General features: G+C 72.4%; 377 protein-coding genes, 2 pseudogenes and 2 riboswitches (1 of these 381 running past the window's edge). Of the genes and pseudogenes, 198 read left to right on the top strand and 181 right to left on the bottom strand.

Going from position 1 to position 461,373, the window contains the following annotated elements; translation table 11 throughout:
* From JO379_RS30145 to JO379_RS30125, 5 genes are all read left to right on the top strand, one after another.
* Positions 1-678, top strand: the 3' portion of a protein-coding gene (locus tag JO379_RS30145; protein WP_207304027.1) for a serine/threonine protein kinase. 129 nt of this gene lie to the left of the window's left edge; 678 of the gene's 807 nt are visible here — the last part of the coding sequence; the start codon falls outside the window, past its left edge; the stop codon is at positions 676-678.
* Positions 679-762: 84 nt separating this feature from the next.
* On the top strand, positions 763-2,268 hold the full coding sequence (locus tag JO379_RS30140; protein ID WP_242626377.1) for a serine/threonine-protein kinase: 1,506 nt from the start codon (positions 763-765) through the stop codon (positions 2,266-2,268).
* 229 nt (positions 2,269-2,497) lie between these two features.
* On the top strand, positions 2,498-2,977 hold the full coding sequence (locus JO379_RS30135) for an RICIN domain-containing protein (protein WP_209517899.1): 480 nt from the start codon (positions 2,498-2,500) through the stop codon (positions 2,975-2,977).
* A gap of 23 nt (positions 2,978-3,000) precedes the next feature.
* A complete protein-coding gene (locus tag JO379_RS30130) occupies positions 3,001-4,008 on the top strand; it encodes a hypothetical protein (RefSeq protein WP_209517897.1) in 1,008 nt (335 codons plus the stop codon).
* 43 nt (positions 4,009-4,051) lie between these two features.
* Entirely contained in the window at positions 4,052-5,032 is a 981-nt protein-coding gene (locus JO379_RS30125) for an alpha/beta hydrolase-fold protein (protein ID WP_207304028.1), read from the top strand.
* Positions 5,033-5,217: 185 nt separating this feature from the next.
* Here the strand turns inward: JO379_RS30125 and JO379_RS30120 are convergent, their stop codons facing one another.
* Genes JO379_RS30120 through JO379_RS30105 form a run of 4 tightly spaced genes read right to left on the bottom strand, consistent with a single transcriptional unit; the run spans position 5,218 to position 9,029 of the window.
* Positions 5,218-6,453: a beta-ketoacyl-[acyl-carrier-protein] synthase family protein gene (locus JO379_RS30120; RefSeq protein WP_130881030.1), complete on the bottom strand. Its 1,236-nt coding sequence runs from the start codon at positions 6,451-6,453 to the stop codon at positions 5,218-5,220.
* A 51-nt stretch (positions 6,454-6,504) separates the two neighbouring features.
* A complete protein-coding gene (locus tag JO379_RS30115) occupies positions 6,505-7,728 on the bottom strand; it encodes a beta-ketoacyl-[acyl-carrier-protein] synthase family protein (protein WP_209517895.1) in 1,224 nt (407 codons plus the stop codon).
* Positions 7,725-7,991, bottom strand: coding sequence for an acyl carrier protein (locus JO379_RS30110; RefSeq protein WP_209517893.1), 267 nt, complete (start codon positions 7,989-7,991; stop codon positions 7,725-7,727). The genes JO379_RS30115 and JO379_RS30110 overlap by 4 nt, the downstream gene beginning before the upstream one ends.
* A gap of 30 nt (positions 7,992-8,021) precedes the next feature.
* Positions 8,022-9,029, bottom strand: a complete 1,008-nt coding sequence (locus JO379_RS30105) for a 3-oxoacyl-ACP synthase III family protein (protein ID WP_130881033.1) — start codon at positions 9,027-9,029, stop codon at positions 8,022-8,024.
* Between the two features lie 252 nt (positions 9,030-9,281).
* Here JO379_RS30105 and JO379_RS30100 point away from each other — a divergent pair, with 252 nt between their 5' ends.
* From JO379_RS30100 to JO379_RS30090, 3 genes are all read left to right on the top strand, one after another.
* On the top strand, positions 9,282-10,148 hold the full coding sequence (locus JO379_RS30100; RefSeq protein ID WP_209517891.1) for an SDR family oxidoreductase: 867 nt from the start codon (positions 9,282-9,284) through the stop codon (positions 10,146-10,148).
* Between the two features lie 62 nt (positions 10,149-10,210).
* The gene (locus JO379_RS30095; RefSeq protein ID WP_209517889.1) at positions 10,211-10,477 is read left to right on the top strand and encodes a phosphopantetheine-binding protein; all 267 of its coding nucleotides are present in this window, start codon (positions 10,211-10,213) and stop codon (positions 10,475-10,477) included.
* Positions 10,474-11,697 carry a beta-ketoacyl-[acyl-carrier-protein] synthase family protein gene (locus tag JO379_RS30090; protein WP_209517887.1) on the top strand — a complete coding sequence of 408 codons (1,224 nt, stop codon included), beginning with the start codon at positions 10,474-10,476 and terminating at the stop codon, positions 11,695-11,697. The genes JO379_RS30095 and JO379_RS30090 overlap by 4 nt, the downstream gene beginning before the upstream one ends.
* Before the next feature lie 32 nt (positions 11,698-11,729).
* On the opposite strand, the gene JO379_RS30085 is transcribed toward JO379_RS30090, so the two are convergent.
* Together JO379_RS30085 and JO379_RS30080 are read right to left on the bottom strand one after the other, a co-directional pair.
* Complete coding sequence (locus JO379_RS30085) at positions 11,730-12,743, bottom strand: ketoacyl-ACP synthase III family protein (RefSeq protein WP_209517885.1); 1,014 nt, start codon at positions 12,741-12,743, stop codon at positions 11,730-11,732.
* The gene (locus JO379_RS30080; RefSeq protein ID WP_209517882.1) at positions 12,733-14,931 is read right to left on the bottom strand and encodes an MMPL family transporter; all 2,199 of its coding nucleotides are present in this window, start codon (positions 14,929-14,931) and stop codon (positions 12,733-12,735) included. The genes JO379_RS30085 and JO379_RS30080 overlap by 11 nt, the downstream gene beginning before the upstream one ends.
* Positions 14,932-15,077: 146 nt before the next feature.
* Between JO379_RS30080 and JO379_RS33785 the strand changes: the two genes are divergently transcribed.
* Positions 15,078-16,580: an FAD/NAD(P)-binding protein gene (locus JO379_RS33785; RefSeq protein WP_209517880.1), complete on the top strand. Its 1,503-nt coding sequence runs from the start codon at positions 15,078-15,080 to the stop codon at positions 16,578-16,580.
* Here the strand turns inward: JO379_RS33785 and JO379_RS30070 are convergent.
* From JO379_RS30070 to JO379_RS30060, 3 genes are all read right to left on the bottom strand, one after another.
* A complete protein-coding gene (locus tag JO379_RS30070; RefSeq protein ID WP_209517878.1) occupies positions 16,548-18,182 on the bottom strand; it encodes a CocE/NonD family hydrolase in 1,635 nt (544 codons plus the stop codon). The genes JO379_RS33785 and JO379_RS30070 overlap by 33 nt on opposite strands.
* A 40-nt stretch (positions 18,183-18,222) precedes the next feature.
* Positions 18,223-25,701 (bottom strand): SDR family NAD(P)-dependent oxidoreductase, encoded by a 7,479-nt coding sequence (locus JO379_RS30065; RefSeq protein ID WP_307842185.1) that lies wholly within the window; start codon positions 25,699-25,701, stop codon positions 18,223-18,225.
* 143 nt (positions 25,702-25,844) lie between these two features.
* Positions 25,845-26,912 carry an LLM class flavin-dependent oxidoreductase gene (locus JO379_RS30060; protein WP_130881042.1) on the bottom strand — a complete coding sequence of 356 codons (1,068 nt, stop codon included), beginning with the start codon at positions 26,910-26,912 and terminating at the stop codon, positions 25,845-25,847.
* A gap of 261 nt (positions 26,913-27,173) precedes the next feature.
* On the opposite strand from JO379_RS30060, the gene JO379_RS30055 reads away from it, so the two are divergent.
* Entirely contained in the window at positions 27,174-28,793 is a 1,620-nt protein-coding gene (locus tag JO379_RS30055) for an alkaline phosphatase D family protein (protein WP_209517874.1), read from the top strand.
* A gap of 141 nt (positions 28,794-28,934) precedes the next feature.
* Positions 28,935-29,927, top strand: a complete 993-nt coding sequence (gene dhaK, locus JO379_RS30050; protein WP_130881044.1) for a dihydroxyacetone kinase subunit DhaK — start codon at positions 28,935-28,937, stop codon at positions 29,925-29,927.
* Positions 29,928-30,001: 74 nt separating this feature from the next.
* Here dhaK and JO379_RS30045 read toward each other — a convergent pair whose 3' ends face one another.
* Together JO379_RS30045 and JO379_RS30040 are read right to left on the bottom strand one after the other, a co-directional pair.
* Positions 30,002-31,735: an ABC-ATPase domain-containing protein gene (locus JO379_RS30045; protein WP_242626379.1), complete on the bottom strand. Its 1,734-nt coding sequence runs from the start codon at positions 31,733-31,735 to the stop codon at positions 30,002-30,004.
* A gap of 91 nt (positions 31,736-31,826) precedes the next feature.
* Positions 31,827-33,242, bottom strand: a complete 1,416-nt coding sequence (locus JO379_RS30040) for an NADP-dependent succinic semialdehyde dehydrogenase (RefSeq protein WP_130881046.1) — start codon at positions 33,240-33,242, stop codon at positions 31,827-31,829.
* A gap of 392 nt (positions 33,243-33,634) precedes the next feature.
* Here JO379_RS30040 and JO379_RS30035 point away from each other — a divergent pair, with 392 nt between their 5' ends.
* The 4 genes from JO379_RS30035 (at position 33,635) to thpD (ending at position 37,328) form a co-directional block, all read left to right on the top strand.
* On the top strand, positions 33,635-34,576 hold the full coding sequence (locus JO379_RS30035) for a glutamate ABC transporter substrate-binding protein (protein WP_242626380.1): 942 nt from the start codon (positions 33,635-33,637) through the stop codon (positions 34,574-34,576).
* Between the two features lie 51 nt (positions 34,577-34,627).
* Entirely contained in the window at positions 34,628-35,275 is a 648-nt protein-coding gene (locus JO379_RS30030; RefSeq protein ID WP_130881047.1) for an amino acid ABC transporter permease, read from the top strand.
* Positions 35,272-36,216 (top strand): amino acid ABC transporter permease, encoded by a 945-nt coding sequence (locus tag JO379_RS30025; protein WP_209517871.1) that lies wholly within the window; start codon positions 35,272-35,274, stop codon positions 36,214-36,216. The genes JO379_RS30030 and JO379_RS30025 overlap by 4 nt, the downstream gene beginning before the upstream one ends.
* 224 nt (positions 36,217-36,440) lie before the next feature.
* On the top strand, positions 36,441-37,328 hold the full coding sequence (gene thpD / locus JO379_RS30020; protein WP_307842184.1) for an ectoine hydroxylase: 888 nt from the start codon (positions 36,441-36,443) through the stop codon (positions 37,326-37,328).
* Here thpD and JO379_RS30015 read toward each other — a convergent pair.
* The 8 genes from JO379_RS30015 to JO379_RS29980 all read right to left on the bottom strand — a co-directional run bounded on the left by JO379_RS30015 (position 37,288) and on the right by JO379_RS29980 (position 46,759).
* Positions 37,288-38,400 carry a hypothetical protein gene (locus JO379_RS30015; protein WP_209517867.1) on the bottom strand — a complete coding sequence of 371 codons (1,113 nt, stop codon included), beginning with the start codon at positions 38,398-38,400 and terminating at the stop codon, positions 37,288-37,290. The genes thpD and JO379_RS30015 overlap by 41 nt on opposite strands.
* A gap of 94 nt (positions 38,401-38,494) precedes the next feature.
* Entirely contained in the window at positions 38,495-39,415 is a 921-nt protein-coding gene (locus JO379_RS30010; protein ID WP_130881051.1) for a methyltransferase domain-containing protein, read from the bottom strand.
* A 53-nt stretch (positions 39,416-39,468) separates the two neighbouring features.
* Entirely contained in the window at positions 39,469-40,428 is a 960-nt protein-coding gene (locus JO379_RS30005; protein WP_130881052.1) for an ornithine carbamoyltransferase, read from the bottom strand.
* Positions 40,429-40,520: 92 nt separating this feature from the next.
* A complete protein-coding gene (locus JO379_RS30000) occupies positions 40,521-41,558 on the bottom strand; it encodes an ornithine cyclodeaminase (protein ID WP_130881053.1) in 1,038 nt (345 codons plus the stop codon).
* 139 nt (positions 41,559-41,697) lie between these two features.
* Complete coding sequence (locus JO379_RS29995) at positions 41,698-42,627, bottom strand: diiron oxygenase (protein WP_165451661.1); 930 nt, start codon at positions 42,625-42,627, stop codon at positions 41,698-41,700.
* Positions 42,624-43,682 (bottom strand): pyridoxal-phosphate dependent enzyme, encoded by a 1,059-nt coding sequence (locus tag JO379_RS29990; protein ID WP_281066624.1) that lies wholly within the window; start codon positions 43,680-43,682, stop codon positions 42,624-42,626. Before JO379_RS29990 ends, JO379_RS29995 begins: the two co-directional genes overlap by 4 nt.
* Positions 43,683-44,017: 335 nt before the next feature.
* Positions 44,018-45,400: an MFS transporter gene (locus tag JO379_RS29985; protein WP_130881056.1), complete on the bottom strand. Its 1,383-nt coding sequence runs from the start codon at positions 45,398-45,400 to the stop codon at positions 44,018-44,020.
* 414 nt (positions 45,401-45,814) lie between these two features.
* The gene (locus JO379_RS29980; protein ID WP_209518965.1) at positions 45,815-46,759 is read right to left on the bottom strand and encodes a polysaccharide deacetylase family protein; all 945 of its coding nucleotides are present in this window, start codon (positions 46,757-46,759) and stop codon (positions 45,815-45,817) included.
* 714 nt (positions 46,760-47,473) lie between these two features.
* On the opposite strand from JO379_RS29980, the gene JO379_RS29975 reads away from it, so the two are divergent.
* The 4 genes from JO379_RS29975 (at position 47,474) to JO379_RS29960 (ending at position 53,087) form a co-directional block, all read left to right on the top strand.
* Entirely contained in the window at positions 47,474-49,384 is a 1,911-nt protein-coding gene (locus JO379_RS29975) for an NHL repeat-containing protein (protein ID WP_209517862.1), read from the top strand.
* A 226-nt stretch (positions 49,385-49,610) separates the two neighbouring features.
* Entirely contained in the window at positions 49,611-49,838 is a 228-nt protein-coding gene (locus JO379_RS29970) for a hypothetical protein (RefSeq protein ID WP_130881058.1), read from the top strand.
* Positions 49,839-49,986: 148 nt separating this feature from the next.
* A complete protein-coding gene (locus JO379_RS29965; RefSeq protein ID WP_207304063.1) occupies positions 49,987-52,419 on the top strand; it encodes a SpoIIE family protein phosphatase in 2,433 nt (810 codons plus the stop codon).
* Between the two features lie 278 nt (positions 52,420-52,697).
* A complete protein-coding gene (locus JO379_RS29960; protein WP_130881060.1) occupies positions 52,698-53,087 on the top strand; it encodes an SH3 domain-containing protein in 390 nt (129 codons plus the stop codon).
* A gap of 84 nt (positions 53,088-53,171) precedes the next feature.
* Here the strand turns inward: JO379_RS29960 and JO379_RS29955 are convergent, their stop codons facing one another.
* From JO379_RS29955 to JO379_RS29945, 3 genes are all read right to left on the bottom strand, one after another.
* On the bottom strand, positions 53,172-53,651 hold the full coding sequence (locus JO379_RS29955; RefSeq protein ID WP_130881061.1) for an NUDIX hydrolase: 480 nt from the start codon (positions 53,649-53,651) through the stop codon (positions 53,172-53,174).
* 56 nt (positions 53,652-53,707) lie between these two features.
* Complete coding sequence (locus JO379_RS29950; RefSeq protein WP_245381588.1) at positions 53,708-54,334, bottom strand: hypothetical protein; 627 nt, start codon at positions 54,332-54,334, stop codon at positions 53,708-53,710.
* 68 nt (positions 54,335-54,402) lie between these two features.
* A complete protein-coding gene (locus tag JO379_RS29945; RefSeq protein WP_130881062.1) occupies positions 54,403-55,212 on the bottom strand; it encodes a glutamate racemase in 810 nt (269 codons plus the stop codon).
* Between the two features lie 149 nt (positions 55,213-55,361).
* On the opposite strand from JO379_RS29945, the gene JO379_RS29940 reads away from it, so the two are divergent.
* Positions 55,362-56,531 carry a glycosyltransferase gene (locus tag JO379_RS29940; RefSeq protein ID WP_209517860.1) on the top strand — a complete coding sequence of 390 codons (1,170 nt, stop codon included), beginning with the start codon at positions 55,362-55,364 and terminating at the stop codon, positions 56,529-56,531.
* Between the two features lie 12 nt (positions 56,532-56,543).
* Here JO379_RS29940 and JO379_RS29935 read toward each other — a convergent pair whose 3' ends face one another.
* Positions 56,544-57,821, bottom strand: a complete 1,278-nt coding sequence (locus JO379_RS29935; RefSeq protein WP_130881064.1) for a TerD family protein — start codon at positions 57,819-57,821, stop codon at positions 56,544-56,546.
* A gap of 264 nt (positions 57,822-58,085) precedes the next feature.
* On the opposite strand from JO379_RS29935, the gene JO379_RS29930 reads away from it, so the two are divergent.
* The 4 genes from JO379_RS29930 to JO379_RS29915 all read left to right on the top strand — a co-directional run bounded on the left by JO379_RS29930 (position 58,086) and on the right by JO379_RS29915 (position 62,888).
* On the top strand, positions 58,086-58,574 hold the full coding sequence (locus JO379_RS29930; RefSeq protein ID WP_209517858.1) for a DUF6643 family protein: 489 nt from the start codon (positions 58,086-58,088) through the stop codon (positions 58,572-58,574).
* 73 nt (positions 58,575-58,647) lie between these two features.
* Positions 58,648-59,481: an MOSC domain-containing protein gene (locus JO379_RS29925; protein WP_209517857.1), complete on the top strand. Its 834-nt coding sequence runs from the start codon at positions 58,648-58,650 to the stop codon at positions 59,479-59,481.
* Between the two features lie 201 nt (positions 59,482-59,682).
* The gene (locus tag JO379_RS29920; protein ID WP_207304029.1) at positions 59,683-60,291 is read left to right on the top strand and encodes an Rv1733c family protein; all 609 of its coding nucleotides are present in this window, start codon (positions 59,683-59,685) and stop codon (positions 60,289-60,291) included.
* Between the two features lie 161 nt (positions 60,292-60,452).
* Entirely contained in the window at positions 60,453-62,888 is a 2,436-nt protein-coding gene (locus JO379_RS29915; RefSeq protein ID WP_209517855.1) for a right-handed parallel beta-helix repeat-containing protein, read from the top strand.
* Here the strand turns inward: JO379_RS29915 and JO379_RS29910 are convergent.
* Positions 62,858-65,203 (bottom strand): hypothetical protein, encoded by a 2,346-nt coding sequence (locus JO379_RS29910; RefSeq protein WP_130881069.1) that lies wholly within the window; start codon positions 65,201-65,203, stop codon positions 62,858-62,860. The two genes, JO379_RS29915 and JO379_RS29910, sit on opposite strands and share 31 nt — an antisense overlap.
* A 299-nt stretch (positions 65,204-65,502) precedes the next feature.
* Here JO379_RS29910 and JO379_RS29905 point away from each other — a divergent pair, with 299 nt between their 5' ends.
* Both JO379_RS29905 and JO379_RS29900 read left to right on the top strand, forming a co-directional pair.
* Positions 65,503-66,348: a DeoR/GlpR family DNA-binding transcription regulator gene (locus JO379_RS29905; RefSeq protein WP_130881070.1), complete on the top strand. Its 846-nt coding sequence runs from the start codon at positions 65,503-65,505 to the stop codon at positions 66,346-66,348.
* Between the two features lie 184 nt (positions 66,349-66,532).
* Positions 66,533-67,027: an SRPBCC family protein gene (locus JO379_RS29900; protein WP_209517853.1), complete on the top strand. Its 495-nt coding sequence runs from the start codon at positions 66,533-66,535 to the stop codon at positions 67,025-67,027.
* A 7-nt stretch (positions 67,028-67,034) separates the two neighbouring features.
* On the opposite strand, the gene cds1 is transcribed toward JO379_RS29900, so the two are convergent.
* Positions 67,035-68,117, bottom strand: a complete 1,083-nt coding sequence (gene cds1, locus JO379_RS29895; RefSeq protein WP_242626452.1) for an L-cysteine desulfhydrase Cds1 — start codon at positions 68,115-68,117, stop codon at positions 67,035-67,037.
* 226 nt (positions 68,118-68,343) lie between these two features.
* Between cds1 and JO379_RS29890 the strand changes: the two genes are divergently transcribed.
* Entirely contained in the window at positions 68,344-68,673 is a 330-nt protein-coding gene (locus tag JO379_RS29890; protein ID WP_209517851.1) for a hypothetical protein, read from the top strand.
* A gap of 198 nt (positions 68,674-68,871) precedes the next feature.
* Entirely contained in the window at positions 68,872-69,447 is a 576-nt protein-coding gene (locus JO379_RS29885) for an ATP-binding protein (protein WP_130881074.1), read from the top strand.
* 224 nt (positions 69,448-69,671) lie between these two features.
* Here the strand turns inward: JO379_RS29885 and JO379_RS29880 are convergent, their stop codons facing one another.
* The gene (locus JO379_RS29880; protein WP_130881075.1) at positions 69,672-70,895 is read right to left on the bottom strand and encodes an ROK family protein; all 1,224 of its coding nucleotides are present in this window, start codon (positions 70,893-70,895) and stop codon (positions 69,672-69,674) included.
* Between the two features lie 220 nt (positions 70,896-71,115).
* Here JO379_RS29880 and JO379_RS29875 point away from each other — a divergent pair, with 220 nt between their 5' ends.
* Positions 71,116-71,883, top strand: coding sequence for a maleylpyruvate isomerase family mycothiol-dependent enzyme (locus JO379_RS29875; protein ID WP_209517849.1), 768 nt, complete (start codon positions 71,116-71,118; stop codon positions 71,881-71,883).
* A 91-nt stretch (positions 71,884-71,974) separates the two neighbouring features.
* Complete coding sequence (locus JO379_RS29870; protein WP_209517847.1) at positions 71,975-72,868, top strand: DUF2797 domain-containing protein; 894 nt, start codon at positions 71,975-71,977, stop codon at positions 72,866-72,868.
* A 424-nt stretch (positions 72,869-73,292) separates the two neighbouring features.
* Here the strand turns inward: JO379_RS29870 and JO379_RS29865 are convergent, their stop codons facing one another.
* Positions 73,293-74,522, bottom strand: a complete 1,230-nt coding sequence (locus tag JO379_RS29865) for a geranylgeranyl reductase family protein (RefSeq protein ID WP_130881078.1) — start codon at positions 74,520-74,522, stop codon at positions 73,293-73,295.
* A gap of 177 nt (positions 74,523-74,699) precedes the next feature.
* On the opposite strand from JO379_RS29865, the gene JO379_RS29860 reads away from it, so the two are divergent.
* Positions 74,700-76,091, top strand: a complete 1,392-nt coding sequence (locus JO379_RS29860) for a dipeptidase (protein ID WP_209517844.1) — start codon at positions 74,700-74,702, stop codon at positions 76,089-76,091.
* Positions 76,092-76,375: 284 nt separating this feature from the next.
* Here JO379_RS29860 and JO379_RS29855 read toward each other — a convergent pair whose 3' ends face one another.
* Entirely contained in the window at positions 76,376-77,413 is a 1,038-nt protein-coding gene (locus JO379_RS29855) for an NUDIX hydrolase (protein WP_130881080.1), read from the bottom strand.
* A 131-nt stretch (positions 77,414-77,544) separates the two neighbouring features.
* Positions 77,545-78,537 (bottom strand): ROK family protein, encoded by a 993-nt coding sequence (locus tag JO379_RS29850; RefSeq protein WP_130881081.1) that lies wholly within the window; start codon positions 78,535-78,537, stop codon positions 77,545-77,547.
* 187 nt (positions 78,538-78,724) lie between these two features.
* Between JO379_RS29850 and JO379_RS29845 the strand changes: the two genes are divergently transcribed.
* Positions 78,725-79,714, top strand: coding sequence for a LacI family DNA-binding transcriptional regulator (locus tag JO379_RS29845; RefSeq protein WP_242626453.1), 990 nt, complete (start codon positions 78,725-78,727; stop codon positions 79,712-79,714).
* A gap of 31 nt (positions 79,715-79,745) precedes the next feature.
* Here JO379_RS29845 and JO379_RS29840 read toward each other — a convergent pair whose 3' ends face one another.
* The 5 genes from JO379_RS29840 to JO379_RS29820 form a co-directional block, all read right to left on the bottom strand.
* Complete coding sequence (locus JO379_RS29840; RefSeq protein ID WP_209517842.1) at positions 79,746-81,023, bottom strand: DUF6986 family protein; 1,278 nt, start codon at positions 81,021-81,023, stop codon at positions 79,746-79,748.
* A 191-nt stretch (positions 81,024-81,214) separates the two neighbouring features.
* A complete protein-coding gene (locus tag JO379_RS29835) occupies positions 81,215-82,177 on the bottom strand; it encodes an electron transfer flavoprotein subunit alpha/FixB family protein (RefSeq protein ID WP_130881084.1) in 963 nt (320 codons plus the stop codon).
* A 130-nt stretch (positions 82,178-82,307) separates the two neighbouring features.
* Complete coding sequence (locus JO379_RS29830) at positions 82,308-83,093, bottom strand: electron transfer flavoprotein subunit beta/FixA family protein (protein ID WP_130881085.1); 786 nt, start codon at positions 83,091-83,093, stop codon at positions 82,308-82,310.
* 189 nt (positions 83,094-83,282) lie between these two features.
* A complete protein-coding gene (locus JO379_RS29825; RefSeq protein ID WP_209517840.1) occupies positions 83,283-83,789 on the bottom strand; it encodes a flavin reductase family protein in 507 nt (168 codons plus the stop codon).
* Positions 83,790-83,991: 202 nt separating this feature from the next.
* Positions 83,992-84,327 (bottom strand): TlpA family protein disulfide reductase, encoded by a 336-nt coding sequence (locus tag JO379_RS29820; protein WP_130881087.1) that lies wholly within the window; start codon positions 84,325-84,327, stop codon positions 83,992-83,994.
* Positions 84,328-84,676: 349 nt separating this feature from the next.
* Between JO379_RS29820 and JO379_RS29815 the strand changes: the two genes are divergently transcribed.
* A complete protein-coding gene (locus JO379_RS29815; protein ID WP_130881088.1) occupies positions 84,677-85,408 on the top strand; it encodes a lysophospholipid acyltransferase family protein in 732 nt (243 codons plus the stop codon).
* A gap of 169 nt (positions 85,409-85,577) precedes the next feature.
* Here the strand turns inward: JO379_RS29815 and JO379_RS29810 are convergent, their stop codons facing one another.
* Genes JO379_RS29810 through JO379_RS29800 form a run of 3 tightly spaced genes read right to left on the bottom strand, consistent with a single transcriptional unit; the run spans position 85,578 to position 88,824 of the window.
* Complete coding sequence (locus JO379_RS29810) at positions 85,578-86,663, bottom strand: threonine aldolase family protein (RefSeq protein ID WP_209517838.1); 1,086 nt, start codon at positions 86,661-86,663, stop codon at positions 85,578-85,580.
* Positions 86,642-87,403, bottom strand: a complete 762-nt coding sequence (locus JO379_RS29805) for an SDR family NAD(P)-dependent oxidoreductase (protein WP_130881888.1) — start codon at positions 87,401-87,403, stop codon at positions 86,642-86,644. The genes JO379_RS29810 and JO379_RS29805 overlap by 22 nt, the downstream gene beginning before the upstream one ends.
* 26 nt (positions 87,404-87,429) lie before the next feature.
* Positions 87,430-88,824: a DUF6421 family protein gene (locus JO379_RS29800; protein ID WP_130881090.1), complete on the bottom strand. Its 1,395-nt coding sequence runs from the start codon at positions 88,822-88,824 to the stop codon at positions 87,430-87,432.
* Positions 88,825-89,185: 361 nt separating this feature from the next.
* On the opposite strand from JO379_RS29800, the gene JO379_RS29795 reads away from it, so the two are divergent.
* From JO379_RS29795 to JO379_RS29785, 3 genes are read left to right on the top strand one after another with little or no spacing between them, the layout of a single operon-like run.
* A complete protein-coding gene (locus JO379_RS29795; protein ID WP_130881890.1) occupies positions 89,186-90,097 on the top strand; it encodes an ABC transporter substrate-binding protein in 912 nt (303 codons plus the stop codon).
* Positions 90,094-91,002, top strand: coding sequence for an amino acid ABC transporter permease (locus tag JO379_RS29790; RefSeq protein ID WP_372449119.1), 909 nt, complete (start codon positions 90,094-90,096; stop codon positions 91,000-91,002). Before JO379_RS29795 ends, JO379_RS29790 begins: the two co-directional genes overlap by 4 nt.
* Entirely contained in the window at positions 90,999-91,775 is a 777-nt protein-coding gene (locus JO379_RS29785) for an amino acid ABC transporter ATP-binding protein (protein ID WP_130881091.1), read from the top strand. Before JO379_RS29790 ends, JO379_RS29785 begins: the two co-directional genes overlap by 4 nt.
* Before the next feature lie 19 nt (positions 91,776-91,794).
* Here JO379_RS29785 and JO379_RS29780 read toward each other — a convergent pair whose 3' ends face one another.
* The gene (locus JO379_RS29780; protein ID WP_130881891.1) at positions 91,795-92,352 is read right to left on the bottom strand and encodes a GNAT family N-acetyltransferase; all 558 of its coding nucleotides are present in this window, start codon (positions 92,350-92,352) and stop codon (positions 91,795-91,797) included.
* 77 nt (positions 92,353-92,429) lie between these two features.
* On the opposite strand from JO379_RS29780, the gene JO379_RS29775 reads away from it, so the two are divergent.
* The 4 genes from JO379_RS29775 (at position 92,430) to JO379_RS29760 (ending at position 95,553) form a co-directional block, all read left to right on the top strand.
* Positions 92,430-92,822 (top strand): VOC family protein, encoded by a 393-nt coding sequence (locus JO379_RS29775; RefSeq protein ID WP_130881092.1) that lies wholly within the window; start codon positions 92,430-92,432, stop codon positions 92,820-92,822.
* A 198-nt stretch (positions 92,823-93,020) separates the two neighbouring features.
* Positions 93,021-93,605 (top strand): DUF5134 domain-containing protein, encoded by a 585-nt coding sequence (locus JO379_RS29770; protein ID WP_130881093.1) that lies wholly within the window; start codon positions 93,021-93,023, stop codon positions 93,603-93,605.
* A 153-nt stretch (positions 93,606-93,758) separates the two neighbouring features.
* Entirely contained in the window at positions 93,759-94,712 is a 954-nt protein-coding gene (locus JO379_RS29765) for a M56 family metallopeptidase (protein ID WP_209517836.1), read from the top strand.
* A gap of 100 nt (positions 94,713-94,812) precedes the next feature.
* On the top strand, positions 94,813-95,553 hold the full coding sequence (locus JO379_RS29760) for a phosphatase PAP2 family protein (protein WP_209517834.1): 741 nt from the start codon (positions 94,813-94,815) through the stop codon (positions 95,551-95,553).
* 1 nt (position 95,554) lies between these two features.
* Here the strand turns inward: JO379_RS29760 and eno are convergent, their stop codons facing one another.
* Positions 95,555-96,871, bottom strand: coding sequence for a phosphopyruvate hydratase (eno, locus tag JO379_RS29755; protein ID WP_209517832.1), 1,317 nt, complete (start codon positions 96,869-96,871; stop codon positions 95,555-95,557).
* Between the two features lie 176 nt (positions 96,872-97,047).
* On the opposite strand from eno, the gene JO379_RS29750 reads away from it, so the two are divergent.
* Positions 97,048-97,470, top strand: a complete 423-nt coding sequence (locus tag JO379_RS29750) for a MarR family winged helix-turn-helix transcriptional regulator (protein WP_130881097.1) — start codon at positions 97,048-97,050, stop codon at positions 97,468-97,470.
* A 19-nt stretch (positions 97,471-97,489) separates the two neighbouring features.
* Here the strand turns inward: JO379_RS29750 and JO379_RS29745 are convergent, their stop codons facing one another.
* The 11 genes from JO379_RS29745 to JO379_RS29695 form a co-directional block, all read right to left on the bottom strand.
* Positions 97,490-98,020: a flavin reductase family protein gene (locus tag JO379_RS29745; RefSeq protein WP_130881098.1), complete on the bottom strand. Its 531-nt coding sequence runs from the start codon at positions 98,018-98,020 to the stop codon at positions 97,490-97,492.
* Complete coding sequence (locus tag JO379_RS29740; RefSeq protein WP_130881099.1) at positions 98,017-99,300, bottom strand: ATP-grasp domain-containing protein; 1,284 nt, start codon at positions 99,298-99,300, stop codon at positions 98,017-98,019. Before JO379_RS29740 ends, JO379_RS29745 begins: the two co-directional genes overlap by 4 nt.
* Positions 99,297-100,169, bottom strand: a complete 873-nt coding sequence (locus tag JO379_RS29735) for an NAD(P)-dependent oxidoreductase (protein WP_130881100.1) — start codon at positions 100,167-100,169, stop codon at positions 99,297-99,299. The genes JO379_RS29740 and JO379_RS29735 overlap by 4 nt, the downstream gene beginning before the upstream one ends.
* A gap of 101 nt (positions 100,170-100,270) precedes the next feature.
* Entirely contained in the window at positions 100,271-101,002 is a 732-nt protein-coding gene (locus JO379_RS29730) for a TSUP family transporter (RefSeq protein ID WP_130881101.1), read from the bottom strand.
* Positions 100,995-102,227 carry an MFS transporter gene (locus JO379_RS29725; RefSeq protein ID WP_130881102.1) on the bottom strand — a complete coding sequence of 411 codons (1,233 nt, stop codon included), beginning with the start codon at positions 102,225-102,227 and terminating at the stop codon, positions 100,995-100,997. The genes JO379_RS29730 and JO379_RS29725 overlap by 8 nt, the downstream gene beginning before the upstream one ends.
* Position 102,228: 1 nt before the next feature.
* Positions 102,229-103,197, bottom strand: a complete 969-nt coding sequence (locus JO379_RS29720; protein WP_242626383.1) for a diiron oxygenase — start codon at positions 103,195-103,197, stop codon at positions 102,229-102,231.
* Positions 103,194-104,519, bottom strand: a complete 1,326-nt coding sequence (gene ectB / locus JO379_RS29715) for a diaminobutyrate--2-oxoglutarate transaminase (RefSeq protein WP_130881103.1) — start codon at positions 104,517-104,519, stop codon at positions 103,194-103,196. The genes JO379_RS29720 and ectB overlap by 4 nt, the downstream gene beginning before the upstream one ends.
* Positions 104,516-105,490, bottom strand: a complete 975-nt coding sequence (locus tag JO379_RS29710; RefSeq protein ID WP_130881104.1) for a 3-methyl-2-oxobutanoate hydroxymethyltransferase — start codon at positions 105,488-105,490, stop codon at positions 104,516-104,518. The genes ectB and JO379_RS29710 overlap by 4 nt, the downstream gene beginning before the upstream one ends.
* Positions 105,480-106,649: a pyridoxal phosphate-dependent aminotransferase gene (locus tag JO379_RS29705; protein ID WP_209517830.1), complete on the bottom strand. Its 1,170-nt coding sequence runs from the start codon at positions 106,647-106,649 to the stop codon at positions 105,480-105,482. Before JO379_RS29705 ends, JO379_RS29710 begins: the two co-directional genes overlap by 11 nt.
* A gap of 21 nt (positions 106,650-106,670) precedes the next feature.
* A complete protein-coding gene (locus JO379_RS29700) occupies positions 106,671-108,041 on the bottom strand; it encodes an LLM class flavin-dependent oxidoreductase (protein WP_130881106.1) in 1,371 nt (456 codons plus the stop codon).
* Positions 108,042-108,276: 235 nt separating this feature from the next.
* Positions 108,277-108,975 carry a response regulator gene (locus JO379_RS29695; RefSeq protein WP_209517828.1) on the bottom strand — a complete coding sequence of 233 codons (699 nt, stop codon included), beginning with the start codon at positions 108,973-108,975 and terminating at the stop codon, positions 108,277-108,279.
* Positions 108,976-109,318: 343 nt separating this feature from the next.
* On the opposite strand from JO379_RS29695, the gene JO379_RS29690 reads away from it, so the two are divergent.
* The 4 genes from JO379_RS29690 to JO379_RS29675 all read left to right on the top strand — a co-directional run bounded on the left by JO379_RS29690 (position 109,319) and on the right by JO379_RS29675 (position 113,948).
* A complete protein-coding gene (locus tag JO379_RS29690) occupies positions 109,319-110,533 on the top strand; it encodes an ATP-grasp domain-containing protein (RefSeq protein WP_209517826.1) in 1,215 nt (404 codons plus the stop codon).
* A gap of 188 nt (positions 110,534-110,721) precedes the next feature.
* Positions 110,722-111,516, top strand: coding sequence for a hypothetical protein (locus JO379_RS29685; RefSeq protein ID WP_209517824.1), 795 nt, complete (start codon positions 110,722-110,724; stop codon positions 111,514-111,516).
* A 76-nt stretch (positions 111,517-111,592) separates the two neighbouring features.
* Positions 111,593-112,288 carry an HAD family hydrolase gene (locus tag JO379_RS29680; RefSeq protein ID WP_209517822.1) on the top strand — a complete coding sequence of 232 codons (696 nt, stop codon included), beginning with the start codon at positions 111,593-111,595 and terminating at the stop codon, positions 112,286-112,288.
* 310 nt (positions 112,289-112,598) lie between these two features.
* Positions 112,599-113,948 (top strand): FAD-dependent oxidoreductase, encoded by a 1,350-nt coding sequence (locus tag JO379_RS29675; RefSeq protein ID WP_130881111.1) that lies wholly within the window; start codon positions 112,599-112,601, stop codon positions 113,946-113,948.
* 46 nt (positions 113,949-113,994) lie between these two features.
* On the opposite strand, the gene JO379_RS29670 is transcribed toward JO379_RS29675, so the two are convergent.
* Entirely contained in the window at positions 113,995-114,360 is a 366-nt protein-coding gene (locus JO379_RS29670) for an ArsR/SmtB family transcription factor (protein ID WP_242626384.1), read from the bottom strand.
* Positions 114,361-114,494: 134 nt separating this feature from the next.
* On the opposite strand from JO379_RS29670, the gene JO379_RS29665 reads away from it, so the two are divergent.
* The 5 genes from JO379_RS29665 to JO379_RS29650 all read left to right on the top strand — a co-directional run bounded on the left by JO379_RS29665 (position 114,495) and on the right by JO379_RS29650 (position 118,733).
* Positions 114,495-115,589 carry an NADH:flavin oxidoreductase/NADH oxidase gene (locus JO379_RS29665; protein WP_130881112.1) on the top strand — a complete coding sequence of 365 codons (1,095 nt, stop codon included), beginning with the start codon at positions 114,495-114,497 and terminating at the stop codon, positions 115,587-115,589.
* Between the two features lie 149 nt (positions 115,590-115,738).
* Positions 115,739-116,416 carry a uracil-DNA glycosylase gene (locus JO379_RS29660; RefSeq protein ID WP_130881113.1) on the top strand — a complete coding sequence of 226 codons (678 nt, stop codon included), beginning with the start codon at positions 115,739-115,741 and terminating at the stop codon, positions 116,414-116,416.
* Positions 116,417-116,439: 23 nt separating this feature from the next.
* Complete coding sequence (locus tag JO379_RS33505) at positions 116,440-116,622, top strand: hypothetical protein (protein ID WP_245381585.1); 183 nt, start codon at positions 116,440-116,442, stop codon at positions 116,620-116,622.
* 25 nt (positions 116,623-116,647) lie between these two features.
* Positions 116,648-117,682 (top strand): N-acetylglucosamine kinase, encoded by a 1,035-nt coding sequence (locus JO379_RS29655; protein WP_245382647.1) that lies wholly within the window; start codon positions 116,648-116,650, stop codon positions 117,680-117,682.
* A 106-nt stretch (positions 117,683-117,788) separates the two neighbouring features.
* Positions 117,789-118,733, top strand: coding sequence for a sirohydrochlorin chelatase family protein (locus tag JO379_RS29650; RefSeq protein WP_130881115.1), 945 nt, complete (start codon positions 117,789-117,791; stop codon positions 118,731-118,733).
* A gap of 164 nt (positions 118,734-118,897) precedes the next feature.
* Here JO379_RS29650 and JO379_RS29645 read toward each other — a convergent pair whose 3' ends face one another.
* Entirely contained in the window at positions 118,898-119,977 is a 1,080-nt protein-coding gene (locus JO379_RS29645) for a lactonase family protein (protein WP_209517819.1), read from the bottom strand.
* Positions 119,978-120,070: 93 nt separating this feature from the next.
* Complete coding sequence (locus tag JO379_RS29640) at positions 120,071-121,576, bottom strand: FUSC family protein (protein WP_209517817.1); 1,506 nt, start codon at positions 121,574-121,576, stop codon at positions 120,071-120,073.
* Between the two features lie 283 nt (positions 121,577-121,859).
* Here JO379_RS29640 and JO379_RS29635 point away from each other — a divergent pair, with 283 nt between their 5' ends.
* Together JO379_RS29635 and JO379_RS29630 are read left to right on the top strand one after the other, a co-directional pair.
* The gene (locus JO379_RS29635) at positions 121,860-122,342 is read left to right on the top strand and encodes an Lrp/AsnC family transcriptional regulator (RefSeq protein ID WP_130881118.1); all 483 of its coding nucleotides are present in this window, start codon (positions 121,860-121,862) and stop codon (positions 122,340-122,342) included.
* 222 nt (positions 122,343-122,564) lie between these two features.
* Complete coding sequence (locus JO379_RS29630; protein WP_209517815.1) at positions 122,565-123,491, top strand: D-alanyl-D-alanine carboxypeptidase family protein; 927 nt, start codon at positions 122,565-122,567, stop codon at positions 123,489-123,491.
* A gap of 39 nt (positions 123,492-123,530) precedes the next feature.
* Here the strand turns inward: JO379_RS29630 and JO379_RS29625 are convergent, their stop codons facing one another.
* Positions 123,531-123,953: a YjbQ family protein gene (locus tag JO379_RS29625; RefSeq protein WP_130881120.1), complete on the bottom strand. Its 423-nt coding sequence runs from the start codon at positions 123,951-123,953 to the stop codon at positions 123,531-123,533.
* 94 nt (positions 123,954-124,047) lie between these two features.
* Between JO379_RS29625 and JO379_RS29620 the strand changes: the two genes are divergently transcribed.
* The 7 genes from JO379_RS29620 to JO379_RS29590 all read left to right on the top strand — a co-directional run bounded on the left by JO379_RS29620 (position 124,048) and on the right by JO379_RS29590 (position 134,151).
* The gene (locus JO379_RS29620) at positions 124,048-125,193 is read left to right on the top strand and encodes an NAD(P)-binding domain-containing protein (RefSeq protein WP_209517813.1); all 1,146 of its coding nucleotides are present in this window, start codon (positions 124,048-124,050) and stop codon (positions 125,191-125,193) included.
* 18 nt (positions 125,194-125,211) lie between these two features.
* Positions 125,212-125,964, top strand: coding sequence for a (Fe-S)-binding protein (locus JO379_RS29615; RefSeq protein ID WP_130881122.1), 753 nt, complete (start codon positions 125,212-125,214; stop codon positions 125,962-125,964).
* A gap of 50 nt (positions 125,965-126,014) precedes the next feature.
* Positions 126,015-127,490: a lactate utilization protein B gene (locus JO379_RS29610; RefSeq protein WP_209517811.1), complete on the top strand. Its 1,476-nt coding sequence runs from the start codon at positions 126,015-126,017 to the stop codon at positions 127,488-127,490.
* A complete protein-coding gene (locus JO379_RS29605; protein WP_209517809.1) occupies positions 127,487-128,176 on the top strand; it encodes a LutC/YkgG family protein in 690 nt (229 codons plus the stop codon). The genes JO379_RS29610 and JO379_RS29605 overlap by 4 nt, the downstream gene beginning before the upstream one ends.
* Before the next feature lie 145 nt (positions 128,177-128,321).
* The gene (lacZ, locus tag JO379_RS29600; RefSeq protein WP_209517807.1) at positions 128,322-131,432 is read left to right on the top strand and encodes a beta-galactosidase, LacZ type; all 3,111 of its coding nucleotides are present in this window, start codon (positions 128,322-128,324) and stop codon (positions 131,430-131,432) included.
* Positions 131,433-131,571: 139 nt separating this feature from the next.
* Positions 131,572-132,735 (top strand): CaiB/BaiF CoA transferase family protein, encoded by a 1,164-nt coding sequence (locus tag JO379_RS29595; protein WP_209517804.1) that lies wholly within the window; start codon positions 131,572-131,574, stop codon positions 132,733-132,735.
* A 138-nt stretch (positions 132,736-132,873) separates the two neighbouring features.
* Complete coding sequence (locus JO379_RS29590) at positions 132,874-134,151, top strand: SGNH/GDSL hydrolase family protein (protein ID WP_209517802.1); 1,278 nt, start codon at positions 132,874-132,876, stop codon at positions 134,149-134,151.
* A gap of 7 nt (positions 134,152-134,158) precedes the next feature.
* Here the strand turns inward: JO379_RS29590 and JO379_RS29585 are convergent, their stop codons facing one another.
* Positions 134,159-135,955 (bottom strand): ABC transporter ATP-binding protein, encoded by a 1,797-nt coding sequence (locus JO379_RS29585; protein WP_209517800.1) that lies wholly within the window; start codon positions 135,953-135,955, stop codon positions 134,159-134,161.
* Between the two features lie 110 nt (positions 135,956-136,065).
* Between JO379_RS29585 and JO379_RS29580 the strand changes: the two genes are divergently transcribed.
* A complete protein-coding gene (locus tag JO379_RS29580) occupies positions 136,066-136,506 on the top strand; it encodes a MarR family winged helix-turn-helix transcriptional regulator (RefSeq protein ID WP_130881129.1) in 441 nt (146 codons plus the stop codon).
* A 95-nt stretch (positions 136,507-136,601) separates the two neighbouring features.
* On the opposite strand, the gene JO379_RS29575 is transcribed toward JO379_RS29580, so the two are convergent.
* Entirely contained in the window at positions 136,602-138,224 is a 1,623-nt protein-coding gene (locus tag JO379_RS29575) for a peptide-N4-asparagine amidase (RefSeq protein WP_130881130.1), read from the bottom strand.
* A 146-nt stretch (positions 138,225-138,370) separates the two neighbouring features.
* On the opposite strand from JO379_RS29575, the gene JO379_RS29570 reads away from it, so the two are divergent.
* Together JO379_RS29570 and JO379_RS29565 are read left to right on the top strand one after the other, a co-directional pair.
* The gene (locus JO379_RS29570; protein WP_209517798.1) at positions 138,371-140,176 is read left to right on the top strand and encodes an ABC transporter transmembrane domain-containing protein; all 1,806 of its coding nucleotides are present in this window, start codon (positions 138,371-138,373) and stop codon (positions 140,174-140,176) included.
* The gene (locus tag JO379_RS29565; RefSeq protein WP_130881132.1) at positions 140,173-141,954 is read left to right on the top strand and encodes an ABC transporter ATP-binding protein; all 1,782 of its coding nucleotides are present in this window, start codon (positions 140,173-140,175) and stop codon (positions 141,952-141,954) included. Before JO379_RS29570 ends, JO379_RS29565 begins: the two co-directional genes overlap by 4 nt.
* Before the next feature lie 71 nt (positions 141,955-142,025).
* On the opposite strand, the gene JO379_RS29560 is transcribed toward JO379_RS29565, so the two are convergent.
* Positions 142,026-142,817, bottom strand: coding sequence for a metal-dependent hydrolase (locus tag JO379_RS29560; RefSeq protein ID WP_130881133.1), 792 nt, complete (start codon positions 142,815-142,817; stop codon positions 142,026-142,028).
* A 142-nt stretch (positions 142,818-142,959) separates the two neighbouring features.
* Here JO379_RS29560 and JO379_RS29555 point away from each other — a divergent pair, with 142 nt between their 5' ends.
* Both JO379_RS29555 and JO379_RS29550 read left to right on the top strand, forming a co-directional pair.
* Positions 142,960-145,473, top strand: a complete 2,514-nt coding sequence (locus tag JO379_RS29555; RefSeq protein ID WP_209517796.1) for a DEAD/DEAH box helicase — start codon at positions 142,960-142,962, stop codon at positions 145,471-145,473.
* 49 nt (positions 145,474-145,522) lie between these two features.
* Positions 145,523-146,386, top strand: coding sequence for an acyl-CoA thioesterase (locus JO379_RS29550; protein ID WP_209517794.1), 864 nt, complete (start codon positions 145,523-145,525; stop codon positions 146,384-146,386).
* A gap of 35 nt (positions 146,387-146,421) precedes the next feature.
* Here JO379_RS29550 and JO379_RS29545 read toward each other — a convergent pair whose 3' ends face one another.
* A complete protein-coding gene (locus tag JO379_RS29545; RefSeq protein WP_209517792.1) occupies positions 146,422-147,315 on the bottom strand; it encodes a DUF6397 family protein in 894 nt (297 codons plus the stop codon).
* Positions 147,316-147,434: 119 nt separating this feature from the next.
* On the bottom strand, positions 147,435-147,857 hold the full coding sequence (locus tag JO379_RS29540; RefSeq protein WP_130881137.1) for a roadblock/LC7 domain-containing protein: 423 nt from the start codon (positions 147,855-147,857) through the stop codon (positions 147,435-147,437).
* Between the two features lie 128 nt (positions 147,858-147,985).
* Here JO379_RS29540 and JO379_RS29535 point away from each other — a divergent pair, with 128 nt between their 5' ends.
* The 3 genes from JO379_RS29535 (at position 147,986) to JO379_RS29525 (ending at position 149,371) form a co-directional block, all read left to right on the top strand.
* Complete coding sequence (locus JO379_RS29535) at positions 147,986-148,255, top strand: pyridoxamine 5'-phosphate oxidase family protein (RefSeq protein ID WP_209517790.1); 270 nt, start codon at positions 147,986-147,988, stop codon at positions 148,253-148,255.
* A 66-nt stretch (positions 148,256-148,321) separates the two neighbouring features.
* Positions 148,322-148,942, top strand: coding sequence for a class I SAM-dependent methyltransferase (locus tag JO379_RS29530; protein ID WP_130881139.1), 621 nt, complete (start codon positions 148,322-148,324; stop codon positions 148,940-148,942).
* A 192-nt stretch (positions 148,943-149,134) separates the two neighbouring features.
* On the top strand, positions 149,135-149,371 hold the full coding sequence (locus JO379_RS29525; protein WP_242626455.1) for a hypothetical protein: 237 nt from the start codon (positions 149,135-149,137) through the stop codon (positions 149,369-149,371).
* A 45-nt stretch (positions 149,372-149,416) separates the two neighbouring features.
* On the opposite strand, the gene JO379_RS29520 is transcribed toward JO379_RS29525, so the two are convergent.
* Entirely contained in the window at positions 149,417-150,448 is a 1,032-nt protein-coding gene (locus JO379_RS29520; protein ID WP_130881141.1) for a fatty acid desaturase family protein, read from the bottom strand.
* Between the two features lie 284 nt (positions 150,449-150,732).
* Between JO379_RS29520 and JO379_RS29515 the strand changes: the two genes are divergently transcribed.
* The 3 genes from JO379_RS29515 to JO379_RS29505 all read left to right on the top strand — a co-directional run bounded on the left by JO379_RS29515 (position 150,733) and on the right by JO379_RS29505 (position 155,996).
* Positions 150,733-153,666 (top strand): SCO1167/SCO6262 family helicase, encoded by a 2,934-nt coding sequence (locus JO379_RS29515; RefSeq protein ID WP_245381583.1) that lies wholly within the window; start codon positions 150,733-150,735, stop codon positions 153,664-153,666.
* 53 nt (positions 153,667-153,719) lie between these two features.
* On the top strand, positions 153,720-154,943 hold the full coding sequence (locus tag JO379_RS29510; protein ID WP_372449118.1) for an SWIM zinc finger family protein: 1,224 nt from the start codon (positions 153,720-153,722) through the stop codon (positions 154,941-154,943).
* Positions 154,944-155,126: 183 nt separating this feature from the next.
* Positions 155,127-155,996 (top strand): YceI family protein, encoded by an 870-nt coding sequence (locus JO379_RS29505; protein WP_130881895.1) that lies wholly within the window; start codon positions 155,127-155,129, stop codon positions 155,994-155,996.
* Positions 155,997-156,054: 58 nt separating this feature from the next.
* On the opposite strand, the gene JO379_RS29500 is transcribed toward JO379_RS29505, so the two are convergent.
* Positions 156,055-156,882: a hypothetical protein gene (locus JO379_RS29500; protein WP_207304032.1), complete on the bottom strand. Its 828-nt coding sequence runs from the start codon at positions 156,880-156,882 to the stop codon at positions 156,055-156,057.
* 133 nt (positions 156,883-157,015) lie between these two features.
* Between JO379_RS29500 and JO379_RS29495 the strand changes: the two genes are divergently transcribed.
* Positions 157,016-157,513, top strand: coding sequence for a hypothetical protein (locus JO379_RS29495; RefSeq protein ID WP_130881143.1), 498 nt, complete (start codon positions 157,016-157,018; stop codon positions 157,511-157,513).
* Here JO379_RS29495 and JO379_RS29490 read toward each other — a convergent pair.
* On the bottom strand, positions 157,461-158,333 hold the full coding sequence (locus JO379_RS29490; RefSeq protein ID WP_130881144.1) for a phosphatidylinositol-specific phospholipase C/glycerophosphodiester phosphodiesterase family protein: 873 nt from the start codon (positions 158,331-158,333) through the stop codon (positions 157,461-157,463). The genes JO379_RS29495 and JO379_RS29490 overlap by 53 nt on opposite strands.
* A 218-nt stretch (positions 158,334-158,551) precedes the next feature.
* Here JO379_RS29490 and JO379_RS29485 point away from each other — a divergent pair, with 218 nt between their 5' ends.
* From JO379_RS29485 to JO379_RS29475, 3 genes are all read left to right on the top strand, one after another.
* Positions 158,552-159,772, top strand: coding sequence for a phosphodiester glycosidase family protein (locus tag JO379_RS29485; RefSeq protein ID WP_209517786.1), 1,221 nt, complete (start codon positions 158,552-158,554; stop codon positions 159,770-159,772).
* 136 nt (positions 159,773-159,908) lie between these two features.
* Positions 159,909-161,321 carry a family 2B encapsulin nanocompartment shell protein gene (locus JO379_RS29480; RefSeq protein WP_130881146.1) on the top strand — a complete coding sequence of 471 codons (1,413 nt, stop codon included), beginning with the start codon at positions 159,909-159,911 and terminating at the stop codon, positions 161,319-161,321.
* Positions 161,322-161,433: 112 nt separating this feature from the next.
* Positions 161,434-162,843, top strand: coding sequence for a family 2B encapsulin nanocompartment shell protein (locus JO379_RS29475; protein ID WP_209517784.1), 1,410 nt, complete (start codon positions 161,434-161,436; stop codon positions 162,841-162,843).
* Positions 162,844-162,909: 66 nt separating this feature from the next.
* Here JO379_RS29475 and JO379_RS29470 read toward each other — a convergent pair whose 3' ends face one another.
* Positions 162,910-163,380 (bottom strand): hypothetical protein, encoded by a 471-nt coding sequence (locus tag JO379_RS29470; RefSeq protein WP_130881148.1) that lies wholly within the window; start codon positions 163,378-163,380, stop codon positions 162,910-162,912.
* A gap of 266 nt (positions 163,381-163,646) precedes the next feature.
* Here JO379_RS29470 and JO379_RS29465 point away from each other — a divergent pair, with 266 nt between their 5' ends.
* Positions 163,647-164,687: a GlxA family transcriptional regulator gene (locus JO379_RS29465; RefSeq protein ID WP_209517782.1), complete on the top strand. Its 1,041-nt coding sequence runs from the start codon at positions 163,647-163,649 to the stop codon at positions 164,685-164,687.
* Here JO379_RS29465 and JO379_RS29460 read toward each other — a convergent pair.
* Positions 164,660-164,854: a hypothetical protein gene (locus tag JO379_RS29460; protein ID WP_130881150.1), complete on the bottom strand. Its 195-nt coding sequence runs from the start codon at positions 164,852-164,854 to the stop codon at positions 164,660-164,662. The two genes, JO379_RS29465 and JO379_RS29460, sit on opposite strands and share 28 nt — an antisense overlap.
* Before the next feature lie 226 nt (positions 164,855-165,080).
* Between JO379_RS29460 and lysX the strand changes: the two genes are divergently transcribed.
* Positions 165,081-168,440, top strand: a complete 3,360-nt coding sequence (lysX, locus tag JO379_RS29455) for a bifunctional lysylphosphatidylglycerol synthetase/lysine--tRNA ligase LysX (RefSeq protein WP_130881151.1) — start codon at positions 165,081-165,083, stop codon at positions 168,438-168,440.
* A gap of 93 nt (positions 168,441-168,533) precedes the next feature.
* Here lysX and JO379_RS29450 read toward each other — a convergent pair whose 3' ends face one another.
* From JO379_RS29450 to JO379_RS29410, 9 genes are all read right to left on the bottom strand, one after another.
* Entirely contained in the window at positions 168,534-169,208 is a 675-nt protein-coding gene (locus JO379_RS29450; RefSeq protein WP_209517780.1) for an ABC transporter ATP-binding protein, read from the bottom strand.
* Entirely contained in the window at positions 169,201-170,100 is a 900-nt protein-coding gene (locus tag JO379_RS29445; RefSeq protein WP_130881896.1) for an ABC transporter ATP-binding protein, read from the bottom strand. The genes JO379_RS29450 and JO379_RS29445 overlap by 8 nt, the downstream gene beginning before the upstream one ends.
* 92 nt (positions 170,101-170,192) lie before the next feature.
* Positions 170,193-171,104: an ABC transporter permease gene (locus JO379_RS29440; protein WP_130881153.1), complete on the bottom strand. Its 912-nt coding sequence runs from the start codon at positions 171,102-171,104 to the stop codon at positions 170,193-170,195.
* Positions 171,097-172,062, bottom strand: a complete 966-nt coding sequence (locus JO379_RS29435) for an ABC transporter permease (protein WP_207304033.1) — start codon at positions 172,060-172,062, stop codon at positions 171,097-171,099. The genes JO379_RS29440 and JO379_RS29435 overlap by 8 nt, the downstream gene beginning before the upstream one ends.
* Positions 172,063-172,085: 23 nt before the next feature.
* On the bottom strand, positions 172,086-173,696 hold the full coding sequence (locus tag JO379_RS29430) for an ABC transporter substrate-binding protein (protein WP_209517778.1): 1,611 nt from the start codon (positions 173,694-173,696) through the stop codon (positions 172,086-172,088).
* A gap of 139 nt (positions 173,697-173,835) precedes the next feature.
* Positions 173,836-174,960: an acyl-CoA dehydrogenase family protein gene (locus JO379_RS29425; protein ID WP_130881155.1), complete on the bottom strand. Its 1,125-nt coding sequence runs from the start codon at positions 174,958-174,960 to the stop codon at positions 173,836-173,838.
* A complete protein-coding gene (locus JO379_RS29420; protein WP_307842226.1) occupies positions 174,957-176,153 on the bottom strand; it encodes an acyl-CoA dehydrogenase family protein in 1,197 nt (398 codons plus the stop codon). The genes JO379_RS29425 and JO379_RS29420 overlap by 4 nt, the downstream gene beginning before the upstream one ends.
* 68 nt (positions 176,154-176,221) lie before the next feature.
* The gene (locus JO379_RS29415) at positions 176,222-177,214 is read right to left on the bottom strand and encodes an NADPH:quinone oxidoreductase family protein (RefSeq protein WP_209517774.1); all 993 of its coding nucleotides are present in this window, start codon (positions 177,212-177,214) and stop codon (positions 176,222-176,224) included.
* Positions 177,215-177,294: 80 nt separating this feature from the next.
* A complete protein-coding gene (locus JO379_RS29410; RefSeq protein WP_209517772.1) occupies positions 177,295-178,395 on the bottom strand; it encodes a LacI family DNA-binding transcriptional regulator in 1,101 nt (366 codons plus the stop codon).
* 186 nt (positions 178,396-178,581) lie between these two features.
* On the opposite strand from JO379_RS29410, the gene JO379_RS29405 reads away from it, so the two are divergent.
* From JO379_RS29405 to JO379_RS29380, 6 genes are all read left to right on the top strand, one after another.
* Positions 178,582-179,880: an ABC transporter substrate-binding protein gene (locus tag JO379_RS29405; protein WP_209517769.1), complete on the top strand. Its 1,299-nt coding sequence runs from the start codon at positions 178,582-178,584 to the stop codon at positions 179,878-179,880.
* A gap of 7 nt (positions 179,881-179,887) precedes the next feature.
* Complete coding sequence (locus tag JO379_RS29400; RefSeq protein ID WP_209517766.1) at positions 179,888-180,790, top strand: carbohydrate ABC transporter permease; 903 nt, start codon at positions 179,888-179,890, stop codon at positions 180,788-180,790.
* Entirely contained in the window at positions 180,787-181,620 is an 834-nt protein-coding gene (locus JO379_RS29395; protein WP_209517764.1) for a carbohydrate ABC transporter permease, read from the top strand. The genes JO379_RS29400 and JO379_RS29395 overlap by 4 nt, the downstream gene beginning before the upstream one ends.
* A 30-nt stretch (positions 181,621-181,650) precedes the next feature.
* Positions 181,651-182,889, top strand: coding sequence for a glycoside hydrolase 5 family protein (locus tag JO379_RS29390; RefSeq protein ID WP_130881162.1), 1,239 nt, complete (start codon positions 181,651-181,653; stop codon positions 182,887-182,889).
* A gap of 112 nt (positions 182,890-183,001) precedes the next feature.
* A complete protein-coding gene (locus JO379_RS29385; RefSeq protein ID WP_209517763.1) occupies positions 183,002-185,086 on the top strand; it encodes an endo-beta-N-acetylglucosaminidase in 2,085 nt (694 codons plus the stop codon).
* A gap of 14 nt (positions 185,087-185,100) precedes the next feature.
* Positions 185,101-188,160 (top strand): alpha-mannosidase, encoded by a 3,060-nt coding sequence (locus JO379_RS29380; RefSeq protein WP_209517761.1) that lies wholly within the window; start codon positions 185,101-185,103, stop codon positions 188,158-188,160.
* A gap of 80 nt (positions 188,161-188,240) precedes the next feature.
* On the opposite strand, the gene JO379_RS29375 is transcribed toward JO379_RS29380, so the two are convergent.
* Complete coding sequence (locus JO379_RS29375) at positions 188,241-189,341, bottom strand: alpha/beta hydrolase (protein WP_209517759.1); 1,101 nt, start codon at positions 189,339-189,341, stop codon at positions 188,241-188,243.
* A gap of 59 nt (positions 189,342-189,400) precedes the next feature.
* Between JO379_RS29375 and JO379_RS29370 the strand changes: the two genes are divergently transcribed.
* From JO379_RS29370 to JO379_RS29360, 3 genes are all read left to right on the top strand, one after another.
* A complete protein-coding gene (locus JO379_RS29370; RefSeq protein WP_209517757.1) occupies positions 189,401-189,949 on the top strand; it encodes a DUF1697 domain-containing protein in 549 nt (182 codons plus the stop codon).
* Between the two features lie 138 nt (positions 189,950-190,087).
* The gene (locus JO379_RS29365) at positions 190,088-192,838 is read left to right on the top strand and encodes an alpha/beta fold hydrolase (RefSeq protein WP_209517756.1); all 2,751 of its coding nucleotides are present in this window, start codon (positions 190,088-190,090) and stop codon (positions 192,836-192,838) included.
* Positions 192,835-193,701 (top strand): ABC transporter permease, encoded by an 867-nt coding sequence (locus tag JO379_RS29360; protein ID WP_209517754.1) that lies wholly within the window; start codon positions 192,835-192,837, stop codon positions 193,699-193,701. Before JO379_RS29365 ends, JO379_RS29360 begins: the two co-directional genes overlap by 4 nt.
* Before the next feature lie 36 nt (positions 193,702-193,737).
* Here the strand turns inward: JO379_RS29360 and JO379_RS29355 are convergent, their stop codons facing one another.
* Together JO379_RS29355 and JO379_RS29350 are read right to left on the bottom strand one after the other, a co-directional pair.
* Positions 193,738-194,664: an SDR family oxidoreductase gene (locus tag JO379_RS29355; protein ID WP_209517752.1), complete on the bottom strand. Its 927-nt coding sequence runs from the start codon at positions 194,662-194,664 to the stop codon at positions 193,738-193,740.
* 1 nt (position 194,665) lies between these two features.
* A complete protein-coding gene (locus tag JO379_RS29350; RefSeq protein ID WP_209517750.1) occupies positions 194,666-195,484 on the bottom strand; it encodes an SDR family oxidoreductase in 819 nt (272 codons plus the stop codon).
* 82 nt (positions 195,485-195,566) lie between these two features.
* On the opposite strand from JO379_RS29350, the gene JO379_RS29345 reads away from it, so the two are divergent.
* The 4 genes from JO379_RS29345 to JO379_RS29330 are packed head-to-tail and all read left to right on the top strand — an operon-like array spanning position 195,567 to position 199,049.
* Positions 195,567-196,364, top strand: a complete 798-nt coding sequence (locus JO379_RS29345) for an enoyl-CoA hydratase family protein (RefSeq protein ID WP_209517748.1) — start codon at positions 195,567-195,569, stop codon at positions 196,362-196,364.
* 14 nt (positions 196,365-196,378) lie between these two features.
* Positions 196,379-197,227 (top strand): CoA transferase subunit A, encoded by an 849-nt coding sequence (locus tag JO379_RS29340; RefSeq protein WP_209518959.1) that lies wholly within the window; start codon positions 196,379-196,381, stop codon positions 197,225-197,227.
* Positions 197,224-197,994, top strand: a complete 771-nt coding sequence (locus tag JO379_RS29335; RefSeq protein WP_207304034.1) for a CoA-transferase subunit beta — start codon at positions 197,224-197,226, stop codon at positions 197,992-197,994. Before JO379_RS29340 ends, JO379_RS29335 begins: the two co-directional genes overlap by 4 nt.
* Positions 197,991-199,049, top strand: a complete 1,059-nt coding sequence (locus JO379_RS29330; protein ID WP_130881172.1) for an NAD(P)H-dependent flavin oxidoreductase — start codon at positions 197,991-197,993, stop codon at positions 199,047-199,049. Before JO379_RS29335 ends, JO379_RS29330 begins: the two co-directional genes overlap by 4 nt.
* Here the strand turns inward: JO379_RS29330 and JO379_RS29325 are convergent.
* From JO379_RS29325 to JO379_RS29315, 3 genes are read right to left on the bottom strand one after another with little or no spacing between them, the layout of a single operon-like run.
* Positions 199,033-200,190: an acetyl-CoA C-acetyltransferase gene (locus tag JO379_RS29325; protein WP_130881173.1), complete on the bottom strand. Its 1,158-nt coding sequence runs from the start codon at positions 200,188-200,190 to the stop codon at positions 199,033-199,035. The genes JO379_RS29330 and JO379_RS29325 overlap by 17 nt on opposite strands.
* A 35-nt stretch (positions 200,191-200,225) precedes the next feature.
* Entirely contained in the window at positions 200,226-200,849 is a 624-nt protein-coding gene (locus tag JO379_RS29320) for a TetR/AcrR family transcriptional regulator (RefSeq protein ID WP_130881174.1), read from the bottom strand.
* Positions 200,850-200,863: 14 nt separating this feature from the next.
* On the bottom strand, positions 200,864-201,688 hold the full coding sequence (locus JO379_RS29315) for an SDR family oxidoreductase (protein ID WP_130881175.1): 825 nt from the start codon (positions 201,686-201,688) through the stop codon (positions 200,864-200,866).
* A 46-nt stretch (positions 201,689-201,734) separates the two neighbouring features.
* On the opposite strand from JO379_RS29315, the gene JO379_RS29310 reads away from it, so the two are divergent.
* From JO379_RS29310 to JO379_RS29295, 4 genes are all read left to right on the top strand, one after another.
* Positions 201,735-202,709 (top strand): enoyl-CoA hydratase, encoded by a 975-nt coding sequence (locus JO379_RS29310; protein ID WP_130881176.1) that lies wholly within the window; start codon positions 201,735-201,737, stop codon positions 202,707-202,709.
* Entirely contained in the window at positions 202,709-203,884 is a 1,176-nt protein-coding gene (locus JO379_RS29305) for an acyl-CoA dehydrogenase family protein (RefSeq protein ID WP_130881177.1), read from the top strand. The genes JO379_RS29310 and JO379_RS29305 overlap by 1 nt, the downstream gene beginning before the upstream one ends.
* Positions 203,881-204,894, top strand: coding sequence for an acyl-CoA dehydrogenase family protein (locus JO379_RS29300; RefSeq protein WP_209517745.1), 1,014 nt, complete (start codon positions 203,881-203,883; stop codon positions 204,892-204,894). The genes JO379_RS29305 and JO379_RS29300 overlap by 4 nt, the downstream gene beginning before the upstream one ends.
* Positions 204,895-205,167: 273 nt before the next feature.
* Positions 205,168-205,662: a MarR family winged helix-turn-helix transcriptional regulator gene (locus JO379_RS29295; protein WP_307842225.1), complete on the top strand. Its 495-nt coding sequence runs from the start codon at positions 205,168-205,170 to the stop codon at positions 205,660-205,662.
* 25 nt (positions 205,663-205,687) lie between these two features.
* On the opposite strand, the gene JO379_RS29290 is transcribed toward JO379_RS29295, so the two are convergent.
* Complete coding sequence (locus JO379_RS29290) at positions 205,688-206,104, bottom strand: GNAT family N-acetyltransferase (RefSeq protein WP_245381582.1); 417 nt, start codon at positions 206,102-206,104, stop codon at positions 205,688-205,690.
* 426 nt (positions 206,105-206,530) lie between these two features.
* Between JO379_RS29290 and JO379_RS29285 the strand changes: the two genes are divergently transcribed.
* The 13 genes from JO379_RS29285 to JO379_RS29225 all read left to right on the top strand — a co-directional run bounded on the left by JO379_RS29285 (position 206,531) and on the right by JO379_RS29225 (position 222,208).
* Positions 206,531-207,292 (top strand): SCO2525 family SAM-dependent methyltransferase, encoded by a 762-nt coding sequence (locus tag JO379_RS29285; RefSeq protein WP_130881181.1) that lies wholly within the window; start codon positions 206,531-206,533, stop codon positions 207,290-207,292.
* A gap of 67 nt (positions 207,293-207,359) precedes the next feature.
* Positions 207,360-209,216 carry an SCO2524 family protein gene (locus JO379_RS29280; protein ID WP_209517739.1) on the top strand — a complete coding sequence of 619 codons (1,857 nt, stop codon included), beginning with the start codon at positions 207,360-207,362 and terminating at the stop codon, positions 209,214-209,216.
* 4 nt (positions 209,217-209,220) lie between these two features.
* On the top strand, positions 209,221-210,138 hold the full coding sequence (locus tag JO379_RS29275) for an SCO2523 family variant P-loop protein (RefSeq protein ID WP_209517738.1): 918 nt from the start codon (positions 209,221-209,223) through the stop codon (positions 210,136-210,138).
* Positions 210,135-211,100 carry an SCO2522 family protein gene (locus JO379_RS29270; RefSeq protein ID WP_209517735.1) on the top strand — a complete coding sequence of 322 codons (966 nt, stop codon included), beginning with the start codon at positions 210,135-210,137 and terminating at the stop codon, positions 211,098-211,100. The genes JO379_RS29275 and JO379_RS29270 overlap by 4 nt, the downstream gene beginning before the upstream one ends.
* Positions 211,097-212,074, top strand: a complete 978-nt coding sequence (locus JO379_RS29265) for an SCO2521 family protein (protein WP_209517733.1) — start codon at positions 211,097-211,099, stop codon at positions 212,072-212,074. The genes JO379_RS29270 and JO379_RS29265 overlap by 4 nt, the downstream gene beginning before the upstream one ends.
* A 50-nt stretch (positions 212,075-212,124) precedes the next feature.
* Positions 212,125-213,045, top strand: coding sequence for a PDDEXK family nuclease (locus tag JO379_RS29260; RefSeq protein ID WP_130881186.1), 921 nt, complete (start codon positions 212,125-212,127; stop codon positions 213,043-213,045).
* 195 nt (positions 213,046-213,240) lie between these two features.
* Positions 213,241-213,957: an ATP-binding protein gene (locus tag JO379_RS29255; RefSeq protein ID WP_242626387.1), complete on the top strand. Its 717-nt coding sequence runs from the start codon at positions 213,241-213,243 to the stop codon at positions 213,955-213,957.
* A complete protein-coding gene (locus tag JO379_RS29250) occupies positions 213,944-215,641 on the top strand; it encodes a GH3 auxin-responsive promoter family protein (RefSeq protein WP_130881187.1) in 1,698 nt (565 codons plus the stop codon). The genes JO379_RS29255 and JO379_RS29250 overlap by 14 nt, the downstream gene beginning before the upstream one ends.
* Positions 215,638-216,495, top strand: a complete 858-nt coding sequence (locus JO379_RS29245; RefSeq protein ID WP_209517731.1) for a class I SAM-dependent methyltransferase — start codon at positions 215,638-215,640, stop codon at positions 216,493-216,495. Before JO379_RS29250 ends, JO379_RS29245 begins: the two co-directional genes overlap by 4 nt.
* A gap of 1 nt (position 216,496) precedes the next feature.
* Positions 216,497-217,648: a hypothetical protein gene (locus tag JO379_RS29240; RefSeq protein ID WP_209517729.1), complete on the top strand. Its 1,152-nt coding sequence runs from the start codon at positions 216,497-216,499 to the stop codon at positions 217,646-217,648.
* The gene (locus tag JO379_RS29235) at positions 217,645-218,391 is read left to right on the top strand and encodes a DUF6182 family protein (RefSeq protein WP_130881190.1); all 747 of its coding nucleotides are present in this window, start codon (positions 217,645-217,647) and stop codon (positions 218,389-218,391) included. Before JO379_RS29240 ends, JO379_RS29235 begins: the two co-directional genes overlap by 4 nt.
* 265 nt (positions 218,392-218,656) lie before the next feature.
* Positions 218,657-219,547 (top strand): MerR family transcriptional regulator, encoded by an 891-nt coding sequence (locus JO379_RS29230; protein WP_209517727.1) that lies wholly within the window; start codon positions 218,657-218,659, stop codon positions 219,545-219,547.
* 384 nt (positions 219,548-219,931) lie between these two features.
* The gene (locus JO379_RS29225) at positions 219,932-222,208 is read left to right on the top strand and encodes a heavy metal translocating P-type ATPase (RefSeq protein ID WP_130881193.1); all 2,277 of its coding nucleotides are present in this window, start codon (positions 219,932-219,934) and stop codon (positions 222,206-222,208) included.
* Positions 222,209-222,235: 27 nt separating this feature from the next.
* On the opposite strand, the gene JO379_RS29220 is transcribed toward JO379_RS29225, so the two are convergent.
* The 4 genes from JO379_RS29220 to JO379_RS29205 all read right to left on the bottom strand — a co-directional run bounded on the left by JO379_RS29220 (position 222,236) and on the right by JO379_RS29205 (position 225,930).
* On the bottom strand, positions 222,236-222,790 hold the full coding sequence (locus tag JO379_RS29220) for a hypothetical protein (protein ID WP_130881194.1): 555 nt from the start codon (positions 222,788-222,790) through the stop codon (positions 222,236-222,238).
* Positions 222,787-224,280 (bottom strand): ATP-binding protein, encoded by a 1,494-nt coding sequence (locus JO379_RS29215; protein ID WP_207304064.1) that lies wholly within the window; start codon positions 224,278-224,280, stop codon positions 222,787-222,789. Before JO379_RS29215 ends, JO379_RS29220 begins: the two co-directional genes overlap by 4 nt.
* A 68-nt stretch (positions 224,281-224,348) precedes the next feature.
* Complete coding sequence (locus JO379_RS29210) at positions 224,349-225,047, bottom strand: response regulator (RefSeq protein WP_130881195.1); 699 nt, start codon at positions 225,045-225,047, stop codon at positions 224,349-224,351.
* Positions 225,048-225,183: 136 nt separating this feature from the next.
* Positions 225,184-225,930 carry a PaaX family transcriptional regulator C-terminal domain-containing protein gene (locus tag JO379_RS29205; protein ID WP_242626388.1) on the bottom strand — a complete coding sequence of 249 codons (747 nt, stop codon included), beginning with the start codon at positions 225,928-225,930 and terminating at the stop codon, positions 225,184-225,186.
* 85 nt (positions 225,931-226,015) lie between these two features.
* Between JO379_RS29205 and JO379_RS29200 the strand changes: the two genes are divergently transcribed.
* The 4 genes from JO379_RS29200 to JO379_RS29185 all read left to right on the top strand — a co-directional run bounded on the left by JO379_RS29200 (position 226,016) and on the right by JO379_RS29185 (position 230,284).
* Positions 226,016-227,662, top strand: coding sequence for an acyl-CoA dehydrogenase family protein (locus tag JO379_RS29200; RefSeq protein ID WP_130881197.1), 1,647 nt, complete (start codon positions 226,016-226,018; stop codon positions 227,660-227,662).
* Positions 227,659-228,453, top strand: coding sequence for a crotonase/enoyl-CoA hydratase family protein (locus JO379_RS29195; RefSeq protein WP_130881198.1), 795 nt, complete (start codon positions 227,659-227,661; stop codon positions 228,451-228,453). Before JO379_RS29200 ends, JO379_RS29195 begins: the two co-directional genes overlap by 4 nt.
* A gap of 224 nt (positions 228,454-228,677) precedes the next feature.
* Entirely contained in the window at positions 228,678-229,457 is a 780-nt protein-coding gene (locus JO379_RS29190; RefSeq protein WP_209517725.1) for a hypothetical protein, read from the top strand.
* A 71-nt stretch (positions 229,458-229,528) separates the two neighbouring features.
* Positions 229,529-230,284 (top strand): bestrophin-like domain, encoded by a 756-nt coding sequence (locus tag JO379_RS29185; RefSeq protein WP_130881200.1) that lies wholly within the window; start codon positions 229,529-229,531, stop codon positions 230,282-230,284.
* Here JO379_RS29185 and JO379_RS29180 read toward each other — a convergent pair.
* Positions 230,262-231,563 (bottom strand): cytochrome P450, encoded by a 1,302-nt coding sequence (locus tag JO379_RS29180; protein WP_307842180.1) that lies wholly within the window; start codon positions 231,561-231,563, stop codon positions 230,262-230,264. The two genes, JO379_RS29185 and JO379_RS29180, sit on opposite strands and share 23 nt — an antisense overlap.
* Before the next feature lie 183 nt (positions 231,564-231,746).
* On the opposite strand from JO379_RS29180, the gene egtA reads away from it, so the two are divergent.
* From egtA to JO379_RS29155, 5 genes are all read left to right on the top strand, one after another.
* Positions 231,747-233,027, top strand: coding sequence for an ergothioneine biosynthesis glutamate--cysteine ligase EgtA (gene egtA, locus JO379_RS29175; RefSeq protein ID WP_242626390.1), 1,281 nt, complete (start codon positions 231,747-231,749; stop codon positions 233,025-233,027).
* On the top strand, positions 233,024-234,349 hold the full coding sequence (gene egtB / locus JO379_RS29170; RefSeq protein ID WP_209517723.1) for an ergothioneine biosynthesis protein EgtB: 1,326 nt from the start codon (positions 233,024-233,026) through the stop codon (positions 234,347-234,349). Before egtA ends, egtB begins: the two co-directional genes overlap by 4 nt.
* Entirely contained in the window at positions 234,349-235,104 is a 756-nt protein-coding gene (egtC, locus tag JO379_RS29165) for an ergothioneine biosynthesis protein EgtC (RefSeq protein ID WP_130881203.1), read from the top strand. The genes egtB and egtC overlap by 1 nt, the downstream gene beginning before the upstream one ends.
* Positions 235,101-236,084 carry an L-histidine N(alpha)-methyltransferase gene (gene egtD, locus JO379_RS29160; protein ID WP_209517721.1) on the top strand — a complete coding sequence of 328 codons (984 nt, stop codon included), beginning with the start codon at positions 235,101-235,103 and terminating at the stop codon, positions 236,082-236,084. Before egtC ends, egtD begins: the two co-directional genes overlap by 4 nt.
* A 211-nt stretch (positions 236,085-236,295) precedes the next feature.
* The gene (locus JO379_RS29155) at positions 236,296-236,517 is read left to right on the top strand and encodes a dodecin (RefSeq protein WP_130881205.1); all 222 of its coding nucleotides are present in this window, start codon (positions 236,296-236,298) and stop codon (positions 236,515-236,517) included.
* A gap of 18 nt (positions 236,518-236,535) precedes the next feature.
* On the opposite strand, the gene JO379_RS29150 is transcribed toward JO379_RS29155, so the two are convergent.
* Together JO379_RS29150 and JO379_RS29145 are read right to left on the bottom strand one after the other, a co-directional pair.
* A complete protein-coding gene (locus JO379_RS29150) occupies positions 236,536-237,594 on the bottom strand; it encodes a phosphatidylinositol-specific phospholipase C domain-containing protein (protein ID WP_209517719.1) in 1,059 nt (352 codons plus the stop codon).
* 114 nt (positions 237,595-237,708) lie between these two features.
* A complete protein-coding gene (locus JO379_RS29145; protein ID WP_209517717.1) occupies positions 237,709-241,002 on the bottom strand; it encodes a bifunctional cytochrome P450/NADPH--P450 reductase in 3,294 nt (1,097 codons plus the stop codon).
* Between the two features lie 140 nt (positions 241,003-241,142).
* Here JO379_RS29145 and JO379_RS29140 point away from each other — a divergent pair, with 140 nt between their 5' ends.
* A complete protein-coding gene (locus JO379_RS29140) occupies positions 241,143-241,829 on the top strand; it encodes a PAS domain-containing protein (RefSeq protein ID WP_130881208.1) in 687 nt (228 codons plus the stop codon).
* On the opposite strand, the gene JO379_RS29135 is transcribed toward JO379_RS29140, so the two are convergent.
* The gene (locus JO379_RS29135) at positions 241,775-242,467 is read right to left on the bottom strand and encodes a (2Fe-2S)-binding protein (RefSeq protein ID WP_209517714.1); all 693 of its coding nucleotides are present in this window, start codon (positions 242,465-242,467) and stop codon (positions 241,775-241,777) included. The genes JO379_RS29140 and JO379_RS29135 overlap by 55 nt on opposite strands.
* A 232-nt stretch (positions 242,468-242,699) precedes the next feature.
* On the opposite strand from JO379_RS29135, the gene JO379_RS29130 reads away from it, so the two are divergent.
* The gene (locus tag JO379_RS29130; RefSeq protein WP_209517712.1) at positions 242,700-245,036 is read left to right on the top strand and encodes a GH92 family glycosyl hydrolase; all 2,337 of its coding nucleotides are present in this window, start codon (positions 242,700-242,702) and stop codon (positions 245,034-245,036) included.
* An 89-nt stretch (positions 245,037-245,125) separates the two neighbouring features.
* A complete protein-coding gene (locus JO379_RS29125) occupies positions 245,126-246,568 on the top strand; it encodes an amino acid permease (RefSeq protein ID WP_130881211.1) in 1,443 nt (480 codons plus the stop codon).
* 22 nt (positions 246,569-246,590) lie between these two features.
* Here JO379_RS29125 and JO379_RS29120 read toward each other — a convergent pair whose 3' ends face one another.
* The 13 genes from JO379_RS29120 to JO379_RS29060 all read right to left on the bottom strand — a co-directional run bounded on the left by JO379_RS29120 (position 246,591) and on the right by JO379_RS29060 (position 262,746).
* Positions 246,591-247,457, bottom strand: coding sequence for an Fpg/Nei family DNA glycosylase (locus JO379_RS29120; RefSeq protein WP_130881212.1), 867 nt, complete (start codon positions 247,455-247,457; stop codon positions 246,591-246,593).
* Between the two features lie 35 nt (positions 247,458-247,492).
* Entirely contained in the window at positions 247,493-248,677 is a 1,185-nt protein-coding gene (locus JO379_RS29115; protein ID WP_130881213.1) for an FAD-dependent monooxygenase, read from the bottom strand.
* 103 nt (positions 248,678-248,780) lie between these two features.
* Positions 248,781-251,252 (bottom strand): excinuclease ABC subunit UvrA, encoded by a 2,472-nt coding sequence (locus JO379_RS29110; protein ID WP_209517710.1) that lies wholly within the window; start codon positions 251,250-251,252, stop codon positions 248,781-248,783.
* 177 nt (positions 251,253-251,429) lie between these two features.
* A complete protein-coding gene (locus JO379_RS29105; protein WP_209517708.1) occupies positions 251,430-252,995 on the bottom strand; it encodes an ABC transporter ATP-binding protein in 1,566 nt (521 codons plus the stop codon).
* Positions 252,992-253,783: an ABC transporter permease gene (locus JO379_RS29100; RefSeq protein ID WP_209517706.1), complete on the bottom strand. Its 792-nt coding sequence runs from the start codon at positions 253,781-253,783 to the stop codon at positions 252,992-252,994. The genes JO379_RS29105 and JO379_RS29100 overlap by 4 nt, the downstream gene beginning before the upstream one ends.
* Entirely contained in the window at positions 253,780-254,763 is a 984-nt protein-coding gene (locus JO379_RS29095; RefSeq protein ID WP_209517703.1) for an ABC transporter permease, read from the bottom strand. The genes JO379_RS29100 and JO379_RS29095 overlap by 4 nt, the downstream gene beginning before the upstream one ends.
* Complete coding sequence (locus JO379_RS29090; RefSeq protein ID WP_130881218.1) at positions 254,760-256,334, bottom strand: ABC transporter substrate-binding protein; 1,575 nt, start codon at positions 256,332-256,334, stop codon at positions 254,760-254,762. Before JO379_RS29090 ends, JO379_RS29095 begins: the two co-directional genes overlap by 4 nt.
* 79 nt (positions 256,335-256,413) lie before the next feature.
* Entirely contained in the window at positions 256,414-257,199 is a 786-nt protein-coding gene (locus JO379_RS29085) for a class I SAM-dependent methyltransferase (RefSeq protein WP_130881219.1), read from the bottom strand.
* The gene (locus tag JO379_RS29080) at positions 257,196-258,449 is read right to left on the bottom strand and encodes an MFS transporter (RefSeq protein ID WP_209517701.1); all 1,254 of its coding nucleotides are present in this window, start codon (positions 258,447-258,449) and stop codon (positions 257,196-257,198) included. Before JO379_RS29080 ends, JO379_RS29085 begins: the two co-directional genes overlap by 4 nt.
* Positions 258,433-259,590 (bottom strand): dipeptide epimerase, encoded by a 1,158-nt coding sequence (locus JO379_RS29075; RefSeq protein WP_209517699.1) that lies wholly within the window; start codon positions 259,588-259,590, stop codon positions 258,433-258,435. The genes JO379_RS29080 and JO379_RS29075 overlap by 17 nt, the downstream gene beginning before the upstream one ends.
* Positions 259,587-260,672 (bottom strand): PLP-dependent cysteine synthase family protein, encoded by a 1,086-nt coding sequence (locus JO379_RS29070; protein WP_209517697.1) that lies wholly within the window; start codon positions 260,670-260,672, stop codon positions 259,587-259,589. The genes JO379_RS29075 and JO379_RS29070 overlap by 4 nt, the downstream gene beginning before the upstream one ends.
* The gene (locus JO379_RS29065) at positions 260,669-261,493 is read right to left on the bottom strand and encodes a Rossmann-like domain-containing protein (protein WP_307842178.1); all 825 of its coding nucleotides are present in this window, start codon (positions 261,491-261,493) and stop codon (positions 260,669-260,671) included. The genes JO379_RS29070 and JO379_RS29065 overlap by 4 nt, the downstream gene beginning before the upstream one ends.
* The gene (locus JO379_RS29060; RefSeq protein ID WP_209517695.1) at positions 261,490-262,746 is read right to left on the bottom strand and encodes an ATP-grasp domain-containing protein; all 1,257 of its coding nucleotides are present in this window, start codon (positions 262,744-262,746) and stop codon (positions 261,490-261,492) included. The genes JO379_RS29065 and JO379_RS29060 overlap by 4 nt, the downstream gene beginning before the upstream one ends.
* Positions 262,747-262,911: 165 nt before the next feature.
* Between JO379_RS29060 and JO379_RS29055 the strand changes: the two genes are divergently transcribed.
* The 3 genes from JO379_RS29055 (at position 262,912) to JO379_RS29045 (ending at position 266,379) form a co-directional block, all read left to right on the top strand.
* Positions 262,912-264,426, top strand: a complete 1,515-nt coding sequence (locus tag JO379_RS29055; RefSeq protein WP_209517692.1) for an alpha/beta hydrolase — start codon at positions 262,912-262,914, stop codon at positions 264,424-264,426.
* Between the two features lie 107 nt (positions 264,427-264,533).
* Positions 264,534-265,265: a response regulator transcription factor gene (locus tag JO379_RS29050; protein ID WP_209517691.1), complete on the top strand. Its 732-nt coding sequence runs from the start codon at positions 264,534-264,536 to the stop codon at positions 265,263-265,265.
* On the top strand, positions 265,258-266,379 hold the full coding sequence (locus tag JO379_RS29045; protein ID WP_209517689.1) for a sensor histidine kinase: 1,122 nt from the start codon (positions 265,258-265,260) through the stop codon (positions 266,377-266,379). The genes JO379_RS29050 and JO379_RS29045 overlap by 8 nt, the downstream gene beginning before the upstream one ends.
* A 351-nt stretch (positions 266,380-266,730) precedes the next feature.
* Here the strand turns inward: JO379_RS29045 and JO379_RS29040 are convergent, their stop codons facing one another.
* Positions 266,731-267,942: an FAD-dependent monooxygenase gene (locus JO379_RS29040; protein ID WP_130881226.1), complete on the bottom strand. Its 1,212-nt coding sequence runs from the start codon at positions 267,940-267,942 to the stop codon at positions 266,731-266,733.
* Between the two features lie 317 nt (positions 267,943-268,259).
* Between JO379_RS29040 and JO379_RS29035 the strand changes: the two genes are divergently transcribed.
* Positions 268,260-269,750 carry an APC family permease gene (locus tag JO379_RS29035; RefSeq protein WP_209517687.1) on the top strand — a complete coding sequence of 497 codons (1,491 nt, stop codon included), beginning with the start codon at positions 268,260-268,262 and terminating at the stop codon, positions 269,748-269,750.
* A gap of 93 nt (positions 269,751-269,843) precedes the next feature.
* The gene (locus JO379_RS29030) at positions 269,844-270,434 is read left to right on the top strand and encodes a YIP1 family protein (protein WP_130881228.1); all 591 of its coding nucleotides are present in this window, start codon (positions 269,844-269,846) and stop codon (positions 270,432-270,434) included.
* Between the two features lie 183 nt (positions 270,435-270,617).
* Here the strand turns inward: JO379_RS29030 and JO379_RS29025 are convergent, their stop codons facing one another.
* The 5 genes from JO379_RS29025 to JO379_RS29005 form a co-directional block, all read right to left on the bottom strand.
* On the bottom strand, positions 270,618-271,841 hold the full coding sequence (locus JO379_RS29025) for a cytochrome P450 family protein (protein WP_209517686.1): 1,224 nt from the start codon (positions 271,839-271,841) through the stop codon (positions 270,618-270,620).
* Between the two features lie 152 nt (positions 271,842-271,993).
* Complete coding sequence (locus tag JO379_RS29020) at positions 271,994-273,205, bottom strand: MAB_1171c family putative transporter (RefSeq protein ID WP_165451664.1); 1,212 nt, start codon at positions 273,203-273,205, stop codon at positions 271,994-271,996.
* Entirely contained in the window at positions 273,198-273,932 is a 735-nt protein-coding gene (locus JO379_RS29015) for a hypothetical protein (RefSeq protein WP_242626458.1), read from the bottom strand. The genes JO379_RS29020 and JO379_RS29015 overlap by 8 nt, the downstream gene beginning before the upstream one ends.
* A 5-nt stretch (positions 273,933-273,937) precedes the next feature.
* Entirely contained in the window at positions 273,938-274,423 is a 486-nt protein-coding gene (locus JO379_RS29010) for a helix-turn-helix domain-containing protein (protein WP_130881230.1), read from the bottom strand.
* A gap of 389 nt (positions 274,424-274,812) precedes the next feature.
* Entirely contained in the window at positions 274,813-275,196 is a 384-nt protein-coding gene (locus JO379_RS29005; protein WP_130881231.1) for a hypothetical protein, read from the bottom strand.
* Positions 275,197-275,426: 230 nt separating this feature from the next.
* Here JO379_RS29005 and JO379_RS29000 point away from each other — a divergent pair, with 230 nt between their 5' ends.
* Entirely contained in the window at positions 275,427-276,365 is a 939-nt protein-coding gene (locus tag JO379_RS29000; protein ID WP_130881232.1) for a trypsin-like serine peptidase, read from the top strand.
* Between the two features lie 57 nt (positions 276,366-276,422).
* Here the strand turns inward: JO379_RS29000 and JO379_RS28995 are convergent, their stop codons facing one another.
* The 3 genes from JO379_RS28995 to cobN all read right to left on the bottom strand — a co-directional run bounded on the left by JO379_RS28995 (position 276,423) and on the right by cobN (position 282,377).
* On the bottom strand, positions 276,423-277,187 hold the full coding sequence (locus JO379_RS28995; protein ID WP_130881233.1) for a hypothetical protein: 765 nt from the start codon (positions 277,185-277,187) through the stop codon (positions 276,423-276,425).
* Positions 277,187-278,446 carry a VWA domain-containing protein gene (locus JO379_RS28990; protein ID WP_209517684.1) on the bottom strand — a complete coding sequence of 420 codons (1,260 nt, stop codon included), beginning with the start codon at positions 278,444-278,446 and terminating at the stop codon, positions 277,187-277,189. Before JO379_RS28990 ends, JO379_RS28995 begins: the two co-directional genes overlap by 1 nt.
* Before the next feature lie 322 nt (positions 278,447-278,768).
* Positions 278,769-282,377: a cobaltochelatase subunit CobN gene (cobN, locus tag JO379_RS28985; protein WP_130881235.1), complete on the bottom strand. Its 3,609-nt coding sequence runs from the start codon at positions 282,375-282,377 to the stop codon at positions 278,769-278,771.
* 90 nt (positions 282,378-282,467) lie between these two features.
* Positions 282,468-282,612, bottom strand: a riboswitch (cobalamin riboswitch).
* A 72-nt stretch (positions 282,613-282,684) separates the two neighbouring features.
* Here cobN and JO379_RS28980 point away from each other — a divergent pair.
* From JO379_RS28980 to JO379_RS28970, 3 genes are read left to right on the top strand one after another with little or no spacing between them, the layout of a single operon-like run.
* Positions 282,685-284,070 (top strand): ferredoxin-like domain-containing protein, encoded by a 1,386-nt coding sequence (locus JO379_RS28980; protein ID WP_209518952.1) that lies wholly within the window; start codon positions 282,685-282,687, stop codon positions 284,068-284,070.
* 43 nt (positions 284,071-284,113) lie between these two features.
* Entirely contained in the window at positions 284,114-284,758 is a 645-nt protein-coding gene (locus JO379_RS28975) for a precorrin-8X methylmutase (protein ID WP_130881236.1), read from the top strand.
* Positions 284,755-286,266, top strand: a complete 1,512-nt coding sequence (locus JO379_RS28970) for a precorrin-2 C(20)-methyltransferase (RefSeq protein ID WP_209517682.1) — start codon at positions 284,755-284,757, stop codon at positions 286,264-286,266. Before JO379_RS28975 ends, JO379_RS28970 begins: the two co-directional genes overlap by 4 nt.
* Before the next feature lie 160 nt (positions 286,267-286,426).
* Here JO379_RS28970 and JO379_RS28965 read toward each other — a convergent pair whose 3' ends face one another.
* Entirely contained in the window at positions 286,427-287,191 is a 765-nt protein-coding gene (locus JO379_RS28965; protein WP_209517680.1) for a cobalt-precorrin-6A reductase, read from the bottom strand.
* Between the two features lie 113 nt (positions 287,192-287,304).
* On the opposite strand from JO379_RS28965, the gene JO379_RS28960 reads away from it, so the two are divergent.
* Together JO379_RS28960 and JO379_RS28955 are read left to right on the top strand one after the other, a co-directional pair.
* Positions 287,305-288,456, top strand: coding sequence for a cobalt-precorrin-5B (C(1))-methyltransferase (locus JO379_RS28960; protein WP_307842177.1), 1,152 nt, complete (start codon positions 287,305-287,307; stop codon positions 288,454-288,456).
* A 54-nt stretch (positions 288,457-288,510) separates the two neighbouring features.
* Positions 288,511-289,215, top strand: a complete 705-nt coding sequence (locus tag JO379_RS28955; RefSeq protein WP_209517676.1) for a hypothetical protein — start codon at positions 288,511-288,513, stop codon at positions 289,213-289,215.
* Between the two features lie 59 nt (positions 289,216-289,274).
* On the opposite strand, the gene JO379_RS28950 is transcribed toward JO379_RS28955, so the two are convergent.
* Positions 289,275-290,024: an SOS response-associated peptidase gene (locus tag JO379_RS28950; protein WP_130881241.1), complete on the bottom strand. Its 750-nt coding sequence runs from the start codon at positions 290,022-290,024 to the stop codon at positions 289,275-289,277.
* Between the two features lie 393 nt (positions 290,025-290,417).
* Between JO379_RS28950 and JO379_RS28945 the strand changes: the two genes are divergently transcribed.
* Positions 290,418-291,224: an SCO4651 family lipoprotein gene (locus tag JO379_RS28945; protein ID WP_505016576.1), complete on the top strand. Its 807-nt coding sequence runs from the start codon at positions 290,418-290,420 to the stop codon at positions 291,222-291,224.
* A 166-nt stretch (positions 291,225-291,390) separates the two neighbouring features.
* On the opposite strand, the gene JO379_RS28940 is transcribed toward JO379_RS28945, so the two are convergent.
* Positions 291,391-292,059 (bottom strand): response regulator, encoded by a 669-nt coding sequence (locus tag JO379_RS28940; RefSeq protein WP_209517672.1) that lies wholly within the window; start codon positions 292,057-292,059, stop codon positions 291,391-291,393.
* Positions 292,060-292,239: 180 nt separating this feature from the next.
* On the opposite strand from JO379_RS28940, the gene JO379_RS28935 reads away from it, so the two are divergent.
* The 3 genes from JO379_RS28935 to JO379_RS28925 all read left to right on the top strand — a co-directional run bounded on the left by JO379_RS28935 (position 292,240) and on the right by JO379_RS28925 (position 295,751).
* Entirely contained in the window at positions 292,240-293,178 is a 939-nt protein-coding gene (locus JO379_RS28935) for an ATP-binding cassette domain-containing protein (RefSeq protein WP_209517670.1), read from the top strand.
* 44 nt (positions 293,179-293,222) lie between these two features.
* On the top strand, positions 293,223-293,993 hold the full coding sequence (locus JO379_RS28930) for an ABC transporter permease (RefSeq protein ID WP_130881245.1): 771 nt from the start codon (positions 293,223-293,225) through the stop codon (positions 293,991-293,993).
* A 108-nt stretch (positions 293,994-294,101) separates the two neighbouring features.
* Complete coding sequence (locus JO379_RS28925) at positions 294,102-295,751, top strand: sensor histidine kinase (protein ID WP_209517667.1); 1,650 nt, start codon at positions 294,102-294,104, stop codon at positions 295,749-295,751.
* Between the two features lie 79 nt (positions 295,752-295,830).
* Here JO379_RS28925 and JO379_RS28920 read toward each other — a convergent pair whose 3' ends face one another.
* Positions 295,831-296,328 (bottom strand): cupin domain-containing protein, encoded by a 498-nt coding sequence (locus tag JO379_RS28920; protein ID WP_209517664.1) that lies wholly within the window; start codon positions 296,326-296,328, stop codon positions 295,831-295,833.
* 113 nt (positions 296,329-296,441) lie between these two features.
* Positions 296,442-297,173 (bottom strand): SDR family oxidoreductase, encoded by a 732-nt coding sequence (locus JO379_RS28915; RefSeq protein WP_209517662.1) that lies wholly within the window; start codon positions 297,171-297,173, stop codon positions 296,442-296,444.
* Positions 297,174-297,440: 267 nt separating this feature from the next.
* On the opposite strand from JO379_RS28915, the gene JO379_RS28910 reads away from it, so the two are divergent.
* Both JO379_RS28910 and JO379_RS28905 read left to right on the top strand, forming a co-directional pair.
* Positions 297,441-298,166, top strand: a complete 726-nt coding sequence (locus JO379_RS28910; RefSeq protein ID WP_209517660.1) for a dienelactone hydrolase family protein — start codon at positions 297,441-297,443, stop codon at positions 298,164-298,166.
* A 97-nt stretch (positions 298,167-298,263) separates the two neighbouring features.
* A complete protein-coding gene (locus tag JO379_RS28905; RefSeq protein WP_130881250.1) occupies positions 298,264-298,800 on the top strand; it encodes a GNAT family N-acetyltransferase in 537 nt (178 codons plus the stop codon).
* 71 nt (positions 298,801-298,871) lie between these two features.
* On the opposite strand, the gene JO379_RS28900 is transcribed toward JO379_RS28905, so the two are convergent.
* The 3 genes from JO379_RS28900 to cbiE all read right to left on the bottom strand — a co-directional run bounded on the left by JO379_RS28900 (position 298,872) and on the right by cbiE (position 301,409).
* Positions 298,872-299,267, bottom strand: coding sequence for a rodlin (locus JO379_RS28900; protein WP_130881251.1), 396 nt, complete (start codon positions 299,265-299,267; stop codon positions 298,872-298,874).
* A gap of 118 nt (positions 299,268-299,385) precedes the next feature.
* On the bottom strand, positions 299,386-300,135 hold the full coding sequence (gene cobM / locus JO379_RS28895; RefSeq protein WP_209517658.1) for a precorrin-4 C(11)-methyltransferase: 750 nt from the start codon (positions 300,133-300,135) through the stop codon (positions 299,386-299,388).
* The gene (gene cbiE, locus JO379_RS28890; protein ID WP_307842174.1) at positions 300,132-301,409 is read right to left on the bottom strand and encodes a precorrin-6y C5,15-methyltransferase (decarboxylating) subunit CbiE; all 1,278 of its coding nucleotides are present in this window, start codon (positions 301,407-301,409) and stop codon (positions 300,132-300,134) included. Before cbiE ends, cobM begins: the two co-directional genes overlap by 4 nt.
* Positions 301,410-301,563: 154 nt before the next feature.
* Here cbiE and tsaD point away from each other — a divergent pair, with 154 nt between their 5' ends.
* Positions 301,564-302,622 carry a tRNA (adenosine(37)-N6)-threonylcarbamoyltransferase complex transferase subunit TsaD gene (gene tsaD / locus JO379_RS28885; RefSeq protein WP_130881907.1) on the top strand — a complete coding sequence of 353 codons (1,059 nt, stop codon included), beginning with the start codon at positions 301,564-301,566 and terminating at the stop codon, positions 302,620-302,622.
* An 11-nt stretch (positions 302,623-302,633) separates the two neighbouring features.
* Here the strand turns inward: tsaD and JO379_RS28880 are convergent, their stop codons facing one another.
* Together JO379_RS28880 and JO379_RS28875 are read right to left on the bottom strand one after the other, a co-directional pair.
* Positions 302,634-304,175, bottom strand: coding sequence for an SDR family oxidoreductase (locus tag JO379_RS28880; protein WP_209517656.1), 1,542 nt, complete (start codon positions 304,173-304,175; stop codon positions 302,634-302,636).
* A 97-nt stretch (positions 304,176-304,272) separates the two neighbouring features.
* A complete protein-coding gene (locus JO379_RS28875; protein ID WP_130881254.1) occupies positions 304,273-305,754 on the bottom strand; it encodes an SDR family NAD(P)-dependent oxidoreductase in 1,482 nt (493 codons plus the stop codon).
* Between the two features lie 444 nt (positions 305,755-306,198).
* Between JO379_RS28875 and JO379_RS28870 the strand changes: the two genes are divergently transcribed.
* Positions 306,199-306,513 (top strand): chaplin, encoded by a 315-nt coding sequence (locus tag JO379_RS28870; RefSeq protein ID WP_130881255.1) that lies wholly within the window; start codon positions 306,199-306,201, stop codon positions 306,511-306,513.
* A 203-nt stretch (positions 306,514-306,716) separates the two neighbouring features.
* Here the strand turns inward: JO379_RS28870 and JO379_RS28865 are convergent, their stop codons facing one another.
* The 3 genes from JO379_RS28865 to JO379_RS28855 all read right to left on the bottom strand — a co-directional run bounded on the left by JO379_RS28865 (position 306,717) and on the right by JO379_RS28855 (position 308,010).
* Positions 306,717-306,887 (bottom strand): hypothetical protein, encoded by a 171-nt coding sequence (locus JO379_RS28865; protein WP_165451665.1) that lies wholly within the window; start codon positions 306,885-306,887, stop codon positions 306,717-306,719.
* Between the two features lie 39 nt (positions 306,888-306,926).
* Complete coding sequence (locus tag JO379_RS28860; protein ID WP_130881256.1) at positions 306,927-307,151, bottom strand: DUF5133 domain-containing protein; 225 nt, start codon at positions 307,149-307,151, stop codon at positions 306,927-306,929.
* 76 nt (positions 307,152-307,227) lie between these two features.
* Complete coding sequence (locus JO379_RS28855) at positions 307,228-308,010, bottom strand: sigma-70 family RNA polymerase sigma factor (RefSeq protein WP_130881257.1); 783 nt, start codon at positions 308,008-308,010, stop codon at positions 307,228-307,230.
* A gap of 311 nt (positions 308,011-308,321) precedes the next feature.
* On the opposite strand from JO379_RS28855, the gene JO379_RS28850 reads away from it, so the two are divergent.
* Complete coding sequence (locus JO379_RS28850; protein WP_209517654.1) at positions 308,322-310,727, top strand: phosphoketolase family protein; 2,406 nt, start codon at positions 308,322-308,324, stop codon at positions 310,725-310,727.
* Between the two features lie 24 nt (positions 310,728-310,751).
* On the opposite strand, the gene JO379_RS28845 is transcribed toward JO379_RS28850, so the two are convergent.
* A complete protein-coding gene (locus JO379_RS28845; protein WP_209517652.1) occupies positions 310,752-311,288 on the bottom strand; it encodes a hypothetical protein in 537 nt (178 codons plus the stop codon).
* A gap of 149 nt (positions 311,289-311,437) precedes the next feature.
* Complete coding sequence (locus JO379_RS28840; protein WP_130881260.1) at positions 311,438-312,670, bottom strand: amidohydrolase; 1,233 nt, start codon at positions 312,668-312,670, stop codon at positions 311,438-311,440.
* A 233-nt stretch (positions 312,671-312,903) separates the two neighbouring features.
* Here JO379_RS28840 and JO379_RS28835 point away from each other — a divergent pair, with 233 nt between their 5' ends.
* Positions 312,904-313,854: a ribokinase gene (locus JO379_RS28835; RefSeq protein WP_307842173.1), complete on the top strand. Its 951-nt coding sequence runs from the start codon at positions 312,904-312,906 to the stop codon at positions 313,852-313,854.
* Positions 313,855-314,027: 173 nt separating this feature from the next.
* Positions 314,028-314,537, top strand: coding sequence for a hypothetical protein (locus JO379_RS28830; protein WP_209517648.1), 510 nt, complete (start codon positions 314,028-314,030; stop codon positions 314,535-314,537).
* A 46-nt stretch (positions 314,538-314,583) separates the two neighbouring features.
* Here JO379_RS28830 and JO379_RS28825 read toward each other — a convergent pair whose 3' ends face one another.
* Positions 314,584-315,588 carry a ParB/RepB/Spo0J family partition protein gene (locus JO379_RS28825; RefSeq protein ID WP_209517646.1) on the bottom strand — a complete coding sequence of 335 codons (1,005 nt, stop codon included), beginning with the start codon at positions 315,586-315,588 and terminating at the stop codon, positions 314,584-314,586.
* 290 nt (positions 315,589-315,878) lie between these two features.
* Between JO379_RS28825 and JO379_RS28820 the strand changes: the two genes are divergently transcribed.
* Genes JO379_RS28820 through JO379_RS28805 form a run of 4 tightly spaced genes read left to right on the top strand, consistent with a single transcriptional unit; the run spans position 315,879 to position 318,931 of the window.
* Positions 315,879-316,322: a helix-turn-helix domain-containing protein gene (locus tag JO379_RS28820; RefSeq protein ID WP_130881263.1), complete on the top strand. Its 444-nt coding sequence runs from the start codon at positions 315,879-315,881 to the stop codon at positions 316,320-316,322.
* Positions 316,323-316,368: 46 nt separating this feature from the next.
* On the top strand, positions 316,369-316,899 hold the full coding sequence (locus JO379_RS28815) for an ImmA/IrrE family metallo-endopeptidase (RefSeq protein ID WP_130881264.1): 531 nt from the start codon (positions 316,369-316,371) through the stop codon (positions 316,897-316,899).
* On the top strand, positions 316,896-318,146 hold the full coding sequence (locus tag JO379_RS28810; RefSeq protein ID WP_130881265.1) for an MAB_1171c family putative transporter: 1,251 nt from the start codon (positions 316,896-316,898) through the stop codon (positions 318,144-318,146). Before JO379_RS28815 ends, JO379_RS28810 begins: the two co-directional genes overlap by 4 nt.
* A 47-nt stretch (positions 318,147-318,193) precedes the next feature.
* Positions 318,194-318,931, top strand: a complete 738-nt coding sequence (locus JO379_RS28805) for an alpha/beta hydrolase (RefSeq protein WP_130881266.1) — start codon at positions 318,194-318,196, stop codon at positions 318,929-318,931.
* A 112-nt stretch (positions 318,932-319,043) separates the two neighbouring features.
* On the opposite strand, the gene panD is transcribed toward JO379_RS28805, so the two are convergent.
* A complete protein-coding gene (panD, locus tag JO379_RS28800) occupies positions 319,044-319,460 on the bottom strand; it encodes an aspartate 1-decarboxylase (protein ID WP_130881267.1) in 417 nt (138 codons plus the stop codon).
* A 396-nt stretch (positions 319,461-319,856) separates the two neighbouring features.
* Between panD and JO379_RS28795 the strand changes: the two genes are divergently transcribed.
* From JO379_RS28795 to JO379_RS28780, 4 genes are all read left to right on the top strand, one after another.
* The gene (locus JO379_RS28795) at positions 319,857-320,378 is read left to right on the top strand and encodes a helix-turn-helix domain-containing protein (protein WP_130881268.1); all 522 of its coding nucleotides are present in this window, start codon (positions 319,857-319,859) and stop codon (positions 320,376-320,378) included.
* Positions 320,379-320,449: 71 nt separating this feature from the next.
* Positions 320,450-320,953 (top strand): ImmA/IrrE family metallo-endopeptidase, encoded by a 504-nt coding sequence (locus JO379_RS28790; protein ID WP_165451666.1) that lies wholly within the window; start codon positions 320,450-320,452, stop codon positions 320,951-320,953.
* Positions 320,950-322,155, top strand: a complete 1,206-nt coding sequence (locus tag JO379_RS28785; RefSeq protein ID WP_242626395.1) for an MAB_1171c family putative transporter — start codon at positions 320,950-320,952, stop codon at positions 322,153-322,155. The genes JO379_RS28790 and JO379_RS28785 overlap by 4 nt, the downstream gene beginning before the upstream one ends.
* A complete protein-coding gene (locus JO379_RS28780) occupies positions 322,152-323,423 on the top strand; it encodes a cytochrome P450 family protein (protein WP_209517645.1) in 1,272 nt (423 codons plus the stop codon). The genes JO379_RS28785 and JO379_RS28780 overlap by 4 nt, the downstream gene beginning before the upstream one ends.
* On the opposite strand, the gene JO379_RS28775 is transcribed toward JO379_RS28780, so the two are convergent.
* The 4 genes from JO379_RS28775 to ddaH form a co-directional block, all read right to left on the bottom strand.
* Positions 323,353-325,518 carry a SpoIIE family protein phosphatase gene (locus JO379_RS28775; RefSeq protein WP_209517643.1) on the bottom strand — a complete coding sequence of 722 codons (2,166 nt, stop codon included), beginning with the start codon at positions 325,516-325,518 and terminating at the stop codon, positions 323,353-323,355. The two genes, JO379_RS28780 and JO379_RS28775, sit on opposite strands and share 71 nt — an antisense overlap.
* A gap of 164 nt (positions 325,519-325,682) precedes the next feature.
* Positions 325,683-326,129, bottom strand: a complete 447-nt coding sequence (locus tag JO379_RS28770) for an ATP-binding protein (RefSeq protein ID WP_165451667.1) — start codon at positions 326,127-326,129, stop codon at positions 325,683-325,685.
* Between the two features lie 484 nt (positions 326,130-326,613).
* Positions 326,614-327,267 (bottom strand): DUF4360 domain-containing protein, encoded by a 654-nt coding sequence (locus JO379_RS28765; RefSeq protein WP_130881273.1) that lies wholly within the window; start codon positions 327,265-327,267, stop codon positions 326,614-326,616.
* Between the two features lie 453 nt (positions 327,268-327,720).
* Positions 327,721-328,497, bottom strand: coding sequence for a dimethylargininase (gene ddaH / locus JO379_RS28760; protein WP_130881274.1), 777 nt, complete (start codon positions 328,495-328,497; stop codon positions 327,721-327,723).
* A 58-nt stretch (positions 328,498-328,555) separates the two neighbouring features.
* Here ddaH and JO379_RS28755 point away from each other — a divergent pair, with 58 nt between their 5' ends.
* The gene (locus tag JO379_RS28755) at positions 328,556-328,966 is read left to right on the top strand and encodes a (2Fe-2S) ferredoxin domain-containing protein (RefSeq protein ID WP_372449152.1); all 411 of its coding nucleotides are present in this window, start codon (positions 328,556-328,558) and stop codon (positions 328,964-328,966) included.
* 197 nt (positions 328,967-329,163) lie between these two features.
* On the opposite strand, the gene JO379_RS28750 is transcribed toward JO379_RS28755, so the two are convergent.
* Positions 329,164-330,702, bottom strand: a complete 1,539-nt coding sequence (locus JO379_RS28750) for an APC family permease (RefSeq protein WP_130881275.1) — start codon at positions 330,700-330,702, stop codon at positions 329,164-329,166.
* A gap of 71 nt (positions 330,703-330,773) precedes the next feature.
* Entirely contained in the window at positions 330,774-331,739 is a 966-nt protein-coding gene (locus JO379_RS28745; protein WP_130881276.1) for a hypothetical protein, read from the bottom strand.
* 345 nt (positions 331,740-332,084) lie between these two features.
* On the opposite strand from JO379_RS28745, the gene JO379_RS28740 reads away from it, so the two are divergent.
* The gene (locus tag JO379_RS28740; RefSeq protein ID WP_130881277.1) at positions 332,085-332,972 is read left to right on the top strand and encodes a DMT family transporter; all 888 of its coding nucleotides are present in this window, start codon (positions 332,085-332,087) and stop codon (positions 332,970-332,972) included.
* 35 nt (positions 332,973-333,007) lie between these two features.
* Complete coding sequence (locus JO379_RS28735; RefSeq protein WP_209517639.1) at positions 333,008-333,547, top strand: NUDIX hydrolase; 540 nt, start codon at positions 333,008-333,010, stop codon at positions 333,545-333,547.
* Between the two features lie 385 nt (positions 333,548-333,932).
* Here JO379_RS28735 and JO379_RS28730 read toward each other — a convergent pair whose 3' ends face one another.
* On the bottom strand, positions 333,933-334,853 hold the full coding sequence (locus JO379_RS28730; protein WP_130881279.1) for an NADP-dependent oxidoreductase: 921 nt from the start codon (positions 334,851-334,853) through the stop codon (positions 333,933-333,935).
* 55 nt (positions 334,854-334,908) lie between these two features.
* The gene (locus JO379_RS28725) at positions 334,909-336,420 is read right to left on the bottom strand and encodes an MFS transporter (protein WP_130881280.1); all 1,512 of its coding nucleotides are present in this window, start codon (positions 336,418-336,420) and stop codon (positions 334,909-334,911) included.
* A gap of 139 nt (positions 336,421-336,559) precedes the next feature.
* Between JO379_RS28725 and JO379_RS28720 the strand changes: the two genes are divergently transcribed.
* The 4 genes from JO379_RS28720 to JO379_RS28705 all read left to right on the top strand — a co-directional run bounded on the left by JO379_RS28720 (position 336,560) and on the right by JO379_RS28705 (position 340,449).
* Positions 336,560-336,997: a MarR family winged helix-turn-helix transcriptional regulator gene (locus tag JO379_RS28720; RefSeq protein ID WP_130881281.1), complete on the top strand. Its 438-nt coding sequence runs from the start codon at positions 336,560-336,562 to the stop codon at positions 336,995-336,997.
* Between the two features lie 85 nt (positions 336,998-337,082).
* The gene (locus JO379_RS28715; protein ID WP_130881282.1) at positions 337,083-338,024 is read left to right on the top strand and encodes an MBL fold metallo-hydrolase; all 942 of its coding nucleotides are present in this window, start codon (positions 337,083-337,085) and stop codon (positions 338,022-338,024) included.
* 166 nt (positions 338,025-338,190) lie between these two features.
* On the top strand, positions 338,191-339,213 hold the full coding sequence (locus tag JO379_RS28710; RefSeq protein WP_209517637.1) for a phosphotransferase family protein: 1,023 nt from the start codon (positions 338,191-338,193) through the stop codon (positions 339,211-339,213).
* Positions 339,214-339,216: 3 nt separating this feature from the next.
* Positions 339,217-340,449, top strand: a complete 1,233-nt coding sequence (locus tag JO379_RS28705) for an acyl-CoA dehydrogenase family protein (protein ID WP_130881284.1) — start codon at positions 339,217-339,219, stop codon at positions 340,447-340,449.
* A gap of 92 nt (positions 340,450-340,541) precedes the next feature.
* Here JO379_RS28705 and JO379_RS28700 read toward each other — a convergent pair whose 3' ends face one another.
* Genes JO379_RS28700 through JO379_RS28690 form a run of 3 tightly spaced genes read right to left on the bottom strand, consistent with a single transcriptional unit; the run spans position 340,542 to position 343,714 of the window.
* Positions 340,542-341,150, bottom strand: a complete 609-nt coding sequence (locus JO379_RS28700) for a TetR/AcrR family transcriptional regulator (protein WP_130881285.1) — start codon at positions 341,148-341,150, stop codon at positions 340,542-340,544.
* Positions 341,151-341,182: 32 nt separating this feature from the next.
* Positions 341,183-342,892 (bottom strand): AMP-binding protein, encoded by a 1,710-nt coding sequence (locus tag JO379_RS28695; RefSeq protein WP_209517635.1) that lies wholly within the window; start codon positions 342,890-342,892, stop codon positions 341,183-341,185.
* 45 nt (positions 342,893-342,937) lie between these two features.
* Positions 342,938-343,714, bottom strand: a complete 777-nt coding sequence (locus JO379_RS28690; RefSeq protein WP_209517633.1) for an SDR family oxidoreductase — start codon at positions 343,712-343,714, stop codon at positions 342,938-342,940.
* Between the two features lie 318 nt (positions 343,715-344,032).
* Between JO379_RS28690 and JO379_RS28685 the strand changes: the two genes are divergently transcribed.
* Together JO379_RS28685 and JO379_RS28680 are read left to right on the top strand one after the other, a co-directional pair.
* Positions 344,033-345,346 (top strand): alpha/beta fold hydrolase, encoded by a 1,314-nt coding sequence (locus JO379_RS28685; RefSeq protein ID WP_209517631.1) that lies wholly within the window; start codon positions 344,033-344,035, stop codon positions 345,344-345,346.
* 201 nt (positions 345,347-345,547) lie between these two features.
* Complete coding sequence (locus JO379_RS28680; RefSeq protein ID WP_130881289.1) at positions 345,548-346,159, top strand: hypothetical protein; 612 nt, start codon at positions 345,548-345,550, stop codon at positions 346,157-346,159.
* 93 nt (positions 346,160-346,252) lie between these two features.
* Here JO379_RS28680 and soxR read toward each other — a convergent pair whose 3' ends face one another.
* Complete coding sequence (soxR, locus tag JO379_RS28675) at positions 346,253-346,840, bottom strand: redox-sensitive transcriptional activator SoxR (RefSeq protein WP_130881290.1); 588 nt, start codon at positions 346,838-346,840, stop codon at positions 346,253-346,255.
* 96 nt (positions 346,841-346,936) lie between these two features.
* On the opposite strand from soxR, the gene JO379_RS28670 reads away from it, so the two are divergent.
* On the top strand, positions 346,937-347,398 hold the full coding sequence (locus JO379_RS28670) for a MaoC family dehydratase (RefSeq protein ID WP_130881291.1): 462 nt from the start codon (positions 346,937-346,939) through the stop codon (positions 347,396-347,398).
* Positions 347,399-347,441: 43 nt separating this feature from the next.
* Here JO379_RS28670 and JO379_RS28665 read toward each other — a convergent pair whose 3' ends face one another.
* From JO379_RS28665 to JO379_RS28645, 5 genes are all read right to left on the bottom strand, one after another.
* On the bottom strand, positions 347,442-348,062 hold the full coding sequence (locus tag JO379_RS28665) for a TetR/AcrR family transcriptional regulator (protein WP_130881292.1): 621 nt from the start codon (positions 348,060-348,062) through the stop codon (positions 347,442-347,444).
* A 128-nt stretch (positions 348,063-348,190) separates the two neighbouring features.
* On the bottom strand, positions 348,191-349,285 hold the full coding sequence (locus JO379_RS28660; protein ID WP_209517629.1) for a Zn-dependent alcohol dehydrogenase: 1,095 nt from the start codon (positions 349,283-349,285) through the stop codon (positions 348,191-348,193).
* Positions 349,286-349,343: 58 nt separating this feature from the next.
* Positions 349,344-350,762 (bottom strand): aldehyde dehydrogenase family protein, encoded by a 1,419-nt coding sequence (locus JO379_RS28655; protein WP_130881294.1) that lies wholly within the window; start codon positions 350,760-350,762, stop codon positions 349,344-349,346.
* A gap of 286 nt (positions 350,763-351,048) precedes the next feature.
* Entirely contained in the window at positions 351,049-352,509 is a 1,461-nt protein-coding gene (locus JO379_RS28650; RefSeq protein ID WP_209517627.1) for a CitMHS family transporter, read from the bottom strand.
* A 119-nt stretch (positions 352,510-352,628) separates the two neighbouring features.
* Positions 352,629-354,917 carry a molybdopterin oxidoreductase family protein gene (locus tag JO379_RS28645; RefSeq protein WP_209517625.1) on the bottom strand — a complete coding sequence of 763 codons (2,289 nt, stop codon included), beginning with the start codon at positions 354,915-354,917 and terminating at the stop codon, positions 352,629-352,631.
* Between the two features lie 336 nt (positions 354,918-355,253).
* Between JO379_RS28645 and hmgA the strand changes: the two genes are divergently transcribed.
* A complete protein-coding gene (hmgA, locus tag JO379_RS28640) occupies positions 355,254-356,594 on the top strand; it encodes a homogentisate 1,2-dioxygenase (protein WP_209517623.1) in 1,341 nt (446 codons plus the stop codon).
* A gap of 48 nt (positions 356,595-356,642) precedes the next feature.
* The gene (locus tag JO379_RS28635; RefSeq protein WP_209517621.1) at positions 356,643-357,458 is read left to right on the top strand and encodes a GntR family transcriptional regulator; all 816 of its coding nucleotides are present in this window, start codon (positions 356,643-356,645) and stop codon (positions 357,456-357,458) included.
* A 167-nt stretch (positions 357,459-357,625) separates the two neighbouring features.
* On the opposite strand, the gene JO379_RS28630 is transcribed toward JO379_RS28635, so the two are convergent.
* Entirely contained in the window at positions 357,626-357,889 is a 264-nt protein-coding gene (locus JO379_RS28630) for a hypothetical protein (protein ID WP_130881299.1), read from the bottom strand.
* Between the two features lie 374 nt (positions 357,890-358,263).
* Positions 358,264-359,070 carry an SGNH/GDSL hydrolase family protein gene (locus JO379_RS28625; protein ID WP_209517618.1) on the bottom strand — a complete coding sequence of 269 codons (807 nt, stop codon included), beginning with the start codon at positions 359,068-359,070 and terminating at the stop codon, positions 358,264-358,266.
* A gap of 420 nt (positions 359,071-359,490) precedes the next feature.
* Here JO379_RS28625 and JO379_RS28620 point away from each other — a divergent pair, with 420 nt between their 5' ends.
* From JO379_RS28620 to JO379_RS28595, 6 genes are all read left to right on the top strand, one after another.
* Positions 359,491-359,928 carry a hypothetical protein gene (locus JO379_RS28620; RefSeq protein WP_242626396.1) on the top strand — a complete coding sequence of 146 codons (438 nt, stop codon included), beginning with the start codon at positions 359,491-359,493 and terminating at the stop codon, positions 359,926-359,928.
* Between the two features lies 1 nt (position 359,929).
* The gene (locus tag JO379_RS28615; RefSeq protein ID WP_130881301.1) at positions 359,930-361,024 is read left to right on the top strand and encodes a GNAT family N-acetyltransferase; all 1,095 of its coding nucleotides are present in this window, start codon (positions 359,930-359,932) and stop codon (positions 361,022-361,024) included.
* A gap of 406 nt (positions 361,025-361,430) precedes the next feature.
* A complete protein-coding gene (locus JO379_RS28610) occupies positions 361,431-362,249 on the top strand; it encodes a glycosyltransferase family 2 protein (protein ID WP_130881302.1) in 819 nt (272 codons plus the stop codon).
* Positions 362,246-363,343 carry a glycosyltransferase family 2 protein gene (locus tag JO379_RS28605; RefSeq protein ID WP_209517617.1) on the top strand — a complete coding sequence of 366 codons (1,098 nt, stop codon included), beginning with the start codon at positions 362,246-362,248 and terminating at the stop codon, positions 363,341-363,343. Before JO379_RS28610 ends, JO379_RS28605 begins: the two co-directional genes overlap by 4 nt.
* Positions 363,340-364,140 (top strand): polysaccharide deacetylase family protein, encoded by an 801-nt coding sequence (locus tag JO379_RS28600; RefSeq protein WP_130881304.1) that lies wholly within the window; start codon positions 363,340-363,342, stop codon positions 364,138-364,140. The genes JO379_RS28605 and JO379_RS28600 overlap by 4 nt, the downstream gene beginning before the upstream one ends.
* The gene (locus tag JO379_RS28595; RefSeq protein WP_372449117.1) at positions 364,133-368,002 is read left to right on the top strand and encodes a lipopolysaccharide biosynthesis protein; all 3,870 of its coding nucleotides are present in this window, start codon (positions 364,133-364,135) and stop codon (positions 368,000-368,002) included. The genes JO379_RS28600 and JO379_RS28595 overlap by 8 nt, the downstream gene beginning before the upstream one ends.
* Positions 368,003-368,069: 67 nt before the next feature.
* On the opposite strand, the gene JO379_RS28590 is transcribed toward JO379_RS28595, so the two are convergent.
* A complete protein-coding gene (locus JO379_RS28590; protein WP_130881305.1) occupies positions 368,070-369,425 on the bottom strand; it encodes a glycoside hydrolase family protein in 1,356 nt (451 codons plus the stop codon).
* Positions 369,426-369,539: 114 nt separating this feature from the next.
* On the opposite strand from JO379_RS28590, the gene JO379_RS28585 reads away from it, so the two are divergent.
* Positions 369,540-370,685: a DUF5925 domain-containing protein gene (locus JO379_RS28585; protein WP_130881306.1), complete on the top strand. Its 1,146-nt coding sequence runs from the start codon at positions 369,540-369,542 to the stop codon at positions 370,683-370,685.
* 69 nt (positions 370,686-370,754) lie between these two features.
* Here JO379_RS28585 and JO379_RS28580 read toward each other — a convergent pair whose 3' ends face one another.
* Together JO379_RS28580 and asnB are read right to left on the bottom strand one after the other, a co-directional pair.
* Positions 370,755-371,141, bottom strand: coding sequence for a GntR family transcriptional regulator (locus JO379_RS28580; protein ID WP_130881307.1), 387 nt, complete (start codon positions 371,139-371,141; stop codon positions 370,755-370,757).
* Positions 371,142-371,231: 90 nt separating this feature from the next.
* On the bottom strand, positions 371,232-373,091 hold the full coding sequence (gene asnB / locus JO379_RS28575) for an asparagine synthase (glutamine-hydrolyzing) (RefSeq protein WP_130881308.1): 1,860 nt from the start codon (positions 373,089-373,091) through the stop codon (positions 371,232-371,234).
* Positions 373,092-374,140: 1,049 nt separating this feature from the next.
* On the opposite strand from asnB, the gene JO379_RS28570 reads away from it, so the two are divergent.
* Positions 374,141-375,160: an ArsR/SmtB family transcription factor gene (locus tag JO379_RS28570; RefSeq protein WP_130881309.1), complete on the top strand. Its 1,020-nt coding sequence runs from the start codon at positions 374,141-374,143 to the stop codon at positions 375,158-375,160.
* A gap of 25 nt (positions 375,161-375,185) precedes the next feature.
* Here the strand turns inward: JO379_RS28570 and JO379_RS28565 are convergent, their stop codons facing one another.
* The 17 genes from JO379_RS28565 to JO379_RS28485 all read right to left on the bottom strand — a co-directional run bounded on the left by JO379_RS28565 (position 375,186) and on the right by JO379_RS28485 (position 396,233).
* Positions 375,186-376,373, bottom strand: a complete 1,188-nt coding sequence (locus JO379_RS28565; RefSeq protein ID WP_209517615.1) for a type III PLP-dependent enzyme — start codon at positions 376,371-376,373, stop codon at positions 375,186-375,188.
* Positions 376,370-378,157 carry an IucA/IucC family protein gene (locus tag JO379_RS28560; protein WP_209517613.1) on the bottom strand — a complete coding sequence of 596 codons (1,788 nt, stop codon included), beginning with the start codon at positions 378,155-378,157 and terminating at the stop codon, positions 376,370-376,372. Before JO379_RS28560 ends, JO379_RS28565 begins: the two co-directional genes overlap by 4 nt.
* A complete protein-coding gene (locus JO379_RS28555) occupies positions 378,158-379,417 on the bottom strand; it encodes an MFS transporter (protein ID WP_209517610.1) in 1,260 nt (419 codons plus the stop codon).
* On the bottom strand, positions 379,417-381,153 hold the full coding sequence (locus tag JO379_RS28550; protein ID WP_307842170.1) for an IucA/IucC family protein: 1,737 nt from the start codon (positions 381,151-381,153) through the stop codon (positions 379,417-379,419). Before JO379_RS28550 ends, JO379_RS28555 begins: the two co-directional genes overlap by 1 nt.
* On the bottom strand, positions 381,150-382,373 hold the full coding sequence (locus JO379_RS28545; protein ID WP_209517608.1) for an ATP-grasp domain-containing protein: 1,224 nt from the start codon (positions 382,371-382,373) through the stop codon (positions 381,150-381,152). The genes JO379_RS28550 and JO379_RS28545 overlap by 4 nt, the downstream gene beginning before the upstream one ends.
* A gap of 158 nt (positions 382,374-382,531) precedes the next feature.
* Complete coding sequence (locus tag JO379_RS28540) at positions 382,532-383,485, bottom strand: ABC transporter substrate-binding protein (protein ID WP_130881914.1); 954 nt, start codon at positions 383,483-383,485, stop codon at positions 382,532-382,534.
* Between the two features lie 96 nt (positions 383,486-383,581).
* The gene (locus JO379_RS28535; protein ID WP_209517606.1) at positions 383,582-384,409 is read right to left on the bottom strand and encodes an ABC transporter ATP-binding protein; all 828 of its coding nucleotides are present in this window, start codon (positions 384,407-384,409) and stop codon (positions 383,582-383,584) included.
* Entirely contained in the window at positions 384,406-385,473 is a 1,068-nt protein-coding gene (locus JO379_RS28530; RefSeq protein ID WP_209517604.1) for a FecCD family ABC transporter permease, read from the bottom strand. Before JO379_RS28530 ends, JO379_RS28535 begins: the two co-directional genes overlap by 4 nt.
* On the bottom strand, positions 385,470-386,492 hold the full coding sequence (locus JO379_RS28525) for a FecCD family ABC transporter permease (RefSeq protein WP_209518943.1): 1,023 nt from the start codon (positions 386,490-386,492) through the stop codon (positions 385,470-385,472). The genes JO379_RS28530 and JO379_RS28525 overlap by 4 nt, the downstream gene beginning before the upstream one ends.
* Before the next feature lie 93 nt (positions 386,493-386,585).
* On the bottom strand, positions 386,586-388,139 hold the full coding sequence (locus tag JO379_RS28520; protein ID WP_130881315.1) for a carboxyl transferase domain-containing protein: 1,554 nt from the start codon (positions 388,137-388,139) through the stop codon (positions 386,586-386,588).
* Positions 388,140-388,288: 149 nt separating this feature from the next.
* Positions 388,289-388,798, bottom strand: a complete 510-nt coding sequence (locus tag JO379_RS28515) for a ribonuclease FAU-1 family protein (RefSeq protein WP_372449116.1) — start codon at positions 388,796-388,798, stop codon at positions 388,289-388,291.
* Between the two features lie 93 nt (positions 388,799-388,891).
* On the bottom strand, positions 388,892-389,665 hold the full coding sequence (locus tag JO379_RS28510; RefSeq protein ID WP_130881917.1) for an enoyl-CoA hydratase: 774 nt from the start codon (positions 389,663-389,665) through the stop codon (positions 388,892-388,894).
* Entirely contained in the window at positions 389,662-390,648 is a 987-nt protein-coding gene (mmsB, locus tag JO379_RS28505) for a 3-hydroxyisobutyrate dehydrogenase (protein WP_307842169.1), read from the bottom strand. Before mmsB ends, JO379_RS28510 begins: the two co-directional genes overlap by 4 nt.
* Complete coding sequence (locus JO379_RS28500) at positions 390,645-391,736, bottom strand: enoyl-CoA hydratase/isomerase family protein (protein WP_209517603.1); 1,092 nt, start codon at positions 391,734-391,736, stop codon at positions 390,645-390,647. Before JO379_RS28500 ends, mmsB begins: the two co-directional genes overlap by 4 nt.
* Positions 391,733-392,887: an acyl-CoA dehydrogenase family protein gene (locus JO379_RS28495; RefSeq protein WP_130881317.1), complete on the bottom strand. Its 1,155-nt coding sequence runs from the start codon at positions 392,885-392,887 to the stop codon at positions 391,733-391,735. The genes JO379_RS28500 and JO379_RS28495 overlap by 4 nt, the downstream gene beginning before the upstream one ends.
* On the bottom strand, positions 392,884-394,383 hold the full coding sequence (locus JO379_RS28490; RefSeq protein ID WP_209517601.1) for a CoA-acylating methylmalonate-semialdehyde dehydrogenase: 1,500 nt from the start codon (positions 394,381-394,383) through the stop codon (positions 392,884-392,886). Before JO379_RS28490 ends, JO379_RS28495 begins: the two co-directional genes overlap by 4 nt.
* A gap of 205 nt (positions 394,384-394,588) precedes the next feature.
* A riboswitch (cobalamin riboswitch) is annotated at positions 394,589-394,763 on the bottom strand.
* 60 nt (positions 394,764-394,823) lie between these two features.
* Positions 394,824-396,233 (bottom strand): short-chain fatty acyl-CoA regulator family protein, encoded by a 1,410-nt coding sequence (locus JO379_RS28485; protein WP_130881319.1) that lies wholly within the window; start codon positions 396,231-396,233, stop codon positions 394,824-394,826.
* A gap of 357 nt (positions 396,234-396,590) precedes the next feature.
* Here JO379_RS28485 and aceA point away from each other — a divergent pair, with 357 nt between their 5' ends.
* Positions 396,591-397,874 carry an isocitrate lyase gene (aceA, locus tag JO379_RS28480; protein ID WP_130881320.1) on the top strand — a complete coding sequence of 428 codons (1,284 nt, stop codon included), beginning with the start codon at positions 396,591-396,593 and terminating at the stop codon, positions 397,872-397,874.
* A 188-nt stretch (positions 397,875-398,062) separates the two neighbouring features.
* Here the strand turns inward: aceA and JO379_RS28475 are convergent, their stop codons facing one another.
* Positions 398,063-398,806 carry a transglycosylase SLT domain-containing protein gene (locus JO379_RS28475; RefSeq protein WP_209517599.1) on the bottom strand — a complete coding sequence of 248 codons (744 nt, stop codon included), beginning with the start codon at positions 398,804-398,806 and terminating at the stop codon, positions 398,063-398,065.
* A gap of 357 nt (positions 398,807-399,163) precedes the next feature.
* Between JO379_RS28475 and JO379_RS34240 the strand changes: the two are divergent.
* Positions 399,164-400,586 (top strand): annotated as a pseudogene (locus JO379_RS34240) (pyridoxal-phosphate dependent enzyme).
* A 15-nt stretch (positions 400,587-400,601) separates the two neighbouring features.
* Here JO379_RS34240 and JO379_RS28465 read toward each other — a convergent pair.
* Entirely contained in the window at positions 400,602-401,177 is a 576-nt protein-coding gene (locus JO379_RS28465; protein WP_130881323.1) for an antibiotic biosynthesis monooxygenase, read from the bottom strand.
* A 269-nt stretch (positions 401,178-401,446) separates the two neighbouring features.
* Here JO379_RS28465 and JO379_RS28460 point away from each other — a divergent pair, with 269 nt between their 5' ends.
* The 3 genes and pseudogenes from JO379_RS28460 to JO379_RS28450 all read left to right on the top strand — a co-directional run.
* Positions 401,447-401,791, top strand: a complete 345-nt coding sequence (locus JO379_RS28460) for a hydroxyisourate hydrolase (protein ID WP_130881324.1) — start codon at positions 401,447-401,449, stop codon at positions 401,789-401,791.
* Positions 401,792-402,190: 399 nt separating this feature from the next.
* Positions 402,191-402,577 (top strand): hypothetical protein, encoded by a 387-nt coding sequence (locus JO379_RS28455; protein ID WP_130881918.1) that lies wholly within the window; start codon positions 402,191-402,193, stop codon positions 402,575-402,577.
* A gap of 124 nt (positions 402,578-402,701) precedes the next feature.
* Positions 402,702-402,973: pseudogene (locus tag JO379_RS28450) on the top strand (GNAT family N-acetyltransferase); the annotation flags it as partial.
* Positions 402,974-403,021: 48 nt separating this feature from the next.
* Here JO379_RS28450 and JO379_RS28445 read toward each other — a convergent pair.
* Entirely contained in the window at positions 403,022-404,005 is a 984-nt protein-coding gene (locus JO379_RS28445; protein ID WP_307842167.1) for a hypothetical protein, read from the bottom strand.
* 488 nt (positions 404,006-404,493) lie between these two features.
* Between JO379_RS28445 and JO379_RS28440 the strand changes: the two genes are divergently transcribed.
* From JO379_RS28440 to JO379_RS28430, 3 genes are all read left to right on the top strand, one after another.
* Positions 404,494-404,727, top strand: a complete 234-nt coding sequence (locus tag JO379_RS28440) for an acyl carrier protein (protein ID WP_130881325.1) — start codon at positions 404,494-404,496, stop codon at positions 404,725-404,727.
* Complete coding sequence (locus JO379_RS28435; protein ID WP_209517597.1) at positions 404,724-405,968, top strand: beta-ketoacyl-[acyl-carrier-protein] synthase family protein; 1,245 nt, start codon at positions 404,724-404,726, stop codon at positions 405,966-405,968. Before JO379_RS28440 ends, JO379_RS28435 begins: the two co-directional genes overlap by 4 nt.
* Positions 405,969-406,033: 65 nt before the next feature.
* Positions 406,034-406,957, top strand: a complete 924-nt coding sequence (locus tag JO379_RS28430; RefSeq protein WP_209517595.1) for an alpha/beta fold hydrolase — start codon at positions 406,034-406,036, stop codon at positions 406,955-406,957.
* On the opposite strand, the gene JO379_RS28425 is transcribed toward JO379_RS28430, so the two are convergent.
* The 5 genes from JO379_RS28425 to JO379_RS28405 all read right to left on the bottom strand — a co-directional run bounded on the left by JO379_RS28425 (position 406,958) and on the right by JO379_RS28405 (position 411,763).
* Entirely contained in the window at positions 406,958-408,001 is a 1,044-nt protein-coding gene (locus JO379_RS28425) for an isoprenoid biosynthesis enzyme family protein (RefSeq protein ID WP_209517593.1), read from the bottom strand.
* A gap of 189 nt (positions 408,002-408,190) precedes the next feature.
* The gene (locus tag JO379_RS28420) at positions 408,191-409,585 is read right to left on the bottom strand and encodes a hypothetical protein (protein WP_209517591.1); all 1,395 of its coding nucleotides are present in this window, start codon (positions 409,583-409,585) and stop codon (positions 408,191-408,193) included.
* Positions 409,582-410,301, bottom strand: a complete 720-nt coding sequence (locus JO379_RS28415) for an alpha/beta fold hydrolase (protein ID WP_209517589.1) — start codon at positions 410,299-410,301, stop codon at positions 409,582-409,584. Before JO379_RS28415 ends, JO379_RS28420 begins: the two co-directional genes overlap by 4 nt.
* 199 nt (positions 410,302-410,500) lie before the next feature.
* A complete protein-coding gene (locus tag JO379_RS28410; RefSeq protein WP_209517586.1) occupies positions 410,501-411,025 on the bottom strand; it encodes a hypothetical protein in 525 nt (174 codons plus the stop codon).
* A gap of 159 nt (positions 411,026-411,184) precedes the next feature.
* Positions 411,185-411,763, bottom strand: coding sequence for a TetR/AcrR family transcriptional regulator (locus JO379_RS28405; RefSeq protein WP_130881331.1), 579 nt, complete (start codon positions 411,761-411,763; stop codon positions 411,185-411,187).
* Between the two features lie 191 nt (positions 411,764-411,954).
* On the opposite strand from JO379_RS28405, the gene JO379_RS28400 reads away from it, so the two are divergent.
* From JO379_RS28400 to JO379_RS28370, 7 genes are all read left to right on the top strand, one after another.
* The gene (locus tag JO379_RS28400; RefSeq protein ID WP_209517584.1) at positions 411,955-413,121 is read left to right on the top strand and encodes an agmatine deiminase family protein; all 1,167 of its coding nucleotides are present in this window, start codon (positions 411,955-411,957) and stop codon (positions 413,119-413,121) included.
* Between the two features lie 303 nt (positions 413,122-413,424).
* Entirely contained in the window at positions 413,425-414,630 is a 1,206-nt protein-coding gene (locus JO379_RS28395) for a ComEC/Rec2 family competence protein (protein WP_209517582.1), read from the top strand.
* 15 nt (positions 414,631-414,645) lie between these two features.
* Positions 414,646-420,033 carry a DUF6603 domain-containing protein gene (locus JO379_RS28390; RefSeq protein ID WP_209517580.1) on the top strand — a complete coding sequence of 1,796 codons (5,388 nt, stop codon included), beginning with the start codon at positions 414,646-414,648 and terminating at the stop codon, positions 420,031-420,033.
* The gene (locus tag JO379_RS28385) at positions 420,030-422,327 is read left to right on the top strand and encodes a hypothetical protein (protein ID WP_209517578.1); all 2,298 of its coding nucleotides are present in this window, start codon (positions 420,030-420,032) and stop codon (positions 422,325-422,327) included. The genes JO379_RS28390 and JO379_RS28385 overlap by 4 nt, the downstream gene beginning before the upstream one ends.
* On the top strand, positions 422,320-425,922 hold the full coding sequence (locus JO379_RS28380) for a hypothetical protein (RefSeq protein WP_209517576.1): 3,603 nt from the start codon (positions 422,320-422,322) through the stop codon (positions 425,920-425,922). The genes JO379_RS28385 and JO379_RS28380 overlap by 8 nt, the downstream gene beginning before the upstream one ends.
* A gap of 41 nt (positions 425,923-425,963) precedes the next feature.
* Complete coding sequence (locus tag JO379_RS28375; protein WP_130881337.1) at positions 425,964-426,908, top strand: hypothetical protein; 945 nt, start codon at positions 425,964-425,966, stop codon at positions 426,906-426,908.
* A 1-nt stretch (position 426,909) separates the two neighbouring features.
* Complete coding sequence (locus JO379_RS28370; RefSeq protein WP_209519052.1) at positions 426,910-428,037, top strand: hypothetical protein; 1,128 nt, start codon at positions 426,910-426,912, stop codon at positions 428,035-428,037.
* Between the two features lie 76 nt (positions 428,038-428,113).
* Here the strand turns inward: JO379_RS28370 and JO379_RS28365 are convergent, their stop codons facing one another.
* Together JO379_RS28365 and JO379_RS28360 are read right to left on the bottom strand one after the other, a co-directional pair.
* Positions 428,114-430,285, bottom strand: a complete 2,172-nt coding sequence (locus JO379_RS28365; protein ID WP_209517574.1) for a hypothetical protein — start codon at positions 430,283-430,285, stop codon at positions 428,114-428,116.
* 215 nt (positions 430,286-430,500) lie between these two features.
* Positions 430,501-432,399, bottom strand: coding sequence for an eCIS core domain-containing protein (locus JO379_RS28360; RefSeq protein ID WP_209517572.1), 1,899 nt, complete (start codon positions 432,397-432,399; stop codon positions 430,501-430,503).
* A gap of 486 nt (positions 432,400-432,885) precedes the next feature.
* Here JO379_RS28360 and JO379_RS28355 point away from each other — a divergent pair, with 486 nt between their 5' ends.
* The 14 genes from JO379_RS28355 to JO379_RS28290 all read left to right on the top strand — a co-directional run bounded on the left by JO379_RS28355 (position 432,886) and on the right by JO379_RS28290 (position 453,916).
* Entirely contained in the window at positions 432,886-434,202 is a 1,317-nt protein-coding gene (locus JO379_RS28355) for an NHL repeat-containing protein (RefSeq protein ID WP_209517570.1), read from the top strand.
* A 54-nt stretch (positions 434,203-434,256) separates the two neighbouring features.
* Positions 434,257-435,813 (top strand): hypothetical protein, encoded by a 1,557-nt coding sequence (locus tag JO379_RS28350; RefSeq protein ID WP_209517568.1) that lies wholly within the window; start codon positions 434,257-434,259, stop codon positions 435,811-435,813.
* Positions 435,814-435,921: 108 nt separating this feature from the next.
* Positions 435,922-436,317, top strand: coding sequence for a hypothetical protein (locus tag JO379_RS28345; protein WP_130881343.1), 396 nt, complete (start codon positions 435,922-435,924; stop codon positions 436,315-436,317).
* Positions 436,314-436,472 (top strand): DUF6760 family protein, encoded by a 159-nt coding sequence (locus JO379_RS28340; protein WP_165451670.1) that lies wholly within the window; start codon positions 436,314-436,316, stop codon positions 436,470-436,472. Before JO379_RS28345 ends, JO379_RS28340 begins: the two co-directional genes overlap by 4 nt.
* A 2,232-nt stretch (positions 436,473-438,704) precedes the next feature.
* The gene (locus tag JO379_RS28335; protein ID WP_130881344.1) at positions 438,705-439,136 is read left to right on the top strand and encodes a phage tail protein; all 432 of its coding nucleotides are present in this window, start codon (positions 438,705-438,707) and stop codon (positions 439,134-439,136) included.
* A gap of 46 nt (positions 439,137-439,182) precedes the next feature.
* On the top strand, positions 439,183-439,905 hold the full coding sequence (locus tag JO379_RS28330) for a CIS tube protein (RefSeq protein WP_209517566.1): 723 nt from the start codon (positions 439,183-439,185) through the stop codon (positions 439,903-439,905).
* On the top strand, positions 439,902-441,698 hold the full coding sequence (locus tag JO379_RS28325) for a VgrG-related protein (protein ID WP_209517565.1): 1,797 nt from the start codon (positions 439,902-439,904) through the stop codon (positions 441,696-441,698). Before JO379_RS28330 ends, JO379_RS28325 begins: the two co-directional genes overlap by 4 nt.
* A gap of 24 nt (positions 441,699-441,722) precedes the next feature.
* The gene (locus JO379_RS28320; RefSeq protein WP_130881347.1) at positions 441,723-442,124 is read left to right on the top strand and encodes a GPW/gp25 family protein; all 402 of its coding nucleotides are present in this window, start codon (positions 441,723-441,725) and stop codon (positions 442,122-442,124) included.
* A complete protein-coding gene (locus tag JO379_RS28315; protein ID WP_209517563.1) occupies positions 442,117-444,276 on the top strand; it encodes a baseplate J/gp47 family protein in 2,160 nt (719 codons plus the stop codon). Before JO379_RS28320 ends, JO379_RS28315 begins: the two co-directional genes overlap by 8 nt.
* Positions 444,277-444,295: 19 nt before the next feature.
* A complete protein-coding gene (locus JO379_RS28310; RefSeq protein WP_130881349.1) occupies positions 444,296-444,856 on the top strand; it encodes a phage tail protein in 561 nt (186 codons plus the stop codon).
* The gene (locus JO379_RS28305; protein ID WP_209517561.1) at positions 444,853-448,158 is read left to right on the top strand and encodes a baseplate J/gp47 family protein; all 3,306 of its coding nucleotides are present in this window, start codon (positions 444,853-444,855) and stop codon (positions 448,156-448,158) included. The genes JO379_RS28310 and JO379_RS28305 overlap by 4 nt, the downstream gene beginning before the upstream one ends.
* Entirely contained in the window at positions 448,155-451,121 is a 2,967-nt protein-coding gene (locus JO379_RS28300; RefSeq protein WP_209517559.1) for a YncE family protein, read from the top strand. The genes JO379_RS28305 and JO379_RS28300 overlap by 4 nt, the downstream gene beginning before the upstream one ends.
* Positions 451,122-451,166: 45 nt before the next feature.
* Positions 451,167-451,790, top strand: a complete 624-nt coding sequence (locus JO379_RS28295; RefSeq protein ID WP_130881352.1) for a Pvc16 family protein — start codon at positions 451,167-451,169, stop codon at positions 451,788-451,790.
* Positions 451,787-453,916 (top strand): ATP-binding protein, encoded by a 2,130-nt coding sequence (locus tag JO379_RS28290; RefSeq protein WP_307842165.1) that lies wholly within the window; start codon positions 451,787-451,789, stop codon positions 453,914-453,916. Before JO379_RS28295 ends, JO379_RS28290 begins: the two co-directional genes overlap by 4 nt.
* 38 nt (positions 453,917-453,954) lie before the next feature.
* On the opposite strand, the gene JO379_RS28285 is transcribed toward JO379_RS28290, so the two are convergent.
* From JO379_RS28285 to JO379_RS34000, 4 genes are read right to left on the bottom strand one after another with little or no spacing between them, the layout of a single operon-like run.
* Positions 453,955-454,386, bottom strand: a complete 432-nt coding sequence (locus JO379_RS28285; protein ID WP_209517558.1) for a contractile injection system spike tip protein — start codon at positions 454,384-454,386, stop codon at positions 453,955-453,957.
* 6 nt (positions 454,387-454,392) lie between these two features.
* Entirely contained in the window at positions 454,393-455,712 is a 1,320-nt protein-coding gene (locus tag JO379_RS28280; protein ID WP_130881354.1) for a phage tail sheath family protein, read from the bottom strand.
* A gap of 35 nt (positions 455,713-455,747) precedes the next feature.
* The gene (locus JO379_RS28275) at positions 455,748-456,188 is read right to left on the bottom strand and encodes a phage tail protein (RefSeq protein WP_130881355.1); all 441 of its coding nucleotides are present in this window, start codon (positions 456,186-456,188) and stop codon (positions 455,748-455,750) included.
* 26 nt (positions 456,189-456,214) lie between these two features.
* Positions 456,215-457,678, bottom strand: a complete 1,464-nt coding sequence (locus JO379_RS34000) for a phage tail sheath family protein (RefSeq protein WP_209517556.1) — start codon at positions 457,676-457,678, stop codon at positions 456,215-456,217.
* Positions 457,679-458,121: 443 nt separating this feature from the next.
* On the opposite strand from JO379_RS34000, the gene JO379_RS28265 reads away from it, so the two are divergent.
* Positions 458,122-459,699 carry an MFS transporter gene (locus JO379_RS28265; protein ID WP_209517554.1) on the top strand — a complete coding sequence of 526 codons (1,578 nt, stop codon included), beginning with the start codon at positions 458,122-458,124 and terminating at the stop codon, positions 459,697-459,699.
* 252 nt (positions 459,700-459,951) lie between these two features.
* Here the strand turns inward: JO379_RS28265 and nhaA are convergent, their stop codons facing one another.
* Positions 459,952-461,289, bottom strand: a complete 1,338-nt coding sequence (nhaA, locus tag JO379_RS28260; RefSeq protein ID WP_209517552.1) for a Na+/H+ antiporter NhaA — start codon at positions 461,287-461,289, stop codon at positions 459,952-459,954.
* Positions 461,290-461,373 lie beyond the last annotated feature (84 nt).

The following is a 461,373-nucleotide window of genomic DNA, read 5'->3' as shown; positions in this document are numbered from 1 at the left end:
CCGGTCGAACTCCGCCTCGCCGGCGAGGCGGTCTCCCGGCTGGCGGGAGAGATCCGGGTGACCGACGATCATTGGCAGCTCAGCAACCACAGCACGACCCAGAGCTATGTGGTGGAGAACCCCGAGGGGGCCGGGGAGTATCTGCGCGTGCCGCCGCGACGGGCCGGAGCACCCATCCCCTTCGAGTTCTCCCGGGTCGTGCTGCCCGCACGCCACGGCACCACGGTCGCCTTCCAGGTGTTTGCACCCGACCACGTCTACATGGACCCGCACGAGACGGGCGGTCCCTGGGGAAGCCGCACCGTCACCGCCTACTCCCTGGACGAGACGGCCACCTACTTCCTGGTGCTGGTCGCGCTCTGCGAACCGCGGCTGCGTGACGAGTCGGCGGTCGCGGTGCCCACCACTCCCCAGATCGTCGAGCGGCTCCGACCGCACGCCGCCTGTGGCCGGCTGACGGCCCGGGCCGTCAGCTCGCACATCGACTACCTGGCCGGGGAGAAGATGCGCATCGGCGCCCCGGCCGGGAGCGAACCCGGCAGGGAAGCGCGCCGCAACGGCAAGCGGGAGGCGATCGTCGGACTCGCCCTGCGCTTCGGGCTCGTACGGGAGGAACACCTCGCGCTGTTGCCGGCCCGGACCGGGGCGGGTCCGTGGGGGCGGGAGACGGTGGGATGAGACCGACAGGACGCAGACCCGGACGAAGAACCACGGGCAGCGGCAGCGCACGGCGGTACACCCTGCGGACCGGAGGGGGAAACGGTGCGGGGTCCGGCCGGCTCATCGGGGGATGAGCGCACACCACCGCTGCCCCCTGGCTACCGCGTAGGCGACTGGGAGGTCACCGAGCCCATCGCGTCGGGCGGCTGGGGAACGGTCTACGCGGGGCGGCCCGTCGACGGCGACGCGAAGCTGACAGCAGGTCAGGAAGATGTCGCGCTCAAGTTCTTACCGACCGAGGGGCTCGCACCGCGGCAGGCCCGCAGGGTCGCCGAAACCGCCCGCCGCGAGGTGGAATTCGGCCTCCGGGCCCGCCACCCCAGGCTGATCCGTCTGCTGGGCTCCCTCGTGCTCAGCGACCCGGGCCACCCGTTCCTGGACGGCGCGATCGTCCTGGTCATGGAGCGGGCCGCCCACAGCTTGCGGGATCTGCTCGCTGAGGAACTCGAGACGGAAAGGGACGAAGCCGAGGGCGCCCGGCTGATCACCGAGATCTGCGAGGGCCTGGCCCATCTGCACCGCAGCGGCTGGGTGCACGGCGACCTCAAACCGGACAACGTCCTGATCATGGCCGACGGTTCGGCCAAGCTGTCGGACTTCGGGCTCGTCACCGAACTGACCGGCACCCGCGGCACGCACGGGTACGGACCCCCGATGGGCACGTTCGACTACCTCCCGCCCGAGCGCTGGAAGGCCCCGCTCGGCGAGCACGGCGTGCAGGTCCGGCCGAGCGTCGACATCTGGGCCCTGGGCATCATGATCCACGAGATGTTCACCTCGGGCGCCTCGCCGTTCCCCGGTGCCACGCCGGTCTCGCGCGCGGCCACGGCACAGGAGTACGCCGACGGGCGGGCGCCGTTGCGCATGGACGATGCCGTGCCGCCGTTCTGGCGGGCGCTGGCCGCCGACTGTCTGGCACCGACCCACGACGCGCGGGCCGCGCACACCGCGGAGAGTCTGCTGGCACGCATCGCCGCCCGGCAGGACACGGCACCGGAGCCCGCCGACGAGGCGGGCGGCCAGTCTCCCTCCGAGGCCGCCCGCCGTCCGGCAGGCCGGCGCGGAAGAACCCGCGCCGCTCTGGTGGCCCTCGCGGTGTGCGGGGCCCTCGCGGCGGGCTGGTGGTACGCCGCGCGCGACGGCGGTTCCGCCCCGCCGGACGGAACCGGCGGGCACGCCGCCACGGCATCGGCCGACACGGAGTCCGGCGCCGCCGGCCGCGTCCGCGTCTTCAACTCCGAACCCTCCTGCGGTGACCGCAAGGACCGGAACCCGGAGTGCAGTCTCGGCCTGGCGATCGACCCCTTGCGGCCGTACACCATCGACAACGTCGTACCGACCCGGGTCTGGCACGGTGACGTCCTCGCCGTCGACTGCCAACTCCCCAAGGGGGTGCCGATCGTCGACGAGGTGGGCACCTGGTCCGCCCAGTGGTTCCGGGTCCGTCTCCGGTCCGGCTCGACCCGGTCCACGGCATGGCTGCCCGCCGTGCGGACGAAGGACCGTCCCACGGTCCCCCAGTGCCCGCGCCCCACGCCCGTTCACTGACACACCGCTCCTTGCCACACCCCTCCTTCGACGCCTTCGACTCGACGGTGATCGCAGGGATCCACCGCACACAGAGCTCTATCGCGGATCGCCGGGCGCCGTCACCCCGGAAGGTTCCGGGTGCCGTATCGCGATGCCCCACGACTACCTTGCGGCCCGTCGGTCCCCGGACCGCGCTCACACGTGACACGACTCGTACAGGGGGAACGAAACAGTGCACCTGCGCAGCATGAGAACGCTCCTGTTCGGCGGGGTCCTCGCCGTCACCGCCCTCGCCCCGGCGCCGGCCGCCCTGGCCACCGCACCGCCCACCGCACCGGCCGTCGCCGCGGCCCCGGCGCGCGCCGACGATGCCGTCCAGTCCTTCAGGAACCAGGCCACGGGCCGCTGCATCGACGACACCGACAACGGCTTCCGCACCTGGAGCTGCAACGGCTCCACTCCCCAGAAGTGGTCCATACACGTCTGGGGCGACGGAACCCGCCAGTTGAAGAGCATGAACACGGGCCGCTGCGTCGAGGACACCGACAACGGTTTCCGGACCGTCGCCACCTGCGGCTCGCAACCGGAGCAGAGCTGGTGGATCAAGGTCTGGGGTGACGGCACCGTCCGCTTCCAGAACCAGGCCACGGGCCGCTGCATCGACGACAGCAGCCTGGGCTTCCGGACCTGGGCCTGCAACAACACCCCGTACCAGAGCTGGTCCTGACCACTGCTTCTCAGGGGGCAGTCATGAGATCACTGATCCTTCAGCGGGTGACCAGAGCGATGGCGCTGACGCTGGCAGCGCTCGTCGCCACGGTGACCCTGGCACCGGCCGCGAGCGCGTCGGACACGGACGGGCCGATCGGGCGGGGCGAGGTGATGGACCGCGCCTGGTCATGGATCGCCGAGCGGGTGCCGTACAGCCAGAGCGGCTGCCACCGCAACCAGTTCGGCTGCTACCGCCCGGACTGCTCGGGCTATGTGTCGATGGCGTGGAACCTGGGCTCGTCCCTGAACACCTGGAGTCTGTGGAACGTCACCTCCGAGATCCCGGCGGCCGATCTGCAAGCCGGTGACGCCCTGTTGCGGGACGCGGGCGGCACGGACCATGTGGCGCTGTTCGTCCGCTGGGCCGACGCCGCCCACACCCAGCCGGTGGTACGCGAGACGTACGACTTCGGGCACGTGCCCGAGGAGCGGGTGTGGGGCGACGGCCTCCGGGGGTTCTCGCCCCGCCGGTACCACCGTCTGGACGACCTGATGCCCTACGGCGCGATCAGGGTGAAGTACGACGGCATGGGTGGCCTGGGCAGCGCACTGGGGCCGCCGGTCACGGGCGAGCGCGATGCCTTGATGGGCGGGCGGTTCCAGCAGTTCCGGAACGGAATCATCATCTGGCATCCGGACGAGGCCTACGCGATCTACGGTGACATCCTGAAGAAGTTCTGGGCCACGGACTCGGAACGGCGCTGGGGCTTCCCCACGATGGACGAGGCCGAGGCCGCAAAGGCACCCGACGGGACCCGCGGCCGGTACCAGTTCTTCGAAAAGGGACTCTTCCTCTGGTCACAACAGACCGGCGCCCACACGGTCCACGGAGAGATCTACAAGGCCTTCCACACCGCCGGCCACGAAGCGGTGCTCGGCTACGCCGTGACGGACGAGATGGACGAGCCGGGCGGCAGAGCCCAGAAATTCCAGCAGGCCACCATCCACTGGAACCCCGCCAAGGGGACGTGGATGACGAACAACTGACGCGTTATCACTCCCTTACTCCCCTTTCGACCAGGAGGTCATGATGAGCGAACAGCGCCCTTCCCGTAGAGGTGTCCTGAAGGCCGCCGGCGGATTGTCCGCGGCGATGGCCCTGGGCGGCGGGACCGTCCTCGGGGCGGCGTCGTCGGCCAGTGCGGCCGGTGACGGTCACGGACTGCGCATCGTGGAGGCGGGCGAGAGCGACCCCCGCATGTGGTACTACCGCTTCGAGACCGCGGCGATCGGCTGGAAGCCCGCCGTCAACGTCCTGCTCCCCGACGACTACCACCACAGCGGACGCCGCTACCCCGTCCTGTACCTGCTCCACGGCGGCGGGGGCGACTTCATCGAGTTCGACCGCCTGCCCGAGGGGGGCATCCGGGCGTGGACCGCCGGCAAGCCCATGATCGTCGTGATGCCCGACGGCGGGCGCACGGGCTGGTACTCCAACCCGGTCACCTCCTTCGTGGGCCCCCGGAACTGGGAGCACTTCCACATCCAGCAACTGATTCCGTGGATCGACGACAACTTCCGGACGTACAACGAGTACGACGGCCGCGCCGTCTCCGGGTTCTCGATGGGCGGCTTCGGCGCGCTGAAGTACGCAGCCAAGTACTGGGGTCACTTCGCCTCGGTGAGCGCCCATTCCGGCCCGGCCAGCCTGCGCGGTCGCGGTGACATCATCGTGCACTGGGCCAACGCGACCTCCGCACTCGACCTGGGCGGCGGCACCGTCTACGGCGTGCCCTGGGACCAGAACAGGGTCAGCGCCGACAACCCGTGCCAGCGCGTCGAGAGTTACCGGAACAAGCGGGTCTTCATGGTCGCCGGTACCAGCCCCGAACGCATCTGGGACCGGCTGAACGAGGTCAACGTGCTCGACACCCAGCGGGAGTTCCGCGGCCTGCTCGACCGGGCCGGCATCCCGCACGAGTCGCACGAGCGGGACGGCGGCCACTGGGTCCGCCCGGACCTTTTCCGGCACGATCTCGACGGCATCATCGGCCGTCTCCGCAAGGCGTAGGACCGGCCGGGCGCGACGCCCCTGGGTGGTGCTGCTGATGGGCGCCTTGAACGGCCGCACCATCAGCGGCACCGCCGCCGTACTCCAGCGGGTGGTACGAGCTACAGGAGGGCGTACGCCGCCTGCGCGCCGGCGTCTCAGCCAGTTGAATGCACTACCGCTTCGCGAACGCGGGGCTTGGGGCCCTACGGAACGGTGAAGGCCACCACCGCGTTCTGTCCGCCGAAGCCGAACGAGCTGCTGATGGCCGCCGACATGGCCATCGCACGTGGTGCGTCACGGACCACATCGAGCCGGATCGCCGGGTCCTGGTCGTCGAGGTTGGCTGTCGGGGGGACCATCTGGTGTTCCAGTGTGAGTACGGTGCAGGCCGCCTCGATACCGCCCGCCCCTCCGACGGCGTGCCCGAGGGTGCCCTTGAGCGACGTCACCGGAGGCGGGTCGGCGAAGACCCGCCGCAGTGCCTCGTACTCGGCCAGGTCGTTCTGTCGTGTCGCTGTTCCGTGCGCGTTGACGTGGCCGATGTCCCGGCAGGAGAGCCCCCCGTCCGCGAGGGCAGCGCGTATGGCATCGGCGGCGCCGCGCCCTTCCGGGTGGGGCATCGCCGGGTGGTGGGCGTCGCAGGAGGCGCCGTACCCGGCGAAGCGGGCCCGGGGGCGGGCACCCCTGGCGCGGGCGTGGGCAGCGCGCTCGAGGACGAGGATTCCGGCTCCCTCGGAGAGGACGAAGCCGTCACGGTCGCGGTCGAAGGGCCGGGACGCGGCGGCCGGGTCGTGCCTGCGCCGGGACAGCGCCTGCATCTGATGGAAGCAGGTCGCCGGCACGCGCGCACACACCGACTCGGCGCCCCCGGCGAGCACGACGTCGCACCGGCCGCCCCGCAACAGGTCCTGGGCGACCCCCAGCGCACTGGTGCCGGAGGCGCAGGCCGTCGAGACCGCGAGGTTCGGCCCGCGGGCACCGAGGTCGAGGGCGACTTCGGCGGGGATCATGCTGGGCACACTGCGGATGACGGCCAGGGGTGAGACCTTGTCGGGCCGCCCGCGCGCGAGCTTGGCGAACTCCGCTTCGTAGGTGTCGAAGCTGCATGTCCCGACTCCCAGGACGACCGCCACCCGCGAGGCATCCCGGAGGGGACTGTCCAGCCCGGCGTCGGTCATCGCTTCCCGGGCCGCCACCAGGGCGTACATGCCGGCCCGGTCGAGTCTGGCGGCCAGGCGGCGGCCGAGCAGTCCGGCACCGTCGAAGCCGGGGACACGGCACGAGAAGTCCACCGGCAGCCCGGCCAGCAGCGGATCGCTCCCGGCAGTGGGGCGTGCCGTGAGCAGTCCTCTCCATGTGGCCTCGGCCCCGATTCCCGCCGGGGTCACCAGCCCCAGGCCGGTCACGACAAGGTCAGCCGGCTCGTCGGTGCGCCGCACAGCGGTGTCTCCTCTACCTCGGGCAGACGGTTCTCGAGCGAACGGCGACGGTCACGGCCGACGGAACACCAGCACGGTGTTGTGTCCGCCGAACCCGAACGAGTTGCTGACGGCCAGGTCCACCTGCTGCGGGCGGGGTTTGTCCAGGACGAGGTCGACGGACACGTCCGGGTCGGCTCTCCGCAGGTTGGCGACCGGTGGCACCAGCGCCTGCTGCATCGTCAGCACCGTCACCGCGGCCTCCACCGCCCCCGCGGCGCCCAGTGAGTGCCCCAGCACCCCCTTGGTCGCTGTGACGCTCGGCCCATGGGGAAGACAGTCGCTGATGACGCGGGCTTCGATGGCGTCGCCCAGCGGCGTGCCGGTGCCGTGCGCATTGACGTGCCCGACCTCGTGCGACGACATCCCCGCCGCCGTCAGCGCCTGCTGAAGCGCCCGTCGGGCCCCCGCTCCCCCGGGGTGGGGCGCCGTGGGGTGATGGGCGTCGGTGGAGGCACCGCATCCCGCGAGCACGGCACGCACCGGGGCTCCGCGAGCCCGCGCGTGGTCCGCTCGTTCCAGCACCAGTACGGCGGCGGCCTCCGCCATGACGAATCCATCGCGGTCGGCGTCGAACGGGCGCGAGGCGGAGGCGGGATCGTCCCGGTGTCCGGACAGGGCGCCCAGCTGGTGGAAGCCGACAACGCTCAAGGGCGTGTTGGCGGCTTCTGTCCCCCCGGCCAGAACGATGTCGCAGAGGCCGGCGAGGAGCCACCCCCGTGCGGCGACCAGGGCGTCGGCGCCGGACGCGCAGGCCGTCACCGTGGCGAGGCTGGGTCCCAACGCCCCGAATTCCAGGGCGACCTCGCCGGCCGGCATATTGGCCAGGCTCCTGGGGTGCAGGAGCGGGGAGACGTACTCCGGGCCCTTGTCGCGCAGGCGTGCCTGCTGGGCCCAGAGACTCCCGGTGCCGCCGAAACCGGTACCGAGGATCACACCGACACGCGCGGCGTCCCATGCGGCCGGGTCGAGTGCCGCATCCGCCACGGCCTCGCGCGCGGCGATCAACGCGATCTGTGCGCAGCGGTCCAGCCGCCATGCCTTGCGGCGCAGGCGTGCGAGGGCCTGGTCCAGCGGCGGAACGGAGCAGCAGAAGTCGACGGGTAGGTCTCGGAGTTCGGGCGACAGGGCGGCGGTTCCGGCGCCGGAGCAGACCCGCTGCCAGGTGGCCTCACGGCCGATCCCGCCGGGGGTGACCAGTCCGATGCCGGTGACGGCGACGCCCGGCGGAGTCACGGCGCCTCGCCGCCGGGAGCCCGCGTTCTGTCGGCCAGCCGGTCATCCAGGAGCGCGGCGAGACCACCCACCGTGGCCGTCGCGGGGACGTCATGGTCGGAACAGGGCACTCCGAGGAGCTCCTTGAGCGTCAGGGCCAGTTCGGCCCTGGCCAGGGAGTCGAGGTGGAGAGCGTCCAGTTGCCGCTGGGGGCCCACCTCGGCCGGGGGCACGGCCAGTGTCCCGGTCAGCACACCGAACACCGCGTCATAGACACCGGGCATGGTGACGACCTCCTTCGCGACGGGGTCCGGTCACACCCGGACCCCGAGGATTCCATAGCTGATTCCGCTGGCATGGCCGACCAGAACGGCGATGTCACCCCGGTGCAGCCTTCCTTCCCGGAGGGCTTTGTCGAGTTGCAGTGGCAAGGTGGCGGCCGCCGTGTTGCCGTGCGAGGCGATGGTGGTCATCACCCGCGAGCGCGGGATTCCGGCAGTGGCGCAGAAGTCGGAGATGAGGTGGGCCGAGGCAAGATGGACGCAGAACAGGGAGACCTCGTCCATCGTCCCACCGATGCGTTGCTCGACTTGACGGGCGAGATCCGCACGAAAGAGCTCATGAAATCCCTTCACCATGTCGGCCAGCCGGAATTTCGGCCGGTCTCCACACCGGCCGGCGGAGCCGGGGAAAGGCAGCACTCCCGCCTTCCATACGGATGACAGGGCGGAGAAGACGAAGCCGGCGATTCCCGGCTCGGTGGACGCCTCCAACACGACGGCGGCGCCGGCGTCGGAGAGCGTGTACCCGGTCACGGACTCGACGAATTCACGGGGGCTCGACACCGAGGTCCGGGCGAATTGCGTGACGGACTCTCCGCAGCAGACCAAGATGCGCCGGTAGGACCCGGTCCTGATCAGGGAGTCACCGACTTCCAGCGCGTTGAGGAAGCTGTTGCACGCGTTCTTCACATCGAACACAGGGCAGCGGGCGCCGAGTTTGTCCGCCACGATATGGGCCGTCGCCGGCTCCAGCACGTCCATGCTCATGGCCGAGAAGATCAGCAGGTCGACGGCCGCGGTGTCGCACCCGGCGTCGGCGAGCGCCTTCCGGGACGCGGCCACGGCCAGGTCGGAGGCGTCCCAGCCGTCGGGCCGTACATGCCGGGACGCCACCCCCGTCAGCCGCTCGATCATTCCGCGCGGGACATCGAAGCCGGGGCTGTTCTTTGCTATCCGCTCTTCCAATTCACCGGTGGAGAGCACCCGTTCGGGAAGATGTGCCGCCACCGCGGATATTCTGCTGTACACACGCTGTTCCATGCCCCACCACCGTTCACGGATCGCGCGCACCGCTCTGCGTCAGGCAGTCATCCCTACCCGCCCTGCGCAAGCACACAACCCAACGCAGCTACATACGACTATCCGACTTTATGATTCCCCGGCTCGGTGGATATCAAAGGGAATTTACCGCGCGGCACATGGGTAGGGCTCAGCGTGGACCTGATGACCGGATGATGTCACGGCACGGCCGGAGCACCGGCCATCCGCGCTGCCGACGGGGGGAATCCGTAGATGCACAGTGTGGTCGTCACCGGAGCGAGCAGCGGCATCGGCAGAGCGACCGCGGTCGAACTGGCCTGCCGGGGCTACGACGTTCTCGGCACCGTGCGCTCCGCCGACAAGGCGGAGGATCTGATCGCCGCGGCGGACAGCCACGGCGCGCCGATGCGGACCGTCCTGTTGGACGTGGCGGATCCCGACAGCTGCGAGGAGGCGTTCGCCCATATCGGGCGTCTCACCGGTGGCGGCCCCTGGGCCGTGGTCAACAACGCCGGTACCGAACTCATGGGCGCCGTCGAGGACATCGCCGAAGAGGAGGCCCGTTACCTCCTGGAGGTCAACCTCCTCGGCCCCTTCCGGCTCTGCCGGCTGGCCCTTCCCGCCATGCGCCGCCGGGGCAGCGGCCGCATCGTCAACGTCACGTCCCACGCCGGCCTGGTGGCCTCCCCGTTCAACGGCTGGTACGCGGCGAGCAAACACGCTCTGGAAGCACTGAGCGACTCGCTCCGCATGGAGAGCGCGCGGTACGGCGTGTCTGTGAGCGTGGTAGAACCGGGGTTCCACGAAACGCCGATGGTGCCCGACGCCCAGCGCCGGCTGGCCCGGCTGGCGGCCGACGGCACCTCACCGTTCCAGGACGCCTACGCCTCGACCTCGCGCTACCTCGAACGCCTCCGCCCCTTCCGCCCGGCGGAGGACGCCGCCCGCGTGGTGTGCCGTGCGGTCACCGCACGCCGACCGCGAGCGCGCTATCTGACCGGCCGGGAGTCCTTCCTCACCCGCATCAACCCCTTTGTGCCCCAGCCGCTGAGCGATGCCTTCCTGCGGCGGGCCACCGGCCTGCGCGGCACCGTCCCGTGCGGGGACGTCTCCCGCTGACGCCGGCCCGCTCCTCCGCGTCCCGGCCCCCGTGTCCCGCCCCCCTGTCTGGAGTGAGTGCCATGGCGGATTCCCCCACCGACACAGCACTGTCCCGGTTGCTGGAAGTCCTCGACGAACGCTTCGACATCCCGTCGTCGTCCCTCACCCCCCACACCTCCGTGAGCACACTCGGGCTCGACTCCCTGGAGCTGGTGGAGCTCGCAGTGATCATGGACATCGACATCGACCGGATCCCGGCCACCGCGGACATCACCCTCGGTGAACTCGTCGAGGGCGCCCTGGCGGACCACTGCCCCTCCCGCGGCAGCGAGGACACCACCCGGTGACCCGGCCGTCCGTCGTCGTGACGGGCGTCGGCCTGGTCACCCCCGCAGGCATCGGAGCCACCGCGACGTTCGAGACGCTCTGCGCGGGCCGTGTCACCGCCGCACCCGATCCCCAACTGCGCGGACTGCCGGTCGACTTCTCCTACGCCGTACCGGATCTGCGTCCCGACCGGGCGCTCGGCCGCCGCCTCAGCGGGCGCATGGACCGCTTCTCCCAGATGGCGGTCATCGCCGCGCGGGAGGCCGTCGCCGACGCCGGGCTCGACCCCGAGGACTGGCCCGCGGACCGGGTGGCGGTCCTGCTGGGCGCCTCCGGCACCTCGACGCCCGCCCTGGCCGAGGACTTCATGTCCCACATGCAGGGCCACCCCGAACGGGTGTCTCCCCAGACCGCGCTGCGGTCCGGCACCAGCGCCCCCGTCGCGGAAGTCGCCCTCGACCTCGGCGCACGGGGGCCGAGCCTTGCCCTGTCGAGCGCCTGTGCCGCCGGGAACCAGGCCATCGCCCTCGGGTGTGAACTGCTGCGCTCCGGGGCCTGTGACGTGGCGATCACCGGCGGTTCGGAGTCGGCGCGGACTCTCGTGCACGTGATCCTCCTCGCGAGGGCGCGGGCGCTGTCCCGCCGCAGTGACGCCCCGGAATCCGCCTGCCGGCCCTTCGACGCGGACCGCGACGGGCTGGTGCTGGGCGAGGGCGCCGGCGTCCTCGTCCTGGAACGGTGCGAGGACGCGAGCGCCCGCAGCGTCGTTCCCCGCGCGTTCCTGGCAGGCCACGGCTCCAGCTGCGACGCGTTCCACTACGCGGCACCCGAACCCGAGGGCCGCGGTGCCGAGCAGGCAATGAGGGCCGCACTTGCCGACGCCGGCCTCGCGCCCGGCGACATCGACCATGTCAGCGCCCACGCGACCTCGACCCCCGCCGGGGACCTGGCGGAGGCACACGCCCTCGGCCGGCTCTTCCTGGACGTACCCCCGGTCACCGCCCTCAAGAGCCAGCTGGGCCACGCTCTGGGGGCGGCGGGCGCCATCGAGTCCGCCGTCGCCGTGCTCTCCCTGGCTGAGCAGACGATCCCGCCCACCCTGAACCTGGACCGGCAGGATGCCGCCATCGACCTGGACGTCGTCCGCACGTGCCGACGGCAGGCGGCTCTCCGGTCGGTGATGAGCAATTCGTTCGGCTTCGGGGGGCACAACACGGTCGTCGTCTTCACCGACTCCTGAGCCACCCGTCCTGCCGGCCCCGTCCGGGCCGGTCAGCCGGTGCCCGGGGCGAGCACCAGACAGGAGGCGGCCACCCCCTGACCGCCGTTGACGACGAGAAGGTGCTCGCCGGGGGCGGGCATCGCGCACCTGAGGGCGTACTCCAGGTTGGCGAGCGTGTCGCCCGCTCCCAGGTGGCCGGTGTGCGGGTCGGGGATCCTGGCCTTGGACCTGAGCGGTTCGGGCAGGGCCGGCCGGACGAAGGACTCGGTGAAGGGATCCGCCAGGCGGGGCAGTAACACCGCCGAGATGCCCGGATCGCCGGCCTCCAGGCCGGCGTCCGCCAGGGCGTGACGCACGGCCCTGTTCACGCAGTGCCCGAGATATTCCACGCTGTGCGCGGCCTCGCTGAGCGACCTGTCGGAAGGGCGCGCGGCAAAGCCACCCGCTCCGGGGGCCCGGACCCGGATGTCCTGACCGGCTTCCATGATGTCGGCGCAGGTGTGCCCGCTGGTGGCCATGGCCACCAGCGCGAGACGGCCCGGTCCCCGGACGAGCACCACCGCCGCGGCCCCGTCGCCGACGACCATCATGGTGGGCTCCGTCCAGCGTCGGCTGCCGTAGGCGGCGAAGGTGTCGGAGGTGACCGCCACAGCCACGCGGACGCGTTCGTCCGTGAGCATGCGGGTCACGGCGGTCTCCACCGCCGCCGCGCCGCCGTTGCACCCCTGGAGCAGGCCGACCGGCAAGCAGTCCCCGGCCGACAGTTGCTTGGCCAGCCGGTGGGGCGGGGAATAGGGATGCTCTGCGCAACGCACGGCCCAGGCATACGCCAGGAGATCCACGTCGCTCATCGGCCGGTCGGCACCGGCCAGGGCCCGGAGCACCGCCTGGGCCGCCATGTCCTCCGCCGACTCGCCCTGGCCCTCGGGCACGGAGTCGACACCGGGCGGGACGTCCTGATCGGCCGTGAGAACGCCGTCGACCAGCGCGTCCTCGGTGGTACAGCGGCCCGCGGGCAGCCACAGGGCGGCGGATGCCAGCCCGACACGGGAATCAATGCGCATGCTCGGCCCCTTCGTCGGTGGACAGTGCGTGCCGGTCGCCCGTCGCTGCCCGCCGTCGGAGCCTCCCGGGCAGCCACCAGTTCCAGCGGCCGGCCCAGGCCATGAGGGCGGGCACCAGGATGCCGCGGACGAGCGTGGCGTCCACCACGACTCCGATGGCCAGGCCCACACCGATGACCTTCAGGAGCGTCACCCCCGAGGCCGCCAGCGCCACCATGGCGGACACCACCAGCAGGGCGGCAGCGGTGACCAGCCGGCCGGTGCGCTGCACGCCCTTGATCACGGCCGCCGTATTGTCTCCCGTGGTGAGGTACTCCTCCCGGATGCGGGAGAGCAGGAACAGCTCGTAGTCGACCGAGAGAGCGTAGGCCACGACGAGCACGAACAGCGCGACGGCCCCGTCCAGGGTCCCGGTGACGGTGAAGCCTCCCAGGAGCCCGCGCAGATGACCGTCCTGGAAGATGAGGACCATGCCTCCCACACAGGCGCCGAGGCTCAGGACGGCCATGGCGACCGCCTTGAGGGGGATCAGGACACTGCGGGTGAACGAGCCCAGCACGAGCATCGTGACGGCGGCGGCGAGGAGGCAGGCCGGGGGCAGGGCGCGGGACAGCACGGCCGTGGTGTCCACGACGCGTACGGGCTCCCCGGAGACGAGGGCGCTGCCGCCCGGTGCGGGCAGCCCGCGGATCTCCCGTACGAACCGGCGGGCCTCCGCCGACTCCCGGCCGGACGCGGCGGTGGCGGTCAGCACGGGGCCCGCGGGGGCTGCGGCCGCCACCGGCGCGGTGCCGGCGGGCGCGGGGTGGTGGGTGCTCCCCCGGTACACACCGTCGGCCGTGCGGACCTCGGCGGCGCCGGGCAGGGCTGCCACCGCGCGGGCGTAGGTGTCGAGCGCCGCCCGGTCCGTGCCCCGGGGCAGGCCGATGGTCACCGTGCGGTCGGGCACGATGGCGAAGTCACGCCGCAGCTGCTCCTGTGTCCGGTGCGCCTCGCCGGCCGCCGGCAGCACGCGCGCGTCGGACGGGGCGAACGCGGCATGGCCGAAGGGCAGCAGCATGGCGAGGAGGACGGCTGTCGCGGCGAGGGCCCACAGGACGGGGCGCCGGCACACGGCCCGGCCGATCCTCCGCCACCCCGCGCCCTCCTCGGCACCGGCGGATCCGGTAGCCCGGGCACGGCGGAGCCGGGCGAAGACGTCCCAGCGATCGAGAAGCGCCCCGGCGGCGGACAGCAGGGCCGGCACCAGGCAGACTGTCGCGGCCGCCGAGAGCAACGCCACAAGAACCCCGGCCACCGCCACGGAGCGGATGAACCCCAGCGGGACGGTGAAGAGACAGCACAGCGACAGCGCGACGATACCGGCGGAGACCGCCACCGTCCGGCCCGCCGTGCGCGTGCTGCGCGTCACCGCCTCGTCCGGCCCGGCTCCTGCCGCACGCTCCTCCCTGAATCGCGTCACCACGAACAGCCCGTAGTCCACGGCCAGACCGAAGCCGAGAGCACAGGCGACATTCGCGGCGTAGACCGAGACCTCCATGACGAAAGTCAGCGCGTACAGGCAGGCCAGCGTGCCCGTCACCGAGACCAGTGCGGTGAGCAGGGGGATGAGGGCCGCGAGGAGGGAGCGGAAGACGAACAGCAGGACGAGTGTGCTCAGGGGGACCGCGATCAGCTCCCCGGCCAACAGATCCCGGCGGCTCTGCTGCATGCCCTCCACGCTCGCCCAGGCCGGCCCGGTGGCCGAGACGGTCACCGGGCCCTGCCGGCCGGTGAGGCCGGGGACCAGGTCCTGCGCCGCCCGGGTGGCCCTGCCCTCGTTCTCCACGAGGTCGACGGTGATCAGTGCGGCCCGGTGGTCGCGCGAGCGCAGCGCGGGGTCGTGGGCCGACCAGTACGAGACCGCCGTGACCACACCGGGCGAGCGGGCCACCCGTTCCCCAACGGCCCGACCCTGTGCCGCGACGGCCGCGGAGTCGACGTCCGTGTCCGCCCGGACCAGCAGGACGAGATCGGCGCCGCCGGCCCGGTAATGGGCACTGAGCCGACGGTTGTCGTCCCTGACGGGTGCGTCGTCCGGGAGGAAACCACTGTTGGTCAGCCGGCCCAGGCCCATCAGGCCGGCCCAGGCGCAGAGCACCGTGACGATGGAGAACAGGACCAGAAGCACGCGGGTTCTGCGCGGCACGCCACTCCCCCCGGGTCGTCTCGCTCCCGGTCAGATTAGCCCGATCGGTCCATGATTTCCCGACATCTGCAATAGACAGATTTTCAGATGGTATGGGCTGTCATGGCCCGGCATGTTCTCCCGGCCGCGCGGGGTAGACACTGACGGTGCAACGCATCGCCGTCGTCGGGGGCGGGGCCGCCGCCGCCTGCGTGGTGGAAAGCCTCGCCCGGACCGTCCGGGAACCGTGTGCCCTGACCGTGCTCGACGGAGGCGGGCCGCTGTGGCGTGGCCGCGCCTACCAGCCCGACAGCGGCCGCGTCCTGACGAACATTCACATCACGCAGATGTCCCTGCGGGAACGGGACGCGGATCACGCTCTGCGCTGGCTGACCCGCCGCGCCCCGGGCTCCGTGGACGACGACGGCCTGACGTCGCGGTCCCTGTACGGCGCCTATTTGGACGACACGGCCTCCCGGGCCTGGCGCCGGCTCGCCGGGCGCGGCTGGCGGTTGCGGACCGTTCGCGAGCACGTCACCCGGCTGCTGCCCGACGGCGACGGGGTGTCGGTGGGCACCGCCGGCGGCCGGTGCGAGCGCTTCGAGCACGTGGTGCTGTGCACGGGCCCGACGGTGCCGGGTGACCCCTACGGACTGGCCACGAGTCCCCGTTACGTGGCCACGCCCTTTCCGCTGGCGCGGGCCCTGGCCACCGTCCCGCCGGACGAGCGGGTGGGCGTCCTCGGATCCGGGCTGACCGCCCTGGACATCGTGGCGGAACTCGTGGCCCGGGGGCACCGTTCGGCCATCGTCCTGGCCTCCCGCGGCGGCGTGCTGCCCGCGGTCCGCCGGCGGTCCTCCCCGGACCGGCCACGGCACTTGACCCTGACCTGCCTGGAGAGGAACGTCGCCGCCGGAAAGCCGTTCCGCACGGCCGACCTCCTGAAACTGCTGCGGGACGAATTACGCACCGCGGGGGTGGGAGAGGCGGGTGTTCTGCGGGAGCTGGCACTCACCGAACCGGCGGTCGAGCGGCTCAGACGCCAGTTGCGCGACGCGGACGACGCCGGACTCGGCATCCTGCGGCAGGCCCTGCACCGCTTCGCCGGCCACGCGTGGAACCTGCTGCCGGACGCCGAGAAGGCCGCCCTCTGGCAGCGTCACGGACGCGCCGTCACCAGCCTGTGCTGTCCGATGCCACAGCACCGGGCGGAGCTGCTCCTGAGACTTCTGGAAAGCGGACAACTCCAGCTCCTCGGGGGCCTGTCCGGTGTCGTGCCGCGTCCCCCGGGAGGCTTCGACCTGGTGACGCGGGATGCGGTGGCCGGGGTGGGCACCCTGTTCAACGCGCTGAACCCGGCCGCGCCCGGCACCGGCGCGCCCAGCGTTCCCGAGGTCTTCGTCACCCGGCGCCTGGACATCGGCCATCCGCTGGGCGGACTGCGCACGGACCGCACCACCCACCGCGTACCGGGCGCGCACAACGGCAGGTCCGGTCTGTACGCCCTCGGTCACAGCACCAGGGGCTCGGTGCTGTTCCAGTTCGGCATGCCCAGCCTGGTGTACCAGAGCGGGCTGGTGGCACGGGCGATCGCCGCCTGCACGGACACGCCCTGGGAGCCGGACGCGCCGACGTGGTCAGCGCAGGGGCAGGGTGACCCAGGAGGGTGAGGCGCGGGTCGACGACAGGGACAATCGGCTGAGCGGGGGATTGCGGGAGAGGTAGCGGGAGTCCGTCGTGCCGACCACCAGGGCGATCCGGTGGCCCGCCGGGAGGTCGTAGGCGCGCGGGCGCAGCCGGAAGTCGGCGGTGAAGGGGGCTCCCGGCCTGCGGTCGTGGAACGAGTAGGGCGCGTACGTCACCAAGGTGCCCGTTCCCAGAGCGTTCACGTCGTAGAGGTAGGCGACGACGGTGCCGCGCGAGGCTGCGGGCGTGACGGTGAGGTGCACTTCGGGGGTGCCCCGGACGTAGCCGGGCGTGCGGAGCGGTCCGGTTGCCCAGACGGCTCCCGTCCCGGGCGGGATCAGGGCCAGCGGTCTGGGCAGTTGTGCGCCCAGGGCGGCCTCGATGGTCCTCTGGATACCGATCACCCCGCTGTCGGCCACGGTGCCCGGACCGGTGACGAGAGGTACGTGCGACTCCGCATCTGGGGGGCGGTCGCCGAGCGAGCCTCCGCCGGTCGGAAACAGCCTGAGCACCGAGCCCGTCATGGCGGACCAGCTCGGGTGTTCCTCGAGGCTCTTTCCGGCGCCGAAGAGAGGGCCGCTGTTCTCCGGCTTGATCTGGACCGGCGCTTCCCTGTCCACCCCGTTGTCCACGCCCTTGAGCGTGTGGTCGAACCAGCGCAGGGCGGAATTCACCACGTCATTGGGCAGCAGGTTGGCGGTGAACTCCGCGCCGCCGTGATCACCCGGTCGCATCTCGAGCCGTTTCCGCACGCGCAACCGGTCGAAGAACTCCCCGAGCCCCGGTGCCGGAGAGGAGCTGTCGTCCCACGACTGGCCGAAGAACAGGGCCGTACCGGCGGCGTTGTACCGCTCCAGGTAAGCCGCCGGGGAGCGGGGCCTCGCCCAGGCGGCCAGGCGCTCCGGATCCCAGTTCAGGACGTCGCGGAAGGGCCCGCCCCGGGCGTCCGCCGCGCCGGTCGCCGCACCCCAGCCGGTGAAGACCGCCCCGGCCACCGTGGGCGTCCCGTTCTCCTGCAGCACCTCGTACAGGTCGTTCCACGCGCTCAGGGCGGCCACGGAGGTGATGCGAGGGTCGAAGGCGGCTCCCAGCAGGCTCATCGCCGCCCCGTAGGACACACCGGCCGCGCCGATGTGCCGGGCGTCGGCGGGGGTGTGTGCCAGTGCCCAGTCCACGACGCGGGCCACGTCCGCGACGTCCTTCGGGCCTCCCAGGTCGGTGACGCCCCCCGACTGGTGCGTCCCGCGGGTCCCGTACAGGACGAAGACGTAACCGGAACGGGCCGCCACCAGCTGGGTCCTGCGGAAATGGTCCTCGCCCGCCGCCCAGGCCAGCGGCATCACGATCAGCGGGTACGGGCCGGGCCCGGCCGGCTCGGCCACACTTCCCACGAGCCGCGCTCCCCCGGTTCCGGGGATCACCACCGGGCGCAGCGTGACGGCCGGGCCCGCCGCGGCGGGTCCCGGTGCCGCCATGCACAGCACCAGGACGAGGAAGCCCAGGAGGGCAGCCGCCCATCTGCGTCTTTTCGGGACAGCTCCTCGTGCGGTCTCCGGTACGGCGGTGTGGAGGGAAGGCGTTCGCATGTTCTCCTCTCGACGGGAGGATGCAGGGCCGGGCCGCCCGTCAGCTCCCGGCGGACGTGCCGTGGCCGAGACGGACGAGGGCACGGGCGGCGAGGCCGTTGATGCTGCCGGCGTTGATCAGTTCCACGGCCGGGATCTCGCACCCCAGACGTCGTGCGACGACGCCCACGAGTTCGGCGGCCATCAGCGAGTCCATCCCCAGCTGGTCCAGGGGCCGTTGACGGTCGACGCGTCCCGGTTCGGTCTGCAGGACGTCGGCCACGGCCCGGCTGAGGACGTCGGCCACGGCGTCGACCGCCTCGTCGGCCGTCGCGCCCGCGAGACGTTGACGCAACTTTTCCGGGTCGTCGCCCCCTTGCCGTCCTGTGGAGGGGGCCATTCCCTCGAAGCGGGGTACGTTCGTCGCGGGGAGGTACGCGCCGACGCGCGCCCAGTCGGAGCGGCCCACCACGGCCACGGCGGCTTCCGTGGCCAGCAGTTCGTCCAGCGCGGCACATGCCTCGGCGGACGAGAGGGCACCGACGCCGGTGCGCTTCAAGGTCGCCTCGATCCCTTCCCGTGCGACGTAGCCCGTGTCGCTGACGGCTCCCAGGGCGATGGCCAGCCCGTGCCGTCCCCCGGCCCGCCGCGACCTGGCCAGTGCCTCCAGGAACAGGTTGCCCGCCGCGTAATTGGCCTGCATGCGGCTGCCTACGGTCGCGGCGACGGAGGAGTAGCAGACGAAGAAGTCGAGCGGCTCCCGGCAGGCGGCATCCAGGTGCAGGGCGCCCAGGATCTTGGGCCGCAATGCGGCCAGGATCTGCTCCTCGGACAGCTCGGCCAGCAGCGCGTCTTCCAGGGCCATGGCGGCATGGATGACGCCCCGCAGGGGCCGGCCGGACGACTCGACGGCCCCGAGGACCTCTTCGACGGCCCTCGGGTCACCGAGGTCGGCCGCGTACACCCGGGTGTCCACGCCCCGTGCGGCGAGGTCCTCCAGCAGGATCTCGGCTCCGGGCGTGGTCCGGCCCCGGCGCCCGACGAGGGCGAGGCCGCCCGCGCCCCGGTCGGCCAGATGGCGGGCCGTCGCCGCACCCAGGCCGCTGAGGCCACCGGTCACAAGGTAGGTACCGCCGGGGTCCAGCGCCAAGCGGCCGGGCGCCCGCTCGACCAGGGGTGGTTCGTCGAAGGTCACCACGACCTTCCCGAGGTGGCGCGAGTGCTGCAGGGACCGGAACGCGTCGTCGACCCGGCTCGCCGGGAAGGCCTGGTGGGGCAGCGCCTGGCACGTACCGCTCCGGATCTCGGCGAATACGTCTGCCACGATCTCGGCAGGCAACGCTCCGGCCTCGAGGAACCGGCCGACGTCCACCCCGTGGAACGAACGGTTGTCTCCGAACAGCCCCATGGCCAGTCGGCTGTCGGACTCGATGTCGCGCTTGCCGAGCTCGATGAAGCGCCCGCCGGGGGCGAGCAGCTCCGCGCTGCGCACCAGTGCCTCTCCCGCGAGGGAGTTGAGGACGACGTCGACGCCCCGCCCGTCCGTGCGGTCCCGCACGTGCTCCGCGAAGTCCAGGCTCCGGGAGTTCAGGATGTGTTCGGCGCCCAGGAGACGCAGCAGGTCCCGCTTGGCGGCGGTGCCCGCCGTCGCGATGACCGTGGCGCCGCGGGAGCGGGCGAAGTGGAGCGCGGCCATGCCGACGCCGCCGGCGGCGGCGTGGACGAGGAGCGTCTCGCCACGCCCGAGCCGGGCGACATGGCCCAGCCCGTAGTGGACGGTCAGCAGGACCGTCGGCAGCGTGGCGCCGGCGGCGAAGTCCATGTCGTCGGGAATCCGGCCCACCACCTGCCTGGGCGCCACGACGTGGGATGCCATGGTCCGGAAGGTCATGGCACATACGCGGTCGCCGGGGGCGAGATCCGTCACCCGTGCCCCGACGGCCGTGACGACGCCCGCGCACTCCAGCCCCATCCCCTGCCCGCCGGCCGCCGGCCGCAGCATCCCGTTGGCTTCCAGGACGTCCCGGTAGTTCAGCCCGACGGCCCGTACCTCGATGAGCACGTCGTCGGCGCCCGGCTCAAGAGGCTCTGCCGTCACCCAGGCCAGCCGGTGGGACGGCCCCGGATCGCGGACTTCCAGCCGGTAGGGCGCGGACCCGGCCGACGTCGTGGTGCGTGCGGCGCCGAGGCTCCTGCTGCGGGCCACGAACCGGCCGCCGTCGGTGAGCAGGACCTCGTCGTCGACGGTGGGTTCGAGGAGTTCGAGGGCGAGCCGCCGGGCGCCGCTGTCCGGGTCGGGGCCCGTTTCGAGGGCGATGCGGCGCACCGTGAGCGCGGGGTGTTCGTTGGCCAGGCAGCGGGCGACGGCCCAGGGCGCGGCGTCGCCGGGAAAGCCGGGGGTGGCCGGGGCGTCGAACGGGGCGCCGGAGCGGGTGACGAGCGAGAGGGTGGCCGGGGGTTTCCCGCTGCGTGTGTAGGCGCGGGCGAAGGCGGCCAGCGCCGACGTGCGGCGCACCGCGAGCCCGGTGACCGCGTCGGCGTCGACGAGGGGAGGCTGTTCACCGTCGAGGACGATGAGGGCGTGGAGCGGTCCCGTTCCGGACTGTCCGGCCCGCGTCCACTGCTCGGCGTCGTCCGGCAGGCCGGTGCGGTGGACGTCGTCTGCGCCGCTCCGGACCAGCAGGCCCGTCAGCGCCTGTGCCAGGGCACCGTCGGGACGCTCGGCCGTGACGATCCACCGCTCACCGGTCGCGCGGTCCTGCGGCTCGGGCGGGTGTGCGTGCGGGGCCGTCGCCCGTCGGCCGAGAAGGACCGACGAACCGGGCAGGTTCTCTTCCTCCCCCACCCGGACGGAGCACACCTCCCCGAGACCGCATGTCCGCAGCAGGTCCTCCCACTGGAGCGCGGTCAGCAGCGGTGAGTCCTCGCGCAGTTCGTGGTCGGTGAACGACCAGTATTCGTCGAGCAGCCCGAAGCACACGGCCGTGGAGCGGAGGTCGTGCTCTTCGACGGCCACCAACTGACCGCCCTCGGCGAGGAGACCCACCAGCCGGGAGACGGCCCGCCGTACGTCCTTGGCCACGTGCAGGGCGTTGTGCGCGAGGACCAGGTCGAAGGAGCCCGGGGCGAGGCCCTGTTCCTCCAGGGGGCGGTCGATGTCGACGACGCGGTAGACGAGGAAATCGCGGTCCGCGAAGCGGCGCCGGGCTCGGGGGAAGAACACGGCGGACACGTCGCTGTAGACGTACTCGGTGCTCTCGGGCGGAAGGACATCGAGCAACCGGTCGGTCATGCCTCCCGTACCGGCTCCGACCTCCAGAATCCGCAACGGCCGGCCCCTCGGCCAGGTGCCGGTGATCGTGCACACGATCTGCCGCACGATGTCCAGCTGTGTCTGCACGGAGGGAGCGCGGCTGTAGAGCTGCTCGATCAGATGCCGGTCGGTCTCGGCGAAGAGAAGCTCGCGGGGGTCGGTCCGGCCCCTCAGGACATCGGCCAGGTGCAGTCCGCACCGCCCGAACACGGTGAACGCCAGGCTGTGTTCGGGGAAGCGGGCCAATGCCTTCTCGAACAGGTCCCGTGGTGCGGGATCGGTACGGAAGCGCCAGTACGGTGTCGTCCCGGGTCCGGCGTCATCGACGGGCCGCAGGAGCCCGTGCGTGGCGGCGAGGGGCAGCAGCACCCGCATGAGCCGGTCGTGCTTCTCCGCCATTCCCGCGGCGATCAGGTCCTCGGAGGAGAAGCCCACCGCCCCTTCCCTGCCCGCTTGTCCGAGCATCTGCCGGATGGCTGCGACGGTGCTGTGCGCGGCCCACTCGTGCAGGCTCCGCACCACGTCGCGGTCCCGCTCGTCGCGCCGCGTGCTGCCGGTCGCCGCGCGCCACCGGGCAGCGGCATCGGCCAGTGCAGGGGGTGCCGGCAGGGGTGCGTCAGGGGCAGGGTGGGGGAGGCTCGGGTGTGCCGCCGCCCGCAGTACGGTCTCCCACCGGACGACCGGCTGGCTCCCTCCGGCCGTGAACCGGCGCAGCCTGCACCCCTGGAGCTCCACGGTCACGTGCCCGTCGTCGTCCAGCAGGCTGACGTCCCAGCAAGCATCGACGGGCCCCCTCTCCCGGGCCGTGACATGGATCCACCCGCGGGCGGGGGGCGACTGCCACAGGCGCGCCGTCTCGATCACGGTGGGGAGGAACGGGGTGTCCGGGTCGGCGGTCCCGGCCATCAGGGGCATGCCGGCCTGGAGAGCTCCGTCGAGAATGGCCGGGTGGGCGCGGAACTCGCCGAGCGGCAGCCCTGTTTCATAGGCGGCGACGACCTCGTCGGTCCCGACGGTGAGCCGGCCGATCACCTGGAACGCGGGGCCGTACGGCAGCCCTGCCCGTGCGGCGCGCGCGTAGTGCTCCGTCTTCTCCACCCGTGTCGTGGTGCTCGGTCCGGGCGAGGACGCGGTGCGATCCGGGGCGGGTGCCGTTCCCAGCAGGCGACGGACGCGGCCGCGCGCGTGCAGCAGCCAGTCGGTGTCGGTCTCGTGGCGGGCCGCGATACGCAGGAGCTGGTCCTCGTCGGACAGCGACACCTGGAGCCGGGGCTCGGCCGAGTCGTCGTCCCACGGCAGGCTCAAGGGCCGGGTGATCTGCAGGTTCCGCACCTCCACGGGGCCCTCGAAGGTCTCGGCCGCGGCGGCGAACGCGGCTTCCAGGTAGGCGGCGGCCGGCAGCACCACCGTGTCGCCGACCTTGTGGTCGCCCAGCCACGGCATGCGGGCCGTGGCCACCGGTCCCGACCACAAGGGTTCCAGTGCGGCGAGCCGTGTCCCGAGCAGCGGGTGTCCGCGCCCGGCCCCGTCCTCGCCCGCGCCGCGGGACCACCACCCGGGTGCCCCGTTCCAGTGGCGCTCCCGCTGCCAGGGGTACGCGGGCAGATCGGCCACGCGCCCCGGCACGGGGAAGTACACGTCCCAGTCCAGCTGCCCGTCGGCGGCGATGAGCTGGGCGACGGCCCGGCGGACCTCCAACGGGCCGTCGCCGTCGCGCCGGCAGGTGCGGATGACCGCCGGTCCGCCGTCCGCGTGCCCCAGGCGCCGGAGGTAGGGGGCCAGCACGGGGTGGGGGCCGACCTCGACGAACACGTCGTGGCCGGCCTCGCGCATCGCGCGGACGGCGTCGGCGAACCGGACGGGTTCGCGAACGTTCCGCCACCAGTACCCGGCGTCGAGCCGCTCCCCCGGCAGTGGCCCGCCGCTGACACTCGAGTAGAACGGGGTGCTTCCCCCGGACGTCCTCAGATCGCCCAGGAGCGCACGCAGCGGTCCCTCGATCGGATCCATCGCCGGGCTGTGGAACGCGTAATCGAGCTCGAGCATGCGGAAGAAGACATCCCGGCGGGCGAGGTGCTCGCCCAGATCCGCCAGGCTCGCCGGGTCCCCGGCCAGGGTGACGTCCCGGTCGCTGTTGACACCGGCCACCGTCAGGCGGCCGCCGTACCGCTCGGCCTCGACCCGCGCCTCGTCCTCCGGCAGGCCCACCGCCGCCATGCGCCCGTGTCCGGCGGTGGGCGCTTGGGCCCGGCTTCGGGCGGCGACGACGCGTGCGGCCGTCGCCAGGTCCAGCGCTCCGGCGGTGCAGGCTGCCGCGATCTCCCCGACGCTGTGCCCCGCGACGCCGGAGAACCGCACTCCCCGCTCCCGCAGCACCGCGACGAGGCCCATCTGGACGGCGAACAGCAGGGGCTGGGCCACTTCCGTCCGCCGCAGGTCGTATCCGGGCGCCCCGGCGGCGAGCGCTTCGTGCACGGACCACCCGAGCTCGGGGCCCAGTGCGGCGTCGACCCGCTGTACGGCATCGTGGAAGGCGGGCTCATCGGTCAGCAGACCGGTGCCCATGCCGGCCCACTGGGAGCCGTTGCCGGAGAAGACCAGCGCCGTCCTGCCCGTGTTCGCGGACGTGACCGAGGCCGAGGCCGAGGCGCCCTCGCGACGCCCGCCGGACACGGCGCCGAGGGCAGCAGCCGCCTCCTCCCGGTCCGTGGCGAGCACGACGGCTCGGTAGCGGTGCGGGGTGCGACGGCGGCATGCCGTGTGGGCCAGGTCGTAGAACTCCGGGTCGGATGCCGCGCGCAGGCGCCCCGCCATGCGCCGGGCGGCCTCGGCGAGGGCCACGGGGGTGTGGGCGGAGACCATGACGGGCAGGGTTCCGTGGTCGTGGCCGTCCTTCGCGGGACGCGGAGACGGAGGGGGAGCGAGGACGGCGTGGGCATTGGCGCCGCCGAACCCGAAGCTGTTCACCCCCACCACGGGACGCGGGCGCGACGGCAACGGCAGTTCCTTCACGGCCGGCCGCAGCTTCCAGCGGGCGAAGTCGATGCCGGGGTTCAGCGGTTCGGCGTGCAGGGTGCGCGGCACCACGCCGTGCCGCAGCACGAGCAGCGCTTTGAACAGCCCGGCCATTCCGGAAGCGGGCTCCAGATGGCCGACGTTCGACTTCACCGATCCGATCGGCAGGTCACCGTCGGTCCGGCGGGCACCGAGCGCCCGCCCGATGGCCTCGCACTCCGCGGGGTCGCCCACGCTGGTGCCGGTGCCGTGTGCCTCGAAGTACACCAGGTCGTCCGGATGGACCCGGCCCCGGTCGTACACCGAACGCAACAAGGCCTCCTGCGCCCGCGGATTGGGCAGGGCCAGGCCATGCGTGCGGCCGTCACAGTTGGCCCCGGTGGTGACGATCGTGCCGTGGATCCTGTCGCCGTCGGCCAGGGCGTCCCCGAGCCGCTTGAGCAGGATCACGCCGCCCCCCTCGGACCGCACGAATCCGTCGGCGGCGGCCGAGAACGTCTGACAACGGCCCGTGGGCGACAACATCGACGCCGCCGAAAAGCCGACGTACCCGAAGGGGTTGAGCAGCACGTTCACCCCGCCGGCCAGAGCGACGGGGCCCCGGCCCGCCCGCAGGTAGTCGCACGCGCGGTGCACCGCGAACAGTGACGAGGAGCAGGCCGTGTCGACGGCCACGCTCTCCCCGTGCCAGTCGAAGGCATGGGAAAGGCGGTTGGCGAGGATCGACGCGGCCCCGCCCGTCATCGTGTGGGCGCTCATCGTGGCCGGGCGGGCCGACTGGAGGTCGGCGTAATCACTGCTGGAGACCCCGACGAAAACCCCGACGTCGGCCCCCGCCCACGTATCGCGGCACATACCGGCGTCGTCCAGGGCCTCCACCGCCATTTCCAGCAGCAGCCGTTGCTGGGGGTCGACGCGTGTCGCCTCGCGAGGCGAGATGCCGAAGAAATCGGCGTCGAATCCGCTGACGTCCTCGAGGAATCCTCCGGCCGCCGTGTAGCTTTTACCGGCCCTGCGCCGTCCGGGGTCGACGAAGTCCGCGATGTCGAACCTCTCGGGGGGCACGTCCCCGATCACGTCCCGGCCCGCCCGGAGCACCGCCCACAGGCCATCCAGCGTGTCGATCCCACCGGGCAGCCGACAGGCGGCCCCCACAATGGCGATGGCTTCTTCTTTGTGGTCCTCGTGATGGTGTACGTCGCCAGAGGGCACGGGCGTCTCCCGGTGAGTCGGCCTCATCGCGCTTACCCGCCATATGGGTGAGGTGAATCTCTCCACCGCGCCACCCGGATAACCCCGGGAATAATTCCTCTTACTTTCCGACCGTCATATTCTTTGATGGCTTTAAGCGCGCCTCAAGTGAGGAGTTCCGCGAGCAGGGCCATCTCGGTGGGCGGGTCGATCACCGGCTGGATGAGGAGTTCGTCGACGCCGGCCTGTTCCAGGGTGGTGATGCGGGCGAGGAGGTCGTCGCGGGTGCCGACCAGGGCCAGGGTGTTCATCAGCGAGGGCAGAACCAGATCCCGGTCCTGCGGTGCGATGCGTCCGAGGTAGTTGGGGTAGAGCTTGGTGTGCCGGTCCGGCGCGGTGGCGGTGGTGCCGCGCCGGTCGAGGAGCCGCCGCACCGCCTCGCGTTCCTCCGGGCCGAGTTGCCCGGCGAAGTCGGGCGTGTCGGCGGCTGTGTCGGCGGCGAAGGCCAGCAGCGACAGGACGAGGTGTCCCGTCGCGTCCCGGGCCGCGTCGCCGTGGGGGTCCTCGTCCTCGTCGAGGAGGTGGAGCGAGGTGACCAGGTAGGAGTCCGTGCGGAAGCCGGGGCCTTGGGGCGTGTCCTGGGCGGCGTGGCGGCGGGTGTCGTGCAGCGCGTGCCAGGCGGTGGGGTCCAGCAGGCCGAAGGAGATGAGGCCCGTGCCGCGGCGGCCGGCGACGGCGGCGGCCTTCGGTCCGCCCAGCGCGGCCACGACGAACTCGATCGGGTCGGTGGTGTTCACGTGAGCCCCGGCGTGCAGGAACCGGATGTCGCGGACCCGGTCACCTTCGCGGTACTCGGTCTGACGTCCGGCGCACAGGTCCTGCAGTGCGGCGGTGAAGTTCTCCAGCCCGGCCGCCGTGGCCGGCCGCATGCCCAGGGTGCGCCGGGCGGTGTTTCCGGTGCCGACTCCGCAGATGATCCGGCCCGGTGCCAGGGCGTTGAGGCCGGCCAGCCCGCTCGCGGCGGCCGGGGCCGAGCGCAGCGCCGGTGAGGTCACGGCGATGCCGAGCCTGATGCGGCTGGTGGCCTTCGCACACAGGCTCAAGGCGACGAAGGGGTCGCCGTGGACCATGGGGGTGTCATTGACCCAGAAGCTGTGCAGGCCCAACTCCTCGGCCCGCACGGCGAGGTCCTCCACACCGGGCTGCGCGGCGACCACGACACCTGCACGCATCACAACCTCCGGGGTGTGAGGAGCGAATCGAGCCTGCTCAGCATGGCAGGTCCCGGTCTCCGACCGCACGATCACCGACATCACACCTGCGACGGCAAGGACGACACGCCGTTGGGGGGCCACGGGCCGACGCGCCCGTATGCGCAGGGGCAGGCTGCCCGCCGGGGGCGCGCGTCGATGCGTTCCCGGGAAGCGGCAGGGACGGGTGTGACGATGGGTACGTTGCGGTCAGTCCCGGACGGCCGACAGGGAGCAGGAGCAATGACGAGCAGCTCGGGCCGGAGACGTTCCGATGGGGTCGGGCTTCATGCCCGGCGTCGCTTTCTCACCCTCGCGGCCATGACCTCGGTGGGTGCCTTCGCCGGAATGCCACGTGTGCGGGCCGACGGGCAGAGGGTGGGGAGGATCAGCGAGTTCCCCTTCACCCTGGGCGTCGCGTCGGGTGATCCGATGCCCTCTTCCGTCGTGCTGTGGACGAGGCTGGCTCCCCGCCCGTACGAAGTGGGCAGCGGCCTTCCCCCTGCGGGGGTCGTGGAGGTGCAGTGGGACATCGCCGGGGACGAGCAGTTCCGGAACATCGAGCGCAGCGGCCTGACCACCGCCTCCGCCGATTTCGGCTACAGCGTCCACGTGGACGTCAGCGGCCTGCAGCCCGGCCGGAGCTACTGGTACCGCTTCCGCACGGGAGCGTGGTCCAGCCCGGTCGGGCGCACCCGCACCGCGCCTGCCGCGGACGCCTCGGTGCGGGAGCTGCGGCTCGGGCTGGCATCGTGTCAGCAGTACGACGGGGGCTACTACACGGCGCACGCGCACCTCGCCCGCGAGGAGCTCGACGCCGTGTTCTTCGTCGGCGACTACATCTACGAAAACGCCATCGACGCGCAGGCCGGTGAACGCCGGCTGCCCGCCGGAAGCCGACTGCCGGAGGTGTTCGGCCACGAGCTGAAGACCCTGGAGGACTACCGGCTGCGCTACGCCCTCGCCAGGACCGACCCCGACCTCCGGGCAGCCCACGCCGCCCACCCGTGGGTGGTCACCTGGGACGACCACGAGGTGGAGAACAACTACGCGGCGGGCGTCCCCCAAGCAGGGGAGGCCCCGGAAGGCTTCCTGGCACGCAGGGCCGCCGCCTACCGCGCCTACTGGGAGAACATGCCCCTGCGCCCGGCCCAGTCCCCCTCGGGGGCGGACATGCGGCTGTACCGTCGCCTTCTCTTCGGCCGGTTGGCGCAGTTCGACGTCCTGGACACCCGGCAGTACCGCTCGGACCAGGCGTACGGCGACGGCTGGCAGTACCCCGGCCCCGAGTCGCAGGACGCCTCACGCACCATGACCGGTGCCGCGCAGGAACGCTGGCTGCTGGACGGCTTCCGCACCTCGACGGCCACCTGGAACGTCATCCCGCAGCAGGTGGCCTTCAGCCGGCGCCGGCTCACGCTCACCGGCCCGTCGCGCCTGTCGATGGACGCGTGGGACGGCTACCCGGCCTCCCGCGACCGCGTTCTCCAGGGAGCCCGGACGGCCGTTGCCGGCAATCTGATCGTGTTGTCCGGCGACTCCCACATCCACCTCGCCATGGACATCAAGCAGGACTTCGACGATCCCCGCTCCCCCACCGTGGGCGTGGAAATCCTCGGCAGCTCGATCACCAGCGGGGCCGACGGCATGGAGAAACCCGAGGACTGGGCGGAGCTCCTCGCCGCCAACCCCCACATGTCCTACTACGCCAAACGGCGCGGTTACGTGGTCATCACCCTCACTCCCACCCACGCACGCGCCGACTACCGCACTCTCGCCTACGTCACCCGCCCCGGCGCTCCCGTCACCACCGGAGCGAGCCTCGTCACCCGAGCCGGGGCCCCTGGCTTCCATCCGGCCTGACCGCCACCGACCGCGTTGCGTCCCCGAGCACTCTTGCCGCCTGCCGGTTCGCCGCACTCACCACAGCAGTCATGGCGGGCCTCAGTACCCTGGGTGGATCCAGGTCAGCGACCTCACCGCCTGATACCGCAGGAGACTCCCGTGAAAATGCTCATCAACGTGGCGGAGACCGTCGTCGCCGACGCCCTGCGCGGGATGGCCGCGGCCCATCCCGAGCTGGCGGTCGATGTGGAACGGCGGGTCGTCGTCCGGCGTGACGCGCCCGTCGCGGGCAAGGTGGCGCTGGTGTCCGGTGGCGGTTCGGGGCACGAGCCGTTGCACGGGGGCTTCGTGGGGTACGGGATGCTCGACGCGGCGTGTCCCGGGGAGGTGTTCACCTCGCCCGTGCCCGATCAGATGGTGCGGGCGGCGGCGGCCGTGGACAGCGGCAAGGGCGTGCTGTTCATCGTGAAGAACTACACGGGCGACGTCCTGAACTTCAACATGGCCGCCGAGCTCGCCGAGGACGAGGGCATCCAGGTCGCCAGCGTGCTCGTCAACGACGATGTCGCGGTGACCGACAGCCTCTACACGGCGGGCCGCCGTGGCACCGGTGCCACGGTCTTCGTGGAGAAGATCGCGGGGGCGGCGGCCGAGGAGGGCGCGCCGTTGGAGCGGGTGGAGGCGATCGCCCGCCGGGTGAACGAGTCGTCCCGCAGCTTCGGTGTCGCCCTGGCCTCCTGTACGACGCCCGCCAAGGGCGGCCCCACCTTCGATCTCCCGGCCGGTGAGCTGGAGTTGGGGGTCGGTATCCACGGTGAGCCGGGGCGCGAGCGTCGGGCGATGATGACGTCGGGCGAGATCGCGGACTTCGCCGTGGACGCGGTGCTGTCCGACCTGCGGCCGAGCGGTCCGGTGCTGGTGCTGGTCAACGGCATGGGCGCGACGCCGCTGCTGGAGCTGTACGGCTTCAACGCGGAGGTGCACCGGGTGCTGCGGGAGCGGGGCGTGCCGGTCGCGCGGACGCTCGTCGGCAATTACGTGACCTCCCTCGACATGGCCGGGGCCTCGGTGACGCTGTGTCAGGTCGACGACGAGATGCTGCGGCTGTGGGACGCGCCGGTCCAGACGGCCGGGCTTCGCTGGGGACGCTGACCGACCGGCCGAAGACCCGCCCGGAGCACGTCGGTCAGTGGGTCAGTGGGTCAGTGGGTCAGTGGGTCAGTGGGTCAGTGGGTCACCGACAGCGTGCGCAGCCGGTTCAGCGCCGCCGCGACCTCGAAGCGGCGCGGCAGCGCGAAGTCCTCGTCCCGTACGGCCAGGAGGCACTCGGCTCCGTCCGCGAGGTCGCGGTCGAGCAGGTCGAGTGCCTCGGCGAGGGTGCGTCCGCCGCCGAGGTGCCCCCGGCGGACCATGGCCTCCAGGGCCAGTCCCACGCCGGCCACCTGGGACGCGTCGGCCAGGTGCGCCACCGCGCGCAGGTCCACGGTCTCCTCCCCGAAGACCAGCCCGTCCCTCCCCCGGGCCTGGATCCGGGGCCGGCCGCGCGCGGAGCTGTCGACGGAGGCGGGGTCGGGGCGGCGGTGGACGGTGCCGGGGCAGGTGTCGGCCTCCGCCCGGCGCCCGGTGGGTACCGCGGCGAGTTCCTTCGCGCGGGCCGTGACGTCGGACGGCCGGTAGGCGTCCATCATGACCACCCGGTCCGCCACCTCCATGTAGTCGCCGGAGCCGCCCATCACGAGCACCGTCGAGACCCCCTGGTCCCGGTGGAGGGAGCGGACCAGGTCGACGAACGGGGTGAGGGGCTCGCGGTCCTTGGCGACCAGGGCCTGCATGCGCGCGTCACGGATCATCAGGTTGGTGGCGGCGGTGTCCTCGTCGATGAGCAGCACCTTGGCACCGGCCTCGACGGACTCGACGATCGCCGCGGCCTGGGAGGTGGAACCGGAGGCGTTGTCGGTGCGGAAGTCCGCCGTGTCGTCCCCGCTCGGCAGGTGGTCGACGAAGGCGTGGAGGTCCACGCCCTCGATCCGGCGGCCGTCCTCGGCGCGGATCTTGACGGTGTCGGAGCGGGAGACCACCCGTTCCCGGCCGTCGCCCGGGACGTCGTCCCAGATGCCGGTCTCCAGCGCGCGCAGCAGCGTCGACTTGCCGTGGAAGCCGCCCCCGACGATCAGCGTGACGCCCTCGGGCACGCCCATGCCGGTCACCCGGCCCGCGTGCGGAAGGTCGACGGTGACCCGCAGCTCCTCCGGGGAGCGGAACGGGACCGCCGCCGGGCCGGTCAGCGGGCGGTCGTCCACGCCGCTGCGCCGGGGCAGGACCGCGCCGTCGGCGACGAACGCGACGAGCCCGAGCCCGGGCAGTGCCTCGCGGAGCGCGTGTGAGTCCTCGGCCGTGTCGGCGAAGCGGGTGAGCGCCTCGGCGTCGACCGCCGGGTAGCGCAGGGCCCGGTCGACCAGCCGGGGCAGCCGCCGGCACAGGACGTGCTCGGCGGCGCGCGCGTCGATCCGGCGGCCGCGGCCGGGGAGCGGGACGTTCAGCCGGAGGACGACGGATCCGGGTTCGCCTTCCAGTGCCGTCGGACCGGGCGGTACCACCTGGCAGGAGCCGCGGTCGAGGATCTCCTGGCCGCCCGCGTCCACCCGGGTGCCCTCCCCGGTCTCCTCGGCCGCCCGCCGGGCGAGAAAGCTCGCGAGGGCCCGGCGGCGTACGGGCGTGCGCCACAGGTCGGCGGGGAACCCGGCGACGGCCGCGGGGACGTGCAGGGCAACGCGCGCGGGAGGCGCGTACGGGTCGGCCTGGCCACGGACGATCTCCAGATCGAACCCGTCCATGGCCCAGCGGCCGACGAGGGACTTGTAGCGGCCGTACGACGCGCCGTCCAGCGCCCACAGGGCGTCGGCGAACCCGTCCCGGGTCCGGCGCGGCGCCGGCGGACGGCGGTCGGTGGAGCGCGGCATGGTGCGGTGTCCTTCCCGGTGGCGCATGGCGCACGTACCCTACGCGGTCACCACGAAGGGGAGCGAAAAGGGAGGTCACCCGGACCTGCCGCTATCCCGCCTCCGGCTCCTTGCCGTGCCACACCGTCGTGACGTTGCAGAATTCGCGGATGCCGTGCCCCGACAGCTCCCGGCCATAGCCGGAGCGCTTCACTCCGCCGAAGGGGAGCGCCGGGTGGGAGGCCGTCATGCCGTTGAAGAAGACGCCACCGGCCTCCATGTCGCGGACGAAGCGGCGCTGTTCCTCCTCGTCACGGGTCCACACGTTCGAACTCAGTCCGAACGGGGTGTCGTTGGCGAGGTGCACCGCCTCGTCCAGGTCCCGCACCCGGTACAGCGTGGCCACCGGACCGAAGGTCTCCTCCCGGTGGATGCGCATCTCGGGGGTGATGTCGGCGAGGATCGTCGGCTCGTAGAACCAGCCGTTCGCCAGCGGCCCGGGGGACTTCGGCCTGGCTCCGCCGCACAGCGCGGTGGCGCCCCGGCGCAGGGCGTCGTCGACCAGTTCCTCCAGGTCGGCGCGCCCTTGTTCGCTGGCGAGCGGGCCGACGTCGGTGGAGTCGGCCATCGGGTCGCCGATGGTCAGTTCCGCCATGCGGGCGGCGAAGCGCGCGGCGAACGCGTCGTAGACGTCCGTGTGAACGATGAAGCGCTTGGCGGCGATGCACGACTGGCCGTTGTTCTGCACGCGGGCCGTGACGGCGGTGCGGGCGGCCCGGTCCACGTCGGCCGAGGGCATCACCACGAACGGGTCGCTGCCGCCCAGTTCGAGCACGGTCCTCTTGATCTCGTCGCCGGCGATCGCCGCGACCGAGCGGCCCGCCGGCTCGCTGCCGGTGAGCGTCGCGGCGGCGACCCTGGGGTCGCGCAGGATGCCTTCGACGGCACCGGACCCCACGAGCAGCGTCTGGAAGCAGCCCTCGGGGTATCCGGCGCGGCGGAAGAGGTCCTCCAGGTAGAGCGCGGTCTGCGGCACGTTGGAGGCGTGTTTGAGCAGGCCCACGTTGCCCGCCATCAGGGCAGGGGCGGCGAAGCGCACGACCTGCCACAGCGGGAAGTTCCACGGCATGACGGCGAGGATCACGCCCAGCGGCCGGTAGTGGACGCGGGCGTGGGAGGCGCCGGAGTCCTTCACCTCGGCGTCGGCGGGGTGCTCGTCGGCCAGCAGTTCCTCGGCGTTTCCGGCGTACCAGCGCATGGCCTTCGCGCACTTGGCGGCCTCCGCGCGGGCGGCGGCGAGCGGCTTGCCCATCTCGGTGGTCATGGTGCGGGCGATGTCGTCCTGGTCGCCCTCCAGGAGGTCCGCCGCGTGGTTCAGCAGCCGCGCCCGTTCGGCGAAGTCCGTCGTGCGGTAGGTGCGGAACGTCGCGGCCGCGGTGGCCAGCCGTCGCTCGATCTCCTCGGCCCCCAGCGGGTCGAACGTCTTGAGCGTCTCGCCGTTGGCGGGGTTCACCGTTGCGATGGGCATGGATGTCCTTCCTCATGCTCGATGCCTCGACCTTGCGGTGCCCCGCCCGGCCGCGCAACGCGTACCGGTCCCGGGACCACGACAGGGCCCTACCCCGTCCGTGCCCGGGCACGCCGGCCGGGCGTCAATTCCGGCCCGGGACCGATCACCCGAACCGGTGTCCCCTGCTGCACTGCGGGGTAGCGGAACACCGCCCCGCCGGTATGCTTTATTTCGTCTTGAGTGATCCACTGATCATCGCTTTTCCTGCTCATCCTCTTGTTGCGCCACCCCGTGTTGTCACGTCGGCGCCGGCATGTCGACGACCGTTGCCGCGCCACTGATCGGTCCTCGCGCAGGTCCCTTGCACCGCTCTCGCACCCGGCCACGCGCAGGTACCTGAGGAGCAGCCCTTGAGGAGCGGAACGAGATCGAGGAGCGCCCCCGCCCTGGCCACCGTCACCGTGCTGCTCACGCTCGCCGCCGTGGTGTCCTGCGGCCGGGGCGGCGTACCGCCGGGCAGCGTCGCCGCGATGATGGGCGCCGGGGAGAACGGGATCACCCCTTCGGCCTATCCGGTGAACCGGAGCGTCACGGTCGAGGGCTCGCCCACCCTCACACGCGCCGAGGCCGCCCGCCGGATCGTCATCGGGGTGAAATCGGACCACCCCTTCCTGGGGTTCGAGGACCCCGTCACCGGGCGGCGCTTCGGATTCGACGTCGAGATCGCGCGGATGGTCGCCGCGGACCTGGGCTTCGGGCCCGGCCGGATCTCCTGGAAGACCGTCCCGCCGCAGGGCCGGGAGACGGCCATCTCCAAGGGCGACGTCGATTTCTACGTCGCCGCGTACACCATCAACGACGAACGCAAGAAGCACGTCTCCTTCGCCGGGCCGTACTACGTCGCGGGACAGGACCTGCTGGTCAAGCAAGGGAACCGGGACATCAAGGGCCCTGGCGACCTCAAGGGCAAGCGGGTCTGTTCGGTCACCGGCTCCACGCCCTTCCAGCGCATCGAGAAGCCGGAGTACGGCGCCGAGGTCAGCTCGCACGACAGCTATGCCCAGTGCGTCCAGGACCTGATCAGCGGCGAGGCCGACGCCGTGACCGCCGACGACACGATCCTGAAGGGCTACGCGGCGCAGAACGGCGGACGGCTGCGGGTCGTCGGCCGGCCCTTCTCGCAGGAGCCCTACGGCGTCGGGCTCGCCAAGGGCGACAAGGCCCTGCGCGGCGCCGTCAACGACGCGCTGGAACGCCACCGGGACAACGGCGACTGGCAGCGGGCCTACGACGCCACGCTCGGCCTCTCAGGAGCGCGTGCCCCGAAGCCGCCGGAGGTGATCCGGTACTGACGACGCTCACCAGGCGGCCCGCTGCCCGCCCACGAGGCCACGGAGGCGAACGTGCACGTACTGCTGGACAACCTCGACCTCTTCCGCAGGGGGTTCGTCGGCACCGTGGCGCTCACCGGCCTGAGCACCCTGCTCGCCCTGGTCCTGGGCACCGTGCTGACCGTCTTCCGGGTCTGTCCCCTCCCACCGCTGCGCGCCATCGGCGCCGCCGGGGTGACCGTGCTGTGCAACACCCCGCTCACCCTGCTGTTCTTCGGCGTCACCCTCGGTCTGCCGATGCTCGGCCTGTCCGGGCTCAGCTACTTCACGCTCGCCGTGCTGACCCTGGGCGGCTACACCGCCGCGTTCGTCTGCGAGGCCCTCAGATCGGGCATCAACACCGTCGACGTGGGACAGGCGGAGGCGGCCCGCAGTCTCGGCATGTCCTTCGCCCAGACCACCCTGCTGATCGTGCTGCCCCAGGCCGGGCGGGCCGTGGTCCCGCCGGTCGGCAGCCTGCTGATCACCCTGACCAAGAACTCGGCACTGGCGGGCGGCTTCAGCGTGTACGAGCTGTTCAGCGTGGAGAAGACCCTCGCCGAGGAGGGCTACGCCATCCTCACCGTCTTCCTGTGGGTCGCCCTCGCCTATCTCGCACTGATCATGATGATCAGCGGGGTCTTCCGGCTGCTCGAACACCGGCTGGCGGTGGTCCGGTGACCTCCGGTGAGTCGATCCTCTTCGAGGCTCCGGGGCCGCGCGGCCGCCGTCGCAACCGGATATGCAGCGTGCTGGCGGTCGTGGGCATCGCCGCCGTGGCCGGCTATGTGATCGCGCGGCTGCACGGCGCGGGCCAGTTCACCTGGGCCATGTGGGAGGCGTTCACCTACCAGGGCGTACAGCGGCGGATCCTGATCGGGGCCCTGGACACCCTCAAGGCGTTCGCACTGGCGGTGGTGTTCTCCCTGCTGTTCGGTGTGGTGCTGGCCACGGGCCGGCTGTCCCGGCACCGTGTGCTGCGCTGGCCGGCCACCGCGCTGGTGGAGTTCTTCCGCGCGATGCCGCTGCTCATCATGATCTTCGCGCTGTACAACATGGGCTGGCTGCGTTCATGGGTCGCGGCCGTCGCACGCTTCCTGCGGGAACACCTGGGACAGACCGGTGTCTGGCTCGCGGACAACTTCGCGAGCCCCACGCTCTGGGCGCTGGTCATCGGGATCGCCCTGTACAACGGCTCGGTGCAGGCGGAGATCCTGCGTGCCGGGGCCCGCGCGGTGCCCCGCGGGCAGACCGAGGCGGCGTACGCCCTGGGCATGCGCAAGACGCAAGTCACCACGACGGTCGTGCTGCCGCAGGCGGTACGGGCCATGCTGCCCAGCATCGTCGGCCAGATCGTGGTGACGCTGAAGGACACCTCGCTGGGATTCATCATCACGTACGAGGAACTCCTCTACGCGGGGAAACTCCTGGCACAGAACACGGCGACCCCCGCGGGCTATCCCTACATACCCGTCCTGCTCGTGGTCGGGCCGATATACATCGGCATGTGCCTGGCGCTCAGCACATTCGCCAAGTGGCTCGCCCACCGGGGCCGCCAGCAGCGCCGGCCCGGGCTCCGTTTCCGGTCCCCCGCGGACCATGTCCGAAAACCCGCCGGGTAAAGCGCGCCGGAACAGGGGCGAGGTTTCGGTTTCCCGGCCCCGGGCAGCCATCCAGCGGAATTCGACCCGAGGCTGTGGCAAGGGTCCGTCCCGGTATCCCCGAGGCCCAAGGAGATTCGGCGATGTCCTCATCCGTACCCTCGACCGGCTCTGCCGGTCCTTCTGGCCCTCCTCGTCCTCCTGGTCCTTCCGGTTCGGTGCCCGACCCGTATCCCACGCGTTATGTGACCGAGTCGGTGCCCGTCCCCCGGAGCCACCCCGTCGTCTGGGGCGGCGCACCGGGTGGGGCCGGTCCGTTGCGGGCGGACGAGCTGGCCGCGTACGACCGGGACGGCTTCCTCGCCTTCGAGGCCCTGCTGACGCCCGATCAAGTGGCCGCGTGCGCCGAGGAGATACGTCGCATAGGAAGCGACAGAGCGCTGCGCGGCACCGAGCGGGTGGTGCTGGAGCCCGACTCGGAGGAGATCCGCTCGGTCTTCGAGGTCCACGCGCTGTCCGAGGTGTTCGCCGCCGTCGTCCACTCGGACGCCCTGGCGGGCATCGCCCGGCAGATCCTCGGCTCCGAGGTCTACCTCCACCAGAGCCGGGTGAACTACAAGGCGGCCTTCGACGGTTCACGGTTCGGCTGGCACTCCGACTTCGAGACCTGGCACTCGGAGGACGGGATGCCCGCGCCCCGGGCCCTCAGCATGTCGATCGCCCTCACCGAGAACATGCCGTACAACGGACCGCTGATGATCATCCCCGGATCGCACCGGACCTTCGTGCCGTCCGTCGGCGAGACGCCCGACGACTACCACAAGCTCTCGCTCCTGGGGAAGAACCTGCCGGCCGGGTCCGCGGACCGGGCCGGGGTGACGGCACTGGCCGAGCGGCACGGCATCCGGCAGTTCACCGGCGCCCCGGGCTCGGCCGTCATGTTCGACTGCAACTGTCTGCACGCCTCCAGCGGCAACACCTCGCCCTTCCCGCGCACCAATCTCTTCGTGGTCTACAACAGCGTCGAGAATCCCCTCGGCATCCCCTACGCGGCGCCCAGGCCGCGTCCGGGGTATCTGGCCAACCGCGAGGTCACGCCGATCCCGCGGCAGGGCCGAAGCCCGGGGCGATGAGCCGGGCCACCTCCCGCGTGGTGTAACCGCGTTCGAAGTGCCGGGGCTCGGCGAGCATGAGGGCACCGAGCCCGAGGAGGGTGTGCGCGTACTCCGCCATCGTTCCCCTCCAGGCCGTGGCGTCGAGCATCCACGGCTCGGTCTCCGCCGACAGATCGGCCGTGCCCTCACGCAGGAGCGTCTTGGACAGCTTCGCCCCGGAGTCGGAGAGCACCACCGGCGTGAAGAGGCGTGCCGGCGGGACGGCGCCGGGGTAGCACAGGAACGCCTCGTCCAGGAGCCGGCAGCCCGACGCCCAGTCCGCGCCTTTGACGATCACCGGGAGGGCGTGGGGATCGCGGGCCGCGACGCGCTCCTTGACCAGATTGCGGTGCAGGGTCGTCAGGCCTATGTAGGTGTCCGTGTCGGGGGTGACGTCCACCTGGTACTTCCCGTGGTCGAGGCAGACCGCCGCGAACCGGGCCTCGCCGGCGTCGGCCGACAGCAGTTCGGTGTCCTCGCCGTGCTTCTGCGACCAGCCGCAGCGTGGGCAGGGAAAGCTCACCGGCACCATGCCGGTGGAGGGTGCGAGTATCCACCGCAGGGTGTCCATGAGGCCCAGCGAGGCCAGGAACTCCTCGCGGAACGCGGCCTGTGACTGCTGGCGCGTATAGGTCTCGACTTCGTACGGCACGCCCGTGGCGGCGGACAGTTCGTCGAAGAGGGCGCCGTAGTAGAGCCGCACCAGCTCCCGGACCCGGAACTCCCCGAGCGCGTGGCGGAACGAGCGTTCGTAGACCGAGCCCGTCTCGGGACACACACGGCTCTCGCAGGGAGAGTTGTCGAGGGCGCCGAACCGCAGGCACGGCTCGACGCCGAAACGTTCCTGCGCTGCCGCGGCGAGCTGGAACGCGGCGGTCTGCATGATGTTGGTCCCCAGGTGGGGGGCGCCGTTGATCTGCACTCCGGCGTGCAGGACCACGCGGTCACGGCGGGTGGCTCTCAGCTGGGCGTGGATGAAATCGGCGCTGTGCAGCACCGCGTGGGCGGTGACACTGACCGGTGAGACGGGTATGGGACGTGGTGCGTTCACGACGGGCTCTCCGCCTTTCTCTCGTGCTCGTTTCCTCTCGCGCTCGTTTCCTCTTCGGCACGGCTGTGCTCGTCCCCGTCGGTCCGTGCCCGCCTCACCAGTGGTGACGTACGGCGGCCGGCGGCAGGTCCAGGACCCGCAGCCGTTGCGGCCGGCCCTCCGGGCGGGGCCCGTCCAGGGTCTCCAGCCGGGAGGTGCGCGAGCGGGCCGCGGTCCGCAGCAGTTCCAGCAGCCCGTCCGCGGTGAGCCGGCCGGGTGCCCGGGCCGCGTCCGCCCCCGCCCACCGGCAGGCCAGGCCGACGATGAAATAGGCGGGCGGCTCGAGCCCCGTCCGCCACAGCACGGCTTCGCCCTGCTCCTCCAGGGCCAGCACCTGGTCCATGTGGCTCAGGGTGAACTCCCCCAGGGGCAGCGGGCACAGCGTGACGGATTCGACGCGGTATCCGGCCGCTTCCAGCAGCCGGACCGCCTTGCGCGGGGTGGAGTAACTGCCGATGGTGAAGCCCAGGTCGGCGCCGAGCGCGCGGCCGTGTCCGATGATGGCCGGGGCCCATTTGAGCCCGTCCGTGCCACCGCCGATGGACCGGCGCCGGTCATCGGCGTGTGCGGCGAGCGGAACGTAGGGCGGGTTGCTGGTGACGACCAGCGGCCGGGGCAGCGGAGCGGGCGCGGTGGCCAGCAGTTCGCCGGTGGACAGCTCGGAGAAGTCGCCCCGGGCGATGGTGACCCGGCCGCCGTCGCGCGAGGCGTAGTGCTCGGTCGCCCAGGCGACCGTCTCCGCTCCCGCGTCGACGCCGTGGACCCGCGCCGCCCCGGCGCGGGCCATCGCGGCCGCGGCCGCCCCGCTGCCCGAGCCCAGGTCCAGCACGGAACAGCCCTCGGTGATGAGGTCGTGGGCCACCCACACGCCGATCTCGGTGTCGGCGGGCTCGAAGAACACCTGCGGGGAGGTGGGCGGGACGAAGTCGTCGGCCAGGAGGTGCTTGTAGTCATGGACACGGGAGACGTTCGGCATGGGACCTCGATCCGGGAGGGTGCGGGCGGGGAGCGGGGGCGAGGTGGGTGCGGTCAGCCGTGCGGGCCTGCCGCCCACTCGAGGATCGCCATCGCACCGGACAGCTTCATCGCCGCCTGCGTCCAGGCCAGGGACCGGGGGCCGTCGAGGACGTCTCCCGCGACCTCGTCGCCCCGGTGCGCGGGCAGGTCGTGCATGAACGACGCCTGGGGCCAGCGGCCCAGCAGCTTCTCGTCGACGTGGAAGGGGCGGAAGGTCTCCCGCCAGGACGCGTCGGGCTTGGCGGTGCCCGTGGTCTGCCAGCGGGTGGTGTAGACGACGTCCACCTCGTCGGGGGCGAGGGCGAGGTCGTGGATCTGCCGGACCCGGGCGCCCGCGCCGTCGGCCCGTCGTACCGCCGCCGCCAGTTCGTCCTCGGGCAGGCCGTACCCGGTGGGGGTGGCGAGGGTGAGCCGGGCACGGGGCACGGCCGCGAGCCCGTGGGCGAGCGCGACCGCCGTGTTGTTGCCCTCGCCGACGTACAGCACGCGGATCCCCGCGAGGTCGCCGAAGGTCAGCGCGAGCGTCGCGAGGTCGGTCACGCCCTGGCTCGGGTGCTCCTGGGCCGCCATGGCGTTGACGACCGGCAGCCGGCCCTCCCGTGACAGCTCGCGCAGCTCGTCGAGGGGGCCGGCGGTGCGGGCCACCAGCGCGTCGAGCATCGAGCCCAGCACCCGGCCGGTGTCCCCCACCGATTCCCCGGTGTTCAGCTGCAGATCGCCCGGCCCGAAGGTGACCGGGGTGGCGCCCAGCCGGATGGCACCGACGGTGAAGGCGGTACGGGTGCGGGTCGAGGTCTTGGTGAACAGCACGCCGACCGCCTGGCCGTCCAGCGGGCGGTCGTGGGCGTGGCGGTCGCGGAACAGCTCGACCGACCGCCCGGTCAGACTCGTGATCAGCTCTGGTGGCAGCTCGGCCAGCGAGAACAGGCCCCGCGCGTGCCCGGGGCCCTGCCGGTCGTGGGTGTCGCCCATGGAACCTCGCTCGTCGGAGACGGATCAACGGATGGAGACGGGTGGAGAGGGAAGCGGGGGAAGCCGGGGGTACGGCGGAGCCTTACGGGCCGTCAGTAAAGGGTCAGCACCTGCCCGTAGCCCCGTTCCACGGCCACGCGGTGGATCTCCCCCAGCAGACCGACGTCCAGCACGGACATGCCGAACGGGTTGCTGATCACATGGCCCGTGGTCGGGCGGATCGCGGGCCGCTCGCCGATGAGCACCTGGCCGAGCGTGCCGTCCAGGGCCCGGGCCCCGCCCCGCACATCGGCCTCGGCCCGCGCGACGACGTGACCGTCGCGCAGCATCCTGCCGAGGATCCGGCGCGGGTTGTCGGCCACGAGGTCCACGTCGTCCACGAACAGGCCCTGTGCGGTGAGGAAGACGTCCGGCAGGAGGTCGTCCAGGGAGACGTGGGCGACGAACGTGCCCGGGACGAGCCACCCCGCGGGCAGGTAGCCGCGGTCGGTGGTGGTCGTGGTCACGACGACGGGCGCCGCGCCCACGGCCGCCCGCGCGCGGTCCTGGACGTGGACCTTGAGCCGTGGGTGGTGCTCGCGCGTCCACTGCGCCAGGGCTTCGGCACGCGACGCCGCCGTGTCGTGCAGATGGACGGATCCGACGTGCGGAAACGTACGGGCGAGGAGGTCGATGTGCGCGCGGGCCAGGGTGCCGCAGCCGATGACGGTCATCGCGTCCCAGCGGCTGGGCCCGAGGTGGGTGAGGCTCACCATGGTGTACGCGGCGGTGCGGGCGGCGCTGAGCCACCCCGCCTCGGCCAGCATCAGGGGGCGCGCGGTCTCGGGGTCGAAGACCATGCCCACCCCGCCGGCCCGCTCCCGGCCGTGCCCCGGGTTGCTGGTGGCCGCGTTGATCAGCTTCACCCCCAGCACGGGCGGACCGTCGTCCCGCTCCACCGCGCCGAGCATGGCGAGGGAGCGGCAGTACGCTCCTTCGCCGTTGGTCCACGGGAGGTAGCCCTCGGGCGGCAGCGTGGTGCGCCCCTCGGCCTGCCGCCGCAGCACCCGTTCGACGACCGCGCAGGGGTCGACGTCCGTCATGCAGGCCAGTACCGCGCTCCGGTCCAGAAAGAGCAGATCTTCCGTCATCCGTCGCCTCTCGACAGGGCACGGTCCGACCGGTGCGGTCGCCGCGCTGTTTCGTCAACTTCCGTTACGACTCGGTCGCTCTCGGCATGGAGGGGCAGGGGGTCGGTGTGGGCCTTTTGTGGGTCGGCACGGTTCGGCTTCAGTCGTGGAGCAGCTCCGCCGTCTCGAAGGCCGTCCGGCCGCCGGGCACGCTCAGCACGCCCACTTCCTCGAACAGCCGTATCGCGTGCCGGGCGGCGGACCTGATGCCCGCGTTCACCCGGTCCGCCGGATAGGAATCGTGGACGACCTCCTCCACGACCGCCGGTGCCAGTCCGGCGGCGGCCAGTGAGGCCCGTACCGGACGCAGGTCCGGCAGCAGGCTGGAGCGGATCAGCTCGGGCAGACAGCGGGCGACGCGTCCGCGCACGGCGGCGGGCTGCTGGGCCCACAGCTCGCGGAAGAACCGGGAGAAGAAGACGTGGTGCCAGCCCTCGTCCCGCGCGTGGTCACGGACGACGTCCCGGACGACGGTGAGCACCCGGGGGTCCTTCGGCACGTCGTTGAGGATCGCCGTGATCAGCATTTCGAAGACGACGACCTGGAGCAGTTGGGCGAGCACGGGCTCGTCCGGCAGGGCCTGCTCGCCGACGTGGTCGAGCCGGCTGAGGAAGGGCGCGAAGTCATAGGGGGCCGGGGGTATGCGGGACGCGGCGGAGATCTGGTCGATGATGTCGAGGCTGTAGAGGGAGTGATAGCCCTCGTCCACATAGATGCGGTAGGCATCGAGCCGGACCGGGGTGCCCGTATCGACCCCGCTGCGGCCTCCCGCGATGCGTTCCGTGGCCCGGTTGACGACCCGGGTCTCGAACTGGGCGGTGAAGCCGAGGTATTGGAAGAGGTGGCGGGCGAGCAGCTCCGCGCGACGGCGTTCGGACAGGGCGCGCACCCGTGGGTGCTCCCAGTAGGGGACCAGGCCGGGCGGGAAGAAGAGCCGGCCGGTCGCCAGTTCGCCGCCCAGCCGGCGGCGCGGCCCGGACCGCACCCCGGCCCGGTCGTACCATTCGCGTTTGGCATCCGCCGCGCTCACGGCGTCGACTCCTCTCGTGGGGACCGCGGTGGTGGTGGGACGGGCGGGGCGTGGTCGCGGGTGGCCAGGATCTCCACCCCCCGGGCGACGTCCACCGGCTCCAGCCCCTTCCGCTCGCGCCAGTGGGCGGAGAAGACGGTGTCGAAGTAGCGGTCGGCGCCGTCCGGGCACAGACAGGCCACGCTGTCGCGCCGGGGTGAGGCGCGCAGCAGCTTGAGCGCCGCCGCGATCAGCGCCCCCGAACTCCCGCCCACACCCATGCCGGTGCTCTCCGACAGCCACAGGCAGGCGCTCACCGCCTCCTGCGGGGTGATCCACAGGGCGGGGCGGTAGCCGTCGGGCAGGAAGGTGGACGGCCGGCTCGCACCGATGCCCGACAGCACCCGCCGTCCGGAGACCCCGCCGAGGGCGGCCGAGCCGACGACGTCCACGCCGATCAGCTCCCACTGGGGCCGGCAGGCGGTCACGTAGTCGCGGAAGCCCGCCAGGGTGCCCCCGGTGGACACCGCCACCAGGACGGTCGCGGGCCGCCCGCCGGTCTGCGCCCACAGCTCGGGGGCCGTCCCCAGGGTGTGGGCGCGGGGGTTGGCCGGATTGACGTACTGATTGGGCCAGACCAGGCGGGGCTGGACGCGCAGCCGCTCGCGTATGTACGCGATCCGGCTGAGCAGATAGCCGCCCGCGCCGTCCGGCTTGTCGACGGTGACCACACGTCCCCCGAGCGCGCGTACGGCATCCACGACCGATGCGCTGCTGCGGGGGTCCACGACGGCCGTGAACGGCACGCCGTGCGCCGCCGCGACGGCCGCGAGGGCGAGGCCGAGATTGCCCGAGGTGGACTCGACGATGCCGATTTCGGGGTCCACCCGGCTCTCGACGTCCTGCCACAGGGCGAGCGCGGTGCGCCCTTTGATGGAACCGTGCGGATTATGCGATTCCAATTTCAGCCACAACGTTCCGGGAATGCCGTCCACGGAAAGCTGCAAATCGACAACCGGGGTGATGGGCGCCGGAGATCCACTGTCCCTCGGCGGATTCGCGTGACCGTCGGCCAAGCCCGCCAAAGCTCCTCCTCGATACTGCCGGATCCGCCGGTCCGCAATCCGGGAAACGATACCCCCGGATCATCGAATCTATTTCCGGGTGACGCGTGCTGCAAGATGTCGAACTCGCCACCTTTATCGGTGGGCGGGTCATGACAGCCGCATAATTCCCTGGCCTTGATGTGTCGTCAGGGCCTGCTGACGACACAGCGCACCCGCGGCGGCCGCGCGAGTGGCCCTGCGCACCATGGCCGAAAGCTCCGCCTGCCGGTCCGTCATCCGTCGGTCACCTGCCCGTCATCCGTCCGGAATGCGCCCGGGGGTGTGTCCCGCCCTGGGGAATCACCTCACCGGGGGCTTTGGTCCGCCGTGTCGTCGAAGGGCCGGGCCGGTCCCCGCAGCCGGCTCGCGGCCGACGGCCCGACGCCGTCGCCCACCGGCGCCCCCGGGACCGCCGATTCGGCCGCCCCGACGGGGAGGGCCGTCGGGGCCGGTACGGGACGGCAGGGCAGCGCCCGGGCGCGGTACAGCCACAGCGCGGCCGACGCGGAGACCATCCCGTAGCACAGACAGCACATCCAGGGCAGCCACGCGTGCCCGGTGGCCCCGGCCACGTCCATGGCCCAGCCGACCGCGGCGTTGCCGCCGGTCGCCACCAGCCCGGAGAACACATAGAACAGCCCGTAGTAGGTGCCGGTCAGCCGCTCGAGCCCGAACCTCGGGATGAGGTCCATGACCGCCGGCTGGGCGATCATGAGCCCCAGATAGAGCAGCAGCGAACCCGTGACCATGACGACTATCCGGGAAGCCGACTCGGCGAAGCCGTGTGGTGGTCCCGCACCGCAGATCAGCAGCGGTGGTGTGAAGCCGAGCCCTATCACGGCGAGCCCGGCACCCACCCATCGCGCACCGCCGCCGCGCCGCGCCAGCAGCCGGGTGATCCGGAGCTGGAAGAGCATGCTCGCCACCGCGCCGGTGGCGAGCAGCACGCTCGCCGCGCCCTGCCAGCCGGACGCCTGTCGCGCCCCCTCGGGGAGCAGCAGATAGAGCTGGTTCTCCATCGCGAACATGCCCGTCACGGCGAACGCGAACACCACGAACCGGCGGTCGCCGAAGACCGCACGCCAGTCCGCCAGCACGGTGCCCCGGTTGCTCGGCACCCGGTACGTCGGCAGCAGGAACACCTGGGCGCCCGTGAGGATGGCGAAGACCACGGCCGCCGAGAGCGCGCAGAGCCGGAAGTCGATGGTGACCAGCAGGCTGCCCAGGAGCAGTCCGACCAGCGAGGCGGCCGTCGAGGAGACGGTCAGGAGCGAGAACGCCTCGGCCTTGCGCTCCCCCGCCTCGAGCGCGACGTAGGCGCGCATCGCCGGGTAGAACATCGCCCCGGCGAGACCGCTGAGCGCGGACGCGCCGAGCAGCAGGGGCAGTGAGTCCCCGACGGCGAAGAGGGCGAAACCCACGGTCCGCAGGGCGCAGCCGCAGATGATCACCGCGCGGGGGCCGATGCGGTCGGCCGCCGAACCGCCGAGGAGGAACAGCCCCTCCTGGCTGAGGTTCCGGGTGCCGAGCACCAGCCCGACCAGGGCGGCCGACATTCCGAGCCCCTGCCCCAGATATTCCGCCAGAAAGGGAATCAGGAGGTAGAAGCCGACGTCCACCCCAAACTGGTTGAGCAATAGCAATCGCAATGCGAGTGGAAACCCGCGGACCGCCTGTAGAGTCCTCATGAATTTTCCCTATTCGACCCGAACGGGAGAGAAGAACACCCGGGCCGAGTGGGCGGCGTCGCGCCCAGCGGGTGTGACGGTGCGTGCAGCGGCAAGGACGGCGGCCGGGGCGGCCGCAGATACCGCCCGTTCAAGGGTCGGAGCGCCCCGGCGTCTGGCTCGTCAGCTCGCTTTCCCGTTCAGGGGAACGGTCGCACTCGTGGCCTGAGTCGGCGGTGGATCATATGCTTTTGCAGTGCATTCAACGACTCCCCGCTGCGCTCGGAAGAATACCCGACGGACACTTTAGCAAAGCAACCGCTTGCTCGATAGAGCGCGTTCCGGGGTTACTTCACCGCGGACGGCACCGATCTGTTTTTTCGGTGCCGTCGAATTCGATACCGGACTTTCCTTCGAGCACGGGAACCCGCGTACCTACGAACTGGCCTCCGACTGCGGATCCGTCTCCGACCGGCTCTTCACATACGCGGCGACTTCCGCGTGCGTCGCGTACCAGATGCCCTCGTGACCGGCGATGTGCTCCAGCAATTCCTCCAGCACCACCATGCGGGAGCGGTGGCCGATCACATGCGGGTGCATGGTCATCTGGAACAGCCCGCCCTCGGCGTACGCGGCGTCGAACTCGTCCCGCCAGATGCCCACCACGTGACGCGGCATCGCATACGGCCGCAGAGCGGTGTACCGGTCCATCGGGAAGTAGATCGCGTCGTCGCGGATCCACTCCGGCGGGAGTTCCACCATGCCCGTCGGCTCCCCGTCGGCAACGATCTCGTACGGGTCGTCGTCGGCCATCAGCGAGGAGTCGTACAGCAGACCGAGTTCCCGGCTGATCGCCAATGTCGCGTCGCTGAAGTCCCACGAGGGGGTACGGATTCCGACCGGGCGCTGTCCGCTGAGCCGCTCCAGGGTGTCGGCGCAGCGGAACATCAGGTCGCGCTCGTTCTTGGGGTCCAGTTCCATGTTGCGTTCGTGGATCCAGCCGTGGATGCCCACCTCGTGTCCCCGCTCGGTGTAGCCCCGCGCCTCGTCGGGGCGGAGCAGGGCGCACACCGCGGGCATGAAGAACGTGGCGGGAAGGGAGCGCCTCTCCAGCAGCGCCAGGATCCTCGGGATGCCCACGCGGGCACCGAACTCGCCCTGCGACAGCTTGCCCGGCCGGGTCTCGCCGTCCCGCAGCGGTATCGACTCGTGGTCGGGGTCGAACGAGAGGGCGACGGCGGCCTTCGCGCCCTGCGGCCAGACGTCGGGCTTCAGGCTCCGCCCCGCGCGGACCCGCTCGACGTGCCCCCGCCACTCGTGCTCCTCCCACTGCCAGGGAAGCTTCTCCGGCAGAGGATCGCGCTTGTCGGATGCGGCCATGGTCAGCTCCTCGTCCTCGAATGCGGTCACGACTGGGGTCACGAATGCGGTCTCGGGTGCGCGCTACGGGGCCGGGCTCACGGGTGCGTGTCCCGGGCCGGGGCCGGCCGGCTGAGCCGGACGGTCGCTCGGGTCGGTGCGGGTCGGTGCGGGTCGGTCTGGCGCGGGCGGATCCGACGGGCCACGGCCGGAGGCGGCCGCCGGCGGTTTCCGGGGTGCACCGCCCGGGGCGGCCGCGCGGTATCGGGCGTACGGCCCGCGGGCCGCGGTGTCGACGGTGACCCACGGCCCGCGGGCCGACGGGAGCCGCGGTGCCGTCCGGTGTGGTCGGGCGTGCACGGCGCCGGGCCTCCGCCGCCATGGTGACAGGGCGTCAGAGAGTGGGTCAGGAGCGCGAATGCGCCACGTTACGGGGACGGTTCCGCAAGATTGCGGGCCGCCCGGCCGGTGCGTCGCGGCGCGCGGGCCCCCGTCGGGGCCACCAGCCACCACGGCCCGGCGCACGCGTCGTCGGTGACGGGTGCGCAGGACGCGCGTCCCGGCGGTGGCCGAATGCGGCAGGGGCCGGGGCGACGGTCTGTCGGCGCCCGCCCGGGGTGCCTACCGTGAGTCCGCGGCCGGATCCGGACGCGCGGAGCGGCCGTGAGGGCGTGTTCGCCGCCCCCGACAGCCTCGTGAGACAGCACCCGCCCCCAGGGGAGAGGAGAGTCGATCATGATGGCCCTCAACGGTTCGGGCAAGGACGCCGCCCTCGCTGCGGAACGCGTCATCACCACCCTCGCGGGTACGGGCGTGGCCGGCTCCGGCGGCGACGGCGGACCCGCCGCGCACGCGGGCCTCGACCAGCCCCGGGCCGTGGCGACGGACCGCACGGGCGCCGTGTACGTGGCGGAGTGGAAGGGCCACCGGATCCGCCGGATCTCCCCGGACGGTCGCATCACCACCGTCGCCGGCACGGGGAAGCCCGGTTTCGGCGGGGACGGCGGCCCGGCCGTGGAGGCCCAGCTGAACGAGCCGGGCGGCCTCGTGCTCGACGACGACGGGAACCTCTACCTCGCGGACTACTGGAATCACCGAATCCGTAAGGTCTCCCCCGACGGGATCATCACGACCGTCGCCGGTACCGGCGAGCCCGGCCACGGCGGCGACGGCGGCCCGGCCGCCCGGGCGCTGTTCAACGAGCCCCGCGGGCTGGCCCTCGACGGCCGGGGAAACCTGTACGTCGCGGAGTGGAAGGGCCACCGGGTCCGGCGCATCGCCCCCGACGGCGTCATCACCACCGTGGCGGGCACCGGCGAGCCCGGCTTCGGCGCCGACGGCGTCCCGGCCACCACCGGCGCGCTGCGCAACCCCATCGATGTCGCGGTCGACGGCACGGGGCACCTCTACATCGCCGACTGCTGGACCCACCGGGTCCGCAAGGTCGCCCCGGACGGTGTCATCACCACCGTCGCCGGTACCGGCCTGCCCGGCTACGACGGCGACGGCGGGCCCGCGACCGCGACCCGCCTCCACCAGCCGCGCGGCGTCGACCTGGACGGCTCCGGGAATCTGTACGTGGCCGACTCCCTGAACCAGCGCGTCCGCGTCCTCACGCCCACCGGTGTCATCACGACGGTGGCGGGCGGCGCCGACCCCGACCACGACGAGGACGGCGCCCCGGCCCTGGGCGCCGAGCTGTACTTCCCGCGCGCCGTCGCCGTCGACGCGCGGGGCGACCTCGTCGTCGCCGAATGCGACAGCCACCGGCTCCGCAGAATCACCACCGTCACCGGGGCGGCGGCCGCCGTCGCACTCCCCTCACCCGTAGCGGGCCCGGGCGGGGTGTCGGTGGAACCGGTCGCCCCGCCCACGGTCCAACGGGGTCACGAGTTCGGGCTGGGCGCGAGGATCAGGGCCCACGCCCCCTCGCCCCTCGACGGGGCGGACGTCACCGTGGAGCTCGTCCTTCCGGAAGGGCTCGTCACCGCGGCGGACGCGACGCGCGGCCCGGTCCGGCGCACCTACCCGGGCGGGCACCCGACGTCCGCGACGGGCGGTTCGCTCGACGGCGTCTTCCGGGTCAGGGCGGCCGAGGCCACCCCGCCCGGCCGCTACGAGGCGGCCCTGACCATCCGCCACGGCAGTGGGCCGACCACGCGCGAGACCGTCCACGCGCTGTGCGTGGTGGTGGCCGCGCCGCTTCCCGTCGCCGACGAGCACGCGTTCACCGTCCTTCAGGAGAACGTGCCGCAGGTGGCCCCCGACGGGTCCGCGGCGCTCAACGTGCGGTACACCGCGCCCGCCGGCCGGCCGGTGAACCCCGGCCGGATACCCCAGCGCTTCACCGCGCCCACCGGGTTCGTCTTCGAGGGGCGCCCGCTCTTCCGGTACCCCCACGCGCCGCACGGCGCGCGCCCCAAGCGGGTGGGCTACCGCCTGGAGAACAGCGGCAGGACGCTCGTCGTGCTCGCCAACCCGCACCTCAACACCGTCAGCGCCGACTGCGGCGACCTGGTGTGCACCCTTCCGCTCCGGGCGCTGCCGTCCGCCGCGCCCGGCCACTGCGCCGACGGCGCGGCCGCGATCGGCGCCCTCGCCCCCGTCCCGCTCCTCGCGACCGTCCTCGCGCCCGGGGCCCCCTGAACCGGCGTGCCGAGGCACGCGTCATCGGGCGCACAGTCTTTTCTCCTTCGCGGAGCCAGAGGGTGACGCTGCTCGTCGTTCCACGCGCCCTGGCGTGGGGAACGACGAGCGCCGACGTCGATCCCACCCCGTGAGCAGATATATGCAGCCGGTGGGTTTCCGGCGGGCGTACGCGGTTACGCGCATCACAGGCTCACCCTCCGAGAACTCTCTGAAGGAGCCCCACATGCTTGCAGTCGCCCTCCTCCTTCCCCCGCTCCTGCTCTGCGGGGTCCTCGCCCTGGGGCGCTACGAGGAGCGTCTGCTGCGCGGACCGGTGCCGCCGCCTCACGCGCCGGCCGGGCGCCATCTGCGGGCCGTGCCCGATCTCCTCTCCCCCGAGCCGCCCGCGGCGCCCGAGGAGACACCGACCGACCGCCGCACCGGGGCGGGCCGGGGCCGGCACGCCGCCTGAGCCCGCCCGCCGGTGCTCTCGGGGCCGGGCGGAGTCCTCGCCGGGCGGTACGTGAGAAGCGCCGAGCTCGGACACCCGTCACTGTGGAAGAAGCACACCCCGCTGGAGCCGACGGCCACGGAAGGAGGGCGGTGTGACGGGCGAGGCGATGAGGCTGTTCAGCGAGAGCCCGGAGGATCCGTTCTCGATCGACCGGGCGGCCTCCGCGGTGGTGGACCACCGGGGAACGGTCGTGGGCTGGGGACGGCGCGCCGAGGAACTGCTGGGCCACCGGGCCGACGAGGTGCTGGGCCGCCCCGCGATCGAGGTCCTGGTGGACCCCGGCGACCGGGACCGTGTCACGGAAGCGGCGGCGGCGTGCCTGCGGGCCCAGGGCTGGTTCGGCGTCGTGCCCGTGCTCCATCGCGACGGCCACCGGGTGCGGATGGGGGTCCGTGGCCGCTGTGTCGCCCGGGAGGGGCCGTTCGCCGAGTGGTTCCTGGTCGGCGCGCCCGCCGAGGACGTGGTCCAGTGGGAAACCGACCGGGCGGTCCTGGAGGCGCTCTTCCGGCGGTCCCCCATCGGCCTCGCCGTCCACGCCCCGGATCTGCGGGTCCTGCGGGTCAACCGGGCCATAGCCGGTATCGGCGGCATCTCTCCCGAAGACACCCGGGGACACCGCATCGGCGACTTCCTGGTCGCCGAGGACGCGGAGACGATCGACGCCCGGCTGCGGCAGGTCCTCGAGACCGGCCACCCGATGATCTTCACCGAACAGTCCTGCCGGCTGCTCACCGCCCCGTGCCGGGAGCGGTTCGTCTCCGTTTCGGCGTTCCGGCTGGAGGATTCCACGGGAGAGGTCCTGGGCGTCACCCAACTGGTGGAAGACGTCACCGAAGGACACCGCGCCAGGCTACGCCTCGCCCTGATCAACGAAGCCGGTGCCCGCATCGGCACGACCTTGGACGTGGGCACGACCGCCCGTGAGCTGGTCGAGGTCCTCGTCCCCGAACTGGCCGACTGCGCCACCGTCGATCTCCTGGAACCCGTGAGCCGCGGCGAGGAGCCGTCCCAGGACGGCTTCGGACCGGTCCGCAGGGAGGCCGCCAAGTCGGTCGTCGCCCGCGCGGAGAAGGTCCTGCACCCGGTGGGCGGCCTCATCCACTTCGCGCCGGACACACCACAGGGCAGGTGCCTGGCCGAGAAGCGCCCCGTCCTGGTGGCCCATGTGGAGGGCGGCCTCGGCATGTCCACCGTGGCCCAGGAACGCGCCGCGGGCGCCGCGGCGCTCGGCGTCCACTCGGTCATGATGGTGCCCCTGGCCGCCCGGGGCCTCGTCCTCGGCTTCGTGACCCTGTGGCGGGCCCACAACCCCGAGCCGTTCGAGAGCGACGACCTCACCCTCGCCGACGAGTTCGCCGCCCGCGCCGCCGTCTGCATCGACAACGCCCGCCGCTACACCCGGCAGCATCAGGCCGCGCTGTCCCTGCAATGCCGCCTGCTGCCGGGCGAACTGCCCGAACTGTCGGCTGTCGACGTGGCGCACCAGTACATCCCCGCGGGCGCCGTGGAGGGCGTCGGCGGGGACTGGTTCGACGTCATCCCGCTCTCCGGGGCCCGTGTCGCCCTCGTCGTCGGCGACGTCATCGGCCACGGCCTCGACGCGGCGGCCACCATGGGCCGGCTGCGCACCGCCGTGCACACCCTGGCCGAACTCGACCTCGACCCCGAGGAGGTCCTCTCCCACCTGGACGACCTCGTGCACCGGCTGGCCGCCGAACAGGAGGTCAACAGCCGGGACTTCCCCAACGACCAGGTGACCGGGGCCAGCTGTCTGTACGCCGTGTACGACCCGGTGTCGGGGTGCTGTTCCCTGGCGCGCGCCGGTCACCCGCCGCCCGCGCTCGTCACCCCGGAGGGGCAGGTGAGCTTCCCCGACCTCCCCGCCGGTCCGCCCCTCGGTCTGGGCGGGCTGCCGTTCGAGGGCACGGAGGTCGAACTGCCGGAGGGAAGCGTCCTCGCCCTCTACACCAATGGGCTGATCCACACGCGCGGAGCCGACATCGACGCCGCACTGGCCCGCCTGTCCCAGGAGCTGTCCGGCTCCGCCCGGTCCGTGGAGGAGATGTCCAGGGCCGTCGTGGAGGCGCTGCTGCCCGCCCAGCCCACCGACGACGTGGCCCTGCTCCTCGCCCGGACGCGCGTCCTGCCGGCCGACCGGGTCGCCACCTGGACACTGCCCGCCGAGGCACAGGCCGCCGGGCAGGCCCGCGCCCTGATGACCGAGCAGTTGAGCGTCTGGCAGCTCGACGACATGGTCTTCTCGACCGAACTGATCGTCAGTGAGCTGGTCACCAACGCCTACCGCTACGGCGGCGGTCCGGTGACCCTGCGGCTGATTCTCGGCCCGTGCCTCATCTGCGAGGTCTCCGACACCAGCAGCACCTCCCCCCATCTGCGCCGCGCCCGGAGCACCGACGAGGGCGGCCGAGGCCTGTTCCTGGTCGCCCAGCTCACCGAGCGGTGGGGCACCCGCTACGGACGCGAGGGCAAGACCGTCTGGACCGAACAGTCCCTGCCGCCCGCCTCGTCACCCGGCTGACGAAGGTGCGGGGCCTCACGCGCCCGTGACACCCACGGGAATCCGGCCAAGGCGCACACGGTTCGCTGCGGCGGCTCCTCACGACCGCGAATGTGCTGGCAGCGGCCACTACGAGGACACCCAACTCGCCCTGCACGGACTGTAGTTGACCCTGGTAAATGGCGGTAACACCTTTCGGTCAGATGTGTCGTGCGCTCGGTTTTCTCCTGCTTTCGTGTCGCATCCTCGGAGCAATCGAGGCAGCCGCACCGGCTGCCCGTCGAGCAAAGGGGCGACCCATGGGCACCACCAGAACGAAGGCACGGCTTCTCACCGCGGCCGTGCTCCCGCTGCTGGCCGCGTCGGCGGCGCTCACCGCCACCGCGACTCCGGCCGGCGCCGCGCCCACCGGGGCCGACGCGTGCACCCACCCCGCCTGGTCCAACAAGTCCGGCGGCAAGGGCACCGCGGCCGGCAGCAGCGCCCTGATACGCACCGGGCCCAGCGATGACTGTTCCGTGACCGCCGAGGTCGGTACCTCCGTGACGCTGTACTACCACTGCTGGGTGAAAAACTCGTCCGGCAACAGGTGGACCCACGTCCGCATCGGGGGGACCCAGGTCAACGGCTGGGTCTACAACGCCCGCCTGGACGACGGCGGCTCGAAGGACCCCAGCAACAGGTGCTGACCGAGTCACCGTGACGCACGCGGGTGGGACCGGCGGTCAGCGCCGGTCCCACCCGCTCCCGGGCACAGGATTCGGCCGCCCGTCTCAGCCCTGTCCGATCCCCTCGAACCACGTGGGCCCGCCTTGCGTGGCCTGCTTGATCCGCGACACCGCGAAGTCCTCCATGGGCGGCAGGGCGTCCAGCTCGAACCACCCCACCTCCAGCGACTCGTCGTCGTTCACCCGCGCTTCACCGCTCACGTAGCGGCAGAGGAAGCAGATGTCCATGAACTGGCAGACGTCGCCGTTCGGGTAGGTGATCCGCTCCAGCGCCTGCACGAGCAGGATCCGCTCCGGTACGACGTGGACCGCCGTCTCCTCGTACACCTCGCGGACCACCGCGGCGGCGGGCTGCTCGCCGGGCTCGGGGATGCCGCCGATGATCGACCACTCACCGCTGTCGGAACGCCGGCCGAGCAGGACGCGACCCTCGTCGTCGAAGACGATGGTGCTCACGCCGGGCATCCAGAGCAGCTGGTGGCCTGCCGTGGCACGGATTTCTCGGATGAAGTCGGGGGTCGCCATGCGTCGAGCGTAGTGGGCGCGGTGAGCGACGGAGCACCCGTGCCCGCCGGGGGGGCTCAGGCGGAGGCCTTGCGGCCGGCGGCGAGGCCGAGGCGGGCCCGGATCACCCGCACGGCGGATTCGGCGTCGTCCACCGTGACGGTGAAGGTACGGCCGTCACCGAGGCGGAGCACGAAGCCCTCCCCGCGTCGCACGACGACGGCGGTGCCCTTCTCCGGGCGCCAGCGGTAGCCCCAGCCGCCCCATTGACGGGGGGTGACGCGGGGGGCGAAGTCCGCGCCGACGACATGGGAGAGAGGGATGCGGGTGCGCGGGACGCCGATGTGGCCGCAGCGCACTTCCAGGGATTCCGTGTCGACCCGTACGGCCACATGGACGAAGGCGATGGTGCCGTAGAGCATCAGCAGCCCGGCGGCGACGCAGCCGACCACCGCCATCACCAGGGGGACCAGATGGGACGTCCACGCGCTGTCGACGGCCAGCTCGATGCCCAGCGCCAGACAGGCGGCACCGGCGGCGGCCATCAGCCATTGGACGCGGTTGGTCGCCCGCCCGGTCCAGACGGCGATATCGGTGCCACCGTCGGTCTCCGGGGTGAGGGGCGGGATCCCGCCCGGCTGCTTGTCGTCCTCGGGGCTCGATGAGCTCCCCTGACCCTGTGGGCCCTCGAAGTGGTCCCTCATAAGTGGCAGCCTACTCACGTTCCGCCACCACGGCAGGGGTCATGCGCGGACGGGACGTGATCGGTTGTTCAGGGGCGCACGGGACGACGCACGGAACCGGCCGCCGTCAGCGACCGCCCCTCCGGGTAGGTCAGCGACGCGGGCTCCAGGGCCCCCTCGCGGCCGCTGAGCAGCACGGTCAGCTCGCCCGTCGGCTCGGCCTCGGGGGCGGGCGCGGCTCCGATGCGGCGCAGCGCCTGGGTGGCGACCGCCACGGCGGAGCCGTACAGGGTGAGGGGCGCAGCGCCGAGTGCCGACGGGGGCCGGACGGCCGCGCGAATACGCTCGGCGACGAGCTCGTAATGGGTGCAGCCCAGGACGACGGCTCTTGCCTCGCGGGGGGTGCGGGCGGCGGCCGCCGCGATCGCGGCGTCGACGGCCTTCATGTCGGCCCGCTGCACGGCGTCCGCGAGCCCCGGGCAGGGCACCTCGGTCACCTCGACGCCTGACGCGAAATCGCGGATCAGGCCGCGCTGGTAGGGGCTGCCCGTGGTGGCCGGGGTGGCCCAGATCGCGACCGGGCCGCCGCCCACCGCGGCGGGCTTGATCGCGGGCACGGTCCCGATGACCGGCAGCTCGGGCTCCAGTTCGGCCCGTATCGCGACGAGGGCGTGCACGGAGGCGGTGTTGCAGGCGACGATGAGCGCGTCGGGGCGGTGGGCGGCGGCGGCGCGGGCGCAGGCCAGGGCGTGCTCGATGACGTCCTCGGGGGTCCGCGGTCCCCATGGCATGCCGTCGGGGTCGGAGGACAGGACGAGATCGGCGTCGGGCCGCAGCCGGTGCACGGCGGCGGCCGCCGCGAGTAGGCCGTTACCGGAGTCCATGAGCGCGATCTTCACCCGGTCACTTTAATCGATGCGGCCCGGCGCCCTTGCGAGGCCGTACGCCCGGGGTCGCCGATCCGGTCGTCACGTATCCAGGACACGGCCACGCCCGGGATTCGCCGGGGTGCCCGCGCGGGTGCCGTCGGTGCGGCAGACTGCGGCGGATGAGCGCGCTGACTTGGATCTCCGTCGGTTCCCTGGCCGCGTGGCTGTGGCTGCTGCTGGGGCAGGGCTTCTTCTGGCGCACGGACATCAGGCTGCCGCAGCGCACGCCGCCCGCGCGGTGGCCGTCGGTCGCGATCGTGGTGCCGGCCCGGGACGAGGCGGAGGTGCTCCCGGCGAGCTTGCCGTCGCTGCTCGCGCAGGACTATCCGGGGCGGGCCGAGATCTTCCTTGTCGACGACGGCAGTACGGACGGCACGGGCGAGCTGGCCCGCGCCCTGGCGGCCGCGCGGGGCGGGCTGCCGCTGACGGTGGACTCCCCCGGGGAGCCCGGGCCGGGCTGGACCGGCAAGCTGTGGGCGGTGCGGCACGGCATGGCGCTCGCCCGCTCCCGCACCGACGCCGAGTATCTGCTGCTGACGGACGCGGACATCGCGCACGCGCCGGACAGCCTTCGGGAGTTGGTCGCGGCGGCGTATTCGGGCGGGCTGGACCTGGTGTCGCAGATGGCGAGACTGCGGGTGGCGGCCTTCTGGGAACGGCTGATCGTTCCGGCGTTCGTGTACTTCTTCGCGCAGCTTTTCCCCTTCCGCTGGGTCAACCGTCCGGGGGCGCGGACGGCGGCAGCCGCGGGCGGGTGCGTGCTCCTGCGGACCGAGGCGGCACTGCGGGCGGGGGTGCCGGACACCATCCGGCAGGCGGTGATCGACGATGTGTCCCTGGCACGGGCGGTCCAGCGGTCGGGGGGCCGAATCTGGCTGGGGCTCGCGGACCGGGTGGACAGCGTCCGCCCGTACGAGGGCCTCGGCGGGCTGTGGCGGATGGTCGCGCGCAGCGCGTACGCGCAGCTGCGGCACCAGCCCCTGGTGCTGGCGGGCACGGTCGTCGGACTGGCGGTGGTCTACCTCGCCCCGCCGGTTGCGCTGGTGGCGGGCGCGCTGACGGGCGAGGCCGTGCCGCTGGTGGCGGGCGCGACGGCGTGGGCGGTGATGACGGCGACCTATGTACCGATGCTGCGCTACTACCGCCGGCCGTGGTGGTCGGCGCTGCTGCTGCCGTTCACCGCGGTGCTGTACACGCTGATGACCGTGGACTCGGCGGTGCGGCACTACCGGGGCCGGGGCGCGGCCTGGAAGGGACGGACCTACGCCCGTCCCGAGGCCGCGCCCTGAGCCCCTGGGGGATCACTTGCGGCCCGGCGTCCAGTTCATGCCCCAGCCGTACGCGCGGTCGAGGGTGCGCTGCGGGCTGACGCCGCGGTCCGGGACCAGATAGCGGGCCTCGCGCTGGACGACGAGGTCGCCGTCGTGGTTGGTGATGAGGGCGAGGGCGCAGACGGGGGACGGCACGGTGCACTCGTCGAGGGAGAAGTCGATGGGCGCGCCGTGCTGCGGCTGGAGGGTGACGGTGGCGTTGAGATTGGCGAAGCTGCGGGCGCCCTCGTAGATCGTCACGAAGACCAGGATGCGCCGGAAGTCGGCGATGTGGTCGAGGTTGACGGTGAGGTTCTCGCCGGACGCCGACGCACCGGTGCGGTCGTCCCCGTCGAGGTGGATGAAGGGCGGCTGGTGCAGCGAGCCGAAGGAGTTGCCGAGCGCCTGCACCACGCCCTTGCTGCCGTCTCTCAGCTCGAACAGCGCGCCGAGGTCGAGGTCCAGGTCGGAGTGGAGGGCCATGGCTTTGCCGAGCTTCTGGCCCCAGCTCTTGAACTGCTTGTGGACCTGCCAGTTGAGGTTGACCCGCAGTGCGCCGGAGGTGCCGCCCTGCTTGGTGAGGGAGACGGCCGGGGCCTCCTTGGTGAGCGTGACCTTGGTCAGCCGCACGGGCTGGGCCGGGGGCGGCGGGGCGGCCTGCGGGGCGGGGGCGGCGGGCTGCTGCCGCACGGGCTGCGCGGGCGGGGCCTGCGGGGCGGGCACGGGCCGCTCGGCCACCGGCTGCGGCTCGTCGACGCTGATGCCGTAGTCGGTGGCCAGGCCCGCGAGACCACTGCCGTAGCCCTGGCCCACGGCCCGGAACTTCCACTCGCCCTGCCGGCGGTACAGCTCCCCCAGCACGAAGGCGGTCTCCACCGTGGCGTCCGTGCTGTCGAAGCGGGCCAGCTCCGCACCGCCCGCGGCGTCGAACACCCGGATGTGCAGCCCGGGCACCTGTCCGAACGAGCCGCCGTCGGCGGAGGCCGCGAGGACCACCGTCTCGATCGCGGGCTCGACGGCCGAGAGGTCGACGGTGAGGGTGTCGGTCATCTCGTCACCGGCGGGGCGCTTGCCTTCGTGCCGCACCGCGCCGGAGGCGTGCACCGCCTGGTTGTAGAAGACGAAGTCCGCGTCCGAGCGGACCTTGCCGGCCGCCAGCAGCAGCGCGGACGCATCGACGTCCGGCACGCCGGGGCCCGACCGCCAGCCCAGCTCGACCCGCACCGCGGGTGCCGGAATCCGGACGTTGGTCCCTTTGAGCATCCCCATGCTCCACCCCTCATGAACGAGCTGAGTCTCTGGATCGTCCCAACGTACCCTGAGGTCGTTTTCCGCCGACACCGGCTGACAGGCCGTCAGCAGCGTCCGTATCGCGGCGATATGGGCGCGGATACCAGCAGTCACAGGTGACTAATCATTCACTTGTGCACCATGTTGTCGCTTCTGGACCGATCTGCGTCTTTGCAGGTCAGGGGTGCACCGGGGGTACCTTGCCGTAGACCGGGGTCAGGTCGTGGGCTTAACTTATGGGCTATGACCTCCCCCCGCAGCACCTACGGCGGCGGCTACTACGCCGCGTCGTCGTTCCCGGACACCCCCATCTACGACAGCCTCGTCGCCGAGCGGGGCACCCCGCAGATCGCGCCGATCCGGGTGTCCTCCCCGTACGACATGGGCAGCCAGCAGCCGGCACTGCCCGCCCTGCCGGCACTGCCGTCCGGGCCCTCCGCGCAGCAGGCGCCGCAGGGCCAGCAGGGCGGTTACGCCCCGCAGGCCCCGCCGTACGGCCAGCAGATGTCCGCGCCGCAGCCGGCGGGGCTGCAGCAGGCCCCCGCGCCGTACATCCCGCAGCAGGCCTCGGCGCCGCGCGGCTACCCGGGTCCGCAGGCACAGCAGCAGCGCCCGGGCGGCATCGCGGGCCCCGCGGGGTACGAGGCGATGCGCCCGGTCACGCCCCGCCCGGCCCCCGCGCCGTACGAGGACCCGTACAACCGTCCGTACCCGAACCAGGGCGGATACTGACCGATACCCCGCTGATCGCGCCGCTTGCCGGTCCGATCGGCCAACTGTCCGACCCGGCTGGCAAAATGACCGTATGTCCAAGCCTGTGCTGCATGCGGTTCATTGCTATCCGGTCAAATCGATGGCGGGGTACAGCCCCGGCGAGGCGGCCGTGGAGCCGTGGGGGCTCGCCGGGGACCGGAGGTGGATGCTGGCCGGCCCCGACGGCCGGATGATCACCCAGCGGCAGCAGCCGCGGCTCGCGCTGGCCGCCGCGCGGCCGTTGCCGGGTGGCGGGGTCCGGCTCAGCGCCGCCGGGGCCGAGCCGCTCGACGTGGAGGTGCCGGCCGTGGGCGCCCCCGGCGAGCTGGTCACCGTCGAGCTGTTCGGGGACAAGATCGAGACGGTGCCCGCGGGGGCCGCGGCCGACGCGTGGGTCAGCGCGCACCTCGGGAGCGAGGCCCGCCTCGTGCACATGGACGAGCCGGCGATGCGCCGCCCCCTCGATCCCCACTATTCCCGGCCGGGCGAGACCGTGAGCTTCGCCGACGGCTTTCCGCTGCTGCTCACCACCGTCGCCTCGCTCGACGCCCTCAATTCCCTGATCGCCCAGGGCGGCCACGCGGCCGAGGCACCGCTGCCCATGAACCGCTTCCGGCCCAATGTCGTGGTCGAGGGCACCGCGCCCCGGGCCGAGGACGAGTGGCGGCGGGTGCGGATCGGGGAGGTGACCTTCCGCGTGGTCAAGCCCTGCGGCCGGTGCGTCGTCACGACGACCGACCAGAGCACCGCCGAGCGCGGCAAGGAGCCGCTGCGCACGCTCGCCCGGCATCACCGGATAGGTGACAAGCTCGTGTTCGGTCAGAACCTCGTCCCGGAGCACACCGGAGTGCTGCGGGCCGGCGACAGCGTGGAGGTCCTCGACTGAGCGGTTCCGGCCGAAGCCGCCCGGGCCCGCTGCCGGACCGCCCCGCCCCCCGTTTTCGCGACTGAGCCGCCTTCACCACCCGCCGCACGTCAACGCGCCGCCCGGAACGTGGTCCACCGGGGGTGATTTTGCGCCCCGCGCCGCCTTCCTCCGCATGCGATGCCCTGTGTGAGGTATCTACGGACGGGTGAGGGGGTGGGCATGGTGCGTGCGACGACCTGGTCATGGCACTGGCGGCGCAGCCCGCTGCGCCGCCGGAGCGATGTCTTCGAGGCCTGGGTGGGGGTTCTCGCGGTGCTGGTGACGCTCCTCGCGGGCCCGGCCGTGGGCTGGGGCGCGGGCTCGCTCGCCCACGAGGCGCTGCGGCAGACCGTCCGCGAACAGCATCGGCACCGGCATCCGGTGAGCGCGACGGCCGTGCGGTCCGTGCCGGACGACAGGTCCACGGGGACCGGTCGCGACACGGCCGTCGACCGTGAGGGGTACCACCGGATCGTCGCCCACTGGCGGGCCCCGGACGGCACGGCGCGCTCCGGCACGGTGTCCGTCCCCCGGGCCACCGGTCCCGGCGACCGCTTCCCGCTGTGGACCGACGACCGCGGGCGGGTCTCGACCCGGCCCATGGACCCCCGCACCGCCACCGTCCACGCGGTGCTCGCCGGCTTCGGCGCCGCCCTCGGCACCGGTGGCCTGGTGGAGATCGCCCGGCGGCTGGTCGTATGGCGGCTCGTCCGGCGGAGGTACGCCCAGTGGGACCGCGCGTGGGAGCGGGCCGGTCACACCTGGGGGCGGGCGGACGCGGGGAGCTGACGGGAGAGCCGACGACTGGGGAGGGGCCGAGGGGGGGCGAGGGGGGACGAGGCACGGAGGGGCCAACTCCCTTGGCCCGCGCACGCTACGGTGGGTGCGGCCGGTACGCATCCGTCCCGGGGGAACGCACGTGACGTACGAGGTGGGGGCACGGCAGCGCCATGGCACAGGGGTCGGTCCAGGTCACACACACCGGCACGGCGCGGTGGCGGCGGCGTGCGGGAGAGTACGACTGTCTCGCCTCGGCGCTGGAGGCCGCCGCCGACGGTGACGTGCTGTTCATCGCGCCGGGCACCTATCGGGAGAACGTGGTCGTCGCGCGGGACGTGACGCTGCGCGGCGCCGAGGGAGCCGTCGGGCCGGTGCGGATCGCCCCCGCCGAGGGCATCGCCCTGACCGTCCGGGCCTCCGCGACGGTGATCGATCTGCAGATCGAGGGCCAGGACTCGGCCGCGCCCGCCCTCCTCGTCGAGGACGGGGCGCCGGACCTGTCCGACCTGCGGATCACGACCCGTTCCGCGGTGGGCATCGAGGTGCGCGGCACGGGCTCCCGGCCGACCGTGCGGCGCTGCGCGGTCGACAACCCGGGCGGGGTGGGCATCAGCGTCCTGGACGGCGCGGGCGGTGTGTTCGAGGACTGCGAGGTGGTGGCCGCGGGGCAGTCGGGGGTCGCCGTGCACGGCGGCGGTCATCCGCGGCTGGAGCGCTGCCGGGTCCATCACACCTCGGGCGCGGGCCTGTCGCTGACCGGCGAGGGCAGCACCCTGGACGCGGTCGACTGCGAGGTGTACGAGATCAGGGGGGCCGGGGTGCAGGTGGCGGCGTGCGCGGCCGGCCGGCTCACCGGCTGCCGGGTGCACCGCACGTCCGGCGACGGCGTGGTCCTCGACACCGACGCCGTGCTCGCCCTCGACCGCTGCGACATCCACGACGTCCCGGAGAACGGGGTCGATCTGCGCTCGCGGTCGGTGCTGACGCTGACGCGCTCGACAGTGCGCCGGTTCGGACGCAACGGCCTGTCGGTGTGGGATCCGGGCACGCGGGCGGAGGCGGAGGACTGCGAGATCCGCGACAGCACGGGCGACTATCCGGCCGTGTGGGTGAGCGACGGGGCCACCGCCTCGCTGGGCTCCTGCCGGGTGCGCGAGGTCCCGGACGCGCTGTTCGTCCTGGACCGCGGCTCGCGGGTCGACGTCGTCGACAGCGACCTCTCCCAGGTCCGCAACACCGCCGTCTCGGTGCGCGACGGGGCGACGGCGCACCTGGAGGACTGCCGCGTCCGCGAGGCGGCGACCGGCGCGTGGTTCCGTGACCACGGCAGTGGCGGCACGCTGACGGGCTGCACCTTCGACGCGACGGCGACCGGTGTCATCGTCACCAAGGGCGCCGACCCCACCGTCCGTGACTGCACGGTGAGTTCCCCCGTGGAGGCGGGGTTCTATGTGTCGGCGGGCGGCCGGGGCACGTTCGACGACTGCCGGGTGACGGACAGCGCCGGCTACGGCTTCCACGTCATCGACGGTTGCCGTACGACCCTGGCCCGGTGCCGCACGGAGCGGTGCGCGCGTGGTGGGTACCAGTTCGCCGAGGACGGCCCGGTCAGCGAGGGCTGCACGAGCGACGAGAGCGCGGCCCTGCTGGCGGGGGTCTCGCGGGCGGTACCGGGGACGGTACCGGGGGCGGCGGCCACCGTCCCGGCCGTCCGCCCGGCGGCGCCGCGGGTGGCGGTGCCGGCGCAGCGCTCCTCCGAGGAGCCCGGGCCCGTGGGTGCCGGCTCCGAGCCCGTCCGCGGCTCCACGACCGTGCTCGGCGAACTCGACGCGCTGGTGGGACTGGAGAGCGTCAAGCGGGAGGTCCGCGCGCTCACCGACATGATCGAGGTCGGTCGCCGCCGTCAGGAGGCGGGGCTGAAGGCCGCCTCCGTCCGCCGGCATCTGGTCTTCACCGGCTCCCCCGGTACCGGCAAGACCACGGTGGCCCGCCTGTACGGCGAGATCCTCGCCTCCCTGGGTGTCCTGGAGCGCGGCCATCTGGTGGAGGTGTCGCGGGTGGACCTGGTCGGCGAGCACATCGGCTCGACCGCCATCCGCACCCAGGAGGCCTTCGACCGGGCACGCGGCGGGGTGCTGTTCATCGACGAGGCGTACGCGCTGTCGCCGGAGGACTCGGGCCGGGACTTCGGCCGTGAGGCCATCGACACCCTGGTGAAGCTGATGGAGGACCACCGGGAGGCGGTCGTGGTGATCGTCGCCGGGTACACCGCCGAGATGGAGCGCTTCCTGACGGTCAACCCCGGGGTGGCCTCGCGCTTCTCACGGACCATCACCTTCGGGGACTACGCGCCCGAGGAACTGCTGCGGATCGTGGAGCAGCAGGCGGAGGAGCACGAGTACCGCATCGGCGAGGGTGCCGCCGAGGCGCTGCTCACGTACTTCACGGCCATCCCGAAGGGACCGGCGTTCGGCAACGGCCGTACCGCCCGGCAGACCTTCGAGGCGATGGTCGAACGGCACGCGGGCCGGGTCGCGCAGCTGCGCGACCCGAGCACCGACGACCTCACCCTGCTCTACCCGGAGGATCTGCCCGAGCTGCCCTGAGGGGGCTGGGCCGGCATCCACATCGCCAGCCGGGCCAGCAGCATGGTGCGTTCCTGGGTGAAGGCGGGGTCCGTCTGATAGTCGGAGTGTCCGAGGATCGGCGCGGGCAGCGGGTGTTCGACCGTGCGCCCGTAGGCCAGGGGGTCCTTGAGGGGGCCGCAGTCGACCTCGGTGCCCGTGCCCTCCGGGAGCCGGATCGGGCCGCCGATGGGGTCGGTGAGCCGCCACAGATTGCGCCAGCAGTGTATTTCGCCGTGCAGCGCGGTGAGTTGGGCGGGGCCGAAGTACGCCGGGAACCAGCGCCCGTACAGCCGCTCGATGGGTGAGCCGTAGGTGAGCAGCGCGACGCACCGGCGGGTTTCGGGGTCGAGTTGCCAGACGGCGGCGGCCGCGAGGACGCTGCCCTGGGAATGCCCGGAGATGACGAGCCGCCCTCCGGTGCGCTCGGTCCAGCTCTGCATGCGCCAGGTGAGGTCGGGGACGGCGCGCTCCGCGTAGCACGGGGGCGCGAAGGGGTGGGCGGCGCGCGGCCAGAACGTCCCGACGTCCCAGAGGATGCCGATGGTGCGCCGGGCGGCGGGGTCGCGGTAGGCGCGCCGGCCCCAGGTGAGCAGCAGGACGAAGCCGACCCCCACGAACCACGAGCCGAGGGCCTGCACGGCCTGTGCCCCGTCCTCGACGACCCCGGGGCTGCCCTCGGCGGCCTGGCCGGGCACATCGCGGGTGAGCCAGGCCCCGGCCACGGCGCAGCCGCCGAGCAGGAGGGTCAGCGCGGAGACCGCGCCGATCACCCAGGGTGCGGAGTCGGTGAGTCCCGCGCGGGCGATGACGCCCGCGATGGTGCGCGTACGGGCGTTGTCGGGGCGCTCGCCGGGGTAGCCGTCGGGGACGGTGCGGAGCAGTCGCCGGCGCACCACGAGGGTCTGCGCGGCGAAGTGGAGCAGCAGCACGAGCAGCACGGCGAGCAGCACCGGGATGACGGACGCCTGCCAGGAGAGCACCACCGGCGGCCCCGGCATCGGCCCCTCCCCCATGCCGGGGGTCGCGTCGCCGTCGAGCCAGTCGGCGATGCGCTGGGCCGCGCCGCCGGCCATGACGCCACCGAGCGCGCAGGCGAGCATCGCGACGGCGGGACCGGCGAGGCCGCGCAGCGGGGTCCGCTCGACGGGGGCGGCGCGGTGCAGGCGCAGGGCGGCGAGCGACAGCAGGACGACGAGGGCGCCCTGGGTGAGGGCGATCAGGCCGAAGGTCCTGTTACCGGAGAGCATGCCGTCGGACGTCCAGCCGGGCCGGCTCCACGCCGTGTGCAGGGCGGCGAGCAGCAGCAGGGCGAGGGCGCTGCCGGGCAGCGCCCGTGTGGTGAAGCGGTCGCGGGTGTGGTCGGCACTGTGCTCGCTGCGCCCCCGGCGGCAGACGACGAGGACCACGAACCCGGCGGCGGCGGCCAGCGCCGCGTCGAGCGCCCAGCCCGCGGTGTCCAGCGCGGCGCTGCCGCCGGGGCGGCGGTCGTAGCGGCCGGAGGCCTGGCAGAGGACGGCGGCGATGGTCAGGAACCCGGCCGCGGTGTGGGCGGCGCGCAGCCGGGCCACGATCCGCCGCCCGTACCAGAAGCCCGGCAGGCACAGGGCGGGGCGGCCGGTGGCCCGCTGGTCGCCCTCGACGACGGTGCGGCCGGTGGGCTGCTGGGACTCGTACGCGCTCCAGGTGCGGTGGGAGAGCAGCCACAGCGTCGCCATCAGGGCGGTGGGGACGACGGCGGCGAGCGCGAGCCGGCGGCCCGGCTCGCTCCACCAGCCGCCGTGCCCGGCCGCCATGAAGCCGAGCCAGGACTTCCGCTCCGAGCACGCGCGGGTGCCCGCGCACTGCCACGCCGTCAGATCGAGGGCGACCTCGCAGACGGCGGCGGTGAGCAGCACGGTGAGACTGAGCGCGATCAGGCGCACCAGCACGCCGTACGCCCGCACGGTCCTGCCGCGGTCCCGTGTCGTGGGCCGCATCCAGTGCGCGAGGTTGACGACCATGAAGGGCAGGAGCAGCAGCCACAGGGCGCGGGTGCCGTTCCCGGAGGTGAGGTTGGACCAGACGTACGCCTCGCGGACCGGCTGGTCACGGTAGTCGTGCGGCCGGTCCTCCGCGTCGCGGTCGTCGACGCGGCGGTGGATGCCGGCGATGTCGTCGCCCGCGACGCGGTCGGTGCGGGGGTCGGTGAGCATGCCCTGCGCGGTGGCGCCGCCGACGCCGTGCACGAGGAGCTCCAGCGCGAGCCGCGCGTTCGCGCAGGGATCGGCCTCGGCCTCGGTCGCACGTGGGTCCATGGTTTCTGCCGCGGGCTCGCGCGTGACCGCCGCGTCGGGGCCGTCCGCCCCGGCGGTCCGGCCGAGCGGGCCGCCCGTCTGTTGTTCCCTCGCGTCCGGTTGTTCGGTCGATGCCACCGTGTCCCCCGATCCCGGTGTGGTGTCACGCTCCAAGGATTGTCCCGGTGGGCGCGGAAGACACCTCGTCCGCGACGAGCGAAGCGCAATCGTGATCGAGCGCAGCGAACCTGTCGGTGTCGTATACGCGTGGGAGGATGTGCGCCACAGTCGGCGGCGGCTGGATCGAAAGGACGGGCCGGGTGGGCGACAATCAGAATCTCCTGGCGGAACAGCGGCGCGCCCTGATCCTCGACGAGGTCAGGCGGCGTGGCGGTGTGCGGGTCAATGAGCTGACGCGCAAGCTCAACGTCTCGGACATGACGGTCCGTCGTGATCTGGACGCGCTGGCCCGGCAGGGTGCCGTGGAGAAGGTGCACGGCGGCGCGGTGCCGGTCGCGGAGGCGACCACGCACGAGCCCGGCTTCGAGGCGAAGTCGACTCTGGAGCTGAGCGCCAAGGAGGACATCGCGCGGGCGGCGGCGAGGATGGCCGCGCCGGGCAGTGCGATAGCCCTGGCCGGTGGGACGACGGTGTTCGCGCTGGCGCAGCAGTTGGTCGAGGTCCCGGATCTGACGGTGGTGACCAACTCGGTGCGGGTCGCCGATGTCTTCCACAGCGCCCAGCGGTCGATGACGGCCGTCGGCCCGGCGGCCCGTCCGGGCGCGGCGACGGTGGTGCTGACGGGCGGGGTGCGGACACCCTCGGACACGCTGGTGGGCCCGGTGGCGGACGCTGCCATCCGCTCGCTGCACTTCGATGTGCTGTTCATCGGAGTGCACGGGATATCCGCGAAAGCGGGTCTGTCGACGCCCAATCTCGCGGAGTCCGAGACCAACCGGCACTTCGTGCGGTCCGCCCGGCGGGTCGTGGTCCTCGCGGACCACACCAAGTGGGGCACGGTGGGTCTGAGTTCCTTCGCTGCCCTCGAGGAGGTCGACGCGTTGGTGACGGACGCGGGGCTGCCGGCTCCGGCACGCGGCGAGATATCCGAACGGCTGCCGGAGCTGGTGGTCGCGGGCCCCTCCGGCGAGGTCATCGGCGGCTGAGGGCTCCGGCGGCACCGCACGCCCCGTCCCGCCCGTTCCGGGCCGATGGCCGCCCCCTCGTCGGCGAGCTCGGCGAGCTCGGGAGCCCGGCGGCACCGCAGCACGGCCGCAGACATCCCCTGGCACGCGGACTAGGGTGTACGGCGCCGCTCGATCAGCCGCCCCCCGCCGGAGGTGCATTGCGATGGCGCACGGACTCCGCCCTGTGGGGCTGGACTTCACCGAGACCGCACCACTGCGACTGGTGTGCGCCGCCCACGCGGCCGCGGCGCCCGGGGAGGTCTATCGCGCGCTGGCCGACGACGTGGAGGCGTGGCCGCGGTGGTTCCGCGCGGTGACCTGGGCGAGGCCGGTGGAACGGGAGGGCCGGGCGGGCCGGGAGGTGCGGCTGTGGGGCGGGTGCCGTTTCACCGAGACGGTGATGGCGGCGGAGCCCGTGACGCGGTACGCCTACCGGGTCGATGAGACGAACGCTCCCGGGCTGCGCGCCCTCGTGGAGGACTGGCTGCTGATCCCCGCCGAAACCGGCACGATCGTCCGGTGGACGTTGGCCGTGGACGCCTCGGCGCCGGTGCGGCTGGTGCTCGGTCCGGCGCGGCCGGGGGTGGGGCACGCGTTCCGCGGGGCGGTGCGGTCACTGGACCGGCGGCTGGCGGACGCCCGGGGGCGTGCGGGGTGATCCCGGGTCAGGCCGGCCACCGGCCGGTCGCCAGGAAGCGGCTGATCGCCATGGTGTAGGGGGTGATGTCCAGGCCCTGCTCGGCGAGCCAGGCGTCGGAGTAGTACTTGTCGAGGTAGCGGTCGCCCGGGTCGCAGATGAGGGTGACGACGCTGCCCGCGCGCCCCTGGCCGGCCATCTCCGCGACGATCTTGAGCGCGGCCCACAGACCGGTGCCGGTGGAGCCGCCCGCCTTGCGGCCGATCGCCTCCTCCAGGGCGCGGACGGCCGCTACGCTCGCCGCGTCCGGGACCTTCATCATGCGGTCGATCGCGCCCGTGACGAAGCTCGGTTCCATCCGCGGCCGCCCGATGCCCTCGATGCGCGAGCTCCGCTCGCTGCTCGCGGCCGGGTCGCGGTTGCGCCAGCCGTCGAAGAAGCAGGAGTTCTCGGGGTCGGCGACGCAGACCCGGGTGTCCTGCTGCATGTAGCGCACATAGCGGGCGATGGTCGCCGAGGTGCCGCCCGTACCGGCGGTGGCGACGATCCAGGCGGGCTCCGGGTGGCGTTCGCGGCGGAGCTGATGGTGGATCGATTCGGCGATGTTGTTGTTGCCGCGCCAGTCCGTGGCCCGCTCGGCGTAGGTGAACTGGTCCATGTAGTGGCCCCCGGACCGCGCGGCGAGGGCGGCCGCCTCCTCGTACATCGTCCGCGGGTCGTCCACGAAGTGGCACCGCCCGCCGTGGAACTCGATGAGCCGGCACTTCTCCCGGCTGGTCGTGCGCGGCATGACGGCGATGAACGGCACGCCGACGAGTCTGGCGAAGTACGCCTCGGAGACGGCCGTGGAGCCGCTGGACGCCTCGACGACGGGGGCTTCGGGGCGGACCCAGCCGTTGCACAGCCCGTAGAGGAACAGCGAGCGGGCGAGCCGGTGCTTGAGACTTCCCGTCGGATGGGTGGACTCGTCCTTCAGGTAGAGGTCGATGCCCCACTCGTCCGGCAGCGGGAACCGGAGCAGATGGGTGTCCGCGGAGCGGTTCGCGTCGGCCTGGACCTTGCGGACCGCCTCCTTGAGCCAGGCGCGGTAGGGCGGGTCGCTGCGGTCCACGTCGAGGGTCGGGACGGCGGCGCCCGTCGGCGCCCGTCCCTCCGGTCTGTCCCCCGCGCTCGTCGCCCCCGTGTTCGATGTGCTGTTCACGCCGCTCCTCACGATGTCCATCGGGCCGATGCGGAGCACTCGGACGTTTCGATCATAAATGGGCACTGGTGCCGGAGCCGCCTCGCGGGCAGACTGCGCACCAGAGAAGACCATTCGGCCGGGAAGGCGGTGCGTCGTGGCGGAACCGGAGTTCAACGCGACAGGGGTGCGGATCGAGCGTTTCCTGCGCTCGCTCACCCGGGCCGGCCAGGTGAAGATCAAGGACGGCAGGTTCGAACTGCTGACCAGCTACGGCCGGGAGATCGACAGTGCGCCCGTCGATTCGGTCCACGCCAGCAAGCCGTGGTTCGCCGCCGGGGACCGGGCCCTGGCCACGGTGAACGGGACCCGCTATCTGCTCACCCTGGGCCAGCGCGACCCCGCCGCCCGGGACTCGGGAGCAGCCGCCGTCCGCCGTTTCCTCGACGCGGTGCGTTCCGCGCACGGCGGCGGCGCAAGGGGCTGAAGGTACAGGAGTTGCACATTCGGCCGCAGGAGTCGACCCTGGACTCGTACCAGCTTCACTGAGGGTTCATCGGCGGTTACGCACTGATCCTGTATCCGCCGGCCGGCTCGAGCAGCCACCGTCGCTGGACCGGAACAGACGCGTATCGAGACGCGTATCTGCATCAGGCTAGCCCTACTTCTTCAGGGAGTCGCAGCCGTGATCAGCCGAATGAACAAGCACTGCACCGTAGAGCTCCACGCTCTCCCCCCGCGCATAGGACAGGTCCGCAGAATCGTATCTGCGCAACTGCGCTACTGGCATCTCGACCCTCTCATCGATCCCGCGGCGCTCGGCGTCACCGAGCTCCTGACCAACGTGCATCAACACGCGGAACCCGACAAACGCTGCACCGTCGAGATCGACCTCATGGTGGACCGGCTCACGGTCTCGGTGCGGGACCACGATCCGCGCCTGCCGCGCGTTCTCGAACCCGACGCCGCCAGCACCCACGGGCGCGGTCTGGCCCTCGTCGCCGCCGTCAGCGCGAGCTGGGGCGTCGAGGAGCGTCTCGACGGCGGGAAAGTCGTCTGGTTTACGCTCCCCGTGCCCCCGTGCGCCCCCGCTGCCCCTCCTCGGCTGGTAAAGGCCTCGGAATCCGCCGCCGTCTTCGACCAGTCCGTCCTCGAACTGTCGGCGCTGGAGAAGAACCCCCTCTTCGGCGGATCCCGTCTGCCCCGGCGGCCGGCTGTGCTGCGCGAGCCCACCCCGGCCCGCTCCGCCGTCCTCGGCTGACCGCCCGGGGCGCCACCGGTGCGAAACGTCGCTCCGGGGCGGACCGGTGCCGCCGGTACGCGTCCGGACGGGCCTGTCACTGCGACGGGGTACGGCGCAGGACGGTGAGTGGTGACGCTCGTGCCGGTCGCCGCCCGGCCTCGTCGTCGCGCTGCCGGGGGTCGTCCGTCCGTCGGCCGTCCGTCGGCTGTCCGTCGGCCGCGCGGGGCGGACGGGGCGCGGGGTCAGCCGAGTGCGGCCAAGGGGTCGTCCAGGACCGGCTGCCAGGCCGCCTCGGCAGCCCCGATGAGGCTGTTGTGGTCGAGGCTCGCAGCCAGGATCGGCACGCTGCCGCTGCGGCCCCAGAGGCTGCGGTCGGCGACGACGGCCCGCAGCCGCTCCGGATCGGCGTCCAGCAGCTCGCGGTGGAGTCCGCCCAGGACGACCCGGTCCGGGTTGAGAATGTTGACCAGGCCGGCGAGGCCAAGACCCAGCCGGCCCGCGATCAGATCGGCGGCGGCGCGGACTGTGGGGTCCCCGTACTCCGAACGGAGCAGGTCGCGGGACTGCTGCAGGAGGGAGACCTCCGGCCCCGGATCACGGCCGGCCGCGGTGAGGAAGGCGAGCGGATCGGTCTCGACGTCCAGGCAGCCACGGCTGCCGCAGTGACAGGGCACCCCCGCGGGGTTGACGGTGAGGTGACCGACCTCCAGGGCGAGCCCGGAGCTGCCGGTGTGCAGCCGGCCGTCGAGGACGAGCGCGCCGCCGACACCGCGATGGCCGGTAGCGACGCACAGCAGGTGCTGGGCACCTCGGCCGGCGCCGTGCCGGTGTTCGGCGAGGGCGGCGAGGTTGACGTCATTGCCGGCCACCCCGCCGACGGGGCTGCCGTCCGGGCCGTGGACGCCCGACTTGGCGAGGGCTTCGGCGAAGAGCGCGCGGACCGGCGCTCCCGCGGGCCAGGACAAGTGCAGCGGGTTCAGGGCCGTCCCGTCCGGCTCGGCCACGGCGGAGGGCACGGCGAGGCCCGCGCCGAGACAGCGACGGCCGGTCTCGCGCAGCAGGCCCGCACCGGCCTCCACGACGGCGTCGATGATGTGGGCCGGGTCGGCGGGCACCGTCATGCAGCCGGGCGCGGTCGCGACCATCCGGCCGCCGAGTCCGACGAGGGCGGCCCGGAATCCGTCGGCGTGGATCTGCGCGGCGAGGACGACGGGGCCGTTGGGGTCGATGGCGAGCCGGTGCGAGGGGCGCCCCTGGGAGCCGGCGGGCGCTGCGGGGCGCGCGTCGACCTGGATCAGCCCGAGCGCCTCGAGCTCGGCGGCCACGGCGCCGGCGGTCGCGCGGGTCACACCGAGTTCAGCAGTGAGCACGGCACGGGTGGGGGCGCGGCCGGTGTGTACGAGCGCCAAGGCGGGGCCGAGGGCGCTCCGGCCCCGCTCCAGGCGTGTAGTCCGAGTCTGGGTCACATGCCTATTCTGACTTTGTGCCGACGTTGAACAAAACGGGATCGGTCAATTCCGGGAACAGTACCCGCCTCCGGCCGGCCACGACGCCGCGCCGGTCGCCGTCGCGCCCCCGGCGGCCTCCGCCCGGCCGCGCGTCACGCGCCGCTACGAGCGGGGGCCGGGTTCCGAAGTCATCGTGCATTCAGCCGCGTTGTCAGTGGCGACTGCCACACTTCGGGGCATGGATACTTCTGATCTTCTCGCCACTCTCGACCGAGACGGACAACTGCTCGCGGAAGCCGCCGCGCGGGCCGGACTCGACGCCTCCGTGCCGACCTGTCCGGAGTGGCGGGTGCGCGATCTGGTGACCCACACCGGAGCCGTGCACCGGTGGGCGGCGCGGATGGTCGGAGAATCGCTCACCGAGCCGATCGGGATACCGACGGCCCCCGAGGCGGACGGGCCGGAGCTCCTCGCATGGTTCCGGGAAGGCCACCGCCTGCTGGTCAAGACGCTGACCGCCGCCGAGCCGGGGCTCCAGTGCTGGACCTTCATGCCGGCCCCCTCGCCCCGCGCCTTCTGGATCCGGCGCCAGGCCCACGAGACCGCGGTGCACCGCGTCGATGCCGAGTCCGCGCTCGGTGACGGATCCTCTTCCGCGGGTTTCTCCTCCGCAGGTTTCTCCGCCCTCGACGCCGAATTCGCCGCCGACGGCGTGGAGGAGCTGCTCATGGGGTTCCACGGCGGAGAGCGGAGCCGGGTGCGCACGGACACCTCTCGTACGCTGCGGGTACGGACCACGGACTCCGGCGCGGTATGGACGGTCCACCTCTCCGACGGGCCGCCGCGCACGGAGCGCACGGCGGAGGGCCCGGTGGACTGCGAGCTGGCGGGGCCGGTGTCCGACCTGTATCTGGCCCTGTGGAACCGGCTGCCCCTCGACGCGTTGGGGTGCACGGGCGACGCGTCGCTCGCACGGCTGTGGCGGGAGCGTTCGGCCATCGGCTGAGACGGGGCGCGGGCTCCGGGCGGTCGCGCGCGACGGGAGCGACCGCGTAAGGACAGCGACCGCGCGAGGACAGTGAGAAAGGACCGGACGAGTGAGCCCGACGGGTGACAGCTGGCAGTGCGCCGGGGTGCGGTGGAGCCCCTCCGGGCCGGCGCTGGCCTGGTTGCATCCGGTGCACGGCGCCCGCACCTCGCCCTTGCCCCCGGGGCGGGCGCTGGCCTTCACGACGGGGTCGTGGCGGGCTTGCGTCGGGGTGCGCAGAGGCGGCCGGCACACCGCGTGCCCGCTGGGTGCGGAGGTCCCGGCCACGGCGGTCTCCGCCCAGTGCCCGGAGTGCGCCCGGCTGGACCGCTCGCACTCCGTGGCCGCCGACACCGCCATGGACGACCCGCGCCCCTACGACGTCTATCTGGCCTGGTTCGGACCGGGAGTGATCAAGGTCGGCATCACGGCCGCGGAGCGCGAGGGTGTCCGGCTGCTGGAGCAGGCCGCGCTGTCGTACGCGCTGCTCGGGCGGGGTCCGCTGATGGCGGCACGCCGAGCGGAGGCCGTGCTGGGCGCGGCCCTCGACGTCCCGGACCGTTTCCCGTACGCGGCCAAGCGCGCCGCCCGGCACCCGCTGCCGCCCCAGGCGGCGCGGACCGCCGAGCTCGCCGCCTTGCACGAACGGGCCCGTGCGCTCGACGGGCTGCCCGACTCACTGGCCGTGCGGGAGTTCGCGCCGGTCCATCACGACGAGGCGTTCCACCTCGACCGGCTCCGCCCGGGTCACGGCTTCGTGGAGCTCTCACCCGGCCGCACGATATCGGGCCGGGTGACGGCCGTGGCCGGGCCGGACCTGTACCTCGACGCGACGGACGGGCGACCGCTGCTGGTCGACACTCGGCAGTTGGCGGGCTGGCCCCTCGCGGCGGCCGCGCCGGGGGCGGAGACGACGGCGACCGTACGCCCGCCGGAAGTGGCGGGCCCCGAGGCGCTGTTCTGACCGGCGCCCGGTCGGCCGTTCACGCTACCGTTCGAACTCGGCCCGGCCGTACCGCCCCCGCTCATCCCGCTCACCACCGGCGACGCGGGGACGCTCCTCCCTCTTATGGGGTTCTTCTCCCCGCTCCGCACGGCCCGGGACCTGCCGACAGCCCGCCCTCCCCGGCGAGCCCGCCGGGGCGCACGAGCCCGGACTCGCAGGACAAGAGGGGGAGTCGGGCGGCGGAGACTGTTCCCCGGGGAGCAGCCTCGGCCGTCGATGTGCGGCGACCCCGTGGCACCCGCCGGTCACGGCACGGCGAGGGTCGCCCTCGTACCGGTCGGACCCGGGCGGCTTCCGCCGACTCGGCGAGCTCCCCCGGCTGCCGCCGGGGGATGCCCTCGGTGTCGGGCGCCGGGAGCCCGCGAGGATCCGCCGGAAGGGCCTACGGCTTGTCCATCGCGGACAGCACCCGCCGCGCCACCGGGTGCGTCCGCACGATCTCGGCCAGTGTCGTCGTACCGCGGGTGACCCTTGCGAACGCGTGCCAGGCCGGGCGGAAGCCCGTGACCGCCGCGTGGATCAGCCCGGGGCGGCGCTCGAAGAGGGTGAGCATGCGGCGCCCGACGCCCATCTCCACGCCGAGTCCGGCCTTGATGGCGAAGGCGTAGTTCAAGGCCTGGCGGCGGGCGTCCACCGCGTCCTGCGCCTCGGCGATCCGGACGGCCCACTCCCCCGCCAGGCGCCCCGAGCGCAGGGCGAAGGAGATGCCCTCACGGGTCCAGGGCTCCAGCAGTCCCGCCGCGTCACCGCAGACGAGCACCCGGCCCCGGGAGAGCGGGGAGTCGTCGGACCGGCAGCGCGTCAGATGGCCGGAGGAGATGCTCGGCTCGAAGCCCGCGAGGCCGAGCCGCGCGATGAAGTCCTCCAGATAGCGCTTGGTGCCGGCGCCCTCGCCGCGCGCCGAGATCACACCGACGGTCAGGGTGTCCCCCTTGGGGAAGACCCAGCCGTAACTGCCGGGGATCGGGCCCCAGTCCAGGTGCACCCGGCCCGCCCAGTCCTCGGCGACCGTCGCGGGCACCGGGATCTCGGCCTCCAGGCCCAGATCCACCTGGTCGAGCTTCACCCCGACATGTGCCCCTATCCGGCCGGCACTGCCGTCGGCGCCGACGACGGCGCGCGCCAGAAGGGTCCGGCCGTCGCCGAGCACTATGGCGACGGTCCGCCGGTCGGGCACGGCCGAGCCGTGCTGCTCGACCCGCGAGACGGTCACCCCGGTGCGTACCTCGGCGCCCGCCTTCTTGGCGACCTCGACGAGACCGGCGTCGAACTCGGGGCGGTTGATGAGGCCGAAGAGCATCCGCTTGGAGCGTCGGGTGCGCGTCAGCTTCCCGTTGAGGGAGAAGGTGACGGCGTGCACCCGGTCACGCAGGGGAAGTTCGAAGCCGGGGGGAAGCGCGTCGCGCGAGGGGCCGATGATGCCACCGCCGCACGTCTTGTAGCGCGGGAGTTCGGCCTTCTCCAGAAGCAGGACCTTTCGGCCCGTCGATGCCGCCGCATAGGCGGCCGAGGCTCCGGCGGGGCCCGCTCCCACCACCACGACGTCCCATACCGGCTCCCCGTCCCCGGGTACGTCCCGGCCCGCTTCCTGGGCCGCGTTGTCGCTGCTCACCTGTGGTTCTACTCCCGCTCGATCACCGGCTACCGCTACCGCCCGCATCCTACGGGCAGCCGCCCGGCCCACCCGCTGCGGGAAGGGGCCCGGGGGCGGCCCGGTAGGACATGGGAGGATCAGGATCACCATCGCCCGTATGTACGGACTTAACGCCGCGCCCACAAGGAGCGTTCCATGGAATCGTCCTCGACCCGCCAGCAGGCCCAGGCCGCGCTCGCGGCGACCGTCGCCTCGCTGCAGCCCCGCGCCCTGACAGAGCTGGCCGAGCTGGTGGCCTTCAAGTCCGTGGCGGACGAGGCGCAGTTCCCCAGGAGCGAGTGCGAGGCGGCCGCGAACTGGGTGGCCGAGGCGCTGCGGGCCGACGGCTTCGAGGATGTCGCCCTGCTCGACACCCCGGACGGCACCCAGTCCGTCTACGGTTACCTTCCCGGCCCGGCCGGTGCGCCGACCGTGCTGCTCTACGCCCACTACGACGTGCAGCCGCCGCTGGACGAGGCCTCGTGGGTCTCGCCGCCGTTCGAGCTGACCGAGCGGGACGGGCGCTGGTACGGGCGAGGCGCCGCCGACTGCAAGGGCGGTCTGATCATGCACCTGACCGCGCTGCGGGCGCTCAAGGCGAACGGCGGTGTGCCGGTCCATGTGAAGGTGATCGTCGAGGGCTCGGAGGAGCAGGGCACCGGGGGCCTGGAGCAGTACGCGCAGGCGCATCCGGAGCTGCTGACCGCCGACACCATCGTCATCGGTGACACCGGGAACTTCCGCGTCGGGCTGCCGACGGTGACCGCGACGCTGCGCGGTATGACGCTCGTCCGCGTCCAGGTGGACACCCTGGAAGGCAATCTGCACTCCGGGCAGTTCGGCGGAGCCGCGCCCGACGCGCTGGCCGCGCTGATCCGCGTGCTCGACTCGCTGCGCGCGGCGGACGGGTCCACGACGGTCGCCGGGCTGGAGACGGAGGCCGCGGCGAGCTGGGACGGTCTGCAGTACCCGGAGGAGGAGTTCCGCAAGGACGCCAGGGTGCTCGACGGTGTCTCCCTGATCGGTTCCGGCACCGTGGCCGACCGCATCTGGGCCCGCCCCGCCGTCACGGTGCTCGGCATCGACTGCCCGCCGGTCGTGGGCGCCACCCCGTCCGTGCACGCCGGGGCGCGGGCCCTGGTGAGCCTGCGGGTGCCGCCGGGCACGGACGCGGCGGAGGCAACGAGGCTGCTGAGCGCCCATCTGGAGTCGGCGGCCCCGTGGGGCGCCCGCATCTCGGTGGAGCAGGTCGGCCAGGGACAGGCGTTCCGCGCCGACACCACCAGCCCGGCCTACACCTCGATGGCCGCGGCGATGCGCGTCGCGTACCCGGGCGAGGAGATGCAGACCTCCGGCATGGGCGGCTCGATCCCGCTGTGCAACACCCTGGCCGCGCTCTACCCGAAGGCGGAGATCCTGCTGATCGGCCTGAGCGAGCCGGAGGCCCAGATCCACGCGGTCAACGAGAGCGTCTCGCCCCAGGAGCTGGAGCGGCTCTCCCTCGCCGAGGCCCTGTTCCTCGTCGACTACGCCGACAGCAAGCGCTGACGGCCTCCCGCCGGGGACACCGGGCGCGCGGCCGCTGCCCCGTCCGGTGGCGCCGGCCGCGGCCATTCGCACGCTGATCCCCACCGGGAGGGCGGCGTCCTCCCAGCTGTCCCGGTACGTACGGACTGCCGTGTGCCTCGCGGATTCAGGCGTCCTTCCGGGGCGTTCCGGCGCGTGCCCTCGGGACGGCCGCGGGCCCGTCGGCGGCGACGGGCCCGGCCAGTCGCCCCTGCGGCCCGGTCGGCGGCCGTCACCCGTACCGGGCAATCGTCAGCGCCGGGCCGTCACCCGACCGGGACACCCGCTTCGAGGTTGAGCGGACGTCCCTGCTCGCGGGCGCGCAGCGCCCAGCGCAGTCTGCTCAGCCGGACCGGTGGCAGCAGGGACGCCGCCTCGTCCTCGGTGACGAAGCGCCAGCCGCGCAGTTCGGCGCCGGGCAGCAGCAGCCGGCGGGCGTCGGCCCCGGTCAGCCGGCCGCCGTCGAAGAGGAACCGCAGCCCGCCGAAGCCGGGCGGTTTCGGCGGCTCCCAGTCGACGACCAGCAGCCGTGGCACCGTGGCGAGTTCGATGCCGATCTCCTCGGCGACCTCGCGCATGCCGGCGCGGGCGGGCGCCTCCCCCGGTTCGACGACCCCGCCGGGGAACTCCCAGCCGGGCTTGTAGGTGGGGTCGACGAGCAGGACCCGGTCCTCCTCGTCGAAGAGCAGCACCCCCGCGGCCAGCGTCTCGGCCTTCGGCTGCGGGGTCTGGACGATCGGGCAGGTGTCCGCGGCTCCGGTGCGGACGGCCTCCGCGACCCGCTCGGCCACCTCGCGCGGCGTCAGCGCGCCCGTGTCGACGGCGAACGCGTCGGCTTCCAGCCAGGACAGCGCCTCGCGGTAGGGGGCGATGTGGTCCCGGGCCCACTGGCGGACGGACTCGCTGCGCTCCGGGTCGTCCTTGTACTCCTCGCGGCCCGCTATCCGGGCCCGGAGTATCGTTTCGTCTGCGGTCAGCAGCACATGGCGCACCCGGATCCGCCGGGAAGCGAGCGCTCCGAAGATCTCGTCCCGGTAGTCCTGTCGCAGCAGCGTCATGGGCACCACCAGCACCCCGCCGACCTCCGCGAGCAGTGCCGCCGCCGTGTCCGCGACCAACCGCCGCCAGATCGGCAGGTCCTGGAAGTCGCCGACCTCGCCCAGCCGCTTCGGCGGGAGCAGATACTGCAGTGCTCCGCCGATGACCTCGGGGTCGAAGAGGGTGCTGTCCGGGATCAGCTCGATCAGCTCCCTGGCCGTGCTGGTCTTTCCCCCACTGAACGCACCGTTCAGCCAGACGATCACAGTTCCCCCTTCTCCGTAGCCCCCTGCGAAGTGCCCGGACTGTGACGTTGCCCGGAACACCCTGCCACGAAAACGCGTGCGAGCGGCATGGCGCGCGCCGGGCCCTCAGCGGCCGAATTCAGCGCCACGCGCTATGCGGTGGGGCCCGTCCCGGCGGCCCGGCTCCCCGCCGCCCCCTCCCACAGATCCAGGTGCCCGGCCGCCGCCGCTGCCGCCCCGACGAGACCCGCGTCCGAACCGAGCCGGGCGGGGAGCACCTCCACCGAGGACGCGAAGGACAACGTGGCGTAGTCGCGCAGGCGTTCCCGCAGTGGGGCGAAGAGCACCTCGCCCGCTCCGGCGACGCCGCCGCCTATGACGGCGACCTCGATCTCGACGAGCGTCGCGGTCGCGGCGATGCCCGCGGCCAGCGCCTGCGCCGCGCGGGCGAAGGAGGCGAGCGCGACGGGATCGCCGGCTCCGGCGGCCGCGGCGACGGCCGCGGCACTGCGGTCACCGTCCGGCCCCGGACGCCAGCCGGCGTCCAGCGCCCGGCGGGCGATGTTGGGGCCACTGGCGATGCGTTCGACGCAGCCGCGGGCACCGCACGGGCACGGGTCACCGTCGAAGTCGACACTGATGTGCCCGATGTGGCCCGCATTGCCCGTGGGACCGGTGTGGAGTCGGCCCCCCAGGACCAGGCCACCACCCACGCCGGTGGACACCACCATGCACAGCGCGTTGGCCCGTCCCCGGGCCGCGCCCTGCCAGTGCTCCGCGGCGGTCATCGCGACCCCGTCGCCGACGAGGACCACCGGCCGCCCGCCGACCAGCCCCGCCACCTCGGCGACCAGCGGGAAGTGACGCCAGCCGGGCACATTGACCGGACTGACCGTGCCCGTGGAGGCGTCGACGGGCCCCGCGCTGCCGATGCCCACGGCCCGGACGCGCGGCCAGTGCGGGCTCCGCAGGAGCTCGCCGAGCACCTGTGCCACCGCACCCATCACCGTCGCACCGTCCTCCGTCGCGGGCGTCGGCTGCCGCGCACGCACGAGCAGCCGTCCCCGGCCGTCCACGAGCGCACCGGCGATCTTGGTGCCGCCGATGTCGAGGGCGGCGACGAGGTCGTCGGAAGCGGTGCGCATGGGCGGCTGTCTCTCCTGGTACACGGGCGGAAGGGGGGTGGTGGAAGGTCAGTCTCGCCGGTGTTGACAACGTTGTCCAGGCTCTATGCTCGACGTCACCCGCCGCACCGCGGACCCCGACGAAGGACAAGCCACCGTGGCCGACACCGCCAGCCGCCCGCAGCCCCGTTACGGCACCCGTCCGACCATGAAGGACGTGGCGGCCCGCGCCGGGGTGGGGCTGAAGACCGTCTCGCGGGTCGTGAACGGCGAGCCCGGCGTCACCCCCGACACCGAGCGGCGGGTCCAGGACGCGATCACCGCGCTCGGCTTCCGCCGCAACGACGGCGCCCGCACCCTGCGCAAGGGCCGCACCGCCTCCATCGGCCTCGTCCTGGAGGACCTCGCCGACCCCTTCTACGCACCGCTCAACCGCGCCGTCGAGGAGGTCGCCCGCGCCCATGGCGCGCTGCTCATCAGCGGCTCCAGCGCCGAGGACCCCGACCGCGAGCGCGAGCTGGCCCTCGCCCTCTGCGCCCGCAGGGTCGACGGCCTGATCATCATCCCGGCCGGCCATGACCACCGGTATCTCGAACCGGAGATCGCGGCGGGCGTCGCGACCGTGTTCGTCGACCGTCCAGCCGGGCTGATAGACGCCGACGTGGTGCTCTCGGACAGCTTCGGCGGCGCCCGCGACGGGGTCGCCCACCTCATCGCCCACGGCCACCGCCGCATCGGCTTCATCGGCGACCAGCCGGGCATCCACACCGCCACCGAGCGGCTGCGCGGCTACCGGGCCGCGATGGCGGCCGCCGGGCTCCCCGCCGACGACGCCTGGGTGTCGCTCGGCCCCACCGCCCCCGAGCGGGTACGGACCGAAGCGGTCCGGATGCTCGCGGGCCCCCGGCCGGTCACCGCCCTGTTCGCCGGGAACAACCGGGTGACGGCCACCGTCGTCCGCGTCATAGCCGGCCGGCCCCGTCCCGTCGCACTCGTCGGCTTCGACGACCTCGAACTGGCCGACCTGCTCTCCCCCGGACTCACCGTGATCGCCCAGGACGCCGTGCGCCTCGGCCGGACGGCCGCCGAGCGGCTGTTCCGACGGCTGGACGGAGTCGAGGAACCACCGCGGCGCGTGGAGCTGCCGACCCGCCTCGTCGTGCGGGGCTCGGGCGAACTCCCGCCCGCCGAAGGCTGATCCGCCCCGGCCGCCGCCCGCGCCCCCGCTCTCACTTCCGCGGTACGCGCCCCGCGAGAGTGTCGAGATCGGCGCGCGTCAACCCGGTCAGCCGGGCGACCTCCTCCGTGTCGAGCGCACCGCAGTCCAGGCCGCGCAGCAGAAAGCCGCTGAGCGCCCTGGCCGTCGCGGGCTCGTCCATCACCTCGCCACCGGCCCGGCCGACGTAGGCGACCAGCCGGGCGGCGGCCCGGTCCAGACCCTCGCGGTAGAAGGCGTAGACGGCCGCGTAACGGGTCGGCAGCTGAGCGGGGTGCATGTCCCAGCCCTGGTAGTACGCGCGGGCCAGGGACCGGCGTACAAGGCGGTGGTGCAGCCGCCAGGCATCGTGCACCCGCTCGGCCGGGCCGACGGGCAGGACATTGGTCGAGCCGTCGGACAGGCGGACCCCCGTGCCCGCCGCCGCGACCTGCATGACGGCCTTCGCGTGATCGGCCACCGGATGGTCGGGGGCCTGGTGCTCGGCGGCGACCTGGCAGGCGGCGCTGTAGTCGAAGGTGCCGTAGTGCAGGGAAGTGGCGCGGCCCCGGGCGGCGTCGATCAGCCGGGCGACGGTGGCGCGGCCGTCGGCCCCCAGGATCGCCTGGGTGGTCTCGATCTGGATCTCGAAGCCGATCCGCCCCGCGTCAAGACCGTGCGCCTTCTCGAACTCCTCGGCCAGGTGGGCCATCGCGGTGACCTGCTCGGGGCAGCTGACCTTGGGAAGGGTGAGGAGGAGCCCGTCGGGCAGGCCCCCGGCCGCCATCAGGGCGGTGAGGAAGATGTCGAGGGTGCGGATGCCCCGGTCGCGGACGGCCGCCTCCATGCACTTCATCCGGATGCCCGCGTAGGGGGCGGCCGTGCCGTCCGCGTGAGCCGCGGCCAGGAGCCGCGCCGCACGGGCGGCCGCGGCGTCCTCCTCGGCGTCGGGGCGCGGGCCATAGCCGTCCTCGAAGTCGATCCGCAGGTCTTCGACGGGCTCGCGTGACAGTTTGTCGCGAACGCGCTCGTAAACCTCCCCCGCGAGATCGTCAGGCAGCCCGAGGACGGCGGCGAACGCGGCGGCGTCGGGAGCGTGTTCGTCGAGGGCCGCGAGCGCCTGGTCGCCCCAGGAGCGGACGGTGCCGGCGGCGAAGGCGTCGGCGGGGACGTAGACGGTGTGGACGGGCTGGCGGGTGCCCGGATCGCCCGGGTAGCGGCGCGCGAGTTCCGCGTCGGCCTCCGCGAGCGATGCGTCGACGGCCTCGCGCACCGAGGCCGCGAACGTCGTGGCCACCGTCTCGTGCCCCATTGCCCACCCTCCGGCTGTCAGCTTTCCGCTTTACGGAATCAACTATCCGTGTGCGGGAAGCTATCGGCGCCCCGGGCGGTGGTCAACACCCCCGGGTCGTCACCGGCGGGCGGGAACACGCGTGAGGTCCCCGTGCGCGGGCGCACGGGGACCTCATCGGCTGACTGACAGCGGACCGGAAGCGGAAGGGGTCAGCCCTTGCGGGACTTGACCTCGTCCGTCAGCTGCGGGACGACCTCGAACAGGTCGCCGACCACGCCGTAGTCGACCAGCTCGAAGATCGGGGCCTCGGCGTCCTTGTTGATGGCGACGATCGTCTTGGAGGTCTGCATGCCGGCCCGGTGCTGGATCGCGCCGGAGATGCCCGCCGCGATGTACAGCTGCGGGGAGACCGCCTTGCCGGTCTGGCCGACCTGGTTGGTGTGCGGGTACCAGCCGGCGTCGACGGCGGCACGCGAAGCACCGACGGCCGCGCCGAGCGAGTCGGCCAGCGCCTCGATGAGGGGGAAGTTCTCGGCGCCGTTGACGCCACGGCCACCGGAGACCACGATCGCGGCCTCGGTCAGCTCGGGGCGGCCGGTCGACTCGCGCGGCGTGCGGGAGACGACCTTGGTGCCGGTCGACAGCTCGCCGAAGGAGACGGCCAGCTGCTCGACGGTGCCCGCGGCCGGAGCGGCCTCGGGGGCGGCGGAGTTGGGCTTCACGGTGATGACCGGGGTGCCCGTGGTGACGCGGGACTTGGTGGAGTACGAGGCCGCGAAGACGGACTGCGTGGCCACCGGGCCCTCGTCACCGGCCTCCAGGTCGACGGCGTCGGTGATGATGCCGGAGCCGATGCGGACCGCGAGACGGGCCGCGATCTCCTTGCCCTCCGCGGAGGACGGCACGAGCACGGCGGCCGGGGAGACGGCCTTGTACGCCGCGGCCAGCGCGTCCACCTTCGGCACGACGAGGTAGTCGGCGAACTCGGGGGCGTCGGCCGTGAGGACCTTGACCGCGCCGTACTCGGCGAGCACCGGCGCGGCGGCGTCGGCACCGGCACCGAGGTGCACGGCGACGGGCTCGCCGATGCGGCGGGCGAGGGTGAGCAGCTCGAGGGTGGGCTTGCGGACGGCACCGTCCACGTGGTCGACGTAAACGAGGACTTCAGCCATGGGGTGTTCTCCTGCGCGAAAAAGAGGGGCGGGTGACGGTTCGTACGGACCGGGGGAAGCTCGGCTGCCGTGCGCGCCGGGGGCTGTGGCGTCGGCGGGCGACGCCGCGGGGCCCCCGGGCCTCAGGCGGTCAGATGAACTTCTGGCCCGCGAGGAACTCGGCGAGCTGCTTGCCGCCCTCGCCCTCGTCCTTGACGATCGTGCCGGCCGTGCGGGCCGGGCGCTCCGTGGCCTCGTCGACCTTGGTCCAGGCGCCGTCGAGACCGACCTCGTCCGCCTCGAGGCCGAGGTCGGAGAGGTCCAGGGACTCCACCGGCTTCTTCTTGGCGGCCATGATGCCCTTGAAGGACGGGTAACGGGCCTCGCCGGACTGGTCGGTCACGGACACGACGGCCGGGAGGGAGGCCTCCAGCTGCTCGCTGGCGGCGTCGCCGTCACGGCGGCCGGTCACCTTGCCGTCGGCGACGGCGACCTCGGAGAGCAGGGTCACCTGCGGGACGCCCAGACGCTCGGCGACCATCGCCGGGACGACGCCCATGCCACCGTCGGTGGAGGCCATGCCGGAGATGACCAGGTCGTAGCCGACGTGCTCGATGGCCTTGGCGAGCACCAGCGAGGTACCGAGCGCGTCGGTGCCGTGCAGATCGTCGTCCTCGACGTGGACGGCCTTGTCGGCGCCCATGGACAGCGCCTTGCGCAGCGCGTCCTTGGCGTCCTCGGGGCCCACGGTCAGCACGGTGATCTCGGCGTCGTCCGCCTCGTCGGCGATCTGCAGCGCCTGCTCGACCGCGTACTCGTCGAGCTCCGAGAGCAGGCCGTCCACGTCGTCACGGTCGACGGTCAGGTCCTCGGCGAAGTGCCGGTCGCCGGTGGCGTCGGGCACGTACTTCACACAGACAACGATCCTCAAGCTCACGCCGGCTCTCCTACTGCATCGTCTCTTCGTAGCTGCCTTGTGCAGGCAGCATAGGCGCCTTGTGGGGCGGATTCCGGCTGGATCGGGCTCCGCTCCCACCAGAATGTTACTCGCCAGTACATCGAGCGCGTTCCCCGAGCGCAAGGCCGCTGAACTGTGATCTGTCCAACGCGCGAAATGCGGGACGTCTCAGTCCCGCAGACCGTTGAAGCGTCCCTGGTGGTACAGCAGCGGGCGGCCCGCCCCGGCGGGGTCGCCGGCGACCGCCTCGGCGAGCACGATCCGGTGGTCACCGGCGGGCACCCTGGCCACCACCCGGCACACCAGCCAGGCCAGTACGCCGTCGAGCAGCGGCACTCCCTCGGGGCCGGTGCGCCACCGGGTGGGCGGGGCGAACCGGTCGGCGCCGCTGCGGGCGAAGGTGCCGGCCAGCTCGCGCTGGTGCTCGCCGAGTATGTGCACCCCGACGTGCTCGGCCTCGGCGACCACGGGCCAGCTGGAGGAGCCGGTGCCGATCCCGAAGGAGACGACCGGGGGTTCGGCGGCCACGGAGGTGAGCGAGGTCGCGGTGAAGCCGACCGGGCGGGGGCCGGGCGCGGTGATCACGGCGACGCCGGCCGCGTGCCGCCGGAAGACGGAGCGCAGCAGTTCGGGGGTGGCCGGCTGGGCGGTGCCCAATCCGGATGAGGCCGTCATCGAGTGGTCCTTCTGCTGGGGGGTCGAGCCGGGAGCGTGCGGTCGGGGCTGCTCACGGGCTCGGACAGCGCGCGCTCAAGGTCCGCGGGAGTTCCCCGTGCGCGCGTCCGTCGAGGCGGTTTCCAGGCCACATAGCGTCACAGTGACGATTCAGGGCACGGAGCGTCAAGGGCGACCGGGGAGATGGGAGGCGGATCACGGGTCAGACGGCTTCGCCGAGGGCCGCGATGACATCCGCCTTACGCGGCTGACCGGCGGCGCGGCGCACGACGTGGCCGTCCGCGTCGAGGACGAAGACGGTCGGCGTACCGGTGATCCGCAGGGCGCGTACGAGTGCGAGCCGCGCCTCCGCGTCGATCTCGACGTGCGCCACCCCGTCGACCATGGAGGCGACCTCGGCGAGGGTGCGCCGGGTCGCCCGGCACGGCTGGCAGAAGGCGCTCGCGAACTGCACGAGCGTGGCCCGCTCCCCCAGCTCCGCACCGATGTCGGCGGCGCTCAGCCGCTCCCGCCCGTCCTCTTCGCCCCGCCCGCCCACTCGCGCCCCTCCGTCGTCGCCGTCCGGTCACCGTCCGGACCTGTGTCCGATCTCCCGTGTGCAGCACCGTAGGGCCCGGAGAAATTTCCCGCCCGGGCGACGGGTCCGGCGGGCGGCCCCGGTGGCGCGGACGGCTGGGGTTCGGCACGGGCGGGGTCCGCGCCGGATCCCCGGTGTACCTTCGGCTGTACCGGATTCCGGCCGACGTGATGAGAATCTCCCGTTCTGCGGGGCGTCCTCGCTGGCCGACAGGCCGGGCATTCAGGCACGATCTGCCGGAAGCCGAGAACCTACGGCCGCGTAACTTCAGCCGGGACACCCCTCCCCAGGCCCAGAAGGATTCCCCGATATGGCAGAACTCGTCTACCCCCCGGTGATCGGCGTCGCCCGCACCATGTTCAAGGCGCTCGATCTGCGCTTCGACATCCAGGGCAGCGAACACATTCCGCAGCGCGGTGGGGCGGTCCTGGTGAGCAACCACATCGGATACCTCGACTTCGTCTTCTGCGGGCTGGCCGCCCGCCCGGCCAAGCGCCTGGTGCGCTTCATGGCCAAGGAGTCCGTCTTCCGGCACAAGGTGTCGGGCCCGCTGATGCGGGCGATGAAGCACATCCCCGTGGACCGCGCGGCGGGCATGGACGCCTACAAGCACGCCCTCAAGGCGCTGCGCTCGGGCGAGATCATCGGGGTCTTCCCGGAGGCGACGATCTCCCAGTCGTTCACGCTGAAGAACTTCAAGTCGGGGGCGGCCCGGCTGGCCCAGGAGGCCGGGGTTCCGGTGCTGCCGATGGCCCTGTGGGGTACGCAGCGGCTGTGGACCAAGGGTCACAAGCGCGACCTGGGCCGCCATCACATCCCGATCACGATGCGGGTGGGCGAGCCGATCGCCGCCGACCCCGCCGAGCACGCGGACACCGTCACCGAGCGCGTCCGGGCCCGGGTCCAGGACCTGCTGGAGGCGGCACAGCGCGCCTACCCGGTACGCCCCAAGGGGCCGGACGACACCTGGTGGATACCGTCCCACCTCGGCGGCACGGCTCCCACCCCGGCGGAGGCCGCGGCGCTGGACCGGCGGCGCTAGGGCGTGTGTCCTCAAGGGCCGGACGGGGGCTGCACGGGCAGCCCGTCCGGCCCTTGAGGACGGCCCGCAGGGCGCTCGCCGCCGCAGGCGGCACAGCGGGAAGCCCCCGGCAGTCCACGGACTGCCGGGGGCTTCCCCGTCCTGCGCGCGGGACGCGCGAGGCGGACCGCTACTTGGCCATCTCCTCCGTGACCGCCGCGACGAAGGCGTCCACGTCGGCCTCGGTGGTGTCGAAGGAGCACATCCAGCGGACGACACCGGCCGGCTCGTCCCAGAAGTAGAAGCGGTAGCGCTTCTGCAGCCGGACGGCCGCGTCGTGCGGAAGCCGGGCGAAGACGCCGTTGGCCTGCACCGGGTACAGCAGCTCGACGCCGTCCACGGCCCGTACGCCCTCGGCCAGGCGCGTGGCCATGGCGTTGGCGTGCGAGGCGCTGCGCAGCCAGAGGTCGCCCGTGAGCAGGGCCTCGAACTGGGCCGAGACGAAGCGCATCTTGGAGGCCAGCTGCATCGACATCTTGCGCAGGTGCTTCATCGCCCGCACCGCGTCCGGGTTGAGGACGACGACGCACTCGCCGAACACCAGCCCGTTCTTGGTGCCGCCGAAGGAGAGCAGGTCCACTCCGGCGTCGGTGGTGAGGGCCCGCAGCGGAAGGCCGAGCGTGGCCGCCGCGTTGGCTATGCGCGAGCCGTCCAGGAAGACCTTCATGCCGCGCTCGTGGGCGTGGTCGCAGATCTCCCGGATCTCCTCGGGGGTGTAGCAGGTGCCCAGCTCGGTGGTCTGGGTGATGGCGACGAGCTGGGGCTGGGCCCGGTGCTCGTCGTCCCAGCCGAACGCCTCACGGTCGATCAGCTCAGGCGTGAGCTTGCCGTTCTCGGTCGGCACGGTGAGCAGCTTGAGTCCGCCCACGCGCTCGGGCGCGCCGCACTCGTCCACGTGGAGATGAGCGCTCTCGGCACAGATCACCGCGCCCCACCGCTCGGTCGCCGCCTGGAGGGCGAGGACGTTGGCACCCGTGCCGTTGAAGACCGGGAAGGTCTCGGCGGTGGGCCCGAAGTGGGCGCGCATCACGTCCTGGAGATGGGCGGTGTAGTCGTCCTCTCCGTAGGAGACCTGATGACCGCCGTTGGCCAGGGCGAGCGCCGCGAGGATCTCCGGGTGCGCGCCCGCGTAATTGTCGCTGGCGAAGCCGCGCAGCTCGGTATCGTGCCGACGGACGGCGTCGGTCACCGGGGTCACGATTGCGGAGTCAGCCACAGACGGGTTCCGTTCACTTCCTGGGCGGGCTTGGACCAGACGTCGACGATGGCCTCGGCCAGGTCGGTGACGTCCGTGAAGCCCGCGAACTTCGCGTTGGGACGCTCGGCGCGCATGGCGTCGTGCACCAGCGCCTTGACCACCAGGATGGCAGCCGCGGCCGAGGGGCCCTCCTCGCCCCCCGCCTTGCGGAAGGCGTCACCGAGGGCCAGCGTCCAGGCCTCGGCGGCGGCCTTGGAGGCGGAGTAGGCGGCGTTGCCCGCGGTGGGCCGGCTGGCGCCCGCGGCGCTGATGAGGAGGTAGCGGCCGTTGCCGCTGCGGGCCAGCGGGGCCTCGAAGGCCAGGGAGGTGTGCTGCACCGTGCGGATGAGCAGCTTCTCCAGGAGGTCCCAGTCGGCGATGTCGGTCTCGGCGAAGGTTGCGGAGCCGCGCCAGCCGCCCACCAGGTGGACGAGCCCGTCGATCCGGCCGAACTCCTTCTCGGTGCGGTCCGCCCAGGCGCGGGTCGCCTCGAGATCGAGCAGGTCCACGGTGTCGCCGGTGACGGTGGCGCCGCCGTGGGCGTAACGGGCGGCGTCGACGGCCTCGGCGAGGCGTGCGGCGTCCGCGTCGGAGGCGACGACGGTCGCCCCGGCCTCGGCCAGGCGCAGCAGGGCGGCACGGCCCGCCGGGCCGGCGGCTCCCGCCACCGCCACGACGGCCCCGTCCAGCCGGCCATTGCCGTTCGTCGGAGTGCTCATGGTCGTCGCCTCACTCTCGAGCTTGCTCACGCGGCCACCTGCTCGCGCGGCGCGGTGATCCCCTTGGTCGAGGCGATCACGCCGCGCAGCTTCTTGGCAAGAGCCTCATAGAACATGCTGAGCGGGAACTCGTCGGGAAGCACGTCGTCCACGAGCTTGCGGGGCGGCTGAGTGAGGTCCAGGGCGTCGGGGCCCTTGGCCCACACGGAGCCGGGGTGCGGGGAGAGATAGGTCGAGACCAGGTCGTAGGCGGCGAACCAGTGGACGAGCTTGGGGCGGTCGATACCGTCGCGGTAGAGCTTCTCGATCTCGGCGCACAGCTGGTTGGTGACCTGCGGGGCACGCTGCCAGTCGATGTGGAGGGTGTTGTCCGTCCAGCGTACGACGTCGTGCTTGTGGAGGTAGGCGAAGAGCAGCTGCCCGCCGAGGCCGTCGTAGTTGCGGACCCGGTCACCGGAGAGGGGGAAGCGGAACATCCGGTCGAAGAGCACGGCGTACTGCACGTCGCGGCCCTGGGAGTAGCCGTCGGCCTCGAGCTTCACGGCCTCCTTGAAGGCGGTGAGGTCACAGCGCAGCTCCTCCAGCCCGTACATCCAGAACGGCTGCCGCTGCTTGATCATGAAGGGGTCGAAGGGCAGGTCGCCGTGGCTGTGGGTGCGGTCGTGGACCATGTCCCACAGGACGAAGGCCTCCTCGCAGCGGTGCTGGTCGCCCACCATGTCCTGGATGTCGGCGGGCAGCTCCAGGCCGAGGGTGGCGACGGCCGCCTCGGTGACGGCGCGGAAGCGGGCCGCCTCGCGGTCACAGAAGATCCCGCCCCAGGTGAAGCGCTCGGGGGCCTCGCGGACGGCGATGGTCTCCGGGAAGAGGACCGCGGAGTTGGTGTCGTAGCCCGAGGTGAAGTCCTCGAAGGTGATGCCGAGGAAGAGGGGGTTGTCGTAGCGGGTGCGCTCCAGCTCGGAGAGCCACTCCGGCCATACGACGCGCAGGGCGACGGCCTCGAAGTTGCGGTCGGGGTTGCCGTTCTGCGTGTACATGGGGAAGACCACGAGGTGCTGGAGGCCGTCGGCGCGGTGCGCGGCGGGCTGGAAGGCCAGCAGGGAGTCGAGGAAGTCCGGCACGCCGAAGCCCGTGTCGGCCCAGCGGCGCAGGTCCGCGACGAGAGCGAGGTGGTACTCGGCGTCGTGGGGCACGAGCGGGGAGAGCTCCTCGACGGCCGCGATCACGCGGTCGACCTCGGCCCGGACGCTCTCGCCCGGCGGTGCGCCCTCGGCCGTGAGGTCGATGGAACCGTCCGCGGACTGCCAAGGCCGAATAGCCTCTACGGCGTCCTTGAGCGTGGCCCAGGCCGGGTGGCCCACCACACGCTCCGCGGACAAAATGTTGGCCTCTGCCGCTATCGGCGCAAGGATTTCCGTCATGGCTACCCCTCCTCAGGAGAACCTGGTGTTAAGACACCGTATCTGTGCCAGGTTCTTCGCCTCAAGGGGAGTGGCGATAAATTATCCTGCCGACCCCCGGGTCGGGCCGCTATTTTTCCTGCCGCCCATCACCCGGTGTGCCTCATAGGCGGGATCCTGTCACGTCCGGCACACCGGCCACGGGGGCCGGACCGATGTGATTCGGCCATGGTCCAGCCGTCCTCCCGGCGTCCACCCGGGACCCGCCTACCCAGACCCACCGCGTTCATGAGCGTTCATGAATCGGCAACAGTCTTCCGCCATTCGGACCGTTCGTGGCATGACCTGGACAGATGGCCCCGCGCGCTGCCAGTCTCCCGCCATGCCCGTCGCCAACCCGCACCGATACGCCCGCCGCCGCGGGCTCCTGGCCGCCACCGCCGCCCTGCTGTGCGCGGCGGTCGCCGGCTGCGCCCCTCAGGACGACTCCGACTCCGCGAAGTCCCCCGGCCCCGCACCCGGCGGTCCGGCCGGCAAGGGTTCCTGTGGGAAGGGGAAGCTCGCGACCGAGACCGCCGGAAAGCTGACGGTGGGCACGGACAAGCCCGCGTACGCCCCCTGGTTCCAGGACGACGACCCGGCGAGCGGCAAGGGCTTCGAGTCGGCCGTCGCGTACGCCGTCGCCGAGCGGCTCGGCTACGGCCGGTCCGATGTCATCTGGCAGACCGTGCCCTTCCAGAACTCCTTCGCGCCGGGCGAGAAGAAGTTCGACTTCGACCTCAATCAGATCTCCATCAGCGACGAGCGCCGCCGGGCCGTGGACTTCTCCCCGGGCTACTACGACGTGCGCCAGGCCGTCATCGCCCTCAAGGACTCCCCCGCGGCGAAGGCCACGTCCGTCGCCGACCTCAAGCGCGTCAAGCTCGGCGCCCAGGTGGGCAGCACGAGCCTCGACGTCCTCAACGACGTCATCAAGCCGGGCCCACGGCCCGCCGTCTTCCAGAAGAACGACTTCGCCAAGACCGCGCTCAAGAACGGCCAGGTCGACGCGATCATCGTCGACCTGCCCACGGCCTTCTACATCACCTCTGCGGAGGTGAAGGAAGCGAAGATCGTCGGCCAGTTCGACGCCGAGGGCGGCAAGGCCGAACAGTTCGGCCTCGTCCTCGACAAGGGCAGCGCGCTGACGGCCTGCGTCAGTGGCGCCGTCGACTCGCTGCGCAAGGACGGCACGCTGGCCCGCCTGGAGAAGAAGTGGCTCTCCGAGGCCGCGGACGCCCCGGTGCTCAAGTGACGGTCAAGGACACGGTGCCGGAGTCGTCCGACAAGTCCGAGAAGAAGGGCGCGGCCGACGCTTATGTGCCGTCCGCGCGGCGCGTCGAGCGCGAGCGGTTCAAGCGGGCCCGGGCCCGCCGGGCCACGGCCGTCGCGGCCGGGAGCACCCTGGTCACGGCCGTCGCCCTCTTCCTCCTCGTCGTCAACTCCCCCGGCTGGCCCCGCACCCGCGAGACGTTCTTCAGCGCCCACTACGCGCGCGAGGCGCTGCCGAAGGTCCTCGAAGGGCTGCTGCTCAATCTCCGGCTGCTGCTCGTCTGCGGCGCGGCGGTCCTCGTCCTCGGCCTGCTGATCGCGATCGCCCGCACCCTGCGCGGCCCGGTGTTCTTCCCGCTCCGCGCGCTCGCCACCGCCTATACGGACTTCTTCCGCGGACTGCCGCTCATCATCTGCCTGCTGATGGTCGTCTTCGGCGTGCCGGCGCTGCGGCTGCAAGGGGTGACGACCGACCCCGTTCTGCTGGGCGGTACGGCGCTGGTGCTGACGTACTCGGCCTATGTCGCCGAGGTGTTCCGCGCCGGCATCGAGTCCGTGCACCCCAGCCAGCGCGCCGCGGCCCGCTCGCTGGGTCTCACGGGGCGCCAGACCCTGCGGTTCGTCATCCTGCCCCAGGCCGTGCGCCGGGTCGTGCCGCCGCTTCTCAACGACCTGGTCTCGCTCCAGAAGGACACCGGTCTCGTCTCGATCGCCGGCGCGGTCGACGCGGTCTACGCGGCGCAGATCGTCGCCGGCAAGAGCTTCAACTACACGCCGTATGTGCTCGCAGGGCTGATCTTCGTGGCCCTCACCATCCCCATGACCCGCTTCACCGACTGGATCACCGCACGGATGGACCGCCGCCGCGCGCAGGGAGGCATCGTATGAGCGGGCCCGACGTCAACGAGGCCGGCACCGACGTCGTGCTGCGGCTGGAGTCCGTGCGGAAGACCTTCGGCCGGTCCGTCGTGCTGCGCGACGTGGATCTGGAGGTTTCCCAGCACACCGTGACCGCGCTCATCGGCGCGTCCGGCTCGGGCAAGTCCACCCTGCTGCGCTGCGCGAATCTCCTGGAGGAGATCGACGACGGCGCGATCTTCCTCGACGGCGAGGACATCACCGATCCCCGCGTGGACCCGGACGCGGTGCGCCGCCGGATCGGCGTCGTCTTCCAGGCCTACAACCTCTTCCCGCACATGACCGTGCTGGAGAACGTCACCCTCGCCCCGCGCCGGGTGCACGGGGTGCCGCGCGCGGAGGCGGAGGAGCGGGCGCACGAATTGCTGGGGAGGCTGGGGCTCGACGGCAAGGCGGGCGAGTACCCGGACCGGCTCAGCGGCGGTCAGCAACAGCGCGTCGCGATCGTACGGGCCCTGGCGGGCCGGCCCCGGCTGCTGCTCCTCGACGAGATCACCGCGGCGCTCGACCCGGAGCTGGTGGGCGAGGTGCTGAGCGTCGTGCGTGACCTCAAGGAGGAGGGCATGACCATGGTCCTGGCCACCCACGAGATGGGGTTCGCCCGGGACGTCGCGGATCAGGTGTGCTTCCTGGACGGCGGGGTGGTGCTGGAGCGCGGTACCCCCGCGGAGGTCTTCGGCGAGCCGCGGCAGGAGCGCACACGGCGCTTCCTGCGCCGGCTCGTGGAGGCCGGCCGGCTGTGAGGACCGGCCGGCCGCGGCGTCAGGCCCGCTCGGCCAGTTCCTTGACCAGCAGTTCGAACTCGAGGTCGTCGCGCTGCGGGATGCCGAAGCGGTCGTCGCCGTAGGGGAAGGGGGACATCCGGCCGGTGCGCCGGTAGCCGCGGCGCTCGTACCAGGCGATGAGCTCGTCGCGCTGCCGGATGACCGTCATGTGCATCTCCCGGGCGTCCCACTCGGCCCGGACGACCCGCTCGGCCTCCGCCATGATCACCTTGCCGAGCCCGGCACCCTGGAGGGAGGGGCGGACCGCGAACATCCCGAAGTAGGCGTGGGTGCCGCGGTGTTCGAGCTGGCAGCAGGCGACGATCTCGTCGTCCCGCTCCACCACGAGCAGGATGCTGGACTCGTCGGTCACCACGGCCAGGACGCCGTCGGGGTCGGTCCGCTGGCCGTCCAGCAGGTCGGCCTCGGTCGTCCAGCCCGCCCGGCTGTCGTCACCGCGATAGGCCGACTCGACCAGCTCGACCAGGGCGGGCACATCCGCGGCGGTGGCCGCCCGGAAGGTCGGCTCGGCGGTGCGGCTGCCGGCGGTCTCCATCATGTTCCGGGGTCCTCTCCGTATGGTTGTCGGCCCTTATGACCCTAACCCGGTGCGGTGTGCGTACAGTCGCGGGCATGGTGCACGTACTGAGCAGCAGGGTGCTACTGAGGCCGACCGACCCCGAGCGTTCGCGGGTCTTCTACGGGCGGACGCTGGGCCTCGCGGTCTACCGCGAGTTCGGCACCGGCCCCGAGCGCGGCACCGTCTACTTCCTCGGCGGCGGATTCCTGGAGGTCTCCGGCCGCGCCACCGACCCGCCCGCCCCCGGCCTGGAGCTGTGGTTGCAGGTCGCGGACGCGGAGGCGGCGCACGAGGAGTTCCTGCGGCAGGGGGTCGCGGTGCTGGAGCCGCCGGAGCGGAAGCCGTGGGGCCTGGTGGAGATGTGGATCGCCGATCCGGACGGGGTGCGCATCGCGGTGGTGGAGGTCCCGGAGGACCACCCCATGCGCTACCGCCCGGGGACCTAAGGGGGCTGCGGTCTCGGGCGTCCCGTGCGGTCCGGGGTGTTCGTATGCTCCGGAGCGTACGCGGTCCGTGTGCGCCGGCGCTGCGCGGGCGCACGACCGCCCCTTTCCGTGCTCCCCTTTTTGCGCCCGTGCGCTCCCGTGTGATGCCGACTCAGTGGGCATTCTCCGGAGGTAAGTGTGCGTCCATGGAGGTGTGCCGTGCACGGACCGCCGCTGGTCGGGTGGTTGCTGGTGGCGTTGTGCGCCGCGACGGGCGCGTACTGCCTTCTGAGCGTGCGGGCCGGCGCGGCGGGGGAGCGCCGGGCCGCACGCGGGGACGCGCTGATGGGGCTGGGCATGGCGGTGATGGCGGTGCCGGCCGCGACGCTGGACACCAGGCCGTGGGGGGCACCGCTGTTCGCCGTGGTGTTCGCGACGGGCGGGCTGCGCGCGCTGCTGCTGGCCCGGGAGTGTGCCGAGGCCCATCATCTGCACCACGCGGTGGGCGCGTTCGCGATGGTCTATATGGCGCTCGCAATGTCGGGCACCCCTGTCGGCGGGCATGCGGGGGCCTCGCACGAGCCGGCGGGTACTCCCCTGCTCACGGGGCTGCTGCTGGTGTATTTCGCGGTGTACGTCGTACGGGCGGTGGCCGGGCTCGTCCCGGTGATGGCCGGGCCGTCCGGCGAGGCCGCGTGGGCCGATGCCCCGCCGCGCCCCGGCTGGCAGTGGCGGCCCGAGCTGACCAACGCCTGCCGGCTGACCATGGGCATCGGCATGCTGGCGATGCTGCTCACCCTGTGACGTTGCCGAGTGGGCCCGCGGGCCGGTCCACCGGGGGCCGTCGGTGCAGGACAGGCCCTGAGCCGGTGCGCCCCGCCGTGGTACGCGTGGCGTGCGTCACTTCGCTCGCGGGGGCGTACCCCGGGGTGGCCGCGCGCTCATAGGCTGACCGGCATGATGGTCCCGCTCGCGCTGCTGGCCCTCGCCGGGCTGGCCGCGGCAATGGCGCCGCGCCTGCTGACCCGTGCCGACTGGCCCGACCGTGAACCTGTCGTGGCGCTGTGGGTGTGGCAATGCGTCGTCGCGGCCGTGCTGCTGTGCTGCGTGCTCGCCATGGCGCTGAGCGCCGCCGCGGCCTGGCAGGCCGTGCGCGGCCATGTCTTCGCCCTGGCACCGCACGGCGTCATGGAGGCCTACGCCCTGACCGCCTACGGGTCGTGGGCGGCACCCCTGGCCGTCACTCTCGCGTGCGGCGCGGTGTGGACGGCGGCGATGCTCACCCGCGAGGTGCACTGGGCGCGTCTGCGGCACCGGCGGCGGCGCGCGGAGTTGCTCGTGCGCTCCCCTCTGCTGCCCGGTGAGGAGCCCGGCGCGGACCGGCTCCTGGTGCTGGAGGGCGACCGGCCCGACGCCTGGTGGCTGCGCGGTCGTGCCACGCCGCAATTGGTGATCACGACGGGGGCGCTGCGGCGGCTCAAGGGGGCGCGGCTGGACGCGGTGCTGGCCCATGAGCAGGGACACGCGCGCGCCCGGCACGACTGGCTGCTGCACTGCTCGTCGGCGCTGGCGAACGGCTTTCCGCAGGTGCCGGTCTTCGCGGCGTTCCGCGACCAGGTCCACCACCTGGTCGAGTTGGCCGCGGACGACGCCGCCTCGCGCCGGTTCGGCCGGCTGACGACCGCGCTGGCACTCGTCGAACTCAATGAGGAAAGCGGGGTGTTCGGCCCCTGCCCGTCCCGGCTCTCGCAGGTGCCCGGCCGGGTCCACCGGCTCTTGGAGCCCACGCCCCGGCTGACGGCCGCGAGGCGGCTGCGGCTCACGGCCGCGGCGGCGCTGGTGCCGGCCGTGCCCCTGCTGGTGACCTTCGCGCCGGGGCTCAGCGCGCTGGGGCTCGGCACACCGGGGTGAGGCCGCACCCCGGTCCGTGGCCGGGCCGGTTCCTGCCCCTGCCGGCCGGTCCGCGTTCGCGGGCTGGTTTCATGACGCCCGGATGGGCGACGATCTGATCATGCAGGTTCCCACGCGCCTCTCCGCCCCGCCCGCGGCACCGGTCCGGCCCACGCGCTCCGTCTGGCTGCGTTCCGGAGCCGTGCTCTGCGCCCTGTTCCTCGTCCTCCTGGCGCTGGCCGGCAGCGGCTGGCAGCCCTTGGACTCACTGGACCGGCGGGTGGCGAACGACCTGCATCCGGTGGCGGTGACGCACGACGGGTGGACGCACGCCATGCGCCTGCTGTCGGACTGGCTGTGGGACCCGTGGACGATGCGTGCGGCGCTCGCCGTCACGGCGCTCTGGCTCCTGTGGCGGCGCCAACGGCTGCCGGCGCTGTGGATCGCCGTCACCTCGGCGCTGGGGACGGCGCTGCAACAAGGCCTCAAGGCGGGGGTCGGACGGGACCGTCCGCACTGGGCGGACCCGGTGGCCACCGCCCACTACCAGGCATTCCCGTCCGGGCACGCGCTGACGGCGACGGTGGCGTGCGGACTGCTGGTGTGGCTGCTGTGGTTGCACGGGGCCGAGCGGAGCCGTGTGCGTGCCGCGCTGGCGGTGAGCGTGGTGTCGGTGCTCGGCGTCGGCTTCACCCGCGTCTATCTGGGGGTGCACTGGCTGTCGGACGTCGTGGGCGGTGTGCTGTTGGGTGCGGCTCTGGTGGCCGCCTCGGCCTGGACGTACGCCCGGTACGCCCAGGGGCCGAGGTGGCGGGCGCGCCGCGGCGGGCCGTCGGCACAGCCCGGCACCGCCCCGGAATAGTTCACGCCCGACGCAGTGCGGAGCGGCCCGCGTAGCGTGCCGAGTCGCCCAGCTCCTCTTCGATCCGGATCAGCTGGTTGTACTTCGCCGTGCGGTCGGAGCGGGAGAGCGAGCCGGTCTTGATCTGGCCGCAGCCGGTCGCGACCGCCAGATCCGCGATGGTGGTGTCCTCCGTCTCGCCCGAGCGGTGCGACATGACAGCCGTCCAGCCCGCCTCGTGGGCGGTGGCCACCGCGGCCAGCGCCTCGGTCAGGGTCCCGATCTGATTGACCTTGACCAGGACCGAGTTGCCGACGCCGGTGCGGATGCCCTCGCGCAGCAGCGTCTCGTTGGTGCAGAAGACGTCGTCGCCGGTGAGCTGGCAACGGTCGCCGACGCGGGCGGTCAGCTCGCGCCAGCCGTCCAGGTCGTTCTCCGCCATCGGGTCCTCGATGGAGACGACCGGGTAGGCGTCGATGAGCGCGGCCAGGTAGTCGGCGTTCTCGGAGGGGGTGCGGCGCACCCCCTCGCCCGCGTAGTCGTACACGCCGTCGCGGAAGAACTCCGACGACGCCGGGTCCATGATCAGGCCGATGTCCGTGCCGGGGCGGTAGCCGGTGCGCTCGATGGCGGCCATCACGAAGTCGAGCGCCTCCTCGGCGGTGCGCAGCGCGGGCGCGAAGCCGCCCTCGTCGCCGACGCCCGTGGAGTGCCCGGCGGCCAGCAGATCGCGGCGCAGGGTGTGGAAGACCTCGCTGCCCATGCGGACGGCCTCGGCGAAGGTGTCCGCGCCCACGGGCGCGATCATGAACTCCTGGAAGTCCAGCGGGTTGTCGGCGTGGGCGCCGCCGTTGACGATGTTCATCATCGGTAGCGGCAGGAGGTGGGCGTCGGTGCCGCCGAGGTAGCGGTAGAGGGGCTGCCGGTGGGCCGCCGCGGCGGCCTTGGCGGTGGCGAGGGAGACGCCGAGGACCGCGTTGGCCCCGAGCCGGGACTTCGTGGCGGTGCCGTCGAGGGCGATCAGCGCGGCGTCGAGACCCGCCTGGTCCGCCGCGTCCCGGCCGCGCACGGACGCCGCGATCTCACCGTTGACGTGGGCCACCGCGCGGTCGACGCCCTTGCCGTGCCAGCGCGCGGAGTCTTGGTCGCGCAGTTCCACGGCCTCCCGGGCACCGGTGGAGGCGCCGGAGGGGACAGCCGCGCGCCCCAGGGACCCGTCCGTCAGGACGACGTCGACCTCGACCGTGGGGTTGCCCCGGCTGTCGATGATCCGGCGGGCGGTGACGGTGTCGATGGCGGTGTCGGTGTTTGCGGCGGGTCCGGCTGCCTTTTCGGACATGGGAGTCCCTTCCCGTTGTCGTATGCCGTGGCCCCGGCTGCGACAACGCTGGCGCTGAGCCCGACAACGCCAAACACTACAGCAATGCTGCTCAGTTTTGCTGTACAGCCTTGCTGTGCAGCTTTGCTGTACAGGGCAGGTGCGCAGCTTTGCTGATCAACGGGGTAAAATTCCCTATGCCCACCCCGGAAGCCGCCGCCATCGCCGCCGAACTGCGCACCGCGATGGGCAAGCTCACCCGACGCGTCAAGCACGAGGACAGCATCCCGCTGGGCCAGGCCGCCGTGCTCGGCGCACTCGACCGCAACGGCGCCATGACCACCAGCGACCTCGCCGCCGATCAGCGCGTACGCCCTCAGTCGATGGCACGGGCGGTGGGGCTGCTCATGGAACAGAGCCTGATCACGCGCCGGGCGCACCCCACGGACGGCCGCAAGTCGCTGGTCGAGCTGTCGGACGCGGGCCGGGCCGCGCTCGAAGCGGAGCGCGGCCGCAGGGCCGGCTGGCTCGCGCAGGCCATCGAGGCCGAACTCACCGATGAGGAGCGGGCGCTGCTGGCACGGAGCGCCGCCCTGCTGGAGCGGCTCGCCACACGCTAGACGAGCCGCTCCGATGCGATCAGCGGCCGTCCGGGCTCCCGGGACTCGCCGGGGGCGTACCCGGGGCGGCGTGCAGGCCCCCGTGCAGATGGACCAGGCTGTCCCCCGGGGAACCGATCCGTACGTGCTCCACGACGCAGACGATCAACTCGTGGTCACCCAGCTTGAGTTGATGGTGACGCGTGCCGACCAGCCACGCGGCGCAGTCGTCGAGCAGCGGCACCCCGTGCGGGCCGGTGTGCCAGCGGGTGGGCGGGGCGAACCGGTCGACACCGACGGCCGCGAACCGCTCGGCCACGTCGCGCTGGGCGGCGCCGAGCAGCTGGATCCCGAACGCCTGGCAGTCCTTGACCCTGGCCCAGGTCGAGGACGTCTCGGCGAGCGCGAAGGAGACCAGCGCCGGTTCGGCGCTCACCGAGGTGAGCGAGGTGATCGTCACCCCGGCGGGGCCGGAGGGCGTGGCCGCGGTGAGCACCGCGACGCCGGAGGCGTGCCCCCGCAGCGCGGTGCGCAGCTGACCGGCGCCGACCGTGGGCGCCGCGGTGGTCACGAGCCCGTCCCTGAGGGTGTGGTGCCCAGCAGCCGTTCGGGCCGGGGGGCCACGGCCGCGATGGAGCGCGGTGTGCCGGACGCCGTGTCGGGCCGGGTCTTGATGGTGATCCGGGCGGCCAGTTCATGGGCCAGGGCCCGCGCTTCGTCGGCCGACTCGCCACGGACGATGAGCAGCCCGGACCGGTCGTAGGACCAGGCGATGGGGGCCACCGTGTCACCGGGCGCGACGGAGAGCTGCAGGGCCACCACCCGCGGATCGGCGCGCACCTCGTCGGCTCCGGTGACGGACTCGACGATGCCCGGCTCGGCGGTCAGGAAGCGGATGGCGCCGCCGCCCCTGGCCGGCCCCGGCGTGATGGGCGCGGTGCGGTCCGCGTACCAGAGGAAGCCCAGGGCGTCGATGTCGGTCCCGTACACCTCGTGGGTCAGGTCGGTGATCCGGTCGCCGCCGCGCCGGTTGTGGGACTCCACCAGGCGGGGGCCGTCGGCGGTGAGGATCACCTCGCTGTGCGAGGGGCCGTCCTTGACTCCGACGGCGTCCAGCATCCTGCCGACCAGCGCATCGATCCGGGCGGTGGCGTCCGCGTCGAGGCCCGCCGGCTGTACGTGCCCGACCTCGACGAACGAGTCCAGCTTCTCCTTGGCCGTGTACGCGATGACCACGTGCTCGCCCGCGAAGCTGAACGCCTCCACGCTGAACTCGGGGCCCTGCAGATACTGCTCCATCACGAACGTGTGCAGCCCGAACTCCGCTGCCCAGGCCGCGACGTCCGCGACCGCCTCGGGGCCCTGCACCAGCCGCACGCCGAGGCTGCCGGACCCGTACCTGGGCTTGATCACCGCGGGCCCGAACTCGGCGACGAAGGCGCGGATATCGGCCTCGTCGTGCCCCAGGCGGGCGGCGACGCCTTCGATGCCCCGCTCGGCGAGCAGCTCCCGGAAGGCCAGCTTGTCCTGCAGCACGCGGACGGTGTCGAGGCCGGTGCCCGGCAGGCCGAGCGCCGTGGTCGCGGCCGCCGCCGACTCCAGGCCGTCCTCGATGATCGAGACGACCCGGGCCAGCGGCCGGTGCCGGTGCACGGCGGCGAGGAGATCGGCGACGGCCTGCGGGTCGCGGTAGTCCGTGAGATGGGCCTCGGCCACCAGCTCCAGGCCCGACGGGTCGAGTTCGTGCGGGCCGTGCACCCAGACGATGTCGAAGCCGGCCTTCCGTGCCTTCTTCAGGGCGGCGACCTGGCCGCCGATGACCGCGATCCGCGGTGCGTTCCCGTGTGTCATGCGCGCAGCTCCCGTCCCGATGCGTTCTCCAGCCAGCGCACGACCTCGACGTTGTCGGCGCCCGCCGGCAGTTCGTCGTGCGCCTTCTCCCACAGCTCCCGGCAGGCGTGGCCGAAGGCGGCGGGGCCGCCCGCGGAGTCGAGCAGCGACGTGCCGATGCGGATGTCCTTGAGCATCAGCCGCAGCGCGAAGCCCGAGTCGAAGGTACCGGGCAGCACATGGTCGGGGATCTTGGTCTGCGAGGCGTGGTTGCGGCCGGTGGAGGCGTTGATCACCTCCAGCATCGCCGCGGGTTCGAGGCCGAACGCCCGCCCGGCGAGCATGACTTCGGCGACCGCGGCGAGATTGACCGCGGAGAGCAGGTTGTTGAGCGCCTTCAGCGCGTGGCCCGCGCCCGCGGGCCCCACCCGGTACACCGTGCCGAGCGCGCCGAGTACCTGCTCCGCCCGTGCCACGTGCTCGGTCTCGCCCGCGGCCATCAGCGTCAGCTCACCCGCACGCGCGGCGGCCGGGGAGCCGGAGACCGGCGCGTCCACCACGGACACCTCGTGCCCGGCGGCCGCGCGGCCGAGGGCCAGCGTGTCCTCGGGTGCCGAGGAGCCCGTGTCGACGATCAGGGAGCCGGCGGCGAGGTGCGGGAGCAGCTCATCGGCCACCTGCCGGACCGCCGCTCCGTCGGGGAGCATGGTGATCACCACCGGGGCGGCCAGGTCGGCGATGCCCTCCGCCGTGCGCACGCCCGGGTGCTCACCGGCCGCCGCGGCGACGCTCGGATCGGCGTCGTACGCGACCACGTCGAACCCGCGCTCCGCGAGGCGACGGCACATCCCTCCGCCCATGGACCCCAGTCCCGCAAATCCCACCCGCATGATCCGATCCGTTCCTTTCTCAGTACGTGTTGCTCGCGCGTCCCAGCGGACGCGTTCCTGCTGTTCCGGCGTGCTCGTGGCGGCGCGCCGCTCTCGTCCCGTCAGATGGCGGCCAGCCCCCGGACGAGGAGGACGAGCGCCGCGACGACCGCGAGGACGAGCACCGCTCCGCGCATCCGGCCGCCGCCGTCCACCCGCCGCCGGACCGGCCCCGACAGCGCGAATCCGGCCACCACCGCGGGCAGCAGCATGGCCCCGAAGGCCAGTTGGTTGCCCGGCAGGCGGCCCACGACGGTGAGGGAGCCGAGCGAGAGCAGCGTCCCGGCCGTGTAGAAGACGCTGAGGGTGCCGCGGACCGTGGGCCCGGGCTCCCGGTGGTAGACGAGCGCGATGAACGGCCCGCCGATGGACGACGTCGTCCCGGTGAGGCCCGCCACGGCGCCGGAGGCGATCAGGGTGCCCCGGTTCCTGGGCAGCCTGGCCGGGTCGAAGGCGAGCAGCGAGACGACGCCCAGGGTGATGCCCGCCGAGAGCAGGTCGAGCGTCGACACCGAGACCACGAGGATCACGTACGAGGCCGCCACCGTGCCGACGATCCGCCCGGCCATCGCCCAGGAGACGCCGTACCAGTCGGTGTGGGAGATCTCCCGGACCGCCCCGAGCGCGGCCAGGACGGCGGCGACCAGGAGCAGGGACCCCGGCATGAGACTCGGCGCGGCGATCTGCACCACCGGCGCCGACACCAGGGCGAGACCCACTCCCAGGCTGCCCTGGACCAGCGCGCCGAGGAACACCGCGAGGGACGCGAAGACCAGGACCGACAGCTCAGGCATGGACGGCCACCTCCGCGCGTATCCGCTCCCCCGCCGCGCGGGCGACCCGCTCGGCCGCGAAGCCCGCCACCACGAGCACCCCCGCGGCCACCACCCAGCCGAGCGAACCCGAGCCGAGCAGCAGCCCGGTGACCATCACGGGGCCGAGGACCCGCTGCCCGGCCACGCTCAGATTGAAGACGGACAGATAGCGTCCGCGCTGCTCCTCGGGGGCCAGAGCTATGGACAGGTCCCACACCGCGGAGTTGGCGATCACCTCGGCCAGCGACAGCGTCACCACGGCGGCGGCCAGCCACGCCACCGCGGGCCCGCCCGCGACGGAGCCGGACGCGGCGAAGCACAGACTGCTCACCGCGAGTACGGCGCCCGTCCACGTCAGCATCCGGGTGGTGCGCCGCTGGCCGGTCGCCAGCCGGCTGACCGGGATCTGCAGCACCACGACGAGCACGGTGTTCAGCGCGAACAGCACCGACACGGTGGCCCGCGGGGCGTCCGTGTGCTCCAGGATCCACACCGGCATCGCGACCAGCAGCATCGTGTCGAAGAAGAACAGCAGGAAGTTGAGCCCGGTCAGCGTCAGATAGCGCGCGTCGGGCAGCACCCGGCCCTTGACCGGTCCTTCGGCCGTGCCCTCCGGGGCGGCCTCGGCCGCTGTCGGCGCGGTCAGCTCGGACACCCGCAGCACGAGCACCGCACCGCCGAGGAAGGCGAGCCCGATGGCGACCAGCGTGACCCGGTAGGCGGCCTGGGTGTCGCTGGCGAGCGCCACGCCGGCCGCCATCGCGCCGACCCCGAGTCCGCAGTTGCGTACGACGTTGACCACCGCGAGCAGGCGGGTGCGCTCCTGGCGCTCCGGCACGGCCACGGCGACCAGTGCCTGGAGCACCGGCGGCCCCGCCCGGTCGCACGCCACCGCGCACAGTGTCACCACCATGAACTGCCAGAAGTCCGTGACGAAGACGTACGCCGCACAGCACACCCCCCGCCCCAGATACACCGCGGCGAGTACCCGCCGTGCCCCGTACCGGTCGGCGAGGACCCCGCCGAGCAGCGAGATCCCCAGGGCCACGACACCGGCGAGGGCGAGCCCGGAGGCCACCTGGTTCGCCGAGAGGTCCACCTGCCGGGTGAAGTACGCCATGGAGCTCGCCATGAACAGGCCGATGCCGAGCGACTGGACGAGGGCTGCGGCGGCGAGTCTGCGCCCGCCCGCGGTGAGCTTCACGTCACTCGGCCCCGAAGTCGAAGTCGACCTGGTCCTCGAGCTCCATCTCGCGCACGATGCGCCGTACCCCGGAGAAGTCGCGCACCAGCAGGCCGGTGCCGGCCTGGCGGCGGCAGTCCTCGACGATCTCGTCGGCCTGCTCGAACCCGGCCGCCCGCAGGATGCCGGGCCACACCGCGAAGTCCTGCTCCACGAAGGCGTGCAGCGCCTTGGGCAGCGAGTCGACGAAGGTACGGCGCTGTTCGGCGTTCATGTGCACGTACAGCGCCTTGGCGACCTCGACCATGACGGAGGAGTGCGCGGACTCGTCGCGGGCGTGCAGCCGGGGCACCAGGGCGTGCAGCGGCTGGACGGTCTTGTCGCGGGAGAGCAGCTCCAGGTAGGCGTTGACGCTGATCTCCGAGACGGTCGTCCACACCAGCTTCAGCAGGTCGCGCTCCCAGCGCTCCGACGCCTTCGCGTCGGCTTCGAGGAGCCGGCGGTAGGTGACCGTGTGCGGGTAGGCGGGCTCGCCGGTGATCTGCCGGACCTCGCGGGTGCGCTGCATCGCGATCATGTGCATGTAGGTGTGCCAGACCTCGTCCACATGCGTCTGCTGGACGGCGCGCTTGAGCTGGATGCCGTCGGCCCCGGGAAAGGCGCCGTGCATGATCATGGCGAAGGTCGGGTTGGCGACGTACTCCTCGGCCGCGATGACCCGCTCGTTGTAGACCAGCCAGGCCATGGTGAGGACCTTCTGGCGCTGCTCGGGCGTGGCCGCGAGGTACAGGGGGTGCTCGGCGAACGGCAGCAGGTGCTCCGGGTAGTCCGGCAGCCGCTCGTCGTACTCCTCCGGCTCCGATATCTGGTCCAGGTCGGTGCGGATCGTGGCGCGCCGCGGCCAGGAGTCGGCGATCCGGCGCAGCACGGTCTCGTCGATGCCGTGCGCGTGGCCGTCCTCGATGGTCTGCTCGTGCTCGGCGATGCTCAACGCGGGTCCCCTTCGGATACGTGGTCGTGTGCGGCCGACGCGATGGCGTCGGCGAGGAGGGCGAGGCCGGGCGCCAGCTCTTCGGCGTCCGCCACGATCGGCGGCATGATCTTGAGGACCTGGCCGCGGGCGCCGGAGGTCTCCACCAGGAGCCCGCGGGTGAAGGCGGCCCGTGACACGCGGTCCGCGAGGGCGGGGTCGGTGAAGCCGAGACCGCGGATCAGGCCGCGGCCCAGCACGGTGCAGCCGAGGTCGGCGAAGGTGGCGGCCAGTTCGGTGAGCCGCTCCTCCAGGGCGGCGGCGTTGCGCCGCACCTGCGGGGCGAACTCCGGATCCGCCCAGCGGTCCAGGCAGGCCGTGGCGGTGACGAAGGCCAGGTTGTTGCCGCGGAAGGTGCCGCTGTGCTCGCCGGGGCCGAGCTGGTCGAGCTCGGGGCGGATCAGGACGAGGGCCATCGGCAGGCCGAAGCCGCTGATGGACTTGGACAGGCAGATCAGATCGGGGACGATGCCCGCCTCTTCGAAGCTGAAGAAGGTGCCGGTGCGCCCGCATCCCGCCTGGATGTCGTCGACGATCAGCAGGATGCCCCGCTCGCGCGCCACGTCGGCGAGCCTGCGCAGCCACGGCGCGCTCGCCGCCGCGAGGCCGCCCTCGCCCTGCACGGTCTCCACCACGAAGGCCGCGGGCAGGTCGATGCCGCTGCCCGGGTCGTCGAGCATGCGGGTGAGGTAGTCGATGGTGTCGACGCCTTCGCCCGCGTACCCCTCGTACGGCATCCGCGTGACGTGACCGAGCGGCACCCCGGCCGCCCCGCGCTTGAACGAGGTGGCGGACGCGGCGAGCGCGCCGAGCGAGAGGCCGTGGAAGCCGCCGGTGAAGGCGATGATGTCGGTGCGTCCGGTGACCCGGCGGGCCGTCTTGAACGCCGCCTCGACGGCGTTGGTGCCGGTCGGCCCGGTGAACTGCACCCGGTGGTCGAGCCCGCGCGGCGCGAGCACCACCTCGCGGAAGCGGTGCAGGAACGCGGCCTTGGCGCCGGTGTGCAGGTCGAGGCCGTGGACCGGCCCGTCGGCCTGCAGGTACTCGATGAGGGCGGCGCGCACCTCGGGCGGGTTGTGCCCGTAGTTGAGCGCTCCGGCGCCCGACAGGAAGTCGATGTACTCGCGGCCTTCCGCGTCCCACATGCGAGCTCCCGCCGCCCGTGTGAAGACGGCGGGAAAGCGCCGGCAGTAGGTGCGTACGGCCGATTCGAGCTCGTCGAAGACGGCCGTGTCCGATCCGGGGGTCACCGGCCCTGCGGTGAGCGGTTCGGCGGTGGTCATGAGGCACTCCAAGGGTCGATGCCGGTGATCTCGGCCGTCTCACGGGGGGTCAGGGCGGTGCGCGGGGAGAGCGGGAACCAGCCGGCGACGCTGAGCCGCAGCAGTTCGCGCATGCGGTCGGCGATCAGCTCCGGGGTGTACCGGTCGGGCACCTCGGCCGCGTCGATCACCGGGGTGGGCGGGAAGTAGCGGCCGCCCGGGACGGGGCGTACGACGGCATCCCACAGATTGAGGCTCTGGCCGCCCCAGCGGGCCCGGCCGCTGAACACCGAGTACAGCGGAAGGCCTTCGGGGTGCGGCCGGCTGAGCGCCTGGTTCACCGCCTCGCTGACCATCTCGATGATCAGGCCGCAGCCGCCCGCGGCCCGGGCACGGCGGGCCTGCGCGAAGAGCGCGAGCGCGCCGTCCAGGGCGTCGCCGTGCCGGGCCAGGCCGCCGCTCTGCGGGGTGTAGCCGAGGTGCGCCAGGGTGGGTGTGCCGGTGCGGGCCACCGCCTCGATGCAGTCGAACTCGCCCTCGCCCGCCACCTCGATCTTGACGGCGTCCGCGCCGGCCGCGACGAACCGGTCGGCGGCGGCCCGGGCCGTGGCGGGGGTGCGGGTCGTGCCGTCCGGCAGGTCGGCGAGCAGGAACGGCCGCCTGGCGGCCGGGAACGCGGCGTCCAGCGCCTTGCGCACCTCGGCCACCAGGCCGGTGAGGGTGGCGAGGCCCCACTCCTGCTCGGCGTCGCCGGTCAGCGTGGTGCCGTCGCGGCCCAGGTGTGTCATGAAGTACGAGTCGCCGACCATCACGCATTCGACGGGGGCGTCGTGCAGGTCCGGCGCGCGCAGCGCCTCGGCGAGGCCCTCCACCTCGTAACCCCGATACGCGTTGATCTTGAGTCCGAGTTGCGCCGGGCTGTCGTACCGGTGCAGATACGGAGCCAGCGCGGCAGCCGCCGCCGGCCTGGCCACGGTGGTGTCAACGGTCACGGCCGCCCTCCCAGTAGATCTTGTTGATACGGCCGATGGCGTCCGTGACGACCTCTTCGGGTGCCGCGGTGAAGCAGAGCCGGGCCCAGCCGTCGCAGTGGGCGCCGAACACCCGGCCCGGCGCGAGTCCCACGCCGGCCTCGGCGCAGCGGCGCACGAACTCCGCGCCGTCGCCGTAGCGGCTCAGGTCGAGGAAGGTGTAGAGCCCGCCGGTGACGCGGGTGTGCGGGATCTCCAGGGCGGCGTCGGCGAGTCGCCATGCGCGCTCGGCCGCCGCCCGGCGCCGCGCCAGCTCGTCGGCGGGTGTGGCGAGCGCCCGGAACGCGGTGTACTGCGCGGCCGTGGAGACCGAGTACAGCGTGTGCAGCGACCACTTGGTGAGGATCTCCTCCGCGCCGGGCGGCGAGATCAGATGGCCCACACGGGCGCCGGGCATCGCGTACGTCTTGCTGCAGCTGTGCACCGAGAAGGTGCGCTCCGCCGCGCCGGGAACGGCCGCCGTGTCGAGGAAGCCGCCGTCGCTGAAGTCGTAGTTCTCGTACGCGTTGTCGGCGATCAGCCACAGGTCGTGCCGCGCGGCGAGCTCGACGAGCGCGCCCAGGGCACGCTCGTCCAGGCGGAAGCCCGTCGGGTTGTTGGGGTTGTTGAAGTAGATCGCCCGGGTGCGCGGGCCCACGGCCCGCTCGATCGCGGCGATGAAGTCGAAGCCGGGGTCCTCGCTGAGTTCCAGGAAGACCGGCACCTCGCGCGGCGTCCCGCCGGCCGCCCACACGAGGCCGGTCGCGAAGAGCCACTGCGGGGACAGGATGAGGACCTCGTCGCCCGGACCCAGGATGGCGTGCAGGGTCACGGCGATGGCGTGGGTGGCGCCGCTCGTCACCAGGACCTGCCCGGGGTCGACAGGGGTGCCCCGGCGTCGGCTCGCCGCGTCGGCGAACGCCGAGCGCAGCGCGGGGACTCCGGCGGGCGGCGCGTGTTCGTGGGCCGCGATCCCGAACTCCGCGCGCTCCCAGGTGGTCGGCCGCGCGCAGGGCTCGAAGACGGTCTTGCCCTGCTGCAACGGCACCGGTTCGGTGTGCGCGCCGGAGCGCAGCAGCCGGTCGACGGTCACCAGCGGGGAGGGCGGTATCTCGCTGAGGGTTCTGGCAAAGGAAGGCATGGGGGGTGCTCACTCCTGGACTTAGGACGGGCCCGTGCTGCTGAGCGGGAGTTCGGCCGCGGCGCCACGGGCGGGCCGGTCGATGCCGAGGTTTCCGCGCAGGGTGGTGCTCTCGTACTCGGTGCGGAACAGGCCCCGGCGCTGCAGCTCGGGCACCACGAGGTCGACGAAGTCGTCCAGGCCCTCGGGGAGCACGGGCGGCATGACGTTGAAGCCGTCGGCGGCCTCCCCGGTGAACCACTCCTCCATGAGGTCGGCGACGTCCTGGGGGGTGCCGATGACGACGCGGTGCCCGCGGCCCCCGGTCAGGGACTGGTACAGCTCCCTGACCGTCAGGCCCTCGCGGCGCGCCTTGTCGTAGACGAGCTGCTGGCGGCTGGTGCTGCCCTGGGTCGGCGGCAGTTCGGGCAGCGGCTCGTCCAGCGGGAAGCCCGAGATGTCGATGTCGCCGAGGAGCTGGGTGAGCAGCCCCAGCCCGACCACCGGGTCGACCAGTTCCTGCAGTACCGCGTACTTGTCCTCGGCCTCGGCGCGGGTGCGGCCGATCACCGGGAAGAGACCGGGCATCACCTTCATCTGGTCGGCGTCGCGCCCGTAGGCGGCGGCCTGCTGCTTGATGCCGCGGTAGAACGTCCGGCCCTCCTCCAGCGTCTGGGCGGCGGTGAAGACCACCTCCGCCCAGCGGGCGGCGAAGTCCTGGCCGTCCGCGGAGGCGCCCGCCTGGATGAGCACGGGGTAACCCTGGGGCGGGCGGGCCACGTTGAGCGGACCGCGCACCGAGAAGTGCTCGCCCTTGTGGTCGAGGACGTGCAGTCCGTCGGGATCGAAGTAGCGCCCGGACTCCTTGTCGTACCCGAACGCGTCGTCGTCCCAGCTGTCCCACAGGCCGGTGACGACCTCCATGAACTCCCGGGCCCGGTGGTAGCGCGACGCGTGGTCGGGCTGGGAGTCGCGGTTGAAGTTCTTCGCCTCGGCGTCCGTCACCGAGGTGACGATGTTCCAGGCGGACCGGCCGGCGCTGAGGTGGTCGATCGAGGCGAACTTCCGCGCGATGTGGAACGGTTCGTTGTACGTCGTCGACGCGGTCGCCGCGAGACCGATGTGCGTGGTGTGCACGGCGAGGGCGGACAGGAGCGTCAGCGGGTCGAACTGGAGGAAGCGACCCCATCGGCTCAGCTCGTCGGCGTTGTTGTACGGGGTGCGGATGCCCACCCCATCGGCGACGAAGAACATGTCGAACTTGCCGCGCTCGGCGGTGTGCAGGAGCTCGCGGTAGTGAGCGAAGTCCAGGCCGCCGTTCGCGCGGGCCGTGGGGTGACGCCAGGAGGCGACGTGGTAGCCGGGGGCCAGGAGAAAGGCTCCAAGACGGAGCGTACGGCGTGTCACGCCCATAGCAGGTCTCCGGTGTCCTTGCAGGTGAGGAACTTTGGATCAAGACGGACACTAGATCAGCAGCCGAGAGGGAGACACGTTTCTGCGTGCACTGTGGCTTTACCTCGGGAAGCTGCTTCTGCTTCTTTTGCTTACCGCGCGGTAACGTCATGCCGACACCGGCGGAACGGCACAGGCCCCGCACCCTTCGGGGCGTGGGGCCTGGTGACGCCGGGGGCGCCCTCGCGGTGTGCGCTCAGCGGGGGCCGGCGCGGGAGGCGCCGTGCGCGGACTCGTAGTGGTGCTCGGGGCGGCCGGCTCCCCCGTATTTCAGGGCGAGTTGGATGCTGCCGCGCTCCTGCAGGTGCTTGAGGTAGCGCTGCGCGGTGGAGCGGCTCACCCCGGTGAGGTCGGCCACCTCCTGCGCGGACAGCGCCTTGCCGGCCCGGAGCAGCGCCTCGCGGATGTGCTCGGTGGTCGCCGCCGAATACCCCTTGGGCGGCACTTCCGTCTGGACCGGCGCGTGGAGCGTACCGAAGATCTCGTCCACCTCGCCCTGTCCCAGGCAGTCTAATCGGTCGAGGCGGTCCCGCATCTGGCCGTAGGACGTCAACTTGGCCCGCAGCGCAGCGAAACCGAAGGGTTTGACCAGGTACTGCAGAACGCCGTGGCGCAGCGCCGAGCTCACCTGCTCCGCCCCGCGGGCCGCCGAGACCATGATGACGTCGGTCTCGTGACCGAGCCGACGGAGTCTGCGCACCAGCTGCAGCCCGTCCTCGTCGGGAAGGTAGTGGTCGAGCAGGATCAGATCGACACCGCCGCGTTCGACCGCCATCAGCGCCTCGGCGGCCGTGTGGGCCCGGCCCGTGACACGGAATCCCGGGATGCGGGACACGTAGCGGGAATTGACCTCGGCCACATAGAAGTCGTCGTCCACGACCAGCACGTCGATCACGGTGCCGCTCCCGCCGCCACGGGCGGATTCCGGGGCGCTCGGACCGCGCACACGGCACCACCGCCCGGCGGCTCGGCCGGTCGGGCCGAGCCGCCGAGAATTCGTTGAATCTTCAACTTAACCCCAGTGCATGCGCAAGATCAGAATCGTCGGTTCCCTTTCTTCCTACACCGTCAGAATGAGCAGAACAATCTTTCCGAGGTAAAGCCGAGGTATCCGCCAGGACGGCCCTGACCTGGGCTCACACCCCTAGCCTTGAGGCCGCACGCAGCCGGTGCGTGCTGGTCAGGAGTCCTGGGAGGTGCCGGTGAGAACTGGAACGGAACGGAGCGTTCTGGCTTTCGTGGACAGCGACTATGCGGACACTCCGTACGACAAGTGGGCGGCTGACACGGGCGTACGGCCGCACCTCCTGGTCTCCGAGGCCAAATTCCCGCAGTACAGCCACATTCCGGGTGCCGTCTCCCTCCCCGACTTCCGCCAGGGCGGCGACGCGGAGCGGGCGGCCCTCGAACTCGCCGAGCACACGCCGCCCAGTGCGGTGATCGCCCGCATGGAGGGCGATCTGCTGCGCGCGGCGCGGCTGCGGGAGCTGCTCGGCGTGCCGGGCCAGGACTTCGCCAGCACCCTCGCGTTCCGCGACAAGGTCCATATGAAGACCCTGGTGCGCGAAAGCGGCCTCGACGTACCGGAGTTCGCCCCCGTACGCGTGGACTTCGACCTCTTCGGATTCGTCCGCGAGCACGGCTACCCCGTGGTGGTGAAACCGGCCCTGGGTTCCGGCTCCACCGGCACCCAGGTGCTGCGCGGCCCCGCGGACCTGGCCCGGCTCCTCGCCGAAGGCCTGCCCGAACACGCCGAGGTGGAGCGGTTCGTGGAGGGTCGGATGTACGTGGTGGACGGGCTGGTGGCGGCGGGCGAGCCGGTGGCCACGTTCGTCTCGCGCTACCTCAACGACTGCCTGTCCTTCCACGACGGCATATACCTGGGCTCGGCACAGCTCACCCGCGACCACCCGCTGACGGACCGGCTCATCGGCTATGCGCGGAAGGTCCTGGGCGCGCTGCCCACCCCCGAGTGCGCCGCCTTCCACCTGGAGGTCTTCCACACGCCCGACGACCGCCTCGTGCTGTGCGAGATCGGCAGCAGGACCGGTGGCGCGCTGACCGCCCCCGCCATCCACGCCGCCACCGGCTTCAACCTCGACGAGCAGTGGTTCCGGGCCCAGGTCGCCCCCGAGACCCTGACCGATGCCAGGATCCACGGCGTCGCGCCCGGGCACAGCGCGGGCTGGGTCGTCTTCTATCCCGAACGGGGCACACTCGCGGCCCTGCCCGAGAACCCCCCGCCGTTCGTGGTGGAGGAACGCCTGCGGGCCACGGTGGGCACGGCCTACCAAGGGGGCGTGAAGTCCGCTCACTACCTGGCGGCTTACGTCCTGACCGGCGCCGACGACCAGGAGGTCGAGCGGCGCGCCCAGGAACTCGCCCAGTGGTACGCCGCGGGGGTGCGGTGGACCGGACTCCACGGCGAGCACGGCAAGGCGTCCCTCGACTGACGGCGGGTCAAGCCCACTTCGGGGCACTGCGGCACTGCGACACTGCGGCCAGGATTTTGGAGTGCCCGATGCCGCCGGTCCCGGCACCCAACGCTAGCGAAGCGTTTCTTCCGTCAGCGCTGAGTCACCGTATGTGAAACATCTGCGAATCCCACTGGACAGTGGCATGCCACCGTTTTGCTCATGGCATGACTGCTCCCGGTCCCGTCGCGCCGCTTCACGACTCCTCCGCTATTCGAGACGCACTCGCTCTCTACTCGAGCTTCTCGGCCATTTTGGCCGGCTTCGCCTTCACTGCCGTCATCGTTGTCATTTCGGTGGCCAGAGAGCGAGCCGGCCGGAGCGGCGGCGAAGAGCTGGGGGAGACGCTCACCGTCGGGATCTCGTCGTTCTTCGCCCTCAGCGTGACCGCGGTGTCCTACGGATCCGTTGTGGCCGTGTCCGGCGACACTTACCGAATGCTCCTGGGAGCGCTGCTCTCCGGCACGTCCCTGGCGTTTTCGTCTCTCCTGCTCACCCTGTTCATCGTCCTTGTCCTCGACTCGTTCGTGCCGGGCAGCTCGGCAGCCGCATACACCCGTCACGTTCTCACCCAATTCTTTCCCCTGCTCTGCTTCGCCAACGCGCAAGGGCCGCTGGAAGCGTACTTGTCGGCCAGGTTCCCGGGCGGGGCCCCGATTTCCACGAGAATCGTTCTGGGCTGCTTCCTCGTCGTGCTTCTGGCCTGGAGCATCGGCGGATTTTCCCTCCACCGCTGGGTCTCCTTCACGACCCGCTTCTCCATTCCGCGATCAGGAGCCCGCTGGATGGCTCTGGCAATCCTCTGCGGCTGCGCTGCCGCGACGACCACTGCCGCTCTCTATATGAACTTCACCGAACAGGGGGCAGTTGTCGATGTCGGTTTCATGATGGCGATCACGACGCTCGGTTTCCTCGGCTTCCTCGGCTTCGCGATGTGCACGTCCTTGCTGGAGCCCGCCTGACGTACCCGCGCCCGCCCCTGCCACCCGATGGGCGTGCCGGGGCACCGAGCGGGTGCCACCGGGGAGACTGGGCGCCATGACCGTCAAAGGTGTTCTCTTCGACTTCTCCGGAACCCTGTTCCGCATCGAATCCACCGCGTCCTGGCTGCGGTCCGTGCTCGACCGGGCCCGGATCCCGTTGGACGAGGCCGAGTTCGAGCGGCTGACCCGTGGCCTGGAGGCCTGCGGCGCCCTGCCCGGGGGCGTCGCCCCGCGCGCGGTGCCGGCGCACCTCACCGAGGTGTGGGCGGAGCGCGATCGCACCGCGGAGCAGCACCGGGCCGCGTACACCGGAATGGCCCGCGAGGTCCCGCTGCCGCGCCCCGAGCTCTACGACGCCCTGTACGCCCGTCACATGGAGCCCGCCGCCTGGCGGCCGTACGCCGACGCGGGCGCCGTGCTGGCCGAGCTGCGGCGGCGCGGCGTGCGCACCGCCGTGGTGAGCAACATCGGCTGGGACCCACGGCCGGTCTTCCGGGAGCACGGTCTCGACCCATGGATCGACGCCTACGTGCTCTCCTACGAACACGGCGTCCAGAAGCCGGATCCGCGGCTGTTCCGGGCGGCGTGCGAGACGCTCGGGCTGGCGCCCGAGGACGTGCTGATGGTCGGCGACGACCGGCGCGCGGACGCGGGCGCCGCCGCGGTGGGCTGCGCGGTGCACCTGGTCGACCATCTGCCGGTCGAGGAGCGCCCCGACGCGCTGCTGCCGGTGCTCGACCTGGCCGGCTGACGCGGCGTCGGGGCCGTGTCCCGTCCGCTGACTTTGGGCGATCCCCCGCGTCGCCCAAAATCAGCGGACACGCCGGAGCCCGCCCTGCCGAACGGGGCGGGGCACCGAGGACCTGCTGAACAGACCGGCCCGGGGGCCGGTCGCCGCAGGAGTTACAGCATGTCCCCGCGCACCGCGTCGGTCAATGAGACGCCGTGTCCGCCCGGCCGCGGGGCGGCACCGACACCGCGCCGCGCCGCCCCGCGTCCGCCTCTCCCGTATCCGGGTTCCCGGTGCGATGCTGGACGCACCCGCGGGAAGGAGTTCCGCCGTGCTTCGCGTCGCAGTGGTCGGATCGGGACCGAGTGGGGTCTACACCGCCCAGGCCCTGGTGCAGCAGCAGGGCGTCCCCGGTGTGACGGTCGATGTGCTGGACCGGCTGCCCTGCCCGTACGGCCTCGTGCGCTACGGGGTGGCACCCGACCACGAGAAGATCAAGTCGCTGCAGAACAATCTGCGTGCCGCCCTCGAACACCCCGCGATCTCCTTCCTCGGCAACGTCCGGGTGGGGGACGAGGCCGGGGGGCTGGCTCCGCGGCGGCTGCTGGACCTCTACCACGCGGTCGTCTACTGCGTGGGCGCCGCGACCGACCGGCGCCTCGGCGTCCCCGGGGAGGACCTGCCGGGCAGCTTCTCGGCCACGGAGTTCGTCTCCTGGTACAGCGCCCACCCGGACGCGGAGCCGGGCGGGTTCGTGCTGGGGGCGCGCTCGGCGGTCGTCATCGGGGTCGGCAATGTGGCGGTGGACGTGGCCCGGGTGCTGGCCCGCGGCGCGGACGAGCTACGGGCCACCGATGTGCCGGACACGGCGCTGGCCGCGCTCGCCGACAGCCGGGTGGCGGACATCCACATGGTCGGCCGACGCGGTCCGGGACAGGCGAAGTTCACCACGAAGGAGCTGCGGGAGTTGGGCACCCTGCCGGGGGCGGAGGTGCTCGTGGGGGCCGAGGAGGCGGCTCTGGACCCGGCGTGGACCGACCCGTCCGGGCTGCCGGCGGTCGGCCGACGCAATGTGGAGGTGCTGCGGGGATGGGCCGGGCAGCCGGCCCGGGGCCTCGCGCGCCGGATCCGGCTGCGGTTCTTCCTGCGGCCCGTCGCCCTGCTCGGGGAGGACGCCGTGCGTGCGGTGCGCTTCGAGCGGACCGTGCCGGACGAGCACGGCGGGGTGGCCGGCACGGGCCGGTTCGAGGACATCGAGGCGCAGTTGGTCCTGCGGTCGGTGGGCTATCGCGGGGTGCCGATCCCGGGGCTGCCGTTCGACCCGGAGCGCGGAACCGTGCCGCACACCGGGGGGCGGGTCCTGCGGGACGGCGTGCCGTCGCCCGGCGAGTACGTCGCGGGCTGGATCAAGCGCGGGCCGACCGGCGTGATCGGCACCAATCGCTCGTGCGCCAAGGAGACGGTGACCTCGCTGCTGGCCGACGCCGAGAGCCTCATGACACGACGGCCGGTGGGTGACCCGTACTCCGCGCTGCGGGCGGCGGGGCAGGATCCGGTGCGGTGGCCGGGCTGGCTGGGGATCGAGGCGGCGGAGGCCGCCCTCGGAGCGCGGCTGGGCCGCGGACCGGTGAAGATCCCGGACTGGGAGGGCCTGCTCGCCGCGGCACGGGACCAGGCCTGACCGAGGGGCCGGACCCGTCACCGCCCGACACCGGAGGCATCGCGCCTCAGCCGTGCTCCCCCAGCCGCTCGGCCTGCCGGTCGGCGGCGGTGAGAACGCTGTCGAGGAGCCCCGGGAACAGCGCCTCCAGGTCGTCCCGGCGCAGGGCGTTCATCTTCGCCGTGCCCCGGTAGATCTGGCTGACCACGCCGCACTCGCGGAGCACGCGGAAGTGGTGGGTGGTCGTCGACTTGCTCACGGGGAGTTCCAGGACGGAGCAGGACTGCTCGGTCCCGGCCGCCGCCAGGGACCGCACGACCAGCAGGCGCATGGGGTCCGACAGGGCGTGCAGCACGCTCTCGAGCCGGATGTCCTCGCGGGCGGGGTGCTCGAGGACGCGGCTGGTCGACGGGGTTGCGGACGGCGTCTGCACGGCTGCTCCTCAGGGGTCACTGCGAAGGCCCAGTATACGAGAGTCGTACGAGGGTCATCGTAGTTTGACAGGTCTCGTAGTACGACGGGTATCGTACGAGCTGTACCTCGGCGCAACCCATGAAGGAGCCTGTCGTGAGTTCCCTGTTCGAGCCTTACACCCTGCGGTCGCTGACCATCCCCAACCGTGCCTGGATGGCGCCGATGTGCCAGTACTCCGCCGAGGTCTTCGGGCCGAACGCGGGTGTCGCGAACGACTGGCACTTCCAGCACTACGCCGCCCGCGCGGCCGGCGGCACCGGCTTGATCCTGGTCGAGGCCACCGCGGTCAGCCCTGAGGGCCGGATCAGCCCGGCCGACCTCGGCCTGTGGAACGACACCCAGACCGAGGCGCTCCGCCGCGTGACGGCCTTCCTCAAGGAGCAGGGCACCGTTCCCGGCATCCAGATAGCCCACGCGGGGCGCAAGGCGGCGACCGAGCGGCCGTGGCGGGGCCGTGGCCCCGCGAGCCGGGAGGAGAGCTGGCCGGTGGCCGGGCCGAGCCCGCTGCCGTACGCGGACGACCACCAGGTGCCCGCGGAGCTGACCGTGGCGCAGATCAAGGAGATCGTGGAGCAGTTCGCGGACGCGGCACGGCGCGCCCTGGCCGCCGGCTTCGAGGTCGTCGAGGTGCACGGCGCGCACGGTTACCTCATCCACGAGTTCCTCTCGCCGCACAGCAACCGCCGCACCGACGCGTACGGCGGCTCCTTCGACAACCGCGTCCGGTTCCCGCTGGAGGTCGTGGACGCGGTGCGCGCGGTGTGGCCCGAGGACAAGCCCGTCTTCTTCCGCGTCTCCGCGACCGACTGGCTGACGGAGAACCCCGAGGACGAGCGCGAGGGCTGGACGGCCGACGACACCGTGCGCTTCGCGCGGGAGCTGCTCGCCCACGGCGTGGACCTGCTCGATGTCTCCACCGGCGGCAACGCGCCGGCCACCCGCATCCCGGTCGGCCCCGGCTACCAGGTGCCGTTCGCCCGGCGCGTGAAGGAGGAGACCGGTCTGCCCGTCGCGGCGGTGGGGATGATCACCGACCCCGCGCAGGCCGAGAAGATCATCGCCAATGGTGAGGCGGACGCGGTGCTGCTGGGTCGCGAGCTGCTGCGCGACCCCTTCTGGGCGCGCCGCGCGGCGACCGGCCTGGGCGCCGACCGGCGCATCCCCGACCAGTACGGCTGGGCCGTCTGACCTGCGGACCCCTTCCGGGGCCGCCGCCGGTACGGTTCTGCCGCCCCGTACCGGCGGCGGCCGCTGCACGTACGAGTGCGTGCCGGAGCGTACGGACGTACCCGCTCCCGTTCGTCCCGGAACAGGCTGAGCCAGTAGAGTGACGCCCCGTGGCTGCACGACCATTGAACGAGATCGTAGAAGCGGGCTGGGCCAAGGCACTTGAGCCGGTCGCCGGGCGCATCACCGCGATGGGCGACTTCCTGCGCGCCGAGATCGCGGCGGGCCGGACCTACCTGCCCTCGGGCGCGAATGTGCTGCGCGCGTTCCAGCAGCCGTTCGACGACATACGGGTCCTGATCGTCGGTCAGGACCCGTACCCGACGCCCGGCCATGCCGTGGGGCTGAGCTTCTCCGTCGCGCCCGAGGTGCGGCCGCTGCCCGGCAGCCTGGAGAACATCTTCCGCGAGCTGCACACCGACCTCGGGCTGCCCCGGCCGTCCAACGGCGATCTGACGCCCTGGACCCAGCAGGGCGTCCTGCTGCTCAACCGGGCACTGACCACGGCTCCGCGCAAGCCCGCCGCGCACCGGGGCAAGGGCTGGGAAGAAGTCACCGAGCAGGCGATCCGCGCGTTGGTCGCGCGCGGCCGGCCGATGGCGGCGATCCTGTGGGGCCGCGACGCCCGCAATCTGCGACCGCTGCTCGGCGGGGTGCCGTGCGTCGAGTCCGCTCACCCCTCCCCCATGTCCGCCGATCGCGGCTTCTTCGGGTCCCGGCCGTTCAGCCGGACCAATGACCTCCTCGTCCAGCAGGGATCGGCTCCCGTCAACTGGCAACTTCCGTGATCTTGGGCGGTAAGGTGCCCGCCATGACTATCGGCAGGGACAATACGGACAGCCCGCATGGGGCAGGCGCCGCGCTCCCGGCAGGCGACCGGCGGGCGCCGGCCGGGAGCGCGGCACTGCCGGGCGCGAGCACTGCCCCGAGCGGCGTGCACGCGGCACTCACCGGCGCCTCGACGAGCGAGCGCGCCGTGCGCGACTCCGGCTGATCCCGTGGACGTCACGCCCGGGGACCTGCCGCCCGGCCTCCCGACCGGCCCTCCGCGGCACGGTCGCTCCCCTGTCCTCGGCGTCGACTCGGGCGGTTCGGGCGTCAGGATCGCCCTCACACCCGTCCGGGGTGAGGGCCCGGCCCTCATGTGGTCCTCCCCCGAACCCGCCGTCATGGGCCCCCGGGGTATCGACGCGCGAAGCCTCCTCGACCGGGTGCTGCCCGCCGCCGCGCGTCTCCTGCGCCAAGCGGGCGCGGAGCGCTGCGAGGCCGTCTGCGTGGGTGCCTCCGGCATGGCCACCCTCGGCGACGATCTCCGTGCCGTCCTGCCCGACGCGCTGCGCGACGCGCTCGGGGCACGTCGGCTGGCCCTGGCCTCGGACGCGGTGACCGCCTACGCGGGCGCACTGGGGCAGCGGCCGGGCGCGGTCGTCGCCGTCGGCACCGGGCTGGTCGCGCTCGGCACCGACCTGACGCCGGAAGGCGGCTGGCGGCGCGCGGACGGCTGGGGCCACCTCCTCGGCGACTGCGGCAGCGGAGCCTGGATCGGCCGCGCCGGGCTCGAAGCGGCGATGCGCGCGTACGACGGCCGCGAGGAGGGCGCCTCCCCCGCCCTGCTGGCCCGGCTGGAGGTCCTGTTCGGCCCCGCGCCGGAACTGCCGGGAAAGCTGTACCCGCGCGCGGACCGGCCCGCGCTGCTGGCGTCGTTCGCACCCGAGGTCGGCCGGTGCGCCGGGACCGACCCGGTCGCCTCCCGCATCCTCCGTGAGGCGGCCCGCCATATCGCCGGGGCAGCGGCGGCGGTGTGCCCCCGCCCGGATCGCCCGGACCGGGACGACGAGCGGACCCTGCCGGTGGCCCTCACCGGCGGGCTGCTCCGCATGGGTGAACCACTCCTGACGCCACTCCATCAAGAGTTGCAATTGCAACTACCTCAGGCGCGCCTGCTCGCCGCCGCGGGCGATCCGCTGAGCGGGGCGTCGCTCGTGGCAGCGGCGCTGGCAACGGACTCCTTGCGACTACCCACCGCAGCCGGATTACTACGGATCATTTGCTGAACACATCTCCACTGATCGTATGAACCACCGAATAAATCCGGACAGACGTCACCTAGTTGCCCCCACCCGAACGGCCCAGTCCTCCGAACGACTAACATGCGGCGCCATGAGCTCCCCCACAGGGCCCGTGTCCGGCCTGCCTGTACGAATGCCGCGCCCCCGCCAGCCTGGACGGCACCGGCGGCCGGAGCCGGCGGCTGCTCCAGCGGGTGCGCCCCCGCTGGTCCTCGCCGTACCCGGGACACCCGACCCCGCCACGCGCCTCCTCGCCGAGGAGATCCTCAGCATCGCGCGCGCCGAGCTCCCGGGGCTCGACGCGCGCATCGGCTACGTGGACGCCGACGGCGGCAGCGAGGGCTACCCGTCCCTGGACGCCGTCCTCGGCTACGCCACGGCCCAGCACGCCGCTCGCGCGAGCGAAGCCCGCGAAGAGGCCGCGGCGGACGAGAACGCCGACGCGTGGGCCGCGGGGCCCGCCGCCGTCGTCGTGCCGCTGCTCGCGGGGCCCGACAGCGCCCTGCTGCGCCGCATACGCCAGTCCGTCATGAGCAGCGGTTCCGTCGTCGAGCTGACCGACGCGCTCGGTCCGCACCCGCTGCTCGCCGAAGCGCTGCACGTGCGCCTCTCCGAAGCCGGTCTGGCCCGCGCCGACCGCGCACGGCTGTTTACAGTTGCAACGGCTGCGGACGGCATCATTCTGGCCACGATCGGCGGCGAGGAAGCCGTGCAGGCCGCGGGCATCACCGGCATGCTGCTCTCCGCGCGCCTCGCCGTCCCGGTGATGGCCGCCGCGCTGGACGAGGAGGGCGCGATCGCCCGTACCGCCGAGCGGCTGCGTGGCTCCGGCTCCCGGAACCTCGCGCTGGCGCCCTGCCTGATCGGCCCCGAGGTGGCCGAGAGCCTCCCGGCCGTGGCCGCCCAGGAAGCGGGCTGCGCGGCGGCCGAGCCGCTGGGCGCCTACCCGGCGATCGGCAAGCTCGCCCTCGCCAAGTACGCGGCCGCCCTGGGCATCGCCCCCGAGCCGTCGCTTCAGGGCGCGCCGGTGCGCTGACGCGCGTTCGGCGTCCGGGGACGGACGCCTCGCTGTTCGGAGGGGCCCTCAGGGGCCCCTCCGGTCGTTTCCGGGGCCGGTCGTCGCCGAGCCGGATGGCGCCGGATCCGATGGATCGGATCCGGCCATTCCGGCCCGTCCGCGAGCCCGGGCGTTGCATCGCTTCAGGCAAAGACCACGCAGGACGCGGCGGGCATCGTGATCGACCCGGCGCGGCGCGGCAGGCCCGTGTCGGGCTCGACGGTGAACCAGGTGACGTCGCCGGAACGCTCGTTGGCGGCGTACAGCAGGTGTCCGCCCGGGTGTGCCGACAGATCGCGAGGCCAGTGGCCGCCGCAGTCGACGGTGGCACGGAGGCCGAGGACGTCACCCGAGGCGTCGAGGGCCAGCGTGGCGATGGTGTCGTGGCCGCGGTTGGCGACCCACAGGAACCGGCCGTCGGGCGAGACCACGGGTGCCGAGGGGAAATTGGGCGCCGCCGTGTCCCCGCCGGGAGACTCCTCGGGCACGACAGGTGTCTCGCCGACCGGCTCCAGGGCCCCGGCCGACGCGTCCCAGCGGCAGACCGTGACGGTCGACTCCAGCTCGTTGAGGACGTACGCGCGGTCGCCGCGCGGGTGGAGGGCGAGATGCCGGGGGCCGGTCCCGGGGCGGAGCGGTGTCTCACCGTGGGGCCTCGGGACACCCGTCGCCGGGTCGAGGGCGTGGATCCACACCGAGTCCGTGCCGAGGTCGACGGCGAGCACCCAGCGCCCGGAGGGGTCGGGCACCACGGCGTGCGCGTGCGGGCCCGCCTGCCGGTCCGTCACGGGGCCGCCGCCCCGGTGCGGCAGGACCGCCGAGGGCGCCTCGAGTCCACCGTCGGGGCCGACGGGCAGAGCGCTGACGCTGCCCGAGCCGTAGTTGGCGGTGAGCAGGTGCGTGCCGGTGGGCGCGAGGTGCGTGGGGGAGGCGCCACGGACGGAAACGGGCGCGCCGAGCGGCTCGGGCCGGGCCGGGTCGGCGAGGGAGAAGGCGACGGCGGCTCCCTCCGCGGTCTCGCTCACCGCGTACAGCACGTCGGCGGCGGGCGAGAGCGCGAGGAAGGACGGGTTCACCACGGCGTCGGTGGCGAATACGGGCCTCAGCGCGCCGGTGGTGGTGTCGACGTCCGCGACCGTGAGACCAGGACCGCCCGCCTCCGTGAACGACCCGATGTACGCCCGCTGCCCCCGCCGACGCCCCTGCTGTCCCGTACCGGCCACCGTGCCGCCTCCCCGTCGAGCCACTGTCCGCCCGACGCTACACCGGGGCACCGACAGTGGCCGGGGCGCTCCCGGCCGCTGTCGGTGCCCGGCTCAGGCCTCGGCGAAGACGCCCCGCGGGTTGCTGCGCAGGGGCGCGGCGAGCGAGACGAGCGTGGCTTCCAGGTCGTGCAGGTGGGCGAGGGCGCGCTCGGCGCCGGGGTGGTGGTGCGGAACGGCGTCGGATGCCGCGGCCGCCGGGGGCGCACCGTCCCCGCCGGGCGCGACCAGGGCGTACAGCGCGGTCTCGACCCGCTGGCAGGCCGCGGTCAGCCGGGCGTCGTGCGAGGCGGCGGGGTCGGCGGCGACGGCCGCCAGGCCCCGCGCCTGACGGGCGCAGTCGTCGAGGAAGACCATGACCTCCCGGGCCCGGGCCTTGCGTGCCCGCAGCGGGCTGAGCGGGTGCAGCAGCGGCGCGAGGGAGACGCGCACCTTGCCCAGGAGCAGTTCCAGCTCGGCGACGTGCGCGGTGGGGTCGGCGGACTCGTCGCCGGCGAGTCGCCGGGCCGACTCCGCGGTGCAGTGCCGTACGGCCAGCAGGGCGCGCTGGATCCAGGCGTCGGTGGCGGCGTGCGTGGTGACCGGCAGGATGACGGCGACGGCGAGGGCCGCGCCGAACGCGCCGACGGCCGTCTGCTCGAAGCGCAGCGCCAGCAGCCCCGGGTGGAGCACACCGAGGAGCCCGTAGAGCAGCCCGGCCATGACGGTCACGAAGAACATCATCCAGCTGTAGGACGGGGCGGCGGTGTAGAAGATGCCGAAGACGCAGACGGCGACGAGCACCGCGGTGGGCGCGGGCGCGCCGTGCAGCGGCACGGCCACGAGGAGCCCGACGCCGATTCCGGTCACGGTGCCGACCACGCGGCGGAAGCCGCGGACCAGGGTCTCACCGCGCGAAGCGGTGTTGACGAAGATCCACCAGGCGGTGCCGACGGCCCAGTACCAGCGCTCGTCGGAGACGAGCTGCCCGACGGCGAGGGCGAGACCGCAGGCGAAGGTCGCCTGGAACGCCTGGCGGGTGGTGGGCCGCGCCAGCCCGCGCGCCGCGAGCGGGGCGGGCTGGGCGGGCGGCGGTGTCCGCCGTTCGATGCACCAGAACCCGAAGCGGACGAGACCGGACGCGGCGAGCGCCATCGCCATGGCTCCGTACAGCTCCGGCAGCTGAGCCGGTACGGCGTGCAGGAACTGCGTGGCGAAGAACATCATGAAGGCGAATATCCCGAGCGCGTGGCCACGCGGGCCCCAGCGCCGGGCGTAGACGCCGCAGAAGACCACCGCGAGGAACGCGGCGTCGCGCAGCAGGGGCAGGCCGTGCAGGGCCGTCGCGAGGGCGAGCACGGGGAAACCGACGGCCGGCAGCAGGGCGGTGCTGACCGCCTGACGCCGCACGGTCGGGTCACCGACGGTGAAGAGCGCGAGGAGCGCCGCGAGCCCGCCCGTGATGGAGGCGGGCAGCGACAGGCCGCAGAGCTCCGCCGCGGCAACCGCGAGGCTCACACCGATGACGGCACGGACACCGGTGCGGAGCCTGAGCCGGCCCGGGTCCGGAGCCACGAACATCCTCTTCAGAGCGGCCGCCCCCTTCTCCCCAAGAAACGAATGTGTACGGATGGATTCCGCGGATGCGCACGGACGTCGATGTCACATCAGCGCTTCGCGGCACGACAAAGGCGCTGCGGGGGTTCGGAAGCGGCTTCTTCGCCGCCCGACGCAGCCCAGCGCAACGCCATCAGTAGGTAGAGGAAAACATCCGGAGCCTCAATGGCTCAAGAGCTCCTCGGACAACTGCGCCATTGGTACAGTGCCAATCCAGTGATGGTGACCATAAGGAGGCCGTTGGCCCATGGCGGTGGACGCGCTGGACGCGAAGATCTTGCGGCTGCTGCTGGAGCAGCCACGGACGAGCGTGCGGGAGTACGCGCGCGTGCTGGGCATCGCGCGCGGCACGCTGCAGGCCCGGCTCGACCGGCTGGAGCGCGAGGGCGTGATCACCGGCACCGGACCGCGGCTGTCCCCCGCGGCGCTCGGCCATCCCATGCTGGCGTTCGTCCACATAGAGGTCACTCAGGGCCATCTGGACACGGTCGCGAACGCGCTCGCCGAGGTGCCGGAGATCATCGAGGCGTTCTCGATCACCGGTGGCGGCGATCTGATGACACGGGTCGTCGCGCGCGACGCGGCACACCTGGAGGACGTGATCCAGCTGCTGGTCCAGTTGCCGGGGGTGGTCCGCACGCGCACCGAGGTGGTGCTGCGCGAGCGCGTGCCCTACCGGATGGTGCCGCTGGTGGAATCGGTGGGACGGGCGGCTCAGCGGTCTCCCTGACGGGGCTGCCCGACCGGCCGCCCGACCGGGCCACACGACCGGTGCGCCGGACCGGGCCCGCGCCTGACCGGTACGCCTGATCAGGCTGTCTCTCCGCGCTGCCTGACGGATCGTCCGAGGAGCCGCCCCTCACCCGGAGAGGCGCCCCCGATGTCTCCCCTCTCACACATAGGTGGGATTATCTGCTCGCTCATCTCAACAAGCGAGGACAAGGGGATGTACATGGATCGAAATGGGGGAAGACCGGTACGCCGGTGGGGAACGGCGCTCGTCGCGTCGACCGCGGCGATCGCCGTCGTACTCCCGGCGACGACCGCCGAGGCCGCCGCCAGCGGTCCGTCGGGCGTCACCGCCCAGGGCGCGTTCCTGCTCGACACCGGCAAGAACAGCCGGCTGTGGTCCAAGAGCGCCGACACCAAGCGTCAGATGGCCAGCACCACCAAGGTCATGACGGCGACCGTGGTCCTGGACACCAGTGGCGTCAATCTCAACAAGCTGGTCACGATCAAGCAGTCGTACCGCGATTACGTCGCGCGTAACGGCGCGAGCACGGCGGATCTGCGCGTCGGCGACAAGCTGACCGTGCGCCAGCTGCTGTACGGCCTGATGCTCCCCTCCGGGTGCGACGCCGCGTACGCGCTCGCCGACACCTTCGGCAGCGGCAGCACCGAGGCCGCGCGCACGAAGTCGTTCATCGGCAAGATGAACAAGAAGGCCGCCGCCCTTGGCATGAAGAACACCAAGTACGACTCCTTCGACGGCATCTCGGCGGCGGGCGCCAACTACACGACGCCGCGCGACACGGCGAAGCTGGCCGGCCACGCGATGGCCAACAGCACGTTCGGCACGGTCGTCAAGTCGACCAGCACCCAGCAGAAGGCCGCGAACATCAATCGCACCTACTACTGGGACAACACGAACAAGCTGCTCGGGTCGTACAAGGGCGCGATAGGCATCAAGACCGGCACGGGCTCCGTGGCCGGGCCGTGCCTGGTGTTCGCCGCCCAGCGCAACGGACGCACCGTCGTGGGCGTCATCCTCAACGCCGGCAACCGCTACGCGGACGCCACGAAGATGCTCGACTGGGCCTACAACACCAAGACGCCGGTGAAGCTGCGCCAGCTGCCGGCCTCGGCCCAGAAGGACTGACGCACCCGGCTGAGCCGAGGCCGACCGGCCGCCGGGCGGTCAGCCGAGAAAGGTCAGCCGCACCTGGCGGTCCGGGTTGTCCCGGTTGGTATCCACCAGACACACGGACTGCCAGGTGCCCAGTTCCAGCCGTCCGCCGAGGACGGGGAGCGTCGCGTGCGGCGGCACGAGCGCCGGAAGGACATGATCCCGGCCGTGGCCGGGGCTCCCGTGCCGGTGCCGCCAGCGGTCGTCCGCCGGCAGCAGGTCCCGCAGCGCGGCGAGCAGGTCGTCGTCACTGCCCGCGCCCGTCTCCAGAACGGCCACTCCGGCGGTGGCGTGCGGCACGAAAATATTGAGCAGGCCGTCGCGGCCCGCGGCCACGGCGCGCAAGAATTCCTCACAGTCTCGCGTGAGGTCGTACACGGTCTCCGAAGTGCCGGTGGAGACGTCGAGGACATGCGTACGGAACGTTTCGGTCATGCTCCCATCTTGCCCGGTGGCGGGCACGCGACCCGGCTCCGGGGAGGGTGCGAGGAGCGGGAAGACCGCGAGCGTCGCCACTGTTAGTGGAATCATGAACAAAATCCGGTCGCGTGAGGTCGAGGTCGTCGTGGTGGGCGCCGGGCAGGCAGGGCTGTCCAGCGCGTATCACCTGCGCCGGGCGAGGTACGAGCCCGACCGGGACTTCGTCGTTCTGGATCACTCGCCGCGCCCGGGCGGCGCCTGGCAGTTCCGCTGGCCGTCGCTGACCTACGGCAGGGTGCACGGCATGCACGCGCTGCCGGGCAGGGAGCTGACGGGAGCGGACGACTCCATGCCGTCCGCCGAGGTGATCGGCGGCTACTTCGCGGAGTACGAGGAGGCGTTCGATCTGCGGGTGCACCGCCCGGTCGAGGTGAGCGCGGTGCGGGAGGGGCCGCATGGGCGGCTGTGGGCCGAGACGTCCGAGGGCGTCTGGGCGCCACGGGCCCTGATCAACGCGACCGGCACCTGGGACCGCCCGTTCTGGCCCCGCTACCCCGGTCAGGAGCACTTTCGCGGCCGGCAGCTGCATACGGCCGACTATCCGGGCCCGCAGGAGTTCGCCGGGCAGCGTGTCGTGGTCGTCGGGGGTGGGACCTCGGGTGTGCAACATCTGATGGAGATCGCCGAGGTGGCCGCGGCAACGACGTGGGTGACCCGGCGTCCTCCGCTCTTCCGCGAGGGCCCCTTCGACGAGGCCCGCAGCAGGGAAGCCGTCGCGCGGGTCGAGGAGCGCGTACGGCGGGGGCTGCCGCCGCAGAGTGTGGTGTCCGTGACCGGGCTGCCCATGACGGCGGCCATGGAACGAGCCCGGTCCGCGGGTGTTCTCGAACGGCTGCCGATGTTCGACCGCATCACGCCCAACGGTGTGACGTGGGCCGACGGCCACCGCGTCGACGCCGACGTCATCGTCTGGGCCACCGGCTTCCGCCCCGCCATCGACCACCTGGCACCGCTCCGGCTGCGCGAGCCGGGCGGCGGCATCCGCGTCGAGGGCACGCGGGCCGTCCGTGACTCTCGCGTGCACCTGGTCGGATACGGGCCTTCGGCGAGCACCATCGGCGCGAACCGGGCGGGCCGGGAGGCCGTACGGGAGATCCGGTCGCTGTTCGCCGAGCCCGGTGCCGGACCCGTCGGAGGCCCCAAGGACCGCCACGTGGACGATCCTTCACAGCACGCGGTCGCTGCGGCAGTATGAGCCGCGCGAGGAGGAATCATGCGTGTGGGGCTGTTCATCACCTGCGTCAATGACACGCTCTACCCGCGCACCGGTCAGGCCGTCGTCACCCTGCTGGAGCGGTTGGGCGTCCAGGTCGCCTTCCCCATGGCGCAGAGCTGTTGCGGTCAGCCGCAGTTCAACACGGGCTACCGCCATCTGGCGGAACCCCTGATGCGCCGCTACGCCACCGCCTTCCAGGACGTCGACCACGTGGTGACCCCGTCCGGTTCCTGTGCGGCGATGATCCGTGACAACTACCCGCGGATCGCCGCCAAAGCGGCTGCCGAGGGGCGGGGCGACGCGATGTCCGAGGCGGCGGCGGGAGCGGTGGCCAAGACCCATGAGCTGACCGAGTTCCTGGTCGACATCCTGGGGGTGACGGACGTCGGGGCGTACTTTCCGCACACCGTCACCTACCACCCCACCTGTCATGGACTGCGGGTACTGCGCCTCGGTGACCGGCCGCTGCGGCTCCTGGAGAAGGTGCGTGGCATCGAACTGCGGGAGCTCGCCGGGGCCGAGGAGTGCTGCGGCTTCGGTGGCACCTTCGCCGTCAAGAACCCCGCCGTCTCCGCCGCGATGGGTGCCGACAAGGCCCGCGCGCTCGACGACACCGGTGCGGCGGCCGTGTGCGCGGTCGACAACTCCTGTCTTGTGCACATCGGCGGCACGCTCGCCCGCAGTGGCTCCGCCGTCCGCCCCGTCCATATCGCGGAGATCCTCGCCAGCACGGAAGGCAGCGTCCTGTGAGCGGCCCCGAGCGCCCTACGGACGGCTCCGCCCACGCGACGTACCTGGGCATGCCCGCATTTCCCCGAGCCGCCGCCGTCTCGACCCGGGACGGCGGGCTGCGCGCCAACCTGCGGCACGCGACGCACACCATCCGCGCCAAGCGCGCCGCGGCCGTCGCCGAGCTGGACGACTGGGAGCGGCTGCGCGCCGCCGGAGCCGCCATCAAGGACCGGACCCTGCGTCACCTCGACCACTATCTCGTGCGGTTGGAGGAGAACGTGACCCGGGCCGGGGGCACCGTCCACTGGGCGGCGGACGCCGCCGAGGCGAACCGCATCGTCACCGACCTCGTGCGCGCCACCGGCGAGCGCGAAGTCGTCAAGGTCAAGTCCATGGTCACCCAGGAGATCGGACTCAACGCCGCCCTCGCGGAGGCGGGGATCCGGGCGTACGAGACCGACCTCGCCGAGCTGATCGTGCAGCTCGGCGACGATCTGCCCTCACACATCCTGGTCCCCGCCATCCACCGCAACCGGGGCGAGATCCGCGACATCTTCCGCGACCGGATGGCGCAGTGGGGGCGCCCGGCACCGGAAGGGCTCACGGACCGCCCCGCCGATCTCGCCGAAGCCGCCCGGCTGCACCTGCGCGAGAAGTTCCTGAGGAGCAAGGTCGCGATCTCGGGCGCCAACTTCATGGTGGCCGAGACCGGCACCCTCGTGGTCGTGGAGTCCGAGGGCAACGGCCGGATGTGCCTCACCCTCCCGGAGACCCTGATCTCCGTCGTCGGCATCGAGAAGACCGTGCCGACCTGGCAGGACCTGGAGGTCTTCCTCCAACTGCTCCCCCGCTCCTCGACCGCCGAGCGCATGAACCCGTACACCTCTATGTGGACGGGGACCACCGCCGAGGACGGTCCACGCGCCTTCCACCTCGTGCTGCTCGACAACGGTCGCACCGACACGCTCGCCGACCGGGTCGGCCGCCAGGCACTGCGCTGCATCCGCTGTTCGGCCTGCCTGAACGTCTGTCCCGTGTACGAGCGGGCCGGTGGGCACGCGTACGGCTCGCCCTATCCCGGACCGATCGGCGCGATCCTCACACCGCAGTTGCGCGGCCTCATCTCCCCGCTGGAGGAATCCCTTCCCTACGCCTCCTCTCTGTGCGGCGCCTGCTACGACGCCTGCCCGGTCGCCATCGATATCCCGGAGGTCCTCGTTCACCTGCGCGAGCGGGTCGTGGAAGGCGGCGAGGTGACCGTCCGCGGCACCAGGACCGTCATCAAACCGGCCAGGAAGCACGCCGCCGAACGGGCGCTGATGCGAACCGCCGGCTGGGTCCTCGACCACCCCGCCGCGCTCCGGCACGGTCAGCGCCTCGCCGCCCGCACCCGCCGCTTCCACCCGCGACGGCTGCCCGGGCCGGGCCGCACCTGGACGGACTCCCGCGAGCTGCCCGAGATGCCCGCCGAGTCGTTCCGGGACTGGTGGGCCCGCACCCGAGGCGGACCGACGGCCACCCGGCCCCGGGAGCAGGCTTCATGAGTGCCGGTTCCGGCCGTGCCGACGGCGACGCGAGCAGGGAGCGGGTCCTCGGGCGGATCCGGCGCGCGCTGGCCGATGTGCCGCGCTACGAGCGCCCGCGCGACCACCCCGTCGTCCGCGACTATCTCCGCACCCACGCCGAGCGGACACCCGCCGAGTCCGTGGCCCTCCTCGCCGAGAATCTCGCGGACTACCGCGCCGTCGTGCACCGCACGGACCCGGCCGGGCTGCCCCCGCTCCTCGGGCGGTTGCTCGCCTCGCGCGGTGCCCGCCGTGTGGTCGTACCGGCCGGGCTGCCGCGGGGGTGGCTTGCCGGGGCCCGAGTGGACCTGGTGCCGGATGCGGCGGCTCTGACGCCTCGGGAGCTGGACAGCGCGGACAGCGTCGTCACCGGATGCGCGCTGGCCATCGCCGAGACCGGCACGGTGGTCCTCGACTCGGGCCCGGACCAGGGCCGTCGTCGCATCTCACTCGTGCCCGATCACCATCTGTGCGTGGTGCGGATCGCGGACCAGGTGGTGGACTCGGTGCCGCAGGCCCTCGAACGGCTGGCTCCCGAACGGCCGCTGACCTGGATCTCGGGTCCGTCCGCGACCAGCGACATCGAACTGGACCGGGTCGAGGGCGTCCATGGTCCACGCACCCTCGAAGTGATCCTGGTGGACGGCGATCCTCGGTCGTTGTGAGCCGCGCCGGGCGCGGGGCTTGTGGGGCGCGGGCGTCCTGTCCGATCCTGGCCCTTCGTGCTCTTCGGCGGTTTTCCCCCGTATGTCGCTGCCGTGTCCCGTCCCCGCGTCCTCTTCTTCCGACGTCCCTCCCTGGAGCTGACGTATGCGCGCACGACGACCGAACTCTTCGCACCGCCCCCTGTCGGCCGTCACGGGCGAGGAATGGCAGGCCGGCCCCGAGACGTTCCAGGTGAACCGGGAGCCCGCCCGCGCCCGTCTCATCCCCTTCGCCGATCTCCGTTCGGCGCTCGCCGGTGACTCCGCCGACTCGCCGTACTACCGATCGCTCAACGGCGTCTGGCGGTTCCACTGGTCCCCGAACCCCGCCGAGCGCCCGACGGGGATCGCCGAGGACGACTTCGACGACAGCGGCTGGGATCACGTCACCGTGCCCGGCAACTGGGAGATGCAGGGCTACCCGGAACCGGTCTACCTCAACGTCCGGTACCCGTGGATCGGTTATGAGCAGCCCGCTCCCCCGCTCGTGCCCACCGTCTTCAACCCGGTCGGCTCCTATCGCCGTACCTTCACCGTCCCGCGTGACTGGGCGGGGCGTCGCGTCCTGATCTCCTTCCAGGGCGTCAAATCCGCGTTCTACGTCTGGGTCAACGGCCGACGGGTCGGCTACAGCGAGGACAGCTACACGCCCGCCGAATTCGACGTGAGCCCCTGTCTGCGCCCGGGAGAGAACACCTTGGCCGTCGAGGTCCACCGCTGGTGCACCGGGAGCTGGCTGGAGGACCAGGACATGATCGATGTGTCCGGCATCTTCCGCGACGTGTATCTCTACTCCGTCCCCCACGTGCATGTACACGATCTGTTTGTCCGTACCGAGTTGGACCACGACGTCCGTGACGCGGAGCTCAAGGTGTCCGCGACCCTGCGGTCCACGGGTCCGGAGCCCCACCCCGGCGGCCACCGCGTCCGGGCGACCCTGCACGATGCCGGGGGCGCCCCCGTGCTGTCCCGGAGCGCACTCGCCCGCTTCGCCGAGTCCGGTGAGGCGACCGTCGAGCTGAGCTCCCGGGTCGCCCGGCCCTCGTTGTGGTCGGCCGAACAACCCTGCCTCTACGTCCTGACCCTGGAGCTGACCGATGCGCAGGGCGACACCATCGACATCCGGCGCACCCGCGTCGGGTTCCGCGCCGTTGGCTACGGCCCCGGTGAGCTGACGGTCAATGGCCGGCCCGTCGTCCTCCGCGGGGTCAACCGCCACGAGTGGGACCCCGACCACGGCCAAGCGGTCCCCGAACAGCGGATGATCGAAGACATCCGCATCATGAAGCAGCACAACATCAACGCCGTCCGCACCTCGCACTACCCCAACCACCCGCGCTGGCTGGAGCTGTGCGACGAGTACGGCCTGTATGTGATCGACGAGGCCAACCTGGAGACACACGATCTGCGCGACGTTCTGCCCGCGAGCCTCCCCGAGTGGACCGATGCCTGTGTCGACCGGCTCCGCAGCATGGTGGAGCGCGACAAGAACCATCCCTGCGTCGTGATCTGGTCGCTGGGCAACGAGGCCGGCCGAGGCGGAAACTTCCGGGTCATGGCCGACTGGGTGCACGACCGCGACCCGTCCCGGCCCGTGCACTACGAGGGCATGAACGCGGTCGCCGACATCGAGTCGCGCATGTACGCCGACCCGGACGCCGTCGAGGCGTACGGAAAGTCCGGGAACCCCAAGCCGTACATCCTGTGCGAATACGCGCACTCCATGGGCAACAGCACGGGAAATCTCCGGGAGTACTGGGACGTCATCGACACCCACCCGAATCTGCACGGCGGGTTCATCTGGGACTTCGCCGATCAGGCGATCCGTCTTCCGGTGCCGGGCGCACCCGGCCGCACCTACCTGTCCTTCGGCGGCGACTGGCATCCGGGTCATCCCGACGACGGAAACTTCAGCTGCAACGGTCTCGTCGCCGCGGACCGCACCCCGCACCCGGCTCTGCACGAGGTGAAGAAGGTCTACCAGCCGGTGCGGATCTCGGCCGCGGACCTGGCGGCCGGGACGGTGAAGGTGACCAATCTCCAGCTGTTCACGGGGCTCGAGGCGTACGAACTGCGGTGGGAGGTCACCCGCGACGGCGAGCCCGTCCAGCACGGCGCGCTCGCCGCGCCCAGGACCGGAGCGGGCGAGTCGACGATCGTCCGGCTGCCGTGGGAGCGGCCCGAGAAGCCGGAGCCCGGCGCGGAGTACTGGCTCAACGTCTCCTTCGTCCTCCGCGAGGCGACCCGCTGGGCCGAAGCCGGTCACATCGTCGCCGCGGAGCAGCTCGCGCTCCCTTGGCGCTCCCCGGCACCCGCGCACGATGTGGCCGTACTGCCCGCGCTCCGGGTCGTCCGGACCCCTCGCGCGATCACCGTCACCGGGGCCGATCTCGAACTCGCCCTGGACACGGCGTCCGGCACCCTCAGCACCTATCGTCACCGCGGCCGGACTCTGCTGATCGAGGGGCCGGTCCCGAACTTCTGGCGGGCGCCGACCGACAACGACATCGGCTGGGGCGCGCAGGTCTCGTCCGGTACGTGGCGCGACGCGGGGGTGAGGCGTGCGGTCGGCTCGATCGAGGTCGAGCAGCCGGCCCCCGCCGAGGTGGTGCTCACCGTCGTCGCCACCTTGCCCACCGCTCCTGCCGTCTCCCGGTGGACGACCGTCTTCACGGTGCTCGGTGACGGCGAGGTGCGCGTACGGCACACTCTCACGCCGGGCCCGGGGCTGCCGGATCTGCCGGTGGTGGGCGCGCTGCTGACCGTGCCGGGCCGCTTCGGGACGCTCGGCTGGTACGGACGCGGCCCGCACGAGAACTATCAGGACCGCCGCGACAGCGCGTTCGTAGGCCGCTACAGCCGCTCGACGGACGCACCGGTGGTGCCGTACGCGCGCCCTCAGGCCCTGGGCAATGTCACGGATGTGCGCAGCGCCTCGCTGACCGACCGGGACGGCTCGGGCCTGTCCGTGCTGGCCGAAACCGTCGACGGCGTCGGTCTGTTGGAGATCAGTGCTCTTCATTGCACGCCTTTCGACCTCGAAGGTCCACGACACCCGCATGAGATGAGGTGGCGCGACGACACGATCCTGAGCGTCAACCATCGCCAGATGGGGGTGGGCGGCAACGACTCCTGGGGGGCTCGGCCCTTGGAGCGGTACCTGCTGCACGCCGACCGCGACTACAGCTACGCCTACCGGCTGCGACCGGCCCGATAGCTTCGGCCGGGGCGTGCCGTCAACGCCCCTTGGGCGGTGGTTTCGTTTTCCATGAGCGCCAGAGTAGAAGTCCCCGGACCAGCGGGTGGTGCACTGTCCACAGGCCCGGTCATATGATCACGCCGATGAAGGAGGAGTGATGGAACTGCCCCTGCAGGGCATCACCGTCGTCGCCCTCGAGCAGGCCGTCGCCGCGCCGTTCGCCACCCGTCAGCTCGCGGACCTCGGTGCACGCGTGATCAAGATCGAACGACCGGGCCGAGGTGACTTCGCCCGTGAGTACGACCGGAGCGTCAAGGGGCTCTCCGCCTACTTCGTCTGGATCAATCGTGGCAAGGAGAGTATCGCCCTCGACCTCAAGGACCCCGCTGACCGGTCGCTGCTCGACCGGCTGCTGGCCCGCGCCGATGTCTTCATCCAGAACCTCGGCCCCGGCGCGGCCGACCGGCTGGGCCTCCGCACCGAGACGCTTCGTGCCCGCGATCCGCGCTTGATCACCTGTGATGTCTCCGGATACGGCCCCGAAGGTCCCTACCGCGACAAGAAGGCCTACGACCTGCTGGTTCAGTGTGAGGTCGGGCTGCTGTCGATCACCGGCAGCCCCGACTCCCCGGCCCGTCCGGGCATTTCCATCGCGGACATCGCCGGTGGGATGTATGCCTACACGGGCATTCTGACCGCGCTGTACGAACGCGAGCGCACGGGCCGGGGCTCCGCGCTGTCGGTCTCCCTCTTCGACGCGCTCGCCGAGTGGATGGGGCACCCGTACTTCGCCCAGGCCTACGGCGGCGCACCCATCGCCCGCAGCGGGGCCCGGCACCCGTCCATCTCCCCGTACGGGCACTACGCGTGCGGCGACGGCGCACGCGTGTTCCTGAGCGTGCAGAACGACCGCGAATGGGTGGCCCTCTGCTCACAGGTGCTGCGGCAGCCCGAGCTCATCCGTGACCCGCGTTTCGCCGACAATCCACTGCGCCGGGCACACGACGACGAACTGACGGCCGTCATGGAGGAGGTCTTCGCTCGTCATACGGCGGACGGGCTCCTCGCCCTCCTCGACGGCGCCGGCATCGCCAACGCCCGCTTGCGCACCGTCGGGGAGTTCGCCGACCATCCGCAGTTGACGGCACGCGAGCGCTGGCGTGACTTCGGCTCGCCCGCAGGGCCGCTGCGCGGTCTGTTGCCGCCCGTCGAGGTACGGGGCAGGGAAGCGGCCATGGGCGCGGTGCCCGCCGCCGGGGAGCATACGGCGGCGATCCGGGCCGAGTTCTCGACGACTTCGCAGGCCGACGCGCACGAGTGACGCACGCCGTCGGATCCCGAAGGTGACCCTGCCAGTGGTACGCACCGGGTGCGTACCACGCGGAGAGGACTGGGTGGGGCGATCTTCGAGGAGCAGGCTCTTCCTCAGCACCGCACATCACGCGAGGAAGGCTTGATCATGACCGTTCAGGGACAGCACTCCGTCCAGGAGTACGACGTCACGACCCCGGCTCTCGGCAGGGCCGGGGGCCGGGCCGACGACCGGACTCAGGGCCGGCCCCGGAGCCGGGCGGCCACGGCGACCCTGTGGTCGGCGGGCTGGTCGGCACCGGTACAGCGGCCGAGCAGCGGCTTCGAGGAGAACTGGTCGGAGACCGGGTTCGCTCAGCAGTCCGTGCGGCAGATCGTCCGCCTCACCGGAAGGGGCACTGCGGCCCGCATCCGGCTGTCGAACCGTTTCGGCACCGAGCCCCTGACCGTCAGCGCCGCGACTCTCGCGCTGACCGACGAGGGTGCCGCCACCCACCCCGGCACCATGAGGCAGTTGTCGTTCGGCGGAGCTACCTCGGTGACGATCCCCGCCGGTGGTGAGACCGTCGGCGATGCGACGGGACTGCTGGTGGAACCGTTCGACTCGGTGACCGTGACCCTGTACTTCGAGGAGCCCACCGGGCCCTCGACATTCCACTCGCAGGCGTATGCCAACAGCTACCGCGCCACGGGCGACCGCACGGCCGACGTCGGCGGTGAGGGCTTCGACGAGGTCACCCATTCCTGGTACTACCTCTCCGACGTCGAACTGTCGGGGAGCGCCACTCCCTTCGACACGGTGGTGGCTTTCGGGGACTCCATCACGGACGGCTACGGGTCCACCGTAGGGGCGAACCACCGCTACCCCGACGCGCTCGCCGAGCGCCTCACCACCGCGGGCCGGCCGCTGGCCGTCGTCAACGCGGGGATCGGTGGAAACCTCATGCTCAACGACTCCGCCTGGTACGGCGACCGGGCCGTGGACCGGTTCGAACGCGATGTTCTCGACAAGCCCGGTGTCCGCTCCGTGGTGGTGTTCGCGGGACTCAACGACATCGGCTTCAGCGAGGTGGACCTGCCGACGTACAAGCCCAACCCGGACGTCACGGTGGCGGAGTTGACCGCCGGATACCGACAGTTGATCGAGCGGGCTCACAGCCGTGGTGTCAAGGTCATCGGCGCGACCATCCTGCCGTTCAAGGGGTCGGAGTACCACACCCCGGCGGCCGAGGCGAAGCGCGTCGCGCTCAACGAGTGGATCCGCACCTCCGGTGCGTACGACGGGGTCGCCGACTTCGACCGGGCTCTGGCCTCGCCCGACGACCCCCAGGTGCTGCACCCGGCATACGACAGTGGTGACCGCAAGCACCCCAACGACGCCGGCTACCGGGTCATGGCCGAGGCCATCGAACTCGACGTCCTCTGAACGAAGATCAGACTCTTGCCGTGAGCCGCGTATCGCGCCGGACGAGCGCGGCATACGGGCCCGCACCCGCGAGCAGTTCCTGATGGGTGCCGCGCTCGGCGATCCGACCGCCGTCAAGGACGACGATCTGGTCGGCGTCGCGGATCGTGGAGAGCCGGTGCGCGATGGTGATCGTCGTCCGCCCCTCGGACAAGGCGTCGATGGCCTTCTGCACGGCGTGCTCGGTACGGGTGTCCAGCGCGCTGGTCGCCTCGTCCAGGACGAGCACGGGCGGGTCACGCAGGATGGTCCGGGCTATCGCCAGCCGCTGCTTCTCACCGCCGGAAAAGCGATAGCCACGCTCTCCCACGAGAGTGTCGTAGCCGTCGGGCAGGGAGGCGATGTGGTCGTGGATCTGTGCCGCCCGCGCGGCGGCCCTGATCTCGTCGTCCGTCGCATCGGGCTTGGCGAAGCGGAGATTGTCGGCGACAGAGGCGTGGAAGAGATAGGTCTCCTGCGAGACCACTCCGACCGCACGGGCGAGCGTGTCGAAGTCGAGGTCGCGGACGTCGACTCCGTCGATCAGCACTCGGCCGCCGGTGACGTCGTAGAGCCGGGGGACGAGATAGCTGAGCGTGCTCTTGCCCGAGCCCGTCGGCCCCACGACGGCCAGGCTGCTTCCGGCCGGAACGGACAGGTCGATGTCCGAGAGGGTCTCCGCCGACGGGTCGTAGGAGAAGGAGACGGAGTCGAAGCGGATCTCACCGCGGATCTTCTCCAGCCGCACCGGCTTCTCGGGCTCGGCGATGTCCACGGGCAGATCGAGGTACTCGAAGATGCGGTGGAAGAGGGCCAGGGAGGCCTGCATCTGCACACCGGTGGACAGCAGGCTGACCGTGGGGCGGAAGAGTCCCTGCTGGAGGGAGACGAAGGCGACGAGCGTACCGATCGAGATATCCGGCCCGTCCGCCCGCAGGGCTATTCCGGCCGCCCAGTAGATGACGGCGGGCATGGCGGCCATGACGATGCCGATGACGGACATCTTCCACCGCCCGGCCATGTTCGCCCGCACTTCGAGCCCGACCAGCCGCTCGGACTCCTTCTCGAAGGCCGTGGTCAGGGAGTCGGCACGGCCCATCGTGCGGCCGAGCAGGATCCCGCTGACGGACAGCGATTCCGTGACCATGGCAGCCATGGACGCCATCTGATGCTGACGCTGGGAGGTGATCTTCTTGCGCTCGCTGCCGACGCGGCGGCTGATCCATACGAACACCGGCAGGAGAAGGAGCGAGACGACGGTCAGGCGCCAGTCCAGGGCGAGCATCGCCACGACCGTGGCGACCACACTGGTGAGGTTGGAGACCAGGGAGGTGGCGGTGGACGTCACGGTCGCCTGCATGCCACCGATGTCATTGGCGATCCGGGACTGCACCTCGCCGGTGCGGGTCCTGGTGAAGAAGGCCAGCGGCATGCTCTGGAGCCGGCCGTAGACCGCGGTCCGCAGATCGTGCATGACGCGCTGGCCGACCGTGGTGGAGATGAGGGTCTGCAGAACGCCGAAGACGCTGTTCACGACGGCTGCGGCGATCATGCCGAGAGCCAACAGGCTCAGCAGGCCGGTGCGGCCGTCCGGAATGGCGACGTCGAGGACCTCGCGCAACAGGAACGGCGAGGCCACCGAGACGAGCGAGGAGGCGGCGACGAGCAGCCCGACGAGGGCGAGCCGGCCGCGATAGGGGCGGAAGAGGCGGAGGATACGGCGCAGCTGCGCGGGTTGCTCCGGGTCTGCGGGCGGGGGCGTCCAGTCCGGTTCGTCGTGACGCATGGGCTCCTTCAGAGGGGTCGGGGCAGCGAGGTGAATCTCCCACCGTTCACCGAGCATAGCTCACTGTTACCTATGCTCACAATGCACTGCGTCCTGGTATTCTGTTGATCATGACCGCTCCCGATCCGTCCGGGCAGCTCGCCGAGCAGCTGCTGCGCCTCACTCGCCGGCTCCACCGCGCGCAGAAGCGTTACCTCGACCCGGTCGGCATCACGCCCGCCCAGTCCCGGCTGCTCCGCACCGTCTCGCACTACGAGGAACCACCGCGCATGGCGGATCTGGCGCAGCGCCTCGAGGTCGTGCCCCGGGCGGTCACCACGCTGGTCGACGCGCTGGAGGCCAACGGGGCGGTGCGCCGGGTGCCGGACCCGACCAATCGCCGGGTCATCCGGATCGAGATCACCGACCAGGGCCGGTCGACGCTGCGCGCGCTGCGCAAGGCCCGGCGGACGGCCGTGGAGGACATACTCGCCCCGCTGAGCACCGAACAGCGCGTGGTGCTCGGCAGCCTGCTGGACGAGCTCATGGCGGGCCCGGAGCGCGGCTGCTGACGCGCCGCGCAGTGCGCGCGGGGCACATGCCCGGTGACGCGCAAGGGCGGGCCCGCAGGGCGCTCTGGCCCCGCGAACCCGCCCCGGGTGAGCGGTCAGCAGCCCTGGCGGTCCTCCGTCAGGTCCCCCTGTGCCGTGGCCAGAGTCCGGTCGTAGCAGACTCCCGGACCGTACAGGCGGTAGCGCTCACGCGAGACGCCCGTCGCGTGCCGCTGGTCGCGGGGCACGTTCTGGTTGTAGGCCGCGTCACCCGTGTAGGTGTTGTCCAGCCGCGACCATCCCACGCGTCGATGTCCACGCAGCGTGACCGTGTCCGCCCGGTCGCCCATGGTCATGACCGTGCGCAGCCGGTCTCCCGCGCCGATGGTGATCTCACCGTCCATGCTGTACGCGCGCCGGGCCCCGGTCGTGGTCGCGGGGCCGCGACCGTCGACCGTCACCGTTTCGTCGTCGCTCCAACGGGCCCGCAGCGCGTCCGTCGACTCGCCGTCGGTCCAGCGGTGGACGGAAGTACCGGCGACCTTCCGGGCGACGGTCGTCGTGACCCGCCCGTGGGAGGTGTCCACATAGCCCGCGACCGTGAGGGAATGCCCGCCCTCGGAGGTCAGCCGGTGCTCCGTGCCGGGCTTGTACTCCGTGGTGCTGGCGAGGTCCCCCACCGTGTGTGCGGTGAGCGCACCCGTGACGCGGGTGGCTTTCGCGTCCTGCCAGACCAGGATGTTGGTGGGGGTACTCCAGCCGCTCTGGCCCTCGGGCACTCCGGCGACCGAGACGGCGACGCGGTGCGGCTTGCCGTCGTTCAACAGGCCGGCGAAGGGCGTGAGGTCGTACTCCACGGGCCGGACGTCGAAGGCACGTGGCCCGGGAATGACGTACCAGAGGAAGGGATTGGACCAGCCGCCCGTCCACACGGTCGGGAAGGGCGCGGCGATCCCGGCGAGCCGGCCGTCCACCGAGACCTGCACCTCCCGGTACGGGCCGTTCTTGGCCTTGCACGAGTAGGGAGCCGCGTCCGGCACGGTGAGGTACCAGAACTCCTCACAGCCTCCGCCGGAGCCGGTGGCGTACACCTCGGCCACGATCCGCTCGCTGTTGCGCGGTGTGGTGAGGCGCCCTTCGTGGACGCCGCCCTCGGTGCGCGCCCCGTCCAGGGTCAGGACCTTGTCCGGGGTGTGGGCCGGCTTCACCCGGCCCTCGGCCGCGTAGAAGGTCAGGGTCACCTTGACCTTGATGACGCCGGTGTAGGTGTCGTTCACGAGGTTGCCGATGAGCATCTCGACGGGCTGAGCGGAGCGCAGGGTCGCCGCGTAACGGGTGACGTCCTTCTCCACGTTCCAGGCGATGCCCTCGGGCGACGGTTCCGGTGTGGAGGTGCGCAGGACCTCCACACCGCCGATCCGAAGGTAGCCCAGACGGTCGTACTGCCGTCCGGCGACGGACCCTTCGAGTCGCAGGACGACCTTGTTCCAGCGATCGCCACATCCTTCGGGGGGAGTGTAGGAGCTCTTGTAGGGCGTGTAGTCGCGGAACTCGGTCTGGGCGACGGTCACTTTGCACGAGGTGGTGTTCGGGGTGGCCACGGGCGGCGTGGCGGTGACCGGGTCGTGCCAGTCGGTGCCGAACTCTGGGGGCGGTTCCGCGGCCGCGGCGGGGCTCGCGCCCAGCGCCAGGCCGACGGCCGCGGCGCACAGCGCGAGAAGCAGTCGTCTCGGTCTCATGGGGCAGGAGTGAAGCGTGCCGTACCGCGGCGCGCCAGAGCCTCTTTGGCCTGATCCGTCGACCGCGCGAAAAACCAGTTGAATTCGGCACTCCTGAAACGCGAACCTTTCACTTCTCCCACCAGCCACCCCGACCCTGGGACGTCATGCAGATTCGCGACCTTCCGTATACCGATCCCGGCATCCCTGATGTCCGGTCAGGCCCGCGTTTCCTCCTCTGGCTCGGGCGGAATCAGCTGTCCGGCCAACTGAAGGCCATGCTGTGGGGCGTTCTGCACATGGCGGCAGTGGCCGTGTTCCCTGTGGCTGTGGGCTTCGCGGTACAGGCCGTCGTCGACCGGTCCGGCGCCCGTCTGGCAATGGCCGGCGGTCTGATGGCGCTGCTCGGGGCACTGACCGCGCTGGGCGACACCATGCTGCACCGCACGGCGGTGACGAACTGGATCACAGCCGCCGCCCGGGTGCAGCAGCTACTGGCCCGCAAGACGGCCGAGTTGGGCTCGGCGCTGACCCGGCGCGTCGCGGCGGGCGAGGTCGTCGCGGTATCGACGGGTGATGTCGAGAAGATCGGCTGGTTTGTGGAGGCCCTGTCGCGGTTCGCCTCCGCGGCGGTCACGACGCTCGCGGTGTGCGTGGCGCTGGTGATCTACCAGCCCGCACTCGGCCTGGTGATCGCGATCGGTGTGCCCGTGCTGACGCTGGCGGTCCTGCCTCTGCTGCCGCCCGCGACGAAGCGGGCCGACGAACAGCGTGAGAAGGCGGGCCGGGCCACCGAGCTGGCGTCGGACACGGTGGCGGGGCTGCGGGTGCTGCGCGGCATCGGCGGCGAGGAGCTGTTCCTCACCCGCTACCGCCGTGCCTCGCAAGAGGTGCGCAAGGCGGCGGTACGCAGTGCCCGGATGTGGGCGCTGATCGCGGCGGTGCAGGTGGCGCTGCCGGGGCTGCTGCTGATCGCGGTGGTCTGGTACGGGGTCGGGCTGGCCCAGGACGGCCGGATCGGTGTCGGCGAGCTGGTGACGGTCTACGGCGTCGTGACGTTCCTGCTGTTCCCTCTGCGCCAGTTCGAGGAGATCGCCATGGCGTACTCCTTCTCACGGCCGTCCGCGCAGCGCGCCGCCCGGGTCCTGGCCCTGCGGCGTACCGACCCCTCGACGGACGGCGAAGCCCGGGGCATGGTGCTCACCGGCGACCTGTACGACCCCGAGAGCGGGCTCCTGGCTCCCGCCGGGCTGCTGACCACGGTGGTGTGCGGCGATCCGGACGTCGCCGGACGGCTCGCCGACCGGCTGGGCGGACACGCGGCGGAGGGCCCGGAGGGAGTGCCGTCGGCGTTGCTCGGCGGGGTGGCGCTGGACGAGGTGCCGCTGGACGAGGCCCGTGCCGCGGTTCTCGTCCAGGACAAGGACCCGGTGCTGACGTCCGGGACCCTCGCGGAGTTGCTGGACGTGCCCTCTTCGGGCGCGGTCGACGCCGACGCGGCGCTGGGCGCCGCGCAGTGCAAGGACGTGCTGGCCGCCCTCGCCCAGGCCTCGGTGGACGATTCCGGCGACCCGATGCGGACACGGATCACCGAGCGGGGCCGCTCGCTGTCCGGCGGGCAGCGGCAGCGGCTGGCGTTGGCCCGGTCGCTGGTGACCGACCCCGAGGTGCTGGTGCTGGACGAGCCGACCTCGGCGGTCGACTCGCATACGGAGGCGCGCATCGCGGAGGGGGTGCGGAGCTTGCGGGAGGGGCGCACCACGGTGGTGTTCTCCTCCAGTCCGCTGCTGCTGGACCGGGCCGACCGCGTGGTGTTCGTCCGCGACGGCCGGGCCGCCGCGGTGGGCACGCACCGCGAACTGCTGCGGGACGACTCCGCGTACCGGGCCGTCGTCACCCGTGAGCCGGACGAGGAGCTGGGCACGGAGCTCGCAGAGCTGAAGAAGACCGAGCACATCGAGGAGTCGGCATGATCGGCGTGGCGCCACCGGCGCACGACCCGGCCGCACCGGAGTCGGCGACGACTTTGCCGGTCGGCAGGCCCGCGACGGTGCGGGCGTATGTGAGCGGCCTGCTCCGCAGGCATCGGACGGCGTTCGTCCTGTTGGTGTCGGTCAACGCGATCGCCGTGATCGCCTCCATGGTCGGCCCGTACCTGTTGGGCGGGCTGGTGGAGGACCTGTCGTCGGGCAAGGACGATCTCCATTTGGGCCGCGTCATCGCGCTCTTCGCGGTCGCGCTGGCCGTACAGACGCTGTTCGTACGCATGGTGCGGTTGCGTGGGGCGGTGCTGGGCGAGCGGATGCTTGCGGATCTGCGCGAGGACTTTCTGGTGCGGTCGGTGGCGCTGCCGCCGAGCGTGCTGGAGCGGGCCGGGACCGGGGACCTGCTGTCGCGGATCACCACCGACATCGACCGGCTCGCCAACGCCATGCGCGAGGCGGTGCCCCAGCTGGCGGTGGGCTTCGTATGGGTCGCGTTGCTGTTGGGCGCGCTGACCTTGACCGCGCCGCCGCTGGCGCTGTGCGTGCTGATCGCGCTGCCGTTGCTGCTCGTCGGCTGCCGCTGGTACTTCCGGCGGGCTCCCGCTGCCTACCGTTCCGAGGCCGCGGGGTACGCCGCGGTCGCGGCGTCCCTCGCGGAGACCGTGGACGCGGGGCGGACCATCGAGGCCCACCGGCTCGGGCAGCGTCGGGTCGCACTCTCCGACCAACGGATTTCCGAGTGGACGCAATGGGAGCGCTACACCCTGTGGCTGCGCTCGGTCCTCTTTCCGGTGATCAATGTGACGCACGCCCTGCTGTTCGGCTCGGTGCTGATCATCGGCGGCGTCTTCGTCCTGGAGGGCTGGATCTCGGTCGGCCAGCTGACGACGGGAGCGCTCTTCGCCCAGATGCTCATCGATCCGATCGGACTGATCCTGCGCTGGTACGACGAGCTGCAGGTCGCCCAGGTGTCGCTGGCGCGGCTGGTGGGGGTGCGGGAGATCGAACCGGAGGAGGCAGACGAGCGGGTGAGCCCGGTGGGCCGGGACGTCAAGGCGGACGAGGTCCGCTTCGGCTACTCGGCGGGCCAGGACGTCCTGCACGGGGTGTCCCTCGATGTCCCGCATGGCAGCCGGGTGGCGCTGGTCGGGCCGTCCGGCGCCGGCAAGTCGACCCTGGGCCGGCTGCTGGCGGGGATCTACGCACCGCGCTCCGGCGCGGTGACCCTCGGCGGCGCCGAACTGGCGCGGATGCCCACGGAGCGGGTGCGCAGGCACGTGGCGCTGGTCAACCAGGAGCACCACGTCTTCGTGGGCTCGCTGCGCGACAATCTGCTGCTGGCCCGTACGACGGCCGAGGACGGCGAGCTGTGGGCGGCGCTCGGCGCGGTGGACGCCGACGGCTGGGCGCGGGCACTGGAGGAGGGGCTCGACACGGAGGTCGGGTCGGGCGGTGCGACGCTCACCCCGGCCCAGGCGCAGCAGATCGCGCTGGCCCGGCTGGTCCTCGCCGATCCGCACACCCTGGTGCTGGACGAGGCGACTTCGCTGCTGGATCCGCGCGCGGCCCGGCACCTGGAGCGGTCGCTGGCGAAGGTGCTCGAAGGCCGGACGGTCGTGGCCATCGCCCACCGGTTGCACACCGCGCACGACGCGGATGTGATCGCGGTGACGGAGGACGGCCGGATCAGCGAGCTGGGCAGCCACGACGAGCTGGTCGCGGCCGATGGCGCGTACGCGGCGCTGTGGCGGTCCTGGCACCAGTAGCCACGTGGTGATCGAGCGGCTCCCCGGCCACACGGCCGGGGAGCCGTGTCGGGGCCGGTGGTCCGGGACGGTCAGATGTATCCGAGGGCGCCGAGCCCACCGAACCCGCCGAGCACCATGAAGGCGGGCATGAGTACCTTCAACTCCACCCAGCTGCCGGCCCGGAAGCGCATGGCCTTCGGCGGGCCGAGCGGGTACCAGCGCTTGCGGCCTATGGGGATGGGCCACAGGATCGGGCATCCCGAGACGGTGAGCGCGTCCCCGATGTCGTGCACGAGCGCGCCGAGGATTATCGGCAGGCCGAGCCACATGTACTCCTGGCCCGGATCGGTGAAGAGCCAGCCGGCGCCGTTGCCCGGCTCGTTGAGAATCCCGGCGAGGATCCACGCGCTGGTCGCGCCGAGCAGCCAGACCAGGACGTCGCTGGAGGTCCGGGCCATCCGCCACAGCAGCCCCTCGACGGCGAGGACCAGGTGGACGAAGAGGATGCCGAGCACGGCCCAGCGGCCACCGGTCATGGCCAGCGCCGAGGCGCCGACCCCTATCAGCACCGCCCACAGCCAGGTGTGGGTGAGGGTGCGATGGCCGCCGTTGCGACGGGGGTCGCTCTGTGTCCTGGTGGCCTTGTAGACGGTGTGCGAGAGCTTGTCGATGATCTCGCAGAGCCAGCGCGAGATCGGACCGAACGCACGGGATATCGTGGCCGATTTGTGGTCGAGGTCGGGGGCGAGCGCCGCACCCGCGCAGATCAGCGCACCGGCGACGAGCACCGGCCAGGGCATCGGGTGGCCGGCCCCGGCCACCGCGGCGCCCACTCCCAGCCAGGCGGCGGCTCCGGAAAGCGAGTGCGCCGGTCCCATCATGGTCGTTCCACCTCAATTGGCCCTCTGATTGGCGACGTCTCGCGTTTCTGACGCCCGGTCGGCCACTCAGCGTAGCGCCCGGATGATCACCGTTCGACCGGCCGGTTCCCTGATCCGGTCCGGGGCCAGGCAGTATGGAGGCGTGACCCTTATCGATCAGATGCCGAGCAATGCCGATCCCGATGCCCTCTTCGAAGCTTTCTCGACCTGGGCCGAGGAGCGCGGCATCTCGCTGTACCCCGCGCAGGAGGAGGCGCTGATCGAGGTGGTCTCCGGGGCGAATGTGATCTTGTCCACGCCCACCGGCTCGGGCAAGAGCCTCGTCGCGGCCGGTGCGCACTTCACCGCGCTCGCCAACGACCAGGTGACCTTCTACACCGCACCCATCAAGGCTCTCGTCTCGGAGAAGTTCTTCGACCTGTGCAAGCTGTTCGGCACGGAGAACGTCGGCATGCTCACGGGTGACGCCTCGGTCAACGCCGACGCGCCCGTGATCTGCTGCACGGCCGAGGTGCTCGCCTCCATCGCGCTGCGGGACGGCAAGGACGCCGACATCGGCCAGGTCGTCATGGACGAGTTCCACTTCTACGCGGAGCCGGACCGGGGCTGGGCGTGGCAGATCCCGCTGCTGGAGCTGCCGCAGGCGCAGTTCATTCTGATGTCGGCGACGCTCGGTGATGTGTCCCGGTTCGAGGAGGACCTGACCCGGCGCACGGGCCGGCCCACCTCGGTGGTCCGGTCCGCGACCCGGCCGGTGCCGCTGTCCTACGCGTACCGCACGACGCCGCTGACCGAGACGCTGACCGAGCTGCTGCAGACCCGGCAGGCACCGGTGTACATCGTGCACTTCACGCAGGCGGCGGCCGTGGAGCGGGCTCAGGCGCTGATGAGCATCAACATGTGCTCGCGCGAGGAGAAGGACGAGATCGCCAAGCTGATCGGCAATTTCCGCTTCACCACCAAATTCGGCCGGAACCTCTCGCGCTATGTGCGCCACGGTATCGGCGTGCACCACGCGGGGATGCTGCCGAAGTACCGGCGGCTGGTGGAGCGGCTGGCGCAGGCGGGTCTGCTGAAGGTCATCTGCGGTACGGACACGCTCGGCGTCGGGGTCAATGTGCCGATCCGCACCGTGCTGTTCACCGCGCTCACCAAGTACGACGGCCAGCGGGTGCGCACGCTGCGGGCCCGGGAGTTCCACCAGATCGCGGGGCGTGCCGGGCGGGCCGGCTTCGACACGGCCGGCTTCGTCGTGGCGCAGGCTCCCGAGCACGTGGTCGAGAACGAGAAGGCGCTGGCCAAGGCCGGCGACGACCCGAAGAAGCGCCGCAAGGTGGTCCGTAAGAAGGCTCCCGAGGGCTTCGTCAACTGGGGCGAGAACACCTTCGAGAAGCTGATCGTCTCGGAGCCCGAGCAGCTCACCTCGCGCTTCCGGGTCACGCACACGATGCTCCTGTCGGTCATCGCACGGCCCGGCAACGCCTTCGAGGCGATGCGCCGGCTGCTGGAGGACAACCACGAGCCCCGCAGGAATCAGCTGCGGCACATCCGCCGGGCCATCGCGATCTACCGTTCGCTGCTGGACGGCGGTGTCGTCGAGCAGCTCGACAGGCCCGACGCCGAGGGCCGGATCGTGCGTCTGACCGTGGACCTCCAGTCGGATTTCGCGCTCAACCAGCCGCTGTCGACCTTCGCGCTCGCCTCCTTCGAACTTCTCGACCCCGAGTCGCCCTCGTACGCCCTCGACATGGTCTCGGTGGTGGAGTCGACGCTGGACGACCCGCGGCAGATCCTGGCGGCGCAGCAGAACAAGGCGCGCGGCGAAGCGGTCGCCGTGATGAAGGCGGACGGCGTCGAGTACGAGGACCGCATGGAGCGGCTCATGGACGTCACCTATCCCAAGCCCCTGGAAGAGCTGCTGTCCCACGCCTACGACGTCTACCGCAAGAGCCACCCGTGGGTCGGGGACCACCCGCTCTCGCCGAAGTCGGTCATCCGTGACATGTACGAGCGCGCGATGACGTTCACCGAATTCACCTCCTACTACGACCTGGCGCGCACCGAGGGCATCGTGCTGCGCTACCTCGCCGGCGCGTACAAGGCGCTGGACCACACCGTCCCGGACGATCTCAAGTCCGACGACTTCGAGGACCTGATCGCCTGGCTCGGCGAGATGGTGCGCCAGGTCGACTCCAGCCTGCTGGACGAGTGGGAGCAGCTGGCCAACCCCGAGACCGAGACCGCCGAGGAGGCCCAGGAGCGCGCCGACCAGGTCAAGCCGGTCACCGCCAACGCGCGCGCCTTCCGGGTGCTGGTGCGCAACGCGATGTTCCGCCGCGTGGAGCTGGCCGCCCTCGACAAGGTCGGCGAGCTGGGCGAGATGGACGCCGAGGCCGGCTGGGACGAGGACCGCTGGGGCGAGGCCATGGACGCCTACTGGGACGAGTACGAGGACCTGGGCACCGGTCCCGACGCGCGCGGCCCGAAGCTGCTGCGGATCGAGGAGAAGCCGGAGGACGGGCTGTGGCGCGTCCGGCAGACCTTCGCCGACCCCAACGGCGATCATGACTGGGGCATCTCCGCGGAGGTGGACCTCGCCGCCTCGGACGAGGAGGGCCGCGCGGTGGTGCGGGTGATGGAGGTCGGTCAGCTGTAGCCTCCGAGGCGCCGCCCGTGTGGCGCGCACCGGAAGCGAAGGAGCACCGATGTCCAGTCCCGCCGACCGGCTGGTCGATCTGCTCGATCTGGAGCAGATCGACCTGAACATCTTCCGCGGCCGGAGCCCGGACGAGTCGCTCCAACGCGTGTTCGGCGGGCAGGTGGCCGGGCAGGCGCTGGTCGCGGCCGGCCGGACCACCGACGGTGAGCGCCCGGTTCACTCCCTCCACGCGTACTTCCTGCGACCGGGGCAGCCCGGCGTGCCGATCGTGTACCAGGTGGAACGGGTGCGCGACGGGCGTTCCTTCACCACGCGGCGCGTGGTGGCCGTCCAGCAGGGCCGTACGATCTTCAATCTCACCGCCTCCTTCCATCAGCCCGAGCCGGGCTTCGAGCATCAGGTGGCGATGCCGGAAGTGCCCGGTCCCGAGGAGCTGCCCCGGCTCGCGGACGAGATCCGCGAGCATCTCGGGGAGCTGCCGAGCGCACTGCGCCACATGGAACGGCGGCTGGCCTTCGACATCCGGTACGTGGACCGGCTGCGCTGGACCACGCGGGAGTTCTCGGAAGCGCAGCCGCGCAGCGCCGTGTGGATGCGGACGGTGGGGCCGCTCGGCGACGACCCTCTGGTCCATACCTGCGCTGTCACCTACGCCAGCGACATGACGCTGCTCGACGCGGTGCGCATCCCGGTCGAGCCGCTGTGGGGCCCACGTGGCTTCGATATGGCGTCACTCGACCACGCCATGTGGTTCCACCGTCCGTTCCGCGCCGATGAGTGGTTCCTCTACCAGCAGGAGTCGCCCATCGCGACGGGCGCCAGGGGCCTGGCCCGGGGGCAGATCTTCGACCGCGAGGGCAGACTCGTCACTTCTGTGATGCAGGAGGGGTTGTTCCGCAAGGTCACGTGAGCCACCGCCGGGTCGCCGCGGGCGCGCGGAGCGCCTCATGTGCGGCGCCGCAGCCAATCCCACAGCCCTCGTGGCCGGACCGGTTCGGTCACAGCTTCGGTGCCCGTCACGGGCTCGGCGGGTGACGGCACCGGACCGGGTCGTACGTCCGGGGCGGGGGCGGGCCGCACCGCGCGGGCCTGTGCCAACGCGGCGGTCAAGCGGTGCCGGTGCCACTCGATCTCATCCGGGTCCTCCGCCAGGATCACGGATTCGATCACCTCGTGGGCGGCCATCGCGTCCGACCGCGCGGGGACGAGAGTCGGCCGCAGCCCGGTCACATAAGCCCGCTCGTTCTCGTCCGGCACGCCGGCGGCCAGGTCTTCGGGGGTGAGCACGGACGCGGTGACCGCCGCCCGCTCCCATGGGTCATCGGTCTGGGCCAGCAACTGATCGATCCTGCGGGCGCGCCAGGATCGCCCGCGGCGGTCCTCGCGCTCCTCCAGCGCCGTGCGCAAGAGGGAAGGCGTACGGCCGGTCAGGAGCTCGGGATTACGGTCGGCGAAGTCCACGAGATCCGCGGCCAGGTAGTGCCAGACGACGGCTCGGTACCGGTTGACGTAGAAGCGCACGGGTGCGAAACAACCGCCGCGGGCGAGTCGTCCGAAGCGGGCCGGGCTGATCCCCATCAGTTCGGCGCCCTCGGCGGTGCCGACCACCCACAACCGTGAGCGCAGTCCTTCAGGGAATCCGTCGGCGCTCCGATGGTGTTCGATCTCCGCCCGGCTGACCCTCCGTCGACGACCGGGACCGGACGCCACCGTCCGTACCGCCCCGAGCTGCACCGCCAGCTCGAACTCGCGCGGCTTGAGCTCCAGCTCCCGTGCCGCCCTTCCGAACGCGACGCTTTCCTCGGTCGCGCTCCGCATCTCGCACTGTCGCACCGCCATGACATCCTCCCCGCCACCGGTTCATCACTGACAGTGACGACGATAGTGGCGGGTGGCGACATCGCGTCGACCCTGTGGATAACTCCGTTCCGGGCTGGGGGCGGGGTCGGCGCCGCACGTCAGCGAGTGCGGCCGGCGGCCTCGCCCCGGCCGTCCTGCTGCCGCGACGCGACGCTCAGGTGCTCACCGACACGATTGACGAGCAGCGTCATCTCATAGGCGACTTGGCCGATGTCGGCATCGGCGTCACCGAGGACGCACAGACAACTCCCGTCGCCTGCGGCCGTCACGAACAGCACACCTTCATCGAACTCGACCATCGTCTGACGGACCTTGCCCGCCCGGAAGTGGCGGCCGGTCCCTTTCGCCAGACTGTGCAGCCCCGACGCGACCGCCGCCAAGTGCTCGGCGTCCTCTCGCTCGAGGTCGGCGCTCGCACCCGTCACCAGCCCGTCGTTGGACAGCACCAGCGCATGACGTATTTGCTCCACCCGCTTGGTCAGGTCGTCCAGCAGCCAGTCGAGTCCCTTGGCCATTGCCATAATGCCCCGCCTCCCCGTTCCGTGTTTTCCCCGTAACTGCCGTGCCAGCCTTGCTCACCTACGCCCCGTCGGCAACCCGCCCGGCCCGTCGGCACGTGCCTGTTGGCCAGTTGGCACAAGATGAGGACATGGCACGGAAAATGAGCAAGGAACAGCGGCAGGCCTTCCTTTCCGAAGGCACCCGCGCCGGAAAACTCTCCACGGTGCGCGCCGACGGCAGTCCGCACATCGCACCCATTTGGTTCCTGCTGGACCGGGACGATCTCATCTTCAATACCGGAGAGAACACGGTCAAGGGCCGTAATCCCGCCCGGGACGGCCGCGTGGCGCTCTGCATGGAGTTGCTGGTTCGCGTCCGCGTCGACAAAGTAGTGGCTCGGGCCGGTGTCGCCGAGTAACCGGCGCTCTCGGTGCGTGTCCTCCGCGCGCCGAGCGGTCGATCGCAGCAGTGAAGGAGTCATCGCGTGAGCAACGACCCGGCCCGGGTGAGGGAATTCTTCACAGCGCGTGCCGATGGCTGGGACGCCAAGTTCCCCGGGGACGGTCCCGCGTACGACGCGGCCGTCGCCGACCTCGGCCCGCGCGACGGCGACACGGTGCTGGACGCCGGGTGCGGCACGGGGCGGGCGCTGCCGGCGCTGCGTTCGGCCGTCGGCCCGCGTGGAGCGGTGCTGGGCGCGGACCTCACCCCCGCGATGCTGAACGCGGCCGTCCGGGCCGGCCGGCATCACCACGGCCTGCTGATGGTCGCGGATGTCGGCCGGCTGCCTCTGCGCGACGGTTCGGTCGACGCGGTCTTCGCGGCCGGGCTCATCGCTCATCTCGCCGATGCCACGGCCGGCCTTCGGGAGTTGGCCAGGGTCGTACGGCCGGGCGGCCGGCTCGCGCTCTTCCATCCCATCGGCCGTGCCGCGCTCGCGGCCCGCCAGGGCCGCACGCTGACGCCGGAGGACCAGCGCGCCGAGCCCCGGCTGCGCCCCTTGCTGGCCGACGGCGGCTGGGACCTCGTCTCCTACACGGATGAGGACACCCGTTTCCTCGCACTCGCCGTCCGCCGGGGCCGACCGGGCCCGAATCGGCCATGAGCACTCCGGCGGATGCCACGGATCGCGGTTCCGGCGGCTTCGCCGGGCGCTCTCCCGCGCAATCGCCGTAGGTTCAACTCCACTTCGGGCGGGAACACTTGAACGACGCAGGACTAGCCGCTCACGGGGCAGGTGATCCGCGTGTTCCATAAATTCCGCAAGCGCCTCGAAGAAGCCCGCCGGCCGTCCCCTGTGCCGCCGCCGGCGAATCGGCAGCGCAATCTCTTCGAGGCGGCGGCCACTTATGTGGCCGCGTGTGCCGAGAACGATCTCGACGGGAGTGCGGAGGCGGCTCGCTGGGTTTCGCCGGAGGCTCTCAGCTTCGGGGTGAACGAACTGGCCTGCCGAGCTGTCATCGCGCTCGCCCGTGAACACGATGAGTCACCACGCACCGTGGCCCGGTCCCTTCTCGGGTTGCCTGCCGCCTGAGTCCGGGCTCGCTCCCCCGCCTGTCGTTCCGCTCTCGGCGTTGTTTCACCCGGCCCGTAGCGGAGCACCGACGTCGTGCATGTGGCCGAGCGCCTGTCGGTAGGAGTCGACGAGCCCGGTTTCCGCGTACGACAGACCGGCCGCTCGGCAGTACGCGCGGACGATCGGCTGGGCGCGCCGGAGGTGGGGGCGCGGCATGTTCGGGAAGAGATGGTGCTCGATCTGGTAGTTCAACCCGCCCAGGAACCAGTCGGTCAGGGGGCCGCCGCGCACATTGCGTGAGGTGAGGACCTGACGGCGCAGGTGCCCCCACCGCTCTCCGTGCGGGTCCGGCATCTCCATGCCCTTGTGATTGGGCGCGAAGACCATGCCGAGGTGGAGCCCGAAAAGGGCATGGTGGAGGAGCGCGAAGACGAGGGCCTTGCCGAGGGACATGGAGGACAGCAGCAGGGTCACGTAGCCCACCAGATGCAAGGTGAGCAGCGTCGCCTCGACCCGCCGCTCTCCGGCCTCCTGCCGTTTGAGGTCCCGCACACTTGAAACCTTGAGGTTGAGGCCTTCGAGAAGCAGCATCGGAAAGAAGAGCCGGGCCTGGTGACGGGTGAGCCAGCGGGCGAAGCCTTCTCGCTGCGCGGCCTGTCGCCGGGTCCAGACCAGTGCGCCGACACCGACGTCCGGGTCCTTGTCGATGTGGTTGGGGTTGGCGTGGTGGCGATGGTGTTTGTCGTTCCACCAGGCGTAACTCATGCCGAGCAGCAGGTCGGAATGGATGAGGCCGAGAACGCGGTGGGTCCGCCGGGTGCCCGCTATCTGGGAGTGGCCGCTGTCGTGCCCCACGAAGGCGGTCCGGGCGCCGAAGACCGCCAGGGGCAGGGCCAGGAACAGCGTCCACCACGAGTCGCCCGTGAGCATGATCCCGGCGCCCGTGGCGGCCAGGGTCAGCGCGTTGACGGCGATGGTCAACGCGTACCAGCCGCGCCGTCTTTCGAGGAGTCCCTCGGCGCGGATCCGGCGCAGGAGCGGGGCGAAATCGCTGCCCGTCGCGGGTTCCGTGAGCAGGGCACTGGCCTGGGGCATGAGGTCTCCGGAGGGTTTCGACGGACGGCCGACGGGCGGACGGGCGGCCGGTGGCGGACGGGCCACGGGATTGATGACCGACCTCACGAAACGTACGGATCCCAGGCCCCGAAGGGCCATGGAGTCACCACCCTGGCCGGCCGGGGGACAACCCCCGAACAGCACAGGGGGGTTGAGTGCACCCCGGCCGACGGCATGACGCGCATCACAAGCCGGAGGCCCTCATCGCCGGTTCGGGTCCTGTACCCTCGGGCGCTCCGGAGCCCACTAGTCAAATTTGAGGAATGCGCATCCCTGTGACACCACCCCCTGCCGCAACCCCCACCGAGATCGCCCGGCTGGCTCGTTGTTCGGCGGTCTTCCTCCCCCAGGACCCGCACCGGACCGGACGCGTCGCCTTCTGGCAGCCGGACGAGCAGGACGGCGAACCCCTCGCCGCCTCGGGCGTCGTGGAGGAGCTGACGATCGCCGTCGCGGACGGCGCGTCCGTCGCCACCACGACCGTACGCGCCACCACGCTGCCCGTGGGCGAGGCGCTGCCGGCCCTCACCCGCGCCCGCGCTGCGCGGGGCGAGGAGTCGGCCGCGTTCTGGGGTGCCGCGGCGTTGCTCGCACTGCAGCTTGCCGCCCGCGGCCGACTGCTGCCGGGGCTGACCTCGACCGATCACGACGCCTGGCGCGTCGGTCCGCTCACCCAGGGCGACCTGGACCGGGTACGGGAGTTGGCCGCCGCGATGCCGCCGGCCGCGCACGCCGTGCCCCTGCCGGACAGCGACCCGCTGCTGCTGCCCGATCCCGAGCGGCTCGTGCGTGCCTTCCTGGACGCCGTGGCCGACGGGCTGCCGCGCTCCCCCGCCGCCGCGGCGGCCACGGGTGGCCCCGCCTTCGCCGCCCCCGAGCCGTGCCGGCTGCCCGAACAGCGCGCCTGGGCCGACGAGGTCGCCGCCGGGCACGACGCGGGCGTGCGGCTCTCCCTGCGCGTCGAGGTGCTGGGCCTGACGGAGACCGCGCCTGAGGACGGAGAGACCGATCAGGACGCCCGTCCGCGTTTCCGTGCCGTCCTCCAGCTGCACAGCCTCAGCGACCCGGCGCTGGTCGCGGACGCGGCCGAGGTCTGGGCGGGCGACTCTCCTGTGGCCGCCTCGCTCGGGCGGGGAGCGCGCATGAACGCCCTGCTCGCGCTCCGCCGCGCCGCGCACGCCTGGCCCGCACTCACCCCGCTGCTCTCGGCGGCGGCACCCGACGCCATCGACCTCGCGGACGAGGAGATGGGCGAGCTGCTGGGCGCGGCGTCGACGGCTCTGGACGCCGCCGGGGTCGAGGTCCACTGGCCGAAGGAGCTGGCCCGTAAGCTCACCGCGCGTGCCGTCGTCGGGCCGCCCGACGACGGCGGCACCCAGGACGCCGAGCGGTCCGGCATGCCGTCCCTGCTCTCGGCGGACGCGCTGCTCACCTTCAGCTGGCGGTTCGCCGTCGGCGACCTGGAGCTGACCAAGGAGGAACTGGACCGGCTGGCCGAGGCGAGCCGCCCGGCCGTGCGCCTGCGGGACCAGTGGGTGCTCGTCGATCCGGAGGCGGTGCGCCGCGCGCGGGAGCGGCAGGACCGCAAGGTCACGCCCGTCGAGGCGCTGGGTGCCGCCCTCACCGGCCGTGCCCACGCCGAGGAGCGTGGCGACGAGGACGCCGGGGAGACGGTCGACGTACAGGCCACCGGCTGGCTCGCGGCCCTGCGCGACCGCATCGCCGACCCCGAGTCCTCCGGTGAGCCCGTCGGCCAGCCCGCCGCTCTCGCCGCCACGCTGCGCGACTACCAACTGCGCGGTCTCGACTGGCTGAACCGGATGACCTCGCTCGGCCTGGGCGGCTGTCTCGCCGACGACATGGGACTCGGCAAGACCATCACCCTGATCGCCCTCCATCTGCACCGCCAGGCCCTGCCCGGCACGGCCGGTCCGACCCTGGTGATCTGCCCGACGTCCCTGATGGGCAACTGGCAGCGGGAGATCGAGAAATTCGCGCCCGGGACGCCCGTGCGCCGCTTCCACGGCTCGTCACGGAGCCTGGACGCCCTGGCCGACGGGGAGTTCGTCCTCACCACCTACGGCACGATGCGGCTGGACGCCTCGCGCCTGGCGGAGGCCGACTGGGGGCTGGTCGTCACCGACGAGGCACAGCACGTCAAGAACCCGTACTCCGCGACGGCCAAGCAGCTGCGCACCATCGGTGCGAAGGCCCGGGTCGCCCTCTCGGGCACCCCGGTCGAGAACAACCTGTCCGAGCTGTGGGCGATCCTCGACTGGACGACGCCAGGGCTCCTCGGCTCGCTGGGCAGATTCCGCAGGCGCTACGCGCGGTCGGTCGAGGACGGTGCCGATCCCGCGGCCGCCGAACGCCTCGCGGCGATCGTCCGCCCGTTCCTGTTGCGCCGCCGCAAGTCCGACCCGGGCATCGCACCCGAACTTCCGCCCAAGACCGAGACGGATCACGCGGTCACGCTCACCAAGGAGCAGGCGGCGCTGTACGAGGCCGTGGTGCGGGAGATCCTCGCCGAGGTCGAGGGCGCGGAGGGCTTCGAGCGGCGCGGGCTGATCGTGAAGCTCCTCACGGGGCTCAAACAGATCTGCAACCATCCGGCGCAGTTCTTGAAGGAGCACGACCTCAAGGAGGGCGGCCCGAGGATCGCGGGCCGGTCCGGCAAGGTGGAACTGCTCGACGAACTGCTGGACACGATTCTCGCCGAGGAAGCGAGCGTGCTCGTGTTCACTCAGTACGTGCAGATGGCGCGGCTCCTGGAACAGCATCTGGCCGCGCGTGGCGTGCCGACGCAGTTCTTGCACGGGGGCACGCCCGTGCCGCGGCGCGAGGAGATGGTCCGCCGCTTCCAGGACGGTGAGGTCCCGGTCTTCCTGCTGTCGTTGAAGGCGGCGGGTACGGGACTGAACCTCACTCGTGCCGGGCATGTCGTGCACTTCGACCGCTGGTGGAACCCGGCCGTCGAGGCCCAGGCCACCGACCGTGCCTACCGCATCGGCCAGACCCAGCCCGTGCAGGTGCACCGGCTCATCGCCGAGGGGACGATCGAGGACCGGATCGCCCAGATGCTCACCCGCAAGCAGGCTCTCGCGGACGCGGTGCTGCACTCCGGGGAGGCGGCACTGACGGAACTCACCGACGCCGAGCTGGCGGATCTCGTCGAACTGAGGGGGACCGGACGATGACCGGGAATGACGTGCACGCGCGCGTGGAGCGCACGTTCGATGCATTGCCGCCCATGAGCGGACGGGGATTCGCCGAGACGTGGTGGGGCCGGGCGTGGCTCCGGGCGCTCGAGGACACGGCGCTGGACGGCCAGCAGGTGAAGGCGGGCCGCAGGCACGCGCGCGCGGGTGCGGTCGGCGCGATGTCCGTGCGGCCGGGACGGATCACGGCACTCGTCCGTGACCCGGACGGCATGCGCTACCGCTCCGATGTGGTGATCCAGGAGCTGTCCGGGGCCGACTGGGAACGGCTGCTGGACCTGGTCGCCGACCGGGCGGGGCATATCGCGGCGCTGCTGGACCGCGATATGCCGCCGCACCTGGTCGAGGACGCGGCCGCGGCGGGGGTGGATCTGCTGCCGGGCATCGGGGATCTGGAGCCCGAGTGCGCCTGCGAGGCGTGGGACCACTGCGCGCACACGGCGGCGCTGTGCCATCAGGTGGCGAGGCTGCTGGACCAGGATCCCTTCGTGCTGTTGCTGATGCGCGGCCGGGGAGAGCGCGAGCTGTTGGACGAATTGCAGGCCCGCAGCGTCTCCCGCGCCGCCTCTCGGCAGACGCGGGAGAGCTCGCAGGTGCCTGCGGGCGTCCTGGCGAGCGAGGTGTTCGCGGCGCGGGATCTCATACCGCCGCTGCCCCACGCCCCGCTCTTGGCGGACGCCACAGCACGCCCGCCCGTTCTCACCGGGAGCACCCCTGCCGGCCCCGGCCTGGACGTCGGGGCGCTGGAGTTCCTCGTCGCGGACGCGGCCGCCCGGGCCCGGCAGCTGCTGGCCGAGGCCCTGGCGCCCGGCCATGAGCGGACCCCCGTGGCGGACGCGCTGACGGCCCGGCAGGACGCGGTACGCCTGGCCGCCGCGGGGCCGCCCGAGAGGATCACCGCCCGGCTCGCGGCGGACAGTGGCTACGGACGTGCCGAGCTGGCCCGCGCCGTTCGCGCCTGGGGCCACGGCGGAGCCGCGGCACTGGCCGTGCTGGAGGAGGAGTGGACACCCGGACCGGAGGAGCTCGCCCGCGTACGCGCCCGGCTGGCGGCCGCTTGGGAGGACGACGACAAGGCACCCCGGCTGCGGGCCACGCGCAATCGGTGGACGGTGGTGGGCACCGGTACCCAGCTGCGCTACGGGCGGGACGGACGCTGGTGGCCGTACCGCAAGGAGGGCGGCCGATGGGAGCCCGCGGGCCCGTGCGACCTCGATCCGGCGGCGGCCCTCGCGGTCCTGCTCACGGAGGAGTGACGGACGAGCGGGGGCCCGTCAAGAACGGGCAGCGCACGAGAGACGGCAGAATCAAAGGCGCAGAACGGTCAACAGGTAGCTTTCCAAGGCATGGGAGGGCAATGAAGGAGCTTCCCAGTCCTAGTGACAGAATGTGGCGATCTACCGTTCAATCACCTTCTGGACATGGAAAGGCACTTTGGGATGACTTTCGCCCTGCTGCGCCGATACAAGCGTTCTCTGCACCGGGAGAGCGCACCGATTCCGTACGGCGCGGGGGCTCTCGACTGTGTCGTCGTCGACCCCGTGCGCCTTCCCCTGCACAGAGCGGAAGTGTCCGTACGGGATGCTGACGGCCGCGAGGTGGTGCACGGGCAGACCGACCCGCACGGCCGGTTCGCCACGAACGTGGCACCGGGCGAGTACAGCGTCGCGGTGACTGCCGAGGGGTATCAGCCCGTGCGCCAGGCGTGCGAATCGACGGAGGGAACACGGACCGACCTCGGGACCATGCCCATGGAGCCGGCGCCCGCCCCCGCCCTGCCGGCCCCGGGCGCCTGGCGCATCGACCCGGACCATACGGCGGTGCGCTTCATCGCCCGGCACATCGGGCTCGCCGAGGTGCACGGCAGGTTCAACCAGTTCCAGGGCACCCTGTGGATCGGCGAGCGCATGGAGGACTCCAGCCTCGACGTCGTGATCGAGACCGCGAGCATCGACACCGGGGTCGAGCAGCGCGACGCGCACCTGCGCTCCCCGGACTTCCTGGGCGTCGACAAGTACCCGTACATGCAGTTCGTCAGCGAGCGCTTCGTGCACCGCGGCGGCTCGCGGTGGGCCGTGCAGGGGGTGCTCAACCTCCACGGGGTCAGCCGGAACGTCTCGCTCGACGCCCGCTACCTCGGCCTCGGCACCGGCATCATGGGCGAGACCCGCGCCGCCTGCTCGGCCTCCGCCGAACTGCACCGTGAGGACTTCACCCTGGACTGGCGGTCCATGCTCTCGCGTGGCATCGCGATGATCGGGGCGACGATCAGGATCGAACTCGACATCCAGGCCGTTCCCGCGGAGTGACCGCCGCATCCGTCTCCCCCTCGCCCCCGGCAGCGGCCACGACTGCCCTGCCGGGGCGTCAGGCGAGCGGCTGCGTCAGCTTCCGACCGCTGCCCGTACCGCCCTCCTCGGCGGTCAGGCTGCAGGTGACGGAACGAATGCCCAGTCGGTAGCCCTGTAATTTCGGGTACTGCACCAGCGTGCCGCGCGCGGTGCCGACGGGCTGCCTCAGACTGCGGCCCCGCATCGGCTGCCGGCACAGCTCCGCGGCCTCGTTCTTCAGGGCGCTCTCACTGTCGTACGTGCCCGACAGCCTGGGCGTGGCGACCACCTCCCCGTCATGGGGTGCGAAACACGAGCGCTTGACCAGCCGCCCCCCGGGACCGCCGGCGGGCAGGTCGAAGCAGTCCCCCGAGGCCAGCGCGAAGTAGTACGGCCTGTCGTCGGTGGGCGTCGGGAGGCCGCTCTCGACGCTCCGTGCGGTCGGCACACCGAGCAGCCCGCTGGGGAACCCGCTCGGCAGGCTCGTGGGCATGCCCGACGGCAGCGTCGTGGGGAAGCCACTGGGCAGCCCCGACGGAAGGCCGCTGGGAAGACTCGTGGGAAGGCTGAAGGAAGGCGAGGGCCCGCCGGTCGGACTGCCGGACGGCGTTCTCTCCCCGGGCTTCTCGTCGTCGCTGTCGCCGAGGACCAAGACCGCGCCCAGCGCCACGGCGGCGACAGCCACCAGTGCGGTGGCCGCGAGGGCGATCCGCTTGCCTCCGCCGCCCTCGGGCCGGGGCGGCTCCGGTGGCCAGGGCGGTCCTCCCGGACCGTAGCCCCCCGGCGGAGGCCAGGACGGCGGGGGCGGCGCGCCCGAGGGCGGTCCGAGCGGGTTTCCGGGTGGCGGTCCAGGTGGGGTTGCCATACGGTCCAGCGTCCCCACGCGCGCCCGTCCGTGACCGCGTGGTGACCGTACCGCTACACCTTCCGCCCTGGATCGCGACATTCCACTGCGTGGCGCTCCCAGCAGAATGATCCACTAACAGTACGATTTTCCGGTGACCGCCGAGATTTCCCATATACGCGTGAACGAGGCGAAGGCGAGGGCAGCACGCCTCCTCCTGGCCTTCCGGCACGGCAATCAGCAGGCGTTCGACGCTTCGCTGCCGGAGACCATGACGGCCGACGAGGCCAAGGATGTCGTGTCCGCGCTCTCCTGGGTCGCCAACGAAGCCGTACGCAAGGCGTATCAGCCCGACGTCGCCGACCGGGTGTTGCGACACCTCGTCCGGCGCGCGCCGGACGAAGCAGGCTGGGTCGAGACGGACGAGGAGGCCGCACCGGATGTCGCAGTGCTGCTGGAGTCCGTCCGGCGCGGAGACACGGAGAGGGTGCGGGAGCTCGTGCGCGCGACGCCCGACACCACCTTCGTACTCGGCAAGCTGGTGCACGTCGTCGCGTTGCTGCTGCCGTCGGTTCCCGAATCCCACTTCCACGAGGTACTCAGCGAGCTGCGCGGAGAAACGCCTCGAGTCCTGCCAGATCATCCGTGTTGAGGTAGTCCACACCGGCGTCCAGCAGCTCGCCCCAGAGCGCGTCGCGGGCCGGGCCCGGCTCGTCGGGAGTGGCCCAGAAGCGCACATACTGGCCGGCCGAATGGGCGGCGGCGACGATCCGCCGAAGGGCTTCCCGCTCTCGCCCGGGTATCGGCCCTTCGCCTCGCCAGGTGAAGTTCAGCCCCCAGTTGTCGCTGATGAGCGAGGTGAACGACGCGGGAACGCCGCTGCCGAGGTCCGCGAGGCGACCGTCGTAGAAGGCGTACCGGACCCGCTCCGCCTCCATGGGGGCGCGGGCGCCCCGGTCGCCGGACACGACGGCGGTGACCGCGCCACGCCGCACCCGGCCGTCGGCACAGACGCCGAGCATCGACCGGTAGCGGCGCAGGCGTCCGGAGAGTTCGCGGTAAGTGGGGTCGCCCGCGGTCTTGATGTCGATGAGCAGCTGCAACGAGAGGCCGTAGCCGCGGTAGACGCGGCCGTGATGGGCGGTGACACGACGCAGCAGCGGGTCGAGGTAGAGCGATTCGAGGGTGCGCGTCGGATCGAGCTCGGACGCGTCGTGCGCGACGAGGAGCTGACCGTCGACGAGCCAGATGTCGGCCTCCACGCTGCCGAATCCGTGGGAGAGGGCATCGGCGAGCGGGCGGGGGTGCGCGTAGTCGTTGTGCGCGTGCGCCCGGCGCAGCGGCGGCTTGCCGCGCCCTTCGCGGGTGTCGTCGCGCGAGGGCGGTGCGGCGGCGAGGGCGGGGGCCGCGAGGGATCCCGCGAAGGCGGCTCCGAGAGTGACGACGGCTGCGCGGCGCGTGCGCGGATGCATGGTGTCTCCCGAATCTCTGGGCGGATATCGACGGGACGCCGTTACGGACAGCTGTGAGTATCGGGGCGCGCAGGGCCGATGTGGAGGGAAGTGCCGAGAGTTGCCCGCGTCGACGCCAGGGCGTTCCGTGTCGTTCGTTCGGGGCATGGTGAACTCCCTTGCGCCGTGGCAGAGTTGATGGGACCTCTGGGGAGCCTGTGAGAAGACGTACTGGCCGCGTGCGCGCGGTGCTGACGGTGTTGGTGGCGTGGGTCTCGTTGGTGGGTGGCGGAGGGACCGCCTGGGCGGAGACGGAAGCACCGCAGACTCTGCAGTTCGGCGGTCAGGCCGGCGTCGCGCCGGGCGTCACCTATCGGCAGTTCTCGGTATCGGGCTCGCACGGGCCGGCCCTCGGTCATGTGCTCACCGTCGATCTGCGCCACCCGAAGGTGTCGTTGGACCTGTTGTACCCGGGCCGGGTCGCCGCACGGGCGACGGTGTCCCGCCTGGCCGAGTCCCGGGGCGCGGTCGGTGCCGTCAACGGCGATTTCTACAACATCACGGAGACTCAGCATCCGGGGGTGGAGGCGACGGGCGCGCCGGTGGGCCCGTCCATCGCGAGCGGGCGCCGTCTGAGCGCGGCCGTGCCGGACGGTCAGCGTTTCGGGCCCGCGATGCCGCAGGGGGTCACCACGAGGGACGTCATCGGCGTCGGGACGGACGGGGTGGCGCGGCTGGACCGGCTCACCCTGGTGGGGACCGTGCGGACCGCGGACCGGAAGTTCCCGCTGCGCGGCCTCAATCAGTACGCGCTGCCCGTCGGCGGCGTCGGCGCGTACACCCCCGCGTGGGGAGCGGTCTCACGACTGCGGGCCACCTGCGGGACCGACACGGAGCGGGCGGCACCGTGCAGCGCCGAGACCTACGAACTGACCGTACGGCGGGGCCGGGTGACCTCCGTGGCCGAGGAGCCGGGGCGGGGGCAGATCGCGTCCGACACGGTGGTGCTGGTGGGGCGCGAGGCAGGGGCGCGGGAGCTGCGCAAACTGCGGGTCGGCGACCGGGTTCAGGTGGACGAGCGCCTGCGGTCCGCGCATCGCGGTGCGTTGCGGTTCGCGCTGGGCGGCTTCCCGGTGCTGCGCGACGGCCGCCCGCTGAGCGGGCTGGACGCGGTGGCCTCGGCCGTACGGACCTCGGCGGGGCTGGCCGACGGGGGCCGACGGCTGTACCTTCTGGCACTGGACGGAGACCCCGCCTACCGCGTGGGCCTCACCGTCGCCGAACTGGCCGGTGTCATGCGGGACCTCGGCTCCGAGGACGCCGTGAACCTGGACGGCGGCGGGTCGAGCACCCTGGTCACCCGCACTCCCGGCGAAGAGCAGGCCGTCGTGCGCAACCACCCCTCGGGCGGAGCCGAACGAGCCGTCCCGAACGGTATCGGAATTTTTATCCACCGTTAACATCGTCGATTAATCCACCCTTTAGGGTGACTGCGCCCACGGAATCACCCGGCTAGCCTCGGGGAAGCATCAACGAGAGCTATTCGACGGTTCCGCAGCAGCCACTTGCACAGAGGAAATGGGTGGGCATTCCCGTATGACGACGTCCTTGGAATCCGGTTCCGACACCGAGAATTCAGCGGGCCGATTGAGTCTCGGTACCGCGGCCGCCCGGAATCTGGCGACCACGACCAAATCCGTACCGCAGATGCAGGGCGTCACATCGCGGTGGCTGCTGCGCATGCTGTCCTGGGTCCAGGTGTCCGGCGGTACGTACCGGGTCAACCGGCGATTGACGCACACACTCGGCGACGGCCGGGTCGAATTCGTCTCCACCGGGGCCGAGGTGCGCGTGATCCCGGCGGAGCTGGGCGAGCTGCCGCTGCTGCGCGGCTTCACCGACGCCACGGTGCTCGACACCCTCGCCGGCCGCTTCACTCAGCGCGAGTTCCAGCCCGGGGACGTGCTGGTCGAGGCGGGCCACCCGGCCGATCAGGTCGTCCTGATCGCCCACGGCAAGGTCAGCAAGGTGCACGCCGGGGAGTACGGCGACCCCGCCGTACTCGGCGTGCTGGCCGACGGCGAATACTTCGGCGACCGGGCCCTCGCGGCGGCCGAGGCCGGCAACTGGGACTTCACCGTACGGGCGGTGACGGCCTGCACGGTGCTGACCCTGCCGCGCCAGGAATTCGAGGATGTCCTCGAGCGTTCGCAAGGGCTGCGCGACCACGTCCAAGCCTTCCGCGCCGAGACCGGGCGCCCGCAGAACGAGTACGGCGAGTCGGCCATCGACATCGCCTCCGGACATATCGGCGAGCCGGCCCTGCCCGGCGTGTTCGCCGACTATGAGCTCGCCCCGCGCGAGTTCGGCCTCAGCGTCGCCCAGACGGTGTTGCGCGTGCACACCCGCGTCGCCGATCTCTACAACGAACCGATGAACCAGGTCGAGCAGCAGCTCCGCCTCACCATCGAAGCACTCCGCGAACGCCAGGAACACGAGCTCGTCAACAACCGCGAATTCGGCCTCCTCCACAACGCCGACCTCAAACAACGCATCCACACCCGCACCGGCCCTCCCACCCCCGACGACCTCGACGAACTGCTCGCGACCGTCTGGAAGGACCCCGGCTTCCTTCTGGCGCACCCGCGTGCCATCGCGGCGATCGCACGCGAGTTCAACAGCCGGGGCCTGTACCCGGACAGCGTCGATGTGAACGGCCATGCCGTCCCCGCCTGGCGCGGTGTGCCGATTTTCCCCTGCAATAAGATCCCGGTCACCGAGACCGGCGTCAGTTCGATTCTGCTGATGCGCACCGGTGAGGAATCACAGGGGGTCGTCGGTCTCCACCGGACGGGAATCCAGGACGAGTACCAGCCCAGCCTTTCCGTGCGTTTCATGGGCATCAACGAGCAAGCGATCATGTCCTATCTGGTGAGCGCCTACTACTCCGCCGCCGTTCTCGTTCCCGACGCTCTCGGAATTCTTGAGAACGTCGAAGTCGGGCACTGACGGACCGGTTATGGCAAGGCGATGTCTTGCCATAACCGCATCACATCGCTATCCGCACCACGTCGCTTCAGTATCGCGTCAGCTATCGCATACAGATGGGTGAAGACCAGTAATGACCACGTCAGTGGAGCAAGGGCAGACCGCGCGGGCGGGCGAGTCACAGCAGAGCCTCGACACCTCGGCGGCACGCCAGCTCGCGACGACGACCAAATCCGTACCGCAGATGCAGGGGATCTCCTCCCGGTGGCTGCTACGGGTGCTGCCTTGGGTGCAGGTGTCCGCGGGTACCTACCGGGTCAACCGCCGGCTGACCTATGAGATCGGGGACGGCCGCGTCGAGTTCCTCACCACCGGCTCGGAGGTCCGGGTCATCCCGCCGGAGCTGGGTGAGCTGCCGCTGCTCCGGGGATTCGACGACAATGCCGTGCTGGAGGCGCTGGCGGACGGGTTCGTCCAGCGGGAGTACGCGGCGGGTGACGCTCTGGTCGAGTCGGGTCAGCCGGCCGACCAGGTCTTCCTGATCGCCCACGGCAAGCTCAACAAGACGGGCGTCGGCAAGTACGGGGACGACACCGTGCTCGGTGTGCTGGCCGACGGCGACTATTTCGGCGAGCGCGTCCCCCTGGAGCCCGACGGGGTATGGGACTTCACCGTACGGGCGGTGACGCGCTGCACCGTCCTCGCGCTCTCCCGCCAGGCCTTCCAGGAACTGGCCGACCGCTCCGAGTCACTGCGCGACCATGTCGCGGGCTTCGCCTCCCGGCCCACACCCCCGCAGAACAAGCGCGGTGAGGCCGACATCGCGGTGTCCTCCGGGCACGTCGGCGAGCCGGCTCTTCCCGGCACCTTCGTCGACTACGAGCCGTCCCCGCGCGAGTACGAACTGAGTGTCGCGCAGACGGTGTTGCGCGTGCACACCCGCGTCGCCGATCTCTACAACGAACCGATGAACCAGGTCGAGCAGCAGCTCCGCCTCACCATCGAAGCACTCCGCGAACGCCAGGAACACGAGCTCGTCAACAACCGCGAATTCGGCCTCCTCCACAACGCCGACCTCAAACAACGCATCCACACCCGCACCGGCCCTCCCACCCCCGACGACCTCGACGAACTGCTGTCACGGCGTCGCAAGACCCAGTACCTGCTGGCTCACCCACGGACCATCGCGGCCTTCGGCCGGGAGTGCAGCCACCGTGGCCTCTACCCGCAGAACCTCGAGGTCCTGGGCTCGTCGGTGCGTGCCTGGCGGGGAGTGCCGATCCTCCCGTGCAACAAGATCCCGATCAGCGAGACCGGCACCAGCTCGATCCTCGCGATGCGAACCGGTGAGGAAGACCAGGGAGTCGTGGGTCTGCACCAGACCGGCATCCCCGACGAGTACCAGCCCAGCCTCAATGTGCGCTTCATGGGCATCAACGACCAAGCGGTCACCTCGTATTTGGTGAGCGCTTACTACTCGGCGGCGATTCTGGTGCCGGACGCGCTCGGTGTCCTGGAGGACGTCGAGATCGGGCGCGCGTAGGCGGGCTCAAGGAAGAGGCTCCGGCACCCTCTGGGCCGCGGTCACGCTCCGCGTCACGCCCCTGTTTCAGGCTCCCGTCGTCGAGCCAGGGCGGACGATCATGAGTACGGTGACCACGGCCCAGAGCAGGTTGAACACTCCGGTGTACATGGCCAGGCGACGTGCGGCGGAGGAGGTGCCGGAGCCTTGGCCGAGCGCGGCGAGGGCCGCGGACTGGCCCGGGAGGACGAGCGCCGCCAGGACCACGGCCGCGATCAGCGTGAGGACGATCGAGACGATCAGCCAGGGATCACCGAGGACGTGCAGACTGTTGGCCGTCGCGAAGCCGAAGACAGGCACGACGACGCCCACGACGGCATAGACACGACAGATCCGGTGCAGCGCCTGCGGGACCGATGCCGCACCTCGGTCACCGGTAGAGGCGGACACGGCCGACGCCCGGCGAGTGACGGCGGGGAACATACTGGCCGCCACCGTCACGGGGCCGATGGCGATGATCGCGGCGAGGACGTGAATGCTCAGGAGAAGCTTCGTCATGGAAGGAGGCGTCTTTCGGCCGGTGAGTCTGGCTGCGGGGCTGGCGGTCACGGAGATCAAGCCGTGCGCGGCTCCGACGGTAGGCGGAATCCGGCGAGCGCAGAAGTGGCGGTATTGCCATAGGTCAACGGATTCTCGCCAGCGGGCACGAGCCCCCGCAGCGGTTTCCTGTCCCACCGTCCAGTACGTTCCCCAACCACTGTCCTGGCCGCTCGCCCCCGCCATGAGCCGTTGGCGGTATTCAGGCATCGGGCTACGATCTCGCCATGCACACCGTCGCCGTTCTCGCCCTGGACGGGGTGGTGGGCTTCGACCTGGCGACGCCGGTCGAGGTCTTCTCCCGTGCTCGTCTGCCCGGCGGCCGGGCCGCCTATCAGGTGCGGGTCTGCTCGGCCGGCGGGGACGTCGACGCGGGCGCGTTCACCCTGCGGGCACCCTGGGGTCTGGAGGCACTGGCTCAGGCGGACACCATCATCGTGCCCGGGGTCGCCGATCCCCTCGCGCCCGTTCCGGACGAGATCCTGGACGCCCTGCGGTCGGCGGCCGGCCAGGGCACCCGGATCGCGTCGATCTGCGTGGGCGCGTTCATCCTCGCCGCCACGGGGCTTCTGGACGGGCTCCGTGCCACCACCCATTGGCTCGGCACCACGGAGCTGGCGCGACGGTACCCCGAGGTCCGCGTCGACCCGGACGTGCTCTACGTCGACAACGGCCAGTTGCTCACCTCGGCCGGTGCGGCGGCGGGGCTCGATCTGTGTCTGCACCTCGTCCGGCGCGATCACGGCTCGGCCGTCGCCGCCGACGCCGCTCGTCTCTCGGTGATGCCGTTGGAACGCGACGGCGGTCAGGCACAGTTCATCGTGCACGAACCACCGGCCCCCGACGGGGCGACGCTCGAACCGCTGCTGCGCTGGATGGAGGAGAACGCCGGACGCGAGCTCACGCTCGACGGCATCGCCGCGCGGGCCCGGCTGAGCACCCGCACCCTGAACCGGCGTTTCCGCGAGCAGACCGGCACCACGCCACTGCAGTGGCTGCACCGGGCCCGGATCCGCCGGGCGCAGTATCTGTTGGAGACCACCGCGCACTCGGTCGACCGCATCGCCGCTCAGGTGGGGTTCGGCTCCCCCACCGCGTTCCGTGACCGGTTCAAGCGGCTCATCGGCACCAGCCCGCACGCCTATCGCCGGGCGTTCCAGGGTCCTGAGGCCCGTCGAACGCCCACCGGGCCGCAGGAAGCGGTCGGGGCTCCCCCGGTGCCCCCGCCATCCTCGTCAGATCAGGGGCGCACACCGCTGACCAGCTGAGCCGTCGCCGAAATGCCGTTGGCGATGGTCGGCGCCACACTGGTGCTCGCGAGCACGAAGCCGAGCAGGACGCAGACCAGCGCGTGCGAGACGCGGAGCGCTCCGCTGCGCAGGAACACCACCGCCAGCACCAGAAGCATCAGGACCACGGAGATCGAAACAACCACGGCATACCTCCTCGGCTGAGCGGTGAGTATGCGCCAGTCTCGCTCATCACATCGTCGCCACCCGTACCCCGCGTGTACTCCATCCAGGTACGGATTCACCGGTCGGGACGGGAACGGACCGCCACGGTCTCATCGGCGCCGGGCGATGGTTCCGGGCCCGTACCCGTCCGGCGGGCGGGCCCTGCTCCGACAGGCGTCGGGGCGGTGGCGTGCCTAGGCTGGCGGAATGAGCCGCACAGTCCCGGACACCGAGCCCGCCACGGTGAGGGAAGGGGCACGGGAGGGCGGCGAGCGACGGGAATCCGCCTGGCGGCGGCTGTTGCACCGGGTGCCCAACGGTTTCGCGATCTTCTTCGGTCTGCTCGGGGTCTTCTGCGCGCTCACCTCCCTCATCTCACCGCTGCGGCGGGTGGCGGCCCCGCTGACCGACGCGCTGGACACCCTGACCGTCCCCACGGCCCCGAACCTCGCCTACGCCGTCTTCCTGCTGCTCCTCGCCGCGGCGATGGCCGCACGCAAGCGGGTCACGCTCTGGTTCGTCCTCGGCTATCTGGCCCTGCTGCTGCTCGCGGACGTGCTGTTGCTGGCCGTGGGGTACTGGGAGGTGACCCCGTCCCTGGTGCTGTGCGTGGCGGCGATGGTGCTGCTGGTCCTGGCACGGCGGGAGTTCTACGCGGCATCGCGGCGCGGTGCGTTCCTGCATGCCCTTCTGGTGCTCGTCGGCGGTCTCGCCGTCGCGATCCTGGTGGGCTGGGGCCTGGTCTCCCTCTTCCCCGGATCGCTGGAGCGCGGCGGTGGGAACCGGCTGTTGTTCGTCGCCAACAAGGTGTGCGGCGGCCTGGTCAGCGGCCGGCACTTCGTGGGCCATCCGCCGCACTGGCTGTTCTTCCTCCTCGGCCTGCTCGGCGCGCTGGCGCTGCTCAACGCCACCATGTCGCTCTTCCGCTCCCAGCGCCTGGAGGCGGCCCTGCACGACGACGAGGAGCCGCGCATCCGCGCCCTCCTCGGCCGCTACGGCGGCCGGGACTCCCTCGGCTACTTCGCGACCCGCCGGGACAAGGCCGTCGTCTTCTCCCCCAGCGGGAAGGCCGCCGTCACCTACCGGGTCGAGGCGGGGGTCTGTCTGGCCTCCGGTGATCCGCTGGGCGATCCCGAGGCCTGGACACCGGCGATCGAGGCCTGGCTGGCGGTCGCGGGGCGCTACGGATGGCAGCCCGCCGTCATGGGCGCGAGCGAGGCCGGCGCGAGGGCGTACGCGCGGTCGGGGCTGGGCGCCCTGCAACTGGGTGACGAGGCCATCCTCCAGGTCGCTGCCTTCGACCTGGACGGCCGCGAGATGCGGGTGACCCGCCAGGCCGTCAACCGGGTGGAGCGGACGGGCGCGACCACCCGGGTCCGGCGGCACGCCGAACTCTCCGACGAGGAGATGGGCGAGGTGATCCATCGCGCGGACGCCTGGCGCGACACCGAGACCGAGCGCGGCTTCTCGATGGCGCTGGGGCGCCTCGGCGACCCAGCCGACGGCGACTGTCTGCTGGTCGAGGCGTTCGACAGCGAGGGCAACATGATCGCGCTGCTGTCGTTCGTGCCCTGGGGGCGCGACGGCATCTCGCTGGATGTGATGCGCCGGGACCGGGCCGCGCCCAACGGCGTCATGGAGTTCATGGTCGCCCAGTTGTGCGCCCAGGCCGGGCGGTTCGGCATCAAGCACATCTCGTTGAACTTCGCCGTCTTCCGCTCGGCGTTCGAGGAGGGCGCCCGGATCGGCGCGGGGCCGGTGTTGCGGTTGTGGCGCAAGCTGCTGCTGTTTTTCTCCCGGTGGTGGCAGCTGGAGGCGCTCTACCGCTCGAACGTCAAGTACAACCCCGAGTGGCATCCGCGGTTCCTGTGCTACGCCGACGCGGGCGCCCTCGCGCGGATCGGGATGGCCGCGGGCATCGCGGAGGGCTTCGTCGCGGTGCCGAGCCTGGGCAAGCTGTGGAGCCGGGGGCGGTCGCGCGGCGTCTCCAGCCCGGCCACCACCGCCGGACTGCCCTCGCTCTCCGAGCTGGGCTACGGCACCGGCGCGGGGACCGGTGAGCCCGGTGCGGTCGACGAACTGGCCGGGCTGCCCGAGCAGGTGCGGGTGCGGCGGGCGAAGCTGGATCGGTTGCGGGCGGCGGGCGTCGATCCCTACCCGGTCGACGCGCGCCGCACCCACACCCTCGCCGCGATCCGCGCGGCACACGCCGGGCTCGCGCCCTCGTCCCGTACGGGTGAGCGGGTGACCGTCGCCGGGCGGGTACTGCTGGTCCGCGACCACGGCGGGGTCGTCTTCGCCGTGCTGCGCGACTGGTCCGGCGACCTTCAGCTCACCTTCACCCGCGACGGATCCGGCCCGGAGTGCCTGCGGCGCTTCACCGACCACATCGACCTCGGTGACCACATCGAGGCCGAGGGCGAGATCGGTGCCACCGACCGCGGTGAGCTGACCGTCTTCGTGACCCGTACCCGGATGATCGCCAAGTGTCTGCGTCCGCTGCCCGACAAGCGCCGCGGCCTGAGCGACCCCGAGGCCCGGGTGCGGATGCGCTATGTGGACCTCGCCGTGTCGACGGAGGCCCGGCGGACCGTGCGGGCGCGCAGCGCCGCCGTGCAGGCGCTGCGCCAGGGACTGCTCGACCGGGGCTATCTGGAGGTCGAGACGCCGATGCTCCAGCAGATCCACGGCGGGGCGAACGCCCGGCCCTTCACCACGCACATCAACGCCTACGACCTCGATCTGTACTTGCGTATCGCGCCCGAGCTGTATCTGAAGCGGCTGTGCGTGGGCGGCATGGAGAAGGTCTTCGAGATGGGCCGGACGTTCCGCAACGAGGGCGTCTCGTACAAGCACAACCCCGAGTTCACGATGCTGGAGGCGTATCAGGCCTGTGCCGACTACGACGTGATGCTGGATCTGACGCGCGAGCTGGTCCAGGGCGCCGCCGTCGCCGCCCACGGTTCACAGGTCGCGCTGCGGGCGGACGGCGAGGGCAAGCTCGTCGAGCACGACATCTCGGGCCGGTGGCCGGTGAAGACCGTCTACGGCGCGATCTCCGAGGCGCTCGGCGCGGAGGTCGACGCGGACACCCCGATCGAGGCGCTGCGCCGGCACTGCGACGCGACGGGCGTGCCGCACAAGCCGGAGCACACCCGTGGGGACATCGTGCTGGAGATGTACGAGCGGCTCGTCGAGGAGCGGACAGGAGGGCCCGTCTTCTACAAGGACTTCCCCACCGACGTCTCGCCGCTCACCCGCCCGCACCGCCACGATCCGCGGCTCGCCGAGCGCTGGGACCTGGTGGCGTTCGGCACCGAACTGGGCACGGCGTATTCGGAGCTGATCGATCCCGTCGAGCAGCGCCGCCGCCTCACCGCGCAGTCGCTGCTGGCGGCGGGCGGTGACCTCGAGGCGATGGAGGTGGACGAGGACTTCCTGCGCGCCCTCGAGTACGCGATGCCTCCGACGGGCGGGCTGGGGATCGGCGTGGACCGGGTGGTGATGTTCCTGACGGGCTTGTCGATCCGCGAGACGCTGCCGTTTCCTCTGGTACGGCAGCGCTGACCGCCGGGTCGGCACAAGGGGCTGGGCGGGTGTCAGGTCGAGCGCGGCTCCGGGTCCTGGTGTCCTCGATCGCCGGACGGGCTGTTGTGGACCTCAAACGCCGGACGGGCTGGATGTGGTGAGTTCGGTCCAGTGGACCGTACGGTCGCACCAGCGGTTCAGCAGGGTGCGGTCGTGGCCGACGGCGAGGAGGCCCGCGCCGCTCTCGCGGCGGTAGTCCTCGACCGCGGCGACCAGGGCGGCGGTCGTGGAGGCGTCCAGCATCGCCGTCATCTCGTCGCAGATCAGCCAGCGCGGGCGCAGCACGAGGGCCCTGGCCAGGCAGGCCCGTTGCAGCTGGCCGTCGCTGACCTCGTGCGGCCGGCGGCCGAGCAGTTCCTCGGAGAGCCCGACGCGCCCGGCGAGCTCGGTCACCGTCTCCTCGGTGCCGGTCCGCCGGCCGGCCGCGCGCAGCGGCTCGGCGATCAGGTCGGTGAGCCGCAGGCGCGGATCGGCGGCCTGGCGGGGCTGCTGGAACACCACACCGAAGGCGGTGCGCTGCTCGCGCGGGGCGCGGTGCCGCCAGGCCCGGGCTCGTTCGCCGTCGATGAGATACGTACCGGAGTCGGGCCGGTGCAGCAGGGAGGCGACCCGGGCCAGGGTGGACTTGCCGCAGCCGCTGGGGCCGAGGAGCCCCACGGCCTCCCCCGGCCCGACGGTCAGCGAGGCCTCCCGGACCACGGGTGCGCGGCGGTCGTACCCGGCGGTGATGCGGTGGAGTTCAAGCACGCGTCGGCTCCTGCGGGTGGTGGCAGGCCGTGCCGTCCAGCAGCGCGGGGACGGTCTTGCAGGCCGCCGTCGCGTGCTCGCAGCGGGCGGCGAAGGCGCAGCCCGCGGGCAGCGCGCCGAGTTCGGGGGGCATGCCGGGGATGGGGGTGAAGGCGCGCTCGGGCAGGGCGTCGAGCAGGCCGCGGGCGTAGGGGTGCCGGGGGCCGGGCTCGCCGAAGAAGGCGGGCGCGTCGGTGAGTTCGACGATGCGTCCCGCGTACATCACGGCGACGCGGTCGGCGATCCGTTCGGCCGCCGCGAGGTCGTGGGTGATCATCAGCAGCGCGTGGCCGGCGTCCGCGTGGCGGCGCAGTTCGTCGACCGTGCGGTCGACGAGGTCGCGGTCGAGGCCGGTGGTCGGTTCGTCGGCGAGCAGCAGGGGGGCGTCGCCGACGAGGGCGAGCGCGGTGGCGGCACGCTGGGCGAGGCCGCCGGAGAGCTGGTGGGGGTAGCGGTCGAGGTGGTCGGCGGGGAACGCCGCCCGCTCGGCGGCGGCCTCGGCCTTGGCCCGCAGCCCGCTTCCGCGGGCGCCGGTCAGCTCCCGGACGGTCTCCTGGAGTTGTGAGCGCACGGTGCGCACGGGGGTGAGGTGCGCGGCGGGGCTCTGCGGTACGAGGCCGACGCGGCGGCCCCGGACCGTACGGGCGAGCGTCCGCTCGTCGGCAGCGAGGAGGTCGAGGCCGCCGACGAGGGCCCGGCCGGCGGTCTGCGCGTTCGCGGGCAGCAGCCCGAGCAGCGCGGACGCGAGGACGGACTTGCCGCAGCCGCTCTCGCCGACGAGGGCGAGGCACTCGCCCGGCCAGAGCCGGAACGACGCGTCGGTGACGGCGGCGATCCGCCGGCCTCCGCGCATGCGGAACCGTACGGACAGGCCGCTGACGTCCAGTACGGGTTCGTCCGGGGCGGGAAGGCGGGGTGCCGCCCCGCCCGTGCGGGCCTGCGTCGTCACAGCATCAGCTCCGATCGGCGGCGGGGGTTGAGCCGTTCGCGCCAGGCGCCGGCCAGGCCCGCTATCGCGAGGGTGGGGATGATGATGAACAGCCCCGGGAACAGGGTCGGCCACCAGTCGCCCGCGAGCAGGGTGCCGCGGGCGGCCTGGACCATGTTGCCGAGGCTGGCCTCGTGGGTGGGCAGGCCCAGGCCGAGGAAGGACAGCGCGGACTCGTGCCAGATGGCGTGCGGGATCATCAGCACCGCCGCGAGACCGGCCTGGGGCAGGACCCCGGGCAGCAGATGCCGGACGGTGATCCGCAGGCGGGAGGAGCCGCCGGAGACCGCCGCGTCGATGTACGGGCGGGAGCGCAGCGACAGCACCTCCGCCCGGACGATCCGGGCCGTGGACAGCCAGTGGGTGAGGGCCACCGACGCGACCACCGGCCATAGGCCGGGGCGGAACATCGCCACGATGAAGACGCCGAGCAGCAGGTGCGGGACGGACGAGAAGACGTCGACGAGCCGCATCACGACCCGGTCGGCCCAGCCGCCGAGCGCGCCCGCGACGGCGCCGACCACGGTGCCGACGACGGTCGCGGCGAGCCCGGCCACGACGCCGACGAGCAGGGAGATCCGCAGCCCGTAGACGCAGCGCAGCAGCAGGTCCCGGCCGACCTCGTCGGTGCCGAACGGGTGCGACCACGACGGTGGCAGGAGCTTGGACCCCAGGTCCACGGCCTGCTCGTCGAGCGGCACCAGGGCGGGTACGGCGAGGACGGTGAGGACGACCGCGGCGACGAGGACGGCGGAGGTACGCGTGCGCAGCGCGCGCGTGCCGCGCCGGGCGGCCCCGCCCCGGGGCCCGGCACCGGGCGAACGCCAGGCGGTGGGTGCCGCCTCGGGTGGGCTTGTGGTCTCAGCCATCGAATCCCACCCTCGGGTCGGCCAGTCCGTACAGCAGGTCGGACAGCAGGTTGCCCACCAGGACCGCGGCCGTGGCCAGCACGGTCAGGGCGGCCAGCAGCGGGAAGTCGACACTGGTGGCGGCCTGTACGGTCGCGGCGGCGATGCCGGGCCAGCTGAAGACGGTCTCCACGAGCAGCGCGCCCGTGATCAGCTCGGGTACCCGGGAGCCGATGAGGGTGAGGACCGGAAGCAGTCCCGAGCGCAGTGCGTGGTGGAGCAGGACGGTGCGTTCGCGCAGTCCACGCGCGCGTGCCCCGCGTACGGGGTCCTCTTCCAGGGCGTCGCCGACGCCCTGGCGCACGTACAGCACGAACCAGGGCAGCTGGGAGACGGCGAGCACCACGGCGGGCAGGACGACGTGCGAGGCGACCTGTCCGGCCGTGGCGACGTCGCTGCCGGTGTCGGTGAGGCCGCCGGCCGGGAGGGCGCCGAGTTTGAGGGCGAAGAACCAGATGGCGAGCAGTCCGAGCCAGAAGGGCGGCGCCGCTTCCAGGGTGTACGACAGGGACGTCACGACCCGGTCGAGGAGGCCGCCGCGGCGGCGCGCGGCGAGCACGCCCAGGGTGGTGCCCACCGTGACGGCCAGCGTGAAGGCGACGGCGCACAGCAGGACGGACCAGCCGATGCGTTCGCCGATGACGTCGGCGACGGGCTGGCGCAGGGTGCTGGAGTCGCCGAGGTCGCCGGTCACGGCGGAGGTGACCCAGTCCCACCAGCGGGCGACGAAGGGCCGGTCGGCGCCGAGGTTCTCGCGCAGCTGGTCGAAGACGTCCTGGCCGGCGCCGAGGCCGGCCGACCCGGCGTAGGCCTTGGCGGGGTCGAACGGCGAGGCGGCGGCGATCGCGAAGACGCCGAAGGTCACGACGGCGAGCACGGGGACGGCGAGCAGCAGCCGCCGTCCCGCCATGCGTGCCATCGGCCCCCAGGGAAGCCGGGAGATCACTTCTTCGGCTGCCAGTCCTCGACGTTCCACCAGGGCCCCGCGCCGAGGCCGTGGTCGTGCGGCTCGATCTGGGTGGTGAGGTCCTGCCAGCGGTCGTTCATGACGTAGAGGTGGTCGACGTGGGTGAGGAAGACGTAGCCGGGGTCGGCGGCGAGGTCGCGCTGGATCTTGTCGTAGGCGGCCTTGCGGGCGCCCTTGTCGCCGCTGCGCCGGCCGTCCTCGAGGGCCTTGTCGACGTCGGGGTTGGCGTAGGCGGCCATGTTGTTGAAGCCGTCGAGGGCGAGCGAGGAGTGCAGCAGGTTGTAGAGGTCGAAGTCGGGGTCGGCGGGGTTGCCGCCGCCGGCGAGGACCGCGTCGTTCTTCATGCGCGGCTCGATGACCTCCCAGGTGCCGCTCTGCACCTCTGCTTTGATGCCGGCCTTCTTGGCGTCGGAGGCGAAGGCGAGGGCGTGCTCCTGGCGGAGCTTGTCACCGGCGGGGAACCAGAGGGTGAACTTCGCGGGCTGTCCGTCCTTCTCCCGGATGCCCTGGTCGCCGGGGGTCCAGCCCGCTTCGTCGAGCAGCTTCTTGGCCTTGTCGAGGTCGTGCGGGCGCTCGGTGCCCTTGGCGAACCACTCGCTGTCGGTGGGGACCGGGCCGTAGCCGGCCTTGCCCGCGCCTTCGAGGAGCTTGTCGACCATGGCCTCGCGGTCGACGGCGAGGTCGAGGGCGCGGCGGACGGCCACGTCGCCGGTGACCTTGTTCGCGGTGGGCAGGGTGACGCCGCGGAAGTCGGTGGTGCGGGCGGTGACGGTCCGCTTGGACTTGTCGCCCTTGAAGCCCTTGACGAGGTTGGGCGGCAGGATCGCGCCGTCGAGGTCGCCGCTCCGCAGCCGGGTGGCGCGGATGTCGTCGTCCTTGATGATCGCCATGGTGAGCTTCTTGATCTTCGGCTCACCGCCCCAGTAAGCGGGGTTGGCCTTGAAGCTCAGCTTCTCGCCCTTGCTCCAGCCGGTGAGGACGTAGGGGCCGGTGCCGATGGGCCGGGTGTTGAAGGAGCCGGAGTTGACGTCCTGGCCCTTGGCCGCGTGCTCGGGCGCGATGGGCAGGACGGTGCGCTCGGCGAAGGGCGCGTAGGGGTACTTGAGCCGGAAGACGACGGTGTCGTCGCCGTCGGCGGTGACGCGGTCGATGGCGTCGAGTTCGCCCTTGGCGGCGTTGTTGGTCTTCTCGTCGAGAATGGTCCGGTAGGTGAAGACGACGTCCTTGGCGGAGAAGGGCTTGCCGTCGCTGAACTTCACGCCTGTGCGGAGCTTGTACGTGTACGTACGCCCGTCGTCGGTGATCTTCGGCAGCTCGGCGGCGAGGGCCGGCTGGAGCTTCATGGCGGCGTCCCGGGTGAGCAGCCCGTCGAAGATCTTGGAATTGCCGTCCTTGCCGTAGCCGAGGAGGGGGCTGAGCGTCTCGGGTTCGTTGGCGAGGCCGACGACCAGGGAGTCCTTGTCCCCCTTGGCGCCGTCGGCGCTTCCGCCGTTGCCACCGCCGGGCGTCGAACAGGCCGCCGCGCCGGCCGTCAGTACCGCTGCCATGGCCGTGGCGGCCATTCCCCGAATGGACCGGGCCGTCATGCCCATACCTCTACTCACGCACTCTCACGTACTCAAGATCAACCGCTATTGCGAATTCCTCGCAATTAAACAGCACGAACAAGAGCAGGCATGATCCGGCCCGGACAAAACCCGCGCACTCCATGTCACGGGGAGGAAGTCAGCCGACGGGCCCCGGCAGATTCACCAACCGCGCCAATGCCTCCCGGTGCCGGCCGGGCGTGCCCAGCGCGATCTGGTCGCTCTTGGCGCGCTTGAGGTACAGGTGCGCCGGGTGTTCCCAGGTCATGCCGATGCCGCCGTGCAGCTGCACACACTCCTGGGCCGCGCGCACCGCGACCTCACCGCAGTGGGCCTGGGCGACGGCGACCGCCACCGCCGTGTCCGGTGAGCCGGTCGCGAGGGCGTCGGCGGCGTTGCGGGCCGTCGCACGGGCCGAGACGACGTCCAGCCACAGGGCGGCGAGCCGGTGCTTGACGGCCTGGAACGAGCCGACGGGGCGGCCGAACTGATGCCGTCCGCCGGTGTAGCGCACCGTTTCCGCCAGGCACCACTCAGCGAGTCCGAGCTGCTCGGAGGCGAGCAGTCCGGCGCCGGTGAGCAGCGCGTCGGCGACGGCATCGCGGGCGCGGGCCGGCTCGGCGAGCAGTATCGCGGTGGCCCCGGTGAGGGTGACCCGGGCGAGCGGCCGGGTGAGGTCCAGCGGGGTGACGGGGGTGACGGCCACGCCCGGTGCCGTGGTGTCCACGGCGTAGAGCCCGCTGTCGGCGGGGACGAGGAGCACGTCGGCACCGGCCGCGCCGGCCACGGAGGTGATCTCACCGCTGAGCCCCGCACCACCGCGGACGGTCACGGGCGGCGCCCCGCCCGGGGCGGTCGGCAGCGGGACGGCGAGCGCCCCGACCCGGCCGCCGTCGGCGAGCGCGGCGAGCGGCCCGGCCACCTCGGGGCGTGCGGTGTCGCACCCGAGCAGCGTCCGTACGGCCAGTACGGCGCTGGTGAGGTAGGGCACGGCGGCGACGGACCGGCCCAGTTCCTCCAGCACGACGGCGGCCTCCCGGGCTGTGGCGCCCTGTCCGCCGAGCCGCTCCGGCACCAGCAGCCCGGCGGTTCCCATGCCGGTGGCCAGCGACCTCCAGAGACCGGGGTCGTGGGGGCGGGCCCGCTCGGCTTCCGCGAGCGCGGCGGTGGGGCCGCCGTGGTCGGTGAGCAAGGACCGCACGGCCGCGCGCAGGTCGTCCTCGGTCTCGGAGTAGAGCAGGTCGGGCGGCGCGGGAGTGGTCATCGGGGCAGATCCTTCCACGCGGCGTCCTTGTCGGTGCGGGGCTCGGGCGGCAGACCGAGCACACGCTCGGCGATGATGTTGAGCAGGACTTCCGAGGTGCCGCCCTCGATGGAGTTTCCCTTGGCGCGCAGATAGCGGTAGCCCGCGTCACGGCCGGTGAAGTCGACGAGTTCGGGCCGGGTCAGGGTCCAGTCGTCGTAGCCGAGTCCGTCCTCGGCCAGCAGTTCCACCTCCAGCCCGCTGATCTCCTGGTTGAGGCGGGCGAAGGCCAGTTTCATGCCCGAGCCCTCGGGTCCCGGATGGCCGAGGGCGAGCCGGCGGCCGAGGCGCTCGGCGGTCAGCCGGGCGGCCTCGGCGTCCACCCACAGCCTCAGCAGCCGCTGGTGGAGGTCGTGGGTGCGCAGTTCGGGCCGGCGGCGCCAGGTGTCGGCGACGAGGCGGATCATGCCGCTCTCGCGGGGCACCCGGGCGCCGCCGATGGCCACCCGCTCGTTCATGAGGGTGGTCCGGGCGACCTGCCAGCCCTCGCCGACCTCGCCGAGGCGGTGGGTGTCGGGGATCCGCACCCCGGTCAGGAACACCTCGTTGAACTCGGCCTCACCGGTGATCTGGCGCAGCGGCCGCACGTCCACGCCGGGGTCGGTCATGTCGCAGACGAAGTAGGTGATGCCACGGTGTTTGGGCAGGTCCGGATCGGTCCGGGCGAGGAGGATGCCCCAGCGGGCGAGATGCGCCTGGGACGTCCACACCTTCTGGCCGTCGACGATCCAGCCGGCCCCCTTCCCGTCGCCGTCGCCGTCCCGGGTGGCGCGGGTGGCGAGGGCGGCGAGGTCGGAGCCGGCGCCGGGTTCGCTGAACAACTGGCACCACACCTCCTCACCGGTCCACAAGGGGCGGAGGAACCGCCGGCGCTGTGCGTCGGTGCCGTGGCGCAGGAGGGTGGGGGCGGCCATGCCGAGGCCGATGCCGATCCGGCGGGGGGCGTTGTCGGGCGCTCCCGCGGCCTCCAGGGCCTGGTCCACGACCTGTTGGAGGGCGCGCGGTGCGCCGAGCCCGCCGAGGCCTTCGGGGAAGTGGATCCAGGCGAGCCCGGCGTCGAAGCGGGCGCGGAGGAAGTCGAGGCGGTCGGTGGTGGCGGGGTCGTGCGCGGCGAGCAGGTCCGCGACGCGGCGGCGCAGGGCGTCGGCGTCGATGGCGGTCGCCTGCTTCCCCCCGTTCGGCCCGGCGGCTGTTGCGTCCGTTCGCGAGGTCACCGGGCCGCTCATCGGGCCGTCTCCGGGACGACGACGATCCGGCCGGTGGTCGTGCCGTCGGCGACGCGCTGGACGGCGTCGGCGGCCTGGTCGAGGGGGACCCGTTCGCTGACGAGCGGCTTGATCGCGCCCTGCTCGGCGAGCGCGCCCAGCTCCTCGTGGCAGGCGCGGACGGCGCCGGGGTCCTTGGCGTTGTACAGGCCCCAGTGCAGGCCGAGGATCGTGTAGTTCTTGACGAGGGCGTGGCTCAGCGCCGGGGTGGGGATGGTGCCGCTCGCGAAGCCGACGACCACGATGCGTCCCTCGAAGGCGACGCACTTGGTCGACCGGGTGAAGGTGTCGCCGCCGACCGGGTCGTAGACGACGTCCGCTCCGCGCCCGCCGGTGGCCTCCTTGACGGCCGCGACCACGTCGTCGGCCCGGCGGTCGAGGACGAGGTCACAGCCGAGCTCACGGGCCACGCGTGCCTTCTCCGGTCCGCCGGTGACGCCGATGACGGTGGCCCCGGCGGCCTTGCCGAGCTGGACGGCCGCGCTGCCCACGCCGCCCGCCGCCGCGTGCACGAGGAGGGTCTCGCCGCCGCGGAGCCGGGCGCGGCGGTGCAGGCCGAACCAGCCGGTCTGGTAGCCGATGTGCAGGGCGGCGGCCTCGGCGTCGTCCAGCGCCGCGGGGGCGGGCAGGACGGTGCGGGACGCGACGACCGCCTGTTCCGCGAACCCTCCGGCAGGCAGGGCGGGTTGGGCGAGGACGCGGGCGCCGATCTCGCCCTCGGCGCCGTCGCCGAGGGCGAGGATCTCGGCACACACCTCGACGCCGGGGGTGAAGGGCAGCGGGGGCCGGACCTGGTACTGCCCCCGGCACAGCAGCGCGTCGGGGAAGTTGACGTTCGCCGCCCGGATCCGCACGAGGAGCTCACCGGGGCCGGGGGACGGGTCCGGCACGTCGTCGAGGCGCATCACCTCACGCGGTTCGCCGTTCTCGTGCACTCGCCATGCCTTCACCAAGACCTCCACGAGGGGTAGGGGGCAGCGTCACGCCGCTCGCATACTAAGCGGTCGCTAAGGAATCGACCAGGGTGTCGTCACTCGCTCCGGCGGGCCGGGGAGTCAGGGACGTCCTCCGGCCGGGCGGGGTGCGGCAGCGGCGGCGGCGCGGTGGACTTCCGGGCGGCGAGCCGTGGCGCCACGTCCCGCACCCGGCGGGCCGGTCCCCCGTCGAGCAGCGCGATCAGCTGCTCGGCCGCCCGTCTGCCGAAGCCCGCCGTGTCCCGGGCCAGCGCGGTCAGCGCGGGGTGGGTGTTGCGGCAGAGCACCGAGTCGTCCCAGGCGACGATGGAGAGTTGGCGCGGTACGGACACGTCGCGCTCGGCGGCGACGGCGAGCCCGGCGACCGCCATCACGTCGTTGTCGTAGACGATCGCGGTGGGCGGGTGCGCGGCGGCGAGGACGCGGCGGGTGGCGGCGGCGCCCTGCGCGTCGGAGTAGTCGGTCGTCACGGAGACGACGTCCGGCAGGGCACGGCGGTCGGCCTCGGTGCGCAGGGAGTCGATCCGGCGCCGGGTGTGGGCGAGTTCGGGCAGTCCGGCGATGTGCACGATACGGCGGTGTCCCAGGTCGTACAGGTGGCCGACGATGGACGCCATTCCGCCGGTGTCGTCGGCCCAGAGGTTGGAGATCGCGCCGTGCGGGCCTTCGCCGACGCCGTCCAGGGCGCCGATGACCACGGCGGGCAGGCCGAGTCCGTCGAGGAGCGCGGGTCGGGGGTCGTCGTCGCGGGGGTCGACGACGAGCAGGCCGTCCACCCGGCGCTCGGCCCACCAGCGGCGGTAGACCGCGCACTCGGCGTCGAGGTCCTCGACGACCTGGAAGAGCAGGCCGAGCCGGCGCACCGCGAGCGCTTCCTGCACCCCGGAGACGAGTTGGAGGAAGAAGGACTCGACGCCGAGCGTGCGCGCGGGCCTCGCCAGGACGAGCCCGACCGTGGCGGATCCCTCGCCGGACAGGGCGCGGGCGGCGGTGCTGGGCTGCCAGCCGAGCTCCTCGGCGACGCGCCGGACCCGGTCGCGGGTGGCCGCGGAGACGCCCGGCCGGTCGTTGAGCGCGAAGGACACGGCGCTCTCCGAGACGCCCGCGCGGCGTGCGATGTCCTTCATCGTCGGGCGGCGGGCGGGCGTACGGCGCATGGTTCTCCCTCTGCCCCGCCCGCACCGGCGGAGCTGTCACCTAAAGCGCTTGAGCACCACCACACTAAAGCGCATTAGGTCGCGGCGTAAGTATTGACGCAACTCCCTTGGCGGGTGCAGGTTTTGATCTGCCTCCTCCCGGCTTCAAGGCCCCTGTCCGGCCCGATCGAAGGAGCTCATCCGGCCATGACCGCCTCTCGTAGAGCAGCCGTCACCACCGCGCCCCTCCTCGCCGCCGTCCTGGCTCTCTCCGCGTGCGGCTCGGGTACGGACACCGACGGCGGGTCCCGCGCCGACGGAAAGGTCGCGGGTGAGATCACCTTCCAGACGTGGAACCTGCGGGCGAAATTCAAGGACTACTTCAACGGCCTGGTCGGGGAGTTCCAGCGGCAGCATCCGGACGTCAAGGTCAGATGGCTCGACCAGCCCGCGGAGAACTACGCGCAAAAGCTCAGCGCCGACGCCGGGGCCGGCACCCTGCCCGACGTCGTCAACGTCTCGCCGGACCTGTCCTATCCGCTGGCCAAGGCCGGGCTGCTGATGAACCTGGACAAGGAGAAGGTCACCGCGGAGCTCAAGGGCGAATACACCCCGGAGGCCTGGCAGGGCAACGCCCTGCCCGGGCTGGGGGGTTCGTACGCCTTCCCCTGGTACCTCAACACCGGTCCGCTCTTCTACAACAAGGCTCTCTTCCGGCAGGCCGGACTCGACCCCGAGAAGCCGCCGAAGAGCTACGACGAGCTGTTCGCCGCCGCCGAGACGATGGCACGGCACTCCGGCGGGAAGACCGCGACGCTCGCGGGGACCCCGTCCATCGAGGACTTCGGCCGCTACGGCGTCAAGCTGATGAACGACGACGCCACCCGGTTCACCTACAACGAACCGAAGGGCGTCGAGCTGCTGACCAAGTACAAACAGCTCTACGACCACGGCGCGCTCGACGCGCAGGCGCTCACCAACACCCCGGAGAAGTCCGGCCAGAAATTCCTGGAACAGAAGGTCGCCATGAATCCGGGCGGCGCCCACGACCTGGAGACCTTCAAGAAGAACGCACCGAGCCTGTACAAGAACCTCGGGATCACCGACGCGCCCAACAACACCGGCAAGCCCAACATGTACGTCATGGGCCTGGCCGTCAACAACCGGAGCGACCACAAGGCGGCAGCCATCGCCTTCGCCCGCTTCGTCACCGACCGGAAGAACCAGGAGGCCTTCGCCCACCAGGTCGCCGTCTTCCCCAGCACCAAGGGATCGTTGCGGGACCCGTACTGGACCGAGCACGACGGGACCGACGAGGGCCGCGTCCGGGTCGCCTCGGCGAAACTGCTGAAAGGCGCGGTCAATTACACACCCGTCGTGATGAGCGACGAGATGAAGGTCGTCCTCAAGAACGAAGTGGCCAAGGCCCTCCAGGGCAAGAAGTCACCCCGGCAGGCGCTCGACGACGCCGCGGAGCGGAGCGACAAGCTCCTGAAGCAGGGCTGACGGGCTCGTGGACCGGCACTCGAGGCGACCGGCCTCCCGGGCCCGCACGCACCGGGCCGTCAGCCCCTGGCTGTTCCTGCTGCCCGGCCTCGGCATCGTCGCCGCGTTCAATCTGTACCCCTTCCTCACCACCGTCCACAAGGCGTTCACCGACGCGCGCACGCTCACCCCCGGCACCTGGGTGGGCCTGCGGAACTTCCAGGACATGCTGGAAGACGAACAGTTCTGGGTCGCCCTGCGCAACAGCGGTCTGTACGTCCTGCTCGTCGTGCCCTTCACCGTGCTGCTGCCGCTGCTGCTCGCCCTGCTGGTCCACAAACAGCTCCCCGGCGTCACCTTCTTCCGCTCCGCCTTCTACACCCCGGTCGTCGCCTCCGTCGTCGTGGTGGCCCTGATCTGGGGTTGGATGCTGGACGACCGCGGCCTGCTCAACGGCATCCTGCGCTTCCTCGGAGCGGGACCGGTCGCCTTCCTCGGCGACGAATGGCTGCTGCTGCTCAGCGCCATGGCCCTGACCGTGTGGCGGGGCCTCGGCTACTACATGATCATTTACCTGGCGGCGCTCGCGAACGTGCCCCGTGAGCTGCACGAGGCCGCCGCTGTCGACGGGGCCGGCGCGCTGCGCCGCTTCGTCAGCGTCACGGTCCCGGCGGTGCGCTCCACGATGGTGCTGGTCGGCGCCCTGTCGTCGGTGTCCGCGTTCAAGGTCTTCGCCGAGGTCCACCTGCTGGCCGGGCCCACCGGCGGGCCGGCCGGGCAGGACACCACGCTCGTCATGCTCGTCCAGCGGACCGGCACGGGGCTGAACGGGCGTGTCGGCTACGCCTCCGCCCTCTCCCTCGTCGTCTTCACCATCGCGCTGCTGCTGATGCTGCTGGTCCTGCGGGCCGACCGCAAGGAGGACCGATGACGACCCGGACGAGCGCCTGGGAGAAGGCGCTGCGCTATCTGCTGATGCTCGGTGTCCTGGCCGTCACCGTCGGCCCGTTCCTCTGGCAGCTGTCGACCTCGCTCAAGAGCACCACCGAGGACATCTACGCCTATCCGCCGAACCTCCTCCCCGAGCAACCGACCCTGGACAACTACGCCGGCGTGGCGGACATCATCCCGGTCTGGCGCTACGCCCTGAACTCGCTGCAGGTCGCGGCCGCGAACGTCGTCACCAATGTCGTCGGCGCCTCGCTGGCCGGATACGCGCTGGCCCGGCTGCGGTTCCGGGGCCGCAGGATCGCGGGGCTCGCCTTCGTGGCGGCGCTGCTGGTACCCCTGGAGTCCATCGTCATCGCACAGTTCACCATGATGCGCGACCTCCAGCTCAACGACACCCTGATCGCCGTCGTGCTGCCCGGTGCCATCGGCGCGCTCAATGTGCTGCTGATGCGCAACGCCTTCGCGAACCTCCCCTACGAGATCGAGGAAGCGGCCGTCATCGACGGGGCTAACGTCTGGCAGCGGTTCGTCCGCGTCGCCCTGCCGTCGGTCCGGGGCACCCTCGCCGTCGTCGCGATCTTCGCCTTCATGGGGGCGTGGGACGACTTCCTGTGGCCGCTGATCGTCCTCTCCGACTCGGACAACTTCACGCTGACCGTCGGCCTGAACTTCCTGCACGGCACGTTCCAGCAGAATCCGCGGCTGGTCGCCGCCGGCACCGTCATCGCGGTCGCCCCGCTCCTGGTGATGTTCGCCTGTCTCCAGCGGTACTTCTTCCGCGGGGTCGGCGAAGGCGCCGTCAAGGGCTGACCACGCTCTCCCGCCCGAAGGGACATCCGTATGCGCTTCGGCGTCAACTACACGCCCTCCCGGGGCTGGTTCCACCACTGGCTCGACTTCGACCTCGACGACATCCGGGCCGACCTGGACCAGATCGCCGCCCTCGGTCTGGACCACATCCGGGTCTTCCCGCTCTGGCCGGTCTTCCAGCCCAATCGCACCCTGATCCGGCCGAAGGCGGTCGAGCAGCTGGTCCGGCTCGTGGACGCGGCCGGCGAGCGCGGGCTCGACGTCAACGTCGACGGGCTGCAGGGCCACCTCTCCAGCTTCGACTTCCTGCCCGCCTGGACGACGACCTGGCACCGCCGGAACCTGTTCACCGACCCGGACGTGATCGAGGCGCAGGCGGAGTATCTGCGGGTGCTCGCCGCCGCCCTCGCCGACCGGCCCCACTTCCTGGGGATGACGGTCGGCAACGAGATCAATCAGTTCTCCGGTGACCCGCACCCGGACCCCGACCGGGCCGACCCCGTCCAGGCGGGCCACTGGCTGCGGCGGATGCTCGACGCCTGCGAGAAGGGCGCGCCCGGCCGGCCCCATCTGCACGCCTCGTACGACGCCGCCTGGTACGACGGCGCGCACCCCTTCACCCCCGCCCACTCGGCCCGCCTCGGTGCGATGACCGCCGTGCACTCCTGGGTCTTCAACGGCACCGCACAGCGCCACGGCCACGCCGGGACGGCCACCGAGCAGCACGCCGCGTATCTCATCGAGCTGTCCAAGGCCTGGGCGGTGGACCCCGCCCGGCCGGTCTGGCTCCAGGAGGTCGGCGCGCCCGCACCGCACGTCCCGCCCGGCCACGCGGCCGCCTTCACCGAGGCGACCGTCCGCAACGCGCTGGACTGCCCGGACCTCTGGGGCATCACCTGGTGGTGCTCGCACGATGTGGACCGCGCGCTGGCGGACTTCCCCGAGCTGGAATACGGCCTCGGACTGTTCACCAACGACCGCCGGATCAAACCCGCCGGTGAGGTGATCGCCAGGATCATCCGCACCTGGCTCGGGAGCGGCCGCCCCGCGGAACCCCGCCGGACCGCCCTGGTCGTGGACGCGGGTGCGGAGGAGGGCGCGCCCTACCGCTCGGTGTGCTCGCCGGGGGGCGCGTATTTCGAGGCGTGGATGCGGCTTGCCTCCGGCGGGGGGCGGCCGGCTTCGGTGCTCTCGCAGCGGGCGGGGGACCTCGGGTATCTGGCCGGTCGGGGGATCACGGAGGTATTGACGGTGGATCAGGTGCGGTAGGAGGCGGTGGCCGTGCGGGGTTCTCTTCCCCAGCCCCGCCCCTTCCCGTTACCGGGGCTCCGCCCCGGACCCCGGTCCTCAAACGCCGGACAGGCTGACATGTGGAGCCGCCATGTATGACAGAGCCGCACGACCTCAGGTCACCCGCCGCCGCGTCCTTGCCGCAGGCATCGGTGCCTTGGCTGTACCCGCCGTACCCGCCGTACCCGGCGCCCGTGCCGCGCCCGTCGCGGACCTCCAGCCGTACGCCTCGTACTGGTATCCCGACAGCCTGCCGGCGGGCTCTCCCGCGCCCGGCGTCACCTGGCGGAGTCTGCGTTCCTGGGCGCCCGAGAGCGACGTGGACCTGCCGTTCAACAAGGCCACCGTGCCCCTCGCCACCCGTTTCACTCCCCCGCCCGTCCATGCGACCGCGCGGGCGGGGCAGGCCCGGGTGTCCGCTCTCGCGGCCTTCGCGCACACCTCGGGGAACCCGTCGCAGGGCTCCCCCACCGCCGACTACTACGCCCTCACCCACTGGGCCTACCTCGACGAGCTGGTCTTCTGGGGCGGCTCCTCCGGCGAGGGGCTGATCCTCGCGCCGAACGCGCCGGTCGTGGACGCCGCGCACCGCAACGGCGTGCCCGTCCTCGGGACGGTGTTCCTGCCTCCGGCCGCGTACGGCGGGCAACTGCGCTGGACGCGGGAGCTGGTGCGCAGGGGCGCGGACGGCGGGTTCCCGCTGGCCGACCAGCTGATCCGGGTGGCCCGCGCGTACGGTTTCGACGGCTGGTTCGTCAACGCCGAGACCGGTGGCGGCGACGCCCGGCTCGGCGCGGACGTGCGGGACTTCCTGGCCCACCTGAGGACTCACGGCAAGGGATTGCGGGTCACTTGGTACGACGCGCTGGCCGTCTCGGGGGACGTCTCCTGGCAGAACGAGCTGAACGACCACAACTCCCCCTTCTTCCGCGCCGCCGACTCGATGTTCCTCAACTTCAACTGGAGCCGGGCCGGGCTCGCGTCGTCCGGCGCGCTCGCCGAGCGCCTGGAGCGCGGGCGGTACGAGCTGTGGGCGGGCATCGACGTGGAGGCGAACGGCTGGGACACCCGGGTCGACTGGGACGCGATCGTCCCCACCGACCGACCGCACGTCACCTCGTACGGCTTCTACCGGCCCGAGTGGACGTGGACGAGCCTCCCCGCCGGCGGGCGCTCGCCCGCCGCCTTCCACGCGCGGGACGACCGGTTCTGGTCCGGGCCGGCCGTGGATCCGTCCGCTCCCGGCGCCGGGCCGTGGCGGGCTCCGGCGGCCTCCGTCGCGGACCGCACGACGCTGACCGCGCTGCCGTTCGCGACGAGCTTCAACACCGGGCACGGACTGGGCTGGTACGAGCGCGGCACGGTCCTGTCCGACGCGCCCTGGAACCATCTGGGGCTTCAGGACCGGCTGCCCGGGCGGCGCTGGGTGATCCGCACGGCCGGTGCCCGGCCGGTGGTGGGCTTCGACTTCGCCGACGCCTGGCGCGGCGGCACCAGCCTGCTCGTGGAGGGCCCGCTCGCCGCGCCGACGACCGTCGAGCTGTTCACCGCGGCTCTGCCGCTGTCGCGGACAACGGTGGTGGAGCTGGCGCACCGCACCGACCCCGGGTCGGCGGGCGTCCGGGTGGAACTGGTGGTCTCCCCGGAGCCCGGCCGCTTCGTACACGTGCCGGCGGGCGCGCTGCCCCCGGGCGGGCGCGGCTGGACCACGGCCCGGCTGCGCGTCGGCGCGCTGCCGCCCGGCCGCGCCGGCCGGACGATCCACGCGCTGGGTGTCCGGCTCACCGCGACCGGCGGCGGGGCCGTCCGCTGGCGGCTGGGCCACCTCGCGGTGCGCGACACCGCGGCGCCCGGACCGGCCGCCCCCGCCCGCCCGGCCGCGGTGACCGTCGCCGCGGCACGGCCGAACGGCGACGGTACGGCCGCGCTGCGGCTCCGCTGGAGCCCGGGCACTCGCCCGGCACCGCCCGTGCGCCATTACGAGCTGCACCAGGTGCTGCCGGGCGGTGGCCGCCGCTTCCTCGGCGGCACCTGTGGGCATGCCTACTACGTTCCGGCGCTGCGTCGTACGGGCGGCGAGGCGGTCACCCGCGTCGACGTGCGCGCCGTGGACGAGCTGTACGTCTCCTCGGCACCCGCACGCGTTTCCTTCCGCTGGTCCATCCCGTCTTCGTGAGGACACCGACGCCCATGCACAACGACCGCACCGTCACCGAAGCCCGTCTCAAGCGGGTGCTGGACGAGCGCATCCGGCCCGCCGTGTATCCCGAGTCGGTGCCGCTGACCGTCACCGTGTGGAACGCGCCCGGCGAGCCCGTGCCCGTCGCCGAGGGCCTCGCGGCCGGGCGCGAGCCGATCGAGGTCGGCGCGCCCTGGGGCCCGCCGTGGGGCACCAGCTGGTTCACGGTCACCGGAACCGTGCCTGAGGAGTGGGCGGGCCGGACCGTCGAGGCGCTGCTGGACCTGGGCTTCGACGAGAACATGCCGGGCTTCCAGTGCGAGGGGCTCGTCTACCGGCCGGACGGCTCGCCCGTGAAGGGGCTCAACCCCCGCAATCAGTGGGTGCGGATCGGCGAGTCGGTCGCGGGCGGCGAGGAGGTGCTGCTGCACATCGAGGCCTCGTCCAACCCGGTGATCCTGGACTATCACCCGTTCGTGCCGACCGAGCTGGGAGACCGGCTCACGGCGGACGACGCGCCGCGCTACCGGCTGGCCCGGATGGATCTGGCCGTCCTGGACGGGGTGGTGTGGGAGCTGGTCCAGGACCTGGAGGTGCTGGGTGAGCTGATGGCCGAGCTGTCGGTGGACTCGCCGCGCCGCTGGGAGATCCTGCGGGCGGTCGAGCGGGCGCTGGACGCCGTCGACCTCCAGGACGTCGGCGGGAGCGCGGAGCGGGCCCGCGAGCAGCTCACGGAGGTGCTGTCCGCGCCCGCGCACGCCTCCGCGCACCGGATCAGCGCGGTCGGGCACGCGCACATCGACTCGGCGTGGCTGTGGCCGCTGCGCGAGACCGTGCGGAAGGTCGCCCGTACCACGGCCAATATGACCGCCCTGCTGGAGGACGAGCCGGACTTCGTCTACGCCATGTCGCAGGCGCAGCAGTTCGCGTGGATCAAGGAGCACCGGCCGGAGGTGTACGCGCGGGTGAAGAAGGCCGTCGCGGAGGGCCGGTTCGTGCCGGTGGGCGGCATGTGGGTGGAGTCCGACACGAACATGCCCGGGTCGGAGGCGCTGGCACGGCAGTTCGTGCACGGCAAGCGTTTCTTCCTGGAGGAGTTCGGGATCGAGACGGAGGAGGTGTGGCTGCCGGACACCTTCGGCTACTCGGCGGCGCTGCCGCAGCTGGTGAGGCTGGCGGGTGCCAAGTGGTTCCTGACGCAGAAGATCTCCTGGAGCCGGACCAATAAGTTCCCCCATCACACGTTCTGGTGGGAGGGCCTGGACGGCACCCGGGTGTTCACCCACTTCCCGCCGATCGACACCTACAACTCACGGCTGTCGGGGCAGGAGGTGGCGCACGCGGTCCGCAACTTCCAGGAGAAGGGCGGTGCGACCCGCTCCCTCGCACCGACCGGCTGGGGCGACGGCGGCGGGGGGACGACGCGCGAGATGGTGGCGCGGGCGAAGCGGCTGGCGGATCTGGAGGGCTCGGCGAGGGTCGTCTTCGAGCGGCCGTCGGCGTTCTTCGAGAAGGCCCACGCGGAGTACGGGCACGCGCCGGTGTGGGTGGGCGAGCTGTATCTGGAGCTGCACCGGGCGACGCTCACCAGTCAGGCGAAGACGAAGCAGGGCAACCGCCGCTCGGAGCACCTGCTGCGCGAGGCGGAGCTGTGGGCCGCGACGGCGGCCGTACGGGCCGGGTTCCGCTATCCGTACGAGGCACTGGACCGGCTGTGGAAGACGGTGCTGCTGCACCAGTTCCACGACATCCTGCCGGGCACCTCGATCGCGTGGGTGCACCGGGAGGCGGCGGCGACCTACGGGGCGGTCACGGCCGAGCTGGAGTCGATCGTCGGGGGCGCGCTGGCAGCGCTCGCGGGTGACGCCCCGGGCGGTGGGACGGTGGTCTTCAACGCGGCGCCGCACGGGCGGGGCGGCGCGGTCGCCCACGGTGGCGCCCTGGTCGACTCCCCCGACCGCGACCCCGGCCACGCCCCCGCCTCCGCCTCGCCGACGGTCCGGGCGCGCGAGGGCGGTGGCTTCACGCTCGACAACGGTCTGCTGCGGGTGGAGGTCGACGGGCGCGGCCTCGTGGTCTCCGTGTACGACCCGGAGGCGGACCGGGAGACGATCGCACCGGGGACGGCGGCCAACCTGCTGCAACTGCACCCGGACTTCCCGAACATGTGGGACGCGTGGGACGTGGACCACTTCTACCGCAACACCGTCACGGATCTGACGGACGTCGAGACGCTGGAGCCGACGGACGAGGGGGCACTGCGGGTCGTCCGGGCCTTCGGCTCCTCACGGGTCGAGCAACTGCTCTCCCTCCCCGCGGGGGTACGGCGGCTGGACATCGAGACGGAGGTCGACTGGCACGAGACGGAGAAGTTCCTCAAGGCCGCCTTCCCCCTCGATGTGCACGCCGACCGCACGTCGGCCGAGACCCAGTTCGGCCATCTCCACCGGCCCACGCACACCAACACCAGCTGGGACGCGGCCAAGTTCGAGGCGTGCGCGCACCGGTTCGTGCATCTGGAGGAGCCGGGGTGGGGGGTGGCGGTGGTCAACGACTCGACGTACGGCTACGACGTGACGCGCGCCGTGCGCGAAGCGGACACCGGGACCACGACCACGCTCCGGCTCTCGCTGCTGCGGGCGCCGCGCTTCCCCGACCCGCGCACCGACCAGGGCACCCACCGGTTCCGCTACGCGCTGGTGCCGGGCGCGTCGTTGGGGGACGCGGTGCGTGAGGGGTACCGGATCAATCTGCCGGAGCGGAGGGTGCCGGGCTCCGCGGGTGTGGAGCCGCTCGTGTCGGTGTCCGACGACGCGGTCGTCATCTCCGCGATCAAGCTCGCGGACGACGGCAGCGGGGACGTGGTGGTGCGGCTGTACGAGTCGCTGGGCGGGCGGGCCCGTGCGCGGCTGTCCGCGGGGTTCCCGACGGCGTCGGTGTCCGTGTGCGACCTGCTGGAGCGGCCTGTGGCGGCTGCCACGACGACGGACGGTGACGGCGTGGTGCTTTCCCTGCGACCGTTCGAGATCGTCACCCTGCGGCTGGCGCGGCGCGCAGCATCCGGCGTGTGAGCCCCGGTCCCGCCCTTTCACCGTTTCTTGTCCTCAATCGCCGGACGGGCTGAATTGTGCCCGTCCGGCGGTCGAGGACTTCACGCCCCGATGGCCTTCATCAGCATCGGGAACGACGCCACCAGCTCACGCTCCCAATAGCGCCAGGTGTGCCCGCCGGTCGAGGCGCACACCGTGGCCGGGACGCCGAGCTGTGCGAGCTTGGCGCGCAGCTGCTGGTTCATGCCGAAGACGGCACGCTCGATCTGGTCGTCGGTGCCGTGCGCGGCCGGGTCCGTGCAGCGCGCGGCGGACGGGGGCGGGTCGCCCCACTTCCAGCCCGCGCCCTGCTCGGCGCCGTTGCCGTAGGAGATGTAGAGCGGGGTGCCGGCGAGCTCGGCGGCCCGCTCCAGCGGGCTGTTGCGCTTCCACAGCCACTGCTGGCGCAGATCGGCCGGGTCGTCGGTGTCGAAGGGGTAACCGGGCTCGCCCCACAGGCGCTTCCAGTCGGTCAGGCACGTGATGCCGCCGGCCTTCACCGCGTCGGGCCCGTCGAAACCGCCGTCGGGTGACCTGTAGAGGGGGTTGACGGCGCCGCTGTACGAAGCGGCCGCGCTGAACAGGCCGGGGCGCACGGCCGTGAACTTCAGCGCTCCCTGGCCGCCCATGGACAGCCCCGCGACGGCTCGCCGCGCCCCGGCGCGGTAGTCCCGCTCCAGCAGCGGCCGGACCTGGTCGAGCAGATAGGTCTCCCAGGCCGGGGCGCCCCACCTGCCGCCGTTGTACCAATTGCTGTAACCGCTGCACCCGCTGGTATCCGGCATGACGACGATCGCGTCCCGGTCGGCGGTGAGCTCCTCGATGTGCGTGTTGGCGGTCCAGTCCAGGTGGTTGCCCGCGCCGCCGTGCAGCAGCCACAAGGCGGGCCAGGTCCGTGAGGCGTCCTTGGACCAGCCCTTGGGCAGCAGCAGGCGCACCCACGTGAACAACGCCTCGGTGTCGGGCGAGGCGACGGCCAGATCGAGCGTCCGGTCGTCGACCCGCACTTCCTTGACCACGCGGGCCGGATTGTCCGCCGCGCGGGCCTCCGCGGGACCCGCCCCGGCCGTCTGCGCCCCCACCACCGGCAGCAGCAGCGCGAGCGCCGCCAGCGCCCGTGCGGCCCGCGCCGTGAATCCCCCGTGCCGAGCCCTGCGCACCATGCGATCGCCCCCCCACATGCCGCTCACGTCAGTGGTGCGCGTCATATTACGGTGAGGGGGTGACAACGTACGTGGCTCTCCTGCGCGGCATCAACGTGGGCACCAAGCAGCGCGTCCCCATGGGGACCCTGCGCGATCTGCTCTCCGGTCTGGGCTGCGGCTCGGTGCGCACCCACCTCAACAGCGGCAACGCGGTGTTCACCCACCCGGGCTCCGACCCGGACGCCCTGGCGGCCGGGCTGGAGGAGGCCATCGCACGCGAGCTGGGCCTGTCCGTGCGCTGCTTGGTGCGCGAAGGAGTGGACCTGCGTCGCGTCGTTGACGCCAATCCGTTCGCCGACCGCACGGTCGATCCCGCGCGGTTCCTGGTGACCTTCCTGACCGGCACCGCCCGCCCCGACGCCTTCGCGGACCTCGATCCGGGCGCGTACGCGCCCGATGAGTTCGTCCTCGGGGAGCGCGAGGTGTATCTGATCTGCCCGGACGGCATCCGGGACTCCAAGCTGGCGAAGCTCCTGACGGGCCGGCGCCTGGGCGAGGACGGCACCGCCCGCAACTGGAACACCGTCACCCGGCTCGCCGACATGGCGGACGAGGCGGACGGCTGATAGCGCCCCCGGCCCCTCTTGGCAAAGGGGACGTACCACGCCCGCGGTACGGGCGCCGGGGGTTGTACGCCGCACGGAGGGGACCCGCTCGTCCTGTCGGCGACACAGGTGGACGACGGCTCCGCTTAGCATTCGGGCATGAAGCTGCGTTTCCCCCGGCGCCCTCGGTCCGGACGCGACCGGCTGCTGGCCGCCACGGCCGCCGGCGCCGTACTCGTCGGTGCCGGTACCTGGACCGTGGCCTCGGCCACCGGGTCGGACGCCGCCGTGCACCGCGAGGACCGGTTCCTGACGATGCCCGACGCCCCGGGCGCCGAGCGCTCGGGTCCGGTCCGCATCGACACCTCGTACTTCACCTCCGGTGACACGGACACCCGCAGACCGGCCGTGCTGCTCGCGCACGGCTTCGGGGGCAGCAAGACCGAGCTGCGCGAGAGGGCGGAGGAACTGGCGCGCGACGGCTACGCGGTGCTGACCTGGTCCGCGCGCGGCTTCGGGCGGTCCACGGGCCGTATCGGCCTCAACGACCCGGGCCGTGAGGTCGCCGATGTGAGCCGGCTGATCGACTGGCTGGCGCGACGGCCGGAGGTGCGGCTCGACAAGGCGGGCGACCCGAGGGTGGGCATCGCGGGCGCCTCCTACGGCGGCGGCGCCGCCCTCCTGGCGGCCGGGCACGACAAGCGCGTCGACGCCATCGCCCCGCAGATCACCTACTGGAACCTCGCCGACTCGCTCTTCCCGAACGACGTCTTCAAGAAACTCTGGTCCGGGATCTTCTTCACCACCGGCAGCACATCGGCCGGTGTCACGCCGAACGCCTCCGCGCCGGCCGTCGGTGACGGCCCGGCCCGCACGGCGGGGGCCACCGCCCGGTTCTCCGGCTGCGGCCGGTTCGAGAAGACACTGTGCGAGATGTACGAGCGGGTGGCCGTCGACGGGAAGCCGGACGCGCGGGCACGGGAGCTGCTGGAGAGCCGCAGTCCCTCCGCCGTCGCCGACCGGATCAAGGTGCCCACCCTCCTCGTCCAGGGCCAGACCGACTCGCTCTTCCCCCTCGACCAGTCCGACGCGGCGGCCAAGGCCATCGCCCGCAACGGCGCGCCCGTCTCCGTCGACTGGATCGCCGGTGGCCACGACGGCGGGGCGGACGAGAACGACCGGATCGCGCGGCGCACGCGCGCGTGGTTCGACCGCTACCTCAAGGACGACGGGAGCGCGGGCACCGGACCCGCGTTCCGCGTCAGCAGGACCGGCGGAATCGACACCACCGACGGCAAGGCGCAGCTGCGCGGCGCGAGCGGGAAGCGCTATCCGGGGCTGCGCGGCGACCCGCGCGCGATCGAGCTGACCGGGCGCGAGCAGTCGTTCGGCAATCCGGCGGGGGCGGCACCGCCCGCGATCTCCGCGGTGCCGGGCATCGGTTCGCTGAACCGGCTGTCGGGCCTCGGCGTCGGTGTCTCCCTCGACTTCCCCGGCCAGCACGCGCGCTTCGACTCGGCCCGGCTCAGCGAGGGTGTCCGCGTCACCGGCTCCCCGACCGTGCGGGCGAGGATCTCCTCGGACACCGGGGAGGCCGTTCTCTTCGCCAAGGTCTACGACGTCGGGCCGGACGGGCAGCAGGTGCTGCCCGGACAGCTCGTCACGCCCGTCCGCGTCACCGACGCGAAGGGCGGCCGCACCGTCGAGCTCAAGCTGCCCGCCATCGACCACACCTTCGAGTCCGGTCACCGGATGCGGCTCGTCCTCGCCGCCACCGACCTGGGTTACGCCTCCCCGGCCCGGCCCGCCGCGTACACCGTCGCGCTCGCGGGCGGGGCCTTGAGCGTGCCGACCGCGCCCGGTGTGCGGACCGGCTCCTCCGCCCTCCCCTGGTGGACGTGGGGGCTGCCGCTCGGCGGCGCGGCCGTCGCGGCGGCCCTGCTGCTGACCGGTCGCCGGCGCACCGCACCGCCCGCGCCCGACCCGGCGCTCGCCGAGGTGCCGTTGCAGATCACCGGCCTGAGCAAGCGGTACGCCAAGTCCGCCGACCGGTACGCCGTACGGGAGCTGTCCTTCCGCGTCGAGCGGGGCCAGGTGCTGGGGCTGCTCGGCCCGAACGGTGCGGGCAAGACCACCACCCTGCGCATGCTCATGGGTCTCATCCGCCCCGACGAGGGCGGGATCCGCGTCTTCGGGCACGCGATCCGGCCGGGTGCGCCGGTGCTGTCGCGGGTCGGGGCGTTCGTGGAGGGCGCGGGGTTCCTGCCGCACCTGTCCGGCCGGGCCAATCTCGATCTGTACTGGCAGGCGACGGGCCGCCCGGCCGAGGACGCGCACCTGGAGGAGGCCCTGGAGATCGCCGGCCTCGGCTCCGCGCTGGAGCGGGCCGTACGGACGTACTCCCAGGGCATGCGGCAGCGTCTCGCGATCGCGCAGGCCATGCTCGGGCTGCCGGATCTGCTGATCCTGGACGAACCGACCAACGGGCTCGACCCGCCGCAGATCCGGGAGATGCGCGAGGTGATGATCCGGTACGCGGCCGCCGGCCGTACCGTCATCGTCTCCAGCCATCTCCTCGCCGAGGTCGAACAGAGCTGTACGCACCTGGTCGTGATGGACCGCGGCCGGCTCGTGAGCGCGGGTCCGGTCGCGGAGATCGTCGGCTCGGGCGACACGCTGCTGGTCGGTGTCGAGGGCGAGCTGCCCGAGGTGACGGCGGAGAAGGTGGCGGCGCTGCCCGGCGTGGCCTCGGCCGTGCGGAGCGAAGAGGGGCTGCTGGTGCGGCTCGACGGCATGGGCGCACCGGAGCTGCTGGTGGAGCTGGTGCGGTTGGAGATCCCGGTGGCGCGCGTCGGCCCGCACCGCCGCCTGGAGGACGCGTTCTTGACCCTGATCGGAGGCTCGGCATGAGCACCGCGGTGACCACGGCCCCCGAGTCCGCACCCGGTTACCGGGCGCGGCACACCCTGCCGCTCCGGGTGGAGGCGATGCGGCAGTTGCGGCGGCGGCGCACGCTCGTGGTGGGGGCGGTGCTGGCGGTGCTGCCGTTCGTCCTGATCGCCGCGTTCGCCATCGGCGGGCAGCCGAGCGGGCGCGACGGGCGGGTGACGCTGATCGACACCGCCACCGCCTCCGGCGCGAACTTCGCGGCGACCTGTCTGTTCGTCTCGGCGGGCTTTCTGCTGGTGGTGCCGGTGGCGCTGTTCTGCGGGGATGCCGTGGCCTCCGAGGCGAGCTGGTCCTCGCTGCGCTATCTGCTCGCGGCGCCGGTGCCGCGCGCCCGGCTGCTGCTGAGCAAGCTGGTCGTGGCGCTCGGGTTCAGCGCGGCCGCGATGGTGCTGCTGCCGGTGGTGGCGTTGGCGGCGGGCACGGCGGCGTACGGCTGGGACGGTCTGCAGATCCCCACCGGCGGTGCGCTGCCCGCCGGGACGGCCGTCGGCCGGCTCGTGATCGTGGTGGCGTACATCTTCGTGGGGCAGTTGGTCACGGCGGCGCTGGCGTTCTGGCTGTCGACGGTCACGGATGCCCCGCTGGGCGCGGTGGGCGGCGCGGTCGGGCTGACCATCGTCGGCAATGTGCTGGACGCGGTGACCGCGCTGGGGCACTGGCGCGATTTCCTGCCGGCGCACTGGCAGTACGCGTGGGCGGACGCGCTGCAGCCGCAGCTGGAGTGGGGTGGAATGATCAAAGGGACGGCGGTGTCGGTGGCGTACGCGCTGGTGCTGTTCGCTCTGGCCTTCCGGCACTTCCGGGCGAAGGACGTCGTGTCCTGAGGGCGCGGGGCGGCTGTCGTCCTCGGTCGCCTGTCCTCAGTCGCGGGGCGGGGCAGCCGCAGCCCCGTACACCGCTCCGGGCTCCCGCAGCCCCGGCAGCAGCTCCCGTACCGCGCCGCCCGCCTCGGCCGGTGTCCAGCGCCGGCCCTTGTCGGTGGTGGGGCCGGGGTGCCAGCCCTCCATGACGGTGATGCGGCCGCCCTCCGCTTCGAAGACCTCGCCGCTGACGCCGGCGGAGTCCGCGGAGGCGAGCCACACCACCAGCGGGGAGACGTTCCCGGGGGCCATGGCGTCGAATCCGGTCGTGGGCGCGGCCATGGCGTCGGCGAACGTCTGCTCGGTCATGCGGGTGCGGGCGGCGGGGGCGACGGCGTTGACCTGGACGCCGTAGCGGGCCAGTTCGGCGGCGGCGACGAGGGTGAGGGCCACGATCCCGGCCTTCGCGGCGGCGTAGTTCCCCTGCCCCACGCTGCCCAGCAGACCCGCGCCGGAGGTGGTGTTGACGACGCGGGCCCGGCGGGCGCGGCCCGCCCTGTGCTCGGCGCGCCAGTACCCGGCCGCGTGCTTGAGCGGCAGGAAGTGGCCCTTGAGGTGGACGCGCAGAACCGCGTCCCAGTCGTCCTCGTCGAGGTTGACGAGCATCCGGTCGCGCAGGAACCCGGCGTTGTTGACGAGCGTGTCGAGCCGGCCGTAGGCGTCGAGGGCCGTGGCGAGGAGCGAGGCGGCGCCCTCGGTGGTGGCGATGTCGCCGCTGTGGGCGACGGCTTCGCCGCCGCAGGCGCGGATCTCGTCGACGACCTGCCGGGCGGGGCCCGCCGAGCCGCCCTCCCCGCCGGGCCCGACGCCGAGGTCGTTGACGACGACCCGGGCGCCTTCGGCGGCGAGCGCGAGGGCGTGCGCCCGGCCGAGACCGCGGCCGGCGCCGGTGACGGCGGCGACGCGGCCCGCGCAGATTCCGGTCATCTCAGGGCTCCTCGAAGGTCGTGACTGAAGGGGCTGAAGGGGCTGAAGGATGGGCACGCGCCGCGGCCAGGAACGCCGGGCGTTCGCCGCCGCCGTGGACGAGAAGGCTGGCGCCGGTGATGTAGGACGCGCGGTCGGAGGCGAGGAAGACCACGGCGTCGCCGATCTCGTCGGGTTCGGCGAGGCGCCCGGCCGGGACGGTGCGGGCGACGGCGGCGACGCCCGCCGTGTCGCCGTAGTGCAGGTGGGCCGATTCCGTGCGGACCATGCCGAGGACGAGGGTGTTGACGCGTACGGCCGGTGCCCACTCCACCGCCATCGTGCGGGCGAGGTGTTCCAGCCCGGCCTTGGCGGCGCCGTAGGCCGCCGTGCCCGGTGACGGGCGGGTGCCGCTCACGCTCCCGATCATCAGGACGCAGCCGCCGGCCGGCTGCCGGCGCATCACCCGGTGGGCGGCGAGCGAGACGGTCAGCGGTGCGGTGAGGTTGAGTTCGAGCACGCGCGCGTGGCGCTCGGCGTCCGCGTCCTCGAGCAGCCGGAAGGGCGCGCCACCGGCGTTGTTGACCAGCAGGTCCAGCCGGCCGAAGGCCGACGCCAGCTCGTCGAAGAGGGGCTGCACGGCGGCCGGCCGGCGTACGTCCACCGGTCGGAAGCAGGCGGTCCGCCCGTCGGCCGTGACCGGCTCGTCCGGTGGGCGGCGGGCGCAGACCACCACCCGTGCCCCGGCGCGCAGCAGCGCCCGCGCGATGCCCGCGCCGACGCCGCGCGTCCCGCCGGTGACGACGGCGACGCGTCCGTCCAGGTCGAGCGCTCCACTCATCCCGTACCACCTCCCGCGCCGGACGATCCGCTGCTACCTTCGCCCCTAACAAACGTTTGGTGGAAAGGTAGCTGATCCACTGATGGGTGTCTCCACCTCCCGCCCCGAAGCGGGCATCGCCGTCGTCACCGTGGACTTCCCGCCCGTCAACGCCGTTCCCGTGCGCGGCTGGTACGAGCTGGCCGGGGCCGTGCGCGCGGCGGGCGCCGATCCGGCCGTCCGCTGCGTCGTCCTGGCCGCCGCCGGGCGCGGCTTCAACGCGGGGGTCGACCTCAAAGAGATCCAGCGCGGCCCGGGCCACCGGGCGCTGATCGGCGCCAACCGGGGCTGCGCCGCCGCGTTCTCGGCCGTGTACGACTGCGAAGTGCCGGTCGTCGCCGCCGTGCGGGGCTTCTGCCTCGGCGGCGGGATCGGGCTCGTGGGCAACGCCGACGCCGTCGTCGCCACCGAGGACGCCACCTTCGGCCTGCCCGAGCTGGACCGGGGCGCGCTCGGCGCCGCCACCCATCTCGCCCGGCTCGTGCCCCAGCATCTGCTGCGCACCCTGTACTACACCTCGCGCACCGTCACCGCGCGGGAGCTGCACCGGCACGGTTCCGTGTGGCGGGTCGTACCGCCCGGCGAACTCCTGACGGCGGCACTGGAGCTGGCGCGCGAGATCGCGGCCAAGGACGGCTCGCTGATCCGGCTCGCCAAGGCCGCCCTCAACGGCATCGACCCGGTCGACGTCCACCGCGGCTACCGCTTCGAGCAGGGTTTCACCTTCGAGGCCGCGCTCACCGGCGTGGCCGACCGGCACCGCGAGGCCTTCGTCTCCGGGAGGTCCCAGCCGTCCCGGCTGCCGGGGACATCCGCGACGGAACCCCAGGAGGAGCCGTGACCGGTGGGAAGCTGATGACCGCCGACGAGGCCGTCGGCCGGCTGGAGAGCGGCATGACCGTCGGCATCGGCGGCTGGGGCTCGCGGCGCAAGCCGATGGCGCTCGTCCGCGCGCTGCTGCGGTCGGATCTGACGGATCTCACCGTCGTGTCCTACGGCGGACCCGACGTGGGCCTGCTGGCGGCGGCGGGGCGGATCGCCAGGCTCGTGACCGCCTTCGTCACGCTCGACTCCGTGCCCCTCGAACCGCACTTCCGGGCCGCCCGGCAGAGCGGTCGCCTGGAGCTGACGGAGCTGGACGAGGCGATGCTGATGTGGGGGCTGACGGCCGCCGCGCACCGGCTGCCCTTCCTGCCCGTCCGGGCCGGTCTCGGCTCCGACGTCATGACGGTCAACCCCCACCTGCGGACGGTCACCTCGCCGTACGCGGACGGGGAGGAGCTCCTCGCCGTGCCCGCGCTGACCCTGGACGCGGCCCTGGTCCACCTCAACCGGGCGGACGCGCGGGGCAACGCCCAGTACCTGGGCCCCGATCCGTACTTCGACGACCTCTTCTGCGAGGCCGCCCGCGAGGCGTACGTCTCCTGCGAACAGGTCGTGGACAGCGCCGCTTTCGCGCCCGCCGGCGGCCCGCAGACCCTGCTGATCGCACGGCACTGCGTCACCGGGGTCATCGAGGCGCCGGGCGGGGCGCACTTCACCTCCTGCGCCCCGGACTACAACCGGGACGAGGCGTTCCAGACCGCGTACGCCAAGGCCGCCGCCGACCCCGTGGCCTGGGGCGAGTTCGCGGGCCGCTTCCTGTCGGGGGACGAGGACGACTACCGGGCCGCCGTCGCGGCCTTCACCGGGGAGGGCGCGTGAGCGAGGGCGCGAGGACGGGCGTGACCCGTGCCGAGTACTGCGTGGTCGCCTGCGCGGAGGCGTGGCGCGGCGCCGGGGAGATCCTGGCCGCCCCGATGGGGCTCGTCCCGACGGCCGGCGCGCGGCTCGCGAAGCTCACCTTCTCCCCCGGTCTGCTGCTGACCGACGGCGAGGCGATGCTGATGGGTGACGTGCCCGCGCTGGGGGCGGCGTCGCGGGTGAGCGAGGGCTGGCTGCCGTACCGCCGGCACCTGGCGCTGGTCACCGGCGGCAGCCGGCACGTGATGATGGGCGCAAGCCAACTGGACCGGCACGGCAACCAGAACATCTCCTGCATCGGCGACTGGAAGCGGCCCGACCGCCAGCTCCTCGGGGTGCGCGGCGCGCCCGTCAACACCCTCAACAACCCCACCAGTTACTGGATCCCGCGGCACTCCCCCCGGGTGCTGGTCGACCGGGTCGACATGGTGTGCGGGGTCGGCTACGACCGGGCGGCGGCGGCCGGGCCCTCCGCGACCCGCTTCCACCGCATCCCCCGCGTGGTCACCGATCTGGCCGTGCTCGACTTCGAGACCCCGGACCGTACGATGCGCGTGCGCTCCCTGCACCCCGGGGTCACGCCCGCCGAGCTGCGGGCGGCGACCGGCTTCCCCCTCGACGTCCCCGGCGACGTGCCGCGCACCCGCGAGCCGACCCACCGTGAACTGCGGCTGATCCGCGAGGTCGTCGACCCGGCCGGGCTGCGCGCGCGGGAGGTACCCCGATGAGGACCGCGCTCACCGACCTGACCGGTGTCCGCCATCCCCTCGTGCAGACCGGCATGGGCTGGGTCGCGGGCCCGCGCCTCGTCGCGGCGACGGCGAACGCGGGGGCCCTCGGCATCCTCGGCTCCGCCACCATGACGCCCGACCGGCTCAGAGAGGCGGTCCGCGAGGTGCGCCTGCGCACCGACCGCCCGTTCGGCGTCAACCTCCGCGCGGACGCGGGGGACGCGGAGGAACGGGTGCGGATCATCATCGGCGAGGGCGTGAAGGTCGCCTCCTTCGCGCTCGCCCCCTCCCGCGAACTGATCGCCCGTCTCAAGGACGCCGGAGTCGTCGTCCTGCCCTCGGTGGGCGCGCGGCGGCACGCGGAGAAGGTCGCGGCATGGGGCGCGGACGCCGTCGTCGTGCAGGGCGGCGAGGGCGGCGGCCACACCGGGGGCGTGGCGACCACGGTCCTGCTGCCTCAGGTGGTCGACGCGGTGGACATCCCGGTCGTCGCGGCAGGCGGCTTCCACGACGGCCGGGGCCTGGTGGCGGCCCTCGCCTTCGGGGCGGCGGGGGTGGCGATGGGGACCCGGTTCCTGCTCACGGCCGACAGCACGGTCCCGGCGGCGGTGAAGGCCGCCTACCTCGCCGCGTCCGTCGGGGACGTCACGGTCACCACGAAGGTCGACGGCCTCCCCCACCGCATGCTGCGCACCCCGTTCGTCGACGCCCTGGAGCGCTCGGGCCGGGCCCGGTCCCTGCTGCGGGCGGTGCGGCACGCCGCGTCCTTCCGCGCGGTCTCCGGGCTGACCTGGCGCCGCATGGTGCGCGACGGGCTGGCCATGCGGCACGGCAGGGACCTCACCTGGAGCCAGGTGCTGCTGGCCGCGAACACCCCGATGCTGCTCAAGGCCGCCATGGTGGACGGCCGTACGGACCTCGGGGTGATGGCCTCGGGGCAGGTCGCGGGCCTCGTCGAGGACCTGCCGTCCTGCGCGGAGCTGGTGGAGCGCGTGATGCGGGAGGCCCACGAGACGCTCGCGGGCCTCCCGCCGGTCACAGCCGCTCGATGATGGTGACGTTCGCCTGGCCGCCGCCCTCGCACATCACCTGGAGGCCGTAGCGCCCGCCGGTGCGCTCCAGTTCGTGCAGCAGGGTGGTCATCAGCTTGACGCCGGTGGCGCCCAGCGGGTGTCCGAGGGCGATCGCGCCGCCGTTGACGTTGACCCGGTCCGGGTCGGCGCCCGTCTCGTGCTGCCAGGCCAGGACCACGGGGGCGAACGCCTCGTTGATCTCGACCAGGTCGAGGTCGGCCATCGCGAGGCCGGTCTTCTTCAGCGCGTGCGCGGTGGCGGGAATGGGCGCGGACAGCATCCGGATCGGGTCCTCGCCCCGGACCGAGAGGTGGTGGATCCGGGCGCGCGGGGTCAGCCCGTGGTCGCGCACGGCGCGCTCGCTCGCGAGGAGCATGGCCGCCGCACCGTCCGAGACCTGTGAGGAGAGGGCCGCGGTCAGCCGCCCGCCGGGCATCACGGGCGCGAGGGCCGCCATCTTCTCCCGCGTGGTGTCGCGGCGCGGGCCCTCGTCGGTGCGCACCTCGCCGTACGCGACGAGTTCGCGGTCGAAGCGGCCCTCGTCGATGGCCCGCACCGCCCGCCGGTGCGAGCGGAGGGCGAACTCCTCCATGGCCGGGCGGGTGATGCCCCACCGCTCGGCGATCAGCTCGGCGCCGTGGAACTGGCTGACGGGCCGGTCGCCGTAGCGTTCCCGCCAGCCGCGCGACCCGGCGAACGGCCCCTCGGTCATCCCCAGGGGCTCGGTGGCCCGGCGGGTGGCGTAGCCGATGGGGATCTGCGACATGTTCTGCGTGCCGCCCGCGACGACCAGGTCCTGGGTGCCGGAGAGCACGGCCTGGGCCGCGAAGTGGACGGCCTGCTGGGAGGAGCCGCACTGCCGGTCGACGGTGACGCCGGGCACCTCCTCCGGGAGCCCGGCGGCCAGCCAGCTGGTCCGGGCGATGTCACCGGCCTGCGGCCCGACCGCGTCGAGACAGCCGAAGACGACGTCCTCGACGGCGCCCGGGTCCACCCCCGTACGCTCCATCAGCGCCGTGAGCACGTGCGCCCCGAGGTCGGCGGGGTGAACGGACGCGAGCGCGCCGTTCCGTTTGCCGACGGGGGTGCGTACCGCTCCGACGATGTACGCCTCGGCCATGGCTGCTCCTTCGACAGATGATGCCCGTGCGGGCCCTATGCGGCCGGTTCCCTCCCGGCGATGCCGTCCAGCACCATCGACAGGTACTGACGGGCGATCTCCTCCGGGCTGTGCGTCCCGCCCGGCCGGTACCAGGACGCGGCGACCCACACGGTGTCGCGCACGAAGCGGTAGGCGAGCCGGATGTCGAGGTCGGCGCGGAAGGACCCGTCGGCCACGCCGCGCTCCAGCGTGCCCAGCCAGGCCTTCTCGAACTTCCGCTGCGAGTCCACGAGATAGCCGAAGCGGGGCTGGGTGACCAGGTGCCGGGACTCCTTCTGGTAGATGGCGACGGCGGCGCGGTGCCGGTCGATCTCCCGGAAGGACTCGGTGACGAGGGCCTCGATGGTCTCCCGGGGGCCGAGACCGGCGTCGAGCACGGCGTCGTAGCCGGTCCACAGCTCGTCCAGGAAGCCGGAGAGGATCTCGTCGAGCATCGACTCCTTGGAGTCGAAGTGGTAGTAGAGGCTGCCCGCGAGCAGCCCCGCCTCGTCGGCGATCCGGCGGACGGTGGTGGCGTTGTAGCCCTGCGTGGCGAACACCTCGGCGGCGGTCGCGAGGAGCTCGCGGCGCCGCCCGTGTGCGGGGTTCGCGGTGGTCTTCTTGCTGTTCGTCGGCACTCTCTCATTGTCGGTCACGCGCGCTGGCTGCTGACGGAGACCGTCTCGCCGGTCATGTACGAGGAGTAGCCGCTGGCGAGGAAGACGATCACATTGGCGATCTCCCAGGGCTCGGCGTAACGCCCGAACGCCTCGCGCCCGGTCAGCTCGGTGAGCAGTTCCGGTGTGGTGACCTTCGCCAGGTGCGGGTGCATGGCCAGGCTCGGGGAGACGGCGTTGACGCGCACCCCGTAGGCCGCGGCTTCCACGGCGGCGCAGCGGGTGAGGGCCATGACGCCGGCTTTGGCGGCGGCGTAGTGGGCCTGGCCGCGCTGGGCGCGCCAGCCGATGACGGAGGCGTTGTTGACGACGACCCCGCCGCCGGTGCCGTGGCGCAGCCGGCGCAGCGCGGCGCGGGTGCAGCGGAAGGTGCCGGTGAGGGTGGTGTCGAGGACCTTGTCCCACTGCTCGTCGGTCATGTCCACCAGATCGGCGGTGCCGCCGAGCCCGGCGTTGTTGACGACGATGTCGAGGCCGCCGTGCCGCTCCTCGGCGAGGTCGAACAGGGCGGCGACCTGGGTCTCGTCGGTGACGTCGCAGGTCAGCCCGGCGACGGAGCGGGCGCCGAACGCTTCGGCGAGCGTGGCGACGCAGCCCCGCAGTCGGCGCGCGTGGACGTCGCCGAGCACGACGCGGGCGCCCTCCTCGAGGAAGCGGCGGGCGGTGGCGCCGCCGATGCCGGCGCCGGCGGCGGCGGTGATGACGGCGGTGCGGCCGGCCAGCAGATGGTGACCGGGGAGATAGGGCGGCGGACCCGCGGGGCGGGCGGCGGGCGCCACGGACTCCTCGACGCTGCTCATGGCCGTACGTTAACCTACCAAACACTTGTTAGGGAAGGAGTGGCGGATGGCCCCCGACCATGACCCCGACCATGCCCCCGACGGCGACCTGACCCATGGGCCCGGCCACGGCCCGGACCGCGGGGCGCCGCCCGACGACGCGTCGCGGGACCCGGTGGTGCGCTACGCGCGGCGGGGCCCGGTCGCGACCGTCACCATGAACCGGCCGGAGTACCGCAACGCCCAGAATTCCGCGATGACCTACGCCCTCGACGACGCCTTTTCCGCTGCCGCCGCCGACGACGGGGTCAAGGTCGTCGTCCTCGCCGGGGCGGGCCGGCACTTCTCCGCGGGCCATGACATCGGCTCCCCGGGGCGCGACGCCGATGCCCCCTTCGCCCGCCGGGCGGGGCTGTGGTGGGACCACTGCGACAAGGCGGGTGCGGAGCGTCGCTTCGCCCGTGAGTCGGAGGTCTATCTGGGCATGTGCCGCCGCTGGCGCGAGCTGCCGAAGCCGGTGATCGCGTCCGTCCAGGGGGCCTGTGTGGCGGGCGGGTTGATGCTGGCCTGGGTGTGCGATCTGATCGTGGCGAGCGAGGACGCCTTCTTCGCCGACCCGGTCGTCCGGATGGGCATCCCCGGCGTCGAGTACTTCGCCCATCCGTGGGTGATGCCGCCGCGGATCGCGAAGGAGTTCCTCTTCACCGGCGACCGGATGAGCGCGCGGCGGGCGCACGAGGTGGGGATGGTCAACCGCGTCGTCTCCCGCGAGCAACTCACCGCGTGCACACGCGAATTGGCCGAGCGTGTGGCGGAGATGCCCCGCATGGGCCTCGCCCTCGCCAAGCGTGCCGTCAACCAGGCCGAGGACCTCCAGGGGCTGCACAGCGGCCTGGACTCGGTGTTCGGGCTGCACCACCTGGCACACGCGCACAACGCGGAGACCGCCGCCGATCCGCTCGGCGGGATGGACGTCGCCGCGATGAAGGCACGGGCGGGCACCCCCGCGCCGCCGGAGGGACAAGGGGGAACTCACCGCTGATGGACCTCGACTTCACGCCCGCCGAGGACGCCTTCCGCCACGAGGCCCGCGCCTGGCTGGCGGCCCACGTGCCCCGGGCGCCCCTGCGCTCACTGGAGACCGAGGAGGGGTTCGCCGAGCACCGGGCATGGGAGCGGACGCTGTCCACCGGCCGCTGGTCGGCGGTGTCCTGGCCGTCCGCGTACGGCGGCCGGGACCGTTCGCTGCTGGAGTGGCTGGTCTTCGAGGAGGAGTACTACGCGGCCGGCGCGCCCGCCCGGGTCGCCCAGAACGGCATCCACCTCCTCGCCCCCACCCTCTTCGAGCACGGCAGTGACGAGCAGCGGGCCCGCGTCCTGCCCGCCATGGCGAGCGGTGCGACGATCTGGGCACAGGCCTGGTCCGAGCCGGAGGCCGGTTCCGACCTCGCCTCCTTGCGGTCCGTCGGGGTGCGCACGGCGGGCGGCTGGCTGCTCAGGGGGCAGAAGACGTGGTCCTCGCGGGCCGCCTTCGCCGACCGCGCGTTCGGACTGTTCCGCACCCACCCCGACGCGGACCGGCCGCACCGGGGGCTCACGTATGTGATGTTCCCGCTCGACGCGGACGGGGTGACCGTGCGGCCCGTGCGGCGCCTCGACGGCAAGCCCGCCTTCGCGGAACTCTTCCTCGACGACGTCTTCGTGCCCGACGAGGATGTCATCGGCGAGCCCGGGCGGGGCTGGTCCGTCGCCCTGAGCACGGCCGGCAACGAACGGGGGCCGACCCTGCGCAGCCCCGGCCGCTTCACGGCCGCCGCGCGCCGGCTCGTCGGGCTGTGGCGGGCTCGCGCCGATGGCGGCGACACGGCCCTGCGGGACCGGGTCGCCGACGCCGTGATCCGGGCCCGCGCCTACCAGCTGTCCGCCTACGCGGACGCCTCGCGCCCGGCCGACGGCGGCGCGGCGGGCGCGAGGTCCAGCCTCACCAAGGTGTTCTGGTCCGAGCTGGACCTCGCCCTCCATGAAACGGCCCTCGACCTGCTCGGCCCGTACGGCGAGCTCGCCGACGGCGCGGCGGACGCGCCCGCGCGGGGCGCCTGGGCGGACGGCTACACATTCTCCCTGGCCGGGCCGATCTACGCGGGCACCAACGAGATCCAGCGGGACATCATCGCCGAGCGGCTGCTCGGGCTGCCGAGGGGGACGCGCCGCGCATGAAGTTCCTGTTGGACACCGAGCAGACCGCATTCGGCCGCACCCTCGACCGGATGCTGGGCGCCGCCGGCACCCCGGCGGTCGTCCGGGCCTGGGCGGGCGGCGACCACGGGCCGGGGCTCGCGCTGTGGGAGCGGCTCGCGGACGCCGGGGTCCTCGCCGTCGCCGTGCCGCGCGCGTACGGCGGCATGGGACCGCTGCCCGTCGAAGTGGGCGTCGCTTTTGTCGAATTGGGCCGCCATGCCGTGCCCGGGCCGCTGGTCGAGACGGTCACCGCCGTGGCTCTGCTGTCCCGGCTCGCCGAGCGCGGCGAGCCGGTGCCCGCCGAGGAGTGGCTGCCCCGGCTCGGCTCCGGGAAGGCGAGGGTGACGGTGGCCCTGGCGGCCGGCGGCCCGTACGCGCTGGACGCGGACGCCGCCGACGCGACCTTCGTGGTGACGGGCGACCACCCCGCGCTGCGGCTCGCCACCGGCCACGGTCCGGTGCAGCCCTCGCTCGACCCCGCGCGGCGGCTGTCGCGCCCGCTCACCGGCGGTAGGCCGCTCGCGGGCGGCCCCGCGGTGCGGGACGCGGCCGCGCATGCCGCCGACTGGGCCGCGTTCGCGACCGCCGCGCAGGCGCTCGGGGTCGGGCTGGCGCTGCTGGAGCGCACGGTCGCCTACGCCAAGGCGCGCACCCAGTTCGGGGCGGCCATCGGCTCGTTCCAGGCGGTCAAGCACCGGCTGGCCGACACACTGCTCGGCCTGGAGTTCGCCCGGCCGCTGCTCCACGGCGCCGCCGTGGCCCTCGCGTCCGGGGCACCGGGCGCGGGGGCCGAGATCGCCGCGGCCAAGGTCGCCGCCTGCGACGCGGCGTACGCGGCCGCCCGTACCGCCCTGCAGGTGCACGGCGCGATCGGCTACACCGCCGAGTGCGACGTGTCCCTGTGGCTCGGCAAGGCCCGGGCGCTGCGGACGGCGTGGGGAACCCCGGCGGCTTGCCGGACCCGCGCGCTGGAGCTGTTCGACGCTTAGGGCGTGTCCGACGGTCGAGGACGCCGCGCGGCAAAGGCGCACGCCGGTACATGCGGGCGGATCACCCCGGCGCGGGACGCGCACACCGTGGCCTCCTTCGGCGCGTCGCCCGCGAGGCGGCAGAATCACTCTCCAGTGCACCGACCGGAGAGGATCGACACCGTGGGCCATGACGCCGGGTACGCCGGGAGCGCCGTGAGCGCCAGGGATGGCGGGGGCGGCGGGGACAGCGGGGACAGCGGGGGCGGCGGGGGCGGCGGGGACGCCGAGGACATCGTCGCGCGTGTGCTGCGCCAGTGGCAGCAGGTCCACCCCGGGCTCGACACCGCGCCGATGGCCGTGATCGGCAGGCTGAACCGCTGTGCCGCGCTGCTCCAGCAGGCCACCGACGCCCCGCTGGCGAGCGAGGGGCTGACGCGGGGGGAGTTCGACATCCTCGGCACACTGCGGCGCACCGGCCGGGAGCTGACGCCCGGGCAGATCGCGCGGGAGACCTTCGCCTCCGGGGCCGCGGTCACCAAGCGGCTGCGGGTGCTCGAAGGGCGCGGGCTCGTCGCCCGCCGCCCCGACGACCGGGACCGGCGGGTCGCCCATCTGTCGCTCACCGAGCCCGGCGGCGCGCTCATCGACCGGCTGGTGCCGCATCAGGTCGCCTACGAGGGCGCCCTGCTGGCCGGGCTCGGCGAGGAGCGCCAGGGCCGGCTCGCGGAGACCCTCGCCGAGCTCCTTGTCCTGCTCGAGGGGCGGATCGGCGGGCTCCAGCCCTGAGCCGTGCCCACCGGGGCGGCGGGGGTCAGCGCAGGGGCAGCGACATGATGAGCCGGTCCTCGTGGGGGCCGAAGTAGTCGTCCCGCCGCCCGGCCTCGATGAAGCCGAAGGAGCGGTAGAGCCGTATCGCGGCGTGGTTGGCCGGCTCGACGCTCAGCCGCACCTCGCCGACACCGTGGTCGGTGAGCCGGGCGAGCCCCGCTCGCAGCAGCCGTCTGCCGTACCCGTGGCCGCGCTCGGCCGGCTCGACGCCGAGGCCGAGTATCCAGGCGTCCTTGCCGCCGGGCACGACACCGGCCAGCACATAGCCGAGGAGCCGGGGGCCGCCGGGCGCGGGCCCCTCGCCGGGTTTTTCGCCGGACCCCTCGCCTCCGGGGCCTGTGTCTCCGGGGCCCTCCAGAACGAGTAGGTGCTCACGGTGCACGTCGAAGAGCTGACGCATGACGAAGAACGGATAGGCGGCGCCCTGGAATACCGCGCGGTCCAGCCGCAACAGTTGCGGAAGGTCGCCTTCCGAGACTTCCCGGACTTCCCGGGGCTGACGAATGTCTCGACATTCCCGGACTCCGGGGGCATAACGCTCGCCGGTGCGAGGTGCCGTCGTGCGGCACGACCTGTGGTTGCGGTCGTCGGACAGGGGATTCATCGCGCTCCCTTCGTGGGCCGATGCCACGAGTATTGATCCTTTCGGGTGAAGAGCCAGATCCTCCGTCATTCGATCACAGGTCCGGGCACACCACGGTCAATGGCGTATGCCCCACCCCTGCCCAACCCCGGCTGCCGGTGTACCCGGCGGTGCGGGTTCTGTCCAGTACGCACCCGCTCCCATCGGGGTGTCACCGCACCCCCCAAGCGCTACCATCGACAGATGGATCTCACGTCCGCGGGATACACCAAGGGGCTCAATCGAGAAGCCCCCTGGGACTCATTCGACTCCCGGGCTTACCACCAGCACAACTACGCCTTCCTCCGGAAGGAAGACCAAGAGATCATCGAGGCCGTTCGCGACTACTTCTGCGAGCATTTCCGGAAGCATCCCGACCGGCCCGATTCCGGTATCGACGTCGGCGCCGGCACGAATCTGTATCCCGCGTTGTCCCTCTTGCCATGGTGTTCGAATATCACGCTGTACGAGCACTCCGTGGAGAATGTGCTGTGGCTGGAGCGTGAGGTCGCCGCGTTCTCCGCCAACTGGGGCGCCTTCTGGGAGGTGTTCACCGAGCGGCCGGAGTACCGGGCCGTCAGCGACCCCCGGGGGGCCGTCGCGTCGGCCGCCGCCGTCGGCAAGGGAGACCTGTTCGACCTGCCCCGCGAGCGGTGGGGCATCGGCACGATGTTCTTCGTGGCCGAGTCGATGTCCACGGCCTACCGGGAGTTCGAGGGGGCGGTGGCGGCCTTCGCCCGGGCGCTCACCCCGGGTGCGCCCTTCGCCGCCGCGTTCATGGAGAACTCACAGGGGTACCAGGTCGGCGATCTCCTGTTCCCGGCGTGCGGAGTCGACGCGGAGGACGTCCACGGCGCCCTCGCGCCGTTCGCCGAGGATCTGCGGATCAGCCGGGTGGGGCTGCCGGAGGATCCCATTCGCTCGGGTTACACGGGAATGATCCTGGCATGCGGCAGGCGCGGATAGATCCGGCGGATCAGCATCCGGTTCCACCACGGCGGGACAGCGGGGAAAAGGGGCAGGGGTACGGGGGATGCGTATACAACCACGCCAGCACATGCTGGAGATCTGGCGGGCCGTCGCCCGGCAGTCGTTCACTCGAGGCGTGTGGCGCCCGGACGATACCGGTGCTGATTCGAGCAGTGTCGAGGATGCCGAGCGACTGCTCTGTCTGATGTATCCGGCGACGGAATTACCGGCGTTCAGACTGGACGCGCCGGACGAAACAGCGGCGGACGTCCTGGCCGCCCTTCAGCGGGTCGGCAACAACATCGACATTCCGCGGAAGCTGATCGACGCCATAACGGATTTCACCCGGACCCACACGGACGAGGCATCGGTGCCGAGTTTCGCGGGCGGCCGGTATTTCTCACCCGTCGATCCCGCCGCCGAACTCACCCCGGAGCAGCGCGCTCTCGGAGTCGTCGATTCCTATTCCATGTCGATCACCCTGTCGCTGGCGACGCTGGGTTTCCTGAAGGTCCTGACCCGGAAGGTGCACCGCAAGGACGTCCAGGACATGGCCGAAAAGCTGGAGGCCGCCACCCGTACCCGGCTCTCGGCCGCCATGGTGAGCCTGCTGCGCAGCTTCACGGTGAACCTCTTCGACGCCGACTCCCCGCAGGGCCGCGCGGTGTGCGCGCTGGTGAACCAGGACGGGCTGTCGAACCGCCTGGTCGTGCACCAGCTCCAGCAGCGGCTCAAGCCGCTGCGCGCCTCCATCCGGGAGTACATCACCCTGGGTCTCAATGTGGTCGGCGATCTGGACAACGACAATCTCCTCCTGGAGTGCGGCTGGTCGTGGGGGCTCGTGCAGGACGCCCCGCCGGTCGACACCACGGAGCCGGTCGGGACGCAGCCCAAGGGACTGGCGCACCAGGTGCCGTACCTGTACTTCACGGTCGTGGCCCTCGACGGCATCGCCGACCTGTTCTCCGAGCGCACCCTCACCCTCGGACTGCTCAACGACGAGCAGCAGCGGCTGGCGGAGGCGCTGCGACTGCGCTGGGAGATCACCCAGCAGTACTGGTCGATGGTGGCCCGGTTCGGTGAGGAACGCTGGCCGCTGGAGGACATCCCCTGGCGGGCGACCGCGCGGGTGCAGGAATCGGAGTACTTCAGCCTCTCGGTGGCCGCCATTCTCGTGCAGGACCTGGTGCGCCGACGGGCCACGGACGACGACCTGACGCGCACCGTCGCGGTGATGGAGGAGCTCGCGGTCCGCGCGAAGATCACCCGGCGGATGACCGACGGCGATCCGGCCATCGCCCTGCACCACCCCGGGGTGCGGCTGCCGTTGCTGGGCAGCGAGAGCATCGGGCCGCCCATGCAGTGGACCATGACGGACTTCTCGGCCCAGTTGCTCAAGCGCACCATCCAACTGTGCGCCCTCTCGCGGAACATAGAGTCCCACGACCGGCTGCTGCGGCTCGCCGAGCAGATTCTGGACCACCTCTGGAAGCGCCGGATCCCCTCGGGCCCGGGCGCCAACCTCTGGGACAACATCCGCGCGGTCTATCCGCAGTCGACACAGACCGGCACCCCGCTGTCGTGGAGCATGACCGAGCGCACGGTGGAGTGCATGGTGGCGGCCGCGGGGCTGTACGAACAGCCGCCGATCCGCAGCCGCACGCTCAATGACATCGCCACGGCGCTGCTCAGCGAGGCGTCCCACCTCTTCGGCAAGGAGATGATGGAGCCCGCGCCGGCCCTGGAGGAGTCCGTGCGCAATGACCTCAGCGACCAGTTGACGGTCGCCGAGGGGAAGCTGCGGCGCGCCCGTCAGATCGTCGACGACCGGCCCGGCACCGCCTGCACCCTGGCCCTGCAGGTCCTCGGCCAGCTGGACGAGATCGCGCTCGGGCGGCGCGCGGCGTCGAGGGGGGTGTAGGGGCGTGCTGGTCTTCGCCGCCTCGGACAAGGGCGGCACCGGGCGCTCGGTGACGAGCGCGAACATCGCCTATCGCCGTGCGCTCGGCGGCGACGACGTGTGCTACCTGGACTTCGACTTCGGCTCGCCCACGGCCGCCGCCGTCTTCGACGTGCCGGGGGCGCTGCGGGGCATCGAGGCAGGCGGTCTGCACTCCTATCTGCAAGGGACGGCGGGCGAGCCGCACCGGGTGGACGTGTGGGCCGAGTCCGAGCACGACGTGCTGCGCTCGCGCCCCACCGGCGCGGGCCAGCTGGTGCTGGTGCCGGGCGACCGCAGCGGCGGCGAGTTCACCACGAACCCGGCCACCGTGCGCCGGTGCGCGGAGCTCTTCCTGCGGCTGGAGGAGGAGTTCGACATCATCCTGGTCGATCTCAGCGCGGGCCGTTCCTACGCCGTCGACATGGTGCTGGAGGCGACCGCGCGGGAGGAGTTCAGCGGTCTGCGGGTGCGCTGGCTGGTCTTCCACCGGTGGACGCGGCAGCACATCATCGCCGCCCACGGCCTGGTGTTCGGCGAGCGCGGGGTGGTGGCCGGAGGCGTCACGCGGGGGCACGAGGCGGACCGGCTGCGCAGCGCCATCCGGTTCGTCCGGGCGGCCGTGCCGGACCCCGAGTCGGCGCTGTTCGCGCACGTGCCGCCGCCCCAGGCGGCCTGGCTGCGCAGGTGCGACCAGGATCTCAAGGAGCTGGCGGCCCGGCTGGACATCGGGGTGACGAAGGTGCTGGGCAGTGTGCCGCTGGAGCCGGTGCTCCAGTGGCGCGAGCAGTTGATCACCGACGAGGACGTGCTCACCAGCCGGGTGGCGAACGTCCGCACCCGGGATGCCTTGAAGCGGCTGGCGGATGCGCTGTCCGGCGAGAAGGCCTGGGAGTCGCTGTGACGGGGACGACCTTCCGGGAGGAGAGCGCGGATCCGCGGACGCAGTCCCTGCCGCTGTCGCACCTGTCCGTGGAGCTGGGTCATCTCTACATGGAGGACTTCGCGGCGGGGCCCGGGCGGCTGCGCGAGCAGTTCACGCGGGTGAAGCCGTGGGCGGACGCGGCACGGGTGTCCCTGGCGGGCGCGGCCGGGGTCCGACGGCCCCGGGTGAGTACGTGCTTTCTGGTCGACGACTACTTCACCCGTTTCTCCTCACCCGCCGAGCTGATGCCGATGCTGCTGGCAGAGGCGAAGGCGTGCGGCCTGACCATCGACTATCTGGCGCGTGAGGCGGGGTGCGCGGCGGCCGACGGCGTGGAGCCGGCCTCGCTGGTGGAGGGCAGGCTGGTCGAGTCGCCACCGGTGGGGAGCAACGGCTCCCGCCCGGCGGTACGGGAGATCGGCTGGCTGTGCAACGGCGAACGGACCCCGGCCGCCGGCGGGGAGGCGATGAGCGGCGCCACCGCCTGGGCCGCGCCCGTCGAGACCGGGGCCCGTCGGCATTCGGTGTTCATGGACGTGGAGCTGTGGGACGACGGGGAGGGGGGCCGTACGTGGTCGTGCCCGTTCCTGGCCGCCGTCTGGCAGCTGTTACGGCTGGGCTTGTTACGCCGCGAGGGGCAGCCGGTGTTGCAGGCTGTTCCCTGGGGCCCCGAGCGCGGTGCCTTCCCCCGCGACTGGGACGACCTGCCGCCGCTGGTGCGGCTCAACGCCTCGGCCGCCCCGTTCGCCGCCTATGGCACGTTCTCCGTGCTTCCCTCGCGGTTCCTTCCGGTGGAGCACGCGGTACGGCTCGTCCTCGGCCAAGTGGCCTTGGAGGAAGCGGTATTGCGTCAGACCGCCGAGCGGGCGGACCGTGAGGGCTTCGCCGTTCCCCCCGCGGTCGCCGACCGCGCCGCCTACGCCTTCTACGCCGAGCCATGACGGGCGGCGGCGCGGGAGACGGGCCCGAGGCGTTCGTCTGCGGCGAGGTGCGCACGTGCCTGTTGCAGACGTCGGCGTCCCTGCCGCGCGCCGAGGCCGTGCGACTGCTCCGGCTCCGGTCCGACGAGGCGGTGCGCTTCTCGGAGCGGCCGAACCTGTACGCCGTCTCCCCCGAGGTGCTCACCGGCGTCGACTGCGCGCTGCCCGCGGCCACCGGCAGCCGGGTACGGGCGGTGGGCACGGTGCAGGCGCGGGCGGTGCTCACCGAGGGCCGGGTGCTCCAGGCGACGGCCCGGTTCTCCTCGCCCGTTTCGGGCCCCGACCGGCGGTTGCCGTGGGGGCACTATCTGGTGCGTCCCGGTGTCGTCCAGCCGCTCGGGCGGCTGTCGGTGCCCGACGTGGCGGCGGGTTTCCTCGGCGCCCGGCCGGCCGTGCCGGACCGGCACGCGGCCGCCACGGTCGATCTGGGGGCGATCGCGGAGCGGCTGCTCGCGCGCGTCCTCGGGCAGCCGCTGCTGGACCGGCGCGCGCCCTTCAAATCCCGCCGCACCATGCTGCGGTGGTTCGCTGTCCACGCGGCGGCCGGGCAGGGCCCGCCGACCGCGGAGTTCACCGTCGCCGCCGACGGGCTACGGACGCTGCGGATCTCCGCGGCGGGTCTCGACGCGGCGGAGATCGCCGCTTTCTGCGAGGAACTGGCCCTGCACGACTGGCTCCTGACGACGCTGATAAGGATGATCGACCGCAGTCGGCTCGGGTCGACCGCGGGAACCGAGGCGGTGCTCGCCCTGCGGCCCGCCGTGGACCATCTGCTGCACCTGTGGATGCCCGGTGCCCGTACGGGAGCCGGACCGGCCCCGCTGTGGGACGGTCTGGAACGGCACCCGGGCTTCACCCGCCAGTGGCAGACGCTGGTCCAGCGCATCCGCGACCAAGTGGCCCTGCGGGCCGTCCCGTTCAGGTGCCAGGCGTAGGGAGCACCTGAACGGCCCACTCACCGGAAGAACACCCATCGGGGGAAGACATGGAACGTACGACGAGAATCCCGCCGTTCCTTCAGAAGGCCGCGATCACCGTGATCCTCGGGTGCGCCGCGTATCTGACGACCACGCTCACCGGGCAGCCGGAGATATGGCGGCTGACCATCTCGATATTCATCGGTGGCGCGTCGCTGATCGTGCAGTTCATGACGGACTTCGACCGCCGCCTGGGGGTGGTCGAGACGTCGCTGACGTCGCACAGCGAGGACATGAAGAAGCTCGTCGACGGCGGCTTCTCCCGGATCAACGAGGCGACCCGGCTGTTCGGCCTGGTGGAGGGCTCGGCGCTGCGCACCGACGCGGTCACCCAGCTGGTGCGCAACGCCACGGAGATCGGCGTGGGCGGCCCGGACATCATCTACGACTTCGCGCAGGCCGAGATCAGCCGGCTGGCCCAGCTGATGAAGGACCTGCACGGCGGCCAGGCCGCCTACGACGGCGAGGACCACGACTGGCTGCTGACGCTCACCCGCAGCGCGGGGGTCAGCATCGACGCCACGAGCACCGCGATGGACACCGACTTCTGGCCCACCGAGCTGGGCCGTCGTTATCTGCGGGCGCAGCGCGAGGCGATCAAGCGGGGGGTGCGGGTGCGCAGGCTGTTCATCGTGGCCCACCCCGAGCTGCTCCAGGACGAGCGGATCAAGGCCGTCTGCCGCAGCCACGAGGACCTCGGCGTGGAGGTGCGGGTCGCGGCGATGTGCACGCTGCCGCCGGCGGCGATGCTGGACCCGGTCTTCGACTTCATCGTCTTCGACGGCGGTGTGAGTTACGAGGTCAGCCCGGCGCTGGGCAGTGAGCACACGCCGCGCCCCGTCGTCGCCAAGACGACCCTGGACGTGCGCGAGGGTCTGGTGACGGACCGGGTCCACCGTTTCAACGACCTGTGGGAGGCGGGCCAGTGACCGCGGGCCCCGCCCCACGGCTCGGGTCGCGCGTGAGCTGATCCCCTTCCCGCTCGATGGGTTCGCGGACGAACTCGGCGAGGGCGGCGAAGACGTGGAAGAGGGGTCCCGAAGGGGCTGAACGGTTCGAAGGGGCCGAAGTCTCGCAAATTCCTTAGTTCATTTCGTGTTTCGCTGGCTGTTCCGAGGAGGCTCGTGGCCAGCGCCGGTGAGGCGTCGACGCCCCTTCTCTGCGCCGTCGAGAAAGGGGAGCGGATGTCCACGCGCGCGTTGTCCAACGGAGTGCCATTCTGCGTCCTGCTGGGGCCCGACCATGCCGGAAAGTCCACGGTGCTGGCCGCGTTGGGCCGGGAGGTTCCGGCGTGGCGGACGCTGTCCGTCGACGGAACGCTGCTGGCCCCCGAGCACGCCTTGCTCAACCGGCTGCGGCGGGAGCTCGTCCGGGAGGTCGCGCCCCACGGGCAGGCGTGGTCGGCGGATTTCCTCACCACCATGGTGCAGACGGCCGTCGTCCATCTCCGCGACGAGCTGCTGCGCTCCGATCCCCGGGTGCCCGCCGTCGTCGACTCCTACTACTACAAGTACCTCGCCAAGTGCCGGCTGGCCGGGGCGGCGGACCACCACCCCATGTTCGCCTGGTGGCGTTCCTTTCCCCGGCCACGTCGTGTGATCTATCTGGATGTGACGCCCGGGACGGCCTGGCAGCGCTGCCGTGAGGGCGCCGACCTCAACCCGCTGGAGTACTACGGTCCGCAGCCCCGCCGGGACGAGTTCCACCGGTACCAGACGGACCTCGCCAAGGCCATGTGGGACGAGATCCGGGACCTGCCGGTGACCGTCGTCGAGGAACGGAACGACCCCGTACACACCGCCGAATCCATACGGAGAGTGCTTGTCGATGAGCTTGGCTGATTCCTGGGCGGACCCGGGCCGGGTGCGCCGCTATCGAGAGCGGGTCCTCGCCGAACGCGCCCGGCTGCGCTCCGCCTTCGCCGACCCTGAAGGCCACCAGCGCGCTGTCCTGGCCGACCTCCTGGAATTCAATTCCGGCACCGCGTACGGGAAACGGCACGGCTTCGGCGCCATCCGCACCCTGGACGACTACCGCAAAGCCGTCCCGGTGCAGACGTACGCGGATCTGGAGCCCTGGATCGAGCGCGCCGCGGCAGGCGAGACCGGTGTCCTCACGGCCGATCAGCCCGCCGTGTTCTTCACCAGCAGCGGCAGCACCGGTGCCCACAAGAAGATCCCGGTCACGCCGCGCTTCATGCGCACCACGTTCTTCCCCTTCTATTACGCGGCGTGGGCGCCGCTCATCGAACATTTCCCGGACGTCCTCCAGCACCCCGGCGCCGTTCTCAACCTCAAGCACGACCCGCTGGCGGCCCCGCCCACCACCGCCTCCGGACGCCCTCATGTGGGCGCGAGTCAGGTGGACTTCGGCGAGAGGTTCGGCGAGCCGCTCTCCGCCGAACCCGGCACGGGCGCCCCCTGGGCGACCCTGCCGGTCCCCGTGGAAGCGGGCGAGCACCTGGAGAAGATGTATCTGCGGCTCCGCCTCGCCGTGGAGAACGACGTCCGCTGCGTGATCGGCATCAACCCGGCCATGGTCGCCGCCCTGCCGTACCAGCTGAACCTGTGGTGGCCGCGGATCGTCAAGGAGATCCGCGACGGTACCCTCGGCGGGCATCCCCACGGCGCGCCCGACCCGGAGCGCGCGGCAGCGCTCGACCGGCTCGCCGAGCGCCACGGCACCGTCCGCCCGTCGCACATCTGGCCCCGGATGCGCGCCATCTTCTGCTGGACCACCGGCCTGGCCAGGCTCTATCTCCCCAGGCTCCGCGAACAGTTCGGGCCCGGCGTGACCGTGCTGCCCGCGCCCGTGGCCGCCTCCGAGGGGCCCGTCGGCGTGGCCCTGGACCGGCACCCCTCCGCCGGCAGCCTGGTCGTCACCGCCTCGGTGTACGAGTTCGCCGACGCCGACGAGGACCTCGCCCCGGACACGGCGACCCTCGGGCCGCACGAGCTGGAACCGGGCCGCGACTACCACGTGGTCTTCAGCCACGTCGGCGGGCTCTACCGCTACGCCGTCGGCGACGTGGTCCGTGTCGTGGACCACGACGGGGGCGTGCCCCGCCTGGAGTACACCGGCCGCGGCAACCGCTCCGACCACGCGGGAGAGGGGTTGCGCGACGCCCAGGTCGTCCGGGCCGTCGAGACCGCCCTGCGCGCGGGCGGCCTCGAACTGCGCAACGTCGCCTGCCGCGTCGACCGGTCGCGCTACGAGTTCGCGGTCGCCCCGCTCACCCCCTGGAACGACGAGGAACGCGAACGCTTCACCGCACGCCTCGACGACGCCCTGCGCGGCGAGTCCGCCGGATACCGGCAGGCGCGGGACGGGAACCGGCTCGGGGCACCGTTGCTGCTGTGCCTCGACGCGGACGCCTTCCTGCGCGACTGGCAGCGGACCGTCGCCGCCGGCACCCGGCCCACCCAGGTCAAGGACCGGCTGTTCCGGCAGGACCCGGAGCTGTGGGCCCGGCTGACCGAAGGCACACCTTCGTCGAACGAACCTTTGGGGAGAAACGAACCGTGACCGCACTGCACGACCCCGTCGAGCGCACCGCACTGCTCACCGCCGCCCTCCGCGCCGTGGAGACCCGGCGGGACGACCGGCTCTACGAGGACCCCTACGCCGCGACGCTGTGCGGCGACACCGGCATGGCCCTGCTCGGCGAGGTGCGTGCCGCGGCCGTGACGCCCGGTGAGGACGGCACGCTGCCGAGCACCCCCGACTACAACGCCATCCGCACCCGTTTCCTCGACGACCTTCTCCAGCGGGCCGCGGCCGCCCCGGGGACGACCCAGATCGTGCTCGCCCCCGCCGGCCTGGACTCACGCGCCCACCGCCTCGACTGGCCCGGCCACGTCCGGTGGTTCGAGCTCGACCGCCCGGCGGTGCTCGGCCACAAGAGGCGGCTGCTGGGGGCCGGAACGCCGCGGGTCGACCGGCGCGAGGTCGCCGTCGACCTCACTTCGCCCGACTGGGAGCGGGATCTGCGGGAGGCCGGTTACGACCCGGCCGTCCCCTCGGTCTGGCTGGTCGAGGGGCTGCTCTACTACCTGCCCGGGGACGAGGTCGACCGGGTGCTGGGGCGTATCGCCGCCATCTCGGCGCCGGGCAGCACCATCGCCGCCGACCTCGTCAACGAGGCCGCCCTCACCCAGCCCCATATGAAGGGTCTCCTCGACGTCTTCGCCGGCTGGGGCTGCCCCTGGATCTCCGGCACGGACGACCCCGAGGCGCTCTTCGCACGCCACGGCTACGAGGTGCGGGCCGTACAGCCGGGCGAGGAGGGAGCCGACTTCGGGCGCTGGTCCGACCGGGTGGTCCCGCGGTCGGAGCCCGGCGTCAGCCGGGTGTTCTTCGTCCACGGTCTGAAGCGCTGACATGCGCGTCTCTCCCCTGACCCGGACGCCGGAGGCGGCGCCCGCCGGCCGGCCCCGGGTCCTCCTGGCGCCCGTCACCATCACCCCGTCCAAACCGCTGACCCCCAGCCACCTCAAGGGGCTGCTGTGGACGGACGTGATGTTCCGGGCCACCCGGCGACTCGCCGACGTCACCTACCGTTGCAGCCACACCACCTATCACCTCTGCGAACAGACCCTGGCCTTCTGGGAGTTCCTCGACCGGACCCAGGGGGACAGCGGCTACGACGACGCCACCGAGGAGGACATCGGCCGGCTCTACGTCGCCTTCCGCGCCGAGGAGGGCCGGGCACCGGCCGAGGACCTGCGACACTACGCGGCCGCCGTCGAGGACGGATGGGTGCACCCCGCGGGCGAACGCGTCCTGCGGCTGTGGACCGGGCAGTACGCGGAGCTCGGCCTGCACGACCCCGGGCTGCTGCGCCACCAGCCACCCCGGTACGACCTCGACACGGCCCTCGAACGGCTCGAGGCCCTGGGGATGTGCCTGGACCAGCGGACGCTCGGCGGCCCCGTCCACCTCGACCTCACCCGCTTCGGTCTGCCGCTGCGGCAACTGGTGACCACCGACGGACGTCCCAACTACCTGGCCTGCGCCCTGCGTGAGCTCATGCCGCTGGCGCCGGACTTCGACGAGGTGGTGCTGCTCTACGACACCGAACTCGACTCCGACTACCAGCAGCTGGCGCGTGTCCTGAAGGCCCTGGGGCCGAGCGTCCGCCGCGTGCCTGTCGGGCGGGTCCCCATCGACGGCCGGATCCGCTCGGCCCGCCACGGCGGCTGGCACGACACCCACGCCCGGGCCCTCCTGGACCGTGCGCGCGCCGACCACGGCGAGGCCGCCGTCCGGCTGGGCATGCGGCTGTACTTCATCGCCGTACTCGGTCCGGGACAGCAGCAGTCCTTCCGCGCCGACCTGCTCCGGCAGTGCCTGCGCCGGGCCGAGCGGATGATCGCCTCCGCGGGCCCGGCCGTGGACGAGACCGCCACCGAGGCGCTGACGCGCCACCGCGGTGATCACCTCCACGTCAATCCCTACCGGCTGACGTCGAGCCTGCTGGGCACCCGGCGCCCGGCACCCGGCCTCGACCTGCTCTCGGGGGTGTTCCTGTGAACCCGGTCCAGCACCACCTTCGCGAGGCCGCGGCGGCCCGGCTCACCGCCGTACGCCCCGATCTCGCGACCCGGCACGACCTGGCCACCCTCGACGGGCTGTTGGCCGCGCGTGCCGACGTCGCGGCGGCCGGCGACGAGGAGACGGTCCTGGTCGCCGCGGTCGTCCACCGCTTCGACCTGGACCGGTGGATCCGCTCGACCTGCGACTTCGCCCTGGGGCTCGACCCCGTGCGGGCCGATGCCTGGCAGCGGTCGTTCACCCGCACCGTTTTCCTGGCGGGCAACCCGCTGCACCTGCGGGACCGGTTCTCCTTCGCCTCCGTCGCCGACGACGCGTCCACGGCCTGGACGCCGCCGGGCCCCGCGGCCGCGACGACGGGCCTGCGCAGGCTCCTCAAGCTGTTCACCGGCTCCGCCCCTCTCTGCGGACATTCCGGGATCACCGTGGAGATCCCCACCGCACACCGCCCGGCACCGCATCCGGCACACCGTCCGCCCGTACGCCGGGTGTTGTATCTGGCCTCGGCCGAGTGCACGGTCGCCGACGCGCTGGTGCATCTCAACCACACGCTGGCCGAGGGCGTGCTCGACGGACTGATCGCCCCCGGCGACCGGCTCACCGTGCGCCTCCTGCCCAGGCTGGCGGGGGTGCTCGGGGAACTCGAGCGGGTACGCGTCGTCACCGACCCCCGTTCCCCGGACCGTCTGATGGCCGCCGCGGGGCTGAGCAAGGCCAGGTGATCCTCGGCTGGCCCTGGTCAGCGCAGCAGGTGTGACCGAGGATCGTAGATGGCGGGTGATGCTGGAATTCCCCAGCGGCGGCCACTTGGCGGGGAGCTGTCTGGCCGCCGGTGGTCACTCTGCGTTCCCGGATGGTTCGTCGTTCTTGACCGGTCCCGGCGGCAGCCGGGGTCCGGCTCCGGTGGCACCTGGATGGGGTTGTTGCACATGCCGTAGCGGCATGTGGTGGGGTCGGGGCACCACAGCACGAAAGGCTCTGTCTGCGATGTACCCCTCCCTCACGCCTCCCCGGCAGGTCAAGATCGGTGATGCCGCTGCGTTCGCCGGGATCACCCCACGCGCCATCCGCCACTATCACGAGATCGGTCTGCTGCCGGAGCCCGAGCGCGGCGGGGACGACCGCCGCCGCTACGGCTATGACGACATGACCCGCCTGCTGTGGATCCGCAAGATGGCTGATGCCGGTATCAGCCTGGACGACATGCGGACCGCCTTCGGCGAAGCCCGGGACGAAGCTGGAGACGAAGCCCTGGACCAAGCCCCGGATATCGAGTCGGCCCTGAGCAGGCTGGAGGAAACCTTGGCGGCGCAGGAGGCCGCCATCAAACGTCGGCGCGCGGCTGTCCAGCGCCTGCAGGCGGTGGGCAGCCCGCTGGGGCTGCTCTCCGAACTGGTCACGGACCGGCTCAGCCACCTGCCCCCGGGCGCGTTGCGCCCCTCCGATCTGGACGCCCTGCTAGTCACGGAACGGATCTTCGGGCCGCTGGGCGCCGCTATCCAGGCCAGCACGTTCATCGTGCTGGCCACCCACCCCGACCTGCGGGCCGAGGAGGACCGTCTTGAGGCGGCCGAGGCCGCCCTCGACGACGGCGTCGAACCCGACGACCCGCGCGTCGAAGAGCTCGCCGTACAGCGATGCGCTCACCAAATGGCCCTGAACCAGGCCATCGAGGCAACTGGTCTCGACGCGGCCGAGGAGAAGATCTTCGAGATCTACGACGCCGACCTGCAAGGGGAGGAGGGCACAGAGATGAGTGCCGCCGCAGCGATCACCAAGATGCCTTACGACTTCTCTCCTGCCCGGATGCGCTGCGTGGAACTCGCCGGACGGCTCTTCGGCGAGGCCCTTGCCGACGCCCACTCCGCGGACAGCTGATCGCCTGTGCCTGGCACCGACATAACCAGCCACCATCTTCGAGGTCGAGTTGCTCCCGAAGTGCGGCATCCCTGCTGTACCCCGCGACAAGCCGGTCGAAGCGACTTGAGTCTGACCGGATCCCTGCCCTGGCCACCTCGCTCACTCACCCAGAGCATCACCACCCGCATGGCGACAAGGCCCGATCTTCGCCACTGATCACAACACAGCGCTACCGAAGCAGGATCCGCCAACTACTGCGCTCGTCCGCCAAGTAAAAATCTCGGTCGCAGCAGGTCCTTCCGGAGCGGCGTCGACCGCTTGCTTCTGCATACACCCCGGGGGTATACATGGGCTCAACAGATACCCCCCGGGGGTATCGATAGCCTTCCAGTGGGAGCAGCGATGACCACGACGACCACCGACACCGCCCGGACCTCCCGGGTCGAACTCGCCATCGGCGGCATGACCTGCGCCTCGTGCGCCGCCCGTATCGAGAAGAAGCTCAACCGCATGGCCGGAGTGACCGCCACGGTCAACTACGCCACCGAGAAAGCACAGGTCACCTACCGCGAGGACATCGCGGTGGCCGAGCTGGTCGCCACGGTGGAGGCGACCGGCTACACCGCCGCGCCGCCCGCGCCCGTACGGGACGCCGGGCCGGCCGACGGCCAGAACGGGGAAGGCCGGGACGAGGGGGCCGAGGAGCTGCGGCCGCTGCGGCAGCGGCTGGTCACCGCCGTGCTGCTGGCCGTGCCGGTGGTCCTGCTCGCGATGGTCCCGGCCTGGCAGTTCACGTACTGGCAGTGGCTGTCCCTGACCCTGACCGCACCCGTCGTCACGTACGCGGCGTGGCCCTTCCACCGGGCGGCCTGGACCAACGCCCGGCACGGCGCGGCCACCATGGACACCCTGATCTCGGTCGGTACCTCGGCGGCGTTCGCGTGGTCGGTGTGGGCGCTGTTCTTCGGCAGCGCCGGCATGCCCGGCATGACGCACGGCTTCGAGCTGACCATCGCGCGCGGTGACGGCGCGGGGAACCTCTATCTGGAGGCGGCTGCGGGGGTCACCGCGTTCGTCCTGGCGGGGCGCTACTTCGAGGCCCGGTCCAAGCGCAGGGCCGGCGCCGCGCTCAAGGCGCTGCTGGAGCTCGGTGCCAAGGAGGTGACCGTCCTGCGGGACGGGCGCGAGGAGTCGATCCGCACCGAGGACCTGGTGGTCGGCGACCGGTTCGTGGTCCGGCCCGGTGAGAAGATCGCCACGGACGGCACGGTCGTCGAGGGCACCTCCGCCGTGGACGCCTCGATGCTGACCGGTGAGTCGGTGCCGGTCGAGGTCGGCGTGGGCGACACCGTGACGGGTGCGACGCTCAACGCGGGCGGCCGGCTCGTCGTGGCGGCCACCCGGGTCGGAGCCGACACCCAACTGGCCCGGATGGGGCGGCTGGTGGAGGACGCGCAGAACGGCAAGGCGGCGGCCCAGCGGCTGGCCGACCGGATCTCCGCGGTGTTCGTGCCCGTCGTCATCGCCCTGGCACTCGGCACGCTCGCCTTCTGGCTGATCAGCGGCGCGGGCCTGACGGCCGCGTTCACCGCCGCGGTGGCCGTGCTGATCATCGCCTGCCCGTGCGCGCTGGGCCTCGCCACGCCCACGGCCCTCATGGTGGGCACGGGCCGGGGTGCGCAGCTGGGCATCCTCATCAAGGGGCCCGAGGTGCTGGAGACCACGCGGAAGGCCGACACGATCGTCCTGGACAAGACCGGCACGGTCACCACCGGCCGGATGGCGCTGGGAGCCGTGCACACCGCCGACGGCACGACACAGGCCGAGGCACTGCGGCTGGCGGGGGCGCTGGAGCACGCGTCCGAGCACCCGATCGCCCGGGCCGTCGCGGCGGGTGCCGCGGCCGGCGTCGGCGCGCTGCCCGTGCCGGAGGACTTCGCGAACCTACCGGGGCGGGGCGTCCAGGGGGTCGTCGAGGGCCACGCCGTGCTCGTCGGCCGGGAGAAGCTGCTGGCCGAGTGGGCCATCGAGCTGCCGGCGGGGCTGGCGCGGGCGAAGGCCGCGGCCGAGGCGGCGGGGCGCACGGCCGTCGTGGTGGCCTGGGACGGCGAGGCACGGGCGGTGCTGGAGGTCGCGGACGCGGTGAAGGACACCAGCGCCGAGGCCGTCGGCCGGCTGCGGGCCCTGGGACTGACCCCGATCCTGCTCACGGGCGACAACCGGGCCGTGGCCGAGGCGGTCGCCGCCGAGGTCGGCATCGACGAGGTGATCGCCGAGGTCCTGCCGCAGGACAAGGTCGATGTCGTCAAGCGGCTCCAGGGCGAGGGCCGGGTCGTCGCGATGGTCGGCGACGGCGTCAACGACGCGGCCGCGCTGGCCCAGGCGGATCTGGGGCTGGCGATGGGTACCGGCACCGACGCGGCCATCGAGGCGGGCGACCTCACGCTCGTCCGGGGTGATCTGCGGGTCGCGGCGGACGCGATCCTGCTGGCCCGCCGGACGCTGGGCACCATCAGGTCCAATCTCTTCTGGGCCTTCGCCTACAACGTGGCCGCGCTGCCGCTGGCGGCCTCGGGGCTGCTCAACCCCATGATCGCGGGCGCCGCGATGGCCTTCTCGTCGGTCTTCGTCGTCGGCAACAGCCTGCGGCTGCGCGGGTTCAGGCCCCTGGGCCGGTAGGACCCGGCCGCCCGCGGCCGGCCGGCGTCACGAGCCCGGCGCCGGGGACACGGCCGGGCCGGTCCGGCCGGCCGGGGGGAAGAGGGAGGCGCAGACCTGGTCGGTGACGGACTTTCCGCCGCCGACCAGACTCACTTTCACCTCGTCGGCGGGCAGCTTGCCCGGCACCCCGTTGTGGGCCGCCGTGCACACGAGCTGGTTGCGCGCGGTCCGGGTGAGCCGGGAGACGTCCGTCCCCAGCCGGATGACGACGCGGTCGGTGCTGGTGATGACGTCCACACCGCCGACCGTCGGCAGTTCGGAGTAGTAGCCGCGCAGCCGCTCGGGCTCGTTGGGCCCCTTCAGCAGCAGCGGTACCGCGTCCTCCGCGCTCACCGCGTCACCGGCCGGGCGGCTCACCGGCACCACGCCGCCCGGGTAGGCGAAGTAGAGCACGGCCTGCGTCGCCGGGACGCCCGGCCGCTTGGCACCGGTGGCGGGATAGCCCACGTCGATGACCTCGGTCGGTTCGATGCCGCAGCCCGCCAGCGCGGTGAGCAGACCGCACAGGGTCGCGGCGGCCGCCGCCCTTCGGATCCTCATGCTTGCCCCTCCTCGGACTCCCCGCACTCCCCGCGCCGCAGCGGCAGGTCCACGGTGAACACCGCCCCCCCGTCGGGGCCGTTGGCGGCCCGTACGGTCCCGTCGTGCAGCCGGACGTTCTCCAGGGTGATGGCGAGCCCGAGCCCGCTGCCCTCGGAGCGGGCCCGGGCGGAGTCCGCCTTGAAGAACCGCTCGAAGACGTGCGGCAGCACCTCGGGGTCGATGCCCTCGCCCCGGTCCGCGATCTCGATCAGCAGGCGCTGGCCGTCGGCCGCCTCGGCCCCTCGCGTGGTCCGGACGGCGACGCTCACCGGCTCCCCTCCGTGCTTGAGGGCGTTGCCGACGAGGTTGGCGACCACGACGTCGATACGGCGCGGATCGAGCCGGGCCCGTACGCCCTCGGGCAGATCGGCCGCGATCTTGTCCTGCCAGCCGCGGGCCTGGAGGGTCTTGCGCACGGTCTCGGAGACGTCGACCTCGTCCAGGTGCAGGGCGGCGGCGCCCGCGTCGAAGCGGGAGATCTCCATCAGGTCCTCGACCATACGGGCGAGCTTGCCGGTCTCCTCGCTGATGAGGCGGACGGCGTAGGCGGTGTCGGGGTCGAGCGTGGCGGCGTCCTCGTCCAGGACGTCGACGACGGCGGTCATCGCGGCCAGCGGGGTGCGCAGCTCGTGCGAGACGTCGGCGGCGAAGCGCCGGGAGTTGGCCTCCATGCGGCGCAGCTCGGCGACGTTCTCCTCCAGCGCCGCCGCCATGTCGTTGAACGTCCGGGAGAGGTCGGCGAGCTCGTCGCGGCCCGTCACCTTGAGCCGGGTGTCCAGCTCACCGGCGGTGATCTGCTGGGTGGCGCGCCGCAGCTCCCGTACGGGCCGCAGCACCCCGCGCGCGGCGATCAGGGCGGGGACCACGGCCAGCGCGATGGCGGGCAGCGCCCCGTTCTGGGCGGCCTGGACCAGCGCCTGCACATTGAGCTCGTCCTCGCGCAGCGGCAGCTTCGCGTACACCTCCAGACCGGAGATCTCGCCGCCGTCCCCGCTGTAGGTGACGGGCAGTCCGATGGCGAGCCACGGCTTCCCGTCGAGCTCGATGCGCTGGAACGCCGCGATGCCCTTGTGGACCTTGGCCTGCACGCCGGCCGGGATGCCCCGGCTCCCGGTCGGGCCGGTGGGCGGAACGAGCGGTCCGTTCCGGTAGCGGGTGTGGACCATCCAGCGCTGGGCCACCCCCGCCCGGTTGAGGCCCTCGGAGAGCCGCACGAGGTCGTCGTTGCCCGGCGGGAACGGCACTTCGGGCACCTGCGAGTTGACCTGCGCGCGCAGGGTCTCCACGGCCGTGTCCTGGGTGCGCTTGAGGATCTTGGTGCGGGCCTCGCGGAAGGTGAGTCCCGCCGTGGTGAGCGCGCTCAACGCGGCCACCAGCAGGAAGGCCACCACGAGGCGCGCCCGCAGCCCCCGGGCGAAGGTGCCCAGCGCCGGGCGGCCGGGCCGCAGGCTCCGGAAGCTGATGCTCCGCAGTCGCGCGTGCCACGGGGCCGGGGGTCTCTCGGTCACAGCCGGGGTCACAGGGGTCCGAACCGGTACCCGAAGCCCCGCACGGTCTGGATGTACTTCGGCGACCGCGAGGAGTCCTCGACCTTGGTGCGCAGCCGCATCACACAGGCGTCCACCAGCCGCGCGTCACCGTGGTAGCTGTGCTCCCAGACGTGCTCCAGGAGCTGCTGGCGGCTGAAGACGCGGCCCGGGGTGGCCGACAGGTACAGCAGCAGCTTCATCTCGGAGGGGGCGAGCGCCAGGTCCTGGCCGTTCTTGGAGACGAGCAGGCCCGCGCGGTCGACGGTCAGGTCGCCGTGGGTCTCGGCGGGCTGGGTGACGGCCGGGTCGGGGCCGCCGTCGCTCGGGGCGGCGCGGCGCAGCACGGCCCGGATGCGCGCTTCGAGGACCTCGCCCCGGGCGGGCTTGACGATGTAGTCGTCCGCGCCGGCCTCCAGGCCGAGGACGACGTCGATGTCGTCGCCGCGCGCGGTGAGCATGATGATCGGGATCTGCTGGGTGGCGCGGATGCGGCGGCACACCTCGAAGCCGCTCTTGTCGGGCAGCATCAGATCGAGCAGGACCAGGTCGGGGCGGAAGGTCTCCAGGGCGGCGAGACCGGCCTCGCCGGTCGGCGCGGCCTCGACCTCGTGGCCGCGGCGGCGCAGGGTGAGAGTGACCCCTTCCCGTACGGCCCGGTCGTCCTCGATCAGAAGCACGCGTGACATGCGGACAGTATCGTTCCCCTCAGCACACTCGTGCGCCGCGCGGGCCTGTGAACGGCGCAACTGTCACCGACTGCTCATATTCCCCGCACCCCGGGTGGGCGCCGCGGCGAGGCGTCCGGGATTCGCGGACACGCCCCTAGGCCCCGATGTGCCGCAGCAGCAGGTCGCGAAAGTCGCGGTCGGTGCTTTCGTAGCGGCGGCGCAGCCGGTCGCCGGGCCAGTCCTCGGGGAGCAGCGCGGCCGGGAGCACCGGGTCGGCGAGGAGGTGGCGCAGCACCGCCGCCGAGACCATGAAGCGCCTCGCGAGGTTCTCGGTCCACTCCTCCCGCAGTGCCCCCTCCAGCACGCGGGCCCGCGCCGCCCAGCCGTCGAGGTCCCACAGGGTCGCGGCGAGCGCGGCCGGATCGCCCTCGGGAGTGCCGGTGAGCCGGGTGCACTGCTCGTCGACGACGTCGGGGCGGGGGCGCACGAGGTTGGCCGGGCGGAGCCAGCAGCCCTCGCGCAGCTCGGCCAGGCGCAGGGCGGCCATGGCCTGGCGGAGGGCGGCGCGGTCGGTGGCGGAGCGGCGTTCGGTGGTGACGACGGCGATCTCCCAGCCGCCGTCCCAGGGGCGGGTGCGCGGGGCCCGGCTGTCGTCCTGCCGGGCCTGGCGGGCGAGGAGGCGGTCGGTGAGCCGGTAGGTACCGTCGCGCTGTTCCAGGTCACCGGCGGCGACCATCCGGGTGAGGGCGGTGCGGACGGTGCCCTCGGCGGTGCCGAAGAGTTCGCCGACGCGGACGAGGGCGCGGGCGGGCAGGGCGGGCGGGTGGTGGCCGAGGAGGGTGGAGAGCACGATCGAGCGCGCGGTCAGCGGCGGCAGGGCGAGGGATCCGGTGGCGTCCATGATTGCCGGAAGCCTATCCATTACAGTCCTGGATCACGCATCATGAAACTGTAATACCGGGCCGTACGCACCCTCGGAGGTCGCTGTGAGCGCCACACACGAAGTCCTCAACCAGGCTCCGCCCCTGACCGGCTTCACCACGGCCGACGATCCGGCGCTGCTGGAGGCGCTGCGCCGGGACGGCGGTGGCTGGGGCGAGGCGGAGGTGCGAGAGCTGGGCGCACGGGCCGGATCACAGGAGACGCAGGAGCATTCGCGGCTGGCGGAGGCGCATCCTCCGGTGCTGCGCACCCACGACCGTTTCGGCCACCGCGTCGACGAGGTGGAGTTCCACCCCGCCTGGCACGCGCTGATGGCGGCGGCCGTGGAGAGCGGCCAGCACGCCGCGCCCTGGGCGCAGGCCCGGCCCGGGGCGCATCTGGTGCGTGCCGCGAAGTTCTACGTCTGGGCCCAGGCCGAGCCGGGCCACGGCTGCCCGATCTCCATGACGTACGCCGCCGTCCCCGCGCTGCGCGCCCAGCCCGAGCTGGCGGCCCTCTACGAGCCGTTGCTCGCGTCGCGCAGCTACGACTACGGGCTGCGGCCCCCGCTGGGCAAGCAAGGCCTGATCGCCGGCATGTCGATGACGGAGAAGCAGGGCGGCTCGGACGTGCGGGCCAATACGACGACGGCCGTGCCGGCGGGCGACGGCTCGTATGTGATCACCGGGCACAAGTGGTTCACGTCGGCGCCGATGAGCGACGTGTTCCTGGTGCTCGCGCAGACGCCGGAGGGCCTGACGTGCTTCCTCATGCCGCGCGTACTGCCGGACGGCACCCGCAACGCGATGCGGCTGCAGCGGCTGAAGGACAAGCTCGGCAACCGCTCCAACGCCTCGGCGGAGATCGAGTACGAGCGGGCCGTGGCCTGGCCGGTCGGCGAACTCGGCCGTGGGGTGCGGACGATCGTCGAGATGGTCAACATGACCCGGCTCGACTGCGTCATCGGCTCGGCGTCCGGCATGCGCGCGGGCCTGCGGCAGGCATTGCACCACACCGCGCACCGGCGGGCGTTCGGCGCCGAGCTGATCGACCAGCCGCTGATGCGCAACGTCCTGGCGGACCTCGCCGTCGAGTCCGAGGCGGCGACGCTGCTGGCCATGCGGCTCGCGGCGGCGCTGGACGCCTCCGAGGCGGGCGACGCGTCCGAGGCGGCCCTGCGCCGGCTCGCGCTGGCGGCGGGCAAGTACTGGGTCTGCAAGCGCGGCAGCGCGCACGCCGCCGAGGCGCTCGAGTGCCTCGGCGGCAACGGCTACGTCGAGGAGTCCGGCATGCCGCGGCTGTACCGGGAGGCGCCGCTGCTCTCCATCTGGGAGGGCTCGGGCAATGTGGCGGCCCTGGACGTGCTGCGCGCCCTGGCCAAGGAACCGGCGGGGCAGGCCGCCTACTTCGCGGAGGTCGACGCGGCGGCCGGGGCGGACGCCCGCCTCGACGCGGCGGCGGCGCGCCTGCGCGGGCTGCTCGGTGAGCTGTCGGACCCGCACCGGGCGCAGTTGCTCGCCCGCCGGGTGGCGGAGCAGCTCACGCTGGTCCTCCAGGGCAGCCTGCTCGTGCGGCACAGCACTCCGGCCGTCGCGGACGCCTTCTGCGCGTCCCGGCTGGGCGGGGAGTGGGGGCACGCGTTCGGCACCCTGCCGACGGGCGCGGACCTGGGCCCGATCATCGACCGCGCGGTGGCGAAGGACGCGCGGTGACCGGCGGCCGGGCCGGGGCGGCGGGCCCGGCGGTCCGTACCGAGCGCCGGGGGCCCGTCACCACCGTCGTCCTGTCCCGGCCCGCGGTCCGCAACGCCGTGGACGGGCCGACGGCCCGGGAACTGGCCGATGCCTTCCGGGCGTTCGAGGCCGACGACGGGGCGCGGGTCGCGGTGCTGTGGGGCGAGGGCGGCACGTTCTGCGCGGGCGCGGACCTCAAGGCGCTCGGCACCGCGCGCGGCAACCGGGTCGCACCCGACGGTGACGGCCCGATGGGCCCCACCCGGCTGCGGCTGTCCAAGCCGGTGATCGCCGCGGTGAGCGGCCACGCGGTGGCGGGCGGACTGGAGCTGGCCCTGTGGTGCGAGCTGCGGGTGGCGGAGGAGGACGCGGTCTTCGGCGTCTTCTGCCGCCGTTGGGGCGTGCCGCTGATCGACGGCGGCACGGTCCGGCTGCCCCGGATCGTCGGCACGGGCCGGGCCATGGACATGGTCCTGACGGGCCGTCCGGTGCCCGCGGCGGAGGCCCACGCCATCGGGCTCGTGAACCGGCTCGTCCCGCCGGGCGGGGCCCGGGCGGCGGCGGAGGAGCTCGCGGCGGAGATCGCCCGCTTCCCGCAGACGTGCCTGCGCGGCGACCGGGCCTCCGTCTTGGACCAGGAGGGCCTGACGGAGGAGGCCGCGCTGGCCGCCGAATTCGGCCATGGCCGGGCGGCCTTGACCGAGGCCGCCGAGGGCGCGGCCCGCTTCACGGCGGGCGCGGGCCGGCACGGGGACTTCTCGGGACGGTGAAGGACGGGACGGTGAAGGAGGGGACGCGGAAGGAGGGCGCACGACCCGGGGGGCCCGGGCTTCGTACGCCGGGCCCGTCGGGGTGAATTCCCGCTGAACGCCCGGTCGTTACGTCGGCAATGCCCGGCATGACGCACACACAACGCACACAGTTGTTCATCCCTTCGGAGGGATTTGGTCCAGGACGCGACCAAGGGGAGCGCGGGCACCGGAAGATCTCCGTCGTGAACGGACGGGCGCCGGCAGGGCGAGCGGGGATCGTGGCCTTCGTGGCCGTACTGGCGACAGCGGGGGCCGGGCCCGCGTGGGGCGGTGAGGCCGACGGCCGGCCGGCCGTGGAGCCTCCGGCCACCGCGGCGCCCGGTGGCACCGGGCGTGGCCACGACCCCGACGTCGCATCGGCGGTCCGCCGCTCCCACGGAGTGAACGTCACTGCACACGACGGCGGTTCGCCGTCCGTCGTCATCCAGCAGGGGCGTCGTCACACCGGGACGCCCGGCGGCCGGCGGGCCCGGACCGTGACCGCCGTCTCGGGCGACGACCTGTCCTCCGCCGTGGTCCATGACGGCGAGGGGTGCCTGGCCGTCAGCGCCCAGGTCACGGGGCGTTCGTCCGTGGTGCGGATCTGCGGCCCCCGGGCGCCCCGCCCGAAGCCCCCGGCTCTCCCCCGCCCCGTCCCGGCCCCGCCGACGGTGAAACCAGCGCCCGCTCCCCCGACTCCGCCGGCCCCCGCACCGCCCCCGCGCCCCGTCCCCGTCCCGGTCCGGGCCCACGCCGTCCCGGCGCCGCCGCCTCCCGTCCTCCGGACCGCTCCCCTGCCGCTGTCCTCCCCCGCGCCGAGGCCGAAGCCCGCGCGGATCGCACCGCGCGCCTACCACCGGGCCGACGCCAGGACACCCGACGGCGGGCCCTCGATGGTCACGCTCATGCTGCTGCTCACGGCCCCCGCCGTGCTCGCGGCCGCGCTGCTGCGGCCCCGCGGCGGCGGCAGCGGACGGCGCTGACCCGCGGCCCCACCGTCCCCGCCGCCCCCTCTCGCCCCCCGAAACCCCCCTGTTCGATCCCGGAGGTTCCCTTGTCCGAATGGCTGGTCCTGGCCATCGCGATGGCCGCCGCGTGCGCCGTCGTCCTGACCATCACCGTTCTCAGAGAACGCAGGCTCGGAGCGGACGACGACCCGACCGAGACCCCCGACGTCATCGAGTACATGACGATGATGGTCGGCGTGGTCTACGCCATCGTGCTGGGCCTCGCCATCGCCGGTGTCTGGGAGGCACGCAACAGCGCGCAGCAGGCGGTCACGGCCGAGGCGCAGGCCCTGCACGAGGTCAGTGAGCGGGTGATCGCCTACGCCCCGGACGCCCGGAACCGTACGCGCGAGGACGTCGAGGCGTATGTGACGTACGTCGTGCACACCGAGTGGCAGCACATGCTGGACGAGGCCGAACTCACCGACCGGGGCGCGGAGCTGCTGGCCAAGGTGCGCCGGGACGTGACCTCGTACGTGCCGCGCAACGACCAGGAGGGGCAGCACTACCAGCCGCTGCTGGACCAGGTCTCGGCGGTGGACGCGGCGCGTAGCGCGCGGGCGCAGAACGCGGAGGCGACGCTGCCGGGCGTGGTGTGGTTCGGCCTGATCGCGGGGGCGCTGGTGGCCGTGGGGCTGATCTTCACGCTGCAGATCCGGCGGTCGCCCCGCGAGCTGCTGCTGGCGGGGCTCTACAGCGCGCTGATCTCCTTCCTCCTCTTCCTCGTCTGGGACTTCAACTCCCCCTTCGGGCACAGCGTCGCGGACGCGACCGGGCCGTTCACCGATCTGTTCGCCATCTGACCGGCAGGCGCTTGAGGCCGTTCTGGAAGTTGGACGCCAGCCGGACGGCCTCACCCGCCCGCTCCAGGCCGGGCAGCCGGTCGATCGTGACCCGCAGCATGGTCCGCATCTGGACGCGCGCGAGGTGGGCGCCCAGGCAGAAGTGCGGTCCGAAGCCGAAACTGACGTGGTCGTTGGGGGCGCGGGTGATGTCGAAGCGGTCGGGGTCGGTGAAGACGCGCTCGTCGCGATTGGCCGACGCGTGGAAGACGACGACCTTCTCGCCGCGCCGGATGCGGCGGCCACCGAGCTCGGTGTCCCGGGTGGCGGTGCGCCGGAAGTCCATGACCGGCGGCCAGAAGCGCAGCACCTCCTCCACCGCGGACCGCGTCAGGTCCTCGCGCTCCCGCAGGAGTGCGTACTGGTCGGGGTGGTCGAGGAGCGACTTGAGGCCACCGGGGATGCCGTTGCGCAGTGTCTCGTTCCCGGCCGTCGCGAAGAGCAGGAACATGGTCTCGAACTCGTCCCGGGTCAGGCCGCCTTCGCGCATCTGCGCCATGATGCTGCCGGGCCGGGCGTGGTCCGCCAGGGCGTGGGCGTAGACGAACATGTCGGCGAGGGCCTCCCGGGTGCGCGGGGCGGCCACACTCCCGTCGGGGCGGGTGAGCGTGGCCGGCCGGTGCGCGAGGGCCGCGCGGCCCATCGGGCTCAGCTTCCCGGCGTCGGCGGTGCACGAATCCGCGCGGTCCGCGTCCTGGTAGCCGATCACCCGGTTGGACCAGTCGTACAGCAGCCGCCGGTCCTCCTCCGGCACACCCATGATGTGGGCGAGGGTCCAGACGGGCAGGTCCGCGGCCAGCTCCACGTAGTCCGTGGCGCCGAGGCCGGCGACGGAGTCGACGAGGACATGCGCCCGCTCCTCGATGACCGCCTCCAGCTCCCGCACCGCGCGCGGGGTGAAGGCGGCGGAGACGATGCGCCGCAGCCGCGCGTGGGCGGGCGGGTCCTGGTTGAGCATCATGGTCCGCAGGAAGGCGAGGTCGCCCTCGGTCTCCGGGTCGGCGATCTGGGTGGCGCCCGTGTACGAGGAGAAGACCTCGGGGGTCCGCAGCACATGTTTGACGTCGGCGTGCCGGAAGACCGCCCAGAAACCTGGGCCGGCGGGCCAGGGCCCGACGGCCGGTTCACCGATCCGGCACACCGGGGCGGCGTCCCGCAGCTCCTTGTAGCGGGCGTAGGGCACGCCCTGCGCGTAGGTCTCGGAAAGGAAGACGTCGGCGGTCACCTCGTGTGAAGTCACCTCACGGACGGTATGTCCTCCCCTGGCGGACGCGTCAAGGGCTGGCGACAATGTCCTGGTGACCCGACGCCGTCCGGCCAGGCCGGACGGCGTGACGGCTGGTTCGCGCCCCCATGCACTCTTGAAGCAACGGGCATGCAGTGGTTTAGGTGGTACGGACCGAACGTACGGGAGGTACGGACCGTGACCGACAGCAAGGACCTCAGAGAGGACCGCGACCGGCTCGTCGACGCGGCCGACGCGGACGCCTATGTGCGGGGCATCTGCTTCAAGACCGGGCCGCCCCGGCTGCTCGGTGTCGAGCTGGAATGGCTCGTCCACGACGTGCGCGACCCCGTCCGCCCGGTCGCCCCGCCCCGGCTCGCGGCCGCCGCCGACCGGTTGCGCGCACTGCCGCTGAAATCGCTGCTGACCGTCGAGCCCGGCGGCCAGCTGGAGTTCTCCTCGCAACCCGCGAGCTCCCTCGCCTCCTGTGTCACGGAGGTCTCCGCGGACCTCGCCCTCGCCCGCGCCGAGCTGAGCGATCTCGGGCTCGTCCTCGCCGGTTACGGCAAGGCTCCCTGGCACGAACCGCCCCGCGTCGTGCACGATCCCCGCTACGACGCCATGGAGAACTACTACGGCCGGTGGAACGACGCCGGGTACACGATCATGTGCCGTACGGCGTCCGTCCAGGTCTGTGTGGACGCGGGGTACGAGGAGCCCGGGCCGCTCGGCTACGGGCGCCGCTGGGCGCTGGCGCATCTGCTGGGCGCGGTCCTGGTCGCCTCCTTCGCCAATTCCCCGCTGCACATGGGCCGCCCCACGGGCTGGCGTTCGACCCGGCAGGCCTGTTACGGGCGGACGGACCCCGGGCGCACCCTGGCCCCCTCCGACCGTCTCGACCCGAGGTCGGCCTTCGCGGCGTACGCGCTGGAGGCGCCGATCATGGTGCTGCGCTCCGAGGACGGCCCCTGGGACCCTCCCGAGGGGCTGAACCTGCGTCGGTGGACCCGTACCGGGCACCCCCGGCCGCCGACGGTCGACGATGTCGCCTACCACCTGACCACGCTGTTCCCGCCGATACGGCCGCGGGGGCATCTGGAGCTGCGCATGATCGACGCGCAGCCCGGGGAGGAGGGCTGGCTGGTGCCGCTCGCCGTCACGGCCGCGCTCTTCGACGATCCCGTGGCCACCGAGACGGCCTACCGCACGGTCAAGGCCCTCGCGGACACGGCGGGCACCGCCCCGGCGCCCCGCAATCCGCTGTGGCGCAACGCCGCCCGGTTCGGCCTGGCCGACCCGGAGCTGCACGCCGCCGCCACCGTCTGCTTCGCCGCGGCCCGTGAGGCGCTCCCCCGGCTCGGAGCCCCGCCGCACGTCCTCGACGCCGTCGACGCCTTCACGGCCCGCTATGTGGACCGCCACCGATGTCCGGCCGACGATCTGCTCGACCGGGTGAACGGCAAGGAGGTCCGCCCATGAGCGCCCCCGGCCCGGATCCCGACCTGTTCCGCTCGCGGGCGGTGGACGCCCTGCTCGCGGCGCGCGAGCGGACCCGTGTCCTCACCGCCTGTGTGGACGAGCGGGAACTGACCGCCCAGCACTCGCCGTTGATGTCCCCGCTGGTCTGGGACCTCGCCCACATCGGCAATCAGGAGGAGCAGTGGCTGCTGCGCACCGTGGGCGGCCACGACGCGCTGCGGCCCGAGATCGACTCGGTGTACGACGCGTTCGAGCATCCGCGTGCCGAGCGGCCGGCGCTGCCGCTGCTGGCGCCCGCCGAGGCCCGGGGCTATGTCGCGGACGTCCGTGACCGGGTCCTGGACGTGCTGCACAGCGCCCCGCTGCGCGGCGGGCCGCTGCTGGAGGCGGGCTTCGCCTTCGGCATGATCGCGCAGCACGAGCAGCAGCACGACGAGACCATGCTCATCACCCATCAGCTGCGCCGCGGCCCGGCCGCACTGTCGGCCCCGGAGCCGCCGCCGGCCGCGCCGGACGCGGCGCTGCTGCCGTCGGAGGTGCGCGTCGAGGGCGGCCCGTTCACGATGGGCACCTCCACCGAGCCGTGGGCCCTGGACAACGAACGGCCCGCGCACCACCGCTTCGTGCCGTCGTTCTTCATCGACACGCTGCCGGTGAGCAACGGCGCGTATCTGCGCTTCATCGACGACGGGGGCTACACCGACCCGCGCTGGTGGCATCCGGAGGGCTGGGAGCAGGTCCGCCGGCACGGGCTGGGCGCGCCGCTGTTCTGGCGGCGCGAGGGCACCGGCTGGGTGCGGCGGCGGTTCGGGGTGGTCGAGCCCGTACCGCCGGACGAGCCGGTGCTGCACGTCGGCTGGTACGAGGCGGCGGCGTACGCGGCGTGGGCGGGGCGGCGGCTGCCCACGGAGGCGGAGTGGGAGAAGGCGGCCCGCCACGACCCGGTCTCCGGCCGCTCGCTGCGCTATCCGTGGGGGGATGCCGATCCCACCCCCGAGCGGGCCAATCTCGGCCAGCGCCATCTGCGGCCGGCGCCGGTGGGGGCCTATGCCGCGGGTGACTCGCCGCTGGGCGTACGGCAGCTGATCGGTGACGTGTGGGAGTGGACATCGAGCGATTTCCTGCCCTACCCCGGTTTCCGGGCGTTCCCCTACCGCGAGTACTCCGAGGTGTTCTTCGGCGACTCCCACAAGGTGCTGCGCGGCGGCTCCTTCGCCGTCGACGCCGTCGCCTGCCGGGGGACGTTCCGCAACTGGGACCTGCCGGTGCGCCGGCAGATCTTCGCGGGCTTCCGTACCGCCCGTGACGCGGATCCCGTCTGATGTGCCGGCATCTGGCCGTCGTGGGGCCCGAGGCGCCCCTCGGCGAGAGCGTTCTCGCGCCTGCGCACTCGCTCTTCCGGCAGTCGTGGGCGCCGCGGCGGCAGTTGCACGGGACGGTCAACGCCGACGGGTTCGGCATCGGCTGGTACGCGGCGGGCGACCCGGTGCCCGCGCGCTACCGGCGGGCCGGGCCGATCTGGGCGGACGGCTCGTTCCTCGATCTCGCCCGGGTCGTCCGCACCGGGGCACTGCTCGCCTCGGTGCGGGACGCGACCGTCGCGGACCCGGACGGGGAGGCGGGCGCGGCCCCGTTCACGGCCGGGCCGTGGCTGTTCAGTCACAACGGCGCACTGACCGGGTGGCCGGAGACCGCGGCGCCGCTCGCGGCGCTGCTGCCCCCGGTGGCGCTGCTGCGGCTGGCCGCGCGCTGTGACTCCGCGTTCGTCTGGGCCCTCGTGGAACACCGGCTGCGGGAGGGCGAGGCGATGGGACCGGCGCTGGCCGGGACGGTCCGGGCGCTGGCCGACGCCGCCCCCGGCTCCCGGCTCAACCTCCTGCTCACCGACGGCACCGCGATAGCCGCCACCGCCTGGGGGGACACCCTCTGGTACCTCAGCGGCCCGGACGGCCGGACGGCCGTGGCCTCCGAGCCGTACGACGACGATCCGCGCTGGGTGGAGGTCCCCGACCGCACCCTCCTCACCGCGACCCCCACCGACATCACGCTGCGCACGCTCAAGGAGCCCTGTCTGTGAGCCAGTTCGCCCTGACCCGCACCCTCCCCCTCGACGCGACCGCCGCGGCCCTGCGCGCGGACGTCGCCACGGGGCTCACCCGAAACCCCAAGGAACTGCCGCCGAAGTGGTTCTACGACGCCCGGGGCAGTGAACTGTTCGACGAGATCACCCTGCTGCCCGAGTACTACCCGACGCGCGCCGAGCGGGAGATCCTCATCGGCCGCGCCACGGAGATCGCCGGGGCCACCGGCGCCCGGACGCTCGTGGAGCTGGGCTCGGGGTCCTCCGACAAGACCCGCCACCTCATCCGCGCCCTGCCCGCCCTCGACCACTACGTGCCCGTCGACGTCAGCGAGAGCGCCCTGCGGGGCGCGGCCGGCACGCTGCTCGCCGAACACCCGGCGCTGACCGTGCACGCCCTCGTCGCCGACTTCCAGTACGGCCTGGCCCTGCCCGAGACGCCCGGCCCGCGCCTGGTCGCCTTCCTCGGCGGCACCATCGGCAATCTGCTGCCCGCCGAGCGGGTGGCGTTCCTCACGGCCGTCCGGTCCGAGCTCGCTCCCGGCGACGCCCTGCTGCTCGGCACGGACCTCGTGAAGGACGAGCGGACGCTGGTCGCCGCGTACGACGACGCGGCCGGGGTGACGGCCGCCTTCAACAAGAACGTCCTCGCCGTCGTCAACCGCGAGCTCGGCGCGGACTTCGACCCCGACGACTTCGCGCACGTGGCCCTGTGGGACGCGCGGCGGGAGTGGATCGAGATGCGGCTGCGGGCCCGTACGGCGCTCGTGGTGAAGATCCCCGCGCTGGACCTCGCGGTGCACTTCGCGGCGGGCGAGGAGCTGCGCACGGAGGTGTCGGCGAAGTTCCGCCGGGACGGGGTCGCCGGGGAGCTGGCGGAGGCCGGGCTGCGCATGAGCCACTGGTGGACGGACGAAGAGGGCCGCTTCGCCCTGTCGTTGTCGGTGCCGGACCGGCCTGCGGCCGGGCGGGGGTAGGGCGTGCCTTGCGGGCCGTTGCGTGCACCTCCGCTGCGCGGCGGTGTCCTCGATCGCCGGACGGGCTGGTTCTGGCTGAGCTCAGCCGCCCTCGATCGCCGGACGGGCTGTTTCCGGTGGGCCACGCCAACAGCGGCGCTCGCCTCGCGCGTCGTCGCCGGGTGCACCACGGTGGAGATGTCAAGGCCGCCCAGTCGCCCGGAGAGCACTCATGTCGCACCACAGCCACACCTACCGCGTGACCGAGATCGTCGGTTCCTCCCCGGACGGCGTGGACGCCGCCGTTCGCAACGGGCTCGCCCGTGCCTCGCAGACCCTGCGCAACCTCGACTGGTTCGAGGTCACGCAGATCAGGGGGCACTTCGACCAGGGCAAGGTCGGTCACTACCAGGTGGGCCTGAAGGTCGGCTTCCGGCTGGAGGACAGCGCCTGATCCCGGTGCCCGTGCCGGTCAGCCGCGCGGGACCACCGTGGAGAGGGCCTTCGGCAGGGGGTACCAGTCGGCGGTCGCGAAGCTGGCGTGGTTCCTGGCCATGAGGGTGACGCGGGCGCGCGCCTCGGCCTCGGTCGGCCTGGTGCCGTCGATGACGGGCGGCACCTTGTGCGCGTCGGTCATGACCACGAGGTAGTGCCGGTCGTCGTACCAGGCGGTGTCGATGCCGCCCTTGGCGTAGGTGGCGGCGTCGCCGTCGAAGACCACGAACCAGGGGCGGATGGAGGCGTCGGCGTAGCGCGTGCGCGGATCGCCGGCCACCGCGCCGTGCACGGCGGGGAAGGCCCCCGCCCGGCGGAGCCGGCCGGCGGCGGCGAGGTCGCGCAGGTGCGTGGCGTACTCCCGGTCCGTCCACAGCCGGTCGGCGGGGTTGCCCTCCTCCACCGTGCCGGGGATCAGCTCGACGACGAACTTGCCCGCGAGCGCCGACCGGCTGGGCCAGCCGCCGGCCCGTACGGCCCGATCGAGGTCGCCGTGGCCGGCCACGAGGTCGGCGGGCCGGTAGAGGGCGTCGCCGAGCTTCTCGGTGAGCAGGGCGTCCAGCTCGGCGGGGCCGCGTCCGCTGTCCGCGTTGAAGCCGTCCTTCATCTCCACCTTGAGGAAGACGGGCCGGTGGCCGGGGTTGGCGTCGTGCCAGGCCCGGATGTCGGCGAGGCAGCCGGCCAGGGGCTGGTTGCGGGACTTGGTGCGCAGCTCGGCCGGGGACGTGGCACCCTCGCAGTTGTTGGCGTTGCGCACCGGGTTGGCGTGCGAGACGCGGAAGGCGCGCCCGCCGAAGCCGTTCGTCCAGACGTCGAGTTCGAGGAGCGAGGCCCCGGAGTCGAGGGCGTCGGCGAAGTAGGGGTACTTGTCCTGGAGGTAGGCGTTGTGGAGGCCGACGGACGTCGTCGCGGAGTAGGGCGCGGTGGCGGCGCCCGCCGCCGCGCCCGTGGTCCGCGCCCCCGCCGGGGCCACCGTGGTGGCCACCGCCGCCGCTGCCGCCACCGCGACCATTCCCGTACGCGTGACCGCGCGCATGTCCCCCACCGCTTTCGTTCTGTTGTCGCCGTGCCGCATGACGCTGTGACGAATCTCTGTTACGAACGAGGAGCAGGGTACGGGAGTTGATCAAGTGGCGGGAACGGGGGTCGCTCAGCTCGCCCCGTAGACGTCCTCCACATAGCGGCCCGCTGCGGTCAGCTCGCGCAGCCAGGCTTCGCAGGCGGTGGTGTCCGCGCCCGTCCGGCGGGCGTACAGCTCACGCAGGGCCGCGCGGACGCCCGGTGCCATCCGGGCGCCGTCACCGCACACGTACACGCGCGCCCCGGCCTCCAGCAGCGCCCAGACCTCCTCCCCCTCGGCGGCGATGCGGTGCTGGACGTAGCGGATGCCCTCGGCGCCGCCGGGCCGGGGGCCGGCGCTGAAGGCGGGCCGCAGCCAGACCGCGCCCGCCTCCTCGGCGGCGCGCAGTTCGGCCGCGTGCAGGAAGTCCGCTTCCGGTGCGTCGCAGCCGAAGTACAGCAGCGCGGGGGCGAGTTCGGCGCCGGTCGCGAGGAGGGCGCGACGGTCGGCGACCGCGCCCCGGAAGGGGGCGAGGCCCGTGCCCGCGGCCACCATGACGACGGGGGTCCCCGTCCCGTGCGGGATACGGAAGTCCGCGCGGCACGGCTGGACGCGGGCGAGGACGGTGTCGCCCGGCCGGAGGCCGGCGAGGTACCCCGAGCCCGTTCCCCGGTACTCGCCCCGGCCGGAGCGGGCGGGGGCGCGCAGCAAGGAGACCATGAGGTCGAGATGGCCGGACCCCGTGGCGGCCGGCGAGGAGGAGATGGAGTACATCCGGGGCCGCATGGGCGGCAGCAGGTCGGGCACGGCCGCCGGGCCGAGCGTGCCGCGCAGCGCGGGGTGGTCCTCGATCAGGTCCAGGAGGGTGCGCGGGTCGTCGGCGGACAGGGCCCGCAGGGCGGCCTGTTCGGGCGGGCAGGGGTGGCGGTCGGCGAGGGCGGCCAGTTGCCGGGGCGTGGGCCGGTCCTGGAGTTCGACGTGGTGGGTGAGGATCTCCCGTACGGTCAGCGGCCGGTCGAGGACCAGGGTGCCCGGGCCCGGCCGGCCCGGACCGTTCGGCCGCACGGCGAGGACGGTGTCCGGGTCCAGGCCGAGGAGGTCCGCGGCGCGGGCGACGAGGTGCGGGGCGTTGGCGGGGAGCACGGCGAGGTGGTCGGCCGTGCGGTACTCCACCCCGTCGGGGAGGGCGAGCCTCAGGAAGTGCTTGGCGCGCGGGTGCGCGGGTGCGGTGAGGGGGTACGCCTCGGTGACCGTCATGGGCACCATGCCGTGCCGGCCGGCGAGTGCGGTGAGCGGGTCGCCGGTGATCTCGGTGACGGTACAGGCGGGCTGAACAGCGGCGGAGGCGGGGGCGTCCGTCCCGATCGACGCCGGGTCGCCGTGCCGTTCCAGGAGCGCCCGGCGCAGGGCGTGGGCGAAGTCCTCGATCGCGCCGGTCAGATCGCCCGAGGCGTCGGCCTCGGCGCGGGGCAGCAGCCGGGTGGCGCCGAGCTCCGCGAGCCGCTCGTCGAGGAGGGTGGGCACGCGCTGGTAGGTGGCGGCCCAGTTGCGGTCGCCGACGCCGAGGACGGCGTAGGTGACTCCGGTGGCGGCACCCGGTGCGGCCGCCTCGGCCCACCGGGTGAAGGCGGCCGCGTCGTCCGTCGGCCGGCCGTTGTAGGAGGCGGCGACGATGACGACGGGCGCGTCGGTGGGCAGGGCGCCGGCGTGCGCGTCGAGCGGGGCGACGGTGGCGTCGAAGCCGAGGGCGGCGGCCTCGTCGGCGAGGTTGCGGGCGAAGTCGCGGCAGGTGCCGTAGTTGCTGCCGTGCAGGACGAGCAGTCCGGTGCCCTGGCGGGCGCGGGTGGGCCGTTCGTCGCCGTCACCGGGGTCCGTGCGCACGGCGGGGGCGGCGCGGCCGGGCAGGGCGGCGCGGACCCCGGCCCGGTCGGCGGGGGTGCGGCGGGCGAGGGTGAGGGTGAAGCCGTCCGGCTTGAGGGTCAGTGTCTCCTTGATCCGCAGCCGGTAGCCGGTGTGGTCGATGAAGCGGTAGCGGTGCACCAGCAGCCCGAGCAGCATGGTGGCCTCGTGCAGGGCGAACTGCCGCCCGATGCAAGCGCGTTCGCCCGTACCGAAGGGCTTGTACGCGTGCGGGGAGCGGGCCGCCTCCGCCTCGGGGGCGAAGCGGGTGGGGTCGAACAGCTCGGGGTTGTCGCCCCAGACGGCGTCCCGGTGGAGCAGCGGCGTGAGGACGGTGACGCCCTGCCCCGCGCGCAGCGGGTAGCGGCCGCCGAGGAAGGTGTCCTCGCGGGCCTGGCGGCTGAAGGCGGCGGCGGTGGGCCACAGTCGCAGCGCCTCGCTGAGCACCTGCCGGGTCCAGCGCAGCCGCCCGACGTCCTCGAACGTCGGCTCCGGGTCCTCGGTATCGCCCCACAGTTCGTCCGTCTCCCGCTGGGCGAGCCGCAGCGCGACGGGGTCCTTCAGGAGGTGGTGGAGCGCGAAGGACAGCGCCCCGGAGGTGGTCTCGTGGCCGGCGATGAGGAAGGTGATGACCTGGTTGCGGATGTTGGCGAGGTCGAGGGTGGTGCCGTCCACCGGGTGCGGGGCGCCGAGCATGAGGCCGAGGAGGTCGTCGGTGCGGTCGTCCCCGGCGGCCGTACGGGCACTGATGACGTCGTCGACGACCGTGGCGAGGAAGGCGGCGTCCGACCGGAACGCCTCGTCCTCGGCGCTGTGGTCGCCGCCGGGTGCGCGCCCGAGGGCGTTCATGCTCCAGTCCAGGCAGCGCACCATGGCGCCGACGAAGGGGTGCGGCTCCTCGCGGGCGAACGACTCGAAGTCGTAGCCGAACCCGGCGAGGCCGATGGTGTCGAGCGTCATCCGGGTCATGTCCTCGGGGACGTCGACGGGCGTGCCCCGGCCGAGCCGGGCGTCCCAGGAGGAGATGAGGCGGCGGGCGACCCGCAGCATGGCCGGGTGGTAGGCGCGCATCGACCCGAGGGCGAAGGCGGGCATCAGGATGTCGTGGGCCTTGCCCCAGTTGGGCTCGTCGTTGTACGCGGTGAACAGTCCGTCGGCGGCGAACTCGCGGACGTTCTCCAGGGCCGGGCCGACGTATTTGCTGAAGCGTTCCTCGTCGGCGAGCTCGGTGACCAGGTCGAGCGAGCTGACGAAGAGGGTGTCGAGGCCGTTGAGCCTGCGCCGGAAGACCGGGCCGTGCCGGCGGGCCAGCCGCATCGCCTGCTGGACGGGGGTGGCACCGGCACCGACGGCGGAGATGTCCACCACGGGAACGGCACCGTCGCCGGTGCCTGACGGCTCTGTGCCTGGTACCGCTGTGCCTGACGGCTCGACACGTGCGGCGGGCAGGGCGTGCGCGGGCTGCGCGAGGGTCGCGTGGGTCATGCGTCCAGGCTGACCGCCCCGGCGGGGGGTGCCGTCGGCGGCGACTGCATGATTGTGCAGTGGTCCGCGGCGTGCCGCTCTTGCGCGCGAGCACGTCAGGGGCCTCGCAGGAGCACGGTACGAGCGGGAGGCCCGCGGGCATGAGCAGCGACGAGTACATCGCCTGGCGCAACCACTTCCTGCTGCTGCTCGACCGGATCCCGACACCGATCGCCGTCTGCCGGGCGGACGGGGAGATCACCGTCGCCAACCCGGCCATGGCCGCCGAGTGGGGCGCGGTCCCCGGGCGGCTGCGGGGCCGCAATGTGCTGGACCTCTTCCGCCCCCGCGCCACCGCCCAGCTCGACCGGCTCGGTGAGGCGCTGCGGCTGGGCCACCGCTCCCGCTACCGCGTCGAGGTGTGCTGGCCACCGGTGGACGCGGACGGCGCCGAGCGCGAGGGCGAGCTGCTGGTGGACCCGGTCGGCGAGCCGTCCCCGACGTACCCGATGCTGCTGGTGGTGCTGCGGGTGCGGGCGGCCGGACCGCCGCCGCCCGTGGCGCCGCCGGAGGCGGAGGTGAGCGAGGTGGAGGCCCGGATCCTCGCGCTGGCGGCGTCGGGGGCCACGACGGCCGCCGTGGGCAAGGCGGTCGGGCTGACCGTGGACGGGGTCAATTACCACCTGGCCCGGCTCACCCGGCGCTGGCGGGTGAGCAACCGTACGGCGCTGGTGGCCAAGGCGTACGTACTCGGTGTGCTCTCCCCCGGGCGGTGGCCGCCTGTGCCTGCCGGTCAGCGGGTGCGCAGCACGCAGTCGCCGCACATGCCGCCGGAGGGCACCCGGTAGTACAGACAGCAGCTGCGGCGCCGGAAGGACGGCCCGCCGCGGGTGGTGAGCGTGCCGGTGCCGCGCAGCAGCGGGTCCTCGAAGAGGGCCCGGGTGACGGTGACGGCCCGCGCCGCGTCCTCGGGCCGGCCCTGTTCCAGACACCAGGTGTGCAGGACGCGCAGGGAGCCGGCGAGGGAGGAGGCCGCGTTGCCCCACAGCAGCCGCCCGGAGACCGGGACAACCGCGCGGGTGAGGTGGTGCAGGGCGGTCAGCCGGTCGTGCAGGACGCTCGTGGCGATCAGCGGCGCCGGGTCCGTGCCGGGTGGCAGGGCGGCCGGGCGGGGCAGCCAGAGGTCGTCGGGGGCGGTCCGGGCGGGGTGCCACCACAGCGTCGGGCCCGTGAGGTCGGGGACGCCTCCGGTGAGCACGGCGGAGCCGAGGGCGATCGAGAGCAGCCGTCCGGCGATGCCCTGGAAGGCGATGGACGCGGCCACCCGGCGGTCCGTCGTGCCGAGCCGCTCGGCGACGGTCGCCACCCGGGCCCGTACCGCCGGTTCGGCGAGGGGCAGATAGCCGTCTCCGGGCGGGCCGGCGGGGCCGGCGTCGGTACGCAGGGCGAAGAACGGCCCTACGGCGGCGAGGTCGCCGAGGTGCATGGGCGGGTGCGCCTTCCTCAGTCGGTCGTGCGGCGGCCGGGGCGCCCATAGGTATCAGAAGGCGGCCGGGAGGCCGACGGCGGGGTGACAGGTGGTCAACCGCCGCTGCGGGCCGCACGAGGAGGTGGCCGGACACCACGCCCACCATGCGACGCATCCTTGACAGGCTTCCCGCCCCACAGGAGCCTCGACCTGACAACGATGTCATCGGAACATGTGAGGGACGTGGACGATGAGATGGACCGAACGCCCGCGGCCGCGCATCCTGACGGTCGCGCTCGCCCTCGCGGCGATGCTGGGCGGTACCGCACTCGTATCCGCACCGGCGGCCCCCAGGGCCGAGCCCCTCACCGATCTGGTGAACCCGTTCATCGGCACGCAGAACGCGGGCAACACCTTCCCCGGCGCCTCGGTGCCGTTCGGCATGGTGCAGCTCTCCCCCGACACCAGGCGCAACTTCGGCTACGACTACAAGGACGACCACATCCGCGGCTTCAGCTCCGTGCACCTGTCCGGGGTCGGCTGCAACCTCGGCGGCGATCTGCCGGTCCTGCCCACCACGGGTGAGGTGACGGAGACCGACTACGGGCGCTACGCCGCGAAATTCGACCACGCGGACGAGAAGGCGCACCCCGGCTACTACCGGGTCGCTCTGGGGACCGGCATCACCGCCGAGCTGACGGCGGGTGTCCGCACCGGTCACCAGCGCTACACCTTCCCCGCGACGGACAAGGCCAATGTCCTGCTGAACGCCGGACAGTCGATCCACAAGACGGTCTCCACCACCGTCGAGATCCTGGACTCCCGTACCGTCCGCACCACCATCACCGGCCGGGGCTTCTGCCGGGACACCCGCCCGTACACCCTCCACACCCTCACCCGTTTCGACCGCCCCTTCACCGCCTACGGCACCTGGAACGGCGGGACGGTCACCGACCGGTCCAAGCACTCCACCTCCACCGGCCGCAACGGCGCCTGGGTCCGCTTCGACACCACCGCCGACCGGACCGTCGAGGCCACCACCGCCATCAGCTACGTCGACGCGGCGGGCGCGGCGGGCAACCTCCGGGCGCAGCCGGGCGGCTTCGACCGTACGGCCGAGGCCGCGCGCTCCGCCTGGGAGAAGCGGCTGGGTTCGGTACGGGCCGTGGGCGGCGGGAAGGCGCTGCGGCGCGCCTTCTACTCCTCGCTCTACCGCTCCTTCCTCACCCCCAACATCGGCAGCGACGCCGACGGCCGCTACGTGGGCTGGGACCAGCGCACGCACCGCGCCGAGGGCTTCACCTACTACCAGAACTGGTCCCTGTGGGACACCTACCGCACCCAGGCGCAGCTGCTGGCGCTGCTCGCGCCGGGCGAGGCGCGGGACATGGCGCTGTCGGTGCTGCGGATCGACACCGAGAGCGGCTGGCTGCCCAAATGGGGGTACGCCACGGTCGAGACGAACATCATGACCGGTGACCCCGTGACGCCCTACCTCACCAACGCCTATCAGCACGGGCTGCTGAGGGGCCACGAGGAGGAGGTCTACCGGGCGCTGCGCAAGAACGCCGACGGGGTGCCGCCGGCGGAGTCCATGCAGGTGGGCCGGGAGGGCAACGCCGAGTACCTCCGGGACGGTTTCGTCCCCTTCCGGCCCGACGCGCCCGAGCGCAAGCCCGGCGACTCCGACTACCGGCAGGCCGCGTCGGCCACCTTGGAGTACGCGCTCTCCGACGCCGTGCTCGCGAAGATGGCCCGGGGCCTCGGCCACCGGGAGGACGCCGAGCGGTACGCGGCCCGGTCCCTGAACTACCGGAAGCTGCACGACAAGGCCACCGGCTTCTTCCGCCCCCGGGACGCGAGCGGCGCGTTCACCGGGGCCGCCGACCCGGCGAAGAGCCCCGGCTTCCACGAGGGCACGGCCTGGCAGTACCAGTGGCTCGTGCCGCACGACGTGCCGGGCATGGTGGAGCTGATCGGCGGCAAGGAGGCGGCGGACAAGCGGCTGGACGCGTTCTTCGCGTACGACAAGCTGCTCGCCGACCCGGCACGGACCGCGCGCGAGGTGTGGGTCAACGGCCCCTACGCCTACTACAACGCCGACAAGTACAACCCGCAGAACGAGCCGGACCTCATCGCCCCGTACACCTATCTCTCCACCGGCAAGCCGTGGAAGACGACGGACGTGGTGCACGCCGCGCTGACGCTCTTCACCGATACGCCGACCGGGATGACGGGCAACGACGACCTCGGCACGATGTCGTCGTGGATGGTGCTCTCCGCCATCGGGGTGTACCCGGTGCAGCCGGGCGGTGACGTCTGGGGGCTGAGCACCCCGGTCTTCGACCGCGTGGACCTGCGGCTGGACCGGCGCTGGTACCCGAGGGGCGGCTTCGCGGTCACCGCGCCGGGCACCTCGGGCACCGACCGGTACATCCGGTCCGCGCACCTGGACGGCAAGCAGCTCGACCGTACGTATCTGTCGACCGCGGAGCTCCGCCAGGGCCGGCGGCTGGACTTCCGGGTGGGGCCCAGCCCCTCCCGCTGGGGCACGGCGCGCAGCTCCGCGGCGCCCGCCATCGGATGAACCCTCGGCCGGGCGCGGGGCGGCACCTTCCTTCGCCGCCCCCGCTCGGCCATGATGACCGGCCGTCAGCGTCGACGAGAGGACACGAGATGGCCGGGCTCCGGCAAGGCGTACTGCGCCGCAAACCGATCGAGCACATCGAGGAGGCGGAGACGGCCGAGGGCGGTGGGCCCTCCCAACAGCTGACCCGGACGCTGGGCCTGTGGCAGCTCACGGCGATCGGCGTGGGCGGCATCATCGGCGCCGGCATCTTCAGCCTGGCGGGCACCGTCGCGAACGGCACGGCGGGCCCGGCCGTGCTCATCTCCTTCCTGATCGCGGGCGTGGCGAGCGCGGCCGCCGCGTTCTCCTACGCGGAGTTCGCGGGCCTGATCCCGCGCGCCGGGTCCGCCTACACCTACGGCTACGTGGTGCTGGGCGAGATCGGCGGCTGGTTCATCGGCTGGGACCTGCTGCTGGAGTACACGGCGATCGTCGCGGTTGTGGCGATCGGCATCTCCGGATACATCAACTTCCTGCTCGGGGAGATGAACGCGGAGCTGCCCGCGTGGATGCTGGGCGCCCCGGGCACCGGGGACGGGCACCGGGTGGACCTGTTCGCGGCGGTGCTGTGCCTGCTGATCGCCTATCTGCTGACCATGGGCATCAAGAACGCGGCCCGCTTCGAGACCGTGGTCGTGGGGCTGAAGATCCTGGTGGTGCTGCTGGTCGTCGTGGTGGGCTTCTTCCACGTCAAGTCCGACAACTACACGCCGTTCTTCCCCTTCGGCATCAGCGGCGCGTTCACAGGAGCCGCCACGGTCTTCTTCGCGGTGTTCGGGTACGACGCGATGTCCACGGCGGCCGAGGAGTCGAAGGACGCGCAGCGGCACATGCCGAAGGCGATCATGTACTCGCTCGCGGTGTCGATGGTCCTCTACGTCCTGGCGTGCCTGGTGCTCACCGGCATGCAGCCCTTCAACGAGATCGACAAGGAGAGCGGCTTCTCCACCGCGTTCAAGTCGGTGGGGCTGACCGGCATCGCGGACGTCATCGCGGTCGGCGCGATCATCGGCATCCTGACGGTGATGTTCACCTTCATGCTCGGGGTGACCCGCGTGTGGTACGCGATGAGCCGTGACGGGCTGCTGCCGAAGTGGTTCGCGAAGACACATCCGACCCGGCACGTGCCGACGCGGGTGACCTGGATCGTCGGTGTCGCGTCGGCGGCGATCGCGGGCTTCGTACCGATCGGCGAGGCGGCGGAGCTCACCAACATCGGCATTCTGCTGGCCTTCGCGGTGGTGTGCACCGCCGTCATCGTGCTGCGCTACAAGCGGCCGGACCTGCCGCGCAGCTTCCGCTGCCCGTGGGTGCCCTTCGTCCCGGCGGTCGGGGTCGCCGCGTCGATCTGGCTGATCACCTATCTGGCCTGGCAGACCTGGGTGCGGTTCGCGATGTGGTTCGCCGTCGGGCTGGTGGTGTACTTCGCGTACTCCTACCGCAATTCGGAGCTGGCCAAGGCGGAGCGGGCGGCCGGCCGCCGGGACTGACGCGCCCTCTTCCCGCGGAGCCCTATTTCAGCAGGCGGGAAAGCCTCCGGTCCGCGAGAGGCTTCCCGCCCGTCTGGCAGGTGGGGCAGTACTGGAGGGAGGAGTCACGATAGGACACCTCCCGGATCGTGTCACCGCAGACCGGGCACGGCTGCCCGGTCCTGCCGTGCACCCGCAGCCCGCTCTTCTTCTCCGCCTTCAGCTCCCCGGCGGCGTGCCCGCGCGAGCGCTCCAGCGCGTCGCGCAGGGTGGCGCCGAGGGCCGCGTAGAGCGCCGAGGTCTCCTCCTCCGTGAGGCTCGCGGCGAGTTTGAAGGGGGACATGCGCGCGGCGTGCAGGATCTCGTCGGAGTAGGCGTTGCCGATGCCGGCGATCACGCTCTGGTCCCGCAGGACGCCCTTGAGCTGCCGGCGCTCCTCGCGCAGCAGCCCCGCGAACACCTCCAGGGTGAACTCCGGTGCCAGCGGGTCGGGGCCGAGCCGGGCGATGCCCGGCACCTCCGAGACGTCGCGGACGCAGTACACGGCGAGCCGCTTCTGGGTGCCGGCCTCGGTGAGGTCGAAGCCGTCCCCGCCGGGCCCCGCGAGGCGCACCCGGAGGGCCAGCGGCCCCTTGCCGGGCCGGGGCGGGGCGTCCGGCAGCGGGTCCCGCCAGCGCAGCCAGCCCGCGCGGGCGAGGTGGAGGACGAGGTGGGGGCCGTCGGTGACCAGATCGAGGAACTTGCCGTGCCGGCGCACCCCGACGACCGTGCGGCCCTCGACATCGGTCAGCGGCGGGTCGTACGTCTTCAGCACGCTGACCGTCAGCGGCAGCACCCGCTCGACCGTCCGGCCGACGAGGTGCTCGGTGAGGAAGCCGGCCAGCGCTTCGACCTCGGGCAGCTCCGGCATGCTTCCAGTCTGCCGCAGCGGGCCGGGGCGGCAAGTCAGCGCACGGGCACCGCCCAGTCGACGCGGTAGCCGGTGAGCCAGTCGGCGCTGCCGTCCCTTTTCTCCGCGACCTGGCGGGCCACCTCGGCGTCACGCGCCCGCCGCTCCTCGAAGGTGGGCGACAGCCGGCCCGCCATCTCGGCACTGAGCGCGACGGCCCGCTCGACGCGCTCGCGGCGCAGCCGCTCGTAGGCGGCGAAGGCCCGCCGCGCGTCGGGGAGGTCGCGCAGGCAGCGGGCGAGGACGACGGCGTCCTCGATGGCCAGGGAGGCGCCCTGCGCGGCGTTGGGCGCGGTGGCGTGGACGGCGTCCCCTATGAGGACGGCACTCCGGCCGTGCCAGACGGGGGTGGTGGGGATGTCGTAGGCGTTCATGCCGACGATGGCGTCGCCGGTGGCCGCGGCGATGGCGGCGGCGGGCGTGCGGTCGGCGGCGAAGGTCTCGACGACGCGGCGGCGCCAGTGGTCCGGGCCGGCGGCGAGGCCGTCGGCGGGCAGCTCGGCGCCGGGGATGTTCGCGAACCAGTACGTCGTGCCGTCCGGTGCGGTGGTGCAGCCGAAGAACCCCTGCCGTCCGTAGATCATGCGGTAGGTGTGCGGCGGGGCGGGGTCGGCGGTGTCCCGGGTGCGGCCGCAGACGGTGAGCTGGCCGGTGTGGCGCGGCGGCGGCGCGGCGGGGTCGAGGAGGGTGCGGGTGCGGGAGTGGATGCCGTCGGCGCCGATGAGCAGATCGCCCTCGGCGCGGGTGCCGTCCGCGAAGAACGCCACGACCCGGCCGCCCGGGGTGGTCGTGGCGTCGACGAGGCGTTTGCCGTACTCGACGCGGATGCCGCGGCGGACGGCCTCGTCGCGCAGGGCGCGGTAGAGGGCGGCGCGCTGGAGGGTGCGGGGGCTCAGGGCCGGCTCCGCCGTGCCTGCGAGGGGCCGGGCGCCGAGCGGCACGCCGGTGTCGGAGAGGAACTCGGCCGTCTCGGCGGGGAAGGAGTGCGCGCGCACGGGAGCGTCGGCGCCGATGCTGCGCAGCGCGGCCAGTCCGTTGGCGAACAGGATGAGGAACGACCCGAGATGGTCGGCGCCGGTGGGATACGCCTCGTGGACGGTCGCGTCGAAGCCGGCTTTCCGCAGGGCCATCGCGGCCACGGGTCCGGCGATGCCCCCGCCGATGATCAGAGCGTGCGCCATGGTGCTCCGTTCCGACGCCTCGCGTGCGGTCGAACGCTTGACCAAAAGCGTAGCGGGCCGGGGTGCGGTGCTCCAGAGTGCGTGCCACCGGGTCCGGGGCCGCTCAGCCGCCTCCCCGCAGCGCTTCGGCGAGGTAGGGCGCGGTGACGCTGCCGGCGGCGCCCGCCACGTCCCGTGGGGTTCCGGCGGCGACGATCCGGCCGCCCTCGGCCCCGCCGCCGGGCCCGAGGTCGATGACGTGGTCGGCGCCCGCGGCCACGGCCATGTCGTGCTCGACGACCACCACCGTGTTGCCGGCGTCGACCAGTCCGTGCAGCTGCCGCAGCAGCAGTTCGGTGTCGGCGGGGTGCAGTCCGGTGGTGGGCTCGTCCAGGAGGTAGAGGGTGTGTCCGCGGTGGGTGCGCTGGAGTTCGGTGGCGAGCTTGATGCGCTGCGCCTCCCCGCCGGACAGCTCGGTGGCGGGCTGGCCCAGGCGCAGATAGCCGAGGCCGACGTCCTGGAGCGTCCGCAGGCCGCGCAGCGCGGCCGGCACGTCGGCGAGGAAGCCGGCGGCCGCTTCGACGGTCATGTCGAGGACGTCGGCGATGGTCGCGCCCCGGTAGGTGATCTCCAGCGTCTCGGGGTTGTAGCGCGCGCCCCGGCAGGCGGTGCAGGGCGCGTACGTACCGGGCAGGAAGAGGAGTTCGACGGCGACGAAGCCCTCGCCCTGGCAGACCTCGCAGCGCCCGGCGACGACGTTGAAGGAGAAGCGGCCGACGGTGTATCCGCGGGCGCGGGCCTCGTCCGTCGCCGCGAAGACCTTGCGGACGGCGTCGAACAGGCCCGTGTAGGTGGCGAGGTTGGAGCGCGGGGTGCGGCCGATGGGCCGCTGGTCGACCCGGACCAGGCGGTCGATCGCCGCGAGTCCCTCGGCGGCCGCGGCGGCGGGGCCGTGCTCCCTGGGCTCACCGGTCTCACCGTCCTTCTCCTCGGTGCCGGTGTGCGCGCCGACGACTTCCGCGAGCACCTGGCTGACCAGCGTCGACTTGCCCGACCCGGACACACCGGTGACGGCGGTGAAGACCCCGAGGGGGAACTCGGCGTCGAGGTCGCGGAGGTTGTGCCGGGTGACGCCGCGCAGCCGCAGCGAGCCGGAGGGGGTGCGGGCCGCGCGAGGGGCCGGCGGCGGCGCGTCCGGGAAGACGAACCGCCGGGTCGCCGATTCCGCCACCTCCGCGAGCCCCGCGACCGGCCCGCTGTGCAGCACCCGCCCGCCGTGTTCCCCGGCCTGCGGACCGACGTCGACGATCCAGTCCGCGCGGCGCACGACGTCCATGTGGTGCTCGACGACGAACAGCGAATTGCCCGCGGCCTTGAGCCGGTCCAGGACGGTCAGCAGGGCGGCGCTGTCGGCGGGGTGCAGCCCCGCCGACGGCTCGTCCAGGACGTACACGACGCCGAACAGCCCGGAGCGCAGCTGGGTGGCGAGCCGGAGCCGCTGGAGCTCACCGGCGGAGAGGGTGGGGGTGGGCCGGTCCATGCCGAGGTAGCCGAGGCCGAGTTCGGTCAGCACCTCGATGCGGGCGACGAGGTCCTTGGCGAGCGTCGCGGCGACACCGTCGCGGTCGCCGTCGTCCGTGGCGGCCGGTCGCAGCACCTCCGCGAGCCCCGACAGGGGCAGCGCCGCCAGCGCGGCGATGTCCCGTCCGGCGAAGGTGACGGCCAGCGCCTCGGGCCGAAGCCGCCGCCCGCCGCACGCCGGGCACGGCCCGCTCACCAGGTGCCGCTCGGCGCGCGCCCGCAGCGCGGCGCTCTTGGAGTCCGCGAAGGTGTGCAGGACGTAGCGCTTGGCGCTCATGTACGTGCCCTGGTAGGGGCGTTGGATCCGCTCCGCGTCCCGTACGGGGTGCACGGTGACGACCGGCTGCTCGTCGGTGAACAGGATCCACTCGCGGTCGGCGCGCGGCAGCTCGTGCCACGGCCGGTCGACGTCGTGGCCGAGCGCGGCCAGGATGTCGCGGAGGTTCTTGCCCTGCCACGCACCCGGCCAGGCGGCGATCGCCCCGTCCCGGATCGACAGCGACGGATCCGGCACCAGCGACTCCTCCGTCACCCGGTGCACCCGCCCGAGCCCGTGGCACTCGGGGCACGCCCCGGCGGCCGTGTTGGGCGAGAAGGCGTCGGAGTCGAGCCGCGCGGCCCCTTCGGGGTACGTACCGGCCCGGGAGAACAGCATCCGCAGCGAGTTGGACAGCGTGGTCACCGTCCCGACGGAGGACCGCGACGTCGGCGCCGACCTGCGCTGCTCGAGCGCGACGGCGGGCGGCAGCCCGGTGATCTCCTCGACCTTCGGCGCGCCGACCTGGTGGATCAGCCGCCGCGCGTAGGGGGCGACGGATTCGAAGTACCGCCGCTGGGCCTCGGCGTAGACGGTCCCGAAGGCGAGCGAGCTCTTGCCCGATCCGGAGACCCCGGTGAAGACGACGAGGGCGTCCCGGGGGATGTCCACGTCGACACCCCGCAGATTGTGCACCCGGGCACCCCGGACACGTACGTACCCCGCCGACGGGTCGTCGGGGAGGGCCGGGTCGTTCATCGGGGTCATCTCCGCGGTTCGCGTGGGCCTGGCCGGCAGATCTTCGACTATAGGCTGCCTGTTCCGTTCGCGGCGGCGGGCGCCCTGCGGGCGCGTCCTCAATCGCCGGACGGGCTGCGAATGCAGCCCGTCCGGCGATTGAGGACACCGCCGCGCAGCGGAGGTGCACACGACGAGCTACAAACCAGCCGCTTCCGTCAGCGCACGCGTGAACGCGTGGCCGGGAGCCGCCAGTACCCGCGCGGCCTCGCCCTGTTCGACGATCTCGCCGTCGTCCAGGACCGCGATGCGGGTCGCGAGGGCCGCTGTGTCCAGGTCGTGGGTGACGAGGACGAGCGCCGGGCCGTCGGCCTCCTGGGTCAGGTCGGTCAGCAGCCGGAGGATGCCGCGGCGGGTGACCGTGTCGAGACCGGAGGTGATCTCGTCGCAGATCAGCACCCGGGGGCGGGCGAGCAGCGCGCGGGCGAGGGCGGCGCGCTGGAGTTCGCCCCCGGACAGCCGGCCGGGCCGCCGCCGGGCGTGTTCCTCGCCCAGCCCCACCCCGGCGAGGACCGTACGGGCCTCCTCCTCGGCCGCGCGCGGCCCGACGCCGCGCAGCCGCACGGCCGTGCGGGCCACCTGTTCCAGCACGGGCCGGAATTCGTCGAAGGCGGCCCGCGCGTCCTGGAAGACGTACTGCACCGCCGCCAGTTGGGACCGGCTCCGGCGCCGCAGGCTGCGGGGCAGGGGGGTGCCGTCGAGACGCACGACCCCGTCGTAGGTGGAGTGGAGCCCGGCGAGGCACCGGGCCAGAGTGGTCTTGCCGCTGCCGGACCGTCCCACGACGGCCAGGCACTCGCCCGCGCGGACCGTCAGCGAGGCACCGCGGAGCAGATCACCGGTGCCGCGGTGGCGCGCGGTGATGCCTTCGGCGGCGAGCAGCGGAGTTCCCGCCGGCACGGGCGGCAGCACGGGCGGCGCGGCATCGGCACCGTCCGGAGGCGCCTGTGCCGCCTGCTCCTCCCCGTGGAGGAGTTCACGCGTCCACGGATGCCGGGGCGCGGCCCACACGTCCTCGACCGCCCCCGACTCGATCACCCGCCCGTCCTTCATCACCAGCACCTCGTCGGCCAGCTCGCGCACCACGGGCAGATCGTGGCTGAGCAGCACGACCGCGATGCCCTGCCGGGCGACCGCGGCCAGCTCGGCGACGATCCGGCGCTTGGTGAGGGCGTCCTGGCCCGTGGTCGGTTCGTCGGCGACCACCACGCGGGCGCCCAGCAGAAGGGCCTGGGCCAGCACCACGCGCTGCTGCTGGCCGCCCGAGAGCTGGTGCGGGTAGCGCGTGAGGACCGACCGGCCGTCGGGGAGCTGTGCCGAGGCGAGGGCCGCGAGCACGCGCTCGCGCGCCGCCGCGCCGCGCGCCCGGCGGGGCAGGGAGCGGACCCGGTCGCGGGCGATGTCGCGCAGGAGGGCGCCGACGCGCCGGGCCGGGTTGAGGACGGACGCCGGGTGCTGGGGCACGTACCCCACGAGCCCCTCCGCGACCCGGACACCGCCCGTGACCCGCGCGCCCGCCGGGTACTCGCCGAGCAGTGCGAGGCCCGTCGTGGTCTTTCCGCTGCCGGACGCCCCGACGAGCGCCGTGACCCGGCCGGGCCGGGCCGTCAGGTCCACGCCGTCGACGACGGCGCGGCCGTCGATCTCCACCCGGAGCCCCCGGATCTCCGCCACGGGCCCGGGTCCGCTCGCCGCTTCGCTCATGACCGTCCTCTCTTCTTCGCCAGCCCTGCGTCGAACAGCAGGTTCGTCCCGACGGACAGGGCCACGATCAGCAGTGCGGGGACCACCACCGCCCACGGCGCCACGAACAGCCCGGTGCGGTTGCGGTCGACCATCACCGCCCAGTCGGCGGTGTCCGCTTCGACCCCCACCCCCAGGAACGCGGCCGTGGCGACCAGGTACAGCGCGCCCGTCAGCCGGACGCCCGCGTCGGCGGCGAGCGTGCGGGCCATCGAGCGCCCGACGTACCCGGCGGCCATCCGCCACCGGCTCTCGCCCTGCATGCGCAGGGCCTCGACGGCCGGGCGGGACGCGGCCTCGGCGGCCTGCGCCCGGACGATCCGTGCCGCGTCCGGCACGGTGACGAGTCCCACGAGCAGCGCGAGCCCGGCGGTCCCCGGTTCCAGGGCCGTCGCCACCAGCAGCACCAGGAGCAGGGACGGCACGGCCAGCAGCACGTCCAGGGGGCGCATCAGGGCCTCCTCCAGCCACGGCCGGTGGGTGAGCGCGGCCGTGAGCCCCACCGGCAGGGCCACCGCGTACGCCAGGGCCGTCGCCGCGAGCGACACGAGGACGACGGACCGGCCGCCGAGCAGCACCTGCCGCCACACGTCCCGGCCCACGAAGTCCGTGCCGAGCCAGTGCCCGCCGCCGAGGGTGAAGGACGTGCCGCGCGGGCCCGCCCCGCCCGCGAACCAGGGACCCAGCAGGGCGAGGAGCAGCGGGACGCCGACGATCACCGCGCCGGCCAGAAAGCGGTGGGGCCTCATGCCGCCACCCCCGCCCGGGGGGCGAAGCGGCGCGCGACCAGGTCGGCCGCCAGGTTGAGCACGACGGCGACCAGTCCGAAGACCACCGCGAGGCCCTGCACCACGGGGACGTCCCGGGCCGCGACCGCGTCCATGAGGACCGTGCCGAGGCCGGGGACGACGAACAGCGCCTCGACGACGATGACACCGCTGAGCAGCCAGTCGACGGTCCGGGCGAGTTGCTGGGCGGCGGGGGCGACGGCGTTGGGCAGGGCATGGGCGTAGCGGACGCGGGCGCCGGAGATCCCGTACCGGCGGGCCTGGGCGGTGTACGGCGCGGCCAGCGCGTCGATCATGCCGGCCCGTACGAGCCGGCTGAGGGAGCACACCGGGCGGGCCAGTAGCACCAGGACGGGCAGGACCAGCACCGCCGGGTGGGCGAGCAGGTCGGTGCCGTATCCGACGGCGGTCGGCGGCAGCCAGCCCAGGCGCAGCGCGAAGACGGTCACCAGCAGCACCCCGAAGGCGAATTCGGGCACCGCGTACACCGCGAGGGTCAGGGAGCTGACGGCCCGGTCCACGGGACCGCCCTCGCGCCGGGCGCCCAGCACACCGAGGCCGACGCCGAGGGGCACCAGCAGGACCACGGTGAGCGCGGCCAGCAGCAGCGTGGGAGCGAAGCCGTCGGCGAGGGCGGCGGTGACGGGGCGTCCGGAGGCGAGCGAGACCCCGAGGTCTCCGTGGAGCAGGCCGACGGCCCAGTCCGCGAGGCGTTCGTGCGCGGGACGGTCCAGGTGCAGCGCCTCACGGATCGCGGCGATCCGGGCCGGGTCGGGGTCGTCGCCCGCCAGTGCCACGGCCGCGTCGCCCGGCAGTGCCTCGGTGAGCGCGAAGACGAGCAGCACGACGGCCGCGGTCTGCGCCAGGCCGAGCAGCAGCCGCCGGGCCGCCCAGGAGCGCCACAGGGACGGTTTCACGGGCCCGGGCAGGGCAGCGGTCATGCCAGCCACACGGTGTCGAAGCGGGCCCAGTCGAGGGTGTTGGCGGGCGCGTCGCTCGCGACGCCCCGCACCCGGCGGCCGGTGCCGACGATCCAGTCGGCGAACCCCCACACCAGGAATCCGCCCTCGGCGTGCAGCCTGCGCTGCATCCGCTCGTAGAGGGCGTGGCGCTCGGAGGTGCCCTTCGTCGACTGGAGGCGCTGGTAGAGGGCGTCGAAGTCCTTGTGGCGCCAGTGCGTGGCGTTGGTGGTGGAGTCGGTGAGCAGCCGCTGGGAGATGTGCGACTCGATGGGCATGGCCCCGGAGCGGTAGCTGGCCAGGGTGCCGGAGTCGAGGATGTCCTTCCAGTAGCTGTCCTTGTTGCCCGTCTTGACCTCGATCGTGACGCCCGCCTTCTTGGCCTGGTCGCGGAAGATCCCGGCGGCCTCGACGAAACCGGCGGCGACCGGCGAGGTGTCGAGGGTGACCCGCAGGTCCTCGGCGCCGGCCTGCTTGAGCAGGTGACGGGCGCGGTCGAGGTCCTGGGTGCGCTGCGGCAGCCCGGCCGCGTAGTGGGCGTAGCCCTTGCCGAAGAGGTCGTTGCCGGTCTCCCCGGCCCCGGACAGCGCGCCCTTGACGAGCTCCTCCCGGTCGGCGATGAGGAAGAACGCCTCCCGCACCCGCGGGTCGTCGAACGGTGCCCGGTCGGTCTTCATCGCGAAGCCCTGCATGGCGCTGTTGCGCAGCCGTACGATCTCGATCTGTCCGTTGCCGCCCGAGGTGCCCTCGTGGGCGCGGGCGGTGGTGGGGTTCAGCTCGTGCGCGTACTCGACCTGGCCGCCGAGCAGGGCGTTCACCCGCGCGGACTCCTCGCCCGCGACGACGAACTCGATCTCGTCCAGGTGGGGCGCGCCCTCCCAGTAGGCGTCGTTGCGGCGGAAGACCGCGGAGCGGCCGGGTGCGAAGGACACGAAGCGGAACGGGCCCGAGCCGACGGGCTTGTCGAACCGCTCGGTGCCCTTGGGGACGATGTACGCGCCGAAAGCGGCCAGCACGTTGGGGAATTCGGCCGTCGGCCGCTTCAGCCGGAACTCGACGGTGCGGGGGCCCGCCGCGCGGCTCTCGGCGAGGTCGATGGGCTCCAGGGACGCCTTGGCGCGGTAGGCCTTCTTGGGGTCGGCGATGCGGCGGTAGCTGTAGAGCACGTCCTCGGCGGTGACGGGCTTGCCGTCGTGGAAGACCGCCTCGCGCAGGGTGACCGTCCAGCGGTCCAGCCCGGCGTTCGGCTCCCAGCGGGTGGCGAGGCGCGGCCGGGGGGACATGTCGGAGCCGTAGTCGGCGAGCTTGTCGAACAGTGCCTTGGCGCGGGCCGCGTCGGCGAACAGATTGCTGAGGTGCGGATCGAGCGTCTCGGCGGCGCCGCCACCGGCGAAGGCGGCTCTCAGGCGGCCACCGCGCTTCGGCTTGCCGCCCTTGTCCTGCCCGGACTTGAGGGCGGGTCCGCTGCCGCAGCCGGCGAGGGTGAGGGCGGCGGCGGTGCCGCCGGTCGCGGCGAGGAAGCCGCGGCGGTCGAGGCCGGGGTGGTTGTGCATGGGTGCTCCTTGTGTAAGTGAGGTGAAAGCCAGCCCGTCCGGCGATTGAGGACCGGGGGTCCGGGGGCGGAGCCCCCGGTCAGGTCCGCCGGGCGACCACGTGCAGACGGTCGCCGTCCGCACTGCCCGTCGGCCCGGGGCCACCGGCCCGCCACGCCGGCTCCGTCCGCGGCCCGGGCCCGTCGTGCAGCTCCAGCACCGTGAAGCCGTGCGCGGCCAGCGCGTACCGCAGTTCCTGGGGGAACAGCAGCCGCCAGGCGGATCGTTGCTCCACCGGTGGTGACCCGTCGTCGGTCGTCCAGACGCGGCGCCGGCACAGCAGTTGCGCGGCGCGGTCGACCCGCAGCCTCGTGACGTGGCGGTAGGTCGTCCCCTGCCAGGTGAACGAACCGGTCGCCGGCGCCTCCAGCAGCTCCGTACTGCCCAGGAAGAAGGCGCCGTTGCGCATTTCCGCGACGAGCAGCCCGCCCGGCGCGAGGGCCCGGCGGCAGGAGGCCAGCAGGCCGTCGAGGTCGTCGTTGGTGTGGCAGTACAGCAGGGCGCTGTCCAGGCAGACCACGGCGTCGAACGCCGTCGCGCCGAGGTCGAAGCCGCGCAGGTCGGCGCGGACGTACTCCGGGCCCGGGTGGTGGGCGCGGGCGTGGGCGAGCATCGCGTCGGACAGGTCGGCCCCGGTGACCTCGTGCCCGGCCCGGTGCAGCCACGCCGCGTCGCGGCCCGTGCCGCAGCCGAGGTCCAGGACGCGGGGCCCGGCGGTGTGGGAGCGCAGGCAGTGGTCGGCCCAGCGGGCGGCCAGATGGCCGGGGTCGGGGAATCTGGCCTCGTACAGCGCGGGGTGGTCGGTGAGGAGGTTGGCGTCGGTCATCGGGTGACTCCCACGGGCTGCTGCTGCGGCAGGACGCGTAGCCGGTGCAGCCAGGCGACACCGCCCGCCGACGCGAGTCCGAGGGCGAGGCAGCAGGCCCACGGCAGCCATGCGGCCCCGCCGCGCCCGCCCGCGTCCATCGCCCAGCCGACGACGGTGTTGCCGACGGCCGCGGCGATGCCGGAGACGACGTAGAAGATCCCGAAGTAGGTGCCGGTCAGCTCGGGGCGGCCGAACGCGGGGATCAGTTCCATCACGAACGGCTGGGCCACCATCACCCCGAGGTACAGCAGCAGGGCCCCGCCCAGCACCGGCAGCAGTCCGAGGGCCGCCCGGGCCGCGCCGCCGGGTTCCGCGGCGCCCGCCACCGCCATGGGCGGCAGGAAGGCGAGTCCCATGAGGGCGAGCCCGGCGGCGATCCACTTCGTCCGGCTGCCCCGTTCCTTCAGCGCGCGGGTGACGCGCAGTTGCAGGCCCAGGTTGGCGAGGGTGCCGACGAGGAAGACGATCCCGGCCGCGCCGTCCCAGCCGGTGGCCCGGCGGGCGCCGTCGGGCAGCAGGAGGTAGAGCTGGTTCTCCATGGTGAACATGCCGACCATGGCCAGCGAGAACGCCAGGAAGGCACGGTTGGTCAGGGCTTCCCGCCAGTCGGCGAGCACACTGCCGCCGGTGGGGGTGACCTCGCGGGCGGGCAGGACGAGCGCCTGGGCGAGGGTCAGCAGGGCGAAGATGCCGGCGGCCGTCAGCGCGGAGGCGCGGAAGTCGACGAGCAGCAGGGCGCTGCCGAGCAGCGGGCCGACGAGGGCGCCGGTCGTCGCGAAGACGTTGAACAGCGCGAAGGCCTCCGCCTTGCGCTCCCCCGCCTCCTGCGCGAGGTAGGCCCGTACGGCCGGGTTGAACAGGGCCCCCGCGAGTCCGCTGAGGACGGACGCGGCGAGCAGGACGGCCAGTCCGTCGCCGAGGGCGAAGAGGGCGAAGCCGACGGTGCGCAGCGCGCATCCGGCGATGATGACGCCGCGTGCCCCGAGCCGGTCGGCGGCCGAGCCGCCGACGATGAACAGACCCTGCTGGCTGAGGTTGCGGACGCCGAGGACGATGCCGACGACGGCCGCGGACATGCCGAGGTCCTGGCCGAGGTGGGTGGCGAGGTAGGGGATGAGCAGATAGAAGCCGGTGTTGACACCGAGCTGGTTGACGAGCAGAAGGCGGATCGCGAGCGGGAAGCCGCGTATCTCATGCCACGTGCGCACGGTGCGGGGTCTCCTTGGAGGGGCCGGGTATGCCGGGGGCGGGCGTGCCCGTGGTGGTCGTGCCGGTGCCGGTCGTGGCGGCGGGCTCGGGGGCCGGGGCGGACTCGGCCCGGCGCACGCCGAGGCCGGCGCGGTCGGCCGCCCGGACGGTGCCGTCGGTGCCGCCGATGCCCTGCCAGGGGTCGTGGGCGAGCAGCAGATGGCCGTCGAGGTCGATCCAGCGGGCCCGGTCCGCGAGGTGCACGGCGGGGGCGATGCCGAGCGAACTCGCCGTCAGGCAGCCGAGCATGAGGTCGGTGCCGCTGCCCGCCAGTGCCTCGGCGATGCGCAGCGCGGCGTGGGGGCCGCCGCATTTGGCGAGCTTGACGTTGACGCCGTGCACGCGGCCGGCGAGGCGGCGGGCGTCGTCGAGGCCGACGGCGTCCTCGTCGGCGATGAGGGGCAGCGGTGAGGTCCGCGCGAGGCGGGCGAGGGCCTCGGGGTCGCCGGGGGCGGTGGGTTGCTCCACGGCCTCGACGCCGAGTTCGGCGAAGCGCGGCAGCAGGCGCCGCGCTTCGGAGATGGTCCAGGCGCCGTTGGGGTCGAGGAGCAGCCGGGCGTGGGGGGCTCCCTCGCGTACGGCCCGGACCCGCGCGAGGTCGTCGGCGGGGTCCGGTGAGCCGCCCTTGATCTTGATGACGGTGAAGCCGCTGTCCGCCAGGCAGCGGGCCCGCAGGGCGGCTTGTACCGGCGAGGTGATCCCGATGGTGCGGGCGGTCGCGGCGGCGGGCGGGGCCTGGGCGCCGAGGAGTTGGTGGACGGGGGTGCCCGCGCGCTTGCCGACGAGGTCGAGCAGGGCCGAGTCGACGGCGGCGCGCACGGCGGGCGGGGTGTCGTGGGGCAGCAGTGCGCCGTCCCGGGCCGCCGCCAGGGCGCTCTCCGGCTCGGCGAAGCGTCCGAGTTCCACCGCCGCCTCGCGCAGCAGCCGCCCGAGGGTGTCGGCGTCCAGCCCGTAGTAGACGCTGGCCACGGCCTCGCCGTGGCCGCGTGCCCCGGCGTGCTCGACGGACAGCCACACGGCGTCCCGGGCGTCCATGACGGACCGGGAGATGCGCAGCGGCTCGGCGAGCGTCAGGCGCGTGGTGTGCAGGGTGCTCTTCACGGGGTGCCTCCGCAGGGGGTGGGTGCCGGGTCGGTCACCGTCCGGCACCGCGCCCAGCCGGTGGCCTCCGCCGCGCGGGGGTGCGGGATCTCCACGGGGCGGGTGACGGCGGCGGCGAGGTCGAGGCCGTGGGCGGTGGTGAAGTCGTCGTCGTACAGCGTGCCGAGGTAGCGGTGCGGGCCGTCGGGGAAGACCGTGGCGACGACCGCGCCGGGGTGGACGCGGGCGGCCCAGGCCGCGACGAGCGCGACGGCGCCGGTGCTCCAGCCGCCGCTGACGAAGTTGGCGCGGGCCAGCCGGCGGCAGGCGCCGGCGGCCTCGGCCGGGCCGACCCAGTGCACCTCGTCGAAGGCGTCGTAGGCGACGTTGCGCGGGTGGATGCTGCTGCCGAGGCCGCGCATGAGGCGGGTCCGGGCGGGCTGGCCGAAGATGGTCGAGCCGGTGGCGTCGACACCGATGAGCCGCAGCGCCGGCCAGTGGCGGCGCAGCGGTGCGGCGACGCCGGCGCTGTGTCCGCCGGTGCCGACGCTGCAGACGAGGATGTCGAGGTGGTCGAGCGCCCCGGCCAGCTCGGCGGCGAGCGAGGCGTAGCCGGCGACGTTGTCGGGGTTGTTGTACTGGTCGGGCCAGTACGCGCCGGGGTGCGCCGCGAGGACCTCGCGCAGCCGGGCCAGCCGGGCGGCCTGCCAGCCGCCCTCGGGGGCGGGCCGGTCGACGAGTTCGAGGCGGGCGCCGTAGGCGCGCAGCAGTTGCCGCATCGAGGGTTCCAGCTCGGTGTCGCCGATGAGGACGACGGGGTGGCCGAGGGCCTGTCCGGCGAAGGCGAGGCCGATGCCGAGCGTTCCGGAGGTGGACTCGACGACGGGTGCGCCGGGGAGGAGCTCGCCGCGCTCCCGGGCTCCCATGAGCATGGACACCGCGGCGCGGGCCTTCATGCCCCCGGCGCCGAGGCCTTCGAGCTTGGCCCAGAACCCGGGGTGGGGGAAGGGGAGTTCGGCGGTGACGCGGGCGAGCGGGGTGCGGCCGAGCAGGGCGAGGAGGTCACGGTTGGCCGGTGGTGCGGCCAGCAGCGCGGGGGTCATCGGATGCCTCCGTAGCGGTGGATCACGCCGGGTCCGCCGTCGAGCCAGAAGAAGGGGTAGGGCTCGGCGCACACCGCGCGGACGCCCGCGCCGAGCAGTCGCGGCAGGACGGCGCTGCCGGTCTGCGCGAACATCACGAGCGGTGTGCCGTGCCGGGCGGCGTGCTCGCGCAGCGCCTCGAAGGTGCCGTTGCCGAGGGTCATGCCGGAGGCGAGCACGGCGTCGCAGCCGGGGAGTTCGGCGAGCGCGTCGGTGCGGACGGGCTCGCCCCATTCGGTGGTGCCGCCCTTGAGGTCGCAGGGCACGTAGGCCACGCCCCGCGCCCGCAGGGCCTCCAGCAGGGAGTTGACGACGCCGACCACGAGGACCCGGCCGGGGGCGGCGCCCAGCAGGTCGACGACGCCGCGGGCCCGGGCCCGTGACTTGTGCAGCGAGCTGCCGGCGGGCAGCGGCCAGGGGCTCGCGCCGTGGGCGGGGGTGTGCGGGGCGACGTGCATGAGGTAGGCGTCGAGGGCGGCCACCCGGACGGCCTGGACGGGGTGGGCGAGGAGGGTGGCGATGCTCGCGCCGACGCATTCCTCGATGGCGGCGGCGGGCAGCGTGCCCGGTTCGACCGCGCAGGAGCCGACGGCTTCGCCGAGGCGCAGGCTCAGCACCTCGTTGCGGTAGCCGCCGCTGCGCCCGTCGTGGCGGACCGCCTGGCTGGTGGTGAAGGCCACACTGATCCGCGCGTCCTCGGGCGGCGGGCCGAACTCTCCGGCCCGTACGCGCTGTTCGAGGTCGGGGAGGGAGGTGGCGAGCGGGATGCCGGTCACGGTCACGGCTGCACCATCCGGGGACAGAGGCCGGCCAGCAGCCGCTCGACGTGATCGCGCGCGCCGGGCCCGTCGGGGTCGGCGGCCATGACGTGGCCGAGGTAGTCGTTGTTGCTGCCGCTCGCCTTCACGGTGGTGCCGGGGCGGGCTAGGTGCGTTTCCAGCACGCCGGGTGCGTCGTCGAGGCCGTCGGCGCCGTCGATGCCCTCCAGCGTGCCGGGGGCGTCGGGGACGAGGAAGCCGATGGCGGCGCTGCGCAGCCCGGTGTCGTGGACGGTCAGGTCGGGCGCACGACCGAGGGCGACGTCCACGCAGGCGGCGGTGAGGTCGATGCCGGTGACGTGGCGGACGAGTTCGGTGATGCGGTTGCCGGCCGGGCGGGGGTTGACCTCGACGACGCGGGGGCCGTCAGTGGTGAACTTGATCTCGGTGTGGGCGACGAGGCCGTCGAGCCCGAGGGCGTCGAGGGCGCGCAGCGCGGTGTCGGCAGCGGCCCGGGCGGACTCCTCGGGGAGGCCGGCGGGGAACATGTGGCCCGTCTCGATGAACGCGGGTGCGCCGCTCACGCTCTTGTCGGTGATGCCGACGACGTGCGTCGTCCCGGCGAAGGAGACGGTCTCGACGCTGACTTCGGGGCCTTCGAGCAGTTCCTCGAGCAGGACGACGGCCTCGCGTCGCTGGCCGCGGGCGTTGACGGGGAAGTCGGCGAGGGCGCGGTAGGCCCCGGCCAGCTCGCTCTCGTCGGCGACCTTGCGAACGTACATCCCGGCGCACAGGTCCACGGGCTTGAGGACGAGGGGGTAGCCGAGGTCGCGGGCGGCCTCGGCGGCGGCCGCCCAGTCCGGGCAGAGCGCGAAGCGCGGGCCGGGCAGACCGGCGTCGGCGAGGGCGCGGCGGGTGGCGTCCTTGCGGCAGGCGGCGGCGACGGCCCGCTCGGCCGGGCCGGGCAGGCCGAGGTGGGCGGCGATGCGGGCCGCGGTGGGGAGGTAGTAGTCGCAGGAGGTGATGACGCCGTCGAAGCGCAGCGCGGAGTGCAGCCGCTCGACGTACGGGAGCAGCGCCTGGACGTCGTTGGTGTCGGCGGTGACGACGTTGCGGGCGGCGAGCAGCGGGTGGGCCGTGCCCTCGGGGGCGGCCCGCAGGTAGTGGTGGAGGTCGCGGGTGAGGAAGGTGAACTCGTGGCCGCCTTCGCGGATCGCCCGTGGCAGAAGTCTGCTCATCGATCCGACCCAGCTCTCGACCATCAGCAGATGTCCCACAACTCTCCCTTTGGGTGGCGCTGTCCGGGGGCGGGGCATGCCGAGGAGAGCCCTCGGGGCCCGGGTCCCGTCTTGACTGAGCTCACACGTTATCGATAATCGTTTTCATTGTCATCTGTCGTCCCATCAGCCACTCGCGCCCCACTCACCTCGATTGCGAGCCACGTGAACCGCTCCACCCGACTGCCCGGCCTCCTCTGCGCCCTCGCCGCGACGAGCGCCGCCCTCTCCGTCCTGCCGCCCCTCTCCCCGGCCCGGGCCACCGACGCCCCCGCCCGCTCCCCGCACTCCGGCATCCGTTTCGGCGCCTGCCCCACGGCGGTACCGGCCCCGCCCGCCCCCGCCCGCGTCGAGTGCGGCTCGCTGGACGTCCCCCTGGACCGGTACCGCCCCGACGGCCGCCGGCTGCGCGTCGCCGTCTCCCGGGTCCCCGCCACGGGAACCCCCGCCGAGCGCCGGGGCGTCCTGCTCGTCAACCCCGGCGGGCCGGGCGGCTCCGGCCTCCCCTACGCCGTGACCAAGCGCGCCAAGCTGCCCGAGCGGGTCCGCCGCGCCTACGACGTCATCGGCTTCGACCCGCGCGGTGTCGGCGGCAGCGCACCCGCCGACTGCGGCGCGATGGGCGGTCTGTTCCGCTCCCCCGCCGCCGATCCCCTACCGCGCGGCCGGGCGGCCGAGCGGGACCACCTGACCGCGCTGCGCCGCCTCGCCGACGACTGCGCGGCCGGCGCGGGCCCGGCCCTGCCCCATCTGTCGACCGGGGCCACGGCCCGGGACATGGACGCGATACGGGCGGCGCTCGGCGAAGAGCGGATCGGCTTCCTCGGGGTCTCCTACGGCAGCTACCTCGGCGCGGCCTACGCGGCGCGCTTCCCGCACCGGACCGGCCGGATGGTGCTCGACAGTGTCGTGGGGCCCGAGAGCTGGTACGACTTCGATCTGCGCCAGGCCCGTGCGATGCTCCGGCAGCGCGAGACCCTGCTGGAGTGGCTGGCCGCCCACGACGACCGGTTCGCGCTCGGCGGGAGCGCGCGCGAGGTCCGCGCGGCCTACGACCGGGTGCGGGCGTCCCTGGCCGCCCACCCGGCCGACGGCTTCGGCCCGGCCGAGTTCGACCGCGCGGTGTACCGGGCCCTCGGCCGCACCGAGCGCTGGGCGCCGCTCGGTGACGGGCTGCGCGCGTATCTGCGGGACGGCGGGGTCGACGGGCTGCGCCCCAAGGCACCCTTCGACGGCCCGGAGTCCCGCAACTACGAGGCCGCGAACCGCATCGTGAAGTGCGCGGACGGCCCCGGCCCCACCCCCGCCCGCGTCACCGCGGACCTCCGCGCGCTGCGCCGGCTCGACCCGTTCCCCGTCGTCACCGGCATCGAGGCGTCGGCCTGCGCGTACTGGCACCACCGCCCGGACAGCCGCACCCCGCTCGGCGGCCCGGCCACGCCTCCCGTCCTGCTGGTCGCCTCCACACACGATCCGGTCACCCCGGTCGAGGGCGCCCGGCGGCTGCGGCGCGAACTGCCCGGCTCCCGCCTGGTGCCCCTGGCCGACGACTACTCGCACGGTGTCTTCGCCAGCCGGGGCAACGCCTGCGTGGACGACACGGTCGCCGCCTACCTCGTCGACGGCTCCGTACCGTCCGCGGACGTCCGCTGCGCGGGACCGGGGCTGCCGACGGCCTGAACCGGCGGGTCTTCGGCCCGCCTCCGATTCTTACGAAAGGAGGACGTCTTCGCTGGTGGGGCCCGCAACGTCGGGCGTTCGCCGCCCGACGGTGCGACCCTTGCGGCATGCAGACCCCACCCCCCGCCCGTGTCCTCGTCGTCGACGACGATCCGACCGTCGCCGAAATCGTGACGGGATACCTCGACCGGGCCGGTTTCGCCGTCGACCGGGCCGCGGACGGCCCCACCGCGCTGGAGCGGGCCGCCGCCGCCCGGCCCGACCTCGTCGTGCTGGATCTGATGCTGCCCGGCATGGACGGCCTGGAGGTGTGCCGCCGGCTGCGCGAGCGCGGGCCGGTGGCGGTCATCATGCTGACGGCGCGCGGCGACGAGGACGACCGCATCCTCGGCCTGGAGGTCGGCGCCGACGACTACGTGACCAAGCCCTTCAGCCCCCGGGAGCTCGTCCTGCGGGTGGAGTCCGTGCTGCGCCGCGCCCGCGCGCACGCCTCCGGGCCCCCGTCCGCGCCGCCGCTGCGCGCCGCCGGGCTGGAACTCGACCCGGTGGGCCGCCGCGCCACCAAGGACGGCACCGCGCTCGCCCTCACCCTGCGCGAGTTCGACCTGCTGTCCTATCTGCTGCGCCACCCGGGGAAGGCGTGCGGCCGCGAGGAGCTGATGCGCGAGGTGTGGGGGTGGGAGTTCGGCGATCTGTCGACGGTCACCGTGCACGTACGGCGGCTGCGCGGCAAGGTCGAGGACGACCCGGCGCACCCGCGGCTGATCCGCACCGTGTGGGGCGTCGGCTACCGCTTCGAGCCGGTGGAAGCCCCTGGGAGCGGTGGCGGCCGTGCGTGACGTCCTGCTGATCGCCCTCTTCGCCTTCCTGGGCGCGGCCGCCGCGGGACTGCTGGGAGCCCTCGCGCTGCGGGCGCTGCGCCACCGCTCGGTCCTGGTGTCCCTGACCGTGGTGGCCGTGGTGTCGGTGGCGGCCATGCTCGCCGGGACGCTCGCCGTGGCCCGGGCGATGTTCCTGTCGTCCCACGACCTGACGGTGGTGACGACGGTGTGCGCGATGGCCGCCGTGGTCTCGCTCGCGACGGCGCTGCTGCTGGGCCGGTGGGTGGTGGCGCGCAGCAACGCCCTGACCGTGGCGGCCCGCTCCTTCGGCGAAGGCGGCAGCTTCGCCGCCCCCGGCGGCGGCTCCACAGCCGAACTGTCCGCGCTGGGACGGGAGCTGGCCGCGACGAGCGAGAAGCTCGCGCGGTCACGGGAGAGGGAACGGGCGCTGGACGCCTCCCGCCGGGAGCTCGTCGCCTGGATCTCGCACGACCTGCGGACCCCGCTGGCCGGTCTGCGGGCCATGGCGGAGGCGCTGGAGGACGGCGTCGCCGAGGACCCGCCGCGCTACTTCCGTCAGATCCGCACCGAGGTGGACCGGCTCAACGCCATGGTCGGCGACCTCTTCGAACTCTCCCGCATCCACGCGGGCGCGCTGCCGCTGAGCCCGAGCCGGATGTCGGTGTACGACCTGGTGGGCGACGCGCTCGCCGGGGCGGGTCCGCTGGCGCGCGAGCACGGGGTCCGCCTGGTCGGCGACCCGGTGGCCGAGGTCCCGGTGGAGGTCGACGGCAAGGAGATGACGCGCGTCCTCGGCAACCTCCTCGTCAACGCGATCCGCCACACCCCGGCCGACGGCACGGTCGCGGTGGCCGCGCGGCGGGGCACGGACGAGGAAGGGAACACCGTCGTGCTGTCCGTGACGGACGGCTGCGGCGGCATCCCCGAGGACGACCTGTCCCGCGTCTTCGACACGGGCTGGCGCGGCTCCCGGGCCCGCACCCCGCCGGCGGGCGCGGGCCTGGGCCTGGCCATCGTCCGCGGCATCGTCGAGGCCCACGCGGGCCGCGCCGCGGTCCACAACGTCCCCGGCGGCTGCCGCTTCGAGGTCGTCCTGCCGGCGGCGCGGTAGCGCTGCGCTGAGGCTGTCCGGCCGGGGTGCCCCCCCCCGGAGCTCGCCGAGGCGGCACGTGAGGCGGCGAACAGGGCTGCGGCGTTCGGCCCGGACCCCAGCCGCCGACCGGCCGCCGCGCGCCATCCCGAGCTCCGCTCCGCTCCCCGGTTCACGCGGTGAGCGTGGCGCGCCGAAGCCGGCCGGGCCGGCCACCCGATGCGGTGGACAAAACCGTGACCACCGCCCGTTCAACGATCGACACGGCAGCAACCCCAGCCTCCGCCGCCTGGGGCAACCGTCCTACCCGCCCCGACATCCGCGCGCCGCGCGAACGCTGAGGGCCCCGTCAACGTGACGACCGGCCCCAGGTCACCGCATCGCCTGGCCGCCGAAGCCGCGGCCTCCGTCGGCGGCGTCCCGCCACCAGGCGGTGATCGCCTCCGGGTCCATCGCCGGCCAGTCCGGCGTCCGCTGGACCTGCGCCCGGCCCAGCCGGCGGGCGAGTTCGACCGCTGCGCGGCCGGAGGGGGTGCGTTCGGCGTCGTACGCGGCGACCGCCTCGCCCCAGGTGGCGGCCGACCGCAGGGAGCGTTCCAGCACGGACGCGTCCTGGAGCGCCTTGACCGCGCCCCCGCCCGCGTGCGGGCGGGCGACGGCGGCCGCGTCGCCGAGGAGGACGAGCCGGTCCTCCCCGAAGTGCGGGACGATGAGGTCGTAGATGGGCTGGACCTGGGTCTCGGCCTCGGGGGTGCGTCTGATGACCTCCTGCCAGTAGGGCGGGAAGTGCTTCTCGAGCACCTCGGAGTGACCGGCGATCAGTTCCTGCGGCACCGCGCCCGGCGGCAGGCTCGTGGGGTCCTCCAGCGTGAGCCCCGCTTCGGCCGGCGGGGTGCCGTAGAACACCCAGTTGGCGGAGACGCCCCGGCCGCCGCGGCCGGGGATGCGGTAGGCCATCAGATGACCGCCGGGAAAGCCGACGGAGGTGGCGGCGTCCTCGGGCCAGGCCGTGTCGGGGCCGGGCAGCAGTTCGGCGGGCAGGGCACCGCGCCAGGCCAGATAGCCCGCGTACACGGGCACGGTGGCCGCGCGGGTCGCCGCCCGGACGACCGAACGGTAGCCGTCCGCGCCGACGACGAGGTCGAAGCGCTCCTCGCTCCCGTCGGCGAACCGCAGCGTGGCGCCGTCGGGCTCCGACAGGACCCGCTCGACGGCCGCGCCCTGGTGGTAGGCGACGGACGCCGGTATCCGGGCCCGTAACTCCTGCCACAGCGATCCCCAGTTGTAGGAGCGGAACGGGAAGGGCACCGCGCCCACCGTCCGCCCGGCCCGCTCCTCGCCGTCCCTGACCACCCAGGGCCGGTGGGTGAGGCGCACCCAGGGGATGTCCGCGTCGATGTAACCGGCGGCCTCCATCTCGGCGTACCGGTCGTCGTGGACGGCGAGGCCGACTCCCCGGTCCTCGAGCCGGCCGGCCGCCCGTTCGTACACCACGACCTCGTCGGCTCCGGCCCGTGTCGCGGCGAGCGCTGCGGCACAGCCCGCCACGCTCCCGCCGACGACGGCCACGCGTCCTCCGTGCATTGACGATCCCGTTCCTCTCCCGGCCCGGGACGGCACGCGGCTCCCCCGGATCCTCGATCTGTACCCGGACCACCGACGTGATCCGTAGAGTGCCCAGCGGGCTCCCCCGTTCGTGGTCGAGTCTGCTCAACTTCTCTTCCGCGCGCTCCTGTTTTCACCGTGACCTGCGACTCGTTGTGCGCCGAACGGGCGGTGGCACCGAGTCCGCTTCGTGCGGCGGTGTCCATGTGGTGGACGCGTCGGCCGGGCCGGTGCTACGCACACCCTGAGCACGTCGCGCGGACCGCAGGCACCCGGCACGAGAAAGGGCTGACCGCATGGCAGACACGGAAGACGAGCCGGGCCGACGGGTCGGATTCGTCCGTCGCATCGGGCTGTTCCAGGCCACCGCCCTCAACATGAGCCAGATGTGCGGCATCGGCCCCTTCGTGACGATCCCGCTGATGGTCGCGGCGTTCGGCGGGCCGCAGGCCGTCATCGGGTTCGTGGCGGGCGCGGTCCTCGCGCTGGCGGACGGGCTGATCTGGGCGGAGCTGGGGGCCGCGATGCCGGGGGCGGGCGGCAGTTACGTCTATCTGCGGCAGGCGTTCCAGTACCGCACCGGAAAGCTGATGCCGTTCCTGTTCGTCTGGACGGCGATGCTCTTCATCCCGCTCGGCATGTCCACGGGTGTCATCGGCTTCGTGCAGTATCTCGGCTATCTGTGGCCGGACATGGGGCAGACACAGGGGGATGTCGTCGGGCTGGCCGTCGTCGCGCTGATCATCGCGGTGCTGTGGCGGCGGGTCGAGAACATCGCGAAGATCACCGTCGTGCTGTGGTGCGTGATGATCACCTCGGTCGTCCTCGTCATCGTCGCCGCCTTCACCCACTTCAGCCCCGAGCGGGCCTTCACCTACCCGGCCGGCGCCTTCGAGCTGACGACAAATCACTTCTGGATCGGCTTCGCGGCGGGCCTGACCATCGGCATCTACGACTACCTCGGCTACAACACCGCCGCCTACCTGGGCGCCGAGATCAAGAACCCCGGACGCACCCTGCCGCGCGCCATCGTCTTCTCCATCCTCGGCATCATGGGCATCTATCTGCTGCTCCAGATCGGCACCCTGGGCATCATCGACTGGAAGCAGATGCTCGACCCCGACTCGACGGCGTCGAGCTCCGTCGCCTCCGCCGTCCTGGAGAAGGCGTGGGGGAAGACGGCGGCCAACACGGTGACCGTGCTGATCCTCGTCACGGCGGTCGCCTCGGTCTTCGCCGGTCTGCTCGGCGGCTCCCGCGTCCCGTACGACGCCGCCCGGGACAAGGTCTTCTTCCGCCCGTTCGGCAGGCTCCACCCGCGCCACCGCTTCCCGGTGCTGGGGCTGGTGACGATGGGCGCACTGACCGCCGTCGGCTTCCTGATCGGCCGGCACACGAATCTGGCGACCCTCATCCAGCTGCTGACCGCCGTCATGGTGATCGTGCAGGCGCTGGCCCAGGTCGCCGCCGTGACCGTGCTGCGCCGCCGTCAGCCGACCCTGCGGCGCCCGTACCGCATGTGGCTCTACCCGCTGCCGAGCATCGTCGCGCTCGTCGGCTGGCTGGTGATCTACGGCTACGCGGACAAGAACTCCCCCGGCCGGCACCCCATCGAATGGTCCCTGGCCTGGGTCGCGGCGGGCTGTGTGGCCTTCGTGCTGTGGGCGCGCTACGAGAAGGTGTGGCCGTTCGGGCCACGGGAGATCAACGAGGAGTACCTCCGGGGCGCCGACCCGGACACCGACCCCGACAGCGACCCGGACCCGAAGGAGCCGGTGGCGCTCTGACCCCCGCGCACCGGCCCGTGCACCGCTCCCCCGTTCGGCTCCGCCACCGCCTGGACACCGGTGGCGAGGCCGAACGGTGATAAAACGGCACCCATGCCTGTGACCTCCACTGTCCCCCCGTCCACCACCGCCCCACGGCGCAAGCTGTTCTGGCACCGCCTCATATTCGGGCTCTGGTACCGCCCCGTCGAAGTACTCGACGAGGCGCGGGACCGGAGCGTCTGGGGGGCCGCCACGTTTCTGTGCCTGCTGTGCGGAGCACTCGGAACGCTGGCCAAGGACTCGTTCTGGGGGCAGTGGCGGGTCGACCGCACGCTCGCGCTGGAGGCCATGGGCATCGCCGCGGTCGTGGTGCTCCTCGCGAGCCTGCTGCTGGGGGTCGTCACCCACGCCATCGCACGGCGCCTCGGGGGCAACGGCAAGTTCGGGCCGACCGTCGGGCTCTTCGTCGTCCTGTTCTGGGCGACCGATCTGCCGCGGCTGCTCCTCGACACCTGGCTGCCGGGCGACACCGTCCCCGTCCGGGCCGCCGCCTGGATCACCTCGGCCTTCGGCTACGCGCTCGCGGCGCTGCTGATCCGCGGCCAGCACCATCTGCCCACCCACAAGGCGGTGGCGGCGGTGAGCATCCAGATGCTGGCGGCCGTGGCCCTGCTGAAATTCCCCTACGGGAACGGCGGCTGAGGCGGGCCCCGGTGTCGTACCTCTCCAGCTCCGGCCCCGCTCCGGCCCCGTACGGGTCCCCTACAGGTCCCGGGAAGTCGAAGGCCCGCCCGGTGCGACGGGGGATGCACACCGGGCGGGCTCGAGGACAGTTCTACCTCATCAAGGATGGGTTATGCACCAAAAACCTGTTCGGCTTGTCGATTACCAGCGAACAGGGAGCGAAATCAGGCCACGCGCGCGAACCGTCGGACGCCACCTCAGCTCCTCGCGCGGCACATCGAGCGCAAGCCCCGGAAAACGCTCCAGCAGCACGGCCAGCGCGGTCTCGGTCTCCATCCGGGCCAGCGGCGCGCCCAGGCAGTAATGGATTCCATGACCCAGCGTGAGCTGCCCGGACCGGTCCCCTCGCAGGTCAAGGCGGTCGGGGTCGGAGAATTGCCGGGGGTCGCGGTTGGCGGAGGCCAGTGAGAGCAGCACGGTCTCGCCGGCCGGCACGACCACTCCACCGATCTCGACGTCCTCCAGCGGAAAGCGCCGGATCGCCAGCGGAGCGGGCCCTTCCCAGCGTCCCAGCTCCTCCACGGCCCTTCCGAGACCGTCCGGATTCTTTCGTAGCTCGCGCAGCTGTTCGGGATGGTCGAGCAGGGCCAGGACGGCGTTGGCGATGAGATGGACGGTGTTCTCGTAGCCGGCGAAGAGGATGAGGAACGCCAGGGACGTCAGTTCGTCCTCGGAGAGCCGGTCCTCGCCGGTGCCGCTCTCCTCGTCCCGGGCCGCGATCAGGTCGGAGAGCAGATCGTCGGCGGGTTCGGCGCGCTTGGTCGCGATGAGCCCGGCGAAGAAGCGCATCATGCTGCCGACGGCCTGCTTCCCGAGCTCGGGCCGCGTGCGGTCCGGGGTGATCAGGGCATCGGTCCAGGCCCGGAAGTCCTGCCGGTCCTCCTTCGGGATGCCGAGGAGGTCGCAGATGACGGTGATGGGCAGCGGGCCGGCGTAGGCGGCGAGCAGATCCGCGCGCCCGTCGGCCTCGACGGTGTCGAGGAGTTCCCCGGCGAGCGCGCGCACCGGCGCGCGGAGCTTGTCGACCCGGCCGGTGGTGAAGGCCTTCACCACCAGGCGGCGCACCCGGGTGTGGTCGGGCGGGTCCATGTTGAGCAGATTGGCGTCCAGCGCCGGGGGCAGCGCGAAGCCGCTGTAGTTGCCGGGCAGGGCGTTGCGCTTGTCCAGCGAGAACCGGGGGTCGGCCAGCGCCCGGCGCACGTCCTCGTAGCGGGTCACCAGCCAGGCGGGCCGGCCGTCGTGGCCGGTGATCCGGTGGGCGGGAGCCGCCTCGCGGAGTTCGGCGTTGGCGCCGTGCGGGTCTTCGAGCAGCCGGGCGGTGATGTCGCTGGGCGCGGGGGCGGCGGGCGGGACGGAGTTCTGCATGGCATCCGACTGTAGAGGGGAGCGTTTTTGTCCCGGGGTGGTGATGCGCACCGGCGGCGCTGGATCCGTACGGTCGTACGGATCCAGCGCCGGCCTGTGTCGCAGGCGGCCTTGACCCCCGTCCATGGCCGCCTCGTCTGTGGGGCCCGCCGTCATAGCAGGCGGGCCGAGCAGGACTCGCGCAGTTCGGTGAGCACCTCGTCGACCATGGGGTCGTGGTAGACGTCGGCGACGCGCGCCAAGTGCTCGTGTTCCTCGGCCGGATCCGCGCTCACGGTGACCACCACGCTGTCGGCGTGCGGCGTGGGCACGTGTCCGGTGATCTGGTTCGCCAGGCCCCGGCGCAGGGCCGCGGCCTCCACCACCGCGGCGAGCCGGCGCTCGTCCAGCGCGGCGGCGGTCGCCTTCCGCCGGGCGATGACGAGGGTCTCGGGCTCCACATGGCGCCGGATGCCGCGCTGGATGTCGCGGATCTCCGCCATCTGACGGTTGGCCCGCCACTCCAGGTCGGCGACCGGCCAGCGCCGGCTCCAGCGGGACTCCCCGATGGTGACCTCGGGGGCGTGCTCGGTGACGGCCCGCCACAGCGGGCCGAGCCGGCGCAGCCGGCGCCAGGCGGCGGCCCGGGGGCCGACGGCGGGCAGCGAGAAACCCAGGAGGACCAGCAGGGCGGCCACCGAGGCGCTCATCGGCGCGACCCCGTTGGAGAGCCAGTACATCTCGTGGCCGGCCCAGCTGAGCACGAATCCGACCAGCTTGCAGGCGCAGTACAGCAGGCCGAGCCAGCAGCCGGCGGCCAGCGTCCGCAGGCCCTTGGCGAGCCAGGAGCGGCCGAGTTGGGCCGCGTAGCGCGGGCACAGGGTGCCGAGCCCGGCGAGGCTGACGCCGAAGATGGTCAGATACAGCACCAGGAAGGCGACGACGCCGGGCGCGTCGGCGTAGGCGGTGGAGAAGTCCCGGGGGTGCTCCACGGCGTCGGGGCGGCCGACGGCGAAGCAGACGATCGCGGCGGTCCATGCCACGGCCACGGTGATCACGGCGAACCGGGACCGGGCGGCCGCGCGGGCCCGGGCCGCCGCGTCGCCCCGGCCGGTCCAGCGCAGCAGCAGCACCGTGGCGCCGGAGGCGAAGAGCACGACCGCGGAGTACAGGAAGACCATCGCCAGATTCGCCACGCCCGTCAGCCGGTCGAACCAGCGGTAGACGCTGGGCGCGGAGAAGAGGAAGACGATCGGAACGCCCGAGGTCATGAGGGCGGTGAGGCCGAGGTCGGTGTTGCCGCGGTCACGGAACCAGGCACGGGCCTTGTAGCCGACGATGGCCCAGGCGACGGCGCTGAAGGTGAGGTAGAGGGCGTCAAACACCGGCGTCCCCTCCCCTGTCGTCCGTGGCGTCGCGGTCGTCGGTGCCGGCGCCGGGCGCGCCGCCCGCACGGGTGTCGTCGCGCGGACCGATGCCCGTCTCGGGGCGCACGGCGCCCCCTTCGCGCAGTTGGCGGCGTACGTGCTGGAGCGCGGGCCCCAGCGAGGCGGCGAGCTCGGCCGCCTGGCCCTCCAGCGGCAGGTCCTGGCCCGGCGGCGGGGGCACCACCCGCTCCATGAGGAGGGTGCCGAGGATCTCGGTCTCGCGCTCGGTGAGGTTGTCGTAGCAGTGGTGGCGGGCGAGCCCCATGGTGAGGCCCATCCGGCGCATGGCGGTGGCCACGTCGACCGACGGCGTCCACATCTTGAGCGCGTCCTCGGTGACGGCCGGGTCCTGGTCGTGGCCGAGGATCAGATGCCCGATCTCGTGCAGCACGATGTGCACCTGGTGCCAGGGCGAGGTCTTCTGCTCGTAGAACACCCAGTACGCGTCGTCGGTGGTGGCCGTCATGCCCGAGACGACCCCGTCCAGGCTCATCGGCACCAGACGGATGGGCCGGCCCACACGGCGCGCGACGACGTCGCACATGCCCTGGAGATCGGTCGACGCGGGCAGCGCAAGCTCATGGATGAGCTGCTTGCACCGTCGCCGTATCCGCCCCACACGCATGCTTGCACCGTCCTCGTCCTCGGAACGCCGCCAGGTATAGAAGAGCCGGTCATCCGCCATGACGGTCACGGGCGTCCGTCACCACCCGCGTCGGGCGGGTCGGCGGGCAGATTCATCTGCTGCCGGAACTGACAGATGATCGTGGTGAGGCTGTCCTGCACTTCCGGCGGCAGACCCACCGAACGCAGGGCGATGCCCCTGACGCGCTGATCCCTCATGGCGACGAGGAACCGGACCTCCTCCTCGACCCGCGCGGCCTGGGAGGCCGAAAGGTCGCCCATCAGATAGCCGACCGGCACGGCGAAGAACTTCGCCAGCGCCCGCAGCACATCCGGGCTGGGGTTGGCCCGCCGGCCGTTGCGCAGCATCGACAGATACTGCTCGGTCAGCGTGATCCCGCCGTACTCCTCGGTGCCGCGGCTGATCTCCTCGGCCACGTGCCCGTTGGTGTACGGCGCCCCCGGCGGATGCATGTTCGCGAACAGGTAGTTGAGCCGCTCCGCGAGCGGGCTGCCCACGTCACCTGCCGACCTGTCGCCCCCGACTGCCATCTGCTCCGTCCTTCGGACTCTTCCTCACGGCGCCTCACGGCCAGTTAAGCCCGCCCCGGCCGCGATAGGCATCCTGCCACGGGAAGAACGCCTCGCACTAGTCCACCCCTCAGGAAAGGCAGCTCCGCGACTTAACCAGGAGTTGATGGACCGGTGAACAAGCTGGTCGACAAGGAAACGTCGCGGTCTTCGCGCACATTCCGCGGCCGGAGTCCGGGCGGCAGTCCTGCGAGGAGGGCGGCCGGACTTTCCGGGCACGCCGAAGAACGCCCTCGCGGTCACGCGGGGCGTAGGGGCCGGTCCGGCGGTGCCGGCGGGTGCTGCGCGGGGGCCACGACCTCAGCGGTCGCGGCCGCCCACGCTGGTTGGACGTCGCTGGTTGAACGTCGCTAGTTGGACGTCCAGGTGATGTCCTTGCCCTGCACCAGATGGCCGACCTGGGCGTTCCCGGAAACGGTGTTGTGCACCTGGCTGTTGTCGACGCTCAGGTGCGGCCGGGCGCTCTCGGCCCAGGCCCGGAACTCCGCGGCGAAGCCGGGGTTCTGGAGGGCCTGCGCGAAGAGCAGCGCGGACAGCGACTGGACCTGCTCGTCGTCCGCGGGGTCGAGGGGAAGCAGGGCCGTGGCACTGTCGTCGTCTCTCCCCCGGCCGAAGGTGCGGCGGGCGAGGTCCACGAGGGAGCCCCACGCCTGGCGTCCCGCCTCGGTGCCGACGGAACCCGCGGCGGCGGTCACCGCGGTTGTGATCGCGCCCAGAGACAACGGATCGACCATGAGCCAACTCCCCACCCTGCAGTCGGAATCTTCGCAGTCGGACACATCCCAGCCGCGACAGGTTACCGCTCGGCCCTATTCGAACGGGTGACGTCGTCCCGTGTGTCGCGTGTCTCGCTTGCGCGCCCCGGTGATGTCACGCTCGCCTCGTACGTGTCGGCACTCCCGTACGCCCGCCGTCACCGGCGCATCGGCATATCGGAATCGGCGTACCAGAGAGGAACCCGTTGATGGACAGACGTTTCGCCCTGCGCGGCCTCGCGACCCTGTTCCTCGGGCTGCTGGCCGCGGCTCTGCCGGGCCCGGCCGCGCTCGCCACGGCCCCGGGCAGCACGCCCGCGTCGGTCGCGGCAGCGGCCGACGCCTACTGGACGTCCGAGCGGATGGCGGCCGCCCGGCCGGTGGACACGGGCGGGAAGCGACAGCCGGCCGCCGTGGACGGGCCGATGCCGCCCGGCCGCCCCTTCGACGGGCTTCCGCAGGTGGGTACCTTCTTCTGGACCGACGGAGAGAACGTGGGCCGGTTCTGCGGCGGGACGGTGGTGCGCAGCCCGCACCGCGACCTCGTGGTCAGCGCCGCGCACTGTCTGCGCTCGCCGAGCCCGAAGCTGCGGCTGTCGTTCGTGCCGCAGTATCACGACGGCCTCAAGCCGCACGGCGTCTTCCCCGTGGAACTGATCTACATCGACCAGCGCTACTACGACCTCGGTACGGGCGGTGGCGCCCGCTGGGACTACACCGTGGTCCGGCTCGGTACCCGCGAGGACGGCAAGAAGGTACAGAGCGCCGTCGGCGGCTTCGACCTGCTGCCCTACCCGGGCTACCGGCACGAGGACGTACGGCTGATCGGCTACCCCGGCAACAGCGACGCGAAGTACCCCAAGCCCCTGGACTGCCGCTCCGCCACGCACCGCTACACCAGCACGGATCCGGGCGCGCCGGGTGACTTCCTGGAGATCCCGTGCGCGGGCTATGTGGGCGGCACCTCGGGCGGGCCGTTCCTGGTGCGCGGCTTGACCGGGTACGCGCTGATCGGCGTCATCGGCGGCTACCACACGGGCGGTGACACACCGGACATCTCCTACAGCTCGTACTTCACCCGTGACCTGCTCGCCCTGTATCTGCACGCCGTCCACGGCGATCCGCCCGCCCGCCCCAGGCCCGTGTGAACGCGCCCGTGGTCACGAGGACCACGGGCGCGTCGGGATGGGTGAACCGCCGGGGACTCAGCTCCCCGCAGGGGGACGGGTGGCCCAGCGGGGCCGTCGCGTGAGGGTGTACCCGCCGATGGCCGCGAGGGCGCCGAGCACGGTGCCGCCCACGGTCCACACCCAGCGGTCCGAGAACCAGCCGCCGTTCCAGCCGTCCTCGGGTTCGGAGACGGCCGCCGCGTGCAACGGGGCGCCCAGCTCGCCGCCCTCGGCGCGCGGTCCGCCGGCGTCGTTCGCACGCGCCTCGACCTCGGCCCGTACGGGCTGCCCGAGGTCCTGGTCGGGGATGTCGGTGACGGTGAGCCTGATGTAGTACGCCCCGGGGAGCGGGTCGTTGGCCCAGCGCTCGGACCAGGGCCGTACGGTCCGCAGGTGGCAGGTCACGGTCACCGAGGCATCCTGGGCCGACGCCTTGTCGGTCGGCACGCCGGCGGCGCACGCCTGACGGCGGCGCAGCCCGTCGAAGACGTCCAGCTGCCAGGTGGCCGAGCCGTGCCGCGTGGCCGATTCCGGCAGCTTCACGGTCGCCTTGACGATCGGCTGCTGGCCTGCCCCCGCGGGGAACTGCCAGTAGAGGTAGTCACCGGTGGAGGCGTCGGCCGTGGCCTTCTGGCCCTGCTTGACCGCCGTCGCGGTACGGAAGGTGGTGCCGGCCTCGGTGGGCGCGTCGCGCTCGGCGGAGGGGCTCGGGCTCGCGTCGTCCGCCGTGGCGGCCGTCGCGGAGGTGAACAGGGCGGCCGCGGCGAGCAGCACGGAGGTCAGCACTCGTGTCGTACGCATCAGTTCGTCCTCCACACCGAGACACGCCAGCGGGACAGCCAGCCCCAGAGCAGACCGGCGATCAGCCCGGTCACGACCAGGACGGCCAGCAGCACCCAGCCCCGGCCGAGGCCGAAGGCGGCCAGGTCGGAGGGGTCGTCCGGGGCGTCGACGAGGTCGACGGCCAGCTCGACGGGGAGACCGGGGTCACGCTTGACGGAGGCGGGGGCGGAGAAGGAGTGCGAGACCTCCAGACAGACGGTCCGCGCCTGCTTGTCCTCATCCTTCTTCCCCTCGGCGATCGGGTAGCGCAGGCCCGCCGACATGACGTCGGTCCGCCCGCTGCCCGCGTCGGTGCCGCGCACCAGCTCCCGGCCGCTGTCGTCCACGGCTCGCACCAGCACCCCGTAGTCGGGATCGACCGCGCGGTCCGCACCGACGCTCACCGAGGTGCGCAGCTCCTGACCGGGTGTCACCTTGACGCGGTACCAGCGGTGCTGGCCGAAGGCCGAGCGGTCGGTGTAGATGCCGACACCGAGTTCGGGCGCCTTCGCGCACTCGGCCGCACCCTGGGTCGCCTTGGGCGTCTCGACGGGGTCGGCCGCGCGCCGCACGAGCTGCTTGATGCGGCCGGACAGCTCCTTGGTGTGCCGCACGGTGGTGTACGTCCCGCCGGTGGCCTCGGCGATGCAGCTGAGCTGCTCGCGCGTCTTGTCGTCGTGGGCCAGCCCCAGGGTGTCGACGGTCAAGTGGGTGCCCTTGGCGGCCAGTTCACGGGCCACGTCACAGGGGTCGGGCTGCCCGCAGGAGTCCTCGCCGTCGGTGATGAGCACGATCCTGCGCGTACCGCCCCCGACGTCGAGGTCGGCGTCCGCACCGCGCAGCGCGTACCCGATGGGCGTCCAGCCCGTGGGCCGCAGCGTGGCGACGGCCGCCTTGGCCTCGGTCCGGTTCACCGGCCCGACGGGGTACAGCTGCTTGCTGTCCTTGCAGCCCAGCTCCTTGTCGTCACCGGGATAGTTCGCCCCGAGGGTACGAATGCCGAGCCGCACGTCGTCCGGAACGGCGTCGATCACCTCGTTGAACGCCTGCTGGGCCGCCGCCATGCGCGACTGCCCGTCCACGTCCCGGGCGCGCATCGAGCCACTGACGTCGAGGACGAGCTCGACCTTCGGGGAGTTCTTCGAGGGTTCGTCGGCGGCGTTCGCCGGCGCGGTTCCCGCGGCCAGGGCGGCGAGCAGGGCGCACGCGCCCGCCGCCAGCCGTTTTCTGATGATCATCCAAATGATCCTAGTGAGCGCCGGGCGGCAGCCCCAAAGCGGGAGGTGCCACGGCGTCGGAGAGCCCCAGGAGTTGCCGGACGGCTCCGGAGCGTTGTCCCCGGCCCCCGCCGACGCGTTGCGGCACGACGCCGGGCCTGGCTGGAGCCTTCCCGGTGGCGCGGCCGCCGCGGTGGCGGTGCTCCTGGCGGCCGGGGGCTTGCCGGGGCGCGGTACTTCGACAGTCGGGGGTCGGACGAGTCGTCGACGGCCGGTGAGGTGAAGCGCGGAGACCCCCCTTCGCGGGGAGGTCTCCGCAGGTCGCCGTGGGGTGGCCGGGGGCCTACTCCTCGCCCTCCAGGTTGCCCTCGGTCTCCAGGAACGCCTGGCGCAGCCCCTCCAGCGTCTCCGCGTCCGGCTTGGCCCACATGCCGCGGCTCTCTGCCTCCAGGAGGCGCTCGGCGATGCCGTGCAGGGCCCAGGGGTTGGCCTCCTGGAGGAAGGCTCGGTTCTCCGGGTCGAGGACGTAGGTCTGGGCGAGCTTGTCGTACATCCAGTCCGGGACGACGCCGGTGGTGGCGTCGTAGCCGAACAGGTAGTCCACGGTGGCGGCGAGTTCGAAGGCGCCCTTGTAGCCGTGGCGGCGCATCGCCTCGATCCAGCGGGGGTTGACGACGCGGGCGCGGAAGACGCGGGAGGTCTCCTCGACCAGGGTGCGGGTGCGGACCGTCTCCGGGCGGGTGGAGTCTCCGATGTACGCCTCCGGGGCCTTGCCCTTGAGGGCCTTCACCGTGGCGACCATGCCGCCGTGGTACTGGAAGTAGTCGTCGGAGTCGGCGATGTCGTGCTCGCGGGTGTCGGTGTTCTTCGCCGCGACCGCGATGCGCTTGTAGGCGGTCTCCATCTCCTCGCGGGCCGGGCGGCCCTCGAGTTCGCGGCCGTAGGCGTAGCCGCCCCAGACGGTGTAGACCTCGGCGAGGTCGGCGTCGGTGCGCCAGTCGCGGCTGTCGATGAGCTGGAGCAGGCCCGCGCCGTAGGTGCCGGGGCGGGAGCCGAAGATGCGGGTGGTGGCGCGGCGTTCGTCACCGTGCTCGGCGAGGTCGGCCTGGGCGTGGGCGCGGACGTAGTTGTCGTCGGCGGGCTCGTCGAGGGCGGCGGCCAGCCGGACCGCATCGTCGAGGAGGCCGATGACGTGCGGGAAGGCGTCACGGAAGAAGCCGCTGATGCGCAGGGTGACGTCGATGCGGGGGCGGCCCAGCTCCGCCAGCGGGATCGGCTCCAGGCCGTTGACCCGGCGTGAGGCGTCGTCCCAGAGCGGGCGGACACCCATCAGGGCGAGGGCCTCGGCGACGTCGTCGCCGGAGGTGCGCATCGCGCTCGTGCCCCACAGGGACAGGCCCACCGACTTCGGCCAGTCGCCGTGGTCGGTGCGGTAGCGCTGCAGCAGGGAGTCGGCGAGGGCCTGGCCGGTCTCCCACGCGAGCCGGCTGGGGACGGCCTTGGGGTCGACGGAGTAGAAGTTGCGGCCCGTCGGGAGGACGTTGACCAGGCCGCGGAGGGGCGAGCCGGACGGGCCGGCCGGCACGAAGCCGCCGTTCAGGGCGTGCACCGCGTGGTCGATCTCGTCGGTGGTGGCGGCCAGGCGGGGCACGACCTCGCGGGCGGCGAAGTCGAGGATCGCGGCGACCTGTTCACCGTGCTCCCGCGCCACGGAAGCGACCGCGGCCGGGTCCCAGTCCGCGTCCTCCATGGCCTGGACGAGCGCGCGGGCCCGCTCCTCCGCCTCGTCGGCGGTGGTGCGGGTGGCGGCGGACTCGTCGAGGCCGAGGGCCTCGCGCAGACCCGGCAGGGCCTGCGTGCCGCCCCAGATCTGACGGGCGCGCAGGATCGACAGGACGAGGTTGACGCGCGCCTCACCGGTGGGCGCGCCACCGAGGACGTGCAGACCGTCGCGGATCTGGGCGTCCTTGACCTCGCACAGCCAGCCGTCGACGTGCAGCAGGAAGTCGTCGAACCCGTCGTCGTCCGGACGGTCGTCGAGGCCGAGGTCGTGGTCGAGCTTCGCGGCCTGGATGAGCGTCCAGATCTGGGCGCGGATGGCGGGCAGCTTGGCCGGGTCCATCGCGGAGATGGACGCGTACTCGTCGAGGAGCTGCTCCAGGCGGGCGATGTCGCCGTAGGACTCGGCGCGGGCCATCGGCGGCACGAGGTGGTCGACGAGGGTGGCGTGGGCGCGGCGCTTGGCCTGGGTGCCTTCACCGGGGTCGTTGACGAGGAAGGGGTAGATCAGCGGCAGGTCGCCGAGGGCGGCGTCCGGGCCGCAGGCGGCGGACAGGCCGGCGTTCTTGCCGGGCAGCCACTCCAGATTGCCGTGCTTGCCGAGGTGGACCATGGCGTCGGCGCCGAAGCCGCCGTCCGCGCGGGAGGCGGCGATCCAGCGGTAGGCGGCGAGGTAGTGGTGCGAGGGCGGCAGATCGGGGTCGTGGTAGATCGCGATGGGGTTCTCGCCGAAGCCGCGCGGCGGCTGGATGAGGACGAGGAGGTTGCCGCGGCGCAGCGCCGCGAGGACGATGTCGCCCTCGGGGTTGGCACTGCGGTCGACGAACATCTCGCCGGGCGCCGGGCCCCAGTGCTCCTCGACGGCCTCGCGCAGCTCGGCGGGCAGCTCGGCGAACCAGCGCCGGTAGTCGGCGGCCGGGATGCGGACGGGGTTGCGGGCGAGCTGCTCCTCGGTGAGCCACTCCTGGTCGTGGCCGCCGGCCTCGATGAGGGCGTAGATCAGCTCGTCGCCGTCACCGGACGCGAGGCCGGGGACCTCCTCCGTACCGAAGTCGTAGCCCTCCTCGCGCAGTCGGCGCAGCAGCGCCACGGCGCTGGCGGGGGTGTCGAGCCCGACGGCGTTGCCGATGCGGGAGTGCTTGGTGGGGTAGGCGGAGAGGACCAGCGCGAGGCGCTTGTCGGCCGCGGGGATGTGGCGCAGCCGGGCGTGGCGCACGGCGATGCCGGCGACGCGGGAGGCGCGCTCGGCGTCGGCCACGTACATCGGCAGGCCGTCGTCGTCGACCTCCTTGAAGGAGAACGGGACGGTGATGAGGCGGCCGTCGAACTCGGGGACGGCGACCTGGGTGGCGGCGTCGAGCGGCGAGAGGCCCTCGTCGTTCTCCTCCCAGGCGCTGCGGGGTCCGGTCAGGCACAGGGCCTGGAGGATCGGCACGTCGAGCGCGGCGAGGGCGCCGGCGTCCCAGGACTCGTCGTCGCCGCCGGCGGAGGCCGCCGCGGGCTTGGTGCCGCCCGCGGCGAGGACGGTGGTGACGACGGCGTCGGCGGTGCCGAGCGCCTCGATGAGCTCCGGCTCGGGGGCGCGCAGCGAGGCGACGTACAGCGGCAGGGCGCGGCCGCCCGCGTCCTCGATGGCCCCGCACAGGGTTTCCACGAAGGCGGTGTTGCCGCTCATGTGGTGGGCGCGGTAGTAGAGCACCGCGATGAGCGGGCCGGTGGCGCCGGGCTTGGGGGTGCGCTCCAGCGGACCCCAGGTGGGGGCGGGGGCGGGCGCCTCGAAGCCGTGGCCGGTGAGCAGCACGGTGTCGGAGAGGAACCGCGCGAGCTGTTCGAGGTTGTCGGGGCCGCCGTGCGCGAGGTAGGCGTGGGCCTCGGCGGCGATGCCGATGGGGACGGTGGAGGCCTCCATCAGCTGGGCGTCGGGCGCCTGTTCGCCGGTGAGGACGACGACGGGGCGGTCCCCGGCGAGCAGCAGGTCGAGCCCCTCCTGCCAGGCACGGATGCCGCCGAGGAGGCGGACGACGACGAGGTCGGTGCCGTCCAGGAGGGCGGGCAGGTCGTCAAGCGCGAGCCGGGCGGGGTTGGCCAGGCGGTACGGGACCGGGCCTCCGTGAGCGGCAGCCGCGCGGGCGCTGAGCAGGTCGGTGTCGGACGTCGACAGGAGAAGGATCACGCGGCGCTCCCCAGGGCATCGAGGGTCGCCCGGGGTACGCCGGACCGGATGGTGCGCATGCGGCGGCTGGCCTTCCTCGGGGTCCGCGCCCCGGGCGGTTGGAGGACGGCGGGAGTTCCTGACTCGCCCGGCATCGCTGCCGGGCTCACAGTGGCGGGACCGTGCCGGAGTCTCACCGGCTTCCTCCCCTGACGCCGTCGCTGGCGTTTGGCGGACCAGAGGACGAACAAAGAGATTCTGGCCACCGGTGAGCATAGTAAGCGCTGGCCGTTTGGCACAGGACGGTGCACCCGGTGTGATCGTCGGTATGCTCGCCGCCATGCCCGTCACCCCCCCATCCCCCTCGGAGCGGGATAAACCGGCCGCCGGCGGACGGACCGTCCGAGCGGGCGGCGACGCCTGCCCCGGAGCGCTGCGGCTGCACACCGCGGACGACGGTGCGCTGGCGCGCGTCCGGTTGCCCGCCGGGCTGTTGACGGCCCGTCAGGCGATGGCATTGGCGCTGGTCGCCGAGGAGCTGGGCGACGGGAACCTCGACATCACCTCGCGCGGCAACGTCCAGCTGCGCGGGCTGTCCGACGGCTGCGGCGGTGAACTGGCCGGCCGGTTGCGGGCGGCGGGGCTGCTGCCGTCGGACCGGTACGACCGGGTGCGCAATGTGGCGGCCTCGCCGTTGTGCGGTCTGGACGGGGCCGTGGAGCCGTCCCCCGCCGGGGCAACCGATGTGCAGGCCTGGGCGCGCGCCCTGGACGCACTCCTGTGCACCCCCGCGTCCGATGCGCCCGACCCCTCCGACGGCCTGGATTTGTCAGGTTTGTCGGGTCGTTTCCTCTTCGGCCTGGACGACGGCCGCGGCGACATCGTGGCCCTCGGCCCCGATGTGACATTGATCGCAAGCGGTGCGGGGCAGGCCACCGTGTGCTTCGCCGCCACCGGGCCCGGTCTGCGCATCGCCGCCTGTGACGCGCCGCGCGCGGCCGTGCTGGCCGCGCGCGAGTTCCTCGCGGCGGCGGCCCGCGGCGGCGCCAAGGCCTGGCGGGTGCGGGACCTGGCCCCCGAACACCGCCCGCGCGTCGAAGCGTTGGGTGACCGGCTGACGGCCGCGGGCATCGACTGCGTCCCGCTGCCCCGGCCCCGTCTCCCGCACGGGCCCCCGGTCGGGCCCGGCCTGGTCACCGGCGGGGACGGGCGGTGCGCCCTGTCGGTGACCGCGCCGCTCGGGCGGCTGACCGCCGCCCAGTGGCGGCTCGTGGCCACCACGGCCGACCGGGACGGGACGGGCGAGCTGCGTGTGACACCCTGGCGCGGCATCGTCGTCCCCGGCCTCCCGGCCGGTACGGCCCGCTCCCGGCTGACGGCGCTCGCGGACGCCGGACTCGTCACCTCCACCACGTCCCCCTGGCACCGGGCGGGCGCGTGCGCGGGCCGGCCGGGCTGCGCCAAGTCCCTCGCGGACGTACGGGCGGACGCGGCGGCCTGCCTCGCGGGACTGCCCCCGGCGGGGCTCCCGGTGTACTGGTCCGGCTGCGAGCGGCGGTGCGGCCACCCGGGCGGGACATGGGTCGACGTGCTCGCGACCGGGGACGGCTACCGGATCGCGGTACGGGACGGGGAGACGGAAACGAAGACGGAAACAGCCAGAGCGGGGGGACTGGCCGACGCGGTCGCGGCGGCTCGTACCTCCGCGGACTGACCCTGCACGACACCACCAGGCGCAACCCAGCAAGCGAGGCACAGTGTTCGAGTACGAGAAGGACGGCGCGTCCATCTACCGCCAGTCCTTTGCCACCATCAGGGCCGAGGCCGACCTCGGCGGACTGCCGCCGGACGTCAGCCAGGTCGCGGTGCGCATGATCCACGCCTGCGGGATGGTCGATCTCGTACGGGACCTCGCGTACTCCCCCCAGGTGGTGGCGCGGGCCCGCGAGGCGCTGCGCGCCGGGGCGCCGATCCTGTGCGACGCGAACATGGTCGCCAGCGGGGTGACCCGCAAGCGGCTGCCCGCGGACAACGAGGTGCTGTGCACCCTCGCCGACCCGTCGGTGCCGGAGCTGGCACGGCGGATGGGCACGACCCGCAGCGCGGCGGCCCTGGAGCTGTGGCGCGAGAAGCTCGACGGCGCGGTCGTCGCGGTCGGCAACGCGCCGACGGCGCTGTTCCGTCTGCTGGAGATGCTCGCAGAAGGAGGGGCAGGCGGGGCGGCGGCGCCGCGTCCGGCCGCGGTCATCGGCATACCGGTGGGCTTCATCGGTGCCGCCGAGTCCAAGGACGCCCTGGCCGACAGCCCGCTGGGGCTCGACTATCTGGTGGTGCGGGGCCGTCGCGGCGGCAGCGCCATGGCAGCGGCGGCGATCAACGCGATAGCGAGCGAGGAAGAGTGAACGAGCAGCCTTCGACGACGGGCCGACTGTACGGAGTGGGCCTCGGCCCCGGCGATCCGTCGCTGATGACCGTGCGGGCCGTCGAGGTCATCACCGCGGCCGACGTCGTCGCGTACCACAGCGCCCGGCACGGCCGCAGCATCGCGCGCACCATCGCCGAACGCCATCTGCGCCCCGACCACATCGAGGAGCAGCTGGTCTACCCCGTCACCACGGAGACCACCGACCACCCCGGTGGCTACCGGGGCGCGATGGAGGAGTTCTACGAGGAGGCCGCGGCGCGGCTGGCCGTCCACCTGGACGCCGGGCGCACGGTCGCGGTGCTCGCGGAGGGCGACCCGCTCTTCTACAGCTCGTACATGCACATGCACAAGCGGCTCGCCCACCGCTACCCGACGGAGGTGATCCCCGGGGTCACGTCCGTCAGCGCGGCGGCGGCCCGGCTGGGTGAGCCGCTGGTGGAGGGCGAGGAGGTCCTGACGATCCTGCCGGGCACGCTGCCCGAGGAGGAGCTGACGGCCCGCCTGGCCTCGACCGACTCGGCCGTGGTGATGAAGCTCGGCCGGACGTTCCCCGCCGTGCGGGGCGCGCTGGAGAGCGCGGGCCGGCTCGCGGACGCGCGGTACGTCGAGCGCGCCACGATGCCCGGGGAGCGTACGGGCCTGCTGGCCGACGTGGGCCCGGCGTCGGTGCCGTACTTCTCGGTGGCGGTGCTGCCGAGCCGCGTCGACGCGGCTCCGGCCGCCTCGGGCCGGGGCGAGGTCGTGGTCGTCGGGCTCGGCCCGGCCGGCCCGCTGTGGCTGACGCCGGAGGCGCGCGGCGAGCTGGCGGCAGCCGAGGACATCGTCGGCTACAGCACGTACGTGGACCGGGTGCCCGTCCGGCCGGGCCAGCGACGGCACCCGTCCGACAACAAGGTGGAGTCCGAGCGTGCCGAGTTCGCGCTCGACCTCGCCCGGCAGGGGCGGCGGGTCGCCGTCGTCTCCTCCGGCGACCCGGGCGTCTTCGCGATGGCGACGGCCGTCCTGGAGGTCGCCTCCGAGGACCCGTACCGCGAGGTGCCCGTGCGGGTGCTGCCCGGCATGACGGCGGCCCACGCCGCCGCCTCACGGGCGGGCGCGCCGCTCGGCCACGACTACGCGGTCGTGTCGCTGTCCGACCGGCTCAAGCCGTGGGAGGTCATCGCCGAGCGACTGCGGTCGGCCGCGGCGGCGGACCTGGTCCTCGCCCTGTACAACCCCGGCTCCCGCAGCCGCGTCTGGCAGGTCGGCAAGGCCCGCGACCTCCTCCTGGAACACCGCCCGGCGGACACCCCGGTCGTCCTGGGCCGGGACGTGGGCGGTCCGGAGGAGAGCGTACGGATCGTCCGGCTCGGCGAACTGGACCCGGAACAGGTCGACATGCGCACGATCCTCATCGTGGGCTCCACCCAGACCCGCACGGTACGGCGTGGTCCCGACGGCGGCGAGGAGATCGTCTGGACGCCCCGGCGGTATCCGGAGGGGTAGCCGTTCACCTGCGGCGGGCCTGGTGCGGTCCGGGCGGTCCGCACCATGCGGGCGATCGTTTCCCGCCTTCGGCCGGCGGGCGGGACGGGGGCCGTCGGCCTGGGGCGGGTCCAGCCGGAGGCCGGGCCCGCAGCGCCTCCGCCCCGGGGACAGCGGAGGGTCAAGCCCGCCCGCCCTGCATGGTCGCCCGCACCCATTCCACCGCCTCCGCCGGGTCCGGCGCGACGGGCACCCCCTCCGGCGCCGGGGGCCGGCGGACGATCACCACGGGGATGCCCGCCTGCCGGGCGGCGACGAGCTTCGCGGCCGTCGCCGCCGCCCCGCTGTCCTTCGTGACCAGGACGTCGATGCCGTGGCGGCGCAACAGCTCCGCCTCGCCCTCCACCGTGAAGGGGCCCCGGGCCAGCAGCACCTCCGTGCGGGCCGGCACCGGCGGTTGCGGGGCGTCCACGGAGCGGACGAGGAACCACATATCCTCCAGGTGGGCAAAGGCCGCGAGGCCCATCCTCCCGGTGGTCAGGAACGCCCGCTTCCCGAGCGCAGGGATCGCGTCCGCCGCCTCGGCCAGCGAGCCGACCGGGTGCCAGTCGTCGCCCGGCTCCGCGACCCAGCCGGGACGGCGGAGGGCCAGCAGGGGAACATGGACGTCCGCGGCAGCCCGTGCCGCGTTGCAACTGATCGTGCCGGCGAAAGGATGGGTGGCGTCGATGAGCGCGTCCACCTGCTGCTCGCGCAGCCACCGGGCCAGGCCCTCGGGCCCCCCGAACCCACCGATCCGCACCTGCCCGGCGGGCAGTCGCGGTGCGGCGACGCGCCCCGCCAGCGAGCTGGTGACGCGCAGCGCGGGATCGGCCGCCAGCTCGGCCGCGAGCCGTCGCGCCTCGGTGGTGCCGCCGAGGATCAGGACGTGGCGTGGCCTGTGCACCGCCGGCCTCCCGGGTCGGGCCCGCGGGCGCGGGCCGGTGTGCCGGGCGCACGGCCCGGCCGGTGCCGCCGCGGCACCGGATGGTCAGGTTAGCCGGACCGGCGGAGCCCCCCGTGACTGACGTCAAGGCCGAACCCACCCCGAGCGGGCGCGGTGCGCAGCTCGCGCACACCGGGCTCCGGCACGGCTGGACCACCGGCGCCTGCGCGACGGCGGCGACCACCGCCGCGTACACCGCGCTGCTCACCGGCGACTTCCCCGACCCCGTGACGATCACCCTGCCGAAGGGGCAGACCCCCGCCTTCGCGCTTGCCGCCGAGGAGCTGCGCGACGGCGGCCGGACGGCCATGGCGGCGATCGTCAAGGACGCGGGCGACGACCCGGACGTCACGCACGGGGCGTTGATCCGGGTCACGGTCCGGGCGCTGCCGCCCGGCTCCGGGGTCGTCTTCCGGGCGGGCCCCGGGGTGGGCACGGTCACCCGGCCGGGGCTGCCGCTGGCCGTCGGCGAACCGGCGGTCAACCCCGTCCCCCGACAGATGATGCGCGATCACGTGGCCGAGGTCGCCGCCCGGCACGGGGGCGCCGGGGACGTAGAGATCGAGGTGTCGGTCGATCACGGCGAGGAGATCGCCCGCTCCACCTGGAACCCGCGCCTGGGGATCCTGGGCGGCATCTCCATCCTCGGCACCACGGGCATCGTCGTCCCCTACTCCTGCTCGGCCTGGATCGACAGCATCCGGCGCGGTGTGGACGTGGCCCGCGCGGCGGGGCGCACGCATGTGGCGGGCTGTACGGGCTCGACGTCGGAGAAGGTCGCGGTCGCCGTGCACGGGCTGCCCGAGGACGCCCTGCTGGACATGGGCGACTTCGCGGGGGCGGTCCTGAAGTACGTCCGCCGTCACCCGGTCGACCGCCTCACCGTCGCGGGCGGCTTCGCGAAACTGTCCAAGCTCGCCGCGGGCCATCTCGATCTGCACTCGGCCCGCTCGCAGGTGGACAAGGGCTTCCTCGGCGAGCTGGCCCGCCTGGGCGGCGCGGACGCGGAGCTGACCGCCGCGGTCGCCGCCGCCAACACCGGTCTGGAGGCCCTGACCCTGTGCGCGGCCCGCGGTGTCCCCCTCGGCGACCTCGTCGCCCGGGCCGCCCGCGACGAGGCCCTGGCGGTGCTGCGCGGGGCGCCCGTCTCGGTCGACGTCATCTGCATCGACCGCGCGGGCACGATCGTCGGCCGGGCGGAGCCGCGCGGTCCGGCCGGGCGCTGATCCCGGACCGCTCGCGGTAAGGTCACCGCGAAGATCGTCAAGGGGGATTCATACATGCACCACCGTCGTCGCGCCACGAGCACGTGGGGCCTTCCAATACTCGTCGGCGCGCTGGTGGCCACGTCCGGTTGCGGCGGCCGCTCCCCCGACGCGACGCCCCCGGCCGGGCCCGGCGAGCGGACGGCCGCCTCCGCGGACCAGCCCGCCGCCCCGGCCCCGACGAAGCCGGCCAGCGTCGCCGAGCTGAGGCGCCTGCTGCTGACCACCGACGACCTGGGCAGCGACTACACCGCGGAGCCGTCGAAGGACGACGCGAAGGACGACGACGCGGTGAGCGGCTGCCCGGCGATGGAGCGGCTCGTCGCCAGGATTCCCCGACTGCAGCCGGTGAACCAGGCGGACGTCTGGTTCATGTACGGCAGCGACCCCCGCTCGACGCTGAAGGAAGAGCTCGACAGCGACTCCCCCGCGCAGCTGTCCGCCGTGCTGCGGGAGATCCGGGACACCTACCGGGCCTGCCCCTCCTACACCGTGACGTCGGGCACCACCGCGGTCCGGATCACCCTGGCCGAAGCCGTCGTACCCGAGCTCGGTGACGAGCGGTACGCCTTCACCTCGACGTTCGTCGGCCTCGGAGGCCCGTCGGAGGTCAAGCGGGTCGCCGTCCGCAAGGGCAACATCACCCTCTTCTTGAGCGGCTCCCCCGCGCTCGTCGACAAGCACCTCAAGAAGGCGTTCGAGAAGGCCACCGCCCGCTGAGTCGGCCCGCGCAGGGTGTCGGCCTTGTGCGCCGAGCCGCTGGACCGGGCGCCGGCCGGTCAGGCGCCGGTGTCCGCTTCGGGGGCGTCGTCCAGGAGCTGGGGGCCGTTGTTGCGGACGTTGTTCACCGCGGTGGTCACCGCGCGGACGTCGAGGTCGCCGTGGGCGGGGGTGTCGAGGAGGGCGCGCAGGTCGTCGGGGTCCTGGTGTGCGGGGTCGAGCCAGGCTTCGTAGTCCGCCGGGGAGATGGCCAGGGGCATGCGGGGGTGGATGCGGCCGGCGGTGTCGGTGGCTTCGGTGGTGATGACGGTGCAGGTGGTCCACCAAGCCGCCGGGTCCTCGTCATCGGCCACCGCGGGGTCGCGCCAGAACTCGTACAGCCCCGCCATCGCCATCACCTGCCCGTCCGTGGGGCTGATGAAGTACGGCTGCTTCCTGGCCTTCGCCGTCCCGGTCGCCGGGACGGTCTGCCATTCGTAGAAGCCGTCCGCGGGGAGCAGGCAGCGGCGCTTGGCGAACGCACGACGGTAGGCCGGCTTCTCGTGCACCGTCTCCACCCGCGCATTGATCATCTTCGCCCCGGTGTCCGGGCTCTTCGCCCAGGACGGCACCAAACCCCAGCGCAACGCCCGCAGCTGTCGCTCCAGCGCACCGCTCGTGCGGTCGGCGCGTTCCAGCACCGCCCACACGTCGTCGGTCGGAGCGACGTTCCAGCTCGGCTCCACGAGCTGCTCCGGATTCCAGCCCTCGACCTGGAACAGACCGGCCAGATCCTGGGGGCTGCGGGTGGAGACGTATCGACCACACATGCCACCCACCCTGCCACCCGGCCCCTCCCCCTGGGGGCGATCGGCGGGCAGGGCTCGCCGCCGACGCGATGCGGATCGCCTGAGCGGTGGCTCTCGGACCGTGCTCGCGGCCGCTTCCGGGCGCCGGTCAGCCGCCGCCGACCCCACCACCCTGTCGGAAGTGGGTCTCCGGCATCCGGTTGTCGTGCTTCAACGGCTCCTTCGTCCCCAAGCGGGCCCAGACCAAGAACGTCCCCAGTCCCACAGCCAGTAGACCGACCGGAATGAGTATCGCGAGAGCCCACTCGGGCATGCCGCCTCCCCCTTAGCGTCTTCGACCTGCCAAGCGCCGTGCCACCACGGTAGGGCCCGCTACTGACAACGAAGCAGGGCCGCGCCCTTGCCCGCCAAGCCGTGGGCTCGAGCCCGGCAGGTAGATCAGCGGTCAGCTCGACGGTGCCGCACCAGCCCGTGAAGACGTCTGCCGGGTCCGCTGCCTCACCCAGTGCGCCAGCCGATTCCGGGTCGGTGGTGCGGGCCGCAGCAGCAACAACTGCGAAGAGCAGCGCCCGTATCGACCAGAAGATCGAGATACGCGGCGGCGGCATGAACATGGCGGTGGCCGTCAAGGGAAGCATCGACATGCCGGGAGGCAAGGGGCGCCTGACGGTGGCCCTCTCAAGCCAGGGCGACGAGAAGACGGTCTTCCTCGACGAGGTCTTCACCGGCGGCACCGTGTACTTCAGGATGCCGGAGGAGAAGAACGGTGACACCTCCTGGCGCTCGCTCCCGCGTGACAAGGCCGAGTCCCACTACCTGCTGCGCTCACCGGTGAACGACCCCGAGCACGTCCTGCGGCAAGTGGGGCGGATGCACAGCGTGTCGAAGGTCGGCGAGGAGAACGTGAACGGTGCGCCCACCGTGCACTACCGCGGCAAGCTGGACCACAAGACGCTCACGCTCCGGATGGCCGAGGACAGGCGTGCCGAGTTCACCGAGGTGCGGGAGAAGGTGGGCAGCGACCTCCCCGCCGTTGCCGATGTGTGGATCGGCCGGGACGGGCGCGTCGTCCGTACCCGTCTCGACTGCCCCATGGGCACAGTTGGCGTCACAGCCACGAGGAATCTCACGGACCTCGGCAAGCCCGTGGAGACACCGGCCGTCCCGGAAGACGCTGCTGCCGTACCGCCGAACACCGTGGGCGGACCGCTCACAGGCTGACCACGCAGGTACCCGTCCCTCGCGCGGAATGCGTGAGCGCTCCACCGTAGGAAACTCCTGGAGCACACCCGTCCCGGCCGGGCCAAGGCACGCACACTCCGGCGCGCGGCCGATAGCCGCGCCACGCGCCTGCCAGGCGGCCGGAGGCGGCGCCTCCCGCAGCCGGCTACCCGGCCAGGCCGGCCTCGTGGGCGGCGATGGCCGCCTCCACTCGGTTGCGGGCGCCCAGTTTCGTCAGGACAGCGCTGACGTGTGCCTTCACCGTGCCCTCGACGAGGTGCAGCCGGGTCGCTATCTCCGCGTTGGACAGTCCCGCGGCGAGTCCGGCCAGGACGTCGCGTTCCCGTTGCGTCAGTCGGTCCAGGGAGCGGTGGGGGTGTGCCGATCGGTGGGCGCGGATGCCGGCGATGACCCGGGCGGCGACCCGTGGGGACAGGTAGGCCCCGCCGGCGCCGACGGCCCTCACCCCGTTGAGGAGTTCTCGCGGGTCGTCCGCCTTCAGCAGGAAGCCGTCCGCGCCTTCCTCGAGTGCCCGGGTGATGTACTCGTCCAGGCCGAAGGTCGTCAGCATGATCACACCGGCAGTGGTCGGTTCCCGACGGAGTCGTGCCACCGCCGTCAGCCCGTCGAGTCCGGGCATCTGGATGTCCAGCAGGACGACGTCCGGCCGGTGCCGGCGGGTGAGCGCGAGGGCCTCGTGCCCGTCGCCCGCCTCGGCGACCACCTCGACGTGCGGATCGCGGGCCAGGATGGCACGTATGCCTGCCCGGACCATCGCCTCGTCGTCGGCCACCAGGACCCGGACCGGCCGACCGCTCGGTGTCGTGTCTTCCATGCGAGGAGCCTACGGCCGGCGCATGGCCGGGTCGGCGGTGAGCGCCGCGGATCCGTCCCTGGTCGCGGTGTTCCCCCGACGAAAGGCAGGACGCCTCTTCCGTTCGGCCCATGGGCGCCGGCTGTGCGCGCTCCTAGCGTCGCTGCCGTACTCCTTGTGACCGACAGCGAAGGAACTTTCGTGATCAGCCTCCGAGGACTGACCAAACGCTACGGCGGCACCCTCGCCGTGGACGACATGACCTGCGACATCCGGGCCGGCCGGGTGACCGGCTTCCTCGGCCCCAACGGCGCCGGGAAGTCGACCACGATGCGCATGATCCTGGGTCTCGACCACCCCACGCGCGGGCGGGCCCTGATCGGCGGCCGCCCGTATGCGGACCTGCGCCGTCCCCTGCGGGCGGTGGGAGCGGTGCTGGACGCCCGGGCCGTTCATCCGGCGCGTTCCGGCCGCGCGCACCTGCTCGCCCAGGCCCGGTCCAACGGCATTCCCGTACGGCGGGTGGACGAGGTGCTGGAGACCGTGGGCCTGGCCAAGGCGGCCCGCAGACCGGCAGGCACGTACTCGCTGGGCATGAGCGGACGGCTGGGCGTGGCGGGAGCCCTGCTCGGTGATCCACCCGTGCTGGTCCTGGACGAACCGGTCAACGGCCTCGACCCCGACGGTGTGCGGTGGATCCGCCGGCTCGTACGCGACCAGGCGGCGGAAGGGCGCACCGTGTTCCTCTCCAGCCATCTGATGAGCGAGATGCAGTTGACCGCCGATCACCTCGTCGTCATCGGGCGGGGGCGGCTGCTGAGCGACACGTCCATGACGGAGTTCCTGGCCGCCGCGTCGCCCGCCTCGGCACGGGCCACGGTGCCCGACGCACAGGAGCGGTCCGCGCTGGTCCGTTGTCTGACGACGACCGACGGGGTGAGCGTCGAGACGTCCGCGTCGGGAGAACTCGCCGTGGGCGGCATGACCGCGGCCGGGATCGGCGATCTCGCCCATCGCTGCGGCGTACGGCTGCACGCGCTGAGCGACGTACGGGTGTCGCTGGAGCAGGCGTACATGGACCTGACCGCGCGGAGCGTCGAGTACGCGACGGGCTCCGCTGAACGAGGGGGACGGCAGTGAACAGCGCGACAACACCTGGCGGGCGGACGCTTCAGCCCCCGACCGTGCACAACGCTCCCGGACAGCGCGCGCCTGGCGGCTTCGCCGGGGCGGTCGCCTCCGAGTGGACGAAGCTCTGGTCGGTGCGGGCCTCCGGCCTCTGTCTTCTGGTGGGCCTCGTGGTCTCCGGTGTGTTCACGTACTACTACGCGTCGATCGCCCGCATCAACGAACACCCGGTCCAGCCCGTCGGGAACGCGGCGGCCGCCTCCGCCGTCGTCACCCAGTTCGCCTTCGTGGTCCTGGCCACCGTCGTGGTGACCTCCGAGTACTCGACGGGGACCGTGCGGGCCTCCCTGCTGTGGGTGCCCCGGCGACACCGGGTCCAGGCGGCGAAGGCCCTGGTGACGGGCCTGGTCGCGTTCCTCGGCGGTGCCGTGTACGCCGTGCTGGGCACGGCCGTTGCCTGGGGGGCGTTCGACGGCCGGGCCTCGTTCGAGGCGAGCACAACGCTCCGGCAGGTACTCTCCGTCGGGGTCTACCAGGCGCTTGTCGCCGTCCTCACCGTCGGCGTGGCTTTCGCCACGCGGCACCCGGCCGGCGCACTGTCGATCCTCGTCACGCTGCTGTGGGCGCTGCCGAGCGTGCTCCTGGGCCTCGGCAGCGACACGCTCGCGGCCGTGAACGACGTCCTGCCGTACGGAGCGGGCGACCACGTCATGCGCGTCGGCGGCAGCGCCCCGTTCTCCTCGGCGACGGCCGTCCTCATCGTGGCCGCGTGGACCGCGGCAGCACACGGGGCAGGCCTGTACGTGCTGCGCCGCAGGGACGCCTGACACTACGTCGGCTGCGGCTCCGGCCCTGGTCGGCGTGCGCCCGGGCGCACGTCCCAGAGAATCGACGCGAGCACGTCACCACAGCGACCGGAAGGACATCCACCCACCATGCGGCGCCCGCGCACCCCCCCGACCAGGTACGTTCTCGCCGACGGTGCACTGTGGGCCGTGCTCGCCGCCGCCACCGGCTTCGGGTTCCGGGACGCGGGCGGGGCCGCCTCGCCGGTGCTGGACCTGTTGCTCCCCCTGGTTGTGCTGGCCGTGGCGGTACCGCTGTCGCACGGCCGGCCGGGGGCCGCGGTGCTCATGGTCAACGGGCTGTGCGCACTGGGCCTGGCCGACTCCGCGACCCCCGCCAACGCCCACGTCCTGTCGTTGGCCGCGCTGAGCTTTCTGCTCGGTGTCCGCATCGCCCGGGTCCCGGGCCCGCTGGTGGTGCTCGCGGCGTGCCTCGGGGTCGATGTCGCGGCCTGCGCCGTGCTGAGGGTGCCGGCCGTGTGGTGGTTCTACACCCTGGCCCTGCTGCCCGCCGCCCTCCTGCTGCCGTGGCTGGCAGGGCGCCACTGGCGGGGCCGGCGTGAACTCGTGCGGGAGGGATGGAGGCTGGCGCAGAGCCTGGAGGAGCGCCAGCACCTCGTGGCGGAGCGGGCCCGGCTGACCGAACGCGCGGACATCGCGGCCGACATGCACGACTCGCTCGGCCACGTCCTCAGCCTGGTCGCCCTGCGCGCCGGCGCCCTGGAACTCTCACCCGACCTCACCGACCGCGACCGTGCCGACCTCGCGGAACTGCGCGGGACGATCGCGGACGCCGTCGAGCAACTACGGGAGACCGTGGCCGTCCTGCACGAACCACGGGAACCGGCGGCCGGGGTGGGGATCGGGGCGGGGGCCGACGCGAGCAGCCCGTCCGCCAAGGACACCGTCGCGGACCTCATCGGCCGGGCGGCCGCCTCCGGAGTGCCCGTGCGCTGGGAACAGCGTGGAGCGATACCCGTGCTCCCGCCACTGGTCGAACGCGGCATGTACCGGGTGGTGCAGGAAGCCCTCACCAACGCCGTGAAGCACGCCCCCGGCAGCGCGGTCAGCGTGGGGATCGACCATGAGGGCGACCGCACCCGCGTCAGCGTCGTGAACGCCGCCGCGCCGAGGAACGGGCGGACCAGGGCCGGGAACCAGGCTCCCGACGCCGGCGGCCGGGGGCTGACAGGGCTTCGGGAACGCATCACGGTCCTCGGCGGCACCTTGCGGACCGGTCCGCACCAGGGCGGCTTCCGTGTCACCGCCGTCCTCCCCCACCAGGCCCCGGCACGCCCCGCGACGCGGGCAACCGCCCCCGGGACAGGCGGGCACATCGACCGCGGCGCCTCCCCCGAATCCACCGAACGGCTGGCCGCGGTGCGGCGCGCCGCGCGGCGCCGCGCCGTTGCCGCCTTCGCGGCGCCGGTCACCGCAGCGGCGTTCTTCGTTCCGGCCGCCGTCTGTCTGGCCTGGCAGCTGACGACGGGCGTGCTGCCGCCGTCTCGGTTCGACGCGTTGGAGCCGGGGCGGTCCCGCGCCGAACTCGGCCCTCTGCTCCCGGCCCGCACCTTTCCGTATCCGCCCGACCACGTCCGTGCCGCGGCCCGGCCGCCGGGCACCGACTGCGGCTTCTACCGCTCCGGCCGCGACCTGCTGGACGAGGTCGACCTCTACCGCCTCTGCTGGTCCGACGACGTTCTGGTGTCCAAGGACACCCTGGAGGCGAACCCACGCTGACCTCCGGTTCCGCTGCACCGTGGACGACCCAGCCGACGCCCACGGCGAGCCGAGCCGGGGGCCCGGCACAGTCGAGCCGCTACCCGGGCCGGGCGGAACGCCAGGCTGTCCCATCGAGGAAGTGCACATCGTAGCGGACCTGTTCGGGCAGCAGGCTGTCGAAGGACTCCAGGCCGTGCTGGATACGGCCCAGCGCCCGGAAGTATCCGAAGCGGTCGACACCCGGCGTCAGGACCGCCAGCAGCTCGGCGGTGCAGCCGGCAGCGGCACCGAAGGCATGCGCCACCTTTGGCGGCACGACGACCATGCCGCCCTTCCCCACCGACGTCCTCTCATCGCCGACAAGGAAATCCACCCTCCCGTCGAGGACGTAGAAGAGCTCCGTCGACAGCGCGTGGTAGTGCGGCCGCGCGCCGTCGGCGCCCTCACCGAGAGCCAGGCGGTTGGCACCCAGCGCCCCACCGGTGTCGCCGGCGTCGGCCAGCAGCCGGAAGCCTCCGCCGTGCGGCAGCGCTACGTACTCGGCTTCCTCGGACCGCACGATCAGCCCGGTCTCGTTCCCAGTCCCAGTCTCCATCAGAACTCCTTGGTGGCGGCCTCCTGGCGGAAGCGGCCTTCTACGGTCGAAGCCCTGCGCCTCTCGTCGCCGGAAGCGAGCCGACGGGAGGCGCAGGGCACTGCCCGGCCCGATCAGGCGGCGTGCCCGCCGTCGACGGAGAACTCGGATCCGGTGATGTAGGCGGCCCCGTCTCCGGCGAGGAAGGCGACCGTGGCCGCGACCTCCTCCGGACGGCCGAACCTGCCGAGGGCCGTCATCGCGGCCTGGGGGGCCGCGTGGGGTCCGTCGGCCGGGTTCATGTCGGTGTCAACCGGCCCCGGGTGGACGATGTTGGCGGTGATGCCCCGTTCGCCGAGCTCCCGGGCGAGGGCCTTGGTGAGCCCGGTCAGAGCCGACTTGCTCATCGCGTAGAGCGTTCCGCCGGGGCCGGGTACCCGCTGGGTCATGCAGGTGCCGATGGTGATGATCCGGCCTCCCTGGCCCATGTGGCTCGCTGCGGCCTGCGAGGCGAGGAAGGCACCCCGTACGTTGACCGCGAGCACCCGGTCGACGTCGGCCAGCGTCAACCCGGCGAGCGGACCCAGGACACCCACGCCCGCGTTGTTGACCAGCACGTCGAGCCGGCCGAGTGTCTGTGCCGCCCAGTCCACGGCGCCCGCCGCGTCACCGGCGTCGCCCGCGTCGGCCCGGACGGCGACGCCTCGGCGGCCGATCGCCTCGACCCTTCGGACCACTTCCTTGGCCGCTGCCTCGTCGGCCGTGTAGGTGATGGCCACATCGGCTCCCGCCTCGGCCATGGCCAGTGCGATCGCCGCGCCGATGCCCCGGCTGCCACCCGTCACCAGAACCGCCTTGCCGTTCATGAACTCTCCTCGTCATTGGTTGCTGGTTCAATGAAACGGGACGGCGATCGCCTGCGCTGGCGGGAATCCGACCTGGCGTTCAGCCTGCGGTCGGCCTGCCGGTCCTCGCAGCGGAGGCACTTCCGGCCGAAGTCGGGCGGCGCGCCGTCGTCACACCAAGGCCCGGCGCGTGCCTGGCGCTACGGCAGCCCCTGGCACACCCGAACTGTTCCGCCAGCGGCAGAACACCTGCCCGACCGGGCTCGGTGATCGCTACAGTCCAGCCCCATGACGACGATTACCACGCGGACGGTCGAGTACCCGGCCGACGGCTTAGCGATGATCGGGCACCTGGCGCTCCCGGCCGGTGCCGACCGCCGGCCCGCGGTGCTGCTCGGGCCGGAGGGACCGGGCCTCAGCGACGTCGAGCGCCGCCGGGCCGATGCGCTCGCCGAGCTGGGATACGTGGCGCTGGCCTTCGACCTCCACGGCGGACGCTATTTGCGCGACCGCGAGGAGATGCTGGCCCGTTGCATGCCGCTGCTCGCCGACCCCGACCGGATGCGGGGCATCGGTCACGCGGCGCTCGACGTGTTGCGCGCCGAACCGCGGACCGACCCCGACCGGATCGCCGCCATCGGCTACGGCACCGGGGGCGCCATCGGGCTGGAACTCGCGCGCGACGGCGTCGATCTGCGCGCGGTCGGGACAGTCAACGCACTGACCACGGGCCGACCGGGCGAGACGGCGCGCATCCGCTGCCCGGTGTGGGCCGGGGTCGGGTCGGAAGACCCGATCATGCCGCCCGCGCAACGGGACGCGTTCGCCGCCGAGATGCAGGCCGCGGGCGTCGACTGGCGCCTCGTGGTCTACGGCGGCGCCTTGCACGCCTTCCACCACCCGCCGGTCGACCAGCCCGTGGTCCCCGGCGTCGGCCACCACCCCCGGCATGCGCAGCGGGCCTGGCGCGACGTCGTCGACCTGCTCGCCGAGAGTCTGCCCGTGACGGCGTGATCTGGTCAGTCCGAGCTCGGCCACCTGCTGGGCTCTTCTCAATGATCGGCTGGGCAATCGCTTGGCCGGTCCTCGGAGGAGAGATCATCATGGGGGCATGTCTGACAACCAACACTCCCTGTCACCGGCTGTAGTTCGGCTCCCGCGGTACACGAAGACGGAGCAGAACGAGATCCTCGGTGACGGCGACGATCCCTTCGGTGTGGCCGCGGCCGGTCTGACCTGGCTGCCCAAGGAAGAACACTTCGGCATCAGGCACGGCGACCGGCTGGTGGCACACGCCGGCCTCCTACGGCTGCCTGTTGCGATCGGCGACATCAGGACAGAGGTGGTGGGCGTCGGCGGAGTGGCCGTCGCACCCGACGTGCAAGGCCAGGGGCTGGCTCGGCTCGTCGTCACAGCAGCACTCGACCACGCTCGCACGATGGGCCCCCAGCACGCGCTCCTGTTCTGCCGTCCTCCCCTCGTGCCGCTGTACCAGCGCCTCGGATGGCATCAGCTCGACCAGGACGTCCTCGTCGAGCAACCCGGAACCCGCTTGGTGACCATGCCACTGCGGACCATGGTGACGCCCCTGCACAACAAGGCGCACTGGCCTTCAGAGCCAGTGCGCCTGTTCTCCCTCCCGATGTGACGGGCCCTGCCCGCACCGTTCCTGCGTCCAGCACACCTCACCGAAGGGCTCTGCGCTCAGCGGGTCGACGCTCAGTGGTTGGCGGAACCGTTGCCGGCCAGCAACGGGATCTCCTCGACGAGGTGGGACAGCGGGTCGTCGCCGTCGCTGATCGTGGAGTCGTCGGCGCACTGCTGCTGTTGCTGCGAAGTGAGGACGGGGATGTCCTGAAGTCCGACGTTGACCAGCAGGGCGATCGACTGGACGCCGAGCTTCCCGACGCCGACGCACAGCTTGTTCAGCGTCCCCTGCACCGCGCTGATCTGCGGGCTTCGGTCGCCACCGGTGACGGTGTTGCCGTAACCGGTCCTGGCGGCGTTGCCGTTCGCGGTGTCCCTGCCGTCATTGCCGACGGCCACCGCGGGAGCGGTGAGGAGACCGGCCGCCGAAGCCGTGAGGGCGGCCGTCGCGATTACTCTCTTCAGCACGTCCGGTGACCTTTCGAGTGAGGAGTCGTCCCTTGCCGGGGGTTCACCGGGGTAACCGGCCGGCACCGTGGAAGTTTCGCGTCCTCACTCGTTCGCTCCAGGCCGGGCCGTCGCCGACTCAGCCCGCGCAGCGGTCCCGGGTCGTCGAGTACAGGTGGCTGTCCGGGAACTGTTCCGCCCCCAGGGTGCGGCCGACGATGATGACCGCCGTCCGGACCACGCCCGCCGCCTTCACCTGGTCGGCGATGTCGGCGAGGGTGCCGCGCAGGACGAGTTCGTCGGGGCGGCTGGCCATGGCGACGACGGCGGCGGGGCAGTCGGGGCCGTAGTGCGGGAGCAGTTCGGTGACGACGCGGTCGGCGTAGCGGGCCGCGAGGTGCAGGACGAGGAGGGCGCCGCTGCGGCCGAGAGTGGCGAGGTCCTCGCCCGGGGGCATCGGGGTGGCCTGCTGGGCGATGCGGGTGAGGATGACGGTCTGGCCGACGGTCGGCACGGTCAGTTCACGGCCGAGGGCCGCCGCCGCGGCGGCGAAGGCGGGGACGCCGGGGACGATCTCGTACGGGATCCCGGCCGCGTCGAGGCGGCGCATCTGTTCGGCGACGGCGCTGAAGACGGCCGGGTCGCCGGAGTGCAGCCGGGCGACGTCGTGGCCCGCCTCGTGGGCGGTGACGAACTCGGCCGTGATCTGGTCGAGGTTCAGCTGCGCCGTGTCGACGAGACGGGCGTCCGGCGGGCACTCGGCGAGGAGTTCGCGGGGGACGAGGCTGCCTGCGTAGAGGCAGACCCCGCACCGGGCCAGCGTCCGCGCGCCGCGCACCGTGATGAGGTCGGCGGCGCCGGGGCCGGCGCCGATGAAGTACACGGTCATGCGTCGGTTTCTCCTTCTGCGGGTGTGACCACGGATTCCGCGCGTGCTACGGATTCCGCGGGTTTGACCACGGACCACTGGGTGACCGGCATGGCCTGCCGCCAGCCGGTGAAGCCGCCGACGGGCACGGCGTGCGCGACGGAGAGGCGGGTCAGGTCACCGCCGTGGCGGTGGTACCGGTCGGTGAGCAGCGCCTCGGATTCGAGGGTGACGGTGTTGGCGACGAGCCGGCCGCCCGCGGGGAGCGCGTCCCAGCACGCGTCGAGCAGGCCGGGGGCGGTGAGCCCGCCGCCGATGAACACGGCGTCGGGGTTGGGCAGGCCGGCGAGCGCGGCGGGAGCGGCGCCGGTGACGACGCGCAGCGCGGGTACGCCGAGGGTCTCCGCGTTACGGGCGACGCGGGCGGCCCGTACGGGGTCGCGTTCGACGGTGACGGCGCGGCAGGAGCGGTGGGCGCGCATCCACTCGATGCCGATGGAGCCGGAGCCGCCGCCGATGTCCCAGAGCAGCTCGCCGGGGGCGGGGGCGAGCGCGGCGAGGGTCGCCGCCCGCACATGACGCTTCGTCAACTGCCCGTCGTGCTCGAAGGCCTCGTCCGGCAGTCCGGGCGTGAGCGGCAGCCGGAGGGCGTCTTCGGCGCACCGGCAGTCGACGGCTATGACGTTCAGCGCGTCGCCGGGGGCGTGGTGCCAGTCCTCGGCCGTGCCCTCGACGCGGCGCTCGCGGGCGCCGCCGAGCTGTTCCAGCACGGTCAGCGTGCTGGGCCCGAAGCCGCGGTCGCGCAGCAGGGCGGCGACCTCGGCAGGGGTGTCCGCGCCGGCGCTGAGCACCAGCAGCCGGCGGCCGGGGTGCAGGGCGGCGGACAGCGCGCCGAGCGGGCGGCCGACGAGGCTGCGCACCTCGATGTCGTCGAGCGGCCAGCCGAGCCGGGCGCAGGCGTACGACACGGAGGAGGGGTGCGGCAGGATCCGCAGCCCGTCGGCGGTGCCGAGGGCGTCCACGAGCGTGCGGCCGACGCCGAAGAACATGGGATCGCCGCTGGCGAGCACGCACACCCGGCGTCCGGCGTGCGCGGCCAGCAGCCCGGGGACGGCCGGGCGCAGCGGGGAGGGCCAGGCGACGCGCTCACCGGCGCAGTCGGGGGGCAGCAGATCGAGCTGGCGGGGGCCGCCGACGATCACCTCGGCCCGGCGCAGGGCCTCCTGGGAGCCGGGGGCGAGGCCCGGCCAGCCGTCGGCGCCGATGCCTACGACCGTCACGGGGGCTTGGCTCACGGGGGCGCACCTCGGGATTCGCGGTGTACAGGGGCATCGGAACTCTACTGACCTGCGACGACGGCGCCACGACCGGGACCTCGCTCGCCTACAGTTGCATATTGTTCGCAATTACATAGCCAAGGCAGGAGGTCCGCTCGTGAGGCGTTCACCGGTGGTGCTGGGGATCGAGTCGTCCTGCGACGAGACCGGCGCCGGTCTCGTCCGGGACGGGAGGCTGCTGGGTCACGCGGTGGCCTCCAGCATGGACGAGCACGCCCGCTTCGGCGGTGTCGTGCCGGAGATCGCGGCCCGCGCGCATGTGCACGCGGCGGCGCCCGTCGTCCGTGCCGCGCTGGCCGACGCGGGCCTGACGATGCGCGACATCGGGGCGGTCGCCGTGACGACCGGCCCCGGCCTGTCGGGCGCGCTCCAGGTCGGTGTCGCCGCGGCGAAGGGCTTCGCCTACTCGCTGGGCGTGCCGCTGTACGGGGTGCACCACCTCGCCGGGCACGTGGCCGCCGACACCCTGGAGCACGGGCCGCTGCCGAACCCGTGCGTGGTGCTGATCGTCTCCGGCGGGCACACCTCGCTGCTGCTCGTGCGGGATCTGGCGCGCGACCCGATCGTCCACCTCGGCGACACCCTGGACGACGCGGCGGGCGAGTGCTTCGACAAGGTGGCCCGGGTCTTCGGCCTGCCCTACCCCGGCGGTCCCGCCGTCGACCGGGCGGCCCGCGAGGGCGACCCGCGCGCGGTGGCGTTCCCCCGTCCGCTGACCGGGCCGCGCGACGATCCGTACGCGTTCTCCTTCTCCGGTCTGAAGACGGCCGCCGCCCGCTGGGCGGAGCGGCACCGGCAGGCCGGGCGGCCGCTGCCCGTCGCGGACGGCGCCGCGTCCCTCCAGGAGGCCGTGGCCGACGTCCTGACCCGCAAGGCCGTCGCGGCGTGCGTCCGGCACGGGGTGGGCACCCTCGTCGTGGTCGGCGGGGTGGCCGCCAACTCCCGGGTGCGGGCGCTGGCCCAGGAGCGTTGCGCGGCGGCGGGCGTCGAGCTGCGGGTGCCGCCGTTGCGGCTGTGCACCGACAACGGCGCGATGATCGCGGCCGTCGGTGATCTGCTGGTGCGCGCGGGCGCGGAGCCCGCGCCGCTGGAGGTGTCCATCGACCCGTCGGCGCCGCTGGAGTACGCGGCGCTCCACCCGGTGGCGAGGGCCGCCGCCCGCGCCGCCTGACACCGGCGCCGTCAGGCGCCCTGGTACGTCCGCGCCCGGTGCGCGATGTTGCGGGCCATGCCGCCGAACACGATCGCGTGGAAGGGGGCCACGGACCACCAGTACGCGTGGCCGGCCAGCCCGTGCGGACGGAACAGCGCCCGCTGGCGGTACGTCGCGCGGGACGCCCCGTCGGGGGTGACGGTCAGCTCCAGCCAGGCCCGGCCGGGCAGCCGCATCTCGGCGCGCAGCCGCAGCAGCCGGCCCGGCTCGATCTCCTCGACGCGCCAGAAGTCGAGGGAGTCGCCGACGCGCAGCGCGTGCGGGTCCCGGCGGCCGCGGCGCAGGCCGACGCCGCCGACGAGCCGGTCGAGGAGGCCGCGCAGGGACCAGGCGAGCGGGAAGGAGTACCAGCCGTTCTCCCCGCCAATGCCCTCGACGACCCGCCAGAGCGCCTTCGGCCCGGCGTCGACGGACACCTCCCGGCGGTCCTCGTAGAGGCTGCCGCCCGACCAGTCGGGGTCCGTGGGCAGCGGGTCGCTGGGGGCGCCGGGCAGGGACGCGGAGGACCAGCGGGTGGCGACGTCGGCGTCCCGTACGCGCCTGAGGGCCAGGCGCACGGCCTCGTCGAAGCCGATCAGGCCCTCGGGCGGGTCCGGTGCGTAGCGGGCGAAGTCGTGCTCGCGGCAGACCACCTCGTGCCGCAGCGACTCCACCAGGGGACGCGCGATGCCGCTGGGGACGGGGGTGACCAGGCCGACCCAGAGGCTGGACAGGCCGGGGGTGAGCACCGGCACGGGCAGGACGAGCCGCCGGGGAAGCCGGGCGACGGCCGCGTAGCGGTCCATCATCCGGCGGTAGGTGAGGATGTCGGGGCCGCCGATGTCGAAGCTGCGGCTGACGTCGTCGGGCAGCCGTGCCGCCGCCACGAGGCAGCGCAGCACGTCGCGGACGGCGATGGGCTGGATGCGGGTGTTCACCCAGCTCGGGGTGACCATCACCGGGAGCCGCTCGGTGAGGTAGCGGAGCATCTCGAAGGAGGCGGAGCCGGATCCGATGATCACCGCTGCCCGCAGCTGTGCCGTGGGGACCCCGCTGTCGAGGAGGATCCGTCCGACCTCGGCGCGGGAGCGCAGATGGGGTGAGAGGAACCGTTCGGGCACCTGGCGGGGGGAGAGTCCGCCGAGGTAGACGATGCGTCGCACCCCGGCGGCCTTGGCGGCGCGCCCGACGGCGAGCGCCGCCCGCCGGTCGGTCTCCTCGAAGTCCGCGCCGGTGCCGAGCGCGTGCACGAGGTAGTAGAGGACGTCCACGTCGGCGAAGGCGTCGGGGAGGGTGTCCGGGCGGGTCACATCGGCCTTGGCGGTCTCGACCCGGCCGGCCCAGGGCTGGTCGCGCAGTCTTCGCGGGTCGCGCGCGAGGCAGCGCACCCGGTAGCCGGCGTCGAGCAGTCCGGGGACGAGCCGGCCCCCGATGTAGCCCGTGGCCCCGGCGACGAGGGCGCGGGGCGCCGGCTTCTCCGCGCTCCCGTGGTCGCCCCGGATCCGGTCCTGGTCGTTCCCTGTGGTGCCCATGGGGTCCACGGTCTCCCGCCCGGCGCACCTCGCGCCAGGCGGGGCTGGTCCTTTAGGGGTGCGGCGGCTCCCGTACGGGTGCCGCCGCACGTCTCCGTCACCAGTTGGCGGGGGCGTAGTCCTTGAGGAAGCAGCCGTAGAGGTCCTCGCCCTGCTCGCCGCGGACGATCGGGTCGTAGACCCGGGCGGCGCCGTCGACGAGGTCGAGGGGGGCGTGGAAGCCCTCCTCGGCGAGGCGCACCTTGTCGGGGTGCGGGCGCTCGTCGGTGATCCAGCCGGTGTCGACGGCGGTCATCAGGATGCCGTCGGCCTCCAGCATCTCCTGGGCGCTGGTGCGGGTGAGCATGTTCAGGGCGGCCTTGGCCATGTTGGTGTGCGGGTGGCCGGCGCCCTTGTAGCCGCGGCTGAAGACGCCCTCCATGGCGGAGACGTTCACCACGTACTTACGGCGTGCGGCGGACGCGGCCATGGCCGGGCGCAGTCGGCTGACCAGCACGAACGGCGCGGTCACATTGCACAGCTGCACTTCGAGGAGCTCGACGGGGTCGACCTCGCTCACGGTCTGGACCCAGGTGTTCGTGGCGTCCAGGTCGGGTACGAGCCCGCCCGCGTCGATCGCGGTGCCCGCCTCGACCCGTGCCAGGGAGGCGGAGCCGCTGGTCAGGGCCAGGTCGGTGAGGGCCTGGGGGGTCAGCTCGTCGTGCCGGCTGCCGGCCGGGGCGGGCAGGGCGGCCTGAGCGCCGCTGCCGAAGGCACCGAAGACGACCGAGGCGGGCAGCTCGCCGGCGGGCAGCGGCGCGGCCTCGGCGCTGACCAGCTCGCGGTAGGCCGAGGGGCTGCGGCGCACGGTCTGGGCCGCGTTGTTGATCAGGATGTCGAGCGGGCCCTCGGCGGCGACGGAGTCGGCCAGGGCGACGACCTGGGCGGGGTCGCGCAGGTCGATGCCGACGATCTTGAGGCGGTGCAGCCAGTCACCGCTGTCCGGCATGGCCTTGAAGCGCCGGATGGCGTCGTTGGGGAAGCGCGTGGTGATGGTGGTGTGCGCACCGTCGCGCAGCAGCCGCAGCGCGATGTACATGCCGATCTTCGCCCGGCCGCCGGTGAGCAGCGCGCGCTTGCCGGTCAGGTCCGTGCGGGCGTCCCGGCGGGCGCGGTTCTCCGCGGCGCAGGGCTGGCACAGCTGGTGGTAGAAGGCGTCGACCTCGGTGTACCGGGTCTTGCAGATGTAGCAGGAGCGGGGGCGCTCCAGGATGCCGACGATCTGGGCGGTGGACGTGGCGGCCAGGGGTATACCGCGGGTCTCGTCGTCGATGCGGTCGGCGGCACCGGTGGCGGTGGCCTCGGTCACGGCCCGGTCATTGGCGGTCTTGGCGGCTCGGCGCTCCTGGCGGCGGCGCTGCTTGACGGTCCGGTAGATGCCCGCGGTGGCCCGTCGGATCTCGATCGCGTCGGGGTGGTCGACCGGCAGTGCGTCGAGTTCCTCGAGCACGCTCAGGCACATCGCCATGCGCTCCGGATCGATACCGGTTTCACCGGACTGGCGACCCGCACCGTCGCGGCTTTCTTCTGTGACCGTCATCGGCGCTGTCGTTTCCCAGTTCGTCTGATCAATTGAAGCTTCGAAGAACTGTACGTAGACAGGGGCGGCCACGCCAAACGCGCACCTTAGAGCATGGCTCCGGCGGAGCGGCAGGGGGGTGCGCCGAAAGGGCCGGCGGCCACGACCGGTGACGCAGGTCACATATCCGCGCGCGACGAAGAGGGGCCGACGATCACCCCGAGGGCACCGAACCGGGGCGAGGGAAATAGCCGGAGGGGCCGAGGAGCAGGGCGGGAAAGCGAGAAAAGGCCTTGCCGCGCCGGAGGAATACCGAGGGAATGCGGGGAAATATCGCATCCCTGCATTTCATACGACTTATTGGCCTTTCCGGGTTAATCATGCGCGCTGGAACCCAAATTGGTCCAACTGCGGCCATTCCGGCGGTAACAATTGCCGCTCAACGCCCCTTAGAAAGGTTTAGTCATGTCGCGTATCGCCAAGGCAGCCATCCTGACCGTCGCCGCCGGCACCGCCCTCTCGGGTGCGGCGGGGATCGCCGTCGCCGACTCCGGCGCCAAGGGTGCGGCCGTGGGTTCGCCCGGCATCATCTCCGGCAACGTCATTCAGGTGCCGCTGCACATCCCGATCAACCTCTGCGGCAACACCATTGACATCGTCGGTCTGCTGAACCCGACCTTCGGCAACACCTGCGTCAACGCCGATGGCCACCACGGGGACAAGGGTCACGACGGGCACAACGGCCACAATGGCCACAACGGGCACAACGGCCACCACTGAGCCCTCCCTTAAGACGCGGGCAGCAGACCGCGTCGGCGGAGCCCGCGTGGGGCAGGGAGCCACAGTCAGCCGCCGGAGCCCTTACTCGCGCGTCCGTGGCGTCCACCATGTTCTTCATGGTGGACGCCACTGCCATGTCCGGACGCGGCCGACGTGTCGGGACCGGTGGCCCCGCGGACGGCCGCGGTGCCCGGCGGGGGCTTTCAGTCCGCGGGCGCGCGCCGGCCGGGCGAGCCGTCGGGCGGCTCCTCCCGGCGCGGCTCGTGTTCGACGGGGTCGGTGCGGGGGTCGTGGGGGTGCTGGGCGCCGGGGAGATCGGGCACCTCGACGGTCGGGGGCAGGTCGGGGGTCAGATGGGTGTGGCGTGACGTCATGATGATGCGCCTGGCCTGTCGTTGTAGGGGGAGGAGCGATCAGACGGCGACGGCCTCCGCCGCCGGGTACTGCGCCACGCGCGACCGCGCGGCGCGCAGGGCGGCGTCGATGTCGCGGGTGCCGGTGGTGACGCACAGGGTGTAGGCGGTGTCCTGGAGCCGTCGGTAGATCTGGGCGCGGACGACCCGCTCGCCCGCGACGGCCCGCAGGCTTTCGTACCGGTCGAGCAGGTCGCGCAGAACCGCCGGGTGAGCCATCAGCATGAGGGGGATCCCTTCGACGGTGGACGGGCGGGCCCGTGCGTGCCGGGTCACCACCGGGTGACTGCCGGCGCGGACGTCACACCGGCGCGAGCAGCTGCTCGCGCAGCCGGGCGCAGGTGCGGCTGAGGATGCGGGAGATCTGCATCTGGGAGACGCCCAGCCGCGCACCGATCTGCTTCTGGGTGAGGCCCGCGAAGAACCGCCAGTACAGGACGGTCTTCTCCCGTTCGGGCAGCGCGTCCAGCAGGGGCCTGAGCGACTGGCGGTCGATGACCAGGTCCAGGGTGCGGTCGGCGCGGCCGAGGGTGTCGGCGAGCGGCAGCTCGCCCAGTCCGGCCGACGGCTGGTCCAGCGACAGGGTGCGGTGCACACCGTCGGCGTCGAGCCCGCGCCGTACCTCCTCCTCCGTGAGCCCGGCTTCCACGGCCAGCTCGGCGAGGGTGAACCGGCCCCCGGCGCCGCGCTGTTCCAGCCGCCCCTGGGCGGAGCGGACGGCGGAGCGGAGTTCCTGGTCCCTGCGCGGGATGCGCAGGGACCACACATGGTCGCGGACGTGTCGCTTGAGTTCGCCGTTGATGGTGGGGACGGCGAAGGACTCGAACGCGAACCCCAGCTCCGGATCGAACCGGTCCACGGCGTTGACCAGCGCCAGGGCCGCCACCTGCCGGAGGTCCGCCGGACTCTCCCCGCTGGCGCGGAACCGCCGGCTGATGCGCTCGGCCATCGGCAGCCACGCGGCGATCACGTCCTGCCGCAGCCGGTCACGCTCGGGCCCGTCGGGAAGGGCGGCCATCCGCAGGAAGAGGGCTGCTGTGTCGGGTGCGTCGCGCCCGCACCGGGGGGACGTCGTCTCGGCCATGGTCACAGTGATCCCCTCGCTCGTGCGACAGGAGTGCCGGCCGGAAGGCCGTCCGCCCGGCCGCCACCTCGCGTACCCGTGAACGGTTCGGCGCCGGGGCCGGGGCGGCCGGAATCGGCCACGGCTCTCAGCATGCCGCGCAGGGGCCGAACGCGCGACTCGACGCAAGTGTCCTGTCACAGTGAGTGAGCGCGTCGCGGGGGAAGGTCTCTTACGCCCCCGCCGCTGTATACCGGCCGTTTCCCCGGCCCCGGGCGGGGTACTCGCGGCAGCGGCAGCAGCTCCGTCCGGCCATCACCGAGGAGACCCCCGTGGCCCCGCACCCCCAGCCCTTTGCCCACTCCCCCGAACCGGGTGCCCACGACCTCACCGACCGCGACGTCGCGGCCCTGGACGCCCACTGGCGTGCGGCCAACTACCTGTCGGTCGGCCAGATCTACCTGCTGAGCAACCCGCTGCTGGCGGTGCCGCTGGAACCGGAGCACATCAAGCCCCGGCTGCTGGGGCACTGGGGAACCTCTCCGGGGCTCAACCTCGTGCACACCCACCTCAACCGAGTCATCAAGGCCCGGGACCTCGACGTGATGTGCGTCTGGGGCCCGGGGCACGGCGGGCCTGCGGTGCTCGCCAACTCCTGGCTGGAGGGCAGCTACCGCGAGGTCTACCCGGACGTGAGCCGGGACGCGGCGGGCATGGAACAGCTCTTCCGGCAGTTCTCCTTCCCCGGCGGGGTCCCGAGCCATGTGGCCCCGGAGACGCCCGGTTCGATCCACGAGGGCGGCGAGCTGGGCTATTCCCTCGCCCACGCCTACGGCGCCGCGCTGGACAACCCCGGCCTGCTGGTCGCCTGCGTCGTCGGCGACGGCGAGGCCGAGACCGGGCCGCTCGCCACGTCCTGGCACGCGAACAAATTCCTCGACCCCGTCCACGACGGTGCGGTCCTGCCGATCCTGCACCTCAACGGCTACAAGATCGCCAATCCCACCCTGCTGGCCCGGCTCCCCGACGAGGAGCTGGACAGGCTGCTGCGCGGCTACGGCCACGAGCCCCTCTACGTGACCGGCGACGACCCGGCGCAGGTGCACCGGGCGTTGGCCCACGCCATGGACCGGGCGCTGGACCACATCGCCACCGCCCAGCGCATCGCCCGCGAGGAAGGCGTCACCGACCGGCCGCACTGGCCGATGATCGTGCTGCGCACCCCCAAGGGCTGGACCGGCCCGGCCGAGGTCGACGGCCTGCCCGTCGAGGGCACCTGGCGCTCCCATCAGGTCCCCCTCTCCGGGGTCCGCGACAACCCCGAGCACCTGCGCCAACTCGAGGACTGGCTGCGCTCGTACCGGCCGGAGGAACTCTTCGACGAGCACGGCGAGCCCCGCCCGGAGGTGCTCGCCTGGGTGCCGGAGGGCGACCGGCGGCTGGGGGCCAACCCGCACGCCAACGGCGGCCTGCTGCTGCGGTCCCTGCCGATGCCACCGCTGGAGCACTTCGCCGTCCCCGTCGACAAGCCGGGAGCGGCACTCCACGAACCCACCCGTGTTCTCGGCCGGTTCCTCGCCCAGATCATGGCCGACACCGCCGGGAGCCGGAACTTCCGGGTGGTCGGCCCGGACGAGACCGACTCCAACCGGCTGGAGGCGCTCTACGCCGCCACCGGCAAGGCGTGGCAGGCCGCCACCCTCGACACCGACGAACACCTCGCTCACGACGGCCGGGTGATGGAGGTGCTCTCCGAGCACCTCTGCCAGGGCTGGCTGGAGGGGTACCTGCTGACGGGCCGGCACGGGGTGTTCTCGTGCTACGAAGCGTTCGTCCACATCGTCGACTCCATGGTCAACCAGCACATCAAGTGGCTGCGGACCTCCCGCGCGCTGCCCTGGCGCCGCCCGGTGGCCTCCCTCAACTACCTGCTCACCTCGCACGTCTGGCGCCAGGACCACAACGGCTTCTCCCACCAGGACCCCGGCTTCGTCGACCACGTCCTCAACAAGGCCCCCGAGGTCGTGCGGGTCTATCTGCCGCCGGACGCCAACACCCTGCTGTCCGTGGCCGATCACGCCCTGCGCAGCCGTGACTACGTCAATGTCATCGTCGCGGGCAAGCAGCCCTGCTTCGACTGGCTCGGCATGGACGAGGCCCGCGCCCACTGCGCGCGGGGTGCCGGGGTGTGGGACTGGGCGGGCACGGAGACCGGCGAGCGGGAACCGGACGTCGTGCTCGGCTGCGCGGGCGACGTCCCCACCCAGGAGGCCCTGGCCGCCGCCGACCTGATCCGCCGCCATCTGCCCGAGCTGACCGTGCGCGTCGTCAACGTCGTCGACATGACCCGGCTGCTGCCGCACGAGGAACACCCGCACGGCATGACCGACGCGGAGTACGACGCGCTGTTCACCCCCGACAAGCCGGTCATCTTCGCGTACCACGGCTACCCGTGGCTGATCCACCGCCTCACCTACCGCCGCACCGGCCACGCCCATCTGCACGTGCGCGGCTACAAGGAGCGGGGGGCGACGACCACGCCCTTCGACATGGTCGTCCGCAACGACCTCGACCGCTACCGCCTCGTCATGGACGTCATCGACCGGGTCCCCGGTCTGGGCGTCCGCGCGGCGTCCGTACGGCAGACCATGACCGACGTCCGCACCCGCCACCACGCCTGGATCCGCGAGCACGGGGTGGACCTGCCGGAGGTCACCGACTGGTCCTGGTCCCGCTGAACCCCGCGCGTCACCTTGGCGGGATCAGTCCTCGTCCGCACTGGTCAGAGCTTCGGTGACCATGCGGGTGGCGAAGTCGGGGTCGTCGGTGACGCGGTTGATGTGCTCCGCGAGCAGGAAGGTGGTGGCTTCCAGGGCGTTCATCTCGGCCTCGCTCCAGTCGCCGTACTGCTTGCGCCACAGACTGGGGCTCAGGCCGGTGCCCGCGGCGATGGCCAGGCCGGCCATGGTGGGGATGGTCTCGGGGCGGACGCTCTTGGGCATTCTCCGCAGGGTGGCCACGAGAGGGGGGACCACGTACTCGATGACGTCCTTGTCGTGGTCCTGGTGGGCCGACCGCAGCCATTGCATGAAGAGAAAAACAAGGGAGCACGCGCCGTCCAGTACGTCATCGGCTCCGCCGGGGCCCAGGGAGGCCATGTACTGGTCGATCAACTTGTGCTGTTCGGGGTCGATCTCGGTCTTGCCGGCGTGGATGCTCTTGAGCCGGGAGTCGATCATCATGAGTGCCGCGCCCACATCGCCGGCGGGAGCGTACTCGGGGTCGCAGGGCGATGACACAGGATTCCTCCTCGGGTGACCGCGGGCGGCGTGCTCGTACCCTAGACCGCCGATGAGAGGGGGATCCGGCGAATCCCTGACATGGCCCGGCGCATCCCACTGCGGTCGGATCAGGGCCACGGGCGCGGGCAAGGTACCCGCGCCCGGGCTCACAGACCCGCGGCGGCTTTCTGCCGCCAGCAGGCCCAGGACCGTTCGCACAGCCCCGGCTCCAGGAGGACGTCCGCGGCGGTGCGGGCCAGGGCCCGGGCCGCAGCCAGCATCGTGCGGCGCCCCCGCTCGCTCGCGGCGGCTTCGGCGAACTCCGGGGTGTGGTCGGCTCCGCCGGGGCCCATGACGGCCACGAAGGGATGGATGGCCGGAACCACGGCGCTCACGTCACCGATGTCGGAGGACCCCAGATACACACCCGCGGCCGGCGGCCCCAGCGTGATGCCCGCTGCGGCCAGGTGCCGGGCGAACCGCCCGGAGAGCACGTCGTTGTCGCGGAAGTGCCGGTAGCCACCGGTGGAGCGGGCCACTTCCGCTCGGGTCCCGGTGGCGGCCGCGATGCCCTCGGCGCAGCGACGCACCTCATCGACCAGGTCGTCGAGGGCGGCCGTGGTCGCCCCGCGCAGTCCGAAGGCCCCTCGGGCGTAGGCGGGCACGATATTGGTGGCGCGCCCGCCGTCGGTGACGATGCCCTGGATGTGGGAGCCGGCGGGCAGCCGCCGTCGTAGCACGTCGAGCGCGGTGAACAGCTGGATCAGGGCGGCGAGGGCGTCCACGCCCTCGGTCGGGTTGCCGGTCGGGTGGGCGGCCCGCCCGTGGAACGCCACCGCGACCTCCACCTGGGCGGTCAGCGGCGCCCAGGACCAGTCATGGACCCCCGGGTGGAACATCAGCGCGGCGTCGACGTCGTCGAAGACACCCGCTGCCACCTCGGCCACCTTCCCCCCGCCGCCCTCCTCCGCGGGGCTGCCGACCACGGTCAAGGTGCCACCGCTCCCGCGCCGGGTCTCGTCGTCGAGCGCGGTGCGCAGGGCGAGCGCCGCGCCGAGCCCGGCCGCGGCGATCAGGTTGTGTCCGCAGGCATGGCCGAGCTCCGGCAGCGCGTCGTACTCCAGCAGGAGAGCGACGCGGGGGCGAGGGACCGATCCGAAGTCGGCCACGAACGCCGTGGGCATGCCCGCGACGCCCCGCCGAACGGTGAACCCGGCCCGCTCCAGCTCGTCTGTCAGCAGGGCCGCCGCCCGGTGTTCATCGAAGGCGAGTTCGGGCGTGGCGTGCAACCGCAGCCCGATGTCCCACAGCCCGGCGGCACGGGCTTGTACCTCCTCGTCGATGCGCGCGTACAGGGCCGATGCGTGGGCTGCGGGTGGTGACTGGTGGGATCCGGGCACGTTGCCTCCTTCCGGCCGCGCACGGTCCGCGCGGCGCCGACGGGCTGTCGTCTACCCGCGAAGCGGCGGACCGTGCGCGCCTTCCTGGCGAAGGACCGAGGGAGGGTTCCATGATCTGCGACCGGCCGCACATGACAAGGTGAAGGTTCCCGTGGTCCTGGTGACGTGGGAGAACGCGGCGGAGTTCCACTGATGAGACGGTGTGTGACAAGGGAGACGACAGGAGGATGACGGTGAGCGGTGCGGAGACCGTCGGCACGCGGACGTACGACGTGCTGGTGATCGGTTCGGCCAACGCGGATCTGACGGTCCGGGTGGACCGGCGGCCGGGGGCGGGCGAGACCGTGCACGGCACGGACCTGGTCGAGTCGGCGGGCGGCAAGGGGGCCAATCAGGCCGCGGCGGCGGCTCGGCTCGGCGCCCGGACGGCGTTGCTGGCGAGGGTCGGTGACGACGCCTACGGCGAACTGCTGCTGGCCGCCCAGCGGGAGGCCGGCACCGAGGTGCGGCACGTGCTGGTCGAGGCGGGCGCGCGGACGGGTACCGCGCTGATCGTGGTGGGCCCGGACGGGGACAACTCCATCGTGGTCTCCCCGGGCGCCAACGACCGTCTCACGCCGGAGGACGTCACCTCGGCGCGGGAGACGGTCGCGGCGTCGGCGGTCCTCTCGCTCCAGCTGGAGATCCCGCCCGCGACCGTACGGGCGGCCGTCGCCGTCGCGCGGGAGACCGGTACCCGGGTCGTGCTCAACCCCTCCCCCACCCCGGACCGGCTGGACCACGAACTCCTGGCCGCCGCCGACCCGTTGGTGGTCAACGAGCACGAGGCGCGGCAGCTGTCCGGACTCACGGACGGCACCCCCGCCCTGTGGGCCCGCGCGCTGCGGGACCGGGGCGCCCGGTCGGTCGTGGTCACGCTGGGCGGTGACGGCGCGCTCGCGCTGGAGCACGCGGACGCGGAGCCGGTGACGGTGCCGGGGACGGCGGTCAAGGCCGTGGACACCACGGGCGCGGGGGACGCGTTCACCGGGGCCCTGGCGGTGCGGCTCGCGGCCGGGACCCCGCTGGTCGCGGCCGCGCGGTTCGCGGTGCGGGTCGGTGCCGCGTCCGTCACCAAGGCGGGTGCGCAGCCGTCGTACCCGACCCTCGCCGAGCTGCCACCCGCGCCCGGATTGTCCGCATAGCGGACGGGGTAACGGGCCTTGCCGTCCCGCCGGATCTCTGGCGGGTGATGTTCTGTCGGCGGCGTCGGCCGGACGGTACGGTCGGGAGTCGAGGTGAACGCGGCGTCGGACGAGGCGGGTGGGGGGAGCCCGGTGGTCCGGCGGACCGCCCCCGACTCGATCTGGAGGAACCGATGTTCCGTGACCGTCCCCGCCGTACCGTCGCTGCCGCCGTCGCCGCCGCGGTGGCCCTCGGTGCCGCGGCCTTCGGCCTGACGTCCCCGCACACCGCCTCCGCCGCCCAGGAGGACACGGAGCTGCGGCTGACCACCGTGGAGAAGACCGACACCCGGACCGAGTACCCCAAGGCCGGGGACCACTGGGTGAGTTACTTCGACGTGCACACCACCGAGACCGGCAAGGACGGCAAGGAGAGCGCCGGTCGCCGCGTGGGCGACGGGAGCGACCGCTGCGACGTGGTCCTCGCCCGGTACGAGGGCGTGGTCACGCAGTGCCAGCGGGTGCTGCGCACCGAGAACGGCACGCTGGTGCTGACGTCGATGACCGACCGCTTCGGCCGCGGCCCGCACACCGGCACCGCCGCGGTGACCGGCGGTACCGGCGCGTACGCCAAGGCGCGGGGCGAGGCCTCGCTCACCCAGACCGACAAGCAGGGTTCCTTCCGCATCCGGCTGCGGGACTGATCCCCCGCAGCCTCACCTTTCCCGTCTCCCTCGATCGCGACGCGGCTCAGGCGCCCTTGCGCTCCAGCTCCAGCGCGAAGCGCTGCCACGCCTCCGCGCAGTTCCGGGCGGCCTGGGCCACCATCGCGGTGCGGTGCGCGGGGACGCTCTCGACGAGCCGCTGCCAGCGCTCGCCGCCCATGGCGTGGGCGCTGAGCAGTTGGAGCAGCGCCCGGCCGCCCTCGGTGAAGCGGAGGGAGGGGTCCCGGCGCAGGTTGGGCAGCGGCTGCTCTCCGCCCGTGGTCACCGGCGCGGAGGGCACGGGGGTGGCGCGCAGCGCCATGGAGGTGTCGGCGGCGGTGCGGCTCTCCGCCTCCCGCAGCTTCTTCGGCACCGGGTCCTCGCCCAGGCGCAGCCGCTGCCGCACGTCCCGCGCGGTGCCGACGGCTATGCCGGCGACGTCGGCGATCTCCCGCAGACTGGCGTGCGGCTTGGCGGTGATCAGTGCGACCGCCCGGCGGCGCCCCTCCGCCGCGTTGAGCGGGCGGACCCGTCCGTCGCGGCCGGTCCTGGCGTTCACCTGCGCGCTGCCCGCGCATCGTCTGCGCAGCGAGGCGACCGTGCTCGCGGCGAGACCGGTCGCCGAGGCGATCAGCCGGTCCGACCACTGCGGGTGGGTGCCGATGATGCGCTCGGCGGCGGCGGTGCGGTCGGCGGGGCTGAGCGGCAGCCCCGCAAGGGTGTTGAGCCTGACGCCGTAGACGAAGGCGTCCGCCTCACTGCCTTCGAAGAAGCGGACCGTGATCCGGTCGTCGCCGCGCAGCCGCGCGGCCCGCAGCCGGTGCATGCCGTCGACGACGCGCATCGTCGAGCGGTGCACGATGATCGGCGGGAGACGGGCGTCGAGTTGAGCGAGCGCGTGGACATGGCGGGGGTCCTCGCCTGCCACGCGGGGGGAGTCGGCGGGCAATAACGCGTCCAGCGGGACCACCGCCGTCAGACAGCGGTCCGCTCCGCTCTCACTGTGCACGCCCGCCTCACGCACCGCGAACTCCGCGGCCGGGGCGTCCATTGCCAACTCTCCCGATCGAGCACATTCCGAAGTCGTCACGACACCCTTCCAGGAACTCCTCCGACGGACCACGATGGAGATCACGCACGCGACGAAGACAGTTCTCCGGGGCCCCCGCCTCGCCAACTGGCAATCGACCGCCGGAGCGGGCGATCCAACACCAGTTGATCCCACCGACAGCAGGGACGCTAGGCAGCGACCGGTATGGCTGTCAACCGCATTGCCAGGTGCGCCTCATGGGGCCGCAGTGGCCTCTAAGCTAGATTGACCCGCTGGAGGGAGGTGTGATCATGAACGACCCCGACGCCCTTGACGGGCACACGCTCGCCGACAAGCTCAACCACCTGTTCAACACGGTGGTGCCGGCCGGCCGTGAGCCGTACAGCACCGAGGAAGTGGCGCGCTCGATCACCGCCGGGGGTGTGTCGATCTCCGGGAGTTACATCTGGCTGCTGCGCAAGGGTCAGCGCGACAATCCGACGCTGCGGCACCTGGAGGCGCTGGCGAAGTTCTTCGGCGTACCGCCGGCCTACTTCTTCGACGACCGGGTGACCGAGGCCGTCAACGCCGACCTGCGCCTGCTCGTCGCCTTCCGCGACACCCAGGTGCAGCGGGTCGCGCTGCGGGCGGCCGGGCTGTCCCCCAAGAGTCTGCATTCGATCAATGAAGTGATCGAGCGTGTCCGCGAGCTGGAGGGCCTCCCGGCCAACCGGCCCGAGAAACACCACCCCTAGCAGCGTCGGAGGCACGGCGCGACAACGCCACGGGGGAGTTGCACCAATGAACTTCAAGAGGCTGCACCGGCGAAGCCTGGAACGGGTTCGCAGTCTGGACATACCCACACCGTTCGACGTCTGGGAGCTGTGCGAGAGGGTCGCCGAGCGCCATGGCCGGCCCATTCGTCTGGAGGCCATCCATCTGCCCGTGGACGGGCCCTGCGGGCTGTGGATATCCGGGCCCGAAGTCGACTACATCTTCTACGAATCCGACACCAGCCCGCTCCATCAGGAGCACATCATCGCCCACGAATTGGGCCATGTGATCTGCGGTCACAAGGAGAACGCGGTGCTGGGCGAGGAGACCTCGCGCCTGGTGCTGCCGACGCTCGATCCGCGGATGGTGGAGAGCGTGCTGCAGCGCACGTACTACACCTCGGCCGAGGAGCAGGAGGCCGAGATGATCGCCTCCCTGATCCTCCAGGAGGCCAACCGGCGCCCCTTGGAGCGCAACTGGACCGTGCCCTCCGAGGCAGCCGAAAGCGTCGAGCGGCTGGACCGGTCGCTGCGCAGCTCCTCCCTGGACGAGACGTGATCACCTCCCTCCACGCGTTCGGCGCCGTCGCCGCCTGGGCCGGCCTGTTCTACAAGTGGCGTTCCCTGCGGCAGAACCCGGCCGACCCCGCCCTGCTCGCCCTGTGTGCCGTCTTCGCCCTCTCGGGCCTGAGCTTCTTCATCTCCCTGCCCATGGTGTGGGTCCGCGTCGACGGTCTCCTGGGGGTGCCGAACATCGCGGCGCTGCTCGCCCAGAGCTGTGTGATGGCGCTCCTGGTGGGCCAGCAGGTCGTGCTGACGTACTGGGCGCGCCCGCCCGAGCGGGCCCGCGTCCTGGTCCGGCTGCAGCTGTGCTTCGGGGTCGCGGCGATCGCCTCGCTGGTCACCCTCTTCTGGCTGCTCACCCCGACCGCGCAGCGCCCGAGGGACTTCACCCTCTACTACGTGCACGACCCGTACTACATCGCCTATCTGTCCCTCTACATCGGGACGTATCTGATCGGCGAGATCACCATCGTCCGCGTGTGCTGGAGCTACTCCGCGGTGGCGGGGCGTACCTGGCTGCGGCGGGGGCTGCGGGTGACGGCCGTCGGGGCGTTCATCACGCTCGGCTACGGCGCCATCCGGGCCGGCAACATCCTCGGCATCGCCTTCGGCTTCGATCTGCGCCGTCTGGAGACCGTCGCCTGGCTGTGCGGGGACCTCGGCTCCGCGCTCACCGTGGTGGGCTGGACACTGCCGGGGTGGGGTCCGCGGGTGGCCGCGGCCGACCGGTGGGTGACGGCGTACCGACGGCACCGCCGGCTCTATCCGCTGTGGGCGGCGCTCCACGAGGCCGTCCCCACCATCGCGCTCGCCCCGACGCGCAGCGAGCTGGCCGACCGGCTTGCGGTACGGCAGCTGGAGTTCCGGCTCTACCGCCGGGTCATCGAGATCAGGGACGGGCAGCTCGCCCTGCGGGCCCACGCCGATCCGGAGGCGATGGCGGAGGTGACCCGCGCCAGCCGGGAGGCGGGACTGTCCGGGGACGAGCTGCGGGCGAGGGTCGAGGCCCTGCGGATCGCCTCGGCCCTGCGGGCGCGGGCGCGGGGCCGGACGGTGGCCGACGCCGACCGCGCCCGGGTCGGGGCCGAGGGCCCGGCGTTCACCGACCTCGGCGCGGAGACCGCCTGGCTGGTGCGGGTGGCGGTCGCCTTCGCGGCCCTGCCGGCCGATGTCGCCGACGGGGCCGGGAGTGCGGCCCGTGCGGCCGCCCCGGGGGACGGCGGCGTGCCGGAAGCCGGTTGATAGCGTGACGACTTGTGAGGTTTCCGTTCCCGATCGGAAGGTCCGGCATGCCCGTACGCAGCGGTGTCGAGCAGCGGCTCGCCCTGGCGCCCCACGGCAAGTCCATCGACGTCTACCGGCCGGAGAGTGCCCCGGCGCCGTTGCCGACGGTGTTGTTGTGGCACGGGATAGGCCCCGACGAGCGGGACATCCTCATGCCGCTCGCGCGGGAGGTCGCGGCCCACGGGGTGCTCGTCTTCGCGCCGGACTGGCGTTCCGACGCGGCCGACGGCGGGCGCGCGGATCTGCTCGGCTCGCTGGACTTCGTCCGCGCGCGGGCCGCCGAGCACGGCGGCGACGCGGACCGGATCGTGCTCGCCGGCTGGTCGGCGGGGGCCTCCGCCGCGCTGGGGGTCGCGCTGCACCCGGAGGTGGCCGACGGCTGGCGTCCCCGGGCTGTCGTGGGGATCGCCTCGCGGTACGACCGTCCGGCGCGGTCGACGGGGCACGTGCCCCTGGTCGATCTGGCCGCCGGCCCCGCCGCGTCACCGGTGCCGGTCCGTCTGGTGCACGGCACGGCGGACGAACAGATCGACGTCACGTTCTCCCGCGATCTGGTGGCGGCCCTGGAGACGCACGGCTGGTCGGCCCGCCTCGACGAGGTGGGGGCCGACCACGCGGGCGCCATCATGGCGGCGTACGACCCGGAGCTCGGCCGCTGCCGTCCGAGCGAGGACGAGCGCGTGCGCCGGGCCGGGGAGCTGACGGCTCGCGCCGTGGCGGAGGCGGCATGCTCCGGCGGGTGACGGAGCGGAGCCGGTGTTCCCAGGTGCGCGCTTGCCCCTGCGGGCCGTGGCGTGTGCACCTCCGCTGCGCGGCGGTGTCCTCAATCGCCGGACGGGCTTGATTCGGCTGAGCTCAGCTCTCGACGAGGTCGCCCCGGCGCAGACCGGACCCGTCCGGGACGGCGGCCGGATCGCTGCCGAGGTCGACGACGGCGTTGCGCTCGTCGACGAAGACGACCCGGGGCTCGAAGGCGGCGGCCTCCGTGCTGTCCATCGAGCCGTAGGCGATGATGATGACCAGGTCACCGGGGCTGATCAGACGCGCGGCGGCGCCGTTGATGCCGATCACCCCGGAGCCGCGGGGCCCCTCGATGACATAGGTCGACAGCCGGGCGCCGTTGTCGATGTCGACGATGTCGACCTTCTCGCCGGGCAGCAGGTCGGCGGCTTCCATCAGATCGGCGTCGATCGTCAGGGAACCCACATAGTGCAGGTCCGCCTGGGTCACGGTGGCGCGATGGATCTTGGACTTCATCATGGTGCGGTACATGGTGTCCGTATTTTACGCGCTTTTACGCGCACAGACTTTCGAGTCCGCGGGAAAAAGGAACGGCGGCGTCACTCAATGCACCCCCGTGGCTCTGAGTGACCGCCGCACGCAACACCGGGGACGTTAGTCATCCGGATCCGGTCATCGCAACTTGCTGCATCGAAGTTGCAACATATTGCACTCGCACGCGACCTCAAATCCGTATGCACCGCCAGTAAGCCGGGCATTCGATCCGCACGCCGGTGCCGTCGCCGCGCGAGGGGCCGGTCCGCGGCCGAGCAACGGCCGGCCGGCGACTGGCTAGGGGCTTCACCAGGAAGTTAGAGTCCTCCGGTTGGCACACCGCCGCGCCGCGGCGCCCACCGTGCCGCGCGTCGACATCCGAGAGGTTGAAGGATGAATCAGGGGGGAGGGGCTCCGGAGGCGTCCACACGGCCCTCCCTGGAGCAGCGCATCCAGACGGCGAAGGCCGAGATCGCCCGTCGGCTGCGGTACGTGCGCCAGCACCACCCCGAAGGCCCCTTCACCCTGGCCGGTTTGGCCGAGCGCGCGGGCGTCTCCAAGCGCACGCTCTCCCACGCGGAATCCGCCGACGGCTCGAACCTCACGCTGGAGACCCTCCTCAAGGTCTCCTACAGCCTGGGCATTTCCCGCGACGCGTACTTCCTGGACGAGCAGGTCTTCCACCAGGTGAACGAGGAGCTGGAGACCCTGCGCGTGCTGCGGACCCAGCGCGTGGAGGGCGTGGCCCTGCGCACCGCCTCCCACGGCTCCCCCGGGGCCGGCCACGCGCCGCCGGTGGACCGGCTGTCGGGGCTGCTCCAGGAGATCCTCGCCTCCGCGGCGAAGGCGCAGAACGAGTTACGGGACCTTCCGGCGCCGCCCGGGCCGCCGGCTTCGAACGACGACCGTAGATGATGGTGATGCGCTGGCGCCGGAAAGAGCCGGACCGTGAATTCACCTCGTTCCGGCTCGATTGCGAGGAGCGCGTGCGCGCGCTCCGGCTTCCGCCGGGCGAACTGACCATTCAGTCGCTCTGCGACCATCTCGGCGAGCGGTTCGGCCGGCCCATTCACCTGGTGCCGCTCGCGCTTCCGCCCGGCAGCCCCGACGGAATGTGGGTATCGGCGGAGGAACGGGACTTCATCGCGTTCGAGGAGCGGCTCGCGCCCATTCACCAACGCCAGGTGATCCTCCATGAGATCGGGCATTTCGTCTGCGACCACGAGGCGGCCCCGGTGATGACCCCCGAGGCGACCCGGTTGCTGCTGCCCTCCCTCGACCCGGAGCTGGTCCAGCGGGTCCTGGGCCGGGAGCACGCGCACTCGCCGGCCGAGCGCGAGGCCGAGTTCATCGGCTCCCTCCTCGGCCGGCGGATCGGTACCTGGACCACGCAACGCGTCTGGGAGGTACCACCGGAGGCCGCGGAACTCGCGGCCCGGCTGTCCGCGCTGGAGCGCCCGGCCCGTGAGCGAGACGAACGGAACGAATGAACAACACCCTGAACAGCGTCATGTATCCGACGTGCGCCGCGGTGAACCTCCTGGCGTTCCTCTACAAGGCCAGAGTCCTGCGCGTCGACCGCTCCCCCGCGCAATGGGCCCTCGCCGGCAACTTCTTCATACCCTTCCTGATCTTCACCGTGTCGACCCCGGCGGTCTGGGTGGCGACCAGCGAGGCGGTGGGCATCCGTAACTTCTCGGGCCTGTTCACCCAGAGCTGCGTCATGCTCCTGACCGCCTGCCAGCAGCTCGTCCTGCTGCACCTCACCTACGAACGGAAAGTCGCCTGGCGCAAGGCGACGCCGCGCCTCATCGGCATCGGCGCCACCGTCCTCGTCATGGTGACGCTGTTCTCCGTGGCCACCGAGCTCCACGAGCGCCCCACCGACTTCGCGCTGAGCAGGGCGCAGTTCTACCCCGCGTACCTCACCGTCTACCTGATCGCCTACGCCTGGAATCAGATCGACGTGTGCATCCTGTGCTGGCGCTACGCCAACATCGCGCCCACCCCGTGGTTGCGCCGCGGGCTGCGGCTCGTGGCCCTCACCCTGCCCGCCGGTCTGCTCTACGCGGGCTGCCGGGCCGCCGACATCGTCGCCGGGCAGTTCGGCACGACGGGCCACGCCTGGGAGCCGATCGTGCCGATCGCCGTCACGGTCAACACGATCGGGAAGACGGCGGGCTGGACGATGCCCGACTGGGGGCGCTCCCTCAGCGCCCTGTGGGCACGGATCGATCTGCGCCGGGCCCACGGCGAACTACGGCCCCTGCACCGGGTCCTGACCGCCCAGGTGCCCGAGCCGGTGCTCGAACTGGAGCCGGACGCGGACCGGCGCACCCGGGTGTACCGCACGGTGATCGAGATCCGGGACGCCCAGTGGGCCCTGCGGACCTGGATGGACCCCGCCGTCGCGGACACCGCGCGGAGCCGGGCCGCGGAGGCCGGGCTGACGGGCGACGACCTCGCCGCGACCGTCGAGGCCGCGCTGCTCGCCGCCGCCCTGCGGGCGAAGGAGCACGGCCTGCGGCCCGCCGAGCATGCGAGCACCCCGCTCGCCGCCGAACCCCAGGACCTGGCCGCCGAGCTGTCCTTCCAGCGCACGCTGGCCCGCGCCTTCGCCACGTCCCCGGTCGTGGCGGACACCCTCGCCCGTATCCCGCTCAGCCACGCCTCGTCGGAGCAGACCGCATGACAGACCGGACCGAGTCCCCCGCTCTCCCCCAGCCCTTCACGGGGTCCTTCTTCGCCGACCCCTACCCCGCCTACGCGCGGCTGCGCGAGGCCGCGCCCGTGCACCGGATCGCGCTGCCGGACGGCTCCCCCGTCTGGCTCGTGACCCGGGAGGCCGATGTGCGCGCCGGTATCACCGATCCGCGGCTGTCGGTCAACAAGGACCGCTCCGGCGTGGGCTACAAGGGCTTCTCCCTGCCCCCGGCGCTGGACGCCAATCTCCTCAACATCGACCCCGAGGACCATCTGCGGCTGCGCCGGCTGGTCTCGAAGGGCTTCACCCCGCGGCGCGTCGAGGACCTGCGGGGGTGCGTACAGGCCGCGGCGGACCGGCTCGCCGATAAGCTCGCCGCCGGACTCGCCGACGGTGAGGACCCCGTCGACATCGTCGCCGCGTTCGCCAATCCGCTGCCGCTGGTCGTCATCGGGGATCTGCTCGGGGTGCCGGAGGCGGACCGCCGGCCCTTCTCGGAACGGGTCGGGACCATGCTCGCCCCCGAGCACCCGGGGCAGATCGTGGAGGCCGTGGACCACATCCACCGCTTCCTGGTGGACCTCGTCGCGGCCCGCCGGGCGGCGCCCGGCGACGACCTCCTCTCGGCGCTCATCGCCGCCCGCGACGACGGCGACCGGCTCAGTGAGGACGAGCTGGTCTCCCTCGCCTTCCTGATCCTCATGGCCGGCAGCGAGAACGCCCAGCACCTGATCAGCGGCGGTCTGCTGACCCTGCTGAACCACCCCGGCCAGCTCGCCGAGGTACGGGCCGACCCGGGGCTGCTGCCCGCGGCCGTCGAGGAGCTGCTGCGCTACGCGCACCCCAACCAGATGGCCATCCGCCGCTTCCCCACCGAGCCCGTCGAGTTCGGCGGGGTACGGATCCCGGTCGGCGACACGGTGCTGCTCTGCCTGGCCTCCGCCCACCGCGACCCCGCCCGCTACCCGGACCCGGACCGCTTCGACATCCACCGGGCGGACAAGGCGCATCTCGCGCTCGGCCAGGGCATCCACTACTGTCTCGGGGCGCCGCTGGCCCGGATGGAGATCCAGATCGCGCTGGAGACGCTGCTGCGCCGCTTCCCCCGCCTGGAGCTCGCCGTCCCTGCCGACCGGCTGCGCTGGCGCACCTCGTTCCGCTCGCACGCCCTCAGGGAGCTGCCCGTCACGGTGCGGGCGACTCCGGAGCAGCCGGAGCAGCCGGAGACGCCAAAGACGGGGGAAGCGGCTCGCTGACCGGGTCCCGCTCGGTGCGGACCCGCGCGATGAGCAGGGCGACGTCGTCGTCATTGCCCTCGGGCAGGTCCTTCAGCAGCAGGTCGCAGGTGGCCTCCGGCTCCCGGGGCGGGCCGTCGAGCAGGGCGAGCAGGGTCTCCAGGCGGGAGTCGATGGCCTCGTCGCGGGTCTCCACCAGGCCGTCGGTGTAGAGGATCAGCTGGTCGCCGGGGGCCAGCTCCACAGTGACGCTCTCGAAGGGGATGCCGCCGACGCCGAGCGGGGCCCCGGTGGGGAGTTCGACCAGTTCGGGACGGCGGCCGGGGCGGAGGACGACGGGCGGCAGGTGCCCGGCGTTGGCCACGTGGGCCCGCCCCTGCCCGGGGTCGTAGACGGCGTAGACGCAGGTGGCGATCATCTGGTCGAGCCCGGAGGCGGTGTCGTCGAGGTGGCGCAGCACCTGTGCCGGGTCGAGGCCGAGGCCGGTCAGGGTGCGGGCGGCGGTGCGCAGCTGTCCCATCGCCGCGGCGGCGTTGATGCCGCTGCCCATCACATCGCCGACGACGAGGGCGCTCTTGCCGTCGGATTGCGGGATGGCGTCGAACCAGTCGCCGCCGACGTTGGTGGCGAGCCCGGCGGGCTGGTAGCGGTAGGCGATGTCCAGGCCGGCCAGCCGCGGGGGCCGGTGCGGCAGCAGATCGCGCTGGAGGGTGAGGGCGGTGGCGCGTTCGCGCTGGTACCAGCGGGCGTTGTCGATGCAGACCGCGGCGCGGGCGGCCAGTTCACCGGCGAGGACGACGTCGTCCTCGCCGAAGGGCGCCGGGTTGCCGATGCGTTTGAGGTCGAGGGCGCCGAGCACCTCGCCCCGGGCGATCAGCGGCACCGCCATGTACGAGTGCAGCCCGGCGTCGGCCAGCAGGCGGACGGCGTCCTTGTCCCGGGCGATGCGCGGCAGGTCGGCGGCGGTGACGTGGGCGATGTGGACGGGGCGGCCGGTGCTGACGCACTGGGTGACCAGCCGGTCGGCGTCGTACTTCGCGATCTGCCCCGGGGGGTCGGCCGCGCGGACGGCCTCGGCGGCCTCGGCGGTGTCGCCCGCCGCCACGGCCAGCGCGCGGAAGACGGCCGCCTGCCCGTCGGGTACGGAGCCGGAGCGGGTGCCCCCCAGGACGGTGTCGAGGACGTCGACGGCGGCCACGTCCGCCAGGTCGGGCACGACGACCTCGGCGAGCTCCCGGGCGGTCTGGTCGAGGTCGAGGGTGGTGCCGATCAGTACGGAGGCGTCGGCGACGAGGGACAGTCTGCGGCGTGCCTCGGCGGCCGCGCGGTGCCGGTCGGTGACGTCCACGACGGAGGTGGCGAGGCCCAGGGGGCGGCCGCCGGGGTCCTCCAGCCGGTAGTAGGAGACCAGCAGCGCCCGGTCGGGGCCGACGCCGCTGCCCACGGGGCGGCCGACGGAGAACTCGTCGAGCAGCGGGTTGCCGGTCTCCATGACCCGGCGCATCGCGGACTCGATCTGTTCGGTGTCCGCGTACGGCAGGGCCTCCCGGACGTGCCGGCCGATGTGCCGCTCGGCGGGCAGGTCGTTGATGCGTTCCAGTGCGGGGTTGACCAGCACGTACCGCAGCTCGGTGTCCAGCACGGCGAGCCCGATCGGGGACTGGGCCACCAGCCGGAGCGACAGCGCCAGGTCCCGTTCGACGTCCCGCAGGACCGCCTGGTCGGTGGACATCCCGAGGGCGTACAGCCTGCCGTCCTCGTCCTCCAGCCGCATGGTGCGCAGCTCGATCAGCCGGGAGCTGCCGTTCTTGTGCCGGGCGGGGAAGACACCGGACCAGCCGCCGCCCTCGCTGACCACCCGGGCGAACTCCGCGAGAACCGTCTCGAAGTCCTCCTCGCCGACCAGCAGCCGGGCGGCGAACGACCCGAGTGCCTCCGCCGGGCTCCAGCCGAACAGCTCCTCGGCCTGGGGGCTCCACAGCACGATGCGGCCGTCCTGGTCCAGGACGACCGCGGCGACGCTCAGGACGTCCAGCAGGCTGCCCGGCTGGTGCCGGTCGGTGCGCCCGGCCGGGATCCGGCCGGGCTCGGGCCGGAATGTCTCGGCACTGCCCATGCGAGGTCCTCCCTCCGCCCGCTCAGGGGTGGTGCGGCGGCCTCGTGCCTCTGTGTCGGTCCCTCATTCCTCGTCCCGTGCGCCGCAGCGACTTCCATGGTCTCTCCGAACCGGCCCACCTCGCAGCCCGCGGCGCGGGGAAGCACCACCGGCGGCCGCCCCGGTCAGGCCCCGGGGGCGCCCGCCGGTATGCGCAGGGTGAACCAGACGGTCTTTCCCTCGTCGCACGCGTGGTGGCCCCACTGGGTGGCGATCTGCTCGACGAGCCACATCCCCCGGCCGTTCTCGCTGTCCGGCCCGGCCTCGCCGCAGCGGGGCAGCAGCCCGCCGGCGTCGGTGACCTGGGCGACCAGGTGGTCGGCTGAGCGGGTGAGGACGAGGCGGACGTCGCCGGCCGTCATCGGGACGTGCACGATGGCGTTGGTGACGAGCTCGGAGAGCAGGAGCGTGGTGTCCGCCGCGAGCTCGGCGAGCCCCCACTCGCTCAGCAGGCGTTCGCTGAAGCGCCGCGCGGCCGCGACGGACCGCGTCGAGGGGGGCAGCGAGATGGTGTGGGAGGGCAGACCGGGCGGCAGGTAATGCGGGGCCCAGCGCGAGGGCGGGCTGTGCATGCACAGCGGCATACCGCGGCCCCAGTGGCCGGGGAGTCGCTGCGGATGCGCGGCCCGGGCGCGGAGGGGGTCGGGGGCGCCGGGGAGCCCGGGAAGGGCGGGGAAGGCTCCGGGAAAAGCGTGGGCCGTATGCGAGGAGCTCAGGGTGTGGCTACTGGGAGGCATAGGGGCTCTGGCAATCGACTAGCGCGAAGGGCGCTGAACGAGGACTCGTCTCCGACGCCTGGGCGGCCCTGGGGGCTGTGCGGACCGCTCGTCTTCGCATGGGGATCTCCCACATTCGCTCGATTTCCGCCAGAGGTCTATACCCTATGGGTGACGGTTGGCGTGCGGAGCGCTATCGCCGCAGGTGGGGCGGCTCACAAGGGCATAAAGTCCCGATATGCAAAAGGCGGGCAAAGCCTGGCGCCGCGGCACCCGGGAGCGTCGCGAGCCCGCCGGAGTGGCTCCGGCGGGCTCGCCGGCCGTCCGCCGGGCGTGGCTGCTAGGCCTTTCTGGGGCATTCCTTCCACGACAGGTGGTAAATGGTGTTGATGTCGCCGTCCGTCGAGTCCATCGTCATGAAGCTCGTCGTTTTGGCGGGATCCGAGCTGCCGGCGCCGACGCGGAGTTCGGTGTTGATGTTGAAGTTCCGCTTCTCACCACAGGGCGCCCAGACCAGCGCGCCGACCGGGACCCGGTCGTTCGCCTGCCAGTTGTCCTTGTACGGGCCTCTGAAGGCGTGACTGCTCGGGGTGGTCGCGGACGACCCCTGGAAGTAGTACGAGGCCTTCTGGGTGCCGACGGCACCGGACTCCAGGGACGCGAAGCCGCGGTAGTCGGCACTGGCGATCGCGTAGGTGAAGCCCTGCGGCACGTGCACGATGAGGTTCAGCTGGCAGTTCTTGCGGAAGTCGGTCGGCTTGGAACCGACGCCCACCTGGGCGAGGTAGTCGCTGTAGGTGACGGTGAAGGCCGTGTTGTCGGGGGCGACGGCCACCGCCGCCGTGCCCGCGGGACATCCCGACCCGTTGACGGTCGCCACCTCGATCACGATTTTGTCGGGCGGCGGGGTGATGAGGGCCGCGGGGTTGTGCGTGGCGAGCGGCGCGGCGAGTAACGCCGCGATCGCGCTGCCGGTGAAAAGGCCGCCGGGCATGGGTTCTCCTGTCGATTGTCTTCGCGCCATAGGGCGCGAGGGGAAGACGAAAGGATCCTGAAGTGCCCGCACCACGGGAATCACGGATGTGAATTCACGCTTTCCCCTGAGCGGTAGGGGCGGGTCGATGGGGTGCCGACTCGGCTGCGGGAGCGTCAGGAGTCAGTGGTTCCGGACCGACGAAAGAGCCATGGACCATGGCATTGTCCTTCGAGCACGATTTTGGTACGGGCATGAACATGCCAAGCCACTGCGCTGCCCTCCTGCGGTCCGTAGGACTGGGAGCGTTCGAATAATAGGGAGCGGCACGCACGTTGGCTAGAGTTCGCGCCGCTGATCCGTTTCGGCTCTTTGGCTCAAAAAGAATGGCCCGCAAACGCCGCTTCCCAGGCGTTTCCTTCTCGGTTCAAGCAGTGCCGCCCGGGAGTTTTCCGAAACGGGCCCGCAACCGGCCTACCACGCGCGCAACCGCACCGACAGACAGGTCACGCAGCCCTCCAGTTTCTCGAACTCGCCGATGTCCACCAGCACCGGCCGATATCCCAGGCCGGAGTACAGCGCGGCCGTCCTCGGGGCACTGGCGGCCATCAACAGCCGGTCGCCGCCCAGCAGCACGACGTGCGCCCCCGACTCCTCGGGCACCGGCAGGAAGCGCGGGAAGAGGGACGGGTCGCCCGCGAGCGACGGGTGGCCGACGATTGTGCCGTCGGGGAGCGCGGTCACCGCGGACTTCAGGTGCAGCACCTTGCCGCCGGCGAGGGGGACGGCGACCACCCGGACACCCAGCGGACCGAAGACCGCGCGCAACTGCCGTACGCCGTCCGCGTTCGTGCGTCCGCCCTGCCCTGCGTAGAAGGTGTCGCCGACCTTGAGGACGTCGCCGCCGTCGAGCGTGCCGGGCTCGCGGAGCCGATCGATGGAGCGTCCGAGGGCCGCGACCGCGTCCTCGGCCCCCGGCGTCTCGGCCCGGCGGCCGGCCGCGCCGGAACGGGCGATGAGGGCGACGTTCCGGTGGACCACCATGGTGTCCTCGATGAAGACCCCGTCCGGGCAGTCGTCGGCGGGGGCGGCCTCGACGGTCCGCCAGCCGTGCGCGCGCAGCGCCTCGACATAGTCGTGCCATTGGCGCAGGGCGAGCGCGGTGTCGACGGGGGTGCGCTCGATGTGGGTCACCAGACCCTCGGCGAGCCGGGGGCCGGGGCGGCGGACCAGAGCGATATTCCCGGACATACAGTCATCCTCTCGTCAACGGACGGGCGGTGGCGGTCTGCGTATCATCGGGCCGGTGATCTCGAACAGCGCCCGCCGCGCCCCTTCCGCTCCCGCCCCCTGCCGGATCACGGTCTGCCGCGGCTGCTGCTGCGGCGATCCGGCGAAGGTCCCCGGTGTCGACCACGGCGGTCAGATAGCGAGGCTGCGCGGCGCCGTCGACGGGGCCGCGCAGGTGCGCGCGTCGGAGTGCCTGGACGTCTGCGACCAGGCGAATGTGATGGTGGTTCAGCCGTCGGCGGCGGGCCGGGCCGCCGGGGGCCGGCCCGTGTGGCTGGGGCTGGTCAACGACGACGACGCCCTGGCGGACATCGCCGCGTGGGTGCGGGCCGGCGGCCCCGGGCTCGCGGAGCCGCCCGGGGTGCTCGACCTCTACGCATTCACGGTCTCGCGACGGGTGAGCGGGCAGCTGGGCGGCCCGGGAGCCTAGGGCCTGTCCGGCGGATCTTCGTGGATCAGCGAGCGGCGTCCGGGGCGTGCGATCGCAAGGCGGAGGATCGCCCTCGTACCGGGCGTACTCGGGCGACTCCGACAACGCAGCGAGCTCCCCCAGCTACCGCTGGGAGGTGCCCCCCAGTCCCGGGCGTCGGGAGCCCGCGAAGATCCGCCGGACAGGCCCTGGACCGGTCAGCGGCTCGGCGACTCGGACAGCGGGGCGGCCGCCGCCTTCTCCAGCAGGAACGCCTCGTTGCCCAGCCCGATCCGGGCGTGCCGCTCCGGCCGCGCGGACTTCAGCACCAGCCCGTAGACCAGCCCCAGGACGACGGCCGCGGCGACGATGCCCGGCAGCGCCCAGCGCAGGGCCGGGCCGGGGTCGGCGCCGATCAGCACGTCGAAGTCCTTCACCGCGTAGACGATGATGGCGAGCAGCGCGAGCCCGGCGACACCGGAGGCGACGAGCCGCGGGGCCTGGGCGCGCGCCGCCCCGCGCCGGACGAAGAAGACGATGACGGCGGCGCTCGCGGCGGCCATCAGCACGATGACGCCGAGCGCGCCGACGTTGCCCATCCAGGTGAACAGCCGCTGGACGGGTGCGGTCGGATCGCCGTGCGGCTTGTCGTCGGTGATCGCGAAGAGCAGGACGGCGAGCAGCGAGACGACGCTCTGGAGCAGCGAGCCGTGGGCGGGCGCGCCACTGGCCTTGGAGGTACGGCCGAACGCGGCGGGCAGCAGGCCCTCGCGGCCCATGGCGAAGGCGTAGCGGGCGACGACGTTGTGGAAGCTGAGCATCGCGGCGAACATGCCGGTCACGTAGAAGACGTGCATCACATCGGTGAAGGTGCTGCCGAACCGGTCGGCGGTGAGGGCGAACAGCAGGTTCGGGCCTTCCTTGCGGGCCTCGCCGACGATCTGCGAAGGACCGGCGGCGACGCTCAGCGCCCACGAGCTGACGGCGTAGAAGAGGGCGACGAAGCCGACGGCGAGGAAGGTCACCCGGGCGACGACCTCCTGCGGGCGGCTGGTCTCCTCGGCGTAGACGGCGGCCTGCTCGAAGCCGACGAAGGAGGCGATGGTGAAGCAGAGCGCGGTGCCGAGCCCGGCACCGCCGAGGGTCTCGGGGTTGAAGGCGTGCAGCGAGAAGCCGTCCTTGCCGGGGCTCGCGACGCCCACGATGTCGAAGAGGGCGACCATGGCGCACTCGACGAGCAGCAGCACGCCGAGGACCTTGGCGTTGAGGTCTATCTTGAGCCAGCCGAGGGCACCGACGATCGCTACGGCGCCGAGCGCGGGCAGCCACCACGCGACGTCGATGTGCAGATACCTGGCGAGCAGGCCGGAGACCTCGTAGCCGAAGATGCCGTAGATCGCGAACTGCATGGCGCTGTAGGCGACCAGCGCGACGACGGAGGCGGCGGCGCCCGCGGTGCCGCCGAGGCCGCGGGCGATGTAGGCGTAGAACGCCCCGGCGTTGTGGACATGGCGGCTCATCTCGGCGTAGCCGAAGCTGAACAGGGTCAGCACCACGCCGAGGATGACGTAGAGGAGGGGCTGCCCGACGATGCCCATCGTGCCGTAGGTGGTGGGCATGACGCCCGCCGTGACCATCAGGGGCGCGCTGGCGGCGACCACCGACAGCAACAGTCCGGCCAGGCCTATCCGGTCGGCGCGCAGCCGTCTGTCCTGGCCCTTGAAGGTGCTGATCTCGCTCGTGGTGCCCGTCGACATGGCGGGGGTCGTCCTTCCCGTGGGGGTGAGCGGGGTTGGAGGTGCGCACGCGGCCGGCGGGGCCGCGCGGGTCACGCCGCGCCGAGCGCGGCGCGGCGAGCGGCGTGGAACGCCTTGGCGGGGTCCCGGTCGGGGTAGGACCAGGGGGCTCGGACGGCGTGCGGCCCGATGCGGGTGAGCAGGGCCGCGGCCTCGGCCATCCGGCCCTCGTGGAGCTTGGCGTGGGCGAGGTAGTTGAGATCCACCTTGCGCCGGGGGTGGGCGGTGGCGGCGGCGTCCTCGTCGACGTCCCATTCGAGCCACCAGTCGAAGGCCGCCTTCATCACCTGCCGGGCCCGCCGACTGGTCCAGTGCCCGGAGCGGGCGGGGTCGCGGGGTTCGAGGCCGGCCCGGGCCAGGACCCGGTAGCGCTCGGCGTGGGCCACCACCGGCAGCACGGCGAGGGGCGAGTCGGCGGGGGCCTGCTCGGCGGCCCAGGAGGCGAAGTCGTAGACCTCGTGCAGCGGGTCGTCCCGGTCGTCCTTCTGGTGCTCGGCCAGGCAGGCGGCCATCAGATGGTGCGCGTGGTGGTGGTCGCGGTGGCGGGCGCGCACCTGGTCGAAGGCGCGGACGCGCTCGTCGTCGGTGCCGGTCCGGCGGGCGAGGACGAGGATGGCGAGCCAGGGCGTCGGATCGGCCGGGGCCATCCTGGCCGCGGTCAGCGCACAGGCACGGGCCGCCTCGGGGCTGCCCTTGCCGCGCACGGCCTTGAAGACGGTGGCGCAGGCGAGCAGGGCGGCGGCGTCGGGGCTGTCGGGCTCGGCGAGCTGCCATTCCCGGGCCCAGGCGACGCTGGTGGCGCCCTCGCCGAGGACGGTGAGGCGGTGGCCGCGACGGTCCCAGTCGTCGCCGGTCTCGGCGAGGAGCTTACGGGCGTCCGCCCAGCGGCCCCTCGCCAGCGCGTCGCGGACGGCGGCGAGTTCGGTGTCGTCGAGGGCGGGGTCGAAGGTCAGCCCGTCCTTGTTCCGGGGGCGGCCCAAGGGGGGTGGGGGCGTCATCGTCGGGCTTCCTCCACGGCGTACGTCCCCTCCGGGCGCCGGGTCAAGGCGTCCGCAAACAAGCTGTCGCAATCACGCACAGCAAAGCGGTAGTCACGGCTCCGAGTCAAGACCGATCTTGCGCTGACATTTCATCAATTGACGCTGCGTCAGCTCTGCTTGCCGACGGACCGTACATCCGGCCAACGAACGACTGTTCGGTAGCGCGGCTGGGGACGGGCGGTCGTTCGGCCGTTTGCCCGCCCCGCCAGCGGAAAGACCGTTGCCCGGCCGCCGCACCGCCCTACGACGGTTAGCCTCGTCCCGTCAAGTCTCCTACGGCCCGGTGGCCTTGAGGTACACGGCGTGTCGGTCTTCGTCTTCGCCCTGAGTGCGGCGTGCTGCCTGGGTGCCGGATTCGTACTCCAGCAGAACGCGGCCCAGCACGCCCCGATGAGCGACTTCCTCTCCTTCCGGCTGCTGCTGGACCTCGCCCGGATGCCCCGCTGGCTGGCCGGCATCGGGCTCATGGTGTGCGGCACGGCCCTCGGCGCGATGGCACTCGGCCGGGGCGAGATCTCGCTGGTGGAGCCGCTGCTGGCGACGAACCTGCTGTTCGCGATGGCCCTCTCCCGGTGGCAGACCGGGCAGCCGCTCGGACCGGCGGGGTGGGGCGGGCTGTGGCTGCTGGCGGGCGGGGTGACGGCGTTCATCGTCGCGGGCCGCCCGCACGGCGGGGAAACCCCCGCCGATCCCCTGCGCCAGTGGCTGTTCATCGGCCCGATGGTGGGCACGGCGCTGCTGCTGGCTGCGGCCTCCAGACGGGTCCGGGTGGTCGTGGAGGCGGCACTGCTGGGCGCGGCGGCGGGGCTGCTGTACGGCGTGCAGGACGCCCTGACCCGGCTGAGCGGCCAGCGGCTGCACAGCGGCGGCTGGGCCGCGCTGCTGCTGAGCTGGCAGCCGTACGCGGTGCTGGCCCTCGGCCTGGTGGGGCTGGTGTTCGTGCAGAGCGCCTTCGAGACGGCCCCGCTGCGGTTGTCGCTGCCCGCGCTGACGGCGGCCCAGCCCCTGGCGGGCATCGTGTGCGGGGTGGGGTTCCTGGGGGACCAGGTACGGACCACGCCTGCGGCGCTGGCCTGGGAGGCGGCGGGGCTGGCGGCGATCGTGACCGGCATCGCGCTGATCGGCCACCACCCGGCGATGCCGGCCGGAGTGGGCGAACCGGGCCGGGTACGCGACCTCCCACCGCGCTGAGCCGCGCACGCGGGCCTGCTGGTTGGATGGACCGCATGACCGATCAGAGCGGGCTGCCGGCCGACGAGCTGCTGGACATCGTCGACGAGCGGGACGAGGTCGTGGGACAGGCGCCCCGCGGCGAGGCCTACGCACGCGGGCTGCGCCACCGCTGTGTCTTCGTCCTGGCCAGGGACGGCGCGGGGCGGATCTTCGTACACCGCCGCACCGCCACGAAGCTCGTCTTCCCCTCGCGCTACGACATGTTCGTGGGCGGCGTGGTCGGAGCCGGCGAGTCGTACGACACGGCGGCGCTGCGCGAGGCCGAGGAGGAACTGGGCGTCAGCGGCCTGCCCGCCCCCACGCCGCTGTTCCGCTTCCTCTACCGCACGCCGGAGCACTCGTGGTGGTCGGCGGTCTACGAGGTGCGGTGCGACCTGCCGGTCGAGCCCCAGGCCGAGGAGGTCGCCTGGCACGCCTTCCTCACCGACGAGGAGCTGACGGCCCGTCTCCCGGAGTGGGACTGGGTCCCGGACGGCCTGGAGGCGTACGAACGCCTGACGGGGACGCGGGACGAAACCGGCGGCCGGCAGTAGACGGGCCACTGCGGCCGGGGGGTACCCAACCCTCCCCGCCCAAGGGCGGAGGCGCCGCGGGCCCGTCCACGGACGTGATGGCGTGCCGGGTAACCAGCCCCTCCTCCCCCCAGGGGCGGAGGCGCCGCAGGCTCACCGGCGTGAGGGCTCGGGACGCGCAGGTGGGTCGCGGGGCGTAAAGCGAAGCGGCCCCGCGACCCACCGGAGCGGCACGGGCCCGCCCCACGACCGGGCCCGCACAGGGGCCGACGGCCCAAACCCCACCACCCGCCGAAGGCGGGAAACGGCGCCGCACAGGGCTGACGGCCCAACCCCACCAGCCCGCCGCAGGCGAACCCGCAACGGGGCGAAGCCCAAACCCCACAGCCCGCCGCCGGCGAACGCGTCAGACCGTAACCACGATCTTCCCCCGCGTATGCCCCTCCGCACTCAGCCGCTGCGCGTCCGCCGTCTTCTCCAGCGGGAACACCTCCGCGACCTCGACCGTCAGCACACCCTGCTCCGCCAGGTGGCTGAGCGCGGTGAGGTCGGCGGCGTCGGGGCGGACCCACAGCAGGCGGCCGCCGAGGGCCGCCACCTCCGGGTCCGCGATGGAGATCAGCCGGGCGCCGGGGGCGGTCACCTCGGGCGAGGTGTGGATCGTTCCGCCACCGACCAGGTCGAGGACCACGTCGACGCCCTCGGGCGCCAGGGCGCGCACCCGCCCGGCCAGGCCGTCCCCGTAGGTGACGGGCTCGGCGCCCAGCGCGCGGAGGTAGTCGTGGTTGCGCTCGCCCGCCGTGCCGATGACGCGGGCCCCGAGGTGCTTGGCGAGCTGTACGGCCATGGTGCCGACACCGCCGGCGGCGGCGTGCACCAGGACGGTGTCCCCCTCGCCGGTGCCGGCCGCCCGCAACGCCTGGTAGGCGGTCAGGCCCGCCAGCGGAATGCCCGCGGCCTGCTCGAAGGTGAGGTTGGCCGGCTTGCGCGCGAGGGTGCGCACCGGCGCGGCCACGTACTCGGCGAAGGTGCCACGGGAGAGGAGGTCCTCACGGACGTAGCCCATGACCTCGTCGCCGATCGCGAACTCGGGGGTGTCCGCGCCCAGGGCGACGACGACGCCGGAGACGTCCCAGCCCGGCACGACCGGGAAGACGGCCTGGAGCATGCCGTCGAGGTAGCCCGCCTGGGCCTTCCAGTCGACGGGGTTGACGGCCGCGGCCCTGACCTTGACCAGGACCGAGTCCGGGCCCACCTTGGGCTCGGGGAGCTCGCCGAACTCCAGGACCTCGGGTCCGCCGTAGGCGCGGTAGCTGATGGCCTTCATGGTGGTGCTCCTTACGGGATACGGGATACGGGATAGCGTGAGCGGGGCCGGTGGGTCAGGCGTGGGCGGATGCGGTCCCAGCGTCCGCCGTGGCGGAGTGGTCCGCCACTTCGGCCGGGCGCGGGCCGTGGATCCTGCGCAGGCCCCACCAGGCGACGAACGCGACCAGCAGGAACGCGGTGCCCGCGATCACGAAGGTCAGCGTGAACTGGCTCTCCGCGGGAAGCTTCGGTGCACCGGGCGGCAGGTGCTCGAGGCTCTTGGAGGCGAGCACCGTGGTGATCATCGCGCTGCCGATGGCACTGCCGGTCGAGCGGGAGATGGAGTTGATGCCGTTGGCGATGCCGGTCTGGCGGGGCGGCACACTGGCGACGATCACTGCGGGCATGGCGGCGTAGCCGAAGCTGATGGCCGCGCCGACGAACATGCCGGCGGCGATGACGGAGAAGGCGTGCTCGTGGTCGAGGGCGATCCAGACGAAGCCCGCGGTGCCGATGAGCGCGGCGAGCAGCAGCACCAGGCGCGGGCCCTTGTGGCGGACGAGCTGGCCGCCGACGGGGGCCGCGAGCAGCGAGACGATCGTGCTGGGCAGCAGGAACTGGACGGAGGCGCGCAGGACACTGGCGTCGAAGCCGTAACCGGCGATCTTCGACGGCATCTGCACGAGGTAGGAGACGCCGATGAAGAGCGCGAAGGAGCCGAAGCCGACGAGCAGACCGGCGATGTTCGCGAAGAGCACCGGACGGTGGGAGAACATCCTCATGTCGACCAGCGGCTCGCGCACCGTGCGTTCGATGAACGTCCAGACGGCGGCCATCACCACGGCGCCGGCGAAGCAGCCGATCGTCCGGACGGAGGACCAGCCCCACTCGTGGCCCTGGGTGATGGGCAGCAGGAGCAGGACGAGGGTGGCGGCGAGGCTCAGCGCGCCGAGGACGTCGGTGCGGCCGCCGGTGGTCTCCCGGGTGGCGGGGACGAGGAGGACGACGGCGAGCAGGGCGAGCGCGGCGAGGCCGGTGGCCAGCCAGAAGGCACTGCGGTAATCGGGGTTGTCGCCGGAGGTCAGCAGCCCGGTGGCGACGAGCGCGAGGCCGCTGCCGAACGCGAGGGTGCCGCTGACCATGGCCATCGCGCCGGGCAGCTTCGCGGGGCGGACCTCTTCCCGCAGGACGGACAGCGCGAGCGGGAAGATCGCGGTGGCGGCACCCTGGAGCACCCGGCCGACGATGAGCCACAGCAGGGAGTGCGTGACGGCCGCGAGGACCGAGCCCGCGACCATGACGATCAGCACGCCGACGAGGGTCTTCTTCTTGCCGTGCTGGTCGCCGAAGCGGCCCAGCAGCGGGGTGAAGACCGCGGCGGAGAGCAGGGTGGCGGTGGTGACCCAGCTGACATCGGCCGAGGAGGTTTCGAGGTCCTTCTGGATGAGGCCGAGGATCGGCACGACCAGCGTCTGCATCATCGAGACGACCATGGCGGCGAGGCTCAGGGCGAAGATCGTTGCTGTTTCGGCGAACGTCTCGTTCCGCTGCTTGCCGCCTGGTGCGGTGGTGGCTTGGGTGCTCATGAGGGGTGGCGGGTCCTTCGAGTTACTTCACGACATGGATGCTTGAGATCGTCAAGCAACTCGATGCACGGTAAGTCGAAATAGTTCACATAGTCAAGTTAATGTTTTACGGGCTCAAGCTCTTGAGTACACTTCAACCATGACCGCGACCCCCCAGCCCCCGACCAAGGCCCAGCTCCTGGAGCTGGTGGCGGCGCTCGGCACCGCCCAGTGGCAGGACTTCGCGGCCGCCGCCGCCCGGCACGGGCTCACCTCCGTCCAGGCGAAACTGCTCGCCCAGCTCAAGGGCCCGGTGCCGATGCGCGGCCTCGCCACCCTGCTGGTCTGTGACGCCTCCAATGTCACCGGCATCGTGGACCGCCTCGAATCGCGCGGCCTGGTCCGCCGCGAGCCCGACCCCCGCGACCGCCGCGTGAAGAACGTGGTCGCCACCGACGAGGGCCTGGAGACCATCCAGCGCGTCCGGGCCGAGATGCAGGCCACGCACAGCGCGCTCGACGCCCTCGACGAGGAGGAGCGCACCGCGCTCTACGGCCTGCTGGAGCGGCTGCGCCCGGGCCTGGAGCGCCGTGGCTGACCTGCCCTCCCCCGGCCGGAGGGTGACCGTATTCTGACGGTCAGTCCGATCCGCGCGCCCGCGCGGACACCAGGGGAGGCCAGCGATGTCCAGCTCGACCACCGTCCGAGCCGTCGAACCGGCGGATACGGAGCCGTACACGGTCCCGCTCGCACCGGGGGTGAGCGCGTTCGTCCAGCCCGACGGCGGCTGGTGCCTGAACAACGCCGGGTTCGTGACGGCCGGCGGCCGGACCCTGCTGATCGACACCGCCGCGACCGAGCGGCGGGCGCGCCTGCTGCGCGCCGCCGTCACCGACAGCGGCGCCCCGCTGCCCACCACCGTGGTCAACACCCACCACCACGGCGACCACACCTACGGCAACTGCGTGTTCCCCGAGGCCACCGTCGTGGGGCACACGGCCTGCCGCGAGGAGACCCTCGCCGCGGGGCACCAGCTGCACGGCATCTGGCCCGGGGTCGACTACGGCGAGGTCGCCATCACCCCCGCCACCCTCACCTACTCCGACACGCTCACCGTCCACGTCGGCGACATCGAGGTGCGCCTGATCCACCCGGGTGTCGCCCACACCGTCGGCGACACCGTCGCCTGGCTGCCGGAGCAGGGCATCGTCTTCACCGGCGACCTGATCTTCAACGGCGGCACCCCCTTCCTCATGATGGGCTCCCTCGCGGGATCGCTGCGCGCCCTGGAGCGGCTGCGCTCGCTCGACGCCCGGATCGTGGTGCCCGGCCACGGCCGCGTCACCGACCCAGGGGTGTACGACGCCACGGAGGCCTATCTGCGGTACGTCGACGAGCTGGCCCGCACCTCCCACGCGGCGGGGCGCACCCCGCTGGAGGCCGCTCGCGAGGCGGATCTCGGCGCGTTCGCGTCGCTGCGCGAGAGCGAGCGCCTGGTCGCCAATCTGCACCGCGCCTACGCCGAGCTGGAGGGGCTGCCGTGGGGCGCCCCGCTGAACCTGCCGGAGGTCCTCGGGGACATGATGACGATGAACGGCGGCAAACCGATGGCCTGCCACGCCTGATCCGTGCGCGCCCCCGGGCCGGCCGGCCCGGGGGCGGCCGGCGGCCGGGGAGACGGGCCGGCGGACCACTTTCTTTCCGGGTGCCCCTAGACGGCATACCGACCGGTCGGCATCATGATCGGGGACCGCACGTCCGTATGTTCAACTCCCCGTGGAGGAGCACTCGATGAGCAAGGGCAACCCCCCAGGGCTCGACCTGGAACGGCTGCGCGCGTATCTGGAACGGGAGCGGCCCGGGCTGGTGCGCGGGCCGCTGGGCGCGGAGCTGATCGAGGGGGGACGTTCCAACCTCACCTACGCCGTCACGGACGGCACCGGCCGCTGGGTGGTGCGCCGCCCGCCGCTCGGGCACGTGCTCGCCACCGCCCATGACATGGGGCGCGAGCACCGGGTGATCAGCGCGCTGCGTGACACCGCCGTGCCGGTGCCCGGGGCGATCGCGCTCTGCGAGGACGAGGACGTCCTCGGATCGCCCTTCTACGTCATGGAGTTCGTGACCGGCACGCCGTACCGCACGGCCGAACAGCTCGGCGTTCTCGGCCCCGTCCGGACCCGCGAGGTCGTCCTCGGCCTCGCCGACACGCTCGTGGCCCTGCACGCCGTGGACCCCGACGAGGTGGGGCTCGGGGACTTCGGGCGGCCGGAGGGCTTCCTGGAGCGGCAGTTGCGGCGCTGGGGCAAGCAGCTGGAGGCCTCCAGGAACCGCGAGCTGGCCGGGATCGACGCACTGCGCGAGGCGCTGGGCGCGGCGCTCCCGCAGTCCCCCGCGCCCGCGGTCGTGCACGGCGACTACCGGCTGGACAACGTCCTGATCGGCGCCGACGGCACCGTCGAGGCCGTCCTGGACTGGGAGATGTCCACGCTCGGCGACCCGCTCACCGATCTCGGGCTGCTGATGATGTACAGCGAGCAGCGGCCCGTTCCCGGCTCGCCGATCTCCACCACGCGCGACGCCCCCGGCCATCCCGAGCCCGCCGAGATCGTCGAGCGCTACGCCGCGCGCTCGGGCCGCGACGTCTCCGCCCTCCCCTGGTACACCGCCTTCGCCTACTTCAAGCTCGCGGTCATCCTCGAAGGCATCCACTACCGCTACACGCTCGGCCGGACCCTCGGCCCGGGCTTCGACCGCATCGGGCAGCTCGTGCCGCTCTTCGTCGAAGGCGGCCTCACCACGCTCCGGAAGGGCTGAGCCATGGACTTCGCGTTCGACGCGCGCACCGAGGAGCTGCGCGGCAAGCTGCTGGCCTTCATGGACGAGCACGTGTACCCGGCGGAGGCGGTCGCCGAGGAGCAGCGCGCCGCCCTCGCGGACCCGTGGGACACCCCGCCCGTCGTCGAGGAGCTGAAGGCCGAGGCCCGGCGGCGGGGGCTGTGGAACCTCTTCTTTGTGGACCAGCACAGCCTGCCTGATGCGGAGCACGGCGCCGGGCTGACCAACGTCCAGTACGCGCCGCTCGCCGAGATCACCGGCCGCAGCCCGCAGCTCGCCCCCACCGCCCTGAACTGCGCGGCCCCCGACACGGGGAACATGGAGGTGCTCGCCCAGTTCGGCACCGAGGAGCAGCGCAAGCGCTGGCTCCATCCGCTGCTCGCCGGCGAGATCCGGTCCGCGTTCGCGATGACCGAGCCGGAGGTCGCCTCCTCCGACGCCACGAACATCGGGACGCGGATCGAGCGGGACGGCGACGACTACGTCATCACCGGTCGCAAGTGGTACATCTCCGGTGCGATGAACCCCCGTTGCGAGATCTTCATCGTCATGGGCAAGACCGACCCCGAGGGCGCCGACCCGCGCCGCCAGCAGTCCATGGTCCTGGTCCCGCGCGACACCCCCGGCGTCGAGGTCAGGCGCGCCATGCGGGTCTACGGCTACGAGGACCACTACCACGGCGGCCACGCCGAGGTGGTCTTCGACGGCGTCCGCGTCCCGGCGACGAACGTCGTCGGCGAGGAGGGCGGCGGGTTCGCCATCGCCCAGGCCCGCCTCGGCCCCGGCCGGATCCACCACTGCATGCGCCTGATCGGCATGGCCGAGCGCGCCATCGAGCTGATGTGCCGGCGCGCGACGGACCGCACGGCGTTCGGCAAGCCGCTGGCGGCGCAGGGCGTCGTCCAGGAGTGGATCGCCGATTCCCGGGTCGCGGTCGAGCAGTTGCGGCTGCTGGTGCTGAAGACCGCGTGGCTGATGGACACCGTCGGCAACCGCGGGGCGCACACGGAGATCCAGGCCATCAAGATCGCGACGCCGCGCACGGTCGCCGGCATCATCGACAAGGCGGTCCAGCTGCACGGCGCGGGCGGTGTCGGCCAGGACTTCCCGCTCGCCGAGCTGTGGGCCGCGGCGCGGACGCTGCGGCTGGCCGACGGGCCGGACGAGGTGCACCAGCGGTCGCTGGCGCGGCGGGAGTTGAAGAAGTACCGGTAGCCGTGCGGGCGGCTTCCGCCGACTCGTCTGTGCCCGCCTGCGGCGGCGAGCGCCCTGCGGGCGCGTCCTCAATCGCCGGACGGGCTTGATCGCTAGGGCCGCAGGGCCCGCATCAGGAGGTCCGCCAAGTGCTCCGCGACCTGCTGGGGGCGGAGCGGTCCGTCGGGGCGGTACCAGCTGCTGAGGTGGTGGACCGAGCCGAAGTGGTAGTCCACCACCAGGTCGGCGGGGGTCGCCGCGCTGAACACCCCGGTGCGCTGGCCCTCCTCGACCAGCGCGCGGAATCTCTCGTGGTAGCGGCGGCGTTCGGCCCGCACCTGCTTGTCCTTCTCCGGCGCGAGGTGGTGCATGGACCGGAAGAAGATCTTCGTGTCGTCGAGGTTCTCGATCGTCGTGACGACGACGTCGGCGGCCGCGTCCCGCAGCCGCCGCTCGACGGGGGCGTCCGAGTCCGCCAGGGCGTCCAGCCGCTCCTGCTGGAGCCGCAGGACCCGCGCGTAGACCTCGTGCAGCAGGTCGTCCTTCGACCCGAAGTAGTGATAGAGCGCGCCCTTGGTGACGCCCGCCGCCTCGACGATCTCCTGCACGGACGTCCGGTCGTACCCCTGGTCCGCGAAGAGGCGGGTGGCGGCGGCCAGCAGCCGCTGCGGCACGGCCCTGCCGCCGCCGTCCGTCGTTCCGGCCGTCGTCGTCCTGGTCATCGCCGCCACCCGCCTGTCGCCGAAGTACTGTGCTACGCCCGGCCGCGCAGCTCCCGTCTGAGGATCTTGCCACTGCTCGTCTTGGGAAGGTCCGGCAGGATCTCGACCGCGCGCGGGTACTTGTACGCGGCGAGCCGCTCGCGGCAGTAGGCGACGACCGCGGCGGGGTCCGCGGTCGTGCCCGGCCGGAGGCTGATCCAGGCCTTGACCGTCTCCCCCCGGTAGGGGTCCGGCACCCCGACGACGGCCGCCTCGCGGACGGCGGGGTGGGTGTAGAGGACGTCCTCGACCTCGCGGGGCCACACCTTGAAGCCCGACGCGTTGATCATGTCCTTCTTGCGGTCGACCACATAGAGCCAGCCCTCGCGGTCCATGAAGCCGATGTCGCCGGTCCGCAGTTCGCCGCCGGGCAGCGCGTCGGCGGTGTCCTCCGGGCGCCGCCAGTAGCCGGGTATCACCTGCGGGCCGCGCACCACGATCTCGCCCTGTTCGCCGAAGGGGACGTCCGCGCCCTGGTCGTCGACGACGCGGACGAGGGTGTCGGCGCCGGGCACCCCGACGGCGAGGGTGCCGGAGACGGGGTCGACCGGGGCCTCGAGGCCGGGCAGGACGGCGGCGCAGGGGGCGGTGCACTCGGTGAGCCCGTAGCCGTTGTGGAGGTACGGGCCGAGGGTGGCGCGGAACTGCTCGACCAGCGCGGGGGGCAGCGGTGCCCCGCCCGAGGAGATCATGCGGAAGGACGAGAAGTGGTCCCGGCCGACTCCCTCCTGGGCCATCAGGGCCATGAACGCGGTGGCCGGGCCCACGGTGTAGGCGGGTCGGTGCTCCAGGAACGCGTCGAGGACGACGCCGGGTTCGAAGCGGTAGGCGAGCGCGAGCGTCCCGGCCCCGGCGAGGCAGGCCGCGAGCTGGGCGACCATGCCGGTGATGTGGAACAGCGGGGCGAGGGCGAAGTAGGTACAGCCCTCGGGCAGTCCGGCACCGGTGCGCTGCCGCTCGGCGTTGTGGCAGACGTTGCCGTGGGTGTTCATGGCGCCCTTGGGACGGCCGGTGGTGCCCGAGGTGTAGCTGATGAGTGCGATGTCGTCGGGGCCGAGGTCGATGCCCTCGGGCGCCGCGGCACCGGAGCGGGCCACGGTCAGGAGGTCCTCGGCGTCCTCGGGCACCGGCAGCCGGCCGCCGCGCAGCACGCGGGTGTCGTCGCGGGTCTGGAGGCCGGCCTCACAGGCCGTGAGGACGGTCCGGACGGGCGAGGAGTCCGCCGCTTCCCGCAGCCGCTCCACCCAGGCGCGGTCCGCGCAGACCAGGGCGGTGGCCCCGGCGTCGTGCAGGATGTGCGCGGCCTCCGCCGTCCTGTACATGGGATTCAGGGGGACGACGGTGCCGCCGGCTTTCCAGATGCCGAGGACGGCGAGGACGAAGTGCGGGGAGTTCTGCAGCATGACCGCCGCCCGGTCGCCGCGCAAGAAGCCACGCGCGGCGAGGTGGCCCGCGATCGCGTCGGACAGCTCGTCGGCCCGGCGGTAGGTGAGCCGCCCGTCGAAGTAGGCGAGCGCGTGCCGGTCGGGGGCGCGCCGCACGGCGTCCCGGAAGGCGTGCGGCACGCTCGGCGGCGGCTGGACGGGCGCCCGCTGTGCCTCGCTGAGCAGGGAGAGCCAGGGCTTGTCCGCGTAGGAGTCCGGTACGGCCCGCGCCGTCGGGGCACGGCCTGAGTGGCGCGGTGAGGAGGGGTTCGCTGTCATCGTGGGGTGCCGCCCTTTCCGTGGCTTCTCCGGCCGCCTCCGCGGCTATACGCGATCGGGGTCCGGGGCCTGTTCGAGCTTGCGCTGAAGGTGGTTCATGCCGTCGAGCCAGCGGTCGGGGTCGGCGGCCCGCGCGGTGTAGTAGTCCGCGACCTCCGGGTGCGGGAGGATGAGGAAACGGTCGGTGGCCATGCCCTCGAACAGGGCGTCCGCGACCCGCTCGGGCTCGATGGCGGTGGGCGCGAGCAGCAGGTCCCCGGCCGCTCCGGTGCCGCGCAGCATGTCCGTCCGGACGCCTTGCGGGCAGATCGCGTGGACGGCGATGCCGCGGTGCCGGTAGGTGAGGGAGAGCCATTCGGCGAAGGCGTACGCCGCGTGCTTGGAGACGCTGTAGGGCGCCGAGCCGACCATGGTGAGCAGCCCGGCGGCGGAGACGGTGGCGACGAAGCGCCCGCTGCCGCGCTCCAGCCACGCGGGGAGCAGCTCGCGGCTCGCCCGTACGTGCGCCATGACGTTGACGTCCCAGGAGGCGACCCACTCGTCCTCGTCCGCCTCGGGGCCGCCGGTGGCGGCGACGCCGGCGTTGGCGCAGTAGACGTCGATCACCCCGCCCAGCGCCTCGCGGGCGGCGGGGAGGATCTCCGAGGCGTCACCGGGGACGGCCTTGGCGCCGATCTCCGCGGCGACGGCCGCGGCCTTGGCGGCGTCGAGGTCGTTGACGACGACGCGGGCGCCTTCGGCGGCGAACCGACGGGCGAGGGCGGCGCCTATGCCGCCGCCCGCTCCGGTGACCACAACTCCCGCGTCCCGCACGGTGTTCACGTTCGTGTCTCCCTCGGTCTCGGTGCCCGGCCGCCTCGGCCGCGTGCGCAGACTAACCAGTCGGTATGTGGCAGCGGAAGAGCACATCGCGCCGCGGGGACGGGTGCGGACGGGATCGCCGGGTTTCGGCTGGGCCCAGCCACATCAAGCCTGTCCGGCGATTGAGGACACAGCACAGCAGCCCGTCCGGCGATCGAGGACACCGCCGCGCAGCGGAGGTGCACATCGGCCGGGCCCAGCCGCAGGCGAAAGGCTGGACAGGCCCTCTTGACGGCGGGACGATGCGCGTCACATCTGACCGGCACAGGGGGACTGGGCATGGCGGGCACACGGGTGGAGCCTTACTGGGAACTGACTTTCGACGCGGACGGCGACGTCCACACCGGCGAGCGGGACGGCCTGGTGGCAGGGGCCGGGCGGGAGCGGCTCACCGATCTGGTGATCTTCGCGCACGGCTGGAACAACGACCGGCCGAGGGCGACCGGGCTCTACCGGCGCTTCTTCGCCCCGTTCCCGGCCCTCGTCGACGGGGCCGCCGGGGCCGACGGAGCCGAGGTGCGCATGGGCTACGGCGGCGTGATCTGGCCATCGATGCGGTTCGCCGACGAGCCCGTCCCCGACTTCCCGGAACGGGCGCTCGCGACCACCGTCACCGGGCCGCCCATGCTCGACGCCGCCACCCGGCAGGCGCTGACCACGGTCTTCCCCGGGAGCGAGGAGACGGTGGCCCGGCTCGCGGAGCTGCTCGAGCGGCGACCCGAGGCCCCGGAACCGCTGGCGGAGTTCACCGGCCTCGTCCGCGCGCTCGTCACGGCGGATCCCTCGGATCAGGGAGGCGCGGGCCTCGTCCCGGACCTGGAGGGCGAGAGCGAACCCACCGTGCTCGCCGGGGACCCGGAGGTGGTGTGCGCGGCCTTCGCCGACGCCCTGGCGGGCGGCGAGACGCCGGCCGGGCTGTTCGGCGGTGGCTGGAAGAAGCTGTGGAAGGGCGCCCACGAGCTGCTGCGCCAGGCCTCGTACTACACGATGAAGCGCCGGGCCGGCACGGTGGGCGAGCGGGGCCTCGGCCCCGCGCTCGGGGTGCTCGCCCGCTCCGCGCCCGACCTGCGGGTGCATCTGGTCGGGCACAGCTTCGGCGCCCGGCTGATGGCCTTCGGGCTGCGCGGGCTGCCGGAGGAGGCCGCGGTGTCCTCCCTGACGCTGCTCCAGGGTGCCTTCTCGCACTACGCGTTCTCCTCCCGGCTGCCCTTCGACAGCCGCCGCGGCGGTGCGCTGAAGGGCGCGTACCGCCGGGTGCGGGGGCCGGTGGTGTGCGTCCACTCGCGGCACGACACGGCGCTCGGCGTGATGTACCCCCTCGCGTCCCGGCTGGCCCGGGACGCGGACTCGGTGCTGGGGATCGACAACACCCGGTGGGGCGCGATGGGCTATGACGGCATCCAGGCCGTGGACGGCTCCGCGCGGGTCTCGCTCGCACGGGCGCTGGACGGCGGGCTGCCCGACGAGGGCTGCGCGAGCGTCGACGCGTCGGCGGTCGTCTCGCGCGGCGGGCCGCCGTCCGGAGCGCACAGCGACATCTGTCACGACGAGCTGGCGCGGCTGATCCTGCTGGCCGGCCGCATCGGCGGCTGAACACGGCCCACGGCTGGCGGCTGACGGCCCGTGGCTGACGGAGGGTGAGGATCCGCCACCTTCGCGGATCCTCACATCTGTGCGCGCGATGGGGGTAGCAGAGCGGAGTCGGCCGCGTCAGGGCGTCCGATGGATCCGAATGGCGATGAGTTACGTCCCTTCCATGTCGATCCGAGTCCGCGCTGTCGGAGGTGGGATGCAGTGGCAGGTTTCAGAGCACTCGCACGAGAGGTGCGCAATCCACGGAACACGATCGCGCTGCGACGGACCTCTCTGCGCAAATGTCTCGAACGTTTCGCCCCCTACGGGCACCGGGCGACCTGGCACCACCTGTGCGCCCGGGCAGGACTGGCCCCCGACGACCGCGCACCCGACCCCGAGCTGCTGATCGCGGCACTGGAGGAACTGGAGGAGGCCCGGGAGCTCTGGCTGGCCTACGAGGTCGAGTTCGCCGGCCGGCGCAGGCGCGAGAAGCACGACGGCATCCGGCAGCCCAGCGCCGTCGACGACTGGCACCGCAACACGTGGGGCGGCTGTGACATCGTGCCGTGCGCGAGCCCCACGTTGTTCCCGAGCGCGCGCCTCGCCGAGGTACTGCGCCGCATGATCACCGCCATGGAGTCCGGACCCGGGGACGCCTGCCCGGTCTGCTCGCAGGAGCGGATCGAGTGGCGCACCGACCTGGAGCGCTACCCGCTGGCGGGACCCGTCTGCACGGACTGCGGCATCGTGGTGCCGGTGCCCGTGCTCACCACGGACGCGCTGGCCGCGGCCAGGAGGTACGCCTACGCGGCCCGGTACGCCGCGGTGTGAGGGCCTGCCCGTCGCGCGCCCGGGCAGGCACGGGCGCGCCGCCCGAGGCGATCAACGGCTGATCGCCTCGGGACCGGTGGCAAGGCCCGGACCTCAGGCCCCGGGCTCGGCGCACCGCCGGGACGAGGCGTTCCGCTTCGGCGTCCCGGCCCCGACGGCCTTCTCCGCCTGACCTGCCTTCTCTGCCACGCGTGCTTTCTCCGAGGTGGCCGACCTGTCGGCCTTGTCGGCCACGGCGAGCAGGACCGAGCCGCTGCCATAGCCGCCGAAGCGGTCCTCCGGGTTGGACAGCGCGCACTTGTCGAGCGAGAGGCAGCCGCAGCCGATGCAGTCGGCGAGGCGGTCGCGCAACTGATTGAGCTGCGCTATTCGCTGGTCCAGCTCCGAGCGCCACAGCTCGGACATCCGGGCCCAGTCCTCGCGGTTGGGGGTGCGCTCGTCGGGCAGCTCGGCGAGCGCCTCACGGATGGTGGCGAGCGGGATGCCCACGCGCTGCGCGGCGCGGATGAAGGCGACCCGGCGCAGGGCGTCCCGCTCGTAGCGGCGTTGGTTGCCGGAGGTGCGGCGGCTGCTGATCAGGCCCTTGGACTCGTAGAAGTGCAGCGCGGAGACGGCCGCGCCGCTGCGCGCGGACAGCTGGCCGACGGTGAGTTCGTGAACCTTCGTGGAAATCTGCGGCACGGCTCAAGACCTTACGTCAACACGGGGCGTTGACACCGGGAGAGCCGCCCCACATGCTGAGCAAGCGCTTGGACACTCTGTGTGGGAGGCACGTGGATGACGGAGCCCCGGATCTTCACCTCGCTGGACGACCTGCGGGCCGCGGTCGGTGCGGAACTCGGCCCGAGCGACTGGCTCGAGGTGGACCAGAAACGGATCGACCTCTTCGCCGAGGCGACCGGCGACCATCAGTGGATCCATGTGGACCCGGACCGGGCGGCGGCCGGCCCCTTCGGGGCGACCATCGCGCACGGCTATCTGACGCTCTCGCTGCTGCCGTCCCTCGTGCCGCTGCTGATGCGCGTCGAGAACGTCCGCATGGGCATCAACTACGGCGTGAACAAGGTCCGCTTCCCCTCCCCCGTGCCGGTCGGCTCACGGCTGCGGGCCACGGCGAGGATCGCCGGTGTGTCGGAGGTGAAGGGCGGGGTGCAGCTGGTGACGGCGGTGACGATCGAGCGCGAGGGCGGCGACAAGCCGGTGTGCGTGGCGGAGTCGGTGAGCCGCTTCCACCTCTGAGGCCCGCTGGGGGAGTTCCGCTCCCCGGCCGCCCCGGGGCACCTCACTCCTGGCCCGCGTACCCCACCATGCGCAGGACCAGCCCCGCGTACAACTCGCCCACCTCGTCCGGGGTGCGCTTGCCGTCCGCGTTGAACCAGCGGGCGACGTCGATGCACAGCGACAGCACGGCGAGGGTGGTGCCGCGCACGTCCGGGACGTCGAAGTCGCCCGCCGCCACGCCGTCCTCGATGATGGCGCGGACGGCGGCGTCCGAGGCGCGGCGCAGCCCGACGATCTCCTCGTGGTGCTCCTCGCCGAGCGCCCCCAGTTCGTACTGCACGACCCGGGCGGTGGTGTGGTGCTCCGCGTGCCAGCGGACGAAGCTCCGTACGGCTTCGGCGAGCCGCTCGGCGGGGCTGCCCCCGCCCTCCCGGGCACGGCGGAGGATGTCGAGCGCGAGCCGGTGGCCGACGCCGCTGATCTGGTAGAGCAGCTCTTCCTTGGTCTTGTAGTGGATGTAGAGCGCGGCGGGGCTCATGCCGGCCCGGCCGGCGATGTCCCGGGTGGTGGTGGCGTGATAGCCGCGCTCGGCGAAGGCCTGGACGGCCGCGGTCACCAGCCGCCGGGCGGCATCGGGTGTGACGTCGGCCCACTCCTCGGCCCGCTTCGCCTCCGCGCCCATCGCACGCCCCGCTCTCCCGGCCCGCCACGGGCCTGTTCCGACAGAACGAACACCATACCGCGAAGGTGAGCAAGCGCTTAGGGTACGGACGGGCCGTGTCCGGGAATCGTGCCGGCGCGGCGCGGCGACTACCCCGCTTCGGGGAACACCACCAGCGCCCGGCCGCCGCGGCCCGCGAGCATGGCGTCGAAGGCGGCGGGGATGCCGTCGAGCCCGATCCGCTCGGTGACCAGGGCGGAGAGGTCGAGCCGCCCGGCGCGCACATGTCCGGCGATGACGGGCAGGTCCCGTGCCGGGTCGCTGTTGCCGTAGACACAGCCCGACAGCGTGCGCCCGAAGTGGAAGAGTTCCAGGGCGGAGAAGGTGACCCGCTGGTCCTTGCCGCCGATGCCCACGACGGTGGTGCGGCCGCCCCGGCGCGTGGCCGACCAGGCCGTACGGATCGTGTCGGCCCGGCCCACGCACTCGATGGCGACGTCCGCGCCGTGGCCGCCGGTGAGTTCACGGATCCGCTTGGCCGTCGTGTCGTCCGCGACGAGGAAGTCGGTGGCCCCGGCGGCGCGGGCCAGTTCCTCCTTCCGCGGTGACACGTCGACGGCGACGATCGTCCCGGCGCCGGCGAGGCGCGCCGACTGGAGGGTGGCCAGTCCCACGCCACCGGCCCCGAACACCACGACGGACTCGCCCGCCCGCACCCGGGCGCTGTGGTGCACCGCGCCGTAGCCGGTCAGTACCGCGCACCCCAGCAGCGCCGCTTCCACCAGGGGCACGCCCTCGGGCAGGGGCAGCACGGCGCTCGCCCGGACGACGGTCTCCTCGGCGAAGACCGCGGTGCCCAGGCCCGGGTAGAGCGAGGAGCCGTCGGCGGCGAGCGTGGCGTACGGGACGGTGGCGGTGGACCCGGCGTCGGCGCACAGCCAGGGCTCGCCGAGTCCGCACAGGTGGCAGTCACCGCAGGACGGCGCCCAGTTGAGGACGACGTGGTCGCCGGGCACCACATGGGTCACGCCCTCGCCGACCTCGGTCACCGTGCCCGCGCCCTCGTGGCCGAGGACGGCGGGCACGGGCTGGCGCAGCGTCCCGTCGGAGAGGGAGAGGTCGGAGTGGCAGACCCCGGCGGCGGCGAGCCGGACCCGCACCTGTCCGGGTCCGGGCGGCGGCAGCTCGATCCCGGCGATCCGGAGCGGGGCACCCACGGCGGACAGTACGGCGGCACGGATCATGACGGGCCTTCCCTCACCTCTACGTCGGCTCGACCGGGGCCGGTGGCGACCGGTCGGGTCAGAACTGCAGGGACTTCGTCTGCAGGAACTCCGCCAGGCCGTGCGCGCCCAGTTCGCGGCCGATGCCCGACTGCTTGTGGCCGCCGAAGGGCGCGAGCAGGTTGAAGCCGCCGCCGTTGATGTCGACCTGTCCGGTGTCCATGCGCCGGGCGAAGGCGGCGGCCGTGGCGTCGTCGGCGGCCCAGACGGCCCCGCCCAGGCCGTAGACGGTGCCGTTGGCGATGCGGGCCGCCTCGTCCTCGTCGGTGTACTTGATGAAGGAGAGGACCGGGCCGAAGATCTCCTCCTGCGCGATCGTCATCTCCGGGGTGACGTCGGCGAAGACGGTCGGGCGCACGAAGTAGCCCTTCTCGCGGCCCTCCGGGACGTCGGAGCCGCCCGCGACGAGCCGCGCGCCTTCCGCGACGCCCCGGTCGATGTAGCCGCGGACGCGGGCGTGCTGGGCGGCGTTGACGAGCGGGCCGAGGCGGACGTCCGGGTCGGCCGGGTCACCGGGGGTGTACGCGGCGACGGCCTCGGCGGCGAGGGCGACCGCCTCCTCGTAGTCGTCGGCGTGGACGAGCGTGCGCGTCCACGCGTTGCAGGACTGGCCGGTGTTGCGGCAGACGTCGGCGACGTTCGCGGCGACGGCCTTGGCCAGGTCCGCGCCGGGCAGGATGACGTTCGCGGACTTGCCGCCCAGTTCGAGGGTGACACGCTTGACGGCCGCGCCGGCGATGGCGCCGATCCGCTTGCCGACCGCCGTCGATCCGGTGAAGGAGACGAGGTCGACGTCGGGGTGTTCGGCGAGCGCCTGGCCGGCCACGGCGCCGAGCCCGGTGACGAGGTTGAAGACGCCCGCCGGGATCCCGGCGGCGGCCACGCACTCGGCGAAGAGCCGGGCGGTGAGCGGGGTGTCCTCGGCGGGCTTGAGGACGACCGTGCAGCCCGCTGCGAGGGCGGGGGCGACCTTCACGACGACCTGGTGGAGCGGGTAGTTCCAGGGAGTGATGGCGCCGACGACGCCGACCGGCTCGTGCAGGACCGTCGAGTTGCCGATCTTCTCCTCGAAGGGGTGGGTCGCGGCGAGTTCCGCGCAGGAGCCGGTGACGGCGATCGGCAGACCGGTGTGGACCCGCTGCGCGAAGCGGGCGGGCGAGCCGAGTTCGGCGACGACGGTGGCGGCGATCTCCTCGCGGCGGGCGTCGAGCGCGTCACGCAGGGCGGCGAGGTGCCGCCCCCGCTCGGCGGGCGGGGTGGCGGACCAGCCGGGCAGGGCCGCGCGGGCGGCCCGTACGGCGGCGTCCACGTCCTCGGGCGTACCGGCCGGGACGGTGCCGATGACCTGCTCGTCGGCGGGGTTGACGACCTCGATGGTCTCGGGTCCGGCCGCGGGCCGCCACTCGCCGTCGATGAACATCCCGTCGTGCGCGATCACTGGCCGTCTCCTCGGTATCGGGGCAGGGCCGCGGGCGGCCACACCTTCGCGCGCCCGTTCGATGCCCGTGCGCGCCTCACGCTAACGCCGAAGGCTTTCGGTACGCCAGGGGACGGTGCGGTGCGCTTGGGCGCGGGCTCCGGGTCGTGTGTCGTCCGCACCGCCGCTGCGCGGCGGTGTCCTCAATCTCCCCCAGCTACCGCTGGGAGGTGCCCCCAGCAGGCTGCATTTCGCAGCCTGTCCGGCGATTGAGGACGCGCCCGCAGGGCACCTGCAGCCGAGACCCCTAGATGATGCCGAACAGCAGTCCCGCGCCGAGGACGACGAGGGAGGTGAGCGCCGCCCATTTGACGGTGAACCGGGTGTGGTCGCCGAACTCCACCTTCGCCATGCCCACGAGCACATAGACGGCGGGCACGAGCGGGCTCGACATGTGCAGGGCCTGGCCGACGAGCGAGGCCCGGGCGATCTCCAGCGGGGAGACCCCGTGGGCGGCGCCCGCCTCGGCGAGGATCGGCACGATGCCGAAGTAGAAGCCGTCGTTGGACATGAAGTACGTGAACGGGATCGACAGGACGCCGGTGACGAGGGCCATGTGCGGGCCCATCGCGTCGGGGACGGAGTCGACGACCGTACGGGCCATCTCCTCGACCATGCCGGTGCCGGTCAGCACCCCGGTGAAGACGGCGGCGGCGAAGACCATTCCGGAGACGTTGAGGACGTTCTCGGCGTGGGCCGCGATGCGGGCCTTCTGGTCGGGCATGTGCGGGAAGTTGACGGTCAGGGCGATGGCGGCGCCGAGCAGGAAGAGCACCGGGATGGGCAGCGTCTGGAGGATCAGGAGGGTGAGCAGCGCGACGGTCAGCGCCGCGTTGAACCAGTACAGGCGCGGTCGCAGGGTGGCGCGACGGGGGTCGAGGATCTCGGAGGAGGCGTCAGCTTCCTGGGAGCCGCCCTGGCTTTCGTCCAGGGAGCCGTCGGCCGGACCGGTCGTCGCGCCGCTCGCCGTGGAGCCGCCGCCGGCCGGGGCCGCCTTGCGGGCCGGGGCGTCGCCCGCGCCGGCCGAGCCGATCAGCGCCTGCTCGGGCTCCGGTTCGCCGTCGGGCCGGCCCAGGGCCTGCTCCAGCGTCAGGACGCCGAGCCGCTTGCGCTCCCGCAGCCCGAGGACGTACGCGAGGCCGATGACGAAGAGCAGGCCCACGGCCAGCGCCGGGATCATCGGGACGAAGATGTCGCCGGCGTCGAGCTTGAGCGCGGTGGCGGCGCGGGCGGTCGGGCCGCCCCAGGGCAGGGTGTTCATGACGCCGTTGGCCATGGCGGCGACACCGGTCATGATGACCAGGCTCATCTTGAGGCGGCGGTAGAGCGGCACCATCGCCGAGACGGTGATCATGAAGGTGGTGGAGCCGTCCCCGTCGAGCGAGACGATCGCGGCGAGCACCGCGGTGCCGACGACCACCCGCATCGGGTCGGCCTTGCAGAAGCGCAGGATGCCGCGGACGATCGGATCGAAGAGCCCGACGTCGATCATCACGCCGAAGTAGACGATGGCGAACATCAGCATGGCGGCCGTCGGCGCCAGGGAGCCGATGCCCTTGAGTACGTAGTCGCCGAGGTGGGAGCCCTTGCCCACCAGGACGCAGAACAGCGCTGGGACGATCACCAGCGCCGCCATGGGCGACATCTTCTTCAGCATGATCAGCACCAGGAAGGTGGCGATCATGCCGAAGCCCAGGATGGTCAGCATGCGGGTACCTCACGTTCGCCTTTGAACTCCACCGCGGGACGGCGGTCCTGGTGACGCTAAGTGGGCAAACTTTGGGTCACAAGGCCTTGACACCTGCGCAATACGAGCAGAACCCCAGGTCAAGGGGTTGTTGCGAGCGGAGCGAGGGTGACCGGAGTGACGCGCACCGGATAGCCGTTGAGCACGGCGGTGCCGGAGAGCGGGTCGAGGCGGGTGCCGTCGGACAGCGCGTTGACGTTCACGCCCGGGGTGCCGGCCGCGACCGACAGCCGGGTGCCCGGCCGGTCGTGCCCCCAGCCGTGCGGCAGGCTGACCACGCCCCGGCGCACCGTGTCGGTGATCTCGACCGGCGCCTCCACCGTGCCGCCGTCGCCCGTGACCCGCGCGCCGCCGCCGTCGAGCAGCCCCAGCCGCGCGGCGTCCTCGGGGTGGACCTGGAGGGTGCAGCGGTTGCTGCCGCCGGTCAGGGCGGGGACGTTGTGCATCCAGCTGTTGTTGGAGCGCAGATGGCGCCTGCCGACCAGGACGAGGGAGTCCGGTGACGCGGCGCTCTCCTCGAGGGAGCGTCGCAGCCGGAGCGTCTCACTCACGAGGGGTTCGGGGCACAGCTCGATCTTCCCGCTGCGGGTCCGCAGCAGCTCGGGCACGCGCGGGGTGAGCGGCCCCAGATCGATGCCGTGCGGGTGGGCGAGCAGCTTCTCCAGCGTCAGACCGTGCGGGTCGGCGCCGAAGCCCTCGCCGTAGGGGCCCAGGCGCAGCATCAGGTCGAGCCGTCGCTCGGCGCCCGTCAGTCCGGTGAGGCGCTCGGCGAGGGCGGCGGGGTCGTGGCCGTGCACCGGGGAGAGCGGGTCGGTGACGGCCTTGCCCAGGGTGCGGGTGATGACGGAGGTGTCGACCGAGCGGTGGTCGGCGCCCGGGTGGCCGCCGGCGCACAGGACGAGCCGGGCGAGGATCTCGGCCTCGTCGGGGCGGTCGTCGCCGAGGGGGACCGGCGGCCGGGTGTAGCGCACCTGGTTGCGGACGGCGAAGGCGTTGAAGGTGAAGTCGAAGTGGGCGCTGCGGCTGGGCGGGGGCGGCGGCAGGACGACGTGCGCGTGGCGGGCGGTCTCGTTGAGATAGGGGTCGACGCTGACCATGAAGTCGAGCCCGGCCAGGGCCCGGTCGAGCCGGTCGCCGTTCGGCGCGGAGAGCACCGGGTTGGCGGCGATGGAGACGAGCGCCCGGACCTGCCCCTCCCCCGGTGTGTCGATCTCCTCAGCCAGCGCGGCGACAGGCAGTTCCGACTTCGCCTCGGGGTGTCCGCCGACCCGGCTGTGCCAGCGGCCGAGGGCGAAGCCCCGGCCCGGCCGGGGCGGGCGGGGCGCGGCGGCGGTGGCGGAGAGCGGGAACATCGCGCCGCCCGGCCGGTCGAGGTTGCCGGTGAGGATGTTGAGTACGTCGATCAGCCAGCTGGTGAGCGTGCCGAAGGTGACGGTCGTGCTGCCGATGCGGCCGTAGACGGCGGCGCGCGGAGCCGCGGCCAGCTCGCGGGCGAGGGCGCGGATCTCCTCGGCGGGCACGTCGCACGCCCCGGCCACGGCTTCGGGGGTGAAGTCCCCGGCCAGTCGCCGCACTTCCGCCACGCCCGTGACGTGCGCGTCGAGCGGGCCGGGGCGCACGAGACCGTCCGCGAAGAGCGTGTGGACGACAGCGAAGAGCAGCAGCGCGTCGGCGCCGGGCCGGATCGCCACGTGCCGGTCGGCGAGGGCGGCGGTGCGGGTGCGGCGCGGGTCGATCACGACGAGCCGTCCGCCGCGCCGCCGGAGCGCCTTGAGGCGGCCGGGGAAGTCCGGGGCGGTGCACAGGCTGCCGTTGGAGTCGAGCGGGTTGGCCCCGATCATCAACAGATGGTCGGTGCGGTCCAGGTCGGGCACGGGCACCGCCATCGCGTCGCCGTAGAGCAGCCCGCTGGAGACGTGCTTGGGCATCTGGTCGAGCGTGCTCGCGGTGAAGACGTTGCGGCTGCCCAGTGCCCCGATCAGGAGCGGCGGGTAGAGCGCCCCCGCCATGGTGTGCGCGTTGGGATTGCCGAGGACGGTGGCCACGGCCTGCGGCCCGTACTCCTCGACGACCGGGCGCAGTCCGCGCGCGACCGCGGCGAACGCCTCGTCCCAGCCCGTCTCCCGCAGCTGTCCGTCGTGGCGCACGAGGGGGCGGGCGAGCCGGTCCGGGTCGGCGTCCAGCTCGCCGAAGGCGGCGCCCTTGGGGCAGACGAAGCCCCGGCTGAAGACGTCGGCGCGGTCGCCTCGGGCGCCGGTCACGCGCCCGCCCTCCAGCGTGAGGGTCAGCCCGCAGGTGGCCTCGCACAGCGGGCAGATCCGCAGGGCACTCGCCGGGCCGGTCGGGGCGCTGCTGTGGGGTCGGCTCATCGGTCCCTCCCGGGGACGGCGGCGGTGACGCTCGGTCGGGCCGACCCTACCGACCGGTATCTCTCGCCTGTCCGGCGGATCCTCGGCTGCGGACCATCTGTGCCGCCTGCGGCGGGCGAGCGCCCTGCGGGCGCGTCGGCCATCTCCCCGGTTACCGCTGGAAGGCGCCCCCAGCGGTAGCCGGGGGAGATTGAGGACACCGTCGCGCAGCGGAGGTGCCCAGCGACACGACCCGCCGCGCCCGCGCTCCCGCGCGTCGGTGAACTGATCCATTGACGCGCCCGGCCAGGAATCCTACGGTCTTCCATAGGAATCCACCGGCAGCGGGAGCACGCGATGAGCGGTACGGACAACGAGCAGGCGCGCAAGACGGCCGAAGGGCTGGTCCACTCGTCCGGCTTCGGCAACGAGCACAGCACCGAAGCCGTCCCCGGGGCCCTGCCGCACGGCCGCAATTCACCGCAGCGGGCACCGCTGGGGCTGTACGCGGAGCAGCTGAGCGGCAGCGCGTTCACCGAGCCCCGGCACAGCAACCAGCGCTCGTGGCTCTACCGGATCCGCCCGTCCGCGGCCCACCCGCCGTTCACCCGGATCGACAACGGCGGCCTGCGCAGCGCGCCGTTCACCGAGACCGTCCCGGACCCCAACCGGCTGCGCTGGGACCCGCTGCCCGAGCCGGCCCCGGGCACGGACTTCCTCGCCGGGCTGTGGACCCTCGGCGGCAACGGCGACGTCACCCAGCGCACGGGCATGGCCGTGCACCTCTACGCCGCCAATGCCTCGATGTCCGACCGGGTGTTCAGTGACGCCGACGGCGAGCTGCTGATCGTCCCCCAGCGCGGCGGGCTGCTGCTGCGCACCGAGTTCGGCCTGCTGCGCGCCGAGCCCGGGCATGTGGCGCTGATCCCGCGCGGGGTGCGTTTCCGGGTGGAGCTGCTGGACCCCGAGGCCCGCGGTTACGTCTGCGAGAACTACGGCCGCCCGTTCGTCCTCCCCGACCTCGGCCCGATCGGTGCCAACGGTCTGGCCAACGCCCGTGACTTCCTCGCGCCCGTCGCCGCCTTCGAGGACGTCGAGCGCCCCGTCCAGGTGATCAACAAGTTCTGCGGCAACCTCTGGTCGGCGACGTACGGCCACTCCCCGCTGGACGTCGTCGCCTGGCACGGCAACCTCACCCCGTACGTCTACGACCTGCACCGCTTCAATGTGATCGGCACGATCAGCTACGACCACCCCGACCCGTCGATCTTCACGGTCCTCACCTCGCCGTCCGACACCCCGGGCCTGGCCGGCGTCGACTTCGTGGTCTTCGCACCGCGCTGGCTCGTCGGCGAGGACACCTTCCGGCCGCCGTACTTCCACCGGAACGTGATGAGCGAGTACATGGGGCTGATCGAGGGCGCGTACGACGCGAAGACCGCCGGCAAGGGGGGATTCGTCCCGGGCGGCGGCTCGCTGCACAACATGATGTCCGCGCACGGCCCGGACCGGGACACCTTCGACAAGGCGAGCGCGGCCGAGCTGCGGCCGCAGAAGGTGGACGACGGGCTGGCGTTCATGTTCGAGACGCGCTGGCCGGTGACGGCGACCGAGCAGGCGCGGACCGCGGGGCACCTGCAGAAGGGGTACGACGAGGTGTGGCAGGGTCTGGAGCGCCATTGGGGCTCCGGGGCGTGAGCCCCGGCAGGACCCAGCCGTCAGTGCCGCAGTAGAGCCGGAGTTCCCGTGACCACCTTCGCCCCCGACTCCCTCGCGCTCAACCGCAAGCTGCCGCTCTGGTACCAGGTGTCGCAGTCCCTGCGCGCCTCGATACTCGGGCGCCGCCCGCACGACCCGCTGCGGCTGCCCACCGAGGACGCCCTCGCCGAGCACTACGGCGTCAGCGTGCTCACCATGCGGCAGGCGCTCAAGGAGCTGGAGGCGGAGGGGCTGATCAGCCGCCACCGCCGGCGCGGCACCTTCATCGAGCCGAGCGCCCGGCGCGGCTCGCCGGTGCGGCTGCTCGGCTCGGTGGACACGATCGTGGCCCAGCAGTCCGGCGAGCGCACGGCCGTGCTCGGCCACGGCCCGGTGCCGGTCCCCGCCGACCTGGCCGAGTACTTCCCGGACATCGACGAGGCGGTGGCCTACCGGCGGCTGCGCTGCGACGAGGAGTCGGGCGAGCCGACGAACTGGGCGGAGAACCTCGTCCGCCCCGAGCTGGCCGAGCGCATCGACCTCGCGGACCTCGCCCGCTGGCCGATGACGAAGGTGCTGCGCGACGCGGTCGGGGTGCGCATCAGCCGCATCACCGACACCGTCGAGGCGCGCCTGGCGGACCCGGAGACGGCCCGGCTGCTCCAGGTGCCGCTGCTCAGCCCGATCCTGCACTACACGGGCGTCACCTACGACGAGACCGGCCGCGCGGTCGACGTCGCGCGCATCCGCTACCGCGGCGACCGGTTCTCCTTCACCGTCACCCTCGAAACGGAAACGGAAACGGAAACGGAAACGGAAACGGAAACGGAAACGGAAACGGAAACGGAAACGGAAGCGGACTGACGGACGGGCTCACGGCCGGGGCCGCGCAGGGCCGGTCCGCGCTGCGCCGGTGGGGCCGGGCACACCGAAGCGCCGACGGTCGACCCCGGGGAAAAGGGGTGCGGCCGTCGGCGCTGTGCCGGGTGGTGGGGCTGCCGGGCTCCGAGGTTCGGGGGCCGGGCCCCGGGTCAGCTGTGGTTGCCGAACAGCGAACGGCGAAGCCGTCGCAGCGGTGCGAACAGCGAGACCCTGGCGGTCCGGCTCTGCTTGGTACGCGTGCGGTCACGCGCGGTCAGCTCGCGCATCAGCACCGTCGCGCCCTCCACCTCACGCTGCGGCAGGGCGGGCCCGCCCAGCACGGCGAGATGGCGGTCGAGACGCGCGCTGGTGGCGCCGTTTCCGCAGTTGATGGCAGGCACACGTGGCCTGCCGCGCATTGCTATCTGATCCATTTGAGACTCCCCACCCGTACGAGGCACCCGGCCCAGGCAGAGTAACCCTATCGCCCCATCGCGTCACCCGCGCATCGGGAGCCCGGATTCACCACCCCGTCAAGGGCGTTGACGGCCCTGGCGCGAACCTGCTGTCACGGAGGGCGAGTTGACGGGGCGAAAGCAGTGACGAACCGGCGGTAATCACACTCCGTTGTGGGGTATTTACTCGGAATTGCCCCCTTGCGGGGGCGGAGCCGGTGACCAGGGGAAACGGCCGGGAAGGGCGGGTCCGGCGGCGCGCCGGCCCCGGGGAGGCCGGGGCCGGGCGACACGACGTGGTATGAGTCACGGAGGGTGAGGCCCACCGCAGGACCCGAGGCGCGGCTCGCGGCTCAGGCCGCCGAGGCGAAGACCGGCAGATAGCCGCCGGACTGTCCCGGGGCGGTGGGGTGGTACGACTCGTCGACGGGGAGCGTCACGCTGTGCAGCCACGCGTCGCCGGAGCAGATCTCGTGTCCGGCGAAGGTCGCGTTCACATCACCGAAGGCGAAGCCGTGGTCGGCGGCGCGCTTGGCCAGGACGGCGTTGATGTGGTCGGCCGCCCCGTTGATGGCGATCCGCTTCTTCTCGCTCAGGCCGCTGCTGCACCCGCCGCCGATCCGATAGAAGCGTGGATAGCCCAGCACGACGACGCGGGCGGCGGGCGCCTTGGCCTTGATCGCGGAGTAGACCGAGTCGAGCTGCCCGGGGAGGGTGCCGTCGATGTACGTACGGGCCTGGGTGACCCGGTTCAGACAGGCGCTGTCGGAGCCGAAGACGCACGTCGACATGGTGTCGGCGAATCCGGCGTCGTTGCCGCCGACGCTGATGCTGACGAGCCCGGTCGAGGGGGTGAGCGGGTCGAGCTGACGGCTGAGAACATCACCCGTTCGGGCGCCCGAGCAAGCGGTGAAGGAGAAGCTCGCGGGCGCGTTCGCGGCGGCCCAGAGCGCCGGGTAGGACTTGCTGCTGCGCTTGCAGGCGCCACTGGAGCCGATGTACCCGCCGGCCCCGACCCCTGATGAGTACGAGTCACCAAGGGCCACATAGGCGGGAGTTGAGGATCTCTCGCCCGCCTGCACGGCCCCGGCCCCGGAGAGGGCGCAGACGGCGGCGAGGACGAGCGCGGACAGCGAGCCGGTGAGCGTGGACAGTTTCATGGAACCTCCCATAGCAGGGTTTCGGCCACGTCCGTCGTAGCAGTCACCCCCGCAACAATGGAAGTGTCCATGCCAAAATCACAGCAACAGTGGTCCCATACATGGCCTTTGTGTGTCAGGTCTATGACATTCCGCTACCGGCTGCCCACCCGCGCCCAGGGGGCGGGTGTGGGAATCCGCATCCGCGTCCGCAGGGGCCCCGGTGCCGCCCGGCATCCCCCATTTGCCTCAACGGGCTTTTGGAGATACTGGGTTGACGGTGCGAGACTCTGGTGAAGAATTCACCTGACGGACAACCTCCGGTTCCATCGCGGTGCGATAACCGGAGGCCGTTTGCACGGCCTTCACATCTTGACGCGCCTCTGCCGATTGCGCGACATTGAAGCCCGGCATCCGGCGCTTCGGGGGGCAAAGTCGCCAATGCAGAACGTCACTGATCTCACGGATCCCACAGAACTCGACCACGCCGACGACCGCGTCGGAAGGAGAGCTCGGACGGCCGAGTCCCTTCCCCTGGCCGTCGGCGCCGCCGTCGCCATCGCGGGGGTCGGGGCGGTGCTGGCGCTCGCCGACATCGGCTCGCCGCTGCGTGCGCCGCTCACCCTCTTCTTTCTCGTCATGGCACCGGCGGGCGCCGTGGCGGCGGCGCTGCGCGGTCTCGATCCGCTCAGCCGCTCGGTCGTCGCGGCGGGCGGGGCGGTCGCCATCGACCTGCTGGTCGCGCAGACCATGCTCGCGCTGCACTCCTGGAGCGTGCGGGGCGGGGTGGCCGCGGTCGCGATCGTCAGCCTGCTGCTGTTCCTGCTGGCGCACGTGTGCCGGCACCGGGACGGCGCTCACCGAAGCCGGGCCGCCTGAGGTGGACATCAGGGTGTACCGACCCGGCGACCTCACGGCGGCGGACCGGGCGGCGTGGTCCGCCATGCAACGGCGCGCCGCCCTCGACGGATCGCCCCAGCTCGCGAACCCGTTTCTCGCACCGGAGTTCACCCTCGCCGTCGGCAGGTCCCGGCACGGCGCGCGGATAGCGGTCGTGCGGGAGGACGGCGAGCCGGTGGCCTTCTTCCCGTACCAGCGCAGCTCGTTGGGGGTGGGCCGGGCGATCGGCCTCGGGGTCTCCGACGCCCAGGGCCTGGTCCACCGGCCCGGATTCCAGTGGGACGCCCGCGAGTTGCTGCATGCCTGCGGGCTGTCCGTCTGGGAGTTCGACCACTTGGTGGAGGGGCAGAAGCCGTTCGAGGTGGCGGCCACCGGGGCGTTCGCCTCGCCGGTCATCGATGTGGACCAGGGCTTCGAGCGGTATCTGACGGCGCTGCGCAAACAGCGTCCGAAGTTCGTCCGCACCACGCGCGCCAAGGAGCGCAGGCTCGCCCGGAACGTCGGCGAGGTGCGGTACGTGCACGACGAACGCGATCCGGCCGTCCTGCGGACGCTGATCGGATGGAAGTCGGCGCAGTATCGAAGAACGGGGCGCAGCGACCGGTTCGCGCGCCCCTGGATCTGCCGGCTGGTCGATCAGCTCTTCCACACCCGCACCGAGTCGTTCGCGGGCCTGCTGTCGGTGCTCTACGCGGGCGGGCGGCCGGTCGCGGCGCACTTCGGGCCGCGCTCACGGACGGTGCTGTGCTGCTGGTTCCCCGCGTACGACCCGGAGTTCGGGCGGTACTCCCCCGGGCTGCTGCTGCATCTGCGGATGGCGGAGGGGGCCGCCGCGGAGGGCCTGGGCTACGTGGACCTGGGGCGGGGCGAGAAGGAGTACAAGGACCTGCTCAAGACACGTGAACTCAGCGTGTGCGAGGGGTGGGTGATGCGCCGTCACCCGGTGGCCCTCGGTCACCGCGCACGCCGGGCGCCCCTGCGGGCGCTCCGCAACGCTGTGGTGTCCCGGCCCGGTCTCTTCGAGCCGGCGGACCGGCTCCTCAAGCGCATGGGGAGCCTGCGCGAAGGTAGTTGAGGCGCACGATATTCGAATGCGCCGTCGACACAGATCACCAATACCCGACACCGCGAACGCGGCGGGAAAACACCAAAGGAGGAGTCACCGCAGGAGCTCTTGCCATACAGTCTCAAGCATCAATACCGTCGTACATCCACCCGCAACGGTCCATCATGCAAAGCGGCACTAGGGGAGGGCTCAAGCGTCGCGATGGTGTCCGGAGCGGGGCGCGGTAGGGGGTAGCCGCGCTCGGCCTTCACAGCAGTGCCGAGTCGCGTGCCGCGCGGCCGGCAACACTTGCCAACTCACCCTGCACGAACGGCGATCCGTGCCGTCCGGGGCAAGGTGAGTACCCCCTTTTCGACCCGGAAAACCACCGGACCGCTCTGGGCGGGCGGTCCACCGGACGAGAGGGAGATAGTACATGAGTTCTTTTCTGCGCCCGGCGGCCGATCAAGATCCATCGATAAGCGGTCGCTACCGCCCGGTCACCTCACATTTCGCCATCGCACCGCCGGTCAGCGTCGTCATCCCGGCGATGAACGAGGCGGAGAACCTCCCGTACGTGTTCAAGACGTTGCCCGAGTGGATTCACGAAGTGGTCCTCGTCGACGGCAATTCGACCGACGACACCGTGCAGGTCGCCCGTGACCTGTGGCCGGACGTCAAGGTCGTGGAACAGCTCGGCAAGGGCAAGGGGGACGCCCTGATCACGGGCTTCGCGGCCTGCACGGGCGAGATCATCGTCATGGTCGACGCGGACGGCTCCGCGGACGGCAACGAGATCGTCAGCTATGTCTCCGCGCTCGTCGGCGGCGCGGACTTCGCCAAGGGCTCTCGGTTCGCCAACGGGGGCGGCACTGACGACATGACTCCGATCCGGAAGCTCGGCAACCGGGTCCTGACCTCCATCGTCAATCACAAGTTCGGGGCGCGCTATACCGATCTGTGCTACGGCTACAACGCGTTCTGGAAGCGCTGCCTGGACGAACTCGCCCTGGACTGCGCGGGGTTCGAGGTGGAGACGTTGATGAACATCAGAGTGGCCAAAGCGGGGCTGCGGGTACAGGAGATTCCCAGCCATGAGTTCGTCCGCATCCACGGCACCAGCAATCTACGGGCCGTGCGCGACGGACTACGGGTGCTGCATGTGATTCTGCGTGAACATGGTGCAAAGCGACTCCGAAGCCGCCCGCCGCGGCTCGCGATCGCGCCGTCCGCGAGCCGGGGGGAGGTGTCTTGAAACCTCCACCGGCCGGGCCGGGTGGGGCGCCTGACGTTTCGGTGGTCATCTGTGTCTATACCGAGGACCGGTGGGACGACATCCTCGCGGCGGTGTCCTCGGTGCGTGATCAGTCGTGGCCCGCGCTGGAGACGCTGATCGTCGTGGACCACAATCCCGCCCTCCTGCGGCGGCTCGCCAAGACCTTCGGCGACGACGGCGCGGGGGGCGCGCCGGACCGGGTGCGGGTGCTCGCGAACGCGGGCCCCCGCGGCCTGTCGGCGGGCCGCAACACCGGGACCGCGGCGTCGACGGGCGAGGTGATCGCCTTCCTCGACGACGACGCGGTGGCCGAGCGGGACTGGCTGCGGTATTTCGCCGAGGCCTACGCCGATCCGCGGGTGATGGCGGTGGGTGGCCGGACCCTCCCCGTGTGGGAGTCCCGGCGCAGACCCGTGTGGTTCCCGGCCGAGTTCGACTGGGTCGTGGGCTGTACGTACCGGGGCTTGCCGCCCGGCCGGACCGAGGTCCGCAACGTCCTCGGCGGCAACGCCTCCTTCCGCAGGTCGGCGCTGACGGCCGTGGGCGGCTTCGCCAACGGCATCGGCCGCGACGGCAACCGGCTGCCGCTGGGCTGCGAGGAGACGGAGCTGTGCATCCGGCTGACCCGCGCCGTGCCGGACGCGGTGCTGTTGATCGACGACCGCTCGGTGATCCACCACCGGGTGCCCGCCGCCCGTGAGCGGTTCGCCTACTTCCGCACCCGCGCGTACGCCGAGGGCCTGTCCAAGGCGCTCGTGGCGCGGAGCGTGGGCGCCCGGGCGGGGCTTGCGACGGAGCGCCGGTACACCACGCGCGTGCTGCCCGCGGGCATCGCGCGCGGGGTCCGCGACGCGCTGCTCGGCCGGCCCGGGGGCGCGGGGCGGGCGGGCGCGATCGTGGCCGGCGTGGCCGCGGCAGCGGGCGGCTACGCGGTCGGCAGCGTCCGGGCGCGCCGTGGCGGCGAGCGGTTCGCGCCGGCGACCGTGCCGGGCGCCGGGATCGGCGCAGAGCCGGTGAGGGAACCCGCCACGGAACCGGCCAAGGAACCGGCCAAGGGGGGAACCGAGGCATGAACGGGGGTCCGGTTCCCATACTGATGTATCACGCGGTGGCGCACACGCCCTCGCGCGCGGCGCACGCGCTGTCGGTGTCACCGGCCGCGTTCGGCGAGCAGCTGCGGCTGCTCGCCGAACGGGGCTTTTCCCCACTGACCGCGCATCAGCTGGCATCCGCCTGGCGCGACGGCCTCGCGCTGCCCCCGCAGCCCGTTCTGATCACCTTCGACGACGGCTACGAGGGCGTGCACCGCTACGCCCTCCCGGTCCTCACCGAGTACGGCTTCACGGCCACGCTGTTCGCCTCCACGGGGTGGGTGCGCGGGGAGCACGAGACCGGTGGAGCGCTCGATCTCATGCTCACCTGGGACCAGGTCCGCGAGCTGGCCGGTGCCGGACTGGAGATCGGCGGTCACAGCCACACCCACCCGCAGCTCGACCAACTCGCCGATGACACACTGCGGTTCGAGGTGGAACGCTGCCGGGACGTACTGACACTGGAGCTCGGCAGTCCGCCGGTGTCCTTCGCCTACCCCTACGGCTATTCGAGCCGCCGGGTGCGGAGCGCCGTGCGGACGGCCGGGTTCGGCGTCTCGCTGGCCGTGGGCAACGCCCTGGCCGCGCGGCGGCAGGGGCCGTACGCACTGGAGCGCGTCACCGTGGGCCGCTCCACGACGATCGACGAGTTCGAACAACTCGTCGAGGGCCGGGGCGTCGGCCGTCACTTCGCCGGAGACCGTGCGTTGACCAAGGGTTACGCCATGGTTCGCAGAACTCGACAGATCATGAGGAAGGTAAGCGAAGTCCGTGTCTGACACGTCCACCCGGGCCGAGGAACGGGAGGCGCAGAGTCCGGTGAGCCGCAGGCTGCGGCTCCCGGGGCGCGGCGGCAGCAGTCCACTGTTCCGCAACGCCTTCGCCCTGATGCTCAATACGGGCATCAGTGCCGTCCTCGGCGTGGGCTATTGGCTGATCGCCGCCCGGTACTACACCCCCAGCGCGGTCGGCCAGGGGTCCGCGGCCATCGCCGCGATGAAGCTGCTCGCGGGGCTCACCGCGATCACCCTGACCGGGGCGCTGGCCCGCTTCATCCCCGTGGCCGGGCGGTCGACGGGCCGGCTCGTCCTCCGTACGTATGCGGGGAGTTCCGCCGTCGTCGCCGTCGCGGCCTGCGTCTTTCTGTTCACACTGGACCTCTGGGGTCCCTCCTACAGATCGCTGCACGGAGTGCTGCCCGGTCTCGGGTTCATCGTCGCCGTCGTCGCCTGGTCCCTGCTGACCCTCCAGGACGGGGTGCTGACCGGGCTGCGCAGCGCGTTCTGGGTGCCGGTGGGCAATACGGTGTTCTCCGCGGCGAAGCTGGCGCTGCTGGTGGCGCTGGCGGCGGCGCTGCCGGGGTCCGGGGTGTTCACGTCCTGGGTCGTCTCCATCGGTGTGTCGGTGCTGCCGCTGGGCTGGCTGGTCTTCCGCCGGCTGGTGCCGCGGCACGCCCTGGCGACCGCGAAGACCGCCCGGCCCCCCAGCTACCGGGAGATGGGCCGCTTCCTCGCCGGGGACTACACCGGGTCGCTGTTCTCACTGGCCGTGGTCTATCTGGTGCCGGTGATCGTCGCCTCCCAGGTCAGCTCCACCAACAACGCGTACTTCTACATCGCCACCACCATCGGTGGCACGGTGAACCTGCTCGCCATCAACATGGGCGCCTCCCTGACCGTCGAGGGCTCGCACGACCCGGCCCGGCTCGCGGAGAACTGCCGGGCCGCGCTGCGCCGGATGGCCAAGATCATGGTCCCGGTCTGTGTGCTGCTCTTCCTTCTCGCCCCCTATGTGCTGCGGGTCTTCGGGCAGGGCTACGCGGACGCGGCCACGCCGCTGCTGCGGTGGTTCGCCGTGGGGGCCGCGCTGCGGGTCGTGATGGAGGTGTACTTCGCGGTGCTGCGGGCCCAGAGCCGGACGGCCGGGCTCGCCTATCTCCAGGGACTGCTGTGCTTCCTGGTGCTGGGGCTGACGCTGCTGCTGCTCCCTCGGCTGGGGCTGGCGGGTGCGGGCATCGCGGAGGTCGTCAGCCTCGCGGTGATCGCCTCGGTCTCGGCGGTGCGGCTGCGCAGGATCCTCAAGGAGGCGCCGGCGGTCTCGCCGCCCCGCTCCCCCGGCGCCGCGCCCGACGGCGATCTCGCGGACCTGGCGGTCCACGGCGACCGGCGGGGTGTCCGCCAGGGTTTTAGGCACGGCCGCGGGGCGGCGGCCGGAGCGGAGCGCGACAGCGGCGGTTTCGGCACCCGGTGGGCGCTGCGCGCCGCGCTGGACGCGGACACGATGCCGCTGGGCGTGCGGCTGGACTTCGACCACTTGGAGAGGCGCCCCGATCTCCGGCACACCCCCGAGGCGGTACCCATGTCCTCCGCAGTCCCCGCCGAGCCGGACGGCCCCGCCGAGCCGGACGAGCCGCGTACGGCGGCCTCCGCTCCGGCGCCGGCTTCCGTCGCCGCCGCGGCCTCGAGCGGCACATCCACCGTGTCCACTGCGGCCTCCGCGGCCCCTTCGGCAGGGCCGGCCGGTGCTTCCTCGGCCTCGACCGCCGCGTCCGTCGCCGCGGCCTCGGACGTGTCCGCGCTGCCCGAGGGCTCGGGAGCGCCGCCCACCGTGGCCGCCCGTAAGCCGCCGGAGGCGCGCAGGCCCTGGTGGCGGGGCCCGGAGGCCGGGATCTGGCTGTTGCTCGGCGCCGCCCTGGCGATGTACTGGGTGCCGCTCGGGTCCCTCGGGGAGTCCGAGCTGGACGGCATGGGCGGGCTCGGGCTGGTGTCCGTGCTTCCCGTGGCGACGGTGCTGGGGGCCGCACTGCTGGTGGTGTCGTTCGCGTGGGCGCTGTGGCTGGACCGGCCCCGACGCGGGCTGCTGACGGCCGTCCTGCTGCTGACGGTGGTGTCCCTGCACGCCGTGCCCGCGCTGCTGGAGGACCAGCCGCGCTTCGCGACGGCCTGGCAGCACCTGGGCTTCCTGGACTACATCGACCGTTCCGGGACGGCCGCGCCGGACCTCGACGCCCGCTGGAGCTGGCCCGGGTTCTTCGCCCTGGCCGCCCTCACCGCCCGGGCCTGCGGGGTGGGCGACCTCACCGAGGTGCTCCGCTGGTGGCCACTGGCCGTTCAGCTGCTGTGTCTCGCGCCGCTGGCGCTGCTGCTGAGGGCCGTGCGGGCGAGCTGGCGGGCGAAGTGGACGGCGGTGTGGCTGTTCGCCCTGTGCGGCTGGGTCGGACAGGACTACTTCTCGCCCCAGGCGCTGAACTACTTCATCTATCTGCTCTTCGTGGCCGTGCTGCTGGTGTGGTTCCGCTGGCCCCGGCAGCTGGGCGGGAAACTGCTGCCGGGCGAGGCGGAGGTCGCGCCCGCCGGCCGCCGTCAGCAAGGGGTGCTGCTGGCGCTGCTCATCGCCCTGTTCGCGGCCTCGGTGGCCAGCCATCAGCTGACCCCCTTCGTGATGCTGGGCGTGCTGACCGTGCTGGTGCTCACCCGCCGCTCGACGCTGACCGGGCTGCCGCTGCTGTGCGGTGTGATGCTGGCGGTGTGGGTGGGGTTCCTCGCGGAGCCGTACTGGTCGGGGCACTTCGACGAGCTGTTCGGCGGTCTGGGCTCGCTGGGCGGCAATGTCTCCTCGTCCGTCTCCGGCCGCATCGAGGGCGGCAGCAGCACCCACAAGCTGGTGCTGTACACCCGGGTGGCGCTCGCGGGCGGCGTGCTGGCCTGCGCCGCGTTCGGCTGGTGGCGACGCAGGCGGTCCGGTCGCGCGGACACCGCGCTCCTGGTCCTGACCGCCGTCCCCTTCCTCGCCTTCGGCATGCAGTCCTACGGCGGCGAAGTGGCCCTGCGGGTCTTCCTGTTCGCGCTCCCCGGCGCCTGCGTCCTCGCCGCCCTCGCGGTCTTCCCGCGCACGGGCGCGGCACGCGGCCGCAGTGCCACGGGGCCGCTCGCCGCACTGCTGGCGGGGCTCGTGCTCATCTTCGGTTTTCTGGTGGCCCGTTGGGGCAACGAGCCCTTCGAGCGGGTACGGCCGGGAGAGGTCGCCGCGATGGAGTACGTGTACGAGCACGACAGGCCGACCGTGCGGCTGCTGTGGATGAGCCAGGACCCCGTCAACAGCGTGACGCCCGCCATGCCGTGGGGCGCCCGTGACATGGAGCGGGTGACGTACGAACCGACGCAGGCGCCGCGCGATCCGGTCCTGGTCGAAAGCCTGGTCGTCGCGCTGCGGAAGGCCGGTCCCAACTCCTACCTCATGGTCAACCGCGGCCAGTCCGTCACCCTCCAGCTGGACGCGGGCTACGCCGTGAACTGGGAGCCGCGGCTGCTGCGGGCCCTCGACCGACGGCCCGAACTGCGCCGGGTGCTGTCCAACGACGACGCGGTGCTGTACGAACTGTCCCGGCAGGCCCCGGGCGCGGTCCCGGAGCCCCGGCCGGGCCCGGCCGGGCCGCGGGTGACGTGGACACCGATGTCGGTGATCGGTGGACTGGCGGCGCTGGCGCTGATCGTGCTGCTGACGGCACGGGAGCTGACACGGGTCACGGCCCGGCCGGGTGTCCGGCAACTGCGCTGGCTGCAGGGTTCGTACTGGTTCGCGCTGCCGCTGCTGGTACTGCTGCTGGTGTCCCTGGCCGTACGGCTCACGACGATGTCCTGACGGCCGCCGGGCGCCGCTGAGGTGGGCAGGGGCCCGGCGCCGGGCGGTGGGCCTCTTCCCGCCCCGGCTAGGAGATCCAGCGGACCTCGTACGCCTTCAGGTCGACGTCGCTGCCGTCCACCCGGGTGGCTACGGGCCGGTTCTGGGTGTTGACGACCAGCAGGGCCGTGTCCGTCGCAAGCGCGCGGACGCGTGCGTCGTCGGTGTCGACCTCGCGGAAATCCGCACCGGGCGGGAACTCCTTGGCGAACCGGGTCAGCAGCTTCATCATCGGCAGCTCCTTGCCCCCGTCGGCCAGTTCGGTGCTGCGCCACAGACAGCCGGGGCAGTCGGCGCTCTGCTCCTGCGGGTTCCAGTAGAAGGCCGCGGAGGCGCCCGAGCCGGCCAGCTGCATCATTGCCGTGGCCTGGACGGCAAGGCGGTGCTGTTCGGTCCACCCCCTCCGGTCGTCATTGCCGTCGGCGGGCTCCACGTACCACTCGGCCCACCAGACCGGCAGCCCCGTGGTCTTCCTGAGCCAGGTCGTGACATCGGCGAACTTGGTGGTGGCGCCGAATTCGTCGGGGTGGAACTGGTCGGTCTCCCGCGTATAGCTGGAGCCGTCGACCACGACGAAGTCGGCTCCGGCCTTGTGCTTGTTCCAGTACGTGACGGCGTCGACGGACCGCTGGTCCACGACCCCCCAGGGGCCACGCAGCGACGACGCGTTGGCCTTGGATCCGGGGGCCTCACTGTCCATGACGACATACGGACCGCCGACGAGGTTGTTCTTGTTCTGCTTCTTCAGCTCGGCGTGGACCAGGTTGTACAGCTCGGTATAGCCCTCGTAGTCCCAGCGGTTCTTGGATTCGTCGAAGAAACCCTTGAGTTCGTTCCAGACAATGAAATGGCGTACGTCCGGATAGCGCTTGGCCACCACTCCGGCGAGCTTCGCGAAATCCTTGTAGTACTTACGGTCGGGGGCCGTCTCCAATGATTTCTGGGACCAGTCGGTCCGCTGCCCGCCGCCCTTCATCCAGTCGGGGGCGCAGCACAGCGTGAGCACCGGCGTCCCGGCCGTTCTTCGCATCAGCGCGACACGCCGGTCCAGGTCGGCGAAGTTGTACGCGCCGGGCTTGGGCTCGGGGTTGTCCACCCCCCAGCCCATGATGTGCTGGTTCTGCGACAGGGGGCCGGTGGCGAGGAGCCTGCCGGCGGCCTTGCGGGCATCGGCGTCGCCGTGGTCGGCGCTGTACTGCGTGTGGGTGAACCCCCAGCCGACGGCCACCTCCCGGCGGGTGTCCACGTCACCGCCGCGCGGCTGGAGGACGCCGCCGCACATGGCCACCAGCAGCGCGAGCACGAGCAGGGTGAGACCGAGCAGTGCCGTGAATCCCCACCGACCCGCCCGGGACAACCGCCGGCTCGTCACATGACGTCCCATCACCGGCCAGAGTATCGGCGCGGGAATCGATGTGCGGCGATTTACCGGGTAACTACGACGGAACCGGGGAAAACCATGGTGCGCCCGGGCGTTCCGTGCCGGATCATGGGCGGCATGTGTGCCGACCGCCCCGCTGCCAGGAGGCAGGCCCTGCCCGCCGAACCGGACACCACCCCGACGGAGAAGTCCCTGCCCATCCGGCTGAACGTGGATGACAGCGACTCGCCGTCCGACGTCATCGACGCCCTCTTCCTCGGCCGGTTCGCCACCGGCGAGCAGCCGTACGCGCACAGCCACTCCGTGGACCGCGTCAAGACCGGGGTGACGCTGCTGCCACCGTCCGCCCGCGTGGTGCGTGCCGCGCGGGACGACGACCGCAGCGCGACCCTCGCGGAGGGCGACGGCTGGACGCTGCTGATCTCCCGCTGGAGCCGGGGCGCGGACGTGTCGGTGACCGCGGCCACCGACGAGCTGGCCAAGAAGGTGCTGGACCAGGCGGTCTCGGGCGCGGAGGACGAGCCCGAGCCCCAGCCCGAGCACGTCACCATGGGCTTCTGGTACGTCTCCCCGCGGCGCGGCCCGCACCGCACGACCCGGCAGATCTCCGCCGGCACCTGGGAGGAGGTGCGTCCGAACTACACCGCGCCGGTCGCGGACGCCATGGACCGGCTGATGAAGGTCACCCCGGACGACATCGCCGGCCGGCTGCTGCTCCTGCACGGCCCGCCGGGCACGGGCAAGACCTCCGCGCTGCGCACCCTGGCCCGCTCGTGGCGGGACTGGTGCCAGGTGGACTGCGTGCTCGACCCGGAGCGGCTGTTCAACGACGTCGGCTATCTGATGGACATCGCGATCGGCGAGGACGACGGCACGGCGAAGGGCCGTTGGCGACTGCTGCTCCTGGAGGACTGCGACGAGCTGATCCGGGGCGAGGCCAAGCACACCGCCGGGCAGGCGCTGTCGCGGCTGCTGAACCTCACGGACGGGCTGCTCGGCCAGGGCCGCAACGTCCTCGTCGGGGTGACCACCAACGAGGACCTGGAGCGGCTGCACCCCGCCGTCGTGCGTCCCGGCCGCTGTCTCGCCCGGATCGAGGTGGGCTCGCTGACCCGTCCGGAGGCGGTGAACTGGCTCGGCCGGGAGGAGGGCATCGGCCGGGAGGGGGCGACGCTCGCGGAGCTGTTCGCGCTGCGGCGCGGCAGCGGTCCGGCGTCGGTGCCCGCGCAGCACGACGGTGCGGACTCCGGGCTCTATCTGTAGGCCGGCCGGGGGCGGCCACGCCACCGTGGCCGTCTCCCGGGAGACGACGGCCACGGCGGCCGGCAGGCGCTACCGCTCGTCCCCGCCGTCGTACGCGGCGCGCAGCGCGTCCTCGACGGCGGCGAGCGCGGCCGCCCGGTCCAGGCCCAGCCGGTGGGCGCGCTGGGCGAAGGCCTGGGCGGCCGCGGCCGCCTCCCGGTCGGCGGCGTCGCCGGGGGCGGCGATGAAGGTGCCGTTGCGGCCCCGGGTCTCGATCACCCCGTCCGCTTCGAGCGCGCGGTAGGCCTTGGCCACGGTGTTGGCGGCCAGGCCCAGCTCCTCCGCGAAGCCCCGGACGGTGGGGAGTTTGTAGCCCACGGGGAGCGCGCCGGAGCGGGCCCGGTCGGCGATGCGGGCGCGGATCTGCTCGTAGGGCGGTTCGGCCGCGTCCGGGTCGACGGTCAGTTGCAAGGCCACGGTGGGACTCCTGGCTGGGCGAGGTGGTACCACCCATTGTGCGCCTTGGGAGACCCACCGTGCCCGGTCCTCGGGCAATGCCCTGCCGCGCTACACCTCCAGGGTCGTGCCGTTGGTCCGCAGCCAGGAGTTGATGCCGAGGACCAGTTCCGTGCCGGTCCGGAAGGACTCGCCCGCGTCGTCGGCGAGCGCCTGCGCGACGGAGGCGGTGTCGAGCAGCGGGCGGACGGGTGCGTCGTTGTCGGCCATGACCCGCTTCAGCTCGGTGCGCAGCGCGGCCGCGTAGCGCGGGTCCTGGGTGCTCGGGTAGGGGCTCTTCACCCGGTCGGCGACGATGTCGGGGAGCGTGTCGCGGGTGGCGGCGCGCAGCAGGGACTTCTCCCGGCCGTCGAAGGTCTTCATCGCCCAAGGGGTGTTGAAGACGTATTCGACGAGGCGGTGGTCGCAGAACGGCACCCGGACCTCGAGGCCGACGGCCATGCTGGCGCGGTCCTTGCGGTCGAGGAGGAGGTTCACGAACCGGGTCAGGTGCAGATACGAGACCTCGCGCATGCGCCGGTCGTGGCCGCTCTCGCCGGCCAGCCGGGGGACCTCGGCGAGGGCTTCGCGGTAGCGCGCGTCCCGGTAGGCGTCCACGTCGAGCTTGCCGAGGAAGCCCGCGTCGAGGAGGGCGACACGGCCGCCGCTGCGCGGGCCCGAGAAGCGGTCGGCGATACCGGCCGCGATCCACGGGAAGGTGTCGGCCGCCACGATCTCGGGGTCGTGGAACCAGTGGTAGCCGCCGAAGAGCTCGTCGGCCGACTCGCCGGACAGGGCCACGGTGGACTGTTCGCGGATGGCCTTGAACAGCAGGTAGAGCGAGGTGTCGCCGTCGCCGAAGGCCAGCGGCAGATCGCGGGCGGACTGGATGGCCGCGCGGTGGGCCGGGTCCATCAGGGCGGCGGTGTCGAGGACGATGTCGGAGTGGTCGGAGCCCACGTGCGCCGCGAGGGCGTGGGCGTACGGGCCGTCGGGGGTGGGCCGCATCTGGTCGGGGGTGAAGTTCTCGGTGTGGCCGGTGAAGTCCACGGAGAACGAGCGCACCGGGCCGCGGCCCGCGTCGGCCAGGCCCTTCGCCGCAAGCGCGGTGATGGCGGAGGAGTCGAGCCCGCCGGAGAGCAGGGTGCACAGCGGGACGTCGGCGATGAGCTGACGGGCGATGATGTCGTCGAGCAGCTCGCGTATGTGGTGGACGGTGGCGCCCAGGTCGTCGGTGTGCTCCCGTGCCTCCAGCGCCCAGTACTGCCGGACGGTGAGGCCGTCGCGGCGGATGCGCGCGAGGTGGCCGGGGCGCAGTTCGTACATGCCCTTGTAGACGGCGTGGCCGGGGGTCTTGGCGTTGGCCAGCAGCTCGGCGAGGCCCTCGGCGTCCACGGCGGGGCGGACGGCGGGGTGGGCGAGGATGCCCTTGGCCTCGGAGGCGAAGAGCACGCCGTCGGGGGTGGGGTAGTAGTAAAGCGGCTTGACGCCCATGCGGTCGCGGACCAGGAGGAGTTCCTCGCTGCGCGGGTCCCAGATCGCGAAGGCGTACATGCCGTTGAGGCGCTCGGCGAACGCGTCGCCCCATTCGAGATAGGCGTGCAGGACGACTTCGGTGTCGCTGGAGGTGCGGAACGCGTGGCCCAGCGCCTCCAGTTCGGCCCGCAGCTCACGGTAGTTGTAGACCTCGCCGCTGTAGGTGGTGGCAAGGAGGGTGCGGCCGTCGCGCTCGACGAGCATCGGCTGCTTGCCGCCCTCGATGTCGATGACGGCCAGCCGGCGGTGGCCCAGGGCGGCGTGGGTGTCCAGCCAGACGCCTCCGGCGTCCGGGCCGCGGCACACCATCGTCTCGGTCATCGCGTCGAGCGTGTTGCGTGTGGTGGGGGTATTGAGGTCCTGGTCGTAGGAGATCCATCCGGTGATCCCGCACATGGTCGCGGTCTCCTTCTCGGTAGGCCGCCCGGGTGGCCCGGGCGGCTGTGCCCTCGTCGATCACGGTCCGCGACACTGCACGAGCGGATCGCGATGATCACCGTACGCCCCATCTAGATGCATGCACCATCTAAGATCGTTTGGAACCCCCCGGAACCGGCCAATCCCGCCGGGCGCGTCCTGTCAAGTGCCCTGCACCGGCCGCCTTTTCATGGTCATCGGCCCGGAACGGGCGTCGCCGGAAGGGCTCACGTGCCCGCCGAGCTGCGGTTCAAGGCAGTGCCCGCGGAGTTGGGCGGACGGCCCCTCGGCGCCGCCCGGGCCGGCGTTTCCACTTCGGCCACGACGGCCCGGGCGGGGCCGTCGCCACCGGTCGCGGGCGTTCCGCGGCCACGACGGCGGGCCCGCGCCGCGTCGCGGTGCCGCGACCTGGCCGAAATCGGAGGGGCCCGCCGGTGTGCGTCGAACCTGAAGGAACCACTCCGCCACCTCGCACACCGGCCCGGAACCCGCCGCGACAGCCGTGACCCGTGGGGCATGCGGTGCCCGAATACTCTCCCCCACCCGCCGGACCTGCGGCTTTAGAAGGGCTTCGAAAAGGTGGACCTTCTCCGGCGCCCCTGGCACGTTGGGTCGTGCCGCCGGGCCGGGTCGGGGGGCGAATCTGCTCGACATCCTCGCCCGCGGGCTGGGGATGGACGACCTGCCGGACCTGCTCGGCCAGTGCCGGCAGGTCTGCGAGGCCCGGCAGGAACGCGGACCGGACGCCCCGGCGGGCACCCGCCGGGAAACCGACTCGCCCCCGGCGCGCAGGGGACGCCGGGGGCGGCCGCGGGGCCGGCCGAGTGAACGCCTTGCGGCGCACGTGCGGACGTCGTAATGGACTACGACCATCCGAAATTTTTACAGAACGTGATATTCCGTCAACTCGGAGCAACCCTATGGGAGGGCCGGGCGTCCCACCCAGCAAAGGGGACACACGGACACGCCTGGCAACCGCGGCCTCCGCCGCGGGAGCGCGAGGCATCCCGAGCACGAGGGACGCCGCCATGACGCTGCGCATCCATTTCACCAGCGAGGATCTGACCCGCATCACGATCGCCCAGCACCCGGATCCGCTGTGGGAAGTGCTGCTGAGCCTGCATGTGCTGCAGAGCACCGACGCCGCGCCCGTGTTCGCCCGCTGGCGCCGCCAGGTCCGCTCCGATCCGGGCACGGTCGACCGGCGGCTGCTGGACCTCGCGCCCCCCTACGGCTACTCCCCCGACTTCCTCACCCCCGCCGCCGCGGCCGACGGCCTGGAGAACGGCATCGACGCCTTGCGCTCGACCCCCCGCGACCGGCTGCGCAAGGATCTGACGGAGCTGTCGGCCACCCGGCCGCCGGCCCGCTGGACCCGGTCGCTCGGGGACGGCGACCGGGACACCCTCGACGGGCTGGCACAGGCGGTGCGCGACTACCACCGGGCGGTGCTGGTCCCGCACTGGGCGCATATCCAGGGCCGGCTGGGCGCCGACTGCTCGGTGCGCACCCGTGCCCTGCTCACCGGCGGCAGCGCGCGACTGCTGCCCACGCTGCACCCGGCGCTGTGCTGGAGCCCGCCGGTGCTGGAGCTGCGCGGCCCGCACGTGCGGGGCGACCTCCATCTCGACGGGCGCGGCCTGCGGCTCGTGCCCTCGTTCTTCTGCTGGCCCGCGCCGACGCTGCTGCGCGACCGGGGGCTCGCTCCCGTGCTGGTCTACCCCATCGCCCACGATCTGCGCTGGCTCGGCGACCCGGAGCCCCGGCCGGCCTCGGGGCGGGCGCTGGCGGCCCTGCTGGGCATGCGCCGGGCCGCGGTCCTGGAGACGGTGGCGGGCGGGGCGGGCTGTACGACCGGTGAGGTCGCCCGCCGGGTGGGCATCTCGCCCGCCACCGTCAGCCATCACACCTCCGTGCTGCGCGAGGCCGGGCTGATCGGCACCCGGCGCGTCGGGGAGACCGTCCTGCACACCGCCACCGGGCTGGGCGTGGGCCTCCTCAACGGCGAGTCCCACCTGGCCGTCGCGCAGCCCGCCGGCCCGGCCTGAGCACCGCTCGGGCCCGGACGCCCGGTCAGGCCAGGAAGTGGAAGGCCGGCGCCGGGTGCATCAGGAAGTCGTGGTGCGAGATGTTCCAGGCGTACGCGCCGGCCATGGCGAACGCCACCCGGTCCCCCACCCGCAGCTCCGCCACCGGGATGCGGCGCGCCAGGGTGTCCTTCGGGGTGCACAGCTGGCCGACGAGGGTCACCGGCTCCTCCAGGGCGGCCGGGCGCGGCCAGGACCGCTCCCACGCGTCGACGGGCAGCACGGTGAAGGGCTGGTCGTGCTGTTTGGCGGCGGGGGTGCGCAAGTGGTGGGTGCCACCGCGCAGGACGGCGAAGGCCTCGCCGTGGCTGTGCTTGAGGTCGAGGACCTCGGTGACGTACCAGCCGCAGTACGCGGTGAGCGCCCGGCCGGGCTCGACGCGCAGCGTCAGTCCGGCGTTCCGGGCCGCCAGGTCGCGCAGGCCGTCGCCGTAGGAGCGCCAGTCGAAGCGGGCGGCCGGGCGGGTGTAGTCGACGGCCATGCCGCCACCGACGTTGACCTCCGTCAAGGTCAGGCCGTGCCGGTCGGTCAGCTCCCGCGCCCAGTCGACGATGCGGGTCGCGACGGCGAGCTGGGCGGTGGCCTCCAGTCCGCTGGCGAGGTGGGCGTGAATGCCGCGCAGCCGCAGCCTTCTGCCGCGCAGCAGCGGCAGGCACGCCTCGGCGCGGCGGGGGTCGAGGCCGAAGGGGCCGGGCCTGCCGCCCATGGCCAGGGCCGCCCCGGTCAGCTCGCCGTCCCCCGCCGGGAGGTTGACGCGCAGCAGCACGTCCACGGGGGCGTCGCCGGGCTGCTCGTCGGCGAGTCCGGCGAGCAGCCGCAGTTCGCTCTCGCTCTCCACGTGGAAGCGCTCGACCCCCAGGGCGAGGGCGAGCCGCAGTTCGGCCTCGGTCTTGCCGGGGCCGCCGAAGGCGACCGGCAGGGCGGGGACGGCCTCGCGTACGTGGGCCAGTTCGCCGCCGGAGGAGACCTCGAACCCGGTGACGTGCGGGGCGAGGGCCCGGAGGATCTCCGGGGCGGGGTTGGCCTTGGCCGCGTAGTACAGCTCGACGCTGCCGGGCAGGGCGGCCCGTACGGCGCGCGCGTGGTCGTCGAGCGCGGCCAGGTCGTAGACGTAGGCGGGCAGTTCATCGGCCGGCAGGCCGGCGGCGCGGGCGGCGACGCGGGGGGTGATCACGGTGTGGTGCTCCAGGGTTCGGTGCGGGCGGCCCCCGACGTCGCGGACAGCAGGTCCGGCACCAGGGGTGAGGCGATGCGCACATAGCCGGCGTCCCGGTCGGCCTTGCGCTCCCAGCGGGTCAGCAGATTGGCCTTGGCGGGCAGCGGTACGCCGGCGATCAGGGCGCGCAGGAGGGGCGGGTTGCCGTGGGCCGCGGCGCACCCGGCCAGCACCCCGCGCACGGCACGCCACAGTTCCGGCTCCAGGCGCGGGTGCCGGTCGGCGAGGGCGGCGAGCATCTCGGCGAGGTGGTTGACCAGCAGGCAGTAGACGACCCGGTCCCAGCCGCGCTCCCGGTCGTACGTCATGGGGCGGGCCACGTCCTCGGCGAGGGCGGCGAGGGCGGTGGCGTGCTGCTCAGGGAGCAGCTTGGTGCCCTCCAGGTCGCGGAAGAGGACCTGCCGGGGGGCACCGTCGGCGTCGACACCGAGGACGACGTTCTGCAGGTGCGGTTCGAGAACGACGCCGTGGTCGAAGTAGGCGGCCAGCACGGGCGGGACGAGCAGGCCGAGGTAGGCGTCCCACCAGGCGAGCGCCTCCGCCGGGCCGGCCCCGGCCAGCAGGCGGGCGAGCTGCGCGCCGCCGGTGGGGTACTCGTCGGCGACGGCGGCGGCGAGCAGCCCGGTGACGCCGGGGGCGAGCCGGGCGTCGAGGCCCTCGCGGACGATGACGCCGAAACCTTCGGCCAGTTCGCGGCTGCCGAGGTCGAGGGTGCGGTAGGCGGGCTCGCGCAGCAGGTCGGTGCCGGGGAAGCGGGCGGCCAGGTCGGCGGCGACGGGCTCCAGCAGCCGGGTCAGGGCGACGGCGCCGGTCAGCTCGTACTCGGCGTTCTTGCGGAGGCAGTTGGTGATGCGGACGTTGAGGCTGAACTTGAGGAAGTCCCGGCCGTCGTAGAGCGTCCGCACGGAGGCGGTCGGCTCGAAGTCGGCGCCGCGCGGCCCGAGGTCGAGGACGTCGCCCCGGTCGATGGCGGCCACCAGGGCGGGGTGGTCGCGGAGCATGGCGTACTGCCAGGGGTGCGCGGGCAGCAGCCGGTAGCCGTCGGGGACGGTGCCCTGGCGGTCGAGGGCGGCGAGTGCCCCGGGGGTCGCGGTCTCCTGGCGCAGGAATTCCTCGCGTACGGCCAGGTGGCGGAGCGGGAACCGGGCGCGGGTCTCGGGTGCGTAGCGGCCCCAGTCCGCGAGGGCCCCGGTGCGGGCCTTGGGGGTGGGGTGGAAGCGGTGGCCGAAGAGGAGGGACTGTTCGGAGTCCATGTAGGCGTCCGCACGGCCCGCGCCCGATGGGTCGGGTGTCGCGGTCTGACGCCGGGCGGCGGCCAGGGCGGCGCTCACCCCCTCGTGGCTGGAGGCGACCTGGGTGAGGAACTCCTCGTTGCGGACGCCGGTGCGCAGGTGCAGTTCGCGGTGGATGTACTCGGCGAGGGTCTGCCAGGACAGCTCGGCCCAGCCCTCGGGGCGCTGTTCGCTGACGGATCCGGCGAAGCGGTGGGCGCCGATCAGGGAGGCACGGCGCAGTGCGACGCGCAGCAGCACGCCGCAGCGGGGCAGTCGCAGCAGCAGGTGCCCGTCGCTGACGGCGGTCTGGTGCTCGGGGCCGGAGACCTCGCGGAGCAGGCAGTTCAGCAGGGTGTGGGCGACGACGTGGTCGGCGTCGGCCCGGCCCGCGAGTGCCGTGGACGGCGGAACGGCAGCGGAGAGGGGGGACGAGAGAGGCGGAGAGACGGGAAGGGACGCGGAGGACATTCAGCGACTCCAGCGGGTGCGGAGGAGAGTGGGGGTGCTGGCGAGCACCGTCAGGGCTGCGACGGCGGATCCGGCGACGACGGGGGCGGCCGGGCCCCATACGCCGTTGGAGGCGGCGGCTACCGCTCCGGCGGCGACGGCCCCGGCCTTGGATATGAATTCCAGGGAGCCGAACATCCGGCCCGGTCTGCGGCCGCGGCAGGCGTCGGCGGCGAGGGCGGACAGGCTCACCAGGCCCAGCGTCATCCCGGCTCCCAGGACCAGCCGCAGCACCACGAAGGAGGCGGGGGACTCGGCTCCCCAGTGCCCGGCCAGGGCGACGGCCACACAGCCGAATCCGGCGGCGGCGCCGAGGCGCGGGCGGTGCGCGACGGCCGTGTGCACGGGCCGGGCGAGCAGGAGGTAGCACACGTGCGGGAGGGCGAAGAGCACCCCGCTCGCGGCGGAGCCGAGTCCCGGCAGCCGCTTCTCCACCAGGTCGATCAGATAGGGGTAGGAGACAACGGTGGCGAGGACGAAGGAGAATTCGAGGAGGTAGAGGGTGCGCAGCGAGGTGGGGGCCGGCGCCTGTCGAGGCGCCTCGGCGCCATGGGGGGCGCCGTTCGCGTCGTCGTTCGGACCGGTGTTGTCGGGCTCGCTGCCCTCGGCTGCCGCCTCGTCCGCGCGCACCGGTTCGGGGAGCGCGGCGAGCATGACGGCGGCGGCCAGCGGCAGGACGGCGAGCAACGCGTACTGGCGGTGCGGTGACACCCATGGAGAGAGTGTGCCCACCAGGATGGGTGCCGCCACGAGCGCGAGCCGTGCGCTGCCCTGCATCAGGGTGAGCGCCCAGGAGAGTTGCCGGCCGTCGAGGGCGGCGGCGAGATAGCCGTTGGAGGCGGCGAAGGTACCGCCGAGTATGCCCTGCAGGACGAGGGCGGCGGTGAAGGCGGGCAGGCTCTCGGCCCAGCCCGCGAACAGGAAGGAGACCGCGAGGCCGAGCTGGGCCCGCAGGAGCAGTCTCTTCCTGCCGTACTTGTCGGCGAGCCGCCCCCACAGGGGCGCGCCGATCGCGCCGAAGACGGTCGGCACGATGTAGAGCAGCCCGGCCCATTTGGCCTCGCTGTCGCCGAGCTCCGGCAGGATCCGCGTGAGGTAGGGCGGCAGGCCGAGGGCGGCGAAGGAGGCGACGAAGTAGCAGGCGGCGACGGCGTGGACGTGGCGGGTGCTCAGGGCGGGCGGTGCGGCCTTCGCGGGGCTCTCCTGCACGGTCGTCGGCATCACGCCTCCCCGCGCAGGTAGTTGGGGCCGTCGACGTAGTGCTTGTTGATGTCGGCGGCGCCGGAGCGCTCCTTGGTGAGCAGCGTGCCGGCGGTGATCATGGCCTTGACCGGCAGCCGGTCGGCGTCGAGGACGCGGGCGCGCAGCACGGCCGCGGGTCCGGGCGCGAGCTTGTCCACGGCTTCGGTGAGCCGGTCGCGGAGCTGCCCGAGGAGGGTGCCCAGCGGGGCGCGGCCGGTGCGGGCCAGCTCGAAGGCGAGGGCGCCCGCGCACAGGTGCACGGTGATGGTCGCGAACACGTCCGCGACGGGGCCGTCGCCGCCCACCAGGATCCGCCGGTCGTCGAAGCCGAGGAGGTCGGCGGCCTCGCCACCGAGCCGTCCGGCGAGCCGGACGGAGTGCACGCGCGGGCCGTCGTTGTCCTTGAGCAGCAGGCGCATCCGGGGTCCCGCGTCGGTCTCGTCCAGCACGACCGAGGTGTTCTGCTGGTGGGACTCCAGGGCGATGCCGTAGGAGAAGAGGGTGGTGTGCCAGTCGAGAAGCAGGGTGAGGTAGGCGTCGAGGAGGGCGGGCAGCGAGCCGCCGTAGTAGTGATCGGCGAGCGCGTCGGCGACGAGCGTGCCGTCGGGGGTGCGGGCGAGCAGCGCGGCGACGGGTACGACGTGCGCGTCCTGGAGCCCGGCCGGGTAGCGCCGTACGAGGGTCGCGAGGAGCTCGTGGTCGGTGGCGAGGTGGGTGCGCTCGTCGGCGAGGAGCACGACGCCCGCGAAGCGCGGCTCCACTGCGATGATCTCTTCGAGGAGCCGCTGTCCGACCTCGCCGTCGACGAGGGTGCCGGGCTTGATGGTCCGCCGGTTGCGCAGCCCCAGGGTGGCGGTGGCGAGCGGCAGCTTGAGGTGGACGTCCAGGTCGCCGGTCACGGCGACGGTGCGCATCGACAGCGTCGGCGTCACCTCCAGCCAGGGCCGGGGCGCGAGGTGTGCGGAGTCTTCGAGGCCCGCGGCCTCGAGTGCTTCGGCGAGCGGGTCGCCCACGGTGAGGGGGTGGACGGGCAGGGCGAGGTGGGTGTCGTCGAGGCCGGTCAGGCCGAGGGCCCCGGGGGTGGGCCACCAGTGCGGCAGGGCCGCCCGTTCGCCGCGTACGGCTTCCTGCGGCAGCGCGAGCCAGCGCAGGGCGAACGTGGGATGGAACTCGGGGGCGTAGGCGCGGATTTCGTCCTCGGTGAGACCCGAGCGGGCCCGGCCGGTGGGGTAGACGGGGTGGTCGCGGAAGGCGGCGAGGGTGTCGTACGCGAGGGCACCGCGCGGGCCCGTCCACCGGTCGGTGCCGCGTCCGTGCCGGCCGGCCAGCCGCTCCACGACGCCGTCGCGGACCCGGCCGTGCAGCCGGGTCGCGGCCAGTGCCTCGTCGCATTCGGCGAGGAAGCGGTCGAACCCGTCCCGGTCCTCGGCGGGGGCGGCGGCACGCAGCCGGGTGAGCACCGGGCCGAGCCCGGTGAGGATGCCGTCGGGGGTCTCCAGCAGCGGTTCACGGGCGCGTACTTCGCACTGGAAGCCTTCGGGTCCCACCGGCAGCAGCAGCGATTGGTCCGCGACGTGGAGCCGGAGCCAGTCGCCGTCCGGGCGCCGCTCGGTGTGCGCGCGGCTGCGCAGCGCGTAGGTGTCCTCACGGAGCAGCGTGCTGAGTATCCGCCCGAGGAGTTCGTCCTCCACGGGGTCGGTTCCGCCGCGGGTCACGAGACGATCTCCCAGCTCCGCTCGGTCAGGAATTCCTCGACGGCCCGGTCGATCCGCTCCTGGTCGGTGCCGGTCGCCCGCAGCACTCCGATGTAGTCGCGGTTGGTGCGGTGGAGCGGGTGTTTTTCGCCTTCCTCGCGCAGCGGGCGGTAGACCAGCCGTACGCCGTCGCGCTCGGTGTCGCTCGCCGGGGGTGCGGAGGTGAGCGTGCCGCCGCGCTGGGCGCAGATGTACTCCATTCGGGCCCGGCCGTCCGTGCGCGCCCCGAGGTCGAGGGGCAGCCGCTCACCGAGGTGGGTGCGCAGGATGTGCTCGAAGAGCGGGATGTCCAGCAGGTGGGCGAGGGTGAGGTCGCACTGGTCGCCGATGGCGCGGTAGTTGACCTCGATCAGCCGGGCGCGGTCGCCCTGTGCGACGTACTCGGTGTGGCAGGCGCCGAACCCGACGCCGAGCGCGCGGAGTTGTTCGAGGACCAGGTCGCTGTGCGGCTGCGGCGGGGCGGGCAGCAGGTCCAGCCGCTCCTCGATGAAGTACGGCAGCGGCGACAGCTCCGTGCGGAAGGCGCTGATGGCGTGCAGGGTGTGCCCGTCACCGAGGGTCTCCAGGGTGTACAGCTGCCCGTCCAGGTACTCCTCGATGACGAGCGCCACGCCGGGGCGTCGTTCGCGGATCTCCCGGCAGCGGGCCACGAGAGAGGCCGCGTCCGCGGCGAGCACCACGTCCTCGCTGGCCACGCCCTCGCGCGGCTTGACCACGCACGGGAAGGGGGCGTCGAGCCCGCCGGCGGCCTCGGGGTCCTCGGCGGGCCCCAGCTCGGCGGACCAGACGGTGTCGACACCGGCCTCGGCGAGGGCGCGGCGCAGCTGTGCCTTGTTCTTGGTACGCAGCGCGGCGCGCCAGTCCTTGCCGGGCAGGGCGAAGTAGTCGGCGGCGAGGGCGGCCTGGGTCTGGAGGTGGTCGCTGTTGGTGAACACCGCGTCGGGGCGGCCGAGGGCCGAGATCCGGGCTATGACCTCGCGGAAGTCCCGTACGTCGCATTCCACGATGTCGAGTTCGGGCAGCTTGTCGCCGCCGTCGGCCGCATACCGCTCGTACGCCTGCCGGTGCGCCGCGGGCTGGTCCGTGAGGAGGGTGACGGCCAGGCCGAGCCGGGCGGCCGCGGGCAGGAAGCCCTCGGTGACGGAGTCGGTCGGGTTGAGCGCGAGCAGATGAAGCCGCACGGCAGGCGCCTTTCGGGACAAGGGCGTTGATTTCGGGCAGGACTCGGCGCAGGGGAGCACGCCGAGGGGCCTCCGCCGGGCCGCACCGCACACGCGCGGCCCGGCGGAAGCGAGGTGTTCCACGACTGGCAGGGTGTTCTACGACTGGCGGGCGAGGGCTACTTGGGGGCCTCGACGCCGGCGGCCTTGGCGATGTCGTCCAGGACGCGGTGGGCGGCCTGGATGCCGATGCCGGACATCCACGTCTCGTCCGGCACCTGGAAGACCTTGTCGTTCTTGACGGCGCCGAGGCCCTTCCACAGCGGGTTGTCCTGGACGGCACCCTGCTGGGTCTTCTTCGGGTCGTCGGCGACGGTGACGAACATCAGGTCCGCGTCGGCCTTGTCGATCTGCTCCGGGGAGACCTCGAGCATCGGCTTGTCCACGTCCTGGGACTCGGGGCGGCGCAGGCCGATGTCGGAGAGGACGATGCCGCTGAAGGACGCCTTCTGGTAGAGGCGGGTGGGGCCGGCGACGAAGCGGACGACGGACGCGGTCGGCATCTTGCCGTCGTTCTTCTTCTTGATCGCCTCACCGAGGGCCTTGGCGCGCTTCTCGTACGCGGCCATGGCCGTCTGCGCCTCCTTCTCCAGGCCGAGCGCCTCGGCGTGGACCTTCAGGTTCTCCTTCCAGGGGGCACCGGTCGTCTCGGTGAAGACGGTCGGGGCGATGCCCTTGAGCTTGTCGTAGGCCTTGGCGTGGCGGACCTTGGAGGACAGGATCAGGTCGGGCTTGAGCGACATGATGCGCTCGATGTTGGGCTCCGCCATGGGGCCCACGTCCTTGGTGCCCTCGATCTTGCCGGAGAGGTACTGGGGGAAGCCGCCCTCGGTCTTCATGTGCGGGGAGACCGCCCCGACCGGGGTGATGCCGAGCATCGTGACGTCGTCGAGTTCACCGGTGTCGAGGACGACGACCCGCTTGGGCTTGGCCTTGATCTCGGCCTTGCCCATGGCGTGGGTGATCGTGCGCGGGAAGCCGGCGTCGCCGCCGCTCTTGCCCGCGTCCTGCTTCTTGTCGTCACTGCCGCAGGCGGCGAGGGCCGCGGTGCCGATGATCACGGCGAGCAGCATCGCGAGCACGCTGCGTGCTCTCCGGACGGCGGAGGAGATCGAGGTCACGGTGATTCCTGTCTTGAGCGGTGGGGAGAGGGGGTGGGGGGAGCCGGCTCAGGGAGCCGCGGGGACGGCGCGCCTGCCGGAGCGGGCGCGCGGCACGACCAGGGGGGTGCCCGTCTCGGGGTCGGGGACGACCCGGCACTCCACCTGGAAGACTTCTTCGACGAGTTCGGCCGTCAGCACCTCGGCCGGCGGACCGGCCGCCGCCGGCCGCCCGTCGCACATGACGACCAGGTGGTCGGCGTAGCGGGCGGCCTGGCCGAGGTCGTGCAGGACCATCACGACGGTCCGCCCGGCCTCGGTGTTCAACTCCTCGACCAGGTCGAGCACATCGAGCTGGTGGCGCAGGTCGAGGAAGGTGGTGGGCTCGTCGAGGAGCAGCAACGGGGTGTCCTGGGCGAGGGCGAGGGCGATCCAGGCGCGCTGCCGCTGCCCGCCGGAGAGTTCGTCGACGGACCTGTCCCGGAGCACGGTGGTGCCCGTGCGCTCCAGGGCCTCTTCGACGGCCGTCTGGTCGGCCTTGGACCAGGGGGTGAGCATCCGCTGGTGCGGGTAGCGGCCCAGCCGGACGAGCGCCTCGACGGTGACGCCCTCGGGGGCGATGGCCTGCTGCGGCAGCAGCCCCATGCGGCGGGCCAGCGCGCGGGCGGGCATCCGGTGGATGTCGGAGCCGTCGAGGGTGACGGTGCCGGCGGCGGGGGCCAGCAGCCGGGCCATGCCGCGCAGCAGGGTGGACTTGCCGCAGGCGTTGGGGCCGACCACGGCCGTGACGGCGCCGCCGGGGAGGGTGAGGTCCACTCCGTCGACGATGATGTTCGCGCCGTAGCCCAGCTTGAGGCCATGGGTGCTGAGTTCGTTGGCGGTCGACGTCGTGCTCATCGGGCGGCACTCCCAGCGTTCGGCTTCATTTGACGCATCATCAGTACGAGGAGCCACGGTGCTCCGAGCGTCGCGGTGACGACGCCGACGGGCAACCCGTGCACGGGCAGCAGATGCAGGACGACCAGATCGGCACCCAGCAGCAGGGCGGCGCCGCACAGCGCGGTCAGCCCGAGCGTGCCCAGGGTGGGCGGACCGGCCAGGAACCGCACGATGTGCGGTACGGCCAGGGCCACGAAGCCGACCGGTCCGGTGAGGGCGGCGGCGACCGAGGCCAGGACGACGGCGGCCAGCAGCAGTTGGAGCCGGGCGGCGTTCGGCGCGAGGCCCAGGGCGCCGGCGGGCTCGTCGCCGAGGTCGAGCACGGCGAGCCGCCGGTGGCCGAGAAGCGCGAGCGCGATTCCGGCCAGCACCAGGGAGCCGCCGATGTTCACCTCGGTCCAGTTGCGCCCGTAGACCGAGCCGGTGGTCCACTGCAGCGCGGAGGAGGCCAGTTCGGCGGGGAACCGCACGATGAAGAGGTTCACGGCCGCGGCCAGGCCCGACTGGACGGCGAGACCGACCAGGACCAGCCGGGTCACGGTGACGCCGCCGCGCCAGGCCAGCGCCGCGAGCAGTACCGCCGCCAGCAGTCCGCCGCCGAGCGCGGCGAGCGGGGTCCAGGTGGCCGAGACGCCCGAGGCGATGACCGCCACGGCGCCCAGCGACGCGCCACCGGTCACCCCGATCACGTCCGGGGCGGCCAGCGGGTTGCGGGCGACGCGCTGCATCATCGAGCCGGCCACGGCGAGCCCGGCGCCGGCCACGACGGCGGCGAGCACGCGGGGCGCGCGCAGGTCCTGTACGAGCATCACCTCGCCGGCGTCCCCGAAGCCGGCCAGGGCGCGCAGCGCGTCCAGGGGTGCCACGGGCACCTCGCCGGTGCTGAGGCCGAGGGCGAGCAGCACGACGAGCAGGGCGAGGACGGCCACGGTGAGCAGGGCGGTGCGGCGCCGTTGGCGGGCCAGGGCTCCGACGTGGCGCGGCCGGGGGGCACGGGCGGTGGGTACGGCCTGGGCGTTCATCGCGCCACCTTCCGGGCGAGCACGGCCAGCATCGGCGCACCGAGGAACGCGGTGACGATGCCGACTTCCAGCTCGGTGGGGCGCAGGAGGACCCGGCCGAGGACGTCGGCGGCGAGCAGCAGCAGCGGACCCGCGATCAGACAGCCGGGGATCAGCCGGCGGTGGTCGGTGCCGACGAGCTTGCGTACGAGGTGGGGGGCGGCGAGCCCGATGAAGGAGAGGGGGCCCGCGACCGCCACGGAGGAGGCGGCGAGCAGCACGACGGCCAGCCCGCCCGCGGCTCGCACCTTGGCGACCGGGACGCCGAGCGCCTGGGCGGTCTCGTCGCCGAGCGCGAGGGCGTTGAGCGCGGGCGAGATGACGAAGGCGAGGACGAAACCGATGGCCAGCGGCGCGAGGACGGGCAGCAGGATGTCGGTCTGCCGCCCGGCGAGCGAACCGGCCAGCCAGAACCGCGCCTCGTCCAGCGTGCGGTGGCTGGCGAGCATCACCGCGGAGGTCCAGGAGGTCAGCACGGCGGCCAGTACGGTGCCGCCCAGGGCGAGCCGCACGGGGTCCAGATCGCCCGCGCGGCGGGCGATCGCCAGCACGGCGAGGGTGGCGAGCGCGGCTCCGGCGAAGGCGAACCACAGGTACTGGGCGGGATGCGTCAGCCGCAGCGCGTAAATGGCGGTGACGACCGCGAAGCCGGCTCCGGCGTTGATACCCAGTGTGGTGGGCGAGGCGAGCGGGTTGCGGGTGACGCCCTGTGCGACCGCGCCCGCGACGCCCAGCGCGGCGCCGACGACGAGACCGATCACGGTGCGCGGGACGCGCAGGCCGGTGACGACCAGACCGTCGGGGCTGCGGTCGTCGGCGACCAGCGCGTGCCAGACGGTGCCGAGCGGCACCGGCCGGGAGCCCGCGGCGAGGCTGAGCGCCGCGCAGAGGGACAGCGCGGCGAGGCCGGCGAGCAGCAGCACGGCCCCGCGTACAGCCGTCGAACGCCCGGTGGCAGGCCGGGCGTCCTGGAGATCGATCGCGTTCACGGAGGAGACCTTAGGTTAGCCAAACCTAAGTCTGTCAATCTCCCGTGGGGTATGCATGCAATGCCGTTCGCGCGCGGTGCGACGTCATCCGCGTGTTCCCAGCCGTCGGTAGCGCCTGCGGCGGGCGGCGAGGCGTTCGCCCTGCTCGCGCCCCTGGAGGGCGGCGAGTTCGCTGCCGAGGACCTGCCCGAGGAAGGGAAGGAAGCCGTCTGGATCCGCCGTACTGTCTTCGCCCTCCTCCACGATGCGGTCCACGATGCCGTTCGCCAACAGGTCGGCGGACCGCACCCCCTGACGCTCGGCCACCTCGTACGCGCGGTCCGTCGTGCGGTACAGAATGGCCGACGCGCCCTCCGGCGGGAGGGGCGACAGCCACGCGTGACGGGCCGCCAGCACCCGGTCCGCCGGGAGCAGCGCGAGGGCGGCCCCGCCCGCGCCCTGCCCCAGCAGTAGGCACAGGGTCGGGGCGGGCAGGGCCATCAGGTCGGCGAGGCACCGGGCGATCTCCCCGGCCAGCCCGCCCTCCTCGGCGTCCCGCGACAGCGCGGCCCCGGCCGTGTCGACGACGGTGAGCAGCGGCAGGTCCAGCTCGGCGGCGATCCGCATCCCCCGTCGCGCGGCGCGCAGCCCGGCCGGACCGAGGGCCTGGCCGTGCGCGGGAACGCCGGTCTCCGCCGGGTCCGCTTCCCCGGCGTGGCTGCCGCGGTCGTGACCGAGCACGACGCACGGGGTGCCGCCGACGCGCGCGAGCGCGAGCAGCAGTCCGGGGTCCCGCTCCCCCGCGCCCGTGCCGCTGAGCGGCGTGACGTCGGTGGCCGCGGCCGCCAGCAGCCGCCGCACACCGGGCCGCTCGGGGCGCCGGGAGCGGCGAATCGATTCGGCGGCGGAGGCGGGGGCCGGAGCCGGAGCAGTGTCGTACGCGCCGGACGGGTTCCCCGGTGGGGTGTCGGCGGCGTCCCCGCACAGCACGGTGAGCGCCCGCGCCACCGTCTCCGGCAGCCGGTCGGCGGGCAGCACGGCGTCCACCAGGCCGTGGGCCAGCAGGTTCTCCGCGAGCTGGACGCCGGGCGGGAACTCCTCGCCGTACAGCGCCTCGTGGACGCGCGGCCCGAGGAAACCGATGAGGGCCCCCGGTTCGGCGACGGTGGCGTGGCCGAGGGAGCCCCAGGACGCGAGGACCCCGCCCGTCGTGGGATGGCGGAGATAGACGAGGTAGGGCAGCCCGGCGGCCTTGTGGTCGGTGATGGCGGCGGTGACCTTCACCATCTGGAGGAAGGCGATCGTGCCCTCCTGCATCCGGGTGCCGCCCGAGGCGGGCGCCGCCAGCAGCGGCAGCCCCTCGGCCGTGGCCCGCTCCACGGCGGCCACGAGCCGCTCCCCAGCCGCCACGCCGATCGATCCGGCCAGGAAGCGGAACTCGCAGGCCACGACCGCCACTCGGCGCCCGCGCAGCAGGCCCTCGCCGGTGACGACCGACTCGTCCAGCCCGGTGCGTTCGCGGGCGGCGAGCAGATCGGCCCGGTAGGCGGGGTCGTCGGTCGTCACCTCGACCGGTTCGTCCCACCCGCGCCAACTGCCGGGGTCCACCACCGCTTCGATGAGGTCGAGGGCGGAGGTGCGGGGGCTCTTAGCACTCATGGGGCCAGCCTGCCATGCCCCCGCGGGGGGCGTGGCGTGTGCACCTCCGCTGCGCGGCGGTGTCCTCAATCGCCGGACGGGCTGCTGTGCTCTGTCCTCAAGCGCCGGACGGGCTTGAATAAGCCCGTCCGGCGATTGAGGACACGGCCTCAGCCCAGGAGCGCGGCGAAGCCGCCGCCGCGGGCGAGCTCCTCGAGGTCGTCCAGCGCCCGGCGGGCGTGTCCGGCGGCGACGGGGTCGCGCTCGGCGATGCCGCTCTCGGCGAACTCGTCCTCGTCCAGGCGCAGCACCGTGGCCCCGTCGGCCGAGAGCCACAGGTCGAGGTCCAGGTCGGTGACGACGAGCCCGTCCGCCTCGACACGGGCGGGGCGGGTCACGTCGCAGTACCAGCCCTTCACGGCCCCGGCGGCGTCCCGCACCTCCTTGACGGCGTACCAGCGGTCCCGCCAGTAGTGCTCGGTGAACACGTCGCCCTTCTCGAACCGCACGAACCCGAAGTCCCGGGTGCCGGCGCCCGCCCAGGGAGCGCGCACCACGACGTGCGTGCCGTCGTCGCGCACGACGGTCGCGGGGTACCGCACCTCGGGCCGGGGCTCCTTCACCAGCCTCACCGTCACCGCGTCGCCGGCCGCCAGCAGCCCGCCCATCGTCCCGCTCATGAAAACCCGCTCCCGTTCGTGGATCGTCCGGCGGCAGCCTCTCCCATGGCGGGATCTCGGGCGAATGATTTTCGGGACGAGGCGCTCGTCCGCCTACCGGTGCGTGAACTCCGGCGGTCGCTTCTCCACGAACGCCGACATGCCCTCCTTCTGGTCCGCGACGGCGAACACCGCGTGGAAGAGTCTGCGTTCGAATCGGACGCCCTCCGCCAGCGTCGTCTCGAAGGCCCGGTTCACGGCCTCCTTGGCCATCATCGCGACCGGCGCGGACATCCCGGCCACGGTCTCGGCGACCGCGAGCGCCTCCTCCAGGAGATCGTCCGCCGGCACGATCCGGGAGACCAGACCGGCCCGTTCGGCCTCCGTCGCGTCCATGGTGCGGCCCGTCAGGCACAGCTCCATGGCCTTGGCCTTGCCGACCGCGCGGGTCAGCCGCTGGGAGCCGCCGATGCCGGGGATCACACCGAGCTTGATCTCCGGCTGGCCGAAGACCGCCGTGTCCGAGGCGAGCAGGATGTCGCAGAGCATGGCGAGCTCGCAGCCGCCGCCGAGGGCGTAGCCGGAGACGGCCGCGACGGTCGGCGTACGGAGTTCACCGAGCCGGTCCCAGGCGGTGAACCAGTCGCTGAGGTACATGTCCATGTACCCCTGCGGCCGCATCTCCTTGATGTCGGCCCCGGCCGCGAACGCCTTCGGCGAGCCGGTGAGGACGATGCAGCCGATGTCCGGGTCGCGGTCGAGCGCGGCCGTGGCCTCGACGACCTCGTTCATGACCTGGAGGTTGAGGGCGTTGAGGGCCTTCGGCCGGTTGAGGGTGAGGAGGGCCGTGCGGCCCTTGCGCTCGACGAGGATGGTCTCGTAGGTCATGCGGTGGCCGTTCCGTTCTCTTCGGTGTCCTGGGCGGACGGGTCGCTGCTCGTCTCGGTGTCCTGGGCGGACCGGTCCCTGATCGTCCGGATGATCCCGGAGAAGTCCTCCGCCGCCCCCGCGCCCTCGGCGAACTCCGCGTACAGCTCCGCCGCCCGCAGGCCCAGTTCGGCGTGCACCCCGCCGGCCCGGAGGGCGTTGGCGGCCAGGCCGAGGTCCTTGGCCATCAGGGGCGCGGCGAAGCCGGGCCGGTAGTCGTGGTTGGCCGGGCTGGCCGGGACGGGTCCGGGGACCGGGCAGTTGACCGTCAGGGCCCAGCACTGGCCGGACGCGGTGGAGGCCACGTCATAGAGGGCCTGGTGGGACAGGCCGAGGCTCTCGCCGAGAACGAACGCCTCGCCGACCGCGATCATCGAGATGCCGAGAATCATGTTGTTGCAGATCTTCGCGGCCTGACCGGAGCCTGCCGCTCCGCAGTGGACGGCCTTCCTGCCCATCGCCGACAGCAGCGGCTCGGCCCGCACGAACTCGGTCTCGCCGCCCCCGGCCATGAAGGTCAGGGTGGCGGCTTCCGCGCCCGTCACGCCGCCCGAGACGGGCGCGTCCAGGGCGCGGTGCCCGGCCCGCGCCGCGGCGTCGTGGGCGGCCCGGGCGTCGGCCACGTCGATGGTGGAGCAGTCGACGAAGAGGGTGCCGGGCTGCGCCGCCGCGAGCAGCCCCTCGTCCCGGTAGAGGGCGAGGACATGGCGGCCGGCGGGCAGCATGGTGATCACGACGTCCGCGCCCTCGGCGGCCTCGGCCGCCGAGGCGGCCGGCTCGACACCGGCGGCCACGGCCGCCGCCAGAGACGCGGCCGACAGGTCGTAGCCACGCACCCGGTACCCGGCCTTGACGAGGTTGGCGGCCATCGGGCCGCCCATGTGGCCGAGCCCGACGAAGCCGACGACCGTACTCGCGGGGCTCACGGGGGTCACGGCGCTCACCAGGGCACCTCCTGGGAGGCGTCGGCGGCGAAGGAGAGTTCCCGGGCGCCGAGCGGTGCGAAGAACCGGGCCACGTCCGCCTCGCCGACCTCCGCGAGGGTCGCCGGCGACCAGCGCGGGGCACGGTCCTTGTCGATCACCTGGGCGCGGATTCCCTCCACCAGGTCGGGCGCGGACAGCGCCGCGCAGGAGACGCGGTACTCCTGCTCCAGGACCCGCTCCAGCGGCCCGAGGTCCCGGGCGCGGCGCAGCGCGGCGAGGGTCACCTTGAGGGCGGTGGGCGACTTGGCGAGGATCGTCTCGGCGGCTTCCTTGGCAGCCGGTGTGCCCGCGGCGAGCAGCCGTTCGACGATCTCCTCGACGGTGTCGGACGCGTAGCAGTGGTCGATCCACTCCCGGTCGGCGGCCAGCCGGCCCTCCGGTGCCTCGCGGACGTGGCGGGGCAGGACGTCGGGTACGGACCCGGCGGCGAGGTCCGCGCCGAGGGCGGACAGCGCGTCCGCCGGTACGAAGTGGTCGGCGAGGCCGCACAGCAGGGCGTCCGCGGCGCCCACGGGCACTCCGGTGAGCCCGAGGTGGGTGCCGAGCTCGCCGGGGGCGAGGGCCAGCAGATAGGTGCCGCCCACGTCGGGCACGAATCCGATGCCCGTCTCGGGCATCGCGACCTTGGAGCGTTCGGTGACGATCCGCACGCTGCCGTGGGCCGAGATCCCCACTCCCCCGCCCATCACGATGCCGTCCATGAGGGCGACGTACGGCTTGGGGTAGCGGGCGATACGGGCGTTGAGCCGGTACTCGTCGCGCCAGAAGGCCGCCGAGGCGTCGCCGCCGGAGCGGGCGTCGGCGTGGATGGACCGGATGTCACCTCCCGCGCACAGCCCCCGCTCGCCCGCGCCGCTGATCACGACGGTCTCGACGGCGGGGTCGTGCTCCCAGACGGTGAGGGCCTCGTCGACGCGGCGCACCATGGTGTGGCTGAGGGCGTTGAGAGCGTTGGGCCGGTTGAGGGTGAGGTACGCGGCACGGCCCTCTGTGCGCACCAGTACGCAGTCGTCCGTCCCTTCCGTCCTGTCCGTCGTCGGGGTCATCGGGCGGCTCCCGTCAGTCCGCGGGCCACGATCAGGCGCATGATCTCGTTGGTTCCTTCCAGGATCCGGTGCACGCGAAGATCTCGGACGATCTTCTCGATGCCGTACTCGGTGAGGTAGCCGTAGCCCCCGTGCAGTTGCAGGGCGCGGTCGGCGACGGAGTAGCCGGTGTCGGTGGCGAAGCGTTTGGCCATGGCGCACAGCTGGGCCGCCTGAGGGTCGCCCCGGTCCAGGGCCTCCGCGGCCTGACGGACCAGGGCGCGGGCGGCGGCGAGTTCGGTCGCCATGTCGGCGAGGCGGAACTGCAGCGCCTGGGCGTCGAGCAGCGGTGCCCCGAAGGCCTCCCGGTCGGCGAGGTATTCCAGGCTGCGGTGCAGGGCATGCTGCCCGCCGCCGAGGGAGCAGGCGGCGATGCCGAGCCTGCCGCCGTTGAGCCCGTTCATGGCGATGCGGAAGCCGTCGCCCTCGGCGCCGAGCCGGCGGCCGGCCGGAAGGCGGACACCGTCCAGGACGACCTGGCGGGTGGGCTGGGCGTTCCAGCCCATCTTCTTCTCGTCCGGACCGAAGGACAGCCCGGGGTCGTCCCGTTCGACGACGAACGCGGAGATACCGCCCGGTCCCTCCCCGCCCGTGCGCGCCATGACGATGTACACCTCGGCGGCACCGGCGCCGGAGATGAACTGCTTCACGCCGGTCAGGACGTAGCAGTCCCCGTCGCGTACGGCCCGGGTGCGCAGCGCGGCGGCGTCGGAGCCGGCGCCCGGCTCGGTCAGGCAGTAGCTGCCGAGGGTGTCCATCGAGCACAGCCCGGGCAGCCAACGGGCGCGCTGGGCCTCGTCCCCGTAGCGGTCGATCATCCAGCCGACCATGTTGTGGATGGAGAGATAGCCGGCGATCGAGGGGCAGCCGGTGGCCAGCACCTCGAAGATCAGCACTCCGTCCGCGCGGGTGAGTCCGGAACCACCCGCGGCCTCGCTTACGTAGACGCCGCCGAGCCCGAGCCCCGCGGCCTTGCGCAGCACGTCGACGGGGAAGTGTTTGTCCTGGTCCCAGGCGACGGCGTGCGGGGCGAGGTGTTCCCGGGCGAAGTCCAGCGTCGTCCCGGCCAGCGCGAGCTGCTCCTCGGTGAGGCCTGTCGTCATGGCGCTCATCCCATCGTGGGGATGGTGAAGCTCGCGCCCTCCTTGACCCCGGAGGGCCAGCGCGAGGTGACGGTCTTGGTGCGGGTGTAGAAGCGGATGGCGTCCGGGCCGTGCTGGCCCAGATCGCCGAAACCGGACCGCTTCCAGCCGCCGAAGGTGTGGTAGGCGACCGGCACGGGGATCGGCACATTGACGCCGATCATGCCGGTGTCCACACGGCGGGTGAAGTCGCGGGCGGTGTCCCCGTCGCGGGTGAAGATCGCGACGCCGTTGCCGAAGGCGTGCTCGGAGGGCAGCCGCAGCGCGTGCTCGTAGTCCGCCGCGCGGACCACCGACAGGACGGGCCCGAAGATCTCCTCCTGGTGGATCCGCATGTCCGGGGTGACCCGGTCGAAGAGGGAGGCACCGGCGAAGAAGCCGTTCTCGTGCCCGGCGAGGGTGAAGCCGCGCCCGTCCACGACGAGTTCGGCGCCCTCCTCCACTCCGAGGTCCACATAGCCGGTGACCCGGTCGACGGCGTCGCGGCCGACGAGGGGGCCGAAGTCGGCGTCCGGGTCGTCGGACCGGCCGATCCGCAGGGTGCCGATCCGCTCCTTGAGGCGGGCGACCAGCGCGTCGGCGGTGTCCTCGCCGACGGGCACGGCGACGGAGATCGCCATGCAGCGCTCCCCGGCCGAGCCGTAGCCCGCGCCGATCAGGGCGTCGACGGCCTGGTCGAGGTCGGCGTCCGGCATCACGATCAGATGGTTCTTGGCGCCGCCGAAGCACTGGGCCCGCTTGCCGTGGGCGGCGGCCGTGGCGTAGATGCGGGCGGCGACCGGGGTCGAGCCGACGAAGCCGAGCGCCTGCACCCGCGGGTCCTCGAGCAGGGTGTCGACGGTTTCCTTGCCGCCGTTGACGACGTTGAGCACGCCGGGCGGCAGGCCCGCCTCCAGGAACAGCTCGGCGAGCCGGAGCGGGACGGACGGGTCGCGCTCGGAGGGCTTGAGGACGAAGGAGTTGCCGCAGGCGATGGCCGGGGCGGCCTTCCACAGCGGGATCATCGCGGGGAAGTTGAACGGGGTGATGCCCGCCGTCACGCCGATCGGGCGGCGCAGGGAGTGCACATCGATGCCGGTCCCGGCGTTGTCGGAGAAGTCGCCCTTGAGCAGGTGCGGAATGCCGGCCGCGAACTCCACCACCTCCAGACCGCGCTGGATGTCGCCGAGCGCGTCGGGGACCGTCTTGCCGTGCTCGGACGACAGCAGCCGGGCGAGGGAGTCCTTCTCGCCCTCGACGAGCCGGAGGAAGCGCAGCAGGACGCGGGCCCGGCGCTGCGGGTTCCACTCGCCCCACTCCCGCTGGGCCTCGGCGGCGTCGGCGACGGCCGCCTCCGTCTCGGCCCGGTTCGCCAGGGGTACCCGGGCCTGCACGGCGCCGGTGTTGGGGTCGTACACATCGCCGTAGGCACCCGATGTTCCCGGGGTGTGCCTGCCGCCGATGAAATGGGTGAGTTCACGGACCATGGGAGAGCCTGCTCTCGTCAGGTGAGATCCGAAGATGGCGCGAAGCATCGGGCGGCGGGCGCGAGTTGCGCGCGGGCCGCCGACGGGTCGCGGGACGCGAAGGGCGAAGAGCCGTCAGGAAGCGGGTGCAGCCGCTCGCCGCGCCGGATCACCAGGGTCGTGGGTACGGACCGGTGCCATGCGTGTCTGCTCCATCCTCGTGGACAACACGGAACGTTCCGCGGCCGGTATCCTGACTCCCGGATCAGCGCGCGTCCCCGTGCCTTCCCGACATCCCGCTCGTCAGTGGCGTGTACCGCGAGGACGGACTCCCCGGTCACAGTGGCGGGACCGTGCCGGTTTCACACCGGCTTCCCTGCACCGCGGACCTTGTCCCCCGAACATATAGTTGGACGTCCTAGTAAGTCCAGGGTCTGCTGGCTTCTCCTGGCCCCGGTGTGTCAGCGAGGCCCGGTGTCCAGTACCGGGTACGGCACGAAGGTGCTGCGGTTCTCGTCGACGGCCAGGGGCCGGCCGAGCGGCGGGACGGCCCGCTGCGGGCAGTCCAGGCGTTCGCAGATCCGGCAGCCCATGCCGATGGGGGTGGCGGCCGAGGCGTTGTCGAGATCGAGCCCGTCGGAGTAGACGAGCCGGGAGGCGTGGCGGATCTCGCAGCCGAGCCCGATGGCGAAGGTCTTGCCGGGCTCGCCCCAGCCGCCCCGGTGCCGGGTGACGGTGCGGGCGGTCCACAGATGGCGCTGCCCGTCCGGCATGGCCGCGATCTGCACATGGATGCGGCCGGGAGAGGCGAACGCCTCGTAGACGTTCCACAGCGGGCAGGTGCCGCCGGCCCGGGAGAAGTGGAAGCCGGTGGCCGACTGCCGTTTGGACATGTTGCCCGCGCGGTCGACCCGTACGAACGAGAAGGGCACCCCGCGCAGCCGCGGGCGCTGCAGCGTGCTGAGCCGGTGGCAGACGGTCTCGTAGCCGAGCCCGAAGCGGTCGGCGAGCCGCTCGATGTCGTACCGCAGCTCCTCCGCCGCGGCGTGGAACTCCCGGTACGGCAGGATCAGCGCGGCGGCGACGTAGTTGGCGATGCCGATCCGGGCCAGCGGCCGGACGGCCGAGCCCTCCTCGTAGTCCTCCGAGGCGAGCCGGGTGAGTTCCCCGTCGTATTCGAGCAGGGCGAGCTGCGTCGCCATCCGGAAGGCCTGCTGGCCGGGGCGCAGCCGGTTCGACAGGTGCAGCACCCGCGCACCGGGGTCGTAGGTGTGGAGGCGGTCGGCGTCGGCGGCGATACGGACCCCGTGGCGTTCGGCGAGCCGGGCGGCCAGGGCCGGCAGCACCTCGCCGGGCCGGATACCGATCTCGGCGGCCAGTTCCTCGGCGGCGGTGTCGACGGTGTGGAGGTAGTTCTGCCGGCGGTAGAAGAACTCGCGGATCTCCTCGTGCGGGGAGCGCGGCAGGTCCGGGTCGTCGGTGCCGCGGCGCTCGGCGACCTCCGCGAGCCGCTCGGTCAGGACCTGGTTGCGCCGGCCCAGGTCGAGCAGCACCGCCGCCACGGCGGGCAGCCGGGAGGCGAGTTCCGACAGATCGGCGGGAGAGACGCGGGCGGCGGCCACCTCGTCGGCGAGGGCTTCGCGCAGGTCGGCCAGGACACGGCCGGTGTCACGCTCGGAGAAGAAGCCGGGGTCCACGCCGAACGCCTCGGTGAGCCGCAGCAGTACGGGCACGGTGAGCGGGCGGGAGTCGTGCTCCATCTGATTGAGGTAGCTGGGTGAGATGGCGAGCATCCGGGCCATGTGGGCCTGGCTGAGCCGCCGTTCCTCGCGCAGCCGCCGCAGCCGCACCCCCGCGTATGTCTTGCTCATGCCTTGCTCATGTTCTTGCTCACCAGGCCCCTTCGGCCGCCCCCGGCTCCGTGCGGCCACCCTAGCCGGGAGCAAGCGGCTTGTGGACAGGAGACCTTGGCAAGGTTGGCAAACATGCTCGGGAAGATTCACAGAACTTGGCAGCCCGCCATGGTTGATGGCACCGAGTGCCACTGCCAGAGTCTTAGCACGGCCCGCCGGAGCCCCCGGATCTCAACATTGCCCGCTCGATGGGGGCACGGCGGGCCGCACTTACCAGGGGAAGCACTTCCCTTCGCATTCTTGGCAGAAGCCCGAGCGGCTTCGACGCGGGATCGACGCGGGATCGACGCGACACGGCGACACTGGGAGACGGTCATGGCGCAGACAGGGACGACGACGGCCGAGGAGCTGGCACAGCGGTGGGCGACGGACCCGCGCTGGCAGGGCGTGCGGCGCTCGTACGGCGCCGAGGACGTGGTGCGGCTGAGCGGCACCGTCCGGGAGGAGCACACCCTGGCCCGGCGCGGCGCCGAGCGGCTGTGGCGTCAGCTCCACGAGCGTGACTACATCCACGCGCTCGGCGCGCTGACCGGCGGCCAGGCCGTGCAGATGGTCAAGGCCGGACTGCAGGCCGTCTACCTGTCCGGCTGGCAGGTCGCCGCCGACGCCAACCAGGCCGGGCACACCTACCCCGACCAGAGCCTGTACCCCGCCAACTCCGTACCGACCGTGGTGCGCCGCATCAACAACGCACTGCTGCGCGCCGACCAGATCGCCACCGCCGAGGGTGACGGCGCGGACGTCGACTGGCTGGTCCCGATCGTGGCCGACGCCGAGGCCGGCTTCGGCGGCCCGCTGAACGCCTTCGAGCTGACCAAGGCGATGATCGCGGCGGGCGCGGCCGGCATCCACTACGAGGACCAGCTCGCGTCCGAGAAGAAGTGCGGCCACCTCGGCGGCAAGGTCCTGGTGCCCACCTCCCAGCACATCCGCACCCTCAACGCGGCCCGCCTCGCCGCCGACATCGCCGATGTGCCGACCCTGATCGTGGCCCGTACGGACGCGCTCGCCGCCAATCTCCTGACCACCGACGTCGACGAGCGCGACGCCCGCTTCTGCACCGGCGAGCGCACCGCCGAGGGCTTCTACCGCGTCGAGCCCGGCATGGGCCCCGTGATCTCCCGGGGCCTCGCCTACGCGCCGTACGCGGACCTGCTGTGGATGGAGACCGGCACCCCCGACCTGGCGCAGGCGCGCGAGTTCGCCGAGGCCGTCCACGCCGAGTACCCCGAGCAGATGCTCGCCTACAACTGCTCGCCGTCCTTCAACTGGCGGGCCGCGCTGGACGACGACCAGATCGCCAAGTTCCAGCGCGAGCTGGGGGCGATGGGCTACCGCTTCCAGTTCATCACCCTGGCCGGTTTCCACTCCCTCAACCACGGCATGTTCGACCTGGCCCGGGGCTACGCGGAGCACGGCATGCCCGCCTACGTGGAGCTCCAGGAGCGGGAGTTCGCCGACCAGCGGCACGGCTTCACCGCCGTGAAGCACCAGCGCGAGGTCGGCACGGGCTACTTCGACCAGGTCAGCACGGCGCTCAACCCCGCCGCGGAGACGCTCGCGCTGCGCGGCTCCACGGAGGAGGAGCAGTTCCACTAGGCCACGGCGGGGGCGGGGCGGGGGCGGGGCCACACAGACGACCGGGGCTGAGGGGCCCGGGTCACGGCCGGGGCTGAGGGGCCCGGGTCACGGCCGGGGCTGAGGGGCCCGGGCCGCTTGGGGATACGCCGAAGGGCGGCGGCACCGGGTGGGGTGCTGCCGCCCTTCGGCGTGCGGTGTCGACTCCCTTAGTAGGCGGAGTTGACGTTGTCCATGGAGCCGTACTTGTCGGCGGCGTAGTTGCAGGAGGCGGTGATGTTGGCGACCGGGTCGTAGGGGTCCCAGGAGGTGCCCTCGACGTGGTAGGCCTTGAAGGTCGGGTCGATGATCTGGAGCAGGCCCTTGGAGGGGACGCCGTTGGCGGCGTTGATGTCCCAGTCGTTGATCGCGCGGGGGTTGCCGGTCGACTCGCGCATCACGTTGCGCTTGATGCCCTCGTAGCTGGCGGGGATGTTCTTGGACTTCAGGATGTCCAGGGACTCCTTGATCCACCCGTCGAGATTGTCGGCATACGCCTTCTTCACCGGAGCCGCAGGCTTCGCGGGGGCCGCCGGCTTGGCGGGGGCGGCGGGCTTCACGGGGGTGCGGGCCTCGGAGCGGCTGGCGGCCTGCTTCTCGGCGCGGGTCTTGTCGGCCTTGGCCTTCGCGGCGGCGTCGGCCTTCTTCTTCGCGTCAGCGGCGTCGGTCGCGGCCTTGGCCTGGGTCTTGGCCTTCGCGGCGGCGGTGTCGGACTGCTGCGCGGTGTGGTCGTGGGCGCCGAGGTCGGTGGTGGTCCACGCGACGGGCTTCACAGCGATGGAGGGGGTCTCGGCGGCCTGGCCGGGGGTGACGGCGAAGGCCAGGGCGGCAGCGCCCGCGGCAGCGGTCAGGCCGGCGGCGGAGAGCTTGTGGGCCGTGGTCAGACGGGCGGTACCGGTGGTGGTGGAGCGCATGCTGGCTGAACCTCTTCCAATCGCGTGAGTCGCACTGGCCGGATCGGCGCGAAGAAAGCGCCGTGTCTCGATCGACGGCGCCATGCGACTCGGCAATTGTTAGCGGCCCGAAAAGCCGCTGGCAAAGGTGTGACCTACTACCCCACCCCCGAACAACACACCCCCGCACACCCCACCCACCACCCCACTTCACACCCAAATGTCCGAATCTGGAGTCCACTACCCGGGTTCGTAAGTGATCTGGGTCCCATGAGCGGCCTCACATCCCGCCCCCCACCTCCACACAGCACGTAACGGCGCGCATGCATACCGTCGGGACGCCGTTTGCCCGGGGCGCCGCTTGGTAAGGGTGCCGGGATGGATGTCCACGAGTCCGTGCTCGATCTCGTCGGCGGCACGCCGCTGGTCCGGCTGCGTACAACCGGCGACGCCGCACGGTCGGCCTCCGCCGTCTACGCCAAGCTGGAGTACCTGAGCGTCGGTGGCAGCTCCAAGGACCGCATCGGCCTGCGCATGGTCGAGCAGGCCGAGCGGGACGGGCTGCTGCGGCCGGGCGGCACGATCGTCGAGGCCACCTCCGGCAACACCGGGATCGGGCTCGCGCTGGTGGCCGCCCGGAAGGGCTACCGCGCCGTGCTGGTCCTCTCGGACCGGGCCGGCGGCGAGAAGGTCGCCACCCTGCGGGCCTTCGGCGCCGAGGTCGTGATGAGGCCCGGCGGCCTGCCGCGCGAGCACCCGGACCACCCGGTCAATACCGCGGCCCGCATCGCCGAGGAGACGCCGGGAGGCTGGCTCGCCGCCCAGTACGACAATCCCGCCAACCCCGAGGCGCACTATCTGACGACGGGGCCGAAGATCTGGCGGCAGACCGAGGGGCGCATCACCCACCTGGTGTCCTGCATCGGCACCGGCGGCACGATCAGCGGCACCGGCCGTTATCTCAAGGAGGTCAGCGGCGGCACCGTCCAAGTGGTCGGCGCCGACCCCATGTCCTCCGTGTACTCCGGCGGCGACGGCCGCCCGTACTTCAATCGAAGCCGCCGGGCACTTCCGCCATGCGGAAACCGTCGAGGACCCCTGGCCGCGGTCGTACCACCAGGACGTCGTCGACCGCGTCCTGCCCGTCGCGGACCGCGAAGCCATCCAGGCCGTCCGCCGACTGGCACGCGATCAGGGGCTGCTCGTCGGCGGATCGTCCGGCACGGCACTGTCCGCGGCCCTGCGCGTGGGCGCCGAGGCAGGTCCGGAGGCCCTGGTCGTGGTGATCCTCCCGGACTCCGGGCGGCAGTACCTCTCGAAGTACTTCGACGATGCCTGGCTGCTGCGCCTGGGCTTCCTGGACGGTGACGCCACGCACCCCCGGGTCGCGGACGCGGCTCCCACGGACGAGCACACGCCGCCGCTGCCGTACCTGAACACCCGCGGCACCGTCGGCGAAGCCCTGGCATCCCTGCGGGCGGGGCGCGACGCCGGCGCACCCCCGGTGTGCCCGGCCGGCCCCTGCCCCGTGGGTCCCGAGCGGCGGCCGACCGCTCCCGAGCTGACGGGGTCCGTGTCGCTGGAGGAACTCGAAACCGCCCTCCGCAACGGCAAGGCCGCACCCACCGACCCGGTCGCCGACCGGCTCGGCGCACCCCTCCCCCACTTCGGCTACGGGGAACCGGCAGCGGCAGCGCTCGCCGAGCTGACCGAGCGCGGGCTGGACACAGCCGTCGTCCTCCGTGACGGCTGCGCGATGGCCCTGACCGACCGCGCCGCACTGCGAGCCGTCACGGAATGAGCCGCCTCATGACGCTCAGGGGGTGTCGGGGTAGAGCCAGCGGCGGAACAGCCCGCTGAGTCCGGGCATGACCAGGTAGGTCAGCGTCGGGGACAGCACGAGGGGGAGAACGGCGGCGCGCAGGGGAACCGGCCAGGACAGGAGGTTCGGCGCCACCAGCCAGGTGTACAGAAGGACGAAGGGGTACACGGCCAGGAGCGTGGTGCACGCCATCTTCCAGCGGGCGGGCGGCCGGGCGACCCCGCCGGGCACGGTGAACCAGGACTCCATGCCGGTCGTCGTGAGGTGGGGATGCACCGGACGCGCGATGCCCGCGAGCCGGGCGTGCCACTCCGCGCGCTCGGGGGATTGCATCCATCGTTCCAGGCTGTCGGTGTCCTGGAACCGTACGACCGTGTGGAAGCGGTTCCCGTCGCCCTCCGGTCGCAGCCAGGTGACGCCCAGTTCTCCCGGGAAGGTGCGGGCCACCCGCTGGATGCCGTGCGCCCACTCCTGGAAGTCGCCTTGCCTGCCCGGTTCCACCTGCCAGGTGTAGACGACGCTGACCTGGTCGTCACCGCTGCTGTGTGGTTCCCGCGCCGGTTCCGTCATGCGAACACGATAAGTTCCGGTATAACCGAAATACGCCTTGCACACCGATAGTGTCAATATTTCCCATACTCCGGGGCGCGCACTCCGAGGCGCAGAAGGCACGCACGCGCTGCGACAGCCGTAGGGAGGCGGGGCTGCGGAGTGAGGGCCGCGGGTAGGAACGGGCCGGTGAGCGTGGGAAGCGGAAGGCGCGGCGGGGTTCTCTGCGGTGGAGGACTGGTGGAATGGGGGCGGCGCGTTGAGGGACGGTCGGCAAAGCGTGGTGGGAGATGCACATCCGTGAGGCCGGCGTGAGCCTTTCGGTCGAGGTGCGCGACAACAGGACCGGCCTGCCGGCCACGGGGCTACGGCTGTCCCTTCAGAGCCGGCAGGGCGACGTCTGGGCCCACGTCGCCACCGGCACGGTCGATGCCAACGGACATGCGAACGCGTGGCCCCTGACCACCGCGGAATGCCACCGCCTCGTCGTCGACGCCGAGGAGTACTTCGCGCAGACCGGCACCGAAGGGCTTTACACGGAAGCCTCGTTCGCCTTCCGTACCGCGGACCCGGCCGACGGACCACGGATCCTGCTGCTTCTCACACCGGCCTCCCTCAGCGCCTACCGCGCCTAGCCCAGGAAGGCCCAGGAAGGGGTGACCCGTGCATCACGTCGTGTCCACGCGATACGGCACGATCTCCGCCTCCTGGGCGTCAAACCCGGTGCCACCGCTCACCAGGCGCGAGACCTGCAGCTGACGATGACACTCGAGGGCGACTTCGCCCCCGCATTCGTCAAGGGTGACAACACGGTTCTGCTGCCGACCCGCAGCATGGCGAACACCGCATCGGCGGGCGAGCTCACACGCACGCGAGGCGTACGAGCCGTGGCGTAACCCGTGATCTTTCCGCGCGTTGGCCCCTTCGGGTCCCTACGCATCCGACGACGCCCAACTGCCCTGCCCCCGGAGGCAAGAACCCATGGGATCCCGGTGCCTCAACACGGGCGGGGAAGAATGCTGAGGTCGCTCACCATGCACGGCATCACCAAGAAGATCACCGCGGGAATCGCCACCGCGGCCGCGGCGATCGGCTGCGTCATCGCCACCGGACCGCCCGCGGCGGCCGCGGGCAAGTGGTGCAACCACTCGGTCTGCATCGAGACCTACGACACGGGCACCTATCTGGGCAGGGTGGAGGTGTCGGTCGTCAACACCAACCAGCCCCACCGCATCAGCGCCCGGGTATGGACCACCAACGGCTGGAGCGCCCGCACCAAGTCGGAGGACGTCGGCGCGTTCCGGACCTACCGGGACCAGGCCTATCCGCAACGCCACTTCCCGGCGGGCACCCGGCTCTGCGCCGAGGGCTTCCGCGGTGGCGCGAGCGTGGGCCTGCCCTGCGTGACCCTCACCGGCTGAACCGGCTCCGCGTGCCCCTCCCGACTTGGTCGGGAGGGGCACTTCAACGGCCGAAAGCCGAAGGCCGCCACCGTGTCACGGGCCAGGCGTGCGCGGCGGCGGGAGTCGGTGACTGCGGGCCTCCCACCGGTTCGCCGCCCTCGACCCCGGCCGCCGGCCGGGTGCTGGGCTGGGTGGCCGTCTCCAGGGTCTCCGACCGGTGCGCGTACGCCGGGGTGGTCGACGATCCAGTCCGGGATCTTCCCCGAGAACTCCGCCGGCCTGGCCGTGCACCGGAAGGCGGGCTTCCGCATGATGGGCACCCGTGAACGCATCGGGCGCCACCACGGGGTGTGGGGTGACGTCCTGCTCATCGAGCGCCGCAGCTCGGCGCACCAGAACGGGCCGCGCGTCTGAACAGCGCGGTCACTCACACGGGCCTGAGCAGCCGCAGTCGTGCATGTGTCATGCCGGGGGCTTCTGCAGCCAGTCCGCTTCGGTGGTCCAGAACATCTGGCGCGCACCGAGATAGTCGTGGGCGAAGTCGGTGAAGCGTTCGCGGGTGAACGGCTTACCGGTCTTGGGGTCCTTGGCCTTGATGTCGGGTTCCTGGACGGCCATCGCGACGAGGGGAAGGGCATCCTTGTATGCGTGGAGGAACTTGTAGGAGTTCTCCATCTGGTACTTCCGGTCCGGCAGGGTGTCCGGTCCTCCGATGCCGATCTTCTGGTCCCTGGCGAGGTCGAACATCTCCTTCATGCGCTTGTGGTCGTCGTCATCCGGCAGGAAGTTGATGTACTGGATGAACTGCGTCTTGGTGAAGACCTTCTTGCCGTAACGCATGTTGTCGATCTCGGCGTCGATGTAGGACTTCGAGGTGTACTTGGTCTGATCCTGCTTGGTGTCCACCTCGACCGCGGTCTCCGGAAGGTTCACCCCGGCGAGCTTGCCGTCGAACTTCTCCGCCATCGCCTTCAGCATGGCCTGGAAGTCTGCTCGCACCTCTGTGTTCCACTGCGCGACCATGGCCCCATGGGTGGTGGGGTTGTCAGGGTTCTCGTCGACCGTCGGCGCGAGCCCGCCCTCCTCCTTCACATACTGGGGAACCTTGGCGTCCTTCATGGCGACATCGAAGAACCGGTCCTGAACCTGGACGAACAATTTCTTGTGGCGTTCCTGGAGATACTTCAGGGCATTGTCCAGCCGCGACCACTTGTACTCCCCCTTCTTCTCCTCCAGGGCCTTCCAGGGCACCACCACCTGCACGCCGCCGATGTCCGCACGGTCGATCATGGCCTTGACCTTTGGGTCCTCGCCGGACGTGGCATCCTCGAACGCGCCGAGCGACATGTACAGATTGTCCGTCACCTTGCCCCGGGACACCGAGCCGGCGGCCTTGCCGGGGGCAGGAGCCGCGACGGCCACCCCGACGGTGGCCGTCAAGGCCACGGCCGTGAGGACAACAGATCCGACTGCACCACGTTGCATCATCATGAACGGGACGCTAGGGGAACGTTCTTAGTGAAAGATAAGAGCGTCTGCCGCTTGTCGCCCTGACCGGCCATACCGCCGCCGCACCGGCCGTCGGCCTGGCCGGCGGCGCCGCGAGCGCTGCCGGCGGCACCCGAGTGACGGTCAACACCCGCCGGTAGGCCTCTGCCGGGCCCCGGGGGGGTCCCACAACCCCGGGGCCGAGCACCCAGCGCGCTCGCACCGATGATCCGCGCTGCCTCCGGCACGCTCCCCGGACAGGCTTCCCGCGCCCTGTTGCGCGGCCTCGGCCACTCCGATACCCACACGCGTACAGTTCGGCCTTTTGTTCGCTCGGTCCACCCGGACGAGCGATCGCAGGCAAAGCCGGGCGGGCCGATTGCACCGATAGGTTCGGTTATGCGTGACAGATTCTGCCGTGTTCAGCAGTGATGGAAGGCCACCGGATGGGGACCGCTGATGAGATCCACACCCTGCTCGTGAAGAAGTTCGGGGCGGACCCCGGTGCCGTCCATCCCGACGCTTCGTTGCACGGCCTTCGCGTGGACTCACTAGCGCTGGAGGAACTGCGGGTCATCATCGAGAACCGGCTGGACATCGATCTCGACGACGTGCAGCTGAGCTCTCGCAGCACGGTGGGCGAGCTGGTGGCCGCCGTCCAGGGCAGGCTCCCCGCGTGACGGGGCGGAACCGGCGGCCGTTCGTCGCCGCGGTCACGGGTCTCGGGATGGTCACCCCCGCAGGCGTCGGTGTGGCCGAGACCTGGCGGACGGTCACCGAGTCGGACGCCCCCACGTCCGTGGGGCCGCTCGGGGAACTCGACGGCCTGCCATGCGACTTCATGTACACCATCACCGGCCTGGACACCGAGCAGATCTTCGGTGCGGCCGCCCTGCGGCTGATGGACCGCTTCACCCAGCTCGCCGTCATCGCGGCACGCGAGGCGCTGGCCGACGCCGCTCTGGACACCTCGGCATGGGACAGCGCCCGCGTCGCCGTCGTCATCGGCTCCGCGCACGGCGGACTGCCGTTCTACGACGCCCAGCACGCCGTTCTCGCCCAGAAGGGCGCCCGCCGGGTCTCCCCGATGGTCGCGCCGCTCAGCATGGTCAACGGCGCGGCCAGCAACGTCTGCACCGACCTCGGCATCCACGGCCCCAGCATGGCCGTGACCACGGCTTGCTGTTCCGGCACCATGGCCATCGGCACGGCCTATCAATTCCTGCGTGCCGGGGCGTGCGATGTCGCGATCGCCGGCGGAGCGGAGTCCCTCCGGTCCCGGTTGATCTACGCCGGCGTCTGCCAGATGAAGGCGATGTCCGTCCGCCGCGACGATCCGGCCAGGGCCTGCCGCCCCTTCGACGTCGACCGGGACGGCTTCGTGATCGGCGAGGGCGCGGGCCTGCTCGTCATGGAACGCCCCGAACACGCCAGGGCGCGCGGGGCGCGCATCCGGGCGGGGATCGCCGGGTATGCCGCGACCAGCGACGCGCACAGCATGGCGGCGCCCCACCCGGACGGCATCGGCATCGAACGCGCGCTGCGCACGGCCATGGCGGAGGCGGACGTCGCTGCGGCGGACGTCGGCCACGTCAACGCCCACGGCACGTCCACGGTGCTCAATGACCTCATCGAGGGAAACGCCGTCCACCGCGTCCTGGGCGATCACGGCCTCGTCACCTCCACCAAGGCCATGACCGGCCACACGCTCGGCGCGGCGGGCGGCATCGAGACCGCGTTGACCATTCTCTCGCTGCAGCACCGGCTCGTCCCGCCCACCGTCAATCTGGAAACCCCCGACCCACGAATCCCGGTCGAGGTCGTGCGCAAGGAGTCCCGGCCGGTGGCCGCGAACTGCGCGGTGAAGAGTTCGCTCGGCATCGGCGGGCACAATGCGGCTCTCGTCCTGATCCGTGAGTGAACCGCCGTGAGCGAGCCCGTGAGCGAGCCCCGTGAAGGAGCCGCAGCCGCCGTGAAGGAGTGTTGTTGTCCGAGGAAATCGTCCGGTCCCTGACAGTCGACGGCATGCGCTATGCGTACCGAGTGCTGCCCCGGCCCGAGCCCGTCACCGAACCCGTCGTCGTGTTCGGCGGCGCGCTGCAAGGCATGTTCGGCTGGCCCCAGATGGAGGACCGCCTCGGACCGGTGGCCGATCTGGTCACCGCGGACCTGCCCGGCATGGGAAGCGGCGCGGTCTGCCCCGCCGACGCGGGCATCGAAGTGCTGCACACCGCCGTGGCGCGGATCATCGAGGACCTCGGTGTCCCGCGCGTCAATCTCTTCGGGTACTCATTCGGCGCGATCCTGGCCTTTCGGCAGGCCCAGCGGTATCCCGACCGCATCGCGCGGCTGGTCCTGGGCGGAATGCCCTCCACCCTTACCGATGCCCAGCACGACGGGCTGCGGCAAGTCGCCGAGATTCTCGCCGCCGGGCGCGCCGAGGACTTCGCGACCCGCGTGGCGGACGCCATGATCTGCCGCGACGAGGACCGCGTCGTGCGCCACCGGCAGCTGGTGCACCGGTACGTCCGCCGTTCCCTGCTGCATGTGGCCCGCCACTCGCCGCATGCGGCGCACGCGCTGGGCCGCACCCTGGCGAACCGGCTGGACCTCGGCGGAGGCCTCACCGGTGTGCCGACGCTGTCCTTCGCGGGCGAACACGACACGGTCGTCCCGCCCGCGGCGCAACGCGCCTTCGCCACCACCATCGAAGACAGTCGCTTCGCCGTCATCGCGGAGTCCGACCACTGGGTGATCATGGAGCGCGCGGCGGAAGTGGCCGACCTGACGTGGCGTTTCTTCACCGACCAGCCCCTGCACTCCGCGCCCTACCTGGCAGAACCACTCTCCCGGCGAGGCGCTGCGCTGGTACGCCGGGCGACCGCCGGGGGAACACCTTCGTTTTCCTGATCAGAGCGTTTGGAAATCCACCAGATCAATACAGCTTGCACGGCAGGCGATCTCACGAAACCGCTGAAATTTCACCGCACTCCGACTCCCGGTCCCGCACTGGGCGCCGAGCTCCTTCATTTGGTACCTCTCGTCGCTGAGATGCCAACGAATATACCCTCGAAGGAAGTCGTTTGCCGTCTTCAGTGCCGCGGACTGCCGACCGCCGAGCGTATGTCTCAACTGCTGCACCGCATGTACGCTGTCGCGGACAGCTCCTCGAAGTACCTGTTCGGTATCCTGGTCACTCGTCGCGGAACGCGAATTTACCAGGCAGAAGTCGCCATCGGCCCCGGCCTTTTCTTTATAGAACGAGAAAACGTCGTTCACCAAGGGGACGATTGGGATGAGGTAGGCGATGACGGTCACGACGTCTCCGAACTGCCTGTCCTCGTCGAACTGATCGGCAGGGAAGAGGGATATTGCGCAGAAGCCCCCCATCCCGGTCAGGCGGCGAAGCCACATCGGGTATTCCCCGGATCCCGGAAACCCTTGGAACCGGCGGCCTTCGACCCAGGTGCCCTGGAGGAAATCCAGGGTGTACCTCAACAAGGCGAGCTGCGCGAACTTCCCGTAGTGGCGGAGCAGGTCCGGGAAGGATGCGAAGATCGATCTGTGCACCGGATGCACCTGATCACCCCCGCCCACAAGCTCATGTATAAAGTTATCCGCGGGGTGGGTATTCGCCAGGAACGGATTGACTTCCAGATCATCCTCTATGACAGTGTGCAAAAAGTGGATGGTGAGAGGAAGCAGCGTGTCACGGGAAAGATTTTCCCAGCCCAGGACCGTCATCCGGGTGATCGTGCGAACATAGATTTCCAGCAGCTCGCGGTCGACCGGGATATCCTGAACGTCCGGCCGGGTGAAGTACTCCATGGTTCCGCGGTACACGTAGCGCAAGGTTTCCACGCGCTCGTCGACGGAACCTTCCGGCTCCCCATACTCGACTGCCTCCAGGAATTCCACGACCAGGTCGACGTATCGCCCCACGGAGATGTCCACGCCCGCCTCCTCGAGAATTACCACTTCGCGTCAGGGAGTTTGCGACAGGCGGCCCAGGTACCTCTCGGCAAATGGGCGCCTATTGAGTATGCCCATGAGGACTGCCGCAAGGGACTCCGATGGCAGAGGTTGGCTCGAACCGGCGCGGTTGGCTGCGTCGGGATGCGTGCCGGCGCTGCGTCGCGCGGTTCATTTTGCCGAGTGCCAGCCGATCCCGCCTCGGGCGGCAAGTGCTGCGGCTGCGCTGGCGGCGTTGAGCGGCAGCGGCATCGGGTAGCGGGTGCGGATCTGGCTCAGCTCCCGGTGCGAGCGGACGAAGCCGGCGAAGTCGCGTGGGTAGACGGCGCCATCCACGCCGGTCAGGACGCCGATCTTGCGCGCGCGGGCGGCGGTGCGCCGCCAGTCCTGGGCGCCGGCCAGGCCGATGGAGTCGGTGCCGTGGTTGAACAGCAGGATCCGGATCTCGTCGTACGGATCTGTGGCGTTCAGGTAGGTCTCAAGTCCGGCGCGGAAGGTCTCGGTGCCGAAGACGGTCCAGTACGGCACCGAGCCGGTGCGCAGGGCCCACCAGGGTTCGAGCAGGAGGAACGACTCGACCAGGAGGCGGCCGGTGGGCAGGCCACGGTCGGCGTACCAGGAACGGTAGAGATCGGCCACGGCGGGGCTGAGCCGCTGTGGCGTGTCGAACCGCAGCAGGTCCAGGTCGATCCGGTGCTGCCCGGCGAAGGCGCGGATGTCGTCGAGGAGCGCGGGCTCCAGGCCCCATTCCGCCTCCGGGCTCTCGCCGTCGGCGGCGGGCGGGTGCCAGCGGCGTACCGGTGCGCCGTAGCGGGCCAGCAGGTCCGCGACGCGGGGACCGCCCTGGCGGTACTCGTCGGGCGTGGCGTCGCCGAGGGCACCGAACTGGAACACGTACCGGTCGTCGATCCTGGTGGTGGGCCAGCGCAGGGTGCAGTCGACACCGACGACCAGGCCGCCCGGGGCCAGATGGTCGTGGATGAAACGGCGGTACGCCTCGGGCAGCCGGCGCCATTTGACCCGGAAGTACGTCATTCCGGCGATCATCAGACGGTCCTGGTTGGGATCGTGCATGTGGTGCAGGACGAGGTCGGGGTTGGCGGCGAGCAGAGCCCGGCCGGCGCCTTCGACTGCGGCCAGGTCGCCGACCGGATCGTCCGGAGCGACACCCCGGCGGCGAACGGGCAGCAGCAGCGTCTGCGGCAGCCAGGCCGCGTCGAGGGCGGCGGCCAGGTGGATCAGGGCTCCGTTGGAGGATCCGATGAAGATCACGGGGTAGCGACGCCGGGGGTAGTGGCCGGTGACCCACGCGGCAAGCGCCTCCGAACGCACCTCGCCAACCCTGCGCTGGGGGATGGCCTCCGCCCAGCCGCTCGCCGCGTACGCGCGTTCCTGGACCGCGACCGGCAGTCTGTTCAGGCCGCCGAGCAGGCCGGACAGCGGCAACTCGAAGGCGGCGGGGACCTGGCCGAGGGCCGGGACGTCCCGGCCCGCGAGGAATCGCGACAAGGCACGCAGCATGCCGGTGGCCGAGTCGAACGAGGCGACCGCCTTGGACGCCCTCATCGTGCTGACCTCTGCTCCTGCGGCCCCGCCTCATCCTCATCGCCGGCGGCCGCGAACTCGTCCGCGAGGAACTCGGTGACCAGTCCGGCCAGCGCGTGCGGCTGCCGGTAGGGAACCATGTGACCGGAGCCCTCCACCACGGCCAGCCGTCCCGCGGGCAGGAGCCGGGTCACCTCCTCCGCCCAGCCCTGCGGAACCAGCCGGTCCTGCGCCCCTCGGACCACCAGCGTCGGCAGGAGGACGTGCGGCAGCTTGTCCTCGATACGGTCGCGCAGCGACTCGGTAAAGGCACCGACAACACGGCGCGCGCCCGCGTCACGGTAATCAGCAAGGTTGAGGGGTGCCATCGAGGCCCGTTCATGGGGAGCGTTGCGCATCCATCGCAGCAACTGACGGATGAAGCTGCGCGCGGCTGGGTCGACGGTCGGGCCGACGAGCACCAGCCCGGCGATGCGGTGCGGATGCCGCACGGCGGCATCGACGGCCACCTGGCAGCCGAAGGACCCGCCGAGCAGCACCGCCTGGTCCAGGCCGACGGCGGTCAGCCACTCGGCAAGCGCGTCTGCCAGCGCCCGCATACCCAGCGGGCGCCGGGGCCCGCCACTGGGCCCGAACCCGGGAAGGTCGACGGTCCACGCGTCGTGGCGGCGGCCGAGGACCTCAAGGAACGGCTGGAACTCCCGGCTGGAGACGCCGGCACCGTGGACGCACACCACCGGCGGTCTCCGTCCGGCAATGTGCCAGGCCACCATCGGCCGGCCGCTTACCGCCGCCGTAATCCGTTGCATGGTCCATGCCTACCCCGGAATCCGGATCAACGATCAGCGGCATCACTGCGGGCCTTTTGGCAGTAGTCAGCCGGATGACGCGCCCCGGGCCGTGTCGGCGCCCGCCAACGCCGGGGCGGCGAGGCGGTCAGTGAACTTTGCCGGGCTGCCAGAGGGAGTTGCGGACCGTTCCGTCGTGGAGGGTCACCACCTGGGTGTGGGGCCTGCGCATCCAGGTGACGAGGGCGTTGAAGTCCTTCCACTCGGCGGCGGCCTTCTTCCAGTGCTTGCCGATGTCCGCGCCGGTTCGGTAGCACTCGTCCAGCGCGTACGTGGTACGGCCGGTCGCCGCCGAGGCGGGGTCGAGGGGGTTGGACCGCTCCGGCCCCTTGGCGAGGGCGTAGGTGATGAGGAAGTCCTGGTGGCTGCTCCTCATGTAGACGTGGTGGCTGTCCCAGAGCCGGTCGCCGTCGGCGACATTCGCCTTGTCGGTCGTGACCACGATCGTGAGCTTGTGGTCACCCTGCCGGCAGGCACGCGGCGGCGGGGCATCCGTCGTCCGCGCGCCGGCCGGGGCCCCTTCGGCGGCACCGTGCGCCGGCGGGCTCACCACTCCGATCACCGCCACGCACGCCACGGCCGCTGCGAGCCGGAGCCTGTTCACTCTCTTCATCTGGAACCCCCCTGGCGAGGACTGCTTCCTGTCCCTCACTTGGCCGCTCAGCTGCAGCGCTTCCCTTCCCCGGCCGATATCGGGACATGCGGCGATCCGCGTGGAACCCACCGAAGGAGTGGAATGCTGGAATGCCCCGAACACGGGGGCGCGGACGGCTCAGGGGCGCGGTCCGAGTTCCGCGGTGATGGCGCCGCGCAGGAGGTCCCGGGCGCGGTCCAAGGTGAGGGAGCCGCTCAGCCAGCGTTTGCTCAGGCCCTCGACCAGCGTGGTGAGGCGTTCGGCCGTGTCTTCCGCGGATACCTCGGGCGGGATGCCGCCGCGCTGCTGGGCGCGGTCGATGAGGTCGGCCGCGTAGTCGGTCCAGCGCGCGGTGGCGGTGCGTAGTTGGTCGCGGAGCTCGGGCTGGAAGACGGCGGTGGCGCGGAGCTCGCCCCAGCCGGTGCTGTTCTCGATGACGACCGGGGTGTCCTGCAGTTCCAGCAGCAGCATCTCCTCGAGATGGCCGCGCGGGTCCGCGTCCGGATCCGTGGCGGGTTCGGTGTACTGCTCGGCCCGGGTGCTGATGAATTCCAGCGTGTGCGACAACAGGCCGGCCCGGTCCTGGAAGTGGTAGTAGATCAACGAGGTCGACACGCCGGCCTCCTCGGCGAGCTCCTCCACGCGCAGGCCCCTGATGCCCCGCTGGGCGACGACTCGGGCGGCGGCCTCCAGGATGGAGGTACGGCGACGGGACATGCGCTCACTTCCGTGCTTCTCGCTTCACAGGCCCTTTCGTTCACAGGCCCCCTGCTGCACCATGCCACCTTCCCTTCCTGACTGAAATTTCAGTCAGGAATCCGGGAGAGCGGCGACGAGCACCACCAGAAGCACCACCAGCCGCTTCCAGCAACGCCTCGGCACTGGAGTCACCTTTGTCCCCCCACCCCATGTCCCGCCGCATCGCTCTGCGTGCCTTCGCCGGTGCGGGCCTGCTCGCCACCGGAGCACTGGCGTGCCGGTCGCAGGAGCCATCGAGGTCAGGTGCCGTCGCTTCGACCGGCCCGGCGGCCTCCGGCACAGCCGCCTCCCGCACGGGTGCGGATCGTCGGTTCGGGGCCGAGTGGGAGAGCCACGCGCGGACCTTCATGTCCTGGCCCGCCCTGCTGCGGGTGTGGAGCCTGGACCTGCGCTCTGTGCGTGAGGACATCGCACGGGTGGCCCGGGCCGTCGCGGAGTACGAGCCCGTCGTGATGCTCGCCCGGCCCGGCCAGCAGGCCGCCGCACAGAAAGCCTGCGGCTCGCAGGTCGAAGTGATCCCGCTTCCGGTGGACGACCTGTGGGCCCGCGACACCGTCCCGGTGTTCGTCGAGGAGTCCGGCAAGGTCGTGGGCGTCGACTTCCACTTCAACGGCTGGGGCAACAAGCAGAAGCACGACAGTGACGGTGCAGTCGGGCGCTCCCTGCTGCCGAAGTACCGGATCCCGCGCAGCCCCGCCCCGCTCGTCGCCGAGGGCGGCAGCTTCGAGACCGACGGTCAGGGCACCCTGCTGGTCACCGAAAGCTCGATCGTCAACGACAACCGCAACCCCGGCAAGAGCCGGGAGACGATCGAGGCAGAGCTCAAGCAGAGCCTGGGCGTCAAGAAGGTGATCTGGCTCGCCGGAGTGCGCGGCCAGGACATCACCGACGCGCACGTCGACAGCCTCGTACGGTTCGCCGCACCCGGGGTGGTGCTGCTGGACAAGGCGTTCCCCGGTGCCCCCGCCGACGTCTGGTCACGCTCCGCCGACCAGGCCAGGTCCGTCCTCGCCAAGGCCACCGACGCGCGCGGCAAGCGCTTGGAGATCATCGACCTGCCGCAGCCCGACCCCGGCCGGATCACCGGCACCGGAGACGACTTCGTTTCCACGTACGCCAACTTCTACGTGGCCAACGGCGCCGTGTTCATGCCCGAGTTCGGTGACAAGCGCGCCGACGACCGGGCGCGCGGGATCCTCGAGGAACACTTCCCCGACCGCGACATCGTGCCGGTGAACATCGACACCGTCGCTGCCGGTGGCGGCGGCATCCACTGCTCGACCCACGACCAGCCCGGCCGACCCGCTACCCACTGATGGTGCGGCGCCGCCGCGGTCGATCTTCGGACAGTTTCCCCGGTCGGGAGATGGCCGGTCGGCGGCCCCACCACCGGCGACCGTCCTCCGCAGCCGAAGTGCCGCACCGCCCTGACCGACGGGCAAGTACCGCTATCCGGCCGTCAAGGCACGATCACAGCCAGTGATCGCGTGGCCGGAAAAGCCCGAGCCCGGCCGGACGGCTCCGTGGATCGGGGAATGATCTCCCTCGGCCCGGCTCCGGGGGTGCGGCAGCGGAGAGCGTGGGCGGTTTCTGTTGTCCCCGGTGGTACGGAGAGGGCTATGCCGGTCGAGGTCGTTTTCTTCAATGTCGGTCAGGGCGACTGCACCCTGCTGTGGTTCTACGACCGGAAGAACAAGAACGTCGGTACGCACGCCGTACTGATCGATTGCGGCTCGACCGAGCCGCTCCGTCCCTTGAATCCCGTGGTCGGGACCCAGACGTTCTCCGCCAAGGACCAGATGGTCGCGCGAATAAAGACCAAGCTGGACAAATATCTCGGGCGCTTGCGCGACCCCTACGTCCTGGATTGCCTGATCGTCACGCACCCCGACGAGGACCACTTCAATCTGCTCGAACACGTCCTCCTGTCGGAGCTGGACCCGCCGCAGTTGAAGTACACGATCCGCCAGGTCCTGTACGGGCTCCATCCGCTGGACTACCGCGAGCGCGGCGGGGACTTCCTGTGGACCCTGTTCCACCACTGGAATCAGATCGGCGGCCCGAGTGGCCAGAAAATCGAGAACCCGCCGCGGCAGGTCACCATGCCCTCGTCGCCGGCTCCGCTCCTCCAGGGGACCGGCCTCCTCGGGGCGAACGTGTACATGCTCGGGGGCGTTCTCGGGCCGGAGGGCCCGAACGACGTGGCGAAGTACGAGACCGGTCCGAAGGAGGCCATCGCCAACGCCTCCAGCCTGGTGACGATGATCCGGGGCGAACCCGACGCGTTCCAGCACCGCCAGAAGGTGTTGCTGATGGCCGACGCCGTGACGCTCAACGAGCGTTATCTCGTGGGCACGGCGGACAGTTGGTGCCGGAGGGAGAACAACCTCTGGCTCAAGATCGGCCACCACGGCAGTGTGACCTCCACGGCCAACGCGTGGCTCGACCACACCACCCCCGACGGCCTCTTCGTCAGTACCGGCCCCAAGGCGTTCGGCGGCAAGACCGCCACGTGCACGCAGAGCAACGTCACCCAGCGGCTCGTGCCCCACTGGAGAGGCGTGCGTCCGCGGCTCACTCTTCCGGATCCACGGATCAAAACGCCTCCGAACTGGGGGTACGTCGTCCAGGACGACAGCCGCGGCACGCGTGGCCCCTTCGTGCACATTCCGGCGACCGACCCGAACGCCCATGTCACCGACCCGCTGTTCAGCTCGATGGCCGTGCCCAACACGAACGGCACGGCAACGGGATGGCGTGGGGTCGACTGGCACCTGCTGCTGGACGACGCGGCACCCGGTTCCTTCGAGATCTGGTTCGAGTAGGGAGAGGCACGGATCATGCCCTTGAACATCGCCGATCTACGTGCCGCGCTGGAGCGTGCCCGCACCGACCACCGGCTGCGCGTGGACGCCGGCTTCCTCCAGCTCGCCCCCGCGCACGACCTGTTCGCCCGGTTCCTGCCCGACGCCGTGCTCGACGTCAGTGGCGTGACGAGCGTCGACACGGACGGCCTGAGAGTGACCGGCCAGGTCACCCTTCTCGGCCAGGCCGCCGCCACGGCGGACGTGGTCTTCCTCGCCGACGCCGACGGGAACACCGTCGAGGGCGTCCGCGCCGACGTCGCCCTGCTGCCGGACGGCCTGAGGCTGCCCGCCGAGCTCGCCCCGGTGCCCTCGGCACTGGAGCGCATCGGAATCGGCCCCCTGCATCTCGTCTTCGGGATCGAACCCGGCGGCGACGCGGGCCCGCTCCCGGCCGTCGGATGCGGAGTGGAGCTGCTGTTCCCCGACAAGAAGGCGGCCCGGCGGCCGTACGTGTGGGGATACCCACCGGCGGGCGACGTGCAGACCTGGCGGCTGGCGGGGGAATTCCCCGGCGTGCCCCTGTCCGGCCTGGACGCGCTGCTGCCCTGGGCCACCCTGCCCAGCGGCGGCTTCGATCTGCTCCCCGACGACGTGGCCAAGGGCGCGGCCCTGAGCCTGACCGCCGCATCCCTCGACTTCGCCCTCGGAGAAGCGACGGGTGACACGGACGCGCCGCAGGACGAGGCCGGCCCGGCGCCGCGGTGGCTCGCCGCCGGCCTGCGGATCGACCTCGGCCGGGCCTGGGAGCCCCTGCCCGGTCTGCTGGAACTGGACGGCCTCCACGCCGACTTCTCCGTGGCCGACCCTCTGGGCAAGGGCTGCACGGCCGCCGTGGTGCTGGGCGGACGCGTGACGCTCGCCAAGGATGTCGTCGTGGACGTCGGCGTGAGCCTGCCGGAGAAGTCCGTCAGCGGAGTCCTCGTCGGCCCACTGCCCGTCGGGGCACTGCTCGCCGACCGCTTCCCGGGCGTCCCGGTGCCCGAGGACCTGAAGGTGACCCGTCTCGCCGTGGGCGCCGAGCTCGGCCGGGGTTCCGCCTGGGGCTACGGCCTGGACCTCCGGCTCGGCGACGTCTGGCACGTCAACGACGACATCGCCCTGTCCGAGGTCGGCCTGACCCTCCTCCGCGCGGGCGACACCACGACCGCCGAGGCGACCGCGTCCTGGAAGCTGGGCGAGGGAACCGTGGACGTGCACGGCACCTGGCAGACCGCGTCCGGGTGGCGGTTCGAGATGGACGCCGCCCACATCGGGCTCGGCGACGCCTTCGCCGCCTTCGGGATCCAGCCGCCACCGGTGCTCCAGGGCGTCACGGTCGAGCAGTTGACGGTGACGTACGACAGCGCGACGAAGAAGTTCGAGCTGCACGCGCGGGCCGCGTTCCCGCTCGGCGCGATCGAGGCGGACCTCGACGTCACCGTGAAGCTGACCAAGCGCACCGGTGGCCCCGGCTACGACCAGGAGTACGCGGGCGGCCTGACACTGGCCGTCCCCCAGGACCACGGTGACCCGCGCACGCTGACCTTCGCCGTCAGCGACGTCCAGCACGCCCAGTTCGTCGCCACGTGCACGGACTCCAAGGGTGTCTCCTTCGGTGACATCGCGCGCCTGCTCGGCGTCACCGACCCGGCCACCGGCCAGATCCTCGACCGGCTCGGGGCCCTGGACGCGCTCACGGTCGCCTACACCTCCGCCCGCAAGGCCATCGTCTTCGCCGCCCACGAGAAGAACGGCGGCTCGCTCGTCGCCGTCTCGGACCAGCCGCCCGCCGGCAACCGCGCCTGGGCCGTCCGCGTGGGCGTGGCGCTGGACGCCCGGCTGTCCCAGGTGCCGCTGCTCCAGGGACAGATACCCGAGGCCGAGGACGTCGGCGTGTGCGGACTGGGCGCCCTGGTGGCGCTCGACACCCTGACCGCCGACCGGGTCACCGAGCTCAACAAGGCACTGGCCGCCGCCGGCAAGGCGTTGCCCCTGCTGCCCACTGAAGGCCTGGCCAAGGGCATGGCCTTCACCGTGGACCTGAAGCTGCCGGGCCGGACGGGGACGACGTCGCTCGCCGTCCGGGGCACCGGACGGGGCGACAAGGCCCCGGCAGCGTTGCACGCGCACGTACAGGACAGTGACAGCACCCCCGTGGCACCGGGCGCGGACACGGCAGGCAGCGGCGGCAGCGCCCTCCCGCTGGTCGCCTGGATCGGCGTCCAGCGCTCGATCGGCCCCCTCACCCTGCGCCGGGTCGGCGCCGGATTCGCCGACGGCACCGTATGGGTGCTCTTCGACGCCTCCCTGGGCATGGCCGGGCTCACCGTCGGAGTGGACGGACTCGGCCTGGGCATCCCCCTGTCCGACCCGCAGCACCCCCACTTCCGGCTGGACGGGCTGAGCGTCGGCTACTCCCGCCCGCCGCTGGCGATCGAGGGCGCCCTGGTCCACAAGCAGGACCAGGACTACGACCCGCTCATCGAGGGCGTGCTGTCCGTCAGGGCCGAGGAGTTCGGGCTCACGGCCCTCGGCGCGTACGCCCGCCCGACCGCACACCCGGACCAGACGTCGCTGTTCATCTTCGGCAAGGCGAACGGCGAGTTCGGCGGGCCCCCGCCCGTCCAGGTCACCGGCATCATGGCCGGTTTCGGCTTCAACACCGACGTCCGGCTGCCCGAGGGCGACAAGGTCCTGGACTTCCCGTTCCTCCAGGACCTGACCGCCACCGAACCGCTCCAGGTCCTCGAAAAGCTCATGGGCGGCGGCAAGGACGCCTGGGTGCGTCCCGCCGCCGGGCAGCTGTGGTTCGCCGCCGGCCTGGAGTTCAAGATCTTCGAATTCCTCGACGGGCAGGCGCTGCTGGTGCTGGAGGTCGGCGACGACTTCGCCGTCGCGGTGCTGGGCACGGCCGAGGCACGGTTCCCCAAGGACCAGTCGCTGGCCCCCTACGCACGGGTCCGGCTCGGTCTGTCCGCCAAGTACCGGGCGAGCGAAGGCGTCCTGAAGCTCACCGCGCAGCTCGCACCCGGATCGTTCCTCCTCGACGAGGCGTGCGTGCTGACCGGCGGGTTCGCGCTGTACACCTGGTTCGACGGCGACAACGCCGGCGACTTCGCGCTGACCCTGGGCGGCTACCACCCGAAGTACCCGGTGCCCGCGCACTACCCGCGGGTGCCGAGGCTCGGCTTCAACTGGCCGGTCACCTCAGAGCTGACCATCAGCGGCGGCTCGTACTTCGCGCTCACCCCCGGCGCGATCATGGCCGGCGGCGCACTGGACGTGAACTACCGTTCCGGTGACCTGCACGCCTGGCTGACCGCCCACGCCGACCTCCTCATCGAATGGGCGCCGTTCCACTTCGACGCCGAGATCGGCATCAGCATCGGGGTCAGCTTCGTGCTCGACCTGTGGCTGGTCCGGGAGACGATCAGCGTCGAGGTCGGCGCGTCCCTGCGGCTGTGGGGTCCCCCCACGGCCGGCGAAGTCACCATCCACCTCTGGTTCATCTCGTTCACCATCGGCTTCGGCGACGGCAGCGCCCGCGACGACCAGCCGGCCCCCTGGGCGGACGTGGTCAAGCAGTTGCCGCCGAAGCAGGACGCCGTCCGTCTGGTGCCCATGGACGGGCTGGTACCCGCGCGTGCCGGGGACGGGCTGTGGGTCGTCACGCCCGGCGCGTTCTCGTTCGCCGTCCGCACCGCCGTCCCGGTCTCCGGCCTGAACCTCACGAAGGGGGCGGACTCCCAGAAGATCGACGGCGCGCCCGTCAACATCCGCCCCCGCCGCGACGAGGGCAAGGGCCTGGACTCCACCCTCACGGTCACGCTCACCAAGCACGGGGTCGTGCAGGACCTGAGCCCCTGGTACGCCGGTGACGCGGCGCAGAACCGGGCGAGCCTGCCGGCGGCGCTGTGGGGCGCGTACGACGGCAAGCTGACCACCGGCAGCGCGCAGCGGGTGGACGGCCAGCTCATGGGCGTCGACCTGCGGCTCCCCGCACCCCATCAGGGCGGCAGCCCGGGGCACATCAAGGCCGGGACGATCGCCCACGACGACCGCAGGCCGGACGGGATCCTGCCGCTGCGGCAGGCCGCCGCCGCGCGGACCATAGCCCTGGAGTCCGCGGCCGAAGCAGCCGATGCGGTGGAGCCGGTGGAAACGGCCGAAGCAGCCGCACCGGCGCCGAGCGTCGGCGCGCTCACCGGCGACCTGACCGGCGCTCCCGTCGACCAGTCCCGCGACCGGCTCTTCGCCGCGATGGGCTACCTCGGTGTCAGTCCGGGCACCAACCAGCGGCTGGCCGCCACCGACGGCCTGGTGGCCGGTGACGTCGACGCGAAGCCCGACCACACCGTCCCGGGCACGCCGACCGAGAGCGAGCGGCTGTACGTGCTGGGCGAGGGGCGGAAGGTGACGCCCGTCGACGCGCAGAGCCTGACCGCGTACGCGCCCTTCACCTCGGCCTACGAGCACCCGACCCACCTGGCTGTCAGCCCCGACGGCACCCGGCTCTTCGCCGCCGACCCGGCCTCGCAGCACATCGACGCGTTCGACATCGCCGCCAATCCGCCGGGTCCGGCGGTCGACACGACCACCGGCTCCCCGGCATGGCTGGCGCAGAACGTGCGCGCGGCGTCCTTCTCGCCCGACAGCAAGTGGGCGTACGCCACCTACGCGCAGCCCAACCAGCTGGAGATCCTCAACGTGCGGGACGGCGCGCCGAAGGCCGTGCACACCTACGGCACGGACAACCGGATGCCCGCGGACGTCGTGCCCGCCCTGCCGTGGAGCGACGGCCGCCAGCGGGTCTACATCGCCCTGCCCGGTGACAACGCCGTCCTGGAACTGGACGTCGCCAACCTCCAGAACCCCATGCCCGTGGGCGACCCGCTGCCCGCAGGCCCTTCCCCCACCCGGCTCGCGGCGGATCCCAAGGGCCGCTGGCTGTACGCCCTCAACGAGGGCGGCGCGACGGTCACCGTGGTCGACGTCGCGGCCCGGAAGGCCCTGGCCACCCTGCGGACCGGTACGAGCCCGAGCGCCCTGGCCGCCTCCCCGGACGGCAGGCGCCTCTACGTCACCAACGCCACCACCGGCACGGTGTCGGTGTTCGACACCTCCGGCACGGTGCCGCAGGCGGCGGGCGAGCCGGTGTGGGTCGGTCCGGAGCCGATCGCGCTGGCGGTGTCCGCCGCGAGCGACCGGCTGTACGTCGTCCGCGCGAAGAGCCGGGAGGTGCACGTGGTGGACATCGCCGCGGACCAGCCCGTCCTGCTCGACACCACCGTCCCCCTGACCGACGACCCGGTGGCGCTGGCCGTGACCGTGCCACCGCCGGCCCAGCAGACCACCCGAACCACCGAAGGCGGTGCGGCATGAGCCCCCTCCCGTACGCCCCGGATCCCGATCCGTCCCTGGACGTGCAGTTCATCGACTCGCTGGTGCCCCAGGTCACCGCCGGGCGCTACACCCTCACGGCCCACCAGACCCTCACCCACAGCGGCGCCCGCGTCGACGAGGACGGCTATCTGGATCCCCCGGCGACCCAGGAGGTGGAGGTCCGGGCATCGCGCTTCACCGTGCAGCCGGAGTGGATCCACGGCACCTACCCCTCGCCGGGCGCCACCGGCCTGTACGACGACGTCCTGCCGCACATCACCCTCGACCGGCCGACCCTGCCGTGGGAACGGGACGAGGCGACAGCGGCGAACGGCACACGGCTGCCGTGGCTCGCCCTCCTCGTCCTCGGCGAGGGCGAGCTCCCCGAGACCGATCCGCACTGCCTCGGACAGACCGAGGCGCGGACCGTGGAGCAGCTGACCGGCACGGAGGACGGCGTCGTCCTGCCCGCCTTCGACCAGGCCACGGACCCCGTCACCGACGACGACAAGAAGACCGTGTGCCGCACCGTCCTGGTGCACCGCTCCGTCTTCCACGCCGTCGCCCCCACCGAGGCCGAACTGCCGCTCCTCACCCACGTCCGCCGCGTCAACCACCGCCACCAGGCCCCGACCCTCACCGCCGACCTCATCCAGGTCGGCGACTACGCGGTCGTCGTCGGCAACCGGCTGCCCCGCGCGGCCGGCGGCCGGTACGTCGCCCACCTGGTCTCCCTGGAGGGCTGGCAGAAGTTCCTGCCCGACGGGACCAAGGAGACCTACGACGGCCCCGACCAGAAGCTGCGGCTGATCTCACTGTGGTCGTGGGCCTTCGAGACCGTCCCCGACCACGCGCCCGGCTTCGCCGCCCTCACCGAGCACTTCGTCGACACGGAGGGCGAGCAGGGATCCGCGCTGCTGCTGTGCGTCCCGCCGGGCGACCGCCCGCTGTCCGGGGACGACCAGAAGGAGGTCGCCGGCCGGCTGCGCGACGGCTATCTCCCGGTCTCCTGCCACACCGAGTCCGGGCGGCAGACCTTCGCCTGGTACCGGGGTCCGTTCCTCCCCCAGCCCGCCCGGCCGCGGACCGACCGCGAGCGCCGGCGCTGCGCCGCCGAGGCGCTGATCCACCTGGAGCAGTACGGCGTCTTCGACGTCAGCCTCGCCACCGCCTTCACCGCGGGCCGCGGTGTCGCCCTGGCCGATCACCGGTTCGGCGCGGCGCTCCTCCGGCTGCGGGGGAAGGTGCGCCGGGCAGTGGACGGCCGGGTCCAGCCCGCGGCCGGCGCGCGGGCCCGGCTCGAACACCTGGTGACGAACGGTCTCGCCGGCCACCTCGGTGAGGCCCTGCGCGCCCCCGCCCGGCCCACTCCGCTCACCCGGCGCGCCGGCGTCACGCCCGTACCTGCACCGATGGGCACGCCCACTGCGGCGCACCTCGCCGTCCGGGGCGACGACCCGCTCGTCGATCCGCACGACGAGGACCTTCTCCTCGTACGGAACCGGCTGCTCGGCCTCCGCAACCTCGCGGGCGTACCGTTCGCCCACCTCGTCCCCGACACCCGGATGCTGCCCGCCGAAAGCCTGCGCTTCTTCTACGTCGACCCCGACTGGACCGCCATGCTGCTCGACGGCGCGCTCAGCGTCGGGCTCGCGCACTCCTTCGACCTCACGACGGACGCGCTGGTGTTCGGCCCGGACGGCCAGGCCCCGCTGCCCGAGCCCGCCGCGCCCGTCACGGGCCTGCTCCTGCGCTCGCAGCTGGTCAGCGGCTGGCCCGCGCTGGAGATCCGCCCGTACGCCGGCCCCCGGGCCACCGGGGACGACGAGAAGGCGCTGCCGGTCGTGCGCCGCGAGGCGCTCGCCGACGACGTCCTGCTCGTCCTCGTCGAGGGGATCCCGGGCCGGGTCGAGATCGCCGAGCCGCAGCAGGGCGTCCACTTCGGCATCGACGAACTGGACGAGGGCGGGGCCGACGACCCGGTCGACGACGGCGTCATCCGGCTGCGCGCCCTCACCGGCGACGACATCGGCAAGGAGATCCCGGACAAGCACTTCCCGGACACGCCGGGACTCCGCCCCTACCTGCGGGCCACCGGACCGAGCGCCCCCGACACCGTGCTCAGCGTCGCGCGCCTCGCCGCCGGGCTGAAGGGAGCGCTGGCCCTCGATCACGACCTGACACCCAGCGAGTTCGCCATCCAGATGATCAACGCCGCGCAGCGCCGCACCTTCACCACCGACCCCGAAACCGAGCCTGACACCGTCACGACAGGAGACCACCGCAATGGCTGACCGAGACGACACCCTCATCGTCCCGGTGAACGTGGACGCCCTGGTGGTCAACCAACACGTCCGCGAGCGCGGCGGCCAGGGCTTCCGGCGCTGGCAGCCCAACTTCAACCTGCTGCGCCACAACCGCACCCCGGAGCCGGATCCCTTCACCAACGAGGAGAAGTGGAACGCCACCGAGCAGGGTGAGAGCGACGACGCGTACAAGCAGCACGACGGCGTGTACCTCCGCTGGGAACTGCCGGAAGCGCTGCGTCAGGGTGCCGCCCGCGCGGCCGGCGGGCGCACGGAGTTCCCGCTGGTGCCCAACCGCTGGCTCGTGGTGCGGCAGACGGACGGTCGCCCGACGGCCGGCTGGGTGGTGGAGAGCGATTACCTGGACCCGAAGAAGGGCACCTCGCGCTTCGTCCACCCCGTCGAGCCCGGTGTCCAGGACCCGGCAAAGACGCCGTACCGCTCGACCGTCGTGCCGACGAAGATCGGTCAGGCCCTGGACATCGGCCCCGCCGGCACGGCGTGGAGCGAGCCCGCCACCACGTCCGAAGCCCGCAGGAAGCTGTTCCTCACCGCGGTCGGCCCGGGCGTCATGACCTTCCACGTCTACCAGCCGTACCACGAGAACGTCTTCTCCCTGCACGACCCGCTGACCGGCATCGACGGTCCCGCGACCCTCAACTACCAGGTCGTCGGCTGGTATTCCGACCCGGCGGAGGAGGAACTGAACCGCCGCCTGCACGAGACGGGCGCGACGGTGGACTCCGTCCTGGCCGGGCTCGGCTGGAGCGTCGACGACCTGCCCCAGGGGTGGACCCCGGACAGCACCGCGTACTGCGGCCGCGCCGTCGACGTGCGGTGGACGCCCGACGCGCTCCCGGATTCGGACCGTCCGGCGAAGGAGGACGTCCGGGAGAAGATCGCGGTCGGGAGCAGCGCGGACGAGGCGTACGCCACGCTGCTCGCCGAACTCGGGCACGACACCCTCGACCACACCGACCCCGCCCTCCTGCACACGCTCGGCCATGACCTGCTGGACGTCCTCGACGGCCTCGACGGCACGTTCGAGGCCGCCGAGGCCCTCCACAAGGGCTGGTTCCGGCAGCTCCCCGGCGGCTTCGTGTGGCGGCTCGCCGACACCACGGACAAGGGCAACACCTCCGGCGACCCGGCGTCCGTCACCTGGTCCGGTGCGGCACCCGAGCACGAGGCGTGGCTGGCCCGGCTCAACTCCGACCAGACCGCCTACGACCGGGCCGAACGCGAGCTCACCGTGCTCCAGCAGCGGCTGTACGCCCTGTGGTGGATGCACGGCCTGCCGCTGATCCCGCCGCAGTACACCCGCGAGGAGCTCCGCGCCGAGATCGACCCGGCGAACGAGAAGGGCCTCGCCTTCGAGGTGGCCCGGCGGCTGGACGAACTCGGCGCGCTCCTGGCGAAGATCCCGCACGGCGCCGACGGCCCGGAGCTGGACCGGTCCCTCGCCGACTACCGCAAGACGAACCCGCTGCCCGGGACGTACCAGGTCCGCCGGGAGACGCTCCCGCCCTTCCACCAGGTCACCGACCCCACCGTGCTGCTGGCCGGGGCGAAGAGCCACACCGCGCACCCGTCCCTGGCGGGCGCCAAGGGGCTGCTCTGCCGCACCCCCGCGCAGATCCTCGGCGGCGACCGGCCGAACCCGTATCCCGATCTGAAGACGGGCGGGCTGCCGCCGGTCGCGTCGGCCCTGCTGAGCGAGTTCGCCTACCTGCTCGACCCCGCCGACAAGGACAAGATCCCCGCCGGCCTCGTCCCGGAGCCCTGGCGGCAGCCGTGGAAGCCGCTGCTGTTCCAGTGGCGGGTCAAGCACTGGCCGGTACCGTACGCCGACGGGAACGCGCACAACTGGCAGTTCGACGGCAGCACCTACCAGTGGACGAGCGGGTCCGCCACGGACACCGTCGAGGTGACCGGGCGCCGCTTCCTCGTACCGCTGGTCCAGCACACCTTGAGCAGCAAGCTCGAACGGTACGCCGCGGACCACCCCGACGAGGAGGTCTCCAAGGCGTTCGAGAAGGCCGCCGGGCAGATCAAGGACCTGGACCTGCTGTCCCAGCGGCTGGACGGCCTGACGGACGCGTTCGCCCTCCGCGACCCCGCGCCCAACCTCAGGCCGCCGGGCCGGATCGGCGACCTCGTCGGTGACGCGTACCACCACCTGCCCGACGCCGGTGCCCTGCCGGAGCCGTTCAAGGGCTGGCTGCCGTCCGGGTTCACGCAGATCCGGTCCGGGCAGTTCGCCCTGAGCGCGCTCACCGTCGTCGACGAGTTCGGGCAGACCCTCGACGTACTGCTGCCGGGCGACGCGGACTTCCTGCGCCCGAAGGTGGGCGACAGCCTGGTACCGGGCACGAAGTTCGCCGACGAGGACCTGAAGGAGCGGTTCGTCCAGCTGCCGCCGAGGCTGCTCCAGCCCGCCCGGCTGCGGTTCGACTTCGTCACCGAGCACGACGACGAGCACCTGGTCGACCTGACGGCGAACACCACGCCGGTGGGCGCGTGGATCGTCCCCAACTACGTCGACCGGTCGCTGCTGTGCTACGCGCCGACGGGCGAGCCGCTGGGCGAGCTGCGCCTCGAACTGCGGGAGAACGGGAACGCCGTGTCGACGGTGGTCGGCTGGGGCCCGCTGCCCGACTCACGGATCCAGGACATCCGGAACCTGGAGGGCGCGCGACCGCAGCTCTACGCCTTCGCCAAGGAGCTGGTCGCCAAGGGGCCCGGCGCCTTTGCCGACCTCATGGCCACCATCGACGGCGCGCTGGGCGGGATCGACCCGGGCAACCCGTACGGCGACGAGGTGCTCGGCGCACTGCTCGGCCGCCCCCTCGCCCTGGTCCGCGCCCGGCTCGGCTTCGAGCTCGACGGCCTGCCGGTCGCCGACCCGGGGTGGCAGTACGCCCGGGACTGGCGGACCGTCGCCGCGTGGGGGAACCGGCCGGCCGGGCAGACCGCGCCGCCGCAGCTGGCCCACCTCGACTACCGGTGGCCCATCCGCCTCGGCAACGCCGGGCAGAAGGGCGACGGCCTGATCGGTTACTTCGACGAGGACAACTACGGGACGTTCTACGCGGTGACCACTCCGGGCGGCTCCGCGCACACGGACTACGTGGCGGGGATCGGCTCGTCCAACTGGCCTTCGCTGCCCGCCGACTCCACGGCGCACAAGCACCTGACCCTGCTGCTCGACCCGCAGGCGGCCGTCCACGCCACCACGGACGTCCTCCCGGTGACGGACCTCCAGCTGCCCTCGCGCTTCACGCGCACCGCGATGGCCGCCATGCGGGTGGCGCTGCGGCTCAGCCCCGTGCTGACCACGACCCGCAGGGTGCCGAGCGGCAAGGCGCCGGCGGGCAACGGAAGGCCGGAGTTCGTCAACGCCCTGGCGCTGCCGCATCCGACGTCCCCGCAGGGAACCTGGGACTGGGCCGAACTGACCCCCGCCTCCGAGTGGGACCACAAGCCGGTCGTCCAGATCGACCAGAACGCCCGGCTGGACGAGGACGGCCCGGTCATCCGCACCGGCTTCCTCCGCCTGAGCGGCGGATTCGACACCAAGTGAACCCAAGCAGCCTCGATGCGACCCCGAAAGGATCCCCCTTCGTGAACGCGCCGGACCTCGGCAAGCCCCTGCTGGACTACGCCCTCATCAGCGAGCCCTTCCCCCTCTACGCGGCCACCGCCGACGCGCCGCCCACCACCGTGCACATCGTGGTCTCCAACGGTGGGGGCAGCACGGTGTTCTGCCGCGAGATCGTCTTCTCCCTGCCGCACGGGGACCTGGCCCAGAGCCTGGTGGACACCACCTCGGGCGACGGCGACGCCAGTGTCGCCGGCTGGACCGTGGAACCCCTCCAGAAGGGAGTCGGCATCGTTCTCCCCGAAGGGGACTACGCCAACTTCGTCGCCAAGGCGCCGGGGGGCAGCACTCCCGTGGACGCCTCCGGCATCACCATCTCGCTGAAGAAGCTGAACATCAGCAAGATGCCCGGCACGGCCCGGTTGGAGGTCCGTGAGACGGCGACGCTGGACACGGGCAAGTGGCCGGACAGCCCGGGGTTCGTCACCCTCCCGGTCACCAAGTTCCCGGCGCCGCTGATCCCGGTGCAGGCGGTGTGCGACTTCCGCGCGGACAAGCTGGAGGTGTCGTCCGGCGGTGCCGTCCGTCTGACCTGGAACGGCCCGTCCACCTTGTCGTACACGATCCTGAGCGGCGGCGGCGCGACCCCTGCCGAGGACCAGCCGAACCCCACCACCGGCCACGAGTGGAACGGCACGGTCACCCGGGACACGACGTTCGTGCTCCAGTACGTCACCGGTGCCACGACGCACTACCTGACCACGGTGGTCACGGTCGACAACCCCACGGTCAACGGGCTGAAGGTCGTGGGCGACGAGGGCCTGCACGTGACGAAGGACGCCCACGTCGACGGCGACCTGAACGTCGGCAGGAACGCCGGCATCACCGGCACCCTCGCGGCCACCGACGACATCACCACGCACGCGCATTTCATCGACCCTGACGGCCGTCCGCTCCGGAGCAACTGACATGGCCGGAAAAGTCACCATCGGCGGCAGCGTGACCGTCAACGGCACCGTCGCCCTCGGCAGGGGTGCCCACTTCACCCTCCTCAATCCCCGGGGCAGCACGGACTTCCACGACACGGGCCAGGACCAGGATTGGCCCTTCACGGTCCCGGCGGACGTCACCCTCCTCCACCTCGACCTGCGCGGCGCCGGCGGGCAGTCCGGCGGCGCCGCCGGCGGCAAGGGCGCGAGCATCAAGGCCCTGCTGTACGTGAACCCCGGCGACGAGCTCACCGTCCGCATCGCCCGCGACGGCGCCTCGGGCGCCTCGGCCAGGGTCTCCCACAAGGGCACCCTGATCGCGGGCGCCGGCAGCGGCGGAGATGCGGGCGGGAAGGGCGGCGACGGGAACTCCGGCTGGGGAGGCGGCGGGGGCGGCAGCAGTTCCGCCCACGGGGGCCCCGGGGGAGGCGCCGGTGGTGGCGGTACGGGAGGCGGCGCCGGCGCGGGAGGCGATGCCGGCGTGGTCTCGGCCGCCGGCGGTCCGGCCGCAGGCAGCTCCGGCGGCTCGGGGACGGGCGGGAGCGACGGCAGCGACGGACACCAAGGCTCCGACGGATCGCAGTGGGGTGCGTACAACCCCGGTTACGGCGGAAACGGAGGAGAAGGCGGAACGACCTCCAGCGCGGGCGGCAAGGGTACCGTCCGGGACAGTGACTGCAGCGACGGAAAAGACGGGAGCGGACGACAGGGCGGCGCCGGAGGAGCGGGAGCCAAAATCGATCCGAAAGAGGACTACCACGGCGGCAACGGTGGTTCGGGCGGATCCGGTGGGTCCGGTGGGTCCGGTGGCCGGGCCGGTGCCAACGGAAGCGCGAAGAGCCGGGCGTCCGACGGCAGTGCGGGGACCGACGGCTTCGGCGGCGGAGGCGGCGCAGGCGGAGGCTGGGGCGGGGGATGGGGCGCTCACTCCGGCGGCGGAGGAGGCGGCGGCGGAGGTGGTGGGGCAGGCGGCCACGGTGGTGACGGCGGCGCGGGCGGCGACAGCTACTTCGACGCCGCCGAGGCCACGCTGATGCACGCCGCCGCGGACAACGCCGGCTCCGCGGCCGTCACCCTCTCCTGGGGCGACTACACGGTTCCGTCCTGACCCTGCCGCGGCTTCCAAGGAGCGGCGCTGTCGTTGCCGCATCGATGAGCCGTGCACACACTCTCGCGGAGCCTCTTCACCTGCCGGCATGACCGTCGCCGGTCGATGCCGAACTCGGCGGGCCCGCACGCCGGGCCGCCAGTTCCTTCTCCACCTCGCGCAGCAGGAGTGCGAAGTCCACGCGTTCCATGTAGAACGGGCCTGCGGCAGCCGCGAGGTCCGGGAGACGTTCGGCCATGCCTTCCAGAATGTTGATGTGGACACCACCGAGGCCCTTCGGGGGGTCCCCCTTCACCCGGTCCAGCAGAATGCCCATGGCCTGCAGGAGCCGGGCGTTGTTCCCGGAGGCCGCGACCACACGGTCGGCGGCTTCCCCGTACTCCTGGTCGAGCAGGCGGCGGAAGTCGAGGTCGCGGAAGGTCTTCAGGTCGGCTTCGGCGCGAGCGGTACGGTCGGCGTACTCCGGCGACTCGTAGAGGGAGATCAGCCGGGCGTACTCGGCGGAGAGGGCGTGCGCCTCGGCCACCTGGCCCGACAGCTGCTCCACCTGCGCCGAAAGGGCCGGATCGGTCTCGCGCAGACCCGTCCGCTCCAGCCAGCCCGGTGCGCGCTCCGACAGCTCGGCACCGAGGACTCCGGCCAGGCGGTCCATCCGTTCCTTGAGCGCGTACAGCTCGCCGACGCCCCGCGCGCGGACCATCTTCAGCATCGACCGCGCGTCCGGTTCCCTACGGACCCGGTCGAGGAGGGCTTTCAGGCCGGCGGGGTCCCCGTACCCCTCGACGTCGGAAAGCGCCCCTTGCAGCAGCTGTTCGCAGGCGGCGAGTTCGTGGGGCTTGAGCTTTTCCATGTTCGTCGCGCTGGGGCCTTGGACGTGTTGGAGGACGCTCTGCAGCACGCCGATCTCCCGGCTGCCGCGCACGAGCGTTTCCCGCAGTTCCTCGATCTCCGCCAACCGGGCGTGGGCCGCCGTGATTTCGGCCTCCTGCTGTGCGTGCTTGTCGCGGTAGCGTGCGGGCAGCACCGCATGCGGGAGGACGCGGGACGGGGTGAGCTTGTCCTGCTTCTGCCGCAACCACTTGATCTTGTCTTCCCATTGCGTGCGCTCAGCGTCGAAGTCACGCATGTACGCGTCGGCGCCTCCGGCGGCGGCGGCCCGTTGGAAGTGCTGAAACTCCCGTGCCACTGCCAGTTGCTCCGCATCGAGAGGGCCCGTCCCGGCCGTCAGCCAGCCGATGAGCTCTTCGACGTCCGCGGGCCCGAGACCGAACAGTGTGGCCCGGAAGGCCCGCAACTGGGCCTCGTGCTGCTGTTCCGCGGTCAGTTCGGGAGCGGCGGCGGGTCCGGCGGCCGGGCCCTGCTCGGCCGGAGCGCATATCTGGCGCAGCTCCTGATCCACCACGTCCATCATCCCCATGGCTTCCGTACCGAGTTCACCCGCGATCGCGGCCACGGTCTGCCCGGCCTGGCGGGCCGCTCCGTAGATGTGCGCGGCGGCGTACGAGGCGGCCCAGCGCAGCGCCAGGCGTGTGCACCACTGCGGGAGCGGAACGGCTTCGACCAATGCCTGCTGGGCGGCGGAGGGGACCTGGGCCAACGCGCCGCCGGCCCATCGGGAGGCTTCCACCAGGGAGGTGCCGGCGCTCCGCGCACCGGCCACCGGGCCCTCGCCGGCGAGAGCGGCCAGCGCGCGGCCCAAGGCGCCGTGCACCGCTTCCTCCGCCGTGGCGGCACCACCGCGCACCGCCTCGGCGGCCCGGGTGGCCGCTGCGGGGACCTCCCGCAGCAGCTCGGCGACGGTCTGCCGGGGCAGCAGGGCGGACAGCTCGTCGGGGAGCGGCAGCAGCTCGGCGACCCGGCGACCGGGCAGTTCCGTGGCCCACGCGGCGGCCTGTGTGGCGGCCCCGGCCGCCAGAGTGCCGACGCGCTGCGCGGAGGCTGCCGGGCCTTCGCGGGCGAGGGTCACCAGCGCGCGGCTCAAGGCGCCGTGCACCGCTTCTTCCATCTGCGCGGCGTGGTCCGCGGCCAGCCCAGCGGTGTTGTCGAGTCCTTCCGCGACCTGGTTCAGCGCATGGCTGAGAGTCGGCATGCGGTCCGCGCGGGACGGGCCGGCCGCTCCCCGGGCTTCCGCCCGGTCACGTGGCGTCGGGTCCAGGGTGCGGCCGGGCGGACGCCGGACGTCCTGGGCGTTCGAGCGCTGCCGGATCGCGGCGACCGCGGTATTTCCCGCGGAACGCTGGAGGGCCATGATCTGCGCTGCGCCCCCCGGGGGCGGGGCACGTGTCGGGAGAGGCTGAGGGGCCGCGCGGGGAGCATGTGCTGTCCCTGCCGACTCGGCGCCACGCCGAGCCGCAGTCTCGGCGGTCTTTCCTCGCACCGGCATCTTCCGCTCCTGTCCTCCCGTTGAGACCGCATCCCGCTGGCGAATCGCTGGTGGACCTGGTCCTTCAGCTCGTGTCTTCGTCAGCCGGGCTCGTACACACCGCGGGTGGCGTCGACATTGCGCTTCATGACCTCGCCGGCGAGGCGATCGATGATCCTGCCGTGCAGCGGATCGAACTCCGCCAGGACCATCCCAGGAAGCGTGCCGAGATCCCGGTGGCCGTCGGTCTTGATGGAGAGCCTGATCCTGGCCGGGAACAGGGTCCCCGCGGGGGTCACTTCGAACCGGGCCCAGAAGTGGCGGGCATCCGTTCCGGCCCACTTGGCGATCATGTCCTCGTAGGGGATCATCGCGGAGTTGGTGACGTAGGCGCCGGCCACCAGGTTGGTCGCGTCGGTCGACCCGCCGATCTGCGCACCCTGCACGTGGAGCCATTCCCAGTTCTGCTCGAGTTCGTACGGATCCCCCAGGAAACGCTTGGCGTAGGCCACCACGCCGAGAGCGTTCCAGCCGTTCATCGCGCTGTCCTGGCCGGCTCCGCGGTCCACGGCGGTCAGGTCCGTGCCCGGCACCCAGCCGGTGTCCGGGCGCGGGGCGGTGAGGCGGGCGTACTCGGCGTGCAGCGCGCGCTGCGTTGCCTCGTCCATGTCGCGGTTGAAGAACTCGGCGTCGCTGAATCGTCGGTTCGCGATGCGAATGCGGTGCGCGGCGGCGCGGGCCGTGCCGGCCGTGGAGACGTACATCATCCGCGTCCGGTCTCCCGGGAAACGTCCTTCGTACTCGAAGACGTTGGCGCCGTTGTCCTTGTCCTGGAAAAGCGCGCGCCGATGTTCGTACTGGCGCTCGGCGAGACTCTCGTACCGCACGTCGTCGAAATGAGGGGCCGTGGCCTCGTCGATGCCGAGCACGTGCAGGGCCTGGTCGCGGGACGGGGCCAGGCCGTACAGACGCCCTTCCGCCCGCGGGGCGCGCGAGCCGCCTGAGTTGTGCCAGATCTGCGGACCATGCCTGACGATCGCGGCGACGAGGCCGGGCGTGGCGCGGCCCAGGGCTTCTTCGCCGACAGGGCCGGTCGCCTTGGTGACGCTGTCGTAGTGGAAGAGGCCACCGAGCTCGTGCCACAGGTGGTGCCACACGGGGCCCCTGTCCCGGTAGGCGCCCTTGATGAATGCGTCGAGGGCGCTCGACCGGAGGTCGCCGGCGAAGCCGACGGCACCGAGGGCGGCCTTCAGCCTGTCGACGCCGCCGTACTCCGCGAAGAGCAGCTTACCGTCGGCCTTCTTCACGAAGGCGTACTCGGCGCCCGGGTCGAGCGAGTCCTGGTAGATCCGCTCGTCGTAATTCGCCAGGTGCATGGCGCGCTGCACGACCGGAGTGCTCGCGGCCGGTGCGGGGACGGTGTCGAGGGGCCGTTGCTCCGTCGCCTCCACCGGTGCCCTCATGGCCCGTGACGCGTTGGCCTCGGCCTCCCGTTCGAAGCGGTCGTCCGGGTCACTCACCGCGAACCCGTGACCGGTGTCGGTGCCCGCCACCGGCCCCCTGCGCTGCTGGACGACGTGCGTGAGCTCGTGCGCCAAGGTGGCCTTGTCCGCTCCGCCGCGGCCGATGACGACATGATTGCCGGCAGTGTAGGCGCGCGCGCCGATCGCCATGGCCGATCGCTGCGCGGCGGGGCCGGTATGGACGCGTACGTCGGACAGATCGGCACCGAGCCGTGCTTCCATCGCACCCCGGGTGCCGGCGTCGAGCGGCCGGCCACCGCCGCGCACCACCTCGGGCACGGCGGACAGCTCCCGGGACGCCCCACCCGCTCGCAGCATCCTGAGGACCGCGCCGTTTCCGGCCGCCCGCTGAAGGGCCAGGAGCAACGAGGCCCTCTCCGGCGGCGCCACGGCCCGCGCGGGCTCGGCCTGTGCGGGCTCGGGTGAGATCCGCGCCGGGCGCTGCGACCGGTTCGATTTCGGAACCCAACGGCGCATGGCCCTCCTCAAGGCGAGACCACCAACAGTGGCCCGCATCGTCGAGCAGCGTCAAGGACGGGATCTCACGCCCCCTCTGCTGCTTCTCGCCATCGGGCCGATTTCCCGTGTGCGGAAACGGTTCTTGAAAGAATTCCGGCCACGCCGCAGAGCCGAATAGGCAACGTGCAGACCTTCTTGACACATATCCAGGCCACGGCGGAGGTGAGGGAACTCGTACGGAATGATGTGCTCCGAATGTCCTTGTTTGCAGCTGAAATGCCTTCCGGCCCCCGGCACCGGAACCGCGCCTGGCTGCAGCCCGCGGCCCCATCCCCACGGTGGCCGGTTCGACCAGGTGCGGCAGGGAGTGCTGGCGGCATACTCTCAACCGGTCGAGCGCCGCTCCCGCGTGAACCATCAATCCGCGGCACCTTTTGCCGGTGCGCACTTCCACGCGCCCTCTGATGAGTTCACGCGTCAACGAAAGGCCGGAGGGGGAGCACCATGGCGGACATCGCCAGCATCCAGGAGTTCAGTCTCAACAAGACGCCGCATTCGGTGGCCGTGGGAAATAGGCGGTACTTGTGGATCACCACGAACAGCAAGACCGTCGTCAAGATCAACCCCAATGACCCCAACAGTGCTCAATCGATCCCCACCGGGGAGTACGACCTCACGGCCGGGGTCATGAAGGACCCGGTATCCGAGAACGAGCGGATCTGGATGGCGTCGCCCGCCAGGCGGGACCCCATCCTGGTGATGGAGACCTACGGGAATTACCCGGTGACCGCGATCCCCCTGGAGCCGGACGCCAAGGCGGAGAGCATCACGCTCCGGACGACCGACAAGGGCACCGAGGGCCAGCCGAACATCAGCTACAGCCTGCTGTTCGCCGAACCGCAGCACAGCTACATCGGCATCCTTCCCGTCCCGGCCCAGGGCGGCGTCTACGACAAGATGCCCATCGGCCGGAGCACATGGCTGTGGGATGTGGCCGTCACGACCGCGGCGGACAAAAAGACCCACACCTACTGGGCCACGGGCCAGAAGGACACCACCGTCAGCCCCGCCAGGAACGAGAACGGCCTCTACCGGCGCTTGCCCGGGCAGACGGCATGGGAGAAGGTCGAGATTCTCGAGGGCGAGCAGAAGCCCTTCTACATCATCGCCGACACCGAGGCGGTCTGGTTCACCGCCACCAACCCCAACCAGGTCGTCCGCTACGACATCGCGGAAGGCACCTCTCGTACCGTGTCCCTGGGCGACGCGGTGCCGCAACAGCTGGTGTTCTACACGAACGACAAGGTGTGGGTGGCTTCCAGCAAGGGACTGCACGAGATCGACCGCCGTCAGCCGGGTCCGGGTTCCATGGTGAACCTCCCCAACGGCGGTGGCGCGAAGGGGCTCTGCGTCGGCACCAACGGGGAGCTCTGGTACACGAACCCCACGAACAAGTCCCTCGGCAAGTACTCCGTTCCGCCGCCTCCCTACGGTGGCGCCTCCCTCGCCGGCCGGACCCAGGTGGTGCACCAGGGCAAGTCCGCGGTGCACATGAAGGATCACGTCGAGCATCCGCTCATCGTGGAGTACGTCTCCAACGGCCACCCCGTACCGGGCATTCCGCTCACCTGCCGCATCGAGGCGGACGGGGCGACTTTCGACGACGGGTCCAAGGAACGCGTGATCCTGACCGACCAGCTCGGCCGGGTCGCCGTACCACCCGTGTCGGCAGGGCTGATCGAGGAAGTGGCGATCCTGAGCGTCGGTCTGGGCGACAGCGAGCCGCACGCGACCACGACGCTGAGGATCACCCAGGGCTAGTGGTCCGGCATCGACACCCGCGGTTCATCCCGCCTCTCCGGAGGGAGCACCAGAATGGCAGCCCCAACGATCCCCCTCGGCAACACCGACGAGTTCCCCATCGGCACGGCCGCCGTCGACCTGGCATGGCAGAGCGACGACCAGAACCTGTGGTTCGTGACGGCGGAGGGCGCGATCGGCCGCTTCGAGCCCCGAAGCCCCTGGAGCAACACCGTCTTCACCCCGGGACCGGGCTTCGCGGGTACCGCGAACTCCCTGGTCGCCTGGCCCGGCCACGGCGTGTGGACCTTCCTCTCGGGGCAGAGCGCGGCCGTCTTCGTCAAGTGTGACAACAACGGCCACTACCAGACCCACCCCTTGGACAGCGGGCGGGAATGCCACTCCATGGCGCTCGCCAAGAGCCGTGAGGGATGGGACCGTATCGTCGCGGTGCTGTCCGACCGGAGTCGGCTGGTCTTCATCAACTCCGGTGGCGCCCTGTCGACTTCACTGATCTACCCCGACGGCCTGTACGGGGTGGCCGTCGGGGAGCGCGAGCCGACTCTCTACTGGCTCAGTTCGCCCGGGGGCAGGTCGCTGGTGCGCTATGACGCCCTCACCGGCAACTTCTCCCCCGCCGTCACCATCGGCGTAGAAGCACGGGACCTGGCCGTGACGCCGTCGGGCGACACCGTGTGGGTGGCCACCCCGGACAACGCGCTCTACAAGTACAGCGTCGGGGACGGTCTGCTCACGCGCGTCGACTCCCCCTGTCCGGCACGCCGCCTGAAGGCGACCGCGGACGGAACCCTCTGGTTCGCCGGCCCCGAGGGCGACGCCATCGGCTACGTCCTGCCGGGAGAGGCGAGGGCCGCCGTGATCTCCACCGGTGACGGCTCGCGGCCCTCGGGGCTGGCCATGTCCGCCGACAGCCGGCTGTGGTCCGCACTCTCCGGCAGGCAGGCGTTGCGGCGTGTGTCCCGGTACCGGCTGGCCGTCGTGTCCGGGGACGCCCAGTCGACCGTCGTCGGCCGGCGCTTCGCCGACGCCCTGGTGGTCAAGGCCGTCCAGCTGGACGGAACGCCGGTGACCGGACAGCGGATCGAGTTCTCCGTGGAGGGCGGCTCGGCCGTCTTCGAGAACGACAAGCCGACGGAGACCCGTTACACCGGGGCCGAGGGAGAGGAGTCGGGCGTCGCCACGAGCTCGCTGCTCAAGGCGCTGAAGGAAGGCCCCTGCGTCGTCACCGCCCGCTGGACGGAGACCGAGGCCGTCGCCTCCTTCTCCCGGCTGACCGTCACCCCGCCGGTGGGTGCCGCGCACCACGTCCGCTATGTCTCGGGTGCCGGACAGACCGTATCCCCGGGGAAGTCCTTCGACGAGCCGATGAAGGTCATCGTGGAGGACAAGGACGGCAGTCCCGTGCCGGGCGCCGAAGTCACCTTCACGATCCGCGACGAGGGAGCGGCGACGTTCCCCGGCGGAGTGGACACCGCCAAGGTGACCGGCGAAGCCGATGGTTGCGCCACATCCCCCGTGCTGACGGCCGGTGACAAGGCCGACGTGTTCGCCGTACGGGTCTGGGTGGCGAAGACCCCGGTGAGCCTGCTGCTCGAACAGAACATCCAGTGACAGCCGCGCACTGACCGGCCCCCCGGCTCCCGCCCGTACGGCGGGAGCCGGGGTCCGGCCGCCGAATGCCCGCATCCCTCGGCACAGACGGAGGAACGCGCCCCCACCATGCCCGACAACGACGCACTGCTGCGCACCGAGTACGACTTCGAACTCCCCCACGGCTATGTGGATGCCGCGGGCACCGTGCACCGCCAGGGCACCATGCGACTCGCCACGGCCCGCGACGAGTTGTCGCCGCTGATCGACCAGCGGGTCAGGGAGAACCCCGCCTATCTGGGGGTGGTCCTCCTCAGCCTCGTCATCACGCGGCTGGGGACCGTGAGCGAGGTCCACGCGGGCGTGGTGGAGCAGCTCTTCGCCAAGGACCTCGCCCATCTCCAGGACCTCTACCGGCGCATCAACGGCCTGGACTCCGGCCACGGCGCCGTCGCCTGTCCCTCCTGCGGGACCAGCTTCGCCCTGCCCGGGCCGGCCTCGGGCGGCCGCCTGGGGGAAGCATGACGCACCCGGAGCGCCGGCTCCGTGAGGAGTGCGCCTACCTCGCCTACCACTTCCACTGGGCGTACGAGGACATCCTCACCCTGCCGCACGCGGAGCGGCGCGCGTGGGTGCGTGAGATAGCGCGGATCAACACCGCGATCGGTGAGGGGCGGTGAAGGGGTTGAACCCGTTGAGCCCTTTCAGGCGGGCACGGCGTGGGGGCCCGGCGCCCGACCGGGCCCCGGCGCCCCCGGCGGGGCCTCCGCCCGGGCCTCCGCCCGGTGCGGACTGGCGTGTCGTCGCGCCCGTCGGGCTGTTACGGACGCCCGTGCCGCTCCCCTGCGGGCTCGGTGCCTTCCGGCGGGGCCTGGAGGCCTGGCGCCCGGCGCCGCTCGTCACGGCCGACGGCCGGCTGCTGCCGCGCGGGGTGCCGTTGGCACTGACACCGGCCGACTATGGCGCTCTTCTGACCGGGGTGGCGGTGGTGCCGGAAGTTCCGCTGATGCCGGGGGTGAGCTCTTCCCCGATCCCGCCGCTTCCCGGAACCGGGGCCTTCGCCCCCGCTCCCCCGGCGGCCACAAGGCGTGTCGAAAGGCGGTCCGACGAGTACGGGCATGAGGGCGGGACTGTTGAGGACCCCGGCCTGCCCCGGCAGGGGAACGGTGCGGACCGGCGAGCCTGGAGCGAGCCCGGCGCCTCGGCGGGTATAGGGCGGCCCGAGCCCCGCGCACCTGGGCCCGCGAGCGACCCAGGGAGTCCCCCGGGCCGGCAGGCCGACAGCGAGCCCGGCGAAGCCGGCGCCTTGGGGAGCCCGGCGCGCGGCAGACGCAAGGCCACCGGACGGCCCGGTAGTCCTGTGATCCCTGGGCACGCCACGGACGGCGGAGTCCGGAGTGAGCCGTTCGTCCCTCGTTCTCCGGACGGTTCCGTACGCGCTGAGGGCTCACGGGGACCGGACGAGGTCTCTGTGCGTGGGCTGCTCAGGAACCGTGGGCACGACGGAGACGCCCTCGGCCACCACGAAGCTCACCGGGTGGGCTCACGCGGCCCGTCGTCCCGGGACGGAGACCGCGGCCTCACTCCTCAGCGGGGACCCCTGCACCGCCAAGACCCATCGGACGAAGGCGGAGCGGACGGCGGCGGCCCGGCCAGTGGCCCGGAACAGCAGCGTGCGCAACGGCACCAGGCCGAAGCACCCAGCACGTCGTGGGCTCCCTGGTACCGCCGAAGCCGGCCGGACCGGGCCAGCACCGGCACCCCTGGTCCGCCGGAGGTCCTGGGGCACCACCCGGACCGACCGGGCCGAGGCGATTTCCCCGGTCTCCGTCTTCCTTGGAACCGCGGACACCGCCGGAACCGATCCGGCAAAGACGCGGCCGACGGTCCCCACACGGCAAAGGATCCGGAGCGTCATCAGGGCCCACCCGGCCAGGATGACGCCCCCGGCCACGACCTTCCCCAGAACCGCGGGCACCGCCAGAACCGATCCGACAAAGACGCAGCCGACGGTCCCAGCACGACGAAGGTTCCAGAGCACCATCAGGATCAGCCCGACCAGGATGACACCCCCGGCTACGACCTTCCCTGGAACCTGAGGGACCGACAGAACCGACCCCACCGAATCGCGGCAGCCGGCTCCGGCCCGGCACGGCACCCGGAACACCACCCGGGCCGGCCGGGACCAGGCGAAGTCTCCGGTCCCGGCTCTCCCGGAATCCCCGGCCACGCCGAGCCCCGGGGCGGCCACAGCGAGACCCGGGGGACGCCTCCGCAGGGTTCCGCTCGCCCCCCGGGCCGGCAGGACCACGACGCGTTCCTCTCGGAGCGTTCCGGTGACCGACAGGCCCCCGGCGGACCGCCCGGCCCCAACCCTTCGTGGGATCCGGGGCGGAGTCCCGGTCCGGTGGTGGGGAGGGATCGGGGCGACCTCCCCCCGGCCGCCCCCCGGCACCGGCTCGGCGTCGGGCGGCCGCTCCCCCGCGTACCCGGCACCGCCATGCCGTTCGTCATCCCGCCCCCCGCCGGGAACGAACAGCCGCCCGGCCCAGCGGCCGGCGCCCCGTCCACCACGGCCCCCTCGTTCGCATTCGCCCCGCCCCCCGCCCCGGCCCCGCGGACCACGCACGACCCGGCCCCACCGGACGCCGCGGCCATCGCCCGGGAGGTCGCTCAGGAGGTCGTCCGGCGGCACGCCGGGCTCCTGGCCGAGGCCGTGGTTCCGGCCCTCGGGTTCTCCCGGCGGACGCGCCGGGCGGCGGTGCGGTGGCAGTCGCCGTCACCGCCGGCTCCACCACCGACGGAAGGCAGCCCCTGGGGCACCTACCCACCCCGCTGACGCCCCGCCGACGACGCCCCGGCTCGTCGCCCTCGAAGCAGCCGCACCGCCCGAACCCACGGAGTGCTCGCACATGCCGGACCAGCCCTTCGCCGTCAGTTCCCACTTCGAGCTCTCCATAGGCCTGCACGCCCTCGGCTCCTTCACGGCCTGTGACGGGCTGGGCTGCGCCATGGACGTCGAGGAGCGCGTCGAGGGCGGGACGAACGGGCATGTGTGGCAGCTGCCGACGCGGTTGCGCTACACGAACGTGGTGCTCAGCAGGCCGCTGACGCAGGAGACCGTGCTCGTCTGGGCCTGGCTGCGGGCTCAGGTGATCGAACCGGTGCGGCTGCCGGGCCAGCTCGTCGCCCTCGGCCCGGACCGGCGACCACTGGTGCGGTGGCTCCTCGACGGTGTGCTGCCGGTGCGCTGGAGCGGGCCGACGTTCGATGTGGACCAGTCACAACCGGCCCGGGAGACCTTGGAGATCACCCACAACGGCTTCCTGGGCATCACCGTCTGACCCGTCCGGACTGTCCCTGCCCGTCCCGAACCGTCGAGAGGACCACATGCTGTCCGAGCTCCTGGGAGGCGCGCCGGTACGCGCCGTCCTCGTGATCTACGACCCTCCGACGGGGACCGGCAACACCCCGGGGCCGGAACGCGGCCGCGTCCGCTTCCACTTCAACCCCGACCGGGTCCAGGTCGGCAAACGGGCCCGCTGGGAACGCAGTCCGGCGCCCTCGAGCGAGGGGGCGGCGCGAGCGCAGTTCGTGGGGGCGCAGCCGCGCACGATGACGCTGGAGGTGTTCCTCGACGCGGGTGACTTCCGTTCCAGCGTGCAGGACCAGGTGGAGAAGCTGCTCGACTGCTGCGCCCCGACCGCGCGGAGCGCCACGGCGAAGCCCGCGTCGGCGCCCTGGGTGCGGCTGGAGTGGGGGCGTTCGCGCACGACCGCGTTCCTCGCGCTGGTGACGCAGGTCGACGCGGCGTACACCCGGTTCGGGCACGACGGGACACCGCTGCGCGCCACCTGCACCGTCTCCCTGGAGGAGGTGGGCGGCGTGACGCCCCGGCAGAACCCGACGTCGGGTGCCGACGGGCCGGTGGACACCCATCTCGTGGTGGCGGGCGACACCCTGGCCGGGCTGGCGTGGCAGGCGTACGGCGATCCGACGAGGTGGCGGGCGATCGCGGAGGCCAACGATGTCGACGATCCGGCCCGGGTGCCGGTGGGCACGGTGCTGGTCCTGCCGGTCCTGGAGGAGCGCCCCTCGGGAGGTACCGGGTGACGGAGAGGCTCTACGCGGCGGAGCCGGTCATCGCCTTCGGCTCCCCGCTGCCGGAGCTGTGGGCGGAACGCCTGGTGGAGGCTTCGGTGGACACGTCGGTGGGGCTGCCGGCCCGCGCGACCCTACGGTTCCGCGATCCCGAGCACCGGCTCCTGGCGGCGGCGGGGATCACCGTCGGGGCGCCGCTGACCGTGGCGGTGGCCGCCGCGCGCCGCCGCACCCGGGCGGGCATCTTCGACGGCGAGGTCACGGCGCTGGAGACGGAGGTGGACGCCGACGGGTCGTTCACGACCGTGCGGGCCATGGACCGGGGGCACCGGCTGGCGCGGGGGCGGCGGGTCGCCGCCTACGTCGACACCACGGTGGCCGAGGTCGCCCGGCAGGCCGCCTCCCGGCACGGGCTGACGACGGGCCGGATCGACGCCGAGCGCACCCGCATCCCGCACGTGGCCCAGCCGAACCTGACCGACTGGGAGTTGCTGAACCACCTCGCCGACCAGCGCGGTCTGCGCCTGACGGTCGAGGGGGCCGCCCTCCACATGCGCCGCCCGGCCGCCGCCGACGCGGCGCCCGCTCCCGGCACGGGGGCGGACCGGAGCCCGTTCGTCCTGGAGCAGGGGGTGAACCTGCTGGCGCTGCGTGCCGCGGTGTCCTCCGAGGGCCAGGTCGCCGAGGTGGAGGTCCGGGGCTGGGATCCCGACGGCAAGGCCGCGCTGTCCGCGAAGGCCGGTGCGGGCGACAGCGAACGGCTGCGCCTGGGCGTCACGCCCGCACGGCTCGGCAAGGCCTTCCCCGGGCCGGCACCGGAACTGCTCGTCGGCGGCCGGGCCCACACCACCGCCCCGCAGGTGGACGCGGCGGCCCACGCGGTCGCGGCGGAGTCGGCGGCCGCGATGGCCACGCTGGCCGTCGAGGTCGCGGGCGCCCCCGAACTACGGGCGGGCGTACCGGTGACCCTGGCCGGAGTGGGTGAGCCGTTCACCGGCAAGTACACCGTCACCTCCTGCGGTCACGTCTTCGACGGGGAGCAGGGCTACCGGAGCCTGGTCCGGGTGGGCCCGCTTCCGCCGCCCGTCGTGCCCTACCCACCGCCCCTGTGCGCGCCGGGCGTGGCGGTGGGGGTCGTCACGGACATCAAGGAACCGGGGAAGGGACAGCGCGGTGCCGTACGGCTGCGTCTGCCGTGGCTGTCGCAGGACTACGTGACCGACTGGGTCCGTACCGTCCAGTGGGGCGGGGCCGGTGGCGGCGGCGTGTTCGCCCCGGAAGCCGGGGACGAGGTCCTGGTCGGTTTCGAGCACGGGCGGCTGGACCGGCCGTACGTCCTCGGCGGGCTCTACAACGGCCTCGACGCCCCCACCGACCATGGCCTGCCGCTCGTCGACGCCGGTACCGGCCGGGCCAACAGGAGCTCTCTCGCGTCCCGTTCGGGCGACCGCCTCGAACTGCTCAGTGCGGCCGACGGCCCTCAGGGCGTCCGGCTTCTGAGCGGCGACGGCAAGCTCGTCACCCACCTCGACCGGAAGGAGACCACCATCGCCTTCGCGGCGGGGGAAGGGGAGAAGACCGTGCGGGTCTCGCTCGACGGCCGCGGCGACGGCACCCTGACCATCGACGCGGGAGAGACAGGCACCCTGATCCTCAAGGCCAGCACGGTGACCGTCACGGCGGCCGGCAGCGGCGGCGGGCAGCTGACGCTGGAGGGCGGCACCGTCACGGTGAAGAGCCACGGCGAGCTCACCCTCGAAGGGCAGCAGACCACCATCACCGGCAACACCGTCGACATCAACTGACCCGGTACGGAAGAGAGGGCGACCGTGGACATCATCGGCGCGGGGTGGGCGTTCCCCGCCGTCATCACCGGCACCGGTCGCGTAGGACTGGCGACCGGCAGCGACGACGTGGAGCAGGCCATGCGGGTCATCCTGTCCACCGCGCCGGGCGAGCGGCCGATGCGGCCGGAGTTCGGCTGCGGCATCCACGGTCTCGTCTTCGACACGCTCGACGCCACGACCGTCGCCCGCGCCGATGTGGAGGTACGCCGGGCACTCGACCGGTGGGAGCCGCGGATCGAGGTCGACGACCTGCTGTTCAGCACGGACACCGTGGACATCGGCGTGCTCTACATCGACATCCGCTACCGGCTGCGTGCCACCAACGAACCCCGCAACCTCGTCTTCCCCTTCTATACCCTGCCCGGAGATTCCCCGAGTGAGTGACTTCCCCATGGCCGATCCGCCGCCCGAGCGTCCCGGCCCGGCCGACGCGTCCGGCGTTCCCGTTCCCGTCCTGGACGACCTGCGCTTCCAGCAGCTCGTGGACGCCGCCAAGCGTGCCCTGCCGCAGCGCGCGCCCGAGTGGACCGACCACAACGTCTCCGACCCCGGCGTCACCCTGATCGAGGCCTGCGCCGAGCGGACCGACCAGCTGCTCTACCGCGTCAACCGCATGACGGCCCGTCAGCGTTCCGCCCTGCTCCGCCTCATGGGCATCGTGCCGCTCCCCGCCTCACCCGCCCGGATCACCGTCGCGTTCACTCGCACCGACGGTACGACCGGGCGCCGGGACATCCCGGCGGGCACCGAGGTCACGACCGAGGGCGAGCAGCCGGTCGTCCTGGCGACCACCGCACCGCTCACTCTCGCCGAGAACCAGTCCACGGGAGTGGTGGAGGCACTCGAGCGACTCGTCCCGGTCGCCGAGGTGCTGGGCACGTCCGACGGTCTCCCGGGCGGTCGCTTCGCGACGCGCCACCGGCCGTGGCGGTCCGGCACTCCCGTCGCGGAGCCTCCGTTCGGCCCGCGGCTGACGGTCCGGGTCGGGGACACCGTCTGGCCGGCGGTTCGTACCTTCGCCGAGGCCGGGCCCGAGGACCGGGTCCACTGGTGGGACGACGCCTCGTGCGAGGTCGTCCTCGGGCCTCTGGTCCCCGCCGAGGGCGGGCCCGAGCCACACGGACACGTACCGCCGGAAGGCACGAGGATCAGCGCGGAGTACCACGTGTACCGAGGCCGGAAGGGCAGCCTTCCCCTCGGCACACCGCTGACGGTGGTCTCACACGCCGGGCTGAGCGCCACCGCCCACGGCGTGCTCGCCCCCGCCGAGGACGCGGAGGACTGGCGGCAGGCGCTGGAACGCGCGGGGCTGGGCCTCGCCCCGCTGCGCCGCGCGGTCACCGCCGCCGACCACGAGCAGATCATCGACGAGCACGTGACCGGCCTGGCCCGGGTCCGGGTCACGACGCTCACCCGGCCCACCGACTCACGCGTGCCCACCGCCCTGACGCAACCGCCGCGCCCGGCCGGGATCCTCGCCTGCGCCGTCGCCGCCCGGGACCCGGTGCGGGCCGTGCACTACTTCGCCGACGACGAATCCATCACCCCTCTCCCGCTGCCCCTGGAAGGGCCGGGCGAGAGCAACGACGACGATGCGGTACCCGAGCCCGTCAGGTCCGCGAGGTGCCTCGACGCCGTCATCCGCACCGGTGAGAGCGAGCCCAGGCTCTGGTTCTACGGGACCCAGTGCCTCTGGGACGGCCAGGACGCGTCACCACAGGACATCAGCAGCGCGTTCCCCGGCCTGCCGGAAGACTTCTCGTCGGAGCTCGACGACGTCGCCGTCCTCGCCGACCCCGACACGGCCGACGCGTACGAACTGTTCTTCTTCAAGGGCGAGACCTTCTACCACCGCGCCTACACCGCCGCCGACCGGGCCTTCGTGCCGCAGGCCGGCAGCCGGGGGGTGCGGTCCCTGATCTCGGAGGCGTTCCCCGGCCTCTCCCCGCAGTGCCAGGTGTCCCCGGACGCCGTGGTCGTCATCGGCGGTGTCTTCTTCTTCATGAAGGGGACGAGGACCGAGCCCGCTCTCTGGCGGCGCGAGGACGATCCGCTCCACGTCCTCCTGGTGCCTGTCTTCGAGGGAGACCCGGCACAGGCCCCGCCCGGTGACGCGTTCGACGTTCCCCGGGACGTCCTGGACTCGGTGGTGGGCGTCGTCGAGGCCTCCCGGCTGCTGGGCGAACGGCTGCGGGTGGGCACACCCCGCTACCACCGCTTCGGGATCGCGGCGACCGTACGCCCCTGGAGCAGCGCGGCGGCGGACCAGGAGAGGACCCGGCGGGCGGCCGAACGGGCCCTGCGCCGCTTCTTCCACCCCACAGCCGGCGGGCCGGACGGGCGGGGCTGGCCGTGGGGTCGGCGCGTCCACACCGGCGACGTCTTCACCGTGCTGGAGGCGGTGCCGGAGGTCCGGGGCACGACCGAGGTGAGCCTGTGCGTCGACGACGGGGCCGTGCCGTCCGTCGAGGTCTCGGACGGCGGACTGGTCCTCGTGGACGACATGGTCATCAACGTCGACACCGCCGAAGGCTGAGGAAGAGAGAGGACCGCGCATGTCCGCGTACGCCGCACGTCCCCTGCCCCTGCCGGCCGTCTACGGACACGACACGGTCGCGCTCGCGTTCGCGGCCGCGATCGGCCAGGCCACGGCCCCGGCCGAGGAACGGATCGGCGGCCTCGACGCGGTGCTCGACCCCTGGCGCGCTCCACCGGCCTTCCTGGACTGGCTGATCCGGATCACCGGCGCACGGGTGGAGCCGGGGTGGCCGGAGACCCTACGGCGCAAGGCTGTCGACCTCGCGCCCCGCCTGGCCGCTCACCGCGGGACGCCGTACGGGCTGCTGCTGGAGGCCCGGGAGATCCACGGCTGGGTGCCGCCCGGCTTCGCGCTCGTCGTCGACGACCCCGGCCGCGTCTTCACCCACGACGACCCGGCGCTCCGCGCCGGACGCATGCTCACCGTCACCCTGACCGCCCCGGCCGGGGAGGACCAGCGGGCCCTCGAGAGCCGGCTCACGCGCCTGGTCCGGGCGCACTGCCCCGCCCACCTCCCCTTCAAGATCACCGTCACCCTCGCGCACCACGCTCCTGACGAGAGGTCACCGCAGGGATGAGTCTGCCGACACCCGAGTACGACGGACGCACTCGCGACGAGGTCGTCGCCGACACCGTCGCCGCCGTACGGCGCAAGGTGGGGACCTGGACCGGTCAGGACCGGACGGACCCGGGCCGGGGTCTGATCGAGACGTGTACGGACATGGTCATGGCTCTGCGCGACCGGCTCAACCTGGCTCCCGACCAGCGACGGCTGCACATGCTGCGGCTGCTGGGCGTGCGGCCCTACCGGCCCTCGCCCGCGCAGACCGAAGTCGTCCTCCAGCTCGCCGCTCCGTCGCCCGAGCCGGTGGTCGTCCCTGCGGGCCAGGAGGTCGCCACACGGCCCGTGGGGGAAGCGGAACCGGTCGTCTTCAGCACGCTGACGGAGGCGGTGCTCAACCCCTGTGTCCTGGTCGCCGCCGGGGACTTCGCGGAGTCACGGAGGGCCGACGGTGCCCTGGAGGGCATGCTGACCGGGTTCGGCTCCGCGTCGGGCCGGACCGTCGAGCCGGGCGGCCCGGCCTTCGCCGGGCCGGCCTTCCACCTCAACCTCCCCTACCTCGGCGACTTCCCGCCGCCCGGGGACGCCTTCGCGAACACCGGCCCGGTGAGCACGGGCGGTGGCGGTGACGGCTCCTCGCACTCCTCCTACGCCCTGGTCGTCCTGTCGGTGCCCGTACCGAGTACGCGCGTGACGCTGGACGTGACCATGGGCGTCGGGCTCGCTCCCAAGGCGGGCACGGGCGTCACCCGGGGGCACTGGGAGGCCTGGCAGGGCACGCACTGGACCGGCTGCCGGGTCGTCACGGACACCGTGGTCATCCAGGGCCGGCCGGGCAAGGTCACGCTCGACCTTCCCACCGCCCACGCTCCCGCCCAGCTCCTGCTCCACCGGGCGGCCGGCGAGGGCGGCGGCGACTCCGTACAGCGCCTGAGGGACGTCGGGCTGATCCGCTACCGCGCCGATGCGGGCCGAAGCCCGTTGACCCGGGTCACGCTCGACCCGGTGCTCGCCGTCTCCGTCCCCGTCGTCCAGGCCGGGCTGGTACGGAACGAGACCCTGGGCACCGCGACGGGCACCACCGGCGAACGCCTCCGCTTCGCCCGTCCGCCGCTGCCCCGCAGCACCGATCCCCTCGTCGTCGAAGCCGTGCTCGGCGGGCGGACCGCACAGTGGACGTATGTCGCCTCGCTCGCCGGATCGGGCCCCGGCGACCGGCACTTCACCCTCGACCCGCGCACCGGGGAGGCCGTCTTCGCGCCCGTCGTCGCCGGTGCCCGGGGACCACGACAGCACGGTGCGCCGCTGCCGGCGGGAGCGGTCGTACGGATCCGGCGCTATCTGACCGGCGGCGGTGCCCGGGGCAACGTACCCGCCCGCACCATCACCGTGCTGCGCACCCCGCTGCCGTACGTCTCTTCCGTGACCAATCCCGCACCGGCGGTCGGCGGCACGGAACGCGAGAGTGCCGCCGCCTGCGCGACGCGCCTGCCCCTGGGCTCCCCGGTGCCGGAGCGGGCGGTCGTCCCCATCGACTACGAACAGCTCGCACTGGCCGCGTCGGCGGGCATGGCCCGTATCCACCACGTCCGGGACGCACCCGACGACGCGCTCGACCCGGCCCGCAACTATCTGCCGTGGTGCCCCGCCAGGACGGACGTCGTCCTCACCCTGGCGCCCGGCACGCTGACGGTTTCCCCAGGGGTACAGGTCATCGCCCCCACGGAGGACGGCGAGACGGTCTTCACGACGACGGAGGAGGCCACGCGCGTGCCGCCGGACGTGGTGGGCGCGGCACACCTCGGGCTCGTCCCCGGCGCCACCGCCGCCGTCGGGATGTTCGCGGCGGGTGACTACCAGGCGGGCGGTGAGTTCTCCGGGCCCTTCAAGGATGGCGGCGGGCTGGTCCTGGCGCTGCTGGAGATCAAGGAGCCGCATGATCCGGGCCACCTCACGCTGTGGGTGAGGGCGGGAGGGGACCGTGAGCCGGAGGACCGCATCGCGGTATCCGTGTTCGCGCCGAGGAAGGCGGCGCCGTGGTGGGACACCGCCGCTCCCCTCGCCTACGCCTCCGCGCCCGCGCGAGAGATCACTCCGGCGGACGGGACGACGGTCCCCGCCCATCCCGTCCACGTGAGCGAGTCCGCGCGGTGGCAGGCGGCCGTCGCACGCGGCGACCTCGCCGGCACGGCACAGGACGCCGTCGACGGGCGGGGCGCCGGTTTCCCGACCGAGGAGGCCGTCTGCTGGATCGCCGTCCAGATCCTCGATCCGAAAGGCACACCGACCACGACGTACACGGTCTACGCCGACTCCGGGAAGACGGACCCCGTTTCCGCCGATCAGTACGAGGAGCACGACCGGGCACGAGAGTCGTTCCTGTCCACGGACAAGCCCGGTCAGGTCTACCCCCTGTTGCACTCCCCTGTGTACGGGCAGCTCCCCGCGGTCCGCGTCGGCGCCGAGAACTGGAGCACTGTCACGTCCTTCCACGATTCCCTCGAGGACAGCAAGGACGTGGTCGTCAACGCCAGTACGGGCCAGGTCCACTTCGGCCCGATGGTGACGGGCGGCTCCTCGGAGCCCAAGCAGTACGGCGCCGTTCCGCTGCCCGAGGGCACGCCCATCACCGTGGACGGCCCGTACAAGGCCACGCTCGGCGCGGCGGGCAACGGCATCCCCCCGGGCGGGATCAGCCGGCTGAAGAACCCGGACGACGACGACCGCATCGTCGGCGTGCGTAACGTCACCACTTCACGGGACGGCAAGAACGGCTACACCGACACCAGCGGCGGCAGCACCCAGGCCGGCGTGACGTTGATGGTCATCCCCTTCGTGACCACCGACGAGCGGGGCTGGTTCCCCTTCCACATGCTCACCCCCACCCGCGACGCCTGCGACACCTTGCGCCGCTCCCTGCGCGCCTGCCAGCCGGAGGGCGTTCCGGTGTGGCTGAAGCAGCCCGTCTACCACGGCATCCGGGTCGATGCCCGGATCGTTCCCGCCGACTACCGCACCGCCGACGAACGCGCCGAGCTCCGCGCCGCCGCGGAACGCGCCCTGTACCGGTACTTCAGCCCCGTCGGCGGCGGCCCGGACGGCACGGGATGGCCGCTGGGGCGCCCGGTGTACGCGGGCGAGGCGTTCCGGGTCCTGGAGCAGGTGCCGGGGGTGGGCCGCGTCGCCACGGCCGAGCTCGTCCCGGTCGATCCGCTCGACGGTTCGGCGTCGGACCCTGTCGTACGGATCCCCTGCGGGCCCGGCGAGACCGTGTACTCCGTCGAACACCGAGTCACCGTCGCGGAGGTGCCTTCATGAGCACTCGGAACGAGCCCTTGCTGGTGGCACCGGACTGGGGCACGGACGCTCTGGCCGTCGTGGATCTCACGGCCCCCGAGGCTCCCGAGGTCCGTTTCACTACGGTGGGGCGCAACCCACGTGCCGTCGCCGTCAGTACGGACGGCACTCGGGCCTACGTCGTCGACCACGACGACGAAACGCTGTCCGTAGTGGACCTCACGGCCCCGGAACATCCGGTTCTTCCTCCGGTTCCCACCGGGAAGGGACCGTGCGGCGTCGTGGCGGGGCTGGTGGACGACCAGATCTGTGTGGCGTCGGCGGACGGCAAGGTCGAGGTGTTCGACAAGGAGGGGCGGGGCGGGCAGGCCTTGACGGTCGGTACCGGCCCCTGCGCGCTGGCGGCGGCCCCGGGCGGCGGGGCGCGACGGGTCTGTGTGATCAGCGAGACGGACGCCAAGGTGTCGGTGGTCGACGTGGGTCGGGCGGGCGCGCCGTCCGTGAGCGCGTCCGTCTCCGTCCCCGGGGTCACCCGGGCGGCCGCGGTGGCGCCGGGAGGACGGTTCGCGTACGTCGCGAGCCGGGGGGAAGGTACGGCCGACGGCCGGGTGACGGTGCTGGACCTGGACGCGGACGGCGCGGCGGTGGGTGACCCCGTGCCCGTCGGGGCCGAGCCCCGCGCCCTCGCGATCGGCCCCACCGGCGACCGCCTGGGCGTGGCGAACTACGGCTCCGCGTCCGTCTCCGTCGCGCCCGTGGACCCGGACAGCGGGCGGGTCGGCACCCCCGACACCGTTCCGGCCGGCGCGCACCCGGTCGCCGTGGCCTTCGCCCCGGACGGCGAAGTGATCCATGTCGTGAGCCAGACGTCGGGCCTTCTCACGGCCGTCCGGACGGACACCCTCGACCACATGGTCGTTCCGCTGGGAGGCGTGCCCGCGGGGGTGGTGTTCGGCCCGGACGGGCACCACTCCTATGTCACCGACCAGGCCACCGGCCGGCTGACCGTCGTGCGGGCCGCCCCGCGCAAGTCGGCCTCCATCCCAGCCGGAGAAGGGTCGAAGCCGGTCGACGTCGCCGTCTCCCCGGACGGCACCTGGGCCTACGCGGCCGACTCCGCATCGCACAAGGTCGCGGTGCTGGACCTCGGCGGCCTCGCCCCGCTCGCCCCGGTCCCCCTCGGGGCCACGCACCAGCCGTGGGGCGTCGCCGTCGCCCCCGACCTGGGGTTCGCCTGCGCGACCAGTCCCGATTCGTCGCATCTCCTCGTCCTCAGCCCGGCCCAGGGGAGCGAGCTCACCGCGAACGGCGAGGTGACGGTGACCCCCGTCCAACTGGCCTCCGGTGCCCGTCCCTACGGGGTGGCCGTCACCCCTGACAGCCGGTACGCGGTGACGGCCGACTCCGGTACGGCGACGGTCTCGTTCGTCGACCCGAAGGGCGGTACGCACACGATCGATGCCGAGGTCGTGGGGTGTCAGGAGCCCACGGGCGCCGCCCTGTCCGGGGACGGCAGGACGCTCTACGTATCCGACTTCGCCTCCACCCCGGAGGGGCAGCAGGGCGGGCAGATCGCGATGCTCCAGAGGACAGAGCGGGGGGAGTGGCAGCAGCAGGGGGTCATCGACGCGACGACGGGCCACCTGTCGGGACCGCACGAGTTGGCCCTGTCGCCCGACGAACTCCGGCTCTACGTCGCCAACTACCAGAACGGGACCGTCTCGGTCCTCAACCGCGACGCGGTGGGGGCCGAGTGGGGTCACGAGATGACGGTGACCAAGTCCCCGACTCCCCTGAAGCGGCCCAACGGCCTGGCCCTGTCACCGGACGGAACGACCCTTTACGTGTCCAACAACACCAGCAGCCACGGAACGGTCGAGGTGTTCGACGTCTCCACCGCCCCGGCAGTGCATCAGCGCACGATCCAGATCGTCATCAGGCCCGACCCTCAGCTCGCCGTCAACGTCGGGCTCGCCCTCTCCCCCGACGGCCACTACCTCTACGCGGCCGACGCCGAGCGCTGGAAGCAGGGAGCCGGGGCGCTGGGCACGGTGTACGGCATCCAGCTGGCAGCAGGAGGCGACCAGATGGAGACCGTCGCCACGGCCCCCGCTGCGCGCACCGACAGGCCCGGTGCGCTGGTCTGCCGGGACGACCGGACCCTGTACGTCGTCAATCAGGGCAGGAAGGAAAGTCCCGACCCTCGCGAAGCGTGCCTGGCGGTGATCACTCTCGACGCTTCGCGACTCGGCGTCGAGAGCACCGAGTCCCGCCCCCTCGACAAGGACGACCTCCCGTACGCGGCGGCGATCTCCGCCGACGGCACCCTGTGTGTCGCCAACTTCACCAGCCGGACGGTCAGCGTCTTCGGGTCCAAGGTGACACCCGTACCGGTAGGTGAGCCGGGCGCGTCCCAGCCGTGGGACGTGGCCGTCACCGCCGACGGCGCCTACGCCTACGTCACCGACCGCACCGCCGATTCCCTGCGGTGCGTCCGCCTCTCCGACCACCACGTGACCTCCCTGGACGTGGGCCGGGACCCCATGGGCGTGGCCTGCGCCCCGGGCGGCCCGCGTGCCTATGTCGCGAACCACGGGAGCGACAGCATTTCGGTCATCGGCCCCGACGACGCCTCACCGGGCACACCCAAGGTCATCGACACCTGGGAGCATCCACGGGTCATCAAGCCCGAAGCACTGTCAGTGTCCGCCGACGGGGCCTGGCTCTTCGTGACCACCGAGAACAGCGGAGATCTCCTGATGCTCGACGCCAGGACCGGAACGCCGCGTTTCACCGTACCGGCCGGCGAACGGCTCACCGGAAGCGCACCTCACCCGCAGTCCGCGAAGCATCTGGTGTACCTCGCGGACGAGGCGGGCGCTGCCGTATCGGTGGTGGACACCACGACGCTCGCTCCCCTGGACACGACGACCCCGCTGGGGCTCGACGTACGGCAGGCGGTCGGCATGCCGACGACGAACTGACCGTACCGACTCCCCCACCCCTCCGGCGCGGACAGAGGCACGCAGATGATCGAACTGGTCGACCAGGCATTGAAGTCACGCGTACAGCAGGAGGTGATATGGCTGCCGCCGGGCATCCCCGTCACCTTCCAGCCGCCCGGCCGCGACGGAGCGCTCGGTGAGACCGTCGGCGCCGAGACGGTCGGCATCTACCTGTACGACGTCCGCGAGGACCTGGACCGGCGGCAGACCGGCACCGTCTACCAGTACGACAGGGGAACCCCGGGGCGCCCGCCCCGGAAGTCGGCGGAGTTCGACCCACCGCGCTATGCCCGGCTGTCGTATCTGGTCGTGGCCTGGGCCCCGGACGCCCTCAGCGCCCACCGCATACTCGGAGCACTCTTCGTCGGCTTCGCAAGGAGCCGGGTCTTCCCCGTGCCCCTGCCCCCGGAGCTGCAGGAGATGGAGCTGTCCGCTCTCCTCGACGTCGGCCACCCGCCCGCCGAGGACCGGGCTCTGACGGAACTGTGGAGCGCGGTGGGCCACACGCTCGTCCCCGCCCTGAACGTGACCGTGACCATCCCCCTGCTGTCCTTCCAGCCGGACAGCTACACCCACTGGGTGACCGGGCCCCCTGTCGTCCGCGAGGCACTCAAGCCCGCGCCGGGGGCGGACGAGGACACGCGGTGACCGCCACCGCGCGCCCCGGAGTGCCCACCGCCACGGCCGCGGACTGGCTGCTCGCCCGGCTGGCCGTCATCGAGGCCCGGGTGCGGCACGCGATCGCTCTCCGTACGGGCGAGGAGTCCGTACCCGCGGAGCTCCTGGAGCCGCCCTTCGACCCGTTCCAAGGGCTCTGCGTCTCCGACGACATGGCCTCACACCTCTTGGACCCACCGGCCGGCCCGCTGGTCCCCGCCACCGCTGACGAAGCCCTCGCCACCGCTCTGCGCGCCCGGGAGGACGCGGCCGCGGCGGCCGGGGCCGCGCCGCCCCTGCGCCGTCTCGCCGAGGAGTTCGGGCTTGACGCGCTCGCCCTCGACATGGTGGTGCTCGCGCTGGCCCCCGACGTCGATGCCCGGTTCGAGCGCTGCTACGGCTATCTCAACGACGACATCACCTGCCGCCACGCGACCACCGGCCTGGCCCTCGCTCTCTGCGGTGTCGCGAGCGCCTCGGCGGCCGCCCGCCGGGTCTTCGCGGCCGACGCACCCCTGCGCGCCGGTGGCCTCGTGGAGATCGGGGATGTCTCCCGCCCCTTTCTGACCCGGCCCCTGCGCGTCCCCGACCGGGTCACCGCGCACCTGTTGGGCGACGACTCCCTGCCGTTCTGTCTGCATCACCTGCTGGCCCTGCCGGAACGCGGCCGGCCCTTGAGCGAGGGCCCCGTGGCCGAAGCCGTGCGCCACCTGACCCGGCTGCTCGCCCACCGCCATCCGGTCCACCTGCGCGACAGCACGGACGGCACGGCAGAAGCCGTCGCCGAAGCGGCACTGCGCGCGTGCGGACGGCCCGCGCTCCGCCTGGACTTCACAGGCCTGACCCACGAAAGGGACCCGGCAGGATGCGTCGGCGCGGCGCTCCTCGAAGCACGGCTGCGCGGCCACGGGCTGATCGTGGGCCCCGTCGATTCCCCCGATGCCCGGCACGTACAGGACCTGCTGGCCCCGCTCGACGGTGCCCCGGTTCCTCTGGTCCTCACCGGGAGGCAACCGTGGGACGTCCGCTGGACAGCCGCTCCCCCGGTTCTCGCCGACTGCCCGCCCCTGACGGGGCCGGAACGCACCGCGCTGTGGCGGTACGAACTCGGCGCCCGCGCCGGCACCGTGACCGACGAGGCGGTCGCCATCGGTGCCCGGTACCGGCTCGGCCCCGGCCGGATCCGCGCCGTGGCCGCGGCGGCCGGCCGGCAGGCCGCCACACACGGCACCCCCGTCGACGCCGCCGCGGTCCGGGACAGCGCCCGTGCGTGGAACGGCGGCGCGCTCGACCGCCTCGCCCGGCCCGTACGCCCCGCTGTCGACTGGGACGATCTGGTGCTGCCCGAGCGGACGCACGAGCAGCTGCGGGACCTCACCCGGCGCGTACGCCACCGCGACCGGGTCCTGGGAGAGTGGCGGATGCGACCGGGCGGGGGACGCGGACACGGCGTCACCGCCCTCTTCAGCGGCGTCTCCGGGACGGGCAAGACCCTGGCGGCGGAGGTCGTGGCCGCCGATCTCGGCCTCGACCTGTACGTCGTCGACCTCGCCACGGTCGTCGACAAGTACATCGGGGAGACCGAGAAGCACCTCGAGCGGATCTTCACCGAGGCCGACGCCGTCGACGCCGTACTCCTCTTCGATGAGGCGGACGCCGTCTTCGGCAAGCGCACGGCCACCCACGACGCCCATGACCGCTACGCCAACACGGGGACCTCCTACCTCCTCCAGCGCCTGGAGTCCTTCGACGGTCTGGCCCTGCTGACCACCAACATGCCCGCCAACATCGACGTGGCGTTTCTGCGCCGTCTCGACCTCGTCATCCACTTCCCCGCGCCCGACGACGCCCAGCGCCATGCCCTGTGGGACCGCTGTCTGGGCCCGGCCGCCCCCCGGGCCGACGACGTCGACCAGGCCGGCCTGACGGCCCTCGCCTCGGCCTTCGACCTGTCCGGCGGCGCGATCCGCTGCTGCGTCATCACTGCCGCCTACCGGGCCGCCGACGAGGACCGCCCGCTCACCATGGCCGATCTGCTGGCGGCGGTCCGCGAGGAGTACGCCAAACTCGGCCGCTATGTGGACGAGTCCCGCTTCCCACCGGGAACGGCCGCCTGAGTCCTTGAACCCTTTCGGGGTTCAAGGACCCAGGCGGGTCAGCCGGCCGTCACGGGTCGCACGCGGGGGCAGGTGAGGGTCGCCGTTCCCCGGTACACAGCCCCTGGGGTGTCCGTGCCGGAGGGGTTGCTCGCCGGTCCCCCCACGGTGAAGTCCACGTCCAACGGCCCACCGTTGACGACGACTTCCGTCGTCCCTTGACTCGCTCTGGCGTACTCGGCGCGGTTCGCCGGGGGAACCTTGAACTCGATGCGTCCGGTTCCCGCGGTCGGAAAGGCCGGTGTCGAGTAGCCGACGGGCGACATGACCCACGACTCGATGTCGTCGGGCACACAGGCGATGTGCTGTTCGATCCGAAAGCCCGCCGTGCCCAGCGGCAGGGCGGTGGGGGGAAGGGGTGGGGTGAGCATCGCCGGCAGATTCAGGGTGAGCGTGACGGTATCGCCCTGCCTCACCACGATCTTCTGCACGGAGCCTCAGCCCCCCTGGCCGGGCTGGCCGGCGATCTGGGTGATGGTGAACTGGACGAACTCGGCGGGACGCACGGGCGCGACACCGATGTCACAGATCACCTGACCGGCATCGATCGTCGCCGAGGTGTTGTTCGTACGGTCACAGATCACGTAGAAGGCCTCATCAGGCGTACGCCCGAGCAACGCACCCTGACGCCACTGATCCGTCAGGAAGCTGGTGACCGAGTGCCGGAGAGTGGCCCACAGACGGTCGTCGTTGGGCTCGAACACAGCCCACGTCGAGGACTGACGGATGGAATCCGACAGGAACGACACCAGACGACGCACATTCAGATAGCGCCAGTCACGACTACTGGACCGCGTACGCGCACCCCACACCAACAGACCCCGGCCGGGGAAGACGCGGAGGCAGTTGACACCCTTGTCGTTCAGCTCCCCGTTCTGATCGTCACTCAGAAGAATGGGGAGGTCGAGCACACCGCGCAGGTTCTGGTTGGCGGGGGCCTTGAACACACCGCGCTCCGCGTCCGTGCGGGCCCACACGCCGGCCAGATGACCGGACGGCGGCACCGTACGCGGAACACCGTCGACACCGGGCACCTTGACCCAGGGGTAGTACATCGCCGTGAACGCCGCGTCATCCGAGTCCGACGAGTCGCCGACGAACGTCTTGAGTGGCTCCACGAGCAGCTTCGGTGGCGCGTCGACCACCGCGAGACGGTTGCGCTGCGCGGTGCAGTGGGCGACGACTTTGCCGATGAGCGACTTTCCGGTCGGCAGATTCGGGTCCGGCGGGGCCTCGGTTTCGGTGGCCGCGACGGTCATGTCCCAGAGACTGGGCACGGCGACCATGGTCACTTCCGGCACCGTCTCCAGCCCGTCGAGCCCCGTGCGTTGCTCCGCGTTTCCGCCGAGGCCGGCTTCCGGCACGGCCGCGTCGGGGTTCAGGAAGCCGACGACGTAGCAGGACGTACCGCCATTGGCGAAGAAGCCGTAGACCGCCTCCGCCAGGGTGAAGCATCGCTGGAGTACCTGGATCCTCTTGAAATCGGCAGGTGCCTTGTCGCTCTTCTTCCGGAGAGCCGCCAGCTCTTTCCCCAGTGCTGGGATGCTGTAGCGGTCGGCGAACTCCTGCCAGCCGCGGATCGGCTGGGGGATCTTGCGTTCGTCCGGTGTGAACGGAGGAGTCGCCGTCTCACCGGGGGCCTCGGTCGGTGTGGTGGTGTATCCGAGGAAGGCCGGGGTGGAGGTGCCCACTCCGACGATCATGCGCACGCCGCTGGACTTCTCCGTGACGTAGACACCCGGAGGCTTCGTCGTCATCGCTGTCGTTCCCCTCTCGGCTGCTCGGCTCCGGGCTATTCGACGGTGATGTCCTCGTAGGTGATCGTCACTTGTTCCGTCGCGATTCCGGAGTTGGCCGCGCCGAGCTGGGGACCTTCCCAGCGCGATGCCCAGGCGTTGGAGAGGTGGATGCGGCGGACGGTCTGCTTCTGCGCGTCCTTCAGGGCGATGGTGATGTTCTGCCGGGCGCTGTCGAGATCGGCGTTGACCAGTGTGGTCTTGATCCAGTCGGTGAACGCGGTGCTCTTGTCCATGCCCCGGGTGATCGTGATCTCACCGGTCTTGCGCGCGCCCGGCTGTTTGCGCACGATCAGTTCGCCTGTCGCGGACACCTGCCGGACCTCGACGACGTCCTGTTCCAGGGTCAGTCCGGACACGTCCTGGACGGTCTCGACCTGGAACTTGCCCAGTTCGATGGCGAAGGTGCTGCTGCTGAAGGTGTCACCGGTCAACACGTGCGTAGCCTCCTGGGTTCCGGGCGTCAGCTGTTGGCGCCGGGCTGGCCGGCGATCTGGGTGATGGTGAACTGGACGAACTCGGCGGGACGCACGGGCGCGACACCGATGTCACAGATCACCTGACCGGCATCGATCGTCGCCGAGGTGTTGTTCGTACGGTCACAGATCACGTAGAAGGCCTCATCAGGCGTACGCCCGAGCAACGCACCCTGACGCCACTGATCCGTCAGGAAGCTGGTGACCGAGTGCCGGAGAGTGGCCCACAGACGGTCGTCGTTGGGCTCGAACACAGCCCACGTCGAGGACTGACGGATGGAATCCGACAGGAACGACACCAGACGACGCACATTCAGATAGCGCCAGTCACGACTACTGGACCGCGTACGCGCACCCCACACCAACAGACCCCGGTCGGGAAAGACGCGCAGGCAGTTGACACCCTTGTCGTTCAGCTCGCCGTGGCGTTGGTCGGTGAGCAGCGTGGGCAGGGACAGCACGCCGCGCAGGTTCTGGTTGGCGGGAGCCTTGAACACACCGCGCTCGGCATCCGTGCGGGCCCACACGCCGGCCAGGTGGCCCGACGGGACAACGGTGCGCGGGATGCCGTCCACGCCGGGCACCTTGACCCAGGGGTAGTACAGCGCCGTGAATGCCGCGTCATCCGAGCCCTGACCCGCCAGATCCTCGAGGAACGTCGACACATCGGCCGGCAGGGTGTCGGGCGGTGGTTCGAGCAGGGCCAGCCGGTTGCGCAGGGTCACACAGTGACCGACCACCGTGCCCATGATGCCTGCGGCGTCCTTCGGCGTGATGCCCTCCCGCCATACGTCCGGGACGGCGACCATGGTCACGTCCGGCACCGTCTCGAGTCCGGCCAGACCCGTGCGTAAGTCGGGATCGCCGTTGACCTCGCCCGCGAGGGACCGGCCGGGGTCGAGCCGGAGGACGTAGCAGGATGTTCCTCCGTTGGCGAAGAACCCGTAGACGGCTTCCGGAAGTTGGATGCTCCCGGACCGCTCGAAGTATTCGGCGAAGACGGTCAGCTCCGCCTTGCGCCGGTTGAGGCCTGCCAGTTCGTTCCCGGCCGCGATCCAGAGCGCGTACGGTCCGGAAAGGGCTTCCGCTTCCGCCACCTTCTTCGCTGCGGCCTCGGCCTCTGCCCTCTTCTCCGCCTCCACGGCTTCGTCGGCCCAGTCGGCAGCCTGCACTTCGGTGAGGGCGGCGCATTCCGCCTCGGTGAGCGGGGGCTCGTCGCCGGTGGTGGCCTTCTCCTTGAAGTCCGCCTCCAGGGGCGCGAGCTTCGCTTCGGCCTCCGTCACGGCCCCGGACAGCCTCTCCAGCTCCCGCCTCAACTCCTCCGCCGCCATCGGGGAGCGGAAGTGGAACGTGTCCACGAACTCGGACCAGTTGTTGATCCGCACCGGCGCCGTGGGCGCCTGTGGGCCGCGCACGGTGTAGCCGAGGAAGGCGGGGGTGGACGTCCCCACTCCGGTGATTGTCCGGACTCCGCTCGAACGTTCCTTGATGAACACTCCGGGTGCCAACGGACCTGAAACCATGCCCTGTTTGCCCCTCTCATCGGGAATGCGACCCTTCACCCAACCACTCCGGGGGCGTACGCGCATGCAAACGGAGGAAGGTACGACAGATGACGTAGCCGGGGCACCGAGCTGGGGTCGCGGGACGCGGTGCGACAGCCCACTGGAGGGGCATGAAATCCGCTCGGCCGCAACCCTCCCGAAGTCATGGAATCCTTCAACTTGCAAATCCACCGGAGGGCACAGACTTATTAAGTCCGCAAATTCGGCAGAGGGCATGCGGTCCGTCCGGCCGCAATAGTCTTGACAAGAAATTCTGAGCTTGACGGCGTTGTGGGGCCTGCTTATAGTCCAGGCGTTCAGTTCCCGCCGATCGAATTTCGAAGGTGTTCATGACCGCGCCGCCGACGTTGCCGAAATCCAGGCAGCAGTTCATTCTTGCCGTTCTTATGCTGTGCTCGCTGCTTATCTGGCTGGAAAATACCGTCCTGAGTACTGCGCTGGAGACCCTTGCGGACCCGGTCCGTGGCCTGGGGGCCAATCCCGGTCAGCTGCAATGGGCGACCGGTGCGTACACTCTGGCCTTCGCCACATTGATGTTCACTGCGGGCACATTGGGCGATCGATTCGGTCACCGGACTGTGTTTTCCAGTGGATTGGTGATTTTCGCCGGGTCCTCGCTGTGGGCGGCGTACGCAAGCGATGCGGGCCAGCTGATTGCGGCTCGGGCTGCGATGGGGGTGGGCAGCGCGCTGATCACACCCGCCATGATGGCCATCCTGATGTGGACCTTTACCGGCCCCGCGCGGGCTGCCGCGATCGGCATTTTCTCGGCGTCGGCCGGTGTCGGAATGGCCGCCGGCCCGGTGCTGGCGGGATTCCTGCTCGATCATTTCTGGTGGGGCTCGGTCTTTCTGATCAATATCCCGGTCGCGGCACTGGCGTTGGTCGGGCTCGCCGTGCTGGTTCCGAATTTCCGCAGCCCCACCCCGCGGCCACTGGACCCCGCTGGAATGCTGCTGTCGATCAGTGGGCTCGTGGCGTTGGCCTACGGGCTGATCCGGGCGGGGCAGGTGGCTGCGTGGAGTCGTACCGACGTCTGGGCGCCGATCGTCGTCGGTCTGGTTCTGCTGGCCGTTTTCGTACTCGTCGAACTGCGCGTCAAGGTGCCCAGCTTTGATCCGCGACTGCTCGTGCAACGCACATTCGGTGGCGGCAATGTGGCGCTCGGACTGCTGCTCTTCGGCGTGGCCGCCATCACCTTCTACAACGCGTTCTATCTGCAAGGCGCGCTCGGATATTCACCGATGAAGGCGGGTTTGGCCAATATCCCGACCGCACTCGGCGCGCTCGCGGCGGCGCCCCTTGCCTCGCGCCTGGTTCGCCGCCTGCCGCTCCGCCTTGTCACCGTTCCGGCGCTGACCGTGGCTGCGCTGACCATGGGCGGGTACGGGTTCCTCGGACTCCAGACTCCACTCGTCTGGATCGAGATCCTGTTGTTGCTGCAGGGTCTCTCGATCGGCATGGTGATCGGCCCCGTTACGGCCGCATTGATCAGCGACCTGCCGTTGGAACAGGCCGGTGCGGGATCGGCCGTCACCAACACCGTGCGGCAAACCGGCAGCGTGATCGGCATCGCGGTGGGCGGCACGATCATGTCGATCATGTACCGACGTGCGATCGAGCCTTCGCTGGAGGGTGTGCCCGGCCCGGTGCAGGATCAGGCGCGGGTTTCCGCCGAACAGGCCCGCCACGTCGCCACCGCCATCGACCGGCCCACTCTTGCCCAGGCTGCCGACAAGGCGTTTATCCATGCCATGCACGTCGGCGCAGGCTGGATCGCGGTCATCGCACTCCTCGGAGCAGTTGTGCTGCTGATGACCTTGCCCGCTGCCGGAAAGAAGAAGAGCCCGACACCGGAGCCGGAACACGAAGAGGCCCACAGCCCCGAGCCTCGATCCATCGCGTGATGGGCCGTCCGCCGAGGTCTCCTTCGCCGCGTTCACCAGCAAGAAGAAGGCATGCCCGAGGGGCAGGCGGCCGGCCGGGCACGGTGGCCGCGCGCCGCTTGGGGCCCCTGACGCCTCGCTGGGCTTCTGGGCCCGGACGGCAACGTGCGCCTGGTCGTGGCCACAACCGCCCCGGAAACGGGCCCAGCCTGGCTACGGCTCACACGCGAATCTCGACGCCTTCCTGACCTCACCTCAGCCGCCTGCCTCAGTTCAGGGCTTTTCAGCCGGCGACAACACATCACGGCATGGGCCCCCAGTCCCCGGCGCCGACTGGTAGATGTCGGGGATGCCGTCACCGTCGGCGTCGACGGTCTCCTCCTGGTACAGGCGCCGGTAGACCGCGTTGCGACGGCGGAGCAGCAAAGCCGCGAGCGCGGCCGCGGTGAGTGAGGCGACCAGGACCGCTGCCTTGACCTGCTCGCCGACGGCGGCCCCCGGGAAAGCGAGTTCGCCGATGAGAAGGGCGACCGTGAAGCCTATCCCCGCGAGGACGGAGAGGCCGAGGACGTCGGACCAGGCGAGGTCGGGGTTGAGGCGGGCACGGGTGAAGCGGGCGGCGAGGTAGGTGCCCAGGAAGACGCCGAGGATCTTGCCCGCGACCAGTCCCAGCGCGACGCCGAGCGGTTCGGGCCTGGTGAAGACCTCGGTCAGGGCCGGTCCGGAGACGCTCACGCCCGCGGCGAAGAGCGCGAAGAGCGGTACAACGATGCCGGCGGAGAACGGGTGCAGCAGGTGTGAGACGCGGCCTCCGGGCGACCGCTCCTCGCCCTTGTCCGGGGTACTGCGCAGAAGGAGGCCCATGAGGACACCGGCGACGGTGGCGTGGATACCTCCGTGATAGGTCAGCGTCCAGATGGCGATGCCGAGCGGCACGTACCACCACCATCCGCGGACGCGGAAGCGCTGAAGGAGGTGGAAGAGGACGACTCCGGCGAGGGCACCGCCGAGCGCGAGGGGGTTGATGTCGGAGGTGAAGAAGAGCGCGATGACCAGGATGCCGCCGAGGTCGTCCACCACGGCGAGGGTCAGCAGGAAGGCCCGCAGGGCGGCCGGCAGATGGGTGGAGACGACAGCGAGGACGGCCAGCGCGAAGGCGATGTCCGTGGCCATGGGCACGGCCCAGCCGTCCGGACTGCCGCCACCGGCCCACGCGGTGACGGTGTAGACGGCCGCGGGTACGGCCATGCCGCAGAAGGCGGCGATTACGGGGAGGGCGGCCGTGGCCGGTGTGCTCAGTTCGCCGACGACGAGTTCGCGCTTGAGCTCGATGCCTGCGACGAGGAAGAACACGGTGAGCAGCCCGTCGGCGGCCCAGTGCCCGAGCGAGAGGTCCAGGCCGAGCGAGGGTATGGCGAGGTGGAGATCGCGTATGCCCTCGTACGCGCCGTTCCATGGGCTGTTGGCCCAGATCAGCGCCACGACGGCGGCGAACAGCAGGACCAGGCCACCGATCGTCTCGGTCCGGAGGGCTTCGGCGACGGCCCGGCGCTCGCGCCAGGGCAGGAGTCCGAGGAAGGGGGATCGCCGGGGCGGTGGGGCAATGGGCATGAGGGCGGTACTTCCGGAGCGTCGGCGAGAGGCGAGCAGGGCCTGGGCTGGGGCACAGGGAAGAAGGGCGGGTCCGTACGCACC

It is taken from the genome of Streptomyces syringium (assembly GCF_017876625.1).
Taxonomy (GTDB): Bacteria; Actinomycetota; Actinomycetes; order Streptomycetales; family Streptomycetaceae; genus Streptomyces; species Streptomyces syringius.
Note: the sequence above shows the minus strand (reverse complement) of the source record. Positions and strands in the feature narration are given on the sequence as shown.

What these genes read in the sequence shown, in the direction of transcription:
- JO379_RS30135 (WP_209517899.1), top strand. Translation starts at nt 2,498, where the DNA reads ATGAGAACGCTCCTGTTCGGCGGGGTCCTCGCCGTCACCGCCCTCGCC.
- JO379_RS30130 (WP_209517897.1), top strand. Translation starts at nt 3,001, where the DNA reads ATGAGATCACTGATCCTTCAGCGGGTGACCAGAGCGATGGCGCTGACG.
- JO379_RS30125 (WP_207304028.1), top strand. Translation starts at nt 4,052, where the DNA reads ATGAGCGAACAGCGCCCTTCCCGTAGAGGTGTCCTGAAGGCCGCCGGC.
- JO379_RS30110 (WP_209517893.1), bottom strand. Translation starts at nt 7,991, where the DNA reads ATGCCCGGTGTCTATGACGCGGTGTTCGGTGTGCTGACCGGGACACTG.
- JO379_RS30105 (WP_130881033.1), bottom strand. Translation starts at nt 9,029, where the DNA reads ATGGAACAGCGTGTGTACAGCAGAATATCCGCGGTGGCGGCACATCTT.
- JO379_RS30100 (WP_209517891.1), top strand. Translation starts at nt 9,282, where the DNA reads ATGCACAGTGTGGTCGTCACCGGAGCGAGCAGCGGCATCGGCAGAGCG.
- JO379_RS30095 (WP_209517889.1), top strand. Translation starts at nt 10,211, where the DNA reads ATGGCGGATTCCCCCACCGACACAGCACTGTCCCGGTTGCTGGAAGTC.
- JO379_RS30085 (WP_209517885.1), bottom strand. Translation starts at nt 12,743, where the DNA reads ATGCGCATTGATTCCCGTGTCGGGCTGGCATCCGCCGCCCTGTGGCTG.
- JO379_RS30070 (WP_209517878.1), bottom strand. Translation starts at nt 18,182, where the DNA reads ATGCGAACGCCTTCCCTCCACACCGCCGTACCGGAGACCGCACGAGGA.
- JO379_RS30060 (WP_130881042.1), bottom strand. Translation starts at nt 26,912, where the DNA reads ATGCGTGCAGGTGTCGTGGTCGCCGCGCAGCCCGGTGTGGAGGACCTC.
- JO379_RS30055 (WP_209517874.1), top strand. Translation starts at nt 27,174, where the DNA reads ATGACGAGCAGCTCGGGCCGGAGACGTTCCGATGGGGTCGGGCTTCAT.
- JO379_RS30045 (WP_242626379.1), bottom strand. Translation starts at nt 31,735, where the DNA reads ATGCCGCGCTCCACCGACCGCCGTCCGCCGGCGCCGCGCCGGACCCGG.
- JO379_RS30040 (WP_130881046.1), bottom strand. Translation starts at nt 33,242, where the DNA reads ATGCCCATCGCAACGGTGAACCCCGCCAACGGCGAGACGCTCAAGACG.
- JO379_RS30010 (WP_130881051.1), bottom strand. Translation starts at nt 39,415, where the DNA reads ATGCCGAACGTCTCCCGTGTCCATGACTACAAGCACCTCCTGGCCGAC.
- JO379_RS30005 (WP_130881052.1), bottom strand. Translation starts at nt 40,428, where the DNA reads ATGGGCGACACCCACGACCGGCAGGGCCCCGGGCACGCGCGGGGCCTG.
- JO379_RS30000 (WP_130881053.1), bottom strand. Translation starts at nt 41,558, where the DNA reads ATGACGGAAGATCTGCTCTTTCTGGACCGGAGCGCGGTACTGGCCTGC.
- JO379_RS29985 (WP_130881056.1), bottom strand. Translation starts at nt 45,400, where the DNA reads ATGAGGACTCTACAGGCGGTCCGCGGGTTTCCACTCGCATTGCGATTG.
- JO379_RS29980 (WP_209518965.1), bottom strand. Translation starts at nt 46,759, where the DNA reads ATGGCCGCATCCGACAAGCGCGATCCTCTGCCGGAGAAGCTTCCCTGG.
- JO379_RS29975 (WP_209517862.1), top strand. Translation starts at nt 47,474, where the DNA reads ATGATGGCCCTCAACGGTTCGGGCAAGGACGCCGCCCTCGCTGCGGAA.
- JO379_RS29970 (WP_130881058.1), top strand. Translation starts at nt 49,611, where the DNA reads ATGCTTGCAGTCGCCCTCCTCCTTCCCCCGCTCCTGCTCTGCGGGGTC.
- JO379_RS29965 (WP_207304063.1), top strand. Translation starts at nt 49,987, where the DNA reads ATGAGGCTGTTCAGCGAGAGCCCGGAGGATCCGTTCTCGATCGACCGG.
- JO379_RS29960 (WP_130881060.1), top strand. Translation starts at nt 52,698, where the DNA reads ATGGGCACCACCAGAACGAAGGCACGGCTTCTCACCGCGGCCGTGCTC.
- JO379_RS29955 (WP_130881061.1), bottom strand. Translation starts at nt 53,651, where the DNA reads ATGGCGACCCCCGACTTCATCCGAGAAATCCGTGCCACGGCAGGCCAC.
- JO379_RS29950 (WP_245381588.1), bottom strand. Translation starts at nt 54,334, where the DNA reads ATGAGGGACCACTTCGAGGGCCCACAGGGTCAGGGGAGCTCATCGAGC.
- JO379_RS29940 (WP_209517860.1), top strand. Translation starts at nt 55,362, where the DNA reads ATGAGCGCGCTGACTTGGATCTCCGTCGGTTCCCTGGCCGCGTGGCTG.
- JO379_RS29935 (WP_130881064.1), bottom strand. Translation starts at nt 57,821, where the DNA reads ATGGGGATGCTCAAAGGGACCAACGTCCGGATTCCGGCACCCGCGGTG.
- JO379_RS29930 (WP_209517858.1), top strand. Translation starts at nt 58,086, where the DNA reads ATGACCTCCCCCCGCAGCACCTACGGCGGCGGCTACTACGCCGCGTCG.
- JO379_RS29925 (WP_209517857.1), top strand. Translation starts at nt 58,648, where the DNA reads ATGTCCAAGCCTGTGCTGCATGCGGTTCATTGCTATCCGGTCAAATCG.
- JO379_RS29920 (WP_207304029.1), top strand. Translation starts at nt 59,683, where the DNA reads ATGGTGCGTGCGACGACCTGGTCATGGCACTGGCGGCGCAGCCCGCTG.
- JO379_RS29915 (WP_209517855.1), top strand. Translation starts at nt 60,453, where the DNA reads ATGGCACAGGGGTCGGTCCAGGTCACACACACCGGCACGGCGCGGTGG.
- JO379_RS29910 (WP_130881069.1), bottom strand. Translation starts at nt 65,203, where the DNA reads ATGGACCCACGTGCGACCGAGGCCGAGGCCGATCCCTGCGCGAACGCG.
- JO379_RS29900 (WP_209517853.1), top strand. Translation starts at nt 66,533, where the DNA reads ATGGCGCACGGACTCCGCCCTGTGGGGCTGGACTTCACCGAGACCGCA.
- JO379_RS29875 (WP_209517849.1), top strand. Translation starts at nt 71,116, where the DNA reads ATGGATACTTCTGATCTTCTCGCCACTCTCGACCGAGACGGACAACTG.
- JO379_RS29860 (WP_209517844.1), top strand. Translation starts at nt 74,700, where the DNA reads ATGGAATCGTCCTCGACCCGCCAGCAGGCCCAGGCCGCGCTCGCGGCG.
- JO379_RS29850 (WP_130881081.1), bottom strand. Translation starts at nt 78,537, where the DNA reads ATGCGCACCGCTTCCGACGACCTCGTCGCCGCCCTCGACATCGGCGGC.
- JO379_RS29845 (WP_242626453.1), top strand. Translation starts at nt 78,725, where the DNA reads ATGAAGGACGTGGCGGCCCGCGCCGGGGTGGGGCTGAAGACCGTCTCG.
- JO379_RS29840 (WP_209517842.1), bottom strand. Translation starts at nt 81,023, where the DNA reads ATGGGGCACGAGACGGTGGCCACGACGTTCGCGGCCTCGGTGCGCGAG.
- JO379_RS29835 (WP_130881084.1), bottom strand. Translation starts at nt 82,177, where the DNA reads ATGGCTGAAGTCCTCGTTTACGTCGACCACGTGGACGGTGCCGTCCGC.
- JO379_RS29825 (WP_209517840.1), bottom strand. Translation starts at nt 83,789, where the DNA reads ATGACGGCCTCATCCGGATTGGGCACCGCCCAGCCGGCCACCCCCGAA.
- JO379_RS29815 (WP_130881088.1), top strand. Translation starts at nt 84,677, where the DNA reads ATGGCAGAACTCGTCTACCCCCCGGTGATCGGCGTCGCCCGCACCATG.
- JO379_RS29805 (WP_130881888.1), bottom strand. Translation starts at nt 87,403, where the DNA reads ATGAGCACTCCGACGAACGGCAATGGCCGGCTGGACGGGGCCGTCGTG.
- JO379_RS29800 (WP_130881090.1), bottom strand. Translation starts at nt 88,824, where the DNA reads ATGACGGAAATCCTTGCGCCGATAGCGGCAGAGGCCAACATTTTGTCC.
- JO379_RS29795 (WP_130881890.1), top strand. Translation starts at nt 89,186, where the DNA reads ATGCCCGTCGCCAACCCGCACCGATACGCCCGCCGCCGCGGGCTCCTG.
- JO379_RS29785 (WP_130881091.1), top strand. Translation starts at nt 90,999, where the DNA reads ATGAGCGGGCCCGACGTCAACGAGGCCGGCACCGACGTCGTGCTGCGG.
- JO379_RS29780 (WP_130881891.1), bottom strand. Translation starts at nt 92,352, where the DNA reads ATGGAGACCGCCGGCAGCCGCACCGCCGAGCCGACCTTCCGGGCGGCC.
- JO379_RS29775 (WP_130881092.1), top strand. Translation starts at nt 92,430, where the DNA reads ATGGTGCACGTACTGAGCAGCAGGGTGCTACTGAGGCCGACCGACCCC.
- JO379_RS29765 (WP_209517836.1), top strand. Translation starts at nt 93,759, where the DNA reads ATGATGGTCCCGCTCGCGCTGCTGGCCCTCGCCGGGCTGGCCGCGGCA.
- JO379_RS29760 (WP_209517834.1), top strand. Translation starts at nt 94,813, where the DNA reads ATGCAGGTTCCCACGCGCCTCTCCGCCCCGCCCGCGGCACCGGTCCGG.
- eno (WP_209517832.1), bottom strand. Translation starts at nt 96,871, where the DNA reads ATGTCCGAAAAGGCAGCCGGACCCGCCGCAAACACCGACACCGCCATC.
- JO379_RS29750 (WP_130881097.1), top strand. Translation starts at nt 97,048, where the DNA reads ATGCCCACCCCGGAAGCCGCCGCCATCGCCGCCGAACTGCGCACCGCG.
- JO379_RS29740 (WP_130881099.1), bottom strand. Translation starts at nt 99,300, where the DNA reads ATGACACACGGGAACGCACCGCGGATCGCGGTCATCGGCGGCCAGGTC.
- JO379_RS29735 (WP_130881100.1), bottom strand. Translation starts at nt 100,169, where the DNA reads ATGCGGGTGGGATTTGCGGGACTGGGGTCCATGGGCGGAGGGATGTGC.
- JO379_RS29730 (WP_130881101.1), bottom strand. Translation starts at nt 101,002, where the DNA reads ATGCCTGAGCTGTCGGTCCTGGTCTTCGCGTCCCTCGCGGTGTTCCTC.
- ectB (WP_130881103.1), bottom strand. Translation starts at nt 104,519, where the DNA reads ATGACCACCGCCGAACCGCTCACCGCAGGGCCGGTGACCCCCGGATCG.
- JO379_RS29705 (WP_209517830.1), bottom strand. Translation starts at nt 106,649, where the DNA reads ATGCCTTCCTTTGCCAGAACCCTCAGCGAGATACCGCCCTCCCCGCTG.
- JO379_RS29700 (WP_130881106.1), bottom strand. Translation starts at nt 108,041, where the DNA reads ATGGGCGTGACACGCCGTACGCTCCGTCTTGGAGCCTTTCTCCTGGCC.
- JO379_RS29685 (WP_209517824.1), top strand. Translation starts at nt 110,722, where the DNA reads ATGACTGCTCCCGGTCCCGTCGCGCCGCTTCACGACTCCTCCGCTATT.
- JO379_RS29680 (WP_209517822.1), top strand. Translation starts at nt 111,593, where the DNA reads ATGACCGTCAAAGGTGTTCTCTTCGACTTCTCCGGAACCCTGTTCCGC.
- JO379_RS33505 (WP_245381585.1), top strand. Translation starts at nt 116,440, where the DNA reads ATGACTATCGGCAGGGACAATACGGACAGCCCGCATGGGGCAGGCGCC.
- JO379_RS29650 (WP_130881115.1), top strand. Translation starts at nt 117,789, where the DNA reads ATGAGCTCCCCCACAGGGCCCGTGTCCGGCCTGCCTGTACGAATGCCG.
- JO379_RS29640 (WP_209517817.1), bottom strand. Translation starts at nt 121,576, where the DNA reads ATGTTCGTGGCTCCGGACCCGGGCCGGCTCAGGCTCCGCACCGGTGTC.
- JO379_RS29635 (WP_130881118.1), top strand. Translation starts at nt 121,860, where the DNA reads ATGGCGGTGGACGCGCTGGACGCGAAGATCTTGCGGCTGCTGCTGGAG.
- JO379_RS29630 (WP_209517815.1), top strand. Translation starts at nt 122,565, where the DNA reads ATGGATCGAAATGGGGGAAGACCGGTACGCCGGTGGGGAACGGCGCTC.
- JO379_RS29625 (WP_130881120.1), bottom strand. Translation starts at nt 123,953, where the DNA reads ATGACCGAAACGTTCCGTACGCATGTCCTCGACGTCTCCACCGGCACT.
- JO379_RS29620 (WP_209517813.1), top strand. Translation starts at nt 124,048, where the DNA reads ATGAACAAAATCCGGTCGCGTGAGGTCGAGGTCGTCGTGGTGGGCGCC.
- JO379_RS29615 (WP_130881122.1), top strand. Translation starts at nt 125,212, where the DNA reads ATGCGTGTGGGGCTGTTCATCACCTGCGTCAATGACACGCTCTACCCG.
- JO379_RS29610 (WP_209517811.1), top strand. Translation starts at nt 126,015, where the DNA reads ATGCCCGCATTTCCCCGAGCCGCCGCCGTCTCGACCCGGGACGGCGGG.
- JO379_RS29605 (WP_209517809.1), top strand. Translation starts at nt 127,487, where the DNA reads ATGAGTGCCGGTTCCGGCCGTGCCGACGGCGACGCGAGCAGGGAGCGG.
- lacZ (WP_209517807.1), top strand. Translation starts at nt 128,322, where the DNA reads ATGCGCGCACGACGACCGAACTCTTCGCACCGCCCCCTGTCGGCCGTC.
- JO379_RS29595 (WP_209517804.1), top strand. Translation starts at nt 131,572, where the DNA reads ATGGAACTGCCCCTGCAGGGCATCACCGTCGTCGCCCTCGAGCAGGCC.
- JO379_RS29590 (WP_209517802.1), top strand. Translation starts at nt 132,874, where the DNA reads ATGACCGTTCAGGGACAGCACTCCGTCCAGGAGTACGACGTCACGACC.
- JO379_RS29585 (WP_209517800.1), bottom strand. Translation starts at nt 135,955, where the DNA reads ATGCGTCACGACGAACCGGACTGGACGCCCCCGCCCGCAGACCCGGAG.
- JO379_RS29580 (WP_130881129.1), top strand. Translation starts at nt 136,066, where the DNA reads ATGACCGCTCCCGATCCGTCCGGGCAGCTCGCCGAGCAGCTGCTGCGC.
- JO379_RS29575 (WP_130881130.1), bottom strand. Translation starts at nt 138,224, where the DNA reads ATGAGACCGAGACGACTGCTTCTCGCGCTGTGCGCCGCGGCCGTCGGC.
- JO379_RS29570 (WP_209517798.1), top strand. Translation starts at nt 138,371, where the DNA reads ATGCAGATTCGCGACCTTCCGTATACCGATCCCGGCATCCCTGATGTC.
- JO379_RS29565 (WP_130881132.1), top strand. Translation starts at nt 140,173, where the DNA reads ATGATCGGCGTGGCGCCACCGGCGCACGACCCGGCCGCACCGGAGTCG.
- JO379_RS29560 (WP_130881133.1), bottom strand. Translation starts at nt 142,817, where the DNA reads ATGATGGGACCGGCGCACTCGCTTTCCGGAGCCGCCGCCTGGCTGGGA.
- JO379_RS29550 (WP_209517794.1), top strand. Translation starts at nt 145,523, where the DNA reads ATGTCCAGTCCCGCCGACCGGCTGGTCGATCTGCTCGATCTGGAGCAG.
- JO379_RS29545 (WP_209517792.1), bottom strand. Translation starts at nt 147,315, where the DNA reads ATGGCGGTGCGACAGTGCGAGATGCGGAGCGCGACCGAGGAAAGCGTC.
- JO379_RS29540 (WP_130881137.1), bottom strand. Translation starts at nt 147,857, where the DNA reads ATGGCAATGGCCAAGGGACTCGACTGGCTGCTGGACGACCTGACCAAG.
- JO379_RS29535 (WP_209517790.1), top strand. Translation starts at nt 147,986, where the DNA reads ATGGCACGGAAAATGAGCAAGGAACAGCGGCAGGCCTTCCTTTCCGAA.
- JO379_RS29520 (WP_130881141.1), bottom strand. Translation starts at nt 150,448, where the DNA reads ATGCCCCAGGCCAGTGCCCTGCTCACGGAACCCGCGACGGGCAGCGAT.
- JO379_RS29515 (WP_245381583.1), top strand. Translation starts at nt 150,733, where the DNA reads ATGCGCATCCCTGTGACACCACCCCCTGCCGCAACCCCCACCGAGATC.
- JO379_RS29510 (WP_372449118.1), top strand. Translation starts at nt 153,720, where the DNA reads ATGAGCGGACGGGGATTCGCCGAGACGTGGTGGGGCCGGGCGTGGCTC.
- JO379_RS29505 (WP_130881895.1), top strand. Translation starts at nt 155,127, where the DNA reads ATGACTTTCGCCCTGCTGCGCCGATACAAGCGTTCTCTGCACCGGGAG.
- JO379_RS29500 (WP_207304032.1), bottom strand. Translation starts at nt 156,882, where the DNA reads ATGGCAACCCCACCTGGACCGCCACCCGGAAACCCGCTCGGACCGCCC.
- JO379_RS29490 (WP_130881144.1), bottom strand. Translation starts at nt 158,333, where the DNA reads ATGCATCCGCGCACGCGCCGCGCAGCCGTCGTCACTCTCGGAGCCGCC.
- JO379_RS29480 (WP_130881146.1), top strand. Translation starts at nt 159,909, where the DNA reads ATGACGACGTCCTTGGAATCCGGTTCCGACACCGAGAATTCAGCGGGC.
- JO379_RS29475 (WP_209517784.1), top strand. Translation starts at nt 161,434, where the DNA reads ATGACCACGTCAGTGGAGCAAGGGCAGACCGCGCGGGCGGGCGAGTCA.
- JO379_RS29470 (WP_130881148.1), bottom strand. Translation starts at nt 163,380, where the DNA reads ATGACGAAGCTTCTCCTGAGCATTCACGTCCTCGCCGCGATCATCGCC.
- JO379_RS29465 (WP_209517782.1), top strand. Translation starts at nt 163,647, where the DNA reads ATGCACACCGTCGCCGTTCTCGCCCTGGACGGGGTGGTGGGCTTCGAC.
- lysX (WP_130881151.1), top strand. Translation starts at nt 165,081, where the DNA reads ATGAGCCGCACAGTCCCGGACACCGAGCCCGCCACGGTGAGGGAAGGG.
- JO379_RS29445 (WP_130881896.1), bottom strand. Translation starts at nt 170,100, where the DNA reads ATGCGCGGAGGCCGGCGGATCGCCGCCGTCACCGACGCGTCGTTCCGG.
- JO379_RS29440 (WP_130881153.1), bottom strand. Translation starts at nt 171,104, where the DNA reads ATGGCTGAGACCACAAGCCCACCCGAGGCGGCACCCACCGCCTGGCGT.
- JO379_RS29435 (WP_207304033.1), bottom strand. Translation starts at nt 172,062, where the DNA reads ATGGCACGCATGGCGGGACGGCGGCTGCTGCTCGCCGTCCCCGTGCTC.
- JO379_RS29430 (WP_209517778.1), bottom strand. Translation starts at nt 173,696, where the DNA reads ATGACGGCCCGGTCCATTCGGGGAATGGCCGCCACGGCCATGGCAGCG.
- JO379_RS29425 (WP_130881155.1), bottom strand. Translation starts at nt 174,960, where the DNA reads ATGACCACTCCCGCGCCGCCCGACCTGCTCTACTCCGAGACCGAGGAC.
- JO379_RS29410 (WP_209517772.1), bottom strand. Translation starts at nt 178,395, where the DNA reads ATGCGCCGTACGCCCGCCCGCCGCCCGACGATGAAGGACATCGCACGC.
- JO379_RS29405 (WP_209517769.1), top strand. Translation starts at nt 178,582, where the DNA reads ATGACCGCCTCTCGTAGAGCAGCCGTCACCACCGCGCCCCTCCTCGCC.
- JO379_RS29395 (WP_209517764.1), top strand. Translation starts at nt 180,787, where the DNA reads ATGACGACCCGGACGAGCGCCTGGGAGAAGGCGCTGCGCTATCTGCTG.
- JO379_RS29390 (WP_130881162.1), top strand. Translation starts at nt 181,651, where the DNA reads ATGCGCTTCGGCGTCAACTACACGCCCTCCCGGGGCTGGTTCCACCAC.
- JO379_RS29385 (WP_209517763.1), top strand. Translation starts at nt 183,002, where the DNA reads ATGTATGACAGAGCCGCACGACCTCAGGTCACCCGCCGCCGCGTCCTT.
- JO379_RS29380 (WP_209517761.1), top strand. Translation starts at nt 185,101, where the DNA reads ATGCACAACGACCGCACCGTCACCGAAGCCCGTCTCAAGCGGGTGCTG.
- JO379_RS29375 (WP_209517759.1), bottom strand. Translation starts at nt 189,341, where the DNA reads ATGGTGCGCAGGGCTCGGCACGGGGGATTCACGGCGCGGGCCGCACGG.
- JO379_RS29365 (WP_209517756.1), top strand. Translation starts at nt 190,088, where the DNA reads ATGAAGCTGCGTTTCCCCCGGCGCCCTCGGTCCGGACGCGACCGGCTG.
- JO379_RS29360 (WP_209517754.1), top strand. Translation starts at nt 192,835, where the DNA reads ATGAGCACCGCGGTGACCACGGCCCCCGAGTCCGCACCCGGTTACCGG.
- JO379_RS29355 (WP_209517752.1), bottom strand. Translation starts at nt 194,664, where the DNA reads ATGACCGGAATCTGCGCGGGCCGCGTCGCCGCCGTCACCGGCGCCGGC.
- JO379_RS29350 (WP_209517750.1), bottom strand. Translation starts at nt 195,484, where the DNA reads ATGAGTGGAGCGCTCGACCTGGACGGACGCGTCGCCGTCGTCACCGGC.
- JO379_RS29345 (WP_209517748.1), top strand. Translation starts at nt 195,567, where the DNA reads ATGGGTGTCTCCACCTCCCGCCCCGAAGCGGGCATCGCCGTCGTCACC.
- JO379_RS29340 (WP_209518959.1), top strand. Translation starts at nt 196,379, where the DNA reads ATGACCGCCGACGAGGCCGTCGGCCGGCTGGAGAGCGGCATGACCGTC.
- JO379_RS29330 (WP_130881172.1), top strand. Translation starts at nt 197,991, where the DNA reads ATGAGGACCGCGCTCACCGACCTGACCGGTGTCCGCCATCCCCTCGTG.
- JO379_RS29325 (WP_130881173.1), bottom strand. Translation starts at nt 200,190, where the DNA reads ATGGCCGAGGCGTACATCGTCGGAGCGGTACGCACCCCCGTCGGCAAA.
- JO379_RS29315 (WP_130881175.1), bottom strand. Translation starts at nt 201,688, where the DNA reads ATGAGCAGCGTCGAGGAGTCCGTGGCGCCCGCCGCCCGCCCCGCGGGT.
- JO379_RS29310 (WP_130881176.1), top strand. Translation starts at nt 201,735, where the DNA reads ATGGCCCCCGACCATGACCCCGACCATGCCCCCGACGGCGACCTGACC.
- JO379_RS29305 (WP_130881177.1), top strand. Translation starts at nt 202,709, where the DNA reads ATGGACCTCGACTTCACGCCCGCCGAGGACGCCTTCCGCCACGAGGCC.
- JO379_RS29300 (WP_209517745.1), top strand. Translation starts at nt 203,881, where the DNA reads ATGAAGTTCCTGTTGGACACCGAGCAGACCGCATTCGGCCGCACCCTC.
- JO379_RS29290 (WP_245381582.1), bottom strand. Translation starts at nt 206,104, where the DNA reads ATGCGTCAGCTCTTCGACGTGCACCGTGAGCACCTACTCGTTCTGGAG.
- JO379_RS29285 (WP_130881181.1), top strand. Translation starts at nt 206,531, where the DNA reads ATGGATCTCACGTCCGCGGGATACACCAAGGGGCTCAATCGAGAAGCC.
- JO379_RS29280 (WP_209517739.1), top strand. Translation starts at nt 207,360, where the DNA reads ATGCGTATACAACCACGCCAGCACATGCTGGAGATCTGGCGGGCCGTC.
- JO379_RS29265 (WP_209517733.1), top strand. Translation starts at nt 211,097, where the DNA reads ATGACGGGCGGCGGCGCGGGAGACGGGCCCGAGGCGTTCGTCTGCGGC.
- JO379_RS29260 (WP_130881186.1), top strand. Translation starts at nt 212,125, where the DNA reads ATGGAACGTACGACGAGAATCCCGCCGTTCCTTCAGAAGGCCGCGATC.
- JO379_RS29250 (WP_130881187.1), top strand. Translation starts at nt 213,944, where the DNA reads ATGAGCTTGGCTGATTCCTGGGCGGACCCGGGCCGGGTGCGCCGCTAT.
- JO379_RS29240 (WP_209517729.1), top strand. Translation starts at nt 216,497, where the DNA reads ATGCGCGTCTCTCCCCTGACCCGGACGCCGGAGGCGGCGCCCGCCGGC.
- JO379_RS29230 (WP_209517727.1), top strand. Translation starts at nt 218,657, where the DNA reads ATGTACCCCTCCCTCACGCCTCCCCGGCAGGTCAAGATCGGTGATGCC.
- JO379_RS29225 (WP_130881193.1), top strand. Translation starts at nt 219,932, where the DNA reads ATGACCACGACGACCACCGACACCGCCCGGACCTCCCGGGTCGAACTC.
- JO379_RS29220 (WP_130881194.1), bottom strand. Translation starts at nt 222,790, where the DNA reads ATGAGGATCCGAAGGGCGGCGGCCGCCGCGACCCTGTGCGGTCTGCTC.
- JO379_RS29210 (WP_130881195.1), bottom strand. Translation starts at nt 225,047, where the DNA reads ATGTCACGCGTGCTTCTGATCGAGGACGACCGGGCCGTACGGGAAGGG.
- JO379_RS29205 (WP_242626388.1), bottom strand. Translation starts at nt 225,930, where the DNA reads ATGGACGCCACCGGATCCCTCGCCCTGCCGCCGCTGACCGCGCGCTCG.
- egtB (WP_209517723.1), top strand. Translation starts at nt 233,024, where the DNA reads ATGAGCGCCCCCGGCCCGGATCCCGACCTGTTCCGCTCGCGGGCGGTG.
- egtC (WP_130881203.1), top strand. Translation starts at nt 234,349, where the DNA reads ATGTGCCGGCATCTGGCCGTCGTGGGGCCCGAGGCGCCCCTCGGCGAG.
- JO379_RS29155 (WP_130881205.1), top strand. Translation starts at nt 236,296, where the DNA reads ATGTCGCACCACAGCCACACCTACCGCGTGACCGAGATCGTCGGTTCC.
- JO379_RS29150 (WP_209517719.1), bottom strand. Translation starts at nt 237,594, where the DNA reads ATGCGCGCGGTCACGCGTACGGGAATGGTCGCGGTGGCGGCAGCGGCG.
- JO379_RS29145 (WP_209517717.1), bottom strand. Translation starts at nt 241,002, where the DNA reads ATGACCCACGCGACCCTCGCGCAGCCCGCGCACGCCCTGCCCGCCGCA.
- JO379_RS29140 (WP_130881208.1), top strand. Translation starts at nt 241,143, where the DNA reads ATGAGCAGCGACGAGTACATCGCCTGGCGCAACCACTTCCTGCTGCTG.
- JO379_RS29135 (WP_209517714.1), bottom strand. Translation starts at nt 242,467, where the DNA reads ATGCACCTCGGCGACCTCGCCGCCGTAGGGCCGTTCTTCGCCCTGCGT.
- JO379_RS29130 (WP_209517712.1), top strand. Translation starts at nt 242,700, where the DNA reads ATGAGATGGACCGAACGCCCGCGGCCGCGCATCCTGACGGTCGCGCTC.
- JO379_RS29125 (WP_130881211.1), top strand. Translation starts at nt 245,126, where the DNA reads ATGGCCGGGCTCCGGCAAGGCGTACTGCGCCGCAAACCGATCGAGCAC.
- JO379_RS29120 (WP_130881212.1), bottom strand. Translation starts at nt 247,457, where the DNA reads ATGCCGGAGCTGCCCGAGGTCGAAGCGCTGGCCGGCTTCCTCACCGAG.
- JO379_RS29115 (WP_130881213.1), bottom strand. Translation starts at nt 248,677, where the DNA reads ATGGCGCACGCTCTGATCATCGGCGGGGGCATCGCCGGACCCGTGGCC.
- JO379_RS29110 (WP_209517710.1), bottom strand. Translation starts at nt 251,252, where the DNA reads ATGAACGACCCGGCCCTCCCCGACGACCCGTCGGCGGGGTACGTACGT.
- JO379_RS29105 (WP_209517708.1), bottom strand. Translation starts at nt 252,995, where the DNA reads ATGAGCGAAGCGGCGAGCGGACCCGGGCCCGTGGCGGAGATCCGGGGG.
- JO379_RS29100 (WP_209517706.1), bottom strand. Translation starts at nt 253,783, where the DNA reads ATGAGGCCCCACCGCTTTCTGGCCGGCGCGGTGATCGTCGGCGTCCCG.
- JO379_RS29095 (WP_209517703.1), bottom strand. Translation starts at nt 254,763, where the DNA reads ATGACCGCTGCCCTGCCCGGGCCCGTGAAACCGTCCCTGTGGCGCTCC.
- JO379_RS29090 (WP_130881218.1), bottom strand. Translation starts at nt 256,334, where the DNA reads ATGCACAACCACCCCGGCCTCGACCGCCGCGGCTTCCTCGCCGCGACC.
- JO379_RS29085 (WP_130881219.1), bottom strand. Translation starts at nt 257,199, where the DNA reads ATGACCGACGCCAACCTCCTCACCGACCACCCCGCGCTGTACGAGGCC.
- JO379_RS29070 (WP_209517697.1), bottom strand. Translation starts at nt 260,672, where the DNA reads ATGACCCCCGCGCTGCTGGCCGCACCACCGGCCAACCGTGACCTCCTC.
- JO379_RS29050 (WP_209517691.1), top strand. Translation starts at nt 264,534, where the DNA reads ATGCAGACCCCACCCCCCGCCCGTGTCCTCGTCGTCGACGACGATCCG.
- JO379_RS29040 (WP_130881226.1), bottom strand. Translation starts at nt 267,942, where the DNA reads ATGCACGGAGGACGCGTGGCCGTCGTCGGCGGGAGCGTGGCGGGCTGT.
- JO379_RS29035 (WP_209517687.1), top strand. Translation starts at nt 268,260, where the DNA reads ATGGCAGACACGGAAGACGAGCCGGGCCGACGGGTCGGATTCGTCCGT.
- JO379_RS29030 (WP_130881228.1), top strand. Translation starts at nt 269,844, where the DNA reads ATGCCTGTGACCTCCACTGTCCCCCCGTCCACCACCGCCCCACGGCGC.
- JO379_RS29025 (WP_209517686.1), bottom strand. Translation starts at nt 271,841, where the DNA reads ATGCAGAACTCCGTCCCGCCCGCCGCCCCCGCGCCCAGCGACATCACC.
- JO379_RS29015 (WP_242626458.1), bottom strand. Translation starts at nt 273,932, where the DNA reads ATGGCGGATGACCGGCTCTTCTATACCTGGCGGCGTTCCGAGGACGAG.
- JO379_RS29010 (WP_130881230.1), bottom strand. Translation starts at nt 274,423, where the DNA reads ATGGCAGTCGGGGGCGACAGGTCGGCAGGTGACGTGGGCAGCCCGCTC.
- JO379_RS29005 (WP_130881231.1), bottom strand. Translation starts at nt 275,196, where the DNA reads ATGGTCGATCCGTTGTCTCTGGGCGCGATCACAACCGCGGTGACCGCC.
- JO379_RS29000 (WP_130881232.1), top strand. Translation starts at nt 275,427, where the DNA reads ATGGACAGACGTTTCGCCCTGCGCGGCCTCGCGACCCTGTTCCTCGGG.
- JO379_RS28995 (WP_130881233.1), bottom strand. Translation starts at nt 277,187, where the DNA reads ATGCGTACGACACGAGTGCTGACCTCCGTGCTGCTCGCCGCGGCCGCC.
- JO379_RS28990 (WP_209517684.1), bottom strand. Translation starts at nt 278,446, where the DNA reads ATGATCATCAGAAAACGGCTGGCGGCGGGCGCGTGCGCCCTGCTCGCC.
- JO379_RS28980 (WP_209518952.1), top strand. Translation starts at nt 282,685, where the DNA reads ATGCTCGCCGCCATGCCCGTCACCCCCCCATCCCCCTCGGAGCGGGAT.
- JO379_RS28955 (WP_209517676.1), top strand. Translation starts at nt 288,511, where the DNA reads ATGCACCACCGTCGTCGCGCCACGAGCACGTGGGGCCTTCCAATACTC.
- JO379_RS28950 (WP_130881241.1), bottom strand. Translation starts at nt 290,024, where the DNA reads ATGTGTGGTCGATACGTCTCCACCCGCAGCCCCCAGGATCTGGCCGGT.
- JO379_RS28940 (WP_209517672.1), bottom strand. Translation starts at nt 292,059, where the DNA reads ATGGAAGACACGACACCGAGCGGTCGGCCGGTCCGGGTCCTGGTGGCC.
- JO379_RS28925 (WP_209517667.1), top strand. Translation starts at nt 294,102, where the DNA reads ATGCGGCGCCCGCGCACCCCCCCGACCAGGTACGTTCTCGCCGACGGT.
- JO379_RS28920 (WP_209517664.1), bottom strand. Translation starts at nt 296,328, where the DNA reads ATGGAGACTGGGACTGGGAACGAGACCGGGCTGATCGTGCGGTCCGAG.
- JO379_RS28915 (WP_209517662.1), bottom strand. Translation starts at nt 297,173, where the DNA reads ATGAACGGCAAGGCGGTTCTGGTGACGGGTGGCAGCCGGGGCATCGGC.
- JO379_RS28910 (WP_209517660.1), top strand. Translation starts at nt 297,441, where the DNA reads ATGACGACGATTACCACGCGGACGGTCGAGTACCCGGCCGACGGCTTA.
- JO379_RS28905 (WP_130881250.1), top strand. Translation starts at nt 298,264, where the DNA reads ATGTCTGACAACCAACACTCCCTGTCACCGGCTGTAGTTCGGCTCCCG.
- cobM (WP_209517658.1), bottom strand. Translation starts at nt 300,135, where the DNA reads ATGACCGTGTACTTCATCGGCGCCGGCCCCGGCGCCGCCGACCTCATC.
- JO379_RS28880 (WP_209517656.1), bottom strand. Translation starts at nt 304,175, where the DNA reads ATGGGCACCACAGGGAACGACCAGGACCGGATCCGGGGCGACCACGGG.
- JO379_RS28875 (WP_130881254.1), bottom strand. Translation starts at nt 305,754, where the DNA reads ATGACGGTCACAGAAGAAAGCCGCGACGGTGCGGGTCGCCAGTCCGGT.
- JO379_RS28870 (WP_130881255.1), top strand. Translation starts at nt 306,199, where the DNA reads ATGTCGCGTATCGCCAAGGCAGCCATCCTGACCGTCGCCGCCGGCACC.
- JO379_RS28865 (WP_165451665.1), bottom strand. Translation starts at nt 306,887, where the DNA reads ATGACGTCACGCCACACCCATCTGACCCCCGACCTGCCCCCGACCGTC.
- JO379_RS28860 (WP_130881256.1), bottom strand. Translation starts at nt 307,151, where the DNA reads ATGCTGATGGCTCACCCGGCGGTTCTGCGCGACCTGCTCGACCGGTAC.
- JO379_RS28855 (WP_130881257.1), bottom strand. Translation starts at nt 308,010, where the DNA reads ATGGCCGAGACGACGTCCCCCCGGTGCGGGCGCGACGCACCCGACACA.
- JO379_RS28830 (WP_209517648.1), top strand. Translation starts at nt 314,028, where the DNA reads ATGTTCCGTGACCGTCCCCGCCGTACCGTCGCTGCCGCCGTCGCCGCC.
- JO379_RS28825 (WP_209517646.1), bottom strand. Translation starts at nt 315,588, where the DNA reads ATGGACGCCCCGGCCGCGGAGTTCGCGGTGCGTGAGGCGGGCGTGCAC.
- JO379_RS28820 (WP_130881263.1), top strand. Translation starts at nt 315,879, where the DNA reads ATGAACGACCCCGACGCCCTTGACGGGCACACGCTCGCCGACAAGCTC.
- JO379_RS28815 (WP_130881264.1), top strand. Translation starts at nt 316,369, where the DNA reads ATGAACTTCAAGAGGCTGCACCGGCGAAGCCTGGAACGGGTTCGCAGT.
- JO379_RS28805 (WP_130881266.1), top strand. Translation starts at nt 318,194, where the DNA reads ATGCCCGTACGCAGCGGTGTCGAGCAGCGGCTCGCCCTGGCGCCCCAC.
- panD (WP_130881267.1), bottom strand. Translation starts at nt 319,460, where the DNA reads ATGTACCGCACCATGATGAAGTCCAAGATCCATCGCGCCACCGTGACC.
- JO379_RS28795 (WP_130881268.1), top strand. Translation starts at nt 319,857, where the DNA reads ATGAATCAGGGGGGAGGGGCTCCGGAGGCGTCCACACGGCCCTCCCTG.
- JO379_RS28785 (WP_242626395.1), top strand. Translation starts at nt 320,950, where the DNA reads ATGAACAACACCCTGAACAGCGTCATGTATCCGACGTGCGCCGCGGTG.
- JO379_RS28780 (WP_209517645.1), top strand. Translation starts at nt 322,152, where the DNA reads ATGACAGACCGGACCGAGTCCCCCGCTCTCCCCCAGCCCTTCACGGGG.
- JO379_RS28775 (WP_209517643.1), bottom strand. Translation starts at nt 325,518, where the DNA reads ATGGGCAGTGCCGAGACATTCCGGCCCGAGCCCGGCCGGATCCCGGCC.
- JO379_RS28770 (WP_165451667.1), bottom strand. Translation starts at nt 326,129, where the DNA reads ATGCACAGCCCGCCCTCGCGCTGGGCCCCGCATTACCTGCCGCCCGGT.
- JO379_RS28765 (WP_130881273.1), bottom strand. Translation starts at nt 327,267, where the DNA reads ATGCCCGGCGGCCTTTTCACCGGCAGCGCGATCGCGGCGTTACTCGCC.
- ddaH (WP_130881274.1), bottom strand. Translation starts at nt 328,497, where the DNA reads ATGTCCGGGAATATCGCTCTGGTCCGCCGCCCCGGCCCCCGGCTCGCC.
- JO379_RS28750 (WP_130881275.1), bottom strand. Translation starts at nt 330,702, where the DNA reads ATGTCGACGGGCACCACGAGCGAGATCAGCACCTTCAAGGGCCAGGAC.
- JO379_RS28745 (WP_130881276.1), bottom strand. Translation starts at nt 331,739, where the DNA reads ATGACGCCCCCACCCCCCTTGGGCCGCCCCCGGAACAAGGACGGGCTG.
- JO379_RS28735 (WP_209517639.1), top strand. Translation starts at nt 333,008, where the DNA reads ATGACCGATCAGAGCGGGCTGCCGGCCGACGAGCTGCTGGACATCGTC.
- JO379_RS28730 (WP_130881279.1), bottom strand. Translation starts at nt 334,853, where the DNA reads ATGAAGGCCATCAGCTACCGCGCCTACGGCGGACCCGAGGTCCTGGAG.
- JO379_RS28725 (WP_130881280.1), bottom strand. Translation starts at nt 336,420, where the DNA reads ATGAGCACCCAAGCCACCACCGCACCAGGCGGCAAGCAGCGGAACGAG.
- JO379_RS28720 (WP_130881281.1), top strand. Translation starts at nt 336,560, where the DNA reads ATGACCGCGACCCCCCAGCCCCCGACCAAGGCCCAGCTCCTGGAGCTG.
- JO379_RS28715 (WP_130881282.1), top strand. Translation starts at nt 337,083, where the DNA reads ATGTCCAGCTCGACCACCGTCCGAGCCGTCGAACCGGCGGATACGGAG.
- JO379_RS28710 (WP_209517637.1), top strand. Translation starts at nt 338,191, where the DNA reads ATGAGCAAGGGCAACCCCCCAGGGCTCGACCTGGAACGGCTGCGCGCG.
- JO379_RS28705 (WP_130881284.1), top strand. Translation starts at nt 339,217, where the DNA reads ATGGACTTCGCGTTCGACGCGCGCACCGAGGAGCTGCGCGGCAAGCTG.
- JO379_RS28700 (WP_130881285.1), bottom strand. Translation starts at nt 341,150, where the DNA reads ATGACCAGGACGACGACGGCCGGAACGACGGACGGCGGCGGCAGGGCC.
- JO379_RS28695 (WP_209517635.1), bottom strand. Translation starts at nt 342,892, where the DNA reads ATGACAGCGAACCCCTCCTCACCGCGCCACTCAGGCCGTGCCCCGACG.
- JO379_RS28685 (WP_209517631.1), top strand. Translation starts at nt 344,033, where the DNA reads ATGGCGGGCACACGGGTGGAGCCTTACTGGGAACTGACTTTCGACGCG.
- JO379_RS28670 (WP_130881291.1), top strand. Translation starts at nt 346,937, where the DNA reads ATGACGGAGCCCCGGATCTTCACCTCGCTGGACGACCTGCGGGCCGCG.
- JO379_RS28665 (WP_130881292.1), bottom strand. Translation starts at nt 348,062, where the DNA reads ATGGGCGCGGAGGCGAAGCGGGCCGAGGAGTGGGCCGACGTCACACCC.
- JO379_RS28660 (WP_209517629.1), bottom strand. Translation starts at nt 349,285, where the DNA reads ATGATCCGTGCCGCCGTACTGTCCGCCGTGGGTGCCCCGCTCCGGATC.
- JO379_RS28650 (WP_209517627.1), bottom strand. Translation starts at nt 352,509, where the DNA reads ATGCTGACCATCCTGGGCTTCGGCATGATCGCCACCTTCCTGGTGCTG.
- JO379_RS28645 (WP_209517625.1), bottom strand. Translation starts at nt 354,917, where the DNA reads ATGAGCCGACCCCACAGCAGCGCCCCGACCGGCCCGGCGAGTGCCCTG.
- hmgA (WP_209517623.1), top strand. Translation starts at nt 355,254, where the DNA reads ATGAGCGGTACGGACAACGAGCAGGCGCGCAAGACGGCCGAAGGGCTG.
- JO379_RS28630 (WP_130881299.1), bottom strand. Translation starts at nt 357,889, where the DNA reads ATGGATCAGATAGCAATGCGCGGCAGGCCACGTGTGCCTGCCATCAAC.
- JO379_RS28625 (WP_209517618.1), bottom strand. Translation starts at nt 359,070, where the DNA reads ATGAAACTGTCCACGCTCACCGGCTCGCTGTCCGCGCTCGTCCTCGCC.
- JO379_RS28620 (WP_242626396.1), top strand. Translation starts at nt 359,491, where the DNA reads ATGCAGAACGTCACTGATCTCACGGATCCCACAGAACTCGACCACGCC.
- JO379_RS28610 (WP_130881302.1), top strand. Translation starts at nt 361,431, where the DNA reads ATGAGTTCTTTTCTGCGCCCGGCGGCCGATCAAGATCCATCGATAAGC.
- JO379_RS28600 (WP_130881304.1), top strand. Translation starts at nt 363,340, where the DNA reads ATGAACGGGGGTCCGGTTCCCATACTGATGTATCACGCGGTGGCGCAC.
- JO379_RS28590 (WP_130881305.1), bottom strand. Translation starts at nt 369,425, where the DNA reads ATGGGACGTCATGTGACGAGCCGGCGGTTGTCCCGGGCGGGTCGGTGG.
- JO379_RS28585 (WP_130881306.1), top strand. Translation starts at nt 369,540, where the DNA reads ATGTGTGCCGACCGCCCCGCTGCCAGGAGGCAGGCCCTGCCCGCCGAA.
- asnB (WP_130881308.1), bottom strand. Translation starts at nt 373,091, where the DNA reads ATGTGCGGGATCACCGGATGGATCTCCTACGACCAGGACCTCAATACC.
- JO379_RS28570 (WP_130881309.1), top strand. Translation starts at nt 374,141, where the DNA reads ATGACGCTGCGCATCCATTTCACCAGCGAGGATCTGACCCGCATCACG.
- JO379_RS28560 (WP_209517613.1), bottom strand. Translation starts at nt 378,157, where the DNA reads ATGTCCTCCGCGTCCCTTCCCGTCTCTCCGCCTCTCTCGTCCCCCCTC.
- JO379_RS28555 (WP_209517610.1), bottom strand. Translation starts at nt 379,417, where the DNA reads ATGCCGACGACCGTGCAGGAGAGCCCCGCGAAGGCCGCACCGCCCGCC.
- JO379_RS28540 (WP_130881914.1), bottom strand. Translation starts at nt 383,485, where the DNA reads ATGCTGCTCGCCGTGATCATCGGCACCGCGGCCCTCGCCGCCTGCGGC.
- JO379_RS28535 (WP_209517606.1), bottom strand. Translation starts at nt 384,409, where the DNA reads ATGAGCACGACGTCGACCGCCAACGAACTCAGCACCCATGGCCTCAAG.
- JO379_RS28530 (WP_209517604.1), bottom strand. Translation starts at nt 385,473, where the DNA reads ATGAACGCCCAGGCCGTACCCACCGCCCGTGCCCCCCGGCCGCGCCAC.
- JO379_RS28520 (WP_130881315.1), bottom strand. Translation starts at nt 388,139, where the DNA reads ATGAGTGCTAAGAGCCCCCGCACCTCCGCCCTCGACCTCATCGAAGCG.
- JO379_RS28515 (WP_372449116.1), bottom strand. Translation starts at nt 388,798, where the DNA reads ATGAGCGGGACGATGGGCGGGCTGCTGGCGGCCGGCGACGCGGTGACG.
- JO379_RS28510 (WP_130881917.1), bottom strand. Translation starts at nt 389,665, where the DNA reads ATGACCTACGAGACCATCCTCGTCGAGCGCAAGGGCCGCACGGCCCTC.
- JO379_RS28500 (WP_209517603.1), bottom strand. Translation starts at nt 391,736, where the DNA reads ATGACCCCGACGACGGACAGGACGGAAGGGACGGACGACTGCGTACTG.
- JO379_RS28495 (WP_130881317.1), bottom strand. Translation starts at nt 392,887, where the DNA reads ATGAGCGCCATGACGACAGGCCTCACCGAGGAGCAGCTCGCGCTGGCC.
- JO379_RS28490 (WP_209517601.1), bottom strand. Translation starts at nt 394,383, where the DNA reads ATGGTCCGTGAACTCACCCATTTCATCGGCGGCAGGCACACCCCGGGA.
- JO379_RS28485 (WP_130881319.1), bottom strand. Translation starts at nt 396,233, where the DNA reads ATGAGCAAGACATACGCGGGGGTGCGGCTGCGGCGGCTGCGCGAGGAA.
- aceA (WP_130881320.1), top strand. Translation starts at nt 396,591, where the DNA reads ATGGCGCAGACAGGGACGACGACGGCCGAGGAGCTGGCACAGCGGTGG.
- JO379_RS28475 (WP_209517599.1), bottom strand. Translation starts at nt 398,806, where the DNA reads ATGCGCTCCACCACCACCGGTACCGCCCGTCTGACCACGGCCCACAAG.
- JO379_RS28465 (WP_130881323.1), bottom strand. Translation starts at nt 401,177, where the DNA reads ATGACGGAACCGGCGCGGGAACCACACAGCAGCGGTGACGACCAGGTC.
- JO379_RS28460 (WP_130881324.1), top strand. Translation starts at nt 401,447, where the DNA reads ATGCACATCCGTGAGGCCGGCGTGAGCCTTTCGGTCGAGGTGCGCGAC.
- JO379_RS28455 (WP_130881918.1), top strand. Translation starts at nt 402,191, where the DNA reads ATGCACGGCATCACCAAGAAGATCACCGCGGGAATCGCCACCGCGGCC.
- JO379_RS28440 (WP_130881325.1), top strand. Translation starts at nt 404,494, where the DNA reads ATGGGGACCGCTGATGAGATCCACACCCTGCTCGTGAAGAAGTTCGGG.
- JO379_RS28420 (WP_209517591.1), bottom strand. Translation starts at nt 409,585, where the DNA reads ATGAGGGCGTCCAAGGCGGTCGCCTCGTTCGACTCGGCCACCGGCATG.
- JO379_RS28410 (WP_209517586.1), bottom strand. Translation starts at nt 411,025, where the DNA reads ATGAAGAGAGTGAACAGGCTCCGGCTCGCAGCGGCCGTGGCGTGCGTG.
- JO379_RS28405 (WP_130881331.1), bottom strand. Translation starts at nt 411,763, where the DNA reads ATGTCCCGTCGCCGTACCTCCATCCTGGAGGCCGCCGCCCGAGTCGTC.
- JO379_RS28400 (WP_209517584.1), top strand. Translation starts at nt 411,955, where the DNA reads ATGTCCCGCCGCATCGCTCTGCGTGCCTTCGCCGGTGCGGGCCTGCTC.
- JO379_RS28395 (WP_209517582.1), top strand. Translation starts at nt 413,425, where the DNA reads ATGCCGGTCGAGGTCGTTTTCTTCAATGTCGGTCAGGGCGACTGCACC.
- JO379_RS28390 (WP_209517580.1), top strand. Translation starts at nt 414,646, where the DNA reads ATGCCCTTGAACATCGCCGATCTACGTGCCGCGCTGGAGCGTGCCCGC.
- JO379_RS28385 (WP_209517578.1), top strand. Translation starts at nt 420,030, where the DNA reads ATGAGCCCCCTCCCGTACGCCCCGGATCCCGATCCGTCCCTGGACGTG.
- JO379_RS28380 (WP_209517576.1), top strand. Translation starts at nt 422,320, where the DNA reads ATGGCTGACCGAGACGACACCCTCATCGTCCCGGTGAACGTGGACGCC.
- JO379_RS28370 (WP_209519052.1), top strand. Translation starts at nt 426,910, where the DNA reads ATGGCCGGAAAAGTCACCATCGGCGGCAGCGTGACCGTCAACGGCACC.
- JO379_RS28365 (WP_209517574.1), bottom strand. Translation starts at nt 430,285, where the DNA reads ATGGCCCTCCAGCGTTCCGCGGGAAATACCGCGGTCGCCGCGATCCGG.
- JO379_RS28360 (WP_209517572.1), bottom strand. Translation starts at nt 432,399, where the DNA reads ATGCGCCGTTGGGTTCCGAAATCGAACCGGTCGCAGCGCCCGGCGCGG.
- JO379_RS28355 (WP_209517570.1), top strand. Translation starts at nt 432,886, where the DNA reads ATGGCGGACATCGCCAGCATCCAGGAGTTCAGTCTCAACAAGACGCCG.
- JO379_RS28350 (WP_209517568.1), top strand. Translation starts at nt 434,257, where the DNA reads ATGGCAGCCCCAACGATCCCCCTCGGCAACACCGACGAGTTCCCCATC.
- JO379_RS28345 (WP_130881343.1), top strand. Translation starts at nt 435,922, where the DNA reads ATGCCCGACAACGACGCACTGCTGCGCACCGAGTACGACTTCGAACTC.
- JO379_RS28340 (WP_165451670.1), top strand. Translation starts at nt 436,314, where the DNA reads ATGACGCACCCGGAGCGCCGGCTCCGTGAGGAGTGCGCCTACCTCGCC.
- JO379_RS28335 (WP_130881344.1), top strand. Translation starts at nt 438,705, where the DNA reads ATGCCGGACCAGCCCTTCGCCGTCAGTTCCCACTTCGAGCTCTCCATA.
- JO379_RS28330 (WP_209517566.1), top strand. Translation starts at nt 439,183, where the DNA reads ATGCTGTCCGAGCTCCTGGGAGGCGCGCCGGTACGCGCCGTCCTCGTG.
- JO379_RS28310 (WP_130881349.1), top strand. Translation starts at nt 444,296, where the DNA reads ATGTCCGCGTACGCCGCACGTCCCCTGCCCCTGCCGGCCGTCTACGGA.
- JO379_RS28305 (WP_209517561.1), top strand. Translation starts at nt 444,853, where the DNA reads ATGAGTCTGCCGACACCCGAGTACGACGGACGCACTCGCGACGAGGTC.
- JO379_RS28300 (WP_209517559.1), top strand. Translation starts at nt 448,155, where the DNA reads ATGAGCACTCGGAACGAGCCCTTGCTGGTGGCACCGGACTGGGGCACG.
- JO379_RS28295 (WP_130881352.1), top strand. Translation starts at nt 451,167, where the DNA reads ATGATCGAACTGGTCGACCAGGCATTGAAGTCACGCGTACAGCAGGAG.
- JO379_RS28280 (WP_130881354.1), bottom strand. Translation starts at nt 455,712, where the DNA reads ATGACGACGAAGCCTCCGGGTGTCTACGTCACGGAGAAGTCCAGCGGC.
- JO379_RS28265 (WP_209517554.1), top strand. Translation starts at nt 458,122, where the DNA reads ATGACCGCGCCGCCGACGTTGCCGAAATCCAGGCAGCAGTTCATTCTT.
- nhaA (WP_209517552.1), bottom strand. Translation starts at nt 461,289, where the DNA reads ATGCCCATTGCCCCACCGCCCCGGCGATCCCCCTTCCTCGGACTCCTG.